General features: G+C 61.2%; 406 protein-coding genes, 4 tRNA genes, 3 pseudogenes and 4 riboswitches (1 of these 417 only partly in view). Of the genes and pseudogenes, 216 read left to right on the top strand and 197 right to left on the bottom strand.

What is annotated here, in order from left to right; all coding sequences use genetic code 11:
* Positions 1–332 precede the first annotated feature (332 nt).
* Positions 333–1,295 (top strand): nitronate monooxygenase family protein, encoded by a 963-nt coding sequence (locus CQ019_RS06540; protein ID WP_105569294.1) that lies wholly within the window; start codon positions 333–335, stop codon positions 1,293–1,295.
* 1 nt (position 1,296) lies between these two features.
* Here the strand turns inward: CQ019_RS06540 and panC are convergent, their stop codons facing one another.
* The 13 genes from panC to CQ019_RS06600 all read right to left on the bottom strand — a co-directional run bounded on the left by panC (position 1,297) and on the right by CQ019_RS06600 (position 13,470).
* Complete coding sequence (panC, locus tag CQ019_RS06545; RefSeq protein WP_105569295.1) at positions 1,297–2,151, bottom strand: pantoate--beta-alanine ligase; 855 nt, start codon at positions 2,149–2,151, stop codon at positions 1,297–1,299.
* Between the two features lie 17 nt (positions 2,152–2,168).
* Positions 2,169–3,035, bottom strand: a complete 867-nt coding sequence (locus CQ019_RS06550; protein ID WP_105554119.1) for a Rossmann-like and DUF2520 domain-containing protein — start codon at positions 3,033–3,035, stop codon at positions 2,169–2,171.
* A gap of 4 nt (positions 3,036–3,039) precedes the next feature.
* Positions 3,040–4,350 carry a PH domain-containing protein gene (locus CQ019_RS06555; RefSeq protein ID WP_181148299.1) on the bottom strand — a complete coding sequence of 437 codons (1,311 nt, stop codon included), beginning with the start codon at positions 4,348–4,350 and terminating at the stop codon, positions 3,040–3,042.
* On the bottom strand, positions 4,347–4,832 hold the full coding sequence (locus CQ019_RS06560) for a PH domain-containing protein (protein WP_105554134.1): 486 nt from the start codon (positions 4,830–4,832) through the stop codon (positions 4,347–4,349). Before CQ019_RS06560 ends, CQ019_RS06555 begins: the two co-directional genes overlap by 4 nt.
* Positions 4,813–5,274: a DUF3180 domain-containing protein gene (locus tag CQ019_RS06565; RefSeq protein ID WP_105554117.1), complete on the bottom strand. Its 462-nt coding sequence runs from the start codon at positions 5,272–5,274 to the stop codon at positions 4,813–4,815. The genes CQ019_RS06560 and CQ019_RS06565 overlap by 20 nt, the downstream gene beginning before the upstream one ends.
* A complete protein-coding gene (folK, locus tag CQ019_RS18705; protein WP_181148301.1) occupies positions 5,271–6,104 on the bottom strand; it encodes a 2-amino-4-hydroxy-6-hydroxymethyldihydropteridine diphosphokinase in 834 nt (277 codons plus the stop codon). The genes CQ019_RS06565 and folK overlap by 4 nt, the downstream gene beginning before the upstream one ends.
* Positions 6,091–6,993, bottom strand: coding sequence for a dihydropteroate synthase (gene folP, locus CQ019_RS18455; protein WP_181148303.1), 903 nt, complete (start codon positions 6,991–6,993; stop codon positions 6,091–6,093). Before folP ends, folK begins: the two co-directional genes overlap by 14 nt.
* A gap of 5 nt (positions 6,994–6,998) precedes the next feature.
* The gene (gene folE, locus CQ019_RS06575) at positions 6,999–7,577 is read right to left on the bottom strand and encodes a GTP cyclohydrolase I FolE (protein ID WP_255248300.1); all 579 of its coding nucleotides are present in this window, start codon (positions 7,575–7,577) and stop codon (positions 6,999–7,001) included.
* Positions 7,578–7,587: 10 nt separating this feature from the next.
* Complete coding sequence (ftsH, locus tag CQ019_RS06580) at positions 7,588–9,513, bottom strand: ATP-dependent zinc metalloprotease FtsH (protein WP_105554115.1); 1,926 nt, start codon at positions 9,511–9,513, stop codon at positions 7,588–7,590.
* Between the two features lie 107 nt (positions 9,514–9,620).
* A complete protein-coding gene (gene hpt, locus CQ019_RS06585) occupies positions 9,621–10,172 on the bottom strand; it encodes a hypoxanthine phosphoribosyltransferase (protein WP_105554114.1) in 552 nt (183 codons plus the stop codon).
* Positions 10,173–10,222: 50 nt separating this feature from the next.
* A complete protein-coding gene (tilS, locus tag CQ019_RS06590) occupies positions 10,223–11,179 on the bottom strand; it encodes a tRNA lysidine(34) synthetase TilS (protein WP_105569297.1) in 957 nt (318 codons plus the stop codon).
* The gene (locus CQ019_RS06595) at positions 11,176–12,099 is read right to left on the bottom strand and encodes a zinc-dependent metalloprotease (RefSeq protein WP_105569298.1); all 924 of its coding nucleotides are present in this window, start codon (positions 12,097–12,099) and stop codon (positions 11,176–11,178) included. The genes tilS and CQ019_RS06595 overlap by 4 nt, the downstream gene beginning before the upstream one ends.
* A gap of 9 nt (positions 12,100–12,108) precedes the next feature.
* The gene (locus CQ019_RS06600; protein ID WP_105569299.1) at positions 12,109–13,470 is read right to left on the bottom strand and encodes a D-alanyl-D-alanine carboxypeptidase/D-alanyl-D-alanine-endopeptidase; all 1,362 of its coding nucleotides are present in this window, start codon (positions 13,468–13,470) and stop codon (positions 12,109–12,111) included.
* Between the two features lie 98 nt (positions 13,471–13,568).
* Here CQ019_RS06600 and CQ019_RS06605 point away from each other — a divergent pair, with 98 nt between their 5' ends.
* Entirely contained in the window at positions 13,569–14,048 is a 480-nt protein-coding gene (locus CQ019_RS06605) for an inorganic diphosphatase (protein ID WP_096282979.1), read from the top strand.
* A 122-nt stretch (positions 14,049–14,170) separates the two neighbouring features.
* Here CQ019_RS06605 and CQ019_RS06610 read toward each other — a convergent pair whose 3' ends face one another.
* Positions 14,171–15,583 carry a PLP-dependent aminotransferase family protein gene (locus CQ019_RS06610; protein ID WP_105569300.1) on the bottom strand — a complete coding sequence of 471 codons (1,413 nt, stop codon included), beginning with the start codon at positions 15,581–15,583 and terminating at the stop codon, positions 14,171–14,173.
* Between the two features lie 60 nt (positions 15,584–15,643).
* Between CQ019_RS06610 and CQ019_RS06615 the strand changes: the two genes are divergently transcribed.
* Both CQ019_RS06615 and CQ019_RS06620 read left to right on the top strand, forming a co-directional pair.
* Positions 15,644–16,327, top strand: coding sequence for a YitT family protein (locus CQ019_RS06615; RefSeq protein WP_105554109.1), 684 nt, complete (start codon positions 15,644–15,646; stop codon positions 16,325–16,327).
* Between the two features lie 98 nt (positions 16,328–16,425).
* Positions 16,426–16,920: a GNAT family N-acetyltransferase gene (locus CQ019_RS06620; protein ID WP_105569301.1), complete on the top strand. Its 495-nt coding sequence runs from the start codon at positions 16,426–16,428 to the stop codon at positions 16,918–16,920.
* Here CQ019_RS06620 and rmuC read toward each other — a convergent pair.
* The 3 genes from rmuC to CQ019_RS06635 form a co-directional block, all read right to left on the bottom strand.
* Entirely contained in the window at positions 16,917–18,146 is a 1,230-nt protein-coding gene (gene rmuC, locus CQ019_RS06625) for a DNA recombination protein RmuC (RefSeq protein WP_105554107.1), read from the bottom strand. The genes CQ019_RS06620 and rmuC overlap by 4 nt on opposite strands.
* A gap of 48 nt (positions 18,147–18,194) precedes the next feature.
* Entirely contained in the window at positions 18,195–18,926 is a 732-nt protein-coding gene (locus CQ019_RS06630) for a hypothetical protein (protein WP_146113341.1), read from the bottom strand.
* A 108-nt stretch (positions 18,927–19,034) separates the two neighbouring features.
* Positions 19,035–19,298, bottom strand: coding sequence for a hypothetical protein (locus CQ019_RS06635; protein ID WP_105569303.1), 264 nt, complete (start codon positions 19,296–19,298; stop codon positions 19,035–19,037).
* A gap of 9 nt (positions 19,299–19,307) precedes the next feature.
* Between CQ019_RS06635 and CQ019_RS06640 the strand changes: the two genes are divergently transcribed.
* The 5 genes from CQ019_RS06640 (at position 19,308) to CQ019_RS06655 (ending at position 26,000) form a co-directional block, all read left to right on the top strand.
* Positions 19,308–23,279 (top strand): Pls/PosA family non-ribosomal peptide synthetase, encoded by a 3,972-nt coding sequence (locus tag CQ019_RS06640; RefSeq protein ID WP_105569304.1) that lies wholly within the window; start codon positions 19,308–19,310, stop codon positions 23,277–23,279.
* Positions 23,280–23,314: 35 nt separating this feature from the next.
* Positions 23,315–24,511 carry a heparan-alpha-glucosaminide N-acetyltransferase domain-containing protein gene (locus CQ019_RS06645; protein ID WP_105569305.1) on the top strand — a complete coding sequence of 399 codons (1,197 nt, stop codon included), beginning with the start codon at positions 23,315–23,317 and terminating at the stop codon, positions 24,509–24,511.
* A 61-nt stretch (positions 24,512–24,572) separates the two neighbouring features.
* Positions 24,573–24,728, top strand: a complete 156-nt coding sequence (locus tag CQ019_RS18460) for a hypothetical protein (protein ID WP_181148305.1) — start codon at positions 24,573–24,575, stop codon at positions 24,726–24,728.
* A gap of 10 nt (positions 24,729–24,738) precedes the next feature.
* Entirely contained in the window at positions 24,739–25,329 is a 591-nt protein-coding gene (locus tag CQ019_RS06650; RefSeq protein ID WP_181148306.1) for a pyroglutamyl-peptidase I, read from the top strand.
* A 26-nt stretch (positions 25,330–25,355) separates the two neighbouring features.
* Positions 25,356–26,000, top strand: a complete 645-nt coding sequence (locus CQ019_RS06655) for a YitT family protein (protein WP_105569307.1) — start codon at positions 25,356–25,358, stop codon at positions 25,998–26,000.
* Here CQ019_RS06655 and CQ019_RS06660 read toward each other — a convergent pair.
* Positions 25,974–27,191 (bottom strand): amidohydrolase, encoded by a 1,218-nt coding sequence (locus CQ019_RS06660; RefSeq protein WP_105569308.1) that lies wholly within the window; start codon positions 27,189–27,191, stop codon positions 25,974–25,976. The genes CQ019_RS06655 and CQ019_RS06660 overlap by 27 nt on opposite strands.
* 247 nt (positions 27,192–27,438) lie before the next feature.
* On the opposite strand from CQ019_RS06660, the gene CQ019_RS06665 reads away from it, so the two are divergent.
* Together CQ019_RS06665 and CQ019_RS06670 are read left to right on the top strand one after the other, a co-directional pair.
* On the top strand, positions 27,439–28,041 hold the full coding sequence (locus CQ019_RS06665; RefSeq protein ID WP_096282973.1) for a hypothetical protein: 603 nt from the start codon (positions 27,439–27,441) through the stop codon (positions 28,039–28,041).
* Between the two features lie 49 nt (positions 28,042–28,090).
* Complete coding sequence (locus CQ019_RS06670) at positions 28,091–29,542, top strand: HNH endonuclease (RefSeq protein ID WP_105569309.1); 1,452 nt, start codon at positions 28,091–28,093, stop codon at positions 29,540–29,542.
* Positions 29,543–29,573: 31 nt separating this feature from the next.
* Here the strand turns inward: CQ019_RS06670 and CQ019_RS06675 are convergent, their stop codons facing one another.
* The gene (locus tag CQ019_RS06675) at positions 29,574–30,404 is read right to left on the bottom strand and encodes an HAD family hydrolase (RefSeq protein ID WP_105569310.1); all 831 of its coding nucleotides are present in this window, start codon (positions 30,402–30,404) and stop codon (positions 29,574–29,576) included.
* A gap of 111 nt (positions 30,405–30,515) precedes the next feature.
* On the bottom strand, positions 30,516–31,793 hold the full coding sequence (serS, locus tag CQ019_RS06680) for a serine--tRNA ligase (RefSeq protein ID WP_105554097.1): 1,278 nt from the start codon (positions 31,791–31,793) through the stop codon (positions 30,516–30,518).
* Between the two features lie 53 nt (positions 31,794–31,846).
* Here serS and CQ019_RS06685 point away from each other — a divergent pair, with 53 nt between their 5' ends.
* On the top strand, positions 31,847–32,878 hold the full coding sequence (locus CQ019_RS06685; RefSeq protein WP_258133922.1) for a diacylglycerol kinase family protein: 1,032 nt from the start codon (positions 31,847–31,849) through the stop codon (positions 32,876–32,878).
* Here CQ019_RS06685 and pheA read toward each other — a convergent pair.
* Together pheA and CQ019_RS06695 are read right to left on the bottom strand one after the other, a co-directional pair.
* On the bottom strand, positions 32,875–33,798 hold the full coding sequence (gene pheA / locus CQ019_RS06690; RefSeq protein WP_105554095.1) for a prephenate dehydratase: 924 nt from the start codon (positions 33,796–33,798) through the stop codon (positions 32,875–32,877). The two genes, CQ019_RS06685 and pheA, sit on opposite strands and share 4 nt — an antisense overlap.
* Positions 33,795–34,121, bottom strand: coding sequence for a rhodanese-like domain-containing protein (locus CQ019_RS06695; RefSeq protein ID WP_105569312.1), 327 nt, complete (start codon positions 34,119–34,121; stop codon positions 33,795–33,797). The genes pheA and CQ019_RS06695 overlap by 4 nt, the downstream gene beginning before the upstream one ends.
* A 67-nt stretch (positions 34,122–34,188) precedes the next feature.
* Between CQ019_RS06695 and CQ019_RS06700 the strand changes: the two genes are divergently transcribed.
* Both CQ019_RS06700 and CQ019_RS06705 read left to right on the top strand, forming a co-directional pair.
* Positions 34,189–35,535 carry an amidase gene (locus CQ019_RS06700; RefSeq protein WP_105569313.1) on the top strand — a complete coding sequence of 449 codons (1,347 nt, stop codon included), beginning with the start codon at positions 34,189–34,191 and terminating at the stop codon, positions 35,533–35,535.
* A 94-nt stretch (positions 35,536–35,629) separates the two neighbouring features.
* On the top strand, positions 35,630–37,087 hold the full coding sequence (locus tag CQ019_RS06705) for a peptide MFS transporter (RefSeq protein WP_096282965.1): 1,458 nt from the start codon (positions 35,630–35,632) through the stop codon (positions 37,085–37,087).
* 51 nt (positions 37,088–37,138) lie between these two features.
* Here the strand turns inward: CQ019_RS06705 and CQ019_RS06710 are convergent, their stop codons facing one another.
* The 3 genes from CQ019_RS06710 to CQ019_RS06720 all read right to left on the bottom strand — a co-directional run bounded on the left by CQ019_RS06710 (position 37,139) and on the right by CQ019_RS06720 (position 38,493).
* Positions 37,139–37,360, bottom strand: coding sequence for a helix-turn-helix transcriptional regulator (locus CQ019_RS06710; protein ID WP_096282964.1), 222 nt, complete (start codon positions 37,358–37,360; stop codon positions 37,139–37,141).
* Complete coding sequence (locus CQ019_RS06715) at positions 37,347–38,096, bottom strand: hypothetical protein (protein WP_096282963.1); 750 nt, start codon at positions 38,094–38,096, stop codon at positions 37,347–37,349. Before CQ019_RS06715 ends, CQ019_RS06710 begins: the two co-directional genes overlap by 14 nt.
* Positions 38,097–38,169: 73 nt before the next feature.
* Entirely contained in the window at positions 38,170–38,493 is a 324-nt protein-coding gene (locus tag CQ019_RS06720; RefSeq protein WP_105554094.1) for a DUF4190 domain-containing protein, read from the bottom strand.
* A 55-nt stretch (positions 38,494–38,548) separates the two neighbouring features.
* Between CQ019_RS06720 and pgm the strand changes: the two genes are divergently transcribed.
* Complete coding sequence (pgm, locus tag CQ019_RS06725) at positions 38,549–40,147, top strand: phosphoglucomutase (alpha-D-glucose-1,6-bisphosphate-dependent) (protein WP_105569649.1); 1,599 nt, start codon at positions 38,549–38,551, stop codon at positions 40,145–40,147.
* Here pgm and CQ019_RS06730 read toward each other — a convergent pair.
* The gene (locus CQ019_RS06730) at positions 40,144–41,586 is read right to left on the bottom strand and encodes an amino acid permease (protein ID WP_105554093.1); all 1,443 of its coding nucleotides are present in this window, start codon (positions 41,584–41,586) and stop codon (positions 40,144–40,146) included. The genes pgm and CQ019_RS06730 overlap by 4 nt on opposite strands.
* A gap of 76 nt (positions 41,587–41,662) precedes the next feature.
* The gene (locus CQ019_RS06735; RefSeq protein WP_105554092.1) at positions 41,663–43,096 is read right to left on the bottom strand and encodes an aldehyde dehydrogenase family protein; all 1,434 of its coding nucleotides are present in this window, start codon (positions 43,094–43,096) and stop codon (positions 41,663–41,665) included.
* A gap of 87 nt (positions 43,097–43,183) precedes the next feature.
* Here CQ019_RS06735 and CQ019_RS06740 point away from each other — a divergent pair, with 87 nt between their 5' ends.
* The 7 genes from CQ019_RS06740 (at position 43,184) to CQ019_RS06770 (ending at position 51,033) form a co-directional block, all read left to right on the top strand.
* Positions 43,184–44,713, top strand: a complete 1,530-nt coding sequence (locus tag CQ019_RS06740) for a hypothetical protein (protein WP_105569314.1) — start codon at positions 43,184–43,186, stop codon at positions 44,711–44,713.
* On the top strand, positions 44,710–45,078 hold the full coding sequence (locus tag CQ019_RS06745) for a GntR family transcriptional regulator (RefSeq protein WP_105554090.1): 369 nt from the start codon (positions 44,710–44,712) through the stop codon (positions 45,076–45,078). Before CQ019_RS06740 ends, CQ019_RS06745 begins: the two co-directional genes overlap by 4 nt.
* A 34-nt stretch (positions 45,079–45,112) precedes the next feature.
* Positions 45,113–45,207: riboswitch (TPP riboswitch) on the top strand.
* Positions 45,197–45,991, top strand: coding sequence for a hydroxyethylthiazole kinase (thiM, locus tag CQ019_RS06750; protein WP_105554089.1), 795 nt, complete (start codon positions 45,197–45,199; stop codon positions 45,989–45,991). (Overlaps the previous riboswitch by 11 nt.)
* Positions 45,984–46,625, top strand: a complete 642-nt coding sequence (thiE, locus tag CQ019_RS06755) for a thiamine phosphate synthase (RefSeq protein ID WP_105554088.1) — start codon at positions 45,984–45,986, stop codon at positions 46,623–46,625. Before thiM ends, thiE begins: the two co-directional genes overlap by 8 nt.
* Positions 46,622–48,058 (top strand): bifunctional hydroxymethylpyrimidine kinase/phosphomethylpyrimidine kinase, encoded by a 1,437-nt coding sequence (thiD, locus tag CQ019_RS06760; RefSeq protein WP_105554087.1) that lies wholly within the window; start codon positions 46,622–46,624, stop codon positions 48,056–48,058. Before thiE ends, thiD begins: the two co-directional genes overlap by 4 nt.
* 29 nt (positions 48,059–48,087) lie before the next feature.
* Positions 48,088–49,359: a uracil-xanthine permease family protein gene (locus CQ019_RS06765; protein WP_105554086.1), complete on the top strand. Its 1,272-nt coding sequence runs from the start codon at positions 48,088–48,090 to the stop codon at positions 49,357–49,359.
* A 267-nt stretch (positions 49,360–49,626) separates the two neighbouring features.
* A complete protein-coding gene (locus tag CQ019_RS06770; RefSeq protein WP_105554085.1) occupies positions 49,627–51,033 on the top strand; it encodes a sugar porter family MFS transporter in 1,407 nt (468 codons plus the stop codon).
* A gap of 70 nt (positions 51,034–51,103) precedes the next feature.
* Here CQ019_RS06770 and CQ019_RS06775 read toward each other — a convergent pair whose 3' ends face one another.
* Positions 51,104–54,283, bottom strand: coding sequence for an HAD-IA family hydrolase (locus CQ019_RS06775; RefSeq protein WP_105569315.1), 3,180 nt, complete (start codon positions 54,281–54,283; stop codon positions 51,104–51,106).
* A 91-nt stretch (positions 54,284–54,374) separates the two neighbouring features.
* On the opposite strand from CQ019_RS06775, the gene CQ019_RS06780 reads away from it, so the two are divergent.
* Positions 54,375–55,352 carry a hypothetical protein gene (locus CQ019_RS06780; protein ID WP_105569316.1) on the top strand — a complete coding sequence of 326 codons (978 nt, stop codon included), beginning with the start codon at positions 54,375–54,377 and terminating at the stop codon, positions 55,350–55,352.
* Between the two features lie 63 nt (positions 55,353–55,415).
* Here the strand turns inward: CQ019_RS06780 and CQ019_RS06785 are convergent, their stop codons facing one another.
* Positions 55,416–56,732 (bottom strand): ABC transporter substrate-binding protein, encoded by a 1,317-nt coding sequence (locus CQ019_RS06785; protein ID WP_258133635.1) that lies wholly within the window; start codon positions 56,730–56,732, stop codon positions 55,416–55,418.
* Positions 56,733–56,917: 185 nt separating this feature from the next.
* A complete protein-coding gene (locus tag CQ019_RS06790; RefSeq protein WP_219843941.1) occupies positions 56,918–57,907 on the bottom strand; it encodes a LacI family DNA-binding transcriptional regulator in 990 nt (329 codons plus the stop codon).
* 164 nt (positions 57,908–58,071) lie between these two features.
* Between CQ019_RS06790 and CQ019_RS06795 the strand changes: the two genes are divergently transcribed.
* Genes CQ019_RS06795 through CQ019_RS06815 form a run of 5 tightly spaced genes read left to right on the top strand, consistent with a single transcriptional unit; the run spans position 58,072 to position 64,672 of the window.
* The gene (locus CQ019_RS06795; RefSeq protein WP_105554081.1) at positions 58,072–59,238 is read left to right on the top strand and encodes a Gfo/Idh/MocA family protein; all 1,167 of its coding nucleotides are present in this window, start codon (positions 58,072–58,074) and stop codon (positions 59,236–59,238) included.
* The gene (locus CQ019_RS06800) at positions 59,235–60,491 is read left to right on the top strand and encodes a dihydrodipicolinate synthase family protein (RefSeq protein ID WP_374954786.1); all 1,257 of its coding nucleotides are present in this window, start codon (positions 59,235–59,237) and stop codon (positions 60,489–60,491) included. Before CQ019_RS06795 ends, CQ019_RS06800 begins: the two co-directional genes overlap by 4 nt.
* Positions 60,488–61,396 (top strand): sugar phosphate isomerase/epimerase, encoded by a 909-nt coding sequence (locus CQ019_RS06805; RefSeq protein ID WP_105554080.1) that lies wholly within the window; start codon positions 60,488–60,490, stop codon positions 61,394–61,396. Before CQ019_RS06800 ends, CQ019_RS06805 begins: the two co-directional genes overlap by 4 nt.
* A gap of 47 nt (positions 61,397–61,443) precedes the next feature.
* Positions 61,444–63,549, top strand: a complete 2,106-nt coding sequence (locus CQ019_RS06810; RefSeq protein ID WP_105569317.1) for a DUF6807 family protein — start codon at positions 61,444–61,446, stop codon at positions 63,547–63,549.
* Positions 63,550–63,577: 28 nt separating this feature from the next.
* A complete protein-coding gene (locus CQ019_RS06815) occupies positions 63,578–64,672 on the top strand; it encodes a Xaa-Pro peptidase family protein (RefSeq protein WP_105569318.1) in 1,095 nt (364 codons plus the stop codon).
* A 36-nt stretch (positions 64,673–64,708) separates the two neighbouring features.
* Here CQ019_RS06815 and CQ019_RS06820 read toward each other — a convergent pair whose 3' ends face one another.
* From CQ019_RS06820 to CQ019_RS06835, 4 genes are all read right to left on the bottom strand, one after another.
* Positions 64,709–65,617: an NAD(P)-dependent oxidoreductase gene (locus CQ019_RS06820; protein WP_096282946.1), complete on the bottom strand. Its 909-nt coding sequence runs from the start codon at positions 65,615–65,617 to the stop codon at positions 64,709–64,711.
* Positions 65,618–65,625: 8 nt separating this feature from the next.
* Positions 65,626–66,981, bottom strand: coding sequence for a Gfo/Idh/MocA family protein (locus CQ019_RS06825; protein ID WP_105554077.1), 1,356 nt, complete (start codon positions 66,979–66,981; stop codon positions 65,626–65,628).
* A gap of 72 nt (positions 66,982–67,053) precedes the next feature.
* Positions 67,054–68,028: a carbohydrate ABC transporter permease gene (locus CQ019_RS06830; protein WP_096282944.1), complete on the bottom strand. Its 975-nt coding sequence runs from the start codon at positions 68,026–68,028 to the stop codon at positions 67,054–67,056.
* Positions 68,021–68,947 (bottom strand): carbohydrate ABC transporter permease, encoded by a 927-nt coding sequence (locus CQ019_RS06835; RefSeq protein WP_096282943.1) that lies wholly within the window; start codon positions 68,945–68,947, stop codon positions 68,021–68,023. The genes CQ019_RS06830 and CQ019_RS06835 overlap by 8 nt, the downstream gene beginning before the upstream one ends.
* Positions 68,948–69,379: 432 nt before the next feature.
* Here CQ019_RS06835 and CQ019_RS06840 point away from each other — a divergent pair, with 432 nt between their 5' ends.
* Complete coding sequence (locus CQ019_RS06840; protein ID WP_181148308.1) at positions 69,380–70,429, top strand: mandelate racemase/muconate lactonizing enzyme family protein; 1,050 nt, start codon at positions 69,380–69,382, stop codon at positions 70,427–70,429.
* Here CQ019_RS06840 and CQ019_RS06845 read toward each other — a convergent pair.
* The 9 genes from CQ019_RS06845 to CQ019_RS06885 all read right to left on the bottom strand — a co-directional run bounded on the left by CQ019_RS06845 (position 70,426) and on the right by CQ019_RS06885 (position 77,413).
* Positions 70,426–71,142, bottom strand: a complete 717-nt coding sequence (locus tag CQ019_RS06845; RefSeq protein WP_096282941.1) for a glycerophosphodiester phosphodiesterase family protein — start codon at positions 71,140–71,142, stop codon at positions 70,426–70,428. The two genes, CQ019_RS06840 and CQ019_RS06845, sit on opposite strands and share 4 nt — an antisense overlap.
* Complete coding sequence (locus tag CQ019_RS06850; RefSeq protein ID WP_105569319.1) at positions 71,139–71,933, bottom strand: HAD family hydrolase; 795 nt, start codon at positions 71,931–71,933, stop codon at positions 71,139–71,141. The genes CQ019_RS06845 and CQ019_RS06850 overlap by 4 nt, the downstream gene beginning before the upstream one ends.
* Positions 71,930–72,835, bottom strand: coding sequence for a carbohydrate kinase (locus CQ019_RS06855; RefSeq protein WP_308727238.1), 906 nt, complete (start codon positions 72,833–72,835; stop codon positions 71,930–71,932). The genes CQ019_RS06850 and CQ019_RS06855 overlap by 4 nt, the downstream gene beginning before the upstream one ends.
* A complete protein-coding gene (locus CQ019_RS06860; protein WP_096282938.1) occupies positions 72,832–73,506 on the bottom strand; it encodes an alpha/beta hydrolase in 675 nt (224 codons plus the stop codon). The genes CQ019_RS06855 and CQ019_RS06860 overlap by 4 nt, the downstream gene beginning before the upstream one ends.
* Before the next feature lie 2 nt (positions 73,507–73,508).
* Positions 73,509–74,297 carry an enoyl-CoA hydratase/isomerase family protein gene (locus CQ019_RS06865; protein ID WP_096282937.1) on the bottom strand — a complete coding sequence of 263 codons (789 nt, stop codon included), beginning with the start codon at positions 74,295–74,297 and terminating at the stop codon, positions 73,509–73,511.
* 42 nt (positions 74,298–74,339) lie between these two features.
* Entirely contained in the window at positions 74,340–75,059 is a 720-nt protein-coding gene (locus CQ019_RS06870) for a LysR family transcriptional regulator substrate-binding protein (protein WP_146113342.1), read from the bottom strand.
* A gap of 95 nt (positions 75,060–75,154) precedes the next feature.
* A complete protein-coding gene (locus CQ019_RS06875; RefSeq protein WP_096282935.1) occupies positions 75,155–75,586 on the bottom strand; it encodes a universal stress protein in 432 nt (143 codons plus the stop codon).
* 77 nt (positions 75,587–75,663) lie between these two features.
* Complete coding sequence (locus CQ019_RS06880; RefSeq protein ID WP_105554071.1) at positions 75,664–76,362, bottom strand: dienelactone hydrolase family protein; 699 nt, start codon at positions 76,360–76,362, stop codon at positions 75,664–75,666.
* Positions 76,363–76,453: 91 nt separating this feature from the next.
* Positions 76,454–77,413 (bottom strand): nucleoside hydrolase, encoded by a 960-nt coding sequence (locus CQ019_RS06885; protein WP_105569321.1) that lies wholly within the window; start codon positions 77,411–77,413, stop codon positions 76,454–76,456.
* A gap of 139 nt (positions 77,414–77,552) precedes the next feature.
* On the opposite strand from CQ019_RS06885, the gene CQ019_RS06890 reads away from it, so the two are divergent.
* Positions 77,553–78,596: a LacI family DNA-binding transcriptional regulator gene (locus tag CQ019_RS06890; RefSeq protein ID WP_255248297.1), complete on the top strand. Its 1,044-nt coding sequence runs from the start codon at positions 77,553–77,555 to the stop codon at positions 78,594–78,596.
* Here the strand turns inward: CQ019_RS06890 and CQ019_RS06895 are convergent, their stop codons facing one another.
* The gene (locus CQ019_RS06895) at positions 78,597–79,112 is read right to left on the bottom strand and encodes a YdeI/OmpD-associated family protein (protein WP_096283002.1); all 516 of its coding nucleotides are present in this window, start codon (positions 79,110–79,112) and stop codon (positions 78,597–78,599) included.
* Between the two features lie 325 nt (positions 79,113–79,437).
* Positions 79,438–79,521 (bottom strand) — tRNA-Leu (locus CQ019_RS06900).
* Between the two features lie 270 nt (positions 79,522–79,791).
* Between CQ019_RS06900 and CQ019_RS06905 the strand changes: the two genes are divergently transcribed.
* The 7 genes from CQ019_RS06905 (at position 79,792) to pknB (ending at position 89,041) form a co-directional block, all read left to right on the top strand.
* Complete coding sequence (locus CQ019_RS06905) at positions 79,792–80,616, top strand: DUF3662 and FHA domain-containing protein (RefSeq protein WP_105554069.1); 825 nt, start codon at positions 79,792–79,794, stop codon at positions 80,614–80,616.
* A complete protein-coding gene (locus tag CQ019_RS06910; protein ID WP_096282931.1) occupies positions 80,613–81,092 on the top strand; it encodes an FHA domain-containing protein in 480 nt (159 codons plus the stop codon). The genes CQ019_RS06905 and CQ019_RS06910 overlap by 4 nt, the downstream gene beginning before the upstream one ends.
* A gap of 3 nt (positions 81,093–81,095) precedes the next feature.
* Positions 81,096–82,493 carry a PP2C family serine/threonine-protein phosphatase gene (locus CQ019_RS06915; RefSeq protein ID WP_105569322.1) on the top strand — a complete coding sequence of 466 codons (1,398 nt, stop codon included), beginning with the start codon at positions 81,096–81,098 and terminating at the stop codon, positions 82,491–82,493.
* Positions 82,490–83,878 carry an FtsW/RodA/SpoVE family cell cycle protein gene (locus CQ019_RS06920; RefSeq protein ID WP_096282929.1) on the top strand — a complete coding sequence of 463 codons (1,389 nt, stop codon included), beginning with the start codon at positions 82,490–82,492 and terminating at the stop codon, positions 83,876–83,878. The genes CQ019_RS06915 and CQ019_RS06920 overlap by 4 nt, the downstream gene beginning before the upstream one ends.
* Before the next feature lie 161 nt (positions 83,879–84,039).
* The gene (locus tag CQ019_RS06925) at positions 84,040–85,335 is read left to right on the top strand and encodes a penicillin-binding transpeptidase domain-containing protein (protein ID WP_258133918.1); all 1,296 of its coding nucleotides are present in this window, start codon (positions 84,040–84,042) and stop codon (positions 85,333–85,335) included.
* Positions 85,332–87,128: a protein kinase gene (locus tag CQ019_RS06930; RefSeq protein ID WP_105569323.1), complete on the top strand. Its 1,797-nt coding sequence runs from the start codon at positions 85,332–85,334 to the stop codon at positions 87,126–87,128. Before CQ019_RS06925 ends, CQ019_RS06930 begins: the two co-directional genes overlap by 4 nt.
* Positions 87,125–89,041, top strand: coding sequence for a Stk1 family PASTA domain-containing Ser/Thr kinase (gene pknB / locus CQ019_RS06935; protein WP_105554066.1), 1,917 nt, complete (start codon positions 87,125–87,127; stop codon positions 89,039–89,041). The genes CQ019_RS06930 and pknB overlap by 4 nt, the downstream gene beginning before the upstream one ends.
* Here the strand turns inward: pknB and CQ019_RS06940 are convergent, their stop codons facing one another.
* The 3 genes from CQ019_RS06940 to CQ019_RS06945 are packed head-to-tail and all read right to left on the bottom strand — an operon-like array spanning position 89,042 to position 90,636.
* Positions 89,042–89,686: an aminodeoxychorismate/anthranilate synthase component II gene (locus CQ019_RS06940; RefSeq protein ID WP_105554065.1), complete on the bottom strand. Its 645-nt coding sequence runs from the start codon at positions 89,684–89,686 to the stop codon at positions 89,042–89,044.
* Positions 89,683–89,850, bottom strand: coding sequence for a hypothetical protein (locus CQ019_RS18465; RefSeq protein ID WP_181148310.1), 168 nt, complete (start codon positions 89,848–89,850; stop codon positions 89,683–89,685). Before CQ019_RS18465 ends, CQ019_RS06940 begins: the two co-directional genes overlap by 4 nt.
* Before the next feature lie 9 nt (positions 89,851–89,859).
* Positions 89,860–90,636 (bottom strand): class E sortase, encoded by a 777-nt coding sequence (locus CQ019_RS06945; protein WP_105554064.1) that lies wholly within the window; start codon positions 90,634–90,636, stop codon positions 89,860–89,862.
* Between the two features lie 213 nt (positions 90,637–90,849).
* On the opposite strand from CQ019_RS06945, the gene CQ019_RS06950 reads away from it, so the two are divergent.
* Positions 90,850–91,107, top strand: coding sequence for a cell division protein CrgA (locus CQ019_RS06950; RefSeq protein ID WP_096282923.1), 258 nt, complete (start codon positions 90,850–90,852; stop codon positions 91,105–91,107).
* Positions 91,108–91,110: 3 nt separating this feature from the next.
* On the opposite strand, the gene CQ019_RS06955 is transcribed toward CQ019_RS06950, so the two are convergent.
* Positions 91,111–91,428, bottom strand: coding sequence for a multidrug efflux SMR transporter (locus CQ019_RS06955; RefSeq protein WP_105569324.1), 318 nt, complete (start codon positions 91,426–91,428; stop codon positions 91,111–91,113).
* Positions 91,429–91,510: 82 nt separating this feature from the next.
* Positions 91,511–92,395 (bottom strand): ArgP/LysG family DNA-binding transcriptional regulator, encoded by an 885-nt coding sequence (locus CQ019_RS06960; protein WP_181148312.1) that lies wholly within the window; start codon positions 92,393–92,395, stop codon positions 91,511–91,513.
* A 71-nt stretch (positions 92,396–92,466) separates the two neighbouring features.
* Between CQ019_RS06960 and CQ019_RS06965 the strand changes: the two genes are divergently transcribed.
* Entirely contained in the window at positions 92,467–93,081 is a 615-nt protein-coding gene (locus tag CQ019_RS06965; protein ID WP_105569326.1) for a LysE/ArgO family amino acid transporter, read from the top strand.
* 494 nt (positions 93,082–93,575) lie between these two features.
* Here the strand turns inward: CQ019_RS06965 and CQ019_RS06970 are convergent, their stop codons facing one another.
* A complete protein-coding gene (locus tag CQ019_RS06970) occupies positions 93,576–94,283 on the bottom strand; it encodes a rhomboid family intramembrane serine protease (RefSeq protein WP_181148314.1) in 708 nt (235 codons plus the stop codon).
* 248 nt (positions 94,284–94,531) lie between these two features.
* Positions 94,532–95,077, bottom strand: a complete 546-nt coding sequence (locus tag CQ019_RS06975; RefSeq protein ID WP_105554059.1) for a peptidylprolyl isomerase — start codon at positions 95,075–95,077, stop codon at positions 94,532–94,534.
* A 168-nt stretch (positions 95,078–95,245) separates the two neighbouring features.
* Between CQ019_RS06975 and CQ019_RS06980 the strand changes: the two genes are divergently transcribed.
* Complete coding sequence (locus CQ019_RS06980; RefSeq protein ID WP_105554058.1) at positions 95,246–95,449, top strand: hypothetical protein; 204 nt, start codon at positions 95,246–95,248, stop codon at positions 95,447–95,449.
* Here the strand turns inward: CQ019_RS06980 and CQ019_RS06985 are convergent.
* Positions 95,446–96,315 carry a DMT family transporter gene (locus CQ019_RS06985; protein WP_105554057.1) on the bottom strand — a complete coding sequence of 290 codons (870 nt, stop codon included), beginning with the start codon at positions 96,313–96,315 and terminating at the stop codon, positions 95,446–95,448. The two genes, CQ019_RS06980 and CQ019_RS06985, sit on opposite strands and share 4 nt — an antisense overlap.
* 317 nt (positions 96,316–96,632) lie before the next feature.
* Positions 96,633–96,953, bottom strand: coding sequence for a hypothetical protein (locus CQ019_RS18245; protein WP_146114076.1), 321 nt, complete (start codon positions 96,951–96,953; stop codon positions 96,633–96,635).
* Positions 96,954–97,267: 314 nt separating this feature from the next.
* Between CQ019_RS18245 and CQ019_RS06995 the strand changes: the two genes are divergently transcribed.
* Complete coding sequence (locus CQ019_RS06995; protein WP_105554056.1) at positions 97,268–98,410, top strand: glycosyltransferase family 1 protein; 1,143 nt, start codon at positions 97,268–97,270, stop codon at positions 98,408–98,410.
* Positions 98,411–98,486: 76 nt separating this feature from the next.
* Here the strand turns inward: CQ019_RS06995 and CQ019_RS07000 are convergent.
* The 11 genes from CQ019_RS07000 to dnaA form a co-directional block, all read right to left on the bottom strand.
* Positions 98,487–98,559, bottom strand: a tRNA-Ala gene (locus CQ019_RS07000).
* A gap of 99 nt (positions 98,560–98,658) precedes the next feature.
* Positions 98,659–98,731, bottom strand: a tRNA-Ala gene (locus tag CQ019_RS07005).
* 8 nt (positions 98,732–98,739) lie between these two features.
* On the bottom strand, positions 98,740–98,859 hold the full coding sequence (locus CQ019_RS18635; RefSeq protein ID WP_217990318.1) for a DLW-39 family protein: 120 nt from the start codon (positions 98,857–98,859) through the stop codon (positions 98,740–98,742).
* 31 nt (positions 98,860–98,890) lie between these two features.
* Positions 98,891–98,964, bottom strand: a tRNA-Ile gene (locus tag CQ019_RS07010).
* 118 nt (positions 98,965–99,082) lie between these two features.
* Complete coding sequence (locus CQ019_RS07015; RefSeq protein ID WP_105554055.1) at positions 99,083–99,697, bottom strand: DUF3566 domain-containing protein; 615 nt, start codon at positions 99,695–99,697, stop codon at positions 99,083–99,085.
* Complete coding sequence (gene gyrA / locus CQ019_RS07020; protein ID WP_105569329.1) at positions 99,694–102,321, bottom strand: DNA gyrase subunit A; 2,628 nt, start codon at positions 102,319–102,321, stop codon at positions 99,694–99,696. Before gyrA ends, CQ019_RS07015 begins: the two co-directional genes overlap by 4 nt.
* Before the next feature lie 60 nt (positions 102,322–102,381).
* A complete protein-coding gene (gyrB, locus tag CQ019_RS07025) occupies positions 102,382–104,379 on the bottom strand; it encodes a DNA topoisomerase (ATP-hydrolyzing) subunit B (protein WP_219843944.1) in 1,998 nt (665 codons plus the stop codon).
* A gap of 342 nt (positions 104,380–104,721) precedes the next feature.
* Positions 104,722–105,249 carry a DUF721 domain-containing protein gene (locus CQ019_RS07030; protein WP_105554053.1) on the bottom strand — a complete coding sequence of 176 codons (528 nt, stop codon included), beginning with the start codon at positions 105,247–105,249 and terminating at the stop codon, positions 104,722–104,724.
* A complete protein-coding gene (recF, locus tag CQ019_RS07035) occupies positions 105,242–106,405 on the bottom strand; it encodes a DNA replication/repair protein RecF (protein ID WP_105554129.1) in 1,164 nt (387 codons plus the stop codon). Before recF ends, CQ019_RS07030 begins: the two co-directional genes overlap by 8 nt.
* 59 nt (positions 106,406–106,464) lie before the next feature.
* Positions 106,465–107,592: a DNA polymerase III subunit beta gene (gene dnaN / locus CQ019_RS07040; RefSeq protein ID WP_096282911.1), complete on the bottom strand. Its 1,128-nt coding sequence runs from the start codon at positions 107,590–107,592 to the stop codon at positions 106,465–106,467.
* 468 nt (positions 107,593–108,060) lie between these two features.
* Positions 108,061–109,497, bottom strand: coding sequence for a chromosomal replication initiator protein DnaA (gene dnaA, locus CQ019_RS07045; protein WP_096282910.1), 1,437 nt, complete (start codon positions 109,495–109,497; stop codon positions 108,061–108,063).
* Positions 109,498–110,010: 513 nt separating this feature from the next.
* Here dnaA and rpmH point away from each other — a divergent pair.
* The 8 genes from rpmH to CQ019_RS07085 all read left to right on the top strand — a co-directional run bounded on the left by rpmH (position 110,011) and on the right by CQ019_RS07085 (position 115,566).
* Positions 110,011–110,148 carry a 50S ribosomal protein L34 gene (gene rpmH / locus CQ019_RS07050; protein ID WP_096257183.1) on the top strand — a complete coding sequence of 46 codons (138 nt, stop codon included), beginning with the start codon at positions 110,011–110,013 and terminating at the stop codon, positions 110,146–110,148.
* A 64-nt stretch (positions 110,149–110,212) separates the two neighbouring features.
* Positions 110,213–110,563 carry a ribonuclease P protein component gene (rnpA, locus tag CQ019_RS07055; RefSeq protein ID WP_105569330.1) on the top strand — a complete coding sequence of 117 codons (351 nt, stop codon included), beginning with the start codon at positions 110,213–110,215 and terminating at the stop codon, positions 110,561–110,563.
* Complete coding sequence (yidD, locus tag CQ019_RS07060; RefSeq protein WP_105569331.1) at positions 110,563–110,940, top strand: membrane protein insertion efficiency factor YidD; 378 nt, start codon at positions 110,563–110,565, stop codon at positions 110,938–110,940. The genes rnpA and yidD overlap by 1 nt, the downstream gene beginning before the upstream one ends.
* Complete coding sequence (yidC, locus tag CQ019_RS07065) at positions 110,940–111,899, top strand: membrane protein insertase YidC (protein ID WP_105554051.1); 960 nt, start codon at positions 110,940–110,942, stop codon at positions 111,897–111,899. The genes yidD and yidC overlap by 1 nt, the downstream gene beginning before the upstream one ends.
* A 2-nt stretch (positions 111,900–111,901) precedes the next feature.
* Complete coding sequence (locus CQ019_RS07070) at positions 111,902–112,429, top strand: R3H domain-containing nucleic acid-binding protein (protein ID WP_105554050.1); 528 nt, start codon at positions 111,902–111,904, stop codon at positions 112,427–112,429.
* A gap of 44 nt (positions 112,430–112,473) precedes the next feature.
* Positions 112,474–113,115 (top strand): 16S rRNA (guanine(527)-N(7))-methyltransferase RsmG, encoded by a 642-nt coding sequence (gene rsmG / locus CQ019_RS07075; protein WP_096282904.1) that lies wholly within the window; start codon positions 112,474–112,476, stop codon positions 113,113–113,115.
* A gap of 134 nt (positions 113,116–113,249) precedes the next feature.
* Positions 113,250–114,221, top strand: a complete 972-nt coding sequence (locus tag CQ019_RS07080; protein WP_258133632.1) for a ParA family protein — start codon at positions 113,250–113,252, stop codon at positions 114,219–114,221.
* Positions 114,222–114,405: 184 nt separating this feature from the next.
* On the top strand, positions 114,406–115,566 hold the full coding sequence (locus tag CQ019_RS07085; protein WP_105554048.1) for a ParB/RepB/Spo0J family partition protein: 1,161 nt from the start codon (positions 114,406–114,408) through the stop codon (positions 115,564–115,566).
* A gap of 7,013 nt (positions 115,567–122,579) precedes the next feature.
* On the opposite strand, the gene trxA is transcribed toward CQ019_RS07085, so the two are convergent.
* From trxA to CQ019_RS07120, 5 genes are all read right to left on the bottom strand, one after another.
* Positions 122,580–122,903 carry a thioredoxin gene (trxA, locus tag CQ019_RS07100; RefSeq protein ID WP_096282898.1) on the bottom strand — a complete coding sequence of 108 codons (324 nt, stop codon included), beginning with the start codon at positions 122,901–122,903 and terminating at the stop codon, positions 122,580–122,582.
* Positions 122,904–122,929: 26 nt separating this feature from the next.
* Positions 122,930–123,898, bottom strand: a complete 969-nt coding sequence (trxB, locus tag CQ019_RS07105; RefSeq protein WP_105554046.1) for a thioredoxin-disulfide reductase — start codon at positions 123,896–123,898, stop codon at positions 122,930–122,932.
* 100 nt (positions 123,899–123,998) lie between these two features.
* Positions 123,999–125,585, bottom strand: a complete 1,587-nt coding sequence (locus CQ019_RS07110) for a hypothetical protein (protein ID WP_146112483.1) — start codon at positions 125,583–125,585, stop codon at positions 123,999–124,001.
* Positions 125,586–125,683: 98 nt separating this feature from the next.
* On the bottom strand, positions 125,684–127,441 hold the full coding sequence (murJ, locus tag CQ019_RS07115; protein ID WP_258133631.1) for a murein biosynthesis integral membrane protein MurJ: 1,758 nt from the start codon (positions 127,439–127,441) through the stop codon (positions 125,684–125,686).
* The gene (locus CQ019_RS07120) at positions 127,425–127,964 is read right to left on the bottom strand and encodes an NUDIX hydrolase (protein ID WP_105554043.1); all 540 of its coding nucleotides are present in this window, start codon (positions 127,962–127,964) and stop codon (positions 127,425–127,427) included. Before CQ019_RS07120 ends, murJ begins: the two co-directional genes overlap by 17 nt.
* 124 nt (positions 127,965–128,088) lie before the next feature.
* Between CQ019_RS07120 and CQ019_RS07125 the strand changes: the two genes are divergently transcribed.
* The gene (locus CQ019_RS07125) at positions 128,089–129,537 is read left to right on the top strand and encodes a CCA tRNA nucleotidyltransferase (protein WP_105569332.1); all 1,449 of its coding nucleotides are present in this window, start codon (positions 128,089–128,091) and stop codon (positions 129,535–129,537) included.
* A 935-nt stretch (positions 129,538–130,472) separates the two neighbouring features.
* On the opposite strand, the gene CQ019_RS07130 is transcribed toward CQ019_RS07125, so the two are convergent.
* From CQ019_RS07130 to CQ019_RS07160, 7 genes are all read right to left on the bottom strand, one after another.
* The gene (locus CQ019_RS07130; protein ID WP_105554042.1) at positions 130,473–131,558 is read right to left on the bottom strand and encodes an inositol-3-phosphate synthase; all 1,086 of its coding nucleotides are present in this window, start codon (positions 131,556–131,558) and stop codon (positions 130,473–130,475) included.
* 294 nt (positions 131,559–131,852) lie between these two features.
* Complete coding sequence (locus tag CQ019_RS07135; RefSeq protein WP_255248290.1) at positions 131,853–133,085, bottom strand: DUF6716 putative glycosyltransferase; 1,233 nt, start codon at positions 133,083–133,085, stop codon at positions 131,853–131,855.
* Between the two features lie 8 nt (positions 133,086–133,093).
* On the bottom strand, positions 133,094–134,119 hold the full coding sequence (locus CQ019_RS07140) for a hypothetical protein (protein WP_105569333.1): 1,026 nt from the start codon (positions 134,117–134,119) through the stop codon (positions 133,094–133,096).
* Complete coding sequence (locus CQ019_RS07145; RefSeq protein WP_096282882.1) at positions 134,116–135,459, bottom strand: polysialyltransferase family glycosyltransferase; 1,344 nt, start codon at positions 135,457–135,459, stop codon at positions 134,116–134,118. The genes CQ019_RS07140 and CQ019_RS07145 overlap by 4 nt, the downstream gene beginning before the upstream one ends.
* The gene (locus tag CQ019_RS07150; protein WP_096282880.1) at positions 135,456–136,442 is read right to left on the bottom strand and encodes a glycosyltransferase family 2 protein; all 987 of its coding nucleotides are present in this window, start codon (positions 136,440–136,442) and stop codon (positions 135,456–135,458) included. Before CQ019_RS07150 ends, CQ019_RS07145 begins: the two co-directional genes overlap by 4 nt.
* A gap of 81 nt (positions 136,443–136,523) precedes the next feature.
* Positions 136,524–137,417 carry an N-acetylneuraminate synthase family protein gene (locus CQ019_RS07155; RefSeq protein ID WP_096282878.1) on the bottom strand — a complete coding sequence of 298 codons (894 nt, stop codon included), beginning with the start codon at positions 137,415–137,417 and terminating at the stop codon, positions 136,524–136,526.
* Positions 137,418–137,449: 32 nt separating this feature from the next.
* Positions 137,450–138,622 (bottom strand): acylneuraminate cytidylyltransferase, encoded by a 1,173-nt coding sequence (locus CQ019_RS07160; RefSeq protein WP_181148316.1) that lies wholly within the window; start codon positions 138,620–138,622, stop codon positions 137,450–137,452.
* Positions 138,623–138,796: 174 nt separating this feature from the next.
* Here CQ019_RS07160 and CQ019_RS18470 point away from each other — a divergent pair, with 174 nt between their 5' ends.
* The 8 genes from CQ019_RS18470 to CQ019_RS07195 all read left to right on the top strand — a co-directional run bounded on the left by CQ019_RS18470 (position 138,797) and on the right by CQ019_RS07195 (position 146,966).
* Entirely contained in the window at positions 138,797–138,958 is a 162-nt protein-coding gene (locus CQ019_RS18470) for a hypothetical protein (RefSeq protein ID WP_181148318.1), read from the top strand.
* A gap of 164 nt (positions 138,959–139,122) precedes the next feature.
* A complete protein-coding gene (locus CQ019_RS07165; protein ID WP_105569334.1) occupies positions 139,123–140,577 on the top strand; it encodes a glycosyltransferase family 87 protein in 1,455 nt (484 codons plus the stop codon).
* A complete protein-coding gene (locus CQ019_RS07170) occupies positions 140,574–141,992 on the top strand; it encodes an NAD(P)/FAD-dependent oxidoreductase (protein WP_105569335.1) in 1,419 nt (472 codons plus the stop codon). Before CQ019_RS07165 ends, CQ019_RS07170 begins: the two co-directional genes overlap by 4 nt.
* A 15-nt stretch (positions 141,993–142,007) precedes the next feature.
* A complete protein-coding gene (locus tag CQ019_RS07175; protein ID WP_105569336.1) occupies positions 142,008–143,042 on the top strand; it encodes a YdcF family protein in 1,035 nt (344 codons plus the stop codon).
* 128 nt (positions 143,043–143,170) lie between these two features.
* Positions 143,171–144,103 carry an ABC transporter ATP-binding protein gene (locus CQ019_RS07180; RefSeq protein WP_105554036.1) on the top strand — a complete coding sequence of 311 codons (933 nt, stop codon included), beginning with the start codon at positions 143,171–143,173 and terminating at the stop codon, positions 144,101–144,103.
* Positions 144,103–144,933: an ABC transporter gene (locus tag CQ019_RS07185; protein ID WP_105554035.1), complete on the top strand. Its 831-nt coding sequence runs from the start codon at positions 144,103–144,105 to the stop codon at positions 144,931–144,933. The genes CQ019_RS07180 and CQ019_RS07185 overlap by 1 nt, the downstream gene beginning before the upstream one ends.
* 38 nt (positions 144,934–144,971) lie before the next feature.
* Complete coding sequence (locus CQ019_RS07190; RefSeq protein ID WP_181148320.1) at positions 144,972–146,261, top strand: sensor histidine kinase; 1,290 nt, start codon at positions 144,972–144,974, stop codon at positions 146,259–146,261.
* 3 nt (positions 146,262–146,264) lie between these two features.
* On the top strand, positions 146,265–146,966 hold the full coding sequence (locus tag CQ019_RS07195; RefSeq protein WP_105554033.1) for a response regulator transcription factor: 702 nt from the start codon (positions 146,265–146,267) through the stop codon (positions 146,964–146,966).
* Positions 146,967–147,031: 65 nt separating this feature from the next.
* Here the strand turns inward: CQ019_RS07195 and CQ019_RS07200 are convergent, their stop codons facing one another.
* On the bottom strand, positions 147,032–147,451 hold the full coding sequence (locus CQ019_RS07200; protein WP_105554032.1) for a lipopolysaccharide assembly protein LapA domain-containing protein: 420 nt from the start codon (positions 147,449–147,451) through the stop codon (positions 147,032–147,034).
* A gap of 311 nt (positions 147,452–147,762) precedes the next feature.
* Between CQ019_RS07200 and CQ019_RS07205 the strand changes: the two genes are divergently transcribed.
* The 7 genes from CQ019_RS07205 to rplI all read left to right on the top strand — a co-directional run bounded on the left by CQ019_RS07205 (position 147,763) and on the right by rplI (position 153,936).
* A complete protein-coding gene (locus CQ019_RS07205) occupies positions 147,763–149,043 on the top strand; it encodes a M18 family aminopeptidase (RefSeq protein ID WP_105554031.1) in 1,281 nt (426 codons plus the stop codon).
* 143 nt (positions 149,044–149,186) lie between these two features.
* Entirely contained in the window at positions 149,187–149,738 is a 552-nt protein-coding gene (locus CQ019_RS07210) for an LURP-one-related/scramblase family protein (protein WP_146112482.1), read from the top strand.
* A gap of 212 nt (positions 149,739–149,950) precedes the next feature.
* The gene (locus CQ019_RS07215) at positions 149,951–152,047 is read left to right on the top strand and encodes an acyltransferase family protein (RefSeq protein WP_105569337.1); all 2,097 of its coding nucleotides are present in this window, start codon (positions 149,951–149,953) and stop codon (positions 152,045–152,047) included.
* A gap of 169 nt (positions 152,048–152,216) precedes the next feature.
* Positions 152,217–152,513 (top strand): 30S ribosomal protein S6, encoded by a 297-nt coding sequence (gene rpsF, locus CQ019_RS07220; protein WP_096282853.1) that lies wholly within the window; start codon positions 152,217–152,219, stop codon positions 152,511–152,513.
* A 58-nt stretch (positions 152,514–152,571) separates the two neighbouring features.
* Positions 152,572–153,159, top strand: coding sequence for a single-stranded DNA-binding protein (locus CQ019_RS07225; protein ID WP_105569338.1), 588 nt, complete (start codon positions 152,572–152,574; stop codon positions 153,157–153,159).
* A gap of 61 nt (positions 153,160–153,220) precedes the next feature.
* A complete protein-coding gene (gene rpsR, locus CQ019_RS07230; RefSeq protein ID WP_026820365.1) occupies positions 153,221–153,460 on the top strand; it encodes a 30S ribosomal protein S18 in 240 nt (79 codons plus the stop codon).
* A gap of 17 nt (positions 153,461–153,477) precedes the next feature.
* Positions 153,478–153,936 carry a 50S ribosomal protein L9 gene (gene rplI / locus CQ019_RS07235; RefSeq protein ID WP_096282849.1) on the top strand — a complete coding sequence of 153 codons (459 nt, stop codon included), beginning with the start codon at positions 153,478–153,480 and terminating at the stop codon, positions 153,934–153,936.
* 71 nt (positions 153,937–154,007) lie between these two features.
* On the opposite strand, the gene CQ019_RS07240 is transcribed toward rplI, so the two are convergent.
* Positions 154,008–154,400, bottom strand: coding sequence for a hypothetical protein (locus CQ019_RS07240; protein WP_105554027.1), 393 nt, complete (start codon positions 154,398–154,400; stop codon positions 154,008–154,010).
* A 9-nt stretch (positions 154,401–154,409) separates the two neighbouring features.
* On the bottom strand, positions 154,410–154,712 hold the full coding sequence (locus CQ019_RS07245) for a PadR family transcriptional regulator (protein ID WP_105569339.1): 303 nt from the start codon (positions 154,710–154,712) through the stop codon (positions 154,410–154,412).
* A gap of 244 nt (positions 154,713–154,956) precedes the next feature.
* Between CQ019_RS07245 and CQ019_RS07250 the strand changes: the two genes are divergently transcribed.
* A complete protein-coding gene (locus CQ019_RS07250; protein ID WP_105569340.1) occupies positions 154,957–155,262 on the top strand; it encodes a helix-turn-helix transcriptional regulator in 306 nt (101 codons plus the stop codon).
* Positions 155,263–155,443: 181 nt separating this feature from the next.
* Positions 155,444–156,961 carry an acetyl-CoA hydrolase/transferase family protein gene (locus tag CQ019_RS07255; RefSeq protein ID WP_374954787.1) on the top strand — a complete coding sequence of 506 codons (1,518 nt, stop codon included), beginning with the start codon at positions 155,444–155,446 and terminating at the stop codon, positions 156,959–156,961.
* A gap of 62 nt (positions 156,962–157,023) precedes the next feature.
* Here CQ019_RS07255 and CQ019_RS07260 read toward each other — a convergent pair whose 3' ends face one another.
* The 5 genes from CQ019_RS07260 to CQ019_RS07280 all read right to left on the bottom strand — a co-directional run bounded on the left by CQ019_RS07260 (position 157,024) and on the right by CQ019_RS07280 (position 161,865).
* Positions 157,024–157,647, bottom strand: coding sequence for a TetR/AcrR family transcriptional regulator (locus tag CQ019_RS07260; RefSeq protein ID WP_105554024.1), 624 nt, complete (start codon positions 157,645–157,647; stop codon positions 157,024–157,026).
* 106 nt (positions 157,648–157,753) lie between these two features.
* Complete coding sequence (locus CQ019_RS07265; protein ID WP_096282839.1) at positions 157,754–158,125, bottom strand: hypothetical protein; 372 nt, start codon at positions 158,123–158,125, stop codon at positions 157,754–157,756.
* 206 nt (positions 158,126–158,331) lie between these two features.
* A complete protein-coding gene (locus tag CQ019_RS07270) occupies positions 158,332–158,910 on the bottom strand; it encodes a dihydrofolate reductase family protein (RefSeq protein ID WP_096282838.1) in 579 nt (192 codons plus the stop codon).
* A gap of 83 nt (positions 158,911–158,993) precedes the next feature.
* Positions 158,994–160,604: an AMP-binding protein gene (locus CQ019_RS07275; RefSeq protein WP_105554023.1), complete on the bottom strand. Its 1,611-nt coding sequence runs from the start codon at positions 160,602–160,604 to the stop codon at positions 158,994–158,996.
* Positions 160,605–160,743: 139 nt separating this feature from the next.
* A complete protein-coding gene (locus tag CQ019_RS07280; protein ID WP_105569341.1) occupies positions 160,744–161,865 on the bottom strand; it encodes a sorbosone dehydrogenase family protein in 1,122 nt (373 codons plus the stop codon).
* 233 nt (positions 161,866–162,098) lie between these two features.
* Positions 162,099–162,215: riboswitch (SAM riboswitch) on the top strand.
* A gap of 106 nt (positions 162,216–162,321) precedes the next feature.
* On the opposite strand from CQ019_RS07280, the gene CQ019_RS07285 reads away from it, so the two are divergent.
* From CQ019_RS07285 to CQ019_RS07300, 4 genes are all read left to right on the top strand, one after another.
* Positions 162,322–162,822 (top strand): flavin reductase family protein, encoded by a 501-nt coding sequence (locus tag CQ019_RS07285; RefSeq protein WP_105554021.1) that lies wholly within the window; start codon positions 162,322–162,324, stop codon positions 162,820–162,822.
* 654 nt (positions 162,823–163,476) lie between these two features.
* The gene (gene dnaB / locus CQ019_RS07290; protein ID WP_096282830.1) at positions 163,477–164,832 is read left to right on the top strand and encodes a replicative DNA helicase; all 1,356 of its coding nucleotides are present in this window, start codon (positions 163,477–163,479) and stop codon (positions 164,830–164,832) included.
* 353 nt (positions 164,833–165,185) lie between these two features.
* Entirely contained in the window at positions 165,186–166,574 is a 1,389-nt protein-coding gene (locus CQ019_RS07295; protein ID WP_105554020.1) for an MFS transporter, read from the top strand.
* Between the two features lie 9 nt (positions 166,575–166,583).
* Positions 166,584–166,772, top strand: a complete 189-nt coding sequence (locus CQ019_RS07300) for a DNA-binding protein (protein ID WP_096282827.1) — start codon at positions 166,584–166,586, stop codon at positions 166,770–166,772.
* Here the strand turns inward: CQ019_RS07300 and CQ019_RS07305 are convergent.
* From CQ019_RS07305 to CQ019_RS07315, 3 genes are read right to left on the bottom strand one after another with little or no spacing between them, the layout of a single operon-like run.
* Complete coding sequence (locus tag CQ019_RS07305) at positions 166,769–167,101, bottom strand: GNAT family N-acetyltransferase (protein ID WP_096282825.1); 333 nt, start codon at positions 167,099–167,101, stop codon at positions 166,769–166,771. The genes CQ019_RS07300 and CQ019_RS07305 overlap by 4 nt on opposite strands.
* Before the next feature lie 14 nt (positions 167,102–167,115).
* Positions 167,116–168,117, bottom strand: a complete 1,002-nt coding sequence (locus CQ019_RS07310; RefSeq protein WP_096282823.1) for a pirin family protein — start codon at positions 168,115–168,117, stop codon at positions 167,116–167,118.
* Between the two features lie 9 nt (positions 168,118–168,126).
* Positions 168,127–169,158, bottom strand: a complete 1,032-nt coding sequence (locus CQ019_RS07315) for a tellurite resistance/C4-dicarboxylate transporter family protein (protein WP_105569342.1) — start codon at positions 169,156–169,158, stop codon at positions 168,127–168,129.
* Positions 169,159–169,296: 138 nt separating this feature from the next.
* On the opposite strand from CQ019_RS07315, the gene CQ019_RS07320 reads away from it, so the two are divergent.
* The 3 genes from CQ019_RS07320 (at position 169,297) to CQ019_RS07330 (ending at position 170,595) form a co-directional block, all read left to right on the top strand.
* Positions 169,297–169,758, top strand: coding sequence for a MarR family winged helix-turn-helix transcriptional regulator (locus tag CQ019_RS07320; RefSeq protein WP_105554018.1), 462 nt, complete (start codon positions 169,297–169,299; stop codon positions 169,756–169,758).
* Between the two features lie 90 nt (positions 169,759–169,848).
* Complete coding sequence (locus tag CQ019_RS07325) at positions 169,849–170,103, top strand: hypothetical protein (RefSeq protein ID WP_105569343.1); 255 nt, start codon at positions 169,849–169,851, stop codon at positions 170,101–170,103.
* Between the two features lie 42 nt (positions 170,104–170,145).
* On the top strand, positions 170,146–170,595 hold the full coding sequence (locus CQ019_RS07330) for an SRPBCC domain-containing protein (RefSeq protein ID WP_105554017.1): 450 nt from the start codon (positions 170,146–170,148) through the stop codon (positions 170,593–170,595).
* Here CQ019_RS07330 and CQ019_RS07335 read toward each other — a convergent pair.
* Together CQ019_RS07335 and CQ019_RS07340 are read right to left on the bottom strand one after the other, a co-directional pair.
* A complete protein-coding gene (locus tag CQ019_RS07335; RefSeq protein WP_105554016.1) occupies positions 170,592–170,990 on the bottom strand; it encodes a hypothetical protein in 399 nt (132 codons plus the stop codon). The genes CQ019_RS07330 and CQ019_RS07335 overlap by 4 nt on opposite strands.
* Positions 170,991–171,068: 78 nt before the next feature.
* Positions 171,069–171,824 carry an SDR family oxidoreductase gene (locus CQ019_RS07340; protein ID WP_105554015.1) on the bottom strand — a complete coding sequence of 252 codons (756 nt, stop codon included), beginning with the start codon at positions 171,822–171,824 and terminating at the stop codon, positions 171,069–171,071.
* Positions 171,825–171,992: 168 nt separating this feature from the next.
* On the opposite strand from CQ019_RS07340, the gene CQ019_RS07345 reads away from it, so the two are divergent.
* On the top strand, positions 171,993–172,994 hold the full coding sequence (locus CQ019_RS07345) for an AEC family transporter (RefSeq protein ID WP_105554014.1): 1,002 nt from the start codon (positions 171,993–171,995) through the stop codon (positions 172,992–172,994).
* A 224-nt stretch (positions 172,995–173,218) separates the two neighbouring features.
* Here the strand turns inward: CQ019_RS07345 and CQ019_RS07350 are convergent, their stop codons facing one another.
* The gene (locus tag CQ019_RS07350) at positions 173,219–173,404 is read right to left on the bottom strand and encodes a hypothetical protein (RefSeq protein WP_096282807.1); all 186 of its coding nucleotides are present in this window, start codon (positions 173,402–173,404) and stop codon (positions 173,219–173,221) included.
* Positions 173,405–173,722: 318 nt separating this feature from the next.
* Between CQ019_RS07350 and uraD the strand changes: the two genes are divergently transcribed.
* From uraD to CQ019_RS07385, 7 genes are all read left to right on the top strand, one after another.
* Entirely contained in the window at positions 173,723–174,217 is a 495-nt protein-coding gene (gene uraD, locus CQ019_RS07355) for a 2-oxo-4-hydroxy-4-carboxy-5-ureidoimidazoline decarboxylase (protein ID WP_105554013.1), read from the top strand.
* A gap of 28 nt (positions 174,218–174,245) precedes the next feature.
* A complete protein-coding gene (gene uraH, locus CQ019_RS07360; protein WP_105569344.1) occupies positions 174,246–174,602 on the top strand; it encodes a hydroxyisourate hydrolase in 357 nt (118 codons plus the stop codon).
* A gap of 4 nt (positions 174,603–174,606) precedes the next feature.
* On the top strand, positions 174,607–175,530 hold the full coding sequence (pucL, locus tag CQ019_RS07365; RefSeq protein ID WP_105569345.1) for a factor-independent urate hydroxylase: 924 nt from the start codon (positions 174,607–174,609) through the stop codon (positions 175,528–175,530).
* A 77-nt stretch (positions 175,531–175,607) separates the two neighbouring features.
* The gene (locus CQ019_RS07370) at positions 175,608–177,143 is read left to right on the top strand and encodes a nucleobase:cation symporter-2 family protein (RefSeq protein WP_181148322.1); all 1,536 of its coding nucleotides are present in this window, start codon (positions 175,608–175,610) and stop codon (positions 177,141–177,143) included.
* A gap of 704 nt (positions 177,144–177,847) precedes the next feature.
* The gene (locus tag CQ019_RS07375) at positions 177,848–178,810 is read left to right on the top strand and encodes an ROK family protein (RefSeq protein WP_258133913.1); all 963 of its coding nucleotides are present in this window, start codon (positions 177,848–177,850) and stop codon (positions 178,808–178,810) included.
* 73 nt (positions 178,811–178,883) lie between these two features.
* Positions 178,884–180,095: an MFS transporter gene (locus tag CQ019_RS07380; protein ID WP_105569347.1), complete on the top strand. Its 1,212-nt coding sequence runs from the start codon at positions 178,884–178,886 to the stop codon at positions 180,093–180,095.
* Between the two features lie 190 nt (positions 180,096–180,285).
* The gene (locus CQ019_RS07385) at positions 180,286–180,891 is read left to right on the top strand and encodes a malonic semialdehyde reductase (RefSeq protein WP_096282795.1); all 606 of its coding nucleotides are present in this window, start codon (positions 180,286–180,288) and stop codon (positions 180,889–180,891) included.
* 90 nt (positions 180,892–180,981) lie between these two features.
* On the opposite strand, the gene CQ019_RS07390 is transcribed toward CQ019_RS07385, so the two are convergent.
* The 3 genes from CQ019_RS07390 to CQ019_RS07400 all read right to left on the bottom strand — a co-directional run bounded on the left by CQ019_RS07390 (position 180,982) and on the right by CQ019_RS07400 (position 184,274).
* Positions 180,982–181,995 (bottom strand): sugar phosphate isomerase/epimerase, encoded by a 1,014-nt coding sequence (locus tag CQ019_RS07390; RefSeq protein ID WP_105569348.1) that lies wholly within the window; start codon positions 181,993–181,995, stop codon positions 180,982–180,984.
* On the bottom strand, positions 181,992–183,164 hold the full coding sequence (locus tag CQ019_RS07395; RefSeq protein WP_181148324.1) for a Gfo/Idh/MocA family protein: 1,173 nt from the start codon (positions 183,162–183,164) through the stop codon (positions 181,992–181,994). Before CQ019_RS07395 ends, CQ019_RS07390 begins: the two co-directional genes overlap by 4 nt.
* 102 nt (positions 183,165–183,266) lie before the next feature.
* Complete coding sequence (locus CQ019_RS07400; RefSeq protein WP_105569349.1) at positions 183,267–184,274, bottom strand: LacI family DNA-binding transcriptional regulator; 1,008 nt, start codon at positions 184,272–184,274, stop codon at positions 183,267–183,269.
* Between the two features lie 339 nt (positions 184,275–184,613).
* Between CQ019_RS07400 and iolC the strand changes: the two genes are divergently transcribed.
* The 8 genes from iolC (at position 184,614) to CQ019_RS07440 (ending at position 194,956) form a co-directional block, all read left to right on the top strand.
* Positions 184,614–185,606 carry a 5-dehydro-2-deoxygluconokinase gene (gene iolC, locus CQ019_RS07405; protein ID WP_105569350.1) on the top strand — a complete coding sequence of 331 codons (993 nt, stop codon included), beginning with the start codon at positions 184,614–184,616 and terminating at the stop codon, positions 185,604–185,606.
* A 2-nt stretch (positions 185,607–185,608) separates the two neighbouring features.
* Entirely contained in the window at positions 185,609–186,538 is a 930-nt protein-coding gene (locus tag CQ019_RS07410) for a deoxyribose-phosphate aldolase (RefSeq protein WP_096282787.1), read from the top strand.
* A gap of 30 nt (positions 186,539–186,568) precedes the next feature.
* The gene (gene iolD / locus CQ019_RS07415; protein WP_105569351.1) at positions 186,569–188,497 is read left to right on the top strand and encodes a 3D-(3,5/4)-trihydroxycyclohexane-1,2-dione acylhydrolase (decyclizing); all 1,929 of its coding nucleotides are present in this window, start codon (positions 186,569–186,571) and stop codon (positions 188,495–188,497) included.
* Positions 188,498–188,559: 62 nt separating this feature from the next.
* Entirely contained in the window at positions 188,560–190,074 is a 1,515-nt protein-coding gene (locus CQ019_RS07420) for a CoA-acylating methylmalonate-semialdehyde dehydrogenase (RefSeq protein WP_105569352.1), read from the top strand.
* 92 nt (positions 190,075–190,166) lie between these two features.
* Entirely contained in the window at positions 190,167–191,087 is a 921-nt protein-coding gene (locus CQ019_RS07425; protein ID WP_105569353.1) for a sugar phosphate isomerase/epimerase, read from the top strand.
* 54 nt (positions 191,088–191,141) lie between these two features.
* Positions 191,142–192,155, top strand: coding sequence for a Gfo/Idh/MocA family protein (locus CQ019_RS07430; RefSeq protein ID WP_105569354.1), 1,014 nt, complete (start codon positions 191,142–191,144; stop codon positions 192,153–192,155).
* Positions 192,156–192,162: 7 nt separating this feature from the next.
* A complete protein-coding gene (locus tag CQ019_RS07435; protein ID WP_105569355.1) occupies positions 192,163–193,047 on the top strand; it encodes a sugar phosphate isomerase/epimerase in 885 nt (294 codons plus the stop codon).
* Positions 193,048–193,465: 418 nt separating this feature from the next.
* Positions 193,466–194,956: a sugar porter family MFS transporter gene (locus tag CQ019_RS07440; RefSeq protein ID WP_105554002.1), complete on the top strand. Its 1,491-nt coding sequence runs from the start codon at positions 193,466–193,468 to the stop codon at positions 194,954–194,956.
* Positions 194,957–195,018: 62 nt separating this feature from the next.
* Here the strand turns inward: CQ019_RS07440 and CQ019_RS07445 are convergent, their stop codons facing one another.
* Positions 195,019–196,026, bottom strand: a complete 1,008-nt coding sequence (locus CQ019_RS07445) for a LacI family DNA-binding transcriptional regulator (protein ID WP_105569356.1) — start codon at positions 196,024–196,026, stop codon at positions 195,019–195,021.
* Between the two features lie 96 nt (positions 196,027–196,122).
* On the opposite strand from CQ019_RS07445, the gene CQ019_RS07450 reads away from it, so the two are divergent.
* Entirely contained in the window at positions 196,123–197,214 is a 1,092-nt protein-coding gene (locus CQ019_RS07450) for a Gfo/Idh/MocA family oxidoreductase (RefSeq protein WP_105554000.1), read from the top strand.
* Positions 197,211–198,005: a TIM barrel protein gene (locus tag CQ019_RS07455; protein ID WP_105553999.1), complete on the top strand. Its 795-nt coding sequence runs from the start codon at positions 197,211–197,213 to the stop codon at positions 198,003–198,005. Before CQ019_RS07450 ends, CQ019_RS07455 begins: the two co-directional genes overlap by 4 nt.
* Before the next feature lie 93 nt (positions 198,006–198,098).
* Here CQ019_RS07455 and iolB read toward each other — a convergent pair whose 3' ends face one another.
* Complete coding sequence (gene iolB / locus CQ019_RS07460) at positions 198,099–199,001, bottom strand: 5-deoxy-glucuronate isomerase (RefSeq protein WP_105569357.1); 903 nt, start codon at positions 198,999–199,001, stop codon at positions 198,099–198,101.
* Positions 199,002–199,033: 32 nt separating this feature from the next.
* Positions 199,034–199,774, bottom strand: coding sequence for a GntR family transcriptional regulator (locus tag CQ019_RS07465; protein WP_096282766.1), 741 nt, complete (start codon positions 199,772–199,774; stop codon positions 199,034–199,036).
* 360 nt (positions 199,775–200,134) lie between these two features.
* Here CQ019_RS07465 and CQ019_RS07470 point away from each other — a divergent pair, with 360 nt between their 5' ends.
* The 9 genes from CQ019_RS07470 to araA all read left to right on the top strand — a co-directional run bounded on the left by CQ019_RS07470 (position 200,135) and on the right by araA (position 211,100).
* Positions 200,135–201,343, top strand: a complete 1,209-nt coding sequence (locus CQ019_RS07470; protein WP_105554125.1) for a Gfo/Idh/MocA family protein — start codon at positions 200,135–200,137, stop codon at positions 201,341–201,343.
* Positions 201,344–201,348: 5 nt separating this feature from the next.
* Positions 201,349–202,362, top strand: a complete 1,014-nt coding sequence (locus CQ019_RS07475; RefSeq protein ID WP_105553997.1) for a LacI family DNA-binding transcriptional regulator — start codon at positions 201,349–201,351, stop codon at positions 202,360–202,362.
* A gap of 210 nt (positions 202,363–202,572) precedes the next feature.
* A complete protein-coding gene (locus CQ019_RS07480) occupies positions 202,573–203,568 on the top strand; it encodes a substrate-binding domain-containing protein (protein WP_105553996.1) in 996 nt (331 codons plus the stop codon).
* Between the two features lie 74 nt (positions 203,569–203,642).
* Positions 203,643–204,707, top strand: coding sequence for an ABC transporter permease (locus tag CQ019_RS07485; protein WP_096282761.1), 1,065 nt, complete (start codon positions 203,643–203,645; stop codon positions 204,705–204,707).
* Between the two features lie 18 nt (positions 204,708–204,725).
* Positions 204,726–205,619, top strand: coding sequence for an ATP-binding cassette domain-containing protein (locus CQ019_RS07490; protein WP_096282994.1), 894 nt, complete (start codon positions 204,726–204,728; stop codon positions 205,617–205,619).
* Between the two features lie 329 nt (positions 205,620–205,948).
* Complete coding sequence (locus tag CQ019_RS07495; RefSeq protein WP_105553995.1) at positions 205,949–207,010, top strand: LacI family DNA-binding transcriptional regulator; 1,062 nt, start codon at positions 205,949–205,951, stop codon at positions 207,008–207,010.
* Positions 207,011–207,184: 174 nt separating this feature from the next.
* A complete protein-coding gene (locus tag CQ019_RS07500; protein WP_105553994.1) occupies positions 207,185–208,798 on the top strand; it encodes an FGGY-family carbohydrate kinase in 1,614 nt (537 codons plus the stop codon).
* 32 nt (positions 208,799–208,830) lie between these two features.
* Positions 208,831–209,547 (top strand): L-ribulose-5-phosphate 4-epimerase, encoded by a 717-nt coding sequence (locus CQ019_RS07505; RefSeq protein ID WP_105553993.1) that lies wholly within the window; start codon positions 208,831–208,833, stop codon positions 209,545–209,547.
* A gap of 41 nt (positions 209,548–209,588) precedes the next feature.
* Positions 209,589–211,100 carry an L-arabinose isomerase gene (gene araA / locus CQ019_RS07510; RefSeq protein WP_105553992.1) on the top strand — a complete coding sequence of 504 codons (1,512 nt, stop codon included), beginning with the start codon at positions 209,589–209,591 and terminating at the stop codon, positions 211,098–211,100.
* A gap of 52 nt (positions 211,101–211,152) precedes the next feature.
* Here araA and CQ019_RS07515 read toward each other — a convergent pair whose 3' ends face one another.
* The gene (locus tag CQ019_RS07515) at positions 211,153–212,547 is read right to left on the bottom strand and encodes a TIGR01777 family oxidoreductase (RefSeq protein WP_105553991.1); all 1,395 of its coding nucleotides are present in this window, start codon (positions 212,545–212,547) and stop codon (positions 211,153–211,155) included.
* Between the two features lie 386 nt (positions 212,548–212,933).
* Between CQ019_RS07515 and chvE the strand changes: the two genes are divergently transcribed.
* The 4 genes from chvE (at position 212,934) to CQ019_RS07535 (ending at position 217,953) form a co-directional block, all read left to right on the top strand.
* A complete protein-coding gene (gene chvE / locus CQ019_RS07520) occupies positions 212,934–214,100 on the top strand; it encodes a multiple monosaccharide ABC transporter substrate-binding protein (protein WP_105569358.1) in 1,167 nt (388 codons plus the stop codon).
* A 99-nt stretch (positions 214,101–214,199) separates the two neighbouring features.
* Positions 214,200–215,738, top strand: coding sequence for a multiple monosaccharide ABC transporter ATP-binding protein (gene mmsA, locus CQ019_RS07525; RefSeq protein ID WP_105553989.1), 1,539 nt, complete (start codon positions 214,200–214,202; stop codon positions 215,736–215,738).
* Entirely contained in the window at positions 215,735–216,916 is a 1,182-nt protein-coding gene (mmsB, locus tag CQ019_RS07530) for a multiple monosaccharide ABC transporter permease (RefSeq protein ID WP_105553988.1), read from the top strand. Before mmsA ends, mmsB begins: the two co-directional genes overlap by 4 nt.
* Before the next feature lie 92 nt (positions 216,917–217,008).
* Positions 217,009–217,953 carry an aldose 1-epimerase family protein gene (locus tag CQ019_RS07535; RefSeq protein ID WP_105553987.1) on the top strand — a complete coding sequence of 315 codons (945 nt, stop codon included), beginning with the start codon at positions 217,009–217,011 and terminating at the stop codon, positions 217,951–217,953.
* Between the two features lie 21 nt (positions 217,954–217,974).
* Here CQ019_RS07535 and CQ019_RS07540 read toward each other — a convergent pair whose 3' ends face one another.
* The 4 genes from CQ019_RS07540 to CQ019_RS07555 are packed head-to-tail and all read right to left on the bottom strand — an operon-like array spanning position 217,975 to position 224,241.
* A complete protein-coding gene (locus CQ019_RS07540) occupies positions 217,975–221,103 on the bottom strand; it encodes a glycoside hydrolase family 2 TIM barrel-domain containing protein (RefSeq protein ID WP_181148326.1) in 3,129 nt (1,042 codons plus the stop codon).
* Entirely contained in the window at positions 221,100–221,975 is an 876-nt protein-coding gene (locus CQ019_RS07545; protein WP_105553986.1) for a carbohydrate ABC transporter permease, read from the bottom strand. The genes CQ019_RS07540 and CQ019_RS07545 overlap by 4 nt, the downstream gene beginning before the upstream one ends.
* Positions 221,972–222,889, bottom strand: a complete 918-nt coding sequence (locus tag CQ019_RS07550) for a carbohydrate ABC transporter permease (RefSeq protein WP_049862759.1) — start codon at positions 222,887–222,889, stop codon at positions 221,972–221,974. Before CQ019_RS07550 ends, CQ019_RS07545 begins: the two co-directional genes overlap by 4 nt.
* 11 nt (positions 222,890–222,900) lie before the next feature.
* The gene (locus tag CQ019_RS07555; protein ID WP_013350643.1) at positions 222,901–224,241 is read right to left on the bottom strand and encodes an ABC transporter substrate-binding protein; all 1,341 of its coding nucleotides are present in this window, start codon (positions 224,239–224,241) and stop codon (positions 222,901–222,903) included.
* A gap of 181 nt (positions 224,242–224,422) precedes the next feature.
* On the opposite strand from CQ019_RS07555, the gene CQ019_RS07560 reads away from it, so the two are divergent.
* From CQ019_RS07560 to galE, 5 genes are all read left to right on the top strand, one after another.
* Positions 224,423–225,025 carry a TetR/AcrR family transcriptional regulator gene (locus tag CQ019_RS07560; RefSeq protein WP_105553985.1) on the top strand — a complete coding sequence of 201 codons (603 nt, stop codon included), beginning with the start codon at positions 224,423–224,425 and terminating at the stop codon, positions 225,023–225,025.
* Positions 225,026–225,313: 288 nt separating this feature from the next.
* Entirely contained in the window at positions 225,314–226,105 is a 792-nt protein-coding gene (locus tag CQ019_RS07565; protein WP_096282740.1) for a DeoR/GlpR family DNA-binding transcription regulator, read from the top strand.
* On the top strand, positions 226,102–227,217 hold the full coding sequence (gene galT / locus CQ019_RS07570) for a galactose-1-phosphate uridylyltransferase (RefSeq protein ID WP_105569359.1): 1,116 nt from the start codon (positions 226,102–226,104) through the stop codon (positions 227,215–227,217). The genes CQ019_RS07565 and galT overlap by 4 nt, the downstream gene beginning before the upstream one ends.
* Positions 227,214–228,410 (top strand): galactokinase, encoded by a 1,197-nt coding sequence (gene galK / locus CQ019_RS07575; RefSeq protein WP_105553983.1) that lies wholly within the window; start codon positions 227,214–227,216, stop codon positions 228,408–228,410. Before galT ends, galK begins: the two co-directional genes overlap by 4 nt.
* Positions 228,407–229,369, top strand: coding sequence for a UDP-glucose 4-epimerase GalE (gene galE, locus CQ019_RS07580; protein WP_105553982.1), 963 nt, complete (start codon positions 228,407–228,409; stop codon positions 229,367–229,369). The genes galK and galE overlap by 4 nt, the downstream gene beginning before the upstream one ends.
* 12 nt (positions 229,370–229,381) lie before the next feature.
* Here galE and CQ019_RS07585 read toward each other — a convergent pair whose 3' ends face one another.
* Positions 229,382–231,022 (bottom strand): amidohydrolase, encoded by a 1,641-nt coding sequence (locus CQ019_RS07585; protein WP_105553981.1) that lies wholly within the window; start codon positions 231,020–231,022, stop codon positions 229,382–229,384.
* 112 nt (positions 231,023–231,134) lie between these two features.
* Here CQ019_RS07585 and CQ019_RS07590 point away from each other — a divergent pair, with 112 nt between their 5' ends.
* Both CQ019_RS07590 and CQ019_RS07595 read left to right on the top strand, forming a co-directional pair.
* Positions 231,135–231,800 carry a TetR/AcrR family transcriptional regulator C-terminal domain-containing protein gene (locus CQ019_RS07590; protein ID WP_096255231.1) on the top strand — a complete coding sequence of 222 codons (666 nt, stop codon included), beginning with the start codon at positions 231,135–231,137 and terminating at the stop codon, positions 231,798–231,800.
* Positions 231,801–232,148: 348 nt separating this feature from the next.
* Positions 232,149–233,510, top strand: coding sequence for an APC family permease (locus tag CQ019_RS07595; RefSeq protein ID WP_096255233.1), 1,362 nt, complete (start codon positions 232,149–232,151; stop codon positions 233,508–233,510).
* Positions 233,511–233,569: 59 nt separating this feature from the next.
* Here the strand turns inward: CQ019_RS07595 and CQ019_RS07600 are convergent, their stop codons facing one another.
* Complete coding sequence (locus tag CQ019_RS07600) at positions 233,570–234,364, bottom strand: carbon-nitrogen hydrolase family protein (protein WP_096255235.1); 795 nt, start codon at positions 234,362–234,364, stop codon at positions 233,570–233,572.
* A 151-nt stretch (positions 234,365–234,515) separates the two neighbouring features.
* A complete protein-coding gene (locus tag CQ019_RS07605; RefSeq protein WP_096255237.1) occupies positions 234,516–235,547 on the bottom strand; it encodes an aldo/keto reductase in 1,032 nt (343 codons plus the stop codon).
* 105 nt (positions 235,548–235,652) lie between these two features.
* On the opposite strand from CQ019_RS07605, the gene CQ019_RS07610 reads away from it, so the two are divergent.
* Positions 235,653–236,339 (top strand): TetR family transcriptional regulator, encoded by a 687-nt coding sequence (locus tag CQ019_RS07610; RefSeq protein WP_096255239.1) that lies wholly within the window; start codon positions 235,653–235,655, stop codon positions 236,337–236,339.
* Positions 236,340–236,353: 14 nt separating this feature from the next.
* On the opposite strand, the gene CQ019_RS07615 is transcribed toward CQ019_RS07610, so the two are convergent.
* Positions 236,354–236,941, bottom strand: a complete 588-nt coding sequence (locus CQ019_RS07615; protein ID WP_105569360.1) for a TetR family transcriptional regulator — start codon at positions 236,939–236,941, stop codon at positions 236,354–236,356.
* Between the two features lie 83 nt (positions 236,942–237,024).
* On the opposite strand from CQ019_RS07615, the gene CQ019_RS07620 reads away from it, so the two are divergent.
* Positions 237,025–237,801, top strand: a complete 777-nt coding sequence (locus tag CQ019_RS07620) for an SDR family NAD(P)-dependent oxidoreductase (RefSeq protein WP_105553979.1) — start codon at positions 237,025–237,027, stop codon at positions 237,799–237,801.
* A 546-nt stretch (positions 237,802–238,347) separates the two neighbouring features.
* On the opposite strand, the gene CQ019_RS07625 is transcribed toward CQ019_RS07620, so the two are convergent.
* The 4 genes from CQ019_RS07625 to CQ019_RS07640 form a co-directional block, all read right to left on the bottom strand.
* Positions 238,348–239,280 (bottom strand): 3-keto-5-aminohexanoate cleavage protein, encoded by a 933-nt coding sequence (locus CQ019_RS07625; protein WP_105553978.1) that lies wholly within the window; start codon positions 239,278–239,280, stop codon positions 238,348–238,350.
* Positions 239,281–239,296: 16 nt separating this feature from the next.
* Positions 239,297–240,073, bottom strand: a complete 777-nt coding sequence (locus CQ019_RS07630; RefSeq protein ID WP_105553977.1) for an SDR family oxidoreductase — start codon at positions 240,071–240,073, stop codon at positions 239,297–239,299.
* 33 nt (positions 240,074–240,106) lie between these two features.
* Complete coding sequence (locus CQ019_RS07635; RefSeq protein ID WP_105553976.1) at positions 240,107–241,429, bottom strand: MFS transporter; 1,323 nt, start codon at positions 241,427–241,429, stop codon at positions 240,107–240,109.
* Between the two features lie 78 nt (positions 241,430–241,507).
* On the bottom strand, positions 241,508–242,566 hold the full coding sequence (locus CQ019_RS07640) for a LacI family DNA-binding transcriptional regulator (protein WP_105553975.1): 1,059 nt from the start codon (positions 242,564–242,566) through the stop codon (positions 241,508–241,510).
* 889 nt (positions 242,567–243,455) lie between these two features.
* Between CQ019_RS07640 and CQ019_RS07645 the strand changes: the two genes are divergently transcribed.
* The 11 genes from CQ019_RS07645 (at position 243,456) to lhgO (ending at position 254,930) form a co-directional block, all read left to right on the top strand.
* A complete protein-coding gene (locus CQ019_RS07645) occupies positions 243,456–244,127 on the top strand; it encodes a GntR family transcriptional regulator (RefSeq protein ID WP_219843940.1) in 672 nt (223 codons plus the stop codon).
* A gap of 320 nt (positions 244,128–244,447) precedes the next feature.
* Entirely contained in the window at positions 244,448–245,644 is a 1,197-nt protein-coding gene (locus CQ019_RS07650) for an iron-containing alcohol dehydrogenase (protein WP_181148327.1), read from the top strand.
* A gap of 28 nt (positions 245,645–245,672) precedes the next feature.
* Entirely contained in the window at positions 245,673–247,124 is a 1,452-nt protein-coding gene (locus CQ019_RS07655; protein WP_105553973.1) for an aldehyde dehydrogenase, read from the top strand.
* Positions 247,125–247,151: 27 nt separating this feature from the next.
* Positions 247,152–247,910 (top strand): SDR family oxidoreductase, encoded by a 759-nt coding sequence (locus CQ019_RS07660; RefSeq protein ID WP_105553972.1) that lies wholly within the window; start codon positions 247,152–247,154, stop codon positions 247,908–247,910.
* 50 nt (positions 247,911–247,960) lie between these two features.
* Positions 247,961–249,229, top strand: a complete 1,269-nt coding sequence (locus CQ019_RS07665; protein WP_105569361.1) for an ABC transporter substrate-binding protein — start codon at positions 247,961–247,963, stop codon at positions 249,227–249,229.
* Positions 249,230–249,245: 16 nt separating this feature from the next.
* On the top strand, positions 249,246–250,133 hold the full coding sequence (locus CQ019_RS07670; protein WP_105569362.1) for a branched-chain amino acid ABC transporter permease: 888 nt from the start codon (positions 249,246–249,248) through the stop codon (positions 250,131–250,133).
* Positions 250,130–251,146: a branched-chain amino acid ABC transporter permease gene (locus CQ019_RS07675; RefSeq protein ID WP_105553969.1), complete on the top strand. Its 1,017-nt coding sequence runs from the start codon at positions 250,130–250,132 to the stop codon at positions 251,144–251,146. The genes CQ019_RS07670 and CQ019_RS07675 overlap by 4 nt, the downstream gene beginning before the upstream one ends.
* 5 nt (positions 251,147–251,151) lie before the next feature.
* Positions 251,152–251,880, top strand: a complete 729-nt coding sequence (locus CQ019_RS07680) for an ABC transporter ATP-binding protein (protein ID WP_219843939.1) — start codon at positions 251,152–251,154, stop codon at positions 251,878–251,880.
* 21 nt (positions 251,881–251,901) lie between these two features.
* Positions 251,902–252,594 carry an ABC transporter ATP-binding protein gene (locus CQ019_RS07685; protein WP_258133616.1) on the top strand — a complete coding sequence of 231 codons (693 nt, stop codon included), beginning with the start codon at positions 251,902–251,904 and terminating at the stop codon, positions 252,592–252,594.
* Positions 252,584–253,723: a zinc-binding dehydrogenase gene (locus CQ019_RS07690; protein WP_105569363.1), complete on the top strand. Its 1,140-nt coding sequence runs from the start codon at positions 252,584–252,586 to the stop codon at positions 253,721–253,723. The genes CQ019_RS07685 and CQ019_RS07690 overlap by 11 nt, the downstream gene beginning before the upstream one ends.
* The gene (gene lhgO / locus CQ019_RS07695; protein WP_105553966.1) at positions 253,716–254,930 is read left to right on the top strand and encodes an L-2-hydroxyglutarate oxidase; all 1,215 of its coding nucleotides are present in this window, start codon (positions 253,716–253,718) and stop codon (positions 254,928–254,930) included. Before CQ019_RS07690 ends, lhgO begins: the two co-directional genes overlap by 8 nt.
* Before the next feature lie 167 nt (positions 254,931–255,097).
* On the opposite strand, the gene CQ019_RS07700 is transcribed toward lhgO, so the two are convergent.
* Both CQ019_RS07700 and CQ019_RS07705 read right to left on the bottom strand, forming a co-directional pair.
* Entirely contained in the window at positions 255,098–255,877 is a 780-nt protein-coding gene (locus CQ019_RS07700) for a CHAD domain-containing protein (RefSeq protein WP_258133645.1), read from the bottom strand.
* Positions 255,878–256,327: 450 nt separating this feature from the next.
* On the bottom strand, positions 256,328–257,101 hold the full coding sequence (locus tag CQ019_RS07705; protein WP_105553964.1) for an IclR family transcriptional regulator: 774 nt from the start codon (positions 257,099–257,101) through the stop codon (positions 256,328–256,330).
* 217 nt (positions 257,102–257,318) lie between these two features.
* Here CQ019_RS07705 and CQ019_RS07710 point away from each other — a divergent pair, with 217 nt between their 5' ends.
* The 4 genes from CQ019_RS07710 to CQ019_RS07725 are packed head-to-tail and all read left to right on the top strand — an operon-like array spanning position 257,319 to position 262,482.
* Positions 257,319–258,704: an NAD-dependent malic enzyme gene (locus tag CQ019_RS07710; RefSeq protein ID WP_105553963.1), complete on the top strand. Its 1,386-nt coding sequence runs from the start codon at positions 257,319–257,321 to the stop codon at positions 258,702–258,704.
* A 55-nt stretch (positions 258,705–258,759) separates the two neighbouring features.
* On the top strand, positions 258,760–260,388 hold the full coding sequence (gene aceB, locus CQ019_RS07715; protein ID WP_105569364.1) for a malate synthase A: 1,629 nt from the start codon (positions 258,760–258,762) through the stop codon (positions 260,386–260,388).
* Entirely contained in the window at positions 260,385–261,638 is a 1,254-nt protein-coding gene (locus tag CQ019_RS07720; protein ID WP_105553961.1) for a DUF6986 family protein, read from the top strand. Before aceB ends, CQ019_RS07720 begins: the two co-directional genes overlap by 4 nt.
* Before the next feature lie 10 nt (positions 261,639–261,648).
* Positions 261,649–262,482 carry a bifunctional allantoicase/(S)-ureidoglycine aminohydrolase gene (locus tag CQ019_RS07725; RefSeq protein WP_105553960.1) on the top strand — a complete coding sequence of 278 codons (834 nt, stop codon included), beginning with the start codon at positions 261,649–261,651 and terminating at the stop codon, positions 262,480–262,482.
* 97 nt (positions 262,483–262,579) lie between these two features.
* Here CQ019_RS07725 and CQ019_RS07730 read toward each other — a convergent pair whose 3' ends face one another.
* On the bottom strand, positions 262,580–263,278 hold the full coding sequence (locus CQ019_RS07730) for a maleylpyruvate isomerase family mycothiol-dependent enzyme (protein WP_105569365.1): 699 nt from the start codon (positions 263,276–263,278) through the stop codon (positions 262,580–262,582).
* A 155-nt stretch (positions 263,279–263,433) separates the two neighbouring features.
* On the opposite strand from CQ019_RS07730, the gene CQ019_RS07735 reads away from it, so the two are divergent.
* A complete protein-coding gene (locus tag CQ019_RS07735) occupies positions 263,434–264,003 on the top strand; it encodes a plasmid pRiA4b ORF-3 family protein (protein ID WP_105553959.1) in 570 nt (189 codons plus the stop codon).
* A 107-nt stretch (positions 264,004–264,110) separates the two neighbouring features.
* On the opposite strand, the gene CQ019_RS07740 is transcribed toward CQ019_RS07735, so the two are convergent.
* From CQ019_RS07740 to CQ019_RS07750, 3 genes are all read right to left on the bottom strand, one after another.
* Positions 264,111–265,184 carry a Fic family protein gene (locus tag CQ019_RS07740; protein ID WP_105553958.1) on the bottom strand — a complete coding sequence of 358 codons (1,074 nt, stop codon included), beginning with the start codon at positions 265,182–265,184 and terminating at the stop codon, positions 264,111–264,113.
* A gap of 471 nt (positions 265,185–265,655) precedes the next feature.
* Entirely contained in the window at positions 265,656–265,826 is a 171-nt protein-coding gene (locus CQ019_RS18475) for a hypothetical protein (protein ID WP_170947924.1), read from the bottom strand.
* Positions 265,827–266,213: 387 nt separating this feature from the next.
* Positions 266,214–266,702 (bottom strand): DUF2975 domain-containing protein, encoded by a 489-nt coding sequence (locus CQ019_RS07750; protein WP_105553957.1) that lies wholly within the window; start codon positions 266,700–266,702, stop codon positions 266,214–266,216.
* A 518-nt stretch (positions 266,703–267,220) separates the two neighbouring features.
* Here CQ019_RS07750 and CQ019_RS07760 point away from each other — a divergent pair.
* Positions 267,221–268,906, top strand: a complete 1,686-nt coding sequence (locus CQ019_RS07760; RefSeq protein ID WP_105569366.1) for a formate--tetrahydrofolate ligase — start codon at positions 267,221–267,223, stop codon at positions 268,904–268,906.
* A 94-nt stretch (positions 268,907–269,000) separates the two neighbouring features.
* Positions 269,001–270,749, top strand: coding sequence for a plasmid pRiA4b ORF-3 family protein (locus tag CQ019_RS07765; protein WP_105569367.1), 1,749 nt, complete (start codon positions 269,001–269,003; stop codon positions 270,747–270,749).
* Positions 270,750–270,760: 11 nt separating this feature from the next.
* Here CQ019_RS07765 and CQ019_RS07770 read toward each other — a convergent pair whose 3' ends face one another.
* The 3 genes from CQ019_RS07770 to CQ019_RS07780 all read right to left on the bottom strand — a co-directional run bounded on the left by CQ019_RS07770 (position 270,761) and on the right by CQ019_RS07780 (position 274,339).
* Positions 270,761–272,140, bottom strand: a complete 1,380-nt coding sequence (locus tag CQ019_RS07770) for an LCP family protein (protein ID WP_105569368.1) — start codon at positions 272,138–272,140, stop codon at positions 270,761–270,763.
* A 166-nt stretch (positions 272,141–272,306) separates the two neighbouring features.
* Complete coding sequence (locus tag CQ019_RS07775) at positions 272,307–273,200, bottom strand: LysR family transcriptional regulator (RefSeq protein WP_105553953.1); 894 nt, start codon at positions 273,198–273,200, stop codon at positions 272,307–272,309.
* A gap of 101 nt (positions 273,201–273,301) precedes the next feature.
* A complete protein-coding gene (locus CQ019_RS07780; RefSeq protein ID WP_105569654.1) occupies positions 273,302–274,339 on the bottom strand; it encodes a LacI family DNA-binding transcriptional regulator in 1,038 nt (345 codons plus the stop codon).
* A 238-nt stretch (positions 274,340–274,577) separates the two neighbouring features.
* Here CQ019_RS07780 and CQ019_RS07785 point away from each other — a divergent pair, with 238 nt between their 5' ends.
* The 5 genes from CQ019_RS07785 to CQ019_RS07805 are packed head-to-tail and all read left to right on the top strand — an operon-like array spanning position 274,578 to position 280,987.
* Positions 274,578–274,913 (top strand): L-rhamnose mutarotase, encoded by a 336-nt coding sequence (locus CQ019_RS07785; protein ID WP_105569369.1) that lies wholly within the window; start codon positions 274,578–274,580, stop codon positions 274,911–274,913.
* Positions 274,914–274,961: 48 nt separating this feature from the next.
* Positions 274,962–276,134 carry an L-rhamnose isomerase gene (gene rhaI, locus CQ019_RS07790; RefSeq protein ID WP_105569370.1) on the top strand — a complete coding sequence of 391 codons (1,173 nt, stop codon included), beginning with the start codon at positions 274,962–274,964 and terminating at the stop codon, positions 276,132–276,134.
* Positions 276,134–277,429 carry an MFS transporter gene (locus tag CQ019_RS07795; protein WP_181148329.1) on the top strand — a complete coding sequence of 432 codons (1,296 nt, stop codon included), beginning with the start codon at positions 276,134–276,136 and terminating at the stop codon, positions 277,427–277,429. Before rhaI ends, CQ019_RS07795 begins: the two co-directional genes overlap by 1 nt.
* 40 nt (positions 277,430–277,469) lie before the next feature.
* Entirely contained in the window at positions 277,470–279,506 is a 2,037-nt protein-coding gene (locus CQ019_RS07800) for a bifunctional aldolase/short-chain dehydrogenase (RefSeq protein ID WP_105569656.1), read from the top strand.
* Positions 279,503–280,987, top strand: a complete 1,485-nt coding sequence (locus CQ019_RS07805; protein ID WP_105569371.1) for a rhamnulokinase family protein — start codon at positions 279,503–279,505, stop codon at positions 280,985–280,987. The genes CQ019_RS07800 and CQ019_RS07805 overlap by 4 nt, the downstream gene beginning before the upstream one ends.
* Positions 280,988–281,168: 181 nt before the next feature.
* Here the strand turns inward: CQ019_RS07805 and CQ019_RS07810 are convergent, their stop codons facing one another.
* Positions 281,169–281,819: a bifunctional 2-polyprenyl-6-hydroxyphenol methylase/3-demethylubiquinol 3-O-methyltransferase UbiG gene (locus CQ019_RS07810; protein WP_105553948.1), complete on the bottom strand. Its 651-nt coding sequence runs from the start codon at positions 281,817–281,819 to the stop codon at positions 281,169–281,171.
* 238 nt (positions 281,820–282,057) lie between these two features.
* Here CQ019_RS07810 and CQ019_RS07815 point away from each other — a divergent pair, with 238 nt between their 5' ends.
* Positions 282,058–283,167, top strand: a complete 1,110-nt coding sequence (locus CQ019_RS07815; protein ID WP_096282686.1) for a hypothetical protein — start codon at positions 282,058–282,060, stop codon at positions 283,165–283,167.
* Between the two features lie 9 nt (positions 283,168–283,176).
* On the opposite strand, the gene CQ019_RS07820 is transcribed toward CQ019_RS07815, so the two are convergent.
* Complete coding sequence (locus CQ019_RS07820; RefSeq protein WP_258137282.1) at positions 283,177–283,563, bottom strand: DUF1801 domain-containing protein; 387 nt, start codon at positions 283,561–283,563, stop codon at positions 283,177–283,179.
* 32 nt (positions 283,564–283,595) lie between these two features.
* Positions 283,596–284,972 carry an MFS transporter gene (locus tag CQ019_RS07825; protein WP_105553946.1) on the bottom strand — a complete coding sequence of 459 codons (1,377 nt, stop codon included), beginning with the start codon at positions 284,970–284,972 and terminating at the stop codon, positions 283,596–283,598.
* Positions 284,973–285,162: 190 nt separating this feature from the next.
* Here CQ019_RS07825 and CQ019_RS07830 point away from each other — a divergent pair, with 190 nt between their 5' ends.
* A complete protein-coding gene (locus CQ019_RS07830; RefSeq protein ID WP_105553945.1) occupies positions 285,163–285,627 on the top strand; it encodes a GNAT family N-acetyltransferase in 465 nt (154 codons plus the stop codon).
* Between the two features lie 18 nt (positions 285,628–285,645).
* Here the strand turns inward: CQ019_RS07830 and CQ019_RS07835 are convergent, their stop codons facing one another.
* The 3 genes from CQ019_RS07835 to CQ019_RS07845 all read right to left on the bottom strand — a co-directional run bounded on the left by CQ019_RS07835 (position 285,646) and on the right by CQ019_RS07845 (position 291,673).
* Complete coding sequence (locus CQ019_RS07835) at positions 285,646–287,151, bottom strand: SulP family inorganic anion transporter (RefSeq protein WP_105553944.1); 1,506 nt, start codon at positions 287,149–287,151, stop codon at positions 285,646–285,648.
* 1,031 nt (positions 287,152–288,182) lie between these two features.
* A complete protein-coding gene (gene thiC, locus CQ019_RS07840; RefSeq protein WP_105569372.1) occupies positions 288,183–289,925 on the bottom strand; it encodes a phosphomethylpyrimidine synthase ThiC in 1,743 nt (580 codons plus the stop codon).
* Positions 289,923–290,030: riboswitch (TPP riboswitch) on the bottom strand. (Overlaps the previous gene by 3 nt.)
* Before the next feature lie 194 nt (positions 290,031–290,224).
* Positions 290,225–291,673, bottom strand: coding sequence for an MFS transporter (locus CQ019_RS07845; RefSeq protein WP_105569373.1), 1,449 nt, complete (start codon positions 291,671–291,673; stop codon positions 290,225–290,227).
* Between the two features lie 93 nt (positions 291,674–291,766).
* Here CQ019_RS07845 and CQ019_RS07850 point away from each other — a divergent pair, with 93 nt between their 5' ends.
* The 4 genes from CQ019_RS07850 (at position 291,767) to CQ019_RS07865 (ending at position 297,290) form a co-directional block, all read left to right on the top strand.
* Entirely contained in the window at positions 291,767–292,207 is a 441-nt protein-coding gene (locus CQ019_RS07850) for a MarR family winged helix-turn-helix transcriptional regulator (protein ID WP_096257478.1), read from the top strand.
* A gap of 109 nt (positions 292,208–292,316) precedes the next feature.
* Complete coding sequence (locus CQ019_RS07855; RefSeq protein WP_096257480.1) at positions 292,317–293,486, top strand: glycerate kinase; 1,170 nt, start codon at positions 292,317–292,319, stop codon at positions 293,484–293,486.
* A gap of 706 nt (positions 293,487–294,192) precedes the next feature.
* Entirely contained in the window at positions 294,193–295,284 is a 1,092-nt protein-coding gene (locus CQ019_RS07860; protein WP_105569374.1) for an SDR family oxidoreductase, read from the top strand.
* 1,469 nt (positions 295,285–296,753) lie between these two features.
* Positions 296,754–297,290: a hypothetical protein gene (locus CQ019_RS07865; RefSeq protein WP_258137293.1), complete on the top strand. Its 537-nt coding sequence runs from the start codon at positions 296,754–296,756 to the stop codon at positions 297,288–297,290.
* A gap of 7 nt (positions 297,291–297,297) precedes the next feature.
* On the opposite strand, the gene map is transcribed toward CQ019_RS07865, so the two are convergent.
* Complete coding sequence (gene map / locus CQ019_RS07870; protein WP_105569376.1) at positions 297,298–298,074, bottom strand: type I methionyl aminopeptidase; 777 nt, start codon at positions 298,072–298,074, stop codon at positions 297,298–297,300.
* A gap of 64 nt (positions 298,075–298,138) precedes the next feature.
* Between map and CQ019_RS07875 the strand changes: the two genes are divergently transcribed.
* The 4 genes and pseudogenes from CQ019_RS07875 (at position 298,139) to CQ019_RS07890 (ending at position 301,935) form a co-directional block, all read left to right on the top strand.
* The gene (locus tag CQ019_RS07875) at positions 298,139–298,441 is read left to right on the top strand and encodes a helix-turn-helix domain-containing protein (RefSeq protein ID WP_096257488.1); all 303 of its coding nucleotides are present in this window, start codon (positions 298,139–298,141) and stop codon (positions 298,439–298,441) included.
* Between the two features lie 509 nt (positions 298,442–298,950).
* Positions 298,951–299,253: pseudogene (locus CQ019_RS07880) on the top strand (aldehyde dehydrogenase family protein); the annotation flags it as partial.
* A complete protein-coding gene (locus CQ019_RS07885) occupies positions 299,250–300,311 on the top strand; it encodes a sugar diacid recognition domain-containing protein (protein WP_105569378.1) in 1,062 nt (353 codons plus the stop codon). The pseudogene CQ019_RS07880 and the gene CQ019_RS07885, both read left to right, overlap by 4 nt.
* 262 nt (positions 300,312–300,573) lie before the next feature.
* Positions 300,574–301,935, top strand: a complete 1,362-nt coding sequence (locus CQ019_RS07890; protein WP_105569379.1) for a GntP family permease — start codon at positions 300,574–300,576, stop codon at positions 301,933–301,935.
* A gap of 149 nt (positions 301,936–302,084) precedes the next feature.
* On the opposite strand, the gene CQ019_RS07895 is transcribed toward CQ019_RS07890, so the two are convergent.
* The gene (locus CQ019_RS07895) at positions 302,085–304,391 is read right to left on the bottom strand and encodes a LuxR C-terminal-related transcriptional regulator (RefSeq protein WP_105569380.1); all 2,307 of its coding nucleotides are present in this window, start codon (positions 304,389–304,391) and stop codon (positions 302,085–302,087) included.
* Positions 304,392–304,629: 238 nt separating this feature from the next.
* Between CQ019_RS07895 and CQ019_RS07900 the strand changes: the two genes are divergently transcribed.
* The 6 genes from CQ019_RS07900 (at position 304,630) to CQ019_RS07925 (ending at position 312,668) form a co-directional block, all read left to right on the top strand.
* Positions 304,630–305,217, top strand: coding sequence for a flavin reductase family protein (locus tag CQ019_RS07900; protein WP_105569381.1), 588 nt, complete (start codon positions 304,630–304,632; stop codon positions 305,215–305,217).
* Between the two features lie 43 nt (positions 305,218–305,260).
* The gene (locus CQ019_RS07905; RefSeq protein ID WP_105569382.1) at positions 305,261–306,856 is read left to right on the top strand and encodes a 4-hydroxyphenylacetate 3-hydroxylase family protein; all 1,596 of its coding nucleotides are present in this window, start codon (positions 305,261–305,263) and stop codon (positions 306,854–306,856) included.
* 79 nt (positions 306,857–306,935) lie between these two features.
* Positions 306,936–308,126, top strand: coding sequence for an MBL fold metallo-hydrolase (locus CQ019_RS07910; RefSeq protein ID WP_258133907.1), 1,191 nt, complete (start codon positions 306,936–306,938; stop codon positions 308,124–308,126).
* 336 nt (positions 308,127–308,462) lie between these two features.
* Positions 308,463–308,553, top strand: a riboswitch (SAM riboswitch).
* Positions 308,554–308,607: 54 nt separating this feature from the next.
* Entirely contained in the window at positions 308,608–309,834 is a 1,227-nt protein-coding gene (locus CQ019_RS07915; RefSeq protein WP_105569383.1) for an acyl-CoA dehydrogenase family protein, read from the top strand.
* Between the two features lie 33 nt (positions 309,835–309,867).
* The gene (locus tag CQ019_RS07920; protein ID WP_105569384.1) at positions 309,868–311,097 is read left to right on the top strand and encodes an acyl-CoA dehydrogenase family protein; all 1,230 of its coding nucleotides are present in this window, start codon (positions 309,868–309,870) and stop codon (positions 311,095–311,097) included.
* A 653-nt stretch (positions 311,098–311,750) separates the two neighbouring features.
* Positions 311,751–312,668, top strand: a complete 918-nt coding sequence (locus CQ019_RS07925; protein WP_105569385.1) for a LysR family transcriptional regulator — start codon at positions 311,751–311,753, stop codon at positions 312,666–312,668.
* A 42-nt stretch (positions 312,669–312,710) separates the two neighbouring features.
* On the opposite strand, the gene CQ019_RS07930 is transcribed toward CQ019_RS07925, so the two are convergent.
* Entirely contained in the window at positions 312,711–314,060 is a 1,350-nt protein-coding gene (locus CQ019_RS07930) for an MFS transporter (RefSeq protein WP_105569386.1), read from the bottom strand.
* A complete protein-coding gene (locus CQ019_RS07935; protein ID WP_105552527.1) occupies positions 314,057–315,103 on the bottom strand; it encodes an MBL fold metallo-hydrolase in 1,047 nt (348 codons plus the stop codon). Before CQ019_RS07935 ends, CQ019_RS07930 begins: the two co-directional genes overlap by 4 nt.
* A gap of 208 nt (positions 315,104–315,311) precedes the next feature.
* Between CQ019_RS07935 and CQ019_RS07940 the strand changes: the two genes are divergently transcribed.
* The 3 genes from CQ019_RS07940 to CQ019_RS07950 all read left to right on the top strand — a co-directional run bounded on the left by CQ019_RS07940 (position 315,312) and on the right by CQ019_RS07950 (position 316,585).
* Positions 315,312–315,692 carry a YidH family protein gene (locus tag CQ019_RS07940; protein ID WP_105552528.1) on the top strand — a complete coding sequence of 127 codons (381 nt, stop codon included), beginning with the start codon at positions 315,312–315,314 and terminating at the stop codon, positions 315,690–315,692.
* Positions 315,692–316,021 (top strand): DUF202 domain-containing protein, encoded by a 330-nt coding sequence (locus tag CQ019_RS07945; protein WP_105552529.1) that lies wholly within the window; start codon positions 315,692–315,694, stop codon positions 316,019–316,021. Before CQ019_RS07940 ends, CQ019_RS07945 begins: the two co-directional genes overlap by 1 nt.
* A gap of 147 nt (positions 316,022–316,168) precedes the next feature.
* Positions 316,169–316,585: a DUF6069 family protein gene (locus tag CQ019_RS07950; RefSeq protein ID WP_105569387.1), complete on the top strand. Its 417-nt coding sequence runs from the start codon at positions 316,169–316,171 to the stop codon at positions 316,583–316,585.
* Between the two features lie 178 nt (positions 316,586–316,763).
* On the opposite strand, the gene CQ019_RS07955 is transcribed toward CQ019_RS07950, so the two are convergent.
* Genes CQ019_RS07955 through CQ019_RS07965 form a run of 3 tightly spaced genes read right to left on the bottom strand, consistent with a single transcriptional unit; the run spans position 316,764 to position 319,903 of the window.
* On the bottom strand, positions 316,764–318,296 hold the full coding sequence (locus CQ019_RS07955; RefSeq protein WP_105552531.1) for a tripartite tricarboxylate transporter permease: 1,533 nt from the start codon (positions 318,294–318,296) through the stop codon (positions 316,764–316,766).
* The gene (locus CQ019_RS07960) at positions 318,297–318,923 is read right to left on the bottom strand and encodes a tripartite tricarboxylate transporter TctB family protein (protein WP_105569388.1); all 627 of its coding nucleotides are present in this window, start codon (positions 318,921–318,923) and stop codon (positions 318,297–318,299) included.
* A complete protein-coding gene (locus tag CQ019_RS07965; protein WP_105552533.1) occupies positions 318,920–319,903 on the bottom strand; it encodes a tripartite tricarboxylate transporter substrate binding protein in 984 nt (327 codons plus the stop codon). Before CQ019_RS07965 ends, CQ019_RS07960 begins: the two co-directional genes overlap by 4 nt.
* Positions 319,904–320,055: 152 nt before the next feature.
* On the opposite strand from CQ019_RS07965, the gene CQ019_RS07970 reads away from it, so the two are divergent.
* A complete protein-coding gene (locus CQ019_RS07970; RefSeq protein WP_105569389.1) occupies positions 320,056–321,633 on the top strand; it encodes an ATP-binding protein in 1,578 nt (525 codons plus the stop codon).
* A 3-nt stretch (positions 321,634–321,636) separates the two neighbouring features.
* Positions 321,637–322,338, top strand: a complete 702-nt coding sequence (locus tag CQ019_RS07975; RefSeq protein WP_105569390.1) for a response regulator — start codon at positions 321,637–321,639, stop codon at positions 322,336–322,338.
* A gap of 21 nt (positions 322,339–322,359) precedes the next feature.
* Here CQ019_RS07975 and CQ019_RS07980 read toward each other — a convergent pair whose 3' ends face one another.
* The 10 genes from CQ019_RS07980 to CQ019_RS08030 form a co-directional block, all read right to left on the bottom strand.
* Entirely contained in the window at positions 322,360–322,938 is a 579-nt protein-coding gene (locus tag CQ019_RS07980) for a hypothetical protein (protein WP_105569391.1), read from the bottom strand.
* A 764-nt stretch (positions 322,939–323,702) separates the two neighbouring features.
* Positions 323,703–324,524 (bottom strand): CoA ester lyase, encoded by an 822-nt coding sequence (locus tag CQ019_RS07990; protein ID WP_181148330.1) that lies wholly within the window; start codon positions 324,522–324,524, stop codon positions 323,703–323,705.
* Positions 324,517–325,041 (bottom strand): MaoC family dehydratase, encoded by a 525-nt coding sequence (locus tag CQ019_RS07995; RefSeq protein ID WP_105569394.1) that lies wholly within the window; start codon positions 325,039–325,041, stop codon positions 324,517–324,519. Before CQ019_RS07995 ends, CQ019_RS07990 begins: the two co-directional genes overlap by 8 nt.
* Positions 325,038–327,074: a biotin carboxylase N-terminal domain-containing protein gene (locus CQ019_RS08000; RefSeq protein WP_105569395.1), complete on the bottom strand. Its 2,037-nt coding sequence runs from the start codon at positions 327,072–327,074 to the stop codon at positions 325,038–325,040. Before CQ019_RS08000 ends, CQ019_RS07995 begins: the two co-directional genes overlap by 4 nt.
* Positions 327,075–327,089: 15 nt before the next feature.
* The gene (locus CQ019_RS08005; RefSeq protein ID WP_105569396.1) at positions 327,090–328,700 is read right to left on the bottom strand and encodes a carboxyl transferase domain-containing protein; all 1,611 of its coding nucleotides are present in this window, start codon (positions 328,698–328,700) and stop codon (positions 327,090–327,092) included.
* 8 nt (positions 328,701–328,708) lie between these two features.
* Positions 328,709–329,362, bottom strand: a complete 654-nt coding sequence (locus CQ019_RS08010) for a TetR/AcrR family transcriptional regulator (RefSeq protein WP_096288754.1) — start codon at positions 329,360–329,362, stop codon at positions 328,709–328,711.
* Between the two features lie 185 nt (positions 329,363–329,547).
* Positions 329,548–331,209, bottom strand: a complete 1,662-nt coding sequence (locus CQ019_RS08015) for a glycoside hydrolase family 13 protein (RefSeq protein WP_105569397.1) — start codon at positions 331,207–331,209, stop codon at positions 329,548–329,550.
* Between the two features lie 61 nt (positions 331,210–331,270).
* Entirely contained in the window at positions 331,271–332,146 is an 876-nt protein-coding gene (locus CQ019_RS08020; RefSeq protein ID WP_105569398.1) for a carbohydrate ABC transporter permease, read from the bottom strand.
* Positions 332,143–333,069, bottom strand: coding sequence for a carbohydrate ABC transporter permease (locus CQ019_RS08025; RefSeq protein ID WP_105569399.1), 927 nt, complete (start codon positions 333,067–333,069; stop codon positions 332,143–332,145). Before CQ019_RS08025 ends, CQ019_RS08020 begins: the two co-directional genes overlap by 4 nt.
* Positions 333,070–333,086: 17 nt before the next feature.
* Positions 333,087–334,361 (bottom strand): ABC transporter substrate-binding protein, encoded by a 1,275-nt coding sequence (locus tag CQ019_RS08030; protein ID WP_105569400.1) that lies wholly within the window; start codon positions 334,359–334,361, stop codon positions 333,087–333,089.
* 96 nt (positions 334,362–334,457) lie between these two features.
* On the opposite strand from CQ019_RS08030, the gene CQ019_RS08035 reads away from it, so the two are divergent.
* From CQ019_RS08035 to CQ019_RS08045, 3 genes are all read left to right on the top strand, one after another.
* Positions 334,458–335,657: an ROK family protein gene (locus CQ019_RS08035; RefSeq protein ID WP_181148332.1), complete on the top strand. Its 1,200-nt coding sequence runs from the start codon at positions 334,458–334,460 to the stop codon at positions 335,655–335,657.
* A 7-nt stretch (positions 335,658–335,664) separates the two neighbouring features.
* Positions 335,665–336,873, top strand: coding sequence for an MFS transporter (locus tag CQ019_RS08040; RefSeq protein WP_258133904.1), 1,209 nt, complete (start codon positions 335,665–335,667; stop codon positions 336,871–336,873).
* A 217-nt stretch (positions 336,874–337,090) separates the two neighbouring features.
* Positions 337,091–337,906 (top strand): carbonic anhydrase, encoded by an 816-nt coding sequence (locus CQ019_RS08045; protein WP_105569402.1) that lies wholly within the window; start codon positions 337,091–337,093, stop codon positions 337,904–337,906.
* Between the two features lie 168 nt (positions 337,907–338,074).
* On the opposite strand, the gene CQ019_RS08050 is transcribed toward CQ019_RS08045, so the two are convergent.
* From CQ019_RS08050 to CQ019_RS08065, 4 genes are all read right to left on the bottom strand, one after another.
* Complete coding sequence (locus tag CQ019_RS08050) at positions 338,075–338,830, bottom strand: ABC transporter ATP-binding protein (RefSeq protein ID WP_096287987.1); 756 nt, start codon at positions 338,828–338,830, stop codon at positions 338,075–338,077.
* Entirely contained in the window at positions 338,827–339,876 is a 1,050-nt protein-coding gene (locus CQ019_RS08055; protein WP_105552544.1) for an iron chelate uptake ABC transporter family permease subunit, read from the bottom strand. Before CQ019_RS08055 ends, CQ019_RS08050 begins: the two co-directional genes overlap by 4 nt.
* Before the next feature lie 4 nt (positions 339,877–339,880).
* Positions 339,881–340,861, bottom strand: a complete 981-nt coding sequence (locus CQ019_RS08060; RefSeq protein WP_105569403.1) for an ABC transporter permease — start codon at positions 340,859–340,861, stop codon at positions 339,881–339,883.
* 91 nt (positions 340,862–340,952) lie between these two features.
* Positions 340,953–341,936, bottom strand: a complete 984-nt coding sequence (locus tag CQ019_RS08065; RefSeq protein ID WP_105569404.1) for a siderophore ABC transporter substrate-binding protein — start codon at positions 341,934–341,936, stop codon at positions 340,953–340,955.
* A gap of 330 nt (positions 341,937–342,266) precedes the next feature.
* Between CQ019_RS08065 and CQ019_RS08070 the strand changes: the two genes are divergently transcribed.
* Positions 342,267–342,863 carry a GNAT family N-acetyltransferase gene (locus CQ019_RS08070; RefSeq protein WP_105569405.1) on the top strand — a complete coding sequence of 199 codons (597 nt, stop codon included), beginning with the start codon at positions 342,267–342,269 and terminating at the stop codon, positions 342,861–342,863.
* Between the two features lie 157 nt (positions 342,864–343,020).
* Here the strand turns inward: CQ019_RS08070 and CQ019_RS08075 are convergent, their stop codons facing one another.
* The 4 genes from CQ019_RS08075 to CQ019_RS08085 form a co-directional block, all read right to left on the bottom strand.
* The gene (locus CQ019_RS08075; RefSeq protein WP_105552548.1) at positions 343,021–343,764 is read right to left on the bottom strand and encodes an aspartate/glutamate racemase family protein; all 744 of its coding nucleotides are present in this window, start codon (positions 343,762–343,764) and stop codon (positions 343,021–343,023) included.
* A gap of 17 nt (positions 343,765–343,781) precedes the next feature.
* On the bottom strand, positions 343,782–345,311 hold the full coding sequence (locus CQ019_RS08080) for an NCS1 family nucleobase:cation symporter-1 (RefSeq protein ID WP_105569406.1): 1,530 nt from the start codon (positions 345,309–345,311) through the stop codon (positions 343,782–343,784).
* 164 nt (positions 345,312–345,475) lie between these two features.
* Positions 345,476–345,601 carry a hypothetical protein gene (locus CQ019_RS18715; RefSeq protein ID WP_258133479.1) on the bottom strand — a complete coding sequence of 42 codons (126 nt, stop codon included), beginning with the start codon at positions 345,599–345,601 and terminating at the stop codon, positions 345,476–345,478.
* Positions 345,602–345,916: 315 nt separating this feature from the next.
* Positions 345,917–347,368 carry a cation:dicarboxylate symporter family transporter gene (locus CQ019_RS08085; RefSeq protein WP_105569407.1) on the bottom strand — a complete coding sequence of 484 codons (1,452 nt, stop codon included), beginning with the start codon at positions 347,366–347,368 and terminating at the stop codon, positions 345,917–345,919.
* A gap of 354 nt (positions 347,369–347,722) precedes the next feature.
* Between CQ019_RS08085 and CQ019_RS08090 the strand changes: the two genes are divergently transcribed.
* From CQ019_RS08090 to CQ019_RS08125, 9 genes and pseudogenes are all read left to right on the top strand, one after another.
* Positions 347,723–348,523, top strand: coding sequence for a hydroxypyruvate isomerase family protein (locus CQ019_RS08090; protein WP_105569408.1), 801 nt, complete (start codon positions 347,723–347,725; stop codon positions 348,521–348,523).
* Between the two features lie 37 nt (positions 348,524–348,560).
* Entirely contained in the window at positions 348,561–349,457 is an 897-nt protein-coding gene (locus CQ019_RS08095; RefSeq protein ID WP_258133903.1) for a 2-hydroxy-3-oxopropionate reductase, read from the top strand.
* A 261-nt stretch (positions 349,458–349,718) separates the two neighbouring features.
* Entirely contained in the window at positions 349,719–351,512 is a 1,794-nt protein-coding gene (gene gcl, locus CQ019_RS08100) for a glyoxylate carboligase (RefSeq protein ID WP_105569410.1), read from the top strand.
* A gap of 139 nt (positions 351,513–351,651) precedes the next feature.
* Positions 351,652–353,031 (top strand): allantoinase AllB, encoded by a 1,380-nt coding sequence (gene allB / locus CQ019_RS08105; protein WP_105569411.1) that lies wholly within the window; start codon positions 351,652–351,654, stop codon positions 353,029–353,031.
* Positions 353,032–353,312: 281 nt separating this feature from the next.
* Entirely contained in the window at positions 353,313–353,630 is a 318-nt protein-coding gene (locus CQ019_RS08110) for a hypothetical protein (protein WP_146112418.1), read from the top strand.
* Between the two features lie 1,229 nt (positions 353,631–354,859).
* Positions 354,860–355,540, top strand: a pseudogene (locus CQ019_RS18930) (RNA polymerase sigma factor); the annotation flags it as partial.
* A 51-nt stretch (positions 355,541–355,591) separates the two neighbouring features.
* Entirely contained in the window at positions 355,592–357,205 is a 1,614-nt protein-coding gene (locus CQ019_RS08115) for a hypothetical protein (RefSeq protein WP_258137285.1), read from the top strand.
* Between the two features lie 492 nt (positions 357,206–357,697).
* Positions 357,698–358,321 (top strand): cyclodeaminase/cyclohydrolase family protein, encoded by a 624-nt coding sequence (locus CQ019_RS08120; protein WP_105552556.1) that lies wholly within the window; start codon positions 357,698–357,700, stop codon positions 358,319–358,321.
* Positions 358,318–359,205: a bifunctional 5,10-methylenetetrahydrofolate dehydrogenase/5,10-methenyltetrahydrofolate cyclohydrolase gene (locus tag CQ019_RS08125; RefSeq protein ID WP_105552557.1), complete on the top strand. Its 888-nt coding sequence runs from the start codon at positions 358,318–358,320 to the stop codon at positions 359,203–359,205. Before CQ019_RS08120 ends, CQ019_RS08125 begins: the two co-directional genes overlap by 4 nt.
* Positions 359,206–359,642: 437 nt before the next feature.
* Here the strand turns inward: CQ019_RS08125 and CQ019_RS08130 are convergent, their stop codons facing one another.
* The 5 genes from CQ019_RS08130 to CQ019_RS08150 all read right to left on the bottom strand — a co-directional run bounded on the left by CQ019_RS08130 (position 359,643) and on the right by CQ019_RS08150 (position 366,752).
* Positions 359,643–360,515: a nucleotidyl transferase AbiEii/AbiGii toxin family protein gene (locus tag CQ019_RS08130; RefSeq protein ID WP_105569413.1), complete on the bottom strand. Its 873-nt coding sequence runs from the start codon at positions 360,513–360,515 to the stop codon at positions 359,643–359,645.
* Complete coding sequence (locus tag CQ019_RS08135; protein WP_105552559.1) at positions 360,512–361,048, bottom strand: hypothetical protein; 537 nt, start codon at positions 361,046–361,048, stop codon at positions 360,512–360,514. The genes CQ019_RS08130 and CQ019_RS08135 overlap by 4 nt, the downstream gene beginning before the upstream one ends.
* A gap of 420 nt (positions 361,049–361,468) precedes the next feature.
* Positions 361,469–363,988, bottom strand: a complete 2,520-nt coding sequence (locus tag CQ019_RS08140; RefSeq protein ID WP_105569414.1) for an FAD-dependent oxidoreductase — start codon at positions 363,986–363,988, stop codon at positions 361,469–361,471.
* A gap of 71 nt (positions 363,989–364,059) precedes the next feature.
* Positions 364,060–365,451: a flavin reductase family protein gene (locus CQ019_RS08145; protein ID WP_105569415.1), complete on the bottom strand. Its 1,392-nt coding sequence runs from the start codon at positions 365,449–365,451 to the stop codon at positions 364,060–364,062.
* Positions 365,448–366,752: an SRPBCC family protein gene (locus CQ019_RS08150; protein WP_105552562.1), complete on the bottom strand. Its 1,305-nt coding sequence runs from the start codon at positions 366,750–366,752 to the stop codon at positions 365,448–365,450. The genes CQ019_RS08145 and CQ019_RS08150 overlap by 4 nt, the downstream gene beginning before the upstream one ends.
* A 155-nt stretch (positions 366,753–366,907) precedes the next feature.
* On the opposite strand from CQ019_RS08150, the gene CQ019_RS08155 reads away from it, so the two are divergent.
* From CQ019_RS08155 to CQ019_RS08165, 3 genes are all read left to right on the top strand, one after another.
* Positions 366,908–367,846: a LysR family transcriptional regulator gene (locus CQ019_RS08155; RefSeq protein ID WP_105552959.1), complete on the top strand. Its 939-nt coding sequence runs from the start codon at positions 366,908–366,910 to the stop codon at positions 367,844–367,846.
* Between the two features lie 129 nt (positions 367,847–367,975).
* Complete coding sequence (gene fdhA / locus CQ019_RS08160; protein WP_105552563.1) at positions 367,976–369,190, top strand: formaldehyde dehydrogenase, glutathione-independent; 1,215 nt, start codon at positions 367,976–367,978, stop codon at positions 369,188–369,190.
* 233 nt (positions 369,191–369,423) lie between these two features.
* On the top strand, positions 369,424–371,322 hold the full coding sequence (locus tag CQ019_RS08165) for a BCCT family transporter (protein WP_105569416.1): 1,899 nt from the start codon (positions 369,424–369,426) through the stop codon (positions 371,320–371,322).
* A 59-nt stretch (positions 371,323–371,381) separates the two neighbouring features.
* On the opposite strand, the gene CQ019_RS08170 is transcribed toward CQ019_RS08165, so the two are convergent.
* The gene (locus CQ019_RS08170) at positions 371,382–372,044 is read right to left on the bottom strand and encodes a GntR family transcriptional regulator (RefSeq protein ID WP_105552960.1); all 663 of its coding nucleotides are present in this window, start codon (positions 372,042–372,044) and stop codon (positions 371,382–371,384) included.
* Positions 372,045–372,700: 656 nt separating this feature from the next.
* Between CQ019_RS08170 and purU the strand changes: the two genes are divergently transcribed.
* Entirely contained in the window at positions 372,701–373,573 is an 873-nt protein-coding gene (purU, locus tag CQ019_RS08175; protein ID WP_105552565.1) for a formyltetrahydrofolate deformylase, read from the top strand.
* A gap of 132 nt (positions 373,574–373,705) precedes the next feature.
* Here purU and CQ019_RS08180 read toward each other — a convergent pair whose 3' ends face one another.
* Complete coding sequence (locus CQ019_RS08180; protein ID WP_146112420.1) at positions 373,706–375,307, bottom strand: PucR family transcriptional regulator; 1,602 nt, start codon at positions 375,305–375,307, stop codon at positions 373,706–373,708.
* A 227-nt stretch (positions 375,308–375,534) separates the two neighbouring features.
* Between CQ019_RS08180 and CQ019_RS08185 the strand changes: the two genes are divergently transcribed.
* The 5 genes from CQ019_RS08185 to CQ019_RS08205 all read left to right on the top strand — a co-directional run bounded on the left by CQ019_RS08185 (position 375,535) and on the right by CQ019_RS08205 (position 382,424).
* Complete coding sequence (locus CQ019_RS08185) at positions 375,535–377,082, top strand: sodium/proline symporter (RefSeq protein ID WP_105552567.1); 1,548 nt, start codon at positions 375,535–375,537, stop codon at positions 377,080–377,082.
* Entirely contained in the window at positions 377,075–377,569 is a 495-nt protein-coding gene (locus CQ019_RS08190) for a hypothetical protein (RefSeq protein ID WP_105552568.1), read from the top strand. Before CQ019_RS08185 ends, CQ019_RS08190 begins: the two co-directional genes overlap by 8 nt.
* Positions 377,570–378,471: 902 nt before the next feature.
* Complete coding sequence (locus tag CQ019_RS08195; protein ID WP_219843904.1) at positions 378,472–379,539, top strand: sugar phosphate isomerase/epimerase; 1,068 nt, start codon at positions 378,472–378,474, stop codon at positions 379,537–379,539.
* Entirely contained in the window at positions 379,539–380,816 is a 1,278-nt protein-coding gene (locus CQ019_RS08200) for an MFS transporter (RefSeq protein WP_105552570.1), read from the top strand. Before CQ019_RS08195 ends, CQ019_RS08200 begins: the two co-directional genes overlap by 1 nt.
* A 114-nt stretch (positions 380,817–380,930) precedes the next feature.
* On the top strand, positions 380,931–382,424 hold the full coding sequence (locus CQ019_RS08205; RefSeq protein ID WP_096254346.1) for a PLP-dependent aminotransferase family protein: 1,494 nt from the start codon (positions 380,931–380,933) through the stop codon (positions 382,422–382,424).
* 75 nt (positions 382,425–382,499) lie between these two features.
* Here CQ019_RS08205 and speB read toward each other — a convergent pair whose 3' ends face one another.
* Genes speB through CQ019_RS18250 form a run of 5 tightly spaced genes read right to left on the bottom strand, consistent with a single transcriptional unit; the run spans position 382,500 to position 387,760 of the window.
* On the bottom strand, positions 382,500–383,450 hold the full coding sequence (gene speB / locus CQ019_RS08210) for an agmatinase (protein WP_096254347.1): 951 nt from the start codon (positions 383,448–383,450) through the stop codon (positions 382,500–382,502).
* Positions 383,451–383,480: 30 nt separating this feature from the next.
* Positions 383,481–385,025: an aldehyde dehydrogenase gene (locus CQ019_RS08215; RefSeq protein ID WP_219843905.1), complete on the bottom strand. Its 1,545-nt coding sequence runs from the start codon at positions 385,023–385,025 to the stop codon at positions 383,481–383,483.
* Between the two features lie 33 nt (positions 385,026–385,058).
* Positions 385,059–386,072, bottom strand: a complete 1,014-nt coding sequence (locus CQ019_RS08220; RefSeq protein ID WP_096254348.1) for an alcohol dehydrogenase catalytic domain-containing protein — start codon at positions 386,070–386,072, stop codon at positions 385,059–385,061.
* A 13-nt stretch (positions 386,073–386,085) separates the two neighbouring features.
* On the bottom strand, positions 386,086–387,519 hold the full coding sequence (locus CQ019_RS08225) for a cytosine permease (protein ID WP_096254349.1): 1,434 nt from the start codon (positions 387,517–387,519) through the stop codon (positions 386,086–386,088).
* Between the two features lie 52 nt (positions 387,520–387,571).
* Complete coding sequence (locus CQ019_RS18250; protein WP_146112421.1) at positions 387,572–387,760, bottom strand: hypothetical protein; 189 nt, start codon at positions 387,758–387,760, stop codon at positions 387,572–387,574.
* A gap of 244 nt (positions 387,761–388,004) precedes the next feature.
* Between CQ019_RS18250 and CQ019_RS08230 the strand changes: the two genes are divergently transcribed.
* Positions 388,005–389,579, top strand: coding sequence for a PucR family transcriptional regulator (locus CQ019_RS08230; protein ID WP_096254351.1), 1,575 nt, complete (start codon positions 388,005–388,007; stop codon positions 389,577–389,579).
* A gap of 197 nt (positions 389,580–389,776) precedes the next feature.
* On the opposite strand, the gene CQ019_RS18480 is transcribed toward CQ019_RS08230, so the two are convergent.
* Entirely contained in the window at positions 389,777–390,040 is a 264-nt protein-coding gene (locus CQ019_RS18480) for a hypothetical protein (protein WP_181148334.1), read from the bottom strand.
* Between CQ019_RS18480 and CQ019_RS08235 the strand changes: the two genes are divergently transcribed.
* From CQ019_RS08235 to CQ019_RS08265, 7 genes are all read left to right on the top strand, one after another.
* On the top strand, positions 390,002–390,715 hold the full coding sequence (locus CQ019_RS08235) for a transposase (RefSeq protein ID WP_181148336.1): 714 nt from the start codon (positions 390,002–390,004) through the stop codon (positions 390,713–390,715). The genes CQ019_RS18480 and CQ019_RS08235 overlap by 39 nt on opposite strands.
* Positions 390,712–391,143 (top strand): hypothetical protein, encoded by a 432-nt coding sequence (locus CQ019_RS18720; RefSeq protein WP_240520446.1) that lies wholly within the window; start codon positions 390,712–390,714, stop codon positions 391,141–391,143. The genes CQ019_RS08235 and CQ019_RS18720 overlap by 4 nt, the downstream gene beginning before the upstream one ends.
* Complete coding sequence (locus CQ019_RS08245; protein ID WP_105552572.1) at positions 391,083–391,841, top strand: amidohydrolase family protein; 759 nt, start codon at positions 391,083–391,085, stop codon at positions 391,839–391,841. The genes CQ019_RS18720 and CQ019_RS08245 overlap by 61 nt, the downstream gene beginning before the upstream one ends.
* Positions 391,842–392,028: 187 nt before the next feature.
* Positions 392,029–392,652: a hypothetical protein gene (locus CQ019_RS08250; RefSeq protein ID WP_096254355.1), complete on the top strand. Its 624-nt coding sequence runs from the start codon at positions 392,029–392,031 to the stop codon at positions 392,650–392,652.
* 398 nt (positions 392,653–393,050) lie between these two features.
* The gene (locus CQ019_RS08255) at positions 393,051–393,623 is read left to right on the top strand and encodes a copper chaperone PCu(A)C (protein WP_096254356.1); all 573 of its coding nucleotides are present in this window, start codon (positions 393,051–393,053) and stop codon (positions 393,621–393,623) included.
* Entirely contained in the window at positions 393,623–394,825 is a 1,203-nt protein-coding gene (locus CQ019_RS08260; RefSeq protein WP_105569418.1) for a Dyp-type peroxidase, read from the top strand. The genes CQ019_RS08255 and CQ019_RS08260 overlap by 1 nt, the downstream gene beginning before the upstream one ends.
* A gap of 39 nt (positions 394,826–394,864) precedes the next feature.
* Positions 394,865–396,313 (top strand): PepSY domain-containing protein, encoded by a 1,449-nt coding sequence (locus tag CQ019_RS08265; protein ID WP_170947721.1) that lies wholly within the window; start codon positions 394,865–394,867, stop codon positions 396,311–396,313.
* Positions 396,314–396,323: 10 nt separating this feature from the next.
* Here CQ019_RS08265 and CQ019_RS08270 read toward each other — a convergent pair whose 3' ends face one another.
* From CQ019_RS08270 to CQ019_RS08300, 8 genes are all read right to left on the bottom strand, one after another.
* On the bottom strand, positions 396,324–396,893 hold the full coding sequence (locus tag CQ019_RS08270; protein WP_219843906.1) for an Lrp/AsnC family transcriptional regulator: 570 nt from the start codon (positions 396,891–396,893) through the stop codon (positions 396,324–396,326).
* A 14-nt stretch (positions 396,894–396,907) separates the two neighbouring features.
* Positions 396,908–397,051: a hypothetical protein gene (locus CQ019_RS18640; RefSeq protein WP_219844245.1), complete on the bottom strand. Its 144-nt coding sequence runs from the start codon at positions 397,049–397,051 to the stop codon at positions 396,908–396,910.
* 146 nt (positions 397,052–397,197) lie between these two features.
* Positions 397,198–398,214: an FUSC family protein gene (locus CQ019_RS08275; RefSeq protein ID WP_096254358.1), complete on the bottom strand. Its 1,017-nt coding sequence runs from the start codon at positions 398,212–398,214 to the stop codon at positions 397,198–397,200.
* A 131-nt stretch (positions 398,215–398,345) separates the two neighbouring features.
* Positions 398,346–399,260, bottom strand: coding sequence for a LysR family transcriptional regulator (locus tag CQ019_RS08280; RefSeq protein ID WP_096254359.1), 915 nt, complete (start codon positions 399,258–399,260; stop codon positions 398,346–398,348).
* Positions 399,261–399,435: 175 nt separating this feature from the next.
* Complete coding sequence (locus CQ019_RS08285; RefSeq protein WP_105569419.1) at positions 399,436–400,275, bottom strand: class II fructose-bisphosphate aldolase; 840 nt, start codon at positions 400,273–400,275, stop codon at positions 399,436–399,438.
* Between the two features lie 3 nt (positions 400,276–400,278).
* The gene (locus CQ019_RS08290; RefSeq protein ID WP_105569420.1) at positions 400,279–401,661 is read right to left on the bottom strand and encodes a GntP family transporter; all 1,383 of its coding nucleotides are present in this window, start codon (positions 401,659–401,661) and stop codon (positions 400,279–400,281) included.
* A 55-nt stretch (positions 401,662–401,716) separates the two neighbouring features.
* Positions 401,717–402,610 carry an NAD(P)-dependent oxidoreductase gene (locus tag CQ019_RS08295; RefSeq protein WP_096254362.1) on the bottom strand — a complete coding sequence of 298 codons (894 nt, stop codon included), beginning with the start codon at positions 402,608–402,610 and terminating at the stop codon, positions 401,717–401,719.
* Between the two features lie 26 nt (positions 402,611–402,636).
* Positions 402,637–404,085, bottom strand: a complete 1,449-nt coding sequence (locus CQ019_RS08300; protein ID WP_096254363.1) for a four-carbon acid sugar kinase family protein — start codon at positions 404,083–404,085, stop codon at positions 402,637–402,639.
* A 168-nt stretch (positions 404,086–404,253) separates the two neighbouring features.
* Here CQ019_RS08300 and CQ019_RS08305 point away from each other — a divergent pair, with 168 nt between their 5' ends.
* The gene (locus CQ019_RS08305; protein WP_105569421.1) at positions 404,254–404,970 is read left to right on the top strand and encodes a FadR/GntR family transcriptional regulator; all 717 of its coding nucleotides are present in this window, start codon (positions 404,254–404,256) and stop codon (positions 404,968–404,970) included.
* Positions 404,971–405,095: 125 nt separating this feature from the next.
* Here the strand turns inward: CQ019_RS08305 and arfB are convergent, their stop codons facing one another.
* Positions 405,096–405,518 carry an alternative ribosome rescue aminoacyl-tRNA hydrolase ArfB gene (gene arfB / locus CQ019_RS08310; protein ID WP_105552577.1) on the bottom strand — a complete coding sequence of 141 codons (423 nt, stop codon included), beginning with the start codon at positions 405,516–405,518 and terminating at the stop codon, positions 405,096–405,098.
* 117 nt (positions 405,519–405,635) lie between these two features.
* Between arfB and CQ019_RS08315 the strand changes: the two genes are divergently transcribed.
* Complete coding sequence (locus CQ019_RS08315; protein WP_105569422.1) at positions 405,636–406,091, top strand: DUF6069 family protein; 456 nt, start codon at positions 405,636–405,638, stop codon at positions 406,089–406,091.
* A gap of 69 nt (positions 406,092–406,160) precedes the next feature.
* A complete protein-coding gene (locus CQ019_RS08320; RefSeq protein ID WP_096254367.1) occupies positions 406,161–406,454 on the top strand; it encodes an antibiotic biosynthesis monooxygenase in 294 nt (97 codons plus the stop codon).
* A 60-nt stretch (positions 406,455–406,514) separates the two neighbouring features.
* On the opposite strand, the gene CQ019_RS08325 is transcribed toward CQ019_RS08320, so the two are convergent.
* The 5 genes from CQ019_RS08325 to CQ019_RS08345 form a co-directional block, all read right to left on the bottom strand.
* Complete coding sequence (locus CQ019_RS08325; RefSeq protein WP_105569423.1) at positions 406,515–408,080, bottom strand: molybdopterin-dependent oxidoreductase; 1,566 nt, start codon at positions 408,078–408,080, stop codon at positions 406,515–406,517.
* Positions 408,081–408,194: 114 nt separating this feature from the next.
* A complete protein-coding gene (locus tag CQ019_RS08330) occupies positions 408,195–409,583 on the bottom strand; it encodes a deoxyribodipyrimidine photo-lyase (protein WP_105569424.1) in 1,389 nt (462 codons plus the stop codon).
* Between the two features lie 84 nt (positions 409,584–409,667).
* A complete protein-coding gene (locus CQ019_RS08335) occupies positions 409,668–410,411 on the bottom strand; it encodes an anti-sigma factor (protein WP_096254370.1) in 744 nt (247 codons plus the stop codon).
* The gene (locus CQ019_RS08340) at positions 410,412–411,002 is read right to left on the bottom strand and encodes a sigma-70 family RNA polymerase sigma factor (RefSeq protein ID WP_096288381.1); all 591 of its coding nucleotides are present in this window, start codon (positions 411,000–411,002) and stop codon (positions 410,412–410,414) included.
* Positions 411,003–411,183: 181 nt separating this feature from the next.
* On the bottom strand, positions 411,184–411,867 hold the full coding sequence (locus CQ019_RS08345; protein ID WP_096288383.1) for a fasciclin domain-containing protein: 684 nt from the start codon (positions 411,865–411,867) through the stop codon (positions 411,184–411,186).
* Positions 411,868–412,292: 425 nt separating this feature from the next.
* Here CQ019_RS08345 and CQ019_RS08350 point away from each other — a divergent pair, with 425 nt between their 5' ends.
* Together CQ019_RS08350 and CQ019_RS08355 are read left to right on the top strand one after the other, a co-directional pair.
* A complete protein-coding gene (locus CQ019_RS08350; RefSeq protein WP_096288385.1) occupies positions 412,293–412,769 on the top strand; it encodes a hypothetical protein in 477 nt (158 codons plus the stop codon).
* A gap of 174 nt (positions 412,770–412,943) precedes the next feature.
* Positions 412,944–414,845 (top strand): glycerophosphoryl diester phosphodiesterase membrane domain-containing protein, encoded by a 1,902-nt coding sequence (locus CQ019_RS08355; protein WP_105552581.1) that lies wholly within the window; start codon positions 412,944–412,946, stop codon positions 414,843–414,845.
* 51 nt (positions 414,846–414,896) lie between these two features.
* Here CQ019_RS08355 and CQ019_RS08360 read toward each other — a convergent pair whose 3' ends face one another.
* From CQ019_RS08360 to CQ019_RS08370, 3 genes are read right to left on the bottom strand one after another with little or no spacing between them, the layout of a single operon-like run.
* Positions 414,897–416,132: an ABC transporter permease gene (locus tag CQ019_RS08360; RefSeq protein ID WP_105569425.1), complete on the bottom strand. Its 1,236-nt coding sequence runs from the start codon at positions 416,130–416,132 to the stop codon at positions 414,897–414,899.
* Entirely contained in the window at positions 416,129–416,836 is a 708-nt protein-coding gene (locus CQ019_RS08365) for an ABC transporter ATP-binding protein (RefSeq protein WP_105569426.1), read from the bottom strand. Before CQ019_RS08365 ends, CQ019_RS08360 begins: the two co-directional genes overlap by 4 nt.
* Complete coding sequence (locus CQ019_RS08370; protein ID WP_105569427.1) at positions 416,836–417,906, bottom strand: efflux RND transporter periplasmic adaptor subunit; 1,071 nt, start codon at positions 417,904–417,906, stop codon at positions 416,836–416,838. Before CQ019_RS08370 ends, CQ019_RS08365 begins: the two co-directional genes overlap by 1 nt.
* 216 nt (positions 417,907–418,122) lie before the next feature.
* Between CQ019_RS08370 and CQ019_RS08375 the strand changes: the two genes are divergently transcribed.
* From CQ019_RS08375 to CQ019_RS08385, 3 genes are all read left to right on the top strand, one after another.
* Positions 418,123–419,307 (top strand): cation:proton antiporter, encoded by a 1,185-nt coding sequence (locus CQ019_RS08375; protein ID WP_105569428.1) that lies wholly within the window; start codon positions 418,123–418,125, stop codon positions 419,305–419,307.
* Positions 419,308–419,481: 174 nt separating this feature from the next.
* Positions 419,482–420,624, top strand: a complete 1,143-nt coding sequence (gene pstS / locus CQ019_RS08380) for a phosphate ABC transporter substrate-binding protein PstS (protein WP_096288397.1) — start codon at positions 419,482–419,484, stop codon at positions 420,622–420,624.
* A gap of 279 nt (positions 420,625–420,903) precedes the next feature.
* Positions 420,904–422,271, top strand: coding sequence for an MFS transporter (locus CQ019_RS08385; RefSeq protein WP_096288399.1), 1,368 nt, complete (start codon positions 420,904–420,906; stop codon positions 422,269–422,271).
* A 14-nt stretch (positions 422,272–422,285) separates the two neighbouring features.
* Here the strand turns inward: CQ019_RS08385 and CQ019_RS08390 are convergent, their stop codons facing one another.
* On the bottom strand, positions 422,286–422,951 hold the full coding sequence (locus tag CQ019_RS08390; protein WP_105569429.1) for a histidine phosphatase family protein: 666 nt from the start codon (positions 422,949–422,951) through the stop codon (positions 422,286–422,288).
* A 108-nt stretch (positions 422,952–423,059) separates the two neighbouring features.
* Positions 423,060–424,292 (bottom strand): CynX/NimT family MFS transporter, encoded by a 1,233-nt coding sequence (locus CQ019_RS08395; protein WP_105569430.1) that lies wholly within the window; start codon positions 424,290–424,292, stop codon positions 423,060–423,062.
* A gap of 463 nt (positions 424,293–424,755) precedes the next feature.
* Here CQ019_RS08395 and CQ019_RS08400 point away from each other — a divergent pair, with 463 nt between their 5' ends.
* Positions 424,756–425,400: a low molecular weight phosphatase family protein gene (locus CQ019_RS08400; RefSeq protein WP_105552587.1), complete on the top strand. Its 645-nt coding sequence runs from the start codon at positions 424,756–424,758 to the stop codon at positions 425,398–425,400.
* Positions 425,401–425,428: 28 nt separating this feature from the next.
* Here CQ019_RS08400 and CQ019_RS08405 read toward each other — a convergent pair whose 3' ends face one another.
* The 4 genes from CQ019_RS08405 to CQ019_RS08420 are packed head-to-tail and all read right to left on the bottom strand — an operon-like array spanning position 425,429 to position 430,200.
* Positions 425,429–427,228: an ABC transporter permease subunit gene (locus CQ019_RS08405; RefSeq protein WP_105552588.1), complete on the bottom strand. Its 1,800-nt coding sequence runs from the start codon at positions 427,226–427,228 to the stop codon at positions 425,429–425,431.
* Between the two features lie 12 nt (positions 427,229–427,240).
* Positions 427,241–428,761: an ABC transporter substrate-binding protein gene (locus tag CQ019_RS08410; RefSeq protein WP_105552589.1), complete on the bottom strand. Its 1,521-nt coding sequence runs from the start codon at positions 428,759–428,761 to the stop codon at positions 427,241–427,243.
* A gap of 18 nt (positions 428,762–428,779) precedes the next feature.
* Positions 428,780–429,466: an ATP-binding cassette domain-containing protein gene (locus tag CQ019_RS08415; RefSeq protein WP_105552590.1), complete on the bottom strand. Its 687-nt coding sequence runs from the start codon at positions 429,464–429,466 to the stop codon at positions 428,780–428,782.
* The gene (locus CQ019_RS08420) at positions 429,463–430,200 is read right to left on the bottom strand and encodes an ATP-binding cassette domain-containing protein (RefSeq protein WP_105552591.1); all 738 of its coding nucleotides are present in this window, start codon (positions 430,198–430,200) and stop codon (positions 429,463–429,465) included. Before CQ019_RS08420 ends, CQ019_RS08415 begins: the two co-directional genes overlap by 4 nt.
* 352 nt (positions 430,201–430,552) lie before the next feature.
* Between CQ019_RS08420 and CQ019_RS08425 the strand changes: the two genes are divergently transcribed.
* The 9 genes from CQ019_RS08425 to CQ019_RS08465 all read left to right on the top strand — a co-directional run bounded on the left by CQ019_RS08425 (position 430,553) and on the right by CQ019_RS08465 (position 439,148).
* The gene (locus CQ019_RS08425) at positions 430,553–431,545 is read left to right on the top strand and encodes a pyridoxal-phosphate dependent enzyme (protein ID WP_181148338.1); all 993 of its coding nucleotides are present in this window, start codon (positions 430,553–430,555) and stop codon (positions 431,543–431,545) included.
* Complete coding sequence (locus tag CQ019_RS08430; RefSeq protein WP_105552593.1) at positions 431,542–433,173, top strand: FAD/NAD(P)-binding protein; 1,632 nt, start codon at positions 431,542–431,544, stop codon at positions 433,171–433,173. Before CQ019_RS08425 ends, CQ019_RS08430 begins: the two co-directional genes overlap by 4 nt.
* Complete coding sequence (locus CQ019_RS08435; protein WP_219843907.1) at positions 433,173–434,594, top strand: Y4yA family PLP-dependent enzyme; 1,422 nt, start codon at positions 433,173–433,175, stop codon at positions 434,592–434,594. The genes CQ019_RS08430 and CQ019_RS08435 overlap by 1 nt, the downstream gene beginning before the upstream one ends.
* A 217-nt stretch (positions 434,595–434,811) precedes the next feature.
* Positions 434,812–435,237: a YciI family protein gene (locus tag CQ019_RS08440; protein ID WP_105552594.1), complete on the top strand. Its 426-nt coding sequence runs from the start codon at positions 434,812–434,814 to the stop codon at positions 435,235–435,237.
* Position 435,238: 1 nt separating this feature from the next.
* Entirely contained in the window at positions 435,239–436,528 is a 1,290-nt protein-coding gene (locus tag CQ019_RS08445; RefSeq protein WP_105552595.1) for an RNA polymerase sigma factor, read from the top strand.
* Positions 436,529–436,604: 76 nt separating this feature from the next.
* Positions 436,605–436,991 (top strand): VOC family protein, encoded by a 387-nt coding sequence (locus CQ019_RS18255; RefSeq protein ID WP_146112422.1) that lies wholly within the window; start codon positions 436,605–436,607, stop codon positions 436,989–436,991.
* A gap of 44 nt (positions 436,992–437,035) precedes the next feature.
* On the top strand, positions 437,036–437,419 hold the full coding sequence (locus CQ019_RS08455; protein ID WP_105552597.1) for a VOC family protein: 384 nt from the start codon (positions 437,036–437,038) through the stop codon (positions 437,417–437,419).
* 462 nt (positions 437,420–437,881) lie between these two features.
* Positions 437,882–438,052: an SDR family oxidoreductase gene (locus CQ019_RS08460; RefSeq protein ID WP_219843908.1), complete on the top strand. Its 171-nt coding sequence runs from the start codon at positions 437,882–437,884 to the stop codon at positions 438,050–438,052.
* A gap of 79 nt (positions 438,053–438,131) precedes the next feature.
* Positions 438,132–439,148: an Ldh family oxidoreductase gene (locus CQ019_RS08465; RefSeq protein ID WP_105552598.1), complete on the top strand. Its 1,017-nt coding sequence runs from the start codon at positions 438,132–438,134 to the stop codon at positions 439,146–439,148.
* 140 nt (positions 439,149–439,288) lie between these two features.
* On the opposite strand, the gene CQ019_RS08470 is transcribed toward CQ019_RS08465, so the two are convergent.
* The 7 genes from CQ019_RS08470 to eat all read right to left on the bottom strand — a co-directional run bounded on the left by CQ019_RS08470 (position 439,289) and on the right by eat (position 446,956).
* The gene (locus CQ019_RS08470) at positions 439,289–440,521 is read right to left on the bottom strand and encodes a glutaminase (protein WP_105569431.1); all 1,233 of its coding nucleotides are present in this window, start codon (positions 440,519–440,521) and stop codon (positions 439,289–439,291) included.
* A 224-nt stretch (positions 440,522–440,745) separates the two neighbouring features.
* A complete protein-coding gene (locus CQ019_RS18260; RefSeq protein WP_146112423.1) occupies positions 440,746–440,967 on the bottom strand; it encodes a hypothetical protein in 222 nt (73 codons plus the stop codon).
* Positions 440,968–441,032: 65 nt separating this feature from the next.
* Positions 441,033–441,833: a 3-oxoacyl-ACP reductase gene (locus CQ019_RS08475; protein WP_105552600.1), complete on the bottom strand. Its 801-nt coding sequence runs from the start codon at positions 441,831–441,833 to the stop codon at positions 441,033–441,035.
* A gap of 56 nt (positions 441,834–441,889) precedes the next feature.
* Complete coding sequence (locus CQ019_RS08480) at positions 441,890–443,290, bottom strand: aldehyde dehydrogenase (RefSeq protein WP_105569432.1); 1,401 nt, start codon at positions 443,288–443,290, stop codon at positions 441,890–441,892.
* Positions 443,287–444,057, bottom strand: coding sequence for a gamma-glutamyl-gamma-aminobutyrate hydrolase family protein (locus tag CQ019_RS08485; RefSeq protein WP_258133480.1), 771 nt, complete (start codon positions 444,055–444,057; stop codon positions 443,287–443,289). Before CQ019_RS08485 ends, CQ019_RS08480 begins: the two co-directional genes overlap by 4 nt.
* 19 nt (positions 444,058–444,076) lie before the next feature.
* A complete protein-coding gene (locus CQ019_RS08490) occupies positions 444,077–445,468 on the bottom strand; it encodes a glutamine synthetase family protein (protein WP_219844247.1) in 1,392 nt (463 codons plus the stop codon).
* 51 nt (positions 445,469–445,519) lie between these two features.
* The gene (gene eat, locus CQ019_RS08495) at positions 445,520–446,956 is read right to left on the bottom strand and encodes an ethanolamine permease (protein ID WP_105569433.1); all 1,437 of its coding nucleotides are present in this window, start codon (positions 446,954–446,956) and stop codon (positions 445,520–445,522) included.
* Between the two features lie 174 nt (positions 446,957–447,130).
* Here eat and CQ019_RS08500 point away from each other — a divergent pair, with 174 nt between their 5' ends.
* The 3 genes from CQ019_RS08500 to CQ019_RS08510 all read left to right on the top strand — a co-directional run bounded on the left by CQ019_RS08500 (position 447,131) and on the right by CQ019_RS08510 (position 449,423).
* Positions 447,131–447,856 carry a FadR/GntR family transcriptional regulator gene (locus CQ019_RS08500; protein WP_258133899.1) on the top strand — a complete coding sequence of 242 codons (726 nt, stop codon included), beginning with the start codon at positions 447,131–447,133 and terminating at the stop codon, positions 447,854–447,856.
* A 349-nt stretch (positions 447,857–448,205) separates the two neighbouring features.
* Positions 448,206–448,526 (top strand): putative quinol monooxygenase, encoded by a 321-nt coding sequence (locus CQ019_RS08505; RefSeq protein ID WP_105569435.1) that lies wholly within the window; start codon positions 448,206–448,208, stop codon positions 448,524–448,526.
* Between the two features lie 96 nt (positions 448,527–448,622).
* Positions 448,623–449,423, top strand: a complete 801-nt coding sequence (locus CQ019_RS08510) for an IclR family transcriptional regulator (RefSeq protein WP_105569436.1) — start codon at positions 448,623–448,625, stop codon at positions 449,421–449,423.
* Positions 449,424–449,440: 17 nt separating this feature from the next.
* Here CQ019_RS08510 and CQ019_RS08515 read toward each other — a convergent pair whose 3' ends face one another.
* Positions 449,441–451,027 carry a GMC family oxidoreductase gene (locus CQ019_RS08515; protein WP_105569437.1) on the bottom strand — a complete coding sequence of 529 codons (1,587 nt, stop codon included), beginning with the start codon at positions 451,025–451,027 and terminating at the stop codon, positions 449,441–449,443.
* Positions 451,024–451,473 carry a hypothetical protein gene (locus CQ019_RS08520; RefSeq protein ID WP_181148340.1) on the bottom strand — a complete coding sequence of 150 codons (450 nt, stop codon included), beginning with the start codon at positions 451,471–451,473 and terminating at the stop codon, positions 451,024–451,026. The genes CQ019_RS08515 and CQ019_RS08520 overlap by 4 nt, the downstream gene beginning before the upstream one ends.
* Before the next feature lie 417 nt (positions 451,474–451,890).
* On the opposite strand from CQ019_RS08520, the gene CQ019_RS08525 reads away from it, so the two are divergent.
* Positions 451,891–452,679 (top strand): SDR family NAD(P)-dependent oxidoreductase, encoded by a 789-nt coding sequence (locus CQ019_RS08525; protein ID WP_105552606.1) that lies wholly within the window; start codon positions 451,891–451,893, stop codon positions 452,677–452,679.
* Positions 452,680–453,585: 906 nt separating this feature from the next.
* On the opposite strand, the gene CQ019_RS08530 is transcribed toward CQ019_RS08525, so the two are convergent.
* Positions 453,586–454,383 (bottom strand): IclR family transcriptional regulator, encoded by a 798-nt coding sequence (locus CQ019_RS08530; RefSeq protein ID WP_105569438.1) that lies wholly within the window; start codon positions 454,381–454,383, stop codon positions 453,586–453,588.
* Here CQ019_RS08530 and CQ019_RS08535 point away from each other — a divergent pair.
* The 4 genes from CQ019_RS08535 to CQ019_RS08550 all read left to right on the top strand — a co-directional run bounded on the left by CQ019_RS08535 (position 454,375) and on the right by CQ019_RS08550 (position 458,689).
* Positions 454,375–455,529, top strand: coding sequence for a 2-dehydro-3-deoxygalactonokinase (locus CQ019_RS08535; protein WP_146113345.1), 1,155 nt, complete (start codon positions 454,375–454,377; stop codon positions 455,527–455,529). The genes CQ019_RS08530 and CQ019_RS08535 overlap by 9 nt on opposite strands.
* Before the next feature lie 42 nt (positions 455,530–455,571).
* The gene (locus tag CQ019_RS08540) at positions 455,572–456,216 is read left to right on the top strand and encodes a 2-dehydro-3-deoxy-6-phosphogalactonate aldolase (protein WP_105569440.1); all 645 of its coding nucleotides are present in this window, start codon (positions 455,572–455,574) and stop codon (positions 456,214–456,216) included.
* Positions 456,213–457,361: a galactonate dehydratase gene (gene dgoD, locus CQ019_RS08545; protein ID WP_105569441.1), complete on the top strand. Its 1,149-nt coding sequence runs from the start codon at positions 456,213–456,215 to the stop codon at positions 457,359–457,361. The genes CQ019_RS08540 and dgoD overlap by 4 nt, the downstream gene beginning before the upstream one ends.
* A 65-nt stretch (positions 457,362–457,426) precedes the next feature.
* The gene (locus CQ019_RS08550) at positions 457,427–458,689 is read left to right on the top strand and encodes an MFS transporter (RefSeq protein WP_181148342.1); all 1,263 of its coding nucleotides are present in this window, start codon (positions 457,427–457,429) and stop codon (positions 458,687–458,689) included.
* 326 nt (positions 458,690–459,015) lie between these two features.
* On the opposite strand, the pseudogene CQ019_RS08555 reads toward CQ019_RS08550, so the two are convergent.
* Positions 459,016–459,292 (bottom strand): annotated as a pseudogene (locus CQ019_RS08555) (transposase); the annotation flags it as partial.
* Between the two features lie 427 nt (positions 459,293–459,719).
* Here CQ019_RS08555 and CQ019_RS08560 point away from each other — a divergent pair.
* Entirely contained in the window at positions 459,720–460,709 is a 990-nt protein-coding gene (locus tag CQ019_RS08560; RefSeq protein ID WP_105569443.1) for a type IV toxin-antitoxin system AbiEi family antitoxin, read from the top strand.
* Positions 460,706–461,373: the 5' portion of a nucleotidyl transferase AbiEii/AbiGii toxin family protein gene (locus CQ019_RS08565; RefSeq protein WP_105569444.1), read on the top strand. It continues 112 nt past the right edge of the window; only the first 668 of its 780 coding nucleotides appear in the window; its start codon is at positions 460,706–460,708; the stop codon falls past the right edge of the window. Before CQ019_RS08560 ends, CQ019_RS08565 begins: the two co-directional genes overlap by 4 nt.

Genomic DNA, 461,373 nt, shown 5'->3' on the forward strand with positions numbered 1-461,373 from the left:
TTATATATCCACCAAATTAAAAATAATTCGGTATCAATAAACTTGGCACACTATTGAGTTCTCAAACAACAAACACTCTCGACACCACAACCACCGCAATCGGCGGCTGCTTCGCTCCGGAGCAACTTTACAACTCTAGCATGTTTCGTGAACCGGTCAAAACCAGTCGAAACGCCTTGTGAAAAGCTCTTTGCCACCGGATGAATTCTACGTGTATTCCACGTTGTTTGCGTTCCGGCAACAGAGAAAAACTATACAGAGACTTCGGTTAACTTACAAATCGACGGAGGGGGTTCTGCGTCACATTCAATTTGGTGTCCTAGTCTGGCGTTATGAGCGACCTTCAGACACTCCTTGGATACCGTGAGCCAATCTTTAACGCTTCGATGGCAGGCGCCGCCGGCGGCCAGCTCGCTGCCGCCGTCAGCGCCGCCGGCGGCGTAGGGATGATTGGCTGCCCGGCCACCCCCACCGGCGAATGGATTTCGGAGCAGGCAGCCCATCTGGGCTCAACAGATTCCCCCTGGGGTGTCGGTTTCATGGCGTGGTCTTTGGAAAATGACTTGAGCGCCTTGGAAAGCTTCCTCGACTACGAGCCGTCATTGGTTGTGTTGAGTTTCGGCGACCCCACCAGGAGTGCGGCCCTAGCCCACGAAGCGGGAGTGCTCACTGCCATGCAGGTGGGAAACGCGGAAGACCTCGCCCGGGCCATGCAAGATGATATCGATGTTGTCATTGCCCGGGGCGGCGAAGGCGGCGGCCATGGGCGCAACGAAGCGGGAACGCTGCCGCTGGTGCAGCTGGCGACGATGCAGAACGTTAAACCGGTGATCGCCGCCGGCGGCATCGGCACCGCCCGGGCCGTGGCTGCGGTATTGGCCGCCGGCGCAGATGCGGCTTGGGTAGGGACGCGTTTCCTTGCTAGTGCCGAAGCCAGCGGACACGAGAACTTAAAGGCCGCGGTCCTGGCCTCCGGATTAGACGACACCGTATACACCCGCGCATTTGATATCGCACAGCAGCTTCCCTGGGCGGAAGAGTTTGGCGGACGGGCGCTGAGAAACGAATTCAGCCAGCACTGGGCCGGGGACATTCCCGGGCTGCAGGCCGCTGCCACGGAACAGCTGCGTGAACAGATGCGCACTGCCCGCGCGCAAGCGCTGGTCTCGATGGCCCCGGTTTATGCCGGTGAAGCGGTCCAATTCGTTCAAGCAGAGGAAAGCGCCGCGCAGATCATGGCCGAGTTGGGACAATTCCGCGAAATTCTCGAGCGGACCGCACGACGCTTCGACTGACTTAAATTGGCTGGTTATCGATCAAGCGCACATTACCGACCTTGGCCGCCACCAGCACGAGGCCCTGCCCGGTAAAGGGAGTGTCCTGGCAATTGAAGGCTAGCTCCTGGAGGGTATTGGGGTCTACCACCACGAAATAGTCGAGCTCGACTAGTGGTTCCATCTGGAACAGGCCCAGCGCGTCGTCAATATTCAGCGGTTCGTGACGGGCAGCACGCCCGGAAATCAGTTCTATCGCACGGTGCAGCACCAACGCGGCCCGCAATTCTTCGGCGTTGAGCAACGCATTGCGGCTGGACAGCGCCAGCCCTTCGGGGCTCCTTACGATCGGCACCGAGCGCAGTTGCACCGGGTAGTCCAAATCTGCGACCATCCGCCGGATGAGCGCCAACTGCTGAGCGTCCTTCTGCCCGAAATAGGCGCGGTATTCGCCTTGCCGCGGATCTGCCAGGTGAAGCAGCTTGGCCACCACCGCCAGCATCCCGTCGAAATGCCCCGGGCGGGAGGCCCCCTCGTACATTTCGCCCAGCACCCCGCTGTTCAGCCGGATCAACGGCATCCCCGCGTGGTAGATTTCCTCGGCGCGCGGCGCGAAGACGATATCGACCCCGGCCTGCGCGGCCAATTGCACATCGGCATCTAGGTCACGCGGGTAATTGGCATAGTCCTGTGCATCATTGAATTGCAGCTCATTGACGAAGACCGAACTGACCACCAACTCGTTTTCGGTACGCGCCTTGGCAAAAAGTCGCGCGTGCCCCTCATGCAATGCCCCCATGGTGGGAACAAAGCCCAGAGTTTGCGGGTTGGCCTGAGCGATCGCTGTCTTCAGCTCATCGCGGGTTTGAACAATCATCGGGGTCTTCACGCCCTCTATTCTAGAACCTGCAGCAGTTCTTGAAGTGTTCCCGGCGAGATCCGCCCGAGTGCCGCCGCACGTTGCGCGGTAGCCCGCGAGAGGCTGCGGTAACTGTCCACGGTCTCGGTTTGGTCCTTGGCCATCGCGGCCAGATGCGCCCTGACGGTTCCCACGTCGCCCCGGGCTACCGGCCCGGTCAAGGCTCCGGCTCCCGAACGCAAGGCGTTGTCCAGGCTTGCGCCCATCAACGCACGCAGCGTAGCCGCCGGATCTTGCACCCCGATCCGGCGTAGCATATCGGCCGACTGCGCGGTAATGGTGTTCAGATGATTTGCCGCATGGGCCAGCGCCGCGTGATAGCTCACGCGGTCTGCCTCGGCGATTACCACCGGCTCTCCGCGCATCTCCACCACGAGCGCCTGAGCCACGGGGAGCATGATTTCATCCGCGGTGACGGCGAAAACGCAGTCGGTAAGCCGTTGCAGATCCAAGCTCATCCCGGTAAAGGTCATTGCCGGGTGGATGGCCAGCGGGAAGGCTCCGGCGGCTCGCGCGGGCTCCAGGATCCCGGTGCCGTACCGTCCGGCGGTGTGGGCAACCAGCTGGCCTGTCACAAAGTGCCCAGCGGCGGCCAAGCCCTGGACCAGTTCGCCGAGCACATCATCTGGGACCGCGAAGAGCACCAGCTCGCTGCGCCGCAGGATTTCGGCCGGATCCAGGATCTCCACGCCGGGCAGCAACACCTCGGCACGGTCCCGCGACGCTTCGGAGACCGCATGCACGCCGGTGATCCGGTGCCCGGCGGCCGCCAATGCGGCTCCGAGGACCGCTCCGACCTTGCCGGCGGAGATGATTCCAATGCCTAAGCGTGGTGCCTCCATGGATCTACCTCTCAACCTGTCGCCGCGCTTGCGCCGCAAAAAATTCTGTCGCTACCTGCTCATCGAGCTGATGCATGTAGCCCATGATCGAGCCACCTGCGCTGTACAGGCGGATCCCCGCCAACTCCCGGCGACGCTCCCAGGGGCCCTGCTGCAGCACCATCCCCTGGATCCGCCTATGCGGCACGAAGGCCGCGCTGCGCGAAAGCCAACCGAAGCGGGTGATCACGCAACTGCCGGTGCTCAAAAACGCCTGATGCTTCCAGGCCCCCGGAGACAACGCCTTGGCACGAGCCGGTGAGCTGGTGAAACCGTGGTCGGTTCCGCTGGTGATGGCGGTATGCAGCACCGCGCGCTGGTTCTCGACCCCCAACTCGGGCAGCAAGATCCCCATCACCTGGGTGACCGCTTCGAAGTCCCCGACGGGCAGCACCAGCAGATTCGACATTTCTTCTTCACCGACACCGAGCGCGTTGACCTCCACCCGGTACCAGCCGAGCAGCCGCCAAAAGGCCGGCGAACTGATCTGGATCGACTGCACCCGGCCGGCCGGCAACGACTGCTGCTTGGTATCGGCCAGCCCGTGGCTGATCCGCAGGCCGGTATCCGTGGCGCTCGCACTGAAGTTCCATGAGTTGTTCAGTTCCTTGTAGAACCAGCCGCCGAAGCCGAGCAGCATCGGCACCAGGCCGGCAACCAGCACGCCAACCCCCGAGAGGCTCAGGATGCCCAGAACCAACGCCAAGAGCACGCCAACCACCGTGGGAAGCCGCAGGAACATGGAGGCGAGCAGGCGTCCGGCTGGCACCTTGGCCATCAGCGGAACCGGCTGCGCGGCTTCTTCCTGCACCGGGATCTCGCCTTGGGCCAGCGCCAGGATCTCGGCACGCAGCTGGTGGGCGTGCGCCTTGCGCAGGAAGGACAGGCGCATGACCGAGGCCGAACCGTCGGCCACATCGAAGCGCAGTTCGGCCAAGCCGAGCAGCCGGGCCACCAGGGGCTGGGCGATGTCGATGCCCTGCACCCGGTCGATGCGCGCCTGCTTTTGGCTGCGGAAGACCATTCCGGCGTTCACATAAACGTGGGTTTCGCTGATCCGGTAGCGGGTGAAATACCAGGACAGCGCGTAGAAGATGAGCACCAGCGCCAGCGCCGCCGAGCCGATGCCCACGGTCCAGGCCAGCCGGCTGCCGGTGAAACGTTCCGCCCAGGAAATGTCATCGGTATTCTGCCAGTACACCCAGGCCAAACCGACGATGGCCAGCCAGCCGTGCACAAAGGGGCTGGCCGGGTGGACCCGCTGCCATTCGTTCACAGCAGGTTCGCCTCGCCGGCCGCGACCAAGCGTTCGCGCAATGCCTGCCCGGTGTCTTCGCGCAGCCCGGGGATGACCGCGGTGGCCGACCCGGCGGCGGTGTTCAGCGTCAGCTTGCACAACCCATAGCGGCGTTCCAGCGGCCCGCTGGTGACCTCGACATATTGCATGCGCCCGTAGGGGATGACAAGTTGCTTGCGCCAGAGCACCCCGGAACGCACCAGCAGGTCTTCTTCGCGTTCCCGGTAGCCCAGCGCCCGCACCTGGCGGCGCAGCATGCGCAGGATCGGCAAGGCCAGGCCGAGGACCAGCACCGGCGGGAGGATGACCAACCACCAGGGCACGGGGAGGCCGAACAGGCGCAGGATCAACGGCAGCAGCGCCACCAGCAGGTAGCTGCCGGTCTGGATCAGCCAGGTGGCCAGCTTGACCTTAAAATAGTCGGGGTCCACCGCGGTGAAGTTATTCGGTGACGATTCCATCGGTATTTTCATCGGTGTCCTCGGGCGGTAGTTTGCAAAGGTGCTGGACAAGGTAGCCGATGACCACCATCAGGATCCCGGCGCCGGTGAGGACCATCGCGCGGGTGAGCGTGGGGCTCGAGCCGGAGGCGAACAGCAAGGTCAGCAGCGGGGCCAGATGCCAGCCGGTAATCAGTGCGCCGGCGTAGGCGGCCGCCTGCGCGAGCACAAGCGTGCGCGCGGCGGCGATCGGGTCGATATGGCCGCGGCCCAGGGTTGAACGCTTGACCCGGATGCCGAGGAAGAGGACCACCGCGCACACCGCGCCCAGGGAGAACAACGCGGCGTAGTCGAGCACCGGGGAGAACCTGCCGGCGGCCGTGAGCAGGCGCAAGGCAACCCAACCGGTCACGCCGCCAAGCAGCGTGCACCAGATGAGCGTGCGCAGCTTGAGCCGGTTCATAGCCTGATGATGTCCGCGGTGTCCGCCGCTTCGGCCGCCAGCCGGGATACCAGCTGTCCGTTGAGCACCGCGTCGGCATCCATCCAGCTCCACGGGGCGAGCACGAACCCGCGGGTGTGGGCGCGCGGATGCGGCAGGGTCAGCAGTTCCTCGTCCAGGCGCAGCTGGTCGAAGGTGATCAGATCCAGGTCCAGCGTGCGCGCCTCCCAGCGCACCTCGCGGGTGCGCTCGTGGTTGGCCTCGATGCTTTGGCACAGCTCAAGCAGCTCGTATGGACCCAGCGTGGTGCGCACCTCGATGACCTGGTTGGTGTAATCGGGCTGCTCCGGCGGGCCGCCCACCGGCTTGGTCAGCGCTACCGGGGAGGTCCGCAGCACCTCGAGGTGCTCGCGCAGTTCCGCGATGGCCGAGCGCAGCGTCGCGGCGCTGTCCCCGAGGTTGGCGCCCAGCGCGATAATCGCGGTATGTACGCTCTGCTGCCGGGTCAGCGAGATGCTCACATCGGAAAAAGGCACCGGAATCGGAGCCTGCGGCTTGTGCACCACCACCTCCACGGTGGCCACCGAGCGCCAGGCGGCGAGGATCGCCTCGGCGATCTGCGCACCGAGCTTTTCGATCAGGTCCCAGGGTCCGGCCTGGATCTGCGCGACCACCAGCTGGCTGACGGCCCCGTAGTCCACGGTGTCCGCCACGTCATCGCTCAGCGCGGCCCGGGTGATGTCCACATGCAGCACCACGTCGATGCGGAATTCCTGGCCTTCGCGCTTCTCGTGGTCGAAGACCCCGTGATAGCCGGTGGCGGAAATTCCCTGAATGCTAATGCGATCCATAGGCCTGCACGACTTCCAACGCGTCGCGGCTGGCCGCCACATCGTGCACGCGCACCGCCCAGGCGTTGTCCCGGGCGGCGAGCACGGTGGTCGCGGCGGTCGCCACGTCGCGGCCCAGCGGTTCGCGCGGGTCCTTGCCGTCGGCCAGCAGTTCGCCGAGGAAACGCTTGCGGCTGGTGCCGACCAGCACCGGGTGGCCCAGCGCCGCGAAGGCCGCCAGGTTGGCCAGCAGCGCCCAGTTGTGCTCGGCATTTTTCGCGAAGCCCAGGCCCGGGTCGAGGATCAGCTGTTCGGGCTTCACGCCCTTGGCCAGGAACTCGTCGCGCAGGGTGCGCAGCTCGGCGAGCACCTCGGCCACCGGGTCCCCGTAGTTCGCCTCGTGCACCATATTCGCGGCGGTGCCGCGGCGGTGCATCAGCACGTAGGGGACCCCGGTTTCGGCGATCAGTTCCGCCATGCCCTGCTCATAGGTCAGCCCGGAGACATCGTTGACCAGCTGCGCCCCGGCGGCGATGGCCGCGCGGGCGGTGGACACGTGCATGGTGTCCACGGAGATTACCGCGCCGGCCTTGGCCAGCGCCTCGATCACCGGGATGATGCGCGCCTGCTCCAGGGCGGGATCCACGTCCTTGGCTCCGGGACGGGTGGATTCCCCGCCCACGTCGATGATGTCGGCTCCGGCGTAGAGCAGCTTCAGCCCGTGGTCCAGCGCCTTGTCGGTGCCCAGGAACTCGCCGCCGTCGGAGAAGGAGTCCTCGGTGACGTTCAGGATCCCCATCACCAGGGTGCGCCCGGTGGGCAGGTCCGCGAAGCTCTTCCGCTTCGACTTGCGGATCACGGTCAGCGGGCTGGTGGCCGGGCCGGTGCCCGGGATGGCTCCAAGTGACATAATTGCTACCTTCCGAGGATCAGGCTCATGGCTTCGGCACGGGTTGCGGTCTCGCGCAGCTGTCCGCGCACCGCACTGGTGACGGTCTTCGCGCCGGGCTTGCGCACCCCGCGCATCGACATGCACATGTGCTCGCATTCGATCACGACGATCGCGCCGGTGGGTTCGAGGTGTTCGACGAGCGCATCGACGATCTGGGTGGTCAAGCGCTCTTGCACCTGCGGGCGGCGGGCGAAGACCTCGACCAGGCGCGCCAGCTTGCTCAGACCGGTGACCTTGCCGCCGCGGCCCGGAATGTAGCCGATATGCGCGGTGCCGTAGAACGGGACCAGGTGGTGTTCGCAGGTGGAATAGAACGGGATGTCCTTGACCAGCACCAGTTCGTCATGTTCGATGTCGAAAGTGGTGGACAGGTGTTCGGCGGCATCCTGATGCAAACCGGCGAAGAATTCGGCGTAGGCCTTGGCTACCCGCTTCGGGGTGTCCAGCAGGCCATCGCGGTCCGGATCTTCGCCGATCGCTTCGAGGATTTCGCGGACCGCCGCGGCAATGCGCGGCTGGTCGATCTCATTGACTTCAATCACGACTTCGATCCTAGTCGGTCGAACGCGCCGCGCGCTCCTTGGGGCTTAATACCGGGCCTTGTTCGTGGACCGGACGCTCGTCGTTGCTCAGCCACACGTCGCGCTTGTCGCGCTTGACCAGATCGACGAAGAGCTCGGCGATTTCCTTCTGGTTCAGCGTTTCGTGCTCCAGCAGGGCCAGCGCGAGGCGGTCCAGCACGTGGCGGTTGGCGGTCAGCGCCCAGTAGGCGTCGTCGTGCGCCTGCTCGATGAGCGTGCGCACCTCCTCGTCGACCAGGTGGGCCATCTCATCGGAGTAGTCCCGGCTCCCGGTGCCCATGCCCTGCGCGGCGGCCGAGGAGGCCAGGCGCACCGCGCCGATCTTCTCGCTCATGCCGTATTCGGTGACCATCTTGCGTGCGGTGTCGGTGGCCTTCTCGATGTCGTTGGACGCGCCGGTGGAGGGATCGTGGAAGACGATCTCCTCGGCCACGCGGCCGCCCATGGCGTAGGCCATCTGGTCCAGCAGTTCGTTGCGGGTGATCGAGTACTTATCGGACTCCGGGACCACCATGGTGTAGCCCAGGGCGCGGCCGCGGGGCAGGATGGTGATCTTGGTGACCGGTGCGGTCTGGTTCATCGCCGCGGCCACCAGCGCGTGGCCGCCCTCGTGGTAGGCGGTGACCTTGCGCTCGTGCTCGTCCATCAGCCGGGTGCGCTTCTGCGGCCCGGCCATCACCCGGTCGATCGCTTCGTCCAGCGCGCGGTCATCGATCAGGTTGGCGTTCGAGCGGGCGGTGAGCAGCGCGGCCTCGTTGAGCACGTTGGCCAAATCCGCGCCGGTGTAGCCCGGGGTCTTCTTCGCCACCGCGTTCAGATCCACCGTGGCGTCCATCGGCTTGCCGGCCACGTGGACCTTCAGGATCTGTTCGCGGCCCTTCAGATCCGGTGCCTCCACCGGGATCTGCCGGTCGAAGCGTCCCGGGCGCAGCAGCGCCGGGTCCAGCACGTCCGGACGGTTGGTCGCGGCGATCAGGATGACGTTGGTGGAGGCGTCGAAGCCGTCCATCTCGACCAGCAGCTGGTTCAGCGTCTGCTCGCGTTCGTCGTTGCCGCCGCCGATTCCGGCGCCGCGGTGCCGGCCCACGGCGTCGATCTCATCAACGAAGATGATCGCCGGGGAATTGGTCTTGGCCTGTTCGAACAGGTCGCGCACGCGCGAGGCACCCACGCCGACGAACATCTCGACGAAGTCGGAACCGGAGATCGAGTAGAACGGGACCGCCGCCTCGCCGGCCACGGCCTTGGCCAGCAGCGTCTTGCCGGTGCCCGGAGGGCCGTAGAGCAGCACGCCCTTGGGAATCTTCGCGCCCACGGCCTGGAATTTGGCGGGCTCCTGCAGGAACTCCTTGATTTCGTGCAGTTCCTCCACCGCCTCTTCGGCGCCGGCCACGTCCACGAAGGTCACCTGCGGCATATCCTTGGTGATCAGTTTCGCCTTGGACTTGCCGAACTGCATCACCTTCGAACCGCCACCCTGGCTGCGCGCCAGGATGAACCAGAAGATGCCTGCAATCAGGATGAAGGGGATAATGATGCCGAGCATCGAGAGCAGCCAGTTGTTTTCCACCGGCTGATCGGTGAACTTGCTCAGCTGCGCGTCGTTCATCGCGTCGACCACCTGGTCGGCGCGGGGTACGGAGTAGTAGAAGGAAATCTTCTTTCCCTTGTCCACTCCGTCGACGTTCAGCGCGTCGCGCAAGGTCAGGTCTACTCGTTGATCTCCGTCGAAGATCTTCGCTTCGGTGGCGTTACCGCTGGTGAGTTGGTTCAGGCCCACGGAGGTATCCACTTGTGCCGAACCGTTGCCGAATACCATCGGCAGGAACAACACCATCGCGGTCACACCGACCAGGACCCAAATGATCCAGCTGTTAAAAATCTTCTTAGTTTTCATCGACCCGAAAGGTCCCGTACCTTTCGCATCCCCCTCACGCGTTCTGCCGGCGTCCGGGCAACGCCACCTTCGATTCAGTTCAACGCCTAAGCGGCGTTAAAAGTTCCCTACTCGTAGATGTGCGGAGCCAAGGTGCCCACGCAGTCCAGGTTGCGGTACTTTTCCGCGTAATCCAAGCCGTAGCCGACAACAAATTCGTTGGGAATGTCCATGCCGACGTATTTCACGTCGATTTCCACCTTCGCCGCTTCCGGCTTGCGCAGCAGGGTGCAGATTTCCACCGAGGCCGGGCCGCGGGATTCCAGGTTGGCCTTCAACCAGGACAGGGTCAGGCCCGAGTCGATGATGTCTTCGACGATGAGCACATGCTTGCCCATCAAATCGGTGTCCAGGTCCTTGAGAATACGCACCACGCCGGAAGACTGGGTTCCGGAACCGTAGGAGGAGACCGCCATCCAGTCCATGGACAGGTGGGACTTCAGCGCGCGGACCAGATCCGCCATGACCATCACCGCACCCTTGAGCACGCCGACAACGAGGATGTCGCGTCCCTCGTAATCCTTGTCGATCTGTGCGGCCAGGTCATCGATGCGAGCCTGGATTTCTTCCTTGGTATACAGTACGTGCGCGAGATCGGCCTTGACTGTGTTCGAATCCACGAGGGTTCTCCTGATTCTCAGAGGTGGGGTACTCAACTAGAGTGCCACATTTAGTTTAGTGTTGTTGAGCTTGTGGTCGTGAAAACTATCACCGAGGAGCGCCGCAACGCACTGATCTTGCCTTCGAGCTGCACCGGACCGGCCGAACGGGACTTGCTCGCCCCCACCCCGGCCAGCGCGCACAAGGCCGCCGTGCGCTCGCTGCCCAGATTCTGCGCCCCGGCCTCGGCGGCGGCCAGGCGCAGCACCCTGGAGGCGATGGCTTCGGGAAAAGTGGCAAGAATCCGCAAGTCCACCCCGGCGGCGCTGCGTGCCTGCGCCCAGGCTCGGCCGGCCCAGGAGTCCAGCGCGTCTGCGTCCGCCGCCGCCAGCGCCGCGGTGCGGGCCAGCGCCTCGGTCAGGTGCCCGCCGAGCTGCGCACGCAAAAACGGGAGCACCTCGTGGCGGATGTGGTTGCGTCGGTAGGCGGTGTCCGCATTGCTCGGGTCTTCCCAGTACTCGACGCCGGCCCGCGCGCAGATGTGCTCGGTGTCTTGGCGGGTCAGCTCCAGCAGCGGGCGGGCGTAGGGGCCGCGCGAGACGGGTATTCCGGCCAAGGACCTGGTGCCCGAACCGCGCAGGATCCCCAGCAGCACCTGTTCGGCCTGATCGTCTTTGGTGTGCGCGAGCAGCAGGCGTTGCGCCCCGGTCTGCTCCATGGCTTGCTCGAAGGCCGCATATCGGGCGGCCCGGGCGGAGGCCTCGTCCCCGGCGGTGTGCACCGTCTTGAGCAGCACCTCCTCCAGGCCCAGCGCCTGGCATTGCGCGGCGGCGCGCGCCGCCACCGCGGCGCTGCCCGCTTGCAGGCCATGGTCCACGATCACCACGGCGAAGCGGATCCGCTCGCGCAGCTGGCTGGCGGCAACGGCCAGCGCCAGGGAGTCGGCCCCGCCCGAAACGCCGAGCAGCGCGAATTCTCCGGCCTGCGCCGCCACCGCGTTGCGGGCCAGGTCGATCGGCCGGCTCATCGGGTGCGGGCCAGCCAGCGTGCGGGGTTGTCGAGTTCCGCGGAGCTGGGGAACAGTTCCCGGTCGGTGAAGATCTCGTTGAAGCCGGCATAGCCGATCTCGTCCACCAGGTGGCGCACGAACTTCGCGCCGCGCTCGTACTGGCGGGCCTTGGCGTCCATGCCCAGCAGCTTGCCGATCCAGCTGGCCCAGGGCGAACGGTTCTTGCCGCGGGCGGTGAAGCGGTTGCGGATGGTCTTGATCGTGCGGATCGAGCTGACATCGTTCATCACGACCATTGCGTGGCCTTCGAGCACCGACATGATGCTGGTCAGCTCGCCGACCTCGCTGCGCATGGTTTTGATCCGCGCCCCGATGTCGTTCATCGAGTTGGTCTTCCCGCCCAGCGGCTCGAAGACCTCGGCCAGGGTCTGCTTCATCACCCCAGGGATCCATGGCGCATGTTCGAACTGCAGCCGGTGGGTCTGCTCGTGGGTGGCGATCCACAGGTAGAAGTCCCGCGCGTTCAGGTTCAGCTCGCCGCGGATCTGGGTGATCGTCGGGGCGTTGAGCAGCAGCCGGGGGCCGGCGAACGGGTCGAATTGCCCCAGCACCCGGGGGCCGAGCACCGAAAGCACCGCACCGAGTTCCGCCCCGGCGATCAGCGGCAGGGCGGTGGGGGTTTTGGGCAGCTCGGGAAGCATTGCGGCGAAGTTCTGGCTGACCGCCTTGGCCCATCCGGCGCGGTCCACCACGAGGGTTTCGGAGGGTGCGGTGGAGGTCAGCTGCGAGATCCGTTCGGCCTCGGTGAGCCCCTGCCCGCCGGCGATGCGCAGTTCTTCCACGATCCGCGCCGCCTGTTTGCCGCTCAGCGCCGGCCCGGCGGGCATCAGCGTTTTTGCGGTGCTTACGGCGAGATCCCAATCGATGAACTGGCTCATGTAATTCTCCTACCGGCACCCACAGCCGCGCAGGGCGGTGACTGCCTGGTCGATGGTTGGTTTATGTGGTGCCAGCGCCCCGTTGGGCTGTGCGGCAAAGATGCTGAAAGCGATCAGCCGCCCGTCTTCGGTCAGCGTCATCCCGGTCAGCGTGGCCACCCCGGTCAGCGAGCCGGTTTTCGCCCGCACCAGCCCGAGGGTAGCGGCGGCATCGAGCCGGTTCATCAGGGTGCCGTTGTATCCAGCGACGGGCAGCGAGTAGACCAGTTCGCGCAGTTCGGGTTTTCCGCTGGTGGCCGCGGCGCGCAGCAGCGTGGTCAACGCGGCCGGTGAAATTTGGTTGGCTGCGGCCAGCCCGCTGGTATCCACCAAGGATATGCCGGTGGCGCCATATGTTTGTGCCACCTGCTGCACGGCCAATCCGGCCTGCTTCGGGTCCAGGCCCTGGCGCACCGCGACCAGCCGGCCCATGGCTTCGGTCAGGTAGTTGTCCGAGACCAGCAGCATGTGCTTGATCTGCACGCGCAGCGGGGCGGAGAGCACCTCGGTGAGCTGTTCCCCGCCCTCGTAGGCGCCGCGTCCGCCCGTGCTGACCTTCACCTGCTTGCCCAGCTCGGCGGCGAAAACCTTGCGCACCTGCTGGGCGGCGTCTGACTGATAGGCCGAGCGGGTGCTTTCGGCGGCGCGTCCGGCGTAGTGCGCGATCGGGTATACCGCGCCGATGTTATTCGAGGTGAACAACGACTTATCCCAGGCCGGGTTCGTCTGCGCATCGCCGAAGAGCGAATCGTCGAGCCAGAGCTCCACCTCGCCGATGCCGCGATCCTCCAGCGCCTTCGCGGTTTGCGCCGCGAGAGTGGCCAGGCCCGCGTAGCCCTTGGGGTGCGCGGGGTCGGACTCGCCGTCGCCCAGCAGCACATCCCCGCCGCCGCGCAATACCAGGGTGTTACCGTCTAGCCACACGCTGGTGGACAGTTGGTGCTCCCCGCCGAGGGTATCCAGCGCGGCCAGCGCGGTGGCCACCTTCAGGCTTGAGGCCGGAGTTCCGGGAGTTTGCGCATTCTTGTCGTAGAGCACCTTGCCGCTGGCCACGTCGACCACCTGGGCATTGAAGGAGGTCTGATCCCCCTTGGTGCCCAGGATCGCATCCAGTTGCGCGGCGAGCACCGCGCTATCGGGCAGGGGAGCTTCGGGATCCAGATCCTTGACGGTGACCGGCGCGGCGTCCGGAGCGGTTGCGCTGGCACGGACGTAGTGCGCCTGCGGTTCACCGGTGAAGCTGCGCGGCGCGCTGAACATCGCCACGGCCATGCCCACCACTGCCAACAGCGCCACCGCAAGCGTCAGCACGCGTCTTACGGCACTGTTCATGTGAGCATGTTCCTCTCGCGGGTTTAGCTACTTATGCCCCCGGGGGCGATACGCTTATTAGCGGATATCCCTAAGACTAGTTTAGGAGTGTGCTTTTTATGAGCCACGACGTGACCATCGAGATCCCAACCGGATCACGCGTCAAGTACGAAATCGACCACGAGACCCATCGCTTGCGCCTGGATCGAGTGCTCTTCACCTCCATGCAGTACCCGACCCACTACGGCTACTTCGACGACACCCTGGGCGAAGACGGCGATCCATTGGACGCCATGGTTTACATCCCGGGTGTCGATTTGATCCCGGGCGTCATCGTCGAGTCCCGCCCCATCGGCGTTTTCAACATGACCGACGATGGCGGTGGCGACGCGAAGCTGCTGTGCGTGCCGACCGACAAGCGCTTCGACCACATCAAGGAACTCGAAGACATCGATCAGTGGCTGATCAAGGAAATCGAGCACTTCTTCACCCGCTACAAGGACCTGGAACCGGGCAAGTGGGTCAAGGCCGAGGGCTGGGAGGGCCGCGCGGCCGCCGAGGCCGAACTGGCTCGCTCCATCGAGCGCTTCAAGGCCTAGTTCTCCACCGGTGTTGCCGCTTCGGCGGCAATGGGGTCCGATTCATCGCTTCCAAGCGGTGGCCGGGCCCCATTTCCGCTTAAGCCGGCAAGTGCCCGGGCTTCCGCGCCGCGTAACGCACCTCAGGCCACCGTCTTCCAGGCTTCGACCAACTGCGGCACAGCCCGAGCCAGGCTTTCGCCATCGAGGGCGTAGGGCACGCGCAGCCAGTGGTCCAGGCCGTGGTCCTGAACGGCGAAGGTGGCCCCGGGACTCAGCACCAATCCCGCCTTCCGGGCCTGCGCCGCCAGGGCCGCGGACCTGGGCGCCGGGAGATTGCACCACAGCGACATTCCGCCGCCGGGTTTCTGGATCTTCCACTCGGGCAGTTCGGCTCCCAAGGATCCGTGGAGCCAGTCACGGCTGGCGCGCAGACTGGCGCGCGTCGGCTCGTCTAGGCCCGCCCGTTCGGTGATGAGCATGCTCAGCACCAGCTGTTCCAGCACCGGTGCGCCGAGGTCGATGGTGGCCCGGACCTGGTTGATGGCCCCCACCAGCGCTCGCGGCGCCCTGATCCAGCCCAGCCGCAGGCCGCCCCAGTAGGTTTTGCTGGCGCTGCCCACGGTAATCAGGTTCTCGCCGAACTTCGCCATCGGAAATACCGGCGGCCGCTCGTCCAGCCACAGCTCGGCGTTCGTCTCGTCGATGATCCCCTGGACGCCGTGGCGGGCCAACGCCCGGGCCCAGCGCTCGCGTCCCTCATTCTCCAGCAGGGTACCGGTCGGGTTGTGGAAGTCCGGCAGGCACAGCATGGCGCCGATCCCGCCGCGGGCCAGAGCGGCTTCGATGCCCGCCACGTCGCTGCCCTCGGGTCCGATGGGCATCGCGAGCATGCGCGCTCCGTGCTGCCGCAGGGAGTTCACGGAGTTCGGGTAGCTGGGGCTTTCGGCCAGCACCCGGGCTGAGCGGGCCAGCACCGTCCGGGCGGCGGTGGCCACCCCCGACAGCGCGCCGGCGGTCACGATGATCTGCTCGGGGCCGGTGGGCAGGCCGCGGCGGGCGTAGTCTTCGGCGATCGCCTCGCGCAGCAACGGAAGGCCCAGCGGGTAGTAGCCCATCCCGCCGATGTAGCCGGGCAGCTGATCGAGGGCGCGTTGGTAGTAGCTGGCCAGGCCCAACGGAGCAGTAGGCGCCCCGCAGGTGAGGTCGATTCCACCGGGCGGAAGCGTTTCCTGCACGCCCACCGCCAACGGCTCGGCGCCTCCCCCGATCTCCCCGCCGGGAATCCGGATCCTGGTCCCCGAGCCCTGCCGGGCCTCGGCGAAGCCGCGTTCGCGGAGCTCCTGATAGGCGCGCGTGATTGTGGTGCGGCTCATTCCGAGCTCGGCCACCAGCTCGCGCTCGCTGGGCAGCATGGTTCCATGGAGCACCCGGCCGTTGACCACCAGTTGCCGGATTCCCTCCGAGAGCCAGCTGTAGGCCGCTTGCTCGCCCGCCCGCTGTCCGAGCATCCCGCTCAATCGCCGGGCGGGCAGATGGCGTTGGTTCACTGTCATAGGTCCAGTGTGCACTAATTGGCACTTTTTTTGAATGCCATTTGCCGAGATGATTGATTCATGGCAACTTTCAGCTCCCCCAAATTGGCCCGCCTGACACCCCTGGCGCAGCTTCGCGCCGGGCGGCTTCCGCGGCGCCTCATCCAGCTCTTCGTGGGCCTGACCCTTTTTGGCCTGGCCATGGCGGGCTTTGTCCGTTCGGGACTGGGCCTGGCCCCATGGGATGTGCTCCATTACGGCGTGACCCTGCACACCGGCCTCAGCCTGGGCACAGTGGTGATCCTCTTCGGCTTCCTCGTGCTGCTGCTCTGGATCCCGCTGCGCCAGATGCCCGGCCTGGGCACCATCGCCAACGTCATCTGGATCGGAGTGGCCGCCGACATCGGACTGGCCGTGATTCCGCAGGCAGATTCCCTCCCCACGCAGCTGGCCCTGTTCGCCGGCTCCCTGCTGGTGAACGGGTTCGGCGGCGGGCTCTATATCGGCAGCCAGCTTGGCCCGGGGCCGCGCGACGGACTGATGACCGGGCTGCATGCGCGCACCGGAGTCAGCCTGCGCCTGGCGCGCACCGGAGTCGAAGTCAGCGTGCTGGCCATCGGCTGGCTGCTGGGCGGCATCGTCGGCTTCGGAACCGTTTTGTATGCGGTGGCCATCGGACCGGTCACCCAGCTCTTCCTGCGCTTCTGCATCGTCGAGCTGCGCGCGGAGCACCCCGCCGAGGAAGCGCCCACGCCCGCCGCTTAGCGGGAGGTGACCGGAGTTCCGCTGCATACTTGGGATTGTGAATCGCCTACCCTGGATCGGCGCGGCGGTTCGGCCCCTGATTTCTTGAAAGGTTACCCATGCTCGCCACGCTCGACCTGCCCACGCCGCTGAACTCCGAGGTGCTGCTGCGCCGCGCCGAACCGGCCGACCTTCCGGCAATGCGCCAGCTCTTGGCCGACGATGCGCTTGGCGCCGCGCGCGAAGCGACGGCCGATTCCGCGGGCTATGCGCAGGCCCTGGAGCGGCTGCTGGCCGATCCGGGCAACGATCTGGTGCTCGGCGAACGCGCCGGCGAGGTGATCGCGATGCTGCAGTTGACTTCCATCCCCGGGATCTCCCGGAGCGGATCCGTCAGGCTGAACGTGGAGGCGGTCCGCGTGCGCTCCGATTCCCGCTCGACGGGCCTGGGCTCGGCGATGCTGCGCTGGGTGATCGACGCGGCGGCGCCGGCCTGCGCCGCCGGGCTGGTCCAGCTCACCTCGGATGCCTCGCGGGCAGAGGCGCACCGCTTCTACGAGCGGCTGGGCTTCACCGCCTCGCATCTCGGATTCAAGCTGCGGCTGGACCGCTAGCGCCCGAGCGCCTGCTCCAAAACCGGCTCTTCGGGCAGGCTTTGGACATCCTTCAACCTGCGTTCCACCGCCCGGGTTCGGGTTCCGGCTTCCTTGACCGTGTTCTGCGCGGTGCTCAACTGCTTCTCCAGCTTGTCCCATACGTCCCCGTACTTGCGGAACTCCGCCTTCGCCGCGGACAGCACCTGCCAGACCTCGCTGCTGCGCTTTTCGATGGCCAGGGTCCGGAAGCCCATCTGCAGCGAATTGAGCAGGCTCATCAGCGTCGTCGGGCCGGTGACCAGCACCCGGTGTTCGGTTTGCAGCCGGCTGGCAAGTCCCGGGCGGCGCACCACCTCGGCGAAGAGCCCCTCGGTGGGCAGGTACATGATCGCGAAGTCCGTGCTGTGCGGCGGTTCGATGTACTTCTCGGCGATCTTCTTCGCCTGGATGGTGATGGCCCTATCCAGCGCCTTGCTCGCCGCATCGAGCTGCAGCTTGTCGCCCGATTCCTGGGCGTCTAAAAGCCGCTCGTAGTCTTCCTGCGGCAGCTTCGAGTCGATCGGCAGATACACCGGCTTCTCCTCACGCCCGGGCATGATCACCGCGAACTCGACGCTGTCGCGGCTCTCGGGCCGAATCACCACGTTCTGCGCATACTGCTCCGTGGTGAGCAGGTCTTCCAATTGGCGCGAGAGCTGCACCTCACCCCAGGTGCCGCGGCTCTTCACATTCGTCAGCACGCGCTTGAGCCCGCCGACGTCCGCGGCCAGATTCTGCATTTCGCCCAGCCCCTTTTGCACCTGCTCCAAGCGCTGGCTGACAAGCTCAAAGGATTCACCGAGCCGCTTCTCCAAGGTCCCTTGCAGCTTCTCGTCGACCGTCTCGCGCATCTTCTCGAGCTTCGACTCGTTGCCCACGCGCAAGCGCTCTAGTTCTTCGCGCAGCGCACTGTGCAGCTGGCGGTGCATGTGCTGGTTCGATTCGTTCAACGCGGTGATCTTCGCGTCCACGGTGGCGCGGATCGTTTCCAGCCGCTGCTCGCTGTCCCGGCGCACCTCGTGCAGCGAATCGCGCAGTTCGGCGCGTTGCGCACCCAGGTCCTGGCGCAGCTCGCCATGGGTTGCGCGCACCGCCGCGGCAATCTGCGCCTGGTCGTTCGAACCGGTCCGCCGCACGATCAGCAAGAGCGCGCCGACAACGAGCAGGATATTGAGTAGCACAAGCACCAACAGCACAATAGTCATAGCTCAAGAGCTATCAGCACCATCGGACATAATAGGCCGCAACCGGCCTCAGCGCTGGCTTTCAAGAGCTTTGAATAATTCGGATTCCACGCCCATGATGATTCGATCTCCCGGGTGCGTATCGCGTAGAAATTTCTCCACCGTAGCCAGATCCGTGGAGATGCAACCCCAGGTTTCGCGCAGTCCCGCATGGAGGAATATCGCGAAGCTCCGCCCGTGCACCGGCCGAGCGTCGGGCGCTCGGTTGTAGTTGACAACGGCTGCCTGCTGGTAGTCCCCGGCCTGCATATATCGCCAGAGCGGTTCGTCGGGAAACTCGCCCGCTCCCTCAAAATAGCTGTTAAAGCGCCGCCCCTCGCGCCCACTCCAATAGGAATCCTCGGTGAGCTCACGGTAGCCAAGGCTCGTTCCCGGATTGCTTCGACCAAACGCTTCGGTGACGCTATAGGACCCGGTTGGTGTCTGCAGCGAATTGACATACACGGGACCGGGTCTGGCAAAACCGGCGCTGCCGGCAAAGCCCCGGGCATTCCACTGCTGCGTGTAACCATCGCGGCCGAGCAGACAATTGGTGATGGTTACCTCGGTTTGTCCATAGGCCGGCGCCAGCACGAAGGTGACGCGCTGGCTCAGTTCAAGTTCCGGCTTCAACCGGTGGATCGATGCGCAGGGCCCGCTTTGGGCCGGCGACCGGTCCGGCAAATCGCGGTGAGGAGCCCCGGCTGCCAGCGCAAGCATGCCGACCAGCAGGGCACTCATCAACCGTTGTTGTAGCTTCATGCAATGATCTTCGCAGAACCAGGGGCCATGCTGTGCACGTAGCGGCCGCTGTCGAATTTGGAGGAACTTCTCAGCTCTGCTGGCCACCAAAAGGAAATATTCATCTCACTAGTACGGATGGCCTAGGGTGAATGCCTGCTGATCGAAATTATTTGAATGCTCAGCCGCTCCGAAGCCCGCCGCGAGCGCGCCGAGTTGACGCACGCGGCAAATAATTGCAATGATTTTATTTAGTGGCTCACGCCAGTGGAGGCTCCTGACCATGGGGATGGGCAGGAAGAGTTCCACGCGGCGCGAGTTGGCTTCGCAGAGTTTAACCACCGGCGAAGCGCGATTGCTGGGGAGCAATCGCCCGGAGCCATTCCGGTTCACAACATAACAATGATCCTTGGGGGAAAATTGATCGATTGGGACTATTCCGCGCGCTCCGGCGCCTCGTCGGACGTTATTCCGGCAGCACACAAATTTGACTCCTCGATAGTCGAGAATCCGGCGGACAGCGAAACAGCACTCTTTGCGAGCACCGCACCGGCTCCCGCGCGGACCCTGGTCGATATCATCACCACGACCATGGAGGTCTACCCTTCGGCGCTGGCCCTCGACGACGGAACCTGTGCGCTGAGCTACGCCCAGTTGCGTGTTGAAACCGAAGAATTAGCCAAACGACTGTGGGCCATGGACATCGGCGCCGGGGACCGCGTCGGGGTGCGGGTGCCTTCGGGTTCCAAGAATCTCTACGTCGCCATTTTGGGCACCCTCTTCGCCGGGGCGGCCTACGTCCCGGTAGACGCCGACGAGCCCGAGGATCGCGCCACCACGGTGTGGGAGGAAGCCGGAGTCTGCGTGGTCATCGGCGAGAACCTGGCCATCACCCACCGCGCGGGAGTGCGCACGCAAGGCAATAGCCCGTTTCCCACCCCGGTCGATGACGCGTGGATCATCTTCACCTCCGGTTCCACCGGAAAGCCCAAGGGCGTGGCCATCACCCACCGATCGGCGGCCGCCTGGGCCGATGCGGAGGCCGAGATGTTCCTCCAGGATGCCCCGCTGACCCGCGGGGACCGGGTGCTGGCCGGACTTTCTGTCGCCTTTGACGCCTCCTGCGAGGAAATGTGGCTCGCCTGGCGCCACGGGGCCTGCCTGGTTCCGGCGCCGCGGGACATCGTGCGCTCCGGCGCCGACCTCGGCGACTGGCTCGGCGAGCGCAAGGTCACCGTGGTCTCCACCGTTCCCACGCTCGCAGCCCTGTGGCCGGCGGAAACCCTGGAGAATATCCGCCTGCTGATTTTCGGCGGCGAAGCGCTCCCGCCGGAGCTGGTCGAGCGCCTGGCCGGTCCGACCCGCGAGGTTTGGAACACCTACGGGCCGACCGAAGCCACGGTGATCGCCTGCGGAGCGCCCGTGGCTGGCGGTGGTCCGGTCAGCATCGGCTTGCCGCTGCGCGGCTGGGACCTGGCCGTGGTTGACGCCGAAGGCTTTCCGGTGCCCTGGGGCTCGGAGGGTGAGCTGATCATCGGCGGCGTGGGCCTGGGACGCTACCTCGACCCGCAGAAGGACGCGCAGAAGTTTGCCCCGATGCCGACCCTGGGCTGGGAGCGGGCCTACCGTAGCGGGGATATGGTCCGCGCCGAGCGCGACGGGCTGCTTTTTGTGGGCCGCGCCGACGAGCAGGTCAAGCTCGGCGGGCGCCGCGTGGAACTCGGCGAGATCGACGAGGCGTTGGCGGCGCTGCCCGGCGTGGCCCAAGCGGCCGCGGCGGTGCAGTCCACCCCGAGCGGAAATAAGGTGCTGGCCGGCTATCTGGTTCCCGACGCCGGCGCCGCCCTCGACCTGGCGGCCTGCCGATCCCGGCTCGCCGAATTCCTGCCCGCCCAGCTGGTCCCCGCGCTGGGGCAGGTCGCCGAGCTGCCGCTGAAAACCTCCGGCAAGGTGGACCGCAAGGGGTTGCCCTGGCCGCTCCATGGCGCCACGGAAGAACCGATTGGGCATCGGCTCACCGGCACCGAAGGCTGGGTTGCCGAGATCTGGACCGAGCTGCTCGGCCCGGTGGCTTTGGATGCGGACAGCGACTTCTTCGCCGCAGGCGGCGCCAGCGTGGCGGCGGCCCAACTGGTTGGCGTGCTGCGCACCCGCCACCGGCAGGCGTCCATCGCCGATATCTATAACCGGCCCACCCTCGGCGCGCTGGCGGCACATCTGGATGCCCAGGGAACCACCGAGGCAACGGTCCGCGAACAGCGGCCAACCGGATGGTGGATCGGGTTGGTGCAGGCACCAGTCATCGGTGCCCTGTACTCGATCATCGGTTTGCGCTACGTCACCGGCATGGCATTGGTGTGCTGGATCCTGTTCAACTTCATGGATGCCAGCTGGGTTCCCAACCCGCCGCTGATCCCGCTCCTGGCGGCCTGGGTGGTGCTCTACACCTTGCCCTTCCGGGTGCTGCTGGTCGTGGTTTCGGCCCGCCTGCTGCTCGCCGGGGTGCACGCCGGTGCATACCGGCGCGGCGGCGGCGTGCATCTGCGCCTTTGGGCGGTGGAGCGCATCGTGACCTTCGCAAAAGTCGAAGCGCTGATGGGCACGCCGCTGGCACCGTGGTACGCCCGCGCCCTGGGCAATAAGATCGGCAAGAATGTGCACCTCGACGCCATGCCTCCCGTCACCGGGCTGGCCCGCATCGGCTCGGACACGGCCATCGAATACGAGGTTGACCTCGCCGGGCATTGGCTCGACGGGGACACTCTGCGCATCGGGCAGATCGACATCGGCCAGCGGGTGCGCATCGGCACCCGTTCAACTATTAACCCCGGCGCGCGGATCGGCAACGGGGCGGAGATCGAGGCCGGCAGCAGCGTGGACGGAACGGTTGGGCCCAATGAGCTCGTCTCGGGCTCCCCGCTGGAATATGCAGGCGTCGCGGGCGATAGCTGGCCGCAGGCCGAGCCCCGCGCACCGCGCCACGGCTTCCGCGTCGGCCTCGGCGGGCTCTACGCGCTGGGCCTGGGCTATCTGGCCCTGCTCCCGATGCTCTCGGTGCTGCCCGGCGGGCTGCTCCTGTTCTCGCTGATCGATGGCGGCTCCGCGCTGGGCGAAGTGCTCTGGCAGCTGGCCGCTTGGGCACCGGTGTTCATCGTGCTGATGGTGCTCAGCTTCGCCGGCCTCACCGCGCTCAGCGTCCGGCTGCTGGCCCGCTTGCTGACTCCCGGCTTCCACAGCGCCCACGGCCTCACCGCCTGGGCCTGCTGGCTGAGCAACCTGCTGCTGGCCAAGTCGCTGATGTCCCTGTACCCGATCTACGCAAGCATCATCACCCCGCTGTGGCTGCGGATGCTCGGCGCCAAGGTCGGGGCGCACACCGAAATCTCCACCCTGGAAACCATCCCGCACCTGACCACGCTGGGCGACCGCTGCTTCATGGCCGATCACTCGTTGGCCTCCCATCGGCGAGTTCGCGGCCAGTGGCTGCAGCTGGGGCAGGCAACGGTCGGGGCGAAGTCCTTTGTGGGCAACTCGGCCATCGTCGGGCCGGACACCGTGGTGCCGGCCGATTCGCTGATCGCCGTGCTCTCGTCGGCTCCGCAGGACATGCCGGTCGCGTCAAACTGGTTTGGCCGCCCGGCCATGGAACTGCCCCGCCCGATAGACAACGCCGAATCCGCGCTGACCTACAATCCATCGCGAGGGCTGATGGCCGCCCGCGCCCTGGTCGAGCTTTGCCGCATCTTGCCGATGCTCATCACCAGCTGGCTGGCGCTGGGCACCGTCTGGATACTCTCGGAGATCTTCGACCGGTCCGGGCTGGCACTCACCTTGCTGCTGTCCGGTCCGGTGCTGCTGGGCTCGGCGAGCATCGCCGCATTGACCGCACTCATCGCCAAGTGGGCGCTGGTCGGCCGTTTCCGGGCCGAGGAACATCCGCTGTGGACCTCGTTCATCTGGCGCAACGAGCTGGCAGACGTATTCAGCGAGTCGCTGGCCGTGGCGGGAGTGGTGCGCATGAGCCTGGGCACCCCGATGCTCAATTTATGGTTTCGCCTGCTCGGCGCGCGCATTGGCCGCCGAGTCTGGTGCGAAACCTGGTGGCTGCCGGAGCAGGACCTGATCAGCATCGGCGACGGAGCAAGCATCAACCGCGGCACCGTGCTGCAGACCCATCTCTTCCATGACCGCATTATGCGCCTGGAGGAGGTGCACCTCGGCGCGCAGGCAACATTGGCACCGAACGGGGTGATCCTGCCCGGTAGCCGAATTGGCGATGCGGCGGCAATCGGCCCCTGCTCGCTGGTGATGCGCTCGGAACAGGTTCCCGCAAACGGGCGTTGGCGCGGCAACCCGATCCGCAGCTGGTCCTGAACCGCTTCCCGACATCGAATTTGGAGAGTTATCACATGCACCAGCAGATCGAGCGCGCCCCGAACCCGGCGCCGCAGTCGCGGCTCGCGGGGATCGACGCGGCCCGCGGCCTAGCCCTGTTGGGCATGATCGCCATCCACGTGCTGCCAGCCAGCAGCGAAGCCTTCGAACCCACGCTGATCTGGCGGATCGCCGCGGGCACCTCCGCGGCCCTGTTCGCGCTGCTAGCCGGGGTCGGCCTGAGCCTGGGCGCAAGAACTGCGGGCCATTCGGCGCTCGAACTGGCCGGGGCGCGGGCCGCGCTAGCTACCCGCGCGGCATTCATGCTCTGTTTGGGCCTGCTGCTGGCGCTCATCGATATGCCTGCGTTCATCATCCTCGGCTATTACGGGGTGATGTTTGCCCTGGCCATCCCGTGGGTCTCACGCAGCGCGGCAACCCTCGGCTTCGCGTGCCTGGGCTTTGCTACCCTAGGCACCATTTTCACTTGGCAGCTGGGCGCTTCGCTGCCCCACCTGGATGGCATCGATCCGTCGCTGACCACACTCTTCACCGAACCCGGGGCGACGCTCAGCGCACTGCTGTTCACCGGAACCTACCCGGCGGTGCCGTGGATGAGCTATATCTGCGCCGGCATGGCACTAGGCACGCTGAACTTACGCTCCAAGGATCTGCAACTGCGCCTGCTGCTGACCGGGCTGGGCCTCTGGCTAGCAACCTGGGCCAGCTCGGCGCTGCTGCTCGGCCCCTTGGGCGGCAGGTCTGCGCTGATCAAGTCGACCGAAGGTTGGCTGAGCGCCGCCGAGGTCGATGAATCACTGAGCTTCGGGCTGCCCTCAGGGGTTCCGCTAGATTCCGCCTGGTGGCAGGTGGCGCTCGCCCCGCACTCGAATATGCTCTTCGAAACGCTCAACACCCTTGGCGTCGCGCTGCTGGTTTTCGCCGTCGCCCTGATGCTCGGCCAACGAGTCGCCTGGTTGCTGCGCCCGTTGGGCATCCTCGGCTCGATGACGCTCACGCTCTACACGCTGCACCTGCTGTTGCTGGCCACCGGCTTGGGCGCGCAGCATCCGGCGAGCTCCTGCTCCCTGCAGATCGGCGGCGCACTGCTGTTCGCGGTACTTTGGAAGAACGTTTCGGGGCTCGCCCAGGGCCCCTTGGAGCACCTGGTCGGTTCACTGGCCCGAAACGCTCGCTCCCGGGCGCGCCGACGCCGGCGCGTGGCTCCGTAGCGAAGACGCGCAACGTGTCAAGGATTGCACCGCACCGTGCGGGTAGGCGATACTCGGAGCCGTGGATACCGAACGCGAGCTCGCCGGCCAGGCCCTGTATGAAAGCCGGCTCAAGACACTGAACGGGCTGATGATGCCCGATGCCCCGGCCTGGCAGGAACTGAGCGACGAGGTCCGCGAACGCTGGTGTTCCTACGCGGATGCCGGGCAGAGCTGAACCGCAACCCATGCGCATCCTGGTCACCGGCTTTGAGCCCTTCGGAACCGACACCCACAACGCCAGCGCCGAGATCGTGCGCCGGCTGCCGGCCACGGCCGGCGAACACCAGATCGTGACCGGACTCCTGCCGGTGTCCTTCTCCCGCGCATTCCCGACCCTGGGCGAGTTACTTCGCACACACCAGCCCGACGCGCTGGTGCTGCTCGGTGAGGCCGGCGGACGCACCGAGATCAATCTGGAGCGCTGGGCGGTCAACGAGAACAATGCGCGCATCGCCGATAACGACGGCCACCAACCGGCCGGCGAGCGCATTGCCCCCAACGGTGCACACCGCCGCGAAGCAACGCTGGAAACACCTAGTCAGCTTCGGGTCAGCGAGGATGCCGGCAGGTTCTTGTGCAACCATATCGCCTACCACGCCTACGGTTTGGGGATCCCGGCGCAATTTATCCACGTCCCCGCATGGCGCCCCGGCAACGCGCGGGCGCTGGTTGGCGCGGAGACCGATGACGCCGCCGGGCAGCGCAGCGCTCTGGGCCTGGCGGAGCTGGTCGAGTCGCTCACCGAGTACTTGTTGGGCCTCCGCTTTCGCGGCTAGGCCCGGCACTGGCTACCGTTGAGCCTATGAGCTTGACGAACCTATCCCCGCGCCAGCAGTTTGCCGCCGGCCGGGTCGCGCTGCGCCTGGCGAACCTGTTCGGCGGGCTGCTGCTCTTCGCGTTGGCGATGGCGCTGATGGTGCGCGCCGATCTGGGCGTGGACCCGTGGAACGTCTTCCACCTGGGCATCACCCACCACGTGCCGCTGTCGCTGGGCACCGTGGTGATCCTCGTGGGCGTTCTGATGCTGCTGACCTGGATCCCGATGAAGCAGTGGCCGGGGCTCGGCACCGTGGCCAATGTCTTTGTCATCGGCCTGGCCCTGGACCTCTTTCTGCTCATCCTTCCGCAGGTCTCCGGGCTGGGCTGGCAGATCCTCACGCTGCTCGGCGCGATCGCGATCAACGGGCTGGGCGGTGCGATGTACATCGGCAGCCACTTCGGCGCCGGGCCGCGCGACGGGTTGATGACCGGGCTGCACCTGCGCACCGGGTTGAGCATCCGGCTGGTGCGCACCAGCATCGAGCTGCTGGTGCTGGGCATCGGCTGGCTGCTCGGCGGCCCGGTGGGCCTGGGCACGGTGGCCTATGCGCTGCTCATCGGTCCCGCCACGCAGTTCTTCTTCCGCTTCACCATCATCAAGCTAGGCGCCACCGGCGCGCGGATCTGAGGCCAGTTCGCCCAGCGCCGCGATGACCATGGCTTCCACGCCGCGGGCCAGGGTCGGCTCGATCAGCGGGGCGAAATGCGGCGAATGGTTCGCCGCCGCCTTGCCTTCCGCGTAGGCCTGCGGGTCCATTCCGCCGAGCAGCCAGTAGCTGTAGGGCACGCCGAACGCGTCGGGGATCCGGCTGAAGTCCTCCGAGGCGCTCTGCCGGCTGGCGTTGCCCACCGTCCCGAAGTACGCTTCGAAGGCCGCGCTCACCCGCTCGGTGACCGCTTCGTCGTTGGTGGTCAGCGGGAACTGGTCGTAGTACTCGAACTCGGGTTCCACCGGGGAGCCGGCCGCCGCGCACTCCCCGCGGACGATCCGCTCCACCGCGGCGATCAGCGTTTCGCGCATCGCATTGTCGTAGCTGCGCAGGTTCAGCAGCAGCGTCGCCCTATCCGCGATGATATTGGACTTCGTGCCCACCTGCACCGAACCGATGGTCAGCACCGCGAATTCGCCGGGCTGCACCTCGCGGGAGACCACCGACTGCAGGCGCAGCACGATCGCCGCGGCCAGCACCACCGGGTCCACCGACAGCTGCGGCATCGAACCGTGTGCCCCCTGGCCGTGCACGGTGATGCGGATCGAGTCCCCGGCCGAAAGCACCGGGCCGGCGACGGTCTGCAGGCTCCCGGCCGGCTGCGCCATCACATGCTGGGCGAAGGCCACATCGGGGGCGGGGATCTTGTCCGCCAACCCGTCGGCGAGCATCGCCGCGGAGCCCTGCGCGGTCTCCTCGGCCGGCTGGAAGAGCGCAAGGTACGTGCCGGCCCACTGTTCGCGGTGGTCGGCCAGCAGCTTTGCGGCGCCCAGCAGGGCCGCGACGTGCACATCGTGCCCGCAGGCGTGCATCACCCCGTCATTTTCCGAGGCGTAGTCCAGCCCGGTGGCCTCGCGCACCGGCAGTGCATCCATATCCGCGCGGGCCAGCACGGTGCGCCCGGGGCCGTTGTCCAGCACGCCGACCACCCCGGTGCCGCCCACCCGATGCACCCGGTAGCCGAACTCTTCCAGCTTGCGGACCACCAGCGCCGAGGTGCGGGTTTCCTCCAGGCTCAATTCCGGATGCCGATGCAGGTCACGATAGGTCTCATGGATCCATTCCAGTTCCGGGTCGAGTTCGGCCAATACCTTGCGTGCGGCGTCCATGGGGCTCCCTTTCAGCAGACAAGACCCAATATATGCCCCGCGGCGACCCTGCGGAAAGCATATGTCGCGCTCCCCGGTTGCACTGCAAAACCACCAACTCAAGCAATGCTTGAACCATGTACTCCGATTCGGCTCGTCCCGTCGAGGTCAAGCACTACAAGGTCCACGTGGCCGGCGGCCAGCGCCTCGCGATCGTCATTTTCGCCGGTTGCACGACAAAACCACCGGCTCAGGCAATACTTGAATCATGTTTGTCCTTGCGCTCAGCCCGAAGCCGCGCTCCGTCACCGACGTGCAGGCGGCCGCCGAACTCCTCTGGGACCAACTAGAGCACGTGCACGCCCATGCACCGTTCATGGCGCTCAGCGGCCAGCTCTTGCTTGGAGTGCCGCATGACGCACAGTCGGCTATCGACGCGATCATGCGTTGCGCCCGGTTGAATTTCTGCCACATCGGCCTAGGGATAGGCACGCTCTATGAGCCGGTCCCGGACCAAGCCGACCTCATTGAGGGCATCGCCCAGCGCCGCGCCCTGGGTGCGCTGGAGGCCGCCACGCACCGCGGGGAACGCGTGCCGATCAGCGTCTCCTGCGGCGATCCGGACCTGGACCTCGAGCTCGAAGGCCTGCTGCGCCTGCTCGGCCATTCGGTGCGCACCCGCACCGAGGCCGAATGGGCGGTGGTCGACCTGCTGACCCCCGGTGTGCGCGGCCAGCAGAAGGCCATCGCCGAGGTCCTGGACATCACCCCGCAGGCGGTCTCCGCCGCGATCGTGCGCTCCGGCTACCACGATGAGATCGACGCCCGTGGTGGCATCGCAAGGCTGCTGGAGCTCGCCGATCAGCATTAAAACCACTATATTCGAAGACATTTTCGAACTAATGCGGTAGAATTATAGTATGTCCGAAGCAATGGTGCGACGACATCGCCCACCAACACCGGCGCTGCATCAGGATCTCGAATCGCTGATGGGTCGGCTGCAGAGCAAACTGGCGTGGATCGAAGAACACGGCAGCGAAGCGGAATGCGCCCAAGCCATTGAGGAACTCGAAGAGCTCATCTCCAGCTACCGCTATCACCAGGCGGCCCTCTCGCACCAAGTCGAAAAGGAAGTTGTGCGCCAGCATGAGTTCCAGGGAACCTGCTCCGCCGATCTCACCCGGGGAGCGGCCAGTACGATCGCCTTGGCCCGGAAGCAGTCACCCAACGGATACCGCAGTTATCTGGTCAACTGCCGGATCTTGGCCGAAGATACCCCCTACCTCGCAGAGTGCTTCTCTCGCGGCGAACTCACCGAAGCCCAAGTCCTGGCGGTTCTTACGCCCCTGCAAGAGGTCAAAGCCGAACGCCGGACCGAATTCGACGCCACCTTCCGTGACAACCCGGACATGTTCGAGTCCCAAGGCCCCAAACAGCTCACCGACACGGTGCAACGCTTCACCTTGGCCCATGCCTCAGATGATCAGTGCCGGAAAATGAAGCAAGCGGACACCAAACGCCATGTCCGCTTCTCCAAAGGAAAGAACTGCGTACGCATCAGCGGCACCTTGCCCGTCGTCGCCGGCACAGCACTGCAAATGCATCTGCGCCAAGAGTCATTCCGTCTGAAGAAACAAGGCGATCTGCGTACCAGGGAGCAGATCAAAGCCGACCTGCTCTGCACCTACTTGCTGGCCGGCCGGCCGGAGAAGTTGCCGTTGCAACTGCACGTCGGGCTGATCATGACCGATAAGACCCTCCTCCTCGGCGAACGCGAACCGGCCTATATGGAAGGCTACGGATACGTTCCGCCGCAATACGCGCGGGAACTAATCGCCGGAAATTCCATTGGCAATGAGCAGAGTTTCGCCGAAATGGAATCCGCCAAAGCTCAGGAGCATCTGGATCGCCTAGAGACCCTGGCCGACGTGACGCGACTCTACACCGCCCCAGGGGACGGGGAATTGATCGCAATGGACTCCAAGGCCCGCGCCTTCCCCGAAAAGCTTCGCCGCTTCGTGAGGATTCGAGACCGGCACTGCCGCACCCCATTCTGCGATGGGCTGGTCGAAGAGACCGACCACGTACTTCAGCATCACCTAGGCGGCCCTACGGATAGCGACAATGCGGCAGGGCGCTGCCCGACCTGCAATAAGGCCAAAGAAAAACCCGGTTGGCTTGAAGTCGTAGCGCTCAAGGGACCGCACACCATGCGAGTGAACCCGGGCTCCTCGATGATGTATCTATCGACGGCCCCGCCGGCGACCGGATACCTGCACAAACCATTTCCGCAACTACTGCGTGATTCAAAATGGGTGCGAGGCGTCAAGCTCCGGCTGATAAATCAGGAATCCAGCGGTCCCGGACCATAGCCCACGCTCCGTAGGCAGTGCTTACTCCCAGCTAGCGCTGCAACAGCCGTTCTAGAACGATCGCCAAACCATCTTCGTCCACCGAAGCGGTTACCTCGTCTGCGACGATTTTGACCTCGTCGGGGGCTTGGCCCATCGCGACCCCGAGGCCGGCCCACTGGAGCATCTCAATGTCGTTACGACCATCGCCCACAGCGATTGATTGAGCCGATGCGAACTTCAGCTCGGTGCGCAACCGCTCAAGCCCACTGGCCTTGGTGACACCCTCGGCGGCGATATCCAACCATGCGGTCCAACCCACCGAGTAGGTGACGCCGGAAAGGCCCAGACCGTGTACGGCCTGGCCGAAGTCTTCGGCCGTCGCATCGGTGGAGAAGACCACCACGCGGACAGCCCTGCTGCGTAGCAATTCGTCAAAGTCAACGACCTTGGATTCGGCACCAAAACTCGCATCGGTAAAAACATCGCTGGACAAGAATTCACCGCGTTCATTCTCCACCGCATATTTCGCGTTCGGCAGCTGACGCATCAACGCCGCCAGTGCGAGCGACGGGTCAAAGACCTCGCGGTGCAGTACTTCTACCTTCTCGCCCTGCACGCGGGCGAGCACGCCACCGTTGCTGGCCACGACAAAGCCGTGGTCGATGCCTAGCTCGCTCATAATAGGCAGTGCCGCACCGAGCGAACGCCCGGTGGAGATCACGACCTCATGCCCGGCGGACACCACCGCGCGGGCAACGTCGCGCACCCGGGCGCTCATCAAACCTTGGTGATTGACGATCGTCCCGTCGACATCCAGGCAAATCATCAACTTTTCGTTCTGCAGCCGGTCGTCGTTGCCGGTCTTAGTCAAAATAGTCATGATTCAAGTGAACCACCGCTGCGTGGATATTGCGATGATCCACGGCACAATGGCAGGTGAACTGCGGATTAAAAGACAATCGACCGGCCTTTGCGGGGCCGGTCGATTAGCTTACTTCAGGACTTCAAGCCCACCCAGGTAGGGTTGCAGCGCCTTAGGCACGTTGACCGTGCCATCCGCGTTCTGGTGGTTTTCCATAATCGCAACGATCCAACGGGTCGTGGCGAGTGTGCCGTTCAGGGTGGCTACCGCGCGGGTCTTGCCAGGCTTGCCGTCGACGATCTCGCGTTCGCGGATATTCAACCGGCGGGACTGGAAGGTCGTGCAGTTCGAGGTCGAGGTCAGCTCGCGGAAGGTCTCCTGCGATGGCACCCAAGCCTCGCAGTCAAACTTACGCGCCGCACTCATCCCCAGATCCCCGGCGGCGGTGTCGATGACACGGTATGGAAGCTCCATGCGCTTGAGCATTTCTTCCTCCATCGCCAGCAGACGCTCGTGTTCGGCCTCGGCCTGGTCAACCGTGGTGTAAATGAACATTTCGAGCTTATTGAACTGGTGCACGCGGATGATGCCACGGGTGTCCTTGCCCGCGGAACCGGCCTCGCGGCGGTAGCAGGAGGACCAGCCGGCGTAGCGGATCGGACCCTCGGACAGGTCCATGATCTCGTTGGCATGGTAACCGGCCAGCGCGACCTCTGAAGTGCCGACCAGATACAGGTCGTCACGTTCCAGCTTGTAGATCTCATCGTCGTGTTCGACGTCGAAGCCGGTACCCTGCATGGTTTCCGGGCGGACTAGGGTCGGGGTGATCATTGGAATGAATTCGCGTTCGACCGCGAGCTCCAGCGCCATGTTCATCATCGCGATTTCCAGGCGCGCGCCGATGCCCTTCAGGAAGTAGAAGCGTGATCCGGAGACCTTCGCACCGCGTTCCATGTCGATCGCGCCGAGCTTCTCGGCGATCTGCAGATGGTCCAGCGGTTCGAAGCCTTCGGCGGCGAAGTCGCGCGGGGTGCCGACGGTCTTCACCAGGGCGAAGTCGTCTTCACCGCCGGCTGGGATACCGTCGATGATCAGGTTTGGGATGGAGCGCTGCAAGGAGGTGCAGGTAGCGGCCGCTTCGTCGGAGGAAGCCTGGGCAGCCTTGACGGCCACCGCAAGCTCCTTGACCTCCGCAAGCAGTGCTGCACGTTCCTCGCCCTTGGCGGCGCCAACCTTCTTGGAGAACGCATTCTGCTCTGCGCGCAGGCGTTCGTAGGTGGCTATGGTTTCGCGACGCGCCGAGTCAGCCTCAATCAGCTGGTCAATCAGCGCTTCGTCGGCACCGCGCGCGCGTTGCGAGGCGCGGTACTTATCCGGATTATCGGTGAGCATTTTCAGGTCGATCACATCTTAAGCGTAGCAATCTTGAGTACGATGAGAGCACTATGCAGAGAAACCGCGTGATCTTATTATCCGTAGCCGGTGCCGCAGCTGTGCTCGCGGCCGTAACCGGGTATTCCGTGCGTAAGCTTTCTCAGGACGGGAAACCGATGAGCCAGCACCCTTCGGCGAAGGAGCAATCCGAGTCGAAGAAGGTTGGGCTGGTCATCAATCCATCCAAGTCAGGTGCCGACGAAGCGCGTGATGCGGTGGCCCACGTGTGTGCCGAGGCCGGCCTCGAAGAGCCGCTGGTTTTCGAAACGACACCGGAGAACGCGGGTCAAGAAGCCGCCCAAAATGCGCTCGATGCCGGATGCGACACAATTATTGCCGCCGGTGGCGACGGCACGATTCGCGCCGTCGCAGAAGTACTCGAAGGCACCGAAACGACTCTCGGGTTGCTGCCGCTGGGCACCGGCAACCTGCTGGCCCGAAACGTCGAGGTGCCGCTCGACGACCTGCACACCGCGGCGCTGGTCGCCGTGCGCGGCATGGTGCGACGCATCGACGTGGGCCATATGAAGCTGAAACTGCTGGATGGCAACAGCGCGGACCACGCGTTCTTGGTGATCGCCGGGGTGGGTACCGACGCGGACCTGTTCGACGACACCGACGAGGAGCTGAAATCCAAGGTCGGCTGGCTTGCCTACTCGGAGGCGGGGCTGCGCCAGCTGCCCGGGCGGCGCAAAAAGGTCGAGATCAAGCTCTCCAACGACGACGCCTGGCAGACTCGTAAGGTCCGCTCGGTACTCTTCGCCAACTGCGGCAAGCTGCAGGGCGTGGACTTTGTCCCGGATGCGAAGATCGACGACGGGGTGCTCGACGCGGTGGTGCTCTCGCCGCGTTCGGCCGCCGGGTGGGGCTGGATCCTGTTGAAGACCGCATTCCGCTCGCGCAACAAGATCCCGGTGATGAGCTTCTACCAGAGCACCGACATCTCATTGCGCTGCGTGGAACCGATGAACACGCAGATCGACGGGGATCCAACCGGCCAGGTCAACGAGCTGCAGGTCTCGGTCAACCCGTCCTCGCTGCGCATTCGCACGCCCTAGAGGCGGGCCTTCAGCTTGAGCACCCAGTCCCGGGCATCGCTGAACGCACCGTCTGAATTGTGCGTGTCGATGAACGGGCGGGTGCCCTGCGCCGCCGGGTAGGACCCCAAGAAGCGCAGCTCCGGGCAGAGCCGGTGCAACCCGGCAAGGGCCGCGGAGACGCGCTCTTCGGCGATGTGCCCCTCGACGTCGACGGAGAAGAAGTAGCGCCCCAGGCCCGCGCCGGTGGGGCGGGATTCGATGCGCGAGAGGTTGACCCCGCGCGCGGTGAATTGCTCCAGAATTCCCATCAACGCGCCTGGCCGGTCCTCGGAAAGCGGCAGAATCAGCGTCGACTTATCCACACCCGTCGGCGCCGGGATCGCCCCCGGCGAGGTGACCAGGATAAAACGGGTGACCGCCCCGGCGTTGTCTTCCACGCCACGCACCAGCACCTTCAGGCCGCGCGCCTCGGCAACCAGCGGTGAGCAGATCGCCGCGTCGTGGTGCTGCTCCGGGTCCAGCAGTCCCAGCGCGCCGGCGGCCGTGGAAGCAGCCGGGGTGAAAACCGCGGCCGGGATATTCGCTTCGGCCCACAACCGGCATTGCGCCCAAGCGTGCCCGTGCGTGGAAATTTCGCGGATCTGCTCCAGCGCGCCGATATTCGCCCGGACCGCCAGCACGAAGCTGATCGGCACCAGCACCTCGGCGACGATCTGCAGGGATTCTCCGGCGGCGATGGCGTCCAGGGTGGCCGACACGCCGCCCTCCACCGAGTTCTCGATCGGCACCATCGCGGCGTCGGCACTGCCCTCGCGGACCATCGCCAATGCGCTATTAACGCTGCTGGCCGGAATGCGCTCGGAATCGAGCGCCCCGGGAACCTGCAAAAGTGCCGCCTCGGTGAAAGTTCCGGCAGGGCCTAAATAGGCGTATTTCATCGAACGGTGGGTTCCTGACCGTTATCCGCTTCCATCGGGAGCTTGGCTTCGAGCCACGCGTCCGAGCCACCGGCGATGTTGAACGCCGTGTAGCCCAGGCCGGTCAGCCAGGCCGCCGCCTGCGCCGAGCGTCCACCGGTGCGGCAGATGACGTAGGTGTCAACATCCGGGTCCAGCTCTTCCACGCGGGTCGGCAGCTCGCCGAGCACGATGTGCTTGGCTCCAACGGCGCGGCCGGCCTCCCACTCGAAGTCCTCGCGCACGTCGAGAATCAACGCTTCCTTCGGTACGTCGGTGACCTGAACAGTCTCAAAGTCGCTCATGGTTGGCATTCCTCTCTGGTTGGGTGTTTGCTTATAAGACTAGTCATTCCCCGCCTCGAAAGCAGATATGAAGACGAGATCCGCCCTGAAATTGCGTGATGAGCTGGCCAGTGGAGAGCGTTCCAGCCGCGAGGTGACCGAACACTATCTGCGTCGCATCGATGAGCTCGACTCGCTTGGCGCATTTGTGTACGTGTCTCCCGACGCGATGGATGCGGCGGCGGCGGCCGATGAGAAGCAGGTGCGCGGGCAGATCGGCCGGTTGCACGGGCTGCCTTCGGCATTCAAGGACCTGAACGAGGTGGCCGGCATGCCCACCACCTACGGATCCGCCGCCATGGAGCACCAGCTCGCGACGGCGGATCACCCGCTGGTCGCGCGGTTGCGTTCCGAGGGCGTGGTGATCACCGGCAAGACGCAGGTTCCGGAATTCGGACTGAGCAGCTACTCGGAAAATCTCGTCGCTCCGCCCTCGCGCAATCCCCTGGATCCGCGGCTGACCTCAGGGGGTTCCTCCGGCGGCCAGGCCGCGGCGATCGCCGCCGGGATGATTCCCGTAGGCCCGGGTTCCGATGGCGGCGGGTCGGTGCGGATCCCCGCCGCAGCCTGCGGCCTGGTGGGGCTCAAGCCCTCGCTGGGCCGGGTGCCCAGCGACGTGGCCGACGGCTACCTGGACGCGTTCGGCGCACCGAAGATGACGGTTTCCGGCCCGTTGGCCCACGATGCCTTGGATGCGGCGATGCTGCTCGATGCGATGCGCGGCAGCGACCACTTTCTGCCGCTGCTGCGCGGCAGCTACCCCGAAAGGCTCAAGGGGTTGCGCATCGGCTACAGCACCCTCTCCCCCTTCGAAAGCGCCTACCCGATCACCCTGCAGGCGCCCGCGCGCGAGGCCTTCGAACGCGCCAAGCGGCTGCTGGAGGCCAGGCACCGGGTGGAACCGGCGGATCTTCACTACGCGGGCGACTACCCGGAAACCTTCGCCCGGGTGTGGACCAATGGATTGCGCAATATTCCGGTCGACGATGAGAGCCTGCTCGGCGAGTTGGCCAGAGACTTCCGCCGGCGCTCCACCGCGCGCAGCCTCGAGGTGAGCCTGCAGGCGGCATCCCGGCTGAAGCAGATCGCTGCGGATTTTGTGCGACAATGGTCCGCCCATGACGTGATCCTCACCCCGGCGATGGCTTCGACTCCGCCGGAGATTGGCTATTTCACCCGCAAGGATGCGGATACCGACTATATGCTGCAGTGCCAGTACACCCCCTATACCTCGATGGTGAACGTCTCCTCGGTCGCCGCAATCACGGTTCCGATCACGAATTCGAGCTCCGGAATGCCGATGAGCGTCCAGCTGATCTCGCCGCGCGCCGATGAGGGACTGCTTTTGGCGTTGGCCAAACAATTGGGCAAGTGAGCCGGGAAATTTACCGTTACCAGCAGTATGGGTAACATGTGAAATAGATCGCAAAAGTGGGCACTTGCCCAAGGAAAAGCGAAAAATGTTACGCATGTCTACTGTTACTTCGAGCACCCCGGGTACCAATAAAACTTTCTTTGGCCATCCGCGTGCGCTCGCAAACCTCTTTAGTGTCGAAATGTGGGAGCGCTTCTCCTTCTACGGCATGCAGGCTCTGCTGGCCTACTACATGTACTACTCGGTCACCGATGGTGGCCTGGGCATGGATCAAAGCTTGGCGCTGTCGCTCGTCGGCGCCTACGGCGGCGCCGTCTACCTGTCCACAATTCTTGGCGCCTGGCTCTCGGACCGCCTCTTCGGCTCCGAACGGGTGCTGTTCTTCTCGGCGATCGGCATTATGGCCGGCCACGTCGCCCTGGCGCTGCTGCCGGGCTACCTTGGACTGACCTTGGGCCTGATCCTGGTGGCCGTCGGCTCCGGCGGATTGAAGGCCAACGCGGTGGCCTTGGTCGGTTCGCTGTACTCCAAGGAAGACTCGCGCATCGACGCGGGCTTCTCGCTGTTCTACATGGGCGTGAACATCGGCGGTCTGCTCGGCCCGCTGCTGACCGGCCTGCTGCACCAGAAGCTCGGCTTCCATTACGGTTTTGGCGCCGCGGCCGTCGGCATGGCCCTCGGACTGATTATCTACACCAAGGGGCGCAAGAACCTCCCGGACACCGCGGGGCAGGTGGCCAACCCGCTGCCGGCCAACGAGCGCAAGCGCTACGCGGGCATCTTCGCGGGGATCCTGGCGGTGATCGTGCTCGTCTTCGCGCTGAAGATCGTCACCCCGGCAAACCTTGCAAGCACCATCGCCTACGTGGTGATCGCCGCCAGCGTGGTGTACTTCGTATTGATCCTGCGCAGCAAGAAGGTCAGCGCCGTCGAACGCAAGCACGTCTGGGCGTTCATCCCGTTCTACATCGGCTCGGCGGCCTTCTGGGCGCTGTTCCAGCAGCAGTTCACCTTCATCGCGGCCTACTCCGATAGCCGCTTGGATCGCACCCTGGGCGGCTGGGAGATGCCGGCGAGCTGGGTGCAGTCGATCAACCCGGTATTCATCATCCTGCTTGCCAGCGTGTTCGCCGCCATGTGGACCAAGCTGGGGAAGCGCCAGCCGCGCACTTCGGTGAAATTCGGCTTGGCTCTGGTCGTCGTGGGTGCCGCGTTCTTGTGCTTCATCCCGCTCGAATCCCTGGAGATGACTCCGCTGCTTGCGATGGTCGGCATCCTGTTGCTGTGCACCATTGCCGAGCTGCTGCTCTCCCCGATCGGGCAGGCGGTTGCCACCAAGCTGGCTCCGGCGGCGTTCGGGACGCAGATGATCGCGCTGTTCTTCCTCTCGGTATCCCTGGGCACCACGCTTTCGGGCGTGCTGGCAGGCTACTATGTTGCGGGCAACGAAATCCCGTACTTCCTCGCGATGGGCGGCACCGCCATCGTGCTGGGCGTGGCAATGATCGCGGCCACCCCGGCGCTGAAGAAGCTCATGGGCTCGGTGCTCTAAGCTCCGAATTTTTGGCAGGCCTCCGCATCCATGCGGGGGCCTGCCTTCGTTTTAAGCCAAGACCAGCAGTTCGCCGATCTCGCAGTCGAGCGCTTGGCAGATCGCGACGAGAGTGGAGTAGCGGATCGCCTTCGCTCGGTCATTCTTGAGAATCGATAGATTCACCACCGAGACATCGACGAGCTCACTGAGCCGTGCGAGGGTCATCCCACGCTCCGCGAGCAAGTCACCAAGCCTGCAATGCACGCTGCCCATGGGCCTACACCAGCCCATCTGTATCTGCTTGGAGACGCTGGTTCTGCGTAGTCAGCGTCAGGCCAACGGTGACGAGCTCGGCGACCACCAGAATGCCCAGAGCCAAGAACAGCGCACCGAATTCGAAGTAGATCGCGAAGGTCGGTTCGGGCCAGGGGGTGGCGGCGGTAAATTCTTGAGCCGCGCTGGTGAATCCGTCGATCCGCAGGGTTTCTTCACCGGCAAGGCTACTGCCAAAGCCATTCAAGAATTGCCCGAGGGTATTGCCCAGGGCAAGGATCGCCGCTACTAGCCAGCCGGCGCGGCGCAACCGCGGGGTAAACGCCACCCCGGCGCGAAGCCGGTTGCATAACAGGATCACCGCGAGAATCACCGCGCAGCCGGCCAGCCCCTCGAAGATGGCCCCGGAGGCGAGCAGCAGGCGGACACCCAGGCTCAGGTTGCTCGCGGTCACCAGCACTTCGTTGATTTCCGCGGCGACAGCTTCGCCGTGTTCCGGAGTCACGTCCGTGACGTTTGGGTATTCCGGCCAATATGGCACCACCGGAACCAAGACTTCAACCGGGCCGCCGAAGATCAAGACGGCAGCTGACGCGATCGTGGTTACCCCGACTCCGACAAGTCCGATGATCGCTACGATGCGGGTGAAAGCAACAATCGAGGGCCCACGCTTCGAGCCGAAAACCGCGATGAGCAGCAGGGCGAGAGCCCCAATGGCGAGGACTGCTGCGAGTCCGAAGGCTAAGCCCGACATGGCCGATCCTATCGATAGTCGTTAACAACGAATATCGTTATGCTAACTCGGAAGGTTGATGAATACCAGCGGCCTAGGCGAACTCGCTCAGGCCCGAATAGTCGACTTCGTAGTTCTCGATCACCCCGACGGAGAAAACAACCAACCAGATGATGAACGCATAAAGCAATACCGCGATCACCAGGCCGACCCACGAGGTAATCAAGCCGGCCAAACTCAGCCCGCGGCTTGACGGTTCACGGCGCTGGGCCAGATGGCCGGTGATTACCCCGGCCAAGGGAACTAGGATGATTATGCAGAAGCCGAGCATCGAGAGGATGCCCAGCACGAGCGAAGCCGTCGAAAGCCCTGCGGGCTCTCGCGGTTGCTGATACGGATTATTCGGATAGTAAGTCATCGATTTCGATTATTCTATGAACCCGGCCAAAATGCACGAAGACAAGAGGGACCACATGGCACACGAACGAGCCGGAGCGCCTGCGCGCGAGGCAGATCTCATCGACCTGGACGCGGTACTCGACGCGTACGCCTCGATCCTCCCCTCGCCGGAGAACCCGGACCAGGCGGTCATCTTCGGCACCTCCGGGCACCGGGGAAGCTCGCTGAACGGAACGTTCAACGAGCTCCACATCGCGGCCATCACCCAGGCGGTCGTGGACTACCGCAAGTCCGTGGGAATCACCGGGCCGATGTATGTGGGCAAGGACAGCCACGCGCTCTCCGAACCCGCCTATTACACCGCTCTGGAGGTCTTGGCGGGCAATGGCGTGCGGGTTCTCGCCGATGCCGGCCTGACCCCCACCCCGGCGGTCAGCCACGCGATCCTGGTCCACAATGCCGCGGTCGGCGAGCTTGCCGACGGACTGATCATCACCCCTTCGCATAATCCACCGGCCGAGGGCGGCATCAAGTACAACCCGCCGCACGGCGGGCCGGCGGAATCCGAAATCACCGGACCGATCGCGGCTCGGGCCAATGAACTGATGGGCAGCGGGGAGATCCTGCGCGGGGTCGCGAACCCGGAGGACTTCGACTTCCGTGAGCTGTACATTGCGGATTTGGCCCAGGTGATCGACTTCGAGGCGATCGCCGCCTCGGGGATCTCGATCGGCGCGGATCCGCTCGGCGGCGCCTCGGTGCACTACTGGGGTGAGATCTCACGGCGCTACGGGCTGAACCTGAGCGTGGTGAACGAAGAGGTGGATCCGCGCTTTGGCTTCATGACGCTGGATAAGGATGGCAAGATCCGCATGGACTGCTCCTCGCCGCATGCGATGGCCTCGCTGGTCGCGAACCGGGATAAATACGATATCGCCACGGGCAACGATGCGGACGCCGACCGGCACGGAATCGTCACCCCGGATGGCGGCTTGATGAACCCGAACCATTTTCTGGCCGTGGCCATCGACTATCTGCTCACGCACCGCCCGCAGTGGCCCGCCGACGCGCAGATCGGCAAGACGCTGGTCTCTTCGGTGCTGATCGACAAGGTGGTCGCGGCGCATGGGCGCGAACTACGCGAGGTGCCGGTGGGCTTCAAATACTTCGTCGAACCGCTGGCCTCCGGCAAGGTGGCCTTCTGCGGTGAAGAATCGGCCGGAGCGAGCTTCCTGGACTTCAACGGACGGGCGTTCAGCACCGACAAGGACGGGCTGATGCTCGCGCTGCTTGCCAGTGAAATCCGCGCGGTGACCGGCAAGAGCCCGAGCCAGCGGCATGCGGAGCTGGTCGCCACGCACGGGCAGAGTTTCTATGACCGCTTCGATGCCCCGGCAACCCGGGCGCAGAAGGTCGTGCTGGGCAAGCTGGACCCGCAGGCGGTCACCGCGACCGAGCTCGCCGCGGATCCGATCACCGCGAAGCTCACCGAGGCCTCGGGATTCGCCATTGGCGGGCTGAAGGTCTCCAGCGAACACGCGTGGTTTGCCGCACGCCCCTCGGGGACCGAGGACATCTACAAGATCTACGCCGAATCCACCCGCTCGGCCGAGCACCTCGCGCAGGTATTGCGCGAGGCCCAGCTCATAGTTAATGCCGCACTGGCCGCCTAGCGCAGGTTCCAGGGGTCGATTTTGACCTCCGGCTGCTTGCGCGTCTTCCACCAGTGGCCCGCCCAGAGCAGCAGGAAGAGCGGCAGCCCGATATAGCTGGAGAGCACCTCCAGCACCCGGCCCTGGATCACCGCCTCGTAGTTCTGCCCGGCGATCACCACGATCAAGATCACGAAGGCGAGGATCGGGCCCAGCGGGAAAAGCGGCGCCCGGTAGGGAAGCTTGGCCAGGTCCTGCCCGCTGGCGATGTATGCCTTGCGGAACTTGTAGTGGCTGACCGCGATGCCCACCCAGGCGATAAATCCGGACAGGCCCGAGACGTTCAGCAGCCAGGTGTAGGCCGAGCCTTGCCCGATGAGGGCGGTGAGGAAGCCGAAGAGGCCCACCGAAGCGGTTAAAAGCATGGCCGGCACGGGCACTCCGCGGCGGTTGAGGCGACCGAAGATCTTCGGCGCCTTGCCGTCGCGGGCCATCGAATAAAGCATGCGCGCAGAGGCATACAGTCCGGAGTTGCCCGCCGAAAGGATCGCGGAGAGGATCACCGCATTCATCAGTGCCGCGGCGAAGGCGATGCCGGCGCGCTCGAAGACCATGGTGAATGGCGAATTGGCGATATCCGACTCACCGCTGGCGAGCAGGGTTGGGTCGGTATATGGCAGCAGGGTGCCGATGATGAAGATTGCGCCCACGTAGAAGAGCATGATGCGCCAGAAGATCGCCTTGATCGCCTTGGGGATATCGCGCTGCGGATTCTCCGCTTCGCCGGCGGCCACACCCACCAGCTCGGTGCCCTGGAAGGAGAAGCCGGCGATCATGAACACCGAGACCACCGAGAGCCACCCGCCGACGAACGGCGCGTCTCCGGTTGACCAGTTGCTGAAGCCCGGGGAGTTGCCGCCCATAATGCCCAGCACCATGGCTACGCCGCAGATGAGGAACACGATCACCGTGATGACCTTGATCATCGCCAGCCAATATTCGCTTTCGCCGAAGGCCTTGGTGGACAGCGCGTTCAGGGCGGTGAGCAAGAGCAGGAAGATCCCGGCCCAGATCCAACCGGGGACGTCCGGCAACCAGTAGGACATCACGATGCCCGCGGCAACCAGTTCCGCGGCTACGGTAATGGCCCAGTTGAACCAGTAGTTCCAGCCGATGGCGAAGCCGAAGTGGCGGTTGACGAAGACCGAAGCATAGGTCTGGAAGGATCCTGCCACCGGCAAACGTGCGCTCATTTCGCCCAAGGACTGCATCAGGAGCAAGACCATCAGGCCGATCAGCGCGTAGGCGAGCAGCGAACCGCCCGGGCCTGCCTGGGCGATCGTGCCGCCGGAGGCGACAAAGAGTCCGGTGCCAATCGACCCGCCGATGGCGATCATCTGCATATGGCGCGCTTTGAGGCCACGCTTCAAACCATCGGTGGACGGTGCGGGCTCGGTCATGCAAATGCTCCTGAAGTAAGGTTTTTGGGCCTTAACAATCATTCCACTTGGAAAGCTTCAGCAGCTATGAACCGCGCTACAGTAAGCGATCAATAATCTTTCGCTTAGCCCATGTATATGGAGGATATATTGCGCTCAAGGTGTCAATGACCGTCGTTTTGCTGAGTTCTGAGCGGATTTGTGAAAGCCGATCGAAGCCATACTTGCCGTGATAGGACCCCATTCCGCTGGCCCCCACCCCGCCGAAGGGCAGGGACGGGACTACCGCCTGGGCCATGGGCGCATTGTGCACAATCGCGCCGGCGCGCACTCGATCCGAGAAGATCGACTGCAGCCGCGGGGACTCGCTCATCAGGTAGGCGGCCAACGGGGAGGGGCGCGAGGCGATGAATTCAAGCGCCTCGTCGAAGGAGGCCACCTCGATGACCGGAAGGATCGGACCGAAGATTTCTTCCTGCATCAGCCTCGAGCCGAGGTCGACATGGCGCATGATGGTCGGGGCGATGCGCAAGGTGTCCGCGTCGTAGTCGCCGCCATGGACCACCTCACCCGAATCGAGCATGCCCACCAGCCGGTCGAAATGCTTCCGGCTGACGATTCGGCCATAATCCGGGTGGTTGATCGGGTCTTTGCCGTAGAAGCCGGCAATTGCCTGGCCAAGCCGTGAAATTAGCGCGTCGGTGTCCCCGAAAGAGAGCACATAGTCCGGGGCCACGCAGGTCTGTCCGGTATTCATGAACTTCGCATAGGCCAGGCGCTTGGCGGTGGGCAACGAGTTGTTGTCTACCACCGCCGGGCTTTTGCCGCCGAGTTCCAGGGTGGTGGGCGTCAGCTGCTTGGCGGCCGCTTCGGCGACCACCCGCGCGACCTGCTGTCCACCGGTGAAGAAGATGTGGTCCCAGCGTGCGGCGAGCAGCTCGGTGGCGGTGTCGACGCCGCCCTCGAGGACCGCGTAGACCCGGGCGTCCAGGTACATCGGGAGCAGTTTCGCCAGCACCCCCGAGGTGGCCGGTGCGAGCTCCGAAGGCTTGAGCACCGCGGCGTTTCCGGCGGCGATCGCGGCGACCAGTGGAGCCAGCATCAACTGCAAGGGATAGTTCCACGGCCCGATGATCAGCACGACCCCCAGCGGCCGGGGTTCGACCTTGGCCATGGCCGGCTGCAGCGCGAGGGGAACCTTGACGGCGGTTGAATCCATCCACTCCGAGAGATGCCGTTGGGCATGGTCGATTTCGGAACGGACCACGTCGATTTCGCTGAATTTCGCCTCGGTGGCGCTCTTGCCAAGGTCCTCGGCGAGCGCGTCGAGGAATTCTCCCGTGCGTTCGGCCAACATCTTTTCCAGGGCACGCAGCTGCTGGGCGCGAAAGCGCCGCGGGTGCGTAATGCGGGTGTCGGCGGAGCGGCGCAGGTGCCCGAGGACCTCGGTGATGCGCGAGGGGTGCTCGTCTACCGGCGGTGCGGCGTCGCCGACGGGATCTGGAAGCGGATTTGAGGTAAAGAGACCCATGGCTCGATGCTACTTCATTGATTCCCCGGGATATTCCATTTGTATCAGGTGTTTGATACATTAGTTTTTCAACTTACGGAGGTAATTATGGATCAGCTCTCCACCGCCGCGTTCAGCATGGCGATCGGCGCAGCCCTGATCTACGCGTGGCTGCGCACGGTTGCCCGTCAAGACAACAGGCCCGCACTGCTGCGGGCGAGATCCCACTCCTTCTGGTGCGCGTTGATTGCCTTCTTCGTAAGCAGTTCCGGCGGGGTGAGCAACCAGCAAGCGGCCAACGCCGACGCCGGCGAATCCCTGTGGGCCAGCGACCTGCTCGCCGCCACCGGTCCGGCACTCTGGCTGCTGTCGATCTATCTGATCGGCCTCTACTCCTGGCCGTCGTCGGTGGCGAATGTGCGCGCGGCCTCCCTGGAACCTCGCTCGGTGATGACGCCGTTGCCTAAGGCCTTGAGTGCCGTGGCCGCGCTGGTACTCCTCGGCGCCGGTCTTACCCTGTGGATGATCCGCGACGTCACCGGGGTCCCCCCGCAATATGCGGTTGCCTCCTCGGACGCCTACGGAAGCACCTGGGTTTCGCAGTCCGCGACCGACGGGCTGCGTGCGGCGGACCAGATGCTGGCCCTGTTTGCCATCAACCTGGCCTCCCTGGCGCTGGCCCTGCTCATCGCGATGCTCTTCATTTTGCTGCGCAAACCGCTTGGTTCGCTCAGCCCCCACGATAACCAGGTATTGCGCGAAGTCTGGCTCAACCGGCTGCTGCGCACCTCGACCCTGGCCTTTGCGTCCGTTGGAGCCTCGGCGCTGCATTACAAGGCCTCGTGGCTTATGTCGCTGGATCGCACCATGTATCAACCCTGGCAAAACACCGCCAACGTGGCCATGCTCATCACCTTCATCGCCATGGCATTGTGGAAGCCACCGGAAAATTTTGCCAGAACCACTAGCCCAAAGCCAGCCTCCTCCTTTTTGCGGATGCGCGAAAATTTGCTTGCCATTGGATTCCTCACCACCGCACTCACACTCATCGCACTGGCCTGCTCCTCCTCGCTTGTGCAGACCGAGTACGCGGACAATGCGCGCCCCGGTGAGAACGCCCCGCAGGCAATTGTGTCGCTCCTGGTGGTAGCCCTCTTGTTCTTGGTGCTCAATGCCGGGTTCCTGGGCTACCTGCACCTGAAGTCCAGGGGAACCCATTCACTGGCTCGGCACAGCGCAGACCTGCCGCGCTATGTCTATGTGCTCGCCGGGCTCTTGCTCATCGGCGCCACATACCTGCTGATCAATCCACCATTCGAATATTTTTGGGGTCTAGTTCCGGTCAAACCGGTCTTCGCGCTGGGTGCGCTCCTCGCGTTGCTTGCCGCTACCGCCTGCCACATCTGGTGGGTTCGGCGTGCGGCCTTGCCTTGGGATGTCACCGTGGAGCAAGAAATTTGGTACCGCCAGGTCCACGAACTACGCGCCCTCCGCGTAGTCACCGCGGCGGCCGTCACCATGCTGGCCTGGGGTTACGAGGCAGGTCCCTACGTTTCGGCCGTGGGGATCATCGTCTTCTGCTGCCCGGCAGTGATCATTTTGGCCCGCCCAGAAGCTCGGGTGCCGCAGCGCGTATGAGCCACCATATTTTCGTGGACCTGGACGCGGCGGTCCCGCCCTATGAACAGATCCGCACACAAATCTCATCGCTGATTTCCTTGGGCGAGCTGCCGGCGGGAAGCAAGCTGCCTACGGTGCGCGCACTGGCCACCGATTTGGGGGTCGCTTCCGGGACGGTGGCCCGCGCCTACAAGGAACTCGAGGCCACCGGCCTGGTTTCCTCCCGACGGCGTGCCGGAACGCTGGTGAACGCCGGAGCGGATATGGAGAAATCCTCCGGTGATCTGGTTCAAGCGGTGGATCGGGTATGGGAATTAGCCCGAGCTCAGGGAATCGATGAGGCCACCGTCAGGGCGCTGGTGCAACGCCGCGCACGGCAATAATTTGTTCTTCCGCGGCTTTGGTGAGTACGCTCTAGCCAGTGACACGGGGTGTCGGATTCACCGACTGAGATGAGACCCGTCGAACCTGAACTAGTTCAAACTAGCGGAGGGATGTCGCATGACCCTGACTTCCGTTGCCCGGAATTATCGGCAACAATCCCCTTTGGTGTTTTGCCTGACCAATACCGTGGTCGCCAACTTCACCGCGAATGCACTGCTGGCCTCCGGGGCGGCTCCGGCGATGACCAACCTGCCCGGCGAAGCCGGGCCATTTGCCGCGGTGGCCTCCGCGGTCCTGGTGAACCTGGGCACTCCGAGCACCGAACAGCTGCGCGCCATGGACGAAGCGGTCCATGGGGCGAACCAGGCCGGCACCCCCTGGGTGCTGGACCCGGTGGCCGTGGGCGCATTGCCGGTACGCACTGACTTCGCGCGAAAAATCGTGGCCCAGCGCCCCACCCTGATCCGCGGCAATGCCTCGGAGATTCTGGCGCTGGCCGGGCGCAGCTCGACCGGGCGCGGAGTGGACGCGCAGGACACCGTGCACGCGGCCATCGAGGCTGGACGCGAGTTGGCCATCGAATATGGTTCGGTGGTCGCGATCTCCGGAGCGGCCGATGCGATCATCGATGCCAAGCGCACCACGCTGGTGCACAGCAACGGGATCGGCTTGACCGGGATTACCGGCGGCGGCTGCGCCCTGGGTGCAATCTGCGCCGGGATGCTCGCGGTGAGCGAAGACCCGTTCGACGCGGCCATCGCAGCCCACGGCCTGTACGGACTGGCCGCCGAAAAGGCCCTGGCCATCGGCCGCGGCCCGGGTAGTTTCGCCGCGGCCTTCCTCGACGAACTCTCGCTGCTGGACCCCGACGAATTGCACAACCTGCGCCTTGAGGAGGCAAATAATGCGTGATCTGGGAATCTACCTGGTAGCCAACACCGAAAGCTGCCAGCCGCGCAGCACCCTGGAAGTCATCGAAGGCGCGGTGGCCGCGGGAGTGCAGTGGGTGCAGCTGCGGGCCAAGAACGAGACGGCCCGCGAATTCTTCGAACTGACCTGCGCGGCGGCGGAACTCACCGCCGGCAAGGCCGAGCTGCTGGTCAACGACCGCATCGACGTATTCCTCGCCGCACGCGCCGCGGGGGCCGCGGTCACCGGCATCCATATCGGGCAGAAGGATATTGCGGTGCGCTACGCCCGCGAAATCATCGGCGAGGGGATTATCGGGCTCAGCGCGTCCACCGATGAACAGCTGGCCGGGGCCAACGCCGACGCGAAATACCTCGATTACCTGGGGGTCGGGGCGATCCGCGCGACGCCCACGAAGAAGGACCATCCCACCCCGCTGGGCATCGATGGATTCCTGCGGGCCAATCGGCTCACCGAGCTGCCCTGCGTGGCCATCGGCTCGCTGACCGCCGCGGACGCCGCGGCGCTGCGCGGCGGCGGGGCCGCCGGCATGGCGGTGGTCCGCGCGATCTGCGCCGCGGAGGATCCACAGGCGGCGAGCGCCGAACTGCGCAATCTCTGGGAAGGCGCCAAATGAGTCCCAACATTCTTTCGATCGCCGGCTCCGACCCCTCGGGAGGTGCGGGAATCCAGGCAGACCTGAAGGCCATCGGCGCCAACGGCGGCTACGGCATGGCCGTGATTACCGCGCTCACCGCGCAGAATACCCTCGGCGTGGATGCGGTGCAGGCCGTCGACGCGGGGTTCGTGGCCAAGCAGCTGGAATCGGTGTCCGCAGATGTGCGCATCGACGCGATCAAGATCGGCATGCTGGCCAATTCACAGATCATCACCGCGGTGTCCCGGTGGCTGGAAACGGTGCACGCTCCGGTGGTGCTGGACCCGGTGATGATCTCGACCAGCGGGGACCGGCTGCTGGCCGATGGTTCGGCGTTGGACGCACTGCTTTCCCGGGCGGATGTGCTCACCCCGAATACCGCAGAGCTTGCGGCCCTGCTCGGCGAGCAACCGGTGCGTGGCTGGGAGGAACTGCTCGAACAGGCCCAACGCCTGGCGGCCAAATACGAGGTGCTGGTGATCGCTAAGGGCGGCCACCTGCCCACCGAACGCTGCCCCGACGCGCTGGTGGGCCCGGCCGGGGTGATCGCCTGCTATGACGGCCCACGCCACGCCACCGCCAACACCCACGGCACCGGTTGCACGCTATCCAGCGCGCTGGCCACGCACTATGCCCGCGGCGGGGATTGGGCCACCGCCCTGGGCGCGGCGAAGGAGTACCTCTTCGCGGCGATTGCCGCGGCCGATGAATTGCAGGTGGGCAGCGGGCACGGACCGGTGAACCACTTTGCCGGGCTCTTCGCGGGGCACAGCGCGGATCCGATGGCCGATTGGTGGGAGCGGATCGCCGAGTTGCGCGGTGGAATCGATGAGCTTCAGTTCATCCTCGAGCTCTCCGCGGGCACGCTGGAGCGCGAACGTTTCGAGTACTACCTGGCCCAGGACGCCCTGTATCTGCAGCGCTATGCGCAGGTGCTCGCGCGGGCCAGCGCGCTGGCCCCGCAGCTCGAGGCGCAACGCTTCTGGGCCAAGGGCGCGGAAGGAATCCTGGAGGGTGAGCTGAAGCTGCACCGCAGCGAGCTACTCGACCTGGCCCCCGAGCCGAGCGCCACCACGTTGAACTACGTCAACCACCTCAGCTCCTGCGCATCCAGCTATCCGGAGCTGATCGCCGCGATCCTGCCCTGCTATTGGATCTATCAGGACATCGGCAATCGGCTGAGCGCCGCGAATCATGCCGGGCACCGGTATGAGAGCTGGCTGGCCACCTACAGTTCGGCGGAGTTCGACGAGGCCACCGCGGCGGCCATCGAGCTGGTCGCCGCCGCCTGGCGGCTCGCGGATCCGGCGCTGCGCGAGCGGATGTGGGATGCATTCCGGCGTTCGGCCGAGCACGAGCTGTCTTTCTTCGCCCAAGCGCACGCGAAGGGCGTAGACTTCTCTACGGCCTAAACGCGGGGCCAGGAATTCTGGAGGAACGCATGAAGTGGAGCATTCACGGCAACGGGAAGACCATCACCGAAGGTGAGGTCGTTGCCCCGGATGAGCGGCTGCATTGGCCGCAGACCATTTCCATCGGAGCCCAGCATATTCTGGCGATGTTCGGCGCCAGCATCCTGGTTCCGACGCTGACCGGTTTCCCGGTGACCACCACGCTGCTGTTCACCGGCGTCGCGACGATCATCTTCTTGCTGATCACGAAGAACAAGGTGCCCAGCTACCTGGGGTCCTCCTTCGCGCTGATCGCCCCGGTGATGGCCTCGAAGGTCGGCGACGACTTCTCCGCGGCGCTGGGCGGCATCGCGATGACCGGTGCGGCGCTGTTCATCGTCGGCGCGATCGTGGCGAAGACCGGCACCCGGTGGATCCACGCGTTGATGCCGCCGGTGGTTATGGGCACCATCGTCGCGCTGATCGGCTTGAACCTCGCCAGCGCCACGCTGGCTCCGATGCGCGATTTCCCGGCGACGACCTTCCTCACGGTGCTCGCCGTGGTGCTGTCCACCGTCGCGTTCAAGGGGCTGCTCGGGCGCCTGTCGATCCTGGTGGGCCTGGTGATCGGCTACGCGATTGCGCTCCTCCAGGGCCAGGTGGACTTTGCCGCCGTGGGTCAGGCGGGCTGGATTGGGCTGCCGCAGTTCCATGCCCCCAGCTTTGACTTCAACGTGGCGTTGATGTTCCTGCCGGCGGTATTCGTGCTGATCGCGGAGAATATCGGCCATGTGCGTACCGTGGGCATCATGACCGGCAAGGACCTCTCCGAATTCAATGGGCGGGCGCTGATGGCCGATGGCGTCGGAACCCTGGTGGCCGGCATGGGCGGCGGCTCGGCGACGACCACCTATGCGGAGAATATCGGCGTGATGGCCGCCTCGCGCGTCTACTCCACCGCGGCCTATTGGGTCGCGGCGATTGCCGCGATAGCGCTGGCCTTCCTGCCGAAATTCGGGGCCTTGATCAATACCATTCCGGCCGGGGTGATCGGCGGGCTGGGGATCGTGCTGTACGGAATGATCGGCATTATCGGTGCCCGGTTGTGGATCGAGGCGAAGGTGGATTTCCAGAACCCGGTGAACCTGATGACCGCCGGAACCGGACTGATTATCGCGATTGCGGTCACCACCGATCTGACCTTCGGCCAGTTCCAGGTGGGCGGCATCGCGCTGGGCACCATTGCGACCCTTGTGGTTTACCACCTGATGAATACCGTGGCCAAGCTGCGCAATAGCACCCTTGAACCGGTTGAGCGCTAAGCCAAGACCGAAGAACCAGCCGGCATTGTGACGAAGCTCACGATGCCGGTTTTCTTTTGCCCTCCTGGAGAGGCCCGGCCTCGGCACCTTACCCGATTTGCGCGGGATTTCGGGGCTGGGTTGCGCGGATCCCCGAACCGCCCGAACACCTATTGTAAGGATTCTTTCCAAATTATGGCCAAGGTCGCATAAGCCGGCGGCCCGCGCGGGCATAAAACCCGCTGGAAATGTTTTGCGCCCCAGCCCAATCCGATAGCATGGCTCCTTGTGACTGCGACTACATCTGACGGAAAGATATCCGCTCGACTCATCCTGATCGCCCTCGGGGCTGCCCTGGGTGGGTTCGTTTTTGGATATGACTCATCAATCGTTAACGGCACCGTGGACGCTGTCGAGCACGAGTTCGGGCTCAACGCGCTAACCATCGGTTTCACCGTTTCCTGCGCCCTGCTTGGCGCTGCGCTCGGCGCCTGGATCGCCGGAATGGTCTCCGAACGCATAGGCCGCGTGCGCACCATGGTGATCGCCTCCGCGATGCTGCTGATCTCCGCGCTGGGCTGCGGATTGTGCTTCGGCGCGTTCGACCTCATCATCTGGCGCATCGTCGGCGGCATCGGCGTCGGCTTCGCCTCGGTGATCGCCCCGGCCTACATCGCCGAGGTATCCCCCGCCAAGCACCGCGGACGCCTGGGCTCCATGCAGCAGATGGCCATCGTGCTCGGTATCTTCGTCGCCTTCCTGGTCAGCGCGCTGCTGGTCTTCGTGATGGGTTCGGCCGACGCCATCGGCTGGTTCGGCCTTTCGGCCTGGCGCTGGATGTACCTCTCGCTGGCCATCCCGGCGATCCTCTATGGCGTGCTGGCTATGCGCCTACCGGAATCCCCGCGCTATCTGGTCGAGCGGGGCCGCTACGTCGAGGCGGCAACCGTACTGACCCGCGATATGGGCATGGTCCCGGGGGCCGAAACCGAAGCCAAGATCGAGGAAATCCGCAACACGGTCCACGTCGAGCGCCGCCAGGTGTTCAAGGACCTGCTCGGGCGCTTCGGCTTCCACCCGCTGGTGTGGGTGGGCATCCTGCTCTCGGTCTTCCAGCAGTTCGTGGGCATCAACGTAATCTTCTACTACTCCACGACGCTGTGGAAGTCTGTCGGCTTTGCCGAATCCGATTCCTTCACCATCTCGCTGATCACCTCGATCACCAACGTGGTGGCCACGATCGTTGCGGTGCTGCTGATCGACGTGCTCGGCCGCAAGCTGCTGCTGTTGATCGGCTCGTCCATCATGACCGTGTCATTGGGCATGATGGCCATCGCCTTCGCCCAGTCGGTCACCATCGACGGCGCAGTTTCACTGCCCGGCAGCTGGGGCATCGTGGCGCTGGTCTCCGCGAACCTGTTTGTGGTTGGCTTCGGCGCGACCTGGGGTCCAGCCGTCTGGGTGCTGCTCGGCGAAATCTTCCCGAACTCCATCCGCGCGCTGGCGCTCGGCGTTGCCGCCTCCGCCCAGTGGATCGCCAACTTCGCCGTCTCCACCACCTTCCCGACCCTCGCCGAGGCAGGCCTGGCGCTGGCCTACGGCATCTACGCGTTCTTCGCGCTGCTTTCGCTGATCTTCGTGATCTTCATGGTGCGCGAAACCAAGGGACGCCAGCTCGAGGAGATGAGCCTCTAGGACGCAGGAAACTTCCGCCGCTAAGGACGTCGGGCGGGCACCCAGTGGGTGCCCGCCCGACGTGTCTTGGCTACCAGGGCTTGTTAGGCACCTCGGCACCGGCCTCTCGTTGCAGCGAGAGCACATGTTCTAGGCTCGGACGCCCGGAGAGCTGCGGCCCCTGATCGCGCAGGGCCACCCGGTGGCGCTGGCCGGTCTGCAGCACGATCTCCTCGCTCCGCACCCAGAGGCTTTGCGGCCCCCGGCCGGTGAGCGAGAATTCGATTCCGCTGGCATCGAGCAGCACCTTGATCACCGAACCGTTATAGGCCAGCTGGAATCGCAGGGATCTGAAGCGCTCGGGCAGCCGCGGGTCGAAATGCAACCGTTGGTCATCGTCGCGCAGCCCGGCGAAGCCGTTGACCAGCGCGGCCCACACGCCACCGGTGGACGCCACATGCACCCCGTCGGCGGTATTTCCATGGAGGTTTTCCAGGTCGACATTCAACGCATGTTCGAAGTAGTCGAAGGCCAGGTCCCGATAGCCGACCTCGGCCGCAAGGATTGACTGTACGGTGGCCGAAAGCGTCGAGTCTCCAGTGGTCAATGGGTCATAGTAGTTGAAATCGGCGAGTTTCTGCTCGGCCGTGAAATCGCTGGAGCGCAGCCACAGCGCCAGCACCGTATCGGCCTGCTTGATGACCTGGAAGCGGTAAATCACCAACGGGTGGTAATGCAGCAGCAGCGGACGTTTATCCGGGCCGCTGGCCTCGAGATCCCAGACCTCGCGATTCAGGAAATGCTCGTCCTGCGGGTGGATTCCCACGGCCTTCGAATACGGGATATGGATTCGTTCGGCCGCCAGCTGCCAGGTGGAGATCTCCGCTGAATCAATTCCCATCCGCTCGGCCAGCTCGGCATAGAACTGCGGGCGCCGGGCGGCCAGCTCGCGTATCAGCTGCGCCGAACGGCGCAGGTTAAAGCGCGCCATCACATTGGTGTAGGTGTTGTCGTTGACCACCGCGGTGTACTCATCCGGGCCGGTCACCCCGTGAATATGGAAGCTGCGCTGATCCCCGGTACCGCGCCAGAAACCCAAAGACGCCCACATCCGGGCGGTGCCGACCAGAATTTCTGCGGCGCCCGCCTCGAGGAACTCGTCATCGCAGGCCGCGTCGAGATAGCGGTTGAGCGAATACACCACGTCTGCGTTGATGTGATACTGCGCGGTACCCGCCGGGTAGTACGCGCTGGCTTCCTCACCGTTAATGGTGCGCCAGGGGAAGAGCAGCCCCTCCTCGTTCATGATGCGTGCCCGACGCGTCGCCGCCGGGATCATCGAGATCCGCGCGCGGAGCGTATTTCTGGCCCACTGCTGGTTCGTGTAGGTCAAAAACGGCAGCACGTAGATTTCGGTATCCCAGAAGTAGTGCCCGGAATATCCGTTGCCGCTGACCCCCTTGGCGCTGATCCCCAAGCCGTCGGCTCGGGCCGAGGCCTGGGCAAGCTGGAAGAGGTTCCAGCGGATCTTGCGTTGCAGGCTCGGATCGTCGCTGTCCACCAGGACGTCGCTGCGCTGCCAGTAATCCTTCATAAATGCGCGCTGTGCACGGAAGTGCTCGTCGATCCCCCGGGGCACCAGATGGTTCAGTGCGCGGCTCGAACGCTGCAGCATTTCTTTGGCCGGGTGCCGGCGCGAGGAGTGGTAGGCCGCGAACTTGGCCACGCGCAGGCCCTGTCCCGCTTCGAGGTTCGCGCTTGAAACCTCGTCGGCACGATCGGGCTTCGCCGAACGCTCCGTTTGAATCTGGGCGCTGGCACCACCGGTGGTATTCACCAGGTGTTCCACGACTGCCGACACGGACATATTGGATCCCGCCACGGTGTAGGAAAGCCCAAGACGGGTTCCTTCCGCTATCTGGCCGGCCGGGTGCAAAGGATTATCCGAGGACTCGTCGGACTTGCGCGGGTCCTGGCCCGCGTCGAGATCGGCCGGAGAAGACACCTCCGGTTCGGAGCGATAGCCGATCACCGAGGACTGGACCAGCACATGCGCCGGTCCGTCGAGCAGGCGCACATGCAGATCTTGGAGCGCCAGATGCCGGTCGCTGAAGGAAATCATGGTCCGTGCCGTGACCGCCACCCGATGGCCTTCTGCGGTGCGCCACAGGGTCTGTGAAATCAATGTCCCCTCGCGGAAGTCCAAGCGCAAGTCATCGCGGAGCATTTCGGTTCGCCCCACCTCCAGCGCCTCGTCGTTGATGAACACACGCAGGGTCCGGAAATCTGGGGCGCTGATCATCGTCTGCCCGGTTTCGGCAAGCCCGAACGCGCTTTCTGCGTGGCGGATCTGCCAGGTTTCGTGCAGCCCGTTGAGGAAAGTCCCGGCGACTTGCTCGCCCAGGCCCACCTGGGCCGAACGAGCGCCAAGGAAGCCGTTGCCCAGGGCGAAGACCGTGTCTTGGGCGCCCGTCTCATCGCGTTCGGCTTCCCGAGTGATGGACCAGGGGTCAAAGTTCCAGGCCTTAACCGCGGAGGCTGAAACCAACTCGCTGAGGTCCTGGACCACAAAGAGCGCACCGGCATCCAATAGCTGCTGCTCATTGTCTTCACGTGCCACCCCGACGACCATGAAGCCGCCTTCCTGGGCGGCTTGCACGCCGCTGGTGGCATCCTCGATGACCACGCACTCTTCGGGGCGCCAACCGAGGTCCTTGGCGGTCGCCAAGAACGTGGCGGGCGATGGCTTGCCAGGCAGCTCGCGTGCCGCTGCCTCGTGCCCGCCCATGATGGTGGTGAAGAACCTTTCCAGCCCCGCGGCTTCCAGTACCGAGCGGGCATTGCGTGATGAGGAGACCACGGCTACATCCAGCCCTGCCTCCAGGACCTGTTGCAGGTAGTTGCTGGACCCGGAATAGGGCGCAATCCCATCACGCTCCAGCACCGTGGTGAAAACCGAATTCTTCAGATTTCCCAGCGCGCACACCGAGGTGTATCCCGCAGGGTCCTTCGGGTCTCCCCAGGGCAGCGCTATTCCCCGGGACTCGAGTACGGCGCCGACGCCCTCATAGCGTGGCCTGCCGTCGAGTAGCTCGAAATAGTCCGGATCGGTATAGGGCGGCACGCCCGGGTGTTCTTGGGCGAAGAATCCGGTAAATAATTCTTTCCAAGCCGCACGGTGCAATAGCGCGGTAGGTGTGAGAACACCATCCAAATCAAAAAGGACGGCCTTGAAATCACGGTGGCGGTACGTCGGGCGTGTAGCGTTCACGATCGAAATCCTTCGTCGAGGAGCAATTGTTGGCCGTAGACCCAACGGTAGCAAGTGATCCCGCTTGCATCGACATACTACGATTGGGATTGTGGCTCAGTGGATAGATGAATGGAATAGCGACCAATGGCGTGAGTCTGCCGCCTATTGGATCGATGAGGCCTGCGCGGCCTACGGCATCGAGCGTGTCGCGGGACCGGATTTTTGGCCGGCCTCCTTGGACCAGGTTTCGGCGCTGGTTGGGACCGACGCAGCCGATCTGGTGTTTAAGGCGAATGCGCCGGGATTGGCAGCTGAGGCAGCGGTGACGATTACCGCCGGCGGACTGCAGCCCGAACGTGTGGTGATGCCGCTGGCAATCGACCGCATGGCCGGCTATATGCTCTCCCCCGATTTTGGTCACACCCTGGCGGATTTGGGCGACAGCGCCGAGAACTGGCAGCTGGCGCTTGCCTCGCTCGGCTCCTTCCAGGTGGCTTTGATGGGCAACGAAGAGGCCTTCTTCGACGTTGGCATGCCGGTGGTGGATCCGCAGTTCCTCCCAGAACAGTTTGAGCAGGCATTGACCATGCATGTTTCTCTCGAGGCAAACCATCCGTTGCATTTGGACCCGCGACAGGCCGACGCTTTGCATGGCCAACTAAAGACCCTTTCCGACGCCTGCGAAGCCTTGCATCGCGGTCCCATCCCGCTGAGCCTGGAACATGGCGCCTTCGATTTGGCGCAGACGGTGGTGCCCTCGGAAAAGGGCCAGCATGCGCGGATCACGAACTTTGCGACGGCCCACTGGGCTCATCCGTTTTCTTCGCTGGCGGCCCCACTGGCGGCAATGACCCAGTCGTGGAAATGCCGGACCGACGACGAGCGTGTTATGCGTGCCCTGGGCGCCTACCTAGGTGAGTTCGCCGCATACGGCAGCGCCGACGAGCTCTATGACTTAGTCGCCCCCGCATGCCTAGTGGCTCCGCTATCCCAGCATGAGACTTGGTTGCGGCTGCTGCTTGACGCGGACGATGAGCATCTGCAGGAAAACGCCGCATCTGTCTTGGACACACTGTTTATAAACTAAAAAGCCTGGCGGGGAATTAAACATTCCCCGCCAGTCTTATATTCAGATCAAACCGTGTGTTTGCTATTCAACGGCAGAGCGCATCTCGTTCAACGCGTTGGTTGCCGCATCTTGCGGCGACTGCCGCTTGAAGAAGATTTCCATCTCGTAGCGGTACAAAATGTCTTGGATCTTGCTGAATCCCATGGGTGGAATTGGTTCAGACCCTGCCAGCTCAGTTTCAATTCCGGTGACGAACTCCGCTGAAGCGGCCTCGATTGGCTCAAGGTCGGACACTACCAAGTCGCGAATCTCAGTGTTGGCCGGCAGCCCGCGGTCCATTTTGTTCAGCTCGCCAGCTTCTTCGGAATTCACCATGAAGTCAATGAACTTCTTGACCTCTTCGGGATGCTTGGACTTGCTGTACCCGGACATCATCATCGATGACTTGTACCAAAGCCCGTTGTCTTCGGCTTCGCCCGTGGAGCTAGGCAGGCGCAGGGGCACCAGATCAACGCCTGCCGCTGCGGAAAGTGAACCGAGCTGGTTGCTCCACCACATGCCAAAGGCCGAAGTGCCGGTACCGGTCATGGAACGATCAGGCCCGGCATTCTGATTCTCGGCTAGAACCGAGGCCACTGGATAGGATCCGTTATCCAGCAAGTCCTGGTGGTGCTGGAAATAGCCGGCCAGATCCTCAACGGTCAATCCAAGCTCTCCGGATTCAGTGGTTAAGTGCTTATCCGATTGCCTCAGCCAGGACTGCAATCCAGCGGGTTCATTCGGCGCCTCGGAACCGTATTTCCCTTCGGCTTTTTCGCTAACGGTTTTGGTGATTTCGCGATAATCGTCCCATGTCCAAGTCTTGTCGTCCGGGATATCCAGCCCAGCTTCCTTCAAAACCTTGGGGTTTGCGGTCAATGTAAACGAGTTAATTCCCGTCGTAATGCCAACCAATCCATCTTCGGTGGTGCCGTTGGAAACGGAAACCTCTTCAAAGTTGGAGACGTCAACACCGTCAAGATCGAGAAGCGCGCCACGGTCGGCGTATTCGCGAAGGTACTTGTCGTCCATCTGGATAATATCCGGGGCATCATTCGAGGCGACTTGGGTAGCGAGCTTGTCCCAATATCCGCTCCAGTCCGAATACTCGCCCTGAACGTCGATATTTGGATTCTCTGCCTCGAAGGCCTCGATGATCTCGTTGGTAGCCTGCGCCCTTGAGTCCGAACCCCACCAGGCGAATCGCAAACTCACCTTTCCATCGGCGCTGTCAGCCGCGTTCCCGCCTCCGCCGCACCCCGTCAATGCCAGCGCTGCGACTGCAGCTATGGCAAGGGACTTGGTTAGTCGCTGACCGGCAATGCGACGCATGCCTTCGGACCGTTGTTGATTGTTCATGGACTCCTCCTTGGATGGGCGAGAACTCGCGAGGGTTTACTCAGTGTCGAGACACCTGTGCGCCGACGCGAATGGAAAGCGCTTCCCAAGTAATCTAGATGTGATTCAGCTCACGAGTCAAGATCGAAGTGGGAATATGTCGATGACACCTTTGAATCGAATGATTCCAAAAAGGTATCGACGGATCAACGGCTCTCGGTGCTTTCCCGCAAAACCGGGGTTCCCGAAACAACCAGCAGCTTCGAATCACTATGCGCGAGAACCATCTCGCCGGCCATGCGGCCCATTTCTTCGAGCGGAAGGCGGGCGGTAGACACCGACGGGGTGACATCAATCAGCGTTGGGATGTCGTCGAAGCCGGCAATCGCAATATCGTCGGGAATCCGCAAGCCGTGCTCGCGAATTGCGCGAATCGCCCCCAGCGCCATGACGTCAGATACGCAGAAGACGCAGACCGGACCGGTGTTTTCGGTGGATTGATACCCTCGCAAGTAGTCGCTCATGACCAAATAACCCCCCTCGCGCGAGAAAGCTCCGTGGAGCACTTCCTCAACCGGCACGCCGGAGCGCTCAAGCTTGGACACAAACCCGTCGGCACGATGTTTCGCGGTCACCAAGTTCGGGTTGCCGGCCAAAACGACAAAACGGCGATGACCGGCTTTGAGTAGTTCCCCGGCCAGGTCGCTAGCGGTCCCGGCGTTATCGACCTGAATTCCGCCCGTTGCGGGAAAGGTTTGCCCAATCATCGCCACTTGGCCACCGTTGCCCTGGTAGCTTTCCAGCAATTCCATGAGCTCCTGATCGCCGCTCAAGCGCCGGGTTCCAGAAATGATAATAGCGTCGGTCCGGTGCGACATGAAGGCGCGAACGGCAGCTATTTCCCGGTCATGTTCCGCGCCAGTACTAGTCAGCAGCAGTTGGATGCCACTGGCGTCCAGCCCGCGCTGCACCCCGCGGGCAATGGACGAGAAATACGGGTCGGCAATGTCGTGCACCACGAGGCCCACCAGCTTAGTCGAGGATCGGGCAAGCGCTTGCGCCTGAGCGTTGGGGAAATATCCCAATTTCTCTGCCGCCGCACGAACTCGGAGGGAGATTTCCTCGGCAGGCTTGCGCGCCGACCCGTTCAGTACGCGCGATGCGGTTGCCAATGAAACTCCGGCTTCATTAGCCACGTCAGTTAGTCGAATAGCCACATGAAATCCTTATCACCCATTGCAATTTTGAACAAGCTTATCTCCCTGAACGGAGATGGTTGACACACTAATTGGGCAACACTATCGTGGAAAGCGCATTCCCAATTCCTTTCTTAACAATCCCTTGCACGAGGAGCACCCCCATGACAGAACCACGAGTACTTCGCATCGCCATGAGTGGCATCACCGGCCGCATGGGCTATCGGCAGCACCTGCTCCGCTCCATCCTGCCGATCCGTGATCAGGGAGGAATTACCTTGCCCGACGGTTCCAAGGTGACCGTCGAGCCAATTCTCGTTGGCCGCAACGAGGCGAAACTCAAGGAACTGGCCCAGCTCCACAACGTTGAGCACTACTCCACCGACCTCGACTCGCTAATCAACGACGACTCCGTCGACATCGTCTTTGACGCCTCGATGACGTCGCTGCGCTACGACACCCTGTCCAAGGCCATCACAGCCGGTAAGCACATCTTCACCGAAAAACCGACCGCCGAAACCCTTACCGAAGCGGTAGACCTGGCGCGCCAAGCCAAGAGCAAGGGCATTACCGCCGGCGTAGTGCACGACAAGTTGTACCTGCCAGGCTTGGTCAAACTGCGCCGGCTTGTCGACGAGGGCTTCTTTGGCCGGATCCTGTCCCTGCGCGGAGAATTCGGTTACTGGGTCTTCGAAGGCGAAATCCAGGAAGCCCAACGTCCGTCATGGAACTACCGGCTGGCCGATGGCGGATCGATGACCACCGACATGTACTGCCACTGGAACTACGTCCTCGAAGGCATCATCGGCAAGGTCAAATCAGTTACCTCCAAAACCGCAACTCACATCCCCACCCGGTGGGATGAAAAGGGTGCGCCCTACGAGGCAACCGCGGACGACGCAGCCTACGGAATCTTTGAACTTGAAACTCCTGCCGGAGATCAAGTTGTTGCCCAGATCAACTCCTCCTGGGCGGTGCGTGTCTATCGCGACGAGCTCGTTGAGTTCCAGATCGACGGAACTCACGGATCCGCGGTGGCAGGTCTGAACAAATGCGTCGCCCAACAGCGAGCCAACACACCCAAGCCGGTCTGGAACCCGGACCTTCCGGTCACCGAATCCTTCCGCGATCAGTGGCTGGAAGTGCCGGCCAACGCGGATCTGGACAACGGGTTCAAATTGCAGTGGGAAGAATTCCTGGCCGATGTCGTGGCCGGCCGCGAACACCGCTACGGCTTGCTGTCGGCCGCTCGTGGCGTGCAGCTTGCCGAGCTGGGCCTGCAGTCCAGCGCCGAACGGCGCACCATCGACATCCCGGAGATCACCCTGTGAGCCAGCAACAAGCACAACCGACAATCATCCTGCCCAACGAGCACGGGGAACCCTACAGCTACACGCTCTCCGGCCCCGGAGATTTTCGCCGCCCCACCGCACCGATCAGCACACGCAAGGTCTACGCTGCGGCCCACGTAATTCCGCTGATGACCGCCGATAACACCCCGGGGGCACCGGCCGCCTTGGACTGGGAAGCAACCTTGGATTACCGCCACGAACTGTGGTCCTACGGTTTAGGCGTCGCCGATGCCATGGACACCGCTCAACGTGGCATGGGCCTGGACTACGCGGCGACCAGGGAACTCATTCAACGTTCCGCCGCCGAAGCGGCAAGGGTAGTTGCCAGCAATAGCTATCCGGCGCTGACCGGGCGTAGCGTGCGAGACCTGCTGGCCTGCGGAGTCGGCACCGACCAGCTGGATCCGCTCAGCGTGCAGGCCGGCGACTTGGCCCGGGTCACAGACTCCTATTTGGAGATGCTGGGACTCGTCGAAGAGTCCGGGGCGAAGGTCATTTTGATGTGTTCGCGGGCGCTGGTCCGCGCCGCCGAATCGTCCGAAGACTACCTGAACGTCTACGGCACCCTGCTGGAAGCCGCCACCAAACCGGTGATTCTGCATTGGCTCGGGGAAATGTTTGATCCCGCGCTGGCTGGCTACTGGGGGGACACCGATATCGAGACGGCAACCGCCACCTTCGCCAGCCTGGTGGAGAACCATGCGGCCAAGATCGATGGCGTCAAGGTTTCACTTTTGGATGCCGAGCATGAAAAGTATTTGCGCGCACGGCTGCCACAGGGTGTCCGGCTCTACACCGGTGACGACTTCAACTACCCGGAACTTATCCAAGGCGACGGCACCAGGCACTCCGATGCCCTGCTAGGCATCTTCGCTGCAATCTATCCGGCGGCCTCGACCGCGCTTCAGGCCTTCGACGCGGGAGATGGACAGCGGGCACGCACCATCCTGGATTCCACTCGGGATCTGGGACTGCATATTTTCTCCGCACCGACGTTCTACTACAAGACCGGAATCGCCTTCCTTTCCTGGCTCAACGGGCACCAAGCCGGTTTCCAAATGGTCGGCGGACTGCATGCCGGCCGCTCAATTCTGCATCTGGTGCGCACGTTTGTCCTGGCCGATCAGGCCGGTCTGTTGCTGAATCCCGAGCTAGCCGCTGAACGCCTGAAACAGCTATTGGAAATTAATGGCGTGTTCTCCCCCGTCCCAACTCTGACTGGAGTCGCATGAGCTTCGAACTGGCACTGAACACCGGCACTACACCTCGGCTGAATCTGCGCGAAGCAGTGCAGGCAGCGGCCGAGGCGGGCCTGAGCCATATTGGTCCCTGGCGCCACCTCATTAGCGACGTGGGCGGGGCAGGACCGGCGGCGAAGATCATCGCCGGCGCCGGGTTGAAGGCAAGCACGCTGTGCCGCGGCGGTTTCCTGACCAGCAATTCGGCTGCGGGGCGAAGCGAAGCGTTGGAATCGAACCGCGAAGCGATCCGCGAGGCTGCCATCATCGGCGCCAACGAGCTGATCATGGTTGTGGGCGGGCTTCCCGCCGCCGCGCATATCCTCGGTGGCCAGGGGGACGGGGCCGACAAAAACATTGTTGCGGCCCGCGACCGCGTCGCCAAGGCCCTGGGGGAATTGGTTCCCTACGCCGCCGAACATGGCGTGCGGCTGGTTCTCGAGGCCCTGCACCCCATGTACGTGGCCGACCGCGCGGTGCTCTCCACCTTGGGCCAGGCCCTGGACTTGGCCACTCCCTACCCGACTTCGGCCGTGGGTGTCGTGGTGGATACCTTCCACGTATTCTGGGATCCCCAGCTTCAAGCTCAAATTCAGCGGGCCGGTCACGAGGGTCGACTGGCAAGCTACCAGATCTGCGACTTCAACCTCCCGATCGCCCGCGATGCCCTGCAGTCACGGGGCATGATGGGCGATGGATACATTGAGTTCGCTTCCATTTCCCGCTGGGTCGCCCAAGCCGGATACCGCGGTCCCGTTGAGGTGGAGATCTTCAACGAAGAAGTTAATAATCAAGCCGCGGAGCTGACCATTCGCACCATGAAAGAGCGTTACGAGCAGCTAGTGCTCCCGCACCTCAATGAAGCTTCAGGGGTGCTGGAGGCGAGCACCGCCAACTAGCTCGTATCCTTATTTCACTTAGTCAACGACGTTAACCAAGGACGGGTATGACCGACTTATCGCAGCAAGGTGCCACGACAACGGATGCGCCGGATCACAGAGTACCGGGGATCGCGCTAGTAGGGCTGAACGGGTTCGGACGCCAGCACCTGCTGAACATCCACCGCCTCGTTGCGCTGGGTAAAGCCAATTTTGTGGCCGGTGCCGGCCCCGACGATCCGGGGCCGGACATCCGCGGTGAAGACACCCCCATATTCGCCTCCCTTGATGCGTTGATCGACTCCGATATCAGCCCGGATATCATCATTGTTTCGACGCCAATCAACACCCACCACGAACTGGCGCTCAAGGCACTTATGACCGGCGCCGATCTGTACCTGGAGAAGCCTCCTACGGCTACCTTCGCGCAATACCAGGAACTGCTTTCTGCTGCCCGGGAGGCCGGAGGCCGGGTGCAGGTCGGTTTTCAGGCAGTTGGCTCCTTGGCTTTAGCGGCTCTCGAGGAGTTTTTTGTTGATGATGCGCGTGATTCACCCATCGGCGAGTTGCGCGCCGTCGGTGCCTCCGGTACCTGGCTGCGCACTCAGGGGTATTATGATCGGGCGCCTTGGGCCGGCCACCGAGTCCTGGATGGCATCCACATTGCCGACGGGGTCATCACCAATCCGCTGGCCCACGCGGTGATGAGTGCCCTGCACATTGCCGGGGCACGCCGAGCCGAGGATGTCGCCGCACTTTCCACCGAGCTTTACCACGCCCATGATATCGAAGCCGATGACACCTCGGTGCTCTGCCTGCGCACGGTGAAGGGGATCCCGGTGACTGCCGCGTTAACCGTGTGCGCGGCCGAGCAACGCGACCCGTGGGTCACCGTCTACGGGACCGAAGGTCAAGCAACCCTGTACTACACACGAGACGAGCTGGTGGTTCGCCCCAACCCGGATCTCGGCGGTGAAGAATATATCCGCAGCTTCGGTCGAGTTAACCTGCTCGAAAATCTTGTGGATGTGCGAAGCGGCGCAGCGCCAAAACTGCTGTGCCCCTTGGAAAATGCCGGAGCGTTCATGAAAGTCCTCGAACAGGTGCGGACCTCACCCGATCCGCAAGCGATCTGCCGCAGCGAGGTTTATGGCGTAGGCGAAGATGGAGAATATCATCCGGTGGTTCCAGACATCGAAAGGTTCATTGACCGCGCGGTGGCCGCGCAAACTGCGTTCTCTTCCCTAGGAGCCCCGTGGGCCAAGCCGGCACCCACTAGCGGAACTCTCCAGATCGCCCATCCGATCAGTGGCGATCCCGTGGAGGTTGCGCGGCTACGCACCGGAACGGACATTGCCCCGACAAACTCACCACGCCCATTCCTTGATCAGCTGCGCACGCTCGACGGTGTCACCGTCAGTGACCAGCAACCCCTGGACCACACCTGGCATCTCGGTCTGGGAGTCGCGCTGCAGGATGTCAATGGAACCAATTTCTGGGGCGGACGAACCTACACGCGCTCAGCTGGGCGTTATCTCTGGAAAGCTGACCATGGGCACATTCGCGCCGTCTGCGAGGAATTCAACGAATCCAATTCCGCTGTCACTTCGCATCTTGAATGGGTTGACCACCATGGACAAGTGCTCCTTGATGAATACCGTACCGTTCGAGCGGAGGCTTTTGAACGGTTGCAAATCCGAGGCTGGTCATTGGACTTTGAGTTTGCCCTGCAAGCGCGCGACCAGCAGGTATCGCTGGGGTCTCCTGGTTCCAACGGGCGGGACCAGGGCGGCTATGGCGGATTCTTCTGGCGCCTGCCGGCCGTGCATCGGGGCGAAATCTATACAGCAAATGCCTCCGGTGAATCGGCCGTGCATGGCTCCACCAGTGATTGGCTGGCATTTAGCGCAGTTTTTTCCGCCGATTCGGTGGGATTGAATTCCCGCGACCTGGGCCATGGGGCCGCAACGCTCATCTTCTGTTCCACAGCGCATGACCCATGGTTTGTTCGGTACTCGGGATATCCCGGCATCGGCGCATCGCTGGCGTGGGATAGCCCGGTGATTCTGGAGCCAAGCGCCTTGGCCAGCCGCAAGGTTCGGATTCTGGTCGTTGACGGAGCACTCTCCAAGCAGCAAAGTGCCCAGCTGGCCGAAACGTTCAATCAAGAATAACTTCCTACTCCATCTCGGCAGGAGAAGTATGCCCCTCAATGAATATAACCTCAAGCATGCCCAGCTGGTGGATCTGCTCGACGAGCTGGGCGCGGACGCTATCTTGCTGTCCACCGCGGGGTCGCTGTCGTGGTACCTAGCCGGCGCTCGAACCCATGTTTCGCTGGCGAGTCCTCCGGCACTGCGTGTGTTGGTGCACCGCGAAGGTTGTGAGATCGCCACGCCGCTGAGCGAAGCGGACCGCTTGCTTGCCGAAGAACTGCGCAAAGTCCCCGAGGCCCGGTTGCACATTCTGGACTGGTACGAGTCACTCGACGACTATGCGGCATGGTGCCCAGAGGTGCGTGGACTGGAGGTCTTGTCCGAGGCCCGAGTGGAGGTGCAGCTGCGAGGCTTGCGTACCGTTCTATGCGACGCCGAGGTCAGCAGGTACCGAGGTCTCTGTGTGGCTGTCGCCGGGATTTTCACGCAAGTGCTCGGTGAGGCGAGCCCCGAAGACTCCGAACGGGATATTGCTGCCAGGCTCAGTGCCGCAGCAATCAGCCTCGGCGGCGAAGTGCTGGTGGCATTGGTCTGCGGGGATTCTCGCTCGGCATTCCGCCACCCCCTGCCCACAAAGGCCCTGCTTGGGCGCAAAGCCATGGCGGTACTCTGCGTTCGCCGCGGTGGATTGATCGCCAATGTCACCCGGTGGGTCCGTTTTGGCGACCCGTTGCCCGGAGAGCTGGAAGCAGAGCACGCGATTCTTCAGGTGGAGCACGAGATTTTCAGATCCTTGCAACCGGGCACCGAACTAAGATCGATGCTCCCCGTCGTTCAGGCCGCGTATCCTCTGCATGGGTTCGATCCCCAAGAATGGCAGAACCATCATCAAGGTGGGATTGCCGGTTACAACGGCAGAGATCCTCGCCTGACCCCAGATGCTACCGACCTCATCCGCGCGAATCAGGCTTTCGCGTGGAATCCCAGTGCGGTACAGGACGCCATGACCTTTAAAGTTGAGGATACCGTCCTGCTCATCGAGCATGGCGGTAAGCCAACCGTGGAAGTACTCAGCGTCGATCCCCGGTGGCCGGTGATTCGGGTAGGCAATTTGGATCGCCCCGCAGTGTTGGCGCGCTGAAACCGCAGAGCGAGAGGTGGGCTCCCGCAGGACCGGTTAGACCAGTTGTTTCAATTCGGTTCTCCAGCTGCGCTTTGGCTCCCAGCCGATGACGCTTCGAGCCTTCTCGATACTGAAAGCCGGAGAATCCCCGGTCAGGTTGGCCGCCAGCTCCGCCAGCTCTGGATAGATTTCCGGGATGAGCTCCGACAATGGGGAGGTAGCCATGGCGTCCTTGGCCCCCACAAAGAAGACCGAACCATTCTCCACTCGGTCAAAGCGTTCCAGCAGCAAGAGCAGAAAATCCGTGACATCCCGGGCGTCCACGTAGTTGAACAACGCCGGAGCCGAAAGTTTAGGATCGGCCAAGCGTTCGGCCACGGTGTGCCCCTGCTGCGTTATGGCACCAGCCCATTCCTCTTCGGCAATGACATAGCAAGGCCGGAAGGAGGCGAACTTGACCGTGCTTGCTGGGCCCATCTTTGCGGCGAACATTGCCCCGATCTGTTCGGCAACGTATTTGGAAAGGCCGTACGCGTGCCACGGGCGCGGGGTTTCGGTCTCGTCCAGCGGCAGCTTGCCAGGCTTCCAGCCGCCCGGGGATCCGTAGCCCATGATCGATGGGCTGGAAGCCAGGACCACGCGGGTTGCCCCGGATTCCACGGCGGCTGAGGTGACGTTGTGAGCGATCGTTGCGTTGGTGCGCAGCAGCACTTCCTCCGGCGCCATAAAGGGCACCGCCATGGCCGCTAGGGAGACTACCGCCTGCGGGGTGGCTTCCTTGAACAATGCACAAGTGGCTGCGGCATCCAAGAGGTCCACGCTTCGGTAGTCGACACCGTCCAGAGGATCCTCGGGAAGGGTTCGGTCCAAGGACACAACATGGTGCCCCGCGTGGGCAAATCCGGCTACGACAGCACGACCTAGACGGCCTGATCCGCCAGTGATAATAACTTTCTCGCTCATTTTTCCGATTACACCTGAACCCGTTCCACGAGGGCTAAATTTACACCAAGTCCGGCTTGTTCTACGGCTACCGCTTGACCAGATTCCAGGGATTGGTTGCCGCAGATTCCCACGGCGATAGCTCGCGCTCCATCGAGGAATCCGGCCTGCCGTGAATACCTGTCGACTGTGGTGCCGCGGAAGAGTTCCTCCAGCAGCAGTGCATCCCCGCCGCCGTGCGAACCTTCCCCGTTGATGATTTCCAGTTCCTCGGCCGGCCCCCAGTGGCGCTGGAGGACAAGCTTCTCCCCCTTGGAGCGCACCGCGGTATTCTGTCCGTCGTCCGAGAAGGACGGATCCACGGGATTTCCCCCTGCGGCAGGAAGCACCGCTGCTCGCTCGACCACATCCAATTCCAGGCGTCCTGCGGTGCCGTTGACTGCCACCCGGTACCCCTCCCAGGGGCTGTGCGCATTCAGAGAGTAGGACAGCACCGGGCCGCCTTCGTACTCCACCGTCAACGCCAGATTATCCTCAATCCCGATCTCGCCTGCGAATACTCCTTGGTCGCGGCGGTATCCGTCATGATGTTCGCTATCCAAGTACAGCTTCTCCAGGCGACGGTCGCTGCGTAGATCCAGGTCGAAGGGATCTGCCTCGCTGTGTTCGTGGGTTCCACGTTCACTGGCCTGCTGCCCGCGCCGTGCGGCATTATCCGGGCCGTAGAATTTCAACCCTCCGGCCGCAAAGACCCGTTGCGGGGTATCGGACAGCCACCAGTTCACAAGGTCGAAATGGTGACTTGATTTATGCACCAGCAGACCGCCGGAGTTCTCCTTGATCCGGTGCCAGCGGCGGAAATAGTCCGCACCATGCACGGTGTCGAGCACCCAACTGAAGTCGATGGAGGTTACCTCGCCGATTAATCCGTCATCGATGGCCTTCTTCAACGCGGTATTGCGCGGTGAGTAGCGGTAGTTGAAGGTGACGATGACTTCTCGGCCGGTTTCCGCAACCGCCGCCGCGATACGCGTGGTGCTTGCAGCGTCGATGGTCAGCGGCTTTTCAACAATCACATCAGCACCGGCACGGAGCGCGGCGCAAACGAGGTCTGCGTGGGTGTAGTCCGGACTGGTGATGATCACCCGGTTAATCTCGTGCTCGGCAACATAGTCGGCCAGTTGCGCCGGATCAAAGGCATCCAGGCGCTGCCCGAACGTCTGTTCCACAACGTCTTGGTAGTACTCGATCCGCCCGGGGTTTGGATCGGATAGTGCCACGAGCTCGGCGACGTCGCTGTGCTCGCCCAGGATCGCGGTGAGGTACATTTCGCAACGGTTTCCGGTGCCGATTAGTACGTACCGGGTACGGGTAGGTGCAGTCATCTGGGTGGGTCCTTAAGAAATCGTTGACCAGCGGATGGGCTCGAACGTTTCAGCCGAGCCCACCCCTTGTGGTTATTTGATGCCGGTAGTGGCGATGCCCTTGATCAGGAACTTCTGGCCGAAGAGGAAGGCCAAGAAAACGGGCACGAGAGTAATGATCGACATTGCGAACAACGCTCCCCAGTTCGATTCGCCGGTCGAGTCGATGAAGGCATTCAACGCCACCTGAACCGTGTAGTTACTTGGATTTGTCAGGTAGATCAGCGAGGTGAAGAAGTCGCTCCAGGTCCAGATGAAGGTGAAGATCGCGGTGGTAGCCAGTGCCGGCACCATCAATGGCAAGATGACCTGCAAGAAGATGCGTGGGTGGCCCGCGCCATCGATGCGCGCGGCTTCATCCATGTCCTTGGGAATGCCACGGATGAACTGAATCATCAAGAAGATGAAAAATGCGTCCGTGGCTAGTAGTTTCGGAACGATGATAGGCCAGAAGGTGTTGACCCAACCGATCTGCGAGAACATGATGTACTGGGGAACGATGATGACGTGAATGGGAAGCATGATGGTCATCAGCATGAGCACGAACATGATCTTCTTGAACTTAAACTCCAGGCGGGCGAAGGCATAGGCCGCCATCGAACAAGAAACCAGATTTCCTAGGATGCAACCGAGCACGACGATGGCCGAGTTCATCAGGTATTTGCTGAATGGTTCCGACAGTGCGCTCCAACCGTTGGGATAGTTCTCCCATTCCACGCTCGAGATCACCAGACCGGCTTCGCGGAAGATCAGATCGTTTGGCCTGAAGGAACTGGCAATCATCCAGAGCAGCGGGTATATCATGATCAGCGCGGCCAGAATCAAAATGGTGTGCTTGATGATCGCACGTGCGCGGGTTCGTGCGCTGGGGCGGTGGCCCTTGACTTTTTTCCCCTTGGAATCGGTTCCGCCCACGGGAGGCCGACCCCCAAACAGCGCTTCTTCGTCAAGTGCCGTCAATTTATTCGCGTCTAGTTCCTCGCGCGAAGTTGAAGTCTGATTAGTCATCGTAGAACACCCAATACTTAGAAACGAAGAAGTTCAGTGCTGTGAAACCACCGACGATCAGGACCAATAGCCAAGCCATCGCCGAGGCGTAGCCCATGTCAAACTGCTTGAAGCCCTGCTGGTAGAGGTACAAGGTAAAGAACATTGTTGAATCCGCCGGTCCGCCAGAACCATTGGAGACGATGAATGCCTGAGTGAAGTTCTGGAAGGCTCCAATCACCTGCAGTACGAGGTTGAAGAAAATGATCGGGCTCAGCATCGGAAGAGTGATGCTGACAAATTGGCGCCATTTGGTGGCCCCGTCGATCGAAGCGGCTTCGTAGTACATCGCAGGGATCTGGCGCAGACCCGCCAGGAAGATCACCATCGGCGAGCCGAAGGTCCACACGTTGAGCAGAATGAGGCTGCTCAGTGACGTGCTCGGATCGGAGATCCAGCCCATGCCTTCGATGCCCACGAGTCCCAGGAGCTGGTTAACCAGCCCGGTAGTTCCAAAGATCTGCTTCCATAGCACCGCGATGGCTACGGATGAGCCGAGCATCGAGGGCAGGTAGAAGATCGAGCGGTAGAAGGACAACCCGCGCATTCCGCGATCCAACAGCATGGCGACGCCGAGCGCGACGCCGAGCTGGAGCGGAACGCCGACCAGTACATAGGTAAACGTCACGCGCAGCGAATTGTGCAGCCGCTCGTCGCTGAACATCCGTTCGATGTTGTCCATGCCGACGAATTCCGGGGCCTGCAAGAGGTTGTAGTCCGTAAATGACAAGTACAGGGACATTGCCATCGGGCCCAGCGTGATCAGGAACAGCCCGATAGTCCACGGCAGCAAGAAGAGGTGGCCGGCCTTGTTGTCTTTGGCGGGAGCCTTGCGGCCTTTGGTCTTGCTAAGTCTTGATAATTCAGCAATGGCACTCATTGACCAACGCCCTCGTTCGAAGGGGTGCGTTGGGACCCCTGGCGAGTGTGGACCAACATGGCTGACTCCTCGGTTTGATGCTTCCTAGAGAAGCTGAATAACTAATAGTTAGGAATGCGCTTTCCAAAGCGTATTCCCCCACGCTAAACTAAAAACCAACGTGAGGTCAACCACATTGAGCGCAGCAATTCAGTGAACGGTTCCACAATTCACCAAAGGCTCATGCCCCGCACCTTGCCAAGCCGGAAAATCCCCCAGAGAAAATGAAAGATTGATGCATTGACTCAAGTCAACGAGAACTTAATGGATTACATTCAGTCTATTGAACTGCTTCTGATTTCCATGCCTTTCGAGGCCGGGCGCCAAGAACTCGAAGATTCCGATGTGGAATCAATCGATACGTTCAATGCATCGTCGCGAAATTTCACACACATGGAATCCCTGATGGTCAAGGTCAGTACCAAAAACGGGCTTACCGGATGGGGTGAAGCCTTTGGCCACAAATCGAACCCCGCCACATGGGCGGCGCTGCAAGAGATCGTCGGCCCATTTTTTATCGGCAGAGAAACCGGGATCGCCAATTCCATACCCGCGGCCGAGTATGCATTTCATGCCTTTGGGCGGACCGGACCGGTGCATTACGCGCTCTCGGCTATGGACATCGCGTTGTGGGACCTCGAGGCACAACAAGCCGGAGCGACCTTGCGTGAATACATTGAGCCCGGCGCGCGAGACCAGATCCGCGCCTACGCCTCCCTGGTGCATTACGCCGAAGATCCGGATGAAGTTTCATCCCACGTGAAGCAGGCGCAAAGCCTGGGATTTACGGCCTTCAAACTGCATGAATCCAGCCGCGAGGCCATCGCAGCAGCCCGCCAGAGCATTGGCAGCTCGGCGCTCATGGTCGACGTCAACTGCGCTTGGGATCAGGACGGTGCCGCGCAGGCCATCGCACAGTTTGAAGCACTCGATCTGCTCTGGGTTGAGGAACCCGTCTTTCCTCCCGATTCCACGACGGCGCTTCGTGAGCTCAACGCCCGTTTCGCGAACATTTCCGCCGGGGAGAACCACTCGGGAGTTGCCGGGCTCATCTCAGCCATGGAGTCCAGTGCGCTCAGCTTTGCGCAACCGAGCGTCGGCAAAATCGGTGGCATCTCGGGAATGCTTGAGATCCGCCAGGCGGGCAAGCGGCTCGGCGTTCCGGTGGTGCCGCACAACTTCTATTACGGGCCTGCGCTACTTGCGAGCGCTCAAATTCTGGCGCTCGATCCACCCCAGGTTCTCACCAACGGGACCCCGCTTCCAGAGTTGGAGATTCCGTTTGTGAGATGGGCGCATACCTTGCACCCGCTGCACGCTCCGCATCAATCAGCCATGAATGGGGACGGAGCGATCCAGCTGCCGCACGCCCCCGGCCTGGGCTTCGAACCAGATGCGCAGGTTCTGGAGAAGTATCTGGTCAAACGCGTGTTGCTGAACTAACCGAGCACTTTGACCAGCAGTTCGGCCTCGTCGCTAATAATTGCATCCACGTTCTTCTCGATCAGCATTCGCATGCTCGGCTCATCATTGATGACCCACACATGAACCTGCACCCGCGCGCCGTGGACCGCACGGATAAAACGCGAGGTAACCACCGGCAGAAATCCTTGTTTGAGGGGCACCTGCACGGCCCAGAAGTCCTTAATCAGCCGTTTAGGCACGCGGCCCAGAACCATGGCGCACAACCAGATCAACGCCGTCTCACGAATACCGGGGGAACGTTTCATTTCCGTAGCAATGAGATGCTGCACCGCGGCACTGCGCGAGCTATCAAATGAGGCCAAGGCGATCTGCCGGTGGCAGCCCAGCTCTTCGATCAAAAGGGCAAGCGGCGCGATCACCGCCTCGTCCTTGACGTCGATATTCACCAACGCATCGGGAAAATTGCGCAATAATTCGGCGAGCGTGCACAACGGCTGCCCGCCTGCACGCACCGAAGCAAGTTCTTCGTCGGTGCGCTCGCCCAGCGGCCCGGTCGCATCCGTCACCCGGTCCAGGTTCTGGTCGTGGAAGGCGTAAACGGTGCCGTCCTTGGAGGCTCGCACATCCGTTTCCAAGTGCGTAATGCCCAGGTCCCACGCGCGCTGGAAGGCGATCAGCGTATTCTCTTCGCCGTCTCGCCGGACGCCGCGGTGCGTGAAAGCGTAGGTCATTTCAGCAGATCCTCGATGACCTGCGCGACTCCGTCTGCCTCGAGGGTATCCGCGGTGTGCTGCGCGGTGGCCAAGGCCAGCGGGTGGCCCGAGGCCATCGCATAACCGTGGCCTGCGTATTCGAGCATCTCGAGGTCGTTGGGCATATCCCCAAAGGCCATGACTTCATCGGCGGTAATGCCCAGCTCGCGGCAGTACACATCGAGAGTGGTGGCCTTGTGGATGTCGACGTGGGCCATTTCCAGCAGCGAAACATCGAATGCGGAGTGAGTGACCGAAAGAAGCTTTTCCAGTTCCGGGGCGACGGCAGCGTAGAACTCATCGATGGGCAGCGTTTTGGAGCGGGCCAAAAACTTCACGATGCCTTCCTGGTCGATGGCTTCCGAGTCTAGCTCCAATACCGACTGGCTGCCAAGGGTCCGGTGGCGTTCGGCAAAATTTTCGCCCAGGTGCAATCCGCGAGTGGTCTCGGCCGCAAAGGCGGCGTCCGGTTCATGCTTCAGAATAATTTCGGCCGCCATTCTGGCGGTGGCCGAGCTGAGCGTGCGGGACCAGATCACGCGGTCTTGCTCTAGGTCATAGAGCACGGCCCCATTGGAACAGATCACCGTCCCCATCCCGCCGAAGGCCTCGATGATGGGGGTGAGCCAGCGGAACGGCCGGCCGGTGACGAAGACGATATGAATTCCGGCCTCGCGGGCGTCCAAGAAGGCGCGACGGGTGCGGTCGCTGATGCTGCCATCGCGCGCCACGATGGTCCCGTCGAGATCCGAGGCGATCAGCTTGATCATGAAAGCTCCTCGCGGCTCGGCGGGTTCGCGCCGGCGCGTCCCACGGTGACCGACGCCGCGCGGGCGGCAAAATCCAGGGCCTGGTTGAGCTGATCCACCGCAAGCCGGGCCAGCCTTTCACGGTTCGACGCGCCGATCAGCCCATGTTCGGCCAGCCAGCACAGCAGGGCGGCGGTGAAGGTGTCCCCGGCGCCCACGGTGTCCGTGACCTCGACGGCCTGTGCGGTGTGTTCCGATTCGCCCGCGCGCACCACTCCCCAGGAGCCGCGCGACCCGGCGGTTGCCACGACGATCGCCGGACCCATAGCCAACCAGGCGCGGGCCGACTCGTGCACCGTACGCATCGGGTAGAGCCATTTCAGGTCGATCCCCGAAACCCGAACGACATCCGCCTGGCCCACGAATTGCTCCACCTCGGCAACAGTTTGGGCGTGGTTGGTCACCAGCGAGGGGCGCAGGTTCGGGTCATAGCTGATGGTGGCGTGGCTCCGGGCGGCTGCCAGCAAGGGGAGCAGCTCGTCGGGGCTGAAGAGCGTGGCAATGGATCCGGTGTGCACCAGCTCGGAGTCCTGGGCCAGTTCGGGGCCGATGGTGGGCATCTGCCAGAAGGCGTTAAATGCGAAGGTCGCGCCGCCGGCGGGGTCCAGGATTCCGTGGGCGATCACCGTCGGCTCGTCGTCCGCGCCACCGAGGTACTTGACCTCGTTCTCCGCCAGGAAGCGTTCGATTTTTGCGCCCTTTTCGTCCTGCCCCCAGCGGGTGATCAGGGTGCCCGGGTAGCCTAGGCGGGCCAGTGAGACGGCAACGTTCAGCGGGCTTCCGCCCACAAATTCTTGCGCCGGGGCAATTCCGGAGGCCAATACGTCGACCAGCGCCTCGCCTATGACCGTCGGGTTCATCATGCTCCTTTGTAGTGCAGCGGGTACAGCGCCTTGACGCACGCCTCCCACTGATGGCTGGACGGATCGATCCAAGTGAAATGGTCGCCGTCGAAAATCCGCAAGGAGTGTTGTTGGCCGAGTGCCGCCGCATGATCGGCCGCGCGCCGGGCAATTTTCACCGGGACATCCGCATCGGCCCGTCCATGAAAGATTACGACACGCGCCCCCGTCGGCCATAATTCCACGGGGTTCAGCGTGGACAGATCACAGTCGCCAAGCATTTCGTTGACCGCGTCGTTGCTCAGCCGCAGCGTCCGGGCAAGCTGCAGATCGAGCAGGCCGGCCTGCGAAATCACCTGGCTGACCCGCTCCTCATGGGCGGCGAGCAGGCAGGCGAGGTGCCCGCCGGCGGAATGCCCGATCAGGGTGATCGGGCCTTCCTCCTTGATCAATGCCAGCGCAAGCCGGGCATCGGCCAGCATTTTTGCCGCGCTGCCCGGCCCGCGCCGGTATTCGAGGTTGTAGGTGGGGAAACCGCGTGCTGCCAGATCCAAGGCCAGCGGTTCACCGAGCTGCGCGGTGTACTTTTCGCGCCAATATCCGCCGTGGATGATCATCACCGCACCGAGCGCGGTGGCCTCCTGCGGCGCGTAGAAGCGCAGCCATTGGTCCTGATGCGCCCCGTAGTGCATGGCTAGTTTCCGGGGAAGTTCGCGGCGCGTTTCTCAACGAAGGCCGCCCGGCCCTCTACGGAATCGGCGGTGTTAAAGGCCTCGTGGAAGCTCTGTGCCTCCAGCTCGAGAGCGTCATGGACGTTGACCGAGTCCATTTTGACCATGGCGCGCTTGGCGTTCGCCACGGCGGTCGGGGAAACCTTGGCCATCTCTTCGATGGTCGCGACGGCTTCGGTCAGCAGTTCTTCCGGGGCTACCAGGCGGTTAGCCAGGCCGATGCGCAGTGCCTCATCGGCCTTGATCCGGCGGCCGGTGAAGATCAATTCGCGGGCCATCGCATTGCCCACGCGGCGTGGCAGGCGTACCGATCCACCGAAGCCGGGCACCAGGCCGAGGGTGACCTCCGGCTGTCCGAAACTTGCCTTCTGCGAGGCGTAGATGAAGTCGCAGGCCAAGGCCAGTTCGCACCCGCCACCCAGGGCGAATCCGTTGACCGCGGCGATCACCGGCAACTGCAGCGACTCGAGCCGCTCGGTGACCTGGTGCATGCGTCGGCCATAGGCCTCGGCCGCAGTCGCGTCCATCGTATTCATCTGCACGATATTTGCCCCGGCCACAAAGGCTTTCTCTCCCGCGCCGGTGATGACCACTCCGCGGTGCTTGAACCCGCTGGCTTCAAGGTAGTCGACGGCCCGCTCGAGGTCTGCAACGACCTCCAGGGCCAGTGCGTTCATCGAGGCAGGCCGGTTGATGGTGATAATCAGGGCGCTGCCCTGGGTGCTCAGACTGAGGGTATCGAGTTGCTCCATATGGCCTACTCTCTCATGTCTCTAGCGTGGCTGACTAGGTTATTATCGGCGCTTGCGGGATTTAGCCCCGCCCGAGCGCGCTTTGGCCTTAGTTTGTTTTTCCTGCTTTGCGCGCAGCTTCGCCTTTTCCTTGGCCGCCGCACGCAGCTTGTCATTGACCGCTTTGGCTTCTTGCTGGGTGCTGCGCACCGAGGCCTGGCGGGAGGAGTTTGCGCTGCGTCCGCGGACGATGCCGATGAATTCGTCGACCAGTTCGGTGTCGGCCAGCCCGGTGGGCCAGGCGATCCCGATTTGCGTTCTCGCTCCGCCCTCGATGAGGCGATAGACCACGTCTTTGCGCTGGTACAGCCGGGCGATGCTCTGCGGAACGCGCAGCACCTGCGCGCCGGAGGCGACAACTTCCATCGCGATCGGGATCCCGCCGGCTTCTTCCGGGTACTCGGACAGGTCAAGCTGCGGGAATTTCGCCACTTCCTGCTCGTCGATGGTTTCCTCGTGGTATTCGACGTCGTGGTCTTTGGCCGCGCAGACGACCTCGAGCTCTTCGTAGAGCGGAATGAGATGCCGCGTGGCGTCCTTCGGCGAATCCCCGACGTAGCGCACGAAGACGGCATCGGCCTGATCGGTTGCCAGCAGGCCGAGGATGTCCTCGCCGTCATAACGCGAAGCCTGGAATTCGACCTGCGGGTAGCGTTCGGTGAAGCGATCCATCCACTTGCCCGGGGTGACGCCTGCTACGTAGGAAACTCGAAGTTTTTGCACGGTTAAAGCCTACTGGTCTTTTGCTGGGGTGCGGTGCGGTTAAAGCACTGCGGCGGGCCGGGAAAGATCCGTGCCCGCCGCAGTTCAAGCTTCGCTTACTTGTCGGTCTTGACCACAAGCACGTCGCATGGTGCCGAGTGGGCTACCGAGGAGGCGACCGAGCCGAGCACGCGGCCCAGACCCTTCATGCCCACGTTGCCGACGACGATCATCGATGCGCCGCGGTCGGTTGCATCGGCGATCAGGACGTCGCCTGGCTTGCCGTGGCCGGCAGCGGCGCTGATCTTCACGCCTGGCACCGCGTTGCGCACGTCATTTGCCACACGCTGGGCCAGCTTGCGAGCCTGCTCGGCGTCGTCGAGGATCCAGGTGTCGCTGCCGATGGAGACGACCTCGGTGTTGTCCGAGGCGTGAGCGGTGAGCACCACCAGATCGGCGTCGAGCTTCACGGCAAGTTCGGCGGCCCGGCGAGCTGCACGCTGAGCGGTTTCGGAACCGTCAACACCTACGAGGATGGTTTCAGACATTATTTCTCCTTGAGTTTTGGATTGCTTCGGAAGTATTCGAGGCATACACCAACTGTGATGCCTACCACTTTATGTGCTTAGTTGGCTTTTTGTCGCAAAAAGTCCACGGCGCGCTGCCAGGCGAGGTCCGCGAGCTGGGCGTCGTAATTGCCCGCCGGGTTCTCGTCGTTGTGGAATGCGTGCTTGGCGTCGTAGTAGAAGTACTGCACCTCGGCACCGGATTCACGGCGGATCCGTTCCTCCTGGGCCTTGGCCTCGGCGGCCGGGTAGGAGTCGTCGAAGTTCGCGTAGTGACCCTGGATTGCCGCGCGCACGCCGCTGAATTCATTGGGCACACCCTGGCCGACACCGTAGAACGGAACCGCAGCGCCGATCTTTTCGCCCTGCTGAGCGGCCAGTTGCAAGACGAAACCGCCACCCATGCAGAATCCAATGGCTCCCAGCTTGCCGCTGGTGACATGGTCGCTGGCGAGCAGGTAGTCCACCGCACCAGAGAGGAGCTCTGCGCCCTTTTCCTCGGGCAGTTCGGACATCATCCTGCCGGCCTCGTCGCCATCATGGGTGATCGAGCCGCCGTAGAGATCCGGAGCCAAGGCGACAAAGCCCTGGTCGGCGAGCCGGTCTGCGATATCGCGAATATGGTCGGTGAGCCCCCACCATTCTTGGATCACGATGACGCCGGGGCCTTTACCGGACTCGGGAAGCGCAAGATAGCCGTGCGCCTGCGTTCCGGACGATTCGAAGGTTACGTTCTGGTGCGGGGTTTTGACTGCCACTTCGCCTCCTGAGCTGTATTTATCTCCAGTCTATGCATGGCGGTGCGCTTTGGCATTGACTGTCATCACAATTAGCTGGATTTTGCCGAAACTACGCTGTTAGCTCGACCTCACCGATTCGCTCCAGGGCGTCGACAACTAGATCCCAGAAGCGTTCGTGATCCAGATCCACGGCCACCGAGGTATGGCAGTCGGCCGAGGCCGGGGCACGGAAGTCAGCTACCGTCATCCCCAGGGTCAGTTCGCCGCGCAGTTCAACGCTGACCGGCGCGCGCAGGGTACGCACCACGGTTGGATCGATCACATATGCCACGGCGCAGGGATCATGCACCGGCGGGGCGTCGAAACCCTGGTGGTCATGATAGGCCTGAGCGAAGAAGTCCATAAGCTCGCGCACGAACTTCGCCGGGCCGGTGCCGATTTGCTCGATGCGCCGCACGACGTCCTTGGTGGCCAGCGCCTGGTGCGTGAGATCCAAGCCCACCATGACCACCGGCCAGTTCTCATTGAAGACGATATGCGCCGCTTCGGGGTCGATCTTGATGTTGAATTCGGCCACGGCGCTCCAGTTTCCGGTGTGGTAGCCGCCGCCCATCAGCACAACCTCGCGCACGCGCTCGACGATGCGTGGCTCGCGGCGCACCGCCAACGCGATATTGGTCAACGCTCCGGTAGGTACCAGCGTGATCTCGCCCGGTTCGTGCGACATGATCGTCTCGATGATCAGGTCCACCGCATGGCGCTCGTCCAATTCGATGCGCGGCTTAGGCTGGGCCGGGCCGTCCATCCCGGAGTCACCATGCACCTGGGGAGCGGTTTCGATATTGCGCACCAGCGGGCGCGCGCACCCGGCAGCGAATGGCACCCCGGTGATCCCGGCGATGGTGCCCACCGCCAGTGCGTTGTCGGTGACTTTTTCCAGCGTCTGATTGCCGACGACGGTAGTTACCGCAAGCAGCTCGATCTGCGGATTTCCGTGAGCCAACAGGATGGCGACCGCGTCGTCGTGCCCTGGGTCGCAGTCAAGGATGATCTTACGTGGTGTGCTCATTTGCGCCCTTGATCCGCCCGATAGCCGGCTATCGGGAGTTCGATGTGTGGTTACCCTTGATTCTTCCTCGGATAACGCAAAGCGTCAAGCGCTTAACTCCCGACGTTGCGCACGCTCGACGGCGCACTAGGATGGAGCCATGAACAATGGTGATTCGCCGAAGCAAACCCAGCCAGCGCGCAAGGTCACCGCTGCCATGGTCGCGGCCCATGCTGGAGTTTCCACGGCAACTGTCTCGCTGGTGGCGAACGGCAAGTCCAGCGGCCGAGTCTCCAAAAGAAATGAAGCCCGAGTTCGCGAGTCGATTCGCGAACTCGGATACTACGTAGACAGCATCGGCAGCTCGCTGGCACGCGGGGTCAGCTCGCTGGTCATTCTGGTGGCCCCGGATATTTCAAACCCCTTCTTCGCCAAGCTCATCGCCGGAGTTCGCGGGGTCCTCGGGGAGGACTACCAGCTGCTGCTTTCGGTCACCGACGCCGGCCTATCACCGAGCGCCGCCGAAACCCGGCGCCTGCTGGGCTTGCGCCCGGCCGGATTGCTCGTCCATGCACCTACACCTGAATTCCTTGCCGAGCTATCCAGCCCCCTGCCAATGATCGCCCTCGATGCACCGGATGCGCCAGAAAATGTTCCATCGGTAAATTTTGACGTGCTCCAAGGCGCACGGGACGTGGCGGCGCACCTCGCCGCACAGGGTCACCGCAAGGTTGGCTATCTGGACGCAAACACCGGAACCGCCACCCTGCGCATGCGGCGCGAAGCCTTTCTGAGCGCGGCGGCCGAACACGGCATGGAAGTTCCGGCGGACGCAATCAGGTCCTCAACCATTGAAATGGGAGACGCGGCAGCGACCTTCTCCGCGAACTGGAAGCAGTGGAAACACGCGGGCATCACGGCGTTGGCCTGCGCCACAGATACGCACGCCTACGGCGTATTGCATGGAGCAAGCGTCGTGGGAGTGCGGATCCCCCAAGAGTTGGCGGTCACCGGCTTCGATGACCTGCCTTTTTCCGCCACCTCAAACCCTTCGCTGACCAGCGTTCGCCTCGACGCCCAAGCCGTAGGCATTGAGGCTGCCCAGGCATTGCGCACCCTGATCGAGGGCAAGGACCTCGAGCGATTCCAATTGCTGCTTTCCAGCGAACTGATGGTTCGCGCCTCGAGCGGTGGGGCCCAATAACTACTCGATGAGCTTTCCGCTCTTGGCAACTTCCGGATCGGTGCAGGAAGACAGGTCAAAGCAGCAGGGGCGCCGTTTGCCGTCGCGCAGCTTGGAAATGCTGACCTCCACCCGCCGCTGACGCGTCGCGGCGTTCTTCGTCGATTTGACCCACCGCGCCCATTCCCATCTGGCCATGGGGGTCAGCCCTTCCCAGGTGTCCTGCAGATCGCTCGCGTCCTCAAGGGCGCCGGCTAGATCTTCCGGGAGGGTTACCTCGGGCCACTGCTCGGCGATCGTCACCTGCAATATGGGTCTCTGCCCGAGTTCAAGACCAAGCTGTTCGGCAGGCAGCCAATGTCCACGCCGCCCATCTGGCTCCACGACGACACTTTGGTTTGAATCCACCAGCCGCACAGCCACCTGGCCGCGACTGGGAAGTTTTTGACTGGATTCTTGATCGAAGCGCAATACCAGTCGATCCTCGACTTGGTGCACAGTTCCGGCTAGTTCGATGCTTTGGTTAGTGCCTGCCATGATGCCCCCACCGTTTCGGTAATCCAATGAATCCGATTCTATGCGATGGGCGGTGAAGGAAATCTGTCCGGGCAGAAGGTCGGGAAAAGTGGTTCTTCCCACGCCCGGCGAATAATTTTTCTCGGTTCGGGAGAATGGCGCAGATAACGTGGAGCAAATCCGTGCGACGTTTTGCTCGGCTCGCTGGGAGTTGGGCATTCGCACCCCCAAGGAGCCTCCAGCTGCTATTTTGCGTCTTGAACCGAATCCAAGATCGCCCTGCGAGTTAACGAAAAGAACCCCTCACTTCGTCTTTTCAGACTAGTGAGAGGCTCTTTTTCTCATGTGCGCGAGGGGGGACTTGAACCCCCACGCCCCGAAGGGCACTGGCACCTGAAGCCAGCGCGTCTACCAATTCCGCCACTCGCGCATGATTCCCGCTCTCGCGGCAACAAGAAATAGCTTACACGCACTTTTCGCCGTTCGCCTAATCAGAGGGCCCACATGTGCTTAGCGCCACATGAAACCTTTTGGGCCGTTGGGGCGTTGAATATGATGCCAGTCGTTCCTTCAAGGATATTTCCGGGAATTGCACAGCTGTAAACAGTAAGATCGATAATGAAGTTCTGTGTCTCGAAGGCATCAGACTAAGACCGCAAGGCCTTGAAACGCCGTGGACTACAGGAAAGGAGCACACGCAATGAGCTTTCTCGACAACGTCGAACGAGGCTTAGAGAAGGTCGTCACCAGCTTCTTTCGTGGCACCAGCACCGCAGACATCAAGCCGGTTGAACTCACCAGCGCCCTGCGCAACGAAATGGATCGTGGAATTCTTGCGATCAGCGAGGGCCGCAGTCTTGCTCCGAACGATTTCATCGTCTCGTTGAGCGACAAGGATTTTGCAACGGCCAAGTCGTGGGGCTCACCCGTAGTCAACGAGATGGCTAAGGTGACCGCGGAACATGCCGTAAGCCAAGGCTATTCGGTCCAAGGAAACATCATGATTCATTTCGTGAATTCCCAGGAGCTCAAGCCCGGCGAAATGGAAGTTTCCGGTTCCATCAAGGACTCCAGCGCTAACCCGGTAGCTTCGGCTCCGGTCAAGGCAAAGGCCCCCAAACCGCAGCAGGACCAGGGCGCCGCAGCTGCGGATCCCAAAACCACCGCACAACCACGCCCTACTCCCCCACCGGCGGCGCCAGCAGCCGCTCCGCTTCCCAAGCAGGCGGTTGTCGAGGTCAATGGGCAACGCTTCGCGCTTCATCACCATTCGATCGTGCTTGGGCGCTCGGCGAGCACCGACATCCCCGTGGATGACACCGGCGTTTCGCGGCAGCACGTCCGTTTCGAAACGAAGGGCAAAGGCGCTTATGCCGTCACCGATCTAGGTTCAACCAACGGCACCTATGTGGACGGTAAAAAGATTTCGGGCGAGACGCGTATATTGGACGGTTCGATCATCACTATCGGACAGACCAAGATAGTCTTTCGCCTAATTACGCCTAGCAACGGAGGCCGTGCATGAATGATCTGGTTCTCAACCTGTTCCGACTTGGCTTTCTTGTCTTGATTTGGCTGCTCGTGCTGAGCATCGTCGGTGCGATGCGCCGTGACTTGGTGATCGGCACGCGAGCTCGAACCGGAGCACCTAGCGCCCGGGCACTGAAAAAGAATCCAGAACTTGCCGAACCAGAGATCAGCACGCGCAAGGCAGTACATACCCTACAGATCGTTGAAGGCCCCCTGGCCGGGCGCAGTATCCCGTTGCAGGGCCAGCCGATCCTGTTCGGTCGCGCCCAGGATGCCACCGTGGTACTTGAAGACGACTATGCCTCGGGCCGCCATGCCCGACTTTTCCCACAGGGTTCGCGTTGGTTCATCGAAGACCTTGGCTCCACCAACGGCACCTTCGTAGGCGACAGCCAGCTCACCCGCGCGCAGCCGGTCGAACCGGGACAGCGCATCCGCATCGGGAAGACTGTCCTGGAATTGAAGGCCTAGCCAATGGCTTTAAAGTTTAAGTTCGCGGCGATGTCCGATGTCGGACGCGTGCGCAAAAAGAACGATGACTCCGCTTACGCGGGAGAATATCTTGCGGTACTCGCCGACGGCATGGGCGGACACGTCGGTGGCGATGTGGCCTCGGCATCCACCGTGCTAGATCTGGTGCATCTTGACCATCGATACACGGCAGACCCGCAAAATGCGCTTCCCGATGAAATTCAGGCGGCTAATCTGGTTCTCAACGAACTAGTGGGCGCGAACCCGAAGCTTTCGGGAATGGGCACCACCGTCACCTCGCTGTTGCTCTCTGGCCAGACCCTGCACATGGCGCACATTGGCGACTCCCGCGCATACCGGCTGAAAAACAACGAGTTTGAACAGATCAGCCGTGACCACACGTTCGTGCAGCGGCTTGTCGAAGAGGGGCGCATTCAACCCCACGAGGCGGAGACCCACCCGCATAAGAACGTGCTGTTGCGCGTGCTCGGCGATTCGGATGCCTCCCCCGAACTGGATGTGCAACAGCTCGAGGCAACCGCCGGCGAACGCTGGCTGCTGTGCTCCGATGGGCTAACCGATGCGGTAGCCGTGCCCATTATCGAACAAATCGTGCGTGGCACCGCAGATATGGATGCGGCCGTCAATGAACTGGTGGCCACGACCTTGCGCAATGGCGCCCCGGATAACGTCACGGTGGTGCTCTTTGAGCTGGTCGAGGTCGATGAATCCGAAGATGCCGAACCCTCGGTTCTCGAGCCGGCCCCGGATACCGGACAGCTGACCATCGCCGCCGAAGGCGATGTTGAGGCGAGCGCGTCGGTCCTGCGCCATGAAATTTCCCAGCGCCCCCACCTCCTGGTCGGAGCCGCGCAGCTTGCCACACAGACCGGGCAGATACCAGTGGTCACCCAGCACACCGGTGAGCGTCGCGCCGCCGCGTTGCTGACGCACCGCTCCCCTGCTGCCGGCGAAATCCTCGATCCGCTCGAGTCGCGGGTGCCGCACCGCCGTTGGATCATGCCATTGCTGCTGACCATGATCACCCTTTTGGTGATCGGGCTCGGGGTCTGGGGTTATCTGTGGACACAAACCCAGTTCTACGTTGGCGCTGTCGGAGATAAGGTCGCCATCTACAAGGGCGTACCGCAGGAGCTTGGCCCCATCTCACTATCCGAGGTTGATACGGTCAGCAATATCCCGCTCGAAGCCTTGCCAGAGTATTCGCGTCAACGAGTGGAATCTGCCATTCCGGCAGACAGCCTTGAACACGCAAGCATGATGATTCAAGAGTTGCTGGTGACAGCGAAACAGAATTGTCCGGTCTTGGCGCCAGGTACAGACGGTGCCAGCGACGACCTTCCACTTCCGCCAGCCTACTGTCAGGAGATCATGCGATGAGCGAACTGCACACCGCACCGGTTCCACGGCGCAACCTTGAGCTGGTCCTGTTGCTGCTGGCCTTGAGCGTCGGCGCCGCTGCCTTCTTCCTCGTCGGAAGTTCCTCGGACAGCGACGACACTAAAGACTTCTTTGTGCAGACCGGGGTTTTGGCTGGACTCGCGCTGTTGCTGCACATCATGCTGCGCATCTTCGCTAAATATGCCGATCCGGTAATACTTCCCATTACGGTGGCCTTGAACGCTCTTGGCCTGGCCATGATCCACCGTATTGACTTGGCCAAAACCACAAGTCAGTCGATGCGGCAGCTGCTTTGGACCGCCATCGCGGTCATCATCGCCGCCATCGTTCTGTGGGCGATTCGCGATCATCGAGTGCTTCGCCGATTCACCTATATCGCCTTGTTGGCATCCATCATCTTGCTGCTGCTGCCGATGATTCCCGGGTTCGGCGTGACCATTAACGGTGCCCGCATTTGGGTTCGGCTCGGCGCATTCTCGATGCAGCCCGGTGAGCTGGCAAAGATCACCTTGTCGATCTTCTTTGCCGGATATCTTTCCTCCAACCGAGATCTGATCTTGATGGCCGGGCGTAAAATCGGCCCGTTGCAATTGCCGCGCCGTCGCGATATGGCCCCGATGGTGGTGGCCTGGATCTTGTCCATCGGAGTGCTGGTGGTCCAGCGCGACCTAGGTTCCTCGATTCTCTTCTTCGGCCTGTTCATTGTGATGATCTATGTGGCTACCGCGCGCATCTCCTGGGTGCTGATCGGCTTGCTCATGGTCGCGGCCGGCGGTGTCTTCGCAGCCACCACGATGAGCCACGTGACCCGGCGCGTCGATGTTTGGCTAAATGCCTTCGACCCGGAGATCTACCAGGCCAGGGGCGGCAGCATGCAGATTGTCGAAGGGCTATTCGGCATGGCCGATGGTGGCCTCTTCGGCACCGGCTTAGGCGAGGGATCCCCATACCGGGTGCCGCTAGCGAACTCGGATATGATCATCGCTTCCTTCGGTGAAGAGCTCGGCCTGATCGGCCTGACGGCAATTATCCTGCTGTACATGCTGCTGATCAGCCGCGGTTTACGTGCCGCGTTGGGTTCGCGTGATACCTTCGGCAAGCTGCTTGCGGCGGGGCTGTCCTTCACCCTGGGGCTGCAGTGCATCGTCATCATCGGCGGCGTAACACGTTTGATTCCACTGACCGGTCTGGCCACTCCATTTATGGCTGCCGGCGGCTCCTCCTTGCTCGCCAACTGGATCATCATCTCCTTGCTGCTGATGATTTCGCATAACTCGCGCCGACCGATGACCGGCGGCGTGGGACCAACCGACGAGATTGCGACCCCGGGAGCCACGACCCCTAAGGCGGTGAAGAACGTATGAATCAAGCCATTAAGCGCGTCTGGATCGCGCTGACCATGATGTTTGTAATTTGCCTGGCGGGATTGAGCTACATCCAGTTCTTCAGCTCCGAGAAACTTGCCGAGAACTCGTTGAATAAGCGTCAGCTCTTCCGCGAGTTCGACCTGCCGCGTGGTGCCATTTTGGTCGATGGCAAGCCCATTGCCGAATCGGTACCCACCGACGACGGTCAATTCACCTATCAGCGTCGGTACAACGACCCCCAGCAGTACGCTCACCTAACCGGTTACTACTCCTTGGCCAATGGCAGCACACACCTGGAGTCAGAGCTCAATGACTGGTTGACCGGCAGCAGTTCCGACCTCGTCTTTGACCGGCTCACCGCGATGTTCACCGGACAGACCGCGGAAGGCGCATCGGTCGAGTTGACCATCGACGGGGAACTGCAAAAGCAGGCCTACGAGATGATTCCCGATGATTTAGAGGCCACTATTGTGGTGACAGATCCGAAAACCGGAGACATTCTGGCCATGGCTTCGAAGCCAAGCTACGATCCAAACGATCTGGCGGTGCATTCGACCTCTGCTGCGGCGGAGAACATGAAGGAGCTGACCAGCGTTTCAGGCCTCAGCCCTTACGTCAACCCGGCGATTGATACGCCTATCTGGCCCGGTTCGACCTTCAAGATCCTCAACGTTGTGGCGGCCCTGGAGTCTGGGGAATACGATCGAACCACAGAACTACAAAATCCGAATAGTCTCGACGTGGGCAGTGGACCACCGCTAACAAACTTCTCTGCGGGCATTTGCGATCGAAGGCCAACTGCCACACTGGACTTCATCTTCACGCAGAGCTGCAACACCCCGTTTGGTGCGATGCTTCTAGATCTCGGCGAGAAGCCGTTTTCCGACGTAGCCGAACGCTTTGGCTTTGGCCAGCAGCTTGAAATTCCGCTCTCCGTTCGCCCGAGCACATTCCCGGAAAACCGCACAAAGGATCAGTTTGCACGTGCTGTCATTGGCCAAGATGATACCAAGGCAACGCCCTTGGAAATGAACATGGTTGCCATGGCAATCGCAAATGACGGCGTCATCATGCAGCCAAATTTGGTCAAGAAAGTGGTTGCTCCTGATTTGCGTGTAATCGAAGAACCCAAACCGAAGGCGTTCTCGACGGCGACGACGCCCGAAATCGCTAACGAAGTTGCGGACATGATGGCCGGGCCGGTTGCTTCCGGCACGGCAATGAATGCACGCGTTCCGGGGGTCGATCTGCGCGCCAAGACCGGTACCGCGCAGACCGGGCGTGAAGACGCCAACGGAACTGCGTTGTTCAATTCTTGGATGACCGGCTTTGCCCCGGGAGACGATCCGCAGGTAGCGATCACTATCGCAATTCACGATGTACCTTACAACACCGGCCACAACACGGCCGGGTCACTGATGAAGAAGATGACAGAGGCGGTGTTCAACAAGTGAGGCCAGTAACGGGCACCACCTTGGGCGGTCGATACAAGCTGACCGACCGCATCGCGATCGGTGGCATGGGCGAGGTCTGGAAGGCACGAGACCAGGTTCTCGGGCGTCTAGTAGCGATCAAGATCCTTAAAGAGGAGTACACGGACAACGAGAGTTTTTTGACTCGTTTCCGCGTCGAAGCGCGCCACACGGCGCTGCTGAACCACTCGGGCATCGCCGGAGTCTTCGACTACGGCGAGGAGCAAGGCTCCGCCTACCTGGTCATGGAACTCGTTCCGGGCCCGCCGCTTTCGACGATCATCGAACGCGAGCGGAAGCTCGACGTGGACCGCACCTTGTCGCTGATCGCTCAAACCGCGCGTGCCTTGGCCGCAGCCCACGAGCACGGCTTGGTTCACCGCGACGTGAAGCCGGGAAATATCCTGGTCATGCCTACCGGCGTGGTGAAGATTACCGACTTCGGCATCGCACGTCTGGCCGACCAGGTCCCGCTGACCGCCACCGGACAGGTAATGGGCACCGCCCAGTATCTGGCCCCCGAGCAGGCTACCGGGCAGATCGCCACCGGCAGCTCGGATATCTACGCGCTGGGCGTCATCGGTTACGAATGCCTTGCAGGGCGTCGCCCTTTCACCGGTGAATCACAGATCGCCATCGCCTTGGCCCAGGTCAACGACGCGCCTCCGGCCTTGCCGGATTCGCTTCCGGCGCCAGTGCGCCAGCTGATCATGTCGATGCTCGCCAAGAACCCGGCAGACCGTCCGGCGAACGCCAACGCGTTGGCCGACGCCGCCGAAGCGCTGCGCAAGGGGGACACCAACACCGCGACCATCTCCGTGCCCGGCATGCTGATCACCGGTGTGCAAGATGATGCCACCCAGGCGCTGAACATCGATGATGACGCCACCCGCGCGGTGACCCCGGTCGAAACCGCTCCGCCAATGACCGACGCCATGCCGACCGTAGTGGCACCGGCCGAAGCCGGGCTAGCCGCCGCAGGCTATGATGACGAAGGCTTCGACGAGCAACAGATAGACCGTCAAGACGACTATGCCGAGGAGAAGCGCAACCCGTGGATCATTCCATTGGTGGTTGTCATCGTCCTGGCCGCGCTCATCGCCCTCGGCGCTTGGCTGATTCCCAAGATCAATTCTTCAAATGAGGAGCCGACCGTTCCGCCGGCTAGTACCACGGCCTCTGTGGAAAGCTCCGAGCCGAGCGAGGAAACCACCGCGCCAAGCGACGAGACCAGCGAACCTAGCGAGGAGACCACCGAGTCAAGCGAAACAGCCCAGTTCGTCACAGTGCCCTCCGGATTGGTCGGTCAGGACATCGACACGGTGACCAGCGAGTTGAATTCGCTCGGATTGGAAGTAGCTGCCACGGCCACGGAAACTTCCGAAGCCGAGCCGGGCGAAGTCTTGTCGGTTTCCCCGACCGGCAGCGTTGAACCAGGTTCCACCATCAACGTCAGCTATGCCAAGGCTCCCGAAATGACCGAGGTTCCCGCGGTAACCGGCATGAGCTATGAGGCAGCGCAGAAGCTGTTGCAGGACTCCGGACTCGCCGTGACTAAGGGCGGGGAAGAGTACGACTCCTCCGTAGCGGGCACGGTGCTGAAGCAGACCCCTGTCGAAGGCACCCAGGTCACCCCAGGTTCGCGTGTCTCCTTGGTACTTTCCTTGGGCCCAGAGCCTGAGGAAACCCCCTCGTCGACGCCTAGCACCACACCAACGTCAAGCCCCACCGATTCACCAGCACCAGAAGAAACAGGCACAAGCGAAGCACCATGAGTGAATTTGATGCATTGCCGCCAGGCTTGCCCCGGCTGATCGCCGACCGCTACGAAATTCACTCGTTGATCGGCCGTGGAGGCATGGCCGACGTTTATTTGGCCACCGATCATACGCTCGCGCGTAAGATCGCGGTGAAGGTCCTGCGGCACGACACAGCGGATAATCCGATGGTGGTCAATAGATTCCGTCGCGAGGCGAAATCGGTAGCCGGGCTGAGCCACCCAAATATCGTCGCAGTGTATGACACCGGTGAACTGCCGGCTACCGAACGCAGCAATTCCACCTCTCCGTATATCGTCATGGAATATGTTTCCGGACGAACCTTGAAGCAGGTACTGAGCGAAGAGCAAGTCGACGAACAGTATGCGGTCGAACTAATTCGCGGCGTATGCGATGCGCTAGATCATTCGCATATGAAAAATGTGGTGCACCGCGATATCAAACCGGCCAACATCATGTTGACCGATGAGGGCCACGTGAAACTCATGGACTTCGGGATCGCCCGAGCCATGGACACCTCAGCGACGATGACGCAGACCGCCGCGGTGGTTGGCACCGCGCAGTACTTCTCTCCCGAACAAGCGCGTGGTGAGTTGGTGGACTACCGTTCGGATATTTACTCCGCCGGTTGCCTCTTCTACGAGTTGATCACCCATCAGCCTCCTTTCACCGGGGACTCCCCAGTTTCAGTCGCCTACCAACATGTCGGCGAGAGCCCCGTTCCGCCGAGTGAGGTCAACAGCTCCCTGCCGGAAATCTATGACCCGGTGGTGCTCAAATCCCTGGCCAAGGAACGGGATCAACGCTTCCAGTCCGCCGGAGCCTTTGCCGCGGCCCTGGAAGATGCGCAAAACGGAATTGAATACCGAGATGAGTCGGCCACGATTCTCGCCGCTACCGTGCCCTTCTACGAGCGTGCAGAAGACAGTTCCCCACCTCGACACCCGGTCACCAGCGAGCACCCGGTCTTTTCCTCCCGTTCAGATGCTAGGGAGACCGAGCCCCGGGAGCATCGGTCGAATCGTGGCTTGATTTGGTTGTTGACCATCATCGCCTTGATCGCCGTGGGCATCGCCAGTTTCCTGGTCATTCGATCCCTGCAGGCGGAGGCAGAACAGCGCGCGCCAGTGGCAGTTCCCGAGGTTAAGAACCTCTCCGAGGAGGATGCGACGCGATTGCTGAATGATGCGACCTTCAAGGTGAACGTCGAACATGAATTCAGCGACGACATTGACGAGAATAAGGCCACGCGCACCGACCCGAATGACGGGACGGATCTTCCCAAGGACTCCACCGTGAAGCTTTTCATCTCCGATGGATCCGAGGATCGGGTTATCCCTGAGTCCTTGGAGAACCAATCCGAGGTAGCTGCCCGCGATGCAATCCGCGAAGCAGGGCTGGTCGTAGGCGAAGTTAGCCGTGAAAACCACCCGAGCATCCCTACCGACTGGGCGATTGGTACCAGCCCTGAACTCGGCTCGAAGGTCAAGGCGGGCTCGACCGTTGACCTGATTCTTTCAACGGGTATGGTCAAGGTTCCAGACGTCACCGGGATGAGCCGCGATGAAGCGGAAAAGGCACTGACATCAGATGACGTCGGACTGCGCGCACAGTTCGTTGAAGTCGAAAGCGATGAAGAGCCAGGCACCCTCTTCTTGCAAGATCCTGTCGCCGGAACGGACGCCCCCCAGGGATCGCTAGTGAAGGTATCAGAAGCGATTAAACGAGCCGAGCCCACTCCCAGTGAAACTCCTACGTCTTCGGAACCTACCGATGATTCGGAAGAATCCGAGGAAACTGACGAGCCAGAAGAAGCTACTTCTCCGACGCCGGAATCTTCAAAGCCTCCTCAGTCCACACGTGGACCGGGGAATGGAAATGGCCGAGGCAGAGGAAACCAAGAGGGGTAACTACTCGCCGCTAAATAGTGGACTAAGGGTTGCGGCTTTGCCGGCCGCGCCCTGCAGACCTACGAACTCCAACCAGTTGCCGAGCATCTGGTAGCCCTGTTCGGTGAGCACGGATTCGGGATGGTACTGCAGCCCCCACAGCGGCGCGCTGCGATGCGCCAACCCCATGATGACTCCCCCGGCGGTCTGCGCGATAATTTCCAAAGACTCCGGGATGCTCTCGCGTATGGCAGCGAGCGAATGGTAGCGCGTGGCGGTAAATGGATTAGCCACGTCCTTGAAAACCGGATGGTTTTCATGGCTGACCAATGAGGTCTTTCCATGCATCAGCTCTTCGGCATGCGTAACCGTGCCTCCATAGGCTTCGGCTAGGGCCTGGTGGCCCAAGCAGACGCCGAGCATCGGCTTGGCGTGCGTACCGCACCATTTGATCAGGTCGATGCTCACTCCAGCTCCAGCAGGATCCCCTGGTCCGGGAGAAATCAGTACACCGTCGTACTCGGAAGCAAGTTCGGTCGCCTGCTCGAGGCTGATCATGTCATTGCGGTACACGGTGGTTTCCGCGCCGAGCTCTTGAAGATAACCGACGAGGGTGTAGACGAAGCTATCGTAATTGTCGATTACGAGGATCTTGATGGTACTCACAGGGTTATCTGGCCAATCGTAGAGTCGGTAAACGGGCTGTATTGCGACAGCCATGGGAAAACATACACCATCAGCAACAACACGACCGCGGCGATCAGGATCAATGCCTCAATAATGCGTAACCACACCGGTCCTGGCAGATTTCGAAAAATCCATGCGTACATTATTTCTCCCTAGCTTGTGGCGTCTGCAACGAGTTCCCGAATTTCCTTGGGCGGGCCGGCATCTAGTGGGCGCCAATCGGTCAGCTCGGAATAGGCAATGATGCGTTCACGAGTGCTAAATGGTGGGTGGCAGCTGGTCATCGTGAGAATTGATTCCGTGGGCTCAACGCCCCACTGATGGGGCGTTGGAAGCAGAACGTCGCCATTGGACGGAGCAACGATTTCAGTGTCAAACCAGGTGTAGGTGTAATAGCCTTCCTTGGTTTGCAAGTAGACATGGTCCCCATTATCCAATTTATCGATATCCCAAAAGACCTGCCCGTGGGTTTGGCGATGAGCGGCGACCGCAAAATTTCCTTTTTCTCCCGGCAACTGGGTATTCGGATAGTATCCGATTCCGAGATTATCGATCACGGAGCTCTGCACACCGTAGCTCACCGGATGGTGAGTCCCGTCTTTACCGAAGGTTGGGAAGTACATGATCCCGAAGGTGTCCCCCGGAGCAGCTTCGGCCGTCGGCGCTGGACCGTAATCGATATCCTCTTCTTCTTCGACGCCTTCTTCGGGAATCACCACATCGCCTAGGTCTTGAACTAGGTTTTGTGTGACTTCTTTCTGGGCATTTGCAGAATCGATATTCGTCCACCAGAGTTCCCAGACGACATATAGCATCAGGACGATGCCCAAGGTAATGAGCAGTTCACCGAGGAATCCAGTGACCCTGCCTCCGACAGTTTGCTTTTCACGGGCCATTCTTCGCCCGGGCGCGGACGCTACACGATTCACTACGGTGATGCTCCTTTGGGCGATCGGGCACTAAAAGTCGGGTGAACTTCCGTGAACCGTAAATCAATGGACAACGCACATTACGGCTAGTATGGAATCTACGCAGGAAATCGATGCGATCGTTCGTTCATTACCTGCCCCAAGCCTACCGGGAAGACCTGAGAGTCTCCCACATTTACTACACTATGCGGATGAAGCCGAGGGAGCGTTCTAGTGCCAGAGTCTAAGCCACGACGCAAGAACAAAACACAGTCCCAGCAGACAGCACAAGGCGCCCATGCGGTGGATAAGCCCATGCCTAGCTGGTACAAGCCAGTGATGTTCGGCTTGATGCTGCTGGGATTGGTTTGGATTATTGTTTATTACATTTCGCAGACACTATTCCCAATCCCTAGCATTGGCGGTTGGAACATTGTCATCGGCTTTGGCATTGCCATGGTCGGCTTTTTCATGACGACTGGCTGGAAATAGCATTTAGTGACTGACGGTTTTTAGGCCGATTACGCAGCCGATCAGCCCGACAATAAAGAACACTTTCAGCGCTGAGAATGCTTCTTGACCGGTCGCTATTGAATAGATGACAGTCAGAGAAGCCCCAATCCCCACCCAGACCGCATAAGCGGTTCCGGTGGGGATTTCTTTCATTGAGTAGGCTAGCCCGCCCATTGAAATCACTAGCGCAGTGAAAAAGATAATTGTTGGGACGAGTTTTGTGAGCCCGGAGCTCATCCCCAATGCTGTAGCCCAAACCGCTTCAAAAAGCCCCGAGATCACGAGAATTAGCCAATACATGCCAGTTACCTTACTGGCCGTCTTAGCTGTCGTTCCGGGTACGGCTCCCTCGTCCGGGAGTGGGCTTGCTGCCGACTCCCCCTCAGATTAGCAAATCGAGCCTGTTTTGCTCTGCGGCGTTGAGCAATATGGACCCGAGCCGGTCAAGCGCAGGTGAATCCACCGACCAGCGCTGCCAGTACAAGGGGACGTCGATGAACCAACTATCGTCGAGTACCTTCAGCTCCGGCGCTAAGCACAATTGTTGCTCAGGCACCATTCCCCAACCCATGCCGGCGCGTATTGCATGGACAAACTGCGAAGAATCCGGGACGTAATAAATAGTTCCAGTAGGTCGCTTCTTTGAGCTGTCAATACGCTCAAGCATTTGGTGCTGGAGCGGGTCTTCTCGATCAAAAAGTACTATCGGCATTTGCGACAGATCCTGGGCAGTCCACGTGCTCAGTAAGTTTGGCGCGGCGACCGCACGGTATCGCATAGCCCCCAGTCGTTGGACGGAACATCCCTGCGCTACTTCCGGGCTGTTAGTCACCACGCCACTGACCCGTCCGGTGCGTAGAAGTTCCATGGTGAGATTTTCATCGGTGCGTAGAATCTCGCAGCTAAGTTGCGGCCACCGAGTCAGTTCGGTGAATACGGGAGCAAACCAGGTCGCAAGAGAATCGGAATTTACGCCGATCGAGAGCGTTATTTTGCCCTGTAGCGCCTCGTCTCGCATGAGTTCGTGGCTGAACTCTGTGCCCAACAAGGAAATCTGTCTAGCGTAGCGCAGAACTCTTGCGCCCTTCTCCGTTGGTTTCACTGGCCGACTGCGCACCAGCAATATTGAACCGAGTCGACTTTCCAAGGCTTTTATACGTTGGCTGATTGCGGACGGCGTCACACCAAGGTCGATAGAAGCATCGTCAAAGCTGCCTGAATCCACCACCGCAAGCAGAGTATCTAGGTGCTCGAGATCAAGATTCACATTAGAAATACTAATGCAGCATCAGTTTTTTAAGTTCGACAGCGAAGAAGAGTTTCTTTTACGGTTACCCCATGATCCACACGTCAGCAATCCTCGGCTTCTCCACAGGGCTTTCGCTAATCATTGCCATCGGAGCGCAGAACGCCTTTCTTCTTCGCCAAGGAATCAGACGAGAACACGTACTACTGACGGTATGCATCTTCGCTCTGTCAGACATTTTGTTGATCCTTGCAGGCGTGTCCGGAATCGGGGCCATCATTGAGCGCGCACCATGGATTCTCACTTATGCGAGGGTAGGAGGGTTCATCTTCCTTGCTTGCTATGCAATTTTCGCGTTGCGTCGGGCAATTTCTCCGGGTGTTCTGAGTACATCGAACTCATCGGAGCCGACCGCCAGGATTTCCGTCGCACTAGCCACGTTGGCGTTGACTTGGCTTAATCCGCATGTCTATGTGGATACCGTGCTGCTGCTAGGCTCGGTGGCGGTAACGCAGGCCGAAGGGAAATGGCACTTCGCCGGTGGTGCGATAGCCGCCAGCATTACCTGGTTCGTCGCGCTTGGCTACGCCTCAAGGTTCTTAGCGCGAGTGTTCTCCAGCGCCAAGTCTTGGCGCGTTCTTGACGGGATCATCTGCGTTTTCATGGCCATTTTTGCCGTCTTGCTAGTACTACCGCTTTTTGGCTAGGCACGTCAGATATCCACAGTATTAACAGCTTATCCACACACCCTGTGGAGAACAGTCACGCTTACTTGTTCACAACTTTATCCACAGGTGGGGATAACACTGCGACTACATGTACAAATCAAGGAAAAGGCCTACTCATGGCCGAATAAAGACTGTGGAATCACATGCTTGTAAGTTATTAACACTGTGGATTACTCGTGTGGACATCTTGCCCGTATCGGCAATGTCCCCAAAATTGGCCGATTCGCTTAAAGATTCGAACAAGCGATCGCACCCCCTATGCACCTTCGTAATATTGCTATCTACAGGCCCTGTTTAAAAGTTATCCACAAATGTGGGTAAAGCTGTGCGTATTCAATACCTCGGATGGCATATCCGCGGAAGTTCAGTGGTTTCGGGGGAGGGGGATTGACCTCTAAGGGTGAGTTACACGGGTGTAAGTTATTAACAGTGTGGATAAATTGTGTGGATAACTCGGGTCTAGAGAATTCGAACTAGCCCATCGGCCATTTGACCGCTGCCGCGGAAAGATATATCGCCAAGGCAACAAGTATCGTCATAATCCCCAACAACGTGAACTGAATCTTCGAACGTTGTGGATTACGAGGCACCAGAACGATGCAGGCGGCAGCTAGCGCGCCAATCACGGCGCCACCTAAGTGTCCTTGCCAGGAGATCCCCGATACGACGAAGCCGAGCACAACATTTAGCGCCAGCACGATACCCATTTGGCGCAGGACTTGCTTGTTGGTACGGAAGACGACGAAGAGAGAAAGGAAAAGTCCCGCCAATGCGCCCGAAGCACCCAAGGTGGCACTCAGCGCGGGGCTAAGCAACAAGATCCCCAGTGAGCCGCCTAAAGCGCTGAGCAGATACAACCAGCCGAAGCGGGCCCGCCCCAAGCGAGGCTCTAGGAATACACCACAGAGGTAAACTCCGTACATGTTCATTGCTAGGTGGAAAATGGAACCAGTTGAGTGAGCAAATGCGCTAGTGATCAGGCGCCAGGGTTCCCAACCAGCCAGCGCCGGCACCAGCACCATACTCTCGGTGGTTCCCGGGATGACCCACTGGGCAATATAGGCCACGACGTTGAGTGCGATCAACGAATAAGTGATAATCGGGGCGCCTTGGCGTGCTCGTGCGCCGAATTCGGTGCGCTGTGTAGGAATGTTCCTGTTTGCTTCGTTGACGCATTCCACGCACTGTACTCCGACCGGCGCAGGAACCTGACAGCGTGGGCACACCGGGCGACCACAGCGGGTGCATGACACATATGAGATCGTTTCGGGGTGCCTAAAACAGGTGGGGGCGGTTTGGCCCGCGGGAGTCACTTGACCGTAAGACATCTATTTCAACCTTGATCTCATTAGCGCGTTTATCTGTTAAATACGTCGGCTCCGGCGACTCCACTAGGGAATCACCGGAGCCGACGTCGGTAAAGAGGGTGTTACAGGGTCTCGATATCTACCGAGTTGATAACAACATCTTCCGCTGGCTTGTCACGGCCGTCAGTGGCAACTGCGTTCAGCGCGTCGACGATCTTGCGTGATTCGGCTTCGGTCACTTCACCGAAAATGGTGTGCTTGCCCTGCAACCATGCGGTTGGGACGGTGGTGATGAAGAACTGGGAACCGTTGGTTCCACGGCCCATGCGGATACCGGCATTTGCCATGGCTAGCTTGTATGGCTCGTTGAAGTTCAGTTCTGGGTGGATCTCGTCATCGAACTGGTAGCCTGGGCCGCCGAAGCCCTGACCCAGTGGGTCGCCACCCTGAATCATGAAGTCCGAGATGATGCGGTGGAAGATGGTCCCGCTGTATAGCGGGGTGTTGGTCTTCTTGTCACCGGATTCTGGATGTACCCATTCCTGCTCACCGGTCGACAAGCCAACGAAGTTCTTTACGGTCTTCGGGGCGTGGTTGCCGAAAAGATCGACGACGATGTCGCCCAAAGTAGTGTGAATCGTGGCTTTATGCGTTGCGTTTGCGGTCATGGCTTTATTCTCCCATGAGTAGGGGCGAGGCCGCCAAAGCTGGGGTACGCGTTGAGTGAAACATTTGCGCGATTATCCGAGCGCGTCTGTTGAACACTGGCCTCGCATCAGCTAACTGCCTAGTCTGGACGTAGCTGGTAACGAAAATTGATTCATTAGGGAGTAACCATGAGCAAGAAAAGTGCAGCAGGAAAACTTTTGGCATTCGGCGTGTTCGTCGGACTCGTGGCCTTAGGCGTAGCCATGTGGAAGGCTTCAAGGCCGGTTGAGGACCCTTGGGAAAACGAACCAAAAATCGCAGAGCCGCAGCAACCTGTTGAATCTCGCGAAGCGAATGTCGCCGAAGTCCAAAATCTTATCTCCGAGGACTAAACCTCAAGTTTGGGCTTCGCCTGCCCACGCACTACTAGAACAAGTCCCACCAGAATAATCCCTAAACCCAGATAGGTCCCGACAGGAACCACCTGACCTAGGAGCAAAGCCGCGAGCAGGGCAGCGCCTGGAATCTCCAACAAGATCAAGGTCGAAACCGTCAACGGACCGAGAACACTCAACAAATGGTTCATCGCTGTATGCCCAAATAACTGTGCGCACACCGTCAGCAAGATGATCCCCAGCCAACCCCAGGCATCAAATCCCCAGAGCGGTTGGCCTGTAAACAAGCACATCAGTAGCAGCAAGATCGCGGTGACCGCATAGCAGATCGAGGTGTACCTGGACGTCGTCATGGTGCGCCGTGCCGCTGCGCCGGCGAAGGTATAAATAGCTGCAAGGATGCCACCGGCCAGTGCTAAGAGGTCTCCGAAGAATGCGGTGCGCCCCTGCCCCAAGTCGAATCCGGTGATCGTCACTACTCCTAGAATCGCGACGCTCATACCGATAATTACCGGGGAGCGGTAGCGAACTCCGCGCAGGGATTGAAACAAAGCTATCCAAACGCCCTGAATGCAAACTAGGGCGGTTGCCGCTGCGACGCTGGTCATTCGGACGGCAAACATGAAACACACAAAGTGCAGGGCAAGCGCGCCGCCGGCCACGAGAAGATAAAACCATTCGCGGCGAGTGAATTGCAGGTACGCCCGAGGATTCTTCCTGATGGAAGGTGCGGCAAGAATGAGGGCCGCTGCCGCATTGCGCCAGAAGGCCATGGACATCACCGGGACGCTGGGAAATGCCGCGATGATGGGGCCAGATGCTGAAATGCCGAGTATTCCCACCGCGGCCAATAAGAACGTCACCCGGCTAAGTTTACAAGTTTGGGGTCACTGCCTTGAACCGTGACTGAAGCCAGCCCGCAATGATTCGTATTCATATATACGGATTTATGCATACACGCAAATCAAATGCCCATATATCGATTTATTCGCCCCTCATAAGAAGCAAATATGCCGCCATCGAAGACCCAATAATTTGCGCCACACTGAAAATACCGCGCCGGGAATTCTGGATTCCAAGGCGGTAGTCGGACTGATTGCTTCGGGTCCCTCTAGCAATTCAGCAATCCCTTAGCCAACGGCCAGCCCCAAGCAGTTGTGCACAATCCCCGTGAACAAGACTAATAAGCCAGCGACTCGGATAGGTCCAGCACATAGGGCGACGATAATCGGGGCGGCAAAGGAAATGGCGAAACATGAAATCCGTGGCAAGCGGGCAGCCTCACTGGAACTGGCTTATGCAAGAACATCCGAAGCAGCAGGCCGAAGGTCACCGGGATCGGTACGATCCTAACGACGGTTCTGGCCATCATGCCAGGGACTACCGGCAGGTGCTGTCCGGCGAACCAGCTGGCTACATTTGTCATCGCCACCGGCCAACCAAGCAATGGCACCACCGGAAGCGGCGATTCGAATTCCAAAGCGAAGTCAGGAAGTGACAAGGAGCGACCCTGCGGAACATGTTGGCCATGAGCAGCGGATTGATCCACAAATTCAATTCGAGCAAGCACCCGGGGAAACCGGCCGCCTAAGCCGCCATGCCGAAGGAGTATCGGGAAACGCGAAACCGCGAGTCGAGAGTCTCGAGCTACTTTCTGTTCACCTCCAGGATCCATGTTCGGCGGCTGCTTAGGTAGAGACACCTTCGATATTTTTTCGGGGATATGACTCCCTGGCGAATGGCCGAAGCTAGAAGTTAATGAACGCTGTAGGGCACGTTAAGCTCGGCGTTACCCCGAAACCGCAGTATGGAGATGTGAAGGTTGCTATCGTTGCTGAATCGTTCCTGCCCCACGTCAATGGGGTCACCAACTCGGTCCTAAGGACCCTCGATCATTTGGCCCTCACCGGCCATAGCGCGGTGGTTATCACCCCGGCGGGCTCACTGTCCGGTGAGCTCAAGGGCCATAGCGTGCCACGGACGTACAAGGGATTTCCGGTAATCACCGTCCCTTCAGTAGCCATGGTCAGATATCCAGAAGTGCGCTTAGCCGCCGGAGGCTCAGGCCGGCTCAAGAAAATTCTGGCCAAGGAAGCTCCCGACGTAGTTCACCTGGCAAGTCCTTTCCTCCTGGGCTGGCGTGCTTTGCGCGCCGCGCAGGAATTGGATATCCCGACGCTGGCGATGTATCAAACCGAAGTGCCGACCTACGCGGCTCGTTATAAGATGCCATGGCTCACCGAGAGGCTCTGGGAACACGTCAGAGCCATTCACACGGCCGCGGACCTCACGCTGGTGCCAAGTTCCTTTTCTCGGCGTCAGCTCGAATCTCTGGGCGTCACACGGCTCGCGTGGGGGCGCAGGGGAGTAGACACCGTTCAGTTCACACCAGAGCGTCGCGATATTAAGTTCCGTACGGCTATCGCACCCAATGGTGAACGCATCATTGGCTATGTGGGTCGCCTGGCCGCAGAGAAGCAGGTGGCAGATCTTCGAGTGCTCAATTCGCTGCCGAACACCCGAATCGTGGTGGTTGGTTCCGGGCCTTTGGAAGACGAACTACGCAACGCGTTGCCCGATGCCCACTTCACCGGCTTCCTCTCGGGTACCCGTTTAGCGGAAGTCATTGCATCCTTTGATGTGTTCGTTCATCCGGGCGCCTCGGAAACTTTCTGCCAAACCATCCAAGAAGCCATGGCTTGCGCTGTGCCGGTCGTAGCGGTGGGCAGGGGAGGGCCACTGGATTTAGTGGATTCCTCGCGCACAGGGTGGCTTTACGCCCCGGGAGATCTCAATGAGCTTCGCGCCCGGGTGAGCGACCTGATTTACGATGATGCCAAGCGGCTGGCATTTGCTCGAACCGCCTATCTGAGCGTGCAAGAGCGCACGTGGTTCAGTATCGGTGAACAATTGCTCGGCCATTACAAGAATGTGATGCGTGCTCGCGTCAGCCAGTAGTCGCATCGTTTGTTTCGTGGCTCTTGGGTAAAGCGAAAGGGCGGAAAGCTGATTGCTTTCCGCCCTTTTCATTCTGTGGAGCCTAGGAGATTCGAACTCCTGACATCCTGCTTGCAAAGCAGGCGCTCTACCAACTGAGCTAAGGCCCCGTATTCTATTATCGAAAGATTTTCACTTTCCGAGGAATCCACACCTCGTCTTTGGAAAAGAATTGGCGGAAAGCTTCTGCTTTCCGCCAATCTAACCTGTGGAGCCTAGGAGATTCGAACTCCTGACATCCTGCTTGCAAAGCAGGCGCTCTACCAACTGAGCTAAGGCCCCGAAAAGCGTTAGGAAACCTTGTCGGTTACCTGTTGCCAGGTTTCCTTGATTTCCGAAGAATCCTTGACCTTCTTGATTAGGACTACCGCAGCAGCCGCAATCGTCCCGAGAATCAGGAGCTTTTTCATTCTACCCTCTTTCTCGCCGGTAAGGATTCCGTGGGCGTACCTGGACTTGAACCAGGGACCTCTTCGTTATCAGCGAAGCGCTCTAACCGCCTGAGCTATACGCCCTTACCTTTTTCATTCCCTTCGGAACGAAATAAAACTTTACCGGGGTTTGCAAGAAGATACAAATCGAGCCCGGGTGTCATGCATCACAGCACGAAACCCGGGCTCGACTAGCACGTTCTTAGTCGTCCGTGAGGGTAACTCCGACGCCGCCAACGAGCGAGGAGGCAATGTTGTACAACACCGCTCCGAGCATCGAGAGCACGGAGATCACCACGACGTTGATCACCGCGATGATCGTTGCGTACGAGGCTACCTGGCCCAGCGAGACGACATCTCGCAGGTCGAAGGTTCCCTCGGCACCGATTGCGTCACGCATCAGCTGATTGAAGGAATCGAAGGTTCCGGTCAAATCCAGCAGTGCCCAGATTGCCACGGATGCCACCACGGTGATCACACCGAAGGCTACCGATAGCAGGAAGGCAAGTTTGAGTACCGAGAACGGTTCAACCTTCGAAGCTAGCAGCCGCGCCTTGCGCACCTTTGCCTTCGGTGCCGGGCGGACGAGGCGTTCCTGCGACTGGGTTGGGCGCTGCTGACCGGTTCCCGGACGCGGTGCCCCGGCGGCTGGGCGCGGTGCTCCGGCAGCTGGGCGCTGCTGGCCGGTCGGCGCCGGGCGGGCGCCGGTCGGCCGGTTGCCATTCGAGGTTGGCGCTGGGCGCTTTACCTGGGTAGGTCGCGGCGCTGCGCTCTTCGGGGCGCTGCCACTTGGGCGAGGCGTCGAGGGCGTGCTCATGCGTTACCTCCGTTATCGGTGTCATCGCTCTGTGCGTCCGAAGCGATTTCAGGCACAGCAGATGACTCATCTGTCATGTTTTCTGAATTCAACGTTACGGCATCTTCCTCCAAGTTCTCTTCGAGCTCCGTCTCAGAGTTCTTGGCAACCGCAATAATATGGTCCTTCTTATCTGGCTTCGCAAAGATCACGCCCATGGTGTCGCGGCCCTTGGAAGGGACCTGCGAAACTGCCGAGCGGACGACCTTGCCCGAGGCCATCACCACGAGCACCTCATCGCTGTTGTCAACGATCAACGCACCGACCAATTCGCCGCGTTCCTCGTTGAGTTTAGCGACCTTAATGCCCAAACCACCGCGTGATTGCACACGATATTCTTCGACCGTGGTGCGCTTCGCATAGCCCTCGTTGGTGACGGTGAAGACGAAGGAGTCCTCGCGGACCACCTCGGCGGCGAGCAGTTCGTCGTGCTCGCGGAACTTCATTCCGGTCACCCCGGAGGTGGCGCGGCCCATCGGACGCAGCGCCGTATCGGTCGCGGTGAAGCGCACCGACTGGCCCTTGCGTGAGACGAGCATCACGTCATCTGATTCGCTAACGAGCTGCGCGGAGACCAATTCGTCATCCTCGCGCAGGTTGATGGCGATCACACCGGCGGTGCGGTTGGTGTCGTAATCCTCCAGCCGGGTCTTCTTCACCAGGCCGTTGCGGGTGGCGAGCATCAGGTACTCGGCATCCTGGTAGGTGCGCAGATCCAGCACCTGGGCGATGTGCTCGTCGGGCTGGAAGGCCATCACGTTGGCCACGTGCTGCCCCTTCGCGTCGCGTCCTGCTTCGGCCAATTCGTAGCACTTGGTGCGGTACACCCGGCCATGGTTGGTGAAGAACAGCAGGTAGTTGTGCGTGGAGGTCACGAAGAAGTGCTCCACCACGTCGTCCCCGCGCAGGTTGGCACCCTTGATGCCCTTGCCGCCGCGCTGCTGCGAACGGTAGTTGTCGATACGGGTGCGCTTCACGTAGCCGCCGCGGGTGATGGTGACGACCATTTCCTCTTCGGGAATCAGGTCTTCGACGTTCATATCACCGTCGAATCCCATGAGCACCTTGGTGCGGCGGTCATCGCCGTGCTTGTCCACGATCTCGGCAAGTTCTTCCGAGACGATGGTGCGCTGGCGCTGCGGATCGCCGATGATCTGCTTGAACTCGGTGATCATCGTTTCCAGTTCGGCGTGGCGATCCTGGATTTTCTGGCGTTCCAGGGCGGCCAGCCGGCGCAGCTGCATGTCGAGGATGGCCCGGGACTGGGCCTCGTCGATGTCCAGCAGTTCCATCAGCCCGTCGCGGGCTGCCTCGGTGGTGGAGGACCGGCGGATCAACGCGATCACCTCGTCCAAGGCATCCAGGGCTTTGAGCAGGCCGCGCAGGATGTGGGCCTCTTCTTCGGCCTTCTTCAGCCGGTACTTGGTGCGGCGCACGATCACTTCGATCTGGTGGGTCACCCAGTGGCGGATGAAGCCATCCAGCGGCAGGGTGCGCGGCACCCCGTCGACGATCGCGAGCATATTCGCGGAGAAGTTCGACTGCAGCTCGGTGTGCTTGTAGAGGTTGTTCAGCACCACCTTGGCCACGGCGTCGCGCTTGAGCACGATCACCAGGCGCTGGCCGGTGCGGCCGGAGGTCTCGTCGCGCATATCGGCGATGCCGGCGATCTTGCCGTCGCGGACCAGCTCGGCGATCTTCACCGCGAGGTTATCCGGGTTCGCCATATACGGCAGTTCGGTGACAACCAGGCAGGCGCGCCCCTGGATTTCCTCGACGTTGACCACGGCGCGCATGGTGATCGAGCCGCGGCCGGTGCGGTAGGCATCCGAAATGCCCTTGGTGCCCAGGATCATCGCGCCGGATGGGAAGTCCGGGCCCTTCACCCGCTGCATCAGCGCGGCAAGCAGTTCTTCGCGGGTGACCTCGGGATTCTGCAGGTACCACTGCACGCCCTCGGCGACCTCGCGCAGGTTATGCGGCGGAATGTTGGTGGCCATGCCGACCGCGATCCCCGAGGAGCCGTTGACCAGAAGGTTCGGGAACCGTGCCGGCAGCACCGTTGGTTCCTGGTTCTTGCCGTCGTAGTTGTCCTGGAAATCAACGGTGTCTTCGTTGATGTCGCGGACCATTTCCATGGCCAGCGGGGCCATTTTGGTTTCGGTGTAACGCTGGGCGGCGGCGCCATCGTTGCCCGGGGAACCGAAGTTGCCCTGGCCCAAAGCCAGCGGGTAGCGCATGACCCAGTCCTGGATCAGCCGGACCAGCGCATCGTAGATCGCGGTGTCGCCGTGCGGGTGGTACTGGCCCATGACCTCGCCAACCACGCGGGCGCACTTGTTGTACGAACGCTCGGGGCGGTAGCCGCCGTCGTACATTGCGTACAGCACGCGGCGGTGCACCGGCTTCAGCCCGTCGCGCACGTCGGGCAGCGCACGGCCCACGATCACGGCCATCGCATAGTCAAGGTAGGACCGCTGCATTTCGGTCTGCAGATCGATCTGGTCGATCTTGTCGTGGCCCTCAAGTGCGGGCACGATTTCCCCGTCCAACGGTTCGTTCCCCGGGGTTTGCTCGTCGCTCATTTCATCCCTTTACAAGTCAAAATTCGTTACTGGTTATCGTTTCGCTGCGCGGAGCGCGCGTTAGATATCCAGGAAGCGCACGTCCTTGGCGTTCTGCTGAATGAAGTTGCGGCGGGACTCTACGTCCTCGCCCATCAGCACGGAGAAGACCTCGTCCGCGGCGGCCGCATCGTCCATGGCCACCTGGCGCAGAACACGATGGGCCGGATCCATGGTGGTGTCCCACAGCTCCGAGTAGTCCATCTCGCCCAGGCCCTTGTAGCGCTGGATGCCGTTTTCCTTCGGGATGCGCTTATTCGCGGCGGCGCCCTTGACCAGGGCGTCATCGCGTTCGCGGTCCGTGAAGACGTACTCGTGGGCCGCGTTGGTCCACTTGATGCGATACAGCGGCGGGCTGGCCAGGTACACGTAGCCGTGTTCGATCAGCGGGCGCATGAAGCGGAAGATCAGCGTCAGCAGCAGCGTGGTGATGTGCTGGCCGTCGACGTCGGCGTCGGCCATCAGCACGATCTTGTGATAGCGCAGCTTGGCCATGTCGAACTCTTCGCCGATGCCGGTGCCGAAGGCGGTGATCATCGCCTGCACCTCGGCGTTGCCCAGCGCGCGGTCCAGGCGGGCACGCTCGACGTTCAGGATCTTGCCGCGCAGCGGCAAGATGGCCTGGGTGTGCGGGTCGCGTCCACGCTTGGCCGAGCCGCCTGCGGAGTCACCCTCGACGATGAACACCTCGCACTCGGCGGGGTTCTTCGAGGAGCAGTCCGAGAGCTTGCCGGGCATGCCGAAGGATTCCATCGGCGACTTGCGGCGCGCATTGTCGCGCGCCTTGCGGGCCGCCATGCGGGCCTGGGAGGCGAGCTGGGCCTTGCGGATGATATCGCGGGCCACGTTCGGGTTGCGCTCGAACCAGTCGCCCAGTTCGTCGTTGACCACACCATGGACGAAGCCACGGGCCATCGAGTTGCCCAGCTTGGTTTTGGTCTGGCCTTCGAACTGCGGTTCGGAAAGCTTCACCGAAAGCACCGCCGTCAACCCTTCGCGGGCGTCATCCCCGGAGAGGTTGTCGTCTTTCTCGCGCAGGATCTTGTTATCGCGGGCGTACCGGTTGAGCAGCCCGGTCAGCGCCGCGCGGAAGCCTTCTTCGTGAGTTCCGCCTTCATGGGTGTTGATGGTGTTCGCGTAGGTGTGCACCGATTCCGAGTAGGCGCTGGTCCACTGCATGGCGATTTCAACGCTGATGCCGCGGGCGGTGTCTTCGGCCTCGAAGGCGATGACCTCCTCGTGGACCAGCTCGACCTTCTTGGCGGAGTTCAGGTGCTTGACATAGTCCAGCAGGCCGTCCTTGTACAGGTAGTCGACCACGCGGGGCTTGACTACCTGGTTCTCACGCTCTTCCTCGACCTCTGCTTCGACCTCTTCGACGACGCGCTCGTCGGTCAGGCGGATACGCAATCCCTTATTCAGGAACGCCATCTGCTGGAAGCGGGCACGCAGGGTTTCGAAATCGAATTCTACGGTCTCGAAGATCTCCGGGTCCGGGTAGAACGTCTGGGTGGTGCCGGTGACGTCGGTTTCTTCGCCCTTGGTCAGCGGCTGCGTGGTGACCCCACCGTTGGCAAAGGAAATCCGCCAGGCATGGCCCTTCTGGCGAACCACGGTATCGACGCGGCGCGAGAGGGCGTTGACCACGGAAATGCCCACACCGTGCAAACCGCCGGAAACCGCGTAGCTGCCTCCGCCAAATTTGCCGCCGGCGTGCAGGATTGTCATGACGACCTCTACGGCAGGTTTGCCTTCGGTTGGGTGCATGTCGGTGGGAATGCCACGTCCATTGTCCTCGACACGGACACCACCATCGTCCTGCAAGGTGATGTCGATGGTGTCGCAGTAGCCTGCCAATGCCTCATCGACGGAGTTATCGACGACCTCGTATACCAGGTGGTGCAGGCCTCGTGGACCGGTGGAACCGATGTACATGCCCGGACGTTTGCGTACCGCTTCGAGTCCTTCGAGGACGGTAATGTCCTGGGCGCCATAGGTGTGTTCGACTTTGGAAGTCATCGATTCCGCGGGTACTTGGCTTTCGGCCGGTTCCTGCGGTGAAGCGTTTTCGGTAGACACTTGTGCTACGAACTCCTCGAATTTGGCGCGCGATTCCCTGCCGCTCCTGAGTGAGGTGCGTATCAAGAAATCATGGTCGGGTGCAACGAGCGCAGGGCGTACCTGCACAACGCGCATTCACTACCGCTAATTCTACCGCGTTTAGCAAAATATATAGGGATCCTGAAGCTCAAATCGGCTGTAGCAGCCACAGAACCGTCTCTCTGAGCGGTTGAGGGCGATCCGGTGAGGGGGGAGTCAGCCACCGGGTCCGTTAGAGCGCCATATGCCGTGCCAGCATTTTTAGCCGTAGGTGTCTCGCGGTCCACGTCCGGCGACCGAACGCATTCCGTGCCGCCACGATGGAGCGTTGGGCCCCAGAACCTTGATGACAGTCACGATCCCAGGGCCTAGTTCGGCATCGATTTTCTTCAAAATTTGATGGCTGAGTAGGCGTAACTGCGTGGCCCAGGAAGTTGAATCGCAGCGCACGACGACGACCGTATCTTCAAAGGATTCTGGTTTGCAGTGCGCCGCAACGTTTTCTCCGACAAGTTCTGCCCACCGGCCAAGTACCGAACCGACGGCGACTTGCGTATTCCAGCCACGGGATTTGGACATTCTGTTGACGATTTCGCCGATGGCATGCGGGTCACGGGCAGATCCTTCGCTTGCGGTGCCCTTGGGAGCGGCAAATCCGCGACGAGCGGCCTGCCGTTTCTTCACCCGCTCCATTCGGGCCGCATCGATTCTCGGCTCTCCGCGTTCCTCGGCAAGCTTGCGCATGCGATTGAGCAGCGCCTTGGCTGAGTCGAGCTCTTCCTCAGACATCGCTGACCTGGCCGGGGCTGACTTGGAAAAAATGCCCCTTCAAAGCTTCGGGGACATCGGCGGCAACCGCGGCCGTGACAAGAACTTGTTCGGCACCGGACACAATATGAGCCAGCCTGTCTCGTCGAGTCGCATCCAGCTCAGCAAAGACATCATCGAGGATCAGGATTGGACCCGAGCCGGTTCGCGGATCGTCATCGCCAAAGACTCGGTAGGCTGCCAAACGCAAAGCGAGCGCAAACGACCAGGTTTCGCCATGTGAGGCGTAGCCCTTCGCCGGGGTCGCCCCCAAGGTCAAGGTCAGATCGTCGCGATGCGGGCCGAAGAGAGAAATTCCGCGATCCAATTCACGTGATCGGTTTGCCTCGATGGAATTCAGCAACAATTCCCGAATCTCGTCCTGGGCCATTGCCTCGAGATCGTTGGCGGGAAGCGAATTCTCATCGTTCTCTCCCTCGAGCGAGGAGCGATAGATTGCACCGGCGTGCTTCTTGCCATCGGCGAGGTCCGCATAGGCGGCCTCCATGTACGGACGCAGCAGCGCCAAGACGTTCAGCCGTCCCCGGATGAGGCGTGCCCCGCAGTTCGCAAGCTGCATGTCCCAAGCCTGCAGGGTACTTTCCTGCGAGGAATTCAATTTGGATTTCCCGCGGATCGATTTGAGCAACGCATTGCGCTGCTTCACGATTCGCTCGTAGTCGTTTTTGGTGCCGGCTTCGATGGGCCGCAGGGAGATGAGCATCTCGTCCAGGAAGCGGCGACGGTTCGAGGGGTCGCCCTTGATCAGGGCAAGGTCCTCGGGAGCAAACAGGACGGTTCGAACGAGTCCAAGAATTTCACGTGCTCGCACCGGATTGGCCCGATTGATTCGGGCACGGTTGATCTTGCCGCTGGTAATTTCGACCTCGAGCGAGGAGGTCTGGGAACCGCGGTGCAAGGTGCCGCGGATCAGTGCTCGTTCGGACCCGAATTGAATTAATGGGGCATCGCTACTGACCCGGTGCGAGGAAAGATTCGCTAGATAGCCGACGGCCTCAACAATGTTGGTTTTGCCCACACCGTTGGGGCCGACCAGTACATTAATGCCCGGGGCAAGTTGCACGTCGGCCTGCACGTACGAGCGAAAGCTCGTGAGGGAAAGCTGCGAGATATACACCGAGAGTCCTGGAAGCTGCGAAGCGGTGGATGGCCAGGCCATCCACCGCGAGGTTGTTGCTAGTTCGAGTTTGGCAATCGAACTGGCATGACCAGGTACCGGTACTGGTCCTGATCGTCTTCGTCGATCTGCTTCTGACCGGTGATCATCGCAGGTTTAGGTGCGCTGGTGAAGGAGAACCGCACGTAGTCGGTATTGAAGGAGCCTAGGCCCTCGCTCAGGAATGTGGGGTTGAACGCCACGGTGATGTCTTCACCCCGAAGCGAAGCAACGATCGCCTCTTCGGCCTGGGCATCTTCGCCGGTTCCCGCATCCAGGGTCAGCTGACCATCGGTGAAAGCCATGCGAACCGGAGTATTACGTTCGGCAACCACCGAGACGCGGCGTACTGCTTCGATTAGATCGCTGGTACGAACGGTCGCATGGATGGGGGTGTTGTCCGGGAACAGCGAACGAATCTTTGGATAGTCGCCATTGATCAGCAGCGAGGTGGTTCGGCGATTGGCGCTTTCGAAACCAATCATTTCGCCGTTAGGGCTGATAGCCAGCTTCAAATCACCGGCGCTCGAAAGTGTTTTCGCGACTTCACTCAAGGTCTTCGCCTTGATCAAGAATGAGGTAGAAACTTCTGGCTGGTTAGGGGACCAGTTCAGTTCGCGCATCGCCAAGCGGTAACGGTCGGTAGCCAGGAAGGTAATGAGATCGTTTACGATTTCTACCTTGATGCCGGTAAGAACCGGAAGAGTATCATCTTTGGACGCAGCAACGATGACCTGCGATACGGCTTCGGAGAAAGCTTGTCCATTAATGGTTCCCGCAACTTCTGGAAGCGCAGGAAGCGTCGGGTATTCATCCACGGGCATGGTTGCCAAGTGGAAACGAGAACGGCCGCAGGAAACCGTAATCTTCGTGCCATCGGTTTCCAGCGTCACCGTTGAATTAGGCAAAGATCGGGTAATTTCTGCAAGAAGCTTGCCAGAAACCAGCACTTCACCCTGTTCTGCTATATCGGCAGGTATTTCAATATGGGATGAGATCTCGTAATCAAATCCCTCAAGGCGAACGATGCCCTCATGGGTAGTGATCAAAATGCCAGCAAGTACTGGAGATGGTGGACGCTGCGCTAGAGACCTTGCGGTCCAAGAAACGGCGTCTGCCAATACATCCTTTTCAACGCTGAACTTCACGAAAAATCCGCCTTTCGGAACCCATAAGTCTTAAGTCAGGCCAAGAAGCTTGTTTCCCGCCAAGTTCTTAAGCATAGAGCAGGTAGCTACACGATATCTCCACTTAATCTTGCCACGACTTTCCTCATGAAGCTTCATAGAAGATTCCGAGGTGTGCAGTGCAGCGAACTTATGAACAAAAAATCGTTCAAAACGGGTGTATCGGGGAGAGGTCTCGTTATTTGGATGAATAAGTGTTTAAAGGAAGTAGTGTTAATAACCCCTGTGGATACTGTGGATAACCGCCGCGATCCCATAGATTGAACCAATTGTGCATGTGAACAATCTGTGACTGGGAGTGACACTCAGTTCCAGTGCCCTGTTGAAACTCAGTGTCACTCTTTTCGCAGTCCACACTCGAGGTGCTTGTTATGCGCAGGTTGTCTCCAACTACTCCACAGCCTTATCCACAGCTGTGGTTTTCGTGAATCAGTGCTCGCGCTGGCTTTGTTTGATGCGGTTTGTCAGTTCTGTCACCTGGTTGAAGATCGCACGACGTTCGGCCATCAGTTCACGAATCTTGCGATCGGCATGGATCACGGTGGTATGGTCACGTCCACCGAGTTCGGCACCGATCTTCGGCAGAGACATATCGGTCAATTCCCGCAGGAGGTACATCGCGATCTGACGTGCAGTGACCAGCGTTCGAGTACGTGACTTACTGTTGAGCTCATCAATGCTCAGTCCGAAGTATTCGGCGGTCTGCTTGATGATGGTTGAGGGCGTGATCTCCTGGGCACCGTCGGCGCTGATCAAATCCTTCAGAACGGTTTCGGCCAGGGCAAGGTCTACTTGCTGGTTATTCAATGAGGCGAAGGCCGTCACTCGAATGAGTGCACCCTCGAGCTCACGGATATTCGTAGAGATGCGTGAAGCAATGTATTCCATCACGTCGCCCGGGGCAGAAAGGTTCTCCGCATCCGCCTTCTTGCGCAAGATCGCAATTCGAGTTTCCAATTCAGGCGGCTGGATATCGGTAAGCAAACCCCATTCGAAGCGTGAACGCATTCGATCTTCAAAGCCCTGGAGCTGCTTCGGCGGCAAGTCGGAGGTGATCACTACCTGCTTGTTGTGATTATGCAGGGCATTGAAGGTGTGGAAGAACTCTTCTTGCGTCGCGTCCTTATTTGCCAAGAACTGAATATCGTCAATCAGCAGAATGTCGACGTTGCGGTAGGTCTGTTTGAAACTGGCACCCTCGTCATCACGGATGGAGTTGATGAAATCGTTGGTGAATTCTTCGGAATTCACGTAGCGAACACGAATGCCCTTGTAGAGGTGACGCGCGTAATGCCCAATCGCATGAAGTAGGTGCGTCTTACCCAAACCAGAATCGCCGTAGATGAATAGCGGGTTGTAGGCCTTCGCCGGCGCTTCGGCAACGGCAACGGCGGCCGCATGCGCAAATCGATTCGAAGAGCCGATCACGAAGGTATCGAATATGTACTTCGGATTCAGGCGACCGAACTCTTGGGAATTTGAGGGGGGAGTCGGCTGGGGCGCCGGCTGTGGGCGTGGGCCGGGAGTCTCCGGAACCGGGGCTGGGGTGGAAACAGGTGCTGGTTTTTCCTCGACCGGCTGTTCGACGTCTTCGGCCAGAGACAGGTCGACGCTTACCGCGCAACGAATATCGTCCTGGAAGACTTCGCGCAGTGCTTGATCCAGCGGCTCGCGTAGTTGAGTCTGCAGAATGTCACGGGTGAGGTCATTTGGCACTGCAACAAGAAGGGTACTTCCGATGAGACCCTGGGGCTTGGCTAAGGACACAAACGGACGGTGGCGGGCTTTAACCCGATCGTCGTCTTCGATCTTGCGGATGACTTGACGCCAGGAGCTCCCAATACTATTGGTCTCGTCGCTACTCACTAAGGGCGTCCCACTTCCATCATTTAATGCAATGTTGATCACACAAAACCCGATTTTCGGCTTTGTTTTCGCCATTCTGGCGACGCTATCACCACTGATTCTATCCACTATCCACATGGTTATGCACAGTCTGGTGGAAAAAGTTAGCAGTTTGGCTGTGGAAAACGTCTTTTCCCTTGAAATCTAGGCTTTTGAGGGCCGCTTTGACGTGGTTTTTCGCGTCAGAATGTGAGGTGTCTTTCGTTGAAAGCTGTCGTAATCCACAAGTTTGGGGTAGATTATTCACAGGCAGCGCTCTGATATTCACAGGGGCGCTGTTACCGCGCGCCAATTTGACCTACGGCTCAAATTTTCCTATCGTTATTCAGTCCTATGTGTGCGTTTTGTGACCTGCTCAGTTTTTAGAAGAGCCCGCGAAATCACACATTTTATAAAGAACGAGCGTCAGCCTGTTGTTATCCAGCTAGCTAGTAGCGGGTACGGCGCATCACTTAAAATTCTTGGAGTGTCACCGTGAGCAAGCGGACTTTTCAGCCAAACAACCGTCGTCGTGCTAAGAAGCACGGTTTCCGTCTTCGTATGCGTACCCGTGCGGGTCGCGCAATTCTTTCGGCTCGTCGCGGCAAGAGCCGCACCGAGCTTTCCGCATAAATTTGTGGATCAGCTTTTGGCTGCATAGTTCTGATGGACTCAACTAGATCCGTCTAGGCCAAAAATGTTGCCAAAGAATCAGCGATTGCGCTTAGCGCAAGACCTTACAGTCACTGTACGTTCCGGCGCCCGAAGCGGACGCCGGAACGTCGTGCTATATGCACGCCCTCGCCCCGAAGGGGTCATGGGGGACCGGTTTGGATTTATTGTCTCCAAGGCAGTGGGAATTGCGGTTAAGCGGAACCTGGCGAAACGTCGCATGCGCGAAGTTGCCCACGAGCTTAGGCGCGTGGATGGAAACCTGGATATCGTCGTTCGTGCCCTGCCTGGAGCTGCTGAGCTCTCTTGGGAAGAGCTGCGATCACAGGTCAACACTGCTTTCGCATCCGTGCTTCGTAAAACAGAGGTCCGCTGATGCGTAAGGACTTAACTTTCCGAACCGGACCTGTGTGGTTCATCATTGATATTCCACGCAATCTTCTTATCGGGTTTCTTAAGTTCTACCGAAAGATCATCTCGCCAATTTATGGCGATGTATGCCGATACTTTCCTAGCTGTTCTGCCTATGGGCTCGAAGCGGTGACTCAGCACGGTGCCGTCAAAGGTATCGTCTTGACTGCCTGGCGGGTTCTGAGGTGTAATCCATTTTCCCACGGCGGCGTAGACCACGTTCCGGAGGGTCCACGGATTTGGCCCGAAGGTAAACTGCCGAGGATCATAGTTCTGAATCATCCTGTGATTCCCGACGATGAAGACGCCGCGGATAGCGGCCACAAGGAGCTTGACCGCTAATGAACTTTCTAGACACCATATTGACTCCGTTCACGTATTCCGTGTCGTGGGTCCTGTGGGCCTTCCACGAACTGTTCACCATCATGGGTATGGACGAGGGCTCGGGAGTGACCTGGACCTTGTCCATCATCTTCCTGGTTCTGCTCATCCGTACACTGCTGATTCCGGTCTTCGTCAAGCAGATCAAGAGCCAGCGTGCGATGCAGGCGCTGCAGCCCGACCTGCGCAAGCTCCAGGCGAAGTACAAGGGCAAGACCGACCAGATGTCGCGTCAGGCCATGGTGCAAGAACAGCAGGCGCTGTTCAAGAAGCACAAGACCAACCCACTGTCTTCCTGCCTGCCTCTGCTCGTGCAGATGCCATTCTTCTTCGCCCTCTTCCGCGTGCTTAACGAAGCTTCCCGTGCCAGCGATGACGGCCGTTCAATCGGTGCCTTGTCCGCTGACCATATCCGCAGCTTCGACCAGTCCTCGATCCTCGGGGCACCGCTTTCCGAGACCTTCTTGGGCACCATCAATTCCGGTGCCATCAACTGGGCAGTAATCATCGTTGCGGTCATCATGATCCTCGCGATGACCGCCTCGCAGTTCTTCACCCAGCGCCAGCTGATGACCAAGAACATGAGCCAGGAAGCCCTGCAGGGCCCGTTCATGCAGCAGCAGAAGATGATGCTCTACATCCTGCCTCTGGTCTTCGGCATCGGTGGTATTAACTTCCCAATCGGCGTGCTGATCTACTGGACCGCATCGAACCTTTGGACCTTGGGACAGCAGTTCTGGGTCATTCGCAACAACCCAACTCCAGGCTCTGAGGCAGAACGCGAACTCAACGCTCGTCGCGCTGCCAAGGGTTTGCCTCCTGTGGGACAGAAGAAGCTGGATGAGTCCGAGACCCCAGCGATCGAAGAACCTAAGGGCCAGCGCGAGCAGCCAAAGCGTAAGAATCGCCGGAAGAAGTAGTCATGACTGCAACTGAGAACACCGAAGTATCTGAGCTGACCGACCAGGTCGAGCAAAATGAAGAGGTAGTCGACGAAGGCGATGTTGCCGCGGACTACCTAGAGGAACTGTTGGATATTGCCGATCTCGATGGCGACATCGACATCGAAATCCGTGGCGGACGAACGTACATTTCCATCGTCGCCGAGGAAGCCACCACCGACCTGAACAGCCTCGTAGGCAAGGACGGTGAGGTACTCGATGCACTGCAGGAGCTAACCCGCCTGGCTGTTCTCAATGCCACTGGCGAGCGTTCACGCTTAGTCTTGGACATTGCCGGGTATCGCTCAAACCGTGCCGAAGAACTGCAGCAGTTAGCCACGGAAGCCATCGCCGAGGCGCGAAAGTCGGGACAGCCAGTACACCTCGAGCCGATGAGCGCGTACGAACGCAAACTTGTTCACGATGTCATTGCGGATGCTGGACTGCATTCGGAATCCGAAGGTGAATCCACCCGTCGCCACATCGTCGTATCGACGCTGGATAACTAAGTAATTCGCACCGCGCGTTTTCAATCGTTCAAAGGAACTATGCAATGACTGAGGACCTCAGCCTTACAGCAGCGGAGACCGTAGCTGCCGAAAAGATTTTCGGTGACCGACTGGATCTTGCTAAGCGCTACGTAGCGCACCTTGCTACGTCAGGCATTGAACGAGGGCTGCTTGGCCCGCGTGAAGTCCCTCGTCTGTGGTCCCGCCACGTGCTCAACTGCGCCGTGATCGAGTCGTTGATGGAGCGCGATGCTGAAGTAGCCGATGTAGGCAGCGGTGCGGGCCTTCCTGGCCTGTGCTTGGCCATCGCACGTCCGGATCTCAAGCTGACGCTGATTGAACCCTTAGAACGCCGTTGCATCTGGCTGACAGAAGTCATCGACGACCTCGGTCTGGACAATGTGACCGTGATGCGTGGACGCGCCGAGCAGATGACTGAGACCATCAATGCCCGTTACGTGACTGCCCGAGCGGTCTCGGCGTTGAGTAACCTCGCAGGCCTGACCATCCCACTGCTGCACGGGCAAGGTGACCTTATCGCCATCAAGGGACGTTCCGCCGCAGAAGAAATTGATAAGGCGCAGAAGGTCATCCGCAAGCTTGGTGGCACCGAAACTAAGGTAGTCACTGTCGGTGAAGACATGCTGGAAGAAGTCACCACGGTGGTTCAAATCAAGGTTGGCTAATACTTAGGCGTTAGTCTTTAAGTAGCTTTAGATGCGGAATAACCCAAGACCTGAGTATCTTTCGAGATTCAGCTTGAACGCATACTAAGACGTTTGTTTTCGTGTGTTTCACGTGAAACATCGTCGGTGGGTTCATGGATTTTGAACGCATCAATTCACGAGGAGGAGTTTCACCTTTGTCCAAGGCTAAAGGTTCGTCGAGCAACGTTTTTGACTTTAATGATTCTTCTTCGCCGTTAGCTAGTCAGCTGGCCAATGAACATAGGCGCCGCGAAGCGATTTCGGAGCGAGAAGTCCCAACGCCGCCGAAGACTCGATACCTCACTATCTCCAACCAAAAGGGTGGAGTGGGCAAGACGACGACGGCAGTTAACCTTGCGGCGGGTTTGGCCAAGAGTGGTCTGAACGTTCTGGTAATCGATATCGACCCGCAGGGCAATGCATCGACAGCTCTAGGTATTGAGCATCATTCGGAAGTCGATAGCATTTACGACGTACTTATCAATGATCTTCCTTTGGCAGATGTCATTGCGACTTGCCCTGAGCTACCCACATTGGAAGTGGCCCCGGCAACTATTCATCTTGCGGGTGCTGAAATTGAATTAGTTTCTTTGGTGGCCCGAGAGCAGCGGTTGCAGCGAGCATTGGATGACTATGCGCGCACTCGTCAACGCAAGGGACTTCCTCGTCTGGACTACGTATTCATAGACTGCCCGCCGAGCTTGGGCCTATTGACTGTCAACGCATTTGTGGCTGCCAGGGAAGTGCTCATCCCAATTCAGTGTGAGTACTACGCGTTGGAGGGTCTGAGCCAGCTTTTGAAGAATATTGAGATGATTCAAAAGCATTTGAATTCAAAATTAACTGTTTCCACGATACTGCTCACCATGTATGACGGCCGGACCAATTTGGCGGCACAGGTAGCCAACGAAGTGCGGGAACATTTCCCAGAGCAAGTTCTCGGCGCCGTCATACCTCGATCTGTACGCATCTCGGAAGCCCCGAGTTACCAGCAGACCGTAATTACTTACGACCCGAGCTCCACCGGCGCGTTGTCTTATATGGAGGCAGCCATAGAGATCGCCGAACGAGCGGTAAAATCCTAAGACAGAACGTTCTAGACAACAAGATCTGGAATTCACTTGTTTTTCGTTGTTTTTAGGATAGAAGTTTCATCTTCAATAGACCCATGACTCCCTAAAAGGAAAATTGTCAACATCCCCCTAGTTACTCACGTAAACAGTAGACTAGTCGTGGGTTGAGAATTTGGATGAAAAGGAGTGCCGCTATATGGCTGACAAGAAGCGTGGCTTAGGCAGAGGGCTTGGTGCGCTGATTTCCAGTTCGCCATCCGGGGCTGTGGCAGAGATTAAAGACGATGTTTCACGTGAAACATCGATACCTACCTCCGACCAGAGCAAGACGAAGACAGCTCGTCCTGTAGACATGTTCTTTGAGCCGGGACGCAAGTCGGCTTCCTCTGCGCCGAAAGCGGCACCTGCAAAGAGTGCGAAGAAGCCTCGGGCGGCAATGCCTGGACTCAACACGACCGTCGCTCCGCGCAAGACCGAACCTGTCCCGCAGAGTAACGACCGGGGAGGGGTGCTGGAGGAGCCGGCAAATGGCTTGGTAGACGTACCGGGAGCTCGTTTTGCTGAACTCAACGTTGACCAGATTCATCCGAACCGTAAGCAACCCCGAACGAATTTTGACCAGGAACACATGGATGAACTCATCCATTCGATTCGGGAAATTGGCCTGCTCCAGCCAATTGTTGTTCGTCCCTCGCGAGAAGACAACGATGCACCATATGAACTGGTCATGGGTGAACGTCGTTGGAGGGCGACTCAGGCCGCAGGACTGTCTACGATTCCGGCTATCGTCCGAGATACGCTGGATACCGACCTACTTCGTGATGCACTCCTTGAGAATCTTCACCGTTCGCAGCTCAACCCACTTGAAGAGGCCGCGGCTTACCAGCAGCTTCTTGAAGAATTCAATTGCACTCAGGAAGTACTTTCGGATCGTATTGGGCGATCACGCTCGCAGATTTCGAACACAATCCGGCTGATGAAACTGCCTGCCCTGGTGCAGCGACGAGTGGCCGCCGGCGTATTGTCGGCCGGGCATGCACGTGCACTGCTCGGTTTATCCAATGGAGAAGCAATTGAGCAACTTGCTCAACGAATCGTCAATGAAGGATTGTCCGTTCGCGCTACGGAGGAGGCAGTGGCCCTTAGCGGCGACAAGCCAGCTAAGAAGACCGTTAAGGCACGTGAGAACCAGCGTAACGAGCGGCTGGATTTTTTGGCGACGTCGTTGGCTGATCGTTTGGACACTAGCGTCAAGATTCAATTGGGTACCAAAAAAGGTAAAGTCAGCATCGAGTTTGCCTCGGTGGAGGACCTAAATAGAATTATGGAAGTCCTAGATCCGGACTTGAAGAAGTAGCCACTTGCTCTTGCGGTGTCGGGTATGTTTCACGTGAAACATACCCGACACCATTTTTTTTATCCGCCTACGCGCAGCAAGCCGGATACACCGAATGATCCTTGTAAGCGCTTCAGCCGGTCGAACTGACCAGAATTGGAGGAGACCTCAGCCTAGGGCGTACATGGCTTCTGAGGGGCTGCGCACAGGCCATGCTGGGCACTTAGAAGGAAGGAGTCAACCAGACCAGAGATGCTGCAAGCATGTCAGTCGAGGAAACAGATCAGCGGTGACCCGTGAAAACACAAAAACGGAAAGGCGGAACACCGTGAACCGAATCAGTTCTTGCCCAGAATGCGAGCGTCACCCAAACTTGACCTCATTGAACCAGTAGTGACTTTCCTAAACCGAAAACGGTCCGATGTAACTTATTTGATCTAGGAATCCTTGCAGCTGAATTCTCTTCTCATCCGGCGATGTTGAAACCGTTGATTTGATTCACGCAGATAATGGCTCAAGTGTTCAGCTTCGGATCTGACAGTAGCGTGCTCGTTGTTCGCGTAATTGTGGATATGCGAGAGCGGTACCTGCACCTCTGATTGAAGTAAGTTTCAGGGCCCAGAACTACTGCCATATCGAATGTCCTTGAACAAGGTCACCGGGCAGAAGGACCAGCGGTAACGAGCTCGGTTCTATGCCGACCAAGGTGCACTTGGAACAATCTGATGGTTGCTTCGGGCGTGAGCGCGTGGCGATGGGAGAAGCAATGAGAGTTCAAATCGTTGTCTGCTCTAATTTGGCCATGTCTGATAGATGCAATGAAAGGGGAGGCGCCGACCATCTGGGTGGCGCATTGCCTTCATATAATGAGACGGTCATCAGCAGTACCTTTGTTGAAGGTGGTCGCTGATAAGACGGCGGGCTTTGATCATTCACTCAGCGAATGCGGTGGTTTATTAGGATGTCGCATTAATTGTCCGCCAGTGGGCAATTTTCTGGCCGCACGTCGGCTGATCTCCATGCACGCCAACAGATTCCTGACGATTGAAGGCGTGCCAACGAATTGCCGGGCAAACGACGATCATGTTTTGAGAACTCGTTAGTGTTGAATATTAGTAGGTTTGGGGACCCCGCAACGTTGCCTATTGGAGCCAGCGTTATTGCCGTTGGGGACCAGCAGTCCCTTTGGAAAAGTAATTAGGGCTACGTAGTGAAAATATCTTGATTCGCGCTGGGGAAGTTTGCGGTTTATTGCCTTCGGGGTATCCCGTATTGTGAATTCGCCCGGTCGCGGTAATAGCCGTTGGAGACGGTTCCAGCAAGCTCGGGCAGGAACTAGCGGCACGATTGAATACCGCAGGAATGAGGATAAGCCAGGGGGCAGACATTCACTACACTCGAATATTGTACCGATGCGTTCCTATCGGGGGAGGTACTATAGACTCCGTGATCCAGAGGATCCGTTGGTCTACTTTGCTTCATTGCCTAGAACCGTAAAATAACCAGCTGCACGTTGCCCTAAATACAGGCCTTAGGGGGCATAAAAACGTCATCCACGCTGTGAGTGCCACCAGCCTTCGGAGTTGCGTATCCTGTGGTACCTCAGTGCTTTATCTATTCTGTACCGGCAACGGTTTACGGGCAGGATTTTTTGTGAACATGCCGAGTGATGATTGCAACAGCATTGTCTGTGGGCGGTGCTATTCATTTTCGTCGCATTGGGTATAGCTCTCCAAAGCGATTTTTCGAGTCCTAGAACAACTAGGTTCACAGATCTTCGACTAGCACCAGAGACGGAGCGACTGACAAGATTCCATTTGGCAGCGTTCAACAGAGGGCATGGGCATTCCCTCTGTTCCTCGGATGGTAGATAGCCGAAGGCATCTTCTTGGTGTAGAAGTAATCGAGGTGGGTTGGTCGGATAGTGTTGCTACCTTGCTACCTTGCTACCTTGCTACCTTGCCAGCTCCGACGCTTACCCTCGAATCTAGTGGTACGGATCGAAAGGCAATATTCGGTGACACTCAAGGCTCCGAATACTCATGTATTCACGCATAGAATCATCGGCTTTCCAGTGGCGTCGAGGACGCTGATATTTGACCGTAGGTCCAAACTGAGCTCCGAATGCTCGAGCGTGTTCGGTTTAAAATTAGCTAGACGCGATCGGTGCTGGTCTCGCTAAAGCTCCGGTTCGTATTCAATAAATCAGAATATCTTGGATATGGGGCATGCTCTGTTTCACGTGAAACATGGCGCCATGGATCGGCTGACATCGGAACTACATTGCGTGTCACCAATGTAGAAGGAACTAGCGGGCTGGATCGAATCCCAAAATCATAGAGTGATCATAGTAAGTACTGAGAACCGATGATGAGGATAATCTCTAGATGCTCTGCCAGGGGGCGCCTGCAGCGCATCTGATGTCCAACACCGACATCGAGATTACCTACGACATCCAACACGCTGATTGAATTTCAGTTCAGACAAGTCGGATGGCAATATTTCTCAACCCTGCCGGCAACACTGTCAAAGCTGTAGCGGTCCGAGCTCAATCCTTAGATGATATCGATAGTTGGATCGGCATCACGACTAGATACAAGATACTTCTGAATGAATTTGGCACCGCCCAATCGATCACGGCGAATAATATCCTTGGAAGTCCAGTTGCATCATGGGAGTGCATGCTTCTGTCCTGCAGCAATTTCTAGTGATACCCATGTTGGCACCCCAGTCACGAAGAAGATCAGGGGAGTAGGGCGTATGTGAAATATCGGGACCTTTCAGCTCTTGAGCGCTGAACAAGTGTCCGATGTAGAGGTTACCAAGAAGAGGTAGACAGGTCCGACTGACGAGATCATGGGCGTAGCAGACGGGATGTATACCTTCGGAATGATCGGTGATCTGATGTCACTGCGACAGTACGGCACACGCTTCGATTGAAGTTGCGTTCGGTATTTTCGCGCGGTAGCTCCAAATCCCATACTCAATGAATACTGATCGAAAATCGGGAGGTATGGGAGCCTCCGGATATACCCTTCCATAGCCACCAATGTGCTTGTTGAGGGCCCGAACCTTTCGGGAGGCACCACGTAACCGCAACAACATCCTATAGCCTAGTCCAAGGACCTTTTCTCCCTCATGTTGTAGCTCGTAGTATCGACTCAGATCGTATTTTGCCCGATCCGCTCCATGATCGCGTCCATGCAGGAATTTGAGTGTCACTCCGACTCTCGGGAATTGCTTAGACACCGTATTCCAGTCAGGCGGAGTGAACGAGCCCTAATGCTCCCCGAGGCCAGGGACTAAAAACTACCAAACAGGTTCCTATAGTTTGCCTGGGTTCCCGTTCCGGTGTTTTCGGTTTCTAATTCGGCATCTAGGACGTTGTATGCGTTGTTTCTGAAGATGTTTCGCGAGACGTCGATACTCCGCCCCGATATTCCTTCGACGGGAAGCAAGCGTGTCAGCTTCGCATTGTTTTATCGCACCAATTGCATTGCTCCCTCCAACAGATGTTGTCATATGGCGGAAGGATTCCAATTCATGGCTCTCAGGGGCGCCATTGGCGGTTCTGAGTGGCCATATTGGCGCTTTCAAATCGTCAAATATTCAACTGATCCGCTTCCCGAGCGATTTCACGATCGTATTTTTCTGAACGTCTACTCCTGTGGCAACCGACGGTACTACGTGTGGGACTATCCCAAAGAAACATGAATGTTCTCTTTGGGCACTGCCATAGGGTTCACCGGCATCGTTGGGATCTACGTTGCCGAAGGCTGCCCGACCCGACGAAAGAAGCCTGGCAGACTTCGCGAGAAGGATTCAATGGCTACGGTTACGTTCCACAAGTCCATAGCGATGAGAATAACGTCGCGATGGATGGAGTCTTGCCGGCATGTGCCAAGGAAAAATTGCTTCTGGTTCGGAACGTTGCTGCTTGGAGATATGCACGCCGCTGTTGTCGCTCAACGTTATCTTGTACTCAGTGTCTGGAGACTTAGTTACTCGGCATCGGCATCCGTTGCGAGATGAGATGGGCAGGCTCTTCCGCGGTACCATCTGGAACGTTTTCGAAAGGTTCAGAATACTGGAGATCATCCGTGCTGTTGGGCATGGACATTCGCATTGGCGGCCGCTGTATCTCCGGCACAAGTAGGTACCGTCTCCCAACGGAAATATCGGTAGCATCCAGCATGTCGCGCAATCGGGACAGGTGCGAAATGAAGGGCTTATCCCAGATGTAGTGGGGGAGAGGTACTAGGCAAATATCGGCTGTCTGCATCTCGTTCTCGTTTGCCGGCGTTTGAGAGCTACTAGGAGTTCCGCTCAAAAACGATGACTGTGCACTTGTGATTTCTCGCTGAAAGCCAGTGTGGGACAAAAGGTCATCTATCCAGATTAGGCACCTGACGAATCGATGAGAACATCCGACCGAATCACTGGCTGCTCCCGCAGTGATTCTGGAACTCATTACGGGTAATCGGGATGTGGCGCCAGGTTCTACAATGGCGTCTGCGACGAAACGGTTTTTATAGTTCTTGCTACCGTCTAGGCGTAGTGCTGATATTTTTCACTACACTTGGGGCAGTTCGGTTCGCGGTCCTCCTGATACTCATCATCTGCGCGTGTTTCACGTGAAACATTCTTCACTCACTTAAAGGTTGGAATTACAGAATCCATGGTGTTGTATAGCTGGCGACGAGAAAAGCCGCTCCATGTCAGCACGGGACGCAAATATGTTCTTCGGGTACAGAATTGTGCGCTACTGGTCCCTTCCATTATTGAAAACGGCGATCGTCGACGCGCGATTTCGAACGTCAATCAACGGAAGACAGAATGGAATCTAGCCCTTTCGAGGCCAGACCAGAAATGACGTTTGTTTCACGTGAAACAACGCTATTTGCGAGACGACATGGTATTCACCGTTCGACGATCGGGGGCGGGCGGACCAGATTGTCTGATAAATGAGGTTCGGTCGATTTCAGAACTGATTGCGGCTGCGCCAACGAACATTCACTCTTAACGTCAAGTTTTCACTGGCAGATCTCGGGACCTAACTAACCACCAGAAGGTGGAACAGTTCCGGGAGCGACACGTGTATTGATCCTCTGACAACGAAGCCTCTGGCATCAGCGGCTTGGTTCTGGGGTGCATGCGGACGCGATTATGGATCGAATCATTCACAATACGACGTGGTGCGAAACCGGGACGTACAACATGCGTGAGCAGTTGAACCTCGTATAGAAAGGAATACCGTTGGCGGCCAGTGGCACCCTTCAGGGCAGCTGCTGGTCCCCAACGGCAATAACGCTGGCTTTCAAAGGCAATATTGGGTGGTCCCCAAACCTACTAATATTCAACAACACCCTTGATCCGTAGCCATGAGGGTTGCACCTACATGTTGAAGTTGCCCGGCTCAACCCAGATCCTATGCTGAACAAACCGATCCAAGTTCGTATCCGCGTGAACCCCTGAATTGAACCTGGCAGGCCAGACAGATTGCTTGTAGTGAGTGCAGAGCCTGTTGCCGTCGAGCCATACGGGCGTTGCTTCGCTTTCTACGACATCCGCCGAAAGTCTCCCCATAGAGGGTCTGCTTATTCAGAGGTCTTCAAGGGCTCTAAGGGTGGCTCAGACGGAAGATTATCGTGTTTCGTTGGCAAGGCCGCTGGAAGGCATTATTGCTGCCTCACAATGAGTCAAATGCTCTACTTGGGGGAGGTGAATCTATTCTAGGAGGACGGATGGCAAACTACCGTGGCATCATGCGTCCACTCGTTCGAGTACACAGACGCAGCGCTATCGTCAGACCCGGGAACTGTCCACCGTGGGCTGCCAACAACACTATGAAGGCCCCTGAACGACCAACTACTTACGACGACTATAGGTCACGTTGATAATCTCGGCGAGGTACAACTGGACCTGCGTTTTCCCAATAGATGACCCCAACAATACGCGTGCTTCTAGGAGCCTGCTTTCTCACCAGTAATCGAATCAATGAAGACCGATCGGTTCTTCTCGTTGCCGCGTTCCCGAGAAAGCTCAGTGAGTTGCTAGTCAGCGCAAAAGAGAAACGGGTATCCGAGATAGCGCCTTATTAGCCGAACCGCGTCGATATCCACGACTTGGCATCGACGCTCTAACACGAGTGCAGCGACTGGACAGCGAAGGTAGTTCAGCGGTCACCAATTCTCAATAACTGGTACACCAGTACCGGTTACGTGGACCGGTCTCCTGGACTTGCTGTATCGAAGTAGAGTAGCGACACATGGTTGCGAACGTTCTGAGGTCCATCCGGTCCGTTCTCGCTCCATGCTTCTGGTCCTGATTACTTGACACATTCAGTGAGGAGAGACGCTTGCCAGGTACGTCGTAGGGCGGGCCGTTACATTGAGAGACCCCCATCCAGCGTCTTCTTCTTTGAGCTCGCAAGGCACCGTTGCACGTCTTCTACTGCCGAATCTCGAAGGTAGTCTTTTTCCTGAATTTTCCTGGTCTATATCCCAAGCAACATAGGAATCAGGAACATGAAAATTTTAAAGATGAGTTCACTTCTGACTAGCACTACTGAGTTTCAAACGAGGATCGACTTGTGCATGGCAGCCTCGGGATTCATGACTGGTAAGAAGATTGGTGCCGCTAGCGGATGTCGTCATCTATGCAAAGTAATCGCCGAAGATGCTCATGTTGGTAAGCGGCTATCGATATCTGGAAGGTGCTCTAAACTACTTTGCACGCTAACGGGTTGCTTCGAAGAAAGTTGAAGTAGCCAGAGATCGAAGCGCACGTGCTACCTGCAGCCGGTTGGGTGAGCGCCGTGTTTTCCGTCGATATGTTGAATCTGACCAACAAACACACATGGAAATGAAATCTCCAATTTACTTGAGAGAAAACAAGCTATATTACTTGGTTAAATACGTCGTAGCTCTGAGGCGCGTTTTCTGAGCATAGCCACCACGCCCTGACTAGCGGTAGGGACAAAAATAGGCGTTGAGCTCGAAATCTCAACGCCTATTTTGACAACTACTTAGGATCTACAGGTATTCTGCAAATTCCTTCTCAATGACAGCCTTTGGCTTAGCACCGAGCGAGGAGGCGACGTGCTCGCCATCCTTGAAAACGAACATTGCAGGAATGCTGGTGATGCCGTACTTCGCGGAAATCGCCTGGTTCTCATCGATGTTCAGCTTTACGATGGTGACCTTGTCTGCGTGCTCCTCAGCGATCTGATCCAGGATTGGGCTCAGCTGACGGCATGGACCGCACCACTCTGCCCAGAAATCTACGATTACTGGCTTCTCGGACTCCAGAACTTCTGCCTGGAAGGTTGCTTCGGTTACTGCCTTAGCGTTACTCATGTGAGTGAACCCCTTTCTGCGAATTATTAGTTGGTTACCTTGGCCGGGGTCTTGACGTTGGCCAAGTAATGCTCGACGTCCTGAGCAGCGGCGCAGCCGGAAGCTGCGGCGGTGATTGCCTGACGGTAGTTTGAATCGATGACGTCGCCAGCTGCGTAAACACCAGGCAACGAAGTACGCGAAGAACGGCCGTCGACGGCGATGGTGCCTTCTGCGGTTAGCTCCAGCTGATCCTTGACGAGATCCACGCGTGGATCATTGCCGATGGCTACGAAGATTCCGGTGACATCCAGGGTGGACTCTTCGCCGGTGTTGCGGTTCTTCACGACGAGGCCGTTGACCTTGTTTTCGCCGTTAATGCCGACAACCTCGGAGTCCCAGACGAATTCGATCTTTTCGTGTGCCAAGGCGCGATCCGCCATGATCTTCGACGCGCGAAGTTCGCTGCGGCGGTGCACCACGATGACCTTTGCCGCGAACTTGGTCAGGAAGAGAGCTTCTTCCATTGCGGAGTCGCCGCCGCCGATGACGGAGATCGTCTGGTCGCGGAAGAAGAAACCATCGCAGGTAGCACACCAGGAGACACCGTGGCCGGAGAGGCGTTTTTCGTCTGGAAGGCCCAGCTCGCGGTAGGCAGAGCCAGTGGAAACAATGACGGTGCGGGCGCGGTACACGGTACCGTCGGCCAACGACAGGGTCTTGATTTCGCCGTCGAGCTGCATCTCGGTGACATCATCGAAGAGCACCTCGGCGCCGAAGCGCTCGGCCTGCTTCTGCATGTTGTCCATCAGGTCAGGGCCCATGATGCCCTCGGGGAAGCCTGGGAAGTTTTCGACGTCCGTGGTGTTCATCAGTTCGCCACCGGCGGTGACTGAGCCGGCAATGACCAACGGGTTCAGGTTCGCACGCGCGGTGTAAATCGCAGCGGTATAACCCGACGGGCCGGAGCCGACGATGATTACGTCGCGGATTTCGTCGTTCTGTGCTGAAGTCACGAGGGTAGAACCCTTTCGTTCTAATAATGCGAAGTGGATAGCAAGGTCTAACCTCACTATCCACCTCAACGCATTGCTTTGGTAAAAAATTCCGCTTCTGTTACTTGGCGGAGAACTCGCCGATCTGCAAGCCGAATGGACGGGAGGCATTGGCGCCCGAAGCACGGCGTGGCAGGTCAGTGACGTTGAGGAATACGTGCGTGCCTGCCATCTGATCGGAGTCATCGCCCTTGACCGGAACGGAGATCGATGGACCGGAGAACGAGCCCTTGGCCACAGACTTCGCATCGCCCAGATCATCTGAGGTACCTACGAGGATCTCGTAGTCGCCACCGGTGGCATTCAGGCCCTCGAGATTGATTTCGGAGATTCCCGATTCCTCTTCAAGCTCCAGGATGAAGACCATATTCGAGGAGAAGCCACCGAAGTTGCTGGTGGTGTACGAGTAGGTCTTGTAGGTGCTCGAAGGATTGCCGTCGATCATGTCGCCGAGGGTGTTGTCGGTTTCCGCATTAAGCTGCTGGTTGCCTGGCACCAGACGCGAGACATCATCGACCTTTGGAGCCGGCAGTGAAGGCTCGCTTGGCGTTTCAGCCTCGTCCTGGGTCGGTGCGGCCGCGGTTTCGGACGGGGCGGTCGAAGGATCGGCAGTTGTGTCCTTACCTGCGCCACCCAAGAAGTTGAAGGCGAAAACGATGCCGATGATCAGCACCGCGATCAGCACGGCGCCCACGAGCAGACGTACGCCCTTCGAGGTGCCTTCGTCTTCCTCTTCCTCCAGTGGCTCTGGAACGTCCTGTGCAGGAACGCCCTTGGCGGCTGCAGGGAAGGTAGAAGCCTTCGGTGCGGAAGCTGCGGCGATGCCGGCCATAGCTGCTGCCTTTTTCTGCGCAGGCTTCTTTGGCTCTTCTTTTTTCGGCTCCTCTTTCTTAGGAGCAGATCCCTTGGACTGGGCCGCAGCCGCGAGGGCGGCCGTTGCGGTGACATTGGGTTCCTCATCGTCGTCCAGACGGGTCACCTTGGGCTTAGGGGTCGCAGAAGCCTTGTTTGCCGGTGAGATCGGGGTTGCCACCGTGGGGGTGGTTACCTGGGCATTGGGTGCGGTCTGATCGTCGGTATTTTCTTCGACGTACTCGTCTTCATCGACGGATTCCGCGGCGGTGGCATTCTTGCGGCCAAAACGGTTCTTCAAACCGGCGAACCCGCTGCTCAGCGCGTTGCCAACCTTGTTCTGTTCTTCAGGCTCGTCTTCGTAGCGCAGCTGTTCGTAGTATTCAGCATCGTCTTCGTAAGTCTCGGGTACCGACTGACGGGACTCGCCGAATAGCTCGGTGCCCAGGGTATCAGTGAAGAACGGTTCGACGTACGGCGCGTCTTGTGCCTCGAGCACCAGATCCAGCAGGTCGGCTGAGCGGGCGACGTTCGCCACTAAGTAGCTTTGATTCGTTTCGGTGATCCCAAGGTCCAGTACCTGGACGTTGGCCTGACGCTCGCCCATGGCAATTTCACGCGCGCTGGTGGCCAGCTGCGAGGAGTTGGCCGCGGAAGCGACCACGATGCTGACCGATCGGTTGAGCACCTGATCGATGCCGCCAAGCACCAGATCTCCCTCGGCTGTGGTCAGAACGGTTTCGGTGACCTGGTAGCGCCCGCTAAGGACAGAACCGACATCGATGGGCTGCGACACGTGCATCTCCAAGGTTTGATTGCTTCGAACGGCAGGCAGACCCACCATCCTTCATGTTACCTGCCCAAACCCGTCATTTGTTGGTCATTTGAGCAGAATCACGGCTTGGAAAGGCGCGGAATTCTGCGCATAAGCGGGCCGAGGAATCCGGCGAGCTCCGGGACCTTGGTCCGATGCAACAACAACACAAAGCTTATGGCCATAACTAGGCCCACAACACAGATCGTGACAGCGGCGCTGAACAGCGATTCATAAGCGAATCCGAAGCTGAAACCACCCAATAAAGCCAGGGGAATGCAGCCAATAATTGCAGACAGGGTGGCCATCCAACCGATTCGTATATAGGTGTCGATGACCTTGGTGACGCCATAGTCGCCGTAGCGTCGTTTGATCAGATAATGCGTGATGACTGCCGAGATGACATTGGTGATGCCGTAGATGAAGGCAATCGCTGCGGCAATATTTATCGGGTCGACCAGCCAGGCTGCCAACACGGCGCCGATCAGACCGATCGCGGCAATGCTGCTCTGGATCAGCATGGGAGTCCGGGTGTCTTCGTCGGCGAAAAAGACGCGCAACATGAAGAACTGGATCGACTTGAACGGAAGCCCCAGAGCGGTGAGGACCAGCAACTGGCCGATGGCGGCTGCCGCTTGAACGGAATTTTCGGAACTGCCGGCGAAGAGGCGCCCCAACGGACCGGCCAATACGATGAAGACCACGGTGAAGAAAATGATAGGGATTGCGGTAGAGCGCATGCCCTGGTTGAGCAGTGGTCCGATATCTTTGCGCCGGCGGTCGGCAAAGGCTCGGGTGAAGTCATTAAAAAGGACGGTGGCCACGGTCAGTGCGAACAGTGAATGTGGCAACACGGTGATTAGCTGCGAGGTATTCAGCGCGTATTCGCCGGCTACTGAGGCGGCCTGTTCGGCAGATAGTTCGGTACGGGCCGCCGTCGCTCCGGAGACGATTTTCGAGTAGATCAAAGAAGAGATGTTGCCGATGACCATCGCCGCCAGCGTCCAGATAGCTAGCCGGCCGACCCGGCGCAGTCCCATCCCACGCCAGGAGAAATCGAAGCGGAGCTTGAGGTGAGTCTTCTTCAATGGCCAGAGCAGTACGAGAGATTGCATGATGATGCCTAGGGTCGCACCGCCGGCAAGCCATATAGTTTTTCCGGTGCTCCAAGAATCCATCGGATCGCCCGAAGAATAGGCGCCGAAGACCAGCATGAACGAGCCGATTACCAATAATTGGATCAGGTTATTGGCCGCAGGAGCCCACATGAAGGCGGCGAATCTGCCGTGCGCATTGAGGACCTGCCCAAGCACCGCATATAGCCCGTAGAAGAAGATCTGTGGCAAGGACCAATAGGCGAACGCCGTGCCGAGCGCGATCATCGGATCGGTCCAGTTGTTAGTGAGCGCAATGATAATTGGTTGGGCGCACAAGGTCAGCACAACCGTCAGCGTACCCATCACCACGATGGTGAGGGTGACTAGCTTCGAGGTGTATGCGGCTCCACGGTCCTTGGCCTTGGAGGCCTTGATAAGTTGTGGAATCAACACCACGTTGAAGACGCCGCCAGCTAGCAGCATGAAGATGATCGTCGGGATGACGTTCGCCTTCTCGAAGATATCTGCCACCGAGGTGACCGAACCAATGGCCATGGCCAGCATGGCGGTGCGGACGAAGCCGAGCATGCGGGAAACCAATGTGCCCGACGCCATCAGCGCATAGGTTTTTGATCTTCCACCGGAAGCCGGGGCCGCTGGTGTCGCTAGTTCAGTAACCTGTTCGTGGGTTCCGGTATTCGGCTGATCGGGGCTGAGCGGTGAATTAGGAACCTGAGACATACTTCGTAAGGACCTCGCGTGCCAGGTCAGCGATCCGGCGTTCATTAGGGAAGGAAAGACGCTTACCGAGCGCATTCAAGGGTACCCATGCGACATCTACCGCCTCATGGTCTGGGTCGTTCTCGATCGTGAGGTGTCCGCCGGTGGCTTCCAGGAGGAAATGGTGCACGGTCTTATGAACCCGGTAATTGGTTACTGTGAACCAGTAGTCCACAGAGCCCAGCGGAGCGAGGATACGACCGGCAATGCCGGTTTCTTCTTCGATCTCGCGGACGGCAGCTTCCTCATTGATCTCTTCGCCCTCGGGGTGCCCCTTAGGAAGGCACCATTCCAAACGTCCACCGCGGTTGTACCGTGCAATGATTGCGACTGGAAAATCAGGGTTGTCAAAGTCAATAACAATGCCGCCGGAGGAAACTTCTTCGACCGTTGGAAGTGTCTGAGGACCGCCGGACGCCTGCGCAGAAGCCATTGACGCAGTCAATGGCGTGCGCTTTGGGGCAGACGGGATCGGACGGTTCATGAAACCACTCTATCGACTTTTTGGCGATCTACGCCTTAGCGACTTGGACAAGAGAGGTATCTCGCAAGGAAGTTCCGCGATTTTTCAAGCGAGAACACCAGAAATCTGGCACGCTTAAGGAACTATGTACGCACTTCCATCTCATGACGCCCTGCGCCAGATCCTGCCTTCGGTCATTTTCGAGCTCGCCGATCGTTTCGTTCGTGCCGGTCATGAGATTTCCCTGGTTGGTGGTCCGGTCCGCGATCTTTATCTTGGCCGTGTCTCTCCCGACCTGGATTTCACCACCAGCGCGAAGCCGGAGCAAACCGTTAAGGTGATCTCGGGATGGGCCGACAACATCTGGGATGTGGGACGCGAATTCGGGACCATCGCCTTGAAAAAGGGTGAGCACACATTAGAGGTCACGACTTACCGGGCTGACGCCTATGACAAGGATTCGCGCAAGCCAATCGTTGCCTTTGGCGATAACCTGCATGATGACCTGTACCGCCGAGACTTCACCATGAATGCCATGGCGTTACGTCTGCCCGATTTGGAACTGGTGGATCCCTTCGACGGGGTCAGTTCGCTGCGCGATGAACTAATCCGCACTCCAGGTTCCCCCGATATCTCCTTCTCGGATGACCCGTTGCGCATGATGCGAGCCGCACGATTCGCATCGCAGCTTCGCATCGAGGTGTCCTCCGAGGTTCGCCAGGCGATGAGCGAAATGACCGAGCGCATCGATATCATTTCTGCCGAACGAGTACGCGACGAATTGATCAAGCTGATCAACGGAGCCGACCCGCGTACGGGCATAGATTTGCTGGTCGATTCGGGTTTGGCAGACAAGGTGCTGCCCGAGGTTTCAGCGCTGCGCTTGGAAATCGATGAGCACCACCGGCACAAGGATGTCTATCAGCATTCGCTGACCGTGCTTGAACAAGCCATAGGACATGAAACCGATAGCGAGGGCCCCGTTCCAGGGCCAGATTTCATTCTTCGCTTCGCGGCGTTGCTGCATGACGCTGGAAAGCCTGCAACTCGTAAGTTCGAGTCCAATGGCGCGGTTTCATTCCGCCACCATGACATGGTCGGTTCGAAATTGGTGAAACAGCGCATGCGCGCCCTGCGATTCGACAAGGACACCACCAAAGCGGTGGCGCGCCTGGTTGAACTGCACATGCGCTTTTACGGCTATGGAGACGCCGGTTGGACCGATTCGGCTGTGCGCCGCTATGTGACCGACGCGGGCGAACTGCTTGAGCGATTGCACCGCCTGACCCGGTCGGATGTCACGACCCGCAACCGCCGTAAGGCCGAGCGCCTCGGATTTGCCTATGACGATCTAGAGACGCGGATAGCTGAAATTACCGAGCAGGAAGAGCTGAAGTCCATTCGTCCAGATTTGAATGGTGAACAGATTATGGCTTTGCTGGACATTAAAGCCGGGCCATTGGTAGGTCGCGCCTACAATTTCATGCTCAACCTGCGTTTGGATGACGGGCCGCTGGGAGAGCAAGTCGCCGCAGAAAGACTCCGTGCATGGTGGGCGGAACAACCGGAATCTCAGCAACCAGCAGCCGAATAGTAGTTGCAATTAGCGCAGGTAGGGACGTTTTGGGGCAGGCCCAGAGCGTCCCTACACGGCTTTAAAGAAACTTATTGAAGAATTTGAGTAAATCACTGGCGCGTGCGAAATTCTCCATGTATGCTGAATATTGTGATTGGGAAGTCTCAATGAGACTTGCGGATCAAAAAGACAATACTAAGTGAGTCTCGGGCTTTTGCGCGATTGACTCGGACAGATTTTTAGGAGGTGGGAAACGTGATTACAAATCGAGATAACTGGAATTATGGCGGCATGCGATCAGGCAAAATGGCCTTTTCAAATTGCTGGTTCGGCTTTGCCGCGCGCCATGGCGTTTCCCCTGCCTCCGGAATGATGGATTCCTAGACTTCTACGAATTCAAGCAAAAGTTCCTGGGGCGGTCAGTCAGTAATCGACATTCTCCCTTAGGAACTTTTTTCATGTCTGCTCCACTTTTTGATAGCTCTGTTCAACGGGCCGTTCGAACCTCGGAACTCATCTTCGCAGGTCCCGAAAGCCTGAAAGCTCGCGCAGTTTCTACTACGCACCAGGACCTTCCCACCTCCCCGATCTGTTTAGAAGGGAGGGAACAATAATGAAAAAGCGTTTTGCTAAGAACCGGAAGCAACTTGATAGTGCCGAATTAAACCGCCGACTAAGTCAGCGGGAGTTGGTCAACCATGTGCCACCGGAAATGTACCTCCGTATCCGATAGTTGAGCTCAACGCCATTACCGTTGTTGCCAACTACAGGAAGGGGTGCGAAATGAACTCGCAAACAATTCAGCAGAGGCCCGCCGGCCTATCAGCCGGCGGGCTTCTCCGCGTCCGGGGCAAGCCGCGCGCTATAGAAGGAGCATACAAAAAGATCCGTGCATGGAACTCTATTCCAGAATTCCACGCACGGATCTTTTTTGCTTCGTCCCGGGGGACTTTCTAGCGTTCGATGTCGCCGCGGATGAAGGCTTCGACCTTTGCGCGAGCCGACTCGTCGTCGTACTGCTCTGGTGGGGACTTCATGAAGTAGCTCGAAGCCGACAGGATCGGGCCGCCAATGCCGCGGTCAAGCGCGATCTTGGCTGCACGCACAGCATCAATGATGACACCGGCCGAGTTTGGCGAGTCCCAAACCTCTAGCTTGTATTCCAGATTCACCGGAGCATCACCGAAGTTGCGTCCCTCGAGGCGAACGAACGCCCACTTGCGGTCATCGAGCCAGGCAACGTAGTCGCTAGGTCCGATGTGCACGTCGTCAGCGGTGAGCTTGGCCGAGGTGTTCGAGGTGACTGCCTGAGTCTTGGAGATCTTCTTGGATTCCAAACGATCGCGTTCCAACATGTTCTTGAAGTCCATGTTGCCGCCGACGTTCAGCTGGTAGGTGCGATCAAGCACCACGCCACGGTCTTCGAAGAGCTTGGCCATCACACGGTGTGTGATGGTGGCGCCGATCTGCGACTTGATGTCGTCGCCCACGATTGGCACGCCTGCATCGGTGAACTTCTGTGCCCACTCCGGGGTGCCGGCAATGAAGACCGGCAGGGCGTTGACGAAGCCAACGCCTGCATCGATAGCGCACTGAGCGTAGAACTTTGCTGCGTCTTCGGAACCCACCGGCAGGTAGCAGACCATGACGTCGACCTTGTTTTCCTTCAACGCCTTGACGACGTCAACAGGGTCGGCGGTCGACTCTTCAATGGTCTCCCGGTAGTACTTGCCCAGACCGTCCAGGGTGGGCCCGCGCTGCACGGTGACACCGGTGGCTGGTACGTCGGCGATCTTGATGGTGTTGTTTTCGCTGGCCAGGATAGCGTCGGATAGGTCGAGGCCGACCTTTTTCGCATCCACATCGAATGCCGCAACGAATTCAACGTCGGCCACGTGGTAATCACCGAATCGCACGTGCATCAGGCCCGGAATAGAGGCATTTTCGTCGGCACTTCGGTAGTACTCGACACCTTGGATAAGGGAAGTGGCGCAGTTACCCACACCAACAATGGCAACGCGAATCGGGCTCGCCGACACATGAACTCCTAATGAAATATACAAATCTGTGGGCAAAATGACCGCGCGATAGCACAGTCTATTAATGGGCCCTTAATGATCTTAAGACCTTTTGGCCAAGAAACATTCCCATAGTGGTTGCAATCACCGGATGTTTCAACGGAAGGCAGGCTGATCGTGGTGAGTTTGGCATGCAGCAATCCGGGAAAAGGCGGATCAAGGAGCTATTCTTGTACAAGAGCAAAGCCAATTATGCCTATGACTGCTACTGAAAGAATAACGAATTTCCTACGTCACTCGCATAGATAATTTTGATCATGACATGGACCTTGGGTTTGATTGTCGTGACAACTTCATGTGTCTGCGAATTTTCAGCAATACCCTGAGCACTGGTGTCGGAAGTGCCGTCCGGACCCGTTGACGAAGTGGTTGGTGCTTGATGAAAGCCAGAATCTCGGGATCTGTTTTTAGCTGACCGCCCCGGGCACGATGCGCGAGGATGGTCAAAGATTCATTGAACGTGTTGTCCACACGGTGAAAATAGTTTTCTCGTAGCCAGGGCTTGTTTGCCGGTTCAAAGTTCAGGTCCTCGAGGTCCTGCAGAGTACCGAGCAATCCGGAGGATTCGAAAACGACGTTGATCATCTGGGCATTTACGCCGAAGTCGGAGAGCACCATGGTCGGCAATCCGCGATCGATCGACTCGAGCGCTGCCGTGGATGAAACGGTCACGAGCGCGCTATGCTCCGTAAGCACTTCAGACATGCTGCCGGTCACGAAGCGCAGATGCGTGGACTTTCCCAACCGGCCAGAGCGAACAAGCTCTTCAAAAAGTAGGTCATAGGGGTAGGCCTCGAGATGCGTCTGCGGTTCGCCAGCGCGCGCTCGCAATTTGACCATGACTTCCAGTCCCGGATTGAGCCGAGCGGCCTGCTCGAGCGAGACCAGAATGCTCTCGCGTTCGGATTTACCGACAGGCACCTTGGCCTGCGGTGCAAAGACCAGTCGCTTGATCGGGGCAGATGAACTGGTGGGAAAACCCGAGGAACGCAGAAAGGGAAGCTTGCTGACCATGATCGTTGGCTGATGACCCTCGTGGTCGAGGTTCATAAATGAAAAATCGCGCGCCTCGGCGTGTGAATGGCAGATGAATGCGTCACCTGGCCGGCGGTAATTCCATCCTTTGCGGGTGGCAGGATAGGCGACCCCGGGAAGCGCGGAGATCAGCGCGGTGCGTCGTTGGTCCACCGGCTCGGTGCGCAGCATTCGAGCATACAACTCGGCGACCACTGGCCCAGTGGCGGCGGCGAAGACGACATCTTCGCCAACGGTTTGCGCATTGAACTGATTCAAGGCTAAGACCTCTAGATCTGCGGGGTCGAGGTCGGTTCCCTCGAATGCTGCGGCGATCTGTTCTTCGGTGGGCATGACAGGGGTGCGCGCCAATACGACGCGACGGTCCCAACTCGGGCCCAGACGGTGCAGGAATGTGGTGGCGAGTTTCAGATACGAGTCTGAATCCGCGACCGCAAGAATTGCTGGTTTCACGAGGATCGTCACACCCTCAACGAGCTTGATAGATGGTCACGAAGATCTTGCGAGGTGCTCGGCGTCCACCAATGACCCGGCACCGGTTGCGCGTACAGGTTACGTGCTTCATTACCGAGCAGGAGGCGCAAGGAGGGAATGACGGTAGAAGGAAGCGCCCTGATTTCTTGTCCGGGACGCAAATCGCGCAATCGCATCTCGATCGGAATCGTATGCTCCTTCAGCACCACGTTGGGAATCTGCTGTAGTTCTTCCAATATCTGCGGAGTCTCTCGGCGGTGCGGGAAGAAGGCTACTGGCCCTTCTGCGGCAATGGAACGAATCCATTGCAGATACGGCGCGGCATGAATAATTCCGTCCGCCGCCATGGCCGAGCCGATGAGCAAGGTCGGTTCGGTGAATCGTTCGGCGACGGGTTGAGTAGCTAGCCACTCGAACCTGTGCTGGGCGAACTTGATGCCCAGCGCATCCATGCGCTTCCTGATTTCCGGTTCAACCTGCAAGGCAGAGACGATCAGCAGACGTCCCTCTCGAGCCAAGCCGCGCAGCCGGTGCCACATCGCCAAGCCCAGGCCCACGCGGGCAGCGGTGTTCTTCGCGCGGGCGCGCACCACAGCGGTAGGTTCCTCGCTGACCAGCTGCCGGATCAGCGCCAACGTGGCCAGCCCATCATCGATGATGACAATTTCCTTGGCCTTGACCCCGGTCAGCATGGTGCGCTGTATCCGGCCCGAATAGGCATCGCCGGTGACGTACCTGTCTCGCGCCGAGCTAGGCTGCGGTGGCCTTTTGGCCGCGGGCATGAAGTGCAAACCAGCCGGCGAATTTCTCAGCAGTGCGCCGGTGGTTGCCTCCAGCGGCATCCCGCGCCGCGGAATGATGCGCACCTCATCGCCGAGCAATCCGGCGGCGTGAGTTTCCACGGCCGAGAGCAGCTGCAGGGGAGATTCCACCCACACATGGGCGGTGCCAAAGCGTGGCCGTGGCACTTCCTGGGTGTCGGGTTGGGAAATTTTGATCATCGTATCGTTCATTTTGCCAGTCGACTCAGGGATTTGGACATGGTGTCCAAGGTCCGTGAGCCGTGGCGCAGCATGTGGCGGGATACGCCACGGACCTTGGCCGGCACCGAACGACGTGCTTGCAAGTGGGCCCACTGCGGTGGCAGCGCAAGCTTGGTGATGCGTCGACGCTTGAAGTGGGCGGAAAACACGCCGTAGTGTTCGGCGAGGAAAGCCTCGGCGACCGGGCGCAAATGCGGGAGCTGCGTGGACTGCATGCAATAAGAAATGGCACCGAGCAAGTCGCTGAGCATGTCGATGCTTCCGGCGCGAGCGGGAGCCGGCAGGTCCTGGACAAAGAGCCCGTGGATGATCGATAGCGGAATACGGTTCGAGTTCTCATAGGGGGCGAGAAGCTGCAGCATCTTGGCGGTACCCACGGCCTGAACCGGCGTACCGAGCACATAGTGGGCGGTGACCAGCGCCGTGGAGAAGCAGGAGATGACAACTTCCGGCTTCGCCGCGAGGATCACGGTTTCGGCCAGATGATCGGTATCGAGCAGATGGAAATCCAGCTCGAGGTCTTGGGCGCGGGCGCGCAATCGGGCCGCCGAGGTGGCGCTGGCCGACGGGTGGGCCTTGAACAAGATGGTGTGCAGCCCTCGGTCCTTGGCGGCTCGGAGCATCTGCTCGTGCAGCTCTAGTTCTTCCTCGGCATCCATCAGGCCGAGGGAACCCAGATACTGGCCGAGGATCAGGGCGGCGCCCTCGGGCAGCTGCAGCTGCGCCTCCCGTGCAAGTTGCGCAAAGACCGGCGCCAGCGCGGTTCCCTGCAAGACCAAGCGTGATGGTTGCTGCTCGGCGAGCAGCTGCGGCTCGAGGCCCGGCACCAGATCGACGTGTATGGTCCCGGCCAGGCGCTGGGCCATTGGGACCTGCAGCTTATTGCGCGTCGGACCGTAGGACATCAGACCGTCCGAATGCACCCAGATCGACGCGTCGAAGAAGATCCGCGCCAGCGCCCGAGCCGGGTTTACCTGGATCGATTCGAGAACTAGCGTCAGCCGTTCGTCTCCCAGATCCCAGGCACTGCGCAGCAAGCGTTCGAAGATGAGCAATTCGTCTTCGCGCGGGTTGAACTGGGCAGGCCGGCGCGGGGAGATCAGCGCGGCGAAATCCACCACCCGATCGAATCGGGCGGCAAGCTCGGCGAATCCCGGGGCTTCGTGAAGGGGCGTGGTCAGTTCGGGCAGCTGCGAGCCATTGGCGAGCACCAGAACATATTCATCTGCCTGCGGCAGCAGTCCGGCGTCGGCCATGGCGGCCAGGGAAGCTAACTGAAAATAGCTGCTGGCCTCGACTAAAGCGATCATTTAGCGGCCCCGACCTGAAGGAAGGAAAGGATGTGGCGGCGGCGCGCAATATCCATTTCGAGCGCTACCTGTTGTGCAATATTAACGTCGATGGTGGTGAATATCTTTCGTAGCTGCTGTTTCATTTCTAGCCGCACCTGTGGCGGGTAGTGCTTGGCGCGTTTCTCGTGATGGCACACGATCGCGAAGAACTGGCGCATCGCCTTGGGCAGGTGGCGGTCGGCGTGCTCATGGGCACGCACCTCCTCCAGGATCCGCGCATAGGCCGGAATGAAGCCGAGCTGGCGCTGGTCGAAGACCTGGGTGAGCGAACCGGGCAACCCGCGGCGGTAGAACACTCCGGGGTAGGAGATCACCGCGTAGCGGCTGGTGCGCAGATGCAGCTTCCAAAGCCACAGCCGGTCCTCGGCGCTGTGCAAGTCCGCGTCGAACAGGTAGGTGTCCTTGCTGCGCATCAGTTCGGTGCGATACATTCCCGCCCAAACGAAGGCATAGTCCACCATCGAGGGGGAGTCGATCGGCTCGATATCATCTGCCGGGTTCAGGGGCAGGCCGCGCAGCGCCTGCGGGGCGCGGTGCAGCACCCGGTTAGTTCCGGTCACCCGCACGTGGTCGGTGCGGACGAAGTCCACGTGCAGGTCTTCCAAGGCCGCGGCCAGGGTGGCGAGGTGTTCCGGAGCGTACCAGTCGTCCGGGTCCAGGAAGGTGAAGAATTCGCCGGTGGCCCGCTCGAGCCCGGCGTTGCGGGCCGCGGAGACTCCGGCGTTTTCGGTGAGGCTGACCAGCTCGAGGCCCTCGAGCTTCTGCTGGTAGCCGAGCACCAGATTCGCGGTCTGATCGGTGGAAGCATCATCGACCACCAGCACCTCTAGTTCCCACTTGCCCAGCTTTTGGCGGGTCAGCGAGGTGAGGGCATCGCAGATGTATTCCTCCTGGTTATAGGCGGGAATCACCACTGATATACGACCGGGGATCAAACTCATGGTTCCTTCTGGGCTAGGCGGGGCAAAAATAAACGGCGGTTGGACCCGTCGGTGAGTCCAACCGCCGGTTGTGTGCCGTGGCTAGGCGTCGACGCGGCGCAGGCGCGAAAGCGGTGCCAGCTCGCCCGGGAAGACCTTCTTCACGCCGTCGCCCATGGCCTGCTCGAGGATGCGGATGTCGCGGATCAGCGATTCGAAGCCCTTTGGCTCCAGCGAAGAAGCCTGATCCGAACCCCACATGGTGCGGTCCAGGGTGATGTGGCGCTCGACGGTGACCGCGCCCAAGGCGACGGCTGCCAGCGAGATCTGCAGGCCGCGCTCGTGGCCCGAGTAGCCTACCGGCACCTGGTAGCGCTCGCGCAGGGTCTCGACCATGCGCAGGTTTGCCTCTTCTGGAGGCAATGGGTAGGTGGAAGTTGCGTGCATCATGACCAGCTTGTCGGTGCCCAGGGTCTCCACCGCGGTATCGATCTGCTCGATGGTGGACATGCCGGTGGACAGGATGATTGGCTTGCCGGTCTGCGCGAGGGCCTTGAGCAGCTCGATGTCGGTGACCGAGGCCGAGGCGACCTTGTGGGTGACTGCACCCTGCTCTTCCATGAACTCAACCGAAGGAACGTCCCATGGGGAAGCGAAGGCGTGCAGGCCCTTGGAAGCAGCGTAGGAGATGAGCTCCTTGTACTGTGCCTGGTCGAACTCGACGCGGTAGCGGTAGTCCAGGTAGGTCATGTCGCCCCATGGGGTGGAGCGGATCTTGTCGCGCATGTCCATCGGGGTGGAGATCTCCGGGGTGCGCTTCTGGAACTTGACCGCGTTGGCGCCGGCCTCGGCCGAGACGTCGATCAACTGCTTGGCGATCTCGATGTCGCCATTGTGGTTGATGCCGATCTCGCCGATGACGTAAACCTGCTGGCCGGTGCCGAGCAGGGATTCGCCGATGGCTACTGGCTTGATTTCGGTGTTCACGGAGGTCATTGACTTGCCTTTCATTGGGAAAACTTGGGAATTCAAACTTGAGGATTGGAGCGGGCCGCGAGGACCAGCTCGGCGAGCTCACGGACCGCACCATTCCCGCCGGGGCGGGTCAGGCGGTGCCGTGCGGCTCGATGCACCTCGTCGCTGGCGTCGGCGACCGTGATCGGCCAGCCGACCAGCTCCATAGGTGCCAGATCATTGATGTCATTGCCTACATAGGCAACGCGGGCCGGGTTGATCGACTCGTCGACCAGCCAGCGGGCCAGGTATTCGGCCTTGTTGTCGATGCCGTGGGCGACCTCGACATTCAGTTTTGCCGCTCGGGCGGCGACTACCGGATTGCGTTCCTTGGACAGGATCAGGAACTTCACGCCGGCCGCTCGTAGCCGGGCCACGCCCATGCCATCGGAGCGCGAGACGCGCACGGTTTCGGTACCGTGTTCGTCCACGTAGGCGGTGTCCGGGGTATGCACCCCGTCAAAATCGGTGACTACCGCATCAACTAGGATCGGTTCGCTGTGCTGCGGGACGCGCAGTTGCGCCAGCGCCAGGTCCGCTTCGGTGTCGATGTCCATCCCGTGTTCCGCGGCGACCTCGCAGATGCGAACTCGGCCGAAGAACCGGTGCTTGGCTGCCTGGAACCCGGCGGTCTCCATGGCGTAGAACGCCCCGGTCTCCAGCCAGCGTGCCTCGCGGTCTTGGCGGCGCGGCCGGTTCGCCGCGTCATGTCCGCTGGCCAGCGCGAGCCCCTGGGGATCGGCGGTCCAATGAAATCCATGGTCGGGTACCGCGGCGAAGCTGACTTCGGCTCCGCCGTCGCGGACCGCGCCCACCGCAGCGTCCAGGTCCGCAGGATCGATCAGCGGGCTGGTGCATTGAATGAACAAGGTGATATCCGGAGTGTCGGAGACCTTGGACAAAACATCGAGAAGCACCGCTTCGCTGCTAGCCGTGTCTCCGGCGATATCTGCCGGTCGGCTGATCACGGTGGCCCCGTAGGCGAGGGCCTCGGCCTTGATTTGTTCATGATCGGTGCTGACCACGACTTCGCTGACTGTCGTCGCAGAACGCGCCGCAAGGATGGCCCTGCCCACCAGGGAGATGCCCCCGATGGTGCGTAGATTTTTGAGCTTGACGCCTTTGGAACCACCCCGGGCTGGGATGATCGCTAGGACGCTGGGCTTGTCGGTTTTACTCACATCCATGAGCCTAGGAAGCCGAGTTGGCCACCTGCCCTACATCAGGTTAACGCAGGGTGAAGAACAGGTTTAGCTTGCTGGGAAAACCCTGTATGCCCATGTCATTGAGCTTATCCAGTCGTTTTACGGTTCCCGGGCCGCTAGTTGGGCGCGAAGCACGGTCAAGTGTTCGTTTAGCTTTTGGCGTTCTTCACCGGCGAAGCGGCGGGCCTGCATATCAAGGACGGCCCGGGTGCCAGACTCGTCTACCTGCAACAGGTTGCCCAGGCTCGCCACGGCCGCGGCGCGCGAATCGACTTTTCGATTGCCGCGAAAACTTCCTCGCGCCGGTCGATGGCTTAGGTGATCGCCCGGAGGAGTTGCGCCGGCTGGCCCAGGCTTTCCTTGGGTTGACTGTGCATAGTGGCATCCTGCCGCCTGCTCGAAGTCGATGGAAGCGGTGCGAATAACCGAATCAACGGACTAAATGGTGCAGTGCGGTGCCCCGGCAAACTAGGCTGGAACCTATGAGTGCCCCGAATAAACCGAGCCAGCGTGGTCCGCTGCGGATTACCGTCCCCTCGCGGGCCGACGGATTCCTGCGCCAGTTCACCGCGCTGATCGGTGGCCCGTTGGGTCGCCGCAGCGATCCGGGGCGAGTTAGTCCCGGATTCTTCAGTGTTGAACGCATCATGATCCTGCTGACCACCCTCGGCGCGCTGTTCATGCTCTTGGCAAAGAACCCCTGCAGGCTTAATGGTTGGGGCGGTTCCAACCCCTACGTATATGCCTGCTACACCGACTGGGTGCCGCTCTTCGGGGCGCGCGGATTCGCCGACAACCCGTGGGTTCCGTTCAGCAGCGGGGCCGAATTCGAATACCCGGTGCTGATGAGCGCGGTGGCCTCGGCGGTTGCCGCGCTGGTCCCGCAGGGTCTGGAGAACCGCTCGCTGCTCTACTTCGATATGAACCTGACCATCGTGGCGATCCTCTGGGTGGTCACCGTGGTGTGCACGCTGCGCATGGGCGGGCGCCGTCCCTGGGACGCGGCGATGGTGGCGATCGCCCCGGGCATCATCCTGACCGCGAGCATCAATTGGGATATGTGGGCCGTGGCACTGCTTGCCATGGGCATGCTGTCCTTCGCCCGCGGACGCATAGTACTTGCCGGGGTGCTGATTGGCTTGGGCGCGGCGATGAAGATCTACCCGTTTTTCATCCTCGGCGCGATACTGGTGATCGCGCTTCGCACCGGAAAACTCAAGGTCTTCTGGGTGACCGGCGGCGCCGCCGCGGCCACCTGGGTCCTGGTGAATCTGCCCTACGCGCTGGCCTATCCGGACTCCTTTAGGCACTTCTTCACCTTTTCCTCGGAACGCGGTGCCGGGCTTTCAAGTTTCTGGCATGCGTGGAACGCGGTGGCAGCAAAAACCGATTCCATGGGTACCTTCGAGGCAGAACAGATCTCCCGTTACGGCCTGATTCTGTTCTTCATCTGCTGCGCCGGTGTTGCGGTGCTCGGTCTGCTGGCCAAGCGTACTCCGCGCCTGGGGTCGCTGGCATTCCTGATCATCGCCTCCTTCGTGCTGGTCAATAAGGTCTACTCTCCGCAGTTCATCGTCTGGCTGATTCCGTTGTTCGCGCTGGCACTGCCACGCTGGCGGTTGTTCCTGGTCTGGATGATGGTGGAGGTCGCCCACTTCTACGGGCTATGGAACTATCTCGATGCATTCTCCGGAGAGCAAGACCCGCATAAAACCTTCCCGGAAATCGGCTACGTGGTGCTGGTGCTCGCGCATATGGGCATGCTTGCCTACCTGATGTTCCAGGTGGTGCGCTCGATCCTTGACCCGCGCCGCGATCCAATCCGTGCGGTAGGCCAGGAGGACCCGCTGGCTGGTGCCTTTGCCGGAGCCAAAGACGTTTTCACCTTGCGCGGACTGCGCAAGTCCACTAATACTTCTCAGGAGCAACAGGTATGAGCTCGATTGCAGTGGTTGGTTCGGGACCCAATGGCCTGGCCGCCGCCGCCGTGGCCGCCCGAGCGGGACTGCAAGTTGAGGTCTACGAGGCAAATGAAACGATCGGCGGGGCCGCGCGAACTCAGCCCCTGGAGGGCTCGAGCGCGAAGTTCGACCTGGGTAGCGCGGTGCATCCGATGGCGATGCTCTCCGAGGCGATGCATGAGCTCAACGTGCACGAACGGGTCGACTTCATTGTCCCGGAGCTATCTTTTGCGCATGTCCTTGACGAACGCACGGCCTACGCCTGGCGGGATTTGAAGCGCACCGGTGAGGACCTGGGCGCACGGGACGGGGTCGCCTATACCCGGTTGCTTGGCCCTTTGGTGGACCGAATGACGCAGCTGGGGGACACCTTGCTGAACCCGTTGCTGAGGGTGCCGGCGCATCCGTTGACCCTGGGCATCTTTGGCGCCGCAACGCTCGGCGGCATGGCGCTGAAAGATGTGCTCTCAGGGAAGTTCCCGCAGGCGGCCGCACTCTATGCCGGTTGCGCCGCACATGTGGCTGGCGGATCGCGCGGCCCGGCCAACGCCGGGGCCGGGCTATTTCTCGCGGCCGCGGCCCACAGCCAGGGATGGGCTATCCCGCGCGGAGGGTCGCAGGCCATCTCGGACGCGCTCGCCGCGGAAGTCACCGCCCACGGGGGCAAAATCCATACCGGGCACAAGGTGTCGCATGTTGATGAGTTGGCTGCCGAGTCTATCCTGCTCGACACCTCTGCCGAAGACGCGGCGAACCTGACCAGCGGCAGAATTCCCGAGAAACTAGCCAAGGCGTTGTCCCAGACCCGGCGCTCGCCGGGGAGCTGCCTGATACATTTTGTGCTTCGTGAAGCGGTTCCATGGAAGGACCCGGTCCTCGGCCAAACCGGTACCGTCCACCTAGGCGGGACCGCTCGCCAAATCGGCCGGGCCGAACGCATCGCCAACCGGCGTACCGCCGAGCATCCATACCTGATCGTTGCCCAGCCCTCGGTCTTCGATGATTCGCGGGCTCCGGGTGGAGAACAGGTCATCTGGGCCTACTGCCATGTGCCATTGGGCTCTGCCGCCGATATGAAGCGCCAAATCACCGCTCAAATCGAAGCCGCGGCCCCGGGCTTCAGCGACTTAGTCAGGGAAAGCTATGTCGTTCCGGCCACCGGGTTGGAACGACAGAATGCCGCGCTGGTCGGTGGTGACCTTTCGGGTGGAACCATGGATATGCTCGGCAGCATCATGCGCCCCCGGCTCTCCCCGGAGCCGTGGTACTTGCAGTCCAAGGGGCTGTACCTGGTTTCTTCGGCGACGCCTCCGGGCCCCTCGGTGCATGGCATGGCCGGCTACCTCGGCGCCAAGGCAATGCTCCGTCGCGAATACTCTCTGGGAAGCTAAGAACTGAGGACTTTGATGGATTCGACGTACTTCGGGGTTTTCCCGGCATTCATCTTGCTGATCGTGTGGGCGGTCTTCATCATTCGGTACCGCAAGGATCCGCGCCGGTTGAGCAACGCGATACTGCTCTTTCCGCTGGTGCTGGGGAGTATCTCGCTGAGCATCAACTTACTGACCAGCCTGGTGCCCGGCCTCGGCTTGGTGCTTGTGCTGGTCTTCTTGCTGGCTCCACTGATCTATATCGTGTTTGCCGGAGCGTTAATCCACAACGGTGTCGTGATGTGGCGGCGTGAAGGCCCAAGGATGTCGAACCTGCTCTCGCTGGTCGCGGGCCTGGCGGTCCTTGGCCTGCCAGTCTCGGCGTTTGTGATCTTGTCCATTAATACTTGGTGGGCCTACGCGTTCGCCTTTGTCCTGTTCATGTCCTCCTCCTTGGCCGCTTGCCTCTTCTCGATGCTGCTGCTTTATGCCTGGGTGCAGGCGAAGTTCCCCTCCAAGGGGCAAGCAGCCGCGGTGGTAGTACTGGGGGCACGCACCATTAAAGGCAAAGTCACTCCCTTGCTGCGCGGTCGATTGGATAGGGGAATCTCGCTCTACGAAACCGCGTCCGAGCCTAAACCCTTGTTGGTTCCGACCGGTGGGCAAGGTGGCGACGAGGTGGAGCCCGAAGGCGTCAGCATGGCACGCTACCTGCAAGAGCAGGGCATACCCGAAGCGCAAATCATGGTTGAAGATCAGGCAAAGGACACGATCCAGAATCTGGTCTTCTCCGATGCGTTGGTGCGTCAGCAGAAAGTCGAAGGCCAACTGTGGGTGGTGACCAGCGACTATCATGCGCTGCGTGCAGGCTTTGCTTCTCGCCAGCTCGGGTTGGACGCACGGGCTTTCGGCGGCAAGACCGCGGCCTACTATCGGCCGAGCGCCTTCTTGCGCGAATGCGTGGCCATCGTGCGGGATCATAAGCTGACCATGGGGTTGCTAGCGCTGCCTTTCGCCGCGGTGGTCATCGGGGCCTTGATGCTTCTGTTGAACTACGACCAGGTGCTCTAAGCAGCAAATACGTGCACCTATAGGTGTATGCTCATCGCCGCCGAGCTGCTGGCTCAGTCTTTGGAGTGAGAGCCAAGATCAGCATTCGGGGCGGTGCTTTCCAACTGTGCGGTTTCTAAACTGGAAGTATGATTCAGGCACATGAGTTAACCAAAAAATATGGTGCGAAAACCGTAGTCGACAACGTGTCGTTTACGGTGCAGCCGGGAATGGTGACCGGATTCCTCGGCCCTAATGGCGCGGGCAAGTCAACGACCATGCGCATGATCGTGGGGCTAGCCAAGCCGACCGTTGGGCAGGTCACCGTCAATGGCCGGAAATTCGCCTCCTCTAAACACCCGTTGACCGAGGTCGGCGCGCTACTTGAAGCCAAATCGGTACATAAGTCGCTCTCCGCGCGCTCCCACCTGCGATCCATGGCGGCCACCGGGGGAATTCCCACTTCCCGGGTGGACGAGGTTCTGGAACTCACCGGCCTGAGCCAACTTAACCGCAAGAAGGTTGGTGGCTTCTCGCTGGGCATGGGACAGCGTCTGGGGATCGCCTCGGCGCTGCTCGGGGACCCGCAAGTGCTGATCTTGGACGAACCGGTTAACGGACTGGACCCGGAAGGTGTCGCCTGGGTGCGTAACCTGGCCCGCCAGCAGGCGGCCGAGGGGAAGACCGTATTCATCTCCTCGCACCTGATGAGCGAGATGGCGCAGACCGCTGATCATCTGATTGTGATCGGCCGCGGCCGGATCCTTGCGGATGCTCCGATCAACGAGTTCATCGATGACGGGCTCTCGCAAACCATTGTCCGCTCCAGCGATCTGGAGCTGCTGATGAGCAGCTTGGCAGCCGATGGGGTGCAATTGACCCGTCTGGATGCGGAAACCTTGCGCGTCGCCGGCCCGGATTCCGAATCGATCGGCCGCCGCGCCCTGGAAGCCGGAGTCGTGCTGAGCGAGTTGCGTCCAATGCAGCGGACCCTGGAAGACGCGTACATGGAATTGACCCGCGACGAGGTCGAATACAAATCACGAATTCTCAACGAAGCAGTTGCCGGAGGAACGAACTAATGAGTACCCAGCTCGCAACCCCAACACGCGGCAAGGTCACCTTCGGTGGTGTGCTGCGTTCGGAATCAATTCGTTTCTTCTCACTGAATTCCACTCGTATTCTGCTGCTTGTGGCGATCGTGCTCAATATGGGCATTGCCGCAATTGGCGTGTGGGGAGTTGGCTCCTTTGCCGGCGAGGCCCCACCGGTGCCAGGCGCCCCGGACATGTCAAGTGCGGCCTTTACCGCAGAACTCGTGGGTTCCGGCCTGGCGTTCTCCCAGCTGATCCTCGGTGTTTTGGGCGTGCTGCTCATCAGCGGCGAATTCACCACCGGTTCGGCGGTGAGCACCTTCTTGGCCAGCCCGCAGCGTCTGCGCGTCTTCGCCGCCAAGGCTACGCTGATTACCCTGCTCTGCGCCGTAGTCCAGGTCATCGGAAGCACACTTGCCTACCTGGTATGCATGCCATTGGCCAAGAACTACAACATGGAGCTGGACTACTTCGGCGGCGATTTCCAGAACGTGCTCTGGTACGGAGTTTTGGCCGTGGTAATGGCTGCGCTGATCGGTTTGGCTCTGGGTGCACTGCTGCGCAACTCTGCCGGTGGAATTACCTCGCTGGTGGCGTTGTTCTTTGTGCTTCCCGCGGTCACCGGGCTGCTCACCTTGGTTGCCGACTGGGTCCAGGACATCGTCCGTTTCCTTCCGGACAATCTGAGCATGTCATTGGCTATGCCGCTGTCCTACCCCAGCGAGCTTGAGCAGTGGCAGCAGCTGCTCGGGGTAGCCGGATGGACGCTGATTCCGCTCATTCTGGGTGCTTGGCTGTTGAAGAGCCGAGACGTCTAAGAAGAGTTGTAGCAGTTGAGCAAACTAGACTGGATGACATGAGCCAAACATCGCTGCAGGAGCCGATAGTCTCCTTCGACGAGCTGGCGGCCAAGCGGATGGGCCGGGTACGCAGGTACCTGCGCACCCATCCGCGTGTGGTCGTTGTGGGAACCGTAGTAATCTACTTCTTCTTGGCGCTCCCCAACACCGTCATGATGGCCTATCTGCCACAGGTACCTCCGGCGCTGTATTTGCTGCTGACGGTGAGTATCGGGCTCGTGCTGCTCTGGCGTCGCAAGGCGCCGCTAACCGTGCTGAGCATCGTTTTTGTCCTTGAATTCGTCGGCATATTAATTGCCGGTCAAGGCGGCGGAATGGGCGGGGTCGGCATGACCATCGCCCTGTACACGGTGGGAACCAGTTATTCTGGACGGCGCGCGATCCCCATCGCGCTGCTCGCCGGCTGCTTCCAACTGTTGATGATGGTGTTGATGGGTTACCCGGACCTTTCGGATCTGACCGCGGAACCAGATGAAGAAAACCTCGATGACGCTGCGGCTTCCGGTATTCTCATCGGTGTCACCGGCGGATTCCTGATTGGTATTTACGCCGCCGCCGCGGCTATCGGTACGAACATCCGCAATGCGCGCATTCACGAGGCCGAGCTCAACCATTGGGCCTCACAGGTCTCGCGCCTTGCCCAGGTGCAGGAACGAAACCGTATTGCCCGCGAAATGCATGACGTGGTCGCCCACTCGCTTTCGGTGATGATTGCATTGTCCGAAGGGGCGCGCGTGGTCGGGCGGCGCGACCAGGAACGTTCCGAGCAGGTGCTCAAAGAACTCTCGGGCACCGGCCGGGCGGCGCTCGCCGACATGCGCCGCATGCTCGGGGTCTTACGCCAGAACGAGACCGGTGAGCCAGAGCTTAAACCAACCGGAGGCAGCCTCGACCAATTGCTTGAGGGCTTCCGTGTTGCAGGATTGCCGCTGACCTATACATACACCGGAAAGCAACTTCCCGAGGACGCCGCCTTCCAGCTGACGATCTTCCGTATTATCCAAGAGTCATTGACCAACTCCTTGCGCTACGCCCACAATGTCAGCAACGTGCAGGTGCGCATGGAACGCTGTGCGAGCCAGGTGCGGATCGAAATCATCGATGACGGTGATGCAACCCGTGTGCCAAGTGTCGGCACCGGTCAGGGACTGCGCGGGATGCGTGAACGCGTGGCGCTTTTTGACGGAACGGTGAACGCAGGGCCGGCGGCCAACGGCGGTTGGATCGTTAAAGCCTCCTTGCAATTGCCCGAATACAGCACGCAGAATCCAAGTCCCAAGGAGTAGCTCATGGAAGAAAATATTAAAGTGTTGCTGGTCGACGATCAGCCGCTGCTGCGCATGGGCTTCCGGCTGATTCTCGAAGGCGAAACCGATATGCATATCGTTGGGGAGGCTGCAGATGGCCTGGAAGCGTTGACGCAGACCGCGGCGTTGACCCCGGACGTGGTGCTGATGGATGTGCGCATGCCGAAGATGGATGGCCTTGAGGCGACCGAACGGATCGCCAAGCAGCATCCGGAAACGAAGATCATCATCTTGACCACCTTCGACCTGGATGAGTACGCGTTTTCCGGTTTGCAGGCCGGTGCCAGTGCCTTCTTGCTCAAGGATGTGGCCCCAGAGGAGCTGGTCTCCGCGGTACGGCTGGTTGCTTCGGGGGACGCGGTTGTTGCACCGCGTGTGACCGCGCGACTGCTTGAGACCTATGTGCGCAACGGCGCTAAAGGCCAGCCTGCGAAGAATGCGGAGGCTGTGGAACGCGATCCGTTACTCGATGATCTGACGCCTCGTGAACAGGAAGTGCTGCGCGCCCTGTCCGAGGGGTTGTCCAATGCGGAGATTGCGCATCGGTTTTTCCTCTCCGAGGCGACGGTCAAAACGCATGTGCGACGGATCCTGACCAAACTTCATCTGCGAGATAGGGTGCAGGCCGTGGTCTATGCGTACGAGACAGGATTGGTCATCCCTTCGCAGGGGCTGGACTTCTAAGGCTTTCGCAAAAAAATCGCTGTTGGCGGCACCCGTATAGGGTGCCGCCAACAGCGATTCTGCGCTTAACGGCGCTTCTGAGCCTTGCGCTCTTTCCTGGCGGTGGCGCGCAACTGAATCACGCGGGCAGCCCCAGCTGCAGCAATCAACAAGCCACCGCCGACGGCGGCAATGAAGAGCGCCAGTCCAAGATTTACCTGGCCTTCGTAGGTGAAGTAGCGCAGCGTCACCTGATCCTGATTCTGGGCAATGAAAATGATGAGCAGCACCAGGACAATGAGCCCCAGCACGGATGCCGTCCAGATCCGTCCGAGCCTGGTGACAGGCAACTTGGCCTCCGGTTCAGGTGGCGGGGTCTTACCCTTGGATTTTTTCGGTTGGTCGACCGGACCGGTTACCGGTTTTGTTACCGCAACTTCGTCTGGATCTGGTGTTGGCTCGTGACCAACCGGGATCTCATCTGGGCTGTGAGGAGTCGATGTCATGATTTCGCTCGTTTCCTAGTTGGCTACTTTCTGCCAGCATTGCCCGAATATGGGCACTTCGTCAAGTGCAATACCTTTTGATTCGCTGGTCAGAGCTATTCGATGATCAAGAATGCCGAAGTTGAGCCATGCATCGGGTCAGCCCGTATGCGCCAAGCCAGCCCGGACTCCAAGGATCCGCAGGCAAGTTGCTGAAAACTCCATGGTGCATTCGTTGGCATAGCCGCTAACGGCAGAAGCCCACTAAGCTGGACAAAGCTCGGCAATTCAGGCCGACACCGAAACCTGATGAAAGAAGTGAGCACCCAGTTATGGCACAAGCCGCAGCAATGGCCCACATTGCAGACCTGGCCGAATACGTAGCGACCTCCCCGTCGAGCTTCCACGCGGCAGCCAGCGCCGCCAAACGATTGGATGCCGCGGGCTTCACCGCATTGGACGAATCGGCCGCGTGGAAGCTGAGCGCGGGCTCCTACTATGTGGTGCGTGACGGCGCCGTCATCGCCTGGGTCCAGCCCGAAGCCGCCACCGCAACCAGCGGTTTCCACATCCTCGGTGCGCACACCGATTCACCCGGTTTTAAGCTCAAGCCCAAACCAACCACCGGCTCCAATGGATGGTGGCAGGCAGGGGTTGAGGTCTACGGCGGTCCGCTGCTGAATTCCTGGCTGGACCGCGAACTGGTGCTCGCCGGACGTCTGGTGCTGCGCGACGGGTCCGTGCACCTGGCTCAGACCGAACCACTGCTGCGCATCCCGCAGCTCGCGATTCACCTGGACCGCCAGGTCAACGACGGCCTGACCTTGGACAAGCAGGCCCACACCAACCCCATCTTCGGCGCCGGGGAGCTGGCAGACGCAGACATTCTAGGTATTCTGGCGGCCGCAGCGGGCGTGGACCCGGGCTTGGTTGCAGGCTATGACGTGCTGACCGCTCCGGCCCAGCGTGGCGAGGTATTCGGCCACGGCAAGGACTTCTTCGCCAGTTCACGACTGGACAACCTCACTAGCGTGCATGCCGGGCTGATTGCGTTGACCGGTTACTCGCGGAACCCATCGGGCAACCACATCGCCATGCTCGCCGCCTTCGACCATGAGGAAATCGGTTCGGCATCGCGTTCCGGTGCCAGTGGACCATTCTTGGAAGAACTGCTGGGCCGGATCCAGGCATCCTTCGGCGCGAGCACCGAAGACACCGCCCGGGCGATGTCGGCCTCGGTCTGCCTCTCCGCGGATGCCGGCCACGCGGTGCACCCGAACTATGCGGAGCGCCATGACCCGGCCAACCGACCGCAGCTCAACGGCGGACCCTTGCTGAAGATCAACGCCAATCAGCGCTACGCCACCGACGCAGTCGGAGCAGCTGCCTTCGCGAATTGGTGCGAGAACGCAGGAGTTCCATACCAAGAGTTCGTCTCGAACAACCGGGTACCGTGCGGTTCGACCATCGGCCCGCTGACCGCCACCCGTTTGGGCATCCGCACCCTGGACGTAGGCGTCGCGCTGCTATCGATGCATTCGGCCCGCGAGATGTGCGGCGTGGATGATCCTTGGTACCTCTCGAAGGTCTCCCGCGAGTTCTTCGGAGCCTAGGGAAAATGATCTCAGCTCCAAATGAACTCAAGATCTTGCTTTGATTCCGAGTTCATTTGGAGTTTGAGTTGGTCGTTGCCGCTGAGTTCGCTGGCAACTTCGAGCCTCGAGGTACCGCGGCGCTTGATGGCATAATCGCCTTCATGACGATCTTCGCTCAGGACCTGTTGGTGTTCCAGCAGACCAAAAACATCTCGAAGAATGACTTCGCCATCAGGGACGGCGCTGGCGTGCAGGTTGCCCACGTTGAAACGGGTGGCAGCGCGCTGGGCCGGATGTTTGCCGGGGCCCGGCAGCTTACGGTTTTTGACGGTCCAGACAATCCGGTCATACAGGTGAAAGACACCATGACCTTAGGCCGCGACCGCTTGGAAATCCTAGATGGCCCGGGCAATCCGCTGGCTAGTCTGGTCAAGCGAATCACCTTCTTCAAAACTCGAATCACCATCGATTTTCAGGGTGAGGAGCTGGAAATGTCCGGTGATATTTGGGGATTCGATTTCCAAGTCACCGGAGCGGCGGGTGTGCTAGCCAGCGTTGCGCGCGAATGGTCGGGTGTGGGCAATGCCCTGCTCGGTAAATCCACCTATGCCTTGCGGCTTGCCCCAAGCCTCACAATTGGGCAGCGTCAGGCCGTCATCGGGTCGATCTTGGCCCTCGACCTCATTCGGGAGAAGCAAAAACGTAGTAGCTGAGCAGAATCCCGCACCTTAGCTCCCGGGCACGCGCATCGGCGAGGCAGGGAAGCCTGATATCGAGCCAGCAGTGCCCCGGAGCGGCAGGTGCATGGAGATACGGATTCTCTGGCTTCTTGCAGCTCCGGCGCAGGGGATTGGTACCTGCCGATGGCCTGCGAGTCATCGGATAGTTACTATCCGTTAACCCGGCGGTGGTCGGATAGAACTCTATGAGCTCCCCTCCTGCTGCCCCCAAGAACTTCCGGCCCGAGATCCAGGCGCTGCGTGCCCTCGCGGTCCTTTTGGTGGTTGCCTACCACCTGGAGCCTGGACTGCTGCCCGGCGGTTATATTGGCGTGGACATCTTTTTCGTGATCTCCGGCTTCCTGATCACCTCGCACCTATTGCGGGAGGCGCAGCGTACCGGGACGGTGAACCTGGCCTCCTTCTTCGCCGGGCGTGCCCGCAGGATCTTGCCAGCCGCAATGCTCGTCATATTGGTGGTCGTTGCGGCGGCCCTGGCCATCTTCCCCAAAACCCAGTGGGGGACACTGACCGTGCAGGGCCTCGCCTCGGCCTTCTCGGTGCAGAACTGGGTGCTGGCCGCGGATTCCGTGGACTATCTTGCGTCCGAGCAGGCACCCGGACCCCTGCAGCACTTTTGGTCCCTAGGGGTTGAGGAGCAGTTCTACCTGTTCTGGCCACTGCTGGTGCTGGCGGCCTGCCTGCTGGTCAAACACAACCTCCCCGGCCCGCGAGCCGATCGCTTTGCCTCCCGCCGCCGGATGCTGTGGATCGCCTTTACGGTTATCGCACTGCTTTCCTTGGGCTATTCGATCTTCACCGGATATTCCGGGGACGCCGCGGGCTACTTCGTGACAACTACGCGCATCTGGGAACTAGCGGCCGGAGGGCTGCTCGCCCTTGCAGCGGATGGGCATGCCAATGGCGCCTTCACGCTTCCGCGCTGGGTCAGCTCCTGGTCGGTGCGCAATGCGGTGGTGCTGCTCGCGCTCGCCGCAATTCTCGGTGCGGCCTTCAGCTATGACGCGCAGACCGTATTCCCCGGAATCGCTGCCGCCGTTCCGGTGCTTGGCTGTGCGGCAATCATTGCCGCAGGCACCACCTCGGGTCCCGGTTCGCTGCACGCGCTGGTGAATTTTGCCCCGGTGCAATGGATCGGGTTGGCCTCATACTCTTTGTATCTCTGGCATTGGCCGTTGATAGTTTTCGCCACCCATCTCACCGGGCATGATCCGACCCCGGTGGAATCATTGGCGCTCATGGCAGGATCCCTGGCGCTGGCCTGGGCCAGCCTGCGTTTCGTCGAAACCCCGGCACGCCATTGGCAGCCAGTGGCGGCCTCCGCGAAGCGCTCGCTGCTCGCAGGGGCCACCATGATCGCGGTGGTTGCGTCCGTGGCGCTGATTCCGGGCGTAGCGCAGCGCGAATCGATCGAGCGCGAGCAGCAACAAGTCGCGGCGCTGCTGCAGAACCCGCCGGCCGGCTTCGGCGCCGCCTCCGTATCCGCTGGCGCCCCGGCCTACCTGGCAGATCAGCCCCAGATCATTCCGGTGCCGGCAACGGCCGAAGATGATCAGCCGGATCTAGGCGAATGCGTGCAAGACCCGCAATCCACCCAGATCAAGGAATGCGAATTCGGCAGCAAGGACGCCACCCTTACGGTGGCCCTAGTAGGTGACTCCCACGCGGCCCACTGGTTCGAGGCGCTCGCCGGCCACGCCAAGGAGCGCGGCTGGAAGATCGTGACCTATTTGAAGAACTCCTGCCCGTTCAGCGCCGAAAGTCGCACCGCCGAACGCGAGGGAGGGATCAACTGCGCCGAAGCCAATGAGCAGACACTGATGAAACTCAGTGAACGCGAGGACCTCAACGCGGTCGTTGCGGCCAACTGGGGCGGCGCGAGCTTCGTCGGGGACGCGGCTCAGGGATACGCCGAGCAGTGGGGCAAGCTAGAAAACGCAGGACGCCAGGTGTACGCGGTGGTTGATACGCCGCGGCCGCCGCAGGATTCCTATGCACGCGACTGCGTGGAGGAACACTCCTCCAACCCCGAGCAGTGCTCCTTCGACAAGGAGTCCGCCTTCGAAGAGGGGGATGCCACGCGGCAGGCCGCGAAGCTTGAGCCGCGGGTTCAGGTGCTGGATTTCAGCGATCAGTTCTGCATCGACCAGCGCTGCCCGGCGGTCATCGGAAATGTGCTGGTCTACCGGGATAAGCATCATGTCTCGGACACCTATATGCGCACACTGGCGCCGGTTTTCGGTCAGCGTCTGGAAGCTGCAATGGACGGCGAGCAAAAATGAGTTCATGATCTAGGACACCAAGGGTTCTGCCCCGACCGACATCTCGGGTAGGATTGAAAGGTCTGTGCTACTGCACGCCCGAAACTTGGGTGCCGCGGAGCACGGATAACGCAAGAACCTCCTGTTGCGGAAATGCCGCGACCGTTTAGCCCAAAGGAGGTGGGTTCACATGCGTGCTTATGAACTTATGGTCCTCATCGATCCAGAGGTCGATGACCGCACCGTAGAACCAACCATCGAGAAGTACCTCGAGGTTGTTCGCGCTGCTGGTGGATCGATCGAGAAGGTCGATATCTGGGGACGTCGCAAGATGTCTTACGAGATCCAGAAGAAGGCAGAAGCCATCTACATCGTGGTGAACTACACCGCGGATCCAGCTACTTCGTTCGAGCTTGAGCGTCAGCTCAAGATCAACGAGCAGATCCTGCGCCACAAGGTCACCCGTCCGGAAGAGGCCCGCGTTTAATTACGCTGGCAACATCTTCCGTTGTACGACAAACGTTCATTCTGAGTAAGGAGAGTCAATGGCAGGCGAGACTGTTATTACCGTCATCGGAAATCTGACCGCCGATCCGGAGCTGCGATTCACGCCATCCGGTTCAGCCGTAGCGAACTTTACGATCGCTTCGACTCCTCGCACCTTCGATCGCCAGTCCAATGAATGGAAGGACGGGGAAGCCCTGTTCTTGCGTGCATCGGTGTGGCGTGAGGCTGCAGAAAACGTAGCCGAGACGTTCACCAAGGGCATGCGAGTCATCGCCCAGGGTCGTCTGCGCTCGCGTTCGTACGACACCAAGGAAGGCGAACGTCGCACCGTCATGGAGCTCGAGGTCGATGAAATCGGCCCGTCGCTCCGCTTTGCCTCTGCCAAGGTAACCCGCACCCAGCGCTCCGGCGGTGGCCAGGGCGGCTTTGGCAACAACGGTGGCGGTGGAGGTTTCTCCAACGCGCCGCAGCAAAATGCCCCACAGCAGCCGCAGCCGCAGCCGCAGCAGGGCGGTGGATGGAATGCTCCATCCAACGACCCGTGGAGCACCGGAGGCAACTCCGGCGGTAACAACGGCGGCGGCGGTGGCTGGGGCAACCCAGGCAACGACGAGCCACCTTTCTAACAATTATTTATTCACCATCCCGCAGATCTCTCTGCGGGCTCCAAACCTAAGGAGCTCCACGATGGCTAAGGCTGAAATCCGTAAGCCCAAACCAAAGTCCAATCCCTTGAAGGCCGCTGACATCACCGTCATCGACTACAAGGACGTAGCGTTGCTGCGCAAGTTCATCTCTGATCGCGGAAAGATCCGCGCTCGTCGCGTGACCGGCGTATCGGTTCAGGAACAGCGCAAGATCGCACAGGCAATCAAGAACGCACGTGAAGTAGCCCTGCTGCCTTACTCCGGCGCTGGCCGAGGCTAAGGAAGAGGGATAGCAAAATGGCAAAGATCATTCTGACTCACGAAGTATCCGGTCTGGGTGCTGCGGGCGACATTGTTGAGGTAAAGAACGGCTACGCCCGTAACTACCTCCTTCCACGCGGGTTCGCACTCGTGTGGACCAAGGGCGGTGAGAAGCAGGTTGAGTCCATCAAGGCTGCTCGTGCCGCTCGTGCCGTTGCAAACCTTGAGGAAGCTCAGGCAATTGCGGCGAAGCTGAAGTCCCAGCCGGTGAAGATCACCGTCAAGGCTGGCGCTAACGGCCGCCTGTTCGGCACCGTTAAGACCGCTGACATCGCTGACGCAGTTGAGGCTGCCGGTCTGGGTAAGATCGACAAGCGCAACGTTGAGGTCAACGACCACATCAAGTCGACTGGCAACTACAGCGCAACCGTTCGCATTCACGCGGATGTTGTTGCAAACCTGAAGCTTCAGGTTGTAGCTGCTGCCAAGAAGTAAGTCTGCCTAGACTCACCTCTTCTCAATGGGTGGTGCATTCTCCGCAAGGGGAGTGCACCGCCCATTGGCGTTTAGCGGGTCTTCCGGGAACGGCTTAGCGCGCGTGAGAAGTCGATGAGGATTCCAAGTGCGATAAAGCCCAACGCTGGGAGCCAGGTTTTGGCTATCGTTCCGAGCCCGTTGAGCCCATCGGGGTCTTGGGCGCGATCGATCAGCTGAAATGCTGGCCACAGTATTCCCAAGGCCACTCCGATCATCATGAACATTTGATGCCCCTTTGCCGCGCCCTTTTTGGGGAAGCTGCCGGCGTAGTCATTTGGCGTGCCGAAGTTGTCCGTTGCCTCTTCGTAGTTATTGCACTCTGAGCTCACTTCGCGCAGAATATCGCGAATGGTGTCGGCGTTCAGGTTGCGCAGTGAAAGGCTGAAGCGCAGCTCTTCGAGGTAAGTGTCAATATCTTGCATAAGGCGCTCCTAGCCAATCTGGCGTAGCCAGAGTCGAATTTCTTGCAGGGTCTGTTGGCCCTGCTCGGTGATGGTGAAGTTCTTGCGCGCCGGTCCGCGGTCGGCGATTTCCCACTCGGCTGCGATATCTCCGGCCTCTTCCATGCCGCGTAGCAGGGGGTACAAGGTGCCGCTCTTGATCCCGGTGATGCCGTGCTCATCGAATTTTGAAAGCATTGAATAACCGTGGCTTGGCCCCTGGAGCAATTGGCTCAAGATCACGACGGGCAGCATGGACCGTCTGATTTGATGAACTACCTTATTCTCGTCCATCCCTTAAGTATGATTCTTACATAGCTAGGTTTTCATCCTGCTTTCGGATGATATTTCCCGATTTTCCCTAGTCGTTCGCGCTTAACTACATTCCATGCCATGGCGAAACCCTGTGTTGGCCCATAATTCACCAAATTGACCGGAACTAATGTCGTCATAATCATTGGGGAACGCTGCTGCCGCCCATAGCCTCGAATGTGAGAGTGGCTATGGTTGACCTAAATAAAGAGAAGCGGTGGAACACATGGGCTTTGCGTATGCCGATCCAGATGTATTAACTGATTCCCAGCGCGACGCGGTTGCCGAGCATCGGCGTACCGTGCAGGAAGAATCCCGCAAGCTGTCACTACGCGAAATGCGCGAAGATGCGCAAATGAGCCAGGTGGAACTGGCCGCATCGCTGAAGCTCAGCGTTGATCGCGTGGCCCGCATGGAAACCGGAGATATCGATCGCGTGCAGTTCGCAACCTTGCGCCGTTACGTCGAAGCGATGGGTGGCAGGCTGCAGGCAAGGGTTGTCGGCGAAACCATTCACGTGGACCTGAACTAGGCCAAGGGGCCGCCGCAGGCTAGACCGGTCGGCGCAAATTGGACGCACCTCGTCGCTAATATCCCCACCTATCGCGGATAAGGCCTGGTAGAGGTCTAACTGCAGGCGAATAACGGCTAAAGTATTCCGGTGAGATGCAGGTTATAGACCTGCATCACAAGGAAGTTTAGAAGGGGTTATTTTGCACGAGCGTATTCACCACCGAGCCTTTGTTGACCGTTTGATGAGTGCCGAACAGGCGGCAACTTTTATCAAACCCGGCATGACTGTGGCCATGAGTGGCTTCACCGGTGCGGGATACCCCAAGGCGGTACCCGGCGCGCTCGCGGCGCAGATGGAACGCCAGCATGGCGAGGGCAAGGACTTCAAGATCAACGTGCTCACCGGCGCGTCGACCGCCCCCGAGCTCGACGGAGTGCTGGCCAAGGCCGAGGGCATGAATTTGCGCCTGCCGTACATGTCCGATCCGGAACTGCGCCGCCGCATCAACGACGGCAACATGGAGTACATGGACATTCACCTGTCCCACGTCGCCCAGCACGCCTGGTTCGGCTTCTACGGCAAGATCGATGTGGCTATCGTCGAGGTCGTCGGGGTGACCGCAGAAGGCGACCTGATCCCTTCCAGCTCGGTGGGCAATAACAAGACCTGGCTGGAAATGGCAGACCGGATCATCATCGAGGTCAACACTCAGCAGTCCGCCTCCTTGGACGGCATGCACGATATCTACTGCGGCACCGCGCTGCCACCGCACCGCAAACCCATCAACCTGACCACGGTGCGCGACCGCATCGGCCAGAAATACCTGGACATCGACGTCACCAAGGTGGTCGCGGTCGTCGAAACCGACGCGCCCGACCGCTTGAGCCCCTTTGCCCCGGTGGACGAGACCAGCACGCAGATTGCCGATCACCTGCTGGACTTCCTGGATTACGAGATCCGCGCCGGACGGCTCACCGAGAAGCTGCTGCCACTGCAGTCGGGCGTGGGAAACATTGCCAACGCGGTGCTCGCAGGCCTGGCCCGCGGCGGCTACAAGGGCTTGACCGCCTACACCGAGGTCATCCAGGACGGGATGCTGGAGCTGATCAAGGACGGCACCATCGAGTTCGCCTCCGCCACCAGCTTCTCACTGTCGGCGGCGGGCATCGACGAGTTCAACAAGCACGTGGCCCACTACCGCGATCGCATCTTGCTGCGCGCCCAGGAAATCTCCAACCACCCGGAGATCATTCGCCGGCTGGGCTGCATCGCGCTGAACGGCATGATCGAGGCGGACATCTACGGCAACGTGAACTCCACCAACGTGCTCGGCTCGCATGTGATGAACGGGATCGGCGGCTCGGGCGACTTTGCGCGCAATGGCTACCTGTCGGTGTTCATGTCTCCGTCGGTGGCCAAGGGCGGCAAGATCTCGGGCATCGTGCCCATGGCCAGCCACGTGGACCACACCGAGCACGACACCATGATCCTGATTACCGAACAGGGCCTGGCCGACCTGCGCGGGCTGTCGCCGAAGCAGCGCGCCCAGCTGATTATCGACAAGTGCGCGCACCCGGCGTACCGCCCAATGCTCCAGGACTACTTCGACCGGGCCCGGAGCGAAAGCTACGGCAAGCACACCCCGCACCTGCTGGGCGAGGCCTTGAGCTGGCACCAGCGCTACTACGAAACCGGGGATATGCGCCTGGCCCAGTAGTCCGCCGCATACCGTGCAAGGAGCCCGCGAAAACCCTTGGGTTCTCGCGGGCTCGCGCGCGTTCACTGCCCCGAGTTCATCCCGGAGCAGACCAGGTCCGCGGCCAGGCGCAGCTCCATGGCGGACCGCTGCCCGCCGGTTGCCGCGCCCGGCAACGGCAGAGTCCTCAAATAGCCGGCCCAGAGCCGGCTGGCGGCCTGCAGAAATCGCTGATCCACCGCGGAACTCACGCTCAGGCTCAGCAGCTGCTCGATTGACTGCTCCAAATCATGCAGATAGCTTGCCAAGGCTGCCGCCACCTCCGCGTGGGTATGCTGTTCGCGCCACAGCACCACCCGGAGCATGGTGGAGCGCGCCTGCTCCGCGCAGTAGCGTTCGGCGATCATCACGAGGCCCGAGGCAGGATCGCCGGGAACTGCCAGCGCGCCGGAATCGATCTCCGTGCCCTGGAGGCGTTCCTCCAGCAAGGCCGTGAGCAGGGCGAACTTCGCCGGGAAATAGTAGAACAGGAGCCCTTTGGGTACGCCGGCATCCCTGGCGATATGCGAGGTAGGGGTCCCATCGAAGCCTTGCGCCGCGAACAGCTGTTCGGCTGCATTCAGGATGCGGGTGCGTGCGGAGGCTCCGGTTTCGTCGTTGGCACGAGGAGAGTGCTTGCCGCCGTGGGTCGGGGTGCGCAGGGGCATTGGGGAGATCCTTCCGCGATTGAGCTGCGGGCAAGAATGACGCGTGCGACTCAGCGGGCTCTGCCCGTTGTCCCGCACGCGTCCGGTTGCGTGTTGCAGATGGTTGTCAGTGCGCTGCCCGCGTGCCGCCGTGGGCTTCGTGGCGCATGTGCATCGCCGGTGCTATTGCCCAGAGAGAAGCAACCAGGCCGACGGCGCCACAGATCCACGAGACCCAAGAAGCAGTGGCATAGCCGCTTGCATAGGATCCGAGCCAAGGGGAGACGACCAAGAGCGCGCTGACCGCGGCCAGCACCCACTCCAAGCTGACCAGCCGTGGCATGGCGACACTCCATATGCCGACTACGACCATCAGGGCGCCAAGGCCCACCATCAGGTTCATGGACATCGTGGTGCCCGCGACCCATGTTGTCGACAGCGCGGCGTATGCGCCAGCCACCACGACAACCCAATCTTGCCACCGAGTCCACTTCTTCATTGAAAATCACCTTCCTAGAGGTCGGAGTGCTCCCTTTGGGAGTCAATTTCCAATTTATGTTTGATTGACCGCCCGGTCAATAGTTTATCCGGGGTACCGGACTGCGGCTGGGGAGCCGATTCGCGCCGCGCATGCCGCCGGGCAAGCAGCCCTCTGATGGTCGTATTTCCGGTAGCCAACGACGACTTTTTGCCGGTTCACCGGCGCTAGTGATGCAGGCTCGGGCGATAGATGAGCTCTTGCGTCCGGCCATCGAGCAGTCGGGACTCTACGAGTTCCAGGTCGAAGTCCTCGGCCCCCTCGAAGATCGGTGATTGCCCGGTCAGTCCGGTGAGCACCGGGAAGATGGTGACTTGGATATAGTCGACGAGGCCGGCTGCCAACAGCGAACGATTCATGGACAGCGAACCGTGAGAGCGCAGCGGCACCAGCGACTCGGCTTTCAGCCGCGGAACTACGGCAAGGGCATCACCGCGCTCAATGGCCGCGTCGGGCCAGTCCAGCGGGCCGACGAGGGAGTTGGAAATGACGGTGGCAGGCTGCTTGTGCATGGCCTCGCCCCAAGGGTCATCCACATCCGTATATTTCTCCGCCTCGGCCCAGAACTGGGCAAAGAGCCGATAGGTGTTTGCGCCGAAGACCATCCGGCAGGGTGGCGAGTAGTGCTCGAGCCGCCGAGCGAGCAGCTCCGGGCCCTGTTTGCCCCAGTAGCCGCCCCAATTTCCGGTGGCGCTGCCGAAGCCGTCGAGGCTGGAGAAGATGTCGAAGGTATATGTCGCTGCCATGGGAACTCCCCGTGAAATCGGCGCTAAGTGCACCTCACCTTACGCCTCGCAGGTGCGCGGGGGAACCCAAAGCAGGCATCAAGTCAGGCGTTCTCTGAATGCGCTGCAAGGCTTCGATTGCGCAGCACGTTCTTTTGCACCTTGCCGGTAGAGGTGCGCGGCAGATCCTGCGGGAACACGATGGTGCGTGGCACTTTAAATCCAGCTAGCCGTTCGCGGGCAAAATTGATCAGGGTCGCCTCGTCCAGGCTCGAACCTGTGGTGCGAATGACATAGGCGACCGGACGCTCGCCCCATTTGTCGTCGGGGACGCCCACCACCGCAAGATCCAGCACCTGCGGGTGCGCGGCGAGAGCCTGTTCGACCTCAATGGTGGAGATGTTCTCTCCACCTGAAATGATGATGTCCTTGGCCCGGTCACGGACCTGGAGGTAGCCGTCCGGGTGCATCACTCCCAGATCGCCGGTATGGAAGTAACCGCCGAAAAAGGCCTGCTCGGTGGCTGCCTCATCGCGGTAGTAGCCAATCATCACGTTGTTGCCGCGCAAGACGATCTCACCCATGGTTTGCCCATCGGCGGGAACGTCCACCATATTCTCGTCGACGATGCGTGCGCTTTCGGCGGTCAGCATGCCCACGCCTTGGCGGGAGAGCATTGCGGCTCGCGTGTCCGCATCCAGTTGATCCCAGTCATCCTGGTATTCACAGATGGTGTAGGGGCCATAGACCTCGGTGAGCCCATATACATGGACCACCTCGATGCCCAGCTTCTGCAGCTTCGTGATGATTGCCGGGGACGGCGGGGCGCCGGCGGTGGTGATACGCAGCGGATCGCACAGGGCGTGGGCGCGCGGTGAGTCGGCAATGATCGAGCAGACCGTGGGGGCTCCGCACAGATGTGTGGCGCAAAGATTCTCAATGGCGTCCCACACCGCATCCTCGCGCACGCCGCGCAAGCACAGGTGCGTGCCACCCGCGGCGGTGACCGCCCAAGGGGTGCACCAGCCGTTGCAGTGGAACATCGGCAGGGTCCACAGGTAACGGGTCTTTGCGGTGAAGCCTTGGTGATGGGCCTCGCTCAGCGAGTTCAGGTAGCTGCCGCGGTGCGAGTACAGCACGCCCTTGGGTTTGCCGGTGGTGCCCGAGGTGTAGTTCAACGTGATCGGGGCGCGCTCATCTGCCACCTCGTAGCTCAGGCGTTCCTCGCCGGCCGCGTCCAGCAGCTCGCAGAGCACCGCGTCCACGGCGACGGTCGGGCGCGTACCGGCGTATTGGTCATCGGTGATCTCGATCAACGCTTCCAAGCTCGGAATCTCGGAACGCAGGGTCGAAGTATTTGCCAACAATTCGGTATCGGCGAACAGCAGCTTCGACTCGGAATGATCCATAATATAGCGCAGCTCGGGCGCCGACAGGCGGGTGTTCAGTGCGATCAGCACGCCCCCGGCCAGCGGAACCGCGTAGTGGGCCATGAGCATCTCGGGAGTATTCGGCGCAAGTACCGCGACGCGGTCCCCGGGCGCGATCCGCGCCTTGACGACCTGGGCGAAGCGTTGCACGCGCCGCTCGAATTCGGCGTAGCTGTACCTGCGGGTCCCGTGGATCACCGCGGTCTTCGACGGGTATACCTCGGCCGAACGCTGCAGGAATCGCAGGGGTGTGAGTTCCGAGTGGTTAGCCTGAGTCATGACCATGTGTGCGATATCCTTCGATTCGTATCCGTGGTTTCCTTCAGCCTGCGCCTGTGAGCTGAAGCACTTGCGACCTTCATGGTGGCATGGACCTCGGGTTCAATCCAAGAACCGCAGTATCAATTCGTTCAGTGGCCGAAATTCAGCGCCGGGTGGCAGTTCGGTCGATGAGCGTCTCCGGGGAGATGCCGAGAATCCTGTCGTCACCCTCTTGCGGGGTGCCGCGACCGTCGGTGTTATTCGTCAGCACCCAGAGCTCGCCGGTCTCGCTGACCTTCACGTCCCGCAGGCGCCCATGGTCACCTACGAGGAACTCGGTGGAATCGTGAGGCGTGCTCAGCTCCACGGTTCGCAGGCGCTCCCCGCGCAGGTTGGCGATGTAGAGGACCCCGTCGTAAATGGTGATGCCGCTGGGGCTCGCGGACTGCGTGCTCCATTGCTGGATCGGGTCGCGGTATTCGGGATCTTCCGCAATGCCTTCGTGCGCCGGCCAGCCGTAGTTGGCTCCGGGCTCAATAATGTTCAATTCATCCCAGCGGTTCTGCCCAAACTCGCTGGCATACATGGTTCCGTCGGGAGCCCAAGCGATACCTTGTGGATTGCGATGGCCGAAACTGAATACCGGCGAACCGGGGAAGGGGTTGTCGCCGGGGACCTCGCCCTGAATGGTCAGCCGCAGGATCTTTCCGCCTAAACTTTCCAGATCTTGAGCCGAGGATTCATTTCCAGCGTCTCCCACGGTCGCGTAGAGCATCGAATCCGGTCCGATGGCTAGACGCCCCCCGTTGTGAATTCCTGCCGATGGCAATTCGGACAGGATCGTCCGCGGATGACTCAGCGCGAGCGCACCGCTGTCGCCGGAAAGTTCGAATCGCTGGATGCGGTTGCCGTCTTCTGCGGTGGAGTAGGCGAAAAGGTAGGGCTGTTGAAAGGCCAGCCCAAGCAGTCCGCCTTCGCCACCATGAACTACGTCGTCCAAGCGGATGATTTGCCGGGCATTGCCCGCTGAATCTATTTCCACGATCCGCCCCGAATCGCGTTCTGAAACGATCAGCGTATTTTCGGCGAAGACCATGGACCAGGGGGCGGCTAGCTCGGCTGCGATCCTTCGCGGTTCGGGCGACTTGGTATCGACTGCCCTGCTGCTTGACGTGGCGCCGGGGGAACGCGGTGCTTCGGCGGCGCATCCGGTGAGCATCGCGGCGCAGGCGAGAATTCCAAGGAAAACCGTGATCTTCGGATTACCAGCTATTCGAGGCCGCATGGTTTCAGGCTAGCAAGATCCGTTCGCTATGCAAGAGGCTGGGCGCTTCGTATCGCAGCGAAGGGGAGCGGTATCAGCGGGCCGCGCAGCCGCATCCGAACCCTCCTGTGATTGAATAAATTTCCGATGGACCCTCGAATACTTGTGGCTCATCGAATTTTGGGTTGAATATTTCGATTTGCGAAGCAATTTGTTTGACGCGCGGGAGCTTAGGCCAATATCGTTTTAATCAGAATCATGAGCGTCAGCTAAAGGCCCTGGCTAGCTGGCCGGCAACCCTCTATACGGTAGCGGGGTGCTCCAGGTGAAGATTCGGTGTCGCGCAACACCGCACGATACAAGTACCGCACATCGAGGCGTTAAACCTTCGACGGCGGGTAAGAGCAAGTCAAAGCTGCTTTAGCCTGCCGCCGACCGTCGCCGTACCGGTGGGCATGAAGCAAAGGAAGTCAAGGCATGTCTTTGAATCAAGAACTTGACGCACTGACGCTGCGCAAGGTTTTCGCCCAGCACCCATCGGGAATTGCCACTCTGTGCGCCGAAGTCAACGGGGAAAAGACGGGAATCGTCGCCTCCTCATTCACCGTAGGGGTTTCCTTGGAACCGGCGTTGGTGATGTTTGCCGTGCAGAAAACCTCGAACACTTGGCCGAAGCTGCGGGACGCAAATCGAATCGGCGTTTCGGTGCTCAGCGAGCGCAATGAAGGGGTCTGCAGGCAGATCGCTTCCAAGAGCGGAGATCGATTCCGCGGTGTGGACACCCACACCAGCGACGACGGCTCGTTGTTCATCCATGACTCAACGCTGTGGCTCGACACGACGATCTACAGTGAGGTTGAGGCCGGAGACCATTGGGTCATCCTGTTGCAGGTCCATGGCCATAAGGTCGCCGAGCATTCACCGTCGATTTTCCATGATTCACGATTTCACTCGTTACCAGTCCCGGAACTCGTCTAAATAGTTGTCTTCGCTTCGCGCCACCTGTCATTTTCGCTGACAAGTGGCGCGCAGTCGTTTAACTGGCCCGGCGAGCTTGGACCGCGCGGGCGCGTTAAGTTCATATGACCGCAGAGGGGTGCTCTGCATCGAATTGTGGATTACTCGCCTCGAAGTTACGTTTCAGTAGCTTTTTGGAGCGGTGACTACCGCGTTCTTCACGAAGATTCTTTCCACAAAACTATCCACACCTCTGTGGATGGTACGTTGATAAGTCGATGAAGCGGGTTGAAAACACCGGAATCCCGCGAGATATGCTGTGGATAACGTCATTTGCGAAGGTTGACTCTACAAAGAAATTAACTTTCTATCCACAGGTGTGCAAACAACAAACTCCAAGTCAGATAGTCATTAGCGCAACTTAAGTGGGGTAATCCACAAGCTTCTCCCCAAGTCGCACACAGGGTCATCCACAGCTAGAGGGGGATTATCCACAGATCTTGTGGATAACAGAGTTTGCGGCTATGGATAAGAGACCTACTGTTGGCTTTGGGACTGATATATCCACAGGTACCGCCGACACGATAACGTCGGTTGGCGGTGACATGCTTGAGTGTTGCCATCATGGCACAAGGGTATTTCCCAGAGGGTCAATAGGGGATGGAAGTGTCAGTTATGAGCGCGGAGCCGGTCTACGAGAGTCAGGGTTCGGAAGCGGGTCGCACCCCGCCACAGGATATTCCTGCCGAAATGTCGGTTCTTGGCGGCATGATGCTGTCGAAGGATGCGATCGCCGACGTGGTCGAGGCGCTGCGCGGAACAGATTTCTATCGCCCGGCCCATGAATCCATTTTTGACGCAATCATCGATCTCTACGGACGAGGCGAACCAGCCGATGCCGTGACGGTCTCCGATCTGCTCACCAAGCGCAGCGAGATCGCCCGCGTGGGTGGCGCCGCCTATCTGCACAACCTCATCCAGCAGGTGCCCACCGCCGCGAACGCCGGCTACTACGCCGAAATCGTGCGCGAACGCGCCGTATTGCGCCGCCTGGTCGATGCCGGGACCCGGATCGTCCAGATGGGCTATTCGCCCGATGGTGAGGTTGACGCGATCGTCAACGAGGCGCAGGCCGAGGTGTACAAGGTCGCCGAGAACCGCAACAGCGAAGACTACGTGCGCCTGAGCGACATCATCGAGGGAACCGTCGATGAGATCGAGAATGCGGCGAACGCCGGCGACGGAATTACCGGCGTGCCAACCGGGTTCTACGAATTCGACGAACTGACCCAGGGGTTGAAGGGTGGTCAGATGATCATCATCGCCGCCCGCCCCGCAGTGGGTAAGTCGACCTTCGCCCTGGACTTCGCCCGTTCCGCGGCAATTAAGAACAACATGGCCACCGTCTTCTTCTCGCTGGAAATGGGCCGCAACGAAATTGCGATGCGCCTGCTCTCGGCAGAAGCATCCATCCAGCTGCAGGATCTGCGCAAGGGTTCGGTGGAAGACGCACAATGGACGAAGATTGCGACCACGATGGGTCGCTTGAACGAAGCTCCGCTGTTCATCGACGATTCGCCGAATATGTCCATGATGGAAATCCGCGCCAAGTGCCGACGGCTGAAGCAGCGCAACGAGCTGCGCATGATCATCCTCGACTACCTGCAGCTGATGAGCTCGGGCAAGCGCGTGGAATCGCGCCAGCAGGAAGTGTCCGAGTTCTCGCGTAACCTCAAGCTGCTGGCCAAGGAACTCGACGTTCCGCTGGTTGCCCTCTCGCAGCTGAACCGTGGTTCCGAGCAGCGCACCGACAAGAAACCAATGATCTCGGACCTTCGTGAATCGGGATCGATCGAGCAGGACGCCGATATGGTAATCCTGCTGCACCGTGACGATGTCTACGACAAGGAAAACCGTCCGGGTGAAGCCGACGTGATCATCGCAAAGCACCGTGCCGGCCCCACCAAGACCATCACCGTGGCGTTCCAGGGCCACTATTCGCGCTTCAGCAACATGCAGAACGACGGCTAGCCTGCCGAGGCAGGCCTACGGCACAGGGCAGGGTCCAGGAATCCGCAAGATTTCTTGGCCCTGCCCCTTGGTTCAGCTGCGTTCTCCGTGCATCGCTGCGTGCCGATGATAGTGCTGAAAGCGCCGTCCATTCGCGCCGCGCGTGGGGCTGGCTGCCTAGAAAAGGCCAAGGACACCGCTGGAGAGTATCCCGGTAGCTCCCACCATCAGCGCTAGGCAGAGCGCGGTGATCTTGACCAGTCGGCGACGCGTATCTTCGTTAAGCATGGGTTCAGCTTACAAAGCCATGCGGTGCATCCACTAACCATCGGTGCCGAATCGGCGTCCGAGAAGTTCAATGAAAGAATGGCCGCATGCCATCACCACGTGACTCTGCGGTAGATTCCGCAACGGTTGAGTCGATCTATGCCGCCAAATATTTGGCGACCACCCTGGGCATGTTCGTCCTGGTCTTCTTGGTGGGTTTCGAAGCGTTGGCGGTTTCCACGATCATGCCGCTGGTCAGTGAGCTGCTCGATGGACAGAAGTACTTCGCGCTGGCCTTTGCCGCACCGATTGCCAGCGCGATGCTTGGCATGGTTGCTGCGGGAGAGGTTTCGGACCGAAGAGGCCCGAAGATTCCGCTGTACGCTTCCGTGGCTATTTTTGCCGGCGGCCTGCTTATCTGCGGCACCGCGGCGGATATGCAGGTGCTGATCCTCGGAAGAATTTTGCAAGGCATCGGTGGCGGCGCCGTGACCGTGGCAATCTTTGTGCTGATCGCTCGGGCATATCCGGCAAAATTGCACAGCAAAATTTTCGCACTTTTCGCCGCCGCCGGGGTGATCCCGGCGTTGCTCGGACCGTGGATTGCGGGCCTGATCGCCACATACCTCGGTTGGCGTTGGGTATTCCTTGGGGTGCTGATCTTCATCGCCTTCGCGATCGTGGCGGTCATCCCGACCCTGCATCGCATGGATTCTGCACGCGATGCAACCCTCGGTCCGGTCTCCATCAAGCGGCTACTGCTCGCGGGGTTCACCGGGGCTTCGGTGATCGCCATGAACCTGCTTGGGCTCATGGACAATGGGTGGCCCTCCGTCGTCGCCCTGCTGTCAGCGTTGGCGCTCGCCCTGTTGGCGATCCGGCCGCTGCTGCCCGTAGGGACCTTCAGCGCCCGGCGTGGAATGCCAGCCACGGTGCTGACCCGATCGCTGGTGGCTGGAGCATTTTTCGGCACAGAGGTCTACCTGCCGTATTTGCTGCGCGAAGACTATTTTCTGCCTCCGGACCGCGCGGGTCTGGTGCTCACCGCCTCCGCATTGTCCTGGGCCCTGGGCTCGTGGCTGCAGGGGAAAGCCGGTGAACGTTTAAGCAATTCCGCATGCATCGGAATCGGCGCCCTGGCCGGGGCGTTCGCCATCTCCACCGCGCTTTATGCCGCGTTGTTCCACCCGTCGGTGGCCATCATCGTGGTTGGTTGGGCGATAGGCGGATTTGGAATGGGAATGATCTTCCCACGCCAAAACGTGAATATGCTGGCCCTCTCCGGCAAGCAGGAACAAGGGTTCAACTCCTCGGCGATGACCATGGCGGATGCGCTGGGCAACGCGGGAGTGACCGCGCTTGGCGGGGTCATCTTCGCCACGGTGGCAGTGGGGCTGGGCTTCGCCGCGGTCTTTGCCTTCTCGTTGTTCCTGATCATCGTACTGCTGGTCGTTACGCCGCGGATCGAATCCCCGGCGGCGGCTGGCCCTAAGTAGCCCAGGCGTATGGAAACTGAGCTCCCAGCCATCGGCGCACCGGCCACCAGGGCGCTGCTAAGCGCTGGTATCACGAGCCTCGAACAAGCGGGCGAAACCGGCGAGAAAGCGCTGCTTCGGTTGCATGGCGTCGGACCAAAAGCGCTGCGCATCCTCCGTGAAGCCCTGGACAAGCAGGGTCTTGAGCTGCGCAGCTAGGCGCGTGGCAGGACTTTCAGGTGCTCTGGGGTCGTCGCGACGAGGTGTGGCTGGTATTCGGCGTGCTTAGCGACATAGGCCTTGACGTACGGGCAAACTGCCACGATCTTGGCTCCACCGGCGATGGTGTTGTCCAACGCGAATTTCACCAGCACACTGGCCAGTCCTTGTCCGCCGTATTCTTCGTCCACGGTCGTGTGGAAAAAGATCCGCTCGGTGCCAGCGGAACCGGTGAATTCTCGAAAGTGGGTTGCGCCAATGACCTTTCCATCATCGTCCAGTGCATATCGCCGACGTTCGGGCAGGAAAACAGGGGTGATTTCGCTCATTTGGTGGCCGCTTTCTAGGAGGGGTTAACTCGTGTACGTAGTCGGACGGTAGGTAGCGCCGGCGCCGGCAATGGCGCGGGAGTGTTTTCCGGAAATGGGCCAAAGCGGTCCTCCGAGCTGTCTCCTGGTTCGGCGCCGATTTCCGCTTGGTACTGCGCGCGGAATGCGAGGACTTCTTCATGGCTGCGTCCCACGAAGTTCCACCACATGAGGATCTCCTCTTTCAGCGGCTCTCCGCCGATCAGCAAAGCGCGGACCGGCTGCTCGCCGGCAGTGATGCGCAGCGTGGTGCATCCGGCCCGGACGAAGCCCAGTTCGCGGTGCTCAAGTGGTTTGCCGTTGACCGTCGGGCGGCCCTGATCAACGAGTACACCGTGTTCGTGATGTGCGGGGACCACGATTTCGACCTCGGTATGCGGGTCGAGGTGCAGTTCGGCCCCGCTGAGTTCGGTATGCGTCTTCACCGGGGAGGTGAGGCTCTGCTCGCCAATCGCGAGAGTGCCGAGGAAAACGTTGAGCATCCATCCTTGGCCGTATATCGGTTCGGGACGGTAATTTTCGAAGGTTGGTTCCATATTGCGCACCCGGTCAGGCAGGGCGGTCCATAGCTGGGCTCCGTGCAAGATCGTGGTTTCTTCGCAGAGCATTTCGGAATGCGTGATTCCGTATCCAGCGGTCATGAGGTTCAATTCACCGGGGCGCACTTTGGCCTTATGCCCGGCCGAGTCGATGTGTTCGATTTCGCCGGAGAAGAGCCAGGAGACGGTCTGCAGTCCGGTGTGCGGATGCCGTGGAACGTTCATCCCGCCGGTGAGCGCTACGTCGTCCGGTCCGTAGTGGTCGAGGAAGCACCACGCGCCGATCAGGCTGCGCTGTTTCTGCGGAAGAGTCCGGGAGACCGTCATGGCTCGCGGGCCACCGAGGGGGACTGGGCGGGGCTCCAGCGCCTGAACCTCTGAGCGTGCATCGAGGTTGCTGCAGTCGATTTCCGCCGGTGCCTGTTCAAGGTTGCTCATAACCTAAGACTAGGCAGGATGCCTGATTCGTGCCACCCATAGGGCGATGGTTCCCGCCCAGCTGGCCACGGCCACCCAAATCACTATCTGCCCCAGCGTAAAGAGAGCCGAGAAATCCGGTATTGATCCCAGGGAAAGGCATGCGGTGGCGAGCATGCCCAGCGGGAAGACAATCGCCCAAAGGCCCGTTTCATAGCTCAGCGGGTGGCGGTGGATGATGTGCCGCCAGATTCCGAAGACCAGCAGCAGGGGGATGAACCATAACCCTATGGCGAGCAACGCCAAGGTGGTAAAGGCGATATTTGCTTGCAGCCAGTTCGGAATCTCACCGCGGTTTGCCAAGCCGAGTAGTTGCGAACCGGTCAATACGCTGATCGCGGTGGACCCCATGAAGATCCAATACGTCGGTGAAAGCGTCTCGGCGCGGTTCGGATAGCGGATCATGCGCACCGTCACGAGGGTAGCGGTCAGCAGATAGAGCGCGCAGCCTAGCAACCAGATAGCTAAGGCAAGCATGGCGGCCCAGGCGCCGAAGCTCGTATGATGCGCTAATCCGCCGGCAACGGATTGGGTGGCCACCACCCAGAGGAACCACGACCCATTTGCGTGGGTCAGTGCCGGTTCCGGACGTTCATGCAGCACCAGCCCGGCGGGAATCGCGTAGGTGGTGATCAGCCAAATGAGCGTCCCGAATATCAGCGCGGTCAGTGCGGCGCCCGGGAGCTTCAAAACCGCCAGTGCGAGGGCTAGGACATTCGAGGCTGCGACCACGGTGAAGAACCCAAAACCAAGGGCCGGGTTCAGCGCATCAATTTGCACCGCCGTCGGATAGCGCACGACGCGCAGGACCAGCACCGTGAGTAGTCCGAGGAACATGATACCGGCCAGGATGCAGAAAGCCTGGCCGAGGGCGGAGAACCCGGAAAGCAGCAGACCCATGCCTACGATGCCGGTGGCCATCACGCTGGAGAATACCGACGGGGCAAGGGTGGCTACCCATCGGGTGAATCGTGAGCGGCTAGCACGCAGTTCTGGGTTCACCTAGGTCTCCTTGAAGTCTTCTTTGCCGAGATGTTGAGGCTAACGCCTGTGGCGCTCTGCCGCCAAGCCCCGACTCAGGATGCTGGCGTACGATCTTAGTGTCGGTACCGGCATGAACCCCAAGGAGAACAAAACATCGTGGACAGCTCCAATCTTCGTCGTGATGATCTGCTCAAGCTTGAGCGGCAGTTGTGTTTTGGACTGGCCGTCGCCTCACGATCGGTGATTTCAGCTTATAAGCCGGTGCTCGACCCATTGGGGCTGACCCACCCGCAATACCTGGTGATGCTGGCCCTGTGGGAATCTGCTCCAATCGGTGCGCGGGAGCTCAGCGAAAAGCTGCATCTGGATCCCGGGACGCTCTCCCCGCTGGTCAAGCGCCTTGAAAAAGCCGGATTGCTCGAGCGCAGAAAGAATCCGCGCGATGAACGCGCGATCTTGATTGAGACTACGCAGAAGGGTGAAATGCTGCGTGAGCAGGCGTTGGATATTCCCCATGAGATGCTGAGTCGGCTGAACTTAAGCGAGCAAAAAGTCGTTGAATTGTGCAAGATTCTGGGCGATGTGGTGGACGCGGGAATCGCGGCGCCCGCCGAGTGATTAAGGATATAGTTGGTGCACCAACTATTGGAGTAGGCTTAAGTCACGGACGCAATTGGCTCCGGCGCCCTGACAAATTGAGGTTTCCCCATGGACGAGTCACCACTGCCCATCATCAGCGACACCACCGGCTTGAGGCTTGGATATCGTGCCCGATGGCGCCTGAAGTATTTGGGGTTGAGTATTTTCGGCCCGGCCGAACGCTCGATCATGACCAGCCCACGCGAACGCATTAAATGGGACCGCGCCATGATGGTGCTGCGCGCCCACGAGGCCGCCGGAACTCAGGCCGATGAGCTAACCGTATATACCGCTAGCCGCATGGAATCCCGTCGCCCCAAATAGCCGGCTTTAGATTCCCCGCCGAGAGCACGGTAAAATCCGAGTATGCAGGAAATGAATGAACTTGTCTTGTCCCGGCAATTCGCCGCTCCTCGTGCTGCGGTCTGGGCCGCATTCGTCGAACCGGAGATTATTACGCAGTGGTGGGGACCGCATGGCTGGACGGTGCAGGAGGGCTCGGTAATTCTCGAGCCGAAGGTCGGGGGACGCCATGAGCTGACCATGGCACAAAGCGATAACCCGGAAGCTCAGGTGCCGCTCAAGGCAGTGGTCACGATCTTTGACGAACAGGTATGCCTGGCCAGCGCCGATGGTCCGCATGAGATGACGCTGGATCTGGTCATTCACACCAAGCTGGACTTCAAGGAATTTGCCGGCCAGACCTATGTGACCTTGACGCAGGGCCCATTGCCACATGAAGTCATCGAGAGCAGCCAAAAGGCCTGGAATTCCGCGTTTGCAAAGCTTGAATCGTTCTTGGCCGAGTACTTCTAAATTGGCTTCGACACCAGATAGCTGCGCGCGGACTTGATCCGTGCGGTTTTCGCTGCTCCGGTAAAGCGCAGCACATGGCTAAAAGCCGCGGAGATATCCTGACCGTTGGTGATATTTCCATCGGTGCTTCCTTCGCGACCGTGAGTGAGCACGCTTTTGAATTCGAGTGATTTCGTATCTCCTGAAATCATTACCCAGCTACAGAGCGCCTCGATCCCGTGCAGCGTTTCAAAGCCAACTATTTCCCATTCAATGTCCTCGGTGAGCCACAGCCTGAGATGATCCAGATCTCGCCCGTGCAGCGCCACGATCACTTCCTGAATCACCAGATGCCGTGGGGCATTACCGCAATTCTCCGGATAGCTCACTTGCATTGCTGACGGTTCGGCGCTCATCTTCTCACTTGCCTGAATTTGGACTCTAAACGGTTCGTCCCACTATAGCCACCAGCTGAACTCCGCGCGCAAAGCGAACTAACCGCGGCCAATATAGGGCATCCCTGCAGCGGTAATGGTGAGCTGATTGACCGAGACGGTGAGTGGGCTGTTAGCCAGGAAGGCTACGGCTTGCGCTGCCTGTTGCAGGTCGAATGTTGGCTCAACCTTGCGCGAGCCGTCGGCTTGCAAGGCTCCTTGCGAGGTGCCGAGTTCGTCCATGATGTCGCTAGCAGTGTTGCCGATGTCGATCTGTGAAGCGCAGATGCCAAACGGGCGGCCATCGAGTTCAATGGACTTAGTCAGCCCCGTGATGGCGTGCTTGGTAACTGCATAGGCCACCGACCGTGGTCGGGGCACTTGAGCGGAAATTGATCCATTGTTGATAATTCTTCCGCCGCCATGCAGCTTCATATGCTTAAAAGCTTCGCGGGCACAATTCATCGCTCCGGTCAGGTTCACCTGGCAGACTTTCTCCCAGTCCTCCGCGCTTAGCTCATCGATGGAGACCGCGGGACCGAACGTTCCGGCATTGTTGAATAGCGTATCGAGACGACCAAAATGCTCGGTCGCCTTCGCAAATAGGCATCGAACCTCTTCGGCGGAGGAGACATCGGCTTGGACCACTAGAGCGTTGCCGTGGCCTTGTGCTGCTTCCTGCAGTGTCTGTTCGGTGCGTCCGGCCAAGACCACATTCCAGCCCTGGGCTAGTAGCAGCCGTGCGGTGGCCCGACCTATGCCGGAGCCGGCTCCGGTGATCAGGATGCTGGACGTCGGCATGTTTGCAGATGGCATATTAACTCCTTTTGGCATCTAGCCTAGTCGCAGGTGCCATGGCAGCCGCGTATGTGAATCCGCCGGAGCATGCCTGAAGTTCGGCAGGTCCAGCGAAGCCGATGCAGGTTGCCGCGGGAAGGACAACTAGGCTTGGAAAGACTCAAAAATGAACTTTGAAGGAGTCTTGTGTTCCTCGACGTGCTGTTCGGTGTCCTGCCGCTGTTCTTCGTGATGCTCATTGGCTACGCGGTCAGTTATTCACCGAAATTCCCGCCCAGCGTGGAACCGGCTCTGAACGTTTTTGTCTTTTACGTGGCACTGCCTGCATTGCTGTACAAGGTGGTTGCCCGGGCCGATGTTAGTCGGGGAGTTCCGTTCGATTTCCTGTGGGTCAGCATCGTCTCGACGTTGGCATTCGCCCTCATCTGTTGGGTCCTTTTCCGCTATGTGTTGCGCGTAGAGCGCGGGCGGAGCCTGGCTGGCATGCTCAGCACCAGCTTTGGCAACGTCTCCTATCTGGGAATTCCGGTAGTTCTCGGGGTGCTCGGCAGCCAAGCCGGTCTCGCCGCAGGCATGGGGCAGCTGGTCCACAACGTTATTTTTATGGTGGGTTTTCCCATCTTGGCCCAGCTGATGATGCCGGCAGGCCCGGGAAACAGGCATAAGCCCAGCGGTCGCCGGATCGCGTTGACGGTTCGCAATGCACTGCTTTATAGCCCGGTTACCTGGGCCATGGTGTTTGGCGGAGCAGTGGTGATGTGGGGGATCCCCATTCCAAAACCGCTTGATGACACCGTAGACCTCATTGCCGCCGCGGCAGCCCCCGGAGCCTTGTTCGTAATCGGTCTATCCTTGCGGCGCACCGTTCAGCGCACCCTGGACCGGCGGGCGGGGACGGCGCATACCAAGGTGCGTGGAGCCAAGCGAACCATGCTGGTCATGGTGGTTGGCAAGCTGGCGGCATTGCCTCTGCTGACCGTTTCGATGCTCTGGATTTTCGCGCCGGATCTCGAATCGATGTGGTTCAACACCGCGGTGCTTATGGCAGCTATGCCGACCTCCGCCACGGCCTACATCATGGCTCACAATGACACCGGTGACGGTGAGCCGACGGCGCTGGCCATCGTGATTACCTGCGCCCTGTCGGTAATCGCGCTTCCGGTCTTGGCGCAGCTGGTGCTCAAGTAGATCCTCGCGGGCAGCACTTCTCTTCATGGTTGAAGCTCGCGCCGAAGCGGGTTCGTGGAACGATCCCGGTGCCAAGCACGCCAAGCACGCAGCGCAATGATCTTTCGATGCCTCCCTTGAGCCCCACGTCCGTTTGACGTGGGCCATTTAAGAACATAAAGGCCATGCTCGGCGCCTCCGGAACATGGCCTTTATGAAGTTTTGCACCCCTAGGGGTCGGCGAACTAGTTTCTGCGCAGCAGGCGGTCCAGGAAGCTCGGTGCCGAAGTGTTGATGCGTGCCCGCGGGGACATGTCAGGGTCCAGATTCTCGATTGGCTGGAACATGCCCGTCTGGAGCGCCGCGGTCGCCGAGAGGACCCGCGCTTCCTTAGGTGAGTAGTTGATGCTTGCCGACTGGTTGGCGGTCATGGCGACCCTCCTTTTGCGATAAGTTGATTCCGTAATGCGGAAGTTTATTTTTGTCCTACGAAAACAGTATGTCGGGTGAGCGCGGCTCCTGGCAAGGGTTTCGGCCTAAAAACTTCCCTGCGACCGAAATTTCCGACAATAAATCACACTTCAAAAAATTTCCCTCGAAAACCACTTGACGGAGGTAGTGTGAGTTGGCTTACAGTAGTGGAACGAAGATTCCACGATCCAAAAACATCGAGTCGAAGCCGATAGAACCATCGGTGGTAAGGGTGTTCAGCCATCGGATCGTGGTGTAAGAAAAGAGCTGATCACCCGATGGACCTGCATGTTTTTAACAACTTACCCGAGGCAGACGCTGCCGCCGTCTTGCGGCCATGCCTCGATGTGGAGCGTTGGATCAACGAGCTTGTGGCCGCACGCCCCTATGCAGACAGTGCTGCGCTAACGGCCGCAGCCCAACGCAGTGCCGCGCCCTTTGGCGAGTCAGAAATCGCTGCGGCGCTGGCGCATCACCCCCGCATCGGCGAGCGGGCTCAGGGAGATTCCGCCGAAGCTTCGCTCTCCCGGGGCGAGCAAGCAAGCCTGCGGCTCGATGACGATGTCACCTCCCGTCTGGCCGAAGCCAACCGCCGCTATGAAGCCCGCTTCAACAGGGTTTTCCTCATCCGTGCCGCGGGGCGGAGCAGCAATGAAATCCTCGCCGAATGCGAACGCCGCCTCGGCAATGACGAGGACACCGAATTGCGCGAAGTAGCCGAGCAGTTGCGTGCGATTGCGCTGCTCCGCATGTCCAGCGCGGTCAGCGGCTAAAGCCAACCCTTGAGCTAAGGAGTACTTCATGGATGAATCGACCGCAGCACGCAGTCACATCACCACCCACATTCTCGACACCGGGACCGGGAGGCCTGCCTCCGGTGTCAAGGCCACGCTGGAAGCCAACAGGGCATCCGGCTGGCAAGAAATCGGATCCGGACTCACCGATGCGGACGGCCGCATCAAGACTCTGGGGCCGGCTCAGGTTGAAGCAGGACGCTACCGGATTTCCTTCGAAACCGGCGACTACTTCGGGAAGCAGGGAACGGAAAGCTTCTTCCCCGCGGTAAGCATCGACTTTTACGTCAATGACGTCGACCAGCATTACCACGTACCTCTTCTTATCAGCCCGTTTGCATATTCCACGTACCGAGGAAGTTAGAACCATGACTACCGAAATCAATGCCCCAGCAGGAACCAAGATCGTGCTTGGATCCAACCAGTATGGCAAGGCCGAGGTCCGCCTGGTAAAAATCACCCGCGACACCGATCGCCACCAGATCCAGGATCTGAACGTCACCAGCCAGCTGCACGGCGACTTCACTGCCGCCCACATCGACGGAGACAACGCCCGAGTCGTACCCACCGACACCCAGAAGAACACCGTCTACGGATTGGCCCGCAACGGCGTGGGCGCCATCGAAGACTTCCTAGTTCAGCTGGGAAATCATTTCACCGGCGAATTCGACTGGATCACCGGTGGCCGATGGGCGGCGCAGCAGTTCTTCTGGGACCGCATCAACGACCACGACCACGCCTTCTCGCAGAACAAGTCCGAAATTCGCACGGCCGTCCTGGAAATCGGGTCCGACGGAGAAAAGAGCATCGTCGCGGGGCTGGAAGGCCTCACCGTCCTGAAGTCCACGGGCAGCGAGTTCCACGGATTCCCGGTTGATCGGTACACGACGCTGAAGGAAACCACCGACCGCATCCTGGCCACCGATGTCACCGCCCGCTGGCGCTATAACCCGGAGGCCGTGGCGGCCGGCATCGACTACGACGCCGTATACAGCTCGGTGCGTTCGCTGATGCTCACCCAGTTTGCGCAGACCCACTCGTACGCGCTGCAGCAGAGCATGTACAACATGGGCCAAGCGGTTCTTGAGGCGCATCCGGAAATTGCAGAGATCAAGATGTCCCTGCCGAACAAGCACCACTTCCGGGTGGACCTGGAAGTCTTCGGCCAGGACAACCCAAATGAAGTGTTCTTTGCCGCAGATCGGCCCTATGGACTGATCGAAGCTACCCTCTCCCGCGAGGGAACCGAGGTCAACCATCCGGTGTGGGCCAATATCCCTGCATTTATCTAACCCGATGTGAAAAGGGTGTGCCGGTGCGGACACACCGGCACACCCTTTATGGCAGCGACTGACGTAGGAGGTCAGCCTTGAGCGCTACACCTGATGAATCTATCAAAGCACTACGGCCAGAGGACGCTAAATTACCATTTGGCAAGTCACTGGCCTACGGGCTTCAGCATGTCCTGACCATGTACGGGGGAATCATCGCCCCGCCCTTGATCATCGGCGGTGCGGCGGGGCTGAGCAGCGAAGAAGTCGGATTGCTCGTGGCCAGCTGCCTGTTCATTGGCGGGCTGGCAACTATCTTGCAGACTGTAGGAATTCCCTTCTTCGGAGCTCAGCTGCCGCTGGTCCAGGGAACCTCCTTTGCCTCGGTCGCCACGATGGTTGCCATCGTCAACGGGGGAGGAGGCATCCAGGCGGTCTTCGGCGCGGTTCTCGTTGCCGCGCTCATCGGGTTCCTCATCGCGCCGTTCTTCGCGCGGGTGATTAGGTACTTCCCGCCGGTGGTCACCGGGGTGGTCATTACGATGATCGGCATCTCGCTGACTCCGGTCGCGGCGAACTGGGCCATGGGAGGAAGCGCCGAGGCTCCCGATTACGGTTCCTTGCCGAACATCGGGCTCGCCGCCGGTACGCTGCTCGCCGTGCTGCTGCTTTCCAAGGTCGGCAACGCCGCAATTTCGCGGATGTCGATCCTTTTGGCTATCGTCTTCGGCACCGTGGCCGCGGCCCTGCTCGGGATGGCAGATTTCTCCGCGGTCGGTACCGGCTCGGTCTTCGCCTTCCCGCAGCCGCTGGCCTTTGGCATGCCGGTCTTTGAGCTGGGCGGAATCATTTCCATGACCATCGTGGTCCTGGTTATCCTGACCGAAACCACCGCCGATATTCTGGCAGTCGGTGAGATCGCCGGATCCCGGGTGGATTCAAAGCGCATTGCCGACGGGCTGCGTGCCGATATGGCCTCCTCGGCCGTGGCTCCGCTGTTCAACACCTTCACGCAGTCGGCCTTCGCGCAGAACGTCGGTTTGGTGGCCATCACCGGGATCACCAGCCGCTTCGTGGTCGCGGCCGGTGGCGGCATTCTGGTGGTGCTCGGCCTGCTGCCGATCCTGGGGCGTGTGGTCGCCGCGATTCCTACCCCGGTGCTCGGCGGTGCCGGAATCGTGCTCTTCGGCACCGTAGCCGCCTCCGGAATTCGAACCCTGTCCAAGATCAAATATGACGGGATGAACCTAGTCATCGTGGCCGCATCGATCTCCTTTGGCTGCGTCCCGATCGTCAAGCCGGACTTCTATGCGAATTTCCCAACCTGGTTCGAAACCATCTTCCACTCGGGGATCTCTTCGGCCGCGATCATGGCGGTGCTGTTGAACTTGCTATTCAACGAACTGAAATTCGGGAACTCGAAGAACTCTTCGGTGTTCTCCGCCGCCCCGCCGCGCATGGTGAAGCGCGAAGAAATCTGCGGGCTGATAGAGGGCGACCACTATGAAGGTGGAAAGCTCATCGACAAAGAGGGTTACGAGATCCCCGTGGTCACGCCGGAAGAATTCGAGCAGATCCAGACGGGGGCCATCGAGATGCCTGTACCCAGAGTTGCCAAAACCGCGGAACACTGAGGAAACGGCTGAACCTGCCCCCAGCGTCGACGAAGTGCTCGATGACGAGAAATAACCATCAGCGGATAGTGCTCGCAAACCCCGGTTTGCGAGCACTTTCATTTGTGCTCCAACTATTCTCCGGCCGCACTTGCGCGGGCGATGATGCCCGCGGCAGCGAAGATGGACTACCAGCGGACCCCGAGGGCATTGAATTCGGGCGTTCCCATGGAAACAAGCAATGCATTGAATCCCTTGGTCGATGGGCGCAGTGAACCGATTTCCTGTGAAGGCCCTGGGACGGATCCTTCCGGTGCATGCTGCACGAATTCGAACCTGGTGCGGCCACGTTCCGCTCGACGTTTTCCGCACTATGAGCAGTCGGCATGGCAAGCGAGGGAAATCTCGGAAATGGTACAAACCCCAATTCAGCCCATAGCCGTTGGGTGTCTTCCCGGACTGCGACATCTCGCGAGCGGATGCTACCTTGTAGCCAATCATTTAACCCGGAATTTAGACCCTGAATCGTTCGGGAGCAGCCCGCTTGGCGGGGGCGGGTCGAAAAGAATCGTAGCTGGCGGTAAATAGCCTGCATGAGTCCTGAATTCGCAGGGATGCCAGATGGTGGGCAACGCGTGGAAGGTCGCGCCCGCGCGTGAACAGTCCTAGGCGGCAGCAGCGCAATGGAACTGTCGGCGTTTTGCGAGGGTCTAAGCTGGATGACTGTGAGTCCAGCAAATCTTTCCATCGGCGTTGACATCGGTGGCACCAAAATCCTTGCAGCCCTCGTCGACGAAGAGGGGAACGCCTTCGGGCAGATCCGCCGCGAGACACCCGACCACGATGTGGCGGGGACAGAACGTGCCCTGGCTGAGATGATTCGCGAGCTCTCGGAGGGCAGCGAAGCGTTGCCGGTGGGTATTGGCGCCGCTGGCTGGATGGACCGCAAGGGGCAGAATGTGCTGTTCAGCCCCCACCTGTCCTGGCGAAATGAACCGGTGCGCGACCGCCTGATGAAGCTCGTTGGACACGAGGTGACTCTGGTAAATGACGCTGACGCTGCCGGCTGGGCCGAGCACCGTTTCGGCGCGGGCCGCGGTGAGAGCGATATGGTGTGCCTGACCCTCGGAACGGGAATCGGCGGGGCAGTGATCCTCGGAGGGCAGATCCACCGAGGCAAGTCCGGCATTGCTGGAGAATTCGGGCACCAGGTGATCGTTCCCGGCGGCCATCGGTGCGCCTGCGGCAACCGCGGCTGCTGGGAGCAATACGCTTCTGGCAATGCCTTGGGCCGAGAAGGAGCCGAACTTGTGCGCAGCAAATCGCCGGTGGCCTTCCGGCTGCGCGAGGCCGTGGACGATGACCCGGAGGCCGTCACCGGCGCAGAGGTAACTCGACTTGCCGCAGAGGGCGACCCGGCCTGTGCCGATCTCATTGCGGATATGGGCGAATGGCTTGGTCTGGGCATCTCGAATCTGGTCTCGGTTCTGGACCCGGGAACCGTCGTTATCGGTGGCGGTTTGGGTGCTGCGTCGAAGCAACTGGTTTCCACGGCGGAGGAGACCTATCGCCGCACCCTGCCTGGCAGGGGATACCGTCCTTTTGCGAAGATCAGCCAGGCGGAATTGGGCCCGGTGGCCGGACTGATTGGGGCTGCTGATTTAGCGCGGTTTAATCAGCAACAATAATGAATAACATTGACAGGACATTAGGACTTATCTAGGCTCGGGTTGTTACGCAACATGGGAGCGAGGTCTTGGCATGGTCCTGCGCACAAAACCAAGCCGAATCCGCGGCTGGCCCTTGACTGTCGTTTTGGGGACCTATGCGGTCGCCATGTGCGGTACCACGATGCCCACCGCGTTGTATCCGATGCTTCAGGATGAATACGGCCTAAGCACCGCCGCCTCAACGCAACTTTTTGCGATATACGCCATCGTGGTGCTCGCGGTATTGTGCATCTTCGGTTCCCTATCTGATGCCATTGGCCGAAAACCCGTCATGATCCTGGGGCTTCTCGCTTCGGCCGCCAGCGGAATACTCTATGCAATGGCCGCCGAGGCACCCATGCTGTTCATTGCCCGCACCCTTTCCGGGGTGTGTGCCGGGCTGGTCACTGGAACGGCGACCGCCTATCTGACTGATCTGGTCTCCAGCTCCGGACGCGGTGCCAGCATTTCCAGCGTGGCCAATATGGTGGGTCTGGGCAGCGGGCCAGCCCTGGCTGCATTTCTGACCTTCTTCTTCCCATCCGTCCCGATGATTGCTTTCAGCGTTCACGCAGTACTTACAGGTCTGTGCATCGCATTGCTTGCCATGGCCCCGGACAGCGTGATGCACCGCGGACACGGATTGAAACTCAGCCTTCCGCTGGTGCCACGCGTCACATTGCGCGACTTCTGCATGGGCGGGCTGATGACCTTGGGCTTCGCGGTGATGGGCGGTTGCACCGCGATGACTTCCATTTTGGTGGTCCGTGCCTTCGGCATTACGGACCTGCGATTGCTGGGGCTCATCGGATCATTGATTTTTGTCGCCACAGCGGTGGGCCAGAAGGCCGGAGGGAAGCTGGTGAGCGAAAAAATTCACCTAGGGTATGCCGGCTTGGCGATTGGTGCGGTGCTGATAGCTCTAGCACCAAGACTTGGCGGAAGCTTGGCGATGGCGATGTATCTTGCCGGCTTGATCGTTGCGGGACTGAGCCACGGCGCATTGTTCCCGGTAGGCCTGGGAATCGTGTTGCGCCGCATTGAGCCGCGACATCGAGGCAGCGCCAGCTCAGCCTTTTGGGTGCTGGGCTACGCACTGACTGCACTGGGTGCCTTAGGGCTGGGCTGGGTAGGCCAGATCAGCGGCGAATCGATGGCGGTAACCTACTTTGGTGCAGCCATCGCGCTGTGTGCGCTCGGCTGTGCCAAGCTGCATCGCCGCTGGGCCGGTCCTGGGAATCGAGTGATCTCAACTAGTTTTTAGGGCCGGATTTGGCTCGGCAGGTGCTGGCCCGGAAGCCGTGGTTCACGCTTGCCGCTGTTCTCCTTGTTGCATAGAACACGCTAATAATTGGAATGAGGCGAAGCTGTTCTTAGTTGGATATCGGTAGAAGAAGACCGAGCCCGGCAGTGGCCCAATCCAGTGGCCGCGGGCCGATCCGAAAGGTATGAGTATGACTATTGCATCTGACGAAACCCAGATCGGCTCCGGCGCGATCAACTCCATCTTTGGCGACTCACGCACCGCCAACGCCTTCGCCGGCGAAGTCACCGAGGCGCAGGCCCAGGAGATCTACGAGCTGGCCAAGTTCGGCCCAACTGCCTTCAACTCCCAGCCGCTGCGCGTGACCTACGTACGGTCCGACGCAGCACGCGCGAACCTGGTCGACGCGCTGTCGCATGGCAACAGGGCCAAGACTGCCGCAGCTCCGCTGGTGGCAATCCTCAGCTATGACACCGCATGGCACGAGCAGTGGGATAACTTCCTGCCAGGCTACAACGCACCCAAGGCCATGTACGACGCCGATGCCGACTTCACTGCCTCCACCGGCAACAACAACGCCCACCTGCAGGCAGGCTACTTCATCCTGGCTGCACGCAGCCTGGGCTTCGCCGTTGGTCCCATGACCGGTGCAGACTTCTCCGCCATTGATGCTTCCTTCTTCCCAGAAGGCGACCAGAAGAGCTTCTTGGTCCTGAATATCGGCCAACCAGCCGAAGGCGAAATCGGTGCACCAAAGGACCGCTTCGACTACGAAGCAGTCGTCCGCACTGTCTAGAGGCCGCTCGACGAACTTTAGCAACGCACAAGCGAAGCCCGGAATTCATTTTCGTGAATTCCGGGCTTCGCTAGTTGTTGAGCCAGTTTGCTAGCGGGTAGCCAGCGAAGACCTCAGCGCAGCATCGGCGTCGAGAAGTACCTTGGCGGCCACCTCAAGCCCCTCAACTGCACCCAATTCGGTATCCTCGTGCTCGATATTCACCAGCATCTCTGGGTCCACTTCGTGCAGGGCACGCAGGAACTCGGTCCAGAACGCGGTCCCGTGTCCCTTGCCCAAGGCCACGAAGTCCCAGGCCGAGTTATCCGGCCATTCATTAACCCATTCGTCCCCGCCCATATTGGTGCGTGGTTCGTCCGCGCTCTTTTTGCGGAAGCTGTTGTCCAGCACCCCTTGGATAGCCGCATGCGGGTTAATGCGCACGTCTTTGGCGGCGGCATGGAAGACCCATGAGCCAAGATCCCGAACCACGGCCACGGGATCCATCTGCTGCCAGAACAGGTGCGAGGCATCGAGCTCAACGCCGATGTTGCTGGTGCCGGCGCGTTCGATGAGTTCACGGAAGCTGGCCGGATTAAAAGCAAGGTTCTGCGGGTGCAGCTCCAGGGCGACCTTGACGTTGTTGTCCTGGGCCAGGATATCCATCTCCTTCCAGAACTCGGCCGCGAGGCCGTACTGGTAATCCAACTGCTCCAGTGCTGCCGAGTTCCAAGCGTTCACCACCCAATTGACTCGGGTGGCACCCGGTTCACCGCCGGGCAAGCCGGACATGGTCACAACACGATGCTGTCCCAGGCGCTGCGCGAGCCTAATGCTGCGGCGGATATCTTCGGCGTGCCGGTCGCCAATAACCGGGTTGGGATGCAAGGGGTTGCCATTGCAGTTCAGCCCGGCAATCTGCACGCCGGCGTGGTCAAAGATCTCCAGGAAGTCGTCCCGGGCGCTATCGCTTTGCAGAATCTGGTCGAAATTGGGCACATGGACTGCTGGCAAGAATCCGCCAGTGTTCAGCTCGATGCCGGTCAGTCCCAGGTCTTTGATGATCTTGAGCGCTTCGGGCAGGGGGCGGTCGTGGAGGATTGCGTTGTATACACCGAGTTTCACAGGGCTGCCTTCTTTCCGTCGTTGCCGGCGGACTGGACGACCGCCTGCAGGATTTGCATATTGTGCACTCCCTCGTCGAATGTCGCATTCGGGGGAAGGTCGGTGTCCAGGCCGCAGACTTCGTCGAGGAAGGCACGGGCTTGATAGCTGAAGGCGTCGTTTTGGCCGAAGCCGACACCTGGTGCGTCCATGGGCAGCCCGCCGCCGAGGTAAGCATGCTCCGGACCGAGGTTCACCGTGCGATAGCCGTTGGTCGCCGAGGGCCCTTCGCTGAGCATGATTTCGATTTCCGACGGACGCAGCTGGCTGAAGCGCGCGGCGCCCTTCTCGCAAAAGACCTCGAAGGCCAGTGAGTTCGGGTGGCCGGCGGCGACACGGGAGACTTCCAGGCTGCCGGAGGCTTCGGCGAACTGGACGTTGAACGCCGCATAGTCGTCGTTCTCCACCGGTTCCGATTTATCACTTAGTTTCACCAGGTCGTGTCCGGTCACGGCGCCGGCCGGCAGGAAGCGTTCGGTGATGCTGGTGCTCAGCTGCCCGCCGCTGACCGAAACGATGTCGCCTGCCAGGAATTCGGCGATGTAAGACAGGTGGCTTCCCACATCGGCCAGTGCGCCAGAGCCGGCCTCACCCTTGAACCGCCAGCTCATTGGAGCCTGTGGATTGTGGCCGTAGTCGGTCCAATAGCGACCAGAAAAATGCAATACCTTGCCCAGGGTGCCATCGGTGATTAGGTTCCGGATCGTGGCGATACCCGGGGTGCGGCGGAAGGTGAAGCCGACGCGGGCAATGGAGTTGGCGTTGCGGGCCGCTGTGGCCATGGCCTGGGCTTCTTCTAGGGTGTCGGCCAGCGGTTTCTCGCACAATACGTGCTTGCCGGCGGCCAGCAGACCTTCAACGGCTTCGCGGTGGAAGCGGTTTGCAATCACTACCGAAACGACATCGATGTCCGGATCGTTGGCCACCTCTTGCCAGGAGCCCAGTGCCTTTTCGTAGCCGTAGCGTTTGGCAACTTTGGCTGCGAGCTCGGTGTTCACATCGGCCACCGCGACGTAGCGCAGCGGTGGCAGGTTGGATTCGTAGAGGGTGGGGGCGGTGCGGTAGCCGGCGATGTGGGACAAGCCTGCCATGCCTGCGCCGATGACGGCGATGCCGATGCTTTTTGTCACGGATTCTCCTGGGTGGAAGTTGTTCAGGGGGATTTTGGAGCGCTCCAAAAAAGTGTAAAGGCGAATCCAAGTGGCGGTCAAGGGGTATTGAGCGGGGATTATCTAGGCGGGGCGAACGGGGGCGCAGGTGCCGCGCTCAACCAGTGCTGGCTCCAGTGACACCTTTTGCGCAGCGCGTTCAGGGTCCGCGAGCCGGGAAAGCACCTGTTCGGCCACGTGCATGCCGAGCTCGCGGTTGCGACTGTCCACGGTGGTCAAGCGCAGCAGGTGCGTGCCGGAGAGCGGCGAGTTGTCGTAGCCGATAATCGACAGATCCTCGGGGACCGAGAGGCCGTTCTCGCGGGCCGCGGCCAGCGCGCCCATGGCCATCGAATCATTGCCGGCCAGGATGGCGGTAATTTCCGGGGTTTCGCGCAGAAGCTGATTCGTGCACTGATAGCCGCTGTCCTCGGTGGTGTGCGGGGTGAGGATGACGATGCGCTCGTCCAGGTCCGCCGCGCTCATCGCATCTTGGTATCCGTTGCGCCTGAGCATTGATGCGCCTCCGCCGCCACCGATGTGCCCGATGTGCCGATGCCCCAGTGAAATCAGGTATTCGATGGCTCGGCGTGCGCCAAACCGGTCGTCGCTTGCTGAAATATCCGCTCCGGTCACCTGTGTTGCTCGATTACCTGCCACGATCACCGGGATCTGGGAGGGGAAGCGCATGGCCGGTGTAGGTTCGGTGGCCAGGACCAAGGCCTCGACGCGGGTGCTGAGAAATCCATCCAGCGGGTCCGACTCCACATGCGCGTTCAGCGTGCGGTCCGAGACGGCGATGCGCAGTCCGGCCTTGCCCAGCCCCTCTTGCAGCCCGCGAAGCAATTCGACAAACCAGACGTTGGTGTAGTCGTCGATCACCACGCCGACGGTCTGGCTGGTGCCACCGGCCAGTGCGGCCGCGGCTTGGCTCGGGCGGTAGTTCAGCTGCTCGATGGCAGCCAGCACCGCGGCGCGGCGTGGTTCGGAGACGCTGGGGGAGCCGCGCAGCACCAGGGATACCAGCGATTTGGAGACGCCGGCGGCTTGGGCGACATCGTAAATCGTCGCGCGGCGGCGTCCTGCTGCCATGGTGCCTCCTGGGCTTGGTCCGGGTTCTTGTTAAGAGCCTAGCGTTCCGCCTGCTTCGAATGCGGCAACGTCAGCTTCGGAGCAGGAATTCCAAACTAGTCAGGTCTTAACGTCAGGACATAGTTCTCGAGAAGACCATAAACTTTTGTCGACTTGGCCTGGTTGATATCCGCAGAATTCCACGGTTTTCCACTCGCAGTGTTACTCATGTTGTAAATATGTCAGTACAAACCTTTGACAGAGCTAGATTCATGGTGCAAAGTATTTCTTGTGGCACCGTTCACATCTTCGGCAGCTGGCCGATCCCTGAACTTCTGACTCGAAAGGACGTCGATCTGCGTGACTTACGACGTACTCACCCTCGGACGCATCAGCGTTGACGTCTACCCGAACGACATCGGCGTTTCCCTCGCCGACGTGAACTCCTTCAGCAAGTATCTCGGTGGCTCTGCCACCAACGTCGCTGTGGCAGCTGCCCGGCACGGCCGCGCGGCCGGGGTGATCACCAAAATCGGCGACGACGACTTCGGCACGTTCCTGGAACGCGAATTGGACCGCTACGGCGTGGACCGCGCCCAGGTAGCCCGCGATGCCAGCTTGCAGACCCCGGTCACCTTTTGCGCCATCATGCCACCAGATGACTTCCCGCTGTACTTCTACGGACGCTTCCCGATGGCACCGGACTGGAATATCAAAAGCAGCGATATCGACCTCGACACGGTCAAGAACTCCAAGATTTTCTGGAGCACCGTCACCGGCTTGAGCCGAGAGCCTTCGCGCACCGCGCAGCTGGAAGCCTACGAGGCCCGCCCGGCCGGTTCGCTGGCCCCAGGGCAGTTCACCATCCTGGACTTGGACTACCGCCCAATGTTCTGGGACTCCGTTGAGCAAGCCCGCGAGCAGGTAGCCCGGGCTCTGCCCTCGGCCACGGTGGCCATCGGCAACGATACCGAATGCTCGGTAGCCGTTGGAGAAGGAACCCCGGATGAGCAGGCCGACCGCCTGCTGGAGGCCGGAGTGCAGATCGCCGTGGTCAAGCTCGGCCCCGAAGGCGTCATGGCCAAAACCCGCACCGAACGTGTGGTTTCCGCGCCGGTTCCGGTGCAGACCGCCAACGGACTGGGCGCCGGCGACTCCTTCGGCGGCGCCTTCTGCCACGGCCTGCTCTCCGGTTGGCCGCTGGAGCAGGTCTTGGACTACGCCAATGCCGCTGGGGCGATCGTGGCCTCGAAGGTCGCTTGCTCCGATGCGATGCCGGACCCAGAAGAAGTGAACGCCCTGCTGGCCGAGCGCGGCCGCACCGTACCCGCCTCCCAGAAAGACCTGGTCTAGTTATGAAACAGGCATCCGACCTGCACGTGGACCGCGAAGACCCGCGCCGCTACGAATCCATCACCCGCCAGCGGCTAGAAGACCCGGCAGCGGTGCAGCGCGCCGCCTCGCTGCGCCAGAAGCATGCCGGCCCGGTGCTGGGCCGGCAGAACTTCATCATCGCCGCCGACCACCCGGCCCGCGGGGCGCTATCCGTAGGCAAGCGCGCCACGGCCATGGCCGACCGCCGCGAACTGCTGGACCGGCTGCGGATCGCCTTGCAGAACCCCGCCTGCGATGGGGTCCTGGCCTCGCCGGATATCCTCGATGACCTGCTGCTGCTGGGCGCACTGGAAGGCAAGCTGGTTTTCGGCTCGATGAACCGCGGCGGGCTCGCCGGCCTGGTCAACGAGATTGATGACCGCTTCACCGGGCATAGCGCTGCGGCCCTGGCCGCCTTGGGCGCAGACGGCGGCAAGATGCTCACCCGGATCAGCTACGAGGATCCGGACACCGTGAAAACCCTGGCTGCCACCGCCGATGCCGTCTCCGATTTGGCTCGGCACCAGCTGGTCGCCATGGTCGAACCGTTCATCTCCAAGCGGGCCGAGGGCAAGGTAGTCAACGACCTGCGCCCGGAGGCAGTGATCAAGTCCATGGGCATCGCCTCCGGACTGGGCGAAACCAGCGCCTACACCTGGCTGAAAATCCCCGTGGTCCAGGAAATGGAGCGGGTTATGGCCGCCACCACCCTGCCCACGGTCCTGCTCGGCGGAGATCCCGCAGGCAGTCCCGATAAGGTGTTCGCCTCCTGGCAGGATGCCCTGGCCCTGCCCGGGGTACAGGGACTGACCGTGGGCCGGACCCTGCTGTATCCCGAGGACGGGGATGTGGCCGCCGCCGTGGCCACCGCCGCATCGCTCTTGAACACCACCACTCCTGTACGCAGCTGAGAAGGACAAAGCTCGATGACTACACGCAGAATGACCGTTGCTCAGGCGGTCGTAGAATTCCTGGGACGACAGTACACGGTGGACAACATCGGTGGAGCTGCCTATCGAGAGCGCCTGATTCCAGGAATGTTCGGCATCTTCGGCCACGGCAATGTCGCCGGGGTGGGGCAGGCCCTGAAGCAATGGCAGCTCAAAGACCCGAGCCTCATGCCGTACTACCAAGGTCGCAACGAGCAGGCGCAGTCGCATCAGGCGGTGGCCTATGCCCGGCATACCCGCCGCCGCGCCACCTATGCGGTCTCCACCTCCATCGGTCCTGGCTCCTCCAACCTGCTCACCGGTGCCGCGCTGGCCACCGCTAACCGTTTGCCGGTATTGCTCTTGCCCAGCGATACCTTCGCCACCCGTGCCGCCGATCCAGTACTCCAGCAACTGGAAATGCCGCACGGCTACGACATCACCGTTAATGATGCCTTCCGCCCGCTATCCAAGTACTTTGACCGGGTCACCCGGCCGGAACAGTTGGCCAGCGCACTGCACCACGGTCTGCGCGTGCTCACCGATCCGGCCGAAACTGGCGCGGTGACCATCTCCTTGCCGCAGGACGTCCAGGCCGAGGCCTTTGATTTCCCGGAAGAGTTCTTTGCCGAACGCGACTGGAAGATCCGCCGCCCGGCCCCGGAAACCGAAGACATAGCCCAGGCTGCGCAGCTGATTCGTGCTGCCAAGCGCCCGTTGATCGTTGCCGGTGGCGGAGTGCTCTATGCCTATGCGTCCGAGGAGCTTGCGGCCTTCGCTGAGGCCACCGGAATTCCGGTGGGCAATACCCAAGCCGGCGTTGGCGCCCTGCCTTGGGACTCGAAGCATTCGCTAGGAGCCATTGGTTCCACCGGTACTTCTGCGGCCAACGCGTTGGCCGCAGAAGCCGATCTGATCATCGGTATTGGTACCCGTTATGAGGACTTCACCACGGCCAGCCGTACGGCCTTCCAAAACCCCGGAGCGAAGTTCGTAAATATCAACGTTGCCGCACTTGATGCGTACAAGCACGCCACCGTGCTGCCGATCGTCGCGGATGCTCGCAAGGCGCTCATTGCCCTGCGCGAAGCGCTCACCGGGTATCGGGTGGAAGGCGCTCTTGAGGTGTTCACCGCCCAAGAGAAACAACGTTGGGATGCGACCGTGGATGAGGCATTCGCCGAAAGGCTCAGCCCGTTAGTCAGCCAGAATGCCATTATCGGCGCAACCAACCAGGCCATGGATTCCCGCGACGTTGTAGTGTGCGCGGCAGGATCTTTGCCCGGAGACCTGCATAAGATGTGGCGGGTTTCGGACCCCTTCGGATATCACGTGGAATACGGCTTCTCCTGCATGGGTTACGAAATCGCCGGTGGGCTGGGACTGAAGCGTGCGGTGCTTGCGGAGACCGCGCGCGGCGCGGAAAACCGTGACGTAGTGGTCATGGTCGGCGACGGCTCCTATCTGATGATGCACACCGAACTGGTCACCGCAGTGGCCGAGGGGATCAAATTGATCACGGTGCTCATCCAGAACCACGGTTATGCCTCCATCGGGTCGCTCTCCGAATCATTGGGATCCCAGCGTTTCGGCACCAAATACCGTGCACTGGACACCCAAACGCACTCCTTCGACGAAGGGCAAACGCTGCCAATCGATTTGGCGCTGAACGCCGAATCATTAGGAGTCAAGGTCATAAGAATCGCCCCCGGAGATCGGGCCATCGAGGACCTATCGACCGCCATCGCCACCGCAAAGGCAGCGCCGGAAGGATCCGGCCCAATCCTCATCCATATTGAATCGGATCTCTACGCCGATGCGCCTTCCAGCCAGTCTTGGTGGGACGTGCCGGTCAGTGAAACATCCGAGCTGGATTCCACGACGAAGGCCCGTGAAGTCTACGAAAGCCACAAGGCGCGGCAGAAGCCTTATCTAGGCTAAATCGCCGCACGTTATCGCCGGCCCAACACTTTTTCGCTACTAAAGGAAGACGAGAGCTAATCATGAGCACAACCGCCACCGAAATTACCGACATCAAGCACTTCATCAACGGGCAGCCAACCGCGGGCAGCGGAACAGCCACCCAGCCGGTTTACGACCCGGCAACCGGCGAAATTACCGGTCAGCTACATTTGGCTAGCCCCGAAGACCTGGTCCAGACCGTGGCAGCGGCCCGCGCCGCCGCCGACAGCTGGGGCGAAGTCTCCATCGTCAAGCGCACCAAGGTCATGTTCCGCTTCCAGCAACTGCTCACCGAACACACCGATGACCTGGCCCGCTTGGTAACCAGCGAGCACGGCAAGGTACTCTCGGATGCGGCCGGCGAAGTAGCCCGCGGTATCGAGGTCGTGGAATACGCCGCCGGAATCTCCCAGTCACTCAAGGGGGAATACTCGGACCAGGTATCCACCGGCATAGACGTGTTCTCATTCCGCCAGCCACTAGGCGTAGTTGCCGGAATTACCCCGTTCAACTTCCCGGTCATGGTTCCCTTGTGGATGGCGCCAGTTGCCATCGCTACCGGCAATGCCTTCATCCTCAAGCCTTCCGAGCGTGACCCTTCGGCTGCGCTGTTGATTGCCGAGCTTTTCAAGCAGGCGGGGCTTCCCGACGGAGTATTCCAGGTGCTGCATGGCGGCAAGGAAACTGTAGATGGTTTGCTGTCCCACCCAGATGTGGACGGAATTTCATTTGTCGGGTCTACACCCATTGCCAAGTACGTACACGAGACCGCAACCAAGTACGGAAAGCGCGTCCAGGCATTGGGCGGTGCCAAGAACCACGCGGTCATCATGCCGGATGCGGATATGGAGCAGGCTGCAGACCATATCAATGCTGCGGCATTCGGCTCGGCAGGCCAGCGTTGCATGGCGATCTCCGTGGCCGTGGCCGTTGGCGAGGCCGCTGACATCCTCGTGGACAAGCTAGCCGAGCGAGCCCGTGGCGTGAACGTCTCCCACGGCTTTGATGAAAAAGCAGATATGGGACCGGTCATCACACCGGCATCAAAGACTCGCCTGCAGAAGATTGTTGGCGAGGCCGAACAAGCCGGTGCCGCGCTCATCTTGGACGGTCGGGAGCTAGTGGTCAAGGACCATGAAAACGGGTTCTTCGTTGGCCCGACCATCTTGGACCGGGTGAACCGAGAAATGAGTGCCTACACCGAGGAAATTTTCGGTCCGGTACTCGTGGTGCTTCGCGTTGATTCCTTGGATGAAGCCATCGACACGGTGAACGCCAACCCATACGGCAACGGCACCGCAATCTTCACCTCCTCGGGTTCGCACGCGCGCAACTACACCCGACGTATTCATGTGGGCATGGTCGGGGTAAACGTTCCGCTCCCGGTACCGGTGGCATGGCACTCATTTGGTGGGTGGAAGAATTCGCTATTTGGCGAGCACCACATCTATGGCCCGGACGGTGTGCGTTTCTACACCCGCGGCAAGGCGGTCACGCAGCGTTGGCCGGAGCCGGCGCAGCTGTCCACCGCCTCGTACAACTTCCCCTCTAACTAGGTTCCTGCACTGCAACTAATTTCCATCGTGCCGATGCCGGCCGGTAAACGGTCGGCATCGGCAATGAGCATTGAAAGATTCTGGTACATGCCATGGCACAGAACATCACCATTGGAACTGCCCCCGACTCCTGGGGCGTCTGGTTTGCCGATGACCCCAAGCAGACACCCTGGCAGCGCTTCCTCGATGAGGTAGCCGAGGCCGGCTACAAAACCATCGAGCTGGGCCCCTACGGGTACCTGCCTACCGACCCGGCCCAGCTGGCCGATGAGCTGGCCGCCCGCGATCTGAACGTCTGCGCCGGCACCGTCTTCACCGCCTTCCACCGCGGCATCGACGGCAGCGCCAGCGCCTGGGAGCAAGCCTGGGAGCCAGCCCGCAAGGTGGCCGAGCTGACCGCCGCCATGGGCGGGGAGCATATTGTGGTGATCCCGGCCATGTGGCGCGATGACGTCACCGGGCAAGCCGTCGAATCCGGCACACTGGACGCCGCGGCCTGGGACTCGCTGGCCAAGGGCCATGACCGGTTGGGCAAGATCCTGCAGGAAGAATTTGGCCTGAAACAGCAGTTCCACTCGCACGCCGACTCGCATGTCTGCGGCCAGAGCGACATCGAGAAGTTCCTTGAGCTCACCGACCCGCAGTTCACCACCCTGTGCCTGGATACCGGGCATGCCGAATACGGTGGAGCTTCCAGCGTGGATCTGATCCGCCGCTTTCCGGAGCGCATCGGCTACCTGCACCTGAAGCAGATCAACCCGGACATCCTGGCCACGGTGCGCGCGCAGGACCTGACCTGGGCCGCGGCCAACCTCGCCGGGGTCATGTGCGAACCGCCTTCGGGCCGGCCTGACCTCAATGAGGTCTTGGCGGAAGTGGAGAAGCTGGGCCGCCCGATCTTCGGCATTGTCGAACAGGACATGTACCCGGTCGCCGACTTCACGGTGCCGCTGCCCATCGCCACCCGCACCCGCGACTACCTGCTCAGCTGCGGCTCGCACACCCGCGTCTAGGCCAGCTTGCCTAACTCAAACCAGGACCACCAAAAAATCTTGAAAGGACTCATCGTGCCAGAAATCCTGCGCGTCGCCGTCGTCGGAGCCGGACGCATGGGCGCCGACCACATCCAGCGCATCCACCACCGCATCTCCGGCGCCGAAGTGGCGGCCGTTGTCGATATTGACACCGACCGGGTCAACGCTGCCATCGCAGACATCCCGGGCGCCAAGGGCTACACCGACCTGCCCGCGGCGCTCGCCGACGGCGAGGTCAACGCCGTACTGCTGGCGACCCCCGGTTTCTTGCACCACGATGCGCTGCTGACGGTGCTTGCTGCCGATATTCCGGTGCTGTGCGAAAAGCCGCTGACCCCGGATGCCGCTTCCTCATGGGAGATTGTCGAGGCGGAGGCCAGACTGGGCCGCAAGCGCATCCAGGTGGGCTTCATGCGCCGCTTTGACGCCGAGTACCGGCAGCTGCGCCAGCTGATCGAGGACGAGAGCCTGGGTGAATTGCTGGTGCTGCACCACCAGCACCGCAACCCATCCACCCCGGAAGGCTTCACCAATGAGATGCTGATCAACGACTCGGTGGTCCACGAGTTCGATGCCATTCGCTACTTCACCGGCGCAGAGATCACCTCGGTGCAGGTGCGCTTGGGCAAAGCCACCCGCAATGCACCCAACGGCCAGCATGACCCACAGCATGTGCTGCTGGAAACTTCTGCCGGAGTGCTCGCCGACGTGGAGATCTACGTCAACGCGAAGTTCGGCTACGAGGTGGCGACCCAGGCATCCTTTGAAGATGGCATCGTGTCCATCGGCAATGACGCCGGACCGTATGTGCGTACCGCCGGGCAGTGGGGCGGCAAGGTCACCCCGGGCTTCGAGGAGCGTTTCGGCGCCGCCTACGACACCGAAATCCAGTCGTGGGTTGACGCCGCGCTGCGTGGGGAATTGGGCGGGCCGAGCGCCTGGGACGGCTACGCCACCGCGGCATGCTGCGAGGCTGGAGTCGAGGCCCAGCGCACCGGCGAAAAGGTGGCAGTCAAGCTGAACAGCAAGCCGGATCTCTACAGCTAGGGGCATCATGAAATACGCACTGGACCCGACCCCGTTCCATTCCACGCACTCGCTGCTCCAGTTCCCGGAACTGGCAGCGGAGCTGGGCTATGACTGCATACAGCTGACCCCGCATGCGGATATGATTCCGTTCTTCACCCACCCCAAGGCCGACGATGACCTGGTCGCGCAACTCGCGGCCCGGTGCAAGGCCGCCGGGGTGGGGATCGCTTCGGTGCTTCCGGTGCTGCGCTGGTCCTCGCCCGAGGAGAATTTGCGCCAGGCCGCGGTGCGCTATTGGAAGCGCGCCATCCAGATCGCCGTGGATTTGGGCGTGAACCAGATGAACACGGAATTCTCCGGACGGCCGGAACGCGCCGAGGAGTCCGAGGCCGCGTTCTACCGTTCCATGGAGGAGCTCGTGCCAATCATTGAGCGCGAGGGCATTAACGTGGCCATTGACCCGCATCCGGATGATTTCGTCGAAGAGGGCTTGGCAGCTTGGCGGGTAATCCGCGGGGTGAATTCGCCGAATCTGTCCTTTGTCTACGTCGCCTCTCATTCCTTCCATATGAAGGATGAACCGCTGGAAATCATGCAGACCGTGGGGGAGAGGCTGCGGGTGGTGCATGTGTCTGACACGATGAACCATCATGCCTCGCACGGGTTGCGCTACATCACCAATCCGCCGGGCAATCCGGTGCGCGTGCACCAGCACCTGAAGCTTGGTGATGGGGACGTGGACTGGGATGGATTCTTCTCCGGTCTCGTGGCCAACGGTTTTGCCGACCGCGAGGAGAGCGTCATGGTCTCCAGCGTATTTGCCGAGAACGAGAACGCCGTCGAGGTCTCCAAATTCCAGTTGGAGCAGATGCGCAGCCGTGTAGCTTCCGCCCAAGCTGCGCGTTCCTAGCAAATCAGGCAACGCCGAGTTGAGTTGCCGGATGACGAAAGCCGAACCCTTGCGGGTTCGGCTTTCGTCATCCGGCCCGGGAGTCATCCTCAGCACAGGACGGCTCGAGAAGAGCTCGCAGAATTCCAGATTGATTTGTGCGTACAGTCTCGGGAACTAGCGGTCGGCAGGGCCGGTGCGGCAAGAAAAACGGCATTTGTCAGGACTTAATAGCCAATAATGCTTGCCCGCTAAACACTGATGACGTATTGTCCTTACATAGGGGCTGTGAAGCCCATCACTTTCAGTTATCGGCAAGGAACCAGAATGATGCGAATTGGTTCCCGCCGAACCGAGTGGAGGAAGCCGGATCGCAGTCGATCCGATGGATGGCCCAAGGCCAGTAATGCTTTCACCCGGGCAATCCAAAGGAGTTCCCATGTCTAGTGCGCAGCAAGCTTCTGCAGAGTCAAGCCTGCCGCCCCTCACCGCGGGGCCTCATGTTAAGCGACTCGGTTTGATCTCCATCATCGCCTGTTTTGGCGGATTGCTTTTCGGATACGACACCGGTGTTGCCAATGGCGCCGAAGGTCCCATGGCAGCGGAACTCGGCCTGAACCTTCTGCAAGTTGGCGTGGTGATCAGCTCACTGGTCTTCGCCGCCGCGTTCGGAGCGCTCATCGGCGGACAAATTGCCGATGTATGGGGTCGGCGCAAGACCATCATCTTGCTGGCAGTCCTGTTCTTTGCCGGAACCTTGCTCGTAGTCTTCTCGCCTGCCGGCCCGGAAGCGGGAACTTTCTCGCCACTGGGTTTTGGTGTTTTGATCGCCGGACGCATCATGCTCGGATTGGCCGTGGGTGGCGCATCCACGGTCGTGCCGATCTACTTGGCCGAATTGGCCCCGTATGAAATTCGCGGATCCATCACCGGTCGCAATGAGCTGGCCATTGTCTCGGGTCAGTTGGCCGCCTTCGTGATGAACGCGATCATTGGAACCGTCCTGGGTGGAACCGTGGATGGCGTCTGGCGCATCATGTTCGCAATTTGCGCACTGCCAGCGCTGGCGTTGTTCTTCGGCATGCTGCGCATGCCTGAATCTCCGCGCTGGCTCGTGGAAAAGCGCCGCTATGCCGAGGCGCTGCGAGTGCTCAAGACAGTGCGTTCGCCTGAGCGTGCACTGGCCGAAGTCCACGAGATCGAGATCGTTGCCGACGAGGAAAAGCGGAACAACAAGCCGGTGGGCATCAAGGCCGTGCTGAAAAACAAGTGGTTGCTGCGCATCGTCGCCATCGGCATCGGCGTTTCCATGACTCAGCAGCTCACCGGCATCAACTCGATCATGTACTACGGAACACGCGTGCTGGAAGAGTCCGGCATGTCAGAGCAGCAGGCAGTCCTGGCGAATATCGCCTTCGGCGTGGTTGCCGTGATTGGCGGCATCATCGCCCTGCGCAATATGGACCGTATGGACCGCCGCAAGACCTTCCTGATCGGCTTGGCGCTGACCACCACCTGCCACCTGCTGGTAGCCATCGCGGGCATGCTGCTGCCGGTCGGCAGCCCTATCCGACCAGTGGTGATCCTGATCTTGGTGGTTGCCTTCGTGATGTCCATGCAGACATTCCTCAACGTGGCTGTCTGGGTGTGGCTGGCTGAAGTCTTCCCGCTGCATATGCGCGGGCTGGGAATTGGCATCTCGGTGTTCTTCGGGTGGGCCACCAACGGTGTGCTGGCGCTGTTCTTCCCCTCTTTGGTCTCCGGTGTCGGAATTACCGGATCATTCTTCATCTTCGCAGGCATCGGTGTGCTGGCGCTGATCTTCGTGGCCACCCAGGTTCCCGAAACCCGCGGACGGTCACTGGAAGCCCTGGAAGAGGACGTCTCCACAGGAGCGATCTACCAAGTCAAGCCGGCGGTCAACGCCTAAGGCGCGACCATTCGCTGAGCTAGTGAGCCCAGCCCCGCCAATTGGCAGGGCTGGGCCCCCTGCTATGCCCGGCGCTGTCCGGTACTGCCGCGCACCACCAGCTGCGGCGCATGGGTGCTGGATGCTCCCGGGGAATTCAGGGCCGCCTGCATGGCGGCCTGGGCCAGGGCTGCGACATCTTGGCGAACGCTGGTCAGATCGGCATGCGCAAGCCTGGCGAATTCGCTGTCGTCATATCCGGCAAGGCAGATCTGCTCGGGAACCTGCAGGCCCGCAAGATCTATCGCTTGCCGGGCGCCGAGCGCCGCGCGGTCATTAAAGGCCAGTACCGCCGTGGCGCGTTCGGCCTGGGGCATTTTCTCCAGATACTCGCGCAGGACCGCAAAAGCGGTCGCCTCGTCAGGACCCGCTGGAAGGATCTGGCCGCTGGCGCTGGCGCTGGCGCGGGCAGCGGATTCGATGAAGGCATCTCGCCGCTGTTTCGCCGAGACGGCGGATCCGCCATCCAGATGCAGCAGCCGAGTGTGGCCGCGCTGCACCAAATGGCTGACGACTTGTTCAACGCCGGCAGCCTCGTCGGTAATGACTGAGGGGATGCCTTTGACCTTGCGCAGCAGGCTGATGACGGGAAGCTGCTTGGACACCTGGACCAGCTGCGCGGCTGGCAGTTCGGGGAACACTCCGATCACCGCTTCGACTCCGGCGTCGATGAGGGTATTGAGCACACGGCGTTCATCTCGGTGTCTGCCGGTGGCGCCCAGAATGATTTCAAATCCGCTCTGGTCCGCCTGCGCGTATAAAGCATCTGCCAGTTCCGCGTGCAGCGGCTCTCCCAGCGCCAGGGCCAGGCCAAGCGTTCTGCTGCGGCTGCTGCGCAGCGACCGTGCACGCGAGTCCGGGCGGTAGCCCAAATCCGCGGCGGCCTGCTTGACCCGGGCCCGGGATTCTCCGCTGGCGCCCTCAGCCTCGCGCAGCACGATCGAGGCCAGTGCTACCGAGACCCCTGAGGCGCGGGCGACGTCGGCCAACGTAGGGCGTTTGGCGGGGCGTGGCGCAGATGCATGCGGCATTGGCGGAACTTTCTTCTAGAACGTTATAGACACCTGCTATCCAGTGTGCCATGATTTTCCTGAACACTTTATCTAGAACGTTCTAGGAGACGCTCCATGGCTTACCAATCCCTGCCAGAAAATTCCGCACGGCCACTGCGCATTGCGGTCATCGGCACCGGGTGGATCGGCGCATTCCACGCCCGCACTGTGGCACAGCACCTGCCAGATGCACAACTGCACGTCGTGGCAGATCCGGCACCAGGCCGCGCCGCCGAACTGGCCGCAGAACTGGGTTGCACGAACTACACCGAAGACATTGCGGACGTGTTTGCCGACGAAACCGTAGACGCTGTGGTCATCGGCGCGCCTTCAAGCTTCCATGCCGGCTTGATCGCCCAGGCCGCCGCGGCGGGAAAGCACATCTTCTGCGAAAAGCCGGCAGCGCACGCGCTGTCAGATCTCGACACCGCCTTGAAAGCAGTGGAGGATTCCGGAGTGCTGCTGCAGATCGGTTTCAACCGGCGCTTCTCCCGCGACTTCGCTGCCGTGGCAGAACAGGTGTATTCCGGTGCAATCGGCACCCCTCAGCTGCTGCGGTCGCTGACCCGCGATCCAGAAGTTGCAGGCGGGTTGCCCAACGCGGCGAAGATCCGCTCGCACGTGATTTTCACCGAAACCCTGATCCACGATTTTGACACCTTGAACTGGTTGAACCCGGGTGCTGAGGTTGTAGAAGTCCATGTCATGGCGGATGCCTTGGTGGCGCCAGAGCACCGGGATTCCGGTTTGCTGGATACCGCCGTGGTGAGCCTGCGCTACTCCAACGGTGCGATCGCTGTGGCCGAGGCGAACTTCTCGGCAAGCTACGGCTACGACGTGCGCGGAGAAGTCTTTGGTTCAAAGGGCATGGTGCAGGCAGGGAATCCAGTGCAGCTGGCAGCGGCCAGCTTTGACAGCGCGGGCGCCCATGCACCAACCGAACGACTGAACATCAAGCTGTTTGCCCAGGCCTACCGCGAGCAGCTCTCGATCTTCGCTCGCAAGATCCGTGGCCTGCGCGATGGTTCGGCCGATGCGGCCCTGGAGGTCCCGACCGGCGCGGACGCACGCGCAGCGCTGCGCGTGGCACTGGCGGCCTTGGAATCCTCGGAAACCGGCCTGCCGGTGAAGCTGGAATCGGCCACCCGGCTTGCGGTGAACGCATGAGTGCGCAGCTGGCGGTCTGCGCCGAAATGGTCTTCCTGGACCTTCCGCTGATCGACCGGGTCAAGCGCCTTGACGAGGCCGGTTTTGAAATTGAACTCTGGGATATCAGAGACAAAGACCTTCCGGCTTTGGCGGCCACCGGTGCCCGCTTCGGCTCCATGACAGGCTACAGCGAAGGGAGCCTCTGCGATCCGGGCAGCGCGCACGAAGTGGTTCGCACCGCCAAGGAATTGATTCCGGCCGCCCGGGAGCTGGGCATCAACCGGCTGGTGGTGCATCCGGCTCAGCTCATTGACGGGCAGGCCGCCACCCCACGTTTTCGGGCTACCGGAGACATGTGGCTCACCGCAGCGCGAACTCTGGAGGAGCTGGGCCGGATCGGGGAAGAGCACCAGGTCACCTTCATGCTGGAGAACTTGAACACGATTCTGGATCACCCGGGCATCCCGCTGGGACGCGCCAAGGACACGATGTCTCTGGTCAAGGCCGTGGGACACCCGAACGTGAAGATGATGCTTGATCTGTACCACGCTCAAATTGGCGAGGGGAACCTCATCGAGCTGGTGCGTTCGGCACTGCCGCATATCGGAGAAATCCAGGTCGCAGACGTTCCCGGGCGTTGCGAGCCGGGCACCGGGGAAATCAACTACCTTGCAATTGCCCAGGCTCTGGCGGATCTGGATTATTCTGGCCCGATCGGCATGGAAGCCTACGCCAGCGCGGATTCCAATGGTGCCATCGCGGCTTTTGCCCAGGCTTTTGAACCGCTGGCCAAACCCGTGGTGGGCTAGGGGATCATGGACCGGGCGATGGATTGAGAGTTAAAGCCCAGCGGCGGCAGCAGGGAAACCTGCTGCCGCCGCTGGGCTTTGCAACCCGGGTGGCTACGTGCCGGCTCCGAAGGGCAGGCGCGGATCCATGCTCTGCGAATCCCAAGTCTGGCGGATCCAGCCATGGTGGGGATCATCGCTGATCAGCCAATCGCGCACGCGTCCCGGGCCGGCCATGACGTTCAGATAGTAAAGGTCATAACCCGGTCCCGCCATGGCTGGACCATGCCAGCCGTAGGGGACCAAGACAACGTCCCCGGTGCGGACTTCGGCATTAACGTCAATGGGGCGTTCATCCGAGGCATAAACGCGCGCATAGCCGATGGGATCGGTGGCCGCTTCGGCGGGCATGCCCTGGGCTAGTTGCGTCTCGAAGTAATAGATTTCCTCGAGGCTGGTCTCGCCTTCCTTCTCCTGATCATGCTTATGCGGTGGATAGGAAGACCAGTTGCCCGCCGGAGTAATGACTTCGCAGACGATGAAACGGTCTGCTTCCAGTGCGGCCGGGGTGCCGAAGTTATGGACTTGGCGGGAGCAGTTTCCTGCTCCGCGCAGCTCCACCGGAATCTCTTCTGCCTTGATCAGGCGGGTTGGGTAGGACTGCTTGGCCGGGGCCAGTGCCACGGCGACCCGGCCCCCCTCGGCTGAGCTGATGGACAGCGCTGTGTTGATGCCGGTGTAGAGGACATCGGCTGGTCCGGCAAAGACTGATTCGCGAGCGCTGAGAACATATTCTTCGCCTGCGATAGCGACGTTGAATGATGCGCCGCTGAGCGGGACGACAATGCGTTCTTCGGCGGTGGCCGCCAGTTCGACTGTTTGACCGGGAGCCAGCTCGGCTACCTTGAGCCCGGTGTGGGCCCAGCCCTCGATGGAAGCGGTCGAGTCATGGGCGCCGAGCGAGATGCTCCAGTCTCCGTTGGCGGCGGAACCTGCAGGGTAAATCCAATCGGTCATCAGTCATTCCTTTCGACGGCGGTGCCAGGTGCCTAGCGTTGCACCAAGGTCATTTCAAAGCTGTAGGCATCAGCGCGATATACGTGGGCACCGGTCTCCACGTTGCGCCCGGTGTCATCCACGGCAGTGCGCTGCATGGTCACCAGGGCCGAACCTGCCGCCGTGTCCAAGGCCTTGGCTTGGATATCGTCGGCGGTGGTCGCCCCGATGCGCTGCTGGGCCAGCCGGAAGTTGACCCCTGCTTCACGCAGAAGCTCGTACAGGCCATGTGCTTGCAGGGACTTTTCATCCAGCTCAACAATGTCGTCGCGAACCCAGTTCTCCATCAGTGCCAGTGGGCTTCCGCTGGCAGAACGCAGCCGGGTGAAGTGGTAAACGGAAACATCCTTGGGCAGTGAGAGAAGTTCCTGGATCTCCGTTGGAGCTGGAATATGTTCAAAGCTGAGCAAGCTGGTAGAAGGCTTCTTTCCGGCGCGCTCAAGGTCATCATTCAGGCTGGATAGTTCAAGGTGCCGCCGGATCTGGCTGGAAACAACCTGCGTTCCCACACCGCGCTTGCGCACCAGAAGGCCGGACTGGACGAGGTCGTCCATGGCCTTGCGAATGGTGGGGCGTGAAAGCCGCAGTCGCTGGGCGAGCTCGATCTCATTTTCCAGTCGAGTGCCCGAGGCCAGCGAACCGTCGCGGATCGCGCCCTCGATGCCTTGCGCTACCTGGTGGTAGAGGGGAATCGGTGAAGATCGGTCGATCTTGATGCTCAGGGGTGTGCTCACAGTTGCTCCTTGCCGGCGACCTTGTCTGGATATGTCGCTTTGACAGGACAAACTCTATATGAAAGTTCATGATTTGGGCATCTCTTGGCTGGATATCTTCGCGATCCATGGATTTTTCGCTGCTTAGCGGTGAAGGCCAAACGCTTGGCCAAGCGTCGCTTTGGACCTGAAATGCGATCGCGACAAGGGAATTTGGACAATATGGTCCGTTTGTCCAATTGTCCTGACAAAAAATCTGTTGGAATTCATTGCCCAAGGCTTCGAGCGGAACATATGGTTTTTGGAACGGTCCAAGACTTGGGACAAGCCGCGGCGGCCGCAGGGAATCACGGCGTGAAGCGCCACAGACAGGAGAAAATCATGAACGAACAGCGCAGCATCGGCGTGGGGCTGATCTCGGTGGGCTGGATGGGCAAGCTGCACGCTCGCGCCTACAGCTCAGTGCCCTATGTCTATCCAGAGTTGGGAATCAAGCCAAGGCTGGTCGCAGCCGCAGATACCGAGCAGTCACGAGTCGACTTCGCGATCTCAGCGCTGGGCTTTGAACGCGGAACGCTGGACTACCACCAGGTGCTCGCAGATCCCGAAGTGGATGTCGTCTCGATTTGCGCACCGAACTTCCTGCACGCCGAAATGGCGATCGCCGCAGCTGAGGCCGGTAAGCACTTCTGGATCGAAAAGCCCGCTGGTCGAAGCCTGGCCGAAACGCAGGCTATCGAGCAAGCCGCCATCCGCAACGGCGTAGTCACCTCCATCGGCTTCAACTACCGCCATGCTCCAGCTATAGAACGAGCGCGCCAGCTGGTGCGCGAGGGCCGGTTGGGATCCATCACCAATGTCCGCGCCAGCTTCCTTGCCGGATATGCGGCAGACCCCCGTGCGGCTCTGTCGTGGCGTTTCAACCGGGAACTTGCCGGCAGCGGCGTGCTCGCTGACCTATTCAGCCATGCAGCAGATCTATGCAGTCATGTTGTTGGCCCCATCCGGAGCATTTCCGCATCAACCAACGTCATGATCCCATCCCGGCCGAAACTGTCCATGGGACAGGGCACGCACTTCGACCTGATCGAAGGCGGCGAGCAAGGTGAAGTCGAGAATGAGGACTACGCCGCCGCGTTGCTGCGTTTCAGCCCAGAAGGCGTGGCGGGCCGCGCGATCGGAACTATTGAGGCATCCCGAGTGGCCGTGGGCCCGCAGTGCGGCTATCGACTCGAAATCTACGGCACGGAAGGTTCGGTCAAGTGGGATTTTGAACGCTTGAATGAACTGGAGGTCGTGCTCGGTCGAGACAATGACGAACAGGGATTCACGACGGTGATTGGCTCGCCAAAACATGGCGAATACTCCCGGTTCCAGCCAGGCCCGGGAAATGCGATGGGCTTTGATGACCTCAAGACCATCGAGGCTAAGAAGTTCCTGCTGGCTGTCTGCGGTGGCGAGAAAGCGAACTCCACCATCGCCGATGCGGTGGCCGCGGCCGCACTGGTGGAAGCGGCCGAAACATCTGCCGCAAGCGGCACATGGCAGGCGCTGGATGAGTCGGTGCGCGCTGCGACTGTGCAATACTGACCGCCATGCCTGACTCGCCGCGCCGCCGCCCCACGATCCGAGACGTCGCCAAGCGGGCCGGGGTCTCCAAATCATTGGTGTCCCTGGTGCTCTCGGATCCGAGCAGGGTCAGTTCGCTGCGGCGTTCGCTGGTCGAGGACTCCATCCGCGAGTTGGGCTATCAGCCCAACCTGGCGGCTCGCTCGCTGGTTGCCGCGAACCGGCATGCCATTGGTGTCGTCCTAGGGGAACTGCATAATCCCTGGGTACTGACCGTCGCGGAAGTGGTTCGCGAACAGTTGCAAGCAGTGGGGTGTGACGTGCTGTTCAGTGCGGCCGCGATCCACGATGGTCTGGGTGTTGGCCCCGCGGAATTGCAGGCCCTGCGCGATTTGCGGGTCAGTGGAATCCTCGTCGTTGGATCAGCCGATGATGCAGCCAGCTTCGAAGCCGCGTTGGGTGAGACTCCCGCTGTATTTGTGGGCAGCGGGCGTCAGGCGCAATCAAATACTGCTGCGGTTTCAGTAGATGATGAGCAGGGCTTTGGCTTGGTGATTGACCACTTGGTTCACTGCGGGAATGAGCGGATCATCCATATCGCCGGTGGCGCTGGGCCGGTTTCGGCGGTGCGCGAAGCTGCCTATCATCGGGCGATGCTGCGCCATGGGTTGCGCCAGCAAGTGCAGGTGGTGGAAGCCGGACCAACGGTTCAGGCCGGCTATGAAGCCGTGGTGCGGTTGCTGGCCTCGGGGGCACGGCCTGAAGCGCTGGCCTGTTTCAATGATCTTTCCGCATTTGGCGCGCTGCAGGCTCTTGATGAGGCTGGCTTGTCTGCGGCGGTGACTGGCTACGACAATATTTCTCTATCGTCGCTGGGGAGAATCTCGTTGACCAGCGTCGACTCGGATTCGCAAGACATCGGTCGCAGCAGCGTGCGGCTGCTTCTCCAGTTGATGCGGAATCCGGACGGAAAATTTGCACGTCAATTGATGATTCCGCCACGGCTTATCGTGCGTTCTTCATCCCTTCCGCGCCGTTGAACCAGGAGGAAGCAGCACCTGGCTTCGCCTGTTGAAGGTCGCAAAGTTCTCGTCTTCACATCCTCATGTCTTTACAAAGTCTTGACGGATCGCTTTTTGTCGCGCAGACTTTAGACATCTTGTGATTCAAGTCACGGAAATCTTGTTAAGGCGGCCCGCTCCAGGGGACTATCGGGGTGCGTCGACGTAGCCCTGAAGGGGAAAACGAATATGGGAAAGCCAACTTGGCGCAAACTCGCAATCACACTCGCCATCATTCCAGCCCTGGGATTGGCGGCTTGCTCATCAACGGGCGGGCGTGCACCAGAACCGGAAAGCAGTGCGGGCGGTGGGGCTGTTGCGGCCACCGATCGCATCAAAGTCGCAGTGATCACCCATGCGGCTCCGGGGGATACCTTCTGGGACATCATCCGCAAGGGTGCCGAAGAAGCTGCGGCCAAGGACAACGTTGACCTGCAGTACTTGAGCGACCCCGATGGCGGGCGCCAATCCCAGCTGATTGAGCAGGCCATTGACCAGGGAGTGGACGGCATTGCCGTAACCCTGGCTAAGCCGGACGCCATGGCCGGAGCGCTGAAAAAGGCCACGGACGCAGGAATTCCCATCGTCAGCCTGAACGCCGGCGAAGACCGCTTTAAGGACATCGGCGCGTTCGCCCACTTCGGGTCCAATGAGCAGCTCGCAGGCCAGGCTGCCGGCGAAAAGCTGAAGGATTCGGGCATCAAGAAGCCGATATGCGTCATCCAGGAACAGGGGCACGTTGGCCTTGAAGCCCGCTGCGCCGGCGTGAAGAAAGTTGTCCCAGGCACCGAAATCCTCTACGTGCAGGGCACTGACATGACCCAGGTCGAGTCAACAGCAACTGCCAAGCTCCAAGCGGACAAGCAAGCCGATGCAATCATCGGGCTGGGCGCGCCATTTACCATGACGCTGATCAAAGCCAAGGCTACGGCCAACTCAAAGGTCGAGGTAGCCTCCTTCGACATGAACTCGCAACTAGTCCAAGAAATCACCAAGGGCAACGTGCTGTTCACCGTTGACCAGCAGCCATGGTTGCAGGGCTACATGGCAGTTGATGCGCTGTGGCAGAACCACCGCGGTGGCTTCACGATCGGCGGTGGACAGGCGACTCTGACCGGCCCGGCCATCGTTGACAAGACCGTGGCCGAAAAGATCACCAGTTTCGCCGAAGAAGGCGTCCGCTAGCAACGATCCTCGGTGCGCGCCGAGCCTGCCGGTAGCGGCGAGCCGGCGCGCAGCCAGGACATGGAGGAAAACTCATGTCTTCAACAACAGCCTCACCCACGCATAAGAAACCATCCCTCACCCAAGACGAACGCGTTGGCAAGAAAAGCACGCTGTCAATTCTCCTGGGACGTCCGGAGATCGGTGCCCTCGTGGGCGCCGTCGCCCTGTTCATCTTCTTCGCCATCGTTGCACCGGTCTTCTTGAGTCCCGCGTCCTTGGCCACCGTCCTCTACGGCGCTTCAACCATCGGCATTATGGCCGTTGGAGTGTCCTTGCTGATGATCGGTGGCGAGTTCGACCTGTCCACAGGTGTGGCAGTGATTTCCTCGGCACTCAGCGCGTCGTTGATCAGCTGGTACTTCGGGCTCAACGTCTGGGTCGGCATCGCCCTGGCTCTGGTCGTCTCACTGCTGATCGGGTTCATCAATGGAATCATCCTGATCAAGACCAAACTGCCATCCTTCATCGTGACGCTGGCCAGTTTCTTGATGCTCACGGGCCTGAATCTGGGCCTGACGCGCGCCATTGGCGGATCGGTGTCCTCGCCATCCATTGCAGACATGGAAGGATTCCAGAGCGCCAAGGCGGTTTTCGCCTCTTCGGTGAATATCGGTGGGATCGACGTCAAGATCACCGTGTTCATTTGGCTAGCCTTGGTGATCATCGCTTCGTGGGTCTTGCTGCAAACAAAGATTGGCAACTGGATCTTCGCCATTGGCGGGGACGAGAAAGCCGCCCGCGCCGTCGGCGTCCCCGTGGTCCGCACCAAAATCGGGCTTTTCATGGCCGTCGGATTCTGTGGCTGGGTACTGGGCATGCACAACCTGTTCGCCTTCGACTCCGTGCAGTCAGGCGAAGGCATCGGCAATGAATTCCTCTACATCATTGCTGCGGTGATCGGCGGCTGCCTGCTCACTGGTGGTTACGGATCAGCCATTGGCGGGGCCATCGGGGCATTCATATTCGGCATGGCAAACAAGGGCATTGTGTACGCAGAGTGGAACCCGGACTGGTTCAAGTTCTTCCTGGGCTTGATGCTGCTGCTGGCCACGGTTGTGAACATCGTCGTGAAGAAGCGCGCGGAATCCAGTAAATAGGAAGCCAAGGACATGAACATGAAAACTCGAAAGAACAAGAAGGCCGAAGAGCTGCTGCAGAAGCTCGAACCCAAGACCAATGACAACCTGCTCACGCTCAAAGGTGTAGGCAAGCACTACGGAAGCATTATCGCGTTGCGCGGTGTTGACATGGAAGTCGATCCGGGAAGGGTCACCTGCGTACTGGGCGATAATGGTGCGGGCAAGTCCACGTTGATCAAGATCATCGCCGGTCTGCACCAGCATGATGAGGGCGAGTTCACGCTTCACGGGTCAGCCATCAAGCTCAAGAGCCCGCGAGTCGCCTTGGATGCTGGGATCGCCGCGGTATATCAGGATTTGGCGGTCGTCCCGCTGATGCCCATCTGGCGCAACTTCTTCCTTGGCTCGGAACTGACTACCGGCGTAGGTCCCTTCAAAAAGCTTGATGTGCAGCGGATGAAGCAGATCACCAAGCAGGAACTGGCCGATATGGGTATCGATCTGCGTGATGTGGAACAGCCCATCGGGCAGCTTTCCGGTGGCGAACGACAGTGCGTGGCCATCGCCAGAGCCGTGTATTTCGGTGCGAAGGTGCTGATCTTGGACGAGCCCACGGCTGCTCTGGGTGTTAAGCAGTCTGGTGTGGTGCTGCGCTACATTCTCCAGGCCAGGGACCGCGGGCTGGGGGTCATCTTCATTACGCATAACCCGCACCACGCCTATCCGGTCGGCGACTCATTCCTGCTGCTCAAGCGTGGCCGCGCTATTGGCTACTATTCCAAATCGGAAATTACCGTGGAAGAGTTGACCGCCCAGATGGCCGGCGGTGCTGAACTGGCCGAGCTGGCACATGAGCTGGAACAGCTCGGTGGCCACGACGAGGAGTTGGCCGAAGCCGAGGCAGGTGCTGGACCTCAGGTTGCTCGATAGTTGCGAGCCAATTTGCCAAGGTGGTGGCCACTTCGGTCTTGAAGTGGCCACCACCTTGTGCTCTTGCCGACGCCTTTTAATGCGTGCCTCGAGTACTTCTGGTTCTGTACAGGGGGACCGGGAAAGGCATATTTGACTAAATGTCTCAACCATTACGAGTCAAGAAACTGAAGATGCTGGAGTTGCGAGAATGAAGCATTGAACCAGATGAAACCTAGGTCTGATTCCTTCACGGAACATATATTCCTATCATAGAATATAAATTTCGATGCTCCAGTCGATCCGAGTTCAGAGAGGCTGCTCCGGCCCGCGGGTTAGTGTTTGCAATAATGACGGATGTGAATACATTCAAGCCTGAAGATGGCAACGCATCGGATCGACCGCCCTCGATGGCGGACGTGGCAGCCGTCGCCGGGGTCTCCCACCAAACCGTGTCGCGCGTATTGAATGATCACCCAAATGTCCGCGAAGGCACGCGAGTGCGAGTGCTGGAGGCCATCAAGGAGCTCGGTTATCGGCGCAATCTTGCCGCGCGCGCCCTGGCCACGGCGCAGACGCGCACCATCGGCATCCTGACCATCGGCAGCGAATTCTTTGGGCCGCAGTCCACCGTGCTCGCGGTGGAAGCCGCTGCTCGCGCACAGGGATATTTTGTCACCATGACCTCCATGGATAGTTATGACTTTGGCGGTGCGGTCACGGCCCTGAACCACCTCACCGACCAGAGCGTGGACGGCGTGGTGGTGGTCGCCCCGCATGACAAGGTCACCGCCGCGATTGACGACCTGAAGCTGAAAGTGCCGGTGGTGGTAGTAGCCGCACGGACCGATGTTCCGGCGGGGGATCCGGTGCACTACGTTTATGTCGATCAGCGCGACGGCGCCCGACAGGCGACGGAGCATTTGCTCTCCTTGGGGCACCGAAAGATCGTCCATGTTTCAGGCCCATCCGGTTGGTTTGATGCCACGGAGCGGAATATCGGTTGGCGTGAAGCCATGGCCGCAGCAGGCAATGACGCGGTGGAGTTCCCGGCGGAATCCTGGCTGGCCCCCAGCGGTTATGCCGCGGGGGTCAGCCTCGCGCCTCGGGTGAAGGCCGGGGAAATAACCGCCGTCTTTGCCTCCAACGACTATTTGGCCATCGGACTGCTGCGGGCATTCTGGGAGGCCGGCCTGAGCGTGCCGGAGGACGTATCGGTGGTTGGCTTTGATGACCTGCAGATCGCCGAGTTCTACATCCCGAAGCTCACCACGGTGCGCCAGCCCTTTGCCGACGTGGGTCGCGCCGCGCTAACCGAGTTGCTCGGTGGCGAACGAGGGCTGCAGGAGCCGCGCATGATCGCGCCCACCATGGTCGTCCGAGCCAGTACCGCCCCACCACCGCGAAACTGAGTTCAGCCCAATCGACAGGTAGCTAATCTTCGTCATGTGTTGCGCATCGCATTTTGTTAGCGCTAACATAATGTAAATGTTCCGACCGAACCCTGTGATCTCTTCTTCCGAAGAACAGCGGTGCGGCGACGCAACGATAGCCACCTGCCGTGCGGGTGCGAGGACGGAGAATCCATGACTGGCCAGCAAGCAGGTTTGTCCGCGCCCGAGGTGATTGGTTCGGGGCAGGCAGTTCTGGGGATCGAATTTGGTTCAACGAATATCAAGGCTAGTCTCATCGGTCCCAACCACGAGCAACTCGCCACCGGCAACCACGGGTGGGAAAACCAGTTCGTGGATCGACGCTGGACCTATTCCCGCGAAGCAATGATTGCGGGTCTGCAGAGCTGCTTTGCGGATCTGCTGGTTGATACCCAGCACCAATATGGAGTGCGCCCCACTGCCTTTGCGGCCATTGGCGTCTCGGCGATGATGCACGGCTACCTCGCCTTTGATAAATACGATGAACTGCTAGTTCCCTTCCGCACCTGGCGCAATACCTCGACCGAACAGGCCTCCAATCAGCTCAGCGAGGCCTTTGGCTACAACATCCCACTGCGTTGGTCGGTTGCGCACTACTATCAGGCGCTGCTGGATCACGAAGAACACGTAGGCGCGGTCTCAAGCTTGAATACCTTGGCCGGGTTCATCCATCATCAGCTCACCGGGCGCCGGGTGCTCGGTGCTGGTGACGCCTCGGGAATGTTCCCACTGGACAGCGCCGACCTCGGTTACGACAAGGCTTTTATAGAGACTTTTGACCGGTTGGCGAAGCCATTGGGAGTTGCAGGTTCGCTGGAGCAGCTCTTGCCGGAGGTCCTTGCCGCTGGAACCGAGGCCGGTAGCCTGACTGAGGCCGGAGCACTTTTGCTTGACCCCACCGGGCAGCTGCAGCCGGGAGCGATCTGCTGCCCGCCGGAAGGGGACGCAGGCACCGGAATGGTTGCTACCAACTCCGTAGCGCAACGCACCGCGAACGTCTCGGTGGGAACCTCCATCTTTGCGATGGTTGTCCTCGATGCCCCGTTGCGTGAAGTGCACCCCGAAATTGACATCGTCACCACTCCCACCGGAGATCCGGTGGCCATGGTGCACTGCAATAACGGTGCCAGTGAACTAGCCAGCTGGGCCGCGCTTTTCGGCCAGTTTGCCCAGGGGCTAGGACATGAAACCTCCACGGATCAGGTCTACCAGACGCTGCTTGCCGCGGCACTGGACGGTGCAGCGGACGGCGGTGGACTGCTCGCCTATAACTACCTGTCTGGAGAACCGGTGACCGGGCTGCCCGAGGGGCGCCCACTGCTGGTACGCACCCCGGATTCAACGTTTAACCTTGCGAATCTGATGCGCACTCAGGTGTATTCGGTATTCGCCACGCTGAGCTTGGGCATGGAAATCCTTGCCGGCGAGGGCGTGAAAATCCATAAGCTGTTCGCCCATGGCGGCATCTTCCGGACCGCGCAGGCAGCGCAGCGGCTCCTGGCGGCGGCGCTTAATGTCCCGGTATCGGTAGGCAGCACCGCGGAACATGGCGGTGCCTGGGGAATTGCGGTGTTGGCAGCCTACCGGCACCGGGTCGCGACGAACTCGGCGGCCAGCCTCGCGGAATATCTGGATTCGCAGGTTTTCGCGAACGCCAAATTGCAGGAACTGGCCCCGCAGCAGCAGGACGTGGCCGGATACGCACAATACCTGCGCGCCTATCAGGCCGGTCTGGACATCGAACGCGCGGCCATCACGGCCATCTAGAACACCTTCATCCCGGCACTTAGGAGAAACCGATGAGCCATGCTCAAACTTTAGCCAGCTACCCGAACGCCATGCGCCAAGAAGTTGCCCGAGTCCGTGAGGTCGTCGCGGCCCTGCACGGAGAACTGCCTCGTTATGAGCTGGTCGTCTGGACCGCCGGCAATGTCTCGCAGCGCGTGCGGAACCCTGAGGTGCCCGACGGCAGCGCGGACCTGTTCGTGATCAAACCCTCGGGGGTCTCCTATGATGAGCTGACGGCCGAATCCATGGTGGTCTGCACGCTGGACGGTGAGCTGTTGGAGGGTACGCGCGCTCCGTCTTCGGATACCGCGGCGCATGCCTACACCTACCAGCACATGCCCCACGTGGGGGGAGTGGTGCACACCCACTCGACCTACGCCACCGCCTGGGCCGCGCGCGGCGAGGAAATCCCCTGCGTGCTGACCATGATGGCCGACGAGTTCGGTGGGCCAATCCCGGTGGGCCCGTTCGCGATCATTGGAGATGATTCCATCGGCCGTGGCATCGTCCAAACTTTGCGTGAATCGCGCAGCCCGGCCGTGCTGATGCAAAACCATGGCCCCTTCACCATCGGCAATGATGCCCGTGCGGCGGTTAAGGCCGCGGTGATGTGCGAGGAAGTCGCCCGCACCGTCCATATTGCCCGCCAGCTCGGTGATCCACTGCCGATGCGAGGCGAAGATATTGACGCGCTCTACGCGCGCTACCAAAACGTTTACGGACAATAGCCGCTCGCTGGCGGCCAAAAACTTCAATCCGAAAGGACACCATGAGCAAGGCATATGAATCCAAGGAAATCTGGTTCTTCACCGGAAGCCAGGACCTGTATGGCGACGAAACCCTGCGACAGGTCGCCGAGCAATCGCGCGAGGTCGCCGAGGCTCTGGACGGATCCGAGCAGGTCCCGGCGAAGGTCATCTGGAAGCCGGTGCTCAAGGACGCGGAATCGATCCGCCGGGCCATGCTGGAGGCGAACTCGAATGACAACGTGCTGGGCGTAATCACCTGGATGCACACGTTCAGCCCGGCCAAGATGTGGATCTCCGGGTTGAAGGCACTGGCCAAGCCGTTGCTGCACCTGCACACCCAGGCGAATGTCGAGCTGCCGTGGGACACCATCGACTTCGACTTCATGAACCTGAACCAGGCCGCCCACGGCGACCGTGAATACGCCTATCTGGCCACCCGGATCGGGGCCACCCGCACTACCGTGGTCGGCCACGTTTCCAATCCGGCGGTTGCCGGACGCGTGGGCACCTGGGTTCGCGGTGCCGCCGGCTGGAATGCCACCCAGTCGATGAAGCTGGTCCGCTTCGGAGACAATATGCGCAACGTCGCGGTCACCGAAGGGGACAAAACCGAGGCCGAACTGCGCTTTGGCGTCTCGGTCAACACCTGGGCGGTCAACGACTTGGTCGAAGCCGTAGAAGCGGTTGCCGAAGGCGATGTGGATGAACTGGTGGCCGAATACGAGCGTGAATACGATGTCGCCGCGGAGTTGCGCGCCGGCGGAGTCCGCCACGAGTCGCTGCGCTACGCCGCACGCCAGGAATTGGCCATCGAGTCGTTCCTGCGCGCGCTGGGCGCTTGGGCTTTCACCACTAATTTCGAGGACCTCGGCGGGCTCAAGCAGCTGCCGGGCCTCGCGGTCCAGCGGCTGATGGGCAAGGGCTACGGCTTCGGCGCCGAAGGCGACTGGAAGACCGCGGTGCTGGTGCGTGCCGCGAAGGTGATGGGCGCCGGGCTGCCCGGTGGCGCTTCGCTGATGGAGGACTACACCTATGACCTGGCCCCGGGCAAGGAGCTGATCCTCGGCGCCCACATGCTCGAGGTCTGCCCGTCGCTGACCACCGACAAGCCGCGTATCGAAATCCATCCGCTGGGCATTGGGGGACGCGAGGACCCGGTGCGCATGGTGTTCAACGCCGCGGCTACCACCGGCGCCGTGGTGGTTTCGATGGCCGATATGCGCGAGCGTTTCCGCTTGACCGCAAACGTGGTTGACGTGGTGACCCCGCCGCAGGAACTGCCGAACCTTCCGGTGGCGCGTGCCGTGTGGCAGCCGCGACCTGACTTCTCCACCTCGGCGGAGTCCTGGCTGACCGCCGGCGGAGCCCACCATACGGTCATGTCCACGGCCGCCGGAATCGAGGCCTTCGAGGTGTTCGCCGAAATCGCCGGCACCGAGCTGCTGGTGATCGACGAGAGCACCACGCGCCGCGGCTTTGCCGAACAGGTGCGGCTGAACCAGGCGTACTACCGCTTGGCTCAAGGCCTGTAGGCGCACAGGGACCTTAGGTTGGCCAGCACCACCGGGTGCTGGCCAATGCCTATTAAGGCTTGGACGGAAGCGAGTTTGCCTCGGCTCGGTCTCCCCGGGTCGGTGAACCCAAGCAGTGGGCCAGAGTTTGCTCGATTTGTGCGAAGCGGAAGTGGTGCGCGGCATCCAGCAGCTTCTGCGGGACCACCTGTTGATCTGCCATGGCCAATAGCTTGGCGCCTTGGGTTCCCAGCAGCAGTTTCGGGGCGGCTGCAGGCACCGGAATGATGGCCGGGCGGCGCAGTGCCTTGGCCAAGGCGCTGGTGAATTCGGCGTTGCTGACCGGGTGAGGGGACACCGCGTTCACCGGGCCGCTCAGCTGCGTGTCCCACAAAGCCCGATGGTAGATATCAATGAGATCGTCGAGGCCAACCCAGGACAGGCGCTGTTCTCCCGTGCCCAAGCGGCCACCCAAGCCGGCGGCGAAGATCGGGCGCAGCACCGCGAGCATGCCACCCGAAGGGCTGAGCACCACGCCGGTGCGGATCTGCACCCGGCGCATGCTCGTCTCGCCTTGCCCGGTTGCTTGCTCCCAGCGTTGGACCACGCCGGATAAGAAGTCCGCGCCCCCTACTTCAGGAGGCGACTGCTCATCAATCGGGGCGGCTCCGGCCGAGGCACCGTAGATGCCGATGGCCGAGGCGCTGATGAATCGGGAGACGCCGGAGCGATCCGCCAGCTCAGCCAGAGCCCGGGTGGGTTCGATGCGGCTTGCCTCGATCGCCTGCCGGTGCGAGTCGCTGAACCTGCCGAAGATGCTTGTTCCGGCGAGGTGGATGACCGCGTCGCAATCGTCTAGCAGGTCGTGCTCCGGAGCCAGCGGATCCCAACGTCGTTCGTCCGTGGATTGCGGCGCGCGGCGCACCAGCTTGATGACTCGGTGCCCGCCGGTGGACAAGAAGGCGCATAACGCGGTGCCGACCATGCCATTGCTTCCGGTGACCGCGATGGTCAACGGTTCCAGTCCGGCCTCGGACGCCCGCTCATGGGCGGCGAAATCGGCGGCGAGCTGGCGGTGGCGGTAGTCCAGCATCCGTTCGATCTGCGTTGCGGGCAGATTGGAGCTGACGCGGTCGGTGACGGTGGTGTGCCCGGATCCCGCGGGCTCGGTGAGGTGTTCATGACGCCAATGAGCCACGCGCGTGGGGGCCGCCCGCACGCCGCGAGCCTGCAGCTCGTCGACGAACCGCCGATTCTCGAGGTAGTCGGAGGGCTTGTGCTGGGCGTACCAGCGCAGGCCGCCAGGCAGCCCCAGTGCCGCGGTTCCCCCACGCAAGGAGCCGGCTTCTTCGATGACCTTGAGCGGAAGCCAGGGCGGCAGCAGCCGGCGAATCGCGCCCGGCCGGGCAAACCAGGCGGATACCTCGTCCGGGGGTGCCGGAAGAACGCTGGACCTTTGTGTAGTCATGGCCCAATACTATGTCCGGGATCCCTGCCGCCACGCGCACTGCGCGTCGACGGGCTTGCAAAGGCCATTCTCGCAGGGCTAACTGCGAGGGCTGCCGTGACAAGCATGGCCGTAGTAGCTTTACCTTGTCGTTCCTTGGGTGTTCCGAGCCTGCCATTACACACGCTGAAGGCGCTTCGGCAAGCCCCTTGGCCGCACTGCACCCGGGGGCAGTTAGGCGGTCATTCGCTCATGATCCACGTCAACATGCTGGAACCTCTAGGCTGTCTTGTCCGCTTAATATCAAATTGTTATCATCTGGGGTGGCGCAACTCACGTTGTTAGCGCTAACATGGTGTGAGCCCGGTCGCACTGCCGGGATGAATCGGAATACGCAGGAGGAAAAGATGGCACGGAATAACTGGGCTCGTCGAGCGGTAGCCACGTTTGGATCCCTCGCGCTCGTCGGCGCACTGGCAGCATGTGGCGGCAGCGGTGCCGGCGGTGGCGCGGGTGCCGAAGGCGAAAGCACGGCCCCGGAGGACATCCAGGTAGGCGTCGCAATGCCAACCGAAACCTCCGAGCGTTGGATCGCCGACGGTGAGGCCGTGAAGTCGCAGCTTGAAGAAGCCGGCTACGAGGTCTTCATGCAGTTCGCCAACGATGACATCCCGACCCAGCAGCAGCAGATCGACCAGATGATCACCAAGGGTGCAGACATCCTCGTGGTCGCTTCGATCGATGGCACCGCACTGTCCAACCAGCTGCAGGCAGCAGCAGACCAGGACATTCCGATCATCTCCTATGACCGCCTGATCAATGGCACCGAGAACGTCGACTTCTACGTCACCTTCGACAACTACAACGTCGGCGTGCAGCAGGCCACCTCGCTGCTGACCGGTCTCGGCCTGGTCGACGAGCAGGGCGAAAAGACCGGCAAGAAGGGGCCGCTGAATATCGAGCTCTTCGCCGGATCCGTGGATGACAACAACGCCCACTTCTTCTGGAAGGGCGCCATGGAAACCCTCAAGCCATTTATGGATGACGGAACCCTCGTGGTGAAGTCCAAGCAGACCAAGATCGAACAGGCAGCTACCCTGCGTTGGTCCCAGGAAGAGGCCCAGAGCCGCATGGAGGACCTGATCACCGCGCACTACGCCGGTGGCAAGACCAAGATCGACGGCATCCTCTCGCCCTTCGACGGGATCTCCCGCGGCGTGCAGACCGCACTGACCAACGCCGGCTACGGCAAGTCCATCAAGGACGGCCTGCCGATCATCTCCGGACAGGATGCCGAAATCGCTTCGGTGAAATTGATCGACGACGGCGTGCAGTACGCGACCATCTTCAAGGACACCCGCAAGCTGGCCTCCCAGGCAGTATCCGCCGTGAAGTCCTACGCCGAAGGCACCGAGCCGGAAGCCAACGACACCGAATCCTATGACAACGGCAAGAAGGTTGTCCCTTCCTTCCTGCTGGACTCCGACATCGTGACCGCCGATAACATCGAGTCGCTGCTCGTTGATTCCGGATACTACACCGCCGAAGAGGTCAAGGCAGGACAGACCAAGTAGCAGCCGGTCTTCGCTGCGTCGGCGGGATCGCACCGCGCCCCGCCGACGCAGCAGCAGCGCTTCACGCAGTACACAGATCATGACAAGGACGGCTGCACTATGGACAGCACCATCCTGCAGATGCAGGACATCACCAAGACATTCCCCGGGGTCAAGGCCTTGGACGGAGTAAACCTTTCCGTCCAGCAGGGTGAAATCCACGCCATCTGCGGCGAAAACGGGGCCGGGAAATCCACCCTTATGAAGGTGCTTTCCGGCGTCTACCCCCATGGCAGCTATGACGGGAAAATCCTGTTCAACGGCCAGGAGCTGAAGGCCTCAAGCATCAAGGATTCCGAGGCCCAGGGCGTGGTGATCATCCACCAGGAATTGGCCCTCGTGCCCTATCTGTCGGTGGCCGAAAACCTCTTCCTAGGCAACGAGACCAAGCGCGGGGTATTCATCGACTGGAACGAAGCCAACCAGCGGGCAGCCAAGTTATTGGCCCGGGTGGGATTGGCCGAAACGCCGGTCACCCCGGTAGGCCAGCTCGGCGTCGGCAAGCAGCAGCTGGTGGAGATCGCCAAGGCGTTGAATAAGGACGTCAAGCTGCTCATCCTCGATGAGCCTACGGCCGCGCTAAATGATGATGACTCCGCACACCTGTTGAATCTGTTGCGTGAACTGCGCGAGCAGGGAATCACCTGCATCATCATCTCGCACAAACTCGGCGAGATCGAAGATATTGCCAACAACACCACGATCATCCGTGATGGGCAGACCGTGGAATCCCTGGATATGGCCGACCCCGCCTCGACGCAGAGCCGCATCATCCAGGGCATGGTGGGCCGCGAGCTGTCGGCACGCTACCCGGAACGCGAACCGGAGATCGGCCAGGTGGTCTTCGAGGTTCGCGACTGGACCGTACGCCACCCCACCCAGCACGATCGCATTGTCGTCGACAAGGCCTCGCTGGACGTGCGCGCCGGCGAAATCGTGGGCATCGCCGGGTTGATGGGCGCCGGACGCACGGAGCTGGCCATGAGCGTATTCGGCCACAGCTACGGCCGCGGGATCTCCGGCACCGTATTGATGGACGGGCGCAAGGTGGACACCTCCACCGTGGGCAAGGCCATCAAGGCGGGTATCGCCTACGTGTCCGAGGACCGCAAGAAGTTCGGCCTGAACCTCATCGAGGACATCCGGGTGAACACCACCGCCGCCGGGCTGGGAAAGATCTCCTCTGCCGGGTTCGTCAACGGCAATAAGGAAATCCAGATTGCCGAGCACTACCGCAAATCGATGCGGATCAAGGCACCGAGCGTACTGGCGAAAACCGGAAACCTCTCCGGCGGCAACCAGCAGAAGGTTGTCCTGGGCAAATGGCTGCATACCGCCCCCGAGCTGCTGATCCTGGATGAGCCGACCCGCGGAATCGACGTCGGCGCGAAATACGAGATCTACACGATCATCAATGAGCTGGCGGCCTCCGGCAAGGCGGTCCTGGTGATCTCCTCCGAACTGCCCGAATTGCTGGGTATCTGCGACCGCATCTACACCCTTGCCTACGGCCGGATGACCGGCCAACTCCCGCGAAGCGAAGCCACCCAGGAACGCCTCATGGAGCTTATGACCATCGAGAAGGAAAACGCCCGATGACACTGAAATCCGAGCTGAAAGACATTTTCACCAAGAATCTGCGCACCAGCGGCATCTATATCGCCTTCGTGCTCATCGTGGTGCTGTTTACCATCATGACCGACGGGTTGCTGCTCAGCCCGATCAACCTGACAAATATCATCCTGCAGTACTCCTACGTGCTGATCTTGGCCTTGGGCATGATCATGGTCATTGTCGCCGGGCATATCGACCTCTCGGTCGGCTCGCTCGTGGCGCTGACCGGCGCGGTCTCCGCGGTATTGGTCATCAAAACCGGGGCCCCGTGGTGGGTAGGCATTCTCGCCGCGGTAGCGGTGGGCGCGCTGTGCGGTGTGTGGCAGGGATTCTGGGTGGCTTATGTAGGCATTCCGGCTTTCATCGTCACCTTGGCCGGCATGCTGCTCTTCCGCGGGTTGACCTATGAGGTGCTGAACAACGTTTCACTTTCCCCCTTCCCTGGCGAATACCAGGAGGTGGCCGGTGGCTTCCTCAATGGCTTGCTCGGCGGCTACGGCTTCGACATGTTCACCGTGCTCATCGGTGTGGTCGCGGTGGCCGGTTTGGTTTGGTCCCAGTATTCCACCCGCCGTGGACGCGTGAAGTTCGGCCAGGATGTCGAGTCGATGGCCATGTTCATCGCGAAGAACGCGCTGGCCGCCATCGTGATCCTCTGGTTCTTCTGGCAGATCTCCATCAGCCGCGGCATGCCGATTGTGCTGATGATCCTGGGCGTGCTGGTGATCGGCTACCACGTGCTGACCACGCGGACCGTCTTTGGCCGCCACATCTACGCGATCGGTGGCAACCTCTCGGCCGCGCGCCTTTCCGGCGTGAACGTCAAGAAGGTCAACTTCTGGATCTTCGTGAATATGGGCATGCTCGCCGGTATCGCCGGTGCGGTGTTCTCCTCGCGTTCCAACGGGGCGCAGCCCGGCGCGGGCAATATGTTTGAGCTTGATGCAATTGCCGCCTGTTTCATCGGTGGCGCCTCGACCACCGGTGGTGTGGGCCGGGTGACCGGCGCGATTGTCGGTGGCCTGGTGATGGCGGTGCTCTCCAACGGCATGCAGCTGATGGGTGTTGGCGCTTCCACGCAGCAGATCGTCAAGGGCCTGGTGCTGCTGCTCGCGGTGGCCTTCGACATCTACAACAAGCGCCGCGCAGGTGCGGGCAACTAGCATTTGATTAGCGCCAGGGGCCCTCTCGCACGCAATTGCGGGAGGGCCTGTGCGTGCCCGATGGTTTCCCAGCACAGCAGAAGGATGACGAAATGGATCGCCAAGCAATGCCGCAGCAGGACACCGCCAACGGAACGGTGCTCACGCTGCGAGCCCACGGCTTCACCGCGCAGCTGGCCACGGTGGGCGCCACACTGGTGTCCCTGGACTACGGTGGCCGCCCGCTGGTGCGCGCCTTCGATCCGCATGGCGCGCGCCCGGTGTTCTCCGGCGCCATCCTGGCCCCCTGGCCCAACCGGGTGATCAACGGGGCCTACCACTGGGAAGGCCAGGAGCTGCAGTTGCCGATCACCGAGCCGGAGCGCGGCCACGCGCTGCACGGCCTGGTGGCCGATACCAGCTTCGAGATCACCGGGCGCCGCGGCAGCTCCGCCCAGTTGCGCACCGTGATCGCCCCGAACCCCGGCTACCCCTATGAGGTGCAGCTGGTGATCGACTACCGGCTGGAAGCCGGCGGGCTGCGCACCATCGCCACCGCCACCAACCTCGGGCAGGGCACCGCGCCCTTCGCCTGGGGTTCGCACGCCTACCTGGTCGCACCGGGCAAGAAGGCGGATGAATGGACTTTCACCCTGCCAGCCGGCAAGGTGCAGCTCACCGACGGCGCGCGCCTGCTGCCGCGGGAGGTGGTTCAGGTGGCTGGCACCGAGCTGGATTTCCGCACCCCGAAGCCGATCGGGGACCTCTTCATCGATCATGCCTACACTTCCCTGGCCGCCGACGCGGACGGCTCATTCAGCGCATCGATCACCGACACCAAGGGCCTCGGGTCGCAGATCACCTGGGACGAAGCCTGCCCGTGGGTCCAGATCCACACCGCAGACCGCGATGATCCGGCGCTTGACCGCACCGGGCTGGCCATCGAGCCGATGACCTGCCCGCCCGGCGGCTTCAACTCCGGCCAGGACGTCATCGCGCTGGCCCCGGGCGCCAGCCATGAAGCCAGCTGGCTGATTGGCCCGGTCCAGCCGCGATGAGCGGCAGGGAAGTTCGCGGCGCTACCCGCTCCGCGAGGTTTCGTTCCCTGTCAATCCGGTGATCCGCAGGAGCAAGGAGCGCGCCTCGGGGCGCAGCGCGTCTTCCGGCCAGACATCGGGACCACAGGCCCGGGAACCTACGCCATGCTGGGCCGCATCCAGGTACAGCCAGGAGTTGGTTGGTTCCGGCAGCTCGTGCGGATGGGCAGCGCCGGCAAGCTGCTGTGCCGTGTGGCGGCTGAGCGTGAAACCGGGGCGACGGTCCAATCCGTCGGGCCAGGCCTCGATGCGCAGCCACGGCGCACCGCCCACGCCGAGCTCCAATTCGCGCAAATCGCTGCGGTGCCCTGTTTCCTGCGGACGTGCGTATTCGACCGGCAAATCGTCAATGCTTGCACTGTAGCGGCCTACTCGTGCCGCCAGACGGCTGTCCGGGTAGGATTCGTGCGGGCCCAAGCCGTACCAGGATGCCGAATCGACCTCCTTGCCCAGTTGGAAACGCACGCCGAATCGGGGCCACACCGATGTCCAGCCTCGGCTTGGAACCATATCGATGCGAAGCCACAGGCCGGACTCGTCCAGGCTCCATTGCTCGTCAACTCGGATGGAGCAGGCCTGGTCCGCTGCTGAATACCTGGTCGCCACCTGCACACGGCCCGGACCGGTAGCGACACTGAGCACCCGCGCCTTCAGCCGGTCCAATCCGGCCGCCGTCCAGAGGTCCGCATTTGACGGACCGGGTTCTCCATTGCCCGGGACTCCGTGCTCATCTTCCTGCCAGGGATCAGAATGGTTATAGTTGCCGAAGTGTGCGCCACGGTCATTGTCGGTGGGTGCGCGGAACAACTCCAGCCGCGGCCCATGCACCGGCTGCCCGGCCAACTCCATGAGCTTGCCCTCGGCGAAAACTGCGGCACCAAGCTGCATCCGGCCATTGTCCAGAGGGATCGATGCTCCGCCCGCATCAGCCGAAGAGGGCAACCGTGCGGGTCGCGGCCCCGGCATTGCGGTGGATGGAGCAGCTATCGGCCATTGGGCGCTGGCCACCTCATGGCCCGCGGCCGCCCACGCTGCATCCTCGGCCAGCCGCGCCTCCACGGTTAACCAGTTTTCGCCTGCGGGCAGGGGGTACGGCAAGGCGAGTTCAACCGTGGCAGTTTCGCCAGCTTCCAGCGCGTCGTCAGAGCCGGATACCAAGAATTCTGCACTAGCGACCGGATGCCCGGCCGCTTCCAAGCGCCAGCTGAATGCGAGGTCGCCGCTGTCGGCACTGTGGCGGTCATTCCGGATGCCCAAGCGCACCCGGTGTCCGTCCACGGAGGACAGGGAGAACTTGATCGGGGCGACTACATGCTTGAACTCATGGAGCCCCGGTGAGGCAGTGGAATCGGAGAGGACCAGTCCGTCCATGACGAAGGTGCCATCGTGGAGCTCCTCGCCGAAATCGCCGCCGTAAGCATAGAAGCTCTTGCCATCCGGTGTGCTGGCCTGCAGCCCGTGGTCACGCCATTCCCAGACGAAGCCTCCATGCAACCGGGGATAGCGGTCCACCAGATCCGCATACCGTTGCAATCCTCCGGGCCCATTGCCCATGGCGTGCGCATACTCGCACAACAGGAAGGGCCTGGTCCGCTGGCGCGCGGCCTCTGCGGTGGTGCATCCCAGCAGCGGAGCGGTCATCCGGTCCTCTCCAATTGTCTGCACTTCGGGGAACGAAGCGTACATTCGCGAATACACATCGGTGTATTCTCCGGTGTAGTCGCCTTCATAATGCACCGGGCGGCTGCTATCCCGCGCATGGATCCATGCGGACATCGCGGCAAGGTTGGCCCCGGTGCCGGACTCGTTGCCAAGCGACCACATGATGATTGAGGGATGGTTCTTGTCCCGTTCGAAAGTCCGCTCCATCCGATCAAGATAGGCACTTCGCCAGGCCGGGTCGTCACTGGGATTGCCCTGCCAGCCGTGACGTTCAAATCCGTGGGTTTCCAGATCGTTTTCGAGTATGACCCAGAAACCGAGCTCGTCGGCCAAGTCCAGGAGCCGCGGATGCGGCGGATAGTGGCTGGTGCGAATGGCGTTGACATTGAAGCGCTTCATTAGCATCAGGTCTTCTCGTGCGAATTGCTCATCGAACGCCCGGCCGAGGAGCGGGTGGGTTTCATGCCTGTTCACCCCGTTGAAGACCACTTTGCGATCGTTGACCAGGAACTGGTCGCCTGCAATTCTTACCGTGCGGAAACCTAGCCGCAGGCTGATGGTCTCGCCAGTGCTGGAAACGGTTGCTCCATAGAGTTTTGGCCGCTCAGCGCTCCATGGGGAAACGGCGGGCACTTCCACCTCTCGGATATCCTCGCGGCTTTGCCACACTTCGTCGATTTCCAGTTCGGGAACAACGAAACGTAGCGGGAACGCATCGTCAGCGGCCATGATTTCCGGTGTAATGATTCCGGTACCGGAGGAATAGCCGGTTTTTATCCAGAGGTCGTCAATGCTGCCGTGCGGACGGGCCTTGAGCGTTACCGATCGGAAAATTCCCGGGAGCCACCACTGGTCCTGGTCCTCGACGTAGCTCGAAGCGGAGAATTGGTGCACGCGGACAACGATTGTATTTTCACCGGCGGCTACGGCCGAGCTCACATCGAATTCCTGGGCAAGGCGGCTACCGGTACCCCAGCCAATCATTTGCCCATTGACCCATACCTTGTATCGGGATTCAACGCCGTCGAAGCGCAGCACCAGCCGCTCCATTCCGGAAGTCCAGCTCTGGGGCACTTCGAAGGTCCGCCGGTAGTCGCCGGTAGGATTCTCATCCGGTGGATAGGGCGGGTCGCAAGGGAAGGGAAATTGGACGTTCGTGTACGAAGGGCGTCCGTAGGCGCCATCGGCCTGCAATACCCAGTGCCCAGGGACTGCGATGCTGTCCCAGCTCGAGTCGTCATAGCCAGCATCTGCCATGGACTCGGGAAGCTCGCCTGCCGGCAGCAGTCCGCGCCCTCCGGGCGTGCCCGGTACGCCAGGGAGCCAGCGGAACTTCCACTGTCCATCGAGGCTCAGTTCAGGGGCATCACTGTGGGTCCAGGACGTTGCCGGCAGGCGCCGGCCTCCGCCCGGGGCGGTATCGGACAGATAGGCTGTTGGGGAAGTCATTTAACGGATCCTTCGGTCAGGCCCCCGCGCCAGAAGCGCTGCAGGACGATCATGGCAATGGCCAAGGGAATAGTGGACAGCAAGACGCCGCCGGTGGTCAGCTCGTAGAATTCTGGCAGGCGGTCAACCTGTCCCAGCCAGGTGTTCAGGCCCAGGGTAATTGGATAGAGATCCGAATCGGACAGCATCACCAGGGGAAGGAAATAGTTATTCCAGATTCCGACAAGCTGGAACAGGAATACCGTCACCAGAGCAGGGGACAGGACTCTGAGTCCTATCGTGTGGAAGATCCGCAGTTCGCTTGCGCCATCCAGGCGCGCGGCTTCGAGTAACGCGCTATCCACGGTGCTGGAAGCGTAAACGCGGCAGAGGAACAGGCCGAACGGGGACACCAATGATGGCAGCAGGACACTCCAATAGGTATTGGACAGCCCCATTTCGCTGAACAACAGGAATAGGGGCAAGGCGGTTGCGGTTCCAGGCACGAGAACGCCTCCCAAGACCACACCGAAGACCAGATTGCTTCCGCGGAAACGGTACTTGGCCAGGGCGTATCCGCCAGCTGCAGCAAGGTAAGCGGCAATCAGCGCCCCTGCCCCCGCGTATAGCAACGAGTTCATGAACCAGCGCAGGAAAATTCCGCCGTCATAGGCCAGAACCTGGCCCAGATTTTTCCATAGGACGAAGTCACCGGAGAGGAGGAAACCATTTGTGCTAAACAAGTCCTGGGTCGATTTCGTTGCTGCAACGACGACCCAGTAGACCGGGACCAGGAAATACAATGCGGCTATGGTCAGCAAGGCCGTGACAATCAGAGTCGCTGGTTTTGAAGAGGCGGGCTTTTCGAAGGACTGGCGGCGGATCAGGGTCATGAGGACTTCCTATTGGTCAGGCGCAGGAAGGCGAATGAGAGCGCGAATGCGGCCAAGGCAATGAGAACGGATTGCGCAGCCGCAACATTGTAGTCGTTGTAGGCGAACGCGGTTGTGTAGGCGGAAAGGTTAGGGGTGTATTGGCTGTCGATGGCGGGTGCGACACTCATGAGAACTTGCGCTTCGGCGAAAAGCTGCAAGGTGCCAATGATGGAGAAGACCGTGGTCAAGACCAGTGCCGGGCTGATGAGCGGCAGCTGGATATGCCATGCCACACGCAGTGGACCCGCCCCGTCCAAGCGTGCGGCTTCGTAGATCTCGCCGGGAATTGCCTTGAGCTGCGCGATGACGATCAGCATGTTGTAGCCCGTGTAGCTCCATGTCACGATGTTGGCGATGGACCACAAGATGCTCTGTGGCCCGAGGAAATCGACTTCCAAGCCGACGGCTGAGGCGGCATCGATGATCGGGCTCAGGCCGGGAACATAGAGGAATGACCAGAGGATAGTGGCAATGACCCCCGGCACGCCGTAGGGCAGGAAGTACGCCGCCCGGAAAAAGGCCGGCCATTTGGCGCTCGCCGACTCAAGCAGCAGAGCCAGGACCGTGCAAAGAAGGATCATGATGGGAACCTGCACGATGCCGAACACGATCATGCGGCCAATCGAAGCAACGAAGGCTTCGTCTCCCAGGGCTTGCGCGTAATTGCCGAATCCAGCGAATTCGCTGTGCACGCCGGCTTCTCCGAACAATCCGCGCCGTGTGATACGGGTGAAGCTGGCTTGTATGGCTGCAATGATGGGCAAGATGAAAGTCAGGGTGAAGAGCGCGAGGAAAGGCGCGAGCAACAGCCACGGGGCGAGCTCAAACCTGCTTGGTGAGGGACCACGTTTTCTCCGGGTGCCTCGGGTGATGGTCGGCGTGCTCACGATGCCTCCTTGCGGATCTTCAGGCCCTTGTTGCGGAATGCCGCAATGATTTCCTGCTCTGCGGATACCACCGAATCGACCAAGCTGGTTCCGGCGGCTTTCCGGCGGAATCCGTCGGAAAGGATATTGAAGGATTGCTGGGTGACCGGCCACCAGCTCCAATTGGGATTCTGCGATTTGCTGGCTGGGACAATGACTTGCTTGTTGTACGATTGCCCGCCGAAGAATTCGGAGGGGCCTTCGCGCGACTCGCCGATGATGCCCGGAACCGGTGACCAGCCAATGCCGCTGTGCGCGATTTCGTTGCTGATCCCGGCTTCCGTGGACGTCATCCAGGCGGCGAACTCCAAGGCCTCATGCGGATGGCGGCTATTAGCCAGAACCGCAACCGTCGATCCGCCCAGGTAGCTGGAGCCGTATCCGCCCGGGGTCCACTTCGGCATCGATGCGACCCTCCATTTGCCCTGTCCGCCAGCGACAGAGCTGACAAGCGCATCAGCCCAGTTCCCACTGGTGACAGAGGCGAGCTGGCCGGATGCAGCCGCAGCATACCAAGACGGGCTGAAGGGCGAGATCGCGGTAGTTACGACATCTTCGTCGATGGCCCGGTCGAAGAACCTGGCGACTTCCAGTGTTGCGTCGTCGGTCATATTAATGACCCAGCCGTCGTCGGATGGCCGAAGCCATTGGGCTCCTGCTTGTGCCGCGTAGGACACGAAGTAGGAGGCATCACTGAGGGAGAAGCAGTCGATGTAGCTGTTGGCTTGACGCAGTTCTGACCCGATCTCGGCCCATTGCGCCCATGTTTCCGGGGCGACGGCGCCGACTTTGTCCAGAGTTTCTGGCTGGTAGAACATTGCCATCGGCCCGGAATCCTGAGGCATGCCGAATATTCCGTTGGGAAAACTGACCTGGCCCCACAGTGACGGATCATATCGGTGAGCGTACTGCTGCGCACCGTATGCCGCGAGATCCACGACGCCATTGACGAGCATGAACTCCGGGAGGGTGCGGAATTCGATTTGGGCCAGATCGGGTCCTCCGCCTGCTGCGAGAGCAGAGTAGAGCTTTGGGTATCCGCCTTGATTTCCACTGGGGATCCAAACCGCCTCAACATGGATATTCGGATGCATGGCGTTGAAAGCATCTGCGACTCGCTGGATATCCTTGAGCCAGCTCCAATATGTCAGCCTGACTTTTTCTCCTGGGGCGGCCGGCGCAATGGTTGGCATGGCATCTGCAGACCGGGGGCCTGCGGTGCCGCATGCAGTCATTACGCCCAGGGCGGCGGCGCCCAGGCCGGCCTTGAGAAGGCGGCGTCTTGTTGTCAATGGCATCCGTGCTCACTTAAAAGTAGTTTTCTTTATGGTGCCCGGGACGAGGGCATGTGAAATAGGTTACTGCAAAAATAGAGTGATTACTCAGTTTTGGTCAAATTTCTTGTTTGCCGATCATGCTGGCTTGCTAGGCCGATGCATCATTTTCGAATACTGCTGGGCCTACCTACACTGAGTAACTGTGACGAGCAATGAATCCGGCCGCCGCCGGCGCGGTCCATATGCCAAATCTGCAGCCCGAAGGGAACAGATCGCCCAGGCTGCCCTCCAGGTATTCGGCGCGCGGGGGTATCGCGGCGGAACTGTGCAGGATGTTGCCGACGCGGCAGGCATGAGCCAAACCAGCGTTTTGCACCACTATCCGAACAAGCAGGAACTTCTCATTGCCGCTCTCAAGCGCCGCGACGCCGTCACCGACGGCACGCCGGGCACTGGTGAGCGCTTTGCCCAGTCCATTGTCGAGCAAGCGCAATTCAACGAGGGTGCCGCGGAGTTGATCGAGCTCTACGCAGCCCTTTGCGGGGAATCAACCACTTCTGATCATCCGGCGCGCTCGTATTTCGAGGCCCGCTTCGAGCGCTTGCGCGGCGAGTACGGCGCTGAATTCGAATTCATGAAGAGCATTGGTCGGCTGCGCCCCGGGGTGGACCCGCATGTGGCGGGAGCGTCGCTGCTGGCCCTGTGGGACGGGATCCAAGTGCAGTGGCTCTTGTCTCCCGACGATGTTGACATGGCTGGCACCCTCAAGGCGTATCTGGACCTGGTCATTTTGCCTGAATCATGAGGGGTGTTTGCCGAAATTGGCTCCGGGGCGCCGTAGCCGCGCGAAAATCCAGCTCCCCACTGCGCGCGGACTTGGCGCAAGCAGGGCGAAGCACTTGCAGCGGCACGCCGGAGCGATGATCCCGAAGTATTTTCGGGGCTGATATCTACGTTCTCGGGCTGCCCGGCAAGTGGACGGTTCTGGTTGAAAATATGTTCAAATGTGTTCAAATATGTTTGAGTGTGTTTGAATTAGGGTTGTATCGCTTTACGGAGCGTGTTATTTCAACCTGTCTGCCAAGGAGTCCCGATGAGCGAGAACTTCCCAACCCAGCGTCGACGGCGGATTCTGGATAGAGTTCGTGCCAACGGTGCAGTCAAGGTAGCCCAGTTGGCTGAGGAATTTGGCGTTTCGCACATGACAGTGCGCCGTGACCTGGACCGCCTGGTCAAGGACGGCGAATTGCATAAGGTCCACGGAGGCGCACTGCTCCAGGAATCTGCGTCTGCTGAAGAGCCGGGATTCCAGCGCAAGTCAACTCTGCAGTTGCCGCAGAAGGCGGCCATTGCCCGTGCGGCGGCGCAAATGGTTGAACCAGGAATGTCCATCTCCCTTACGTCGGGGACTACGACCTATGAGGTGGCCCGTCTGCTGCGGGCAGTTCCCGACCTCACGATTGTGACCAACTCTCCGCGCATCGCCGACCTCCTACAAGATGCCCCGGCTGCAGGCCAGACCGTGCAGCTCACCGGTGGCCTGCGAACGGTATCCGACGCGTTGGTCGGTCCACTGGCCACTGCGGCCCTGCGGACACTGCACGTCGACCGATGCTTCATGGGGGTCCACGGGTTCAGCGTCCAGGACGGAATCACGACACCGAACATGCTCGAGGTGGAAGTCAATCGACTTTTCCTGGAACGCTGTGACAGCCGCGTGGTCGTCGCGGATTCCAGCAAATGGTGCTTGGCCGGTTTGTACTCCAGTGCTCCATTGCACGAAATCGACACACTCGTCAGCGACGACGGCTTGGACGAGACGGCCGTCGAGGAACTCCGCCAGCACATCGAGAACTTGAAAATTGAAAAGGTGGTCGAATCATGAGCGTTACCGGCAGGATCCCTTCTGGCCTGATATCACACCGGGTCCATCACCTGGCCGATGGCCGCGAGGCGATCTTCTTCGCCGATGCCAATGCCATCGCCCCCGAACCGGCACCCGACACCAGGGCGCTGGATCCGCGCGGGGAACCTGGACAGCTGCGCTACGACCGGTTGACCGGAGACTGGGTAGCCGTCGCGGCCCAGCGGCAGTCGCGCACCTACCTTCCGCCCAAGGAAGAATGTCCGCTGTGCCCTAGTACCCAGGGCCGCCACAGCGAGATTCCGGCCGAGGATTTCCACGTGGTGGTTTTCGAGAACCGCTTCCCCTCGCTGGGACCGGATCTGGGCCGGATCCCGGCTGCTGCTCCGGTGCAGGTTCCTGCCCCGGCCTACGGCCGCTGCGAAGTCGTGGTGTTCACCCCGGAGCACGAGGGTTCCTTCGCCTCGCTGGATGATGCCCGGGCGCGCACCGTCATCGACGCGTGGGCGCAGCGTACCGCGGCCCTGTCGGCGATGGAAGGCATTGCCCAGGTGTTCCCATTCGAGAACCGAGGCCAGGATATCGGCGTGACCCTGCACCACCCGCACGGACAGATCTACGCCTACCCCTACCTGACCCCGACCGCCACCAAGATGGCCGCCCAAGCGGTGGCCCACCTGGAGAAGACCGGACGCACCCTGATGGGCGACATCCTGGACTTCGAACGCAAGGAAGGTACGCGCATGGTTGCTGCCGGCGAGCACTTCTCCGTGTTCGTGCCCTTCGCTGCACGCTGGCCGTTGGAAGCGCACCTGGTGCCGCATCGCCACGTGCCGGACTTCGCCGCGCTCAATGAGGCGGAGAAAGACGAGCTGGCCGTGGTGTACCGCGATCTGTTGCGCGGATTCGATGCCCTCTATGAGACTCCCACCCCGTACATTTCCGCCTGGCACCAGGCGCCGGTGGCAGGCAAGGAACGTGAAGCTTCCCGCCTGCACCTGCAGCTGACCAGCCCGCGCCGGGCCGCCGACAAGCTCAAGTTCCTGGCCGGCTCCGAAGCGGCCATGGGTGCATTCATCAACGACGTTCCAGCCGAGCAGACCGCGGCACGACTGCGCGAGGTCATGCCATGAGCATCAGCAACTCCAAGGAAACCACGCAGCGCATGGCCGCTTTGCACCAGAAGTTCGCCAAGATCTACGGGCACCAGCCAGAAGGCATCTGGCGCGCCCCGGGACGGGTTAACCTGATCGGCGAGCACACCGACTACAACATGGGTTTTGTGCTGCCCTTCGCCATCGACAAGAATGCGCTGGTGGCTGTGCGCCGCAAGACGCAGCTCGACGCGGATCGCCAGACACTGGATTTTGCGTCTACCTACGGGTCAGGGGAACACCCGCCGATCACCTCCATCACCTTCGATGAGCTGGTGCCGCGCGCGGTTCCCGGCTGGGCAGCGTACCCGGCGGCCGTGCTCTGGGCGCTGAACCAGCTCGACGGGGTGGAACTCGGCGGGATCCAGCTGCTGGTGGACTCCGATGTTCCGGTGGGTTCGGGACTGTCCTCCTCGCACGCCCTGGAAGTGGCAACCATCGTGGCGTTGGATGACCTCTACGAGTTGGGCCTGTCCAAGGTGCAGATGGCGCAGTTGACCCAGCGCGCCGAGAATGAGTTCGTCGGCGCCCCGACAGGCATCATGGACCAGAGCGCCTCGCTGATGTCCCACGCCCAGCACGCCCTGTTCCTGGACTGCCGTTCCATGGAAACCCAGGCGGTGCCACTGCCGCTGGCACAGCACGATGCGGTGGTGCTGGTGATGGACACCCGGGTGGAGCATTCGCATGTTGATGGCGGGTACGCCGCCCGGCGAGCCAGCTGCGAGCAGGCCGCCGCCGCCTTGGAAGTCCAGTCGCTGCGCGAAGTCACCGTCGTGGCCGAGCTTGAAGCCATCGAGGATCCGGTAGCCAAGCGGAGGGCCATGCACATCGTGACCGAGAACCGCCGCGTGCTGGACACCGTCTTCGCACTGCGCGAAGGGGACCTGGACGCCGTGGGCAAACTGCTGTACCAGTCCCACGAATCCATGCGCGATGACTATGAGATCTCCAGTGAGGAACTGGACGTTGCCGTGGAAGCTGCGATGGCCGCCGGAGCCATTGGCGCGCGCATGACCGGTGGAGGTTTTGGCGGCAGCGCCATCGCATTGATCAAGCGCGAGCACATCGATAAGGTTAGCCAGGCGGTGCGTGAAGCATTTGACCAGGCCGGCTATGTTGAACCGGCTATTTTCACCGTGATCGCAGACGAGGGAGCAGGAAAAGCATGAGTTGGCTAGTGACCGGCGGAGCCGGGTATATCGGATCGCATGTGGTTCGCTCGCTGTCCGCTGCGGGCCTTGACGCGGTGGTCGTGGACTCGATGGCCAGTGGCGTGCGCGGCTTCGTGCCCGATCAGGTTCCGTTCTACCAGCTGAACATCCTGCAGACCGAAAAGCTCGTGGAAATCATGAAGCGCCATGACGTTTCCGGGGTCATCCACCTGGCCGGCTACAAGTACGCGGGCGAATCGGTGAAGCACCCGTTGCTGGCCTTCGAGCAGAACGTCACGGGCACCGCGCATCTGCTGGAAGCCATGGAGAGCTCCCGCGTGCACAATATGGTCTTCTCTTCTTCGGCCGCCGTATACGGCACCCCGGATGAGGACCTGGTTACCGAAGCCACCGGCACCTTCCCCGAATCCCCGTACGGGCAGAGCAAGCTGGTGGGCGAATGGCTGATTCGTGATCAGGGCGTTGCCGCCGGGCTGAAGCACACCTCGCTGCGCTACTTCAATGTGGTCGGTTCGGGCAGCGACGAGCTCTACGACGCCAGCCCGCACAACCTGTTTCCACTGGTCTTCCAGGCATTGAATGCGGGGAAGACTCCGAAGATCTTCGGCACCGACTACGGCACTGCCGATGGCACCTGCGTGCGCGATTATGTGCACGTGGCAGACCTCGCGCTGGCCCATGTCGAGGCCGCGAAGAAGCTTGAGGCGGATGCGCCGCTGGAGCCGGTCTACAACCTGGGTTCCGGCGATGGCGTTTCGGTGCGCCAGATCATGGACGCGGTGGCCAAGGTGACCGGCATCGAGTTCAGCGCCCTCGAAGAGGCCCGCCGCCCCGGGGATCCGGCGCGCATCGTTGCCGATGGCACGTTGGCCGCCCGCGACCTGGACTGGAAGATGCGCCATAGCCTTGAGCAGATGGTGGACAGTGCCTGGCGGGCCTCGGCGCATCGGCGCTGAGCAGGTGCTTACCTAGCTCGCGCTCGCCGGGAGCGGTTCGGGCGAATCGAGTTCCGCATGGGTATCCACTCGAACGCCGTCCAGGTAGGTTCCAAGCACCTCGACGGTACACAGTTCCTCGGGGGAGATCGCCAGCGGATCTGCCGCGAAGACGGAGAGGTCTGCTGGCATGCCCAGAGTCAGGCGCCCGCCGGTCGTGCCGGTGCTTTCATAGACGTTGGCGGTGTAGCCTTCCAACGCCTCTCGTGCCGAGAGCCGGTGGCGTGGTTGTGCGCTGTCGCTGTCGGGCACCTCGGTACGCCGGCGGGTCTGCGCATCGGCCATGATCAACCGCGGGTCAAAGGGGGCGATAGGCCAGTCGGAGCCCAGCGCCAGCACCAGTCCGGCGTCCTTGACGTCGCGTAGCCGGAATGCAAACTGCGCGCGGCGCTCACCGAGGCGCCGGGACCAGGCGTCCGAGCCGTCGGCGCGCACAAAATGGGTGCAATGCGTAGGCTGCATGCTGATGGTTGCGCCCGAAGCCTGCAGCCGGGCGAAGTCCTCATCATTGATTTCTTCCAAATGCTCAATGCGGTGCCGTAATCCATCCTTGGGCAGGGCGGCAATCGCCGAAATGACAAAACCGATGCCCCGATCCCCAATGGCATGCGTGGTGGTGGTAATTCCGGCCGCGGCTAGCGCATTGAGATTCCTGAGGTACTGCTTCGGATCCAAATACAGTGAATCCATGGATTCGCCTTCGGTATCCGGTTCGTAGAGCCACGCGGTGCCGTTGTCCACGGTCCCGTCAATCATGAGCTTTGCGCCGCGCACCTGCCAACGCCGGCCGTGTTGTCCCTGTAGCTCGATGATCCGTTCCAGCGCTTCGGCGCCGTCGCTCGCCATCAGCCAAGGCGCAATCCGCAGCTTGATGGGAAGATCGCCGTACTGTTCGAGGCGTCGGAAGACCTCTAGGGAATCGGGGTCGGCAAAATCGAGCATTTCTCCGCCGGTCAGCCCGCTGGCGGCCATCTCGCGCAGCAGCCGGTAGACGGCGTGCACCTTGTCGTCAATGCTCAAAACGGGCAGGGAGCTCTCGACAAGCGCCATGGCAGCAAACTCCCGCAGGAAGCCGGTGGGATTGCCCTGCAGGTCAACCACGACGCTGGAACCGTCGGTAAAGCTTTCCGTGCCGCTGATGTCCGCAAGCTGAAGCATTGCCTGCGAAGCGAGAGCCGAATGGGCATCGAAGCAGGTGACGTAGCTTGAACGGCCGGGTGCTGCCGCTTCGAGAAACTGCCCGTTGGGTTCGGCCGATCCGAAGATCGCCACATTCAGCCCATGTCCCAAAAGGATCTGATCGGATTCTCGCGTGCGTGCATACTCAGCGAAAAGGTGGGTCGCTTCTTCCACGGTTCGGGCATCGCCGAGGAAAATTCCGCGGGTGACAGACTGACCGAAAACCGGGTGGATATGCGCATCGACGAGCCCCGGGGTGATGGCGGCATCGCCGTGGTCGATAATTTCCGTATCGGCGGTGAGCCAATCCCGCGACTGGTCACGGTTGCCGAGATGCGAGATCACTCCGTCGGTGATTCCCAGTGCGGTTATTTCCTGCTCCTGAGTCAGCGTGTGTATGGTCGCTGCGTACAGCACCGTCTGGGGTCCGTGCATGGTTTCACTCCAAGATATTAATAGTGTTAATTATTTTTGAGTCTAACCTCGGAACCACCGAGTGTCCATGGTTGGATGGAGGTGGAATTGTCGAAGAATCGGGATGGTCTGAATGTCGCAACGAGTCGCCGGCCGGCCGGCCACGCCAATCCTGTCGCAGCAGGGAATTGTCGATGCCGCTTTCGCCCTGCTTCAAGACGTGGGGCCGGAAGAATTTTCCATGGGGCGGCTGGCCCGCGCCTTGGATGTGCGGACACCGGCGCTGTATAACCACGTGGAGAATCGGCAGCATCTGGTGAACCTGATGCGTCGAGACATGGTGCGTTCCATCGACCGAAGCATGCTTGCCGACCTGCCCTGGACCGAAGCGCTCTTCCACTTTGCGGTGTTATTCCGCGAAGCCTTGCTCCGTGTTCCCGCAGCCGTTGAGCTGATTGTCGCTACACCGATCTCCGAAGAGTCCGAATCGGGAGTGATCTACGAAGAGATGGGACGGCTCCTGCGCCGTGCAGGTGTTGCCGTGCCGAGAATCTTGATGGTGATGGTTGCCATTGAGTCGCTGGTGGTCGGCGCGGCATTGGACATCGTGGCACCCGGCGCGCATGTTGCCGCGCTACCCGAGCAGGGCGGTGAAGGCGGTGGCAACAGCCACGGGGAAGTCATGGAAAGCGGGGAAAAATATGCGCGGCAGGCTCGATCCACGGTTAGCGATCAATCCTTTGAATTTGGGCTACGTGCCATGATTGCTGCCATCGAGCGGGAAGTCGCCCAGCCTTAGTCTCGGTCGGGTTGAGCTGTCGCCATGTTTCAAACAAATTAATCTTATAAATTTCTTTTGAACATCGAGGTTGACTGAATGGGCTTCTTCGAGTTTTCCGAGTGATCAAAAAGTTCCAAGTCATTCTGCCTAAGTTGGCCGTAATTGCAGGGCTCAACTCGTTCTCCCGGTCGATCTCATGAGCTTTGAACGCCTTGCTGGCCACTATGACCCCCTTGCTAATGGTGAGGCCTATCACTACATTAAGTGAACGGTCTTCATTATTTTCGATGGTGCGCCTTCGCGTGCTGGAAAGTCCGTCGCTTCACGCGGCGGCAGCAGCGGGGCACCTGCAGAGAGGTAACGGTCATGAAACAGGCTCAGCAATATACGGAGGGCGTGACGGAGGCACCCACGCAGATGAACCGGGTACTGGGGCTTCCAAACCTCGTGCTCTTCGGCATGGTCTACATGGTGCCGCTGACGATCTTCAGTACCTATGGAATCGTCACGGAAATTACCGGCGGGCGGTTGCCGGTGGCCTATCTAATTACCCTGATAGCTATGCTGTTCACCGCCCGTTCCTACGGGCTGATGTCACGGGCATTTCCCGTCGGGGGTTCCGCGTATGTTTATGCACAGCGGTCATTCGGTTCAAATATCGGGTTCATGGCCGGTTGGGCATTGCTGCTTGACTACCTCTTTTTACCCATGATCAACTACCTGCTCTTGGGGATCTACCTCAACGAGTTTTTCCCGTCGATACCTCCGTGGGCCTTCATGCTAGCCGGGATGGCGCTGGTTACCGTGCTGAACATTATCGGCATCGTCTCGGTGGCCCGGACAAATATCGTGATCATCGGCTTCCAGTTCCTGTTCATCATCCTCTTCATCGGATTCTCCCTCGCGTACCTGCGGGGTCAAGCCACGGTAGATCTGTTTGCGCCCCTGCGGGGGACCGGGGACCCGGGTGGCTTTGCTCCGCTTGCCGCGGGAGCGGCAATTTTGTGTCTCTCGTTCTTGGGGTTCGATTCAATCACGACGTTCGCGGAAGAGGCACGCAATCCCAAGCGGGATTTGCCAAGGGCCATCGTGCTCACCACCCTGATCTGCGGATTTCTGTTCGTGGTGCTGGCCTACGTCTCGCATCTTGTCTACCCCAGCCACGAATTTACGAACGCTGATTCCGCTTCCATCCAAGTTGTCTTCGCGGTCGGCGGGCAATTCCTGTCGATCTTCTTCACGGCTGGTTTCATTTGCGGTGCAATGGGTTCTGCCTTGGTATCGCAGGCATCGGTGTCACGGATCCTCTACAGCATGGGCCGCGACGGGGTGCTGCCGCGCCGAGTATTCGGCTATCTTCATCCGCGGTTCAAGACTCCAACATTTGTCATCCTGATCGTTTCCGCCGTCTCACTCACCGCGCTTTTTGCCAGCCTGGAAATGGTGTCCGCCATGATTAGCTTCGGAGCGCTGGTGGCGTTTTCGGCCGTAAACCTCTCGGTCATCAAATATTTCTTCCTGGCCCACCGGCACCGCGGATTGGCAGCCACCATTAATTATCTGGTGCTGCCGCTCATTGGCGTGGCGCTGACTATTTGGTTGTGGACCAGCCTCAGCGCATTGTCCTTGACGTTCGGTCTGGCTTGGATCGTTTTGGGGCTGGGATATCTCGCCTATGTAACCGGTGGATTCAAGCGAAAAGCGCCGATGCTGGATCTTGCCGAGTAAGTCTTGTCTGGCAGGCCCGATCCTTCTGGTTCATGCCAGGAGGAAGCCCGGCCGCCGGCCTACAAGTCCACAGCGTTGGCGAGTACGGGCAGTTGCTTTCGAGCGTGCGCGACCTGATCCAGATCAAGGTCAACTACCAGCAGCTGCGGTTCTGTGCCCGCCTGGGCAATGATCCGGCCCAAGGGGTCCACCACCACGGAATGCCCGACTCCCAATGGTGCGGCGCCCGTAACCTGCCGGCCAATGCTGGCAGGGTCGGCCTGGTCAACGGCCACCACAAAAGTCGTGGAATCCAGGGCTCTGGCCTGAGCCAGAGTGGTCCACTGTTCGGCCTTGCCCTCGCCCTGGCCCCAGGAGGCGGCGACGATATTAACCTTGGCTCCCGCCCGGGCATGGTGGACGAACAATTGGGGGAATCGCAGGTCATAGCAGGTGGCCAGTCCGACAATGGTGCCTTGGTGGTCAAACTGCACCGGAGTGTTTCCGGCGGTCACGGTATCCGACTCGGAAAAACCGAAGGCGTCGTAGAGGTGGATCTTGTCGTAGTGCGTATCGACACCATTGCCTGCGACCAATAAGGTGTTCCGCACCCGGCCTTCTTGGCCCGGGGTGAACATGCCCACGGCGATGGTGATGCCGATGTCGCGGGCCTGCTGGCGGACTAACGTAGCCCACGGCCCGTCTAAACGCTGGGCAAAGTCGGCTAGCGGGTGGCCAAAGGACACCTGCATGGCTTCGGGAAAGACCACCAATGTTGCGCCGGCTGCTTTCGCTTGCCGCGCATGATCACGGATGGTCACCAAGTTTCGCTGCGGATCTGCGGTGCTCAATACCTGAGCCAATGCGATTCTCATGGTGGGCTAGTCCTTCCTCGCCAAATACTGGAAATACCCTACGCTCGAAACTCTACGCAGTAGCGGTGATAAGCGGAAACGGGTGGCAGAGCTGAGCGGTTGAACAGCCAGTGCGGATGAATGCTCCGGGTTTAACCCGCGGGGCTCAGCACTATAAGTTCGCCATCTGCTGTTCTTCGCGGCCCTTGGAAACAGAATAGATGTCTCGTTGACGTTCGCCGTCGACTTGAGCAGCCAAGGCATCCAACTCGTTCATTGATAGTTCGGAGAGCCGAATGTTCAGCGCCTCCAAGTTGTCATCAAAATGGGCACGGAAGCGGGTGCCCGGAATTGGTGAAACGGCCACGCTGTGGCGGTCAGCCTGCTCGTAGACCCAGCTCAGCGCCACCTGCGCCGTGGAGAATCCTTCACGTTCGGCCACGGCCTCGATGACCTTTCGCAGCCGCAGATTCCGCTTCATGCTCGTTGGTTCGAAGCGTGGGAAATTATGCCGGATATCGCCGGACTCCAACTGCTCCAGCGAGTCCACCTGTCCGGTGAAGTAGCCGCGGCCCAGCGAGGCATAGGGAACCAAACCGACCCCGAGCTCGCATGCCGTCGGAAGCAGCCAGCGCTCAATATCCCGGCTGAAGATCGAGTACTCCATCTGAATTGCGGTGATCGGGTGGATTTGATGTGCCCGACGAAGCTCGTTGGAGGTTACCTCGGATAATCCGATGTGTTTGATCTTGCCGGCTTGAACCAGTTCAGCGTAGGCTCCGACGGTCTCCTCGATCGGCACGCGGCTATCAACCCTGTGGTAGTAGTACAGGTCCACTTCGTCGACACCGAGTCGTTGCAGGCTCGCATCGAGACATTCCTTGATGAAGGCCGGATCGCCATTGGCTCGTGGATCGCCCGGGTTTTTTGGGCGAACAATGCCAGCCTTGGTGGCCAGCGTAACTTCATCGCTGCGCGTCTTGAGCACCCGGGACAGCAGGGACTCATTATGTCCTTCGCCGTAAATGTTGGCGGTGTCGAGGAAAGTAACTCCGCTATCGATGACGTGATTTAGGGTGCGCAGAGATTCGTCATCCTCGGCCGAGCCATAGGGTCCGCTAAGTGACATGCTCCCGAACCCTTGACCGGTTATCTGCAGCCCTTGCCCGAGCTCGATGGTGCCTACCTTGATGTCCTGTGCCATGCGAATCCCTCATGTCTGCATTGTTATCTATTATCGAGCCTAACTAAGAGGTCCTAAGTATGACGTCAAAACGGGTTGATTGTTGAGATTCGTTAACTTGCCTCTATGCGACACGCCGAGAATAAATTGTCCCTGATATGGGCGAAGAGACTGAGTCTCAAAAGAGGTCGATCATCTCAGAGTAAAGTTTTTGCCATGGTCCCTGCGGTGCGTGAACGAGTGCGCGAGAAGATGAAGGTCGAGTTGGCAGAACAGATCTATACCCTGTTCGCCGAGCAAGGACTGGAGAACGTTACTGCACAGCAAGCCGCTCAATCAGTGGGCATTTCCCGGGCTACCTTCTTCAGGTATTTCTCCTCGAAGGAAGATGCGGTGATCACCGCCCTAGGTTCGCTGAATGTGCATTTTTCTGAAGCGTTGGCGTCCATGGCCTCTCATCCCGGAGAAAGCCTGCTGGAACTTTTGCGCCGAAGCTTTGAATCGACGGTCGTGGCCGCAGAACAAGACCCAGAAGCCCTACGGGGACGAATTCAGCTGGTGTGGGGGAGTCCCGCGTTGCGCGCCAGCTGGCAAGAATTTAGACGTGAGCAGCAGGCTTCCCTGGCGCAGGCATTATCGTCATTTTGCGCCAACGTTCGTCGGGCGGAAACCTCTGCGCTGCTGGCCATGGCGCTCTATGACCACGCGTTAGTTCGCTGGGTTAGCGCGCCCGAAGAAAGCTTGCGCGAAATCCTAGATGAAGCATTCGACTTTGCCGCCATGATCGATGATCAGTGGGCCGGCGCGAAATAGCTTCCGCAGTGGGGCTACGGCAGGCGAAGAACTTTCATGGCGTTCGTGAGGAACTGAGCGGGGCTGAGTTCGTTGGATTGCGCCCAGCGGATCCACGCAGAGAAGGTGACGCTGCCAAAGGCCACCGAAAGGTAGTGGGCCTCATCTACGCTGAGTCCGCCGTCCACTAGATGCTGCAGCATTCGTCCGTTTTGCGGGGCCATCCGCAGGGGTGCCTGGGCCAACAGTTCGGGTTGTTCTGCGATTAGACGAAGCCGGCCGCGGGTGACTTCCAAATCCGGTAGCGATCGCAGGGCGGCTTGGATTGCCTCATGCATGGCGTCCAGCAACCGCATGTCAGAGCCTTGTGCGACATCCAATGCCTGTTCCGAAATTTCAGCAGCTTCGAGCAGTCCTCCCCACACCAGATCCGCCTTGGACGCGAAGTAGCGGTAGAGGCTTTTGCGTCCAATTCCCGCCTCTTCGGCAATTTGCGCCATGGAGACCGCGCCGTAGCCGTGTTTGGCAAAAAGTTCTAGGGCGGTGCGGGCCACCGATTCCGGATTAATGCTCTGCGGGCGTCCGGAGAGGCGTGTGGTGGAGAGATCCTGAGTGTCCGGCATATCTCAAGTATGACCCATTGAGTTATGACACTCTGTGTCATAATATGAAGTTACTATTGTCTAAGTAATCAGAAAGAGCGGTCATGAGCACGGAAAACGTTTGGCAGGAAAAAATCACCCCGGCACGTTTTGACGGCAAAACCGTCATTGTCACCGGCGCGGGTTCAGGCATCGGCAAGGCGACCGCCCTGCGCGTGGCACAAGAAGGCGGCAAGGTGATCGCGGCAGATATCAGCGGTGAGCGCCTCGGCGAATTGGTCGCAGAAAACCCGGAGCTGAGCATCGTTGCGGTAGCCGGTGACATCACCGATCAGCACGTCGTTGATCGGATCGTTGCCGCTGGCGAAGGCAAGGTCGATGCCCTGGCCAACGTCGCGGGCATTATGGACAAGTTTGAGCCCATCCATGAGGTGGAAGACTCCACCTGGGAGCGCGTGTTCAACGTCAATTTGAATTCGATCCTAAAGCTGACCCGGTCCGTAGTGCCCCTGATGCTAGAGGCCGAAAGCGGCACGGTTGTGAACGTCGCCTCGGAAGCGGGGCTGCGCGGCTCGGCAGCAGGCGTTGCCTACACCGCCTCGAAGCATGCGGTGGTCGGCATGACCAAAAACTCGGCCGTCATGTACGGGAAGAAGGGGATCCGCTTCAACGCAGTCGCCCCTGGTGCGGTGCAGACCAACATCGAGGCGCCGATGGATTCGGCATATGCCCAGCAGGTGATTGCGCCGCTGATGAGCATCATTCCCGGCATGGCAACCGCGGCTCAGTTGGCAGCTTCCATCACCTTCCTGCTCAGCGACGACAGCACCAACATCAATGGTGTGGTGCTTGCCTCGGACACCGGTTGGAGCGCCATCTAGTTTCGCAGATCTAATGCCCCAGTGCCGCTTTAGTACGCAGCTAGTAGGCGCCGGGCTAGGTTGCTGGCCAGAATTGCGAATTTGACCCAGGTGGGCAGAACCACTGAACCGGTGCTTGTTCAACTCGGAGGAGGTCCCCGAGAAATCTTAGTTCCTTGGATAGCAGCCTAATCTTAGGTACCGGTGGGTGGGGTAGACATTGATCCAAAGATCCACCCAGCGCTGCGCCTGGAAATGGCTGCCAAGCGCCCCGCTGGCTGGATCATTGTTCGTACGGTCTTCCACGACAAATCCAATCACAGAGTTTGCCGCGTTTTTAGCTTTGGGGCGCCAATACCGGCAAGAACTTGCCCCATTGAATTTGGGATTCCCCGCGTTGCCCATCGGCGACCGCCGCGGCCTCTTTGAGCGAGGTGGTGACCATACTGAGCGCCGCGCACCTAGGTTGTCCAGCCACTGTTGTTTTGGATCGTCGCGTGACCCGGGTGACGGGCTACGTTCAACCAGACACTGTCGGAGGTTCTGAAAATCACCGGTTCGTGAATCCTAGAATCCGACGTTTTCACGGCCCTTTAGCGTCAACATCTCGCGGGCCTCGTCGGGGGTGGCGACTTCGAAGTTCAGTGCCTCGAGGATGGTACGGATACGGGTTACTTGCTCGGCGTTTGAGGCGGCAAGTTGGCCGGGCCCGATCCATAGCGAATCTTCTAGGCCAACGCGGACGTGAGAGCCCATCGCCGCACCTATGGTGGCCAGTGGCATCTGATTTTTACCGGCACCCAGGATCGACCACTCGTAGGAATCGCCGAAGAGCCGGTCGGCGGTCCGACGCATGTGCATGAGATCCTCGGGGTGCGCCCCGATGCCGCCGAGCAGCCCGAAGACAGACTGGACGAAGAGCGGTCCGCGGGCCAAGCCGCGTAATTGGAAGTGCGCGAGGTTGTTCAGGTGCGATATGTCGTAGCACTCGAACTCGAAGCGGGTGTCGTTCGTATTCCCGATCTCCAAGATCTTTTGGATGTCGGCGAAGGTGTTTTTAAAGACGAGATCCCGGGAGTTCTCCAGACCTTCACGTTCCCACTCGTGGCCAAATTCCTTGAAGCGATCAAGCATGGGGTAAAGCCCGAAGTTCATCGATCCCATGTTCAGCGAGGCGAGCTCCGGTTTGAACTCGATTACCGGGCGCATCCGCTCTTCCACGCTCATATGCGGTGATCCACCGGTAGTGATGTTGATGATGGCGTCGGTGTTGGCCTTGAGCCTGGCCAGAATGGGCTCGAAGTGGGCGGGTTCCTGCGAAGGGCGCCCATCCTTCGGGTCCCGTGCATGCATGTGCACGATCGAGGCCCCGGCCTCGGCGGCACCGATTGCGGCATCGGCGATCTCATCGGCTGTGACCGGCAGATAAGGGGACATGGTGGGGGTGTGGATGGCGCCGGTAACGGCGGAGGTAATGATGACCTTGCGTGATGTTGCCATGATGGTGTCGATTTCCTTAGTAGAGCTTTTCGGTGTTGCCGTCAACTGCCATGGCCTGGCCATTGACGCTGCGGGCAAGGGAACTGGACAGGAACACTGCCATGTCGGCGATGTCGCCGGGTTCGGCAAGCTGGTTCAGCGAGGACTGGCGGTGGTAGAGATTGGAGACTTCCTCAAGCGGGCGATCGAGCATGTCTGCCTTGGCCTTGATGACGGCTTCGATGCGCGGTCCGTTCACGGCACCTGGGCAGATGGCGTTGACGCGAATGCGCTCGTCACCCAGCTCGATGGACAGTGTTTTTGTCAGCCCGATCACTGCCCATTTGGAAGCCGAGTAGGGGCTTCGCCCGGCCATGCCCAGTCGTCCCGCGGCCGAAGAGAGATTGACGATCGAGGCCTCAGACCCCTTGCGCAGCAGTGGTAGCAGGTGCTTGATGCAATAGAACTGCCCGTGCACGTTGACGTCGAAGGTGGCCTTCCAAGCTTCGGCATCGAGAGTCTCGACCGGTCCGGTGGGCCCGGCGATTCCGGCGTTGTTGACCAGCACGTCCAGTCCGCCCAGCTCTTTGCTGACCGTGGCGGCGAGTTCAATGACCTGGGATTCATCAGACACGTCGCTTACTGCCGCAGCGAATCCTGCCTTGCGGGCCGCCTCGACGGCCGCCGGATTTATATCCGTGACGAACACGGACGCCCCGAGGTCCTTGAATGCGGTGGCGATGGCCAAGCCAATACCGGCGGCTCCCGCCGTGACCAGCACCCTGCGCTGGGTAAAATCCAGTTTGTTCTCCATGGTGGTGTTTTTCTTTCTTGGTTCGTGGGAAATCTAGTGTGCGGCGACGGAGGACTTTGCAGGGTCTTCGGTACCGCGCTTGAGCTTGCGGGTCAAAAGAGCGCCGATGGTGCACATGGCGACAATGAACCAGAGGCCTGAGATCTTGCTGCCGGTGGCTTCCTCCATGAAGCCCATGACGTAGGGGCCGAGGAACCCGCCGAAGAGGCCGATGGTGTTCACGAAGGCGATGCCGCCTGCCAGCGCTGCACCGGAGAGGCGCGTTGCCGGGTACGTGAAGAGGATCGGCTGCAGGGCGAAGAAGTTGAAGGCGGCCAGGCAGAAGCCGATCATGCCCAGGATCGGGCCTCCGATGGCCCCGAGTGTGAAACCGGCGACGATACCGACCATTGTGGAGGTGGCGATCAATCGGGAGCGGGATGCGTTGGTGGCCAGTCGCGGCAACAGCAGGGCGCCGGCGGCGGAGAAAATCCATGGAATGGAGGTCAGCAGGCCGATCTGGATAGTGTTCAAAGCGCCGTAGGTGCCGATGATCGAGGGCAGGAAGAAACTCAAAGCGTAGACGGCAATCTGGTGCGTGAAGTAGATGGCCACGACCAGCAGGATCTGTTTGTCCTTTAGCACGTGGCGCAGCTTCGAGTTTCCGGAGGCCTTGGCCCCTGCGGTCTCCTCTGCCAGGATGCTTGCCTCGAGGTCCTCGGCTTCCTCCCGAGTGAGGAATTTGGATTCGGTGGGCTTATTGGGCAGGCACTTCCAGACGACGAAGGCAAGGATGCAGGCGGGGATGCCCTCGATGATGAACATCCACTGCCAGCCGTGCAGGCCGCCGAGTCCGTCAAGGGTTAGCAGTACGCCGCCCAGCGGGGCTCCGACGATGTTGGCGATGGAAACTCCGAGCAGGAACATGCCGTTGGCCTTGGCGCGGTCCTTGACCACGAACCACTGGGTGATGAAGTAGATGACGCCGGGGAACAGCCCAGCCTCGGCGATGCCCAGCAGCATGCGCAGGATGTAGAAGGACCATTCGCCTTGTACGAAAGCCATGCAGGCAGAGAGGATTCCCCAGGTGATCATGATGCGCATGATCCAAAAGCGGGCACCGACCTTGTGCATGATCAAGTTCGAGGGGATCTCAGAGAGGGCATAGGTCAGAAAGAACAGCCCGGCGCCGATGCCGTAGGCTGTGGCGGAGATTCCGAGGTCGATTTCCATCCGGTCTTTGGCCATGCCGATGTTGGTCCGGTCGATGAATGCCATGACGTACGCGGCAATCAGCAGCGGCATGATGCGCCGGAAAATGATCTTGTTGACGACTTCGGGGGACCGTTTTGTGGTCGTCTTTGCTTGTTTAGACATGTCAATGACTTTCTGGATCGGGCATGGTGGAAGAAGGCGGGGCGAGCGTCAGGGGATCAAGATTTTAGAGAGAATGGTTTATTGGGCGCCAAGGTCGGCTTGGCAGCCGCAGGTGCGACCGGTATGCAGTCGGTGACCGCATACCGAATGTTTGTAGGTGCTTCGCGGACGGGTGATCTGGTCAAGGAGGAGTTCGAAGGAGCGCTCAGCCATTTCTTTGACGGGTTGGACGATTGTGGTCAGCCCGATTAATCCGGAACGGCTGTGCGGCAACCCGTCGCTTCCGACCACCGCCACGTCATCTGGGATGCGCAGTCCGAGAGATAGCGCATGTTCCATAACGCCAATGGCGATCTCATCGGAGCCGCAGACAATTGCTCGTGGAGGATTCGGTGAGCCGAGGAGTTTTTCGGCGGCTACACGGCCGCCGTCTGAATTCAGCCTGGTACTGATCTTTCGCTCCCCGGTGATGAGCACGCCGACGGCTGCGGCCGTGCGCACGAAGGCATGTTCACGGGCCAGCGACGCGGTTGAAAAACGTGGCCCGATGACTGTGGCTATGTCCGTGTAGCCGTGGCCCAAGATGTGGTTCATGAGATCGGTGGCGGCGGCATCGTCGTCGATGCCTACGAAGTCGCCGGGAAGGTGGTCCGAGCGACGGGAGAGGCATACATAGGGGATGCGCTTTTGGCGCAGCGTTCGCAACGCCCTGGAGTCTTCGCGTAGCGCGGCGGCGGAGATGACGCCATCCACGTTCCTAGCAGCTAGAGTTCCGGCGACCTGGGCGAGCGATTCGGGCTCGTCCTGGGTGGTAGCTACGAAGACCTCGAAACCCTCAGCGGCCGTGGCATTAATAATGTGCTGCGCCCAACCCGTGTACATCTGATTGACGATGTTCGGAAGAATTAATCCCACGACCCGAGTCAGCAGCGGATCTCGACCCGCGATGTTCCTTGACGGGCGGAATCCCATTTCATTGGCAATCTTCACGACGTGCCGCCGAGTCTCCAAAGAGGCTCCGGGGCGCCCATTCATGATGTAGCTGACAGTGGCCGTGGAAACGCCCGATGCACGGGCTACCGCGGCGGCTGATACGCGGGCCGGACGGACTGGTGGGGTTTCGGTCGTGCTCGGCATCTTTGCCTCCTTTTGCGGTGTCGCTTCTAAAGCGTGTTATTCCTTGGCGTGTGATGACCATTACAGACCTGAGATTTACGTTAAGCAACGTTAAGCGACCGGAGCCAGGGCGAATTCCCCCTTTTGATTGGAACCGGAACGATCCTTCGCCCGGTCATCAGCTGATTCATAAACTACGAAAGAAAGAGCGCATAAAGTTTCTTACTAAAGCCCATGCCTTGATTCTGACCTCGAGTGCCTGAGGCGCAGGCTGAGTGAAACCGCAGCAATGCGCACAGCCGTCGCAATGGGCGGTGAAATCTAAAGTAGATATTCTGGATGTCGTCGGTGCACGGTCTCGGTTTCTTTGTCCGTAGGAACTCGTAGACAGACTAATTTTCCGCGAACTTCGAATCTCGGCACAGTCAATCTGCCGTGAGAGTGAAGGCATCGCAGGCCTACTGCCACACGTACACGCCCGTACCGGATGGTGCAGATTCATGGAATGTGCGCGAATTTATGAGGTGATCTGCATACTGGACACGTGGCTCATCTTCCAGAAAAAGGGGCGAGGAATCCGCGACCCGGGTATGAACAATGCCTGGACCGCGGGACACTCGCATATTGGTCATCGAGCCAGCAGAATCGTCTGCGGATTCACGTGAGCGAGGAATTGGATCCGGAAAACGAAAAACAGCGACTCCTGGCCACTCTCTATCGGTGGCAAGCTAGGGATTGGATCCATGTTCGTGCGATGATTGTTTTAAATCTATCCCCGCGAGAGGCAGGGGGGTTGGCCGCCACTCGGCGGAAAAATTCTCGAATCGACACACCACCCTAAAGGCTAGACTGCGCAGCAGGAAGCCCAGAGGCGACGGAGTGTACTTTCGACAGACAAGGAGGACCCAAGGTGCTAGGGGAATTACCATCAGCCATCAGTGGGCAGCGAGTCGCCGACGAATTGCGGAGACTGATCCTCGAAGGCGAATTCAAGCCGGGGCAGCGTTTAGGGCAGGAAATGTTGGCCGATCGGTTCAATGCGAGCCGAATGCCGGTTCGCGAGGCCTTGCGCCAACTTGAGGCCGAGGGGTTAGTCTCGATCGTCCCGCATAGCGGCACCTGGGTGGCTAAGCTGGATGCCTTCGAATTTGATCAAACGTACAAGATGCGCGAGGTTGTCGAACCACTAGCTGTCCGCGAGAGCATCCCCAACCTCTCAGATGCTCAAATCGACCGGCTCGGCGAGTTGGTCGAGGAAATTGACGCGACTGCAGGACCGCATCGCGACGTAGAGGGATTCCTTCGCTTGGATCGGGAATTTCATTTGCTCACGTACGCAGGTGTGCGCCACCAACCGCTTCTCGATTTAGTTCTGCGGCAGTGGAACACTACGCAGCACTATCGTCGCCTGCTTGTACACCGTCAGTCGGTGGAGGATGTCGTCGCAACGAATCTGGACCACGCGCTGATTCTCGATGGAATCCGACGCCGGGATCCGGAATCTGCCGCCGCCATGGTTCACCTGCATATTCGACGGACCAGGAATACCTTGGTTGACCCTACAGATGACACATTCGTGTAATTGGATCCAAATCTGAGTTTAGTGTAAATATTAATTACCCTCACGCCGCTACCAACGCAGGTAGCGGCGTTGTTATTTTCCCCGTGTTTACTGTATTTTTTGGGAAATCTATTCTTGCATCGTAATGTCCGATGCTGTAGACGCTGGTAGTTTGATGAAGTGTTTTCTCACGATTGGATACAATTTACTTGACCTGAGTCACATGCCTGTGTTTATCTGGAACCTATTGGATCCAATCTTGAATCTTGGATCTCCGGGTTACCGAACGCTCCGGCGTCGGAGAGCCCCAAAAATACGTACTTATGAAAGGCAAGACGACGATGTCAAACCCATGGTGGCCTTCGGCTTCTGCTGATTCGGTGTTCCTCTCCCCGGCAGCCGTGATCGGCGGAGCCGGAGCGGTGCGCAATCTCTCGGAGATTCTTTCCACCCAGCTCGCAATCAAGACTGGATCCATTTTGCTGGCCGTGGATGACGCCGTGGCAGCCGCCGGGCTCATCACTCCCGTCGAGGACGCACTGCGCGAGGCGGGCTACGAAGTCCACACCCGCGGAGGATTCGGTGCCGAACCTTCGGCAGAGATCGTTGATGCAGTGGCCGCCGAAGCTCGGGCGGCTGGTATTTCCGCGGTCGTTGGCATCGGTGGCGGTTCGGTTTTGGATTCGTCCAAGATCGTCGCCCTGCTGTTGCGCAACGAAGGCGGTTCGGGGGACTGGACCGGAGTGGTGGCCCCCGAAAATGGGGTGGCACCACTGGTACTTGTTCCCACCACCTGCGGCACCGGCTCGGAAGCCACTCGCATCGCTATGGTCACGGTGGAGGGTAGCAAGCGTGCTTCCAGTTGCGCCCTGTATGTCCCGCGCGTCGCGGTGATAGACCCCGAATTGGTGTCTTCGCTGCCTAAATCCGTGATCGCGGCTACCGGGATGGACGCTCTGGCCCACGCCATCGAAGCGCTCATGTCGACCAGCGCCTCCGTGCTCTCCTCCCACCACTCCCTGCGCGCCATCGAGCTGCTGGTCGGCAACCTGGAAAAGGCATACAACGGGGACAAGGATGCGTTGGCCAATGTCCTGTGGGCCTCGCATATCGCGGGCCAGTCACTGAACGCGGGCGTAGTGCTCGGCCACTCGCTGGCCTACTGCCTCGCGCACGAGCAGCCCATGCCTCACGGGGTGTCCTGTGCGATCGCCCTGCCTTACTGCATTGCCTACAACCAGAACCTGGAACCTGGATTGGCCAAGCTCATCGCCTCGGCGCTGACCGGCGGGCAAAGCGAGGACCTGCGAGTCGCCGCTACGGAGGTTTCGGAGCTCTCTGGTCGCATGGGACTTCCGCGGACGCTTGCCGAAGCGCGCATCAACCCCGACTCCGTCCCGGAAATGGCGAGATTGTGCGCGACCGACTATCCACGTCCCACTAACCCGGAGCCCTTCGACGAGCAGCTCCTTGCGGATCTTTTCCGCTCCATGGAGTCCGGCGATTTGGATCTCGCCTTCGCCGCCACCGCCCGCTGACACATCCTCAGAAGGAAAGACTTTAACCATGACTTACGGACTACTGAAGAACCTCGTCAACGGGGAATTCGTGGCCTCCGATTCCGGAGCCCAGATTGATGTCTACAACCCCGCAACCGCCGGGGAAAAAGTCGGCTCGGTGCCGGCCATGAGCAGCGATGAGGTCGCCCGGGTCTTCGCCGCCGCCGAAGCCGGGGCGAAGACCTGGAAGAAGACCAACCAGCTTCAGCGCGGACGTGTCCTGCTCAACGCCGCGGCGTTGATCCGTGAACGCAGCGATGAGCTGGCCTCGCTGATCGTCACCGAAATGGGTAAGACAAAGGCCGAGGCTACCGGAGAGGTCGGCAAGACCGCCGAATTCTTCGAATACTACGGTGGCATGGGCCGCGACAGCTACGGCGACTTCCTCGCCGACGCCCGCCCCGGAACCTTTGCCGCGCGCATCGTCGAGCCGCTCGGCGTAGTCCTGCTCATCACCCCGTGGAATGACCCCTTCCTGACCCCGGCCCGCAAACTGGGTCCGGCGCTGATCTCCGGCAACGCGGTGGTCATCAAGCCCGCCACGGTAACCCCGCTGATCACCCTGCGCCTGGCCGAAATCCTGCACGAGGCTGGTCTGCCCGCCGGCGTGCTGGGCACGGTTACCGGCCGCGGTTCCGAGCTGGGCGACGCACTCTTCGACTACGCCGGACTTCGCGCGGTGTCCTTCACCGGTTCCACCGCGGTGGGCAAGGGCATCCAGGCGAAACTGGCCGGCGGCGGCATCCGCGTGCAGACAGAAATGGGCGGAAAGAACGCGGCGGTCGTCCTAGACGACGCCGACCTTGACCTGGCCATTCCGACCATTGTCGCGGGGGCCTTCGCGCAGGCTGGACAGCGTTGCACGGCCACCAGCCGACTGATCGTCCAGAAGGGGATTGCCCTCGATGTGCGCACCCGCATTGCCGATGCCGTGGCGAAGCTGCGCGTCGCGGCCGGCTCTGGTGAGCAGGTTGACCTCGGACCGGTAGTGGACGAGGGCGCGCAGAGCACGATCCGCGGCCACGTCGAGAGAGCCATCACGCAGGGTGCCGAGGTGATTGCCCGCCGCGAGCTCGAAGGCGAGGCCGCCACCGCGGGCGCCTTCGTGGAGCCTACCTTCCTGGGCATCACCACCGAGCATGACATCTGGAAGGAAGAGGTCTTCGGGCCGGTGCTGGGCATGGTCGAGGTGGATTCGCTCGACGAGGCAATCGCCGCGGTCAACGACTCCGCGTACGGGCTGTCCAGCGCAATCTTCACCCGCGATCTGGCCAACGCCTTCCGCTTCCTTGAAGAGGCTGACACCGGCCAGATCTCGATCAATCAGCCCACCACCGGCTGGGACATCCACCACTCCTTCGGCGGATTCAAGGATTCCGGCTCCGGGTACAAGGAGCAGGGTCGGGACGCGCTGGCGTTCTACACCCGCATCAAGGCCGCGGCAATCCGCACGCACTAGGGCAGAAACTTCGAGAGGAAACGCACCATGAACAACGAACTCTTTTCCTTGACCGGCCGACGCGCCGTCGTCACCGGCGGCGGTCGCGGGTTGGGCAAGGCCATTGCGGCCGGTCTGGCCTCCGCGGGCGCCACCGTGGTGGTGGTCTCCCGGACCGCCGCGGACGTCGAATCAGCTGCTGCGGAACTGGGCGCCAATGTTCATCCGCTCTCCCTCGATGTAGCCAGCGGCGCGGCCGGGCAGATGGTTGACGCCATGGAAAAAGCAGCTGGCGGGGCCATAGATATCGTGGTCCACGCGGCCGGGGTCCAGCACCGCCAGCCGGCCGAGGAATTCGACGCCGAGGCTTGGGATCACGTGTTGCGAGTCAACCTCACCGCTCCCTTCGCGCTCAGCCAGGAAATCGGCCGACGCCAACTCGCGGGGGAGCGGGGCGGCAGCCACATCTTCGTCGGATCGCTCACCAGCCTGATCTCGGTTCCGGATGTGGCCGCCTATACGGCTAGCAAGTCCGGAGTCTATGGGCTGGTACGCAACCTCAGCACCGAATGGTCCTCGCGCGGCATCCGGGTCAATGGGATCGGGCCCGGGTACTTCCGCACCGCGCTGACCGAGAAGGTCTTCGCCGACGAGGCGCGCTACCAGAAGATGCTGGACCGAATTCCCATGGGCCGCTTCGGCAATCCGGAGGAATTGGCCGGCACCGCGGTATTCCTCGCTTCGGATGCTGCCAGCTACCTCACCGGCCAGCTGCTGATGGTCGACGGCGGCTGGACCGCCTCCTAGGCGCCAGCCATTCGACCACCCATCACTCACACCGAACATCGGAGACAAAGATGTCACCCACCGAGCGTGGATTTAACCGGAGGTCATTTCTCCGGTACTCCGGAGCGGGTCTGCTTGCCTTGGCTGCGGCTCCCGCACTGGCCAGTTGCGCCTCCCGCGGCACGGACGCAACCACCCTGCGACTGGGGGCCATGTACCCTGTATCGGGCACTAACGCTCTGCTCGGCGAGGAATCATGGCGCGGAGTGCAGATCGCCACCGACCTGCGCAACGCAGGTGGAGGTGTCGCTGGCAAGCAGATCGAAATGGTGTTCGCCGACGTTCCGGATGTGAACACCGCGGCCTCGGAGGCCCGGCGCCTGGTGTTCAACAAGAACATCAAGCTCGGCTTCGGCACCTACAGCTCGTCGCTGGCTCTGGCGGCGACCGAAGTCTTTGCCCGCACCGGAAACGCCTACGTGGAGCTCGGCGCGGTCTCCGAGGCAGTGACCACCCGAGGCTATGACAAGGTCTTCCGACTGAACCCCACGGCCGCGGACATGACCGGACTGCATATGGACTTCATCCAGAACTACCTGGCCGGAGCGCTGGGCAAGCCAGTGAAGGATTTACGCGTGATGATGCTCCACGAGGACTCCTCCTACGGGCAGTCCATCGTTTCGCTGGCCAAGGCAGCGGCTGACAAAATCGGCCTGCAGCATTTCGAAGCGGAACCCTACAGCGCCAAGTCCACCGATCTGTCATCCACCGTGCTGCGCATGAAGTCGCAGGAGCCCGACATCGTCCTGGCCGTGTCCTATGCCGCGGACGCGGTCCTGCTCGGCCGCCAAATCCGCGACAACAATGTCAAGCTCGGCGCCTTCGTGGGCACCGGTGGCGGCCACAGCCTGGCCAGCTTCCAGAAAGCGCTCGGCGATGCGGCGGACGGGGTGTTCGACGTCGACTTCACACAGATCCACGTCAACCGCGACTTCACGCCGGGCATCGAGGACTTCATCTCCGAATACCACAAACGCTGGAACGCGGAACCGGCCTCCGGACATTCGCTGAGCAATTTCACCGGCGCCCAGATGCTCTTCGACATCCTGGAGACCACCGGGGGAAACGACGATCCGGAGGTGTTCGCCGCCGCGGCGCGAAAGTACCACCGAGAGGCCGGGACTTCGGCCGCCGGGTGGGGCTACGAGCTCGACGCGCAGAACCAGAACCAACAGGGAAGCATGTACGTCATGCAATGGTCCGGCTCCAAGCTGGAGACCGTCTACCCGCCCGAGGCCGCCGTCCGCGCGCCGAAACTCATCACACCATTCGGTTTGTGACCGATAGGAGCCTCTGATGGATTATCTCTTGCAAACAATGGTCGCCGGGCTAATGCTCGGAGGCGTGTACGCCCTCGTGGCGGTCGGACTGAACCTCATTTTCGGCGTCGTGAAGATCATCAACTTCGCGCATGGCGAGCTCGTCATGGCGGGCATGTACCTGACCTGGTGGCTGTGGAGTGCTTGGAATATGAACCCCTACGTGTCGCTGGTCATCGTCACCCCGGTGATGTTCTTGGCCGGCATCGCGATCCAGAAGTTCATCCTGAGCCCGATGCAGAATTCCTCCCCGACCATGAAGATCTTCGTGACCTTGGGGTTGTCGGTGTTCTTGCAGAATCTGGCCCTCTGGATGTTCGGCGGCCAGTTCCGCGCGGTGAACTTCCCCTGGGCCGAGCAAAACCTGAGCCTGCTGGGCATCAACGTGACCTACGGCCGGCTCACCGCGTTCATCGTGGCGCTGGCTCTGGTGCTGGCGCTTTTCTACCTGATGAAGCGCACGCTCGTGGGCAAGGTGCTCAACGCGCTGGTCGAGGACCGCGAGACCGCGGGCCTGATCGGCATCCCGGTGAAGAAGTACTACCTGGCGGCCATGGGCATCGGAATTTCCCTGGCCGGCATCGCCGGCACCCTGATCATCCCCTTCCAGGCCGCCTACCCGCTGGTCGGCGCGCACTTCACCCTGCTCGCCTTCGTGGTCGTGGTGCTCGGCGGACTGGGCAACATGGCCGGCTCGCTGCTCGGCGGGTTGATCCTTGGAATCGTTGAAACCCTCGCCGGGACCTACGTCGACCCGGCTCTCCAGCAGGTGGCGGTCTTCGTCGTCTTCATCATCGTGCTGATCGTCCGCCCGCAAGGGATCTTCGGCGGCTCGGCCCGGAACGCGGAAGTTGGATTGAAGTGAAAAAGCTCAGCCTTCCCTGGATCATCATCCCCACGACAGTGGCCCTGCTCTTGCCACTATTCCTGCGGGACCAGTACTTCCTGCACATCAGCGTGCTGATCCTGATCTACACCGGGGTCACCGTCGCTTGGAACATCATGTCCTTCGGTGGCGTGCTGTCCCTGGGCCACGCGGCCTTCTTCGGCATCGGCGCCTACACCGTGAGCATCCTCTACGTGGATTACGGGGTCAACCCGTGGCTGGGCATCCTGGCCGCCATCATCTTTGCCGCCGTCGGCTCGCTGGTGCTGGCCATCCCGCTGCTGCGGCTGCGCGGGCCATTCTTCACCCTGGCCACGCTGGCCTATGTAGAGGTGCTGCGCCTGCTGGCCATCTGGGCCGTGCCCGTGACCAACGGTTCGGTGGGCATCACCACCCCGCCCACCCAGGGCCTGGCCTACATCTCCTTCGAGTCTCGCCAGCCGTACTACTACATCGCGCTGGCCTTCACGTTGGCCGCGATTGCGATCTCCATCTGGATCTACCGCTCGAAACTGGGCTACCACCTGCGGGCAGTGGCTACCGACGAGGACGCCGTGCGCGCCTTGGGTGTGCGCACCAACCGGGTCAAGCTGGGGTCGCTGCTGATCAGCGCCGGCATGACCGGAGCTTTTGGAGCTTTCGCGGCCCTGTACTTCTTCGTCATCGAGCCGGACACGCAATTCTCCGCCACGCTGTATTCCATCCAACCGGCACTGAACGGCATCATCGGCGGCATGGGAACCATCGCCGGCCCGATCGTCGGCGCGATCATCATGACACCGCTAGGCGAGTGGCTGCGCGTGACCTTCTCCGGTGCCAGCCAAGGCGTGAACTTCATGATCTACGGCGCGGTGCTGATCATCATCGTCCGCCTGATGCCAGGCGGTTTAGTTGAGGGCTTCAGGGCCATTGCCCGCAAGACCCGCCGCGGCGGCAAAGGACGCGGCGGAAAACGCTCGGCCGATGCGAAGACCACCAAGGAAGGAGAGTAAAGGCCATGGGCAACTCACTGCTTAGCGTAGAGAATGTCACCAAGCGATTCGGCGGCATCCAGGCGGTCGGCGGCGTCTCGCTGGAACTGGGCCATCAGGAAATCATCGGGATCATCGGACCCAACGGGGCCGGCAAAACCTCCTTCTTCAACCTGCTCTCCGGGATGTTCATCCCGGACACCGGCAAAGTCACCTTCGACGGCAAGGACATCACCGGCACCGATCCGGCGACCCGGGCCCGCATGGGTGTAGGTCGCACCTTCCAGGTAGTCAGGCCTTTCAAGGGCATGTCCGTCGCGGAAAACGTAATGGTGCCGCTGCTGGTCAACGACCCGGGGGTTTCCAAGGCGCACCGCAAGGCCATGGAATTGCTCGGCGACCTGGGCATCGCGCAGCTCGCCGACACCCCGACGGAAGCATTGACCCTCGCCCAGCGCAAACGTGTCGAAGTGGCCCGGGCGCTGGCCACGGAACCGAAGCTGCTGTTGCTGGACGAGGTGCTCGCCGGGCTGAACAGCCGCGAGGTCATCGATGTGCTCCCGTTCGTCACCACCGTGCGGGACCGCGGCGTGAGCATCCTGATGATCGAGCACATCGTCTCGGCCGTGATGGAAGTATCCGACCGCATGATGGTTCTGGATCACGGGAAGGTGCTTGCCGTGGGCGACCCGCAAACCGTGATCAAGGATCCCAAAGTCATCGAGGCATACCTCGGTTCCGATGAGGAAGAGTGAGGCAAGACCATGCTTGAGGTAATGAACATCTCCGCCTACTACGGCGACGCGCAGGCACTGGAAGACGTCACCCTGAGCCTTCCGGCGCACGGCGTCACGGCCTTCCTCGGTCCCAACGCAGCCGGCAAATCCACCACGCTGCGTGTGGTCAGCGGGCTTATTCCGGCAGCGACCGGAACCATCGAATTCGAGGGACGGGACATCACCGGCACATCGCCGCAGGAGCGTGTGGCGATGGGCATCGTGCACGTTCCCGAGGGTCGGCGGCTCTTCAACACTATGACGGTGGAGGACAACCTGATCCTCGGCGGCTACACGAAGCGCAAGGATCGCAAGACCGCCGCGCGGCTGGACGAGATCTACGACCACTTCCCGAAGCTGGCCGAGCGACGCAAACAAGAAGCCGGGCTGATGTCCGGCGGCGAGCAGCAGATGTGCGCCGTGGGACGCGGGATGATGGCCGGGCCCAAAGTTCTGATGATCGACGAAATGTCTCTGGGACTCGCACCCGTGATCGTCAAGCAGATGTTCGCGATCGTCAAGGGCATCGCAGCCACCGGCATGTCCGTCCTGCTGGTGGAGCAGCATGTGAAGAACGCGCTGGAGGTGGCCGACTTCGGCACCATCATCGACGGCGGCATTACTCGCGCCACCGGAACCGCGGCCGAACTGCGCGAAAGTGACGTGGTGCGGGAGTCCTACCTTGGGCACTAATGCCGGAACCATGGTGGCGCTGCGCAAGCGAAGCGGAACGCCTAGGGACGTCGGCTTGGAACGAGTTCCAGTTCCGGTACCCGGCCCCGGACAGGTGCTGGTGCGCTCCGAGGCAGTGGGACTGTGCGGCTCGGATGTCCACGCGATGCGCGCCGATACGGGCTACGAATGGGTGCCGACCCCGGTGACCCTGGGCCACGAGGTCTGCGGCACGGTGCTCTCCGCTGCGGATGCAGCCGGGGAGTCGCTCGTGGGTTCCCAGGTGGTAGTTATCGCGATCGACGGTTGCGGGCAATGCGCCCAATGCCTGGCTGGCCGCGGAAACTATTGCGCCAAGCGCACCTGCTTCGGCCTACATAACGACGGCGGACTTGCCGAATACTTTGTTGTCGAAGCCACCCGGCTCTGGCCGGTTGGCCAGGGTCTGGAACCCGCGTTGGCGGTGTTGATCGAACCTGCGTCCATCGCCCTCCAGGCACTGCGCGTGCTGGACGCGGATCTGAACGGTGTGCGGATTGGGATCTCCGGCCCGGGAGCCATTGGGCTGCTGTGCGGACTGGAATGCGTGCGCCGCGGCGCGGATGTGGTGATCTACGGTCCGGAATCCGGTGCGGAGACCCGGTTGGACTATGCCCGCACACTAGGGCTACGGATTGGCGATCCGGAGGGCGCCCGCGAAGCCGCAGATCATTGGGTCGAGGCTTCCGGGTCCGGCGGCGCGCTAGCAGGGGCAATCGCCGCGCTGGGCATGCGCGGGAAGATCGTGGTGCCTGCCATGTTCGGGCGGCTGCCGGAGGTGGACATGAACCAGATCGTGCGCAAGGGGCTGTCGCTACACGGATCCTACGGCTACATCCGCGAAGACTACGCCGCGGCCAGCAAATTGGTCGCCGAGCATCGTGAGGCGCTAGGTGAAATGTTCGAGGTCTTTGCCCTGGACCAGGTGGTGGACGCCATGTGCCGCACCGAACGTGCCGAGATCATCAAGGCGGTGGTGCTTCCCACGCTCTCCGCGGACCCGGAAGCGCAGCCGGGGATCCCAAATGTAAAGAGAATTGACGGCGCACAACCGGGCAGCTCGCTGCCCGGCGAGAGCGCACCGATAAAGGAAGAGAATAGAAATGTCTGAACGAATTGGCATCGTTGGCGGCGGCATCCTTGGTGTAGCGATCGCGCGCGCCCTCATGAACTCCGGTGACTTCGAGGTCACCGTGTTGGAGAAGGAAAGCCGGGTGGCCGCGCACCAGACGGGGCATAACTCCGGCGTGGTGCATGCCGGCTTGTACTACCAGCCCGGCTCGCTCAAAGCCACACTCTGCGCCCAGGGGCGCGAGCTGACCCGAGATTTCTGCCAGGAACGCAACCTTCCCTACCGGGAACTGGGCAAGCTGGTCGTCGCGGTGACCGAGGACGAACTGGGCAAGCTTGATGACATCGAGCGTCGCGCGCGGGAGAACAAAGTTCCGGGCATCAAGCGACTAGACGCCAAAGAAATGCGTGAGATCGAGCCGCACGTGGCCGGCGTCGCCGCGGTCCACTCCCCGGAAACGGCGGTGGTGGACTACTCAGCGATCACCGAGGCCATGGCCGAAGACGTGCGTCGCGCCGGAGGCAGGATCCTGCTGGGCCAAGAGGTAATCGCGGTGAACAACGCCTGCGGAACCGTGAACGTTTCGACGACTGCGGGGGCCCATACCTTCGACCGGCTGATCGTCTGCGCCGGGCTGCAGTCCGACGTGGTTGCCAAGATGGTTGGCGCCTCGCCGTCGCCCAAGATCCTGCCCTTCCGCGGCGAGTACTGGATGATGGCTACCGACAAGCGCGATCTGGTTAAAGGCATGATCTATCCGGTACCGGATCCGCGCTTCCCATTCCTGGGCGTCCATTTCACCCGCGGCGTCTACGACGAGGTGCACGTGGGCCCTAACGCGGTGCCAGCGCTGGCCCGCGAGGGCTATACCTGGGGTCAGATCTCGCTGAAGGACACCTTCGAATCGGCATCCTGGCCCGGCGCTCCGGCGCTCGCCAAGCAGCACTGGCTGATGGGCGTGCGCGAGATCTCCTCTTCACTGCTCAAACCGCTGTACTACCAGCAGGCCCGCCAGTTCGTGCCGGAGCTGAAATCACGTGACCTGACGGCGAAATCCGCCGCGGGCGTGCGCGCCCAGGCCTGGGACAAGGACGGGTCGCTGCTTGACGACTTCGCGGTGGATCAGGTCGGAGCGGTGACGCTGCTACGCAACGCGCCGTCGCCAGCCGCGACCTCGGCCATGTCCATTGCCGACTACGTATTGGAGAATTACCTCAAGGTGCTGCCGAAGAAGACCTTGTCATAATCAGCCAGACGAGTCATCGCCGGGACAGCTTATGAACTTTGCCGCCCCGCGATGAGTCGAGTCTGAATGGTTGCGCTGTCGGTTGCCTTGAAAAAGGGGCGCACGTCAGTGATGCATGTGAACGCTGCCTGAGGTGGATCCGAAACGCATCGGAGTCAGCGGCGAAATCACAGATCCGGGAAATTCCTCCGGACTTGGAGGTACTGTCTCTCCGCTGCTTCCGCAATGCGTCGTTCCACGCTGATTATGCGTTCGCTGGCCTGCCCAGTTTCCGGAGGAAGATCGGGATCCGGGACGACTTTCTCAAGATACGCGCGGGTCATGACGCTGTCCTGATAGTTGCCTAGGATGCGTTGCAGTTTGCGGACCCTGTGGCCCAACGCGATCGCATGTTTGGAGTGGAGTGGAGTGGCGTGCAGCAGTCGTTTAGCGTCCTTGCACAGCCGGTGCAATGTTTCCTCGCGCCCGCGTCCGGATTTGCCTCGCAGCGTGGGTCGGAACGAGGGATCCGCATGCTGGGCCTGGTTGTTGACTAAAGTTGCGATCCTGACGCGGGCTGGCCGGACAACCGGGCCGGCAGCCGGGGGATGATCTCGAAAATGTTCGAGATTCTTCAGGATACGGCGGTAGCGTTTGGAACTCAACTGGTTCCGTGTCCGCTCGTGCCCGGTGGTGTAGGTCGTGTGAAAACCATGTTCGAGTGCTTCGGTAATTTTCGTAGTTTGCCATTCGGCTGGCAGTTCGTTAATGCGCGTGCGAAGCCGATTGAGGGTGACTTCAGCATCCAGGGCGTGGCCCAGAATGCCGGAAAGCCATTTCAATTCCTGACTCAGAACTTGGCAGGGGCCCGTTTCGAAAAGGTTCCCGTAGATTTCTAGGCCCGAGCGCAGACGCCGCGTTGCGGTTCGCATGTCGTGAACTGCCTCGGGGTCTCCAGAATGCGCTATGGGTTATTGGATGCAGAGTTCCGCGAATTGCTTGTGGAAATATAGCCGTGCTGCCCCAAGCATCGATGGCTCTTCTATGTCCGGGAGGTCGGTGCCGCGTGGCCGCACGTGGAGATTCTTGGGCAATGGGAGATTGGACATCAACAGCTCCCCTCACGAGTCCTCGGTCGATAGTCCCAATTCTAGCTGGCGGACATGAACACCGTGGGACTGGGGCCATCGCCTCGAACTATGAGCCCGGGATGATGCCTTCTGGCGTACCAGTCGTACCCGGTAAATCGGCCCCGGCTGTCGACCTTCCGTTCAGGCGAGCCGACCTGATCAGGGAAGATGTCAGGGTTTTTGGGTGCCGTATGCGTGGCGAATCGCTCGCCCAAACCGGCAGCTGCTGCGAACCCGGGTTCGGGTGCTTGCCGACTGAAGAAGAGGCTGCCCCCGAAGGAGTACGGATTATTCCGCAACGGCGACCAGCTGCCGGCCCAGCTCGCGGGCGGCTTCCTGCAACTCCGGCACGGCTGATTTGATAAAGGCTTCGTCTACACGGGTGACTGGCCCGGAGACCGAGATGGCCATCGGAGTCGGTGCCCCCGGGACCGGCACGGCGATGCATCGGACGCCGAGTTCCTGTTCTTCTTCATCGATGGCGTACCCGCGCTCGCGGGTGGCTTCAACATCGGTAAACAACTTGCCCAAGGTAGTAATGGTATTGGCCGTTTTTGGCGGCATTCCGGCCTGGGCGACCAAGCGCTGTACGCGCTCATCATCCAGTACCGAAAGCACCGCCTTGCCGACTCCCGAATTGTGGAGCATGGCGCGCCGGCCTACCTCGGTGATCATCCGCATTGAGTGGGGGGACTGCGCCTGGGCAATATAGGTGACCATGTCGCCGTCGAGTACCGCAATATTGGCTGATTCGCCCAGCTTGCCTACCAGCTCCTTGAGTACCGGGGAGGCCAAGGCGCCAAGTTGGCGATTGGCCACTTCGCCCAGGCGGATCAGCCGCGGGCCCAGCGAGTAGCGGCGGTTGGGCAGCTGGCGGACATAGCCGACGCCGACCAAGGTGCGCAGCAGGCGATGGATGGTGGGCAGCGGCAGGGGAGTGTCCGCGGCCAGCTCGCTGAGCGCCGCCTCGCCTCCGGCGCGGGCGATGACTTCCAGAAGTTCAAAGGCTCGTTCAACGGACTGAACTCCACCGGTAGTGGACTTGCTGGCGGTCTGCGTCATCTGCTGCTCCTTCTAGGGTACTGATTTTGGAAGTAGCTTACGTTTTAGTTCTACGATGCGAAATCCTAGCCCCAAGAATACCCCGAAAATCCCATTTTCTTCCACGATCCGAAAATTAGTGGATAAAAAATCGTGCTTCAGCACACAAAAACCTCTTGCATTTTCATTTTGAGGATAATAGTATCCACTATACGGAAAACTTTTACAGGAGGATCTGATGGCAGCACCAAGCCCGGGATATTCATTGACGCTTCGCGTGGAGACCCCAGCATCGATAACCGCGACCAGTGAACTGGCTGCGGCAGTAGGCTCGGCCGGTGCGCACATCACGGCCTTGGACGTCACCGAATCGCACCATACCCACATGGTGGTCGACGTTTCCTGCAACACCACCGACGTCGCCCACGGCGACACGGTTCGCGATGCCCTGAACAATCTTGACGGGGTGAATGTCCGCAACGTGTCGGACCGCACCTTCTTGATGCACCTTGGCGGAAAGCTCTCGGTGACGCCCAAGGTGGCGCTGCGCAACCGCGATGACCTCTCCCGGGCCTATACCCCGGGTGTTGCCCGCGTCTGCATGGCAATCGCAGAGAATCCGGCAGATGCCCGAAACCTCACGATCAAGCGCAATACCATCGCCGTGGTCACCGACGGTTCGGCCGTTCTGGGGCTGGGCAATATCGGCCCGGCCGCCGCTTTGCCGGTGATGGAAGGCAAGGCCGCGCTGTTCAAGCAGTTCGCCGACGTCGATGCCTGGCCGGTCTGCCTCGACACCCAGGACACCGACGAGATCGTCAACATCGTCAAGGCACTAGCCCCCGTCTACGGCGGGGTTAATCTCGAAGACATCGCCGCCCCGCGCTGCTTCGAGATCGAGGCCCGCCTGCGCGAGGAGCTGGACATCCCGGTCTTCCACGACGATCAGCACGGAACCGCCATCGTGACGCTGGCCGCCCTGGTCAATGCGGTGAAGGTAGTGGACAAGAAGCTTGCGGACCTGCGCATCGTGGTTTCCGGTGTCGGCGCCGCCGGCAACGCCATCATCCAGCTGCTCAAGGCGCGCGGTGCAAGCAATATCGTCGCCTGCGGGCGCAACGGAGCGATCAACCGCAACGAACAGTACACCGATGCGCACCGGACCTGGTTGGCCGAGAACACCAACCCGGAGAACTTCACCGGAACGCTGAAGCAGGCCGTAGTCAATGCCGATGTGTTCATCGGGGTTTCGGCACCGAATGTCCTGGACGAAGAAGATATCGCCGCGATGAACGAACGCGCGATCGTCTTCGCCATGGCCAACCCGGATCCCGAAGTGGATCCTGCGGTTGCCGGTCGCCACGCGATGGTGGTCGCCACCGGACGCAGCGACTTCCCGAACCAGATCAACAACGTGCTGGCCTTCCCCGGATTCTTCCGCGGATTGCTCGACGCTGGCGTTGCCGATATAACCGACGCCATGCTCTTAGCCGCGGCAGATGCCATCGCCGCCCGGGTTGCGCCGGAAGAGCTGAATCCCGGGTTTATTGTCCCTTCGGTCTTTGACCCGCTGGTAGCCGGGAACGTGGCGGCAGCGGTGGTCCAAGCAGCCGGAAAGCAGTAAAACCCACACGTAAATATTGTCGCTGGAACACGACACTGACAGGTTAAGGAGCACCATGACCATCTCAATTACACGAATCCCAGAGGTAAGCGGCGCGGAAGCGATCCTCAGCGCCGAGGCGCTGGCATTCATTGAAAAGCTGCACGAAAAGTTCGCCGGCACGCGCAACGAGCTGCTGGAAGCACGCGGTGAGCGCCGCCAGCAGTTCTCCAAGGCACGCGCCATCGACTTCGACCCGGAAACCGAGGCGGTGCGCACCGGGGACTGGAAGGTCGCCGAGGCCCCTGCAGCCCTGCGCGACCGCCGCGTGGAGATCACCGGCCCGGCAAGCCCGGCCAAAATGGCCATCAACGCGCTGAACTCAGGGGCCAAGGTCTGGCTTGCGGACCTGGAGGACGCCTCGACGCCGAGCTGGTCCAATGTCATCGACGCGATCGCCAACCTGAACGCGGCGGCTCGCGGGGAGCTGTCCTTCACCTCGCCGGAGGGCAAGACCTACGCGTTGCGCACCGACGCGCCACGCGCGGTTGTTGTGGTCCGCCCCCGCGGCTGGCACCTGCCGGAGAACAATGTGCTGATCGACGGCAAGCCGGCGATCGGTGCGCTGGTCGACTTCGGCCTGCACTTCTTCCATAACGCCAAGGTGCTGGCAGAATCGGGCCAGGGCCCGTTCTACTACCTGCCGAAGATGGAGCACTACCTGGAGGTGCGCCTCTGGAACGAGGTGTTCACCTTCGCACAGGCCGAGCTCGGCATCGACTACGGCACCGTGCGCGCCACGATGCTCATCGAAACGATTCCCGCGGCCTTCCAGATGGAAGAGTTCCTCTACGAACTGCGCGACCACGTCTCGGGCCTGAACGCCGGACGCTGGGATTACCTGTTCTCCATCATCAAGACCTTCCGCGAGGCGGGAGACGCGTTCATCATGCCGGACCGCTCGGCCGTGGCCATGACCGCGCCGATGATGCGCGCCTACACCGAGCTGCTGGTGAAGACCTGCCACAAGCGCGGGGCTTTCGCCATGGGAGGCATGGCCGCCTTCATCCCGAACCGCCGTGAACCAGAGGTCACCGCCGCGGCCTTCGCCAAGGTCCGTGAAGACAAGAACCGCGAAGCCACGGACGGCTTCGACGGCTCCTGGGTTGCCCACCCGGACCTGGTGGAAATCTGCAAGGAAATCTTCGACGGCGCATTGGGTGATAAGCCAAACCAGATCGACCGCCAGCGTCCAGAGGTTGAGGTCACCGCCGCGCAGCTGCTCGACGTAGCCAGCGCCCCGGGCGAGGTCACCGAGGCTGGCGTCCGCGCCAACCTGTACGTCGCGGTGAACTACGTGGCCGTGTGGCTTTCGGGCAATGGCGCGGTAGCCATCCACAACCTGATGGAAGATGCCGCGACCGCGGAGATCTCCCGCTCGCAGATCTGGCAGCAGATCCGCAACGAGGTCGTGGCCTCCGACACCGGCAACACCATCACCACGCAGTTGGTCTCCACGATCCTCGCCGAAGAGGTTGAGCGTCTGCGTTCCGAAGTGAACAACGAGGAGCAGTTCGCCGCCTTCTACCAGCCGGCAGCCGAGCTGATCGCGAAGCTGACCAGCGGCAAGGATGAGGACTTCGCTGACTTCTTGACCACCCCAGCGTACGAACTATTGGATAAGGAATTCGTGACCAAGCCATGAGCAATCTCTTCGATGAGTCAACCCTAGCGGCCGTGGAAGCGCGGCTGGCCGACACCGACAGGCTCCTCGCCCACGGCTACCCGGGGGAGAGCGGAGCGCGCCAGCCGGTGCACACCGTGTATGTTCCCGGGGACCGGTTCACCGGCGAGCTTGCCGCGCAGTGGGGCGCCGCAGCCCTCGCGGTCGCCGGCGGTGCCGCGGGACTCGGCGAGCTGGCGGCCACGCTGGGACTCGCCGAGCCCGAGCGGCTCGGTGCCTTGGTGGCGGCCAAGCTAGAGGTTGAACCCATCGAAGATCTGCGCCTCGACTTCGAGGATGGCTACGGCAACCGGCCGGACGCCGAGGAGGACGCGCACGCACTAGCCGCCGCCGACTCGGTATCCGCCGCCGTAGCCGCAGGGCAGGCACCGGCCTGCCTGGGCATCCGCTTCAAATGCTTCGAGGCCCCTACCCGGGCACGCGGCATCCGCACCCTGGATCTATTCATCTCCCGGCTGCTTGAAAACGGTCCGCTGCCCGCCGGGCTGCGGCTGACTCTGCCCAAGGTCAGTACCGTAGCTCAGGTCGAGGCGATGGTATTCCTCGCCGAGAAGCTGGAGCAGAATCATGGGCTCGAAGCCGGAGAGATCCGCTTCGAGGTGCAGGTAGAGACGCCGCAGGTGATCATCGCGGCCGACGGCAGCCACCCGGTGGCGCAGCTGATCCACGCCGGCCAAGGCAGAATTTCCTCCCTGCACTACGGCACCTACGACTACTCGGCCTCCCTTGGCATCGCAGCCGCCTACCAATCGATGGAGCACCCGGTCGCCGACTTCGCCAAGGACGTCATGCAGGTGGCGGTCGCGGGCACCGGGGTGGAGCTATCGGACGGCTCCACCAACATCATTCCGGCCGGAGACCCGGAGAATATTGCGGCGGCCTGGGCTCTGCATGCCCGACTGGTGCGCCGCCACCTGGAACGCGGGATCTACCAGGGCTGGGATATGCACGCGAATCAGCTGCCCACCCGCTACCTGGCCACCTTCGCCTTCTTCCGCGAAGGATTGCAGGCCGCAGCGACGCGGCTGCGCAACTACGTCCACCGGATCGACTCGGCCATCATGGACGAACCGGCCACCGCGCGAGCCCTGGCCCGCTATATCCACCGCGGCGTGAGCTGCGGTGCGGTGGGCGAAGAAGAAGTCCAGGAACTAGCCCAAATCACAACCGCCGAACTCGAAGCAATCGCGCTAAACCGTTCACATGCCTAGGAGGAACATCATGACCGCAGCAGCCGCACAAAAAGCCGCGTACTACACCAACTTCGGCGGCCACCCGCCGCAAACCGACCTGTTGACCGATCGCGCGATCGTCACCGAGGCCTACACGGTCATTCCCAAGGGGGTGCTGCGCGATATCGTCACCAGCGTGTTCCCCGAATGGTCCAGCACCCGCGCCTGGGTGCTGAACCGCCCGGTGGCCGGGGGCGCCACCACCTTCGCCCAGTCGATTCTCGAAGTCTCTCCCGGCGGAGGAGCGGCCAAGCCGGAACCTCAGGCCGAGGTGTCGGGCTTCATCTTTGTGCTGGGCGGCGAATTGACCCTGGTGATCGAGGGCCAAGAGCATGTGCTCGCCGATGGCGGCTACGCCTACCTGCCGGCCGGAGCCAGCTGGTCCGCACGCAACGACGGCGCCGAGGTGGCGAATTTCCACTGGATCCGCAAGCGCTACGAGCCGGTGGCCGGCGTGGCGGCACCGGGGCCGGTAGTGGGCAACGAACGCGACGTGGAACCGGGCGAGATGCCGGGCACCGACGGCAAATGGCGCACCACCCGGATGCTCGACCCGAATGACATCGCCTTCGACTTCGGGGTGAATATCGTGACCTTCGAGCCGGGAGCCTCGATTCCCTTCGCCGAAACCCACGTGATGGAACATGGCCTGTATGTCCTGGAAGGAAAGGGCGTCTACCGCTTGAACGGGGACTGGGTCGAGGTTGAAGCCGGGGACTACATGTCACTGCGCGCCTTCTGCCCACAGGCTTGCTACGCCGGAGGGCCGAGCAACTTCCGTTACCTGCTGTACAAGGATCAGAACCGCCAGGTCGCGTTGTAGGGCATTAAAGAACGCTGGCTGCGGAACTCGTTGAGTTCCGCAGCCAGCGTGAGCCTTGGGCGTGCCGGAGAGAAGTCCCGGGTGCGCGTGGGGCTTGCTACCAAGCAGGCAGGGCCGGGATCGGCCCATCTGCCTCAATGTGCCGCGACTGGCCGCGGGCGAGCCATTCGATGAGGCCTTCGCGGTCCGAGCGGACCTTCAGCGCGCCGTCGCCGATAACCCATTCGTCGCCTTCTTCGGTGACCAGCGTCATGCCCGGGGCGTTCTTCACGCGCATGGTGCGTACCGCGGCCTCCACGGCGTTTTCTTGTGAATCCGGGTCCGCCTCCTCGATGGTCCAGGCGGTGTCCAGATCGTGGTGGTGGATGACGATCTCCGCGATCCGAAGCGCCACGATGGAGGTCGCCGGGATGATCTTGCCGTGCAGATCCACCTCTTCGACCACTAGCTCGCCGGTGAGACGCTCGGACTGCTCGGCAAAGAACGTTGCCGCGTCGCGGAAACCCGCGAGCAGTTCTTCGCGGGGCAAGGCGGCAAGCTCGGCGATTTCTGCGTTGCGCGCCTCGGTGGACGCATAAAGCTGCTGCGGTTCGCCGGTAATGGCCCAATCGATGAGCTTGACCAGGGTGCGGCCGTTGGATGCGAGGTGGGCGATGACATGCGCTCGGCTCCAGCCCTCGCAGAGAGAATCGGCGGCCAGCTCATCGGCGGACAGGGTGTCAATCGTGGCCATCATCATCGAGGTTTCACGGTTGAGTCGGGAGAGGTCTGAATGCAATCGGGCGGTGTTGATCATGCTGTCACCCTACCAATGGGTGGTTTGAAAATGACTCGGAAAACCGATCTATATCGAACGAGTATCGCCGTACCCGTCAGAAGTTTCAGTGCTTGGAGCCTAGCGCTGCAGCTGGATTTGAGTATAAGAAGTCGAAGTTTCAGGAGTAGGGGCTGATGAGTTCATACGCTTCGGTATTGCAATTGAAATTCAGAATCAGACGTACCAGTCCGCCGATCTGGCGCAGGGTTTTGGTTCCAGGTTCGATGCGGCTGGACCAATTGCATCAGGTGATTCAGTACAGTTTCGGTTGGTACGACGCGCACCCGCACCAGTTTGAGCTCAATGGTGTTAATGGGGTGAGCTTCGGTCCGGCTGGTTCCGAGATTAGATCCGATGTTGATGAGTCCACGGTATGCCTCGACGAACTGCTAAGTCATGGGCAGGGCAAGCTCGATTACGTCTATGACTTCGGTGACTACTGGGAAGTCCGTATCGAGCTGGAAGGACTGCCACCGGTCGACGCTGGCCCGTTGCCGCGGTGCATTGGCGGGCGCAGGATGGCTCCACGGGAAGACTCGGGAGGGCCGCTTGGGTGGGCCATGGTGATCGAAGCGCTGAAGGACCCGGATCATCCGGATCAAGCGGAGTACCGAGAATGGCTCTTCCTGCGCGACGGTGAGCAGTTCGATGCTTCGCTTTTCGACAAGCAGCGCGTCAACGAAATGTTTGAGTATGCCCGCTAGCTGCTGACCGGACACATTGAGCCCCTCAGGTAAACGTGTAAAAAATTGGGCGCATTTTTCACGCGTTTACCCGACATGTAAAAAACCTTTACATGTCTTCTTGGGTTCTAGCCTGCCAGTAGCTCGATGAAGCGATGATTGATAAATAGCCACTCACGGCCTAATTTGATCTGTCTTAGTCGCTGATTGGAGCTAAATTCATTCAGCCATTTTGTCGCAGTCGGGCGCGAGATTCCGCAGCGGCTGACTACGTCATTGATTCGGCAATAAGGCTTTTCGAATAAAAGATCAAGCAGTTCCGCATTCGGTCCTGCTGAGGATTCAGTTCGCAGCTCGTCGCGCATGACTAGTTGCAACTCTTGGATGCTGTCAATTAGCTGCAGAGTCTCGTCGGCTGTTACTTGAATGCCCTTGAGCATGTATAGCAGCCAGCCCTCCCAGTCATTGTCCTTGGTGACGGCTAGGAGCCTAGTGTAGTACTCCTCTTTGTTGCGGATGATGTATCGCGATAAGTAGAGAACCGGCTCCCTTAACAGCTCGACTTCAACGAGTAGGAGGATGTTCAAAATACGCCCGGTGCGGCCGTTTCCATCTGAGAAGGGATGGATCGCTTCGAATTGATAATGAGCGGCGCTCATAATGACCAATGGATCAATGTCTGGGTTTTCGTGAATGAAGCGTTCCCACTCGGCCAATTTTTCTTTGATCCGATCCGGGCCTTCGGGTGGTGTGTACCGGGCTTTGCCAGTCACAGGATTTCCAATGTAGGTGCCCGGAAGAGCGCGAACGTCCATGTCGCGGCCCTTGATATTTGTGCAAACTTCAAGCGCGGTCCGAGTCGTCAACGGACGGCTTTCGATGCTTTGAAGTCCTGTGAAGAGTGCCTCGCGGTAACGCAGAGTTTCTTTGGTGTCGGAGGATGCATGAACTTCTGAATCCGCTGCTAAACGAAATAGGTCGTCGGTAGTCGTTACGATATTTTCAATCTCGGAACTCGCTTGTGCTTCGAGCAACGGCAGCGAGCTTATGAGCACACCGGGATTAGGTATACGAAGGACGGCTTGATTCATGGCGGCCAGTGAAGCCCGGGCCTTAGTTGTCGCTTTGAGTACCGGCCGGGTTTCAAGCTCACTTGCGGGAGGAGCTGCTAGATCGTTGAACGGTAGTTCTGCTTTCCACATAGGGACAGTCTATCTAAGCCATCACGAAACGTGTAAAAAAATGTACGTATTTTTTACACGTTTATCTGATATGTAAAAACCTTTACACGTCTTCTCGGCAATTTCCCCGCTGTAGGCCGAATGCCTGGTTTGTCTTGAGACATGGGCCTTTGGGCACACGCCTCCGAGGAGATGTAATGGCTGAGCGAAAAATTTGAGGTGCCGGATTCAATCGCCGCTGCGGCATCGGGCAGACGCTAGATGCGGGCGAACTCGAGCAGATGGCGCTGGCCGAGGTGATCGGGCTTCCTCGCGCACCCAACGCGAAGTTTTGAGTGCTGGTTACGATGCAGTTGAGCCTGGGTTCTGTGGTGCCAGGGCGATCAAGGAATCGGTCGAGATTTGGTTCAAGGACCAAGGTTGACCGGTAAAAGTAAGACTCCCCAGCAATGGCTTGGCCACTGCTGGGGAGCAAATGCGCTTGTAGGTAGGTTATCGCTGGGTTTCTTCGGGACTGACTTCTGTTGCCGGACCATCGGGGGTCGCCCCGCCTTCGTCGGTCCAGTCATGTCCCGCTTCATCGGAAAGCGCAGGATCCGAAATGTGATCCTCCAGCGTCTTATCCGAAATATCGGTGGAATTCGTTGGGACGTTTTCGTTCATATCTTCTCCCTTTACTCGAACTTCCGCCACCAGCCACTTGCCTGCCAATAATGGCCAAGGACTAAGGGGCCGAGCGATCCTTACTCGGCCAATGTAGCACCAGAAGCGCCGGTACGCGAGCGGTTTGGAGCAAGCTCCCAGCTAACTTATTAAGTACCTTCGGATGGGGCTGGATGATTCCTCTTGGTAAGCGGGCACTTGGGTGCAGAGCGATTTTGCTGCCCCGAGTCTCCAGCGGCTCGGCGCAGGAAGTCGCCGGACTGGCAATCCAGGAAACGGCAACAAGAGACGAAATCGAAAACCTTATCGTCAAAGTGTGGCCGTCTTTGGGGGCGGCTTGAGAAATTTACCTTGGGCTTTTTAGATCCAGCGTTCACCTATCGGTGGTCATGGGTTCTCAACGAGCTCTGCCATCCCGTCTGCAAGATTGGTCGCCCGGCGCAGCAGCCCCTTCATGACCAGCATCAGGAGAACGAACGCGCTTCCGCAAGCCGTGAGGGCGGCGATCGCCAGTGCAACACCGGGGCCACCCGCACCTACCCCTCCGAGTAAGTGGACGCCAAGAGATAGGGCCAGAAATGTGGCCACGGCGATCGACGCGATGATGGTGTTGACCCAGCCGAAGGCCCGCAGGGTGAAGATGGTCCGGCGTTCCACCATGGTCAGCAACTTCCAGATAGCAGCCATTGAGACCTGCAGGCAGGCAATTGCGACTATGACCACCACCGTATAGGGGGTGGCCAGGAATGCGACCTCGGGAAAGAGTGCGGCATTCTGCGCCGCAAGCGTAGGCACGACCCACGCTTGCCACAGGAGTCCGCCGAGAAAGATCAGAATGAGGAATGCTCGAAGCAGGGCAACCGGCAACTTGTTCATAGATTGATTATCAACATTTAACTATCGAATATCAATAGATTTTGTATCCGGGGTACTTCAGCGCCCCGACGAGACTTTGGCTGATCTCGGCGGAGTCGCCGCGTGGGAGAGAGCGGCGGAAATTATCAACGATTGAGGTTTCACATATTTTGAACGCTCGAATGATGGGGATAGAAGCGGAAAAGCGGCCCTCAGTCGCTAGCTCGTCGGTTGATGCGTGAGGCCGCCGTGCCGAGTGTTGCTGATTGATGTCCTGGAGCCTGTTGCCGAACTGACCGGTCTTTGCCGTTCGCAATCGCAAGAGCCGGATTTTCCAAGCTGCTCTGGTGCTGTGCAGAGTCGATGGTCGTGTCCTTGCTCGGCCAATGCCCCTCCGCAAAAGGCACGTGCTCTACTTCGGCCAAGCCGTGCCAGCGCCCGTTATTGCTGCAGTGGTAGCTTGGAGGGAATCAAGGAATACCAAAAACCTTGGTCTTCCTCATCTCCCGGAATACGGGACGCCAGATTAGGGGCATGCGATGACAGCAACGCCAGAAACCGACATGAGCAATCTTGGGATTGCCTCGCGGGCGGCGCTCAGGCCAATTTCCGAGATCGCCGAGTCGGCGGGGATCCCTGAAGCCGCAGTTGAGTCCTATGGCAGGTACAAGGCCAAGGTCGACCCGTCGCTTTTGACTGCTCGTGGTGTCCGCCCCGGAAAGGTCGTTCTGGTCAGCGGAATTTCCCCGACGCCCGCAGGGGAGGGGAAATCCACCATGGTGGTGGGTTTGGGCGATGCGCTGGCGGCCACCGGGGCCAAAACCATGATCGCCTTGCGCGAACCGTCCATGGGCCCGAACTTCGGCATGAAGGGCGGGGCCACCGGTGGCGGTTACTCCCAGGTGCTCCCCATGGATGAGATCAATATGCATTTCACCGGGGATTTCCACGCCATCACCAGCGCCAACAACCTGTTGATGGCGCTGCTCGACAATCACCTGCACCAGGGCAATGCCTTGGGCATCGATCCGCGGCGCATCACATTCAAGCGCGTTTTGGACATGAACGACCGCGCGCTGCGCCACGTGGTCATCGGCCTTGGCGGAGCGACCGAGGGAATCCCGCGGGAAACCGGTTTTGAGATTACCGTCGCCTCCGAGGTCATGGCGGTCTTCTGCCTGGCCACCGGGCTAGAGGACCTGCGCGCCCGGCTTGGCCGTATGACCATCGGATACACCTATGACAAGGCTCCGGTCACCGTTGATGACCTGGGCGCCGCTGGCGCCATGGCGATGCTGCTCAAGGACGCGATCAAGCCCAACCTGGTCCAGTCCATGGGCGGCACGCCCGCCTTCATCCACGGCGGGCCGTTCGCCAACATTGCGCACGGCTGCAACTCGGCCATCGCCACCAACACCGCACGCGCGCTGGCCGACGTCGTGGTGACCGAGGCAGGCTTCGGTACCGACCTCGGTGCCGAGAAGTTCATGGACATCAAGGCCCGCTATGCCGGGTGCGACCCCGACACGGTGGTTATCGTCGCCACCATTCGCGCGCTGAAAATGCACGGGGGAGTTCCCAAGGGCGAGTTGGGCAAGGAGGATGTCGCGGCCGTGCGCGCTGGTTTATCCAACCTCGCGCGGCATGCCTCGAACATCAGGAAATTCGGCATCCAGCCGGTGATCGGGATCAACCGGTTCACCGCGGATACCGAGGCCGAACTGGCTGTGGTCACCGGATGGGCCGAAGCGCAGGGCGTTGAATGCGCGATTGCCGACGTCTGGGGCCATGGCGGCGCGGGGGCCGGCGACCTGGCCTCCGCGGTCTTGCGGGCCATCGAAGCGCCAAACAATTTCGCTCCGCTGTACGAACTGGAGCTGCCCATCGAGGAAAAGATCCTGACCGTGGTGCGCGAGATCTACGGGGGAGCGGATGTCGAATACTCCGCCAGCGCACGGCGGATGCTCGAGCAGATCCACGCCAACGGCTGGGACGACCTGCCGGTGTGCATGGCCAAGACCCAGTATTCCTTCTCCGACGACCCCAAGCTCCTGGGCGCCCCGGAGGGGTTCACCTTGCAGGTCCACGAGCTGATCCCCAAGACTGGCGCAGGCTTCATCGTGGCCATCACCGGGGCGATCATGACCATGCCGGGCCTTCCCAAGGTTCCGTCAGCCATGCACATGGACGTCGACGGCAAAGGGAACGCCGTGGGGCTGTCGTAGGACAGCTAGCCGGAGAATGCCCTATTTCCGCTCTGGAAGCGCCTAACCCACGTAGCCTTGAAACAAAGATGTCCAAGCGCGTGAGGGAGACCCGGTGGCCAAGAAGAAGAAAAAGCAAGTAAAGCAGGGGCACCCCGGACGTGTTCAGGCACCGGTGGTGTCCATGGGGCGAGTGAGAGTCGACCGCGGGCTGGATGCGCTGTCGCCTGAATTCGTGCGTTGGTATGGCGAGCGGCGGCAAGATTCGGAAACCGCCTTGCTTGCCTTGGCGGCCGTGCGCGAAACGCTGGGCATGTACGCCGAAGTCGTAGGACTGGAATCCGTCACCGAGTTCAACGCACCCAAGCTGTTCGGGGTGTTGAACTCCATGATCGAGTTCGAGGAAGCCGAAGAGCCGGAAGATCTCTCCGGGGAACTGCGCATGGTGCTCTACATGGCCTGGGCAGACTACCTTGATTTTATCGAGGATACCGGCCGCTGGACCCAAGACCTCGCCGAGCTGAGTTGGCTGCGCGGCAATCTGGAGACCGCGGCTCCGTTCAGCGCAGACGCTCTTTCCGCGCCCGGGAATCCTGGTGAGCTCGAAGAGCAGGCGCTCGCCGAACTGCGCCAGCTTCCCATCGTGGAATTGGCCCATGGCCTGGCCCGCTGGTGCCTTGGGAAGGGCGCCGCCGAATGGGGCGCCGGCCCGGGAGAACAATTCCTGGCTTCCGCTGCCAAGGCCTTGGAGGGCGAACTTCCCAAGGGGCTGGACGAGGCGCAAGCCGAGCTGGTGCTTTCCCTGGCCATTGCTTCGCTCGCGGTGGCCGGCGTCATCACCCTCGAAGCGCACGCGTCGCCGAAAGCCGGTCCGGCCGCCGGGGCATTCCAGAAGTCCGAGGGGCAGCAGGCGTTTTCCGCGAACTATGTTTTCCTGCAGGCATTCCTCGATCTCTTCCTCGAAGCGCCCGAGGACGCCGATGAAGAAACCCTGGAAGCCTGGGGACTGTCTAATCTCTGGTTGCTTGAGGCCATTGAAGGATCCGCGCATCGGGTGGCCGAGCCGCGAGATGAGCAATGGTCGCCGGCGGCCTGGGAACAGGCCCACCAGCGGCTGGGCGAATTGCGGTTCCTCGGTTTGGTCGAGGAAGGTGAGCACTACACGCTCCCACGTCTCGTCGCGGCGACTCTCACCGATCTGGATGATGAGCTCGATGAGGAAGATCTGCAAGACGAAGAGCTGAACGCGCTGTTCGGCTTCGATTCGGAAGAGCCCAAACGGGAAAAGCGTGCCGAACCATTTACCGGCAAGGTGCTGCAGCTGAAGCTGGGTCTGAAAGACGCCAAACCGCCGATCTGGCGCCGGGTGCTGGTGCCAACTGACCTGCACCTGGGCGACCTGCACGACATCATCCAGGCAAGCTTCGACTGGTACGACGGGCATCTGCACGAGTTCCGCTCGGGCGGATACGGCGGCACCAGCTACGGACCCGATATCGAGCAGATGGAGTTTGACGAAGACGAATCAGGCGTCCTGATTTCCGAATTGCTCAAAGCCGAAAAGGACCGGCTGGACTACGCCTATGATTTCGGGGATGGCTGGGAGATCCGCATCGAGGTGGAACAGGTGCTGGAATCCGCGGCCGGGGCGCTGCCGCGCTGCACCGGAGGCCGGCGCATGGCACCGCTCGAAGACAGCGGCGGCACCTGGGGATGGGCGGAAAAAGTCGCCGCCATCGGCGACCCCGCCCATCCGGAACACGGGCAAGTCATGGAATGGCTCGAAGGCATGGGCCTGGACGAGATTGATCCGACGTCCTTCAGCATGCAGGAGATCAACGAAGCGCTAGACCAGGAGTTCTAGCCCAGGCTCGCTCAGCCGCACAAGCTTTGGCTTGCCTTGCGGTTGGTCGTTTTGACCGGAGCCTTTTCGGCTCCCTCGATCTCAAGGTAGTCCTGGCCGAGGAGCAACTGGACGCCTTCTATGGGCGCCTTGACCGGACGAAGATCCAGGTCTAGTTCCTTGGCCAAGGCCTTGGCCGTCTGCCGGGCTTCCTGGGTGTCGGCGGCCAGCAGCCGCGTTGCCGCCTGGGGAGCTTCGGCGGTATCAATTTCGGAGATCGAGAAGCCCTGCGCGGTTGCTTTGGCAGCGAACTGCGATGCCAGCTGATTCACTCGCGCGCCGTTGGTGATTCGCACGGCAGCCTCGCGCGAGCTGGCCGCTGGCGCCGCTTCTGCTTTCGAGCTCTCTTTATCGCCTAGATTTACCGGGGTGTCTGCGCTCAACCGCTCGAAGATCGTGGACGCCTCGGGAGCGGGGACAACGCGGTTGCGGTTCTGCGGAGCCGGCTGCCAAGGCATGGTCATGAAGGTGATTTCCCCGGTGGGCACCGCTTGGATGCGGGTGGCCAAGGAGGCCAGATTGGCCAGCGAGCTGAGTCCCGGATCAACGGTCATCGATGAGGTGACCGCATCCAGGAAGGAATACAGCCGGTCCGGCCGGGTGAGCGTTTCACGACTCGTGGCCCGTTGCACGACGGCCGACATCACCATCTGCTGATGGCCCAGGCGGGCGATATCGCTGCCGTCCCCGACCGCATGCCGGGTGCGGGCCAAGGCCAGTGCGTCTTCTCCCTTGACCGTTTGGTTGCCCGCCGGGAGATCCAGATTCGCCTTGGGGTCCTGCATCTGATCGGCTAGGCACACGTCGATGCCGTCGAGCGCGTCAACGATGGAAATGAAGCCCTCGAAATTGACCTCGATGAAGTGGTCGAGATCCACGCCGGTCAGGGATTCAACGGCGGCGACCGAGCAGGCGGGGCCGTAGTTCAGTGCCGAATTGATCATCCCGTGACCGCCTGCGTAATGTCCGTGGCCGGTATCCTCGCAGGCGGGAATCTCGAGCAATGTATCGCGCGGGATCTGTACCGCGTCGATGCGCTCATTGCCGGCAGCCAGGTGAACGAGCACCATGGAATCGCTGCGCGCCGATCCGTTGTCCTTGCCGAAATCCGTTGAGCTGAAGGTCCGGCTGTCCGACCCCAGCAGGAGGATGTTCATGCCCCGGCTGGAATCGGGTACCCGCTGCTCCGTGGCGCGCATCGCGGCGGTGGAGATATTTCCCTGAAGCCGGAACCAGGCGGCTCCGACTCCGACGACCAGTGCCAGGACCAGCGCCGCGGCGATGATGCGAAAATTGCGCTTGCGTCGCGGAGAATTTTTCCTGGTGGGCGTTGCGGGCCGCTGATGGGTCATAGCTCAGGTCTCCTGCGAAAGTCAGGCGGGAATATCTACACCAGCCGACCATGCAAGGCACGGACCGCGCCAATAGCCAAAGTGCGCGGACCCATGTATTTTCCCTATGGATCTGCCCGCCACCCCGGGCTTTCCGCGGGAGCGCAGATTCCGCGAGATCTGCGTCTCACAGGTGATCCAGGAACTCCTCCAGGGCGGGGTTCTTGAACGAGTCCTTGCGGAAGATCGCACCAATGGGCCGTCCGGCATCGGCGGCCAAGGGAACCTGCAGCCCGCCGAAGACTTCGGCGGTGCTGGCCAGCACCTGGGGAACCATGGTGATTCCGCCAACGGCGATGCTCAGCTGGACCAGAGCGTCGCGCTGCGTGGTGGTGATGATGCGTGGCGCGGTGGCGCCGAGATTTCGGTAGACCTCATCGGTGATCAGCCGGGTGGAAGTCCCCTGCGGCAAGGTGACCAGCGTGAGCCCGCCGAGCAGTTCGGAGTCCAACGCAGTGCGCACGGTATGCGCTAAATCGGTGGAAAGGACCGCCGTAAACCTTTGCTTGCGCACGAAGCGCGTCTGAAGGTCGGCGGGGATCCGCTCGTCCACGCCGAATGCGAGATCTGCGCGTCCCAGGCGTACCGAGTCGATCAGCTGTTCGTGATCCTCGACGCTGACTATTTCGATTTGGATCCCGGGGTGATTGCGGTGGAACGGGCCGAGATATTCCGGAAGGACTCCGGCAATGAGCGAGGGCAGGCCCGCGATGCGCAATGAGCCCGAATCCAGCGACCGGGTTGAGGAAGCCAGCGCGTCGATCGAGGAGATCTCGCGCAGGGCTCGCCGCCCGGCCGGGATGATGCTCCTCCCGGCTTCGGTGAGCAGCATGTTCCGCCCCGCGGCCCGGAAGACCGGCATGCCCAGGGTCTGCTCCAACGCTCGAATTCTGCGTGACAGCGAAGGCTGGGAAATTCCGAGGATATCCGCCGCGGCGGTGAAGGATCCATAGTCCACCACGGTGATAACGGCCGCAATCTGAGCTAGGGAAATATTGCTGGAGTTGAGGTGAGTGGCCATGAATCGGAGGTCCCTTTGAACTATGACTGCATCTGGCGTGATTGCAGGGAAACGCTAGCATGCTCCGGGGCTCCACCGAGCTCCAACACCTGCCTGCGGCATTATCTGGGGGAAGGCGCAGGAGCGTTGGCGGTGCCTGTGGTGGAGGCGCGGATGACCAGCTTCGGGGTGAAGACAAACTGCTCGCGGACCGCATTTTCGCCCGCTTCGGCTTCGCGCAACAGGACATCGACCGCGGTGCGCCCGATTTCTTCGGCCGGCTGGCGCACGGTGGTGATCGGGACGACCGCCGACTCGGCGAAAGCTATGTTGTCGTATCCGACCAGCGCAATGTCCTCTGGAACCTTCAGCTTCCCGGACATCACAAATGCCTGCAGGATGCCTAGAGCCAGTAGGTCGTTGGCGGCAAAAACACCGTCCGGGCGTTGCCCGGGCGCCATGGCCACGATGCGTTCTCCGGCGGCGCGGCCTTCGATGACGCTCAGCTGCTTGGTTGGCAGATATTCGAGGGATGCATCCGAAGCGCCGGCGATGACCGACTGCGCGCCTTCCAGGCGATGCCGGACCTGTTCGATGCTCTGCGGCCCGCCGACGAAGGCGATGCGCTTGCGTCCCAGCTCGACAAGGTGCTGGACGGCGATTCGGCCGCCCTCCACGTCGTTGACGGAGACCGAGGAGAAGCTGCGGTCGCCGCTTCCGCGGTCCACCAAGACCACCGGGGTGCCGGATTCGCGGATGCGCCAAAGCCGGCTCAGATCGCTGTGCATGGGGGAGATGAGCACCCCCGCGACGCGCTGCTGGTCAAATAGGTCAAGCAGCTGCTGTTCGGTGGTCAGCGAGCTATCGCTGGCGCCCATCAGCACCGTGTAGCCGTTTTCCAGGGCTCGGTGCTGGGCTCCCTGGGTGACGTCCATGAAGAACGGGTTTCGGGCATCGAGGATCACCAGCCCGAAGCTGCGGCTGTGCCCGGCCCGCAGCTGGCGGGCGGCGTCATTGCGCACAAATCCGAGCTTGTCGATGGCCTCGGTGACCTTGCGAACCGTCGCCGGTGCGACGACCTCTGGGCGGTTGAGTACGTTGGAGACCGTTCCGACCGAAACACCTGCCTCGCGAGCGACTTCCTTCACGCTTACCGACACGTAGTTTCCCGCCTTTGCCCCGATGGTCTTCTCCCGAGTATATCGTGCGGCGCCCGCTCGGCTTGCCACAGGGCGCGAGATTGAATGGATTCAATTAATTTTGGCAGATTTTTGGATTCTGCTTGAACTTGAGCCATGTTCTGGTCTAAAGTCGGTGAAGTTCGGTGATTGAAACGATTCATTTTGGGTCGATCATCACCGACTCAGCGTCACAAGCATTCAACGAAGAGGGCAACGCATGAACAGGGTTTGTTTTCAGCTGCAGGTCAAGCCGGACCGGCTGGCCGAATACACCGAACGCCACGCCGCCGTCTGGCCAGAGATGCTGCGGGCAATCAACGACGCGGGACGCCGCAATTACTCGCTCTTTCTTCGCGCCGATGGCTTGCTGATCGGCTACTACGAAACCGCCGACGACGCAGCCGCCCAAGCCGCACTGGATGCGGATCCACGCACCTCGGCCTGGGAAGCGCAAATGTCCGAGTTCTTCATCTCCCTCGACGGGCGCCCCGACCAGGGTGCGCCGCGCCTGAGCGAGGTATTCAACCTCGAAGACCAGCTGGCCCAGCTCTAAACGGCGACACCGGCAAACCAATTCCACCACCGAAGAATGGAGAGATCCATGGGCGCTAAGCTGACCCCCGAGATCCTGACCACCCTTGAACGATTGGCCATCGAAGTCCCTTCCTGGGCCTACGGCAACTCCGGCACCCGCTTTAAAGTGTTCGGCACCCCGGGCACCCCACGCGATGCCTATGAGAAGATCGCCGATGCCGCGCAGGTCAACCGCCTGACCGGACTGGCTCCGGCCGTGGCCCTGCACATTCCGTGGGATAAGGTGGCGGACTTCGGCTCGCTACGCGCCCACGCGAACGGGCTCGGGGTGGAACTGGGAACCATCAACTCCAACACCTTCCAGGACGACGAATACAAGTTCGGCGCGCTGACCCACGAAGATCCGAAAGTCCGCCGCAAGGCCATCGACCACCATATCGAGTGTGTAGACGTCATGGACGCCACCGGCTCCCAAGACCTGAAAATCTGGCTGGCCGAAGGCTCGAACTACCCGGGGCAGGCAGATATGCGCGGCCGCCAGGACCGGCTTTCGGATTCGCTGTCCGAAATCTACGCGCGGCTGACCGGCGAGCAGCGCCTGGTGCTTGAGTACAAGTTCTTCGAGCCCTCCTTCTATCACACCGATGTTCCGGACTGGGGCACCTCCTACGCCCAGGTCGCCGCGCTCGGCGAGCGGGCGTTGGTCTGCCTGGACACCGGACACCATGCCCCGGGCACCAATATCGAGTTCATCGTGATGCAGCTGCTGCGCCTGGGCAAGCTCGGCTCCTTCGACTTCAACTCGCGCTTCTACGCAGATGATGACCTGATCGTCGGCTCCGCCGACCCGTACCAGCTCTTCCGCATCATGGCCGAGGTGGCCCGCGGCGGCGGGCTGGATGTCGATACCCCGATCACCTTCATGCTCGATCAGTGCCACAACGTGGAAAACAAGATCCTGGGCCAGATCCGCAGCGTACTGAATGTGCAGGAAATGACCGCTCGGGCGTTGCTCATCGACCGGGTTGCGTTGACCGAGGCGCAGCTCGCCGGCGATGTGCTGGCCGCCAACGACATCTTCATGAACGCCTTCTACACCGATATTCGCAGCGAACTCGCCAGCTGGCGTGAATCGCGTGGCTTGCCGGGCGACCCGATGGAGGCCTTTCGCGTCTCGGATTACCAGAGCCGCATCGAAGCCGAACGCGCCGGCGGCGTGCAGGCGGGGTGGGGTGCCTGATGACTACGGCACTGACGAAAAAGCGCGGCATCAGCGGCTGGAAAGCCACCATTGCCGTGGCCATGAGCAATTACATCGAAGCCGGGGCAATTATTGCCTTGGCCACCAGCCTGACCCTTTGGCAGGGTGCCTTCGGATTTGATGACGGCATGGTCGGGGTCATCGCGGCGATCTCCGCCAACGCTTTCGGTGCCGCGGTGGGTGCGCTGATCGGCGGCCCATTGTGCGACCGGCTGGGCCGCAAATTCATCTACACCTACGACCTGATCGTCTTCATGGTCGGTGCGCTGATGATTACCTTCGCCGCCAGCACCGTGCTGCTGATTATCGGTGTGATCCTCATGGGCATCGCGGTGGGCGCCGGAGTTCCGGCTTCCTGGACGTACATTGCCGAGGAGGCTCCGCAGGAGTCGCGCGCAGCCCACGTGGGAACCGCGCAGCTGGCCTGGTCCTTCGGACCGGCGGTCGGCTTTGCCCTGGCCATCATGGTTGCACCACTAGGAGTGAATGGGTCCCGGCTGATCTTCTTCCACCTGTTCATCGTCGCCGCCATCACCTGGTGGGTGCGCCGCGGGCTTCCCGAATCCACCCGTTGGAAGCAGCAGCGCGCCGAAGAAATCGCCTCCGGAGCCAAGATCTCCTTCTTTTCCGGCGTCAAGGGGTTGCTGGCCGAACGCAAGAACTGGTCGGCGCTGTTCTTCCTGCTCGGGGTGTATGGATTGTGGAATACCGTGGCCGGCCAGGCCGGCATCTTCCAGCCACGCGTGTACGCGGCGGCCGGCGTCGAATCGGCCACGCAGCAGAACCTGCTGCAGGTTCTGGTCTGGGTGCTCACCGCGGCCGCCACCTACTTCGGCTTCATGAAGTACGGGGACCGCGTCTCGCGCCGCTGGCTGTACTTTGGCGGAGCCGCCCTGGGCGTTGCCGCCTGGGTTGTGCTGATCTTCGCCCCTCCGGGAGCCTTCTCGCTGCTGTTCTTCGCCTGCGCCTGGGGCATTTCCGCCGGTTTGGGAGCCCAAGCCTTCTACGGCCTATGGACCGCGGAACTCTTCGCCACCAAATACCGCGCCAGCGCCCAGGGCGTGCTGTTCATGCTCGCCCGCGTCCTGGTCGGCTTGCTATCCCTGGTTTTCCCGGTCCTGCTTTCCGGCATCGGGCTGGAAAAGCTCGGCCTGCTGATCATCGGCCTGCTGGTAGTTGCCCTGCTGATCGGCACCATCTGGGCGCCGGAAACCCGCGGCAAGTCCCTCGAAGAAATCGAAGCCCAGCGCTACGGCACCAAGATCAACGCCTAATACGACTCAAGGATTGAACACAGACATGTCGAGAGAAACCATGACCATCAGCACCGCAGAACAGCTCATTACCCGTTCAAACCGCCTCGGTGCGGACAAGAAGAACACCAACTATGCCGGAGGCAACACCTCGGCCAAGGGCTTCGCGTCCGACCCGGTCTCCGGAGAACAGGTTGAGCTGCTCTGGGTCAAGGGATCCGGCGGAGACCTGGGCACCCTGACCGAGAAGGGCCTGTCGACCCTGCGGCTGGACCGGATGCGCTCGTTGGCCAAGGTCTACCCGGGCGTGGACCGCGAAGATGAGATGGTGGCGGCTTTTGACTACTGCCTGCACGGCAAGGGCGGAGCCGCACCCTCTATCGATACCGCCATGCACGGCCTGGTGGATGCGCCCCATGTGGATCATCTGCACCCGGATTCCGGCATCGCCATCGCCACCGCTAAGGATGGCAAGGAGCTGACCGCGCAAATCTTCGGTGACAAGGTGCTCTGGGTTGATTGGCGCCGCCCGGGCTTCCAGCTGGGACTGGACATTGCCGCAATCAAGGATGAAAACCCGAACGCAGTCGGCTGCATTCTCGGCGGACATGGCATCACCGCATGGGGCGAGACGTCCGAGGAATGCGAAGCCAACTCGCTGTGGATCATCGACACCGCGGCGGACTATATCCGCGAACACGGCAAGGCCCAGCCATTCGGTGCCCAGCTGCCCGGATTCGAAGCACTGCCGGAAGCCGAACGCCGGGCTCGCGCCGCCGCCCTGGCCCCGACCCTGCGCGGTCTGGCCTCGACGGACAAGCCGATGATTGGCCACTTCACCGACGATGAGCGAGTCCTTGATTTCCTGGCGAGCGAAAAACTAGACGAACTTGCCGCACTGGGCACTTCCTGCCCGGACCACTTCCTGCGCACCAAGATCAAGCCAATGGTGCTGGATCTTCCGGCCACCGCTACCCTTCAGGAGCAGTTGGCCCGCCTGAGCGACCTGCACGTGGAATACCGTGCCGATTACCAGGCCTACTACGAGGCCCACAAGGATGAAAGCTCCCCAGCCATCCGCGGTGCAGATCCGCTGATCGTGCTGATCCCCGGCGTTGGCATGTTCTCCTTTGGCGCCAACAAGCAGACCGCTCGCGTGGCCGGCGAGTTCTACCTGAATGCCATCAATGTGATGCGTGGCGCCGAGGCCCTGTCAACCTACACCCCGATCTCCGACGCGGAGAAGTTCCGCATCGAGTACTGGGCGCTGGAAGAAGCCAAGTTGGCCCGCATGCCTCAGCCGAAGAGCCACGCCGGGCGCATCGCCCTGGTGACCGGCGCCGCGTCCGGCATCGGCAAGGCGATCGCCGCCCGGCTGGCCGCCGAGGGGGCCTGCGTAGTCATTGCCGATTTGGATTTGGCCAAGGCGCAGGCCGCGGCCGCGGAATTGGGCAACGCCGATGTGGCCGTCGGTGTCGCCGCGAATGTGGCCGATGGCGCCGCCGTCCAGGCGGCCATGGACGCCGCGGTGCTCGCCTTCGGCGGTATCGACCTGGTGGTGAACAACGCCGGATTGTCGCTGTCCAAGAAGCTGCTGGAAACCACCGAAGCGGACTGGGACCTGCAGCACGATGTGATGGCCAAGGGCTCTTTCCTGGTCTCCAAGGCGGCGGCCAAGGCGCTGATCGACCAGCGCATGGGCGGAGACATCATCTACATCTCCTCGAAGAACTCCGTCTTCGCCGGCCCGAACAACATCGCCTACTCGGCCACCAAGGCCGACCAGGCCCATCAGGTGCGCCTGCTGGCCGTGGAACTGGGCGAACACGGGGTCCGCGTGAACGGTATCAACCCCGATGGAGTGGTGCGCGGCTCGGGCATCTTCGCCTCGGGCTGGGGCGCCAACCGCGCCGCCACCTACGGAGTGAATGAGGAAGACCTCGGCCAGTTCTACGCGAACCGCACCATCCTCAAGCGCGAAGTGGTCCCGGAAAACGTGGCCGACGCCGTCTACGTGCTCACCGGTCCGGAACTGACCCGCACCACCGGCCTGCACATCCCGGTTGACTCGGGCGTTGCGGCGGCCTTCCTGCGATGAGTTCGTATTTGGGCACCGCGCCGGTTGCGGCGATCGATCTGGGCGCCACCAGCGGCCGAGTGATGCTCGGCCGTCTGGTGGACGGCAAGGTCGAACTCAGCCTGGTGCATCGCTTCGCCAACGGCGCGGTTGCGCTGTCCACGCTGGGAGACGGGGCGGACACCGGGGCGCTGGCCTGGGACATCGACCAGCTGTGGGAAGAAATTCGCCACGGGTTGGCGATGGCCTTCGCCCAGCATCCCGACATCGCTTCCATCGGCGTGGACTCGTGGGCGGTGGACTATGCGCTGCTGAAAAATGGGCAACGTCTGGGGCAGATACGCCACTACCGGGATCCGCGCAATGAGCTCGCCGTCCCGGCGCTGGAAGCCAGCTTTGACCGCAAGGAGTTGTTTGCCCGCAACGGCTTGCAGTTCCTGCCTTTTAATACGGTGTATCAGCTGGAAGCCGAACGGCAAGAATCCCGGCTGGCCCAAGCCGATACGCTGCTCTTGGTCCCGGACTACATCAACTATTTGTTGACGGGAATGGCGCGCAGCGAGTGGACCAATGTCTCCACCACCGGGCTGTTGAACCTGAACTCCGGGACGTGGGACGCGGAACTGAGCGAGCATTTGCAAGTCGCTAGCTTGCTAGCTCCCTTGATTCGCCCAGGTGAAGTGGTCGGAAACTTGCGTGGATCGCTGGCTCGCGAGTTCGGAGCCCACGCTGAGGTCAGGGTGCTCGCTGTCGCCTCGCACGACACGGCAAGCGCCGTGGCGGCCACCCCGTTGGCGAGCGCGCATTCGGCCTATATTTCGTGCGGCACCTGGGGATTGGTGGGGGTTGAGCTCCAGTCGCCGGTGCTTGAGCCACGTGCGCAGGAAGCGGGTTTCACCAACGAGCTGGGCCTCGACGGAACCGTCAGATTCCTGAAGAATGTGACCGGAACTTTTCTGCTCAGCGAGGCAATACGAGAATGGAATGAGCAGGCCGAAACCGACGGCAGCGACAGCGTGAAGCTGGAGCAGCTCTTGGCGCAGGCCGAACAGCTGGGGGTCCCTGGCACGCTCATCGACCCGCAGGCCGATAGCTTCCTGGCTCCGGGGGCAATGCCCGAACGGATCAGCGACGCGGTCATCGAAGCAGGTGGCAAGAAGCCGGAATCCCGAGCTGAGATCATTCGAATCGTGATCGAGTCCCTCGCCGAGAGCTTCGCCACCCAGGCGTTCAGGGCCGCAGCACTTGGCGGGTTTGTGCCTGACGCGATTCACCTTGTGGGTGGTGGTTCGCAAGGCAGTTTGCTCTGCCAGCGTACCGCCGATCGTGCGGGAATCCCGGTCATCGCCGGACCGGTCGAATGCACGGCCCTGGGCAATGTGCTGGTGCAATTGCGTGCCATGGAATCGCGCCCCTGGACCACGGGGGAAGTGCGTGAGCTGGTACGAAAATCTGTTGATTGGGTGAGCTACCAACCCAGGCTGGCAAAAAACTTGGTATGAGATCCGTGTGGGCATCTCGTATCAGCGCTGTTCATTGCCCATGAATAGTGCCAAGACCTAGTGAACGAAGATCTTCTTCATTTGCTAGGTCTTGTACTTTAATGCGCCGTGAGACAAAACTGGCGCAAACGAAGGCAGCCGCAAATTCGGCGGCTGCCTTCGGCGAGTGTGTTGACCGTGCCTAGTTGCCGCGCTGCACAAATACGACAGTATCTTCCAAGGTCGCCGGTTTGCCGTCGGGATCGGTGACCTCGCGTTCGACAATTTCGGCTCGCAGGATTGTCCACGCATTCGAGTCCAGGCTCAGCGATTCCAGCTCGGAATCCGGGGTGGGGAATCGATGCTGAGCCATTTGTTCGTTGGAGGCCCAGGAGGGGGCCGCGGCGTGCGAAACCGCCAGCAAATGCCCGCCCGGGGCTACGAGCGAGGCGGCCTTCTGCATGATTTCTGCCCGCGGAATTTCGAAGGGGGCTTGGAAAAAGCTCAGGGTCACCAGGTCAAATCGCTCTTCGCTGTCCCAGGTGGTGAGATCCTCCGCGATGAAGCTGGCGTCTTTCTCGCTGAGTCCCTGCTCCTTTGCCGCGGAGCGTGCCCGTTCAACCGCGGTCGCAGAAATATCGACACCGGTTGCTTGCCATCCCTTGTTCGCCAGCCAGATGGTGTCTGCACCCTCTCCGCAACCGAAGTCCAGAGACCTGCCCGAGGGAAGATCTGCCACGATCTCGGCAAGCATTTTGTTGACGTTCCCGGACCAGATCCGTTCGGACTGTCCGTAGTGGCTCTCCCAGAAGGCCACCGCGTCCGGTGCTGTGGTGTGGTGGTGTTCGTGCATTGAGTCCCCGCTTAGCGATCATTGAAAGTAATGCCTTCAGCCTAAGGTGATTCCGCGATGCTGGCATCCGAATTTGCCTCACGCGCAAAAAGTGGGATCGCAATCGATGAAATTCACTCGTGGAGAGCCAAAGTTCGAGATAATTCGCACCCCGGTGGATGCGGAGCGAATGAGTGCGAGCCGGGCTCAGCCCGTAGGCTTTAACAAAACGAATCCGCACAAGAACCAAGGACATTTCATGGCCAGCAAAAAGAAGCAGGGCAAGAAGAACTCGGGCGCAGGAAACCCCGCAAAAGCAGCACAGCGCGGCCGCAGCGTCTTCAAAGTCCAGGCAGAAATTTCGGTAGATGCGATGCGCGAGGACTACGCCGCGTGGGTCACCGAAACCGTGCCGGCCTTCGGCGCCGCGGAAGCCGCTCAGATCGCTGAGATCCAGCTGGGCGTGGTGCGCTCGGTCGGCGCCGAATATGCCGAACTGGCGCGCAGCTCCAATCTGCGAGATATCGACCCAGAGCTCTTCGGACAGGTATTCGCCGAATTCTTGGTGAACCTGCCTGAGGGCCTCGAAGCCGAGCCAATCTTCACCGCCTGGCTGGACTACTTCTCCTTCCTGACCTCCCGTGGAACCTGGGAAGGCGGGGAAGAGAACCTCACCGAACTACGTGAACTGCTCGACGACGCGCTGAAGGGTTTCGCCGAGGAAGACGCGGAGCTGTGCGCACTGCTGCGCGGCACTGAACTGTACGCCAAGGTCAAGGCCTTCTCCGAAGCTCTGGGAGACGGCGTGGACATCAGCGCGTTCAGCGAAGCCGACAATGAGGCACGGGTTCGCGTGATGAACGCGGTCGGTGTGGACGCGGCGACGGTGAAGGTCGACGAGCCAGCCCCGGATGTGTTCGCCCACGTCTGGAACGCGGCCATACTCTCAGTTGTTGACCCTTCCGGCGGCAAGATCGTTCGCGACGAAGAGGCCTTCGCGCACTTTGTCGAAGGCGAAGAATCCGAGAGCGCGCAGCTGCTCTTCGAGATGGGCGTCGGCTGCGTGCAAAGCCACCTGATCCCCAACGATGCCTTCACCGAACGCGACGAAGCATTCTTCCTGGTGCTGCGGAATCTGCTGGTCACCGCCGTCACCGGCCGTGAGGCTGACTTCGAAGGGCTACGCCGCAATTGCGGTCCGAAGAACTTCGACGCGGTTCTTCCCGAAGCTCGTGAGGCACTGGCCTCGCTAGCAGCGTTTGGACTGCTTCAGGTCAAGGGCGAAGAGTACGGTGTTGACGAGCGACTGCTACCGGTCATTTCTGCAGGCCTGAGCGAAGCGGAGAGCCTGATCGAAGAATCGGAATAGGCTTGCCGGCTACTCCGGGGAATCCTCCGCTCTGGCGAAAGCAATTTTGATGAGCTGACGCAGAATCTCCATGTCGATATCCTCCAGCTTTTTCACGTAAACACAGCCTGCTCCCTCGGTGTATTTTCCTAGCCGGGGGAGCAGTTGTGCGCCAGCTTCCTGATCTTTCAACCCGTAGATGGACAGTTGCGCCTTGCGGGGAGAGAAACCGGTCTTGAGCCAGATTCCGGTGTTCCTGGAGTTTGATGGTGAGACGTAGGTGTACTGCCCGTAGCCAACAATCGATGGCCCCCACAGAACCGGTTCAGCCCCTGTGACCTCGCGAAAGATGCTGTTGAGCAGTTGGCCGTCTTCGCGTCGTTTTATCGGGGTGGCCGACTGGATGAAGTCCTCCACGCTTGCGTTGGTAGGTCGGGTTTTCGCGGTGCTCACGTGGTCACCGGTTCGGGCGCTTGGAAAATTCGAGAGAGCTTGCGGTATTGCTTGCTGCTCATGGCCAGCAAGGCCACAACCACCATGATTAGTCCCGCGCCGAGGAAGATGAGCGCGATACCTCGTGCATCGCCCTGGCCAACGAGCCAACCGAAGCTTGCATCGCCCTCTTCGGTCTTCATGAACGGAATGATCAGGTACTGGGCCACCGGGGCGATCATAAATGCGGTGATGGGCGCTGCCGCGGCCTCCATCATCTGCGCAAACCCGAAGACCCGTCCCTGCCGCCGGAAGGGCACGACTTTCTGGATCACGGTCTGCTCGGAAGCTTCAACCGCCGGGATCAGGATCATGTACAACCAGATCCCCACGATGTAGAGCCAGGTCCATTCTCGGATGGTGAAGAGCGCACCGAGCATGCCCATCACCACCACGGCCAGCAATAGGGTTCGAATCGGGTTCTTGCCCAAGCCGAACTTGGCGATGAGCAGGCCGCCTATGATGAACCCCGTCGAAGCCAGGCCAAAGACGATGCCCCAGGCTTCTACGCTCATGATGGTCAGCCCATAGGGATCCATCAGCGCCATGTAGACCCCGCCGATGAAGTTATTGAACATGGAGAAAATGATCAGGGCGAACAGGCCCGGGATAGCCAGAACGGTGGTGAATCCGAGTTTGAGGTCGGTTCGCTTGGTATGCCCCGGTTCCACCTCGGGTGCTTCCTCGGGCAGCGATACCGTCAGCAAATGTACGAGCGTCACCACGACCAGAACCAACGCCAGGGTGAGCGTCCACCCCATGCCCAGCAGGCCAATGGACAGCCCGCTGAACACGCTGGTGACGATGAATGCGATGCCCTGCACCGTACCGACCAGCCCATTGGCGTTGGCGTGGCGTTCCACGGGAATCAGCAGGGTTACGGTGGTCGACAAGGCGATGCCACGCATCTGCTCAACCACGGCGCCGATGAGGATGACGCCGCAGAACAACCAGAATTGCCAACCGCCGATATTCAGGATGGCTTCGGTGGGCAACCACAGGTAGATCAACGCTGCCAAAGTGAACATGAGAGCGGTGAACACCGCAGAGAACACGAACACCGATTTCTTCTTGTGGTTATCCACGATGGTTCCGAACACCATGGAGAACAGCGCGATCAGCAGCATGAAGGTACCGCCGATGATTCCGGTGGCCATCACGTTTTCGGTTTCGAGGTAGACCCAGAACGTCAGCGCAAACCACAAGTAGCTCGTGGTGAGGTTTGCTACGGCGGTGTTGACGAGGATATGCATGAAGGATCGCTGCCCGTCGCGTGGAACCCCTGGGTTCGGCGCGATCGAGTCTAGTTCACGATCCGGAGGTACATCGGTCATCGGAGGGTCCCATGTTCATATGGTGCGCCAGTGTGTAGTAGTGAAAAGAATACTGACAACTACCGACAATGTCAGCGGGTCGGATAGGGAGCAACAGAACTTGTTGGCTCACTTGCCTTCGCGCAAATAATTATTCGGCAGGTCACATCCGGGAAATCAGGTTGTCATCGGATGTTGCAAGGCTATGAATATGGAAATCATCTTCAGGCAAGTCAGCGCCGCCGATCCGGCCGTGGATTTATCGATCGCTGAGCACTTGCGTGAGCTGAGCCCGACCGCGCCGCCGGAAAGCCGGCACGCGCTGAACAGCACACAGCTCGGGGAAAATGACATGAAGATATTTGCCGGCTACCTCGGAGGCCAGATCGTAGCCTTGGGGGCGTTGCGGAACCTGGACAAGTCGAGAGCCGAGTTGAAAAGCATGCGCACCGCAGCGGCGCACCGCGGCAGGGGATTAGGCCGCGCGATGCTGGAACGTCTGATCGGGCAGGCCCGTGCGACCGGCATCAGCGAGCTCTATTTGGAGACTGGAACACACGATCATTTCATTCCTGCCCGCAAGTTATATGCTTCGGCCGGGTTCACCGTTTGCGAAGCGTTCGGTTCCTATGCCGAGGACCCGCACAGCGTCTTCATGCATCATCGGCTCGACTGAATCGGGCGCTGCTGCGCCTTAGCCGCCGAGTTTCCCGCCCAAACGCTCACGCATTCTCAGGCTTGCCTCGTTGAGGCCCAGTACCTGAACCTGCTTGCCGTACTTCTCGTATTTATCCGTCACGGAATCCAGCGCTGCGATCGTGGAGGCGTCCCACAGATGGGAGGCGGACATATCGATGATGATCCGTTGCGGATCCCCGGCGTAGTCGAACTGGGTGTAGAGGTCGTTGGAGGAAGCGAAGAACAATTCGCCGTCGACGGTGTAGATGGCCGCTTGGCCGTCTTCCACCCCGGTGACGCTGCGTTTGACCGTCACGAAATGCGCCACCCGGTTGGCGAAGAGCACCACCGCGGTGAGAACGCCCAGGCCCACACCGATGGCCAGGTTGTTGGTGGCCACGGTGAAGACCACGGTGACAACCATGACCGCAGTTTCGCTCTTGGGCATCATCTTCAGCGTGCTCGGGCGGATGCTGTGCCAATTGAACGTCGTGAACGACACGAAAATCATGATCGCGACGAGCGCCGCCATCGGTATCTGCGCCACGATGTCGCCGAAGAGCACTGCAAGCAAGAGCATGAATACGCCGGCGAACATGGTGGATATGCGGGTACGCCCGCCGGAGGCCTTCACCCCGATCATGGTTTGGCCGATCATGGCGCAGCCACAGATTCCGCCAAAGAATCCGGTCACGATATTGGCGGTCCCCTGGCCCCATGATTCTCGGGTCTTGCTTGACGGGGTGTCGGTGATGTCATCTACGAGTTTGGCCGTCAGCAGCGATTCCAGCAGGCCAACGAATGCGACTGCCAACGCATAGGGCGCGATTACCTTCAAGGTCTCCATGGTGTAGGGAACCTGCGGGATGATGAAGAAAGGCAGCGAATCGGGCAGCTCTCCCTTGTCTCCCACCGTAGGCACGGTGACCTTGGCGAACACGGTGATCAGGGTCAGCACCACGATCGCGACCAGCGGGGCGGGAACCGCCTTGGTGATCTTAGGGAAGAAATAGACTATGCCGAGACCGAGCAGCACCAGCGGGTAGACGACCCACGGCACTGCCGTCAGCTCGGGCATCTGTGAGAGAAAAATCAGAATGGCCAAGGCGTTGACGAAGCCGAGCATCACCTGTCTGGGGATGAAGCGCATCAGCTTCGCCACACCTAGCAGGGCGAGGACGACCTGAAAGATTCCGGCCAGAATGACCGCGGCGAACAGATGGTCCACCCCATGGCTTCGCACCAGGGGAGCAACCACGAGGGCCACCGCGCCGGCGGCCGCGGAGATCATTGCAGGACGGCCACCGGTAAAAGCGATCACGATCGACATCGTGAACGAGGCGAAAATACCGATTCGGGGATCCACACCGGCAATGATCGAGAAGGCGATTACCTCCGGAATCAAAGCTAGGGAGACCACAAGCCCGGCGAGCAGCTCGGTCTTCAGAAGCCTCGGAGACTTCAGCGTGCGCCATACGGATTGGCGCTCTAGCGGGGACAGGTCGGTGGCCACGGTCGCCATAAGGGCTCCATTCAGTTAGACATCCCCGAATCGAAAATGCGGAGGGGACCTGACAAAATTATCTCATTTGCCGAAGCCTCAGCCAGCGCCGCGTGCATGATGCGTACTACATGTCCGAGGCGAGCAGCCCCAAACGCAATCTTCGATTAGGGCCCCGATGGATGCCCCGAACTACGCTGCCTCTGTGGACAACGTTTTATTTCTATTGGCGATCGGTGTGGGATTTTCAACCCGGGAAGCTCGTGTGCACCGTGGTGTGGGCGTGAGGGACATGGTCGGAGCCCAATTGCCACCACCGTTTTCTTACGAAATGCCTCGCCGCTCGAGGGCGCCCGGCTTAACCAAGAATTCCCGCCGGCTAAGCCGGCGGGAATTCTAACGATCATCACTCGCACCTTCAATGAGGTAACTCCAGACTAAGAGTCGACTCTGTGCTGGAGCTGAGTAATTCCGCGAGATAACCCGACAATCAACTATCGGCCCGCTGACGAGGATTATCTTGCCGATTAACAAGAGCATCCCGCCGGTTGCCCGGCGGGATGCTCCCGATCATCACTCGCACCTTCAATGAGGTAATTCCACTCTAAGATACGACTCTATGCTGGAGCTTTGGTTTGGCTCGGTATTCAAGCAACGGGTAGCTTGCAGTCGAACTACCTGGCGCCGGAACCTAGGATCCATCTGGAGGCGAAAGAAAAAGAACTACCGAGTAAATGATCTGGGTGTTGGCTATTGGAGGTTCTCGGGCAAGCGCGGAATTTTGAGTCTAAGGTCTTGTCGGCCCGCTCGGCAATCGACACCGGAGCGAACGGAAAAGTTTGCCGATCATTTCGTCGACAGAGTCCTGACCTTGGGTTGGAACCGCCGGGCTCGTGCCGCACAGTGGGTTGAACGGCCAAAATTGAAAAGCTCCCGTTGGATACAATCCAACGGGAGCTTTACGATCATCACTCGCACCTTCAATGAGGTACTTATAACTCTAAGCGCGCTTTCTGTGCAGGCACTTTGGCTGCGCTTCGGGTTTCCCGGTTCTAGAGCGTACCGGGTCCAACAGGTATCTCTTCCCCGACATATACCTTGCCACCGCTTTCAAGGAACTGCCGGCTTTTCTCAGCCATCCCGGCCAATGCAGCCTGTGCCTCGGCGGATCCATATTCATCCCGAATGTCTTGGGAGATCCGCATGGAGCAGAATTTCGGGCCACACATTGAGCAGAAGTGCGCGGTCTTCGCTGGTTCCGCCGGCAACGTCTCGTCGTGGTATTCCTGCGCCGTAACGGGGTCCAGTGAAAGGGAGAACTGGTCATTCCAGCGGAATTCGAAACGCGCCTTGCTCAGCGCATCATCCCGCGCCGTGGCGCCCGGGTGGCCCTTGGCGAGATCCGCCGCGTGCGCCGCAATCTTATAGGTGATCACCCCGGTCTTCACATCATCCCGGTTGGGCAGGCCCAGGTGCTCTTTGGGCGTGACGTAGCAGAGCATCGCGGTGCCATAGCGGGCGATTTCGGTCGCGCCGATTGCGCTGGTGATGTGGTCATATCCCGGAGCTATATCGGTGACCAGCGGGCCGAGCGTGTAGAACGGCGCCCCGTCGCAAAGCTCCTGCTGGCGTTCCACATTCTCGCGCACCAGATGGAAAGGGATATGCCCGGGGCCTTCGACCATCACTTGAACATCATATTTCCAGGCACGCTTGGTCAACTCCGCCAAGGTATCCAGCTCGGCGAACTGGGCCGCATCATTCGCGTCCGCGATGGAGCCTGGACGCAGCCCGTCGCCCAGGGAGAATGCGACATCGTAACGAGAGAAAATCTCGCAGAGTTCGTCAAAGTGGGTGTAAAGGAAATTCTCCTGATGATGCGCAAGGCACCAACCGGCCATAATCGACCCGCCGCGGGAGACCATTCCGGTGACCCGGTTGGCGGTCAGCGGGATGTAGCGCAGCAGCACACCTGCATGAATGGTCATGTAGTCCACGCCCTGCTCGCACTGTTCGATGACCGTGTCGCGGAAGATCTCCCAGGTCAGTTCGTTCGCTTCGCCGTTGACCTTTTCTAGTGCTTGGTAGATCGGGACGGTGCCGATGGGAACCGGCGAGTTGCGGATGATCCATTCACGGGTGGTGTGGATATCGTCGCCGGTGGAAAGGTCCATCACCGTGTCGGCACCCCATTTGGTAGCCCACTGGAGTTTGGAGACTTCCTCGGCGATCGAGCTGGTCACCGCCGAGTTGCCGATGTTCGCGTTGATTTTTACCAAGAAGGCCTTGCCGATGATCATCGGTTCGGATTCCGGATGGTTGATGTTCACCGGAAGGATTGCCCGGCCGGCCGCTAGCTCGCTGCGCACCAGCTCGACATCGCATTCTTCGCGCAGGGCCACATAGCGCATTTCCGGGGTGATGACCCCTTGCCGTGCGTAGTGCATCTGGGTGACCCGAGTCCCGGGTGCCGAACGCAACGGTGGTGCCGAGCGCCCGGCCCATTCGGCGCTCGCCGTGCCGCGGCGGACCGCGGATCTGCCATCATCGTGCAAGTTGCGCTCACGCCCGGCATAGGTCTCGACATCTCCACGCTCACGAATCCACGACTCTCGAAATGGTTTCAGCCCCGTGGTCGGGTCGCTTCCCGGGCCGCTGGTGCGGTACACCTGCAGCGGTTCGTTCGGCTCGCCGTTGGGGGCATCTGCCAGCTGGATCTGCGTGACAGGAACCGAAATTCCCGCAGACTCACGGTAGGCAAGGGTGTGGGCAGAGTGCTGTTCAAATTGTTCCACTGTGGGAAACTCACTTCCTTCGCCGGCATTACCCGGACAGGTTCAACGGTCGCGGACGGCGTTAGCCCGATCTCAGCCCCTGCGAGGGCACCCGTGTGGTCTCAAACAAGGTATCACGACTGACAACGTGGACTTGCAAGGAAGACGAGAAACTTTAAAGTGAAAGGCTCCCGTTGGGCAATATCCAACGGGAGCCTTACGATCATCACTCGCACCTTCAAGGAGGTGTCTACGACATTACCCGGGGTTTCTATGTCAAAGCTGAGCATAAACTCGGCAATTCCGAAGAGCCGGGGTGACTACTTGTTCAGGCTGAGTTCCTGCGACGCGTCGACTTCGATCGCCCTCTTCTTCGCGGCGTTGGGAATGCAGGCCGCCAAGATTGCCGCGACCACGGAAATGCCAGCTCCAAGTATCAGCGCCGCGCGGAATCCGGATTCTGACGGTAGTGAAGCTCCGCCGAAATCGGTGGTCATCTGGGCCAGCACCAGGCCGATGACCGCGGCGCCGGTGGTCGTGCCCAGCGAACGCATCAGCGTGTTAAAGCCATTGGCCGCAGCCGTTTCGCTGCGGGGGACTGCGCCCATGATGATCGCCGGCATGGCGCCGTAGGCCAGAGCCACACCACCGTTGATGACGAGGCTGGTGAGCATCAGGCTCCACGCGCTACCCATGCCGAGCAGGGTCAGGCAGTAGCCGACGGCGATGACCGAAACGCCAAGTACCAGCGTGAACTTCGGGCCTCGTGCGTCGGAAAGCCGCCCGCCGACAGGGGAGAGTACCAGCATCATCAGGCCGCCTGGAGCCATCCAGAGGCCGGCTGCGAGAATCGACTGGCCCAAGCCATAGCCGGTCTGCGACGGCAGCTGCAGGATCTGTGGCATGACCAGCATGCTGGCGTACATTCCGAAGCCGACGAAAATCGAGGCGATATTTGTCAGCAGCACCCGCGGAATAACAGCGGTGCGCAGGTCAACCAGCGGATCCTTGGTCCGTGTTTCCCAAATGCCCCAGAGCAACAGCGTGAGGGCGGCGATTCCGAACAGGCCCAGCGTCAGCGGTGCCGCCCAGCCCCAAGAGGAGCCCTTGGAGACAGCAAGCATGAGCGAGATCAGGCCAATGCCCAGCCCAATGGCGCCCAGCCAGTCGAAGCGCTGTCCGGCGGCGCCGGCCGGCAGGGCAGGAATGAGTTTCCAGATGGCGACAACTACCAGCAGCGTGACTACCGCGCTGCCGTAGAACAGGGCGCGCCAGTTGGCGAAATCAATGACGGCGGCGGAAATCGGCATGCCGATGGCGCCACCGACGCCCAGCGTGGCGCTGACCGTGGCAATGGCCGAAGACAGGCGTTCCTTCGGGACAAGGTCACGCAGCATGGCGATGCCCAGTGGCACCATGCCCGAGCCTAGGCCTTGCAGTGCGCGGCCGACGATCATGACCTCCACCGTGGGGGCCATGGCGCACACGATGGAACCGAGGATCAGTGGCAGCGCCAGGATGAGCAGCATGCGCCGTTTGCCAAAGAGGTCGCCCAAGCGCCCGGAAATTGGTACTGCCACCGCGGCTGCAAGTAGCGTGGCGGTGATGATCCACGCGGTGTTTGAGGCTGAGGTATCAAAAATTCCGGGCAGCTGTGGGATCAGCGGCGTGACCATGGTCTGGGTGATCGACGAAGCGATGCCCGCGGAGGCGAGAACGGCGACGGCTAGACCTGAGCCGGGAATCCCGGCAGAGGTGGGTTTGGACACGAGAGCCTCTCAGAGTGAATGTGTAAGATGCATAAAATGTTCATAATACATGTTCGGGTATGATCGAATGAGTAGAAGTGGAGAATTAGGTACATGAAACGCCGCACAGCAGATATCGAGTATGAGCAAACGCTGCTCAGCCGCTACACCATCGCGCAGCGCCGAAGCGGTGATGGCTTGGATCGCAGCGTCTATCTGCTGATGAGCCGCATCGAAGTCCAGGGGCCGATGTCGATCGGTGAAATGAGCACGGTTTTTCTCCTCGACGCCTCGACCCTGCAACGTCAAACCACCACCGCTGTGCGGGACGGCTATCTCGAACGAATCCTCGATCCGGCGGGCAGTGTTGCGCGAAAGTTTGCCTTGACCGAACTGGGGCAGCAGCGGCTCACGGAGGTTCGCGAGCATTCGGTCAGCGCAATCGACCGCATTACCTCGGATTGGCCGGCCGAAGAAGTCAACAAATTCGCAGAACTTCTGCATAAGTTCAACGCGTCAATCGAGGACTACCGCGAACAGCAGGGCGGTAAGTAGTCGGCTACGCGTCAAGGGTGCGTAATGCATATAAATCAGCTCGCTGGTGCTCAAAAGTATGTATGCCTGCCTATATTCCGGGGATTCAAGAGCACCTAATGTTGAGTCCATGACACAGCGCACGCCAGCCGCGGCCCAACCACTAAATGTGGCAATCGTTCCGGACTCCTTCAAAGGCAGCGCCCGGGCCAGCGAAGTCGCGGACGCGATCGCCGCAGGGGTGAATGCGGCTGCTACCTCTGTGGCCCGTACGGTATCGATCACCGCCGTTCCCTTTGCCGATGGCGGCGAGGGAACCCTCGATGCGTTGATCGACGCTTGGGGAACCGAAGCGAAGGTCGTTGAAACAACCGATGCGCTGGGCAGGACCGTCAACTCGCGTTTCGGGTTGTCTGCAGATGGAACGACCGCCGTGATCGAGGCGGCGGAAGCCGCGGGATTGCCCCAGGTCAGTGACGTACCGCGGCAACCACTTCAAGCCACCACTTTTGGGCTGGGCCCACTTGTCATTCAAGCCTTGGAGCTTGGAGTGCAGCGAATCATTCTTTGTCTTGGTGGCTCGGCCACCACCGATGGCGGAGCTGGATTGCTCGCAGCTCTGGGTGCGAAGTTCCTCGATGCTCAGGGCAAAGAATTGGCTGCGGGCGGTGGTGCGCTGAACGACCTGGCGAGCATCGATATCTCCGGTCTGGATTCGCGAGCTTCTCGAGTCAAATGGCAGATCGCCTGCGATGTCACCAATCCGTTGCTGGGAGAAAACGGGGCCGCCGCGGTTTTCGGACCGCAAAAGGGCGCCTCGCCCCAGGAAGTGGAAGCACTGAATGCGGGACTGGCTCGGCTCGCTGACACCTTGGAAACCGCGTCCGGTCGAAAGCTGCGCGAGCAGCCCGGCATGGGAGCCGCCGGCGGCTTGGCGCTCTGCCTTGGATCTTACTGCGAGGTTGAGCTCGTGCCCGGGTGGGAACTGGTAGCGCAGGCTTTGAACGCGCACCAGATTCTTGCCGACGCGCAGCTGGTCTTTACCGGTGAGGGGCGCCTGGATTCGCAATCCCTGCAGGGCAAGGTGGTCAGCGGGGTGCTGCAAGCTGCGCGCAGAGATGCAGACATTATCGTGATCGCCGGATCGGTAGACCTTGCCGAGGAGCTGCTCGCCGAGTCGGGAATTCTCGCAGCCTATTCGATAGCACAGGGCCCGGCCGATCTCGGTGAGCTTTCATCGCAGGCTTTGGAGCTCATCCGGCGCACCGCATATCAGGTGGCGCGCACTTACCTGCATTAAAGTAGGCGCCTATTCGGGCGCTTGCCGGATCGGCGCTGAGCAATCCGGCATTCATGATCACGCGCACCGGCTCCTCGTAATATTTGCCACTGTCCGCATGGCTCCCCGCGTAGTTCGGCAGAAGACCCGAATGATTACACACCTGAGTTGAATCCTTCACACCAAGATTTTCACAACAAATTGGTCGAGTGGCCGTGGTGTGCCGCTGCAGACGGACCCGACACAAACGCCTCGGTCCGGATCCAGCCCTATGGGCGTTGCGCAGGACCAGACGCCCGTGATGTGAAACGCGATGTTGAACAGGAGCATGCAGAGATTCTTGCTTCGGCCCTGGATCGCGATGCGCGATGGGCTGGTGAACTGTTGTGTAACGGCGCGGCGAGGCTCCCCTGTTCTCCGCACGAACCGTCCGCTTCCTGAACGCGTAGTTCAGGACGTAGTTGGTTGCGTAGGAGGGGAAGTCTAGGGCGAACAATCTGGGTCGGCCCGGAAGTCGTGGTGTGTATGGAGCTAGGAACCGTGAAATTCAGCTGTTTTTGAGGCCAATTTTTCGAGTCTGAGATGCCGAGTTGGGGGAGTGGCGTAGCTTCAGAAGCGAGTCGCTCAGGGTGGGCGCGCGCGGATGAATAATCTTTTGAATTGCTCCGAGCAGGCGACCGGGCGGACAGCCGGGAATACCTAGCCTGCATCGTAGCTTGGCACCAGTATGGCAATCAATGACAAATCGGTACAGAGTGAACAACGCACAGCGCTCGTGGTTGGAGCGACGGGCATCGCAGGATCTGCACTTGTGGAGACCCTCGCCACCGCAGGATGGTCAGTTATTGCCTTGTCCCGCAGGCCGGGGGCTGATCGCGACGGAGTGCGCTGGCTTTCCGCGGACCTGACTTCGGCTGAATCAGTGGCGGCCGTTCTCGCTCCTGAACATCCGACGCACATCTTCTTCACCGCTTGGTCGCGGCAGGACTCTGAGGAAGAGAACATCACTGTCAACGCAGGCATGTTGCGAGTTCTCTTGGCCGCGCTGCGGGACAAGCCGGTTGCCCATGTGGCTCTGATGACGGGGCTAAAGCACTACCTTGGCCCTTTCGAAGCCTACGCCGCCGGCGAGATGCCGGATACTCCGTTCCATGAAGAAGAACCGCGGCTGCCCGTTCGGAACTTCTACTACGCGCAAGAAGACGAGTTGTTCGCCGCGGCCGCCGAGCAGGGGTTCACCTGGTCCGTGCACCGCGCGCACACCGTCATTGGGCATGCTGTGGGAAACGCAATGAATATGGGGCTCACGCTCGCCACGCAAGCAACGCTGTGCAAGGAAACGGGAGAACCGTTCGTCTTCCCGGGCTCAGAAATGCAATGGAACGGGCTGACTGACATGACAGACGCCGGTCTGCTTGCAGAGCATATGCTCTGGGCTTCGACGACCCCTGGTGCCGCCAATGAGGCCTTTAATATCGTCAATGGCGATGTCTTTCGGTGGCGCTGGATGTGGCCGAAGCTCGCCGCGCACTTTGGAGTTGAATGGGAAGGCTACCAACAGGCGCCTCGGCCTCTCGAGCAAGCCATGAGCGGCCGGGAAAGGCAGTGGAGTGAGTTGGCGCTGAAGCACGGGTTGGCGGAACAAAAGCTGGATCGCATGGCTTCGTGGTGGCACACCGACGGTGACCTAGGGCGAAACATAGAAGTGGTGGCAGACATGGGGAAGAGCAGGGTGGCTGGCTTTACCGGGTATCGTCGAACATTTGATGCTTTCGTGGCGCTGTTCGACCGCTATCGCGTGGATCAACTCATCCCCTAAGTAGCGTCTATCTCTGGGCCAGAGAGACGAGCGTCGCCGCAACGGCTTAGCCGTCCACGTCGAGAATAAACAGGCGCAGCAGCTGGGAATGCGCTGTTATCGAAGCATTTACCCGGCCTGGGCGGGGGATCAAAGCCTAGTGAAAACGGAATCTCCGTAGGTGGGAATTTTCGTGGAATTGCGGTCCGGCGTCGGGGCGTAGTTCTCCAGCGGAGAAATATGGCCGTTGAGCTGAGGGCGGGTCATTCCCAGTTTTGTGCAAAGAACTGGGAATGACGTACGTAAAACTCGGCACTATGCGCTCTTGACGTCCGAAGAGGTTCTCGTAGCGATGGTCAATGACGAGCGAGATGCACAGCATCAGAACGAGTTTACGGAGTCGAGCGATGATCATTTCACCGAAGGCCACCCGTTCATGACGAAACTGTAGCCGGAGCAGGTTTGGGTACTTAACTTCACTGGAATTCCAGGTTCCATCGGCTGAGCAAGAACATGAAAGTTATTGTTAACCCAGTGGATCATCTGGCTTAACTAGAACGTTCGCAAGAGTCACTTCCATGAATCGGTCAGGGAGAAGCTGAGTCTTTTGGGCTCCTACTTAAGTATTATTGACACGGTGAAATTTATTTGATTTATGCTGTTTACCTGAGGTTAGTTAGATATTCAAAGAATAAAACTCGTAATAATTGAGAATATTCACCGCAGGAAACTCGACCACTGTTAGTTTTATTTACATCAGCACCCGTTGATAACGTGGACTTTTATTCACATCGCACTTTCTGGAGGAATCATGGATCTGGTCAATACTCTTTTGGAGATCATTCTCGGCCTTCTCGGTGGGCTCGGCGGCTAAAGCCCCGCAATGTAGTACTTTTTGATAATGTCCCGCCGAAGGCAAAGCCTTCGGCGGGACATTATTTTTTATTTATGCATTGAAGAGACGGGTTAGTGGTTCGGGCTGAGGAGTCTTGGCCTCGACTCGACGCAATTCTTTATGCGGCGCCATCGGCACAATAGCGCGTTCCTGACGGGAATGTTCGGGCCAGATTCCTAGCTTGCCCGAGGGGGAATGGCTGTAGGATCCAGAGCATCCTTGATCTTTGGCCGTAGTCGGTGCGCAGTGTTGCGTTGAAAACAAATCCACCGAATCTGCGATCCACGTGCCTGCAGCATCCAGCAGCTCTGCATGCAGGGGATGGGTATGGCGCACGCCGCCGATCGTCAATGCGCTGGGAACTCAGGATGCGGCTCTACTTGCGGGGGCCGTGCAGTGAGCGAACCGGCGCCTACTCGGTTGCTCGGCCTGGGGCGGGCCTCCATGGTCCTCCGCTACTGGGGGCGTGGTTCGGTCCGAGGCTTATCCACCGCCGAGTCCAGAGATCTCATGCCAGGGGTGGACTTGGAGTACGCACAGTTACACCCGTCCGCTGAGGACGTGGCGCCACAGGCTTTCATAGGCTTGTGTTGTGATGAAGAAAAAACTTGTTCCCTTGATAGCACTTGCCATTCCGACCACTTTGCTGCTGACCGGATGTGACGTCAGTCAGCTAACCGAAGACAAATATGAGCACTCGGCCTCCAAAACCGCAAAGACTTCCGCAGAAGGCGTAGCTTCCGGGTTGCTTCCCAGCTGGGCTCCCAATGGTGGAACCGACGTCCGCCTGGAGCAACGCAGCACCGGGCACGAGCGAATTTTCACCATGGACTACTCAGGTGAACTTCCAAGCGGCAAATGCGAGCCGCTGGCTAACACCGGCGTTCCCAGCGCCAAGGAACTGGAAAAAGGCTACGCCGCCGATTCGCGGACCAAGGACATGGCACCAGAGGATTTCGTGACCTACCGAACCCTCGAAGCCGACTGGTGGCCGGCGGACGCTGAATTGCAGAGCACCGCGCTCTGTGGACGTTGGTGGGTGCACCAAGATGCAGGCAAGCTGTACGCTTTCGCGCCAGATGTTGCCAGCGTGGCCGAGGCCATCGTCAAGGAGCGCGCTGAGGCCGAGTAAGCCCGGCCTAGGAGGAGGGCGGCAGGGTCAATACTTGAGGCGCCCCCTCGGTGATCAGTACCGTGTGTTCGGTATGCGCGGTACGGCAACCCGTTGCGCTTCGCAAGGTCCAGCCATCGGGATCGGTGATGAGCTTCGCGGTGTTTGTCATAACCCATGGTTCCAGCGCGAGCATTAATCCGGGAACCAGCTTATAGCCTCGGTTGGGCCGTCCGTTGTTCGAAATGTGAGGTTCCTGATGCATTGTCGAGCCGATCCCGTGGCCGCCGTATTCGATATTGATCGAGTACCCGGCCTCGCGCAAGACTGTGCCGATGGCATAGGAAATATCGCCAATTTTGGCCCCTGGCCGGGCCGCATCAATTCCGGCAGCTAACGCGTGTTCCGTGGCTTGGATCAGCTGGGTGCTTGCGGTGTCCTGGGTCGGCCCCACGATAAAGCTGATGGCAGCATCAGCGGCGATGCCTTCCTTGGAAATCGCTAGATCCAGGGTCAGTAAATCACCGTCGGCCAGTGCGTAGTCGTGGGGTAATCCGTGCAGCACCGCATCGTTGACCGCGGTGCAGATGTAATGGCCGAATGGTCCGCGTCCAAAAGCTGGTGCGTAATCGACATAGCAGGATTCTGCGCCTGCTCCGAGGATCATCTCGCGGGCCCAAGCGTTGATGTCCAAAAGGTTGGTGCCCACCACGCTGCGGTCCCGCAGGGTTTGCAGGATCTGCCCCACGAGAGCTCCGGTGACCTTAGCCCGGGCAGCTTCGTGGGAATTCAGGATCTCGATCATGCGAAGCCTTTCATAAAACCAATAACAATACCGTCCATACTATACCGGTACTATGATTGGTTTTATGGTTAGATTGCCCCTCACTTTTGAAGAACTCGAACGCGGCGAGCGCCTCGGCGCCCTCTTGCGCCGGGCAAGAGCCGAGCGGACCATGGTTGACATTGCCTTTGACGCGGGAATTTCCCCGGAGACGCTACGCAAGATCGAGTCCGGGCGAGTGGCCACCCCCGCATTCTCAACTATTGCCGCCATCGCGGGGGTCCTTGGACTCTCGCTGGATGAACTATGGAATTCCGTGCTTGCCCAAGAGCCGGACGCCAGCGGTGCCCGATCCAGCCGAATGGCGCGCGAGCGGCTTGCGAGCTAGTTCGCTGAAATGCTGCGCTTTCGAAGCGGATCACGCCCCTGGCGATCGCTCCGCTCTCCTGTGCCCAGTAGTCCTCATTGATCTTTTCCAGCGGAACCTCCTGCGCGGTCAAATCATCTAAGTTCAGCCGACCTTGTTGATGAAGTTCCGCATAGTACGGAGCGCCCTGACGGGCGTTCGAGGGGCCCTTTCAGGTCCCGTGCAGGCTGCGTTGGTGCATGGGCATGCCTAGCATGGCGTTGAGTCCTAGTGGCTTGCCCTGTGGCAACCCGATGAGGTGCACGTGCCCGCGGGTTCGATCTAAGCGAGGGCTTCCTTGCCCAGCGGCGGTCTTCATCGACTACCTGGATGCTGAAGCTGTCACCGGTGATAATGAGACGTGCTGAATGTATGCGTGCTCGGGTACATGGCCGCGGGCCTCGCAGAAGGTGCCGAACTGGTTACCTGCGGAGAACCGGTGAGCGCGGAGGGCCCTTCGTTCCGCCAACCGTCCTGAACAATGTGAAGCCGAAATGTCGGTGTCAAAAGAAGAGATCATTGGGCCGGAGCTCGCGGACACTAAATTCAGTGATGAAGATTCCCGCACGGTCGTACTGCGCCAAGCCTTCGGCAATGGCTGCGGGCTGAATTCGATCATTTTCACCCGAGGCATCTCCGAGGCGTTGCTGATTGCGAAGAAAATCCAGGCTGGCAATCTCCGCGTGAATACCGGAGCCGGCATGGACGCGAACATGCCATCTGGCGGTTTTAAGCAGTCCGGCTGGGGTATGGAAAGGGCCCCAGCGACTCGGACGGCTAGGATAAAACCATGAGCGAACAGGAGCAGCCCCGGCTAGGCAGCGCACTGGCGCAAAAGGTCGTCGACACCATCGCGCCGACGATTAACCGCCATGTCAATATCATGAATGCCCACGGGGTAATCATTGCTTCCACCGATGCGGCCCGCATCAGAACGCATCACGAGGGCAGCGCCGAGGCGATCCGCCGCAACCAGATCATCCGCGTCAGCCAGGCCGATGGCAGCGCCGGAACCCAGCCCGGGGTCAACGTTCCGCTCACATTGGATAATCAGCTGTGCGGGGTCGTCGGCGTCACCGGAGCCCCGCATGAGGTCGAGCCGCTAGCCGATCTGATTGCACTGACCGTGCAGTTGCTCTTCACCCAGGAACGCGAGCACTCGCGCAGTACCCGCCGTGAAACAGAAGCCCGGGACATTATCTCCGCGTTGCTGGCCGGATGGGCCGAGCCAAAAGCCATTGACCGGAGCCTGGCAGCGCACGGCCTGCGCGGACCAACGCAACTGGAGGCATGGATCCCGCGCAGCGCGCAGGATCCATTGCTGGATGTACCGGCCGTTGAGGGCCGGCGCACTTCCTGGATCAACCTCTCCGGTGCGTTCTGGCGGATCCGGCTGGCGAACGAACCGGCCTTCGAGGAAGACCAAGGCGCAACGGAGCGCTATCTTGCCTCCGCCCCGGCAGAAGGCGCCGGACACCTGCTGGCCGAAGCCGAAGCCCTCCGTGCCCTCGTGGCGCTCCCGGCGCTGATACCCCAGCGACGAAACCGGGAGATCTGGAGCCCGGAAATCGCCACCGCTATCGCGCGCACACCGGCGCAGAGCCTGAGCCATATTGCCCGGCCCGCCCGGGACTTGAGCGAAGAGCAAGCGAAGACGCTGCTGGTCGTCACTGCCGCAGCATCGATGACCCAGGCCGCAACCGAACTGCACATACACCGCAATACCCTGGTGCAGCGTCTGGAGCGCGTAGCCCTGATCGCCGGGGTGGACATCCGCCACACCGGCCAGGCGGTGCGGCTGCAGCATGCCATCTACGCAGCGGTCGCCCTAGACCAGAAACACATATTCTAGGAATTTCCGGCATAAGAATATGGGCGTGCGCCCATAGGTGATTGAGTCCGCAGTCCCTAGTATTGGCAAGATGCTCGAAGTTGAGCGCCCGCTGAACCGGTCCTCCCGGCCGATACAGCCTTCGCAGGAAAAGCCTGAGCAGCTTGACCTGGCGGAATAGCGGGCGGCAGCAACGGGCCGGAACTCGCACCCAGAACGACCGCCTGCGTCATTGCAGGTTCGGGCTGGGGGCCACAGATATTGGCAAAGGAGCCAACTCGCCGTGTATGAACTCCTCGTTCTGCTGATCCTCGTGGTGGCCATTGTGCTGGTCACCGCACGCTGGAAAATCAGCCCCTTCCTCGCCCTCATCGGCGCGGCCATCCTCGCGGCCTTCGCCTACAAGATCCCCATCGCCGAGGTCGCCTCCACGGTGACCACCGCCTTTGGCAGCACCATGGGCAATATTGGCCTCGTAATCCTCTTCGGCACGATGATCGGCATCATCCTGGAGCGTTCCGGGGCCGCGATCTCCATGGCCGATGCGCTGATCAAGCTGCTGGGCACCAGATTCCCCAACCTGACGCTGTCGCTCATCGGCTACATCGTTTCCATACCGGTCTTCTGCGACTCGGGCTACGTGGTGCTCAACTCCCTGCGCAAGGCCATCACCCTGCGCACCGGTGTTTCCACGCTGGCCACCTCCATTGCCTTGATGACCGGCCTGTATGCCACCCACACCATGGTCCCGCCGACCCCAGGACCGCTGGCAGCCGCCGAGTCCATCGGCATCGCCGACAACCTCGGATTGATCATCGCCATCGGCCTGCCGGTGGCAGTGGTCTCGGCCATGGCCGGGCTGTTCTATGCCAGCCGCTTCAACAAGTCCACGTGGACTCCGCTGCCATCCGAGGATGAGAACGACATCTCCGAACTAGATTACGAGCAGCTGCGTGCAAGCTTCGGCAAGCTGCCAAGCCCTGGCTTGGCCTTCCTGCCGATCCTCGTTCCGCTGGTCTTGATCTGCGCGGCATCGATCGCCAAGCTTCCATCGCATCCCTTCGGCGAAGGCGCCGCACTGGAAGCACTGTCCTTCATCGGCACCCCGGTGATCGCGCTGATCTTCGGTTTGCTCGCCGCGACCTTGCTGCTGAACGGCAATAAGAAGCTTGCCGACTTCAACGAGCAGATGCACGAAGCCGTGCGCACCGCGGCGCCCATCCTGCTCATTACCGGTGCCGGCGCAGCCTTTGGTGCTGTGCTGGCAGCCTCGGAGCTGACCACGATCCTCTCCGATTCGCTCAGCGGCTTGGGTCTCGGCCTGGCTGTGCCATTCCTGATCGCCGCGGCATTGAAGTCGGCGCAGGGCTCGTCCACCGTATCGATGGTGACCACCTCGGCGCTGGTCGCCCCGATGCTCGGATCCCTCGGTCTGGACTCCGAACTGGGCATGGTGCTCAGTGTCCTGGCAGTTGGCGCCGGCGCGATGGTCGTCTCGCATGCCAACGATTCCTACTTCTGGGTGGTCTCCCAGCTCAGCCGCATCCCGGTGATCACGGCCTACAAGACCTTGAGCGTGGCCACCGCCATCCAGGGCACCGCCGCATTTGCTACCGTCTGGATCCTCGGGGCAGTCCTGCTCTAGTAAATCCAAGAAGCCTGCATCAACGAATAACCGCGCCATCAGAGGATGGCGCGGTTATTGGTTTAACTGGCGGGATGGCCGCAATGGATACCTGATGGCGGGAGGCCCGAATTGATGGCGCACTCAGACGGTGCGTGGCAAGCCAAAGATCATCGCTGGCCAGCTATCCAAACCGCGATTTGCGTCCTTGAAGTGAATCCGAGCTTGGCCAAAATCCGTTCTACGTGCCCGTCGATGGTTCGCGGTGAAACCACCAGGCGTTGGGCGATCGAGCGGTTAGTCAACCCTTGGGCTACCAATGCTGCTACTTCGGTCTCCTTTTTGGTCAGCGGGTTCGGTATGGCGCAAGAGTCGAGTTTTGATTCGATGCCCAAGGCGTAGTCAAGAGCCTGGGCCTTGGATAGCGGGGCGCGGTCGGGGGCGCTGTATTCTCGACCCAGTGCCGTGTGAAGCAACCGCCGGCTTCGCGAGGAAGCATCTGCCATCTGCGGGCCAAAAGCCTGCACGGACGTTCCCAGCTCGGACCAGACCGAGTCCACGGCACGGGCTAATTCGGCAGAGCGTTCGAAGTTTCCCTGCGAAACTGTGATCCACTGCAGAGCCTCTAAGCTGAGCGCAATGCAGATGCCGTCCTGGAAGGATTCGCGCTGGATATGCAGGGAAGCTAGAGCTTCGCTGGAAGCGCGGTCGTATTGCTCGAGCTTCCAATAGCTCAGTGCGCTGATCCAGTGCGCATACGCTCTGTTCCATAGCTCTCCGCACGCTTCGGAGCGGTCGATCACCAGCTGGCAGGTGTCCAAGGCTCGTTGCGGACAGTCATTGAGCACTTCAGCCATGCCAAGCTGGAAGAGCGCGGTGAGCTGCGAGGCGGTATCCCCCTGCCGGGCGTGGGCCGCGGCCACCTGCTCGTAAAGTTCGATGGCCCCGGGCAGATCGCCGCTGAACAGCTTGTGCAGCGCAATCCAGTGCTCGGCATGGGCGGCCAAGGCGCCGTTGCCGAGCCGTTGGGCAATGCTCAGGCACTGCCGCGCATAGTCCGCCCCTGCATCATGCTCGCCTTGGATGAGGCTCACCCAGGCGGCCACCCACAATGCGGAGGCGTGATCGCTGGAGGCGTTGTCCTCTTGCCGGTTAATGATCCGCTCCAGCAGGGCGCGTCCCTCAGTGATGAAGTTCCCGGAGACCCACTGGTAGCGCAGTAGTGACGCCAGCCGGGCAGCTGCCTTCTCTTCCCCGGGGGTGGACAGGGCCCAGTCGAAGGCCGCCGCGAAATTCGGGCGGTTAACCCGGACCGTGCGCAGGAAACGGCTTTGATCCGGACCGCACCACTGGCGCACCATGTTTTCGGCCAGCTGGAGATAGTGGCCGAAGTGCCGGGTCCTCAGGGTTGTGATCTCTTCAGCATCGATGAGCAGTTGCTGGCCGTATTCGCGGATGCTGACCAGCTGATGGTAGGACAGGAACTCTCCCTCCCGGCGAACTGCCAAGATCGACTTTGCCACTAGGGAATCCAGCAGATCCAGTATTTCGGATGGCTCCAAGGCCTCGAACGCGCAGACTTCCTCGACCGCGTCCAGATCGAAGTTGCCGGGAAATACGGAGAGGCGGCGCCAGAGCAGCTGCTCGGACTCCGAGCACAATTCGTAGCTCCAATCGATCAGGGCGCGTAGCGTCTGCTGTCGTGGCAGAGCGGTCCTGTCGCCTTGGGTGAGCAGCTGGAAACGGCGATCGAGACGGTGCAGCAATTGGGTGGTCGACAGTGAGCGCAGGCGGGTTGTCGCCAGCTCAATAGCTAGCGGCATGCCATCGAGCTGGGCGCAAAGCTGTGCGACGACCGGGGCCGTGGCGGCATCGAGGGCAAAGGATGGGACGACGTTCCGAGCTCGTGCCACGAAGAGGGCCACTGCTTCAAAGCCTTCGATCTGGGCAAAAGGGACTTGCTCATCGGGGCCAGGAAAAGACAACGGCGGGATGGCATAGATGGATTCGCCGGCGATGCCCATCGGTTCCCGACTGGTGGCCATGACACGTACTCCGGGGGCCTGGGCGAGTAGTCGGTCGACGAGGAAGCTGACTTCGTCAAGCACATGCTCGCAGTTATCCAGCACGAGCAGCAGTTCCTTGTCCTGCAAGAAGTCTGCTAGGCGGTCCAATGCAGAACGCTTCGACTGATCGGAGATGTCCAGGGCAGCCGCGACGACGGGCGCCACTGCAGCATTGTGGTTCAGCGGAGCCAGCTCGGCTACCGCGACACCGTCCCGGTAGGCCCTGTGGGCCAACCGGGTGATTTCCCCCGCCAGGCGTGTCTTGCCCGCGCCGCCCGGGCCGGTCAAGGTCACCATCCGGGAAGTCGCCAATAGTGCCTTCGCCTCTTCCAGCTCCCGGCGGCGTCCAATGAAAGAGGTCGCTTCCAGTCGCCCTTCCGAGAATCTGGTATCTCTGAAATGCCTAGTCATCTATGAATTAGCTCCAATCTTGCGGGGCCTTCCCTGCGTGTCGCCGCGGTTGCTACCAGGCCGTGTGCTGCAACACGAAACACAGGTTCTGCTGGTTTATAGTCTCTCATTTTGGCACGCCCAATTGTGTCGCATGACACAAATAGGGCATGCGAGGGGGTAGTTCTACCCGTGTGCGCTGGCCGGGCATCGGCCAAGCTGGTGTGCACCATCGGAAGTTCGAACCCAGGAGCGAGCCATGAGCCAGCAGACCACTGATGCAGACCATTTGCCGAAGATCGACCAGCGCGAATTGCGCAACGCCTTCGGCAAATTCGCAACCGGCGTCACGGTGGTCACCTGCCGCACCCCGGATGGCGTACCGCACGGCGCCACAGTCAACGCGTTCACCGCGGTATCCCTCGACCCGCCGCTTGCCCAGGTCACGCTGATCCGGGGAAACAAGGTCTCCGGATATTTGGAAGAATCACCTTTCGCGATCAACATCATGTCCGCCAACCAGTTGGACACCTGCCTGAACTTTGCCGGCAAGCCCATGAAGGGCGAAGTGGCCTGGCGATCGGACGCGCAGGACATCCCGGTAATCGAAGGAAATATCGCCACCCTCGAATGCGAGCCCTGGGCCACCTACGACGGTGGCGACCACCTGATCGTCATCGGACGGGTGATTGCCCTGCACAGCGACAACGAGCTGGAACCCCTTGGCTTCTTCGGTGGCAAATTCCGCGATGTCGGCGACTACATCGGCGGTGCCCCTTGGACCTCCTGCGGAGACTCCCTTGCCTCCGGCTGGTTCGAGGGAAGCACCGATTTCAAATCCTTCTAAGCATCTCCAATCCGACCGACCCAACCCATAGGAGCTGAACACCATGACCCAGATATCCGAGCCCACCCAATCCGCCAGCGACATGTCCGCGCGGACCACCCCAGCCAACCCGAAATTACCGATGACCGGCGACGAGTACATCGAGTCGCTGCGCGATGGCCGAGAAGTCTACATCCACGGCGAACGCGTCAAGGATGTAACAACCCATCCGGCCTTCCGCAACTCGATCCGCATGGCAGCCCGGCTATATGACGGGTTCCACGACCCGGCGACCTCCGGCAAGCTGCTAGTCCCGACCGATACCGGATCCGGCGGCATGACCCACCCCTTCTTCAAGGTTCCGAAGTCCGTGCAGGATCTGAAGGACTCGCGCACCGCGATAGAGACCTGGTCCCGGATGAGCTATGGCTGGCTCGGGCGCTCGCCGGACTACAAGGCGGCGTTCCTGGGAACCCTGGGTTCCATGCCGGAGTTCTACTCGCCATACCAGGAGAACGCCCTGCGCTGGTACAAGGAGTCGCAGGAGAAGGTGCTGTACTGGAACCACGCGATCATCAATCCCCCGGTTGACCGTCACTTGCCGCCCGATCAGGTAGCCGACGTCTTCATGAAGGTGGAGAAGGAAACCGACAACGGCGTCATCGTCTCCGGGGCTAAGGTCGTGGCCACCGGCTCGGCGATCACCAACTTCAACTTCATCTCGCACTATGGGCTGCCGATCAAGAAGAAGGAATATGCGCTGATCTGCACCGTGCCGATGGATGCGCCTGGAGTCAAGCTGATCTCGCGCACCTCCTACGCGCAGAACGCCGCGGTCACCGGCACCCCGTTCGACTACCCGCTGTCCTCGCGCATGGATGAGAACGACGCGGTATTCGTCTTCGACAAGGTGCTGGTGCCGTGGGAAAACATCTTCGCCTACGGCGATCCGGAGCAAATCAACGGCTTCATGCCGCAGACCGGCTTCATCCAGCGCTTCACCTTCCAAGGCTGTATCCGCTTGGCAGTGAAGCTGGACTTCATCGCCGGACTGCTGCTCAAGGCCTTGGAAATCACCGGAACCCAGGACTTCCGCGGGGTGCAGGCAAGGGCCGGAGAAGTCATCGGCTGGCGCAACCTGTTCTGGGGCCTGGTCGACGGCATGATGCTCAACCCGGACCAGGGCCCTAATGGCTCGGTGCTGCCAAAGATGGACTACGGGCTGGCCTACCGCATGTTCATGGCCCAGGGCTACGGCCGGATCAAGGAAATCATCGAGCAGGATGTGGCCTCGGGCCTGATCTACCTGCCCAGCGGCGCGCTGGATTTCCAGAATCTGGAGATCCGCCCGTATCTGGACAAGTACGTCCGCGGTTCCAACGGAGTGCAGGCCGTTGACCGGGTCAAGCTCATGAAATTGCTCTGGGATGCTATCGGTTCCGAATTCGGCGGACGGCACGAACTCTACGAGCGGAACTATTCGGGAAACCACGAGAACGTGCGCATCGAAATGCTCATGCATGCCAAGAATTCCGGCGCCACCTCGCTGATGAACGGCATGGTCGAGCAGTGCATGGGGGAGTACAACCTGGACGGCTGGACGGTTCCCGATCTATTCAACAGCGATGACGTTAACGCCTACATGAAGCGCGGTCGCTAATTCCACCCAGCCAGCGGGCGGGATGCCGGGCGGTGCGGGAAACCCTCGTCAGTTATAAGAACTCAATGAAAGGAAACACATGTGCGAGATCCTCGGGCGGGCCGCGGCCGCCGGAATCGGCAGGCGTGCGATGCTTGCCAGTTTGGGGCTCGGCGCAGCTGCGGCCGGGCTGGGAGCCATGGCTGGCCCGGCGCGCGCGACTGATCCAGCAAGACGGGAATTCGGCCCGGCGCCAGCTGGCAGCAGCAACACCCGGCTGGTGCTGCTGGGCACTTCCGGCGGCCCTCCCTATTGGCCCGGCGGGTCCCGCGAGGGAATCTCCACCGCGCTGGTGGTGGGGGACCGCTACTACATCATCGATGCCGGCCATGGAGTTATGGGCCAGTTGCGCAAAGCCCGGCTGGGGATCAACTATGAAACAGATATGGACGGTCCGCTGGATGCGCTCGGCGGCATCTTCCTGACCCACTTGCATTCGGACCATGTCGCAGATCTGAATAACATCCTCAGTGAAGGCATCTTCAACGGGTTACAGCATGTGGAGAAGAAAGTGCCGATTTGGGGACCGGGAAATCGCGGGGAACTGCCCGAACTATTCGGCGGAGGCAAGGCGCCCAAACCCCTCAATCCGCGCAATCCCACCCCTGGGACCAAGCAGATGACGGACCTGCTGGTCCAAGCCTTCGCCACGGATTTCAACGATCGCCTTTTCGACAATCGAAAACCGCGACCGGACGAGCTCTGGGAAGCGTTCGATGTGCCTGTTCCCAAGGAGTATATGAAGAACCCCAACTCGGATCCCTGCCCGGCCATGGAGCCTTTCGACTTCTTCGAGGACGACCGCATTAAGGTCTCGGCCATCCTGGCCAACCACGCACCGGTATTCCCGTCTCTGGCCTATCGATTCGAAACCGAAGAAGGATCCGTCGTCTTTTCCGGGGACACCGGTTTGACGCCCAACATCACGACCCTGGCGCAGGGAGCCGATGTCCTGGTGCACGAGGTACTCGACAAGACATGGCCCGAGTCGCTGTTCCCGCAGCCGCGCAGCGACGCGCAAGAAGGCCTATACCAGCATCTGATACAGGCGCACACCTTGATTGAGGACGTGGGGAAGGTAGCTCAGGCGGCAAACGTCGGAACCTTGGTGCTCTCGCATCTGGTGCCCGGGAACCGCCCCGACGAGGTTTGGGCGCGTTGCGCCGAGGATTTCGACGGGAAGCTGGTGATCGGCCGAGACCTCGACGTCATTGGCGTCGGAACGCAGTAGGTCCAGGGGTGCGCCGTAGCAGGCGTATCCAGAGCATCGTGCGCAGGGGTGACAGTTGGCGGCAATCCGCCGCAACCTCCCCTGCGCTTCTTGCGTTGGCCCGAGAGCGAAAGGACTGGACCGCAGGACTGTGCGCAAAGGCGGTACAACGGCTTTCTGGTGGATGCTCCACGCCCTGGACCCTGGCCTAGTTTTACGAATTATTCTGTAATGTGCCAGGCAATAGTCGACATTTTTCTCCCCGACCCAACAATCCTGACTCCCTTCTGAGCGTCATATTGCCTCTTATGACTGCATTCTCGTTCGCTCGTACTTCAACTGCTTGACTCGAAGTACCAACCATCCAGAGCGGCTGAGAGACCTGGCTCGACGACGCCGCAGCAAGCCTGCATTCGGCAGCTAGTGCTAACGCCAGGTTCGATGGATCAGCAGAAAGCAACTTTCTGCTTCCTTCGGAGCAAGACTCTAAGGGAGAACGAAAATGACCGTACTGAGCACGCAACTGCCCCGCGTTCCCTACACCGGGAGCGCAGACGAGGCCGAGCTCGCCCACTGGCGCGAGATCGCCGAGCAGGTCGCGGCCACCCTGGCCGCCGATGCGCTGGAGCGCGACCGCAAACACGAGCAGCCCTTCGCCGAGGTGCAGCTGCTGCGCGAGGCCGGGCTGCTGAACCTGCTGGTTCCGGCCGAATTCGGGGGAGCCGGAGCGCACTGGGCCACCGCCTTTGAAACCATCCGCATCCTGGCCGCGGCCGACGGGTCCATCTCCCAGCTGCTGGCCTACCACTACATCAACCAGTCCGGCATCGCCTTCTACGCTCCGGCCGAAGCCCAGGCCGAGTGGTGGCGGCGCACCGTGGCCGGAGGCTGGCTCTGGGGCGATTCGGTGAATCCGGTGGACCCGCAGCTGACGCTCACCGCGGAGGACGATGGCTTCCGGCTGAACGGTTTCAAGCGTTTCTCCACCGGCTCCGGAGTCGGCGAGATGATCGTCGTCAACGCCGAAGTCTCCGGAGGCCCGCGCCACGGCGAAGTGTTGGCCTTTGTCCTCCCGCGCAACCGGGAAGGGCTGGAAATCGTCGATGACTGGGACTACCTGGGCCAGCGCTTGAGCGCCTCGAACTCGCTGAAGTACCACAACGTGCGCATCGAGGCCGCCGATCTGCTCGGGGCGGTGACCGACGAGCCGGTCTCCACCCTGCTCACCCCCGGGATCCAGCTGGCCTTCGCGAACTTCTACCTGGGCATCGCCGAGGGCGCGTTGGCCCGCGGCAAGCAGATATTGCTGGGCCGCAAGAACGCCTGGTTCCTCTCGGCGGCGGAGAGCTACTCCCAGGACGTCGTCTTCCAGCGCACCGTGGGCGAGCTGAAGGCGCGCACCGCCGCGGTGGCCGCCCTGGCCGAGAAGCTCGGCCGCAAATTCGATGCGCTGCTGGCCAAGGCGGGGAATGTCACCCAGCCTGAACGCGCGGCGCTGGCGGTGGAAATCGCCGAGGCCAAGGTGGTCTCCACCGAGATCGGCGTGGAGGTCGCCAACCGCATCTTCGAGGTCACCGGTTCCTCCTCTACGCAGAATGATGTGGGCCTGGATCTGTTCTGGCGCAATGTGCGCACCCACTCGCTGCACGACCCGGTGGACTACAAGAAAATCGAGGTCGGCGCGTACTTCCTGCGCGGGGAAACCCAGCCGCTCTCGCTCTACACCTAAACCTCAACCGCACCCACGGATTGGACCGAACTGATGACCGTACTTGCCACCGCCAATCGCCTGGCTGAATTGAAAACCCGCTTCGCCCCGCACTTTGAAAAGATCGCCGCCGGCGCCGCCGAACGCGACCGCAGCGGAGAACTGCCGCACCAGCAGGTGGCCGAGCTGGCCGCCGCCGGCTTCGGCGCATTGCGCGTCCCGGTCTCCCACGGCGGGGCAGGGGCCACCTTGGCCGAGCTCTTCGAATTGCTCGTGGACTTGGCCGCCGCGGACTCCAGCATCGCCCAGGCCTTGCGCGCCCACTTCGCTTTCGTCGAAGACCGCCTGGTAGCCGCCCCGGGGCCGGGGCGCGACAAGTGGCTGGCCCGCTTTGCCGCCGGGGAGCTGGTGGGGAATTCCTGGACCGAGATCGGCACCGTGAAGGTGGGCGAGGTGATCACCAAGGTCACCCCGGATGGCGAGGGAGGGTTCCTGGTCAACGGCACCAAGTACTATTCCACCGGCTCGATCTTCGCCGACTGGCTGGATACCTACGCCGAGCGCACCGATACCGGCAAGCGCGTGATCGCCGCGGTCAACCGGCACCAGCCCGGCGTGGTGCTGGCCGATGACTGGGACGGCTTCGGACAGCGCACCACCGGCACCGGAACCTCCACCTTCACCGACGCGGTCGTCGCCGAGGAGGACCTGATCGACTTCGACACCCGCTTCAAGTACCAGACCGCCTTCTACCAGCAGGTGCTGCTGGTGGTGCTGGCCGGGTCCGCCAAGGCCGCCGAACGCGACTTCGCCGCCGAGCTGAAGGCCCGCAAGCGCACCTTCAGCCACGGCGCCGCCAACGTGGCCGCCGAGGATCCGCAGCTGCTGCAGGTCATCGGCGAGGTGTCGGCGGCTGCGTTCGCGGCGGCCGGAACCGTGGAACGCGTGTCGCAGTCCCTGCAGGGAGCCTATGAAACCGCGCTGGCGCTGCACGAGGGCGAGGTGACGGTGGAGGAAGACGAGGCGGCCAATGATGCGGCCGAGCTGGCCAGTGCGCAGGCCCAGGTGGTGCTCACCCCGCTGGTGCTCAACGCGATCACCCACGCCTTCGACGCGCTGGCCGCTTCGGCCACCAGCGTTTCGAAGAACCTGGATCGGCACTGGCGCAATGCCCGCACCGCCGGCAACCACAACCCGTGGGTGTTCAAGGCCCGGCTGATCGGCGACCTGGCGGTCAACGGCACCGAGCTGCCGCGGGTTTGGGCCATCGGCGCCTCGAAGTAGCATCCACAGAGCGGGCAGGCCCAGCCCTCATCTTGAGCGCCGGGCCTGCTGCGTGTAGCGCAACAATCACCGAGCAGCTCGCCGGTACCCCCTGGATGCACCTCGCCCACAACAACTCGCTGCAGATAAAGCACTGGTAACTCGCGGTCCGCGGTGTCCTTCCGATAGTAGGCGGCGCTCGGACTCGGCGATTGCATGATTCCGTAGCGCATGTTCCCTGCAGAATCCGTGGCATATGGTGCCAGAAATGAACGCGCCAGGTAGAGGATGTCTCCAGCGGCAATCCGATGCTCGCCGCAGTCGAAAACACCGCGGGTCTCCCAGCTGACCTCGATGCTTGAAAGCTCTTGTTCGAGCCTGTAGCACTGGCGCTCGTCGGCCACGACCGCGATGATCGGTTCGATGAAGTCCAGCTCGGGATAGGGGCTGGGCTGCTCCCCTCCCGAAAAGGATCCTCAGCGTATTTCTGAAAGTTCTGCATCGCGGCAACTTATATCCTCTTCAATAAGCGGGCATGCCTGAAGATAACGGGCATTTCGATTGTAGGTGTCCGCTCCAAGACGCCTCCGACCAGGTTGTTCCGAACGGCTGTGCGCAGCGTGCTTCATGGAATCCGCTTCGGCGGGTTTTAGGCCGCTGGCTAGACTGAGTGGGTGATCAACTACACCCTGCGTCAAATACAGTATTTTGTCGCCGTCGCCGAAACCGGGTCCATCTCTGCGGCCGCCGGCGCCTGCCATATTTCGCAGGCCGCCATGTCGCAGGCGATGGACGAACTTGAACGGGTGGTGGGATCGCAGCTGCTGGTGCGGCGCCGGGCGCGCGGCGTGGTCCTCACCGCGGTAGGTACGGACTTCCTCCACGATGCCAAGCAGCTGGTGCGCCATGCCGAAGAGGTGCAGGATCAAATCGTGGAACGCCAAACCAAGCTCTCCGGACCGCTGGTCATCGGCTGCTACTCCTCGCTGGCGGCCTTCTGGATTCCGGTGATCTGCGAACGCTTCACCAACGTGCACCCGGACCTGCAGGTGACCCTCCTCGAGGGAGATGGCGCCGAGCTGCAGGAGCGGATGCTGCAGGGGCATCTGGATGCGGTGCTCACGCACACTCGGCATCTCCTGCCGCACGTGGGGTGGCGCCGCGTCATGTCGGGGCGGCCATATGTCCTGGTCGGAGGCAACCACCGTCTGGCCAAGCGAGGCAGTGTGGCGCTGTCGGAATTGGCGGAAGACGATTTCGTGTCCCTGGACATTCCGACGGTGCGCGATAACCAGCTGGTGAATCTGCGGATGTCGGGCCTGGATCCCAAGGTGCGTTGGAGTTCGCAGAGCTTCGAGGCCGTGCGCGGTTTGGTTGCCCGGGGTTTGGGCTACACGGTGCTGGTGCAGCGGCCCCCGGTCAATCTCAGCTATGACGGACTGCCGCTGGCGATCCTGGAAATTGAGGGTCCGGTCGGCGAGAGCGATATTTGTGTCGCCTATACTGCATCAAACCGTCCGAGCCTGCGGCTGCGCGCATTCCTCGACTTCTGTGAAGAGGTTGGAGCCGAAAAAGAAAACAGGGCTGGCTAGAGTCTTTGCGACTCCAGCCAACCCTGGATCTGTTCAGCGAGGCTACAGGTTCTCCGCTTCGAGATCCGCCTCGCGGCCCTCTTTCACCCCACGTATGGCAAGCCCGGCGACAATGAATGCGCCCGCCCAGACGGCGCCGGCAATCCACAGCGTTCCGCCACCGAGTAGCACCAAGCCGGTAACGATCATCGGGGTGAAGCCTGCCCCCACGGTGGAGGAGAGCTGGTACACCAGCGAAGCGCCGGTATAGCGGATCCGGGTGGGGAACAGCTCGGCGGTGAAAGCGCCGAAGGGTCCGAAGATCGTGGCCTGGATGATGCCGTTGGCGATGAACAGGGCGATGGCGAAGAGCCACAGCTCGCCCATTTCCAGCATCCACATGATCGGCAGGGCCATTACCGCGCCGGCGGCGATGCCAACCATCATGACCGGGCGGCGACCGAGCTTGTCGGAGTAGCGGGCGGCGAACCAGATGCCGATAACGGTCAGCGTAGCGCCGATGGCCTTCACATTCAGCACGGCCGTGCGGTCCATGCCGACCTCTTCAACCACATAGGCGACGGCCCAGACGGTCATCAGGCCCTGCACCGTGTAGGAGCTCATGCCGACCAGCGTTCCGCGGATCACCGAACCGGGGTACTTGGTGATGACCTCCAGGAAAGGGGTTTTGCGTTCTTCGGCTTTGCCTTCCAAGGCGAGGAAGAGCGGGGACTCGGCAACCTTGAGCCGGATGATCAGGCCGATGCCTACCAGCGCGATGCTGATCAGGAACGGGATTCGCCAGCCCCAAGCCAGGAACTGGTCATCGGGCAGGATGGAGATCGCGGAAACTGCGAGGGTCGCCAGCACCGCACCGGCCGGTCCACCCATATTCGCGAAGCTCGCGGCGAAGCCGCGGCGTTCCTTCGGGGCGTGCTCCAGTGCCATCAGCATGGCGCCTCCCCATTCGCCGCCCACGGCCAGGCCCTGGACGATGCGCAGCGTGATCAACGCGATCGGCGCGATCATGCCGATTTGAGCGGCCGGAGGCAGCAGGCCGATCAGCGTCGATGCGCCGCCCATCATTGCCATCGAGGTAATCAGCACGCCCTTGCGGCCCACCTTGTCGCCGAAGTGGCCGAAGACGATTCCGCCCAGCGGGCGGGCCAGGTAGCCAACGGCAAGAGTGGAGAAGGAGGCGAAGAGCGCCACGCCGGGGGTGAGCCCGATGAAGAACACCTTGTTGAAGACCAGCGAGGCGGCCGTGGCGTAGAGGATGAAGTCGTAGAACTCGATCGCGCTTCCAATGAAGCTCGAGGCGAGGATGCGACGCATCTGCGGGGAATTGAGCGAGGGAACTTTGAGCTCACCATCGCCCGTCGGCTGGTTTTGTGGCTTCACTGCATTGCTCATCGGGATGCCGCCATTTCACTGTGGATGCGGGAGAAGGATATTTTATCGAGGTCGTCGGGGACCAAGTAGGTACCGGAGAACTTATCGGCGTGCGAATGCCAGACGGATAGCGGGGTCGTGCCCGGCACCAGGTGGTGCAGGGCCAGGGTGCGTGCCCCGGCTTGGGCCGCGATCTCGATGGCCTGTTCGGCCGAGGTGTGGGCCCGTCGGTGATGGTCCATGGAGGCTTGGGATTCCAGCGTTCCAATCGAACCGTAGGTGCGCTGGACCCATTCGAAATCGATGGCTTCATGCAGCAGCAGGTCCGTGTCCCGGGCCAGCGTGACAAGGTTCTGGCAAGGCGAGGTGTCTCCGGAAATGGTGACCGAGCCTTCGCTGGTGTCGAAGCGGAATGCGAAGGCCGGCGCAATCGGCGGATGCTTCACCAGCGTGGCGCTCACTGTCACCAATTCATCTTGGTAGATCACGAATGGCTTGAATGCCTCCGGCGTCGGGTTCTCATTCGGGTGATAACCGGTGCCCGCAGGAATCTGGATGTCTTGGGCCGAGAAGTGATCCAGCGGGGAGGGGCGCAAGGCGTTGATCACCCGGTCGTTGAGGTCCGTTGCGTAGGCCTGCATCAGATGATCGAACATCGAGGCGGTGCCCGGCGTTGGATTCTGCGGGTAGAGCGCCTGCGGCGGAACGCTCGCCCTCGGGGAGGCCGGTGGCAAGGCGCCGCGCTCGCCGGGGCCGACAATGGCGATGGGTTCCTTATCGGCGGGCAGCGTGAACAGCCCGAAGATGGCTAGCGAGGCCAGGTCGATGCTGTGGTCGGAGTGCAGGTGGGTGAGGAAGATGCCGCGCAGGTTCGCCGGGCTGTAGCCCGCCTTCATCAGCTGGTTTCCCACGCCGGTGCCGGCATCTACGAGGTAGACGCTGTCACCGACGACTACCGCGGTGGAGATTCCTGCACGCTCGCCGGCGTGCTCGCCGGTCCACCAGCGTGGACCGCCTGCGGTGCCGAGGGTGACGACGTGGGGATTCAAATTGGTGGAGGCCATGTCTCTGCGACCTTTCGTTGTTCTAGTATCTACCAACCATTCTTATGCGCTGGCTCACATTCGTAAAACTGTTTTTATCTACCATTAACAATGGTTTTACTTATGAATGGGTCTGTAGACTTCAACGCGACGCGAAGCATCCTCAGGCGATGAGGGAGCATTGCGCATGATGTACTGAGTGGAAGCAACACGTACCTGTAGGAGTGGCATGTCTGATCACGAACGAAGCCGCCTCTCGCGCTGGGTCCTGCCTCATGGCGCGGAGCCGGATCCCCGGTTTACGCTAGCCAACGAACGCACCTTCCTGGCGTGGATCCGCACCTCACTGGCATTCCTTGCCGGTGGTACCGCGCTTGAGGCCTTCGCCGCCGAGGCTTTCCCCTCGCCGCTGCGCACTTGGCTCGCGGTGCTGATCATCGGCGTGGGAATTCTGATTGCCGCAGGTGCCGCGGTCCGCTGGGTCCGCGTGGAGCGCAGCATGCGCACCGGACGCCCGCTGCCGATACCTGCCATCGTTCCGCTCCTGGGCTTCGGCGCAGTGGCCGCTTCCATCGCGGCCGTGGCGATGATTGTCGGTTCGCGAGCCTGATGCGCGAGCCCATCCAGATCGCCGACCCGGGGCTGCAACCAGAGCGCACGGTATTTGCGTGGAGCCGTACCCTGGTGTCATTCCTTGTGGTCAGTGCCGTCTTCTTGCGCTGGCTGCCGCACTATGGCGTGGGTATCGTGTTGATGATCGCAATTTCCGCGACCATGGCGCTGGGAATCTTTGCCTCGCAGCGCGCTCGCTACCGGCGCATGGCCCTCGGCGTGAAATCCGAGCGGGTCAGGCCGGATATCGTCGCGGTGCTCATGACCACCCTGGTGCTGATCGCCATCGGCGTGTTCGGAATGATCTTGGTGCTCGGCCCGAGCTGAGGGCTGCGCGTACGGCTGTAGCCCCCTTTGGCTTTTCGCCGGCGCATGGGTGTTGCGGATTTCACTGGCAAGTGAGACGCGCGGAACGCGGGTCAGGTTCTAGACTTAGTTGGATAAAATCAACTATTTAGAGGAGCGCTCCGGCTCATGAACGCTGAGACTCAACCCAAAAGCCCGTTTAACTTCGTTCAGGTCCTGATTGCCGCCGCTGGTACTGGCTTCCTCAACGTCATCACCTACTTCATTGGCAGTTCCGCAGGAGCCACCATGGTGCTCGGTGAGAACACCGGTGAGCACATTGGCTTCGCTCAGGTCTACGGTTTCACCTTGCTGCCGATCCTCATCCTCGGGGCGGTGGTCTTTGTTATCGGCCGCGCCAAGCCAGCATTCTGCAAGGTCGCCCAGTGGTTGGGTCTGGTCGTTGCGGTTGTTTCGATCATCTTGCCAATCATGGCCGCCGGCGACATCGCTACCGCGCTCACCTTAAGCATCATTCACCTCTTCGTGGGCCTTGGCTTGTTCTTCGCGGTGCACTACGGCAACAAGAGCCTGCACACGAACTAGCAACCGAGCTCCTGCAACTCGACGCAAAATGCCTGCTGCCCACGGATAGAAATCCGTGGGCAGCAGGCATTTGTGAGCTCGTAGTTATTGAGTAGTGCTCTAGAACTGCAAGGCCGCGGGCCGGGACAATCCCAAGATTGTCCCGGCCCGCGGCCCTTAGTTGATGGAGTCAGTCGGTCTACGAATCCTGCAGGACCATCGCCTCGGAGCGCAGCTTGCGACGGCTCGCCGCATGCTTGACCATGGTCAGCGCCACCGCGGCGATCAGCAGAAGATACATGATGATCGTGGTCGGCGAGGAGACCAGGTAGCCCAGGTCGCCCTCGGACACGGTCAGCGCCCGGCGCAGGGAGGTTTCGGCCAGCGGCCCGAGGATCACGGCGATCAGCACCGGGGCTACCGGGAACTGGTAGCGGCGCATGATGAAGCCGAGGATGCCGATGGCCAGCAGGAACCAAAGGTCGATCACCGAGGAGCTCACCGCATAGACGCCCAGCATGGAGAGCACGGTAATTCCTGCATACAGGTAGTGCCGTGGCACCAGCAGCAGCTTGGCCCAAAGCCCGGCAAATTGCATGTTGATGATCAGCAGCATCACCAAGCCCACGAAGAGCGAGGCGAGCAGGGTCCAGACCATGTCGCCCGAGCGTTCGAAGAGCAGCGGGCCTGGCTGCATGCCGTACTGCTGGAACGCGGCGATCATCAGCGCCGCGGTCGCCGAGACCGGAAGCCCCAGGGCCAGCAGGGCGCCCATGGCCATGCCGGCGGTCGCGTTTCCGGCGGCCTCCGGGGCGGCCACGCCGTTGATGGAACCGGTGGTTCCGAACTCCGGATCCTTCCGCTTGGCGGCCAAGCGCTTCTCGGTGCCGTAGGCAAGGAAGGTCGGGATCTCCGCGCCGCCGGCCGGGATGACGCCGAAGGGAACGCCGAAGGCGGTGCCGCGCAGCCAGGCTGGCAGGGCCTTGCGGAAGTCCGCGCCGCTGAGCCTGATCCGGCCGCTGGCCGGGATCCGCAGGGCGCTGGGGTCGCGGTGGATCCGCGAGGCCACATGGATGACTTCACCCAGGGCCAGCAGGCCCACGGTGATGACCACGATGGACAGCCCGTCAAAGAGCTGCGGCAGGCCGCCGGTGAAGCGCACGGAACCGGAGATTCCATCCACCCCGATCAGCGCCAGGACCAGGCCGATGGACAGCGCGCCCAGCCCCTTGATGATCGATTCGGAGACCACCGAGGAGATGGCGACGAAGGCGAAGACGGCCAAGGCGAAGTATTCGGCCGGGCCGAAGGCGGTCGCCAGTTTCACCAGCGAGGGGGCGAAGAACACCACCAGCGTGGTGGCGATCAGCCCGCCGATGAAGGCGCCCATCGCGGCGGTGGCCAAGGCCCGGGCCGCCTGCCCGCTCTTGGCCATCTTGTGGCCCTCGAAGGTGGTGGCGATGGCCGAGGAGGCCCCGGGCGTATTGAGCAGAATTCCGGCCGTGGAATCGCCGAACATCCCGCCGAAGTAGACTCCGGCGAACATGATGAACGCGGCCGTGGGGTCCAGGCTGAAGGTGACCGGCAGCAGCAGGGCGACGGCCATCGAGGAGCCGAGGCCCGGCAGCACGCCGACCGCCGTGCCCAGCAAGGCGCCGATGAGCACCCACATGAGGTTCACGAGCGTCAACGCACCGGCGAAACCCGCCATTAAGTGACTGAGCTGATCCATTTAGAGCAAACCTCCCAGGAGCCCGGCGGGCAGGCTGAGGCCCAACCCGAGGCCGAACGCCAAATAGCTGATCGAGGAAACCATGGCGGCGACCCCGATGTCGAAAATCGGGCGGGTGCTGCCCAGCGCCTTGCAGATGGCCCAGAACAATCCGGCCGCGGAAATAATCCAGCCCAGCACCGGAAGCACGAGGATGAAGCAGGCGATGCCGCCGACGATCCAGGCGATCGTGGCCCAATCCGAGTACAGACGCACCCGGCCGGTGCGGCGCGGACGCTGTGCGCTGGCCCCGAGCACCTCGGTGCGCTGGGTGTCGCCCAATTCGGCCAGCATTTCGGCGGAGAAATCGGGGTTGCCGCTGTCGGTGCCCTGCGGGAAACGCCGGGTGCGCAGCACGGAAAGGCCATGCAGCACCGTCAGCGCATAGAGCACGATGCAGATGATCCAGGGGAAGAACTGCGGACCGGGCACGGTATCGCCCATGACGTTCATGGAGGCCGTGCCGATGGTCAGTGCGACGGCCAGGGCCAGCAGCAGCGCGGTAACCACCAGCTCGCTGCGGCCCGAGAAGAAACCGGTAATGCGTACGGTGTCTTCGGTGGTTTCTCTGCTCTGGGTGGTGCTCATAGTCCGAGTCCTTCCACGAGATCCGTGGTCGTGGCGATCTCCGCGTCGATGAATGCGTCGAGCTCATCGCCGACCATGTAGCTGTCGGTCCAGTTATTCCGGGCCACGGCGTCCTTCCACTGCTCCGTGGCATGGAATTCGGCCACGATCTGCTGCAGTTCGGCCTTCTGCTCGGCGGTTATGCCCGGGGCGGCGACGTAGCCGCGCCAATTGGCCATGGCCGCGTCGACCCCGGCCTCCTTGAAGGTCGGCACATCCACGCCGGGCAGGCGCTCTTCGGAGGAGATCGCCAGGGCGCGCAGGCTTCCGGTCTCGATCTGGTCGGAGAGCTCGTTGTAGCCGGAAACGGCCGCGCTGGTGGTGCCCGAAAGCACCGAGGTGATCGCCTCGCCGCCGCCGGAGTAGGGAATGTAGTTGACCAGCTGCGGGTCGATGCCCACCTCGCGGGCGGCCATGCCCATCAGCAGGTGGTCGATGCCGCCGAGCGAACCGCCGGCGATGGAGGTTCCGCCCGGGTCTTTCTTCCAGGCTTCAACGAAGTCCGCCAGGGTCTCCAGCTCGGAGTCGCCGGGGACCACGATCACCGCATAGTCATCGGCCAGCCGGGCAATCGGGGTGACGTCTTCCAGCGAGGTGCCCGAGTCGGCGAGTTCGATCGCGCCGATCATCACCCCGCCGGTGACCATCAGCATGTCCGAGCGGCCGGTCATCTGCGCGAACTGGCTCAGCCCGATGGTGCCGCCGGCACCGGGGACATTGACCACCTGCACGTTGTTGCTGATGCCATCGGATTTGATGGCCTGCTGCGCTTCGCGGGCAAAGCCGTCCCAGCCGCCGCCGGGAGAGGCCGGGGCCATGATCACGAGTTTCGCGCGCACCGTGTTCTCGCCGCCCGAGGCGGCCGAGGTCACCAGCGCGAGCGTGGCGATCAGAACGCTGGCGACCAGGAAGGCCACGTTCTTAAAATTGAGTTTGCTCATAGCTATCCGTAGGGTTCGAGTGATGAGGGGGATTCCGGCAGGCCGGAAGCGTCTTAGCTACGATCCCATGCAGTGATCCAAACCACTATCGAAAACGTGGTTTGGGTCATAGGTGCCATAAGAAAAATAAAGTTAACGCCGGAAGGCAGGCCATGAGACCCACCGCCACTCCGCTACCGCGCCGCCGTCGATTGCGCCTGCAGCTGGCCGGGCTGCAGGTGGTCATCGTCCTGGCCGTCGTGCTCGCGGTGGCGGTCGCGGTGATGGTGGTCGAGGACCAGCGGGTGCAGGACCAGGCCTATGCGCGGGTCGGCACGGTGGCCAGCCATGTGGGCAACGAGCCGGCGGTGATCGCCGCGCTGAACACCGAGGACGCCGCGCAGGTTATCGCGCCGATCGCCCAGCTGGCCCGCGAGGTGTCCGGGGTGGACTACGTCGTGGTGGTGGGGCTGGATAACATCCGCCTTTCGCACCCGGACCCGGAGCAGATCGGCCGGCCGGTGTCCACCGATCATTCGCTGATGCGCCAGGGGGAGAGCTTTTCCGGGATCGAATCCGGAACGCTGGGCCCCACCCTGCGGGTGAAGGCGCCGATCCGCGCCGACGGCCAGATCATCGGCACGATCTCCGTGGGGATCCTGCAAAGCGAGGTGCGTGCCCAGCTGAACTCCATCGTGGTGGGCTTCGCCCCGTGGATTCTGGGCGCCGCCGGCCTGGGCACGCTGCTCAGCCTGTCCGCGGCGCGCGCCATTCGCCGCCGCATCTTCGGGGTGGAGCCCGATGAGGTCCCGGGCCTGCTCCAGTCGCAGAATGCGCTGCTCTACGCGGTGAGCGACGGGGTGCTCGGCGTGGGACCCGCGGGGCGGATCACCCTGTGCAACGGGGAGGCCGAGACGCTGCTCGGATTGCGCGAATCGGTGGTGGGCCGCATCGCCGAGGAGGTGCTGGACCCGCTGCTCGGCACGATGCCCGAGGAGGGGGCCCGGCAGGTGCTGGTGGGCGAACGGGTGCTGGTGGTCTCGCGGCGCAATGCGGTGGCCGGAGCTGCCCGGGCCGATGCAGGTTATACGCTGACCCTGCGCGACCGCACCGCGCTGGAGGCTTCGCTGCGCGAGCTGGCCGGCCAGCGCGGACTGGCCGATGCCCTGCGCGCGCAGACCCACGAGTTCGCCAACCGGCTGCATGTGCTCTCCGGCTACCTGTCCGTCGGCGCGCACCAGAAAGCGCAGGAATACATAACCCGGATCGCCGGTCCGCAGGAGCGCACCGCGGTGGAACTTCCGGACCCCGGGTTGGCCGGGGTGCTTTCGGCCAATGCCGCGGTGGCCCGGGAACATGGGGTGTCCTTCGAGGTGTCGGCGCAGTCGCTGGTCGCGGCGGGCGCCGGGGCCGACGGCGACCTGCTGACCGTGCTGGGCAATCTGCTCAGCAACGCGATCGAGGCGGCCGGCGACGGGGGCCGGGTCGAGGTCTTTGTCCGGCTGGCCGGGCAGCAGGCCGAACTGCGGGTGGAGGACAGCGGCCCCGGGGTGCCCCCGGAGCAAGCCGAACGCATCTTCACCCGCGGAGTCAGCGCCAAGGATCAAAGCACGCAGCCCCATGGGATCGGGCTGGCCCTGGTCCAGCGGATTATCCAGCGCAGAGGTGGGACAATCGAGGTTGGAGACTCCGCGCTGGGTGGCGCGCAATTCGCCGCCCGGTGGCCGGCGGCAACAGGGCAGGGGAACTAAGCTATGCGCCAGATCGAAACGCTGATCGTCGACGACGACCCGGATGTGCTGGCCATGCACGAACTTTTTGTTGCATCCACCGACGGATTCCGTGTCGCGGCCACCGCCACCCGCGCCGCGGAGGCGCTGGCCTGCCTGGAGGCGAATGCGGGAATCGAGCTGATCCTGCTCGACGTGCACCTGCCGGACGGAAATGGCGTCGAGGTCCTCGCCGAGGTGCGCGCCCGGTTCAGCCAGGTGGGGGTCATCATGATCACCGCAGCCGCCGATGCGCCCACGGTGCGCGGAGCCATCGGCCAGGGGATCGACGGGTACCTGGTCAAGCCTTTCGCCGTCGGGGAATTCCGCAGGCGGCTGGACCTGTTCCGCCAGGCGCGGATCGCCGCGCCGGAACGCTTGGCCCAGTCGGATATCGACGTGCTGCTGCGCGAAGAGGCCGAATCGACGGGATCCGGGCCGGCGCCGGCCCCGACCGGCAGCCTGCCCAAGGGCTACGCGCAGGCCACCCTGGATCTCATCGCCGACGCGGTGCGCGGGGTGGACGCGGATATTTCGGCGGCCGAGGTCGCCGAGGCCTGCGGGGTCTCCCGGGTCAGCGCCCGGCGGTATCTGGACCTGCTGGAGCGGCGCGGACAGGTGGAACTGCGCCCGCGCTATGGTTCGGCGGGGCGCCCGGAACACCGCTATCGCTGGGTTCGCCGCTGAGCCGCCGGCGGCTCGCGGCTGTCAGCTGCCCTCGTTCCCATGTTTCTTTGACTCCCCGCGGGCTTTCTTCTTGTAGTACCGCTCCCGTGCCTTGTGGCCAGCTTGGCGTTTGATCTCCGCGGCATCTTCCGCGAAATATTCACTAGTCATCGCCTTGAAATCCTGGAACTTGGCTTGCTCCTCTTCCGGGGTTGGCCCGGGCTCCCAACTTCGCAGCCAGAGCACTTCGCTGGTGTTGATCACCGCAACGATGGCAGTTATCAACACGGCTGCATCCATGGCTCCGGTGACTGCGAACGCAGAAGCGAACGCGATCAACACCGACGCCGACAGCGGGAGCAGCACGTAGCCGAGCCCGCCGGGAGCGGCCCGATATTCCCGCACAACTATTGGGCGCTCGATGACGGCGCCGAGCACCTCCGAAACCACGAACGACACGATCAAGGCAATAACGAGTTTGCCGAAGGTCGCGTCCACGCTGATGAACCATGTGCACAGCCAGGCAACGGCCAGGGCCAGAAGTCCTTTCACCGCACCCGTCGTCAGTCGTCCCGCGATGGCGTTCCCGAGCGTCGGAAACCTGATTTCATCTGCACTCATTTTAATCCTGCCTACTACTTTTCTTACGCGGAACAGGCGGTGGCAGCGCCATCTGGGCCAAGAACTGCTTGCTGGCATCTGCAGTTCCTTGGCCCATCTGCGCGCTGAATGAACCACCGCGAATCGCGCCCCAGATTCCTTTGGCCCGCGCGTTGGCTCGTGGGGTCGGCTGTTTCTGGATCTTCTGGCAGGGATTCCAATGTCCGGATAAGTGCGCCTAACCCGGCAGCTGGCATTGCAGCAGCTCCTGCTTGCGCATGCCGAAGCAGGAGTGGCAACCGTATCGGCAATCGACGCCCTGGCTTCCTGCACAAGGTAGATTCCCCGTCAGCGAGTTTTTGCGCTTCAACAAAATGGCAGCGCCCAACTACCGGTGTTCGTGACATGTTGGTGCATTGCGCATTCGAAAGTTTCCTTGTCGATTAGTCTCCTTTAAGACCCTAGCCCTGATTAATTACCCTAGTCAACGAGCCGCCCTCATCCTTTAGTGGGAAGGGAGGCTGAAACTCGCACCGCTGATTCATGGATCCTGCGGAAAAGATGACGCATCCACCGGAGAGGAGGGATTGCAGCAAAAGCGAGAGGACCACCACAATGCGGGCGTATTGCCGGTGCAGTGGGTGGTCCTGATCGGTGACTTGATCCATCCGAGGCGAGGCTTGCCTGGAACCCGCTGGGCTGGAGTGCGTGGATTCGTCCCCTGCGCTGATCGTGATATCGCACTTCTGCGCCTGCTCTGGTGGTTTGCGAGACGCTGAGTTTGCCTAGCCGTCTTCGAGATGCTTGGCGGCGGCCAGCGTTACCCGTGCCTGGCGCAGTAGCGGTTCATCGACCATCTGGCCTTCAAAGGCGAAGACCCCCGGATTGGTTTCGGCCGCGGCGAGGATCCGTTTGGCCCGCTCGAGCTCGGCCTGGCCGGGCCGGAAGGCTGCACGGATCACCGGCATCTGATTCGGATGGATGGAGGCCTTGGCGGCGAAGCCCGAGGCCTTGGCATCTCGCGCTTCGGCCAAGAGCCCCGCGGTATCCGGAATATCCAGGTAGACCGAGTCGATCGCTGCCTTGCCCTGGGCTACCGAGTGCAGCAGCACCTGGGAACGGGCGAAGCGTGCCACCTCGCGGTAGTTCCCCGCTTCCGTGCGCGAAGAGGTTCCGCCCAGCGAAGCCATGAGATCTTCGGCCCCCCACATCACCGCGACCACATTGCGAGCCGCCGCGATCTCGGAGACGCTGGTGATGCCCTTCGCTGTTTCGCACAGCGCAACCACCTCGTAGCCTTGCAAGCGCGCCGGATCGGCGGCCGATTCGCTCTTGGGCAGCATCACCGTGCGGTAGGCGGTCAGCCTCAGCGCCGCCAGATCCGCAGTGAAGAACTCGGAGTCCGCCGGATTGACCCGCACGATGGTCCGTGCCGGATCCAGGGCGCTGTCCAGCAGCGCCCGGCGGGCGGAGTCCTTGCTTTCCGGCGCCACGGCATCTTCCAAGTCGATGATGACCGCGTCGGCGCGTGCGGCGGCCTTGGCATAGCGCTCGGGGCGGTCCGCCGGGCAGAAGAGAATCGCGGGGCCCATGGCGAAGCTACTCATTTGCGGCGGCTTCAGTGGAATCCAGGGAGTCCAAGTGCGCTTGCCGGGTCCACATCAGGCAGGTGCGGGTCGCGGTGGCGACGATGTCCCCGTGCTGGTTCCGCCCGGTGTGGGTCATCGAGGCCAGACCTTGTCCGGGGCGGGACTTCGACTCGCGCAGGGCGGTGACCTCGGTTTCGGTGTAGAGGGTGTCCCCGTGGAACATGGGGTGCGGGAATTTCACATCATTGATTCCCAGCTGCCCCACGATGGTGCCCTCGGTGAGCTGCCCCACCGATTGGCCGATCATGGTGCTCAAGGTCAGCAAGGAATTCACCAGCGGCTTGCCGAACGGCTGGGTTGCGGCCCACGCCGCGTCGAGGTGCAAACCTTGATTGTTCATGGTCATGGTGGTGAACTGCACGTTGTCGGCCTCGGTGAGCGTGCGCCCGGGCTTATGCACATATGCGGCCCCGAGCTTCAGCTCATCGAAGTACAGTCCGCGCTGTTCGAAACGTTGTTGCGTAGGCTCGCTCATGCGTTTTGCTCCTGAATTTGTGGTTCCACCGTGGCCACCAGCTGCTTGGCCTTCACCAGATCGCCGACGTTCAGCCCGGTCATGCGCACCGTGCCGGTCGCCGGGGAAAGCAGCTGGTGCTCCATTTTCATTGCCTCGATGCTGACCAGCAGCTGCCCCTCGGACACCTGTTCGCCGTCGGCTACCTGGACCGAGATCACGGTGCCGGGCATCGGGGTCTCGACATGCGGGGAGAACGTGCCCGACGCCTTGGCCAGCGTGGCCAGGTGCCGTTCGAGCACCTCTTCGCGGGGGAGCTTGCGCACCGCTCCGGTCCACCCGTCTTCGCTGAGCCACAAGGTGCCGTCCGCGGCGAACGCGTGGTGAATCCCGGTGCGCTGCCCGTTGATGGAGTAGTTCCCGGAGCCCAGATCCCGCACCGCATACTCGTCCCCGGCAAGCAGAATGCGGCTTGAGCTGTCCCCGCCGTGCACGGTGAGCGCAACTTGCTGCTCTTGCACTTCATAGTGCTGCGGTGTCCCGTGGTTGTGCTGCGCCCGCCAGCCGTCGCGGCGGGTCCACGGGGTATCCGCGGTGTGCAGCCGGCCGTGCTCCAAATGGGCCGCCAGCGCCAGCTCGCGCGCGCCGGGGGACCGGAAGGAGAACTCGTGCATCTTCCGTTCGATCAGGTTCGTGTCCAGCCGCCCGGCCGCCACGTCCGCGTCGGCCAGCAGCAGGCGCAGGTATTCGCTGTTGGTCAGCACGCCGAGCACCACGCATCGGGACAGGGCGCGGTCAAGCCGGGATAAGGCCTCGGTGCGGTTTTCGCCCCAGGCGATGAGCTTGGCCAGCATCGGGTCGTAGTGCGCGCTGATTTCGAGTCCATCGCGCAGCGAGCTGTCCACGCGCAAGTGTTCGCCGGCCGGTTCGCTGACCCGCAGGATGGTTCCGACCGAAGGAAGGAACCCTTCCGCGGGGTCCTCGGCGTAGAGCCGTGCCTCGATGGCATGCCCGGTGAGCGTGACATCGCGCTGGGCGAAGTCCAGTCGCTGCCCGGCGGCGATGCGCACCTGCCAGTCCACCAGGTCCAGCCGGTTGCCGTTGACCCTGGCGACCTCTTCGGTGACCGGATGCTCCACCTGCAGCCGGGTGTTCATTTCCATGAAGAAGAACTCGTCCGGGTTCTCGTCGCTGACCAGGAATTCGACGGTTCCCGCACCCACGTAACCCACCGACTCTGCGGCGGCCACGGCCGCCGCCCCGATGCGTGCGCGGATTTGCGCGCCCTGCTCGAGGTTCTCGAACAGCGGAGCCGGAGCTTCTTCGATCACCTTCTGATGCCGGCGCTGCAGCGAGCATTCACGTTCGCCCAGGTGCACGGTATTGCCGTGCGCATCGGCCAGGATCTGCACCTCGATATGGCGCGGGTTGCGCACCAGGCGTTCGAGGAACAAGGTTTCGTCTCCGAAGGCGTTGCGCGCGGTTCGCCGCGCGCTGGCCAGTGCTTCGGGAAGCTGGTCCGGGGATTCGACGGCGAACATTCCCTTGCCGCCGCCGCCCGCGGAGGGTTTGATCAGCAGCGGGAAGCCTACCTGTTCGGCGGCCTCGTGCAGCTGGGCATCGCTCAGCCCGGGCTCGGCGATGCCCGGCACGACGGGCACCTGGTGGGAGAGCACGTGATTCTTCGAGCGGATCTTGTCGCCCATGAGGTTGATCGAGTTCACCGGAGGCCCGATAAAGGTGATTCCGGCGTCCTGAAGGGCGCGGGCGAACTCCACGTTTTCGGAGAGGAAACCGTATCCGGGGTGGACCGCCTGAGCGCCGGTGTCCTTGCAGGCTTGGAGCACCGCGGGGATGCTGAGGTAGCTCTCATTGGCAGGGGAAGCCCCGATGCGCACGGCGGTATCGGCCTCGCGCACGTGCAGCGCCCCGGCATCCGCGTCCGAGTACACCGCCACCGAACGGATCCCCAGGGTGCGCAGGGTGCGGATGATGCGTACGGCGATTTCGCCGCGGTTGGCGATGAGGACCGTGTCAAATAGTTTTGTATCCATGATTGTCTCCTCGCGCTACATCCGGAATAGGCCGAAGGAGGTCTCCGGCAATGGTTGACGGGCGCAGACGTCCAGGGCCAGGCCCAGGACCCGGCGGGTATCGGCCGGATCGATGACTCCGTCGTCCCACAGGCGTGCGGTGGAGTAGTAGGGGTTTCCCTGGCTCTCGTACTGCTCACGGATGGGCGCCTTGAAGGCCTCTTCGTCTTCGGCGCTCCAGCTTCCGCCCGAGGCTTCGATGCCGTCGCGTTTGACCGTGGAGAGCACGGAAGAGGCCTGGTTTCCGCCCATCACCGAGATGCGCGCCGCCGGCCACATCCACAGGAAGCGCGGGGAGTAGGCCCGGCCGCACATCGAGTAATTTCCGGCGCCGAAGGATCCGCCGATCACCACGGTCAGCTTGGGCACGCGTGCGGTGGCTACGGCGGTGACCATCTTGGCTCCGTGCTTGGCGATGCCATCTGCCTCGTAGTCGCGGCCCACCATGAACCCGGCGAGGTTCTGCAGGAAGAGCAGCGGAATGCCGCGCTGGTCGCAGAGCTCGATGAAGTGCGCGCCCTTCAGCGCGGACTCGGAGAACAGCACGCCGTTGTTCGCGATGATGCCCACCTGGTGGCCGTGGATACGGGCGAAGCCGGTGACCAGGGTGGTGCCGTACTCGGCCTTGAATTCATGGAATTCACTGCCGTCGACCAACCGCGTGATGACTTCGCGGACGTCGTAGGGGGCATTGACGTCTACCGGCACGCAGCCGGCCAATTCGCTGGCCGGGTAGCGCGGCTCGGCCACCTGCTCGGCGATTCTCCAGGCCGGGGCGGGATTCTCCGGGAGCGTGGAGAGGATGTCGCGGACGATCATGAGCGCATGTTCGTCGGTTTCGGCCAGGTGGTCCACCACTCCGGAGGTTTTGGCATGCAGATCCCCGCCGCCCAGCTCCTCGGCGGTAACGATTTCGCCGATGGCGGCCTTCACCAGGGGAGGGCCGCCGAGGAAAATGGTTCCCTGGTTGCGCACGATCACCGTTTCATCGCTCATCGCCGGGACGTAGGCGCCGCCGGCGGTGCAGGAGCCGAGCACCGCGGCGATCTGCGGGATCTTCTTGGCCGACAGGTTCGCCTGGTTGAAGAAGATCCGGCCAAAATGCTCGCGGTCCGGGAAGACCTCGTCCTGCATGGGCAGGAACGCTCCGCCGGAGTCGACCAGATAGACGCAGGGCAGGCCGTTTTCCAGCGCGATCTCCTGGGCGCGCAAATGCTTCTTGACGGTGATCGGAAAGTAGGTGCCGCCCTTGACCGTGGCGTCATTGGCGATGACCAGCACATGCCGGCCGTGCACCAGCCCAACGCCGGCGATCATGCCGGCGCCCGGGCTCGCCCCGTCGTACATGTCCTCGGCGGCCAGCGGGGCGATTTCCAAGAAGGGGGAGCCGTCGTCCAGGAGCTGGTTGACGCGGTCCCGGGGCAGCAGCTTGCCGCGGTCCACATGGCGCTGGCGGGATTTCTCGGATCCGCCGCGGGCGGCGCGCTCCAGGCGGCGGTGGAGCTCATCGGTGAGCGCCGTGTATTCGGCCGCGTTGCGCTGGTAGGCAGCGGAGCTGGTGTCGAGCTGTGAGTGCAGGGTCTTCACTGGGTTCCTTAGCTGACGGTCTGCTGGGCTTGGATGGTGGCCGGTTCGCTCGCGAGTCGGCGTGGAATGGCCAATAGGTCGCCGAGTTGCTGCGGCGCTTCGGTGACCGCAAGAATTCTGTAGGCCATGGCAACGAAGTTTTGCTGGACTTGGCTCAGGCTGAGCCTGCCGTCCGGGCGGTACCAGTGGGCCACGCCGGTGCCCATTTCCATCACCGCAAGTCGTGCCATGGTCAGGTCATCGGTGGCGAATTCGCCGGCCGCCTGGCCGGCAGCCAGCACCTTGGAGAAGAGCGATTCGTAGTGGTCCCGGAGTGCTTGCATTTGTTCCTGCGCCGGACCGGTCAAGGCGCGCATCTCGTATTCGGCGACACGCGCGGTGAGCGGATTGGTGGCGGTGAATGCCACATGGAAAGCGATCAGCCTCGCGAGCTGCCGGGTGGGTTGTTGCTCGCCGGCGATTGCTGCGCGGCCGCCGGCGATCATGGCGTTCAGGCAGTCGGAGATGATCCGCATGAGCAGATCCTGCTTGCTGCCGACATAGTGATAGAGGGTGGCCGAGTTGATGCCGGCCGCGGTGCCCAGTTCCCTGATTCCCGTGGCGGCGAAGCCCTGCTGGGCGAAGCGTGCGACGGCCGCTCGCTGTACCTGGTCGATGTCCATGCTCTTGAATCGCTTTCGCCCAAAGACTGAGAGTCAATCAATCAATCGATTGATTGACTCTCAGTCAAGTCGGAAATGCGAGCTGTGTCAAGGGTCACTTTAGCCAGTGCGGGGAGAAGGCTGCGGGCCGGGCCAAATGCTTGCGCATTCGGCCCGGCCCGCGGATTTGTCGGAAAGCTCCTCGTTTAGCGCTGGCGCAACCACACGGTGGTTGCCGCGGGAAGCTGGCCTGCTGCATCCAGCGGACCGCTCGCCAGCAGGACTTCACCGGCCGGCAGCTGCTGAGCCTGCGCGGTGAAGTTGGTGAAGCTCACCCAACCATTCGGCCGGGAAAAGCCGAGCGTGCCGGACTCGGTCGCCAGCCAGGAGAGCGATTCGTCGCTTTGCAGCTCGCGGCGCAGCTTCAGTGCCTCGCGGTAGAGTTCCAGCGTCGAGCCCTCGACCCCGGACTGTGCCGCTACCGCGTACCGGCCAAAATCCTTTGGCTGCGGCAGATGCGCTTCGCCGGAGCCGAACCCGAAGGAGGAACCGCTCGCTTCCCAGGGCAGCGGGACGCGGCACCCGTCACGGCCGACTTCCACTGCCTTATTCCTGAAGAATGCGGGATCCTGGCGCTGCTCATCCGGAATGCCTGTCACCTCCGGAAGTCCCAATTCCTCGCCCTGGTACAGGTAAGCGCTGCCGGGCAGCGCCAGCTCCAGCAGGGTCGCCGCGCGAGCGCGGCGCAGCCCCAGCTCCACATCCACCCGGGCGGGATCCGCACCCTGCAGCAGCCAAGTCTTCGCTGCGTCCGGATCGCCGGTTGCTTCCAGCCCATAGCGGGTGGCGTGGCGAACCACATCGTGGTTCGAGTACACCCACGTGGTCGACGAGCCGGCGGCGGAAGCCTGAGCGAGGTTGAAGGAGATGATCTTCTTGAACGCCTCGGCTTCGAAGTCCGCCTGCAGCAGATCGAAGTTGAACGCTTGGCCCAACCCGGTGGCCCGGGCATAGGCAGGGCGGCGGTCGGCATTGGTCCACGCTTCGGCGACCGCAATGCGCGGTGGCTCGTATTCGTTGAAGACCTCACGCCATTCGGCGTAGACCTCATGCACCTCGTCGCGATCCCAGATCGGATGGGTGCCGTCCCATGGGTGGGCGTCGAGTTGTGCCTTATCCGGCAGCTCGGTCAACGGGATGTCCTTGGTCAGCGCGTGGGCCACATCCACGCGGAAGCCATCCACCCCGCGGTCGGACCAGAATCTCAAGGTCTTGCGGAAGTCTGCGCGGACTTCTTCATTGGACCAATTGAAGTCCGGCTGTTCCTTGGCGAAAAGATGCAGGTACCACTGGCCGTCGCCCACGGCGGTCCAACCCGGTCCGCCGAACAAGGATTCCCAATCGGCCGGCGGCAGCTCGCCATCCTGGCCCAGGCCGTCACGGAAAATATAGCGCTCGCGCTCGGCCGATCCCTTCGGTGCGGCGAGCGCCGCCTTGAACCACTCGTGGCGGTCCGAGGAATGATTCGGCACGATATCCACGATGACCCGAATGCCTGCAGCGTGCAGCGCAGCGGCCATCCGGTCAAAATCCTCCAACGTGCCCAGGCGGGGATCAACATCGCGGTAGTCGTCCACGTCATAGCCGCCGTCGGCGAGGGCCGAGGGGTAGAACGGGGAGAGCCAGACGGCATCGATTCCGAGCTCCTTCAGGTAGGGGACCTTGGAGGTGATGCCGGGCAGGTCGCCCAGGCCGTCGCCGTTTGCGTCGGCGAAGCTGCGCGGGTAAATCTGATAGACGGCGGCCTGGCGCCACCAGTTGGCATCCGGCGAAAGGCCGGCGGAGTTCTGCATATCTTGCAAGGTCATCTTGCTTCCTTCCGGAAATGTTGTCTGCTTCTAAATGTAGATGGTTCAGGGGAGGGGCGGCTTAGGATTTCACCGCCCCTTGGGTGAGCCCGGACATGACCCAGCGTTGGGTGAACAGGTAGGCCACGATGCTTGGCGCCATCGCCATCAGGTAGGAGGCGAAGGAGACGTTGTAGTTATTTGAGAACTGGGTCTGGAAAAGCTGCTGGACTACCGGCAGGGTCTGGTCGGCCTGTTCGGCAATGATCAGCGAAGGCATCATGAAGTCATTCCAGGAGGCCAGAAACGCGAAGATCGCCACGGTGGCACTCATCGGCGCCATCATCGGGAAAATGATCCGCCAGTAGGTGGTCCAGGTGCCTGCGCCGTCGATGCGGGCGCTTTCCTCCAGCTCTCCGGGCAGGCCGCGCAGGAAGGCGGTGAAGAGCAGGACGTTGAAAGACAGCCCGAACATCACGTGCAGAATGGCTACGCCTACCGGGTTATCCAGCCCGAAGAGTCCGGTGAGCTTCACCTGGGAGAGCGCGAGCACCGGAAACGGGAGGAACATCGCGGCCAGCAGGTAGTAGAAGCTGAGCCGGTAGAGGCGCTTATGCCAGTTGCGGTGAATCGCATAGGAAGCCATGGAAGCGAGCATCACTCCGCCGAGCACCGTGGCCAGGGTGATCAGCAGCGAGATGGTGAAGGCGCGGGGGAAATTGACCAGCTCCCAGGCCGCGGTGAAACCCTCGATGGAGAACGGGCGCGGGAGCGAGAAGGCTTTCCCGTCAACTGCTTGAGCGGCCGACTTGAACGCCATGGAGACGGTCACGAACAAGGGGATGAGCACCGTGAGGGCGCAGGCCACCAGCACTCCGGTGGCCCACCAATTGATGCGTTCGCGTCCAATTCGTGCGCGGGAACGCTTGTTCAGCCGTTGCTGGAGGGTAACGCTCATTTGGCCACTCCCTTACTTGTCAGGCGCAGCTGGAGCAGCGCGATCATCAGCGAAATGAGGAAAAAGACGGTGGCGTTGGCCATCTGGTAGGCGTAATCGCCGCGTTCAAATCCGGTGAAGATGGTCATGGCGATGGAGCGTGTGGCTACTCCCGGTCCGCCATTGGTCAGGCCGACGATGATGTCATAGGCACCGAGGAAGTTCTTGAAGCCAATGATCATGTTGATTCCGATGTACCCCACCATGAGCGGCAAGGTCACCGCCTTGAGCTGCCCGAAGGCGCTGGCTCCATCGAGCGAGGAAGCCTCGTAGAGGTCATAGGGAATCGCCATCAGCCCGGCTATGTAGATCAGCATGGCCGACGGGATCGCCTGCCAGGCGGTGACGATCACGATGGAGATCCAGGCGTAGTCGGGGTTGGCCAGAATTGAGGACTTCAAGAAGTCCAATCCGATGGTTTCTCCGAAGGCCGGCAAGGTGTTGGAGAAGACGAAATTGAAAACGTAGGCGATCACGATGCCCGAAATGACCATGGGCATCACGAAGATGGCCCGTAGCGCGACCCGCGCACGGATCTGCGCGGTCAGCCCGATGGCGAGCAGAAAGGCGATGAGGTTGGTGATGATCACGGTGATGAATGCGAAACCAAGGGTGAAGCCGTAGGCGCCGATGATGGCCGGGTCGGTGAACAGAGCCAGGTAGTTGGTCAGGCCAATGATCTGGTAGTCGCCGAAGCCGACCGAGTCGGTGAAGCTGAAGAACATGCCCATCAATGCGGGAACCGTAATGGCGATGGTGAAGCAGATCAGCGCGGGAAGCAGGAATGCCAGATAGGTCCATTCGATACGCCGGCGCCGTGGCGGGCGCGCAGGCGCGGCGGGTTGAGCTTCGGGCGTGGGTTTGATTGAGGTCGTCAGAGCCATGATTCGTCCTTAGCTGACTAGCCGCGCTGGGCTAGTCGAGCCCAGTCCGCGTCGAGGGTGGCCAACGTCTGTTCTACGCTGCTTCCGGTCACGAGGCCCTGCATGTAGTTCTCGAAGGGGATGGTGCGCGGGATGGCGGTGGAAACTCCCTGGAAGACCTTGCCGCGATCGATATAGGGCTGCAGCTGCACCAGGCGTTTGTCCTTGGCCGGAGGGGAGTCCGAGCGCACTCCGAAACCGAGGGCCATCTCGTTATAGGGGTTCTGGACTTCGGGCCGGCAGAGGAATTCGAGCAGTTCACGCGCTTCATCCTGGTGCTCGGACTGTTCCGGGATCCAGAGCGCCAGGTCGATATTGACGCGGACCTTCAGATCGTCCGGATCCTCGGTCATGGGCAGCGGGAAGGTGCCGATATTGGCGCTGGGGTTGGTCTTGGAGATTTCGGGCAGTGCCCAGGGGCCTTGGAGGTACATGGCCGCTTGGCCGTTGGCGAAGGCGAGGTTGCCGTCGCCGTAGCCGCGGTTCGCCGCATCCTTATTGGAGAACTTGGCCAGTTCCTGCATGCGCAGCAGCGGGTCGGTGAAGGCCTGGGAGAAGGACAGTTCGGAGCCGGGAGTGAAATCCGCGCCGACGCTTCGCAGCGCGGCGAAGAATTTGTTGATGTCCACGGCTCCGCCCAGGGTGTAGTCCGCCAGTCCCTGGGATGCGGTCCACGCGTCCTTGAAGGTGGAGTAGATCGGGGTGACCTTCAGGTCCACGAGCTCTTCGCATAACGCCACGAATTCCGAGTAGCGCTGCGGGATGGCCAGGTTGTGCTTGGCGAAAATATCCTTGTTGTACAGGACAGCGGCACCCATCATCGAGTAGGGCAGCACCGAGGTGCGCCCCGGGTAATCCGGATAGAGCGCGAGCAGTTCGTTGACGAAGGGAGCGTTCATCTGGACCTGTGGCAGATCCGAAAGGTCCGATAGCGCGCCGCGTTCCTGGAAGCGTGCCATCTCATAGTTGTAGTTCAAGCAGCCAAGATCCGGCGGGTCGTTGCGGGCAAAGGCCGCCGAGAGTCCGGCCGTCACTTCGTGGACCGCGGATATGGAAGATTGGGCGCCGTTGAACTCGCTGAGCAGGTCGCGGAAGTAGGGGACGACCTCCGGCTTTGACTGGTTGAATCGAATCGAGGTGCGAGTGCTGGTAGCGCCGCAGCCCGCGAGCATCAGGGTCCCTGCGGCTGCCAAAGACGAGATGAATGTTCTGCGGGACAGGGCTCTGGACAGCGTGGTAGATCCTATGTTCATGGGTATCTCCGACGGTCGAATGAAGTGGGTCACTTTATTTTCTCAGTAAATTTAGCATCTAAATAAATATCCGTCTATACTCAAATGGTGAAATCAATGACCGATTCCAGCAACCAGCATTCCGCGACGGAGCCCGGCGCCACCTCCATGCGACGCCTGAATACCCAAAAGGTCCTCAAGGCGACCTGGGATCGCGGGCTGGTGACCGCCAGCGAGCTCATCGAGCTCACCTCGCTCACCCGGGCAACCGTGCTGAACCAGGCAAAAGAGCTCGTGGCCACCGGCTGGCTGCGTGAAGCGGAGGACACCCGTGCCGCCGGAGCATACTCGAAAGGCCGTCCGGCCCTGCGTTATGAACTCGACGCCGCCAAATCGGTAGTCGCCGGAATCGATGCCGGCCAACACCGGATCTCGCTGGCGCTCGCCGACCTGCGCGGCAAGGAGATTGAACGCCGGTCCCTGAGCGTGGAGCCGGGCGCATGCGGGGAAGAGCGGCTTCGCATCACCGAGGAACTTCTTCGCGGAACCCTGGAGAAGCACGGAGTTCAAAAGCTCGGCGCCCTGGTTATCGGGGTCCCCGCTCCGGTGGATTCCGGTGGTTTTTCGCCAAAGGTGGCCGATGGCTTCTGGGCCGCGATGAACCCGGACTGGCGTGCGCAGCTGGCGGAATATACCCACCTGTTCTCGGTTGAAAACGACGCGAACCTGGCGGCGGTGGCGGAACTTGGACTCGAAGAATCCGATTCCTTCGCCGCGCTGATGGTCGGCGAACGATTCGGTGCCGGAGTGGTCATCGACGGGCACCTGTTGCGCGGAACCCACGGGCTAGCCGGAGAGATGCGCTTCCTTTCGCATGTCACCGGGGTGGGCGATGCGCTGGGGCTTGGCTACCTCGCACGAGAACAAGCGAGGCATGCACTGGCAGGCGGGGCCGAAAGCTCGCTTCGGCGGATTCCCGCCGAACTGGTGCGCGCCGAGGATGTTTTCCAAGCGGCCGCGCAGCAAGATCCGTTGGCACTGGAAATCCTGGAATCGCTCGGGCGGCGGCTGGCAAAGGTCGTGGCCGTGATTTCCGGTTTCGCCGGGCTGCAGAAGGTCATTCTCTCGGGTGCCATGGCGGGAATCCTGCAGCCGGTGATCGATATCGCCGACCGTGAATTAGCCAGGGAACCAGAGCTCACCTGTGTGCAGTTGGCCGTTTCCGAGCTGGGCGCGGAGGTGGCATTGCAAGGGGCCATCTCGCGCGGCATCGAATTGGTCCGGGCAACCGCGCCCTTCGAAACGCAGAACCGATGAATTCCCGGTGACCCCGACCTCCATCGATAGCGCCGACCGCCGGGCGCGCGGCGCGGTATCGGCCTTGTTTCTGACCAATGGTGCGTTGTTCGCAAATATGGCGCCGCGCCTTCCCGAGCTGAAGGACACTTTCGGGCTGGGCGAAGCGGCCTACGGTTTTCTGGTGATCGCCTGGCCGGTAGGCGCAATCATTGCCGGCCTGGCGGCCGGCTGGCTCATTCGCCGCTTTGGCTCGGCGCTTGTGGCCGTGGCCGGAACCATGCTCACCGGAGCTGCGCTGCTCGGCGCCGGCTCGGCCCCGAGCCTCGCGCTGCTCGCCGCGGGCTTCCTACTCGGCGGCGCAATGGATGCCATCACCGATGTGGCGCAGAATTCCCACGGGCTCCTTGTGCAGCGACGCTATGGACGCTCGATCCTCAATTCTTTCCATGCATTGTGGTCGGTGGGCGCCGTCCTTGGCGGTTCCATGGCCGCCGGAGCCATGGCGTTGAACCTGTCGCTGAGCGTGCACTTGGGCATCTCGCTGCTGATATTCGCGGCCGTCGCCTTGACCGCCCTCAAATTCTGCCTTCCCATGGGAAAACCGCAAGCCGGACTCGAAGAGGTATCCGAGGACCGCCCTGCCGATCCCTCCCCGGGCACCGCGCGCACGGCGCGCAACCACACCCTGTGGATCATGGTCGCGTTGGTGCTGATTTCCACCGCGGGGGTCATGACGGAGGACGCGGGCAACTCCTGGGCCGCGCTGTATCTTGCCGATTCGCTGGGGACTTCGGCCTCTTTCGCGGCGCTTGGCTATATTTCGCTCGTCGGCGCCCAGTTTGTGGGTCGAATTCTTGGCGACGGCATGGTTGACCGCTTCGGACAGCGTTTGGTCGCCCAAATGGGTGCCGTCTGCCTCATCCTCGGCATGGGGTTGGCGCTCGCCTTCCCGTCGGTGCCGGGAAGCGTGCTGGGTTTCGCGGCTGCCGGATTTGGCGTGGCGACCCTGGTTCCGGCCGCGATGGAACATGCAGACAGGCTGCCGGGCCTTGCCCCAGGCACCGGGTTGAGCGTGGTCTCGTGGCTGATGCGTCTGGGATTCCTGATCTCGCCGCCGCTGGTTGGATTTGTTGCCGAGGGCTGGGGGCTTCGAGCCGGGCTGTTGCTCGTCCCGCTGGTGGGCGTCATCGTGCTGTTGTGCTCGCCGGTGCTGCGGGCAAAAGCACCGCGCTAGCAACGCTAATTCACGGCCCGCATGCCCCTCGGACGTCATCTTGGTTCGATGCCGGCGAAATATGACACCTCATTTTTAATGAATCAATTAGGCCACCGTAGAATACAAGTCACTATTTAGAACGGAAACCGATCTAACTCACCACATCGAGAGCATGGTCGGTGCTGGCTCGACTTATCCGGGTGGGGTTGGCCAGAGCGTGCCGAGGGGATAACACATGTCTAAATCCGCCAACTCCGTAGCCGGCACAGCGTCTTCCAAACAGGAAGATCCGGTTCAGCTGAACAGGCGCCGATTCTTTTCGGCGGCGGGTGGAGTACTTGCCCTGGCCGGCCTTGCAGCCTGCACATCGCCGCAGAATTCCGCGACGGCTCCGAGCCCGGTAGGTGATCACGCCCCGGCCGCCGCCAAGGCACCTAGTACCCCCGGCCAAGCCCTTGAAATGCTCAAGACCGGCAACAGCAGATTCGCCGAAGGCCGGCCAAAGCACCCGAACCAAACAAGCCAGCTGCGAAGCGACCTTGCAGAGCACCAAGAACCATGGGCCTTGGTCCACGGATGCGTTGATTCTCGGGTTGCCCCCGAGCTCGTCTTCGACCAAGGGATTGGCGACCTCTTTGTCACGCGAACCGCTGGTGCGGTACTCGACGACACCCTCGTGGGGAGCATGGAGTTTGCGGTCAGCAGCCCCTATGAGGTCCCGGTCATCGTGATCCTCGGGCACACCGCCTGCGGAGCGGTGACCGGCACGGTCGAAGCCCTCGAGAAGAACGCAAAAACACCGAAGGCCCCGGGAGAAATGATCGATTTCATCAGCGAGATCGCGCCGGCGGCGCGTGAGGCGGAACCGGTGCCGGACAAGTCAGAACACATCAACAACGTGGTCCGGATGAATACCGTCGCGGTCGCCGCCGCGCTTGTTGAACGCTCGGAGATCATCCGTGCGGCGGTCAACGCCGGGCGCACCGAAGTCATTGCGGCCGTCTATGATCTGCAGACCGGGTTGGTTGACTGGAATCCCGTCGTCGCCTAGGGGCACCAGTAGCGCAGCTGCAAGCGCGGCAAACGCACGTGCCGATCGGACTTCAGGAAACACGTTGGTTCACCTTTCCGATGCGGCCAGGGCAATAGCTGGCAGCAATGACCTCAAGCGGATCATCATCTCGGCTATCCGGCGTTGAACCGAATCGCCGGATCTCGTTTAGTAGTACACCGCCAGCGGGCCGTTGGGTCCGGCGATCACCTGTACCGGAGTTTCGAAAACCTCGGACAGGATTTCGTCATTCATGATCCGTTCCGGGGAACCGAACTGGACGACCTTGCCGTGCTTCATCGCGCAGATGTAGTCCGCGTAATGGCCGGCGAAGTTGATATCGTGCAGCACAATCACGATGGTGCGGTTCAGCTCTTGGGCCGCCCGCTTCAGGTGCTGCATCATCAGCACGGAGTGCTTCATGTCCAGGTTGTTCAGCGGCTCGTCCAGCAGCACCGTTTCGGTGTCCTGCGCCAGCACCATGGCAACGTAGGCGCGCTGGCGCTGGCCGCCGGAAAGCTGGTCCAGGTAGCGGCCCTCCAGCTCGGACAGGTCAAGGAAGTCGATGGACCGCGAGATGATCTCTTCATCCGCCGGCGTCAGCCGTCCCTTGGAGTGCGGGAAGCGTCCGAAGCCGACCAGCTGGCGCACGGTCAACCGGGTGACGAAATGGTTCTCCTGGCGCAGGATCGACACGATCTTCGCCAGATCCTTGGAAGCGGTGGAGGCCACGTCGTAGCCGGCGACCTCGATGCTGCCCGAATCGATGCCCAGCAGGCGTCCGACCATGGTGAGCATGGTGGACTTTCCGGCCCCGTTGGGGCCCACCAGAGCGGTGATGCCGCCGGTTGGGATCTCGAGCGTGACCGGTCCGATGGCCACCTCGGAGCTGTACTTCTTGTGCACTTCTTTGAGGGTAATCACAGCCGGCCCTTTCGCAGGATGAAGATCAAGAATGTCACGCCGCCCACGGCCTCGATGATGATGCCCACCACGCCCTGGGCGTAGAAGATATTTTTCATCACGAAGTACGCCCCGGCGAGCACCACGAAGCCGGTCAGGAAGGCGATAGGGAAAATGAAGCGGTGGTCATAGGTGTCCGCCAGCTGGTAGGCCAGGGTTGCCACGAGGAAGCCGAGGAAGGTCATCGGGCCGACCAGCGCGGTGGATACGGCCATCAGGATCGAGACGAAGAATAGTGTGCGCATCACCTCCGAGCGGTGATTGATGCCAAGGTTCATGGTGGTATCGCGGCCGAGGGACACGATATTCATTTTCCGGGAATTTGAGATCAGGAAGAACCCGGCAATGAGGATCAGCGGGATGGCCACCGGCAGGTAGCTCATATCCGCATTGTTCATCGAGCCGAACAGCTTCGCGGTCAGGATGTCGAACTCGCTGGGGGAGAGCATGCGCTGCATGAAGGTGGAGATCGATCCGAGGCCAGCGCCCAGGATGATGCCGATCAGCAGCATGATCTGGATATTGCCCAGCTTGCCGGACAGCAGCCAGCCATAGAGCAGGCAGGCGAGGACCACCATGATCGCTACCTGCAAGCTGAACTGCCACAGCCCCTGCAGGGCGACCACGCCGGCGGCTCCCATGAAGAACACCGAGGCGGTCTGCACCGCCACGTAGAGGGACTCGAAGCCCATAATCGATGGGGTGATGATGCGGTTGTTCGTGACCGTCTGGAATGACACCGTCGCTACTGCCTGGCAGAAGGCGACGATGGCCATGGTCAGGATATTGCTGGCGCGCATCTTCGCGATCAGCCAGAACCCGTCGGAGCCCACCGGCATCGGGTTGTCCCAGGCGAGCAGCCCAAAGCTGAAGCTCAGCGCCAGGGCCAACATGATGGAGAAGATGATCCAGTAGCGACTGCGGATCTTCTTCGTTGGCAGTGCGCCGGAGGCACGGCCAAAGACCGGCGGCGAGGGCAGCTTGGGTGTGGTGCGCGGGGGAGTCATGAGCTTAGCCAAGTTTGCGCTGCCTTAGAAGCAAGGAAATGAAGACTACCGCGCCGAGCACGCCGAGGATCAGGGAAACCGGAATCTCGAAGGGCATGATGATGGTGCGGCCAATCAGGTCGCAGACGGTGGTGATGGCAATGCCCAGCAGGCACACCCACGGCAGGTTGCTGCGCAGGTCATCTCCGCGGAACATGGACACGATATTCGGCACGATCAGCCCCAGGAAGGGAAGGTTGCCGATGACCACGGTGACTACACCGGTGGCAATCGCGATCAGGCCGGTGCCCAGAAGCATCACCTGGCGGTAGTTCAGCCCAACGTTCGTGGCGATCTCTTCGCCGAGCCCGGCCACGGTGAATCGGTCGGCGACGATGAAGATCGCGATGGCCACCAGCGCCACGATCCACAGCACCTCGTACTGTCCGCGGATCACCGAGGTGAAGGACCCGGCAAACCAGATGCCAAGGGATTGGAGCATGTCGGTTTGCAGGGCAATGAAGGAGGAGAAGGCGCCCACCACGGCGCCGAGCATGATCCCCACGATGGGCACCGTCAACGAGGCCTTCAGCGAGACTCGCTGCAGGAAGAGGAAGAAGACCATGGTGCCGATGAAGGCGAAGATGATCGCCACGGTCATCTTGGCCAGCAGCGAGGCTTCGGGGTTGATGATCAGCACCGTCAGCAAGCCCAGTCCGGCCCATTCGGTGGTGCCGGTGGTGGTCGGCTCCACGAAGCGGTTCTGCGTGAGCAGCTGCATGACCAGCCCGCTCATGGCCATCGCGGCTCCGGCGAGGACCAGCGCGATGGTGCGCGGGATGCGGGTCACGGCGAACATCGCCGACCCGTCATCGGTGCCGAAGATGTCATAGACACCGGTGAACAGGGAGAAGCCCAAGAGGACGAGGACGCCGAGGATGCCAAGCATCAGCTTGGGTTCAAGGAGCCTGCCCTTGGGCTTGACCGCGGGGGTCGTAGTAGTCATGGTGCCGCCGTGTATTCGATATGTGGTGGATACGACTACGTGGCGGGGCCGGTTATCGGCTCCGCCACGTAGTCGCTATTCAGCGTTCTGGTTACTTGGCTTCCAGCGCTTCTGCAAAATCATTGAAGAACTCGGTGTAGGTCTGGATGCCTTCGTTGGTGTAGGTATCTGCGGGCATGACCACGACGTTTCCTTCCTTGGCAGCGGTGACGTTAGCCAGTGCTTCGGACTTCTTCAGCAGGTCGGCCGCCGGGGTGTAGCCGGCTTCATCGCTGGCAACTGCGCCGTCGCGGTCAAGGACGAGAATCCAATCGGGGTTCGACTTGGCGATTGCCTCTACCGAGATATCGTCGCCCTCGTGATCGGTGGAGGCGTCCTCGACGACCAGTGTCGGGGTGAGGCCCAGAATGTCGAAGGCCGGGCCGACGCTGCGTCCGCTACCCGGAGCGGAGTAGTTGATCTCGCCGCCGGAGGTGATCAGGCCCATGACGGTCGCGTCCTTGTTGTACGCGGCCTTGGCGCGTGCAACGGCCTTGTCGAAGTCATCGGTCAGCGCCTTGGCTTCTGCCTGCTTGCCGAAGATTTCACCCAGTACGGTGGTCTGGCGCTTGAGCTCCGCGTCGAAGGCCTCGCCTTCGCGCGGGTCGAGGTTCACAATGGTGGCTTCGGGAGCCAGCTTGGAAAGCTCTTCTGCGTGCTGGGTGAATCGCTGGCCGTTGATGATCAGGTCCGGGGCCACTTCGACAATTGCTTCGAGGTTCGGCTCGCGGTGGCTGCCGAGATCGATGACCTTTTCGTCCTTGGCGTAGTCGATGGTGTCCGGCATCAGCGCCACGGCGCCGGCGGTGAGCTCGATGCCCCAGGCCTCAAGAGTTTCGAAGGTGCGGTTGTCGGTTGCGACCACTGACTTCGCTGGGGTGTTGATGGTGTGTTCGCCATTGTTATCGGTGAAAGTCACCGTGGAGGTAGCCGCTGGTGCGGACTCTGCCGGGGCTTCGGCGTTGGAGCCGCAAGCTGTCAGGGAGAGTGCTGCAACGCCCAGCAAAGCTGCGGCGCGAAGTTTCATGGAAGCCATGTCATCCTTCGGAACAGGCGACCGACATTGGCCGCGCAAATGAGTGATCTGATAATTAGCCTAGCCTAAGCTGACCTAAATCGAATAAGCCAGACCGTTGTTACTTAGCTCACTCAACTCCGGCAAGTTCGTCGAAAAAAAGGATTTCATGAGGGATTTTCCGCGTTTAGTTAGGTGAGGCAAGCTATTTGCGCAAGGAATATCGTGCAGCGAAGCGTTGCTAAATTATTCATTTTCAGGCGATGCCGGTCGTCTTTGGATGTTCATTTACCGTCATGAACTGCGCGCTCCACGGCAAAAAGGCGCGAAGCACCGCACTAGGATACGAAGATGAGTGACTCTCTCGACCGAATTAACTGGCCCGTGGCTACTCGGCGGCTCTCGCTGCGACGACTCGAAGTTGCCGATGCCCAAGCGACGTGGGACTACCGGAAACTACCCGAGGTGCAACGCTGGATCACCTCGCGCGCGGATGATTTCCCGCAGTATCTGGAGCAATTCATGAAGGGCAAGCGGTATTCCCGTGATGTCGCGGTTCAGCTGCTGGATGCGCAAGGGCAGCCGCAGTTGATCGGGACGGTCATGGTGAAGGTGAAAGATGGTTGGGGCCAGAGCGAGATTGAAGACGCGGCTCGCGGGGTCGAAGCCGAAATCGGCTGGAGCTTCAACCCCGAATACGGTGGTCTCGGCTATGCCACCGAAGCGGTCCGTGGGGTTATCGACCTGTGCTTCGGGCCGTTGGGACTACGACGGGTTGTTGCCGAATGCTTCGCCGCGAACGAGCCATCGTGGAGGCTTATGGAACGAATCGGCATGAGGCGTGAGGGGTACAGCAAACGCGATGCGCTGCACCGCGACGGTCAATGGCTGGACGGCATGAGCTACGCGCTCCTAGCCGAGGAGTGGCCAATCCGGTCCGAAGCCTGAAAGACCCTGAACATGAGTGAACCCTCCAACGCTTGCCGCGTTGGAGGGTTCTTGTCATCACTCGCACCTTCAAGAGGTACTTACGACTCTAGGCGGGCACTCTGGGAATAGACTGAGTTGCGCCTTGGGCTTTACCGTGCAAATTGGGCGCCCGGCCTCAGACGGGCAAACCACTTTTTACTCGGCTGATCGGCCATCCGGTAATGCTCTTCGGGCGCGGGGTTGCATAGGTGCGCACCTTTGAAGTGCTCAAGCACATGCGCACCAAAGACTCGGCAATGGTCACCGCGGCACGCACCCCATCAACAATTGGCACGCCGGTGGCCTCGCTGACCTTCGCCTCCAATTCGGCCATGCCGCCGCAACCTAGGCAGATCACTTCCGCCTTATCGACCTGCACCGCCTGTCTTGATTGCTCCACGATGGCCGCGACGGCTCGTTCGGGATCGGATTCCAGCTCCAGGACTCCCAGGCCGCTGGCACGCACCGAGGCCAGCCGGTCGGTGAGTCCTGCGAGTTTCAGGCGGTCCTCAATCAGCGGAACGGTCCGGTCCAAGGTGGTCACGACCGAATACTTGTGCCCTAAGAATTGTGCGGTGGAGGCGGCGGCCTCGGTGATGTCAACGACCGGGACTTCCAGCAGTTCCTGCAGTCCTTCCCGTCCGTGCTCTCCGTAGCCGGCCTGGATGACCGCGTCGAAGTCTCCGGGGTAGTTGACGACCTTGTCCATCACGGCGATGGCGGCGAGGTAGCTTTCGAAGTTCCCCTCGCAGGAGTCCGCGCCGAAATCGGGAGTCAGCTCGATGATTTCGGTGCCCGGCGAGGCGACTTTGCGAGCCGATTCGCCGATTGCGTGAGTCATCGAGGCGGTCGTGTTCACATTAACAATGAGAATGCGCATGATCAGTTCCTTAGAAATCAGTGCTTTGGGGTGACTGCGATGGCTTCGCCGTCAATATCTGTCAGGTCAAGGCGTCGCTTGGCGAGTATCAGGTAGGCAACTGCGCCGGCTCCGGAACCGAGGAACCACGCGAACGGCCCGACAACGTGCAGTGCGGGCAGGAATGCCAGGAGCAAGGCGACGACCGAGCTGACCGCCAGGGCAGCCACTGCGCGGTAGTTGACGCCGCGAGTGAAGTAGTAGGTGCCTTCCGGATTGGTGCGGTAAAGGTCCAAGACATTGATTCGGGCCCGGCGCACGAGCCAGTAGTCGGCCATGATGATGCCGAATAGCGGGCCGAGCAGCGCACCGAGCCCACCGAGGAAGTAGTTGATGATCTCCGGGGAGTTGTACAAGTTCCAAGGCAGGATCACCAAGCCGATGAAGCCGGAAATCAGGGCGGCGGCGCGGAAGTTCAACCGCTTGGGGAAGAGGTTGGTCAGCGCGTAGGTCGGGGCCACGAAGTTTGCCATCAGGTTCACCGCGATGGTCAGGATCAGCAGCGCACCGGAGGCCAGGACGAGCAGCAGCGTGTTGGGGATGGCCTCGACGACATCTGAAGGCGAGGTGATGACCGCGCCGTTGATGGAGAATTGGGTTCCGGTGAGAACCACCACGATGGCCCCGAAGAACAGCATGTTCAGTGGAATGCCGAAGAAGTTTCCGCGCACGATGGCGTTCTTCGAGGTGGCGCCGCGGGTGAAGTCGCAGAAGTTCAAAACGAAAGTTCCGTAAATCGAAACCCACAAGGCGGCGGCTCCGAAGATGCCGACCCACATGTCCAGACCTGACCTTGATTCGCCGGTGCTCATGGAGACGCTGAATCCCGATTCAAAGAGCATCCAGATGGCCAGCGCCAAGAAGGTGACGAGAATGACCGGGCCGGCAAAGGCCTCGTACTTGCGAATCATTTCCATTCCGTAGCTGACAATCACCAGCTGGATGGCCCAGAGGGCTACGAAGCAGATCCAGCCAAGGGTGTCGAGTCCCAGGAAGCTCGTCTGCTGCAAGCCGGCTGCGCTGGGCGCCAATGCGATGACCATGACGCTCAGCACCTGGGAGGCCAAGAACGTTTGAATCCCGAACCAGGCGATGGCCACGGCGCCACGCAACAGCGCCGGGATCTGCGCACCGTTGACGCCGAAGGCGATGCGGCTCATGACAGGGAAGGGCACGCCGGTCTTCTCGCCCATGAATCCCGAGAGGGTCAGCAGGGCGAAGAGCAGGATTGCCCCGATGCCTAGGGCACCGAGAATTTGCCAACCGCTCATCCCCAGGGCGAACAGGCCGATGGCGAAAGCGTAGTTGCCCAGCGAGTGCACGTCGTTGGCCCAGAGGGTGAAGATGCTGTACGAGTTCCAGGTGCGTCCGGCACGGGTAGTCGGCGCGAGGTCCTCGTTGTACAGCGTGGCGCTGAGCTCATGCGGGTTGGAACGGTCAATGCGTTCGTTGTGCGATTGGGTAATGATCGTCGGCGCGGAGGTGGTCTCCGGAGTTTTTTGCCCCATGGTGAGGTCCTATTCTCAGGTGCGTGCTGAGGATCGAAGTCTGTTCTCGACAGTGAGAAGCTTTAGGGACAACGAATTATCGACAGCGCGCATGTATGAATCATGCTGGTCTATGCGTATGGAAGAAGCTGCGTGTATGTCCGCTGAGGGGACGAGATGACGCGTTACGGATAGATCGGCTGGCCGAAGTTCAGATAGAACTCGGTTGGTGTGCCCACCACGGGCTGGGCTTCGTGCTGCAGTCGCCAGGCTGGCTTTACTGCGCGAGTCCCTATGAGTTGTGTGCTCATGGCTGCTCCTGAGTTAGAGAAATTCACTCCGAGATGTGTGCCACATCGATTGTCCACCAACTGTATGCCGTGGATCACATTACCGCAATAGAAAATCTAGATTTCACTTTGTGGAAGTTATGGCCTTGCGTGCTGACTAGTGCCTAGGGTCAAAAGAAATTTCCGGGCGACATTCTGAGAGCCGCACCGGTGCCCGCGAAACCAGTTTGCCTGCCCGGTCGGAAGGCGGCTGCAGCGTTTGGTCAACAATTCCGCCGACCTGGTTCCGGCCCGGTGCGTACACGCGCCGGGCCGGATCTTGGGGACGGGGCGCAGCTACTGGCGCTTATGCAGGGTGATCTCGGGAATGTCATCTGCGGTCGGACCGCCGCCGAACTTCGGCGAGGGCTTTTCGCCAGAGGCCAAGCGGGCAAGTTCGGCCGCTTCGTATTCCTCTTCCTTGCCCAGCATGCGGGCCGTGTCCTCATTGGTGATTTCTCCCGCGAAGGCTCTCTTCATATTTTCACGGTCGAACTGGCCCTCCCACTTGGCGACCACGAACGTCGCCACGCAATTGCCCAGCAGGTTGACTACCACGCGCATGGAATCCATGATGCGATCGGCGCCCAGCAACAGGGCCACCCCAGCCACCGGGAAGATGCCTAATGCCGCGGCGGTGGCTGACAGCGCCAGGAACGAGGAACCCGGGACGCCGGCCATGCCCTTGGAAGTCAGCAGCAGGACGCCCAGTGCGGCCAGCTGCTGCCCGAAGCTCAAGTCATGCCCGAAAGCCTGGGCCAGGAAGAGCAGGGAGATGGAAAGATAAATAGCTGCGCCGTCCAGATTGAACGAGTAGCCGGTGGGTACCACCAGCCCGGTGGTGGCGCGCGAGCAGCCGGCATTGGTCAGCTTGGTCATAATGCGCGGCATTACCGATTCGGTGGATGCCGTGCCCAGCGCCAGGAGAAATTCTTCGCGGGTGTAGCGAATGAACTGCCATAGCGGTACTCGGGCGAAGGTCCAGGCGATGATGAACAGCACGCCGATGAACAGCAGTGCTGCAACATAGCAGGCGATGATCAATTTGGCGTAGGTGCCCAAGGTCGCGATGCCGTACTGGCCGATGATGAAGCCCATGGCGCCGAAGGCGCCAAGTGGGGCGACCTTCATAACCCAGCTCATGACCTTGAAGATCAATTCGAGGATGTTCTCGAAAACCGCCAGGAGCGGCATGCATCGTTCTTTGCCGACAACGACGATCGCCGCTCCAAAGAATACCGAGAAGAAGAGGACCTGCAGCAGATTGTTCTCGGCGAAGGCGCCGATTACGCTGACCGGGATGATGCCGAGAATAAAGTCGGCAGCACCCTTGGCTTCGCCTGTTTTATCCTGAAGTGATGAGTCGTCCAACGTGGACGGGTCGATATTCAATCCTGCCCCGGGCTGGAAGACGTTGGCGATGATCAATCCGAAGACCAGGGCGAACAGCGTTGCGCTGGTGAAATACACCAGCGCCTTGACTCCCACGCGGCCCACCGCCTGCACGTCGCCAACGGCGGCGATGCCGGTGACGATGACCAAGAAGATGAGTGGCGCGATGATCATCTTGATCAGCATGATGAAGCCATCACCCAGTGGCCTGAGCTCCGAGCCGACCGCGGGCCAGAAGTGGCCGATGAGGACTCCGGCGAGGACCGCGACTCCGAGTTGGACGAACAATGATTTGTAGAGGCGCTTCTTGGGTTTTTGCTTTGCCTTGGCAAAGTCTTTGGATGATGATTTTTTCACGACTGCTCCAGAGGTTAATTACTCGCGAGATATATGCCATGTCGAAGGACTGACCCAACTGTAATGTGCATCACAGGATTTCCGCAAGGAAAAATAGAAATTCCGATATGCGAAATGATTTCTTTCCATAATGCGAAATAGGTGACCCGCCTATCCGCTTTCGCGCCCTTCCCTCCGGTGGCCCTCGTGCATTTTGCAAGGGCTGGCTCCCGTGGCGCGCTCCTGTTTGCGATGCGCGAAACGAAGGGCCCTAGAGGGTTGACAGTGATCTGTGTCTCGACTTAGAGTTTTCGTAAAGCAAAACAAATATTCCATGAAGTGGAATCTTTGAAATAGGTTTTGAAGGGAAATCCAGTGTCTTACACTCTGAACTGCTCGATTCTGCTCACCGAACTACCCATCAACCAGCGTGCCGAAGCGGCCAAGCAGGCGGGATTCGACAGCGTCGAATTCTGGTGGCCATTTGCCACCGCCGTGCCAAGCGACAAGCAGGTAGATGAGTTCGTTAGCTCGATCAAGAACGCGGGCGTGCAGCTGGACGGATTGAACTTCTTCGCCGGTGACATGCCTGCGGGGGACCGCGGACTAGTTTCCTGGGTCGGGCGCAGTGCAGAGTTCCGTGAGAACGTGGACGTGGTCGCCGCTATCGGCGAGGCCACCGGATGCAAATCCTTCAACGCCCTCTATGGAAATCGTCTTGCGGAATCCACTGCGCAGGCTCAAGACGCGCTGGCCCTTGAAAACCTGTTGGTTGCCGCCGGGGGCATCGAACGCATCGAAGGCACCGTCCTGATCGAACCGGTCTCCGGCACCGAGGCCTACCCGCTGAAGACCGCCGCCGAGGCACTGGACGTGGTCACTAAGGTCAAGGAAGCGGGCAAGAACAATATTGCCCTGCTGGCCGACTTCTACCACCTAGCGGTCAACGGCGATGATGTCCCGCAGGTTATCGAAAGCCACGCGAAAGAATTCGGCCACATCCAGATCGCCGACGCGCCGGGCCGTGGGGCGCCAGGAACTGGTGATCTGCCCTTGCTTGCCTGGATTGAACGCTCCCGTCAGCTTGGATACACCGGCAAAGTAGCCCTGGAATACAAGCAGGACGCGCAGACCGCCTTTCAATGGCTTGCCACCGCCGGTGCCGACGCCTCCTAAACTTCCACTCGCCCCTCGTGCGGGCCGCCAAAACACTTTGGAGAATCACATGTCACAGAATGTAGCTTTTATCGGTTTGGGAATCATGGGACTGCCCATGGCCAAGAACCTCGTCACCGCAGGCTTCAACGTCACCGGTTTCAACCGCAGTGAAAAAGCCACCACCGAGCTTGCGGCAGCCGGCGGCCACGCGGCAAAGTCGATCGCCGAAGCGGTCAAGGACGCCGACGTCATCATCACAATGGTTCCGGACTCTCCCGATGTCGAAGCGGTCACCACCGGCGCAGAGGGCCTGTTCGCGCACGCAAAATCCGGGGCCATCTGGATCGATAATTCCTCCATCCGTCCCGACGTTGCGGTGAACCTTTCGAATGCCGCGCGTGAGGCCGGATTGCGTCCACTGGACGCGCCGGTATCCGGTGGCGAGCAGGGCGCCATCGACGCGGTGCTCTCCATTATGGTCGGCGGCGAACCGGCGGACTTCGCAGATGCCAAGCCGGTCCTCGAAGCGGTGGGCAAGACCATCGTCCTGGTCGGTCCCTCCGGATCCGGGCAAACCGTCAAGGCCGCAAACCAGCTGATCGTCGCGGCAAATATCCAGGCGCTGAGCGAAGCGGTGGTCTTCCTCGAAGCCTATGGCGTAGACACCGATTCGGCACTGAAGGTGCTCGGCGGGGGACTCGCCGGCTCCAAGGTGCTTGACCAGAAGGGCCAGAAGATCCTGGACCGTGAATTCGGACCGGGCTTCCGCTTGGCCCTGCACCACAAGGACATGGGCATCGTCACCTCGGCCGCCCGCGAAGCCGGCGTGGTGCTTCCGATGGGTTCGCTCGTCGCCCAGCTGGTGGGTTCCACCGTCGCCAGCGGCGACGGCTCGCTGGATCACTCGGGTCTCTTCCGCGGAGTGCAGCGCCTTTCGGGTCAAAGCGAGTAAGTTTCTCTCCTGCTCTTCCCCTCAAACTTCCTGTGGCGGGTCCTGCGCCTGCCTTCGGTAGCCGGCCCATCGGCTGGCGAACAACTGTATTCGCCAGCCGATGGAGTCCTTCGTTCCAGTTCGAGTCCGGCTTCCGGTGCTCGGGGTGGGCGTGAGGTCGATTCACTTCGTCGGCCCGCCACAGGTCATCCCCTCATAATCTTGTTTCTTCTTTCACCGCTCCATTCGGGGCCGAACCATCGATAAGGATGTGTGATTTCAATGCCTAAGATGCGCGCAGTAGATGCCATCGTGCTGATCCTGGAAAAGGAAGGCGCCACCGAAGCGTTCGGCTTGCCCGGCGCGGCAATCAACCCGCTGTACTCGGCGATGAAACAGCATGGCGGAATCCGCCATACGCTGCACCGCCACGTCGAGGGAGCCTCGCATGCAGCTGACGGCTACTCGCGGGCCAGCGGCAAGATCGGCCTGTGCCTGGGTACCTCCGGGCCGGCCGGCACCGACATGATCACCGGCCTGTATGCGGCCATCGCCGACTCGATCCCGATGCTCTGCATCACCGGCCAGGCGCCAACCCACGTTTTGCACAAGGAAGACTTCCAGGCGGTGGATATTGAATCCATCGCGAAGCCGGTGACCAAATACGCGAGCACCGTGCTGGAGCCGGGGCTCGTTCCGGGAACCTTCGCCAAGGCTTTCCAGATCATGCGTTCGGGCCGCCCCGGTCCTGCGCTGATCGACTTGCCTATCAACGTGCAGTTGGCCGAGATTGATTTTGACATCGATGCCTACGAGCCGTTGGCGCCCACCAAGCCGGAGGCAACTCGCGGCCAGGCCGAGAAGATCGTTGACCTGCTGCTGAGCGGCAAGCGTCCAATCATCGTTGCCGGCGGTGGCGTGATCAACGCCAACGCCAGCGACAAGCTCGTGCAGCTGGCCGAAGAGCTCAACATCCCGGTTTCGCCCACCCTGATGGGCTGGGGCGTCATTCCGGATGACCACCGTTTGCAGTCGGGCATGGTGGGCATCCAGACCCACACCAAATACGGCAACGAATCCTTCTTGGCCTCGGATGTGGTGCTCGGCATCGGAAACCGGTGGGCGAACCGGCACACCGGTGGCCTCGAAACCTACCGTGCAGGGCGCAAGTTCATCCACGTGGATATCGAGCCCACGCAGATCGGTCGCGTTTTTGCGCCGGATCTGGGAATTACCTCGGATGCCGCGGCGGCGCTGGAATCAATCCTGGAGATCGTGCGCGAACGCAAGAGCGCTGGGCTGATCCCCGACTACTCGCAGTGGGCCGACCAGTGCACGGCCCGCAAGGGAACGAACCACCGCAAGACCAACTTCGACAATATTCCGATCAAGCCGCAGCGCGTCTACCAGGAGATGAACGCGGTCTTCGGCCAGGACACCACCTACGTATCCACCATCGGGCTCAGCCAGATCGCCGGCGCGCAGATGCTGCACGTCTATGGACCACGCAAGTGGATCAACGCCGGCCAGGCCGGACCCTTGGGCTGGACCGGTCCGGCAGCCCTGGGCGTCGTGCGCGGCAAGCCAGGGGAAAAAGTTGTGGCGCTATCCGGGGATTACGACTTCCAATTCATGATTGAAGAGCTGGCAGTAGGCGCCCAGTTCAAGCTGCCTTACGTGCACGTGGTGGTCAACAACTCCTACCTCGGCCTGATCCGCCAATCGCAGCGTCCCTTCGAAATGGATTATCACGTCTCCCTGGGCTTCGATAACATCAACTCCCCGGAAACCGACGGCTACGGCGTGGACCACGTCAAGGTCGCCGAAGGGCTCGGATGCAAGGCCGTTCGGGTGAATGATCCGGCGAAGCTGGCCGAGGGATTCGCCGAAGCGAACCGGCTGGCCGACGAGCACCAGGTCCCCGTGGTGGTTGAAGTGATCCTGGAGAAGGTCACCAACATTTCCATGGGTGCGCAGCTGGATGCGGTTAATGAATTTGAAGATCTTGCACTGGAGATCGGGGACGCGCCTACCGCGCTAGTACCCATGAAATCCAGTGCCGGTGTGAGTGCCTGAGGTCGGTCGTCGCTGCCACTGGCAACTCCCATAAATTGCGGGTGCGGTTATTTTCAAGATAGGAGATCATGGAAATAACCGCACCACGCACTACTGAATTTAGTCTCAAGCTTTAAACGTAACGAGTAGGGAACGACTCATGAGCATCAACGAAGCTGTTGAACGCGAAACCAACGACAACGCAGATCTGGACTTCAATCTGGTTATCCGGGGCGAACGCATCTTGACTACCGCCGGCATGGCCGCCCGCGAGATCGGCGTCCGCGACGGAAAGATCGTAGCCATCGAGCCGCTGGGAAATAATCTGCAGGGCGCACGCACCATAGAGGTCGGCGACGACGAGGTATTGCTCCCGGGCCTGGTGGATACCCACGTCCACGTCAACGAGCCGGGGCGTACCGAGTGGGAAGGCTTCGAGTCTGCCACCAAGGCCGCAGCGGCAGGCGGTGTCACCACGATCGTGGACATGCCGCTGAACTCCATCCCGCCCACGGTGAACCTCGAAGCACTGGAAATCAAGCGCGAAGCTGCCAGCAAGAACGCGTATGTCAATGTCGGCTTCTGGGGCGGCGCCATTCCGGGTAACAAGAAGGACTTGCGTCAGCTGCACGAAGCCGGCGTCTTCGGCTTCAAGTGCTTCCTGCTTCACTCCGGAGTCGACGAGTTCCCCTCGCTGACCGTCGACGAGATGGAAGAGGACATGGCAGAGCTTGCCTCCTTCGATTCGCTGATGATCGTGCACGCCGAGGACTCGGACATCATCGATAATTCGCCGAATCCTGTCGGCGGACAGTACGCCGGATTCCTGAACTCGCGTCCGCGTGATGCGGAGAATACCGCCATTGCGCAGGTCATCGAGCGCGCCCGCAAGACCGGGGTACGCGCCCACGTGCTGCACCTGTCCAGCTCGGATGCCCTGGAGATGATCCGCGAGGCCCGCGCCGAAGGCGTGAAGCTCACCGTGGAAACCTGCCCGCACTATCTGACGCTGCTCGCCGAGGACATCCCGGACGGCGCCACGGCCTTCAAATGCTGCCCGCCGATCCGCGAGAACGACAACCGCGAACTGCTGTGGAAGGGCCTGGAAGAAGGCATTATCGACTGCATCGTTTCGGACCACTCCCCGTCCACTGTCGATTTGAAGGACGTGGAGAATGGCGACTTCGGCGTCGCCTGGGGCGGCGTCGCCTCGCTGCAGCTGGGCCTGCCGCTGATCTGGTCCGAAGCCAAGGGGCGCGGGCTGAAGCTGGAGCAGGTGGTGCAATGGATGGGCGTGAATCCTTCCAAGCTTGCCGGGCTGAGCGCCAAGGGCGGCATCGAGACCGGCAAGGACGCGGATTTCGCGATCTTCGCTCCGGAGGACACCTTCGAGGTGGATGTGGCCAAGCTGCATCACAAGAACCCGATTTCCCCGTACCAGGGCAAGACCCTGAGTGGCGTGGTCCGCCGGTCGATCATCGCGGGGGCCGACGTGGACTTCCAGACTCCTGGCGGAAAGCTGATCCGCCGCGAGCACTAGGAACTGGCTTTTGCCGGACCCCTCTTCTGCCTTACTGGCGGGAGAGGGGTTTTCGCGTGCCGGACCGCGCGCTGGCCTCCAGGCAAGGCTGCATCGTAGCCTCAACTCCTCCAGATTCCAATGCTTCCAGGTGCATTCACTGTTATAACTGCCTGGTGTTCGGCTCACCTATAACAAAGAGGTATCGATTGGACGAGGCACGCGCGAATTGAGCCTCCCAGCTCATAGACTGTGAGCCATATGGGGATAGAGCAGTCGTAACTTCGAGTACAGGAATGGTTATGAACGCGAATACTGCTGCCTCGATAATGACCAAGAACGTCGATGACCTGGCTTTGGCCGAGGTGGTGCATGCTTCACTGGTCTTAGGCTCAATTGTCGTGGCTGTGCTCCTTGCTTTCGGGATCAAGACCTATGTCCATTGGCGGCGGCATCCCAAGACCTCCCAATCTTTCGAGCCATCGGCCGAAGAAGATGGCGCCAAGCAACCAGCACAGAGCTCGCGGCAACGTCCTGCACCGCGGATCGAAATACTGCCGACTCTCGGAGACCTGCGCGGAAGCGGACGGATGAAGCGCGGCCTCGAAGACTCAGGCTGAAGTCCCGGCGCAACGGCGTGGAGGGCCACGAACCACACGTGTGGAGGCGTGGCCAATTAAGCGGCATCTTGGCTGGAGGCAATTCGTAGATACAATGACCAGTCTGGGCGCTATCCAGCAGCGCCGCCGGATAGCCCGAATTCTGCGGACGGGATCACCCGCATTTCTCCGAGACATCCCGACACCGCACCGGAAGGTGAACGAGTGACTGCCCAGTTCCAGCCGCACCCGGCGTTTCAGCGATTCGTAGGCTGGGCCAACCCCAGCGCAAGGTTGCTGCTTGTTCGTGCGGCTCAGGGCACGGGAAGATTCTGGTTCGCCAACTCCTGAATCGGCGACGGGACAGGAGAGGTCCATGATTTCTCCGCCAAGTCGCACAGCGACTGCTCCGAGTTGGCGATGCTTGATCAGCAGCTGGCAGAAGATCCGAACCTCCGTGCCGCAGTCATTCTTTCTCCCGGGCACACCGTATGGCACTTGGCTCTGCATGCACCAGTTCAATTTGCAGAACAGCGAGATCTGTCGCTTAGCCTCGCTTGTGGGAACCGCACAGGAATTGGAGAGCAACAGCAATCGGAAAATGCGCCACCGGCGCAAGGTCCTCAACGAATGAGTAGTAGCCATTGATCGTGAAATGGGCTTTCTGTCATGAACAGATGGCATGAATTCCCTGGTGCATGACTAAGTCAGGCTGAGTGGCTAGGGGAGATTCAGCATAGCTTCGACTGGATTATTTTTCAGATCTTCCAGTTTGACAACCTGCCTAGACTCTAGAACTTGGGAGGCTGCCTGTTTCGACAAGCGGGGGTAAAAGTGGTGGGAAGCGCTACCGATGTGTTGATACAGAACAGTTACCGATGTCCCGATACAAAACAAAATTAAAAGAACTTGCCTAAACTCGCGTCATGATTCGGTGGTTGGGGACTCTTAACGTGTAGAGGCGATGAACCGGGTGCTTGGGGGACTCGAATTCACGCCGTTCGCGTCGGCGACTGAATGGCTTGCTGCTTGGGGCGCAAGCCGTTCAGTCACTGGAGCAATAAAGAGCAACCACTGGTTGGGATCTGTTGAGATCCTGTGAATATCGGAACGGATGGTCTGTTTGGAGCCCCTTGGTCCTTCTCGGTGATAGGGTCTACAAATATTAACTGGATAAGTGCGAGGTTTTGAAAAATCCGCCGGGGTGAATTCGGTTAGTGGACGCATCGTTTTCGAAGTATGGGGACTTTATGGCAATTGATTCGGGAGCCGAAATTGCGGGGGCTAGCGATTCGGAACTGATTCAGGGCGCACGCGTTGGAAGCCGGGTGTGCCAAGAGCGGCTGTACCAGCGCCACAAGCAAGTTGCGCTGGCAGTTGCCTATCGGCATACCGATAATCCGTCTGAAGCAGAGGATATTGTGTCCGAAGCTTTTTTGAGAGTTTTCGCAAGCCTCAAGCATGGGTCCGGGCCGACCGAATTCTTCCGCGCGTATCTGTTGACCTCGGTTTCCAGGGAGGCCTTCTCTAGAAACAGAGCTGCGCGGCGTGAAGCCGACATCGATGAGATCGCAGAGTTCGCGAGTGAAACCCCGGATGCTGACGAAGTCATGCGGCGCGCCGAATCAAAGATCGTTATCCGCGCTTTCAAATCGCTGCCGGAGCGATGGCGTGCAGTTTTGTGGCATAACGAAGTCGATGGGCTTCCTCCCCGCGAGATCGCGACGATTCTTGGTATCACTCCCAACGCAGCGTCTGCGTTGGCCGTTAGAGCCCGTGAGGGGCTACGTGAGTCTTACCTTGCTGCCCACCTCAAAGAACATGCAGGCCTCGTTGCCGACTGCGCGTCTGCGCGCAAGCAGCTTCCCGCGTTTATTCGAAATAACTTGAGTCCCAAGGCCACTCGATCCCTGAAGTCGCACCTTAAGAATTGCCCAGACTGTTCGCTTGTTTACGGCGAGCTTAAAAACATCGGCGCGCCCATGCGCAGCGTGGTGCTGCCATTGTTCGTTGGGGGAACCACTGTCTTAGGTATTTCAGCGTCAGGGGGACTGGCGCAACTCGGCGGCGGAATTACCGCCGCTACTGGTGGTTCCTCGGTTGCAGTATCGACTGCCGGTTCCGGGGCTGCAGCTGTGGTGACGGGAACCGTGAGTGCTTCGGCAGTTGCAGCTGGAGTGGGAGCTGGCCTAGCTGCGCTGGCGGTGGCCGCTTCAGCGGTCGGTATTTTGACGCCACTATTTGACGACCGTTCAACAGCACCCGTTGCATTGCCTCAGGAGCGGTCCGTTGAACAAGAGCCGGATAATGTAGATCCGATCGATGCGCCCTCCGCATTGGAGGACATCCTCATGGATCTCGTGTCATTTGAGTCCGCCACACCTGAATCGGAGGGCCGGGAGGGGCTGGACGACAGCCAAATGCGCTTGCCTCTGCAGAGCCCCGAGGGCCAGCGATCGGATCTCCCCGATAACGCCATTGCTGACTATCCTTTGAATTTGGGTAGTCCGGGCACTCCTACAATGCCTCCTGTAGAAGAAGCGTCCGATCTTCCGGCTTCTGCGCCTACGGTTGAACCAACGCCGGAGCCTACGGTTGAGCCGACGGTGGAGCCTTCGCCGGAACCTACGGTCGAGCCTTCGCCGGAACCTACGGTCGAGCCTTCGCCGGAACCTACGGTCGAGCCTTCGCCGGAACCTACGGTCGAGCCTTCGCCGGAACCTACGGTCGAGCCTTCGCCGGAACCTACGGTCGAGCCTTCGCCGGAACCTACGGTCGAGCCTTCGCTGGAACCTACATCGGAACCAACGCCAGTGCCTACGGTTGAGCCGACGGTGGAGCCTTCGCCGGAACCTACACCGGAACCTACACCGGAACCTACACCGGAGCCTACGGTTGAGCCTTCACCGGAACCTACGGTCGAGCCGACCGTGGATCCTTCGTCGGAACCTACACCGGAACCTACACCGGAGCCTACGGTCGAGCCTTCGCTTGAACCTACGGTCGAGCCGACTGTGGAGCCTTCGTCGGAACCTACACCGGAACCTACACCGGAGCCTACGGTCGAGCCTTCCCCTGAACCAACGCTGGAGCCTATGGTCGAGCCTTCCCCTGAACCAACGCTGGAACCAACGCTGGAGCCGACGGTCGAGCCGACTGTGGAGCCTTCGTCGGAGCCTACGGATGAACCAACGTCGGAACCTACCGTTGAGCCGACACCGGATCCATCCGAAGAACCGGTCGATCCAGAAGAACCCGAATCGACATCGAGTTTTGACGTGTCGGTTGAACGAATTAGCGACCGCTTCCTACTGCAGTACGTTTTCACCGTCGACCCTGGAGCTGTAGCGCCCGGAGAGACCTTTGAGTTCAGCATGAAAATGGACCGCCGCTACTGGGGTTGGGCTAGCTTCGGACAGAACTGCTCGTCGAGTTCACGGTACTCGCAGCAGATGAACGTTGAATGCGTGGTCTCCGAGGACAGCCCTGTAAAACTGACGATCACGGTTCTACATGGACGCGGCAAGCTGGGTGTCCTTTTCGCGCAACCCGGAGCACCTGGATCAGGGGTCGAATTCGCTGTCCCTCGGCAGTAGCACCGGGCGGACGGGTAGGAAGCGCGCATCCGCCGTAAGCGGGTGCGCGCTAACGAAATCCCCGACGAGCAGATATCGCTTTGCGCCCGGCTATTGATTGGCTGATGGGCTCACCGATTACCGGTACGACATCATAAATATCGACCAGACAGTTCACTGCTGCTCTCATATGTTCAGGGTTTGCGGATGGCTCAACGTATCCTTGCTAACTTTTCTTTTCCAGAGAGGATCAAAAACTCTTGACCTGCATTCGGAATGTGTTTTAGGCTTCAAGGTAACCTGATATACCAATTGGATACTAAATGAAGATTTTGTGCTGGGCCCCAAGGAGGCACTTGATTCGCGCGAAATCCAACGGTCTTGAGGCCATACGAATAACCGTCACAAATGGCCGGCGCTGCACTTGCTTGCGGCTCCGACCCAGACGCAAAATCTTCTCTCCGGTTGGCCTAGGGATCCACAGCCAAGCATTCTGAGCGAGGGTAAAACCCAATGATCTCCAATGAAACAATCACCAGCTACCTTGAACGGCTCGCTTCTAAGGCGCCTACTCCGGGGGGAGGTGCTGCCGCGGCCTTGCACGCCGCCCAGGGCGCCGCGCTGGTGTCCATGGTTGCCGAGTTTACCTCCGGACCGCGATTCCGAGAGGTCGAGGACAAAGCTCAGCCGATCGCCAAACACGCACGCGTACTGATGCGTTCGGCGCTGTTCGAGGCGCAGGAAGACGAACGATTGTTCGGGGCCTTAGGCGATGCATACAGGATGCCCAAGGAGGATGAAGAGCAGCAGGCAGCGCGCACCGCGGCCATACAAAGCGCCACCATTGCCGCGGCCGCACCGTTGGTCTCAACCGTTGAATCCTCCGCGGTGGTCATTGAGCTCGCCCAGCGTTTGGTCGAGATCGGAAACCGATCGGTGATCAGCGATGTGGCTGCAGCCGCCGAAGCGGCGCGAGCCGCCCTGGGTACCGCGCTGGTGACGCTGGAAATGAATATTGCGGCAATACAGGAAGCCGAACAGCGCGAACGCTTGAGCCTCGTGGCCAGCCAAGCCGCCGACGCGATCGTGGCGGCAGAAGCACTCAGCGCGCAGGTCCGCTTGGTGGTGGCTGCATGACCGCGCAACGCCTCGCCGGACAGCCGGTGGCCGCAGCCATCCGTGAACGCACCGGCCAACTCGTTTCGCGGCTGGCGAGCGAAGGGATCACCGCCCGGGTGGCGGTGGTGCTCGCAACCGACAACGAGGCAACGTCCTGGTATGTGCGCTCCATTGAACGCGCCGCCGAACGGCTCGGAGTTCACTGCCAGGTGCTCGACTTGGCCACCGGCACCCAGTCGGAGATTGCCCAAGCGATCCGGGCCTTGAACGCAGACGAGACGGTGCACGGCATCATTCTGCAGACGCCGCTGCCCGAATCGGTTGACCCGGCCTCCCTGGTGCAGCTGATTGACCCGGCCAAGGATATTGATGGAGCCAACCCGCTGAGCCTGGGCAGGCTCAGCGTGGGCCAGCCGGCCTTTGCGCCGGCTACGGCACGTTCGGTCATCGAAATCCTCGAACACTATCAAGTCCCACTCGCCGGAGAGCACGTTGCGGTGGTGGGCCGTTCCGCGGTGGTGGGCAAACCGCTCGCCCAGCTCTTGCTGCAGCGCGACGCAACGGTGAGCATCTGCCATTCTCGAACCACCAATCTCGCCGAGATTACCAGGGGCGCGGCGGTGACCGTTGTGGCGGTTGGCCGGGCGAACCTGCTTACCGGCAACGAGGTCAGCGATTCGTCGGTAGTCATCGATGTGGGCACCAATGTCACCGAGGATGGCCAGCTGGTAGGCGATGTTCACGCGGAGTCGGTGCAGCCACTGGTCCGGGCGATGAGCCCGGTGCCCGGGGGAGTAGGCACGGTAACCACCGCCCTGTTGATCCTGCACGCAACGCAGGCGGCGCTAGCCGCCCTTGAAAATGCCGCATCGAAAGGAGCTCCCATGGCCGGACGCCGGTAGCTGTTCGCCAGCGTTTAGGGCACAAGTGCAAGGCAAGCCAGCCCGCATGGTTGCTTAGGACGTTGAACCGGCAGGTACAAGGCAACAATAGTATCTTCACGGTGCGCGTTGGCCTGGATCCGGAGTGGGATCTGGCGCCGGCGCCGCGCTGGAAAAAATAGCCGCTGCATCATCGCTTGGAAGGCCGATGATGCAGCGGCTTTCTTTGTGTTCCAGAGATATTTGCCGTTCGAGCGTTGGCGTGGCCTGCCCACCGCAAACGGCCCATGCCGTGTTGCGGGTGGTTCAGATCAACGGGCAGTGCAATTCGAAGTGCCGCCACCTTGTAAATGAGCCAGGTGTATGCGGTTGAATGAGCTCCACGTAGAACTGGGACAAATTGGACACCAAGTCTCGAAGTCTACTGCGGTAGTGAGAGAGCTTCGCATCATCACGGCTCAATGGTTGGGCCCAGTTGATGAAGAATGGGGGTTAGAAGTGGTAGATGGGGCGTGATCGATCTGGGCGATGAATTCGTTGACCCATTGAACGGCGGAGATGACATCAGCGGCTACGTTGAGTCCATTTGCTGCTTCGGCATAGAGGGATTCCCAGTCGGTTTCTTCAACCGCTACAGGTGGCCAAGGGTGCGCTTTGCGGTAAGTGAAGAGTCGGACGCAGGTTGATCGTACTTGCGTGAGATCTAGTTGCTCTTGGGTGCCCAGCAGCTGAAGGTCTACGAGGTCCCGGGCTCGGTCACTTCCAGGAGCGGTAGATGCATGGATTTTCTGGGCGATTTGATGATCTGCTGGCATTACCGGCACAGGAGCTGGGGATGGTAAGCCGAGAGAAGTGAACATGTCGATAAGGTTCTCAGCAAGAACCAGTACGGGGTGTTCCGCGTCGCCGATTTCATTGTGGCCCAGTTCAAAGGGGACGGTGCACCATGCTTTACCCTTGTAGTCGAGCTTGACGTCGAAGGGTTTCATTACATAGGAAGCCGGGACTCCTGCGGGTTTCAGTTGCTTCTTTTCAACAAGACGTCCGGTGAAGCCCTCCCATCCTTCTAGGAGGCGATCTGCGAAATCATCGCGGAACTTTGCCAGTCCACTGGCCCGTGCGGCGTCGAGGTCACGCGTGAATCGTGTTCCAGTGCCATATCGCAATGCCATAGCACTTCCACCTTTTACGGATCCTCCGGGGAGCATTTGCCCGACAATGACCAGTGCCATGGAGGTGCGTCGCCGGGTGACTAAGCTTTCCTCACCTTCTAAGTTTCTAATGCGCTGGTTGAGCGCTGTGAGATTTGCGGGTGGGGTTGGATACTTCATACGGAAAGTTCCTTACGTACCTGGCGCCATTCTGCAGAGGTGAGAAGTCCTTCGGCGCGGGCCCTGGTCGCGGCGTCTCGTAGTCGTGATGCGGGTACTTGTCCGCGGCATTCAATGAGGGCTTCGGCAACCCGTTGCGCCGGAATCCCCTGATAGTGAGTCACTTTTGTGTCTACGGAAGCTCGAACGAGATTTATATAGCTAGGCATGGCTCGACGTACGCGATGGGTTGTACCAACTGTAATCTTTCGAGGGTTCACATCCGCCAGGCCCAGGAGGGCAAGGACAGTTTCTCCTCGCAGGTGGGAATCGGCGCCCGCCCGCAAGGTGGCTTCCGCGAACTGATCGTGGTCAGTTGGTGGAATGTCGGTGACCCGGTAAAGGCGGTACCCGGTGTGTTCCAAACCGCCTCGGGCGGCAAGTTTTGGCAGCTCCACCGCCGGCACACCAGCGTCGGTGGCGCCGGTGACAGTGACGTAGCCATAGTTGTCGTAGGCGATCTCTCGCAAGATGTCTCTATAGCTTTGCTTCATGTCAATATTATACCGTTAACAGTATAAAATTGACACCACTATCAGCGGGCAAAATCCCTGTGCTGTATTGCCGAAGGCCGTGACGACAGGACTCCTCAACCCAGCGAATCCTGCAGTATGCGCTCAATGATGCTCGCCCTAGGTCTATTCGCGAATGGCATGTTCAGGTAATGCCGCTGTTTCGTCGCCGGCGGAGTGAAGTTATTTGCTGAACGCCCTAACGTGCTCGGTAGCCCAACCCGCAGGATGCCAACGACGAAGCCCGGTCTTGAGCTACCCAGGGTAGTTCCACTGATGATCAAACGAGGCGGAAACCAGAACACAGCGCGCGTCTCGTACTTATATATACGTATATACGGCAAGAGGCCGGGAAGCTGTTCATAACGAACAGCTTCCCGGCCTCTCGGTGGCTGGAAGCGGCTAGCTGGCCGAGGTGGCCAGCGAAACTCCGCGCAGCCGGTCCATCTGCGGATCGTACAGCGGGTCGTCGACCACGGTCGCGGCGATCGGCTTACCGAAGTACTCGATCTGCACCGCATCTCCGGTCTGCACCGACTTCGGCAGCCAGGCGTAGGCGATGGGCTTGCGCACCGTGTAGCCAAAGGTGGCACTGGTGACATAGCCGGCCGGTTCCCCGTCCACGTAGACCGGTTCCTTGCCCAGAACCACGGACACGCCATCATCAACGGTCAGGCAGCGCAGCCGCTTGGTGGCCGCGGCGGCGCGGTCCGCCAGGGCGGACTTGCCCACGAAGTCCACGGTCTTGGCGGCCTTGACCGCGAAGCCGAGCCCTGCCTGTTCCGGCTCGTGCTCGCTGGTCACGTCGGTGCCGAAGGAGCGGAAGCCCTTCTCCAATCGCATGGAGTTGAACGCTTCGCGTCCACCGGCGATGATGCCGTGCTCTTGGCCGGCTTCGAAGAGTACATCCCAGAGCCGTGCGCTGACATCCGCCGAGGCGTAGAGCTCCCAGCCGAACTCGCCCACGTAGGACAGGCGCATCGCGGTCACCGGAATGCCGGCGATGGAGATCTGCTTGGTGCGGAAGTACTTCAGCCCCTCGTTGCTCATATCGTCTTCGCTGACCTTGGCCATCACCTCTGGGGCCAACGGCCCCCACAAACCGATGCAGGAAGTCCCGGCCGTGATATCGCGTACCGCGACCCACTGGCCCGGGTTTGCCTCGTTGAACTTGCGGGCTTCCCGGCTGAGGTAGGCGACATCCACATTCGAGTTGATGCCGGCCTGGTAGAGCTCTTCGGAGATGCGGGCCACGGTGATATCGCTGGTGATGCCGCCGGCGGCGTCCAGCAGCAGGGTGTAGCTGACCATGCCCGGGGCGCGCAGCATATTCGCCGTGGTCAAGCCCTGGAGCATCTGCCCGGCTCCGGGGCCGGTGACCTCCACGCGCTTGAGCGGTGTCATGTCGAACATCGCCACGGCGGTGCGCGTCTTCCAGGCTTCCACCGCGGCAATCGGCGAGTGGAACATGTCCGACCAGTCATCGCGCGCCGGGGCGGCCCAATCCTCGGGCAGCTGCTCGAGCAGGGCGGCGTTGGCCTCGTACCAGTGCGGGCGCTCCCAGCCGGTGCCTTCCAGGAAGAAGGCTCCCAGTTCCTGCTGGCGGGAGAAGAACGGGCTGGTGCGCACATTGCGCGGCTTCAGCCGCGGCTCCAGCGGGTGGCGGATATCGTAGATTTCCACGAAGTTCTGCTGCGAGGTTTCGCTGACGTACTCCTTGGTGGTCTGCATGTCCTCGAAGCGGTTCAGGTCGCAGTCGCTCAAATCGGTCTTCGACTGCCCGGTGGTGATCAGCTCGGCCACGGCCTTGGCGATGCCCGGCGCGTGGGTGACCCACACGGCCTCGGCCACGAAGAAGCCGTCGACCTCCTTGGACTGGCCCACCAGCGAACCGCCGTCCGGGGTGAAGGAGAAGATCCCGTTGAAGCCGCGCTGGATCTGCGTATTGCGCAGATCCGGCAGCAGCTCCTTGGTCGCTTCCCATTCGGCGGCGAAGTCCTCGGGGGTGAAGTCCAGCGAGGAGGGCATCCGCTCGGAGGTGATTTCCTCGGGCTTGTAGGTCCGCAGGGTGTCCAGGTCCACGGGCATCGGGCGGTGCGCGTAGGAGCCGATGCCGATGCGGTCTCCCCACTCGCGGTAGTAGAGATCGCGATCCTGGTAGCGCAGGATCGGCCGGCTGGCGCCGTTGGGCAGTTCGTTGATGCCCGCGAGGCTCGGTGCCGGGGTGGTCCAGGCGAACTGGTGTCCCAAAGGCAGCAGCGGGATCTCGGTGCCCACCATCTTTCCGATATTCGGGCCCCAGAAACCCGCGCAGGAGACTACGATATCTGCCTCGAAGCGGTCCTCGCCGCAGATGACCGCGGTGACCTTTCCGCCGGATTGCTCGATATCGGTGACCACCGTGCGGTCGCGGAATTCCACGCCCGCGGCCTTGGCGCGTTCCATCACCAATTGGGTTCCCTTGGCGGCCAGGGCCAATCCGTCGTTCGGCGTGTAGAGGCCGCCGAGCACCAGCTCGGGGTTGAGCATCGGGAACTTCTTCAGGCAATCCTCCGCGTCGACCACGTGCGCGTCCACCCCATAGGAGCGGTTCCATCCGGCGCGGCGATGCAGATCGGCCAAGCGCGCCTCGGTGGTGGCGATCTCCAGCCCGCCCACGCGCAGGTAGGAGCCACGGCCGTCGGCGCCCACCAGCGAGTCGAGCTTCTCGATGGTGTACTGCGCGAATTCGGTCATGGATTTCGACCCGTTGGACGAGAAGACCAGGCCCGGGGCGTGCGAGGTCGAGCCGCCGGGGATATCCAGCGGGCCCTGTTCGATAACCAAGGTATTGGTGTGGCCCAGTTGGACAAGTTCGTCCGCCAGGTTGGCGCCGACGATTCCGGCTCCGATGATTACTACCCGAGGTGAAGTTTGAGACATGGGGGACTCCTTAAGTACTGATGGTGTGGTGGAGCAACTGCTGGCGGTACGGGAGGATGCGGCCGCGATGCCTAGGCATCGATGACCAGATCGGTTTGTGCGGTGGAGCAGCAGGGCAAGAACTTGCCGGCGGTGATCTCCCGGGCGCGAATGCCGCCCTGGTGGTTCATCTCCACGTCCCCTTCGAGCTTGACGACCTTGCAGGAGCCGCACATGCCTTCCTGGCAGTTGGCCCCGATGCGCACTCCTGCGCGTTGGGCTACCCCGAGGATGCGCTCATCCGAATTGATCTTGACGTTGATCGCGGTCCGCAGGAAGGTCATGGTCAGCTCGCCTTCGCCCACCGTGGGGAAGGAGGAGGCGGCAGGTGGCTCTTCTTCGCTGACCAGCGGCTCGGCCGGCGGCAACGGAGCATCGGAGTCGACCACGACCAGCTTTTGGCCGACGGCCTCCAGGGTGCCCGTCTCGTCATAGTCCGGCTCGTACATGCTCAGTTCCGGGGGCTGGCTCTCGTAGAACTCCTCCACCGATTCGGCGACTTCTTCCGCGATGCCCTCTGCCAGTGCGATTTCTGCCTGGTATTCGAGCAGCGTCTTGCGGTCGCCGGAGAAGAATTCCATGAACACCGAGGTGTCATCCACGCCGACTTCGCGTAGCAGCTTGGTGGCCGAGTTCAGATATCCTTCCGGACCGCAGGCGAACACCTTGCGGCCGTTGGCATCCGGGGCTACCGCCTCGATCATTTCAGCGGTGAGCCGTCCGGAGTATCCGTCCCAGTCTGCGGGTTTTTCGCGGTTGCCCAGCGAGTAGGAGACCCTGATGCGCGGATCGACCTGCTTGATGTATTCCAGCTCGCGCCAGAACGGGAAGTCTCCGGGCACGGTGCCATGGCAGAGCACCACCACATCGGCCTGGCCGGGCAGTGAGTGGATGGTGCGCACCATCGACATGATCGGGGTGACCCCGGCCCCGGCCCCCAGGAACAGGAAGCGGGCGCGGCGGTCGGAATCGCCTAGGTGGAAGGCCCCGACCGGGCCGAGCATGTCCAGCACCATGCCCGGACGCAGGTTCTCGTGCGCCCAGGTGGAGACCAGTCCCTTGGGGTCGCGCTTGATGCTGACATTGAAGGTCCAGGGCACGGTGGGCGCGCTGGAAATCGAATAGCTGCGATCCACCGTCTCCTGGTCTTCGCCATGTACGGGAAAGGCGATGTTCAGGTACTGGCCTGCGCGGAATGCCAGCGGGGCGCCATCGAGGCGGCGGAAGACGAAAGTCATCAGCCCGCCGGCTTCCTCGATGGTCTGCACGCATTCGGCCAGGAATTCCTGGGGGTGCCAGGGGCCCAGTGCGCGGGCTGCGCTCGCCGGGCCTTCTTGGCTGCTGAGTACGCGGTTCCAGGGCATTTCCAGCCCGCGCAGGCGCTGGGCGCTGGCGGTGCTCAGGAGCTTGGCGGTACCGGTCATGCCAGGTGCTCCAAAACGCGCTGCGTGTACCAGTTGATGAATGCTTCGACCTGGTATTCGCTCTTCATGTACGGGCCGGGTTCGTAGGCGGGGCTGTTGGCTCCGGACTGGCAGAGCTCGACAAAGGCCTTGTCCTGCAGATTCGTCTGCTTCCAGGTGTGGGTGAGCGTCTCCAGATCGTAGTCGTCGCCCTCCACGGCGTCGTCGGCCACGAGCCAGGTGGTGCGGACCAGGGTCTGGTGCTCGTTAATAGGGAAGGCCGCGAAGGTGATCACGTGGTCGGACTGGAAATGGAACCAGCTATTGGGCTGCAGGTGCATGGAGCAGCGGCCCAAGCGGAAGTCGCGCAGCTCACCCAGCAGCTTCTTCGAGAGCCGGTGCCCGTCGGCGGAGAAGGACTCTCCGTCGCCATCCAGGGATTCGCGGGAAATGCGGATCCCCGCGACGCGGGTGTCCAGCTCCTCGACGACTTCGTAGGGGATCCCGTAGCGGCGGCAGCGCTCTTCCAGCCCGGCTTGGGCTTTCTGATTGCGTTCCCAGACTTCTTCGAGATGCGTGGGCACGGTCTCGTCGGTCAGGCCCCAGGTGGGGAACAGCGAACAGGCTAGTTCCGGGTGGCCATCGCAGTGGTAGCACTCGCGGTTGTTCTCCATCACCAGCTTCCAGTTGCCCTCTTCGATGATGTTCTGCTGGTAGGCGACCTTGGCGCGGGAAATATCATGCGGCGCCAGGTAGGGTTCGAAAATTTCGGCGACCTGGTCAAAATCGGCAGGTGGTTCCTTGGCCAGGGACACGAAGATCAGCCCGGCGTGGATCCGGCCGTGGGCGCGTTTGAGCGCAAAGCAATTCTTGTCAAAGGTTCCCTCGCCCGGAGCCGAGGCGTGGATCAAGTTGCCCTCCGGGGAATAGGTCCACGAGTGATAGCCGCACACCAGGTTGCCGGTGCTGCCCGAAGCTTCGGTCAGCACGCGGGCTCCGCGGTGCCGGCACACGTTGTGCAGCACATTGACGCCACCGTCATCGGTGCGCAAAACGATCAGCGAATGCGGACCGTAGTCGAGGGTGACGTAGTCTCCGCCCTCCGGGATTTCGGCAACGCTGGCGGCAAAGAGCCAGTGGGTTCCGAAGATTGCCTGCATTTCGACCTTGAATACCGCAGGATCCGTGTACAACGGAGCCTCAAGCGAGTAGCCCTTGCGCCGATTCTGAAAGAGTTCGGTAATCTCGGCGAGTTGTTCATCGCTCACCGTTGAGGCGAGCTTGCCACGCGTCGAGTGCGGAGTGCTTACCGAAGCGGTCATGTTTTACTCCTAGAAGCCGGACGCCAGCGGGCGTCCACGAAGGGGGAAATTGGGGAAGATCCTTGTGAGTCGAATCACCATATGAGTCGAGACTAGAAACAATTTGCCAACAAGAAAAGCGCAAGAAAGTGAACGAAATCGTGCAGAATGGGTGCATGATCGATCCTCGCCTCATCACCCTTCGAGTCTTCTCCTCGGCGGGCACCATTGCACGCACCGCCGAACTCACCGGATACTCGCCTTCGGCGGTCTCCGCGCAGCTTCGTGAGCTGCAGCGTTCCCTGGGAATCAAGCTGATGATCAAGGACGGGCGCGGGGTGCGGTTGACCGTCGCCGGCCGGCACTTTGTGGCGGGACTCGACGACATTGTGACGCAATGGGAGCTGCTCAGGTCCTCGGCGCTGTCGACTGAAGGGCAGGTTCAGGGCGATTTCGGGTTGGGCGGTTTTTCGACGGCGGCCGCGCAGCTGCTGGCTCCGCTGGCTTCGACCCTGCGCAGAACGCGGCCGCATGTCGAGGTGCGGCTCATGGAGGCCCAGCCGCAGCGCTGCCTGGATCTATTGCTCGCCGAGCGGATCGACCTCGCCGTCATTGTGGCGTCGCAAACGCCTGGGTCAAGTGGCGGCAGCACAAAGTTTGAGCAGACCGTGTTGCTCGATGACCCGCTCGATGTGGTGCTGCCCGCGGAGCATCGGCTGGCGATGAATAAATCGGTGTCGCTCTCAGAGCTCGCCGAGGATCCGTGGATCTCGGACTCGGAGCAATCGGTCTATCGAGCCCTGTTCGTTGCCGCCTTCACCTCGCTGGGGGTCACCCCGCATATTGCCCACGAGGCGGTCGAGTGGGAAACGATGATCGCCTTCATCGGGGCGGGACTGGGAGTGGGGTTGATGCCGCGCTTGGCGACCTTGGGCAGTGCGGAGAATGTGGTGCGCCGCCGAATCTCCGGAGCAATCAAGCCATCGCGGCGAATCGTCGCGGTGACGCGCAAGGGCAGCAAGGGGGCGCCGCTCATCGAGGAATCTTTGACGGTTCTGCAGAGCACCGCAAAGAGCATTATTTCCCAGCGATTGACCGAGGAATTGGACGGGTAGCCCCTCCCTCTGGCATCGGCGGGAGCGCGAGTCAAGTTTCGGTTTCCTATTGACATAGATCACACTCATGAGGAGACTTGGCCTAATTCCAATTAGTATCCAACTGATATTTCAAGGGAAAGGTCCACCATGGGCAACTTGGCAGTAAGCTACGCCGGCGCAGGCAAGGTCGAACTCATCGATTCGCCGTATCCGGAATTCGAATTGAAGGACGGCCCGGGAGTCCACCCGGCAAACATTGGCCGCCAGGTCCACCACGGCGTCATCCTGCGCACCATCGCCACCAACATCTGCGGCTCCGACCAGCATATGGTCCGTGGCCGCACCACTGCCCCGGAGGGCCTTGTGCTGGGCCACGAGATCACCGGAGAAGTGATCGAAGTCGGCCGCGACGTGGAATTCCTCAAGGTGGGGGACATCGTTTCGGTGCCCTTCAACATCTCCTGCGGCCGCTGCCGCAACTGCAAGGTCGGACAGACCGGCATCTGCTTGAACGTCAACCCGGACCGTCCGGGTTCCGCCTACGGCTACGTGGACATGGGCGGATGGGTCGGCGGGCAAGCCGAATACGTGCTGGTTCCATACGCAGACTGGAACGCGCTGAAATTCCCGGACCGAGACCAGGCCATGGAGAAGATCCTTGACCTGACAATGCTTTCGGACATCTTCCCCACCGGCTACCACGGAGCCATTGGCGCCGGGGTAACCGTCGGATCGACCGTATATGTCGCCGGCGCCGGTCCCGTGGGCCTGGCGGCGGCCACCTCGGCACAATTGCTCGGCGCGGCAACCGTCATCGTCGCGGATCTCAACGCAGACCGGCTAGCGCAAGCGCGCAGCTTCGGATGCGAGACGGTGGACGTCTCGCTCGGTGATCCGGGCGAGCAGATCGCACAGATCCTGGGCACGCCCGAGGTCGACTGCGGCATCGACGCCGTCGGCTTCGAGGCGCGCGGACACGGGCACGACGCCGGCAAGGAGCAGCCGGCCACCGTGCTGAACTCGCTCATGGAGATCACCCGGGCCGGCGGCAGCCTCGGCATCCCCGGGTTGTATGTCACGGGAGATCCCGGAGCCAGCGACGAAGCGGCCAAGCGGGGCTCGCTTTCCATGCGCTTTGGGCTAGGTTTTGCCAAGTCCCATACCTTCGTCACCGGCCAGTGCCCGGCGATGAAGTACAACCGAGGGTTGATGCAGGCGATTCTCTCGGACAAGGTTTCGATCGCCAAAAACGTCAATGCGACCGCCATCCCGTTGACCGACGCGCCCAAGGGATACGCGGCCTTCGACGAGGGCGCGGCGCAGAAGTTCGTGCTCGACCCGCACGGCCTGATCGGCGCTTAGCCGGCGGAGCGCAGCGCGGGGAGGCAAGGTTTTTGCCTTCGGCCCCGCGTTTCCGGCGCAGCCGGTGCATCATTCGGCGACCGCCGTGCCCCTGCCAGTACATTGAGCACGGCGGTCGCCGCCTTTAATATAACCGAGCAACGACTTTGTTGCGCCCGTTTTCCGGTTGCGGGCAGGCCAAGCCGAGGAACCATCGCGGTAGGCCGTCATGTTCCACCATCAAAGGAAAATCTATGAATCGCAATGATCAACCAGTTCAAGATCTAGTCAGCGAGCTGCATTCGGCTCGCCGGCGCAGGCCGCGGAAATATCCGTCGGGCGGGACCGACTATTGGGTTTTTGGAATTGCCGGCGCCCTGGCGCTGGCGTTCATCGCTTGGGGATTTTCCTCGCCGACCGGTCTGGGAAACACCGCGGGTAAGGCCTTGGACTGGGTGATCACGAATACCGGATGGATGTTCGTGATTGCGGCTACCGTCTTCACCATATTCGTGCTGGTTGTGGCGGCCAAGAACTTTGGGCGCATCCCGCTGGGCAAAGATGGCGAAAAGCCGCAATTCAGCACCATTTCCTGGATTTCCATGATGTTTGCCACCGGCATGGGCATCGGCCTGGTGTTCTACGGTGTAGGCGAACCATTGTTCTTCTACATGTCTCCTCCGCCGGGAACGGTGGAGGGCCAAAGCGCCGCGGCCGTCGGCACCGCCATGGGCACCACGCTGTTCCACTGGACGCTCTTCCCCTGGGCCATGTATGCGATTGTCGGCTTGGGCATGGCCTATGGAAGCTTCCGCTTGGGGCGGCCGCAGCTGTTCTCTGCGATGTTCAGCTCAATCTTTGGCGAGCGGGTGGTCAACGGCTGGGGTGGCAAGACGATTAACATCTTGGCCATCCTGGCGACGCTTTTCGGGTCGGCTTGCTCGTTGGGACTCGGTGCGCTGCAAATCGGCGGCGGAATACAGTCGGCCGGACTCCTGCCGACCGTGGGCTCCGGAGTTCTGGTTCTGATCATCGCGGTTCTCACCGCCTTGTTCGTCGGTTCGGCGGTTTCCGGCATTGAGCGCGGAATTCAATGGCTTTCGAATATCAACATGATTCTTGCGGTCATCCTCGCGCTTATCGTATTCATCGGTGGGCCAACGTTGTTCATCTTGAACGTGATTCCAAACGCGGTGGGATCCTTTATCAGCGATCTGCCTGAAATGGCTTCGCGCACGGCCTCTTCCGGCGACGGAACCATGGCCACCTGGCTGTCGTCCTGGACCATCTTCTACTGGGCCTGGTGGGTTTCATGGACCCCGTTCGTCGGTCTCTTCATTGCCCGCATCTCGCGCGGCCGCAGCATCCGGCAATTTGTCACCGGCGTGCTGCTGGTGCCGTCCACGGTGACGTTGATCTGGTTCGCCATCTTCGGCGGCGGAGCGATCGGCCTGCAGGAGCGGGCGGAACGTTCCGGAGACATGGGCCAAGCCATGGCGCAGATGGTGGATGGGGTGCCGAATATCAACTTCAATTCGGTACTTTTCGATCTGCTTGGAAGCTTGCCCTTCCCCGCATGGTTTGGCACGGCGCTCATAGCGTTGACCGTGGTGCTGATCGCGATCTTCTTCGTCACCGGAGCCGACTCGGCCTCCATCGTCATGGGTGCGCTGAGCGAACGCGGTGCCGAGGAGCCGTCCAAGAAGTCGGTGATTTTCTGGGGTGTTTCGGTTGGTGCGGTGGCCGCGGTCATGCTGCTTGCCGGCGGGGACCACCCGGCTGCGGCCTTGAACGGGTTGAAGAACATCACCATCGTCTCGGCGCTGCCGTTCGTGCTGGTGATGCTGCTACTCTGCGTGGCGATTTGGAAGGATCTGAGCAAGGATCCCCTGGTGCTGCGGGGCAGGGTTGCGCTCGAAGTCCTCGAACAGGCCGTAGACGATGGGATTGATCGGCACGATGGAGAGCAGTTCTGCCTGATGACCACCGAGCAGGCAATCGTGACGGTGCAGAATGCGCCCTTGAACGGTGAAGCGAAGGACGCTTTTGTAGATTTGGACGAGGAGTACGTTGCGGAGTTGGGCTCCCCGAATGGCATGCCCGATTCCCTTGGCTCCGACGGGGATCTGGAAACCGAAAAGGCAACCAAATAAGCCAAGTGCCTCCGCACTAGGCCTGACGGGCCGAGCGACCCATCTGGTAGCTCGGTCTGTCAGGGTGCGCGGCGCAAGGCCTGTTCAAAGTGCGTGACGTGTGCCGACACCAACTGCGCCGCCAGCTCATCTTCGCCTTCGAGGATTGCGCGGAGCAAAGCCGTATGTTCGGTGATGTGCTCGGCGATCGGTGGCATTTGGTCAATCACCAGGCACCAGATCCGCGTCACCAGATTATCCAAGCGGACGAGGGTTTCCTCAAGGTGCTTATTGGCGCTGGCTTTGTAGATGAGCCGGTGGATTTGCACGTCTAGCAGCAGCAGCGAACGCTGATCGACGCTCCCATCCAGGGCATCGATCGTGTCCAGGTAGTTGGTGATCTCGGCTCTGATTCCGGCATCTTTGTTAGCCGCCGCATTTCGGGCAGCCAGGGGTTCGAGGGTCTGGCGAATTTCGGAAATATGGTTCAGCTCGTGGAAGTCAACGGCCGTGGCAAAGGTGCCGCGGCGCGGGTAGGAGACCACCAAGTGATCCGTTTCCAGCCGTTTCAACGCTTCCCGAATCGGAGTGCGTCCCACGCCGAGTTCTTCGGCTAGCTGCGGCTCATGAATTGGGTGGGTGGGAGCAATTTCGAGCAACACCAGACGATCGCGAAGTACGCCGTAGGCATGATCGGCCATCGATTGGGTACCCATATCGGTGCCTGCGGTCTTAGGGGGCATCAAGTTTTCGCTCTCTTCACTGGTCATATATCAGTTGCCAATAATCAAAGGGTATCGCTCGAGTGCCAATCGGTCACTTCCTCAGAGCTGCGGAAGAGTCGTTGTGGGCTAGGTGCGAGCAGCTCGCTCACCGAAGCGGCGCCAGTTGGAAGGTGAGGCCGATCCGCGCTTCCGCCACAGGCGGCCCTGCAAGCCAAGCAGATACGCTCGTTTGCCTAGGGGTTCTAGGATTCTCGGGGTTTCAGAATCGGTTGATTCAGCGGTTTTCGGGACAATAAAAAATCCCCTTAGATTCTTATTGACGCTGTGATGCAGCGAACATAGACTTGTGATCAGCTATTGATATATCAGGGATGGGGGTCCGGGATTGAGCTGTCGATTGCCGAAGTTGAAACGCAGAATACAACCTCCGCATTCGGAACGGGTCTTGGGCCCGTGCGGGATGCAGGCATTGGCTAAACCCCTAATCTAAATCTTTGCCCACAGCAGCGATACCCTGTTTGGGAGGGGTGCGGAACTTCTGGCATTGGTGAGCTAATGCTAGAAGAGGGGCGTGGTTGATCAACACAGCGCAGGCGTAGACCACATCGATTCCCCACGAAATGTACGAGGCATGACGGGACACTGTCATCTCGGTGAACCAAAGGAGCGGCAAAATGACCGAACTGAACAATAAATATGTCTTGACCCTCACCTGCGCAGAGCGCCCGGGGATTGTCCATGCCGTGACCGGTCTGCTGTTGAAGCACCACGGGGACATCCGGGAACTGAAGCAGCATGATGACCAGCGTTCTGGAACGTTGTTCATGCGCATTGAGTTCGAAGTGTCCCAAACTTCCAACGTTTCTGCCGAAATTGCCGAATTGGAGTCAAGTCTGACCGATCTGGCGACAGAGCACGACGCTACTTGGGGCCTGCGGGCCTCGGGCAAGAAGAAGCGCGTGGTGATCATGGTGTCAAAGTTCGGTCACTGCCTGCATGACCTGTTGTTCCGCGCACGCATGGGGGAACTGCCGGTCGAGATCGCAGCGGTCGTCTCCAACCACCCGGATCACCGGCAGCAGGTGGAATGGAACGGAATACCGTTCTTCCACGTACCGGTCACCGCCGAGACCAAGCCGGAGGCAGAGGCCCGGCTCATGGAGCTCGTTGACCGTTTCGACGTGGATTTGGTGGTGCTCGCCAGGTACATGCAGGTCCTCTCCGATGATCTCACCCGGCAGCTCACCGGGCGCGCGATCAACATCCACCATTCATTCCTCCCGTCCTTCAAGGGGGCCAAGCCGTATCACCAGGCCTTTGAGCGTGGCGTAAAGACCGTGGGCGCGACGGCGCACTACGTGAACAGCGAATTGGATGAGGGGCCGATCATTGCCCAGCAGGTCCAAAACGTTGATCACAGCTACGGGCCCGAGGATCTTGTTGCTGCAGGTCGGGATACCGAATGCAAGGCGCTATCGGACGCGGTGCGATGGCACTGTGAAGACCGGATTTTCCTCAACGGTTCACGGACCGTGGTGCTGCGCTAGGTTTTCCCGTACGCTAGCCTCTCGATGCCGAGAGCTCCGCGTGAAGGACCGTGCACTGTAAGGCATTGAAGAATGCTCGTGGACCGTTAGTGGTAATTGGTCCACGAGCATTCTGCTGTCTATCGGGTCCCGTCAGTGGCGTTGGCTCTGCCGGTAAACGCTCAGGCTCAGCGTCAGAACCGTCAGCGTGCGCGCATCATTCAGATCCGCTTCAAGCAGTGATTCCAGCAGCGCGAGGCGCTGGTAGAACACCGAACGCGACAGCCGGCAGCGGGTTGCTGCCTGGGAGCGGTTGGTTGGCGAGGCCAGATAGGCTTCGAGCACGCGAAGGCACTCATCGCGCCGGTTGGCTTCCAAGGCCAAAATCGGCGCCAGCACTTGCTGTGGCAGGCGTTGCACGGCTGGTTCGTGGCGCAATTCATGGGTGAGTAGAGCCAGCGGGTAGTCGGCGGCCAAGACTACCGAAGTGCTTGGTTCCAAGCGCAGTTCACAGCCCTCGGTAGCCTGCTCGATCGAGGTCCGGATCTGCCCGAGCCCCGCAACTATTTCGCCCAGATAGAGGGGTCCTTCGAGGGCATGGGATTCCACTGCTAGACGCATCGCTTGCTGGAAGGCGTCTTGCAGCTGGATGCTCGCGGTCGAAACGATGCCAAAGAGTTTGGGCGTTGGTGAATGAAGTGCACCAATAACTAGATTCATCCCATTTCCGGCATGCTGCTCAAATTCTTTCACTGCGGCTTTCGGGTCTTGCCCCGAAGCAAGCCGCACAGCGAAGCCACGCAGGGCCCGTTGCCTGACCGGGAATCCGGCAGCCTCAAATTTTCCGGTCAGCAGCTTCAAACTGGTTTCCCGGCTATTGAGCAGATCGTCGAGCAGCTCGCAGGCCGTATCGAACTTCCACAGTGCCGGACCTCTTGTGCGCAATAGCTCGGTACCCAAGGCGATGGCAGCCATGGTCAGCACATGCAGCGAGCCGGCCGGGTGGGCGGCGGAGCCCGGTGCGATCAAGGAGCCAAAATTCTTGCCATGGATTTGCACCGGAATCACCTGGCGCTCGGTATTTCCCATGAGGTGCAAGGCTCGTGATCGATCCTGCCAGTGGTCAAAGAAATCCGTTGGCAGTTCCACCGTGCTGGCGTAGCGCCGCAGGTTGTATCCGGAATCTTCGAAGACCACCGGACAGCCAAGAAGCCTGGCGCAGTCGTTCAAGACCGTTGCGGCCGGGGCGCCTAATTGCATCAGGCCGGTGAAATGCTCGGTCACTTCACCGCCTGCTTCGATTCTCCGCGTTTGCGCGGAGAACAGCAGCTGATGCAAGGTCTCGGTGATCTCGACGAATGCCACCGGCTCGTGCAGCAGAATCAATGGCAGGCGCTGCTCTTTGCAGGCGCGGACAAGACCCGCGGGGGCTTCGGGGCAATGGGCCCCGAGCTCCACTACCAAGGCCGCTGCTCGAAGCTCAACTAATTCGGCAACAAACGGTTCAAACTCCGCCTGTGCACTCCAACCGATGCCGGTGGTCAAGACCAGCTCCTGGCCGCGCAGGTAGGCGGCGGGGTTGAGGTTCTCCAAGACATGCGCCCAGCCAATGTGACGCTTCAATGACGGGGCATCGGCGATTACCTGCGGACTGCCGATCAGCATGCAGGGCAGTTGCAGCAGCTGTTCGACGGTGAGAATCGCATTGCCCGGACAGTCTGTCCGATTGGCCGGCATTTTTCCGACAAGTGTCACTGTTGGTAAGCCTCTCGCTGTGTAAAACTGTCAACGACATGGATCTTTGGTGATTCAGTTCACACGATACAGAATGTTTGGCTTTGGAAGGGGAATGCGTCGATGTTTGGTCTACCAACGTTCACGACCGTTGTCATCCTTGGGGTCCCGGCCCTCTGGGTAATCTATACGGCGGTATTTATGTGGCTCAGCCGCGGATGGAAGCGTGAAGACGTGGAGGACAACCGGTGAGCCTCGAAATCATCTTTCTCATCATCTACTTCATTGCCATGGCAGGTATTGGCTTCTGGGCGATGAAAAAGGGCCAGCAGGACTCCGAGGGATTCCTGCTCGGAGGGCGCAGCATCGGCCCGGGCGTGACGGCCCTGCGGCTGCAAAGTTCCTCGATGTCCGGCTACATGTTCATGGGCGCCGGATCCCTGGGCTACACACAGGGCTACTTTGGCATGTGGTACGCATTGGGCGATCTCGGCGGCGGCATCCTGAACCTTTCGGTCCTGGGCCGTCGCATGCGCAAGCTGTCCCAAATTCTGGGTTCCATTACCTCCATTGAATATCTGGAACACCGCTACCCGTCGAAATGGATCCGGCTGATCGCCGCCCCGGTGGCGCTGTTCTGCATGTTCTTCTATGTCCTGGCGCAGTTCATTGCCGGGGGACGCGGGCTGGAGATGGTCACCGGGGTGTCCTTCCCCGTGGCGCTGGCTATCGCCATCGGGGTGATCGTGCTGTACACCTTCCTCGGCGGCTACCTCGCGGTGGCCTACACCGACTTCGTCCAGGCCATCATCATGGTGGTGGGCATGGTCTGGATCCTCATTGCCACCCTGATCGCCATTGGCGGCTTCACCAAGGGCAACGAAGCCATTGGCGCCATCAACCCGAATATGCTGACCATGTGGGGCGCCGACCTCGGGTTCCAAGGACAGTGGGGCGTCATCATCGGTGCGCTGCTGGTCTTCTCGATTGGCTATATGGGGTGGCCGCATGTGGTGGTCAGCCACATGGCCATGAAGAAGCCGTCGGTAGCCCGCACCGCCGGTGCCTACTCGCTGATCTTCAACCTGCTATTCATTCCCGGCCCGTACCTTGTCGGCATGTTCGCGTTGATTCTGCTGCCTAACCTGGCCAATCCGGAAACCGCGATCTTCGAGGTCGCCGACGCGGTCTTGCCGACCTTTGCCGTGGGCATCGTGATGGCTGCGATCATGGCGGCCATCATGTCTACCGCCGACGCGTTGCTGCTGCAGGCCGGAACCATTGCCAGCCAGGATATCTACGCGCGCTTCATCAACAAGAAAATGAGCGACGGGCAGATGGTGTGGGTCTCGCGCATCACCGTGCTGGCTCTGGCGCTCATTGGTTTCGCCATTGCGGCCTTTGAACCGCCTGCGGTGGCGGCCATCGTGATCTTCTCCACCACGGTACTTGGCAGCGCCTTTGTCCCGGCGTATGTCTGCGCGGTTTGGTGGAAGAAGGCCAATACCGTCGGGGCTATCTCCTCGATGATCGCCGGCACGGCAGTTTCCGTCCTCTGGCAGGTATCGGGTGCCCCGGAGGCCACCGGCATCGATCCGATGGTCACCGGAATCTTGGCCTCCACCGCGGCCATGATCATCGGCAGCTTGGCTTCCCAGGCGAACCACCCCGTTCCAGAGCGCATCGTCCGGGCCTTGGACGAGACGGCGAAGATCGGGCCGATCCCGACGAAGATGCTCATCGGCCAGGACGCGTTGCTGGCGGGGCAAGCCGAAATGGCCGGCCGCAATGAGTGAGCTGGTGCTGCGCACCTTGGTCGATGAGGACTATGCCCAGTCGATATTGCAAGCGAAAGCTCCGGGCCTGGAGGTGACCTCCGCTCGACTGCGGCACCACCCGTTTGCCGGTTTCATCTTCGACGTCTCGCACCTGGCCGGTCGCGTCGGAAGGACCCACGCGCTGGTGGACTACTACACCGGCAAGGCTTTTATCAGCGGCCCGTGGCAGGCGGCCGATCCGGACCGGGCCACGCAGCTCAGCCCGGTGCAAGACCCGCAATGGAACACCATTGATTTCGACACCGCACGGCAGAAAGCCAAGTCGCTGCTGGCAACCGCCGCGCTGCGCCGCGCCCGATTGGCGTGGAAAGGCGGAGTGCGGGAACACCGCAGCGTCAACAAGGTGTGGAAGCCGAACTGGGTGCTCGACGCGAAACTCGACGGAAAGTCCTACCGCATCATGGTGGATGGGCTGAATGGAGGCTATTTCTTCATCGACTGCTGAAGTCGGGCACCGCGATGTAACTGGCAGTGCGCCTGGGCGACGTCTCTCCGCGGGAATCCAGTCGGGAACAAGCAGAGCGCAAGCCTATGGAAAACTGGGACGCAATACGCACTTGCCAAGTTCGTGAAGGGTCGCGAATGCAGTGAACTGCTCGCCAGAAGTCGGACTGGGAATGCAGGAACCAACATCTGTGGGCAATTCACACGTTGCGCCGGCCCAAGGGAAAAGGCGAATCAAAACGGTCGGCTGCTACAAGCTGGCTCCTGTTGCCGATCGATATGGAGTCGCTCGGGCAGGCGGCCCGCTACAGTTCCAAGCTCGTCGGTGCTGGTGCGTTGGAGTTCTCGGACCAAGCCGGTGCAGGCATACCAGCTAAGGTTCGAGTTCTTGAAGGTGGGTTGCAATTGCGCTGCGAGCTGTTCATGATCAGGCCGCGGGTAAGCGCACGGATCCCGTCGACATGCCCGGGGCAGGAAACGGTCAGCTGACGCGATGCGGTAGCCCGCGGTGTTGCTGGCCGACCGGCATCCTTCGCTTTTCAGAGGGTAATTGGAAGCTTGGAAGTCTTGCTCTTGGAGGCTCGTGCTTTGGTAAGGACATGGATTCGTCTTTGAATCACATGATTCCGGCTCATGGTCCCACGTCACGTTGGCCTAACCCTCTGCCCGTTTGGCTGCCAAGATCATCGGAAGAGATGCAATATGGCTCCCATGCCCACAAGGCACCGTGCGTTGCGCCTCCTGGACTAGGCCATTGGTATTAACCCTGGCCTCGATAATGGACATACCTCGATGACTAATATCTTGCTAAAAATGAGAGTCAGCACACCGGGTGATGCGCAGCACGCCGAAGCCGAGGAGGAAATCTTGAACGTACAGTCTCGATTCGCAAAGATTCTGTCAATGAATCTAGATGCCGCCGAACAGAAGCAGATTCCAGAGCTAACGCCGCAATTGGCACAGAAGCTAATCGATCGAATCGACACGATTCCTCTGTTCGCGCATGCCTACTCGCTACTGGGAAATTTCACTTATGGCACCTACCGCCCCAGCGACCTGCTGACCTACGCTTTTGAGCATGAACTGGACGGTGTCTGCATCCACCTGCTTGATGGCGAAGAGCGCAGCCTGGGGCAGGCCAGCGACGCGGAGCTTCGGGAGTTCGGAGCCACCGCGCACCAGCTGGGGCTCAAAGTACATCTGGAAATCAGCAGCACCCACAAGACGGACCTCGACGACGTGGTGCGCATTGCGCGGATCCTGAACGTCGAGCACATCCGAGTGTATTCACGCTACGAAGGCCTGCTGTCCGAGGTTCTCACCATGGTCGACAGCGACTTGCAATACCTGATCGTGCTGGCCGAGAAATACGACCTTCAATTCTACTTCGAACAGCACGAGGAATTCAAGAGCTTCGAAATCGCAGCAATCCTGGAACGTGCAAACCATCCCCGGCTGCATGCACTGTTCGACTTCGGGAACATGATCAACGCCTACGAGCGCCCCTTGGACGCGCTGAATCACCTGGCTCCGCACATCGGCCAAGTTCATCTCAAGGGCATCAAGATCATGCCGGAAGATGGAGGCTTCGGCCACCGTGGGGTATTGCAAGGCAGCGATGACGACGACATGCCAAGCCCGCGCATGCTGATGGACCTCTTGCTCTTGGGAGAGGACGAACCGCAGTTGGTCGCCTTCGCCCTAGAGCAGGAAAACCATTACCGTGCTCCGGCTTTCCGCCGCGCAGATGACCCGGAAGATCCGTTCATCGCCTACCGCGATCTGAGCACTACCGACCTTCCGGCCTCACTGACCTTGGACGAAATGCTGGTTGAAGAGCCGCAGTGGGCGGTCAACCAGCTGACCTATGTTCGAACAGTCCTTGCCCAACTGCGTGAACTTGCCATGTGCCGACTGGAATCGGCGTCCGAGGACACGGCCCGCAACGAAACTCTTCAGGAGACCTGCTAATGAAAACGATCAACAAGGCCAAGTGGGGCAAATTCGTCCTGCTGATCATGGGCGGCGGCACCATTTACAAGTTGGCCAATCTCAAGGACGTTTTCTATGTCCCCATGCAGGAGCACCTCGGGCTGAGCAACACCGAAATCGGACTGCTGTTAAGCATCAACTCGATCGTGGCCACCGCCCTGTTTGTCGTCGGCGGATACCTGGCTGACCGCTTCCAGACCCGCACCGTAATCAGTGCAGGCCTGATCGGCGCCGGTGCCATCGGCTTCTACATGGCCTCGTTCCCGGACTTCAACATGATGATGGTTGTGTTCGCGCTGCTCGCGGTGTGCTCGGACTGTCTGTTCTGGCCAGCGCTGCTTAAGAGCGTCAGACAGTTGGGCGACGGCGACGAGCAGGGACGCATGTTCGGTTTCCTCGAGGGTGGCCGCGGTGTCATCGATACCATCGTGGCGTTCTCGGCCCTCGGAATCTTCATCGCCATGGGCTCGGGCCTCGCTGGATTCCGTGCCGCGATCATCGCCTACTCTTCGATCAATATCGTGATCGGCATCCTGCTTTTCTTCCTGTTGCGCGGCAATTCTGCGCCGGACATCCAGGATGCCGCGGCAACTGAGACTAAGGCGCACAAGCCGACCGTAGGGGATTCCTTGAAGCTGATTGCGCGCATGCCGCAGCTGTGGTTGGTCAGCTTCACCGTGTTCATGGTTTACATCGTCTATGTGGGGCTGACCTACTTCATTCCGTACCTGTCCACCGTGTACGGACTGCCGGTGGCTCTGGTAGGCATCTTCGGCATCATCAACCAGTACGGACTGAAGATCATCGGCGGTCCGCTGGGCGGCTACCTGGCCGACAAGAAAGTCAAGAGCTCCAGCAAGTACCTGAGCTATTCTTTTCTGGCCCTGCTTCCCGTAATGGCGCTTATTGTCTTCCTGCCACAGGACGAGAAATTCACCGTACCGGTCATGGTTGCCTGTCTGGTCTTCTCATTGATCGTGTTCTCGATGCGCGGTGTTTTCTGGGCGCCGATGGATGAGGTCGGCATCCCTGATCAGATCAGCGGCACCGCCTTTGGCGTTGCCTGTCTCATCGGATATGCGCCGGGCATGTTCGGATTCCTGATCTACGGAGCGATCCTTGACGCATACCCGGGAGCCACCGGATTCCATCTGGTCTTCGCGATCATGTGCGGGCTGGCAGTAATCGGCAGCGTGATCGCCATGCTGGTGGCCAAGACCGCTAAGAAGGCGAAAAAGGTCACCACTGGCGCCTAGCGACCTCGGCAGCGCATTTCACGGCGGGTCGGCCCATAGAATACGAAGGTATACTGGGCTGGCCCGTCGTCGGCCGTGTCCTGCGGTCCGAAGCTGCTGGGGGGAGAAGGATCCATGGTGAAGGGAAGCGGAGGAAAGTTGCTGGGCGACCTGCGGCTGGACCGAGCTGGAGACAGCCCGTTGCATCGACAGATCTACACGCAGATCCGCACCATGATCCTCAGCGGACAGCTTCCCGGCGGCACGAGGCTCCCCTCTACCCGAACCCTGTGCACCGAGCTCAATGTTTCCCGGATTACCTTGGTTAACGCGTTCCAGGCTCTGGCCAGCGAAGGATTCCTGCGTTCCAGAGCTGGCGATGGCACCTACGTGGGCGACGAATGGCACAACGACTTCAGCTTCTCACCGGTGTCTCGACGCCCCGAACTATCGGTGCGCGCAGGGCTGAGCACCTCAACCCGCGGCAGCGAGCTGCACAAGCAGGCGCTGACCTCCTGGAACCCGGAAGACTCCGAAACTTTCGTGGCCAGCCAAGTCGGGACCGACCTGTTCCCCGCCCGCACCTGGAAAACCCTGGTGGCTCGCCACAGCGAACGCCGCTCCATCGACATGCTCGGTTACGGCGAGCCGCTGGGTTACCTGCCCCTGCGCGAAGCGGTGGCCGAATACCTGCGCGATTCTCGGGGCATCACACCGGCGGCCGAACAGATCGTCATCACCACCGGCGCGCAGCAGGCGTTCAATGCGCTCATGCTGCTGATGACCGATCCAGGGGACCACGTCTGGATGGAGGACCCGGGACACATCGCCGCGGCCAAGGCGATGCTGGCAAACGGCTGCACCGTGCACGGCGTCCCTATTGATGAGCAGGGTGCGAACCTGGCCGCAACGGAAGACTTTCCGGCCGGTCGTCTCATGTTCCTGACTCCCGCCCGACAGCACCCCTTAGGTGTGCGCATGTCCCTGGCCCGTCGCATGGAGTGGATCTCCTGGGCCAATGAGCGCAACAGTTGGATCATTGAGGATGACAGTGATAGCGAACTGCGCTATCGCGGGGCGCACTTGCCGCCGCTGTTCGGTCTGGATCGCGGTGCGCACGTGGTGCATGTGGGATCGTTCAGCAAAGTCATGTTCCCTTCTATCAGGGTCGGCTACGCGGTGCTGCCAGAGGACCTGGTCCAGCCCTTCGGCGCCGCGATCTCCGTGACCGGTCGGAGTCCATCCACACTGATCCAGGCGGCCGCGGCCGACTTCCTGCGCGAGGGGCACCTGAACTCGCATATCCGACGCACCCGGAAAATCTACGAAACCCGGCAGGCGGCGTTGTTGGAAGAACTGCACCGGCAGGTGGATCCGTTCATCCATGCCAGCCCGGTGGACGCGGGGATGCATTTGATCGCCAAACTGCCGCCGGGAATCGACGATCAGCTTTTGGCAGCGCAGCTGGCCGACCGCGGGGTCTACACCTATGCACTGGGGGACTACGTGCTGCAGCAGCCGGCTCCGCCGGCCCTGCTCATCGGCTTCGCGGCTACCGAGGCGCGGCATATGCCCGACGCCGTGGGCTACATGGTCCGCGCACTGCATCATATTGGCCATCGCTGGTAGTGCTGCCTCGCAGAGGCAGCCGCCTGCTCACCGGATTATCCGGTGAGCAGGCGGCTGCCAGCATATTACTGCCCGTTACTTGTTCGCGGTCAGCAGCGACATCATTTCGAAGACCAGCGTGGCCGCGGCCAGCGAGGTGATGTCCGCGTGGTCATAGGCCGGAGCGACCTCCACCACATCGGCGCCGACGATGTTCAGGGTTCCCAATCCGCGCAGGGTCTGCAGGATCTCGCGTGAGTGCATGCCTCCCATCTCGGGGGTGCCGGTGCCCGGCGCATAGGCGGGATCGAGCACATCGATGTCGATTGACAGGTACACCGGGGTGTTGCCAATGCGGTCCTTGATGCGCTGCACGACCGCGGGGATGCCCATCGTGTCGATGTCCGAGCAACGGATGATCTGGAACCCGAACTCGTGGTCGCGGATGAAGTCGTCCTTGTCGTACACCGGACCGCGGATGCCCACATGCATGGAGCGCTCCTCGACCAGCAGCCCCTCTTCGAAGGCCCTCCGGAACATTGTGCCGTGGGTGATCTCCTCGCCGAAGTACGTGTCCCAGGTGTCCAGATGTGCATCGAAGTGCAGCAGGGCCACCGGCCCGTGCACCGCCGCGGTCGCGCGGATCATCGGCAGGGCAATGGTGTGGTCGCCGCCGATGGCGATCACGGTCTTGTCCTTGGCAACCAGGCGGGTGGCCTGCTCCTGGATCTGCTGCACGGCCAGCGCGTTGTCATAGGGGGTGCAGGACAAATCCCCGGCATCCACGAACTGCGCGGACTGGACCGCGGTGGTCTGCAGTTCGGGGTGGAATCCCGGGCGCAGCAGGCGCGAGGCCTCGCGGACGTTGGAGGGGCCGAAGCGGGCTCCCGGGCGGAACGAGGTTCCGCCGTCGAAGGGTACGCCGACGATTGCGACGTCGTAGTCCGGCACTGATCCAAGCTGTGGCAGGCGGGCGAAGGTGCCCAGGCCTGCGTAGCGTGGCACCTCGGTGGCGGGCACGGGGCCGACGGGGACGAAATCAACCATGATGGTTCTCCTTGGAATTCTTTGCGCAGCCTATGGAAGGGTGATCCACACGGTTTTGGTTTCGGTGACGTAGTCCAGCTGTTCCGCGCCCAGATCGCGGCCGAAGCCGGATTTCTTGTAGCCGCCGAACGGCATGGCCGCGTCGATGGAGCTCTGCGCGTTGACGTAGACGGAACCGGCCTTCAGATCCTTGGATAACTGGTGCACGCGGTTCAGGGACTGTGAGTAAATGGTGGCGGCCAGGCCGTAATCGCTGTCGTTGGCCAGGGCCAGCGCCTCCTGTTCGGTGGAGAATCGCTGGGCCACCAGAACCGGGCCGAAGATCTCCTCGCGCACCACGACCATTTGGTTGGTGCAGTCTCCGAAGATCACCGGCGCCACGTAGTTGGTGGCGCCGTCGTCGATTGGGCCGCCGCACAATAGCTTGGCGCCTTCCTCCACACCGGCTCTGATCAGGTCGGTCACCGAACGGTACTGGGCCTCGGAGACCAGTGGGCCGATGGTGGCTTCCGGATCCAGGCCCGGGCCCAGTTTCCATGATTTGGCGTTGACAACCAGCTTGTCCATGAACTCGTCGTAGATCGAGCTCTGCACGTACAAGCGCGAACCGGCGTCGCAGATCTGCCCGGCGTTGAAGAAAATGCCAAAGGCGACTTCTTCCACGGCCTTGTCCAGATCGCAGTCCTCGAAGACCAGGACCGCGGACTTGCCGCCCAGTTCCAGGGTCATACGGGTCATGTTCTCCAGGGCCGCATGGCCCACCGACATCCCGGTTTTGGTAGATCCGGTGAAGGTGATCTTGTCGATGCCCCGATGCGCGGCCAGCGCCGCGCCCACGGTGGAGCCCTTACCGGTGAGGATGTTGATGACCCCTGCCGGGATGCCGGCCTCCAGCGCCAATTCGGCGAAGCGCAGGGTGGTCAGCGAGGTGACCTCGGGCGGCTTGACGACTGTGGTGCAGCCGGCCGCCAGGGCCGCGCCCAGCTTCCAGGCCAAGGTCTGCAACGGGAAATTCCACGGCACGATGACGCCGATGACGCCGACCGGTTCCTTGCGGGTATAGGCAACGTAGTTGCCTTCGAGTCCTGCTGGCTCGCCGCTGCGGCCGGAGATCTTCGAGGCCCAGCCTGCGAAGTAGCGGTAGGTATCGATGGTGCCCTGGATGTCCATCTCGGCCTCGGCGAGAGGCTTGCCCACGTCGATGGATTCCAGGATGGCCAGCTCCTGGAAATGCGCTTCGATCAGGTCCGCCAAGCGGTGCAGCATGCGTTCGCGGGCCAACGGGGTCTGCGTAGCCCACCCACCGGATTCGAAGGCGCAGCGGGCCGCCGCGACGGCTTCCTCCAGGTCCTCGACGGTGGCGCTAGCAAGGGTGGAGACCTGCTGGCCGGTGGAGGGCTCGATGACCGCCACGGTGGCGCCGTCGGAGGCCGGCCGCCAGACGTTGTTGATGAACAGCTCGTGCTGGCGACCCAGGAATTCCTGGACGCCGGCGGGTACGTTGTAGGCGGCCAGGTAGGCCTGCGGGTTCTCGAAGGTCTTCATTGCTGCCTCGGTATTGATTGGCGAAGTCATGGTCTGCTCCAAAGGATTCGTGCTCGAAGAGCTCTAGTAGTTGACGACGAGGCGGCCTTCGGCCTGCCCCCGGTCCAGGGCCTGGAAGGCATCGTTGATCTCGGCGAAGGGGAGGGTCTTGATCGTGGACCTGATCTTGCCCTCCTTGGCGAGGGCGAGAACCTGGTCGCGCTCCAGCCGGGTGCCGTCGGCGCTGCCGATGATCGTGATGCCCAGATCGATGATTTCTGCCGCGGCGAAGCTGAACGGCTTATTGGGCAGTGCCACCTGGATGAAACGAGCGGTCGGTGCGGCCAGATCGAACATGCTGCGGAAGACCTGAGGGGAGGGGGCGAAGCTCAGGCAGGCGTCGGCGCCGCCCAGGGCCTGGATAGCCGCCACCGCGTCATCGCCCGGGATGTAGGCGGCGTAGGCGCCCAGTTCCTTGGCGGTTTCGAGCTTGGCGGGATCCAGGTCGATGCCGATCACCTTGGCGCCGTACAGGGCCGCGCACTGAATGGCGTACTGGCCCAGGCCGCCCAGACCGAAGACCACCGCGACGGACCCCGGCTCCAGCTGGGCCTTGCGGACCGCGCTGTAGGCGGTGACGCCTGCGCAGAGCAGCGGTGCGGCATCCGCGGAGGAGAGTTCTTCCGGGATCAGCGAGACCCAGGCGGCCGGGGCGATGACATACTCGGAAAAGCAGCCATCTACATGGACTCCGGTGGCCTTCGAATCGCGGCAGTAGGTTTCCAGGCCGCGGCGGCATTCGCGGCAGCTGCCGCAGGCCTCGTAGACGAACCCGACGCCCACCCGGGCACCGAGGGCAAGGTCTGCGCCTTCGCCCCGGACGGCCACGGTGCCCACGCCTTCGTGGCCCAGGATCGCCGGCTTCTCGCGAGGTAGTTCGTCTTCGCCCTTCCAGAAATGCACGTCGGTGTGGCAGACGCCGCAGCTTTCCATCTTGATCAGCACTTCGCCCTTGCCCGGGGTCGGGATCCGGGTCTGGCGAAGGTCGAGCGGGGCGTTGTCTTCGGTGTAGAAGGCGGCAAGCATGGTATTGGTCATTGCGGTTCAGCTCCTATTTAGTGGTAGTTGAAGTGGTCGAATCGGAGGTGTACGCACCCAGTCCGCGGGGCAGGATGAAGAGTCTTGAAGCGATCCAGTACACGCTGCCGGCCGCGGCGGCGGCCAGCAGCGAAGCGGTGGTGTAGCGGAACCATTCGCTGTGCTCGAAGGAATACGGGTTGAAGGTCACCGTGAAGACGGCGGCTCCGATGGCGAAGGCCGACATCGCTGCGATGTTGAACCCGCCGGTGAAGTAGTAGCGCGAGGCCTTGCCTTCGATGAACAGGTCCTTCAGCGCCACGTGCGTGCGGCGCAGAATGAAGTAGTCCACGATCATGATGCCGGTCAGGGCGCTATACAGCGCCGCGGTCCAGACTAGGAAGACCATGAATCCGTCGTAGAGTCCGGGAAGGACGAACAGGACGACGGCAGGGACCAGACAGAATCCTGCCACCAGCTGTTCCCAGCTGAATCTCCTGAGCAGCGTGTCGAACATCTGCCGTAATCCGACCACTGCGGTGTACAGGATATTGGCCATGCTCGTCACGTTGGCAAAAGCGACGAAGAGCAGGACGATCACGCTGAGCCACAAACCGCCGGACTCGGTCATCCACTGCGTGGGGTCCGCGCTGCCGAACTTGATGGCGCCGACCAGGCCCACCGCTTCGCCAAGCGAGGCCGCTGCGCCGATTCCGATCAGGTTTGGCCAGAACGCCACGCGCTCGTTTTTGGTGATGCGGGACAGGTTGCCCAGATACGGCCACCATGAGAAGCCTGCGGCGATGTTGATTTCCACGGCGATCATGAAGTTCACGGCGTTCGAATCGAACGGCTGACTCAGTGCCGGAAGGGACAGGAGCTCGGCGAGGCTGGAATCCTTCAGGAAGATGTAGATCATCACGCCCATCACCAGGAACAGGGCCGGGGCGACTATGGTGTTGAAGACCTTGATGGAGGTGGGGCCCTTGGCCACGACGAATGCGGTGATGGCAATGGCAACCAGGGTGATCGCGTAGATATGCCAGCCGGTTGGCTCCGGTTCGCGTTGCAGCACCACGGAGACGGCCGAGTCGATGGAACGGCCGAACATGATGCCCAGCACGACCAGCCAGCCGACGGTGAGCAGGATCATGGCAACGATGTAGATCAGCCGGCTGCCGTGGTGTCCGAAGACGCTGCGCATGAACGTGTATTGCTCGGTGCCGTACTTGCCTGCGCTGACCGAGACCGCCAGTCCGACGAGCAGCACTCCTAGAACGTTGCCAAGAACGATTGCCGACAAGCCTTGCTTAACATCGACCACCAGCGCCAGTGACCCACCGATCAGGAAACCCCAGGTGGCAATGGCAAGTGCAGCGTTGGCCCAGGTGTATTCCCAGAAGCCCCAGAGGCGCTTGCTCGGCGGGAGCGGTGCCCTGCCGCGTTCTGCTTCGATGGCGTAATCCATGTGAATTCGCTTTCAGGAGGGTCCGGAATTCTCAGAATTTCCGGGCGAGAGGCTATTGGAGTGCGAGGGTCAAGACGTAGGCAATGGCGAGAAGGAGTCCGACGACGAGGTATTCGCCGCGGGAGAGCTGCCCATTTTGATGCGTTGCTTCATGCGCTGCGAAGTCTTCGCACACGTGACTTCGTTCGGTGAGGAAGGCCTGCTCGTCGGGGGTGGCGTCGTGTGAGCTTGCAGTGTTCATGGCGACCACTTCTGTGTAGATTTTCGAGTTGCTGCTTGAAGGCCCGGTGTGGTGAATCGAGCCGGACGGCGGCTCATCCGTTGAGGGTTTCCTCTGGTGGCCGCGTACTTTGATATTCCATAAATCCGGGTATGACGTGATGTATTCGGTCGTTTCGGACTTGTATCCATCTTCCGGCCAGGATGTGATCCGGGCAACAGGTGAACTGTAATCACTTGGCGGAGCGCGGTGTTACACTCTGTAAATGCCCTTGACGATCCGCCAATTTCTTCAGAACCCGGCGTTCAACAGATCGCGTCCCCACATCCTCGGTGACGGGACACGATTGGACGATGACGTGCGCGGAATCCACATCGCCGAATCCGCGGATCTGGCAGGACTCATCGAGGGCGGGGAGCTGATCCTGTGCTCGGGATTGGGGTTGAGTCAATCCGTTGAACAGGCAGCCGCGTTCCTCGACGAGCTCCATCGCTCCGGGGCCAGCGGAGTGGTCTTCTCCTTCTTGGCCGACGAGGCCCCGGTCAAGGCGGCACTTCGCACGGCGGCTACTTCCATGAGCTTCCCCGTGGTCTTGCTCGATGACCGCGCGCGTTTCATCGAAATCATCGAAGCCTATAATGAGATTTCGCGATCCGCGATGGTGGTTTCCGGCCCCGACGCGGTGGCGGATTTTCTGAGTTCTCCGGTCGCCGAACAGCTTTCGGCTCTTGATCTGCTCCGCACCGCGGCGGACCTGCTTGATAGGCCGCTGATCCTGGAAGACGAGCTGTCGGTAGTCCTGTTCCAGCGCGGTTTAGGCATGGAGCAGATGTCCCTTTATGCGCAGTCTCGCCAGCGAGCATGGGGGTTGGAGCAAGGCCGTTTTGAGCTGGCCGGCGAGCAGTGGGTGCACAATCCAGTATTCGTCGATGGCCGGAGGGTCGGACGCATCGTCTGCCCGTTGTGGCGCGAGTCGGCAGGATTCGCGGTCATCCTGGATCGGCTTTCCCGAATTCTCGGGCAAAAGCTGAGCGGAGACCTTGACCGGCTGCACCTGCTGCGCCAGGAATTCTTGGCTGATGCCATTGCGGATCTGCGGACCAATCAAACCGTAACGGAACAAGGCGCATGGCTGCGCCTGCGCCTTTTCGGGGTCACAGATGTGCTGGAGCTGATTCCCGCGGTGTTGTGCATTGCTTCGGGCGCAGACGAAGAAAATGATCTCAGTTCGCTGATTCGCAGATTGCGGATCGCCTTCGAGGATTTCCCGGTCCCGGTGATTGTGCGCAATGGACTAGGCGACGAATCGGAAGCCGTTGGAATGATGTTCTGCTTGGCTTCTCATGAACACCCCGAGGTGCTGCTGCAAAGAGCTTACCGGCTCGTTGAATCAGAAATTGGCCATCGGCAATGGAGTATGGGAATTGCCGGAAGCTTCGAATCATTGAAGCGGGCCGCGACGGACGGACTGCTCGAAGCCTATCGAGTGGCGCGCGGGGCATTGAGCATGGTGGTGCGCAAGCCCAAGTACTACCTGGCGCACGATCTGGGGTTCCGCTGGATACTTCAGACGCTCGTGAGCACCCCCGAGGGCGCAGCTTTCGTTCGGGATCAGCTTGGTCCTTTGAAAGAGGAGCCGGAGCTGCTGGCGATTCTGGAGGCATATCTGGGCGCCACGGGAAATATCGCGGAACTGTCGAGGTCGGTGCACCTTAGCCGCCCCAGCGTCTACGCGCGGCTTCGGCGGTTGCACGAGGAGTTCGGCATCGACGTGGAGAATGCGGACACGCGCACTTCCTTGCATATGGCTTTGGCGTTGTATCGGCTGGAGGGCCTGTAATCCATGCGCGCATTGAATTCTCAGTCCCTCGAAGCCCCGGCGTTCCTGCCGCATTTGCCGAAAGGGAATCGAGCCTGACCAGGCTGGCACCGGGACCCGGGGCCTGCCTGCATGACCTGTTGTTTCGCGCTCGCACGGAGAACAGGCGGGCGAGATCGATGCGGTCTCGCAGTTCTCCCGGACCGTCGGTTTCCCGACTAGCCCGCGCCCCCGGCCAATGCGCGGCGGAAGATCTTCGCGACTACTTCCCGGTCGGGTATCTGATCGGACAGGACCAACTGCAGCTGCAGGCCGCACAATGCCACGCCCAGCATCTTGCCGGTGATCTCATCGGAGCGGTGGCACAGGACCCGGGTCAATCCGAGGTCCCAATCCGCGGCGGCCTTGCGCAGTGCCAGCCTGGTGTAGGCCAGGGCATAGAGGTGCGACTCGAAGACGGCGGCGGTGCTGTTCTCGCCCAAAAGGTCCATGACATATCCGGTGAGCGCTTCTGCCATATCCGCGTCGTCCGGCAATCGGCCTGCCCACTGCTGGAGCTCTTCCACGCCGCGCTGCGCGGCCCGACCGCCACGGCCAGCCGGGAAGGATCGTTCTACGGACGGTACCGGCTCTGCGCGATCGATGGGACGATCCTGACCTTGGCGGACATCGAGCAGAACCGGTACAAATACTCGAAGCATGCCGGTCACCACGGCGGGACCGGGTACCCGCAAGCCCGCCTGCTGGCGTTGATCGCCTGCGGCACGCGCAGCATCATGGATGTCGTGTTCGGGCCGACGACCATCGGGGAAACCACCTACACCCCGCAGCTGCTGCGCTCCATGGATGAAGGGATGCTGATCATGGCCGACCGGAACTTCGCCTCCGCCGGGCTGCTGCACCAGCTCCGGAAGACCGGCGCGCAGTTCCTGGTGCGGGTCAAGCTCGGACGGCAGCTGCCGGTGCGCCAGATACTGCCGGACGGATTCTATCTTTCAGTGCTGGCCGGACAACCGGTGCGGGGGCTCACCGTGCATGCCGAGACAACCAGACGCACCGAAACCTACCGATTGGTGACCAGCATGTGCACCTGGACTCGACCCGCGTCGGCTTGCCCTTCCGCGAGCACACCAGCCGTCCCGGGGTCCGGGGCATGATGGGCAACGACCGGGAGAACTGGCGCGACGTGGAAATTGGATTGCCCGAGCGCGTGGCCGGAACCCTGGAACGGATGATCGCCCGCGGCACCACCAGTTGGCGTACCTTTGCCCAGGTGGACGTGGGCTGCATGCTCGTGAAATATGAAGCCGTGGTAGCCATCAAGGAGAAATTCGCCAACGAGGCCGACGTGCAGATCATGGTCTTCCCTGTGCCCGGCATCCTTCGGGAGCCGGGCACAGGGAAATACTTGGAAGACGCGCTCAAGGCAGGTGCCGACTTCATGGTCGGCATCGATCCCTGCGAGCTGGACCGCGACCCGGTCCGCCATTTGGATGTGGTGTTCGGCTTGGCCGCCTCGTGCAGGTGGACATCGGCATCCACCTGCACGAGGCGGGCACGCAGGGAGTCTTTTCCGCGGAACTGATTGCCGAGCGCACCCGGGCGCTGGGCATGGAAGGCAGGGTCAACCTGTCCCACGCCTATGGACTGGGCGCAGTCGGCGAAGCCACCAGTCGGAAGCTGAGCGACACCTTCGCCGAGCTGGACTTCTCGCTGACCTCGGTCGCACCGAGCACCTCCACCCTCCTGCCGCTGCTGGGCCTGGCCGAACCCGTGGTGCGCTTCGGGCTGGGAAAGGACGGGCAATGGGACTATTGGAGCCCTTATGTCAATTGCGAGATGCTGGACCGGACCTGGCAGCTGGCCTTCGTGTACGGCATGCCCAAAGACGAGCAGATCGAACATGCGCTCGCCGTGGCCGCCATGGGCGGCGCGTCGATCATGAAGCGCGAGATGCCGCGGCTGGCGTCCGTGGCCGACCGACCGGGCATAGCCGTGGGAGACCGTGCGGACCTAGTGCTGATGGATGGCCAGACGGTTGCCTCGGCCGTCATGGAGCGCGGCGCCGACCGCACCGTCATCCGTGACGGGCGAGTGGTGCCACGGGTTGAGGGTACTGTCGGTCAGCGAGCCATTCTGAGTTGGTGGATTCAAGGGATCGTGTGCAGCACGCCAAGTCCCAGACAGGCACAACGGACAGGCCCGCGACATTCGGAGCTGCACGGAACGCTTCACCCCGGCAATACCGCCGGTACCCCCGGTAGGCTATGCCCGAAATTTTGAAGACCGGCACCGCCTTGGCACCGGGATGACCGCCGCGCGAGCACGGTATCGATCCTTCAACGTGCCAGGGTTGGCTTGCGGGGTCCGCCCTCGTCTGCGGAAATGACTGCACCCCGGAGCAAGAGGGCCGTATTCTAGAGTTTTACAGGATGTCGAAATACGGTGCCCGGTCTGTAATACTGGTGGTGTGCAAAAATCCTCCCGTTCAACACGTGCTCTCAGAGGCACCGCCGCCGCGTTCTTCGCGACGTCCGTTTCTCTGGTTTCCCACGTACTTGCGGGCGGAGCCATACCGGACATCCTGAACATCGCGCTACCGCTGTCCCTGTCGCTCATGGTCTGCATCTTGCTCAGCGGCAAACGGTTCACGTTCTGGCGGTTGTCCATCATGGTGGGGTTCAGCCAGATGCTCTTCCACCTCCTGTTCTCCATGGGAGCAGGTCATTCCGCTCTTTCAACCGCGGGGCAAGGCATCCACGCACATCATGGAATATCCCTGGCGGTCGATGTGACCGGCTCGGCCAGTACCACCATGGCAAGCCACGGCGATGGCAGCATGCTGCTGGCGCACTTCCTTGCGGGGTTCGCTACCGTTCTGGTGCTTCACCGCAGCGAGCAGGTACTCATCGCGGCTTCGGAGATCATCGGCCTGTTCACCTGGAAACTCTTCTGGCGCCTGGTCAACTTCGCTTATCAGCCAGTGCGCCCGCAGACAGCGCCTGTGGAACCGCGCGAAATCCCTGCCTGCACGGTGGCCGTGTATGCCACGTCTGTCGTTCGCAGGGGCCCGCCCGTACTGGCAACGGTGTAAGACAACCTTGCAGTCCTTCTGGGCTGCGACTTTTCCGCTCCTGTTTGCAAAGGACCCGGAATCGGGCTCTGCCATGTCCCATCCCAGGACAAGCTACTGCGCTCGTGCACAATGATTTTTCCTGAAAGCATGCTGGCGAACGAATCTCACTGAGTTCGTTCTATCAGCGTTGCCTTTCCAGTCTCCAGTGCGTCCTCCGTCCTGAACCCCGGAGGCCAACCAGTCCTGCCTCGCACCGCACCTTCGCAAGCCCTATTCGACCAGGGCTTTTTTCTCCCCTGCTGTGCCCAGCACAATGTTCCCTGACCGCCGATAGCAACATCGGTGTTTTCAGGCTCCACAGCAGCACTGATTCGGAGCACCCTATTTGTGCTTCCCTCATTTTCCTAGGATGAACCGTGAAAACTTCTTTTGCCCTGCGCACCACTGCCCTATCCGCTGCCGCGTTGATCGCCTTGGCGGGTTGCGCCGCCACCCCTGCTGCTAACAGCAACCCGGCTCCAGCTGGCGCTTCTGTCACCATGAAAGATCCATGGGTGAAGGCTATCGACGAGGGGATGTCGGCGGGATTCGGCACAATTGAAAACACCGGAGACCAGGACATCACCGTCACCTCGGTCACGAGCCCGGCCTCCAGCGATCTGGAACTGCACGAAACGGTAGCCAACGAATCCGGGGCCATGGTGATGCGCGAAAAAACTGGCGGATTCACCATCCCCGCCCACGGCGAACTGCATCTTGAACCAGGGGGAAGCCACATCATGCTCATGGACCTCGCCGAACCGCTCAAGCCCGGCAGCGTCGTGAACATGAGCCTGGAATTCTCCGATGACACCAGCTTCGAGATCACCGCCCCGGTGAAGGACTTCGCCGGCGCGAATGAAAATTATGAGGGCTCCGAGCACGAGGGCATGGGTCATGACGAGTTGGACAAGGGCGACTCCGCATCCGAAAGCGCCCACGATCACTAATGCCACACGAAGACACACCCGCCAAATCAGGCCCTAGCAGGCGAGGAATTCTGTTCGGCGGCGCCGCAGCCGGACTGGGAGCGATCGCCGCTCTGGGGATCGACTCCCTGGCCGGCGCTGCTGCGCCAGCCGGCGCTTCGGAGCCGTTGCACGGCCAAACCGTGATTCCGTTCTACGGCGAACACCAGGCAGGAATCGCCACCGAGCCCCAAGCCCACGCCAACTACATCGCGTTGGATTTGCGCGATGACCTTGACCACGAGTCCCTGCAACGCCTGCTCCGGTTGCTCAGCGATGACGCGGCAAGGCTCACCCAAGGCCAAGCGGCCTTGGCAGACACCGAACCGGAACTGGGCACGGTTCCAGCACGGCTCACCGTGACCTTCGGATTCGGTCCGAAACTCATGGAACTCGCGGGGTCCTCGGCCAGCGAAGGCCAACCGTTGCCGGGGTTCAAGATCGACCGGCTCGAAGAACGCTGGAACGATGGGGATCTGCTGCTGCATATCGCTTCGGACGATCCATTGTCCGTTGCGCATGCCCAACGGATGATGCTCAAGGATGCCCGCCGGTTTGCCTCGGTGAAATGGGTGCAGTCCGGGTTCCGCCGATCACGGGGATCCGAGGCCAGCGGCACCACGATGCGGAATCTGTTCGGACAAGTCGACGGGACCGTGAATCCCATCCCCGGTTCGGAGGATTTCAACTCTGTGGTGTGGAACGCGGATGGGAGCACCACCATGGTCCTTCGGCGCATCCGAATGGATGTTGATACCTGGGATGAGCTTGACCGCTCCGGCCGGGAATTCAGTGTTGGGCGGACCCTGGGCAACGGAGCTCCGACCACGGGAACCCAAGAACACGATGAGCCTGACTTCGAAGCGACCAACGCCTTGGGGTTCACGGTCATCGCCGCGCAGGCGCACATCCGCAGAGCCCGGTCCGATAACACGAACGAGCGGATCTTCCGGCGTGGATACAACTACGACGAGCCGCCCAACGTGAATGACATCTCCAATTCGGGGCTGATCTTCGTGTCCTACCAAAAGAGCGTGGCCAAGCAATACACCCCGATGCAGCAACGCCTATCGGACCTTGACGCGCTGAACCAGTGGACGACTCCCATCGGCTCGGCCGTCTTCCTGATCCCCCCGGGCTGCGCCGAAGGAGGATTCATCGGTGAAACCCTTTTCGCAGCCTAGCCACCTGTACTCTTCCTACTTTTCCCTCAAGGACCGTTCATGACTTTTCTGGAAACCACGACCCCGGAATCCCAGCCACCGCCCGTGCCTTCGGGGCCCACCCGAAAGGGATGGCTCGGCCAGCTGCTGCTACGGCTGCACTTCTATGCGGGAATCTTCATCGGCCCGTTTATCCTTGTGGCCGCGGTGAGCGGCGCCTTGTATGCAATTACTCCGCAAATCGAACAGGCTGTCTATGCCGATCAGCTGCGCGCGCCGATAGCTGATTCCTATTTGCCGCTGGCCGATCAAGTTGAGGCGGCCAACACCTACCTGGGCAGTGATGATGCGCTGGTTGCGGTTCGCCCGGCACCGCACCCCGGTGATACCACCAGGGTGATGTATGCGGACGAGAACCTGGGAGCCAGCGAAACCAGGGCCATTTTCATCGACCCGGCCACCGCTGAAATCCGCGGAGACTTGACCGCCTACGGGACCAGCGGTGCGCTGCCCCTGCGGACCTGGATTGACCAGTTGCACCGCAACCTGCAGCTCGGTGAGCCGGGGCGCATGTATAGCGAACTGGCAGCCTCCTGGCTGGGAGTTATCGCCCTGGCAGGATTTGGCCTGTGGATTCTGCGCATCAGGAAAACCAAGCGAAAAAAAGACCTCATCCGCCCCGCTGTCAAGGCAAAAGGCTACCGGCGCCTGGCCAGCTGGCATGGATCGCTAGGGATCTGGGTCTTGCTCGGCGCATTCTTCCTCTCCGCCACCGGCATCACCTGGTCGACCTACGGTGGCGCGAATGTCAGTGAGCTGCGCGCCGCGCTGAACTGGGGAACCCCCTCGGTGGGCACGGAGCTGTCTGCCGCGGAGGGCAGTGCAGGTGATGAGCACGCCCATCACCACGGGGCCGCGCCCGCGCCAACCGGCGACTCGGTGAACCCGGCGGCATTCGATACCATGCTCTCGATCGCCAAGGAAGTCAACGTCAATACGGGACTGGTTGAGATCAAGCCGCCAGCCGCGAAAGGAAAGGCGTGGGTGGTCCAAGAGATCCAGCGGTCCTACCCGACCGAAGTCGACGCGGTCTCTATCAATGGGCAAACACTGGACGTCGTGGACCGTGTTGATTTCAGGGAGTTCAGCCTCGCCGCGAAACTCTCGCGATGGGGAATCGATATCCACATGGGCTCCATGTTCGGACTTCCCAACCAGATCCTGTTGTTCCTGGTCGCCTCGGCCATCGCCTCCATGGTGGTGCTGGGCTATGCGATGTGGTGGAAGCGCCGCCCCACGAAGAATCCCGCACTACGCATGGGCAAAGCCCCTGCACGTGGCGGCTTAACCCGCGCCCCATGGTGGGGCATCCCGTTGGTCTTGCTGGCTGCAGCTGCCGTCGGCGTCTTCCTGCCTCTTATGGGGATCAGCCTGGCCCTGTTCCTGCTCGCGGACCTGGTCGTTGGCTGGATTCATCGAGCCAAGAGCAAACGGCCGGCCACCAAGTAGCCAGCTGGCCTCAGTGGTGTTTGAACAGTGCCCTGCGTGCGATGCGCGGAGGGCACTTTTCTTCCCTGAAAGATCGATCTCGGTGCCTCGTAAAAGGCGCGCTCAGAGATGCAATTTGTGAAGCCGTATCAAGAAGCAGGATTCGTGCCAGCGGCCAATCCGGAAGGGTCGTTGAAGGGCCGGCCGTAATTCGGCAGGGCAAGCTCCTCATGGGCTTCGATTGGAGTGGCGTCATTGATCTTGTCACCGGGCCAGGCCTGCCAGGACCAGTGGAGATGTCCTGAGGAAGAGATAACAGCTCGCAGTGCGCGACCAGGGGCAGGGCGAGCAGCTCGTCAATGATCAGGTGCTGCAGCTCGCCGCTGTTGGCCACCGCGACATGGACCAGGTAGTCCTGGCTGCCGCTGACGTTGTACAGCGCGAGAGTTTCGGGCAAGGCCGGTGCCGTCTGCGCGAAGTCGTTGGCGGTGTCGCGGGCATGAGGACGGATCTGGATGCCCAAGAATGCCTGCTCGCCCTCGCCTTGCAGACTCGGCAGCGCATGGGCGCAAGCGGCCTCGACGGAGCCATTGCGGCGCATCCACCTGATCCGCTCTAAGCAGGTGTTGGGGCTACTTCGACCTTGGCGGCGATTTCCTTGTTCGGCATGGACTCATCCACCTGCAGTAATTCCGGTACCGCCCATTCAACCGAATCCAATTCAGGAGATTGGACCGAATTGCCCTTTGACCCAACCATGGACAAATCCTGACGAATCTGGCGCCTGGTCTGAGTCTGGAAACATGCTGGCGGACCGGAGGGCTGGCAGGGGAATCGAATCATGGGCGGCTTTCGCCCTGGCGCTTTTGGCGGCATTGGCGGTGCCCGGCGCGGAGCTGGAAGCCTCAGCGCTGTTTCGGGTCGAAAAAAAGCGCACCTAGAATTCCGGCCGACACGCCCAAGAGGTTCGCCAACGCCCGTTCAAGCATCACGCTGGCATCCACACTCGGGTCAGCCAACTCCAGCATGAGCATGATCTGCGGGGTGAAGAAGCTGAGTGCCAGTCCGTAATTCCGGGTCATGTAGCCTTCGGTGGGGAACATCAAGAAGATGACGGCCAGCCCGAGCCAAACCTCGGGAAGCTGAAGAGAATAGATGCCCAGCAGCACGAGCAGGCCGGCGACGGTGCCGGCGACGCGATGCGCCCCTCGGCTCAGTCTGCCGCGCGCGTTGCCTGCCGCCAGCGGCACGACGGCACTGGCCATGACCCACGCCAGATGATCCACGCCCAGCAGCATCGCGATGGATCCTGCCAGCAGGACGACGCAGCCATAGCAGCCCGCTCGGCGCAAGATCTCTTGCCAGGGCAGTCCGCGTCCGGTGTTCCGCCTTTCGGATCCCACGAACCGGGCCGTCTGGCCAAGCACGATGCTGAACATCGCGGTCAAAACGAACGCCGCGAGACCCGATGTTGCAAGCTGTTCTCCGACGGGCAGGCTTCCCAAGGCGCCGAACGCGAACAGGGGGAAGAAGGACCCTCCGGGTTTCAGGCCGAACCGATCCGAACACAGCGAGCTGCATAATGCCACCATGATTCCGGCGGCCAGGAAGGGCCACGGGGCCAGATGCCACGGGGCGATGAAAATTGCCGATATGCCCGCGGCAAGCATCATCGCCGCCGCGAGTGCCTGGTCCTTGAGTCGTTGCAGGCGATTCGGATTTCTTCCGTACATTCCAACGACCGAGCCGAAGACCGCATAGACCATCAGCTCGCCGTGGCCCAGGATCAGCAGGACGATTCCGGGAATGGCGAGGCCGAACCCCACCCGCAAGGCCGGCCGCAGCTCGGGTCGATGCGCCGCGCGCAGCAGCTGCCAGTTTGGTGTGCCCCACGCGGACGTCGTGCGAAGCCTGACGTCCATGCCCGTTGAACCTACTTTCCCTAGTCCGTTGAGCTTCGCGACGGCGCAAAATCACCCGGTGGTTCAAGTGTCCGTGAGCAGGCTTGATCATGTCCAAGAATTACTTCCAATGGATCAATAGATCGACCTTATTATGCTAGGTCAGTAGCGTAATCGGCGTTCGGGAAGATCTTGGTCACAGTTTGTAAGAAAGCTCGTGGCACCGGCGGCAGCGATTGCGCGCAGTGCATCACGAGCACCATCTGGGCTGTGACGTGCGGAGCGACCAAGGCCGTCTGCTCAAGTCCGGGCAGCAGCCCGAAGGGATCCAGCCATTGCTTGGGGACGATACTGGCCCATTGGCCGGTAGCCACGTAGGCAATGAGCGAAGCCACGGAATCGCACTCTATGCGTGGCTCGGCGCGCATTCCGCTAGCGGCAAGCGCGGCATCGAGTACTTGCCGGCCCCGCAAGCTGCCGTCCAAAAGGCATAGCGGAAGTTCCAGCGCTGCGCTCCAGCCTGCAAGGGTGCGATCTTCGGGCAACATCCCGACCGCGCTGAGCAGCACATGCTCTTCGGCGTACAGGGGGACTACCCGCAACCCCACGAGGTCCTCGGGCACGGCATAGATGAGCCCGGCGTCCAGTTCGTAGTTCTTGATGCGGCGCACGATGTCAGCCGAGCGAAGGCTCGATTCCAGGACGATGCCCACCTGGTCGTAGACGCGCGCGAATGGGTCCGTCAGCTGGACCACGGTGGTCGCCGCGGCCGGAACAACGCCCAAGCGCAGAGATCCCTTGATCCCTGATCGCAAAGCATGAGCCTCTTGGCGCAGGGAGTCCCTGTCGCTGAGCATGCGCCGCGCCCAACGCAGAACCGACTCGCCTTCCAAAGTTAGCCCTTGGAAAGAATGCCCGCGGCGGACCAGCGGCACGCCCAGTTCGTCTTCGAGCTTGCGAATGGATTCCGAGAGCGCCGGTTGGGAGATGCGGCAGAACTGCGCGGCCCTCGCGAAGTGCTGTTCGCGGGCCAGAGCCACAAAGTATTCCAACTGCTTCAACATCATGGATCCATTGCATCATGGATGCGGATGCAAGGCCGGACGCTGTTCAGGCCGGAGTGCGGATCGGCTGGACTGCGCGCAGGTTCGGCTGCGCGCGCACCGGCTAGCAGTGGCAAAGCCGGAGCGCCGCAGTGCGGGAACCGCGAAGTCCCCGCGCCACGGCCCTGAAGGCGGCAGGCTAGCTGGACACCAGCGCGGCGAACGTTGACGCGGCGACCTCGGTCACCGCGCGCTCCCAGTCACCGAGCAGGCCCAGGATATTCTGCCCGTCGGCCCGGCGCGATTCCAGCTGCTCCGCCAGCATGGTGAGCGTCGAGCTGCGCAGCTCTGTATTCAGATTGACCTTGCCCACCCCATAGGCGATGGACCGCGACAGATCCGGCGCAGCGATTCCCGACGCACCGTGCAGGACCAGCGGAACCGTGGATTCGGCATGGATGGCCTTCAGCACATCCCAGTGGATCTTCGGCTCGCCCTTGTAGCGGCCGTGCACATTGCCGATGGCTACCGCCAACAGGTCGGCGCCGCTGGCATCAAGGAACTGGGCCACCTGTTCCGGATCGGTCAGCTGCGAGGCGCTCTGCTCAAAGGCCTTGTCCTCGTTGCCGGGCAGCGCGCCGAGTTCTGCTTCCAGCACGATGTCCGGGCCGATCAGCGAGCGCACCTGCTGCACGAAGGAGATATTCTCCTCCAGCGAGCCGGCCGAACCATCGGCGAGCACCGCGGTGGCGCCGGCCTGCACCGCGCGGGCAATCAGCTGCGCGTCGCTGGCGTGATCCAGCTGCACCGCCACCGGCACGGTGGCCTGTCCGCCCAGGGTGCGCAGCGCGCAGATCAGGCGCAGCCCGGAGGCGCTGGACGCGGTTTTCGGCGCGACATTCAGGATGGCCGCGCGGTTCTGCGCTTCGGCTTCGGCCACCACCGCCAGTGCGGTGGTGAAGTCGTAGCAGGTGAAGGCCGGGACGGCGTGGCCTGCGGCCATGGCCTCGGCGACCAGCTGGTTCATGGGGATGAGCATGGATTAGACTCCTGCGGCGGTGACGATGGCGTAGACAAGGGAGGTGAGCGCGAATCCGGCGACACCCAGAACGGTGGTCAGCACGGTCCAGGTGCGTAGCCCGTCGGCGACCGAGAGTCCCAGGAAGCGGGTCACGATCCAGAAGCCCGAGTCATTCACGTGGCTCAGCCCGAAGGCGCCGAAGCCGACGGCCGCCAGGATCAGCGCGGTCTGCACGGTGGAGAAGCCGCCGGCCTCGACGGCGGTGGCCAGCAAGCCGGTGGTGGTGATGATCGCGACCGTGGCCGAACCCTGCGAGGCACGCAGGATGGCCGCCAGCACGAAGGCCATGACGATGATCGGCAGGCCCGCGGAGGACAGCGATTCGGCCAGCACGGTGCCGATGCCCGACTCGGTGAGCACCTTGCCGAACACGCCGCCGGCGCCGGTCACCAGGATCACGATGGCCGCCGGGGCCAGCGCCGAGTCCATGACCTTTCCGGTCTGCTCGCTGGACCAGCCGCTGCGCACGCCAAGCAGGTAGTAGGCAACCAGCACGGTGGTCAGCAGCGCAATCGCCGGGGAGCCGACGAAGCCCAGGACATTCGCCGCGGTGGATTCCGCGGTGACCAGCGTGCCGCCCACGGTGCCGAGCATGATCATCACGATGGGCAGGAGAATCATGGAGATGACCATGGACGAGGTCGGGGCCTTGGTCTTGGTCAGGGTGCTGCCCGCATCGGTGCTCTTGCCGAAGGAGGCGAACTGCTCCGCGGTTTCCGGAAGCATGGGGACATCCCGGCGGTTGATCCGCTTGGCCACGAAGTAGCTCAGCACGCCCAGCGGGGCACAGAAGGCCAGACCCAGAATGGTGGCCCATCCGACGTCGGCGCCGAGGATCTCGGCGCCTCCCACGACACCCGGGTGCGGCGGGACCACCACGTGGATGGCCAGCATGATCGCGCCGACCGGCAGCCCGATCTTCACCGGGGAAACGTTCAGCGCCTTGGCGAAGCCGTAGATGATCGGCACCAGCACGATGAATCCGACGTCGAAGAAGACCGGGATGGCCAGCAGGAACGCCGCGGTGGTCAGCGCCGCGATGACGCGGCGCGGGCCGAAGAGCTTGGTGAACCGGGTGGACAGCACCTGGGCTCCGCCGGAGATCTCGATGACCTTGCCGAGCATCGCGCCGAGGCCCACCAGCACCGCCACGCTGCCTAGCGTGCCGCCCATGCCCTCGGTGATCAGCCCGGCCACATCCTGCAGCGGGATCCCCGCGGCCAGGGCCACCAGGATGCTGACCAGCAGCAGGGCGATGAATGCGGGCATCTTGAATTTGATGACACCGACCAGCAGCAGGGCAACGCCGGCTACCGCGATCAGTAAGAGCAGAAGTGGGCTCATGAAAATTTCGTCTCCTTTGACGGGAATGCTCAGGGGCAGCTGCGTGCTGCCGACTTTACTTGGCGGACTTCGGGGCGAGAACCTTGATCACGGCCGAATCATCTGCGGCCGCCAGCTCGTGGGCCTCGCCCAGCAGGTAGAGCTGTTCGGCGGCCGAAGCCACCGGGGTGGGCAGGTGCAGCGCGCGGGCCGCAGAGGTCACGATGCCCATGTCCTTGACGAAGATATCCAGCCGGGAAAGCACCTCGGCGCCCTGATCGGCGTAGGCCTGGAGCATGCGCGGGCCGCGGTTGCCGAGCATGAAGGAATTCGCCGCTCCGGCCTGCAGCGCCTGCAGGGTGGTTTCCTGATCCAAGCCCAGCTTCTCGGCCAGGGCCAGCGCTTCGGCGGCCGCGGCGATGTGCACGCCGCAGAGCAGCTGGTTCACGGTCTTCAGTGCCTGGCCGTCGCCGGGCTTGTCGCCCACGATGCTCAGGGTGGAAGCCAGCAGCTCAAGCACCGGGCGGACCTTCTGAAGCTGCGCCGGTTCCGCGCCGACCACGATCAGCAGGTCGCCCTCGCCGGCACGCACCGGGCCGCCGGAGAGCGGCGCGTCCACCAGGCCGACGCCCAGCTCACCCAAGCGGGCCGCGGTGGCGGGGACCGCATCCAGCCCGACGGTGGAGGTCAGGATGACCACCGCTCCGGGCTTCAGCCACTGCGCCACGCCCGTTTCGCCGAACAGCACGGAGTCCAGCTGCTCGCCGTTGCGCACGGCCAGCAGCAGCGCATCGGCGCCGGTGACCGTTTCGCGGGCGTTTTCGAAGGTGCTGATTCCGGCCTTGCGGGCCAGTTCCATGCGCTCGGCCGAGATGTCGAAGCCGTGCACGGTCAGTTCGGTGGCCAGGCGGGTGGCCATCGGAAGGCCCATGGCGCCCAGGCCGAGGACTGCAACAGTGGTGGTGCTCATTGGTGTCTCCAAATCTTGGGGTGGTGCTAGAAGGTGGTGCTCAGGGTGCGGGTGACCTTGGTCAGCGAGCTGTCATCTCCGACATTTCCGGCGAAGACCACGTAGGGGATGCCCGCTGCCGGGCCGTCCACCGATTCCCAGAGCGAGACGATGCCCGGCAGCATCGGCCCGCGCACGATCGCGTGGCGGATCTCCAGGCCGTGGGCGGCGACATCCGAGGAGGTGATCCCGCCCTTGGCGATGACGAAGCGCGGGGGAGTGCTGTGCAGGATCCGGTTGACCACGCTGACCACCGCGGCGCTCACGGTGCGCGCGATCTCCAGGGATTCGGCCGCGTCGGCGGTCTTCACCAGTGTCCGCGAGGTGTGCACGATGACGTCTTGGGTGGCCAGGGCGGTGCCGATCTCGGCGGCCTTGGCCGCGAGGTAGCTTTCGCTCTGCTCCGAGAGGATGGTGGGCACCTCCAGCTCGATCACGGTGGCGTTCGCATGCTGCGCGGTCAGATCTGCCAGCTGCCGGGTGGTCACCCCCACGTGGGAGCCGACGACGATCAGCCCGCCTGCGGTGCGCATCCCGGCGTCATTCCCGGCAAAGATCTCTTCGGTGCTCAGCGGCTGGCGCATGTCCTGGCCGATGCGGGCACGGACGAAGGGCGGGCCGACGCGGTAGAGCACCCGGGTGCCGGCCGCCTCGGCCAGTTCCAGGCCTTCGGCCAGCGCGCGCATGTCATTTTCGGTGACGATATCGGCGGTGGCCACCTGCGCGTTTTTTGTCTGGGCCAGCTTGCCGGCGATGCCCTGGGCGCCGGAGCGGATGGTATCCAGATCCAGCACGAGGACATCGGAGGCCGCCACGCGGCCGCCGGTCTTTTCGGCCACGTAGTCGGGCAGGTAGCTGGTGCTGAAGCCGAAGGTGGCGTCCTTGGCGAATTCGGTGGCGCTGACCTTCGCCAGCTCTCCGCCACCGGTGCGCATATAGTGCTCGCCGCCAACGGTGAGCCGTCCGGCGTCGCCGAAGGCCGGGACCATGAGCACCGCGTCCACCGCATTCTGCGCATCGATGTCCCGCAGGGTTGCGGCTATGGTGTCGGTTTCCAGCGGGAAGTGGCCGCGCAGGGTTGAATCGCTGCGGCTGGCAAAGCCCAGGGTGATACCCGCCTCCGCCGCGGCCTGCGAGGCGGCGGCCACGATCTGCGCATTGCGTTCGGCGGCATCGGCCGCGTCGAGGGAACGGGTATTGGTCAGCACGTAGACGGCCAGCGCGCGCTCGCCGTCCAGCCGCAGGCCGAAGGCCCAACGGAAGTCCGCGACGTCCCAGCTTGTGAGCACCGGCAGGTTGCTGACCGATTGGGTGCCCGTCGGGTCATCGTCGAGCACCACCAGGACGCGGCCGGTGGCGCGTGCCGCGGCGGCGATCTCAGCGGGTTCGATTTCGCGTTCCGGGAGGTATCCGGCGAGCAATTCGGACTCAAGCATGAACAAGGACTCCTTCGTCTTTGGGCGACCAACTGACTTCATTGGTAAGATGTCAGACATCTGTCATGAGGAATAGTGTTCCACGGAATTCCGCGCACCGCAACAGCCGCGGGCACATAGACTGGATAAGTCTGCAAGGGGGCATCGGGCCTCAAGGATGGAGGAACCGTGTCTCGAAAGTCACTGGTCACGCAGGTCGCGGATGACGTGCTTGACCGGATCATCGGCGGGGAATTAGCAGTTGACGAGCTCATTCCCGGCGAGCTGGAGCTCTGCGCGGCGCTCGACGTCAGCCGGATGACCGTGCGCGAAGCGATCAAGATCCTCGCGGCGCAGGGCATCATCCGGGTTGAGCGCGGCCGCGGCACCTATGTGAATCCCGTGAGCATGTGGAGTTCGCTGGAAGCGGTGCTCCGGGCAACCACCGAGGGCGTCGGGGCCGCTGCGGCCGCCGTGCAGCTCATCGAACTGCGCAGAATGCTGGAGACCGGAGCCTGCGAGCTGGCGGCGAGCAAGATCAGCGACGCGCAGCTGGCCCGGCTCGATGAACTGGTTTCCGAGATGAAGGCCGCCCACCAAGAAGCCGACCTGGATCGTTTCGTGGATGCAGACCTCGAATTCCATGATCAGATCCTGCGCGCCTCGGGCAACGTCTTCCTCGCGGCCCTCTTCGAGCCGCTGGGCCGGGTGCTGGCCTCCCGCCGGCGGGAAACCAGCGCCTTTCCGCAAATCCAGGCCCATGCCATCGCGGAACACGAAAAAATCCGCCAGGCGCTGGGGCAGCGCGACAGTTCCCGCGCCCGCGAAGCCATGGATGGCCATATGCGCCAGACCCTCGAAGATCTCAATACCTTCATACTCCGCCAGCAGGCGGGAAAAGGCTAGCTCCCGGGCCCTAGGCGCTCCAATAGGCGGAACCGGAAATGCCGCAGGCATTCACTGCTCTGCTTCGGGGAAGAGCCAACGCGCGTTTTTTGCCGGTGATTTAGTCCATGATTCACCCAAGTGGCCTACTCGGCGGAGGGCTTTTTGCGTTGCTGCTTCGTTTCCGAGCGGCGCGACTTCGTGGCCAGGCGGCGCCGTTGCGACCCCTTGGTCGGCTTCGTTGCACGTCGGCGGGGGCCGTCGGGAGCCAGCGCCGTGCCGACCAGATCGGCAATTTTCTGCATGGCGATCTCGCGGTTGCGCAGCTGGGAGCGCTGCTCGGAGGCACTGACGGTGAGGACCCCTGCGATGAGCCGAGAATCCAAGCGATCGAGCAGGCGCTGACGCTGGTAATCGCTGAGCATCCGCGAACCCGCTACGGACCAGGACAGTTCGACGCGGCTATCGGAGGTATTGACATGTTGCCCGCCGGGACCGGAGGAACGTGAGAAGCGCCAGTTGAGCTCCGACTCCGGAATGCTCAGTGCGCGCGTGATCTCTATATCCATATATCAAGCTTCCCATGGGAAGCGAAAGCGGAATCTCCTGGGTTCAAGTCATCCAAACGGGCGTACATTTAAATTGGAGGGTTATCCGTTTTCGATTGGTCGAGGAGATGTTCAGCCATGAGTGCTGAAATGAAGTACAAGATGCCTTTCAACTACGTTCAAGTTGTCATCGCCGCGTTTAGCGCGGTGGTCACGAGCGTTTTTGTGTTCTTTATCAGCGGGGTTGCCGGCGGTTCGATGAGATTCACCGGAGGCATCTTCCAGAACGTTGATTTCTTCGGTATTGTCCGCTTCATCGCGCTGCCATTTCTCATTCTGGGATTCCTGACCTTCCTGATTGGGCGTGTCCGTCCGGGGTTCTGCAAATTCGCCCAGTGGGCCGGTGCCGCGGTGATGGTTGTTTCCGTCATCAACCCGATCCTGTTCGCGGCCGATCTGGCCAGCGGTATCGGGCTTTCGCTGATTCTGCTGGTTGTTGGTGCCTCCTGGTACATGGCGGTGGACAATTCGAACAAGCTGGCCAGGAAGTCCAAGCTAGAGCGGTTGCAGGCGAAGCAGCTTCGCGTGGCCTGAGGGGACGGAGGTAGGCTGAGATATGAATCATCGGTAGCCCAACGCCAGTTGGGCAATGAAGGGAAATTCATGTCGATCGTCGTCATCAATGCGTTGAAGGTGCCAAACGAAGCCGGTCCGGAGCTGGAAAAGCGTTTCGCGGCTCGCAAGCACTCGGTGGATGGCTCGCCGGGTTTCGAGGGGTTCAAGCTTCTGCGCCCGGTGTCCGGCGAGGACCGCTACTTTGTGTTCACCCAGTGGGCTACGCGCGAGGATTTTGAGAACTGGCGCGAGACGCGTGCGGATGCCGCGCACTCAGGCGCGGAGAAGAAGCCTGTCGCTTCCGGCGCGGATCTGATGGAATTCGAGATTGTCGAACTCTAGCGCTCAACGATAGCTGCCGAGGCCGCTGCGCCGTCAACGAGGGGTGGATCCACGCAGCGTTTATGAGTCGGTGACGGAGAACTGCACGCGTTGCCAGCCGCTGGCCCCGTTGGGCACCGGATCAGCCCGCTCGCTGGTTTGCATTTCTCCCTCGGCATCGTAGGCGCGCACCGTGACCGAATGGTTGCCCGGGGATCCACCCTTCCAGACGTAGCGCCATTGGCGCCAGGTATCCAGCGTGGCTTCGTCGGCCAGCTCGGCCTCCTGCCAGGGTTCGTCGTCGATCTTGACCTCGACCTTCGAGATGCCGGTTGTCTGCGCCCACGCGGTGCCTCCCATGACGACCTCTCCGGGCGGGAGCTGAGTGAAGGAGCGCGGCACGTCCACTCGCGAAGACATCTTGATTGGTCCGCGCTCCGACCAGCCGCGGGTGGTCCAGTAGGCTTCCTTGTCGGCAAAACGGGTGACCTCCAGATCCACTACCCACTTGGTCGCCGAGACGTAGCCGTAGAGGCCCGGGACAACCATGCGCACCGGGAAGCCATGCTCCAGCGGCAAGGGCTCATCGTTCATGCCGACGGCCAACAGGGCCATGCGGTCATCGGTGAGCACCTCAATTGGCGTCGAAGCGCTGAAGCCATCGCTGGATGTCGACAGCACCATATCCGCACCGTTTTGCGGAACCGCACGTTCAAGTAGATTGCGCAGCGGGTAGCCGAGCCATTTGGCATTGCCCACAAGATCTCCGCCGACCGGGTTCGAGACGCAGGTCAGCGTGAGGTAGCTTTCCACCAAATCTTGGCCCAAGAGCTCATCGAAGCTCATGGTGAATTCGTTCTCGACCATGCCGTGCACACGCAGCGACCACTCGGCGGGGTCGAGCCGCGGGACCGACAGCGCGGTGTCGATGCGGTAGAAATCCTCGTTGGGAGTGACGAACTTCGGCATTCCTGCAAGCTCTACCTGCGCTCCAGCCGGAACCTTGGCGGCTTTCACCTTGGCCGCAGGCAAACCGAGCGCCAGGCGGGCCGCCTCGGCGGCATTTCGTGTTGCGGAAATCGAGGCTCCGACACCTGCGACAACAAGCGCCCCCAGCAAGGAGAGCGAGGAAGCCAGCAGGAACTTCCGCCGGGAGGGGCCGGGGCTGGTTTCCTCCGCGGCCGCCGGTGAGTAGCTCGTGGTGGCCAGCCCGGTCAGCCATTTCAGCGTTCCAAGCCCCAGCAGCGTACCGACCACCACCGGGACCAGATCCATGGGGTCGGTCGCGGAACGCGTGATGACGGCAGCGCCGATCACCGCAGCCAGGACGAGGATGGCCGCCGCCGCTGCGGCAAAGCTTCGCCGAGCGAGCAGTCCCACCAGCGCCGCGAGTAGCGCGGCAACAATTCCGATGGAGATGAACAGGGCGAGCTTGTCGTTGGTCCCGAAGGTCGCAATGGCAAAATCCTTCAGCCACGGCGGGGTGAAGTCGATGAAGGTCGAGCCTAGCGCTACTCCGGGCGCAGAGGAGGTGGCGAAAAATACCGACACCAATTGGGCGACCGCAAAAAGCACCGCTGCGGATACCAGGCCCGCAAATCCAAAGGCGAAAAGCCCGGACCTTTTCTGTCCTCTTGAATCGTCCATCTCAGACCACCTCAAACGTTGTCATGCCCATGCCCCCAATAGGCAAGGGGACCGCCTACTGGGTATTCGGAACTGTAGCGCATCTGGATTGGCGGATGCGGAAGTTTTTGGAAATTACTTGCCCTGCCGCAATTTCATCTCGCTGTAGGCTTCCAGCGCTTGTTCGCGTGATTCCTTGAGATCGACCAGTGGTTCCGCGGCCAACGGCGCGTACCGGGCCACATAGGATCCGCGCGGATCAAATTTCTTGGCCTGCAGTTCGGGATTGAAGACCCGGAAGTACGGGCTGGCATCGGCTCCGCTGCCGGCGACCCATTGCCAGTTTGCGCTATTGCAGGCCACATCCGCGTCGACGAGCGTATCCCAGAACCACTGCTCGCCGACTTTCCAATGGACCGCCAGATTCTTCACCAGCAGGCTTGCGGTGACCATCCGCACGCGATTGTGCATCCAGCCGGTGTGCCAGAGCTGCGCCATCCCGGCATCCACGAGCCCGAAGCCGGTACGGCCGCGCTGCCAGCAGGCAACTTTTTCTGCCACCTCTTTGCCGTCTGCGGGCCAGGCCCACGCGAAATCGTCGAATTCGGACCGCAGGTTTTCGGTGGGAAGCTGCGGGTGGTGGTAGTAGAGATGCCAGCAGAAGTCCCGCCAGGCCACTTGGCGGCGCATGGCAGCCGCTCCCTGGGCGGCACCGGGGGAGTGGGCGGCATATTTGCTGAGCTCATCCCAGACCTGGTGGGCGCTGAGATGGCCCCAGCGCAGCGCCGGGGAAAGGGCGGAAGTACCATCGAGGTCCGGGCGGTCGTGATGCTCGGCGTAGTCCTGCGCTATCGAGGAGAGGGTCTCGGCCAAGCGTTCCTGGGCCGCTGGCTCCCCTGGGGTCCAGGTCGCAGCAAGCCCCTCCGACCAATCCGGGGTTGTCGGCAGCAGTTTCCAATCATCGAGCGATTCGCTGGGCGGCAGCGGAAAGCCCTGGCGCTGCTGCGGCGCCGGCGCGGGCAACGGCGGGCGTAGTTCCTGCGCGCGCAGCGAATTGTAGAAGGGCGTGAAGACCTTGTAGCCGGTCCCGTTCTGGGTCAGCAGTTCCCATGGTTCATGCAGCAGTGCGGCGGAGTAGCTGTGCGCGGCGATCCCGTCGCCGCGCAACTGGAGCTTGAGTTCCGCGTCCACCGCGCGTTCGGCTTCGCCGTAGCGCCTGTTCCAGTGCACCTCGTCTAGGTTGCCGTCCTGGCTCAGCTCGGCGAGGATCCTGGCCGCGGGGCCGCGGCGCAAGATCAGCGGGATGCCGAGGTCATCCAGTGATTCGCGCAGGCTGAGCAGTGCCTGATGCAGCCACCAGCGCGCGGCGCCGCCGAGTGGACGGATCCCAGGGGACTGCTCATCGAGGATATAGAGGGCAACTGTGTCTCCTGCATCCCGCGCCGCGTGAAGCGCCGGATGGTCCACGGTGCGCAAATCATCGCGGAACAAGACCAGTTGAACTGCCTGCGGCCGGTGGCTCATGGATTCTTCCTCATGAACACAGCCTAGTATATATCTAGCTTGGCTAACTAAATGGTGCAGAAGGAGCTCATCCGCACGGACTTTCTAGCCGGCGAGCACCATCACCGGATCGGTGGTCGGGGCTTGCGACCCACCTGCAGGTTCCACCGTCAAGGCGATGGCCATGCCCTCGGGCATGGCGGGGAATTGCGCGGTCCAATTGCCATGGGGCATCACGTCCGCGGGTACCGGAGACTCGCCGGCGGCTATGGTCCACAACTGGTAATCGTGCTGATCGTCGATTGCCGGCAGATCCTGGCCCAGGACCACCGACCCCGTCGAGGAGGCCAGCAGCATCATCTTGCCCTGCCCGTCTGCCATTTCCGTGCTGACGACCTTCACCTGCTGGCCATCAAGAATGGAAAGCAATTCGTTGCGCTGGGTCTCGGCGGTGGTGGCCCGCTCGTGCTGGTTCACCGCAATGGTAGTCGGCACCGCGATTAGCACCACTGCCGCCGCGGCGGCGGCGAGCCAACCTAGGCGAGGGGCGCGGCGCTGCTTCTGCTCGCGCCGCTCATGCAGGGAAATCGGCGCCGGATCGGCTTGGGCCGGCAACGCGGCGAAGACCTTGTCGCGCAGCTCCGCCGGCGGCTCGACCGAGGCCGCCTGGTCGATCTGCGCGATCGTTTCGCGGTAGCCGCGAAGCCAGTTGGCGGCTTCCTGGTTGGAACTGGCCAGTTCCTCGGCCTGTTGGCGTTCTTCGGGGGAGTCGAGGGCTTCCAGCGCCAACCCGGTCAGCAGCTCATGCTCGTGGGCGCTCAATGAGCCGTCAGTTTCCTTGTAATTCATTTAGGCCACCTCCAAACATGTTTTCAAGCGCTGCAGGGCGCTGCGGATTCTTGATTTCACCGTAGCCAGCGGCATCTCCCGGCTTTCGGCCACCTGGGCGTAGGTCCGCCCGCCGTAGTAGGTGTCCAAAACCGTCTGCTTTTCCTTAACGGTCAAGGTGTCCAAGCAATGGCGCACCCGCTGCGAATCGACCTGTTCCATGAGGAACTCATCGATTTCGGGGACTTCCCGCTCGACGGTGAAGCTGCGGTCCTCGCGCTGGGTTCGCGCTTCCTCGGAACGAATCCGGTCGATCGCCCGGCGGCGGGCGATCGTCGAAGCCCAGGCATAGATGGTGCCGGAACCTGCACGATAGCCTTGGGCGTTGTTCCAAATCTCGAGCATGACCTCTTGGGTCACCTCCGAGGCTTGGGCCGAATTGCGTATCAGCCGCACCGAGATTCCATAGACGATCGGAGACAGCTCTGCGTACAGCGAATCGAACGCCTGATGCTCGCCGTCGGCGACCCGCTGGCAAACATCGGTCCAATACTCGGCGGAACGGTCGCCAACCGGAGGCCTTGTGCCAGCCGCGCTCCGTGGTGATTCCATGGAGTCGAGCCTAGCACCGGGACTCGCATACAGGCGTACCAAATTACCTCTGTTCGTAGTTCATGCCCCGGACGGCCATCCCGAGTTCTGCCCATTAAACGTCTAGTGGCCGGTGTTTGAAGAGTGAACCACCAAACACCGACCAGCTAAACGCCTGGAGAATTGCTGCTACCGGCCGAGGTTACTTCTTTGCCGGTGGCATCAGCACTTCGTCGACCAAGTAGACGGTCGCATTGGCGGTCTGCACGCCACCACAGATGACCGAAGCACCATTGACTTCGAGCTCGTCGCCGCTGCCGGTGACCTCGAGATCCTGGCCTGCAACGGTGGTGTAGGAGCCCGAAAGATCCGAAGGAACAATCTGGCCGGGGACCACATGGTAGGTCAAGATGCCGCTGAGCGTATCTGCGTCCTCAACTACCGCGTTGAGGTCCTTTTCCGGGATTGCTGCGAAAGCGTCGTCAACCGGGGCGAAGACCGTGAACTCGTCACCATTGAGGGTGTCCACGAGATCTACATCAGGGTTCAACTCTCCCGACACGGCGGCGGTCAGGGTCTTCAGCAGCGGGTTGTTCGAGGCTGCCACCGCTACCGGGTCCTTGGCCATGCCTGCGACCGATCCGTCGCCGCTTGGAACTGCCTCGGCGTAGGCGGCGCAACCGGAACCAACGAGATTCGCTGCGGGATCCATTTCCGCGTCACCCATGGCAGATTCGCTGGCCATGGCCGAGCTGCTTGGTGCGGCCATGGAGCTGGAGGCCGAAGGCTCGGCGGTTTCTGATCCGGTCGAGCAGGCGGTGAGCCCCATCGCGGCCACTGCCATCAATCCGAGAGCGCCGGCGAAATTGCGATTCATGCGTTTCATGTCTATCTCCTTGCCTTACGACGACTACTCTCGCCGTACTTCCCCGACCCTGTCGGTGCGGGCTGTCATGAAGCATTCGGAGCCGGATGGGGAAAGGATTGAAAATTCTCGAAAAATATTAAAACTCGGGATTTCGGCCTGGATTAGCGCTCGCCATGAGTGCGCGAAAGCGGCTGGCACCACCCTTGGTCTTGGACCTAGTGCTTTGTCCGGGATGAGAGCTGCCGCTGGGTCATGGCTCTGCTGGCTTGCGTGGACCGTTCGCTGGCATCAATAGGCAGTTCAGCCCGTTGGCATCTAGTCCCGTGGGTGGAGCCACTAATGCCGAGATCTCCCTTTGCCGGGCGAGGCGAAGCCGACTATCTGGCTTGTACCGTAGATATGGTGGCGACACCTAGCAAAGTACGCATGAACGAAGGAAAAGAATGAAAATTTCCCAGAACACGAAGACGAAACGAATCTCGAAAATTCTCGGGGCATGTTCATTGCTTGTTGTCTTGGGTCTATCGGCCACCGCCTGCGGCATGGTTGAGTCCTTCGGCAGACAGACCGCGGATGCCTGGAGCGTCACCTACGAAGTGTCGGTGACCGGGGGAACCGTCAATGGCATTGATGACGTGAAGTACCTGGAGGCACCGACTCGAGGCGAAGTTTCCAGTGAGACCGCGGTTGGCGAGGTGGCGACAACAAATGATCCGGCAAAAAAGCGGAGCGCCACATGGCAGGAAACGGTCATGGTGACGGCCGAAGAAGAAGCCGGAGTCTCAGCCGCCCCACGTGCCGGAGCCACAGCCACCTGCCGAGTCCTGCTCGATGGCGTCAAGGAAATCGCGGCGGTCACCGGGGAGCCCGGAAAGCCGGTGGAATGTGCGGTTAGCACGCCGGCCTTCGCCAAAAAATAGCAGGACCGCACCAGCCATTGGCCGATCCGCCGAAGATGGCCGCCGCCCGAAGATCCCAGCCGCAGGGCGCGCAAGTCGTGCAGTTCTAGAATAGGAAGAGACCAAGGTCAACTACTTCCAAAACGTTGCACTGGCGCCATATTGCACACGAAACCTGAAAGTAGGACCCGGACGATGAAGGAACCCTCGGGAGCCGGTGAAACGGACCAAAGCGCCGGCCCCGCAACGCGTGGTTCGGACCGGTCCGGGCAAGGCCGCGGACGGTTGGCTGCGCCTTCGGCTCTTGGGCTCATCACCCATGGGCTGCGCCTGGGGCATGCGCACACTCTGCGGTATCTCGCCGTCATCATCACCCTGCAGTTGGTCAACGCACTGGCCGTGATCCCCGGGGTCAAGGCGCTGTTTTCCCTGGCGTTGGAATCCTGCGGGCTGACGAACCTCACCGATCGCAATTTGCCGGTGATGCTTGCGGACCCGAGCGCCGTCTTATTGCTCCTTTTGATCGCCGTCCTGGTGCTGCTTGCGATGGGCCTGCAGTTCTCTGCCCTCATCGTCATGGTCAATCGACAGCAAGCCGGCCTGCCGCCAACCATGCGCGGCATAGCCAGCGAGACCTGCAGCGCCTTGGGCCGCTTTGCCCGGTACCCCTCGCCGCTGCTCATGGCCTACCTATTCGTGGTGCTTCCGCTCGGTGGGCTCGGCCTGTCTTCCGTGCTCATCCAAGGCATCGATATCCCGCCGTTCATCACCCGGGAGTACCTGAAGACACCACTGAGCGGCAGCTTGTACGCCGCCATCATCGGCGCAGTGATCTACCTCAATCTGCGCCTGATGCTGACGCTGCCAATGTTCGTGGTGGGCCGGCGACGGCCCTATCGTGCGATCGTCGAGAGCCTGCGTGCCACCCGGCGGACTTTCTGGCGCTCCGCGGCGCTGCTGGGTGTTCCGGTGCTGGCTTCCGCCCTGTTGATGTCATTTATCGTCGAGTTCCTGGTGTGGGGCTCGGCCGCCGCTGGCGGATTCCTGGAGCCCGAAGGGGCGGCCTGGGCCGCTTCGCTCGGCATCGGTGTTGGCCAGGGCCTGGGATTCCTGGTCATTGGCGCGACGACCGTGGTGATCATCCAGGTGCTCGTGGCAGCTACCCGGTCCCGGCTCGGGCTGCCAGATAATTTGGCCAGCTTGCGGGAACCGGCGCCCGCCATTGGGTCAAGGCTGCTCCGTGCGATGGGAGCCGCGGCTGCCTGCGCACTGGTGCTGGCCGGAAGCGTGAATGCGGCCCCGGTTATGGCCGGCACCTTTTCGCGTGCCGCCGACACCGCCATTCTGGCGCACCGTGGATTCTCCGGCGGCGGAGTGGAAAACACCATCGGCGGGTTGGAAGCCGCCGCAAAGCTGCAGCCGGACTACGTCGAGGCCGATTTCCAGGAGACCAAAGACGGCCACTTCGTGGCCAGCCACGATACCAATCTGCTGGTTGTCGCCGGACGCAACGAGAACATCTATGACATGAGCGTTGCCGAGGTCACCGCCGTGACCCAATCCGTGGGAGGGTTCACCGGCAAGATTCCCACCATGACCGAGTACCTGAACCGGGCAGCGGAACTGCAGATCCCGCTGCTGGTTGAACTCAAGGTGACCGGGCATGAGTCCGCCGGCTACCTGGATCGTTTCCTCGCCGAGGTGGATGCAACGGGGAGTGCCGAGGCGAATATCTATCACTCGCTGGATCCAGAAGCCGTGCGCGAGATCAAGCAGCGCCGCCCGGAGCTGCAGGTGGGGCTGACGATTGCCATGAGCATCGGAGCCATACCCGACGTCGCAGCCGACTTCATCGTCGTGGAACAGGCCTCCTTCAATCCAGCGGTGCTGCGCGCGGCTCAAGCCGAAGGCAAACCGGTCTTTGTCTGGACGGTTAATGACGAGGCGACCATTCGCGAACTATTGAGCCTCGGAGTGGACGGCATCGTGACCGACAGCGTAGATATTGCCTTGCACGACAGGGAACTGGTCTCCAGCAGCCCGCGCTCCGCCTACCGGGTGGGGGTAGCCCTGGCCCACCTGGATCTGTTCCGGTAGCCAGGACCCCCACCGGGCCAACCCGGGTGGGCCTGCCCGGCGAGCGGCGTATCAGACGCGGATCGCGTCGACGATGCGCACCCGAGCGGCCACCAGGGCGGGCAAAACGCCGGTCAACGCGCCGACGGCAATGGACACGCCCATGCCCAGCAGCGCGGCCTGCACCGGGAACCCGGGCATCTCATCCAGCCCGGTGGCCATCACGGCATTGATCAGCTTCGGGTTCGAGACCAGGGCCACGGAGATCAGCACCCCGAGCCCGCCGGCCACGGCGGTGGCCACGACGCTTTCCATCATCACCGAGAAGAACACCCGCCCGGTGGTGGCGCCGAAGCTGCGCCGGATCCCGACCTCGCGGATCCGCTGCTTCATCGTCACCATGGCCACGTTGAGCAGGCTCAGCGAACCCAGCAGCAAAATGATGCCGGCGATCGAGCTGACCACCAGGGCGACCTGCTTCAGGGACTCGTCGTTGCCCCAGGCCAAATAGTCCTGGCGCTGGGAATCGACGACGTAGCCGGGAAGTTCCGCCTGCATCTGCCGGGCGAAATGACTGGCCAGTTCCTCGGAGCCCTCGATGGGCACCCACATGGCATAGCTGACATCGCTGAGCGGGGCGGCGGCCGCGAACCAGTGCTCGTAGGTCTCGGGCAGCATCCACATCTGCCCCATCGATCCGTAGCCCCGAGTGGAGGTGGCGCCGATGACGGTGACCGAAACGTCGCCGCCGAGGCCGCGCAGCTCGATGGTCGCCGGCAGCGTGCCATCTTCCATGCCCAGCGCGCTGAGCGTGGTCTTGTCCACGACCACCGCGGGGGAGAGGTTCTGCGCGTCGGCGTCCTCCAGCCAGCGTCCGTGCTGGGCGAAGATCCGGTGCATCGGGCCATAGTCCGGGTCGACCACCTGCATCTCGGTACCCACCGACAGGCCCTGGCGGACCGCCTGCGTCCCGAAGGTGCGGCCGATCAGCGAGGTGTACTCGATCTTGAAGCGCTCGCTGGTTTTCTCGAAGGCCGCGGTGATCTCCGCGGAGCTCTGCGGCGGTCCTTGGCTGGCGGGGTCCATGGCGTAGGTGCTGATCATCGCCGGACGCCCGTTGCGCTCGAGCTGTTCGGTCATCAGCTGCTGGGCCATTTGCGCTCCGGCCACCGCGGTGGTCAGCGAGGCCACCGCGATGGTCACCCCGATCAGCGAGAGCAGCACCCGCAGCCGATGGATGCGCAGCTCCTGCCAGGCCTCGAGCAGGGCGGCGATGAATCCGGTGAAGATGCGGGCCAGGGTGTTCATCGCGCGGCCTCCTGGCTCAGCGGATGCAGCCGTCCGCCGTCGAGGCTCAAGCGCTCGCGGGCCAGCGCCGCAACATTGGAATCGTGGGTGATGGTGATCAGCGCGGCGCCGGATTCGACGGTGGCCGCATCCAATAGCTCCATCACCGCGCGGCCGGTGGCCACGTCCAGCGCGCCGGTGGGCTCATCGGCGAGCACCACGCGCGGGCGGCGGACCAGGGCGCGGGCGATGGCCACGCGCTGCTGCTCGCCGCCGGACAGGGTCTGCGGCATGGAATCGAGCCGGGCGCCAAGCCCCACCCGGTCCAGCGACTCGGCGGCCAGCCTGCGGCGTTGCCAGAAGTCGCGGCCGCTGGAGTACATCAGCGGCGCCATCACATTCTCCAGCGCGGTGCGTCCGGGCAGCAGGTTGAACTGCTGGAAGACAAAACCCAGGTCCCGGCCGCGGGCCGCGGCGGCCTGCCGGGCGCTGAGCTTCGTGGCGTCCTTTCCCCGCCAGGCCAGGGTGCCCGAGGTCGGCCGGTCCAGCAGTCCGAGGATGTTCAGCAGCGTGGACTTCCCGGTGCCCGAGCGCCCGACGATGGCGATATGGTCGCCCTCGGCGACGGTCAGGTCGATGCCGGACAAAATGCGCAGTTCGCTGTCATCGGGCAGCCGGACGCTGCGGGTGACGTTCTCAAGCTTCAGCAGCTGAGCAGAACTCATCAGGGGTACATCTCCATTCCCGGGCCTTCAGCCGGCTCGGGAGCGGAGCCCGGAACGTAGCGCAGCACCTCGGCTCCGGCCTTCAGCCCGGAAGCCACCTCGACGACCTTGCCGTCGGTGACCCCGAGTTCCACCTCGGTGCGGATCTCCTTGCCGTTCTCGTCGAGCAGCCACACGGCGCCGCTGCCGACCAGTCCACGGACCGCGGTGACCGGCACGGTCAGCACCTCTTCGGCGGACCCGGCATCGATGGACATGGCCATGGACAGCCCATCGAAGACGACGGTGTCTGCCGGAACGTCGCAGGAAATTTCGCTGCCCGAGGCTCCGGAGCTCTGCCCCTCGGTGGACATCGAGCCCATTCCCGGGTCCATCTCCTGCTCCGCGGAATCGGCGTCCACCGTGGCCGAGGCGGTATCGCCCACGCTCAGATTTTTGCAGGTGAAGGGCTCGGGCCCGCCCTCGATGGTGATCGTGGCCTCGAGCGTTCCGTCCATGAGCCGGTAGCGGTCCAGCGGGCTGATCGTCCCGACTGCCTTGAAGTTCTGCGGTTGCACCTTGGCCAAGTCGGCGCCCTTGGTGACCTCGTCGTCGAGTTCGATGGCGAATTTGCCGACCTTGCCGGTGGCCGGAGCGTACACATCGTGGTAGGCCAGCATCGGTTCGGCGGCCGGCGCCGGCTCCTCTCCGGCAGAGGATTCTGGATCGGACTCGGTGGTCTCGGCGGGCTCTGGTTGGGTTTCGGCGCGGATCTGGAAGATCCGGTCGCCCTTGCTCACGTGGTCACCGGGTTTCACGAAGGCCCAGTTCACTACGCCGTCGAGCGGGGCGTTCAGCGGCTGCGCCGCATCGAGCTTGATGCTCCCGGAAATCGACAGGGTGTTCTCCACGGTGCCCGTTTCCACCATGATTGTTTCGGCCGGCACCTCGCCGGTGGGATATAGCTGGTCCTCGGCGGCCGAGCTGCTGCCGGTGAAGGCGAGCTTGACCAGGCTGACGGCGACGAGGGCGCCGATCAGCAGCCAGGCGGAAGGAAGGATGAAGCGGCGGAATACGCGGCGTTGGCTCATGCAGTAACTCTTTTCACCATTCAATGAATAGCAAAGCGTCCAGCAAATACCAAGCTTATTTGCGGAATAAACCCATCTTTAACCGAAAATGTTGGATTTTTACTCTACAGGTCAGCTACGACCTGCTTCTGGAGTAAAAGTACTGCGTCGCGGTTCACGGGTGCCGTTGGCGGTGGCGCGGCGCGCTGCGGGCTTCGCATCGCTTAAGCTGGCGACATGCATCATGAGCTCGTCGAGAATCTCACCTCCGTGTGGTGGATCGCCCTGGCCGCGGCGGTGGCCCCACTGCTGGCCATTGCGACCCGGCGCTATGCGCCCGATGTCGTGTGGCTTCTGGCCTTCGGCACCTTGATCGGGCCGAACCTGCTTGGCCTGGCCGAGCAAACCGAAGCGGTGGGATTCCTGCGCGAGCTGGGCATGGGATTCCTGTTCCTGCTGGCCGGATTCGAGGTCAACACCGCGGACATGCGCGCCGCGCAGGGCAAGCGGGCGGCTGCCACCTGGATGATTTGCGCGGCCCTTGGCATCGGCGCATCATTTTTCATCGTGCAGGGGGACTGGCCCGCCGCGATCGCCTTCGGCATCGCCTCGACCTCCACGGCGCTGGGCACCTTGCTGCCGATTCTGAAGGATTCGGGCACCATGGACACGGCGCTGGGCAGGGCCGTGATGGTGCATGGCGCCTATGGCGAATTGCTGCCGATCGTGGCCATGTCGTTGCTGCTGTCCACCCGGGGAACCTGGGTGGCGGCCGGGCTGCTCGTGCTCTTCGCGCTCATCGCCGTAATGGCCATCGCCATCCCGGCGCGCTTCTTCCGGCGCGTGCCCTTGCTGGCCCGCGCCTTCTCCAAGGCGTCGAATTCCACCATGCAGACGATGATGCGGCTGACGGTGCTGCTCCTGGTCTCGCTGATGCTGGTGACCGCGGTCTTCGAGCTGGATGTGGCCCTCGGCGCGTTCGCCGCCGGGATCCTGGCCAACGCGGTGCTCAAGGCGGTGAAGGCAGAGCATGCCGCAGAGGTGATGCACAAGGTGGAAATCGTGGGATTCAGCTTCCTGATCCCGGTGTTCTTCGTGACCAGCGGCATGAATATCAACCTTGCGCAGGTCGCCGCGCAATGGCCGATGCTGCTGGGATTTGTCGCGCTGATCATCCTCGTCCGCGGCCTGCCGGTGTTCCTGCGCGAACGGTTCGCGCCGCGCAGCTCGGGACGCGGCGGCACGCGCGAGTCGCTGGCCTTGGGTTTCTATGCCGCCACCGGGCTGCCCATTATCGTCGCGGTCACGCAGCTTGCGGCCTCCAGCGGGATTCTCTCCGAGGTGACCGTGTCCGTGATGGTCACCGGTGGTGCGCTGACGGTGCTGATCTTCCCTGCGGCCGCGAAGCTGCTGGCCCGCTGATTGATCTGCCCGGGAGCTTCGCGGCGCCGGAGAATTGCGCACCGCGTGCCTGCCCGATTCGGCGTAAGGTGGTTGCACCAGCGCGAAGTAATGCGTTTCGAGCTTTGAGCATTATGATGCTTGACTTGTGTCTTCAGCCTGTCCAATAATTCGTTCAAGATTTGAGGAGCACCCGTGCGCCCCAGCCTCCCCCGCCGGTCGGCATCTGCCCGTTCACCCAAGCTCATAGTCGCCGCAAGCCTGGCTGCGACACTATTGCTGGCCGGATGCGGGTCGGACTACCCGTTGGGCGAAGCGCAGCGGAATGCCGCGGAGGGCAATACCTCGAATCTTGAAGGCACGCTGACCGGAGGCGGATCCACGGCGCAGAACTCCGCCATGAATGCCTGGACCACCGAATTCGCCACGCTGCACCCCAAGGTCCAGGTGCAGTACGCCTCGGTGGGCTCCGGCGCCGGGCGCGCCGGGCTGTTGGCCGGCGGCACCGAATTCGCCGGATCCGATGCGTACCTCAAGGAAGAAGAGATCCAGCGCTCGATCGAAACCTGCGGCCCGCAGGGCGCGATCAACATCCCCGCCTACATCTCCCCGATCACCATCGCCTTCAACCTGCCCGGGATCAGCGAGCTGAATATGGACGCAGAGACCATCGCCAGGATCTTCTCCGGCGAGATCCGCTCCTGGCAGGATCCCGCCATCACCGCGCTGAATCCGGGGGTGGAACTGCCCGATGTTCCGCTCACCGGGGTGGCCCGTGCCGATGACTCGGGAACCACCGAGAACTTCACGGAGTACCTGCACAGCGTTGCCCCCGAAGCCTGGGCCCATGAGCCCGATGGCGGCTGGCCGGATGCGACCGGCCTGGAAAAGGCCCAGGGCAACGCCGGCGTGGTGACCACGGTGACCCGTGCGGTGGGCGCGGTGACCTATGCCGATGACTCCCTGGTCGATGAGAACCTGGGCAAGGTGAAGCTGAAGGTCGGCGGCGAATTCGTGGCCGTCAGCGGCGAGGCCGCGGCCCTGGCCGTAGCCGAATCCGAACGCGCCGAAGGCCGCAAGGAGCACGACATCGCGCTGGAGCTGGACCGGAAAACCACCGCCGAGGGCGCCTACCCGCTGGTGCTGGTCTCCTATCTGCTGTTCTGCAGCAGCTATGCTGATGCGCAGACCGTGGAACTGGCCAAGACCTTCGGCCAATACGTGGTCAGCGACGAGGGCCAGAAGGTGTCCGCCGACTCGGCCAAGAGTGCCCCGATGCCCGAGCAGCTGGCCGAAGAAGCCCGCACCGCCATCGACTCGATCACCGCCGGCTCCTAGCCGCGGCGGCCTCGCTTACCCCGGGGCCGGCAGCGCGCGGGAATCGGCAACGCCGGGCCGGTGATCCTGCGGTGCCGTGCCGCCGGCACACGAGCGGACTGGAGCCGTTCCACCCCGAAGCACGCTGCCTTCCCGGGCACCAGCGTGCTGTTGCAGCCCTTGTAGGACTATAAATACAAGCCTAATATCGGGGCTAGGGAGTCGTTCCAAGTCCGGCGCCGAGCGCCCGGATATGTGCAGGAAAATGCTCCCAGACACTCGCTATATCGAGGAGGAGCAATGACTGCAGCAGCTTCCGCATCGGGGCGTATGACGCCGGAGCAGAAAAGGGTCGCCGGTGCGACAATGGTGGGAACCACCGTGGAGTGGTACGACTACTTCATCTATGCCAATGCCGCGGCGCTGGTGTTGGCTCCGCAGTTCTTCACGCCGGCCGAAGGGTCGCTCGGTTCGATCATCGCCTTCGCCACCGTCGGCATCAGCTTCCTCTTCCGCCCCTTGGGGGCCGTGGTCATGGGCCGGGTTGGCGACCGCTATGGCCGCCGCGCGGTGCTGATCACCACGCTGATCATGATGGGCGTGGGCACCACGCTCGTTGGCCTGCTGCCAACCTACGCAACCATTGGCGTCTGGGCCCCGATTCTCTTGATCTTCCTGCGCATCGTCCAGGGCTTCTCCGCCGGCGGCGAGTGGGGCGGGGCCGCGCTCATGGCAGTGGAGCACGCCCCGGACAATGCCCGCGGAAAGTTCGGCGCCTTCCCGCAGCTTGGCGTTCCGGCGGGCATGCTGCTGGCCTCGGCGGTCAGCGCGATTATCGCCGCGGTGCTCTCCGCGGAGCAGTTCATGGCCTGGGGCTGGCGCATTCCCTTCCTGCTCAGCTTCGTGCTGATCCTCATCGGCCACTACATCCGCGTGAAAGTCCAGGAGTCCCCGGTCTTCCACGAGCTGGAGAAGACCAAGCAGACCGAGACCGCCCCGCTGTCCACGCTGTTTCGCAAGCACCCGAAGAAGGTCATCCAGGCGACCCTGGTGTTCATGGGCAACAACACCGCAGGCTACATGCTCACCGGCGGTTTCATTCTCGGCTATGCGACAAACAAGCTGGAACTGAACGCCGGAGACATCCTCAATATCATCACCATCGGTTCGGTGGCCTGGCTGATTTCCACCTGGTTCGGCGGCGTGCTTTCGGACAAAATCGGGCGCAAGAAGATGTTCATCATCGGCTGGGTGCTGTTGCTTGCCTGGCTCTTCCCGCTGTTCTTGCTCATCGAAACCGCGAACCTGGCTTGGGTCACCGTGTCCCTGGTGGTCTTCGGCGCCTTCATGGGCTTCTCCTACGGGCCGCTGCCGGCGCTCTACGCCGAGCTCTTCCCGGCGCGCATTCGACTTAGCGGCGCCTCGATCAGCTATGCGCTGGGTTCGGTGGTCGGCGGCGCGTTCGCGCCGACCATTGCCGCCGCGCTGGTGGGCAAGTTCGATACCACCGTGGCGGTATCCACGTACCTGTTCATTTGGGTGGCCACCTCGCTGCTCGCGACCCTGACGCTGAAGGACCGCACCGGAGCGGACCTGTATCCCCAGGATGGGGACACCGAGAACGTTGATCTTGGAAAGCGGAATGAGACCGGCCCGGAAAACCTCTGAGCTGAAAGCGGTCCCTATTCTCGGGTGAAAGTATCCGCGGCCGCGCCGTCGGTGGCCGGATCTTCCAGATCCGCTCCGCCGATGGCTTGCTCTTGCCACTGGGTCGCGCGCCAATTTCCGGGGGAGCCCTCGAGGATGATGGCCCCGGTGTTGGATACCGAATGCTCCGCGGAGAACGCGGCGTCCAGGTTCTCGCACCGGGCTGCGGCCCAGACGCGGATGATGGCCCCATGGGTGAAGAGCGCCGCGGTCTGCACACCGGAGGCTGCCGCCTCGGCCACGGCTTCATCGAAGCGTGCCAATTCGGCTGCCCCATCCGGACCGCCGCCGGGCATCGGGGTTTCCAGCTGTCCGTCGGCCCATCCGAGGGCGACGGACAGGTAGGTCTGGACGGACTGCGGGTCGTTGGCCATCTCCAGCGCGCCGGCGGAGATCTCACGCAATCCGCTGCGCACGGCGACCTCCAGTCCCAGGGCGTCGGCCAGCGGAGCCGCAGTTTGCTGGGTGCGCACCAGGTTCGAGGCGTAAATGGCCTCGATGCCGGTTTCGCCAAGCAGGGCCACCAGGGCTTCGGCCTGCTGCTGCCCGAGCTCGGTCAGCGGCGCTCCCGGTTCCGCCGTGTCGAGGTGGTGCCCGACGTTCGAAGGTGTTTGTCCGTGGCGAATGAGGAAAAGGCGCATGGGATCATTGTGCCCATTGCGGCGATGCCTTGGGTAGTGCGCCACGCGTTGAAGGCTCTTGGGCGTCATAGCGGCGGTGCTCATTTATGGCGGCGGCTGGTGGGTATCCTAGGCGTGCTGGATCGAGTTCAGCGGCGAGTTCTTGGGCAGCAGAACCATGACCATCGCCAAGCCCAGCGTCCCGAAGAACGCGCTCACCCACCAGGTGGAATTCCATCCGCCGGTGAGGACCACCAGCCAGGCGACGAGCATCGGCCCGGTGAAGTTTCCGATATTGAATATCTGTTGCATGAGGCCCATGGCGGCCGGGGCCGAGCCGCCCTCCGGTGCCAGATCAACCGCCAAGCGCGTCATCGTGGCCGGAACGGCGGCACCGCAGAGCGAGAACAGCCCCACGCAGAGCACCTGAACGAGCACCAGCGATGCCGGGTAGTCGATCGCGAAGGTCAATAGGGCCATCACGGCCATGACCGCAAAGGAGGCCAGCAGCATTTTCTTGCCGGCGATTCCGCGGTGCAGCAGCAGCCCGGTGATAATCGCTCCGAGCGCGTTCAGCCCGCCGACTACCGCCGAGAATAACCCGCCGAGGATTGGCGACAGTCCGTCTTCACGGAAAATGGTGGGCAAGAATCCGACGATTGCCATCCACTGCACGGTGTAGCAGCCGAAGATGATGCCGCTGATCCAGATGCGGCCGGAAGCTGCGGTCACCACGATTTTCCTCAAGGCTTCCTTGGCGCTGGTGCCTCCGCCCGGGGCAGAGGCGGAGACGAACTTGAGAATCAGCAGGATCGGGAGCACGGTCAGCACCGCAAGAATGAACCACCAGCTCTGCCAGGAGATGAAGCGCAGGGCAACCGCTGTGCCTAAGACGCCGAAGAAGGTGGCGATACCCATGAAGGTGGCCCACCAGCCCACCGCCAGATTCATGCGGTGCAGCGGCGCATGGGCGCGCACCAGGCCAGGGCCCATCACGCTGCACATGATCACCCCGGCCCCCTCGACGATTCGCGTGCCCAGCAGCATCCCGGCGTTGGGGGAGAAGGAGCCCATTGCCGAGCCGAGAATGAGCAGGAGCAGGCCGAGGATCATGATTTTTCGCTGGGAATAGATTTCGGCGAGTAGCGACATGGCCAAGCCGCCGAGCATGCCGGCGACCTGGACCACCCCCAGCAGCACGCCGGAGAGGATCAACGAGATATGCAGCTCCTCTTGCAGCACCGGAAGCGCCGAAGGGAGCTTCCAGATATGCAAGGCCGCCATAATGCCCGCAAAGACCGTTGTTATCCAGGCCGCATCCGTGCGCTGATGCGCGATAGCCGGGGTGGGTCCTGTCGCCATGCCACGTCCTTCCACGCTGGATCACGCGCAAAAAGTTCCGTGATCCGAGACATACGCATGGATTCTTTCATGCTCTGCCGCATCAGGCGCCTTTGTAACGCTTGATGTTGCACCGTGCATGGCCAGGCGGGGCCGGATTGCGCCATCACGCGCCTGCCTGGCGGCCGTCGGGAGTGTGCGGCGGCCTGTGGTGAGCCAAATGAATTCGGCATTGACCGGCAACCTGGGATATTGACAATCATCGATGTATTGCCGAAGATTAGATATCGATAGTCATCGATGTCTAGCGACGTACGTGTTGATGGTTAAGCGAGATGGACCATGCTCTTCCAGAGCCGACGAGTTTGCTGTGGGTGTTTTTTATGCCGCCGGTGTCAAAAACGCCTTGGATAAATCACCGTTCTTCACAAAGTTGCTGCGTAGCGATGAGTTGCCAGCTGAGAAAAGGAATAGGGCAGTTCACATGACTTGGACACCGAACGACACCGATCCCACCAAGGACACCCACGTATTGGGCCGGATGTCCGAGCATTTAGCCGAACGCTACGCGGGCACGTTCACTCCCGAGATGATAGAACGCTATGTCTTCGAGTCGTATGCCACCTTGGGGCGTACCGCACGTGTGCGGACCTACCTGGCGGCCATTGCCACCCGCTTCGCCGATGACAGACTGCGCGCGCTCGCTCAATCCATGGGCAGCATTGCCAAGGACAATCCACAGGTATTATTCGTTTGCGTGCAAAATGCCGGGCGTTCGCAGATGGCCGCTGCATTGCTCGCGGAAGTATCCGGCGGGCGGGTGGAGGTCCGCTCCGCGGGCTCGTTGCCCGCCGGAGAGATTCAGCCATTGGCGGTGGAGCTGCTCAAGGAACACAATATTAGCTTGGAAGATGCGTTCCCCAAGCCGCTCACCGATGACGTGGTGCGAGCCGCCGACTATGTCATCACCATGGGTTGCGGTGACACCTGTCCCATCTATCCAGGCAAGCAATACCTGGACTGGGACGTCGCCGATCCGCAGGATATGACGCTTGACGAGGCGAGAGAGATCTACGCCGACATTGAGCATCGCGTGACCCAGCTCTGGGAACGCATCCAATCCTCCTAAGCAGCCGGACCGTCGCGGCCGCATCGCGCTATGCTCCCGAAATGCCTGCCGGTGCAGGTTCCGCGGTCTTGGCCATGGCTCGGACCGGCTTTTGCGGCGCGCGCCGCATCCCGGCCACGGCCACCGCGCATACGGAGGTCAGTACCAAGGCAATCGCCGGGGTGAGCGTGGTCCACGGGGCACGCTCCACGTAGCCGATTCCTTCGGCGAGCAGCAGGCCCCACTCCGGCATGGGCGGCTGCGCGCCGAGACCCAGGAAGCCGAGCGCGGCAAGCGCTAGGGCAACGCCCGGAAGGCGCAGCATGCCGTGGCGCAGCAGCGCCGGAAGCGTTGCGGGAAGAATATGCCGGGTGAAGATCTCGAAGCGTGACATCCCGGCCAGCGGAAGCCAGCGGATGTGGCCCATGGCCCGCGCCTCGTCGATCAGCGAGGCGGCATGCGCGGTCAGCGGCGGCCAGGTAACCCACAGCACCGCAAGCGCGGCTCCGCCGACGGAGGGGCCCATCAGCGCCGCAATGATCACCCCGGCAAGAATCGGCGGCGTGGCATTGGCGATTTCTGCCGGGCCGCGGGAGATGTCGCCGAGCACCGCCAGCAGCAGGCCGATGATGATGGCGCACAAGACGATCAACACCGCGGGGGTGATCGTCCCGAGCGTTCCATGGGCGACGCGTGCGAGCAGATCGCGTCCGCTGGAATCCGCACCGAAGGGCAAGAAGAGACTCGGCGCGGCCAGTCGTTGATGCTCAATCGCATAGGGGTCCCGGGGCAGGCCGAAGGCGAGGATCGCCAGCAGCGCGGAGCAGGTAATTATTGCGGTGAAGCGTGCGATCCGCCCATCGCCGCGCGCCTCGGGCGCCGGAGGCAGTGAGCCCGGTGGAAGCGGTCCGCCGCGCAACCAGCGCCTGGCCAACGCGGTGAGGGTGCCGATGAGCACCGCGGCCCCCGCCATGAGCAGCACCCCGGCCTGCAGGGCCGGGATGTCCTGGGCATTGGCCGAACCGAGCAGATAGCGGCCGAGCCCGGGAATCGCGAATACCTGTTCCACGGCTACCGCGCCGCCGAGCAGGCCGATGAACACCAGACCCAGCTGATCGATGGTTGTCGCGGCCGCCCGGCGCAGCACCCCGGACAGGATGACCGGGGCGCCGGCTCCGGCCAGACGCCAGACGTTCACCCAGGGTTCCTCGCCGGCCCCGGAGATCGCATCCGCGAGCAAGCGTCCGAGCAGGCCTCCCGCGGGGATGCCAAGGGCAAGGGCCGGGAGGATGGCGGTCTCGAGGCCGGTCCAGCCGTAGGGCGGCAGCCAGCGCAGCTGCACCGAGACGATGACCAGCAGGATGCTTGCCAGCAGGAATTCGGGCAGTGCGGTCAGCGCGACGCCGACCGGCCCTGAACCGCGGTGCTCCAGGCCGCGCAGCGCACGCACCGCGGCCGGGGCGATCAGGCAGCTGGTGACGAGCAGCGCAACGATGATGGCGAAGGCGGTGAGCGTGGCGGAGACGGATACCGCCTGCCACACGCCCGGACCGATTTCGGCCCCGCTGACCCAGGAATTGCCCAGATCCCCGCGCAGCACCGCGGACCACCAGCGCAGGCTGGAGGCCAGCGGGCCGCCATCGAGCCCCAGCTGCTCACGGATTGCCGCCAGGGCTTCGGGCGTGGGCTCCAGTTCTGCGTAGCGCGCCCGCAGCACCGCGGCGGCCGGGTCGGTACGCGAGAGCCAAGGCAGGGCGCCGGCAATCAACAGCAGCACCACGCCGCTGAGCAGGCGTGAGACCAGGGAAAGCAGCTTGTTTTGCCGCCCGCCGGGACGTCTGTTTTTCATCGGGCAGTTGCCTTACTCGGCGCCGAGCCGGGTGGTGGCGGTGATCAGCTGGCGCTCGCGCGGATCCCGTGAGGCATCCTGAAGGTCAGGAACTTCGCCCTGGATGACACGTTCGTGCAGCAGCGGAATTGCGGCATCGGTGCCCAGAATCCTGGCTTCGGCCAGCATGATCTGGTGCTGGCGTTCTTTGCCGGCTTCGGTTTCCGCGGCGGTCTCGATCCCCTGGTCAACTTCCGTAGAGCAGAGCTGGGAAATGGCGAAGCCGCCCTCGCAGCTGAAGTCCGAGGCGAAGTAGGCCACCGGATCCCCGGAGTCCAGCACGGTGGCGCGGGAGAGGATGAAGGCGTCAAATTTGCCGTCGAGGGCATCGGCTTCGATGTACTGGTATTCGCGCACATCTTGGCTCACCTCGAACCCGGCGGCTTCCAGCTGCTGTTCCAGCAGCACGGCGACCTCGGGAAGCTCCGCCCGATCGGTGAAGGTGCCAAGATTGATCTTCACACCCTTCACCTTGGCCGGTTCCGCCCGGCCGGACAGCAGCTGCTGGTAGTCGGCGTCTTGGCGGTAGCCGGCCGCGTAGGGCAGGGCCGGGCCCAAGAGGCCGTCGGCGAGATCGGCCCGGTTCTCATAGACAGATCCGACGATGGCGGCGCGGTCGATGGCCTCGCGTGCCGCGGCGCGCACGGCCGGATCCTTAAATGGTCCTTGCTCGGTATTCAGGTAGAGCGTATTGGTGCGCGGCATCGGCACCTCGGTGAGCAGTTCCTGATCCACCGAAGCGGCCTGCCCCGCCGGGATTGCCTCCACCACATCGGCTTCCCCGGTGCGCAGCGCCGCGGCGCGGGCGGTTCCGTCCGGGACGAACTTCACGTCGATGCCCGAAGCCTTGGCCGCCTCGCCCCAGTAGTCATCGAAGCGGTCCAGGGTGGCTCCGGAGACGCCGTCTACGGCCACGAGCTGGAACGGTCCGGTTCCCGTGCCCAGCGGGTTCACCCCGGATTCCGTGTAGGCGGCCGCGTCAAAGATGGCCAGCTGCGGGCTGGAGAGCCGCTGGGGCAGCAGCGGGTCCGGGTCGGCGGTGGTGATGCGAATGCCTTGCTCTCCGTGGGCTTCCACGCTCAGCTGCGTGCCGTTCAGGATGCGCGGTACCGGGGTGGAGTTGATCGCGCGGCGCAGCGAGTTCACCACCGATTCTGCGGTCAACGGCTGCCCGTTGTGGAAGCTGACGCCTTCACGAATGCTGAAGTTCCAGATCAGCTCTCCTTCACGGGTCCACTCGGTGGCCAGTCCAGCTACCGCGTCACCGGCATCATCCAGGTTGACCAGGGTTTCCGCGGCGGACCAGCGGGAGAGCTTAAAGGCGTCGTCGCTGAGCGGGCTGAGCCCGGAACGCGGCGGCTGCATATGCGCCACGGAGATGCGGTCCGCGGCGGCTTCTCCGGGGCTGGCGGTGGAAAAGCACCCGGTGAGCGTGAGTGCACCAACCAGGGGGAAGAGAATCAGTGCGAGGGATCTGGCACGTGGTCGAATCATAGGTTGTCTATTCCTTGGCTAATTGAGGCGACTTTGGGTGGGTGCACAGATGCGCACCGTGCGCGAACACCGCGCGGCAAGCTGGGGGTCATGGGTTACGAGAAGCAGCGCCACACCCGAAAGGGCTATGGTCGCGAGCAGATCGGCGGATACCGCACACGCAGTCTGCGGATCCAGGGCGCTGGTCGGTTCGTCGGCCACGAGCACCGCCGGGCGCACGGCCAAGGCCCGGGCAAGGGCCGCACGTTGTGCCTGGCCGCCGGAAAGCTGGCTCGGACGCCGCCCGAGCAGCGCCGGGTCAAAATGCGCGAGCTCGGTGGCTTGCGCTATCAGATGCTCGGCGGATTCACCTGGCAAGAGCCGCGCGATGGCATGTGCCATTGACTGGCGAATCGTCCAGCGCGGCACCAGGGCGGCCGCCGGATCTTGCGGAACTCCCTGCACCAGCCGGCGCCGCTCCGTGCAGACTAGCTTGTGCGGTGCGGCCCACTCGTGGCCCTGGACATTGATCCGGCCGGAGGATGGTGCGCGCAACCCGAGGACCATCTCGGCGAGCGTGGTTTTTCCGGATCCAGAGGCGCCCACTACGGCGATTGATTCACCGGCCGAAATCTCAAAAGTTGTCGGAGCGAGCACCTGCCGCTCCTTGGCGCCGCGCCCGTAGGTTGCGCTGACCTGCGCTACTTCCAGTACGGCCCGGCTCATGGCCGTGCTCGTTCCATGGTGGGCCCGGCGAGTTGGCAGATCTTCCCGGATTCCAGCGCGAGTCGACGAGTCGCCAGCGCATTGGCTACCGCAGGATCGTGCGTCACCACCACGAGCGTCTGCCGAGTGGTGATGACACGGTCAAGCAGGGCCAGGGTCTGGTCCCGCGATTCGTGGTCCAGGGCGCTGGTTGGTTCGTCGGCGAGAATCAGCGGAGCATCGCTGAGCACTGCCAGCGCGACCGCAGCGCGTTGCGCCTGCCCGCCAGATAGTTCCGCGGGCCTGCGCTGGCTCAGTGCCGGGTCGGTCAGCCCCACGGCGTTCAGTGCCTCGTGGACCTGGCCGGCGTTTTTTCCGGTGACCTTGCGCAGCTGCCGCCCCAGCGGGAGAAGCGGGTGCAGAGCATCGAGCCCGCGCTGCGGAATGAATCCGATGCGGGTGAAATTCGCCGTGCGGGTGCCGGTGAAAGCCAAGCCCGCGGCCCACCGTCCGGTGAGCGTGGCCAGCAGCAGGGACTTGCCGCTGCCCGAGGGGCCAGTGATGACAATGCGCTCGCCGGGGAACAGCGCAAGCTCATCGATTTCGAGCAGGGACTGCTGAGTTCGCGCAGCGACCACGCGGGCGTTTTTGAGGCGGATCAGTGGGTCGGATGGCGCAGCGAGCAGGGTGATGGGCTGTTGCCCAATCGCGTGGCCATCCGTGGCGTGCTGAGCGAGGGTGCTCTTAACTGTCATAATGAGAATGATTATCACTTAGATTAGACTATTGGCGCAAATCCTGCGTGGGCCCGCCGGGCAGCATTGCCTGCGGAGCAACTGCTTGGGGGCCGGCCGGCGACGCGCTCAGTGAATCCAGGAGAGGGCCGGGACCGTTCGGCAAGGCGTAGTTTCTGCAGGTATTCGTGGAATTTAGCAGTGGTCAGCTAGCGGAAAACGAAAATCGACACTGAAACGTGCGTTTTGCCAGCCAGTTCCGATCTTCCATGTTTAGACTTGCCAAACTGGGTAGCGGTGGAGGTCACACCGCATTCATTTGGCCAAGCACTTGTCAGCAGGATTTGTCACCGCCCGAATGCGAGTAATGATCATGGATAGTGTAGGAACTTTGAGTCCGTTCAACTCACCAACGGTGAAACTGGACAGGCTTTTTGGCACGCCTCGTGTTGAGGTTTTTGCAAAACTGGATTTGCTGCAGCTCTCCGGGAGCACCAAGGAACGCACCGCCGGTAGCCTGATCGATGCCTTCATGCGATCGGGCCAGCTGCAGGCCGGCGGCATGGTCGTCGAGTCGACATCCGGAAATCTGGGCATCGCCTTATCCAGGCAGTGCGTGGTGCGCGGGATCAAATTCGTGGCTGTCGTCGACGAGAACGCCAATAAGTCGGCGTTGGAGATCATGCGCGCCTACGGTGCCGAGGTTTATCTGGTGCTTGACCCGCCGGACGGGAACAAGCTCGCGGCCCGCCGCCGCCGGGTAGCGCAGCTGCTCGCCGACAATCCGGGCGCCGTGACAACCAACCAGTATGGTTCACCGCATAACCCCGAGGCGCATTATTCAACCACCATGCCCGAAATCATGGAAGCGATGGACGGGCGTCTGGACATGCTCTTCGTCGCCACAAGCACCACCGGCACTCTTCTCGGCTGCCAGCAGTACGTGCGCGAGCATGGCCTGGCCACGGAGCTGGTGGCCGTGGACGCGCTGGGTTCGGTGCTCTTCGGCGGCGACTCCGGCAACCGGCGGCTACCCGGACTCGGGGCAGGGATTGTCCCGGCGCTGGCCCTCCAATCCGAACCGGATCGAGTGTGCCGAATTCCGGAGATCCAGATGGTCCGCGGCTGCCGGCGGCTCGCCCGACGCGAAGGGATTCTCGCCGGAGCGTCAACCGGTGCGATTGTCTCCGCCATGGACCAGCTGCTCCCGGAGATTCCGGATGGTTCACGCATCGCCTTCTTGGTTCACGACTCCGGGGTGCCCTACCTGCAAAGCGTCTACAACGATGACTGGGTCCGCGACAATCTGGGCGAGGAGCCGGATCTGGATTCTTCGCAGTCGTTGGAAGACTCTCCGGCCCGATGACCCGCATTGCCATGATTGGCGGCGGCCCGAAGTGCCTGTTCGCGTTGCTTGAGCTCAACGACGCATTGACAAGCATTCAGGAAACTCCGGTTCGGGTTGACGTCTATGATCCTTATCCGCCGGGGGCCGGCAGGGTCTGGAATACCGGCCAGCCGCGTGAGCTGCGGCTGAACGTCAATTCCCGCATTATCGATGCGTCATCCACCCTGTGTCTGCAGAGCTTCGATCAGTGGCGGGCCGTTAGCGGCGAAAACGCTGGAGGGGAGGACACCTACCCCGCGAGAGCCCTGGTCGGGGAGTACTTGCGCGAGCAATTCGAGCGGCTCGTCGAAGACGGGTGCCTGAACCTGGCACACCGGCCTTCGGTGGTCACGGGGATCGTGCGCCAGGGAGCGCAGTGGGAAGTTTTCTCCGAGCAAGGATCCGAACTCTACGATGAGGTGGTGCTCGCGACCGGGCACGGACTGGCCGGATACCGTTCGGAAGGCATGCTTGGCGGGGCGCTCAGCGCTACGCAACTGACGGTTGAACGCGAAGCCGATGCCATGGGCAAGGTGCCGCCGGGAAGCAAAGTTCTCATTCGCGGCGCGGCACTGACCGCCTATGACGTGGTCCTGGCCCTGACCGAGGGGAGGGGCGGGCGCTGGGAACAGGTAACGCGCAACGGGTTAGCCGCGGTGCGCTATCTTCCCGGTGGGCAAGAACCGGCGCGCATCACCATGACTTCGCGTAGCAATATCCCGATGAGCCCCAAACCGCAGCGCATTCCAGGGCCGCTGCGCGAGGTTCTGGATGATTTCCGAACTCGCATTCGCCGATGGGGCGCGGCGAACGCGGCACCCAGCGGCAAAGCCACGGACCGGCCCGAAGCTGATCTGGATGCGCTGTGGCAGATGCTGCTGGCTTGCGCCCTGCGGTGCGCGCGGCATAGCGGCATCCGCGCCTCCGCCACGGAGCTGTGCAACACCGTCCTAGCCGGACAGTCCCAGGCCTTTTCGGCCATCAATTCTCCCGCCGAAAAGCTGCGTGCGAGCCTCCGGGCCAACCGCAGAGTGGATCCTGCCACCCACGAATGGATCTGGTCCATTGTCTGGTCAGGACTTTATGCGCAGCTGGTTCAGGCGCTGTCCAGAATCCAGTGGCGTACCGGGGACCGCGAGCGGTTCAACCGCCTGGCCGCAAATCTCGAACGCATGGCTTTCGGACCGCCCGAGCCCACCGCGTTGAAGCTGCTGGCACTGTTCGATGCGGGAATACTTCACCAAGTACCTTTCGCCGATGCCGCAGCTACCGATGCGATAACGATCGATGCGGTGACCGCACCAGCAGGGGCGCTCAGCGGCCCGGCACCGGAGGGCCGTCCCGCTCATTCCTTGTTCGGCAGCCTGCTCGCCAATCAAGAAATCCAGATCCGCCGCGCAGAACGCGGGCTGCTGACGGACACCGACGGCACCTGCCTGAACGCCCGAGGCGAACGGAACGAATCGCTGGCTGCCCTGGGCAGGCCCACCGAAGACCCCACGCTGGGCCACGACACCTTGAACCGCGACCTGCACCCGGAATACCGGGCTTGGGCTCAACGAATAGCAACGAAGATTACCTCCGCAAGCCAGAAAGTAGCTCCCTGATGCCACCACTGATGCACGGAACCGCTCCGCTCACCGCTCGTCTGGAACCTTGGATGGAACGGCTCCTGGCCGACCCGATGCTATGCCAAGAATTGATCGAAGAGCACGGCTCGCCGTTGAACCTCCACGATTTTGCGCCGATGAGCCGGAATATCGGTGAGCTGCGCCAAGCCGCGGAGGAACACGGGATCGATTTCCAGATCTATTTGGCGCGTAAGGCAAACAAGACGATCGGCGCCATCGACCAAGCCGCAGCCGAGGGTTGCGGCGTCGACGTGGCGAGTTTCAACGAACTCGACCAGTGCCTGAAGCGAGGGATCCCGGCAGAGATGCTGATCGTCACCGCAGCGGTTAAGTCACCGGCACTGCTCACGTTGGCGGTGGACAACGACGTGGTGCTGAGCCTGGACAATGTCGACGAGGCGCTGGATCTGCTGGACATTGCAGAGCGGTCCGGGCGCCGAGTTCGGGTCGCGCTGCGCCTCGCCTCGGCGAACCCAAGGATTGCTCCCACCCGTTTCGGGCTCCACGCCGCGCGGTGGCTGGACTTTCTCGACTCTGCGGACCGAACCGCAGGCTTGGAGGTGTGCGGCATCCATTTCCACCTCAACGGGTACAGCGGAGAGCAGCGGGCCTTGGCGTTGGCCGAATCGTTGCGGCTCATCGATGTGTTGCGGGAGTTGGGCCATGCCCCGCAATTCGTGGACATGGGCGGCGGGATCCCGATGTCCTATCTGGATGATGCCGCGCAATGGGCCGGTTTCTGGGAGGGCCTTGCCGCCCTGCCTGCCGGGGATGAATCCTTGACATGGAAATCCGACCGGCTGGGCGCCATGGGGGCCGAGCCAAGCGGCTCGGTGTATCCGTACCACCAGAAGTTGATCCGCGGAGAATGGCTGACTCAAGTTCTTGCAAGCCATCCCGAAGGCGGGAATGAGTCCGTAGCGCAGATGCTCAAAGAACGCGGCATTCAGCTGCGCTGCGAACCAGGTAGGACGCTGCTGGACGGCTGCGGGATGACGCTTGCCCAGGTGGCTTTCGTCAAAACCCGCAGCGATGGGCTCCCGCTAGTGGGCCTGCATATGAACAGAACGCAATGCCGCTCAACGTCGGCAGACTTCCTGGTGGATCCCTTGCTCCTCCATACAGGAACGCCCCGAGGCGAGCGTGCGGCGCTCAGCGCGTTTTTGGTGGGGGCCTATTGCATCGAGGAAGAGCTGATCCTGCGGCGTCGATTCGAATTCCCGCAGGGCGTGGCCGCCGGGGACCTCGTAGCTTTTCCTAATACCGGCGGATATCTCATGCACATCATCGAGAGCGGATCCCATCAGCTGCCCTTGGCACGCAACCTCTGCTGGGATGCCGGCGAATGGGTCCAAGACCTTGGAGATCGGCAGAGCACCACAATGCTGTCGCGGTGAAACTCTATTGCCCGTCTACGTTGAGGCATCATGTGACCGCCTCGGACAGGCATTCGGCCAAGTCAACGGCCGGCAAGAGAAGCAGCCTGCGCCATGTTATGCAGCGCCCAAAAAACTTTTAAAGTTCTTTGAAAGTTCTGTCGATCCTGGCTCTTCCGGTTCGACGTCTTCTATGAGAGGGTCAAAAAAGCTGGCCCCGGATTCAAGGAGGAACACCATGAAATTCATGCTGATTATGCGTGCAACCGATGAGGGCGTGAAGGCCTACCAGGAAATTCCCTTCGAGCAGATCATCGAAGATATGGGCAAGTACAACGAGTCCATGATGAAGGCTGGGGTGATGCTTGCCGGCGAGGGACTGTCCGATGCCGCGGAAGGTTCTGTTGTCGACTTCTCTTCCGAGGAACCATTGGTCACAGACGGTCCCTACGGCGAGACCAAGGAACTGTTCAACGGTTTCTGGATCATTGAAGTCTCCTCCAAGGAAGAGGCCATTCAGTGGGCCAAGCGCGCTCCACTCGGAACCGGCGCACTTTTGGAAGTCCGGCGTGTCCACGGACCCGAGGACTTTCCAGCCGACAACGAGTGGATTCAAAAAGAAGAAGGCTGGCGCGAGGAACAGGCTCAGCGCGGCCAAGCCTAAGATGAACAATTCGCACGATGAAGCGACGGCGCGCTCAACCGAATCTCACGGGGTTGAGCGCACCGTGGCCGCGATCTGGCGGATCGAATCCGCGCGGATCATCGCCACCCTGACCCGGCTCACCGGCGATTTCGGCTTGGCAGAGGATCTGGCGCAGGAAGCGGTCATCGATGCGCTGCGCCAATGGCCCGAGCAGGGCGTACCGCGCAATCCGGCGTCCTGGTTGACCGCCGTGGCCAAGCGCAAGGCCATCGATGGGTTTCGCCGCCGCGAGCGGCTGGATCAGCGGCTCGCCGTGATGGGCCAAGAATTGGAACGTGAACAAGAGTCCGCGGTGGACGAGCTGCCATGGGACCCGGATGAGATTGATGATGACGTGCTGCGCCTGGTGTTCATCTCCTGCCATCCGGTGCTGGCCCGCGAGGCGCGGGTTGCGCTGACGCTGCGAGTAGTCGGCGGATTATCGAGTGAAGAAATCGGACGGGCGTTCCTGCTGCCGGTGGCGACGGTGCAGCAGCGGATAGTACGTGCGAAGAAGACCCTAGCGGCGGCTCAAGTCCCTTTTGAGGTTCCCAGCCACGGCGAGCTGCCCAAACGTCTTGGTTCCGTGCTGGGCGTGCTATATCTGATCTTCAACGAGGGGCACACCGCCAGCAGCGGAACCGACTGGATGCGTCCGGAACTCGGCCAGGAAGCGGCCCGGCTGGCCCGTGGACTGGCCGCCCTGATGCCCAAAGAACCGGAAGTCCATGGGCTGCTTGCGCTCATGGAACTGACCGCGGCGCGATTCCCGGCGAGGGTGGATGCCAAAGGCGAACCGGTACTGCTTGCCGATCAGGATCGCCAACGCTGGGACCAGGGAAAGATCAGCAGGGGGCGCCAAGTGCTGGAGCGCGCGGACGCCCTTGGCCGGGGCCGCGGTGCGTACTGTCTGCAGGCAGCGATCGCTCGCTGCCATGCCCTCGCGCCGAACATCGAGGAGACCGACTGGGACCAGATAGTGGTTTTGTATGAGGCGCTGGGGCGGCTGGCGCCCTCGCCGGTGGTTGAGCTGAACCGGGCGGCGGCTGTGGCGATGGCCACCGGACCGGAATCCGCGTTGCGGATTATCGATGGGATCCGGGCAACCGGTGCGCTGCGCAGATACCACCTGCTGCCTGCCACCCGAGCGGAGTTGTTGCTGCGCCTGGGACGGGAGGAAGAGGCCCGGCTGGAGTTCGCGCTTGCCGCCTCGCTGGCCGGAAACGAACGCGAGCGTGCACTCCTGCAGGCGAAGGCTGCCGGAAGTTGAACTTATTCGGTCGTTCGGGGTTTCCGGTCGCTTTGAACCGTGGACCGGTCGCTCGGCGGGCGTTACGCTGAAGCCCATGACAGCGCTCATTTCCCATACGACTTTTGACAGCATCGATGCCTTCACCCAATCGGTATTCTGGGGCCAAGTTCTCGGTTTTCAGGAAGACCCGGATGACCCGAACCTTGCCGGCGAGGAGGAATGCATGATCTTCTCCGCTGACGGTACGCAGCGCTTGCTGTTCATCGAGGTACCCAATGCCAAACAGCTCAAAAACCGTGTGCATCTTGATCTGAAACCAGCGAATGGCACCCTCGACGAGGAACTAGCGCGATTGCTGGCCCTAGGGGCGCGGGAAGTCGATGATCTGCGTAATCCGGACGGAACCGGATGGGTGGTTCTTGCCGATCCGGAAGGCAACGAATTCTGCATCCTGCGAAGCGACGCCGAACGCAGAATTTAAGAGCACCGTGAGAACTTGCCGGTCGAGAGGTCTAATGTAGGGCCATGACACAACAAAGCAAAGTCACCCTCGGAGCAATCAACCTAGAGGCAGAGAATCCCCAAGCCCTGGCGAATTTCTGGGCCGGCGTGACCGGAAGCGAAATTTCCGGTGGCGGAGACAGCTTTTATTTGCCGCCCAATGGAGCCGGCGGGTTTGGCATGTTCTTCCAGCCGAGTATGCGGCCGCGTCCCGAATCTCAGGTTGCACACTGGGACCTGACGGTCCCCTGGGGTTCACGCGCCGAGGAAGTTCAGCGAGTAATTGCCCTGGGGGCGACGCACAAGTGGGATGTGCTCGAAGAAGTGGCGCACGTTCAGTGGAGTACTCTCGCTGACCCGGAAGGCAATCTTTTCTGCATCGCCGAACATCCACCGGTCAATAGGTAGCCGGTAGCCGGTGTCCTCATAACAGGGAAGTACCCTCGGGTGGATCTATTCGCCCAGGTGCTTTCCGACATTGTATTTTCGAGATTCCGTTCTTCGGCACCGGGCGCCGAGCAGCGTCGCGTTGCTGGTAGTTTGCGGGCTGTTCTTCACCATTTGGCCGCGCGGGTTGAACATCCGCGGCAAGCGCAAGCAACCGCACGCTCTGGGCGGCATTCTGGATGTTCGTCGCCGGGTACTTCGCTATATCTACGAAGATGGGCCCAGTGCCTGCTGAGGGTGGATTTCCGGCAGGCCCATGTACTACCTGCGCAACGGCATGGCCTACCTGGGCCATCACGCGGGGCACCATCGCCGGGAATTTCCTGACTGAGAACGGCTGTCTAGGGGTGCTCACCGTGCACCCCACGGACGGCCCGGCCGCGATCGTTGAAATTGTAAGTACGGACTTCAACACGAAGGGCGTTGCCGGCTGCGCATCTGGACCCGGAAGATCCGTCCATTGCGGCCCTGCCGCTGGGGGAGATCACCCGGGCCGCAGAGGTCGCCGAGCTGGCCGCATTCTTGGCCAGCGGACGGTCCCGACACGTCACCGGAGCGACAATCGATATTACCGGCGCCGACTACGTACGCTAGAAGGACCAGTCAAGCGAGCCTATCCGTGTCCAAGCGTCCAACTACGGCGCACGGTTGCCCCAACGTTCCTAAGGAATTCATGTCTAACCAGCTCACCGCGGTGACTAGCTCACCGGTCCAGTTGCACCGCTTCATTGCCGACTGCATGCAGGCAGTCGGCGCATCCGCTGCGGATGCGGGGTACATGGCCGGGCAGCTGATTTCCTCCGAATTGGCGGGGCACGCCTCGCACGGACTGCGCCGCCTTCCAGAATATGTGGATCGGGCGGTCGCCGGCCACGCCAAGCCCGGCGCCCAGGCGACCGTGGACCTGGACAGCGGTGCCTTGGTGCGGCTGGACGCCCACGAAACCTATGGGCACTTTGCGCTGCGCGATGCGACCGCGCTCGCCGTAGAGCGATCCAAGAAGTACGGAATTTCGGCGGTAGCGGTGCACAGCAGCGAATATGCCGGGCGGCTGGCGCCCTTCTGCGAACAGGCCGCCGATGCCGGTGTGGTGACGCTGATCTTCGGCAACAACAATGGTGCCGGACAGATTGTGGTGCCGCCCGGTGGAACCCAAGCACGGCTCTCAACCAACCCGTTGGCAGCCGGGGTACCTCGCGCCGAGGCACCCCACCTGGTTATCGACTTCGCGACCAGCGCGGTGGCCAGCGGGCGTCTGGCCGAGGAACGGGATCGCGGCAACACGCTGTCCAAGGAATGGGTGGGCGCCGACGGGCTGCTGAAGCCTTTCGGCGGTTTCAAAGGCTTCGGTTTGGGGTTGCTAGTCGAGGCGCTCGGCGGAGCGCTTTCGGGTTCGCAGACGGTGTCCGAGCGGAAAACCGCAGACCACCAGGGAACGCTGATCATCGCCATCGACGTGGCTCAGCTGCGTGACCTGGAGGAGTACACGGCACAGATTGAAGAGTTCATCAATTACGTCAAGGGCAGCGAGCTGCAGGACGCGGCCGAACCCATCCGGGTGCCCGGGGAACGCGCGCCGGTTCCAGCGCAGATCGAAGCGGCCACGGCCATTACCTTGAACGTGAAGACCTGGGAGAACATGCAACGCGTGGCCGCAGCGCTTGAAGTTCAGATGCCAACGGAGATTTGAGAGCAGCCAACGGACACCGCGGAACTCTATCCCGGCTGGCCGCGACACGATCGATTAACGGTCATGAGACCGCCTCGTTAGCGTCGCTGAACCATTGAGTCCGGTTGAAGCCCGGAGGGCCGGAGCCTGCCAAGAGGATTCTAGGATCTCTCCGGGTACGTGCCGTCTCCCAGATCGGGATTCGCCAAGGACTGCAGCGGGTCATTGATGAAGATCCGTCGCCCGTCCATGCGCAGCCTGCGCAATCCTTCAAGGGTCATGCGGCGCGCGACGTCCGTGAAGGAATGCACGCGGGACATGTCAACGTGGACTTCGCTGAGCGAGGTGGAATCGGCCATGAGGTCTAAGAGCTCCGCGGCCGCAGTGAATTGCACGTTCCCCTGCAAGGTGAATACCTCGCGGCTGCTCTCTCGTTGCACTCCGACGACCTCCAGCCGGCCGTGGCTTGGCGCAAAAAGATGCAGCCCCATGTCCGCGGACAAGCGCTCGAAGGCACGCCGGGCGCGCTGGCTGTTGCCGTGCTCGTCCAGCCGCGGCGAAAAGCCGCCGATCCCCACCTGGTCGGGAAGCACCCCCACCAGACCGCCGGCCACTCCGCTCTTCGCGGGAATGCCGACCCTGGTGAGCCAGTCTCCGGCGCCGTCATACATTCCGGCGGTAGCCATCACTGCCATGACCTGGCGGGCTACGTCCGTGTCGATGACGCGCTCGTGGGTGCGCGGCTGTACCCCGCCGTTGGCGAGGGTGGCCGCCATCATCGACAGGTCGGCCACGGTCACCAGAATTGAGCACTGACGCGTGTAGCCAGCGACCACCTCATGCGGGTCGCTGGTGAGGATTCCGTAGCTACGCAGCATATGCGCGGTGGCAAGGTTTCGATCCGCCGTAACGAGCTCGGAGGCGCAGACGCTTTCGTCGATGCGCAGTTCCCGTCCGGCAAGCTGCGAGAACATGCTCAGCGTACGCTCCACACGCGCTTCGGGGTCCGCGCGCTCGCCGACGAGCAAGCCGTGCGTGGCGATGGCGCCGGCATTGATCATCGGATTCTTCGGGCGGTGCGTGCCGCCTTCGAGCGACAGCTCGTTGAAGGCCTCGCCTGAGGGCTCAACGCCAATGGACTCCAGCACTCGGTCTATTCCGCGGTCCATGATCGCCGCGGCGTAGGCGAAGGGCTTGGAGATGGACTGGATGGAGAATTCTGTGTCAACGTCACCGGCCGAATAGGTGCTTCCCGTGCCGGTGGTGACCGCCAAAGCAAACAGATCGGGGTTGGCTTCTGCTAGTTCCGGGATATAGCTTGCCGTCGCGCCTGTGGTGTCTTCGCGGAGCGTGCTGAGAACTTCGTTGAGGTAGTCAGGGATGGGAGTTTTCATGGCTTGGATCCTCATCGGCAGAATTGAACTAGCGGCGATTGGCTCAACATGGTGCGTTTAGAAACGGGTAAACTATTCCTGCGTTTCCAACCTAGCGCTTTAACCAAGGCATTTCATGCACCCGCGGGCTTTTCCACGCAGACCGTCGCTTGCCGTTCGGAGCGGATCCGCGGGTTCGACTTTCCCACCCAAGACGATACTTTGGCGGGGAAGCAGGTACGGGTTTAGCCGAGACGTGCCTGACCAGCGGAGGCCACGCAGCGTTCGAGGATGGGCTCCACCGCTTGGGAAGTTTCATCCGCCAGCCCGCGGACCGTTGCCGCGCCGATTAGTTCGGGATGCTGGAGCAGAGCGAGCCGGTGACCCGCTAAGTCTCGGGGATCAGATGGCACCCATGGGAGGCCTGCTTGCTCGGTGAGTCGGCGGAAGGCCGCTGGCAATGCCATAAAGGCAAGAGTACTCCCCAGATCTGGACCGTCAGTTGCCAGATTCTGGGGAGTACTCTTGCTATCTACAGCGGGGTTACGTAGGCTCCTGCGATGCCGCCGTCCACCAGGAACTGGCTCGCGGTGATGAAGGAAGAATCATCGGAGGCAAGGAAGGCTACCGAGGCCGCCAACTCATCTGGTTCCGCGAAGCGTCCCAATGGCACATGCACCAGGCGGCGAGCGGCGCGCTCCGGGTCCTTGGCGAAGAGCTCTTTCAACAACGGGGTGTTCACCGGTCCGGGGCACAAGGCATTGACGCGGATGCCCTGCCGGGCGAATTCCACACCGAGCTCACGGCTCATGGACAGCACCCCGCCCTTGGAAGCCGAGTAGCTGATCTGGCTGGTTGCCGCACCCATGACCGCGACGAAGGAAGCGGTGTTGATGATGGAGCCCCGGCCTTGTTCCTGCATGTAAGGCAGCACGTGCTTGCAGCAGTAGTACACGCTGGTCAGATTGACCTCCTGCACCTTGCGCCAAGCGTCGATGCCGGTATCCAGGATGGAAGCATCGTCTGCCGGGGAAATCCCCGCGTTATTGAATGCGATATCCACCGAGCCGTAGGTCGACTTGGCTGTGGCGAACAGGTTCTTGACGTCGTCCTCATTGGTGACATCGGTGCGGACGAAAAGCCCGCCGACTTCCGCGGCGGCTTTCTGGCCGATGTCCTCGGCACAGATATCGCCAATGACCACCTTGGCACCTTCATGGGCCAAGCGCTTGGCCGTGGCCAGCCCGATGCCGGAGGCACCGCCGGTAATAGTGGCGACTCGTCCGGCAAGCCGATTGGTGACCAAGCCGTTGTATGGGGCCGTTTCGCTCATTTGATGGTTCTCCTTGTTAGTGATTTGTTTTAGTTGGATGATGCTTTGCGGGTAAATCAGCTTTCGGTGTCAATGAAGACGTTCTTGACCTCGCTGAAGGCTTCCAGCGCATCCGGCCCCAGCTCGCGGCCGAGTCCGGATTTCTTGTAGCCGCCGAAAGGCGTGGAATAGCGCACTGAGGAATGGGAGTTCACCGACAGGTTCCCGGCCTCGACCCCGCGGGCCACGCGCAGGGCGCGGCCCACATCCCGAGTCCAGATGGATCCGGAGAGCCCGTACTCCGAGTCATTGGCAATGCGGATAGCATCGGCCTCGTCCTCGAATGGGATCACCGCAACGATCGGTCCGAAAATCTCTTCGCGCAGGATCCGGTCCTGCGGATCTTCGGGAACCACGACCGTAGGCGGGAACCAGTAACCCTCGCCCTGGGGGATCTTTCCCTGGTAGGCGATATCGCTGCGTGGGTTTCCTTGTTCATCGAGCAGGAACGAAGACACCGTTTGCAATTGCTTGGCGGAGACCAAAGGGCCCATCACCGTAGCTTCGTCGCTCGGGTCCCCGACGGTAACCGCCGCGACGGCCTGGGTGAATCGCTCCATGAACTCATCCAGAACGCTGCGCTGCACCAGGATCCGGGAGCGGGCACAGCAGTCCTGTCCGGCGTTGTCGAAAACTCCACCCGGTGCCTGGGCGGCTGCCTTGTCGAGGTCTGCATCAGCGAAGATGATATTGGCGCTCTTGCCACCCAGCTCCAGGATGACCCGCTTCAGCTGATCCGCGCATCCGCGCATGATCCCCTGGCCCACTTGGGTGGACCCGGTGAAGACCACCTTCCGGATGTCGGGATGGGTGACAAAGCGCTCGCCGACTACAGAGCCCTTGCCCGGGATGACGGTGAAGACGCCCTCCGGGAGGCCGGCCTCCCGGGCTAGCTCGCCCAGGCGGATGGCGGTCAACGGGGTCAGCTCGGCTGGCTTGAGCACGACAGTATTGCCTGCGGCCAAGGCCGGGGCGAATCCCCACCCTGCGATAGGCATCGGGAAATTCCACGGCACAATGATTCCGACGACACCCAGGGGTTCGTGGAAGGTCACGTTCACTCCGCCTGCGACGGGAATCTGCTTGCCGAAGTTCCGTTCCGGGGCTGCTGCGTAGTAGTTCAGCACGTCCCTGACGTTTCCGGCCTCCCATCGGGCGTTGCCAATAGTGTGCCCGGCATTGAGTACTTCCAGCTGGGCCAGATTCTCGAGGTCGCGGTCGACTGCGTCCGCGAATCTGCGCAGCAGCGCGGCGCGCTCTGCGGGGGCCACCTGGCTCCATGCGGGAAAAGCCTCGGAAGCTCGGGCAATTGCGGCATCCGCCTGCGCGGTATCAGCCAGCGCGACGTCCTGGACTGCTTGCCCAGTCGCCGGGTTGATCACGGTAAAGGTGTCTTTCACTGCGGTATCAGTGCTCATAGCGCTTCCTGTGGTGTCTGGATAGTTTTGCGGGTGGCGTAGTCGTGCGATGCCTGGACGAAAGCCTGCATCAGCCGGATGTCGTCCAGATTCTCTTCTGGGTGGAACTGCGTTCCCAAGACCCAACCCGGGGCCTGCGGCATTTCAACGATTTCCACCGTTCCGTCGCTGGCCCGCGCGGTGACCGCCAACCCCTTGGCAACGTCCAGCAGGGACTGGTGGTGATAGCACGGAGCGCTGGCCCGGCTTCCGAGGATTTGCTCAGCCAGCGAACCGCGAACGGTGGTGAAATCCACCGTGCCGAATACGCCGGGAGCCGGCTGGTACTTTTCGGCTGCTTCCGGAAGCACGTCAGGCAGGTGCTGGTTCAGGGTTCCGCCCTGCTGCACGTTGAGCACCTGGGCGCCGCGGCAGATGGCGAACAGCGGAACTGCTCGCTCCAGCGCGGCGGCTGCCAAAGCCATATCGTGCAAATCCCGCTCGGGTTGCGCCGCCGTGCGCGGATGCGGTTGCTGCCCGTAGTTGGCAGGATCCACATCCACGCCGCCAATGACAATCAGCCCGTCCAGGATGTCCAAGACAGCGAGGTCGGTGGCAACCGGTGGCAGGAGCATTGGCGTCCCGCCGGCTGCGACCACCGATTTGATGTACTTGCCCGGGACAATGGCCGCGGTGCTTTCCCAGACACCCCATTTGGCTTCCTGCCAGTAGGTGGTCAGCCCGATGCGTGGTCTGCGCTGCGCCGCTGGGTCCGATGGATAGTTCACTTGTAGTTGTCCTTCGTGATCAGTGGCGTTCGAAGCCGCGGGAAACTTCCCAGTCGGTGACTGCCGCGTTGAACTGCTCGATTTCCACGTCCGCGTAGCGGGTGTAGTGCTCCACGACTTCCTTGCCGAAGATTTCCAAGGCGATCTTCGAATTCGCGAAGAGCTCACGGGCCTCGGCCATGGTTTGGGGCACGTGCTGGGCTCCGGAATCGTAGGCGCTTCCGGTTACCATTTCGGGTAGTTCCAGTTTCTTCTCGATGCCGTAGAGCCCGGCCGCCAGCATGGCTGCCATGGCCAGGTACGGGTTGGCATCCGCACCGGGCAAGCGGTTCTCCATGCGTGCACCGTAACCCTTGCCTACGAGCCGGACCGCGCAGCTGCGGTTGTCCAGCCCCCAGGCGACGGCGGTAGGTGCGAACGAACCCTTGGCGAAGCGCTTGTAGGAGTTGATATTCGGAGCGTAGAACAGCGTGAATTCCCGCATGGTGGCCAAGACGCCGGCGATGAAGTGGTTGTACATCTCCGTGCGTTCTCCGCGGGCTTCGTCCCAGAAGGCCAAGGATCCGTCGAGCTTTCGCAGCGACATATGGATATGGCAGCTGGAACCTTCGCGCTGGTTGGGCTTGGCCATGAAGGTGATGGATTGCCCGCGCTGCGAGGCCATGTGCTTGGCCGAGAGCTTGTAGAAGGTGTGGTTATCGCCAGTGGTGACAACGTCGTCGTATTTGAAAGCGATCTCGTGCTGCCCGAAGTTGCACTCGCCCTTGGCCGATTCGACGATCATGCCCGATTCGTACATGGCGTTGCGGATATCGCGCAGCAGCGGCTCGACGCGCATTGAGCCCAGGATCGAGTAGTCGACGTTGTGCTGGTTGGCAGGGGTGAGGTTCCGGTAGCCGCGCTGCTGCGCATCTTCGTAGGAGTCGTTGAAGATCAAGAACTCCAGTTCCGTGCCTGCCATGGCGCGCAAGCCCAGCGCAGCGGCTTTCTCCTGCTGCGCCTTGAGCAGGGACCGCGGGGCCACTGGAACCGGCCGTCCGTCCGTGGTGGCCAAGTCGGTCTGGATCAGTGCCGTGCGTTCCAAGTACGGGACCGGGCGGATGGTGTCGTAATCCAGCACGAACTCCATGTCGCCGTAGCCGGTGTCCCAGCTGGTCAGCGAGTAGCCTTCCACGGTGTTCATTTCGGTATCCACTGCCAGCAGGTAGTTGCAGGCTTCGGTGCCGTGGTTCAGCACGGTGTCCAGGAAGAACTGCGCGTGGACGATTTTTCCCTGGAGCCGGCCCTGCATGTCGGTGAAGGCCAGGATGACCGAATCATAGACTCCGGTGCCGATGCCCTCGGTCAGCTGTTCAACGCTCAGCATGCGTTCGTTCTTGGCGGCCTTGACGAGTTCTTGGATGTCTTGCATGGAGAATGTTCCTTCGATTGTCGGGATTTGGTTCATTGGCTTGGGACCGGTTTATTTCAGGGCATTTTCTTCGGACTCCAGAATGGCGAATTCTTCTTCGGGTGCGCTGGCCACCAGGCGATGCCGGCTATAGAACCAGAAGTAGGCGAGCGCCAGGGCGAAGACACCTGCGGTGATTCCTGCGGCGAGGATGTCCACGACGAATGTTGCGATGAGAGCGATGACAGCGAGTACCAGTGCAATGGATGTGGTGACGATGCCGCCGGGGGTGCGATATCCGCGGGGCAGATCGGGTTCCTTGATCCTCAGGACAATGTGGCTCAGATTCAGCAGCACGTAGGAGACGGTGGCTCCGAAGACGGCGATATTGATCAGTTGGTCGCCATTGCGGATGACTGCGGCCAGGATGAATCCGATGGTGCCTGGAACCAGCAGGGCGACCCAAGGAGTATGGCGGGAACCGGTCAGCGACAGGACCCGGGGCAGGTAGCCGGCGCGGGAAAGGGCGAATAGCTGCCGGGAGTAGGCATAAACAATGGAGAAGAAGCTGGCCACCAGACCCGCCAAGCCTGCGTAATTCACGAAGTTCGCCAACGCCGAATTCTGTCCGTAGGCTTCGCGCAGTGCCTCGGGAAGCGGCGATCCGGAGACGCTCATGGCCTCGGCGCCAGCGACTCCTGGGACCAGAATGAGCACGGCAGCACCGGAGAAAACCAAGAAGATGACTGCGGTAATGATGCCCTTGGGCATATCGCGTTTCGGATCTTGCGATTCTTCGGCGGCCAGAGGAACGCCCTCTACTGCAAGGAAGAACCAAATGCCGAAGACAAGTGCAGCGAGGGTTCCGGAAACGCCGAAGGGCATGAACGCGGAGGAACCGACTGAACCATCTGGAACGATGTCGAAGAGGTTGCTCGGCTGAAAGTGCGGAATTAGACCAAAGACTGTGACCACCAGTGCCACGATGGCGATAGCGGTGATGCCGAACATCAACTTGAGCGCTTCGCCCACGCCCCACATGTGGATGCCGATGAAAACAATGTAGGTGACCAGGTAGACGGGCCAGGAATTGGTCATCCCGAACAGGCCGAGAGCTTCGATGTAGCCGCCGATGAAGGTGGCGATGGCGGCGGGAGCCACGGCGTACTCGATGAGCACCGCCATGCCGGTGGCGAAGCCGCCAAGCGGTCCCATGGCCCTGCGGGCGAAGCCGTAGCCTGCGCCGGCCGTGGGCAGCGTCGAGGACATTTCTGCCAAGCCGAACACCATGCAGGTGTACATGATGCCCATCAGAACGAAGGCAATGAGCAGTCCGCCCCAGCCGCCAGCAGCCAAGCCGAGATTCCAGCCTGAAAAATCACCGGAAATAACGTAGGCGATGCCCAACCCGGCAAGCAGGATCCAGCCTGCGGCGCCCTTCTTGAGCTGCCTATGTCGTAGGTAGTCTTTGTCAACCGATGCGTAGTCGATATGTGAATTCTTGGTCATGTGAGCTTCCTCGGTCCATGAGTCCTGAATCTAATGGACTGAAATCAGTCCTTTGCATGCGCTCAACTGTGGCAGGGGTCACGGAGGAAAGTCAATAGGTTGTTTTGAAATAGCACCTGGCAAGAAGAAACGATTGGTGTTTTCTTGAACCAAATAGTGTGACATTCTTGGATCATGGCCGAAACTAAACCATTGGATTCCCGGGAAGGGATGAGGTTCCTCGGGCAAGTTCGCCGAGGAAACGTCTTCGAGGAGACCCTCGGGCAACTTTTGCGCGCCATGAGGCTCGGCGTCTTCCCGCCCGGCGAAAAGCTGCCCGCAGAAAGGGAGCTTGCGGAAGCCCTGGGTGTTTCGCGTGCTACGTTGCGCGATTCTTTGGCGGAATTGCAGAGCGCCGGCTACTTGCAGGTGCAACGCGGCCGCTACGGTGGAACAGTTGTTGCTGCCCATCCGAACACGCACGAGAATCCATTGGATGATTCGGATCGTGCACGCATTGAAGATGTGCTGGCCTTCAGATCGGTTGTCGAACCTGCTGCAGCGGAATTAGCCGCAGGAGCGTCGCTCACTGCTACTCAGCGAAACAATTTGATGCTGGCGCACGAAGCTGTCAACTCAGCTGACGAGTCGAACTACCGACCGCTGGATGCCCGGCTCCATGTCATGATCGCCGATTTATCGGCCTCTGGCATGCTGGCAAAATCCGTCGCAGAGGCGCGCGACGCAACCAGCGAACTGTTGGACCGCATTCCGTTCCTGAAACCGAATATCGCCCACTCAAGCCGTCAGCATGAGGACATCTTGAACGCCATACTTCGAGGCGATGCGGAGAGCGCGAAGAAGCTGATGCAAGAACATCTGGACGGCACCGCGACTCTGCTGCGCGGTTTCTTGGACTAGCTGTTGTACAAGAACGGCAGTTGCGAAGTTTTGGATTTTTGCCTTGATCCCGCCTCGATATCCGTGATTATCCTAGGCAGTGGGGCGTTCCATACCTGAATGCGTGCAATGACCATGGGAAGGCCGGGGCAGAGTGCGAGTGTCCTCTTGTGGTTGAGGAATGCAGGAAAGCCGCTGGCCGACGATATGCCGTTCAATGGGAAAGCACGTAGCTCCTGGAACCGCAATCGGTGCGCGTTTGCGTTCTCGCCTGCCGATAATGCCCATTGGCCCAGTAGCAGGGTGTCGGAGACACTGGCAGTAGGCCCTGCCAACACAGGGAAGTCTTGCCATCTGAAAGGACGAGATCATGTACTTTATTGTCGTTAAGTTCCAAGTTAAGCCCGAATGGTCAGAACGCTGGCCGGAACTGGTACGCAACTTCACCGAAGCAACCCGACAGGAACCGGGAAACCTCTGGTTCGATTGGTCGCGTAGCCTGGAAGATCCGAACGAGTATGTGCTGGTTGAGGCATTCCAGGATGATGCCGCTGGCGTTCATGTCGGCAGCGACCACTTCAAGCAATCCATGATCGACATGGCCCCGGCCCTGGTTGAGACCCCCCGGATCGTGAGCCGGCAGATTGAAGGGGATACCTGGGACCGCATGGGCGAGTTGGAGATCAACTAGCACGAGTATTGCTTGAGTTCTGGAATACTGCGGCAAGGCCAGATGCGGCTGCGACTCAATATTGAAGTTCGCGGCTCGCATCGACAAGATGGGGACATGGGATACAACGATTCACTAGCTGGCCTTGCCTCAGTCCAGAAGGCTTTCGCCTTATTGGACGTGGTGGCTGCTCATAACAGGGGCATGGCAGCCAAGGAGATCGCGGCAGCATTGCAGATGCCTCTGCCTACCGTTTACCGCCTGCTCAAGACGCTGACGCTGTCGGGCCATCTGGTCCACTTGCGCGACGAGGGCCTCTACGCGTTGGGTTACAAGCTGCATGCCCTGGATAGTTCCCTGCGCCGGCAGGTGGGAACCCCGCCCTCGGTGGCCCGGCTTATCCGGGAACTTCATCTGCGGGCGGATGCCGCCGCTTACTATGCGGTGCACCGTGGCGAAGATATTGTCGTCGCTCATGTCGTTGAGTCAGCGACCCGTCCGCGGATCACCCCCATGGGGTTCGGCTTCAACAATGGTGCCCATGCGACCGCTTTCGGCAAGGTGCTGCTGGCCGCCATGGACGCCGAGCGCTGCAGCGCCTACCTGGAAAAGCATGGCATGCCGGGGATGACCGCTGCGACGATCTGCGATCCGCAGAGCTTTGCCATCGAGCTGGATTCGGTGCGGGAGACCGGCATCGCCATCGAACAGGAAGAGTTCATCCGGGGTGCATCGTGTATGGCCGCTCCGGTCACCATGCCCGCGGGACAGGTCATTGGCTCGGTCGCGGTCTCGATGTCCCCGGCAGAGTTCCACGCCAACCGGCAGGAAGTCTCCGTCTTGCTGCGCGATGTGGCCTCACGGGTTAGCCGTGCCCTGCGCGGTACTTCGCTACTGGGCGCAGCCAGCGCCGAGTAGCGAAGCACCGCAGCCGGCTAGAGCTTGGCCTGGGCCATTTGCTGGATGATGTATTCGGCTTGGCGAATGGCCAGCGCCACGATGGTCAACGTCGGGTTGGCGGCGGCTCCGGTGGTGAATTGCGAACCATCGGAAATGAACAGGTTCGGCACGTCATGGGCCTGGCCATACGCGTTGACCACCCCGTCCTCGGGACGATCGCTCATGCGCGCGGTTCCGAGATTATGCGTTGAGGGATACGGGGGCGTGTGGTGCGTGGAGCGTGCGCCAACCGCTTCGAAGAGCAGCGAACCTTGCTGATAGCCGTGCGTTCGCATGGCGACATCATTGGGGTGGTCATCAAAATGGACATTGGGCACGGGCAAGCCCAAGCGGTCGGTCACGGTGGTGTTCAGCGTGATCCGATTGCTCTCCTGTGGCATGTCCTCGCCGGTGATCCACATTCCCGCGGTGCCCAGGTAGTCATCCAAGAGCGCAGTGAATTCCGGCCCCCAGCCGCCAGGCTCCACGAAGCTGGCCAGGAAGGCTGGCCCCAGCGCGATGGTCTCCATGTAGTAGCCGCCGCAGAATCCACGGTCCGGGTCATGCCGGGACTCATCAGCGATCAGCCCGGCCATGGTCTCGCCGCGGTGCATATTCACCGGCTGGTCGAACTTCGCGTAGACGCTTCCGGTGGTGTGGCGCATGTAGTTGCGCCCCAGCTGGCCCGAGGAGTTCGCCAGTCCGTCGGGGAACAACGGGGATGCTGAAAGCATCAGCAGGCGTGGAGTTTCGATGGAATTGCCGGCAACGGCCACGATGCGGGCCCGTTGACGTTGCGGATTTCCCTCGGAGTCGATGTAGATGACTCCGTCCACCTTGCCCGCCGCGGTGTGGGTAACCTGCACGGCGTGCGAGTCAGGACGCAAATCCAGCAGACCGGTGCGCAAGGACTTGGGAATTTCCGAGACCATGGTGGACCATTTGGATTTGTTCTTATCGCCTTGGAAATTGAAGCCATCCTGGATCGATGCCGGTCGCCCGTCATAGGGCTCGGCATTGGTGGCATAAGGCCCGGTGGCGTATTGGCGGTAGCCCAGGCGCTGAGCTCCGTTGGCAAAAACCTTGTAGTTGTTATTCGCCGGCAGCGGTGGACGGCCATGGCGGTGGGTGCTGCCCATTTTCTGCTCGGCGCGGTCGTAGTACGGTGCCAGATCTGCCAAGGTGATCGGCCAGTCCAGCAGATTGGCCCCATCAACTCGTCCGTAGGTGCTGCGGGCCTTGAACTCGTGGGCTTTGAACCTTGGTGTGGCTCCGGACCAGTGGGTTGTGGTTCCGCCGACCGCCTTGACGATCCAGGCTGGCAGGTTCGGGAAGTCGCGCGCGACCCGCCATGAACCCGAGGTGGTGCGTGGATCCAGCCAAGCCATCTGGTTGAAGGCGGCCCATTCATCCTGGTGGTAGTCCTCGTTTTTCAGGTGCGGGCCAGCTTCCAGCAGGACAACTTTGACCCCCTTGGTCACCAGTTCGTGGGCCAAGGTTCCGCCACCGGCACCCGAACCGATGATGACGACCACAGAGTCGTCATCATGATCGTGCACGGCTGATTTTTCTTCGGCGCTCATCGAGTGCTCCCTTCCTCAAGGATTCCTGAATCACCCAGGACATTGCCCGCGGGCGGAGTGTTTGCTGCAGGTGCATAAGCGGTTACGGCGTAGGGAAGCGGGCCCAGCTCCGGCACGGCCTCTTCGCTTTCCTCAATGCGCGGCTCGGGCAACCAGTTCAGATCGTTGAAGCCACGGTTGATATAACCACCTTGAGAGAACGATTCCCCTTCGTAGCCCAGCGCCTGCTGCACTTCCGGGTCATCGTAGAGATTGAGGACTACGGTGCGGCGGATGAAGGCGAAGAACTCCAGATCCGCGATGCGCTTGAGCACGGCCAGCGCACGGTCAGCGGGCAGGTCCAGGAAATGCTCTTCACTGAGCGTATCCAGAGTCATCAGGCCCTGGGTCAGCGCCATGCGGAACCAGCTGGATTCAGCCGAAGCCTCAATGATTTTCTCGGTCATGCGCTCATAGGGCCCATCAGGGAATTGCGCATGCGGAAAGGAAACCCGGATGATCCGGGTTAAGATCCGACGTGCCTCAACAGAGAGCTCAAGAGCGTTAAGAGATGAATATTTTGCGGGGAACACCATCGTTGTCACCTCATCTACTAGACGGTCAGGTCACGGCCTGTGCCGGTTCCAACGGGGAACCGGCCACAAGGCCTTAACTGAATTGTGTATCCTGCGTCACAGTACCGCTAGGGCTGTTATCAGCTGGTGAGAATGCATTCCGCGGGACCTAGCGGCGAGCAGAAGCGCTTTATCGCTCAGTGAGAACGGTGCTATCGCGACGCTGGGAACAGGGCACAAGCTGGGCACATTCGACGGGCTAGCCAGCCCGCCGACCAGTCTGAGCAGTATCCAACAGGAGGAATCACCATGGCAGAATCCACTGCAGGCGTAGCGCTGATCACCGGAGCGGGACGAGGGATCGGCCGAGCCATTGCCGAGCGATTGGCCGATGACGGGCAGGATATTATCGTCGCTGACATCCCGGGAGCCCAGGAGAACATCGATGCAGTGGTGGCCGCCGTTGAACAGCGCGGGCGCCGCGCGGTCGGGGTGACGGGAGATGTTTCGAACCCTGAGGATGTGCAGCGCATGATCGCTGAAGGCACCGGCGCCCTGGGGGACCTGACGGTATTCGTGGCCAACGCTGGCATCGCGCAGGTGGACGAGATCTTGGATGTGAAACCCGAAGCGCTGGATCGCATGCTTGACGTGAACATCAAGGGAGTTTTCTACTCCTACCAGTTAGCGGCCAAACGCTTCATTGAGCAGGGTACCGGCGGGAAAATCATCGGTGCGGCATCCATTGTCGCCTTCCGCCCATTCCCCATTCTTGCCTCCTATTCGGCGACCAAATGGGCGGTGCGTGGTCTGACCCAAGCAGCCGCCATGGAGTTCGCCAAGCACGACATCACGGTCAATTCCTATGCCCCGGGAGTGGTGGGAACGGCAATGTGGGACCTGATCGACGAGCGGCTCACCGCCCGTGACGGAACCCCGCGCGGCAGCGCTCTGCAGGCGCAGGTAGACAATATCTTGGCCGGACGCGTCTCCGAGCCAGCAGACGTAGCCAAGCTGGTGTCGTATCTGGCTGGACCGGATTCGGATCATATGACCGGCCAGACGGTCCTGATTGACGGCGGGATCAACTTCTCCTGACGCGCAAACAGGAAGGGGATCCGCCGTGGAGTACCTTTGCTCCACAGTGGATTCCTTGGCCTGATTCGGCTGGCGGGTGCATACGGGATCAAGGCCAGTCACGCAGCTCCCTGCCAGAGCATTTACAAAGCCGACTATCACCTGACGGGCAATGAAGCCCATTAGCTTGGCCACGCCGAGCAAGGCGATGATCAGAACGCTGGCGCCACTGGCCGTGGTGACGATCTCGGTCTTGAGCAGTCGCGGGGAATTGAGCGTACGCAGCACCGGTTGCCGCTCGGTCGGACTCAGGGCGGAAAGTTACGCCCTCGTGTAGGTGCTCGTGAGGTGAGCTCCCTTCGTATCAAGTCATTAAGCTGCGGCACGCACAGTGCGTGGAAATCTAGGGGGAAGCTATTGTGCCCCGGCCCTTTCTGAAACGCTGGCCGGAGGATTATCCCGGAGCCGAGGGGCAGGAGGTTGGGTGATATAGCCCTGGACCTATTGTTGAGCAGGCGCTTTAGGCGATGGAGGAGGGTGAAATTCTCCATGTGGGCTCATTGGCCAGCGGGGAGGTGACTGCTGACCGACTTGCTCCCCGAAAACTGTCCACCTGTGGTCAGATCTAGGGTAACAGCACCAATGGCCGCAGAGGTGGCCTTGTACCAGCGGTAATGAATGAGACCACCTTTGGTGTCCCGCGTATAGACGGACCCCGCTCCCAGACGCTTGGCCAGTATCGAGTCCAAACTGCATGGACTTTAGATATCTTCAACGGCTATCTGTTGGTGGAGTGGTGTTCCCAGTGTGCGTATTCTCATCAATTCCTCTGGAAGCAGTCAGTTGGATTACAGCTTGAACATTCCTGGTGATCTGCGACCAATAACCTGAGCTCTCCAATCAGGGCAACTTGTCTTATGGAGCTTGCTAGAAAGTTTTCCCTGAGTAGCCGAGTTTGCGTGAAATCTGTGCGGCGGTAGACCCCATAACCGCTTTGAGGGCCTTCATGCGTTCCTCCGGCATATAGGGATTTGTTGCAGACATGCTGATCGCGGCGATGATTTTTCCGCTGCCATCGCGAATGGGCGCTGCCACGCACCTGATGCCCGGTTCGTTATCTTCCAAATCCAGTGCGATTCCTTCGCGGGCGTATGTCGCCATGCGACGTAGGAAGGCGTCTTTAGTCTGATGCGATGATTGCTGAATAGGGGATTCTGAATCGAAGGTTGTCTCCCATCGATCGGCACTGTCCAGAAGCAAGGCTTTTCCGATTCCGGTTCGGCTCAAGGGCATGCGTTGCCCCACTCGAGAACGCATTTGCGCGCCCCGTGTTCCAGGCACTTTATCCACATAGAGCACTTGCGATTCATCTTCAACCGCCAAGTGCACGGTGTCTTGATACTTGCGGGCAAGCTCCTCGAGGATTGGTTTTGCGATCACTGGAACAGGGCTCTGGTACAGAGCATTAAACCCTAGTTCTATCAGCGCCGGACCCAAGCTGAAGGCGGTGCCATGCGTGCTGCGCAGAAATCCGCGTTGGACAAGAAGTGTCACCATTCTGTGGGCAGCGCTTTTACCAATAGTGGCTGCGGCCGCGACCTCATTGAGGTTTGTTGCGCCTTGCCCGACTGCCCGCAAAATATCCAACCCACGAGCGAGCGTGAGTGTGCCCGGGGGAGGCCCCTCAACAGTGTTTCCATTGCTCTGTCCGGCATCGTGCGCCATCAGAAGTTCCTATCGTGTCAGCGGCCATCAAAAATCTTCATCCCACTATCTACAACACTCTTTGAAGTATTGGGACGACTACGACAATATTCACATGTGAATGGGACCACATTCAAATTAGCTCGTGCGACGCACGAGATGAAAACAGGAGTTATGACAAACATCGCCGAAGCCCAGCTGATTGCCCTTGACTGGGGAACCACTTCCGCACGTGCTTACCTCATGGGCCGCGGCGGAAGCATCGTGGCAAATCGAAGTGCGTCCCTTGGAATCATGCAGGTCGCGGCACAAGCCAAAGAAAACTCTCTCACCCTGGACGCGGCCTTCGAGCAAGCGCTCGCCGAACTATGTGGGGAATGGATGGAAACCTACCCGCTGATTCCAGTTATTGCCTGTGGAATGATAGGCAGCCAGCAAGGCTGGGTCGAAGCCACGTACCGCGCGGTGCCCGCCAATCTGGCGGCCCCAGAATTCGAACTAGCTTCGGTCGAAATCTCTCCTGGCCGGCGCATGCACGTCATTCCCGGTGTACTGGATCTCAAGACACTGCCCGATGTGATGCGGGGGGAAGAAACGCAGATTTTAGGTGCAGTTGAACTAGGTGGCACCGATTCGCGATCGGAAATGGAGCAGTTGTTCCTGCTGCCCGGTACTCATTCAAAGTGGGTTAAGGTCCAAGGCCGAACGATCACCGAATTCTCCACCTCGATGACAGGGGAGACCTTCGCGCTGCTTAGTTCGCAGTCGATTCTGTCCAAAATGATCGAGTCGTCAGAGTCAGTTAGCTGGATTGCCTTTGAACGCGGGGTTCAAGTGTCCCAATCAGCAAACGGTGCCGCTGATCTCATGCTGACAGCATTTTCAGCACGCACTTTGGTGCTCACCGGGCGGCTGCAGCGAACAGAGGTCAGCGACTACCTCTCGGGCTTGATGATCGGTGCCGAAATCCGCTCGGTCATCGGTGCATGGGACGGTTCAGTGCTTCCTCCGCTGACTATTTGCGGGAATAAAGAACTCAGCGCACGATACAGGCGAGCACTGAAGAATTTCGGCATCACCGAAGTTCGCGAACTGCAAGGCACGGCGCCCCGAGGTGTCTGGGCAGTGGCTTGCGCACTAGGGCTACTCCAAGCTTCGCCGGTCTAAGTATTTCCCTCCGCCAATGACTTTTATAGAAAGGCTCACGCCGTGAATGAAACCCCATCCCCGTTGCATCCTTCCGGACTTGTCGCCATATTGCGTGGCCTGGATCCTGCCCAAGCGCAAGCAGTTGGCGAGAGCCTTTACGCCAGCGGTTTCCGAGCTTTGGAAGTGCCACTGAATTCGCCAGAACCGCTGAAGAGCATTGAAATTCTGCGTCGCGTACTTCCTGCGGATGCCGTTGTCGGCGCCGGAACCGTTCTCACCGTAAGCCAAGTCCGCGCCTGCCATGGAGCAGGTTCGCAGATCATCGTTTCCCCAAATACGAACCTCAAGGTCATCGAGGAAACCGTCGCTCTTGGCATGGATTCATTCCCTGGTGCAGCGACTCCCAGCAACGCCTTTGACGCGATCGAAGCGGGAGCTCAGAACGTCAAGATTTTTCCAGCCGAACAGGTTGGCTTGGTCGGTTTCAAAGCCTGGACCGCAGTGATACCCAAAGAAATTCGTCTTCTGCCGGTCGGTGGAATTACCGAAGAAAACATGCAGGTATGGGCTGAAGCCGGGGCGACCGGATTTGGCATTGGCTCCTCGCTCTACAAGGCGGGACGAAGCCTAGAAGATTTGAAAACCCGGGCAGACAAGCTTGTCCACGCCTACCGAACGATCCATGAGATGAGGAAGTCTGCATGAAAATTACAAAACTGACCACCTATATGGTGCCGCCTCGATGGCTGTTCCTAAAGATTGAAACCGACGAAGGGATCGTCGGCTGGGGCGAGCCAGTCCTCGAAGGGCGTGCCGCGACGGTAGCCGCGGCCGTGGAAGAACTTTCCGACTACCTCATCGGCCAGGATCCTCGGAACATTGAAGATCTGTGGACCGTCATGTACCGCGGTGGCTTCTACCGTGGTGGAGGCATCATGATGAGCGCCCTGGCCGGCATCGACCAGGCACTTTGGGACATCAAGGGTAAGGCTTTGGGCGTGCCAGCGTATGAGCTACTTGGGGGCAAGGTCCGCGACAAGATCCGTGTGTACTCATGGATTGGTGGCGATCGCCCATCCGATACTGCCGCCGCCGCGAAGGCTGCTGTGGATCGTGGATTCACTGCGGTGAAAATGAACGGAACCGAAGAGCTGCAGTACATCGATTCTTGGGATAAGGTTCAGAGCTGTTTGGAGAACGTTCAGGCCGTTCGGGATGCCGTGGGTGAGAACGTGGGCATCGGTGTCGATTTCCATGGTCGTGTGCACAAGCCAATGGCGAAGGTACTGTTGCGTGAGCTTGAGCAGTTCAAGCTGATGTTCATTGAAGAACCAGTGCTCAGCGAGAATATCGGGTCAATGCTCGAACCGCTACGCAACTCCAGCACCCCGATTGCTCTGGGCGAGCGTCTCTTCTCCCGGTGGGATTTCAAAGACGTGTTGGCCAGCGGAGCTGTGGACATCATTCAGCCAGACCCTTCGCACTGTGGCGGCATCACGGAGGCGCGAAAGATTGCGTCCATGGCTGAAGCCTATGACGTCGCCGTTGCTCTTCACTGCCCACTGGGCCCCATTGCGTTGGCCGCCAACCTGCAGATCGATGCCGGTGCCTACAACGCATTTATCCAGGAACAGTCCCTGGGAATTCACTACAACGAATCCAACGACCTCCTTGACTACGTCAACGACCCGTCGGTCTTTGCCTACGAAGATGGCATGGTCGCCATCCCTGAAGGCCCGGGTCTGGGTATTGACGTCAACGAAGAATACGTCATTGAACGCGCAGTGGAAGGACACCGCTGGCGCAATCCAATTTGGCGGCACAAAGATGGGTCCTTCGCAGAATGGTAAACCATATGTCACACTCGACAGCGTTGTCAGCGCCCACCACTACGGGGACTGGCAAAGCCACAAAAATGCGCTATGTCGTAGCGTTCATGTTGTTCCTTACCGTTGTTATCAACTACATGGATCGTTCCAACCTTTCGGTGGCGGCCCCGCTCATTGCCGACGAATTTGGCTTAGATACCGCACAACAGGGCCTATTGCTCTCCGCGTTTGGCTGGACCTACGCTGCTATGCAGTTGCCCGGCGGTTGGCTGGTCGACAAAGTTCAGCCACGACTGCTGTACCCAATTTGCCTGGTGCTGTGGTCCGTAGCGACCATCTTCATGGGAATGGCTGGCAGCTTTGTTGCACTGATTGTCCTGCGCATGGCGGTGGGTGGCTTTGAAGCACCGGCTTATCCAATCAACAACAAGGTGGTTACCGCATGGTTCCCTGAACGTGAACGCGCAACCGCTATCGGTTTCTACACCTCGGGCCAGTTCATTGGACTTGCACTGCTGACCCCAGTTCTACTGTGGTTGCAGCACGCATTGACCTGGCACTGGGTCTTCGTAGTTACCGGTGGAGTTGGCGTGGTGTGGGGCCTCGTTTGGTACGTCGTCTACCGCAACCCGGTCGATTCGAAGCGAGCCAATGCTGCCGAAGTGGACTATATCCGTGAAGGTGGCGGACTTGTTGACCTCGGCAGCACCAAGACCAAAGAAGTCAAGCCAAAGCTGAGCAAGGCAGACTTCGCTTTGGTATTGGGTCGTCGCAAACTGTGGGGCATCTATATCGGTCAGTTCTGTCTGACCTCAACCCTTTGGTTCTTCCTCACTTGGTTCCCGACATACCTAGTGACATACCGTCAGATGGACTACATCAAGACTGGATTCTTAGCCTCCCTTCCTTTTATCGCTGCGCTGGTAGGCGTCCTGATCAGTGGCGTGCTTTCGGATCTGATGCTCAAACGTGGTGCAAGCCTGGGCACGTCGCGTAAGCTGCCAATCATCGTGGGCTTGTTGCTCTCCATGAGCATGATTGGTGCGATTTTTACCGATAGCACAGTAATGGTCATCATGTTCATGTCCATTGCCTTCTTCGGAAATGGCTTGGCCTCGATTACATGGTCATTGGTATCCGCCATGGCTCCGTCGCATCTAATCGGGTTGACCGGAGGCATGTTCAACTTCATTGGTAACTTGTCTTCGATTGCGACGCCTATCGTGATTGGTTTGCTGGTGTCCGCCACTGACTTCGGTCCGGCTTTCATTTATATGACCGTCATTGCTGCTATCGGCATCCTCGCCTATGTCTTTCTGGTAGGTAAGGTACAGCGTGTGGAGAGCTGAAGAGCTCACTTACTGAAAGGTCAGACCCAAGAATCTGAATAGCCGAAAGGGCCGGATCACGCGGCAATGCGTGAACCGGTCCTTTTGCAGCTCAATAACTTGCTGTTGACAATGGAATGAACTAGACGCCTGCGATGCTGTTTTTCGCGAAAAACTGGTTGACGGTAGTAATGGATGAATTATCCGAGACGAGAAGGGCTGTCGCCCGGGCAAGAACGTCACGGTTCGGTGAAGCGTTCCAGGGGCACGTGTCCTAGACATCAGACGGCACGCTCTGGGTTCTCGGCCACGTGCCTCGAGAACAGGGGGTGCCCCTATGTAAAAAGTCAAGCAATTCTCAGCTCTGGAACGCCATAGAGTGACCCGTCCCGGAGCATGGCGAACAGGACTGTGAGGCGGCGGTGGGCTAGTGCGATGAGCGCTTGGTTGTGGCGCTTTCTCCGGGCTCGTGTCCGGTCGTAGTGGGATCGGCTGATCGGGCCGAAGCGGATGGATGCGAACGCTGAGAGGAACAATGCTCATTTCAAGTCGTTTGCTGCCTGAATGGCTGACGCGTTCGGACTTGATCGAGGTGTCCGACTGGCGCGTTGTCGGCGCTAGCCCGCGGATTCCTGTGCTGGTCTGCGTGATTTGGCGAGACAGGTCCGGGTCGAAGCCGGTGAGTATCGCTCAGAGACCTCGATGATGCGCAGAAGGCCGATTTTCTCCAGCACCGGAATCCATCAGGATGGCACGCTACAGGCAGGTGGGCATACTATCGTGGAAGGGGCGGCAGTAGACCTGGCCGTACCGGCCATCCTGCGATCACGCGCCAGCTGCCGATGGCACATTTCGCCGCTCTTCCGAATGACCTACGTGAAAGTACCTCAGATCTGGGCTTGCCAAAGGTGGTGCGTCCTGCCTCTGTAGCGGCTTCCGTACAGCCGCTGTACCTTGGAACAGATCTCTTTGCCTATACCTCTTTTTTATTTCTTTGTCTAACAACTCTCAACCCGTAGTATGGGATTATAGTTGTAACAGGTGGTGGGTTATGAGTCTTGATGTAGTCTCCCTTCTTCGCGAATTGGATTTCCGTATCGATGGAGGAACTGAGGAGCGGTCGTGGTTGCTGCGCTCGCCGGAGAACGCAATCTTTTCAGTGGCGATGGTGCCTTCGGCGGAACGAGTCTCTGCGCGCACCATTCGTAACTTTATTGCTCATCAAGGTTCTCCGGTACGTCCCCTGTTTGCGGGCCGCACAGCCACCGATGGTGTTCTTGAACAAGCTCGGGCCGGGCAGGTTGATGTGCTCACGGAGCATCCGCTGCAGCTGATCCTCAAAGGCACAGTTTTCACTCCTGAGGCTTTCGAACAGGCCACTCCTGTTCAGCGGAAGAGCTCGCGCAGAATGGCGTGGGGGCGTTGGGCCATCGAACGGTGCCTTTTGTTGGCTGATACGCCAATGCATCAGTCGGAGATCGCAGGGTATGCGGGTGTGAGCCAGCAGATGGTATCGCGCGTTTGCAAGAATCTCGGCCCTCTGGTCACTAGCACCATTGACGGTGTGGAAGCTCAGAAGCCGGTAAAACTACTAGAACGGTGGGCGGCAGCTTACCCTGGGGCGGGTGGGCAGCAATTTGGCTGGTACAGCTTGGACCCCATTGTTAAGCAAACTCTGAACGCTGTTGAAGAAGCACGCTTGCTCGACGTGCATCCGTTGGTGAGTGGGGACGTGGCAGCTGACCGGCTGATGCCGTGGAAACTCCCTACCCGCGGTCGGATCTACGTCGACAGCCCGATCGACTTATCAGGCCGTGGCTTTGTCGCTGCCCCGTTAGAAGAAGCCACACTCATCACCTGCATCCCCGATGATCCAACTACTTGGCGTCTGACCGAGATAGGAGCTTTTCCCATATATGAGGACCTGGATCTTGCCGATGCGGCTCTGGTCTACTGGGATGTCCTGAACAGCAACGACGTTGACAGCCGCGAGGCTGCGGAACAGCTCGCTGCTCTGATCACCACGGCTCTTTCGCTATGACCAAGCCGCACAAGATCTACGCCCTCGCTACGAGTGCCGCTGACGCCCTGGGGTACCGGGGGCAAAAGGCTGTTGCTGAGGCGGCCGAAGGCAACGACTACCGGATCGTGGGTGGGCACATGGTGCGTCTGCTGCTGCATGTTTATCCCGCCGCAAACGCGGTCCCTCGATCAACGACAGATGCCGATACTGCCATCGGCAGTCTGGAAATCGCAGCCCCTATGATCAGGAACTTCCTCGCCCAAAACTTCACTAAACAAGGAGGGAACCTGTTCTACCAGGAACTCGCTCCAGAACAACGAGTAGAGATCAACCTTCTCGCTCCACGCACCGGCAATGCGCCTGGTATTCGTCCACAAACCGTTCCAGGCGTTGGCCAAATTGATACCCTGATCGAACTGGCCTATGTCTTCAACCACCCACCGCTGATCATTGACGTCGAAGCCGACCTGGGCGACGGAGAAACCCTGAACTACCAGACCCGCATTCCCAACCTTGAAGAAGCTCTTGTCCTCAAAGCCTTTGCCTGGAGCGAACGCCGAAAAGACAAGGATCTTGCTGACTTGAACACGCTGCTTGAGATTCGTGAAGCCCACCCAGAAGTACCTTGGCGTCTCAACGAGTCGAACCTCATTGGATTCCGCAAAGACACCGTGCGGATTCT

Source organism: Arthrobacter sp. MYb229 (assembly GCF_002975405.1).
Classification (GTDB): Bacteria; Actinomycetota; Actinomycetes; order Actinomycetales; family Micrococcaceae; genus Glutamicibacter.

Coding starts and splice junctions, on each gene's coding strand:
- CQ019_RS08260 (WP_105569418.1), top strand. CDS start 393,623: ATGCCACACGAAGACACACCCGCCAAATCAGGCCCTAGCAGGCGAGGA.
- CQ019_RS06905 (WP_105554069.1), top strand. CDS start 79,792: ATGAGCTTTCTCGACAACGTCGAACGAGGCTTAGAGAAGGTCGTCACC.
- arfB (WP_105552577.1), bottom strand. CDS start 405,518: ATGGATATAGAGATCACGCGCGCACTGAGCATTCCGGAGTCGGAGCTC.
- CQ019_RS07860 (WP_105569374.1), top strand. CDS start 294,193: ATGGCAATCAATGACAAATCGGTACAGAGTGAACAACGCACAGCGCTC.
- CQ019_RS07705 (WP_105553964.1), bottom strand. CDS start 257,101: ATGACGCAGACCGCCAGCAAGTCCACTACCGGTGGAGTTCAGTCCGTT.
- CQ019_RS06705 (WP_096282965.1), top strand. CDS start 35,630: ATGTCTACTGTTACTTCGAGCACCCCGGGTACCAATAAAACTTTCTTT.
- CQ019_RS06825 (WP_105554077.1), bottom strand. CDS start 66,981: ATGACTGCACCTACCCGTACCCGGTACGTACTAATCGGCACCGGAAAC.
- gyrB (WP_219843944.1), bottom strand. CDS start 104,379: ATGACTTCCAAAGTCGAACACACCTATGGCGCCCAGGACATTACCGTC.
- CQ019_RS07610 (WP_096255239.1), top strand. CDS start 235,653: ATGCGACACGCCGAGAATAAATTGTCCCTGATATGGGCGAAGAGACTG.
- CQ019_RS08345 (WP_096288383.1), bottom strand. CDS start 411,867: ATGAAACGCATGAATCGCAATTTCGCCGGCGCTCTCGGATTGATGGCA.
- CQ019_RS08055 (WP_105552544.1), bottom strand. CDS start 339,876: ATGACTCCCCCGCGCACCACACCCAAGCTGCCCTCGCCGCCGGTCTTT.
- CQ019_RS06610 (WP_105569300.1), bottom strand. CDS start 15,583: ATGACAGTGAACCAACGCCATCTGCCCGCCCGGCGATTGAGCGGGATG.
- CQ019_RS06850 (WP_105569319.1), bottom strand. CDS start 71,933: ATGATCAAGCTGATCGCCTCGGATCTCGACGGGACCATCGTGGCGCGC.
- CQ019_RS07945 (WP_105552529.1), top strand. CDS start 315,692: ATGCGCGAGCCCATCCAGATCGCCGACCCGGGGCTGCAACCAGAGCGC.
- CQ019_RS08290 (WP_105569420.1), bottom strand. CDS start 401,661: ATGAGCCCACTTCTGCTCTTACTGATCGCGGTAGCCGGCGTTGCCCTG.
- CQ019_RS07800 (WP_105569656.1), top strand. CDS start 277,470: ATGACCATCAGCACCGCAGAACAGCTCATTACCCGTTCAAACCGCCTC.
- CQ019_RS08220 (WP_096254348.1), bottom strand. CDS start 386,072: ATGACCAATACCATGCTTGCCGCCTTCTACACCGAAGACAACGCCCCG.
- pgm (WP_105569649.1), top strand. CDS start 38,549: ATGGCACACGAACGAGCCGGAGCGCCTGCGCGCGAGGCAGATCTCATC.
- CQ019_RS08200 (WP_105552570.1), top strand. CDS start 379,539: ATGAAAACGATCAACAAGGCCAAGTGGGGCAAATTCGTCCTGCTGATC.
- CQ019_RS07685 (WP_258133616.1), top strand. CDS start 251,902: ATGAACATCTCCGCCTACTACGGCGACGCGCAGGCACTGGAAGACGTC.
- CQ019_RS06980 (WP_105554058.1), top strand. CDS start 95,246: ATGAGCAAGAAAAGTGCAGCAGGAAAACTTTTGGCATTCGGCGTGTTC.
- CQ019_RS08265 (WP_170947721.1), top strand. CDS start 394,865: ATGACTTTTCTGGAAACCACGACCCCGGAATCCCAGCCACCGCCCGTG.
- CQ019_RS07240 (WP_105554027.1), bottom strand. CDS start 154,400: ATGCAAGATATTGACACTTACCTCGAAGAGCTGCGCTTCAGCCTTTCA.
- rplI (WP_096282849.1), top strand. CDS start 153,478: ATGGCAAAGATCATTCTGACTCACGAAGTATCCGGTCTGGGTGCTGCG.
- CQ019_RS07280 (WP_105569341.1), bottom strand. CDS start 161,865: ATGCGGCCTCGAATAGCTGGTAATCCGAAGATCACGGTTTTCCTTGGA.
- CQ019_RS08225 (WP_096254349.1), bottom strand. CDS start 387,519: ATGGATTACGCCATCGAAGCAGAACGCGGCAGGGCACCGCTCCCGCCG.
- CQ019_RS07600 (WP_096255235.1), bottom strand. CDS start 234,364: ATGAGAATCGCATTGGCTCAGGTATTGAGCACCGCAGATCCGCAGCGA.
- CQ019_RS07145 (WP_096282882.1), bottom strand. CDS start 135,459: ATGATCGCTTTAGTCGAGGCCAGCAGCTATTTTCAGTTAGCTTCCCTG.
- CQ019_RS07865 (WP_258137293.1), top strand. CDS start 296,754: ATGAAGAAAAAACTTGTTCCCTTGATAGCACTTGCCATTCCGACCACT.
- CQ019_RS07585 (WP_105553981.1), bottom strand. CDS start 231,022: ATGCACGGACCCCAGACGGTGCTGTACGCAGCGACCATACACACGCTG.
- CQ019_RS06660 (WP_105569308.1), bottom strand. CDS start 27,191: ATGGACGCCGCACGCAAGGTATTGGCCGAACTCGACCCGGAACTGGAA.
- iolD (WP_105569351.1), top strand. CDS start 186,569: ATGACCGTTGCTCAGGCGGTCGTAGAATTCCTGGGACGACAGTACACG.
- purU (WP_105552565.1), top strand. CDS start 372,701: ATGACCGAACTGAACAATAAATATGTCTTGACCCTCACCTGCGCAGAG.
- CQ019_RS07180 (WP_105554036.1), top strand. CDS start 143,171: ATGATTCAGGCACATGAGTTAACCAAAAAATATGGTGCGAAAACCGTA.
- CQ019_RS07155 (WP_096282878.1), bottom strand. CDS start 137,417: ATGACCTCCGTGAACACCGAAATCAAGCCAGTAGCCATCGGCGAATCC.
- CQ019_RS08400 (WP_105552587.1), top strand. CDS start 424,756: ATGACTTGGACACCGAACGACACCGATCCCACCAAGGACACCCACGTA.
- CQ019_RS07480 (WP_105553996.1), top strand. CDS start 202,573: ATGGGAAAGCCAACTTGGCGCAAACTCGCAATCACACTCGCCATCATT.
- CQ019_RS06630 (WP_146113341.1), bottom strand. CDS start 18,926: ATGAAGCTACAACAACGGTTGATGAGTGCCCTGCTGGTCGGCATGCTT.
- CQ019_RS06785 (WP_258133635.1), bottom strand. CDS start 56,732: ATGAACAATCAACAACGGTCCGAAGGCATGCGTCGCATTGCCGGTCAG.
- CQ019_RS18720 (WP_240520446.1), top strand. CDS start 390,712: ATGATGGGCAACGACCGGGAGAACTGGCGCGACGTGGAAATTGGATTG.
- CQ019_RS06715 (WP_096282963.1), bottom strand. CDS start 38,096: ATGTCGGGCTTAGCCTTCGGACTCGCAGCAGTCCTCGCCATTGGGGCT.
- CQ019_RS07735 (WP_105553959.1), top strand. CDS start 263,434: ATGAGTTCATACGCTTCGGTATTGCAATTGAAATTCAGAATCAGACGT.
- map (WP_105569376.1), bottom strand. CDS start 298,074: ATGATCGAGATCCTGAATTCCCACGAAGCTGCCCGGGCTAAGGTCACC.
- CQ019_RS07655 (WP_105553973.1), top strand. CDS start 245,673: ATGACTTACGGACTACTGAAGAACCTCGTCAACGGGGAATTCGTGGCC.
- CQ019_RS06730 (WP_105554093.1), bottom strand. CDS start 41,586: ATGACCGAGCCCGCACCGTCCACCGATGGTTTGAAGCGTGGCCTCAAA.
- CQ019_RS07285 (WP_105554021.1), top strand. CDS start 162,322: ATGTCTTTGAATCAAGAACTTGACGCACTGACGCTGCGCAAGGTTTTC.
- CQ019_RS08335 (WP_096254370.1), bottom strand. CDS start 410,411: ATGAATTACAAGGAAACTGACGGCTCATTGAGCGCCCACGAGCATGAG.
- CQ019_RS08140 (WP_105569414.1), bottom strand. CDS start 363,988: ATGTCTCAAACTTCACCTCGGGTAGTAATCATCGGAGCCGGAATCGTC.
- CQ019_RS07855 (WP_096257480.1), top strand. CDS start 292,317: ATGACACAGCGCACGCCAGCCGCGGCCCAACCACTAAATGTGGCAATC.
- folP (WP_181148303.1), bottom strand. CDS start 6,993: ATGTCACTTGGAGCCATCCCGGGCACCGGCCCGGCCACCAGCCCGCTG.
- CQ019_RS07515 (WP_105553991.1), bottom strand. CDS start 212,547: ATGACTACACAAAGGTCCAGCGTTCTTCCGGCACCCCCGGACGAGGTA.
- CQ019_RS08025 (WP_105569399.1), bottom strand. CDS start 333,069: ATGGCTCTGACGACCTCAATCAAACCCACGCCCGAAGCTCAACCCGCC.
- CQ019_RS06655 (WP_105569307.1), top strand. CDS start 25,356: ATGAGCTTGACGAACCTATCCCCGCGCCAGCAGTTTGCCGCCGGCCGG.
- CQ019_RS06810 (WP_105569317.1), top strand. CDS start 61,444: ATGACCGACTTATCGCAGCAAGGTGCCACGACAACGGATGCGCCGGAT.
- CQ019_RS08525 (WP_105552606.1), top strand. CDS start 451,891: ATGGCAGAATCCACTGCAGGCGTAGCGCTGATCACCGGAGCGGGACGA.
- CQ019_RS07425 (WP_105569353.1), top strand. CDS start 190,167: ATGGCACAGAACATCACCATTGGAACTGCCCCCGACTCCTGGGGCGTC.
- CQ019_RS06675 (WP_105569310.1), bottom strand. CDS start 30,404: ATGACTATTTTGACTAAGACCGGCAACGACGACCGGCTGCAGAACGAA.
- CQ019_RS07770 (WP_105569368.1), bottom strand. CDS start 272,140: ATGACCCATCAGCGGCCCGCAACGCCCACCAGGAAAAATTCTCCGCGA.
- CQ019_RS08490 (WP_219844247.1), bottom strand. CDS start 445,468: ATGCAAGACATCCAAGAACTCGTCAAGGCCGCCAAGAACGAACGCATG.
- araA (WP_105553992.1), top strand. CDS start 209,589: ATGAGCAAGGCATATGAATCCAAGGAAATCTGGTTCTTCACCGGAAGC.
- CQ019_RS07970 (WP_105569389.1), top strand. CDS start 320,056: ATGAGACCCACCGCCACTCCGCTACCGCGCCGCCGTCGATTGCGCCTG.
- CQ019_RS08035 (WP_181148332.1), top strand. CDS start 334,458: ATGACCGATTCCAGCAACCAGCATTCCGCGACGGAGCCCGGCGCCACC.
- lhgO (WP_105553966.1), top strand. CDS start 253,716: ATGTCTGAACGAATTGGCATCGTTGGCGGCGGCATCCTTGGTGTAGCG.
- CQ019_RS18640 (WP_219844245.1), bottom strand. CDS start 397,051: ATGGTTGGGTCAAAGGGCAATTCGGTCCAATCTCCTGAATTGGATTCG.
- CQ019_RS18635 (WP_217990318.1), bottom strand. CDS start 98,859: ATGAAAAAGCTCCTGATTCTCGGGACGATTGCGGCTGCTGCGGTAGTC.
- CQ019_RS08060 (WP_105569403.1), bottom strand. CDS start 340,861: ATGACTACTACGACCCCCGCGGTCAAGCCCAAGGGCAGGCTCCTTGAA.
- CQ019_RS08150 (WP_105552562.1), bottom strand. CDS start 366,752: ATGACCGCTTCGGTAAGCACTCCGCACTCGACGCGTGGCAAGCTCGCC.
- galT (WP_105569359.1), top strand. CDS start 226,102: ATGAGCGTTACCGGCAGGATCCCTTCTGGCCTGATATCACACCGGGTC.
- CQ019_RS06795 (WP_105554081.1), top strand. CDS start 58,072: ATGACAGAACCACGAGTACTTCGCATCGCCATGAGTGGCATCACCGGC.
- rnpA (WP_105569330.1), top strand. CDS start 110,213: ATGTTGCCAAAGAATCAGCGATTGCGCTTAGCGCAAGACCTTACAGTC.
- CQ019_RS07265 (WP_096282839.1), bottom strand. CDS start 158,125: ATGAAGAAGTGGACTCGGTGGCAAGATTGGGTTGTCGTGGTGGCTGGC.
- CQ019_RS07170 (WP_105569335.1), top strand. CDS start 140,574: ATGAGCTCGATTGCAGTGGTTGGTTCGGGACCCAATGGCCTGGCCGCC.
- CQ019_RS08455 (WP_105552597.1), top strand. CDS start 437,036: ATGACACAACAAAGCAAAGTCACCCTCGGAGCAATCAACCTAGAGGCA.
- CQ019_RS08430 (WP_105552593.1), top strand. CDS start 431,542: ATGACCCGCATTGCCATGATTGGCGGCGGCCCGAAGTGCCTGTTCGCG.
- CQ019_RS08130 (WP_105569413.1), bottom strand. CDS start 360,515: ATGAAGTATCCAACCCCACCCGCAAATCTCACAGCGCTCAACCAGCGC.
- yidD (WP_105569331.1), top strand. CDS start 110,563: ATGCGTAAGGACTTAACTTTCCGAACCGGACCTGTGTGGTTCATCATT.
- CQ019_RS07470 (WP_105554125.1), top strand. CDS start 200,135: ATGAACGAACAGCGCAGCATCGGCGTGGGGCTGATCTCGGTGGGCTGG.
- CQ019_RS08110 (WP_146112418.1), top strand. CDS start 353,313: ATGAACGCGAATACTGCTGCCTCGATAATGACCAAGAACGTCGATGAC.
- CQ019_RS07810 (WP_105553948.1), bottom strand. CDS start 281,819: ATGCACGAACACCACCACACCACAGCACCGGACGCGGTGGCCTTCTGG.
- CQ019_RS07950 (WP_105569387.1), top strand. CDS start 316,169: ATGAACGCTGAGACTCAACCCAAAAGCCCGTTTAACTTCGTTCAGGTC.
- CQ019_RS08445 (WP_105552595.1), top strand. CDS start 435,239: ATGAACAATTCGCACGATGAAGCGACGGCGCGCTCAACCGAATCTCAC.
- CQ019_RS07190 (WP_181148320.1), top strand. CDS start 144,972: ATGAGCCAAACATCGCTGCAGGAGCCGATAGTCTCCTTCGACGAGCTG.
- CQ019_RS08075 (WP_105552548.1), bottom strand. CDS start 343,764: ATGCGCATTCTCATTGTTAATGTGAACACGACCGCCTCGATGACTCAC.
- CQ019_RS07535 (WP_105553987.1), top strand. CDS start 217,009: ATGGATCGCCAAGCAATGCCGCAGCAGGACACCGCCAACGGAACGGTG.
- CQ019_RS08020 (WP_105569398.1), bottom strand. CDS start 332,146: ATGAGCGTTACCCTCCAGCAACGGCTGAACAAGCGTTCCCGCGCACGA.
- CQ019_RS18250 (WP_146112421.1), bottom strand. CDS start 387,760: ATGAACACTGCAAGCTCACACGACGCCACCCCCGACGAGCAGGCCTTC.
- CQ019_RS08340 (WP_096288381.1), bottom strand. CDS start 411,002: ATGGAATCACCACGGAGCGCGGCTGGCACAAGGCCTCCGGTTGGCGAC.
- CQ019_RS08500 (WP_258133899.1), top strand. CDS start 447,131: ATGGCCGAAACTAAACCATTGGATTCCCGGGAAGGGATGAGGTTCCTC.
- CQ019_RS07875 (WP_096257488.1), top strand. CDS start 298,139: ATGGTTAGATTGCCCCTCACTTTTGAAGAACTCGAACGCGGCGAGCGC.
- CQ019_RS06700 (WP_105569313.1), top strand. CDS start 34,189: ATGAAGACGAGATCCGCCCTGAAATTGCGTGATGAGCTGGCCAGTGGA.
- CQ019_RS07565 (WP_096282740.1), top strand. CDS start 225,314: ATGAGCGAGAACTTCCCAACCCAGCGTCGACGGCGGATTCTGGATAGA.
- dgoD (WP_105569441.1), top strand. CDS start 456,213: ATGAAAATTACAAAACTGACCACCTATATGGTGCCGCCTCGATGGCTG.
- CQ019_RS07905 (WP_105569382.1), top strand. CDS start 305,261: ATGACCCAGATATCCGAGCCCACCCAATCCGCCAGCGACATGTCCGCG.
- CQ019_RS07080 (WP_258133632.1), top strand. CDS start 113,250: ATGGATTTTGAACGCATCAATTCACGAGGAGGAGTTTCACCTTTGTCC.
- CQ019_RS07250 (WP_105569340.1), top strand. CDS start 154,957: ATGGGCTTTGCGTATGCCGATCCAGATGTATTAACTGATTCCCAGCGC.
- CQ019_RS07730 (WP_105569365.1), bottom strand. CDS start 263,278: ATGATCAACACCGCCCGATTGCATTCAGACCTCTCCCGACTCAACCGT.
- yidC (WP_105554051.1), top strand. CDS start 110,940: ATGAACTTTCTAGACACCATATTGACTCCGTTCACGTATTCCGTGTCG.
- folK (WP_181148301.1), bottom strand. CDS start 6,104: ATGGATCGCATTAGCATTCAGGGAATTTCCGCCACCGGCTATCACGGG.
- CQ019_RS06955 (WP_105569324.1), bottom strand. CDS start 91,428: ATGTATTGGCTAATTCTCGTGATCTCGGGGCTTTTTGAAGCGGTTTGG.
- CQ019_RS08065 (WP_105569404.1), bottom strand. CDS start 341,936: ATGGCTTCCATGAAACTTCGCGCCGCAGCTTTGCTGGGCGTTGCAGCA.
- CQ019_RS06650 (WP_181148306.1), top strand. CDS start 24,739: ATGCGCATCCTGGTCACCGGCTTTGAGCCCTTCGGAACCGACACCCAC.
- CQ019_RS07725 (WP_105553960.1), top strand. CDS start 261,649: ATGACCGCAGCAGCCGCACAAAAAGCCGCGTACTACACCAACTTCGGC.
- CQ019_RS08000 (WP_105569395.1), bottom strand. CDS start 327,074: ATGGATACAAAACTATTTGACACGGTCCTCATCGCCAACCGCGGCGAA.
- CQ019_RS06805 (WP_105554080.1), top strand. CDS start 60,488: ATGAGCTTCGAACTGGCACTGAACACCGGCACTACACCTCGGCTGAAT.
- rpsR (WP_026820365.1), top strand. CDS start 153,221: ATGGCTAAGGCTGAAATCCGTAAGCCCAAACCAAAGTCCAATCCCTTG.
- CQ019_RS07670 (WP_105569362.1), top strand. CDS start 249,246: ATGGATTATCTCTTGCAAACAATGGTCGCCGGGCTAATGCTCGGAGGC.
- CQ019_RS07495 (WP_105553995.1), top strand. CDS start 205,949: ATGACGGATGTGAATACATTCAAGCCTGAAGATGGCAACGCATCGGAT.
- CQ019_RS07195 (WP_105554033.1), top strand. CDS start 146,265: ATGGAAGAAAATATTAAAGTGTTGCTGGTCGACGATCAGCCGCTGCTG.
- pknB (WP_105554066.1), top strand. CDS start 87,125: ATGAGTGAATTTGATGCATTGCCGCCAGGCTTGCCCCGGCTGATCGCC.
- CQ019_RS06885 (WP_105569321.1), bottom strand. CDS start 77,413: ATGAGCACACCACGTAAGATCATCCTTGACTGCGACCCAGGGCACGAC.
- CQ019_RS06710 (WP_096282964.1), bottom strand. CDS start 37,360: ATGGGCTGGTGTAGGCCCATGGGCAGCGTGCATTGCAGGCTTGGTGAC.
- CQ019_RS07635 (WP_105553976.1), bottom strand. CDS start 241,429: ATGTCTAAACAAGCAAAGACGACCACAAAACGGTCCCCCGAAGTCGTC.
- CQ019_RS06965 (WP_105569326.1), top strand. CDS start 92,467: ATGATCCACACGTCAGCAATCCTCGGCTTCTCCACAGGGCTTTCGCTA.
- CQ019_RS07830 (WP_105553945.1), top strand. CDS start 285,163: ATGGAAATCATCTTCAGGCAAGTCAGCGCCGCCGATCCGGCCGTGGAT.
- mmsB (WP_105553988.1), top strand. CDS start 215,735: ATGACACTGAAATCCGAGCTGAAAGACATTTTCACCAAGAATCTGCGC.
- CQ019_RS06615 (WP_105554109.1), top strand. CDS start 15,644: ATGGCAACTTTCAGCTCCCCCAAATTGGCCCGCCTGACACCCCTGGCG.
- CQ019_RS07760 (WP_105569366.1), top strand. CDS start 267,221: ATGACAGCAACGCCAGAAACCGACATGAGCAATCTTGGGATTGCCTCG.
- CQ019_RS08530 (WP_105569438.1), bottom strand. CDS start 454,383: ATGGCGCACGATGCCGGACAGAGCAATGGAAACACTGTTGAGGGGCCT.
- CQ019_RS07350 (WP_096282807.1), bottom strand. CDS start 173,404: ATGACCGCCAACCAGTCGGCAAGCATCAACTACTCACCTAAGGAAGCG.
- trxA (WP_096282898.1), bottom strand. CDS start 122,903: ATGAGTAACGCTAAGGCAGTAACCGAAGCAACCTTCCAGGCAGAAGTT.
- CQ019_RS08030 (WP_105569400.1), bottom strand. CDS start 334,361: ATGAACATAGGATCTACCACGCTGTCCAGAGCCCTGTCCCGCAGAACA.
- CQ019_RS06975 (WP_105554059.1), bottom strand. CDS start 95,077: ATGACCGCAAACGCAACGCATAAAGCCACGATTCACACTACTTTGGGC.
- CQ019_RS08135 (WP_105552559.1), bottom strand. CDS start 361,048: ATGAAGCAAAGCTATAGAGACATCTTGCGAGAGATCGCCTACGACAAC.
- CQ019_RS07475 (WP_105553997.1), top strand. CDS start 201,349: ATGCCTGACTCGCCGCGCCGCCGCCCCACGATCCGAGACGTCGCCAAG.
- CQ019_RS07640 (WP_105553975.1), bottom strand. CDS start 242,566: ATGCCGAGCACGACCGAAACCCCACCAGTCCGTCCGGCCCGCGTATCA.
- thiE (WP_105554088.1), top strand. CDS start 45,984: ATGCGTGATCTGGGAATCTACCTGGTAGCCAACACCGAAAGCTGCCAG.
- CQ019_RS06815 (WP_105569318.1), top strand. CDS start 63,578: ATGCCCCTCAATGAATATAACCTCAAGCATGCCCAGCTGGTGGATCTG.
- CQ019_RS18465 (WP_181148310.1), bottom strand. CDS start 89,850: ATGTACGCATGGATTTTTCGAAATCTGCCAGGACCGGTGTGGTTACGC.
- CQ019_RS06600 (WP_105569299.1), bottom strand. CDS start 13,470: ATGAACAGTGCCGTAAGACGCGTGCTGACGCTTGCGGTGGCGCTGTTG.
- CQ019_RS06665 (WP_096282973.1), top strand. CDS start 27,439: ATGTTTGTCCTTGCGCTCAGCCCGAAGCCGCGCTCCGTCACCGACGTG.
- CQ019_RS08300 (WP_096254363.1), bottom strand. CDS start 404,085: ATGCTTGAGTCCGAATTGCTCGCCGGATACCTCCCGGAACGCGAAATC.
- CQ019_RS07445 (WP_105569356.1), bottom strand. CDS start 196,026: ATGCCGCATGCATCTGCGCCACGCCCCGCCAAACGCCCTACGTTGGCC.
- rhaI (WP_105569370.1), top strand. CDS start 274,962: ATGGGCGCTAAGCTGACCCCCGAGATCCTGACCACCCTTGAACGATTG.
- CQ019_RS06640 (WP_105569304.1), top strand. CDS start 19,308: ATGATCCTTGGGGGAAAATTGATCGATTGGGACTATTCCGCGCGCTCC.
- CQ019_RS08410 (WP_105552589.1), bottom strand. CDS start 428,761: ATGATTCGACCACGTGCCAGATCCCTCGCACTGATTCTCTTCCCCCTG.
- CQ019_RS07750 (WP_105553957.1), bottom strand. CDS start 266,702: ATGAACAAGTTGCCGGTTGCCCTGCTTCGAGCATTCCTCATTCTGATC.
- CQ019_RS18260 (WP_146112423.1), bottom strand. CDS start 440,967: ATGGCATTGCCAGCGGCCTTCCGCCGACTCACCGAGCAAGCAGGCCTC.
- CQ019_RS07275 (WP_105554023.1), bottom strand. CDS start 160,604: ATGGTCATGACTCAGGCTAACCACTCGGAACTCACACCCCTGCGATTC.
- CQ019_RS08520 (WP_181148340.1), bottom strand. CDS start 451,473: ATGACCGAGAAAATCATTGAGGCTTCGGCTGAATCCAGCTGGTTCCGC.
- CQ019_RS08170 (WP_105552960.1), bottom strand. CDS start 372,044: ATGCCCCCTAAGACCGCAGGCACCGATATGGGTACCCAATCGATGGCC.
- CQ019_RS08190 (WP_105552568.1), top strand. CDS start 377,075: ATGAGTGAGCTGGTGCTGCGCACCTTGGTCGATGAGGACTATGCCCAG.
- CQ019_RS07160 (WP_181148316.1), bottom strand. CDS start 138,622: ATGGATGTGAGTAAAACCGACAAGCCCAGCGTCCTAGCGATCATCCCA.
- CQ019_RS07015 (WP_105554055.1), bottom strand. CDS start 99,697: ATGAGCACGCCCTCGACGCCTCGCCCAAGTGGCAGCGCCCCGAAGAGC.
- CQ019_RS06855 (WP_308727238.1), bottom strand. CDS start 72,835: ATGATGAACCCGACGGTCATAGGCGAGGCGCTGGTCGACGTATTGGCC.
- CQ019_RS08465 (WP_105552598.1), top strand. CDS start 438,132: ATGTCTAACCAGCTCACCGCGGTGACTAGCTCACCGGTCCAGTTGCAC.
- CQ019_RS06745 (WP_105554090.1), top strand. CDS start 44,710: ATGAGCCACCATATTTTCGTGGACCTGGACGCGGCGGTCCCGCCCTAT.
- CQ019_RS06560 (WP_105554134.1), bottom strand. CDS start 4,832: ATGGAATCGTCACCGAATAACTTCACCGCGGTGGACCCCGACTATTTT.
- aceB (WP_105569364.1), top strand. CDS start 258,760: ATGACCATCTCAATTACACGAATCCCAGAGGTAAGCGGCGCGGAAGCG.
- CQ019_RS06915 (WP_105569322.1), top strand. CDS start 81,096: ATGGCTTTAAAGTTTAAGTTCGCGGCGATGTCCGATGTCGGACGCGTG.
- CQ019_RS07175 (WP_105569336.1), top strand. CDS start 142,008: ATGGATTCGACGTACTTCGGGGTTTTCCCGGCATTCATCTTGCTGATC.
- CQ019_RS08155 (WP_105552959.1), top strand. CDS start 366,908: ATGATCGATCCTCGCCTCATCACCCTTCGAGTCTTCTCCTCGGCGGGC.
- CQ019_RS07650 (WP_181148327.1), top strand. CDS start 244,448: ATGTCAAACCCATGGTGGCCTTCGGCTTCTGCTGATTCGGTGTTCCTC.
- CQ019_RS06645 (WP_105569305.1), top strand. CDS start 23,315: ATGCACCAGCAGATCGAGCGCGCCCCGAACCCGGCGCCGCAGTCGCGG.
- CQ019_RS07310 (WP_096282823.1), bottom strand. CDS start 168,117: ATGAGCAACCTTGAACAGGCACCGGCGGAAATCGACTGCAGCAACCTC.
- rsmG (WP_096282904.1), top strand. CDS start 112,474: ATGACTGAGGACCTCAGCCTTACAGCAGCGGAGACCGTAGCTGCCGAA.
- CQ019_RS08070 (WP_105569405.1), top strand. CDS start 342,267: ATGAGTGACTCTCTCGACCGAATTAACTGGCCCGTGGCTACTCGGCGG.
- uraD (WP_105554013.1), top strand. CDS start 173,723: ATGGACCTGCATGTTTTTAACAACTTACCCGAGGCAGACGCTGCCGCC.
- CQ019_RS07295 (WP_105554020.1), top strand. CDS start 165,186: ATGCCATCACCACGTGACTCTGCGGTAGATTCCGCAACGGTTGAGTCG.
- CQ019_RS08510 (WP_105569436.1), top strand. CDS start 448,623: ATGGGATACAACGATTCACTAGCTGGCCTTGCCTCAGTCCAGAAGGCT.
- CQ019_RS06875 (WP_096282935.1), bottom strand. CDS start 75,586: ATGTCTGAAACCATCCTCGTAGGTGTTGACGGTTCCGAAACCGCTCAG.
- CQ019_RS07485 (WP_096282761.1), top strand. CDS start 203,643: ATGTCTTCAACAACAGCCTCACCCACGCATAAGAAACCATCCCTCACC.
- CQ019_RS08355 (WP_105552581.1), top strand. CDS start 412,944: ATGAAGGAACCCTCGGGAGCCGGTGAAACGGACCAAAGCGCCGGCCCC.
- CQ019_RS07710 (WP_105553963.1), top strand. CDS start 257,319: ATGGCAGCACCAAGCCCGGGATATTCATTGACGCTTCGCGTGGAGACC.
- CQ019_RS07245 (WP_105569339.1), bottom strand. CDS start 154,712: ATGGACGAGAATAAGGTAGTTCATCAAATCAGACGGTCCATGCTGCCC.
- CQ019_RS07505 (WP_105553993.1), top strand. CDS start 208,831: ATGAGCCATGCTCAAACTTTAGCCAGCTACCCGAACGCCATGCGCCAA.
- CQ019_RS08470 (WP_105569431.1), bottom strand. CDS start 440,521: ATGAAAACTCCCATCCCTGACTACCTCAACGAAGTTCTCAGCACGCTC.
- CQ019_RS07030 (WP_105554053.1), bottom strand. CDS start 105,249: ATGTCTGAGGAAGAGCTCGACTCAGCCAAGGCGCTGCTCAATCGCATG.
- CQ019_RS18255 (WP_146112422.1), top strand. CDS start 436,605: ATGACAGCGCTCATTTCCCATACGACTTTTGACAGCATCGATGCCTTC.
- CQ019_RS08315 (WP_105569422.1), top strand. CDS start 405,636: ATGAGTGCTGAAATGAAGTACAAGATGCCTTTCAACTACGTTCAAGTT.
- CQ019_RS07630 (WP_105553977.1), bottom strand. CDS start 240,073: ATGGAGAACAAACTGGATTTTACCCAGCGCAGGGTGCTGGTCACGGCG.
- speB (WP_096254347.1), bottom strand. CDS start 383,450: ATGGTTGATTTCGTCCCCGTCGGCCCCGTGCCCGCCACCGAGGTGCCA.
- CQ019_RS07225 (WP_105569338.1), top strand. CDS start 152,572: ATGGCAGGCGAGACTGTTATTACCGTCATCGGAAATCTGACCGCCGAT.
- CQ019_RS08015 (WP_105569397.1), bottom strand. CDS start 331,209: ATGACCTTGCAAGATATGCAGAACTCCGCCGGCCTTTCGCCGGATGCC.
- CQ019_RS07440 (WP_105554002.1), top strand. CDS start 193,466: ATGTCTAGTGCGCAGCAAGCTTCTGCAGAGTCAAGCCTGCCGCCCCTC.
- CQ019_RS07215 (WP_105569337.1), top strand. CDS start 149,951: ATGAGCTCCCCTCCTGCTGCCCCCAAGAACTTCCGGCCCGAGATCCAG.
- CQ019_RS07590 (WP_096255231.1), top strand. CDS start 231,135: ATGTCGCAACGAGTCGCCGGCCGGCCGGCCACGCCAATCCTGTCGCAG.
- CQ019_RS07935 (WP_105552527.1), bottom strand. CDS start 315,103: ATGGCCTCCACCAATTTGAATCCCCACGTCGTCACCCTCGGCACCGCA.
- CQ019_RS07120 (WP_105554043.1), bottom strand. CDS start 127,964: ATGAACCGTCCGATCCCGTCTGCCCCAAAGCGCACGCCATTGACTGCG.
- CQ019_RS07835 (WP_105553944.1), bottom strand. CDS start 287,151: ATGGCGACCGTGGCCACCGACCTGTCCCCGCTAGAGCGCCAATCCGTA.
- CQ019_RS08475 (WP_105552600.1), bottom strand. CDS start 441,833: ATGAGCGAAACGGCCCCATACAACGGCTTGGTCACCAATCGGCTTGCC.
- CQ019_RS07995 (WP_105569394.1), bottom strand. CDS start 325,041: ATGAGCGAGCCTACGCAACAACGTTTCGAACAGCGCGGACTGTACTTC.
- CQ019_RS06740 (WP_105569314.1), top strand. CDS start 43,184: ATGGATCAGCTCTCCACCGCCGCGTTCAGCATGGCGATCGGCGCAGCC.
- CQ019_RS07325 (WP_105569343.1), top strand. CDS start 169,849: ATGGACGAGTCACCACTGCCCATCATCAGCGACACCACCGGCTTGAGG.
- CQ019_RS06765 (WP_105554086.1), top strand. CDS start 48,088: ATGAAGTGGAGCATTCACGGCAACGGGAAGACCATCACCGAAGGTGAG.
- CQ019_RS08080 (WP_105569406.1), bottom strand. CDS start 345,311: ATGGGGCAAAAAACTCCGGAGACCACCTCCGCGCCGACGATCATTACC.
- CQ019_RS07620 (WP_105553979.1), top strand. CDS start 237,025: ATGAGCACGGAAAACGTTTGGCAGGAAAAAATCACCCCGGCACGTTTT.
- ftsH (WP_105554115.1), bottom strand. CDS start 9,513: ATGAAAACTAAGAAGATTTTTAACAGCTGGATCATTTGGGTCCTGGTC.
- CQ019_RS07795 (WP_181148329.1), top strand. CDS start 276,134: ATGACTACGGCACTGACGAAAAAGCGCGGCATCAGCGGCTGGAAAGCC.
- chvE (WP_105569358.1), top strand. CDS start 212,934: ATGGCACGGAATAACTGGGCTCGTCGAGCGGTAGCCACGTTTGGATCC.
- CQ019_RS07785 (WP_105569369.1), top strand. CDS start 274,578: ATGAACAGGGTTTGTTTTCAGCTGCAGGTCAAGCCGGACCGGCTGGCC.
- CQ019_RS07140 (WP_105569333.1), bottom strand. CDS start 134,119: ATGAACGATACGATGATCAAAATTTCCCAACCCGACACCCAGGAAGTG.
- CQ019_RS07070 (WP_105554050.1), top strand. CDS start 111,902: ATGACTGCAACTGAGAACACCGAAGTATCTGAGCTGACCGACCAGGTC.
- CQ019_RS07420 (WP_105569352.1), top strand. CDS start 188,560: ATGAGCACAACCGCCACCGAAATTACCGACATCAAGCACTTCATCAAC.
- CQ019_RS08280 (WP_096254359.1), bottom strand. CDS start 399,260: ATGATGTTGAAGCAGTTGGAATACTTTGTGGCTCTGGCCCGCGAACAG.
- tilS (WP_105569297.1), bottom strand. CDS start 11,179: ATGAGCCGGCCGATCGACCTGGCCCGCAACGCGGTGGCGGCGCAGGCC.
- CQ019_RS07915 (WP_105569383.1), top strand. CDS start 308,608: ATGACCGTACTGAGCACGCAACTGCCCCGCGTTCCCTACACCGGGAGC.
- CQ019_RS07260 (WP_105554024.1), bottom strand. CDS start 157,647: ATGCCCCTGCGCACCCCGACCCACGGCGGCAAGCACTCTCCTCGTGCC.
- CQ019_RS07380 (WP_105569347.1), top strand. CDS start 178,884: ATGGTCCTGCGCACAAAACCAAGCCGAATCCGCGGCTGGCCCTTGACT.
- CQ019_RS07085 (WP_105554048.1), top strand. CDS start 114,406: ATGGCTGACAAGAAGCGTGGCTTAGGCAGAGGGCTTGGTGCGCTGATT.
- CQ019_RS07940 (WP_105552528.1), top strand. CDS start 315,312: ATGTCTGATCACGAACGAAGCCGCCTCTCGCGCTGGGTCCTGCCTCAT.
- CQ019_RS08360 (WP_105569425.1), bottom strand. CDS start 416,132: ATGAACACCCTGGCCCGCATCTTCACCGGATTCATCGCCGCCCTGCTC.
- CQ019_RS07920 (WP_105569384.1), top strand. CDS start 309,868: ATGACCGTACTTGCCACCGCCAATCGCCTGGCTGAATTGAAAACCCGC.
- CQ019_RS08165 (WP_105569416.1), top strand. CDS start 369,424: ATGAATCGCAATGATCAACCAGTTCAAGATCTAGTCAGCGAGCTGCAT.
- gcl (WP_105569410.1), top strand. CDS start 349,719: ATGCCTAAGATGCGCGCAGTAGATGCCATCGTGCTGATCCTGGAAAAG.
- CQ019_RS06605 (WP_096282979.1), top strand. CDS start 13,569: ATGAGCCACGACGTGACCATCGAGATCCCAACCGGATCACGCGTCAAG.
- CQ019_RS07400 (WP_105569349.1), bottom strand. CDS start 184,274: ATGGCAGCAGGACGCCGCCGCGCGACGATTTACGATGTCGCCCAAGCC.
- CQ019_RS06595 (WP_105569298.1), bottom strand. CDS start 12,099: ATGAGCCAGTTCATCGATTGGGATCTCGCCGTAAGCACCGCAAAAACG.
- CQ019_RS07720 (WP_105553961.1), top strand. CDS start 260,385: ATGAGCAATCTCTTCGATGAGTCAACCCTAGCGGCCGTGGAAGCGCGG.
- CQ019_RS08125 (WP_105552557.1), top strand. CDS start 358,318: ATGACCGCGCAACGCCTCGCCGGACAGCCGGTGGCCGCAGCCATCCGT.
- CQ019_RS08330 (WP_105569424.1), bottom strand. CDS start 409,583: ATGAGCCACCGGCCGCAGGCAGTTCAACTGGTCTTGTTCCGCGATGAT.
- CQ019_RS08415 (WP_105552590.1), bottom strand. CDS start 429,466: ATGAGCCGGGCCGTACTGGAAGTAGCGCAGGTCAGCGCAACCTACGGG.
- pucL (WP_105569345.1), top strand. CDS start 174,607: ATGACTACCGAAATCAATGCCCCAGCAGGAACCAAGATCGTGCTTGGA.
- CQ019_RS08205 (WP_096254346.1), top strand. CDS start 380,931: ATGGTGAAGGGAAGCGGAGGAAAGTTGCTGGGCGACCTGCGGCTGGAC.
- CQ019_RS07975 (WP_105569390.1), top strand. CDS start 321,637: ATGCGCCAGATCGAAACGCTGATCGTCGACGACGACCCGGATGTGCTG.
- CQ019_RS06840 (WP_181148308.1), top strand. CDS start 69,380: ATGGAATCCCTGATGGTCAAGGTCAGTACCAAAAACGGGCTTACCGGA.
- CQ019_RS07625 (WP_105553978.1), bottom strand. CDS start 239,280: ATGGCAACATCACGCAAGGTCATCATTACCTCCGCCGTTACCGGCGCC.
- CQ019_RS07605 (WP_096255237.1), bottom strand. CDS start 235,547: ATGGCACAGGACATCAAGGTAGGCACCATCGAGCTCGGGCAAGGGCTG.
- CQ019_RS07850 (WP_096257478.1), top strand. CDS start 291,767: ATGAAACGCCGCACAGCAGATATCGAGTATGAGCAAACGCTGCTCAGC.
- CQ019_RS07805 (WP_105569371.1), top strand. CDS start 279,503: ATGAGTTCGTATTTGGGCACCGCGCCGGTTGCGGCGATCGATCTGGGC.
- CQ019_RS07960 (WP_105569388.1), bottom strand. CDS start 318,923: ATGAGCACCACCCAGAGCAGAGAAACCACCGAAGACACCGTACGCATT.
- CQ019_RS07125 (WP_105569332.1), top strand. CDS start 128,089: ATGTACGCACTTCCATCTCATGACGCCCTGCGCCAGATCCTGCCTTCG.
- CQ019_RS07205 (WP_105554031.1), top strand. CDS start 147,763: ATGGCACAAGCCGCAGCAATGGCCCACATTGCAGACCTGGCCGAATAC.
- pheA (WP_105554095.1), bottom strand. CDS start 33,798: ATGAAATACGCCTATTTAGGCCCTGCCGGAACTTTCACCGAGGCGGCA.
- CQ019_RS06735 (WP_105554092.1), bottom strand. CDS start 43,096: ATGGGTCTCTTTACCTCAAATCCGCTTCCAGATCCCGTCGGCGACGCC.
- CQ019_RS07165 (WP_105569334.1), top strand. CDS start 139,123: ATGAGTGCCCCGAATAAACCGAGCCAGCGTGGTCCGCTGCGGATTACC.
- CQ019_RS06920 (WP_096282929.1), top strand. CDS start 82,490: ATGAGCGAACTGCACACCGCACCGGTTCCACGGCGCAACCTTGAGCTG.
- CQ019_RS08195 (WP_219843904.1), top strand. CDS start 378,472: ATGAATCTAGATGCCGCCGAACAGAAGCAGATTCCAGAGCTAACGCCG.
- CQ019_RS06565 (WP_105554117.1), bottom strand. CDS start 5,274: ATGAACCGGCTCAAGCTGCGCACGCTCATCTGGTGCACGCTGCTTGGC.
- CQ019_RS07545 (WP_105553986.1), bottom strand. CDS start 221,975: ATGACCCTGATCCGCCGCCAGTCCTTCGAAAAGCCCGCCTCTTCAAAA.
- CQ019_RS08395 (WP_105569430.1), bottom strand. CDS start 424,292: ATGGCGACAGGACCCACCCCGGCTATCGCGCATCAGCGCACGGATGCG.
- CQ019_RS07775 (WP_105553953.1), bottom strand. CDS start 273,200: ATGGCCACTCACCTCAACTCCAGCAATATTTCCCTAGCTCAGATTGCG.
- mmsA (WP_105553989.1), top strand. CDS start 214,200: ATGGACAGCACCATCCTGCAGATGCAGGACATCACCAAGACATTCCCC.
- CQ019_RS08045 (WP_105569402.1), top strand. CDS start 337,091: ATGTCTAAATCCGCCAACTCCGTAGCCGGCACAGCGTCTTCCAAACAG.
- murJ (WP_258133631.1), bottom strand. CDS start 127,441: ATGTCTCAGGTTCCTAATTCACCGCTCAGCCCCGATCAGCCGAATACC.
- CQ019_RS07200 (WP_105554032.1), bottom strand. CDS start 147,451: ATGACATCGACTCCTCACAGCCCAGATGAGATCCCGGTTGGTCACGAG.
- CQ019_RS07955 (WP_105552531.1), bottom strand. CDS start 318,296: ATGGATCAGCTCAGTCACTTAATGGCGGGTTTCGCCGGTGCGTTGACG.
- CQ019_RS07270 (WP_096282838.1), bottom strand. CDS start 158,910: ATGGCAGCGACATATACCTTCGACATCTTCTCCAGCCTCGACGGCTTC.
- CQ019_RS07435 (WP_105569355.1), top strand. CDS start 192,163: ATGAAATACGCACTGGACCCGACCCCGTTCCATTCCACGCACTCGCTG.
- CQ019_RS07990 (WP_181148330.1), bottom strand. CDS start 324,524: ATGAGTAGCTTCGCCATGGGCCCCGCGATTCTCTTCTGCCCGGCGGAC.
- CQ019_RS07815 (WP_096282686.1), top strand. CDS start 282,058: ATGGCCAGCAAAAAGAAGCAGGGCAAGAAGAACTCGGGCGCAGGAAAC.
- CQ019_RS07665 (WP_105569361.1), top strand. CDS start 247,961: ATGTCACCCACCGAGCGTGGATTTAACCGGAGGTCATTTCTCCGGTAC.
- CQ019_RS07335 (WP_105554016.1), bottom strand. CDS start 170,990: ATGAGCGCCGAACCGTCAGCAATGCAAGTGAGCTATCCGGAGAATTGC.
- galK (WP_105553983.1), top strand. CDS start 227,214: ATGAGCATCAGCAACTCCAAGGAAACCACGCAGCGCATGGCCGCTTTG.
- CQ019_RS06620 (WP_105569301.1), top strand. CDS start 16,426: ATGCTCGCCACGCTCGACCTGCCCACGCCGCTGAACTCCGAGGTGCTG.
- CQ019_RS07965 (WP_105552533.1), bottom strand. CDS start 319,903: ATGAGCAAACTCAATTTTAAGAACGTGGCCTTCCTGGTCGCCAGCGTT.
- CQ019_RS07210 (WP_146112482.1), top strand. CDS start 149,187: ATGACGATCTTCGCTCAGGACCTGTTGGTGTTCCAGCAGACCAAAAAC.
- CQ019_RS07300 (WP_096282827.1), top strand. CDS start 166,584: ATGGAAACTGAGCTCCCAGCCATCGGCGCACCGGCCACCAGGGCGCTG.
- CQ019_RS08320 (WP_096254367.1), top strand. CDS start 406,161: ATGTCGATCGTCGTCATCAATGCGTTGAAGGTGCCAAACGAAGCCGGT.
- CQ019_RS07185 (WP_105554035.1), top strand. CDS start 144,103: ATGAGTACCCAGCTCGCAACCCCAACACGCGGCAAGGTCACCTTCGGT.
- CQ019_RS08230 (WP_096254351.1), top strand. CDS start 388,005: ATGCCCTTGACGATCCGCCAATTTCTTCAGAACCCGGCGTTCAACAGA.
- CQ019_RS07885 (WP_105569378.1), top strand. CDS start 299,250: ATGAGCGAACAGGAGCAGCCCCGGCTAGGCAGCGCACTGGCGCAAAAG.
- CQ019_RS06670 (WP_105569309.1), top strand. CDS start 28,091: ATGTCCGAAGCAATGGTGCGACGACATCGCCCACCAACACCGGCGCTG.
- CQ019_RS06860 (WP_096282938.1), bottom strand. CDS start 73,506: ATGCACTACGGGGCGCATCAGGACCAATGGCTGCGCTTCTACGCGCCG.
- allB (WP_105569411.1), top strand. CDS start 351,652: ATGAGCATCAACGAAGCTGTTGAACGCGAAACCAACGACAACGCAGAT.
- gyrA (WP_105569329.1), bottom strand. CDS start 102,321: ATGAGCGACGAGCAAACCCCGGGGAACGAACCGTTGGACGGGGAAATC.
- CQ019_RS07490 (WP_096282994.1), top strand. CDS start 204,726: ATGAAAACTCGAAAGAACAAGAAGGCCGAAGAGCTGCTGCAGAAGCTC.
- CQ019_RS06720 (WP_105554094.1), bottom strand. CDS start 38,493: ATGACTTACTATCCGAATAATCCGTATCAGCAACCGCGAGAGCCCGCA.
- CQ019_RS08375 (WP_105569428.1), top strand. CDS start 418,123: ATGCATCATGAGCTCGTCGAGAATCTCACCTCCGTGTGGTGGATCGCC.
- CQ019_RS06830 (WP_096282944.1), bottom strand. CDS start 68,028: ATGACTAATCAGACTTCAACTTCGCGCGAGGAACTAGACGCGAATAAA.
- CQ019_RS08505 (WP_105569435.1), top strand. CDS start 448,206: ATGTACTTTATTGTCGTTAAGTTCCAAGTTAAGCCCGAATGGTCAGAA.
- CQ019_RS08550 (WP_181148342.1), top strand. CDS start 457,427: ATGCGCTATGTCGTAGCGTTCATGTTGTTCCTTACCGTTGTTATCAAC.
- CQ019_RS08270 (WP_219843906.1), bottom strand. CDS start 396,893: ATGCGCCGCAATGGCTCCGTCGAGGCCGCTTGCGCCCATGCGCTGCCG.
- CQ019_RS07740 (WP_105553958.1), bottom strand. CDS start 265,184: ATGTGGAAAGCAGAACTACCGTTCAACGATCTAGCAGCTCCTCCCGCA.
- CQ019_RS08145 (WP_105569415.1), bottom strand. CDS start 365,451: ATGACCGGTACCGCCAAGCTCCTGAGCACCGCCAGCGCCCAGCGCCTG.
- CQ019_RS06895 (WP_096283002.1), bottom strand. CDS start 79,112: ATGGCAGGCACTAACCAAAGCATCGAACTAGCCGGAACTGTGCACCAA.
- CQ019_RS06910 (WP_096282931.1), top strand. CDS start 80,613: ATGAATGATCTGGTTCTCAACCTGTTCCGACTTGGCTTTCTTGTCTTG.
- CQ019_RS08010 (WP_096288754.1), bottom strand. CDS start 329,362: ATGGACATCGACCAGGTACAGCGAGCGGCCGTCGCACGCTTCGCCCAG.
- CQ019_RS08325 (WP_105569423.1), bottom strand. CDS start 408,080: ATGGACGATTCAAGAGGACAGAAAAGGTCCGGGCTTTTCGCCTTTGGA.
- CQ019_RS07540 (WP_181148326.1), bottom strand. CDS start 221,103: ATGACTTCCCCAACAGCCTATCTGTCCGATACCGCCCCGGGCGGAGGC.
- CQ019_RS07410 (WP_096282787.1), top strand. CDS start 185,609: ATGAAACAGGCATCCGACCTGCACGTGGACCGCGAAGACCCGCGCCGC.
- CQ019_RS07340 (WP_105554015.1), bottom strand. CDS start 171,824: ATGCCATCTGCAAACATGCCGACGTCCAGCATCCTGATCACCGGAGCC.
- panC (WP_105569295.1), bottom strand. CDS start 2,151: ATGATTGTTCAAACCCGCGATGAGCTGAAGACAGCGATCGCTCAGGCC.
- CQ019_RS08425 (WP_181148338.1), top strand. CDS start 430,553: ATGGATAGTGTAGGAACTTTGAGTCCGTTCAACTCACCAACGGTGAAA.
- CQ019_RS18715 (WP_258133479.1), bottom strand. CDS start 345,601: ATGAGCACACAACTCATAGGGACTCGCGCAGTAAAGCCAGCCTGGCGA.
- CQ019_RS07305 (WP_096282825.1), bottom strand. CDS start 167,101: ATGAGCGAAATCACCCCTGTTTTCCTGCCCGAACGTCGGCGATATGCA.
- CQ019_RS07680 (WP_219843939.1), top strand. CDS start 251,152: ATGGGCAACTCACTGCTTAGCGTAGAGAATGTCACCAAGCGATTCGGC.
- CQ019_RS18475 (WP_170947924.1), bottom strand. CDS start 265,826: ATGAACGAAAACGTCCCAACGAATTCCACCGATATTTCGGATAAGACG.
- CQ019_RS06845 (WP_096282941.1), bottom strand. CDS start 71,142: ATGACCTACGCTTTCACGCACCGCGGCGTCCGGCGAGACGGCGAAGAG.
- CQ019_RS08480 (WP_105569432.1), bottom strand. CDS start 443,290: ATGAGCACTGATACCGCAGTGAAAGACACCTTTACCGTGATCAACCCG.
- CQ019_RS07595 (WP_096255233.1), top strand. CDS start 232,149: ATGAAACAGGCTCAGCAATATACGGAGGGCGTGACGGAGGCACCCACG.
- CQ019_RS07615 (WP_105569360.1), bottom strand. CDS start 236,941: ATGCCGGACACTCAGGATCTCTCCACCACACGCCTCTCCGGACGCCCG.
- CQ019_RS08120 (WP_105552556.1), top strand. CDS start 357,698: ATGATCTCCAATGAAACAATCACCAGCTACCTTGAACGGCTCGCTTCT.
- CQ019_RS08215 (WP_219843905.1), bottom strand. CDS start 385,025: ATGACTTCGCCAATCAATACCGAGGCAGCAATGAAGACCTTCGAGAAC.
- dnaB (WP_096282830.1), top strand. CDS start 163,477: ATGAGCGCGGAGCCGGTCTACGAGAGTCAGGGTTCGGAAGCGGGTCGC.
- CQ019_RS08385 (WP_096288399.1), top strand. CDS start 420,904: ATGACTGCAGCAGCTTCCGCATCGGGGCGTATGACGCCGGAGCAGAAA.
- CQ019_RS06835 (WP_096282943.1), bottom strand. CDS start 68,947: ATGAGTGCCATTGCTGAATTATCAAGACTTAGCAAGACCAAAGGCCGC.
- CQ019_RS08390 (WP_105569429.1), bottom strand. CDS start 422,951: ATGCGCCTTTTCCTCATTCGCCACGGACAAACACCTTCGAACGTCGGG.
- CQ019_RS08440 (WP_105552594.1), top strand. CDS start 434,812: ATGAAATTCATGCTGATTATGCGTGCAACCGATGAGGGCGTGAAGGCC.
- CQ019_RS07150 (WP_096282880.1), bottom strand. CDS start 136,442: ATGAGTTTGATCCCCGGTCGTATATCAGTGGTGATTCCCGCCTATAAC.
- CQ019_RS07660 (WP_105553972.1), top strand. CDS start 247,152: ATGAACAACGAACTCTTTTCCTTGACCGGCCGACGCGCCGTCGTCACC.
- CQ019_RS06865 (WP_096282937.1), bottom strand. CDS start 74,297: ATGGAGCAACTCGATACCCTCAGTCTGAGCACCCAGGGCAGCGCCCTG.
- CQ019_RS07385 (WP_096282795.1), top strand. CDS start 180,286: ATGACTATTGCATCTGACGAAACCCAGATCGGCTCCGGCGCGATCAAC.
- CQ019_RS08420 (WP_105552591.1), bottom strand. CDS start 430,200: ATGACAGTTAAGAGCACCCTCGCTCAGCACGCCACGGATGGCCACGCG.
- CQ019_RS07910 (WP_258133907.1), top strand. CDS start 306,936: ATGTGCGAGATCCTCGGGCGGGCCGCGGCCGCCGGAATCGGCAGGCGT.
- CQ019_RS07930 (WP_105569386.1), bottom strand. CDS start 314,060: ATGAGCAATGCAGTGAAGCCACAAAACCAGCCGACGGGCGATGGTGAG.
- CQ019_RS06540 (WP_105569294.1), top strand. CDS start 333: ATGAGCGACCTTCAGACACTCCTTGGATACCGTGAGCCAATCTTTAAC.
- CQ019_RS08515 (WP_105569437.1), bottom strand. CDS start 451,027: ATGAGCGCCGAAGAAAAATCAGCCGTGCACGATCATGATGACGACTCT.
- iolB (WP_105569357.1), bottom strand. CDS start 199,001: ATGACCGATTGGATTTACCCTGCAGGTTCCGCCGCCAACGGAGACTGG.
- thiM (WP_105554089.1), top strand. CDS start 45,197: ATGACCCTGACTTCCGTTGCCCGGAATTATCGGCAACAATCCCCTTTG.
- CQ019_RS07555 (WP_013350643.1), bottom strand. CDS start 224,241: ATGCCATTGACAACAAGACGCCGCCTTCTCAAGGCCGGCCTGGGCGCC.
- CQ019_RS08285 (WP_105569419.1), bottom strand. CDS start 400,275: ATGCTCATCCCCATGAACCAGCTGGTCGCCGAGGCCATGGCCGCAGGC.
- CQ019_RS06890 (WP_255248297.1), top strand. CDS start 77,553: ATGAACAATGGTGATTCGCCGAAGCAAACCCAGCCAGCGCGCAAGGTC.
- CQ019_RS08370 (WP_105569427.1), bottom strand. CDS start 417,906: ATGAGCCAACGCCGCGTATTCCGCCGCTTCATCCTTCCTTCCGCCTGG.
- CQ019_RS07500 (WP_105553994.1), top strand. CDS start 207,185: ATGACTGGCCAGCAAGCAGGTTTGTCCGCGCCCGAGGTGATTGGTTCG.
- CQ019_RS06550 (WP_105554119.1), bottom strand. CDS start 3,035: ATGGAGGCACCACGCTTAGGCATTGGAATCATCTCCGCCGGCAAGGTC.
- CQ019_RS08295 (WP_096254362.1), bottom strand. CDS start 402,610: ATGAGCACCACCACTGTTGCAGTCCTCGGCCTGGGCGCCATGGGCCTT.
- rpsF (WP_096282853.1), top strand. CDS start 152,217: ATGCGTGCTTATGAACTTATGGTCCTCATCGATCCAGAGGTCGATGAC.
- CQ019_RS07825 (WP_105553946.1), bottom strand. CDS start 284,972: ATGACCGATGTACCTCCGGATCGTGAACTAGACTCGATCGCGCCGAAC.
- CQ019_RS08115 (WP_258137285.1), top strand. CDS start 355,592: ATGCGCAGCGTGGTGCTGCCATTGTTCGTTGGGGGAACCACTGTCTTA.
- thiD (WP_105554087.1), top strand. CDS start 46,622: ATGAGTCCCAACATTCTTTCGATCGCCGGCTCCGACCCCTCGGGAGGT.
- CQ019_RS08365 (WP_105569426.1), bottom strand. CDS start 416,836: ATGAGTTCTGCTCAGCTGCTGAAGCTTGAGAACGTCACCCGCAGCGTC.
- CQ019_RS07900 (WP_105569381.1), top strand. CDS start 304,630: ATGAGCCAGCAGACCACTGATGCAGACCATTTGCCGAAGATCGACCAG.
- CQ019_RS07450 (WP_105554000.1), top strand. CDS start 196,123: ATGGCTTACCAATCCCTGCCAGAAAATTCCGCACGGCCACTGCGCATT.
- CQ019_RS08275 (WP_096254358.1), bottom strand. CDS start 398,214: ATGGACGTCAGGCTTCGCACGACGTCCGCGTGGGGCACACCAAACTGG.
- uraH (WP_105569344.1), top strand. CDS start 174,246: ATGGATGAATCGACCGCAGCACGCAGTCACATCACCACCCACATTCTC.
- CQ019_RS08435 (WP_219843907.1), top strand. CDS start 433,173: ATGCCACCACTGATGCACGGAACCGCTCCGCTCACCGCTCGTCTGGAA.
- CQ019_RS06820 (WP_096282946.1), bottom strand. CDS start 65,617: ATGAGCGAGAAAGTTATTATCACTGGCGGATCAGGCCGTCTAGGTCGT.
- CQ019_RS07455 (WP_105553999.1), top strand. CDS start 197,211: ATGAGTGCGCAGCTGGCGGTCTGCGCCGAAATGGTCTTCCTGGACCTT.
- rmuC (WP_105554107.1), bottom strand. CDS start 18,146: ATGACTATTGTGCTGTTGGTGCTTGTGCTACTCAATATCCTGCTCGTT.
- CQ019_RS08560 (WP_105569443.1), top strand. CDS start 459,720: ATGAGTCTTGATGTAGTCTCCCTTCTTCGCGAATTGGATTTCCGTATC.
- CQ019_RS08405 (WP_105552588.1), bottom strand. CDS start 427,228: ATGAAAAACAGACGTCCCGGCGGGCGGCAAAACAAGCTGCTTTCCCTG.
- CQ019_RS08350 (WP_096288385.1), top strand. CDS start 412,293: ATGAAAATTTCCCAGAACACGAAGACGAAACGAATCTCGAAAATTCTC.
- CQ019_RS07980 (WP_105569391.1), bottom strand. CDS start 322,938: ATGAGTGCAGATGAAATCAGGTTTCCGACGCTCGGGAACGCCATCGCG.
- galE (WP_105553982.1), top strand. CDS start 228,407: ATGAGTTGGCTAGTGACCGGCGGAGCCGGGTATATCGGATCGCATGTG.
- CQ019_RS07330 (WP_105554017.1), top strand. CDS start 170,146: ATGCAGGAAATGAATGAACTTGTCTTGTCCCGGCAATTCGCCGCTCCT.
- CQ019_RS06695 (WP_105569312.1), bottom strand. CDS start 34,121: ATGAGCGACTTTGAGACTGTTCAGGTCACCGACGTACCGAAGGAAGCG.
- fdhA (WP_105552563.1), top strand. CDS start 367,976: ATGGGCAACTTGGCAGTAAGCTACGCCGGCGCAGGCAAGGTCGAACTC.
- eat (WP_105569433.1), bottom strand. CDS start 446,956: ATGACCAAGAATTCACATATCGACTACGCATCGGTTGACAAAGACTAC.
- CQ019_RS07895 (WP_105569380.1), bottom strand. CDS start 304,391: ATGACTAGGCATTTCAGAGATACCAGATTCTCGGAAGGGCGACTGGAA.